Consider the following 334,429-nt stretch of genomic DNA (forward strand, 5'->3'; position numbering starts at 1 on the left):
ATTATTCGGTTACTGTAACGGATTTTTTAACTACTTCTTCGTAAAGCTTTTGAGACTCATGCGTTAACTTATCAAATTGAATATTCAATTGGGGAATAATTTCCATCAAAGTATTTATTCTACCCTCGGTATTTAAAAACTTATTCAGGACCACCACTCTTCTGGCTTCTAATAAACACCATCCACTTTGAAAAGTACCCCTTTCATATCTAACAACATATTCAGATTCACCCAAAATATCTTCCAACTTGTCTAATGTTGATTGCGTGTATTTCATAGCAGAACAAATTTAAACTTAGTGCTACTTAATTGGCAATGGTTTTATCCACAAAATGGGTAGAAATACCGAATAACTATGCTTTTGAGTCCATTTTGATAAGCGGAACAATCATTTCTTCTAAGCTGATACCACCATGCTGAAAACTATTCTTGTAATAGTTTACATAATGGTTATAGTTATTGGGATAACATAAAAACCCATCTTCTTTTGCAAAAATAAAGGAGGAGTTAATGCTGGGAACTGGTAATCCGGCTTTTAATGGATCCCTGAATGCCAGCACTTCTTTATCGTCATAATTCAAATTTCGGCCATGTTTGTATCTCAAATTGGTAGTAGTTTGTTTATCTCCAATCACTTTATGAGGCGTTTTTACTCGAACACTTCCATGGTCGGTAGCCAAAATAATTCGAATTTTTTTATCGGAAACTTTTTTAAGGGCTTGATGCAAAGGACTGTGTTCAAACCAACTTTTGGTTAAGCTTCTATAACTGGCTTCATCACTTGCTAATTCTTTCAAAACCTCCATTTCGGTTCTTGCATGACTGAGCATGTCTACAAAATTATAAACAATCACATTCAACTGATTCCCTAATAAATTATGCATATTATTCACCAATTGTTGCCCATCTTGGTGATTCAAAATTTTATGATAGCTGAATTTTATCTGATCCTTTTTTAACCGTTTCAATTGCGCAGCTAGAAATTCTTGTTCATGCAAATTTTTGCCACCTTCTTCTTCATCGTTTTTCCATAACTGCGGAAATTTCTTTTCTATTTCAGCAGGCATCATGCCAGCAAAAATGGCATTGCGACAATACTGAGTAGCGGTAGGAAGAATAGAATAAAAACTATCTTCTTCTGTTACCCTAAAACTTTCGGCAAATATGGGTTCAATGGCTTTCCATTGGTCGTATCTTAAATTATCTATTAAAATAAAAAAAAGCGGAACATCTTGTTCTAAATGGGGCAATACTTTAAACTGTAACAATTGATGGCTCATTATGGGCGCATCTGCTGCTGCAGAAGCAACCCATTTTTCGTAGTTTTTAGAAATGAATTTTCCAAAAGCAGCATTGGCTTCTTTTTTCTGATTGTAAAAAATTTCCCTCATTTCGGGGCTATCACTTTTTTCCATTTCTAATTCCCAATACACCAATTTCTTGTACAAATCCATCCACTCTTGGTAATCTGGATTACCCGAAAGTGCCATAAACAATTCACTAAATTGTTGCTGATAAGAAACCGTAGTTTTTTCTGCAACAAGTCTTTTGTTATCAATAATTTTTTTTAAACTAAGTAATACCTGGTTGGGATTCACTGGTTTAATTAAGTAATCGGCAATTTGACTACCGATTGCTTCATCCATCAAATTCTCGGTTTCGTTTTTGGTAATCAGCACAATGGGTAACCTTTGTTGCAATTGCTTCATTCTGGTAAGCGTTTCCAAACCGGTTATCCCAGGCATACTCTCATCCATCAATACCACATCAACTGAATGTTGTTGAATATACTCAATTGCATCATATCCATTTGTTAAGGTATGCACTGCATACCCCTTGGTTTCTAAAAAGATTTTTTGCGACTGAAGACTTTCAATTTCGTCGTCTACCCATAATATCTGTGCAATTGCCATATTGCTAAGCTATTTATAATTTTGTTTGTACTACTAAATACTACCTTTATTAACAATTCAGCAACAGCATGGCCAATCTAAAAAGAAAGATTATTAACGATCCAGTATACGGTTTCATCACAATTAGTCATCCACTCATTTTTTCAATAATTGGACACCCTTTTTATCAACGCCTAAGAAGAATTCAACAAATGGCCATGGCACAATTGGTATACCCTGGCGCGGTACATACCCGACTTCACCATTCATTGGGGGCTTACCATCTAATGTGTAATGTGGTGAACGAGCTAAGGAGTAAGGAAATAGAAATCACCAAAGAAGAGGAAATAGCTGTGAAAGCTGCCATTCTATTACATGATATTGGGCATGGACCATTTTCGCACGCATTAGAACATGAACTGGTTTTGGGGGTTCACCACGAAGACCTCTCATTACAGATTATGCAACTCATGAACAACGAGTTGAATGGACAGTTAAGTTTAGCCATAGATATATTCACCAATCAATACCATAAACCCTTTCTTCATCAACTCATCAGCGGTCAATTAGATGTAGACAGAATGGATTATTTAAGCAGAGACAGTTTTTTTTCTGGAGTAAGCGAAGGTGTAATTGGATATGACCGAATTTTGAAAATGCTTACCGTTTATCATGGCCAACTCATGGTTGAAGAAAAAGGTATTTACAGTGTAGAAAAATTTTTAGTTGCAAGAAGACAAATGTATTGGCAGGTTTATTTGCATAAAACGGTATTGTCTGCGGAAAAAATGCTGGTGAAAATTATTCAAAGGGTAAGATCTATATACAATGAACATAGAGAAAGTTTAGCTACTGGATCTCAGGTAGACTTTTTTCTGGGGGAATTCAATGGCCCAATGAATACAGAAACCATCAAACGTTTTTGCTTAATGGACGACTTTGATGTAATTAGTGCAATAAAAAAATGGAGTACCCATTCAGACAAAGTACTCTCTTTGCTATGTTCCAGAATGCTCAATCGAAATATTTATAAAACCAGTATTCAAGCTGCCCCATTTGAACCATCATTTGTAGAAGCCAAAAAACAACAAGTCATGCTGCAATTTGGGGTGAATGAGGAAGAAGCAAATTTTCTTTGTTTTACAGGTATTGCAACCAATACTACTTATCAAAGCAAAGAGGAGAAAATCAATATTTTGTACAAAGATGGAACGGTTAAAGACATTACAGAAGTAGACAATTCTATGATACAGCAAAATCTTTCATCTCAGATAAAAAAATTCTACATTTGTCTGTTAACCTAACTCACCTATATGCAGTTTAGCGCAGCCCAGATTGGATTAATAATCAATGGAATTATTGAAGGAGATGCAAATGCAATAGTTGTTTCTTTTGGTAAAATAGAAGAGGCAAAACCTTCTCAAATTTCTTTTCTAGCTAACCCTAAATACGAAGACTATTTATATACTACAGAGGCATCGGTAGTGATTGTGAACCAATCGTTGCAATTAAAAGCGCCTGTGAAAGCAACCCTAATAAGGGTTCCAGATGCATACAGTGCTTTTGCTGTTTTAATGACCAAATACCAGGAAATGGCTGCCAGTCAATTAGTAGGCATTCAAAGTCCTAGCCATATTGCCGATTCTGCAAGTATGGGTTCATTGGTTTATATTGGTGCTTTTGCATTTATTGGGGATCTGGTAAAAATTGGGAACAATAGTAAAATTTATCCTGGTGTTTATTTAGGAGATCGAGTTATTGTTGGAGAAAACACCACCATTTATCCAGGGGCTAAAATTTACAAAGACTGCGTTATTGGCAATAATGTAATTATACATGCAGGAGTGATTATAGGAAGTGATGGATTTGGATTTGCGCCACAAGCAGATGGCAGTTTTACAAAAGTGCCTCAATTGGGCAATGTGGTGGTAGAAGATTATGTTGAAATAGGTGCCAATAGCACAATTGATAGAGCAACCATGGGGTCTACCTTAATTTGTAAAGGAGTTAAGATTGACAATCTGGTTCAAATAGCCCATAATGTAGAAATTGGTAGTAATACAGTTATTGCGGCTCAAACAGGCATTAGTGGCAGTTCCAAAGTAGGCAAATATGTAATGATGGGGGGGCAAACAGGGGTTGCAGGCCATTTAAGTATTGCAGATGGCACTAAAATTGGCGGTAGAAGTGGAATCACCAAAACCATTAAAGAGCCCAATAAATCTGTGAACGGTTACCCAGCTTTTGACTATACCAGTTCTTTAAGGGTTCAAGCAGCAACTCGAAATTTACCAGAAACCGAAAAAAGGATTCAAGCCTTAGAAAAATTAGTAGCGGAATTACTTTCTGAAAGGGTTAAATCGTAATATGAGGTTAAACCATTGGGATAACTTAATTTCGCAGTCTTAAAGCGCGGAACTATGGATATGAATTTTAATCCCGAGAAACAACATACTTTATCTCAACCAATACAAATTAGTGGAACAGGTTTGCATACTGGCGTATTGGTAGATATGATTTTAAAGCCTGCTAATCCTGGGTTTGGTATTCAATTTCAACGTACCGACTTACCCAATAAGCCCATCATTAAAGCAGATTGTGACTTAGTAACCGATACCAGTAGAGGTACAACACTCCAAGTAGGTGAAGCCAAAGTAAGTACGGTTGAACATATTCTAGCCGCCTTGGTAGGAATGGGTGTAGACAATGTATTAATTGAAGTAAATGGTCCTGAAATTCCTATTATGGATGGAAGCTCTGCTCCTTTTATCTCTTTAATTGAAGAAACCGGTGTTTTAGAACAAGAAGCCGCCAAGATCTGGTATAGCTTAGATGAAAACATTTATCATTACGACGAAGGCAAAAGAGTGGAAATGGTGGCTTTGCCTGCCATGGACTATCAAATAACCACCCTTATTGATTTCAATAGCCCCGTTTTAGGAACACAACATGCTGGTTTAAAAACCATCAAAGACTTTAAAACAGAAATTGCTCCTTGTAGAACATTCTGCTTTTTACATGAGCTAGAAATGTTATTAGATAACGATTTAATTAAGGGCGGAGATATTAACAATGCTATAGTGGTGGTAGATAAACCCATTACCGATGCAGAAATGACTCGCTTGGCTAAAATTTTTAAGAAAGAAGAAATAGCGGTTAAAAGTGAGGGCTATTTAAACAATTTAGAACTCAGGTTCCCTAACGAACCAGCCAGACACAAACTACTTGATGTGGTAGGAGACTTAGCATTAATTGGATACCCTATTAAAGCTAGAATTATTGCAAATAGACCAGGACATAGTTCTAATGTTGAGTTTGCAAAGAAAATTAAGCAATACATCAAAAAAAATAAACACGTTAAGGGAGTTCCTACCTATGACCCTACAGTACCACCAGTATACACATTGGAACAAATAGAAAAAACCCTACCACATAGACATCCTTTCTTATTGGTCGACAAAATCATTGAATTAACAGATACCTATATTGTTGGTATCAAGAATGTAAGTTTTAATGAATGGTTTTTCCCCGGACATTTTCCCGGCAATCCTGTAATGCCTGGCGTACTTCAAATTGAAGCCTTAGCCCAAACTGGGGGGATTCTTTGTATTAACTCTATGCCCGAAGGAAAATATGATACCTATTTTTTAAAAATTGACAATTGTAAATTCAAGCAAATGGTAAGGCCTGGTGATACAATGGTATTGAAATTAGAATTCTTAGGCCCCATCAGAAGAGGTATTTGTGAAATGAGGGGTACGGTTTATGTTGGAGGCAAAGTTGCCACAGAAGCAGATTTAGTTGCTCAAGTAGTAAGAAGAACAGACAGCTAAAGAAATCAAAATCGTATCTTACAATTGAAAGAAAAAATATGACGCATCCCTATACTTATATTGATCCCAATGCACGCATTGCCCCCAATGTAAAAATTGATCCATTTACCGTAATTCACGGAGATGTTCAAGTGGGCGAAGGCACTTGGATTGGAAGCAATGTTACCATTATGGATGGCACCAGAATTGGAAAGAACTGTCGCATATTCCCTGGTGCTGTATTGGGTGCCATTCCACAAGATTTAAAATTTGTAGGAGAAAAAACAACTGTAGAAATAGGTGACCATACTACAATCAGAGAATTTGTTACCATCAATAGGGGAACAGAAGACAGAGGCAAAACCGTTATTGGGAACCACTGTTTAATTATGGCTTACAGCCATATTGCGCACGATTGTATCATTGGTAGTCATGTTATTATGAGCAACAGTGTTCAGGTGGCGGGGCACGTAACAATTGGGGATTGGGCAGTGGTAGGTGGCGTAAGTGCGGTACACCAATTTGTTAATATTGGCCAACACACATTTATTGCAGGGGGAAGCTTGGTTAGCAAAGATGTTCCACCATATATAAAAGCAGTTCGCAATCCACTTAGTTATGGTGGAGTAAATAGCGTTGGATTAAAAAGAAGGGGATTCCCGTTAGAACAAATCAACCATATTTTAGACGTATACAGAACCATTTACAACAAAGGATTAAACACTTCTCAAGCGCTAGAATACATTGAAGAAGAATTACCTGCCACTGATGAACGAGACGAGATCGTTACTTTCATTAGAGAAAGTGGTCGGGGTATTATCAAGCGTTTTACTAAGGGCGCCAACGATGATGAATAACTATTCCATTGAACTAATTAACTGTGGTAAAAAATATAATCGGGAATGGATATTCCGCAGATTGAGTTACCAATTTAATACAGGACATGCATATGCCATTACCGGCCACAATGGATCAGGTAAGAGTACTTTATTGCAATGCATTGCAGGTAATATTAATTTTAATGAGGGCAATTTTAAATTGCCAGTAGTAGCCGAAAAACATTTTCAACATCTATCAATTTGTACTCCTTATTTAGAATTGATTGAAGAAATGAATGGTACTGAACTATTGCAATTTCACGCAAGTTTTAAACCCTTAAGCAATAAAAAAACAATACCTGAAATTTTAGATCTTATTGGTTTAGGCAAAACTGCCAATAAACAAATTAGCAAGTTCAGTAGTGGAATGAAGCAAAGACTCAAATTGGCTCAAGCTGTTTTTTCAGACACCCCAGTACTACTACTAGATGAGCCTTGTACCAATTTAGATAAAGAAGGCTATGCACTTTATCAATCACTAATTCAAAATTATTGCAACGATAAAATAGTAATCATTTGCAGCAATGAAGAAGCTGAGATTCACTTTTGCTCAGAACGCATTCATATAAATGATTACAAGTAATTTATCGTCTACTCGCAATCAATAAATTAAGGTCTGTATACTTTAAATCGAATTTCTGACTAATATAAATATCGGTTACAGAACCTTTAAATAAGTATACTCCTTCTCTAACATTGAATTTATGCCAAATCATTTCTTCTAAGCCGCCTTCGTCACTTACTTCTAATAACAAAGGCATTAGCACATTACTGATGGCCTGAGAAGCAGTTCTTGCAAAACCACTAGGAATATTGGGTACACAATAATGTATAACACCATGCTTTAAAAAAGTAGGTTCTTCATAACTAGTAAGCTCACTGGTTTCAAAACATCCGCCTCTGTCTATGGCCACATCAATAATGATGCTGTTAGGACGCATTGCTGCTACCATTTCTTCGGTTACTACTACAGGAGCCCTTCCATATTCATTGCTTAATGCTCCAACAGCAACTTCACAGGTTTTTAATTGCTTGGCTAATATTCGTGGTTCTAAAACGCTGGTCCAAACTCTTTGTCCGAGATTGTTTTGCATTTGCTTTAATCGATAAATATTATTATCAAATACTTTTACCGAAGCACCCATTGCCAAAGCATTCCTTGTAGCGCATTCCCCTACAATACCTGCCCCAATAATGACCACTTTAGTTGGCGGAATTCCACTGATGCCTCCTAGTAACACACCCTTTCCTTCATTAAAGCTGCTTAGGTATTGGCCTGCAATTAACATGACTGCACTTCCAGCAATTTCACTCATGCTTCTTACAATAGGATAAGTGCCACTATCGTCTTTAAAATTTTCGAAGCTTAACGCTGTTATGCGTTTCGCCATCATTTTTTCAATGATTTCTTTTTTTAATGCCGAATGGTGTATTGGAGAAATAATGATTTGATTCATTTGCAACAAAGGAATATCATCTTCAACCGGTGGTGCACTTTTCACCAATATAGGACATTGATAAACAGCCGCACGGTCATAAACAATTTGCGCTCCTGCTTCTGAATAATCTCTATCAGAATAATGACTGCGCTCGCCCGCATTGTGCTCTATGGTAACTATATTTCCATTGGCCACTAATACACCTACTGCGTCGGGAGTAAGCGCAATTCTATTTTCTTGAAATGCAATTTCTTTGGGGATGCCAATATGCAATTTTGCCCCTGGGGTTTTAATATCTAAAGTTTCCTCCATTGCCTCATATAAAAGCGAAGGACTAATACTTGGTTTGCTGGTTGCCATGTGTAAGGTTAAAGATTGAAGTTAACAAATTAAGCTTGTTCTTCAGGAATATACAAACGCCTAGTTTGGGCATCTAATACTTCGAGGTATAAGTGCAGGGTGTCTAGACCTAATAAATCGGGGGCATTTTCTGGCCACTCTACAAAGCAATACAATCCGCTGTTCAACAAATCTTCTATTCCTGCATCAATAGCTTCTGCTTCCGTTTTGATGCGGTACCAATCCATATGATACAATGTACCTGCATTTGTGCTGTCATATTCATTCACTATGGCAAAAGTAGGACTACTCAACGCGTCTTTTGCCCCTAAATGAGTACAAAGTGCACTAATAAAAGTGGTTTTACCTGCCCCCATTGGCGCATGAAATGCCCAAACCTTATGCTTTTTGCACTTTTTAAAAAATGCCGCGGCTACACGATCAATTTGGTCAATAGTAAAAATTGCATCCATGATACAAAGATAGTTGGCTAAAAGGGAATATTATTCCAAACTCGCAAATGAAGGAGCAAAGGCTTTTGTAAATTTGAGTATGGAAAAAGTAAATTGGAAAGTAACGGGCATGAGCTGCACTAACTGTGCACTATCCATTGATCAATTCCTGAAAGAAAAAGGAATGGAAGAAGTGAAAGTCAATTTCATTGGAGGAGATGTAAGTTTTAACCTTCCAGAAGGAACAAACAAAACAGCAATACAAAAAGGCATTCACAATTTAGGATATCAAGTTAAAGGAGGGGAAGATATAGGAAAATCAAGCAAAACTATATTTAAATCGCACTTACAAAGATTTGCTTTTTCTGCTGTGTTCACTTTCCCTTTGATGTTGCATATGATACCAGGTTTGCATATTCACTGGCTCATGAATCCGTATGTACAATTGGCATTAACTATTCCAGTATTTGTATTGGGCATGGATTTTTTTGGAAGGAGTGGATTAAAGAGTCTGCTTAAAGGTGTTCCCAATATGAATGTATTAGTGGCCATGGGCGCACTTGCTGCATTTGTGTATAGTTTATATGGCACATTAACAGGTCAAGCAGATCAATACCTATTTTATGAAACTACAGCCACCATTATTACATTGGTTTTTTTAGGGAATTGGATGGAAGACAAATCGGTAGAACAAACACAAGTTGCTTTGAACAAATTGGCTAAGTCTCAAAAGACCATGGCCAATATGATTGCTTACGACAATGAACAGACCGAACATATTTTCCCTGTAGAAAGTACATCACTTAAAACGGGAGATATATTATTGATTAGAAGCGGGGAAGCTGTACCAATGGATTGTAAAATTTTATCGGGCGAAGTTTCGGTTGATGAATCCATTATTACTGGGGAATCTATACCCGTAGAGAAAAAAGTAAAAGACATTTTAATTGGCGGATCAACCATAGTGAACGGGACTGTTAAAGCTTATGTTACTGCTGTTGGCGAAGATTCTGTTTTAGGAAATATTCTAAAATTGGTTAAGAACGCTCAAACAGAAAAGCCCCCAGTTCAATTATTGGCAGATAAAATTAGTGCGGTATTTGTGCCTGTTGTGGTGGGTATTTCTTTATTAACTTTTATTTTAAACTATACCATTGGAGCACAAGATTTTACGGCAAGTTTAATGCGCAGCATTGCTGTATTGGTGATTTCTTGTCCATGTGCAATGGGGCTTGCAACACCTGCTGCCATTGCTGTTGGATTAGGACGTGCAGCTCGCAATGGGGTATTATTTAAAAATACTAAAACACTTGAGTTATTTAAAGACATTCAACAAGTAGTATTCGACAAAACAGGTACGCTTACAACTGGACAATTTGTAATTGCCCAATTTGAACTAACACCTGCTGGGCAATTATTAGGAGAAGTTGAATGCAAGCGCCTAGCTTATTCATTAGAAAAATATTCTACTCACCCTTTAGCAAAAGCCATTGCTACAGAATGGAAAACCAAGGACGATATTCGATTTAGTAAAATTACCGAAGAGAAAGGTTTGGGAATGACTGCTGTAGACAAAGAAGGGAATACTTATTCAGCTTCTTCTTATAAAATGGTTGCACATTTAACAGCAGATACCAACCACAATATTTATTTGACAAAAAACAATGAAATATTGTGCTCCATTAACTTAAAAGATCAAATAAGGCCAGAAGCTGCTTCAATGGTAAAAGCATTGCAACAAAAGGGCATCAAAACCATTTTATTAAGTGGAGACCTGCAAGCAAAATGTGATGACGTTGCCAATATGCTGGGCATAGATGAAGTATTTGCAGAGCAAAGTCCTTCACAGAAATTAGCCAAAATTGAAGCACTAACTGCCATTAAGCCAACTGCAATGGTAGGCGACGGAATTAATGATGCTCCCGCGTTAGCAAAAGCCACTGTAGGTGTTTCATTAAGCGATGCAGCTCATATAGCAGTTCAAAGTGCTGAAGTGGTTTTAATGAATCATGGTATAAAAAATTTAACGCTTGCGCTAGGTTTAGGGAAACATACTTACCTAACTATTCAGCAAAATTTATTTTGGGCCCTTATTTACAATGTAGTTGCCATTCCTGTTGCTGCTTTTGGATTTCTAAGCCCTACTATTGGTGCTTTGGTTATGGGTTTAAGCGATGTTGTATTAGCCATCAACTCTGTTAGATTGAACTTTAAAAAAGTCTATTAATCCACTTGATTTCGCCCTTAGAGATATTACAACAATATTGGAAGCATGCTGCTTTTAGACCCTTACAAGAAGAAATTATTCAAGCTGTATTGAAGGGAAAAGATTGTATTGCGTTATTGCCAACTGGAGGAGGAAAATCAGTTTGCTATCAAATTCCAGGCATCTTATTACCTGGGGTGAGTTTAGTCATCAGTCCTTTGATAGCATTAATGAAAGACCAGGTAGATGCGCTGAATAAAAAAGGGATTACTGCTGTTGCCATTCATAGTGGAATGCAAAAAGAAGAAGTGAAGCAAGTTTTGTTGGAAGCAACCGAATCAGCTTATCAATTTATTTACTGCTCACCAGAAAGACTAGAAAGCCCGTTATTTAATGAATACCTAACTCATATACCATTTAGTCTTTTAATAATTGATGAAGCGCATTGTATTTCTCAATGGGGATACGACTTTAGACCATCGTATTGCAGAATTACAGAAACAAAAGGAAAGCTAGGGTCTATTCCAGTTATTGCAGTAACGGCCTCGGCCACTCCATTGGTTTTAACAGATATTCAAATACAACTTGGTTTACATGAACCAAGCATTTTTAAGCAATCGTTTCTTAGACCTAATATTTCATATAGTTGTTTTGAACCGGAAAGTAAAATCAACAAAATTTTAGACATTTTACAAAAAGTTCAAGGGAGTAGCATTGTGTATTGCAATAGTAGAAAGCAATGCAAAAAAATAGCTGAAGCCATTTTATTACAAGGAATTAGTGCAGACTTTTATCATGCAGGATTAAACCAATTATTGAGAGAACAAAAACAATTGAGTTGGATTCAAAATAAAACAAGGGTGATGGTTTGTACCAATGCTTTTGGTATGGGCATAGATAAGCCAGATGTAAGAACCGTCATACACCATGATATACCAGATTGTTTAGAGAATTATTACCAAGAAGCAGGCAGGGCTGGCAGAGATGAAAAAAGGGCTTATGCTGTTTTACTATGGCAACAGAAAGATTTACTTGAGTTAGCACAAAATGGAGAAAAAAAATTTCCCCCTATTCCAATAATCAAAGAAGTATATCAAGCCATTGCAGACTTTTTGCAAATAGCAGTAGGCAACGGAGAAGGAATTTATTATGATTTCGATTTCAATAATTTTATTACTCTTTTTAAATTAGATCCGTTATTGGTCGTAAATGTGCTACGAATTCTAGAACAAGAAGGACATATCCAATTTAACGAACAAATTTTTTTACCAACGCAGGTAAATTTTTGTACAGATACCGAATCCTTAGATCAGTTTGAAATCATGTACCCTTCATTAGAACCTTTAATTAAAGCATTACTCAGAACTTATGCAGGAATTTTCTATAACAGAACTTCCGTTTATGAGCAAAGTTTGGCAAGAATTTGCAGAACCGAAATAGCTACCATAAGCGTTCAACTAAAACAATTACATACGCATGGTATTATTGAATATTTACCAAAAAAGGAAACGCCTCAAATTCACTTTCTATTAAATAGAGCGCCAGCAGAATTTTTACATATTCACCAAGACCATTATTTAGAAAGGAAAAAATTACATAAGCAAAGAATTGCTACCATTACTCAATATGCTGGTCTTAGTAAAACTTGCAGAAGCAATTTTATAGGACAATATTTTGGAGACAACAGCACCATCGTTTGTGGTGTTTGTGATATTTGTTTAAACAATAAGATAACCGATATTTCTGCTGCCAACTTTAATCAAATAGAATTAATACTGAAAGCCAATTCATCTAGCGGTATTGATATTGCAGTACTTATAAGTGAAACAAAAAATATTTCACCCAAAAAAGTTTGGGCAGTACTCAACTTTTTACAAGCAGAAGATAAAATAAGCATCACCGAAGAAAAAAGAATTTTCTGGTTATAGAAAAATCAATAGCGTTTTCGAGTACTTGTTCTTGAACCTGCTCTTCCGCCCAAACCCAATGCCCCTAATAAGCTTCTGGTAATAATACTTGCAGCTGTTCTTCCCACTTGTTTCACAATAGGATTATCAAAAAAGCTTTCCTCTTTTTGTCTGGTAGATTTTTCATCTTTTTCTGCAAGCTGCGCTTCTTTAACCGCATCGGCCAATTCTGCAGTTCTTGCTTGTGCCTCAGCTAATTTTGCCGATAATATTTCATGCGCACTTTCACTATCAATTACTTGATTGTATTTAGGAACCAACTTGCTTTTGGCATTAATTGCATTTATTTCCGCTTCTGTTAATACGTCCATTCTGCTTTGAGGTGGATTCAACATCGTATGTATCAATGGAGTTGGAATTCCTTTTTCATTTAACAGCGTTACAAAAGCTTCTCCAATTCCCAATTGGGTCAATAATTCATCTACATCATAAAAGTCTGATTCTGGAAAATTTTCTGCAGCTTGCTTAATTGTTTTTCTATCGGCGGCAGTAAATGCACGCAAAGCATGTTGCACTTTTAATCCTAGTTGACTTAAAATAGAAGCGGGTACATCTTGCGGATTTTGTGTACAGAAAAATATGCCAATACCTTTTGATCTAATTAATTTTATGACTGTTTCTAATTGCTGCAACAAGGCATCGGATGCTTCCTGAAAAATCAAATGCGCTTCATCAATAAATAAAACCAATTTAGGTTTATCCAAATCACCTTCTTCAGGGCAACTGGCATACAATTCGGCCAATAACTGTAACATAAAAGTAGAAAAAAGCTTTGGCTTGTCTTGCATGTCGGTTACGCGCAAAATATTAATCATACCCCTACCATCATCACTAATACGCATCAAATCGTCTATTTCAAAACTCTTTTCACCAAAAAAAATATCTGCACCTTGCTGTTGTAGTTCAATTACTTTTCTTAAAATGGTTCCGGTAGAAGTTGTAGAAATTTTTCCATACAACTTTTCAATTTCAGCCTTCCCCTCTGCGCCAATGTATTGCAATACTTTAATAAAATCTTTCAAATCGAGCAATGGCATTGCATTGTCGTCACAATATTTAAAAATCATTGAAACCAAGCCGCCTTGGGTATCGTTCAATCCTAATATTTTACTCAATAAAACAGGGCCAAATTCAGAAACGGTTGCACGCAATTTAACACCATTTCCCCCTGTTAAAGTCAATAGTTCTGCAGGGTAAGCAGTAGGCTTCCATTGACTATTTAATTTAGCAGACCGTTCAATTATTTTTTCGTTAGATACTCCTTCTGCAGCAATTCCACTTAAGTCACCTTTAATATCCATCAATAATACAGGAACGCTATTATCGCTTAAACACTCACTAATTAGTTGCAGTGTTTTTGTTTTACCAGTACCGGTTGCTCCAGCTATTAACCCGTGCCGATTCATGGTTTTGAGTGGAATAAAAACATTGGCTTCTTTAACTACTTCTCCATTAAACATTCCACAACCAATTTTTACCTGCTCTCCTTTAAATTGATATCCTTTTTGAACGGCTTCGGCAAATATGGTTGGATTACTCATAAAAATGATTTGTTGCAAAATACCTAATGCCATGCTCGCCGAAAAATAAATTTTAGCAGAACAATTAAGTACCTTTGCAACATGAAAAAGTGGTTGATTATTGTGGCATTAGGACTGGCTATTGCTTTCAGTAGCGGCTTTGACACACCAAGTCCTATAAAAACCAAAGCTCAGTTGGGGAAGAAGCTTTTCTTTGACTCCATACTTTCTAAAGACAATACCATTAGTTGTGCCAGTTGTCATATTCCCGCTTTTGGTTTTGCAGACACATTGGCCATCAGTTTAGGCGTAAACGCAACACCCGGTAGTAGAAATGCGCCTACCGTTATGAACCTTCGGGGTCATGATCCATTTTTTTGGGATGGCAGAGCAGCCAGTCTAGAAGAACAAGCTTTGATGCCTATTGAAAACCCCGTAGAAATGAACCTTCCTATAAAGGAAGCAATTAAAAGACTGAACAATAGTAAAGTGTATAAATCATTGTTCCTTTCGATTTTCAAACAGCTCCCATCCCCTAAAAACCTCGGCCTTGCATTAGCCGCCTACCAAAATACCCTTGAAACAGACGAATCAGCATTTGATTTGGATGAAATGTCTGCATCCGCAGAAAGGGGAAGACAACTATTTGTAAGCGATAAAACCAAGTGTTTTGATTGTCACAATGGGCCCGATTTTACCAATGATGATTTTAAGAATATCGGGCTTTATGATGGCGTAAACTTAACCGACGAAGGGCGCTATGCCATTACAAAAAATAAAGAAGACCTTGGTAAATTTAAAACCCCAGGATTACGCAATATTGCCGTTACAGCACCTTATATGCATAACGGCATGTTCAAAACCTTAGAAGAAGTGGTTGAATATTACGACAACCCCTACCAATTTGTACCCAAGCCTATTAATTTGGATTCAACATTAATAGAGCCGCTTAAATTAACGGTAGAGCAGAAAAAAGATTTAGTGAATTTTTTGAAAGCGCTTACCGACAAGCAATACTTAAAAAAAGCCCAATAGGATATTTAACAAAAGATTGCACCCCATTGCTGGGGAATTAATAGTAAATTATTGTTATTTCACTCAAAATTCTACAAATGGAAGACAAGAAACAATACCAAATTTTACTCTGCGAAGACGATACCAACTTGGGCATGGTGCTTAAAAACTACCTAGAGTTAAATGAATACGAAGTAACACTTGAAAGAGATGGCAGATTAGGTTTAGCTGCTTTTCAGCGTGAAAAATTTGATATCTGTTTATTAGACGTGATGATGCCCAATATGGATGGATTTACGCTAGCAGAAGAAATTAGAGATATAGATCCAGATGTGCCATTGTTTTTCTTGAGTGCTAAAACCATGAAAGACGATATTATTCAAGGTTATAAATTAGGTGCAGACGATTATATCACTAAACCATTTGACAGTGAAGTATTGTTGATGAAAATAAAAGCCATCCTTAAAAGAAACGAAGAAGAAAATAAAATCAACGACAATATTGAATTTGATTTAGGTGGGTATCATTTTAATCCAAAATTGAGAGAGCTGAAAATTGGAACAACCATGCAAACGCTTTCACCTAAAGAAAATGAATTACTGAAGATGTTAGCAGAACACAAAAACGATTTATTGCCACGTGAACGTGCATTGAAAAAAATATGGGGTAGCGACACCTATTTTAACGGACGCAGCATGGACGTGTACATTGCAAAACTACGCAAGTACTTAAAAGAAGACAGCAATATTGAAATTGTAAATATTCATGGAAATGGATTCAGACTGGTTGCACCTTAGGCTTAAACCCTTTAGGTAAATAGCTCACCAGCTTCTCCTCTTTTCATAACCACCCCTAGGTGATTGTAAGCTTTCAATGTGGCTTCCCTTCCCCTAGGGGTTCTTTGTAGAAAGCCTTCTTGAATAAGGAAAGGTTCATACACTTCTTCAATGGTACCAGGCTCTTCTCCTACTGCTGTTGCAATGGTTGTAATACCTACCGGACCACCTTTGAATTTATTTATGATGGCAGATAAAATACGATTATCCATTTCATCTAAACCATGGGCATCTACATTCAATGCTTTCAATCCATGCTGAGTAATGCCTAAATCAATTTTTCCATCATTTAATACTTGTGCAAAATCTCTAACCCTTCTTAGCAAACCATTGGCTATTCTGGGCGTACCACGGCTTCTACCCGCAATTTCTGCTGCTGCATCAAGTGTTATTTTTGTACCTAAAATGGCGGCACTTCTTTCGATAATTTTTTGCAATACGGGTGCACCATAATATTCCAATCGAGACTTAATTCCAAAACGAGAGAGTAAGGGAGCAGTCAATAATCCACTTCGGGTAGTTGCACCTACCAAAGTGAATGGATTTAAATTGATTTGTATGCTTCTGGCGTTAGGGCCAGTATCTATCATAATGTCAATTTTAAAATCTTCCATAGCAGAATAGAGGTATTCCTCTACCACTGTACTTAATCTATGTATTTCATCAATAAACAACACATCGTTGGGTTGCAGATTGGTCAATAAACCAGCTAAGTCGCCTGGTTTTTCAATCACAGGCCCCGAAGTTTCTTTAATACTAACGCCCAATTCATTAGCTACAATACGGCTTAGTGTAGTTTTACCTAACCCTGGAGGGCCATGAAATAATACATGATCCAATGCTTCTCCCCTTAATTTGGCTGCTTTAATAAATATCACCAAATTCTCAATTAGTTGGGGTTGGCCAGAGAAATCATCAATCTCCCTTGGGCGTATGGTGTTCTCAAACTCCTTTTCGGCGGGGTTCAAAGCATTTAAATCGCTGTTCAGATTATTATTTGACATAACTCTTCAAAAGTACAAATAAAGCAGTCCTTATCTTTGGTAAAATTATAGGATAGTGCAAAGAAAAGCTTTAGTTCTAGGTGCAAGTGGTTTAACCGGCTCCTATTTACTCGAAATATTGTTGGAATCTGAATTGTATAGTCAGGTGACCATTTATGTTCGAAGGCCACTGGGTAGGTCGCATCCTAAACTGGTAGAGCAATTAATCAACTTTGCTACCATTGAATCTTGGACTGAAGCAGACGATGTGTATTGCTGCTTAGGAGCCACCATCAAAACAGTTAAAACAAGAGAAGCTTTTACTTTAATAGATCTTTACGCTCCGTTGCATATTGCCAAACTACAGTTAACTGCGGGAAGCAAACGCTTTTTAGTGGTGAGCGCAGCAGGGGCTAATCCAAAGTCGAGTGTTTTCTATAATAAAACAAAGGGTAGACTAGAAGAAGCTTTGAAGCAACTCAATTATAGTTCTATCTATATTTTTCAACCTTCCTTTATTTTAGGCCCTAGAAAAGAATCTAGGTGGTTAGAAGAATTGGGAATCTTTTTTGCGTTAAAAGCCATACCAATTATGAAAGGCCGCTTCAAAAAATATATTCCAGTGCACGCAAAAGCCATTGCTAGAAGCATGGCTTATTTTGCATCGCATTCAAAAACAGGTATTCATGTCATTCCTTCTCATATAATTAAGCAATGGGAAAAACCTGATTTTGTTCCCACTACTTAGCCCATTGAATTAGGTTTAACAAAGCGTCTGGGTCAGGACAATTGTTCAGGTATTTTTGTCTATCGGGTAAACTACATACGCCAGGGTAATCTCCTTTTTTATTTTCCATATCAAGGATTAATTGAAAATGCAAGTGTGGCGGCCACTGTCCATTTTCAGTGGGTTCACCAAAATGCGCAAACACTTCTCCAGCAGGAATAAACTTCCCTTCAGTTAAATGTTCTAGATCTTTTAATGCCAAGTGGCCGTATAAACTATAAAACTGCGCACCTGCAATTTGGTGTGCTAAAATAATGGTTGCCCCATAATCTCCATAAGCTTCATTAAATGCAAAACTATGTACCGTTGCATTGAATGGTGCTGATACTTCAGTACCCGCATCGCCCCAAATATCTACACCCAAATGAATACACCTGGCATCGTCTTCAACAGCACCATCAAACACCCTACTTCTTGCATATACCGTTCTATGTTCGTTATAACCACCAATACCAAACTGTGCATTGGCAGCTTGTAAAGTTTCTGTGATATACTGAGAAAACTTTGATGTATCTTCTATCAATGCAGTGGTTAATGCCTTGTTTTGCTCAGTAAAATCCATTGCCAACAATTTATCCCTTTGGGGATTAAAATCCACTACAGGATGAATATCCAAATGCTTTTGTTCACTTAACCAGAAATAAAAACTGTTTGAATCCATGCCGTATATTTTTGCAAACTTACCGTAATAAATGTGTTAAGTCAATGCATGAAGTACTTAATTCACTTTGAAGATTTTGTTGGCATCACTAGTACTTACAATTAAAAATGGTTTATCCTTATCAATTCTATTTCCACTCATTACCACACCTACTTGTTGTGAAGTTGCTAAATACAATTTTGTACCAATAGGATAGGTTACCGATTTTTTTATTCCTGGAAATAAGATATAGCCATAGGTACCATTTCCTGTTACGTTAGGGCTATAAGAAATCAGTGTCACTTTCTTTGGCAACAACTGCACATTTTTCAAATAGAAACTAACCTGTTTGGGTTCTTGCGTTTGAGCAGTTACCCAAGATGCCATTAATAAAAGGCTAAAGACCATTAATTTTTTCATGTTTACAATTTTAAAGTGATTTATTGTTTGATTCTGTCTATCTCAGCAATTGATCCGGTTTCTCTATCTCTAGCACTTTTAATTTTATTATTGCCAAAACGATAGCTAAAACTGATAGAAATATTTCTGCTTTCCCATTTACGATAGGTTCTTAAGTTAAGTATATTGGTGGTGGCAGTTTGTTCCCAACGTTGGGTGTTCAATAAATCGGTGATAGCTAATTTGATGGTAGCCTGATCCTTGAAAATTTTTTTACTAATCCCCAAATTAATACTACCCAAAGCTTTAGATCGATAGATAGTGGTAGCATTTTGAAAATTATACCAGCCGCTGATATCTGCATTCCATTGTTTCCCTAGATTAAAGTTCTGACTCATATAGCCATTCATTCCCCAACTACTTTGTGAACGATTTTCGATGGTGCCAAAACCATTGAGTGTAACCGCATAGGATTGATAAAAAGGAGATAAACTGATATACATATTCCACCAATTACTCACTGGAACTGGGCTACTGATGCTGATGTTCAACATTTTCCTAGTGCCTGCATTTTGAGGGGTTTGAATGGTATTTTTACCTACTTGATAAGTTAATTGCTCAATATAATTATTGGTAATACCATATTGAATTTTAACATTAGTCGCGTATTTGTAAGTATAACTCAGCTCAGCACCATAAGTGATTTGAGGAATTAAATATGGATTTCCTTGCTCACTATTAAATGCATCTAACTGATAAATGAAAGGATTTTGATCTTGGTAATTGGGCCTATCAATTCTTTTGGTAATGGTAAATCCCAATTGGTGATTTTGCTTTAATTGATATTGTACAAAAAGAGTGGGAAATAAATTTAAATATGCAGTATCTGGTTTTATGATTGCTTGCTTGAGTAAATTAGTTGAAAGTCCATTTACTGTAGTTTGCTCAGCCCTTAATCCGGCCTGAAATGACCATTTTTGATAATTAGTCTGAACGCTTATGTAAGCAGCATGTATATATTCTTTAAACTGAAATTGATTGGATTTACTAGTATCTGCCTTCCAAACGCCGTTTAAATCTTGCGAAACCAATAATCCATTATTGGCCAAAGAATAAACAGACTTAAATCCAGTTTCTAGTTTAAGTTGATCCGTTAATTTTTGAGTATAGTCTGCTCTAACACTACTGATTTGAATATTTACTTCTGCTTCATTATTAACGCCATTAACTGGTGATGTTAGCCCATTAGAAGGTATGCTTTGAATAATTACCTGATTATTTAATCCTGAAAAAAAATTGGTATAGTCTGCATCAATATTTAAACTTTGCTTATTCCCATTAACCCAGCGATAATTTACATTATAATTATTACGATTAAAACTGTTGGGAGCAATACTATTTGTAACCACATTGGTGTCTAATATTCCCTGCTGCTGAATAGTCGTAAGGTTTGTATTATCCATATTTGTAAACCGCGTGTTACGCAACCATAAAAATCCAATAGTTGTTTTTTTGTTCAAGGTATAATCTACTCCAACCCTATTATTGTTCCCGCCAAAATCATCTTTTTCAATACCACGCTGAACTAGTTGTTGATTCACTAATTTCCTATCATTATTTGCAATGGTTTCTTGATATCCTTTATTGATACCCAAATTTCCAAACCAATTCCATTGGTTTTTTCTAAAGTTTAAGTTGGTAGATCCACTCATTCTATGATGGGTACTTTGTGTAAAATTGCCGGTAACTGAGCCATTGAATCCATTGGTCAAACTTTTTTTCAAAATAATATTGATGATGCCAGCATTTCCTGCTGCATCATATTTAGCTGAAGGGTTAGTAATAATTTCAATTTCTTTGATATTATCCGATTCAATACTCTTGAGTAATTGGGCAAGATCTTGGGCAGACAATTGTGTATTTTGATTGTCAATTAATACCGTTACCCCATTTTTGCCTCCCATTTGAATATTTTCATTGGGATCAACTACCACACCGGGGGCTATTTTTAACAGGTCTAATGCATTTTGCCCAGCTGAGGAAGGCTTTGCCGCAATATTCAATACTGTTTTATCTACTAGGGTTCTAATGAATGGTTTGTTCGCTAACACCGTTACTTCACTAGTTGTAGTAGATTTTAACGTGTCTTCTACTGGAAGGGATTGAGCCTGTGCAATCGTACCAATCAAGAGTAAATAAGCAGTCAGTAATTTTTGCATGATTTTCATTTGTGGGTGCAAAATGCACGCACAAATATTGCAGACCGCCTCAAATCATTATTTGAGACCCAATAAACAGGTATCAAATAATGATGCATTGATAATGAACAACTTGTAAAATGAAATTATTTAATTTGATACGTTTTAGGACTGTCACCGGTAAATTTTTTGAAAGCCCTATTAAAAGTTGCTTTACTATTAAAGCCAGCATCATAGGCCAAACTCATGATAGTCAAATGGGCATTTGCGGGGTTAGCTAGCTTTTCCTTTACTTCTAATACCCTGTATTGGTTTACATAATCATTAAAGTTTTTACCAAAACTCCGGTTAATTATTTTAGAAAGTAAAGAAGGATTGGTACCTAAATGATTGGCCAAGTCGGTTAAAGTGAGCTCGGAGTTTCGATACATTTTTTCTTCAACAATTGATTGTTCCACTTTTTCTTTCCATAAGGATGGAATGGAGCTTTCAGCTGATTCAAAAGGTGCATGCTGCTCTTCGGATTTCAAAATTTCGAAAGAAGCTTCTTCTTCAGTGATTACTCCAGTATCTAAGCCCGAACCACCAATTAAGGAAGGCATTTGATATCTTAAAAAGTCTAATTCAAATTTCTTTTTCTGTTCTATGGAGTTGGTATATCCTGCTATGGCTATATAATAGAATAGAAAGGCAAACAACAAATAATACCACCAAGTATCTTGGTAACCAATATTTACCCCAGCAAGTCTAAGGACGTCTAAAAAAACAGTGGAGAAAAAATATAAAAAACAGGCGATTAAAAAATTACGGACCCATTTAAATTGAAGTGTATCGGCAAAAGATAATTCTTGTACAATAAAAGCCCGATACATTAAATAATATCGCAAGCTCAACACCAAATAAACCAATAAGCTAAAGAAACCAAGGGCCTGGTACCAAGTATCAAAATCAGGGTCATTTTGCCCATCCATTAAATAATACCTTTTCAAAATCAAAAGGTCAGTAACTGCAACCACTATGGTCCAAAGGATATAAGTAATTCCTGGAACAAAATGCCATCGATCTATTTTGCTAAACTTAAAAGAGGGATTTAACAAACTACGGATATACAAAAATATTGCAGGCCCCATCAATAGTGTATGATTCATTGGAACATAGAACATAAAATTTCTACACTCCAAACATTCTGTACCCCAATACCAGCCTGCAAAACCCAACATCCATGGACATATATACAATATGCTCATCAACAAAAGAAGGCCCAACCAATTATCTGATGGTCTTTCCTGTTGGTAGGCTTTTCTAAATAATAAAAGAGCATAAACCAATCCATGAAAAAAGAAAATGAGTAAAAGACTACTACGCCAGTTGAAATCAAAATACATGTCTCAATATAAATTATTTCAACTGCTTTAATACTTCTTCTATGGCTTTGTCTAACTGTGGATCCCTTTTATTGATTTTATCATTAAAATTTAACGGCACCATAATATCAGGAGCCACTCCTGTTAATTCTAAATCGTTTCCATCCAAACTATAACAACCCCAACTAGGTAAACGTACAAATGAACCGTCTACTAGGCCTGCTCCGCTGGTAAAAATTATCCAGCGATAGGTAGGCATGCCAATAATTTTACCCAGCTTCAATGCTTTAAACCCTGCTGCAGTCATTTCTGCATCACTTAAGGACTGTTCATTAATCAACAAAACGATGGGTTTATCTGATGGACCAAAATTAGATTGCGGCGTTAGTTTACCCTCGCGGTACTTCCAACGTAAATAGGTTTTCTGACTCAAGAACTTTAATACTTCATCGTGCACGTTTCCACCAGTATTATATCGAAGGTCTAATATCAATGCATCTTTTTGATACAGGTCTTGGGTCATATCAATGAAAAATTTCTCCAGTTCGCCCAAGCCCATGTCTTTCATATTGTGATAAGCTACTTTTTTATTGGTTTTTGCATCTACTATGGCTTGGTTATTTTTAATCCATTCATCGTATAAATTAGGAGCAACAGTTCTTTGGGGATGAATATTTACTGTAATCATTTTGCCATTTCTATTAAATACCAATTGCAACTCTCTATCAAAACTTGGCTTACTAAAATAGCTGTTTCTATCCTTAGTAAGATCTACCGTTTCATTATTTACTTTTACCAATACATCACCTGGCAAAACATCCATTGATTTTTTATCAGCTGCAGTATTAGCAATCACGTCTTTAACTCGATAAGGTTGTTCGTTATCAAAACGAATGCCTGTTTCCATAGTACGGTTAACCAATCGAATGGTTTCTTCTTCTCCAAAAGAAGAAAATCCTTGATGAGAAGAATTTAACTCACCCAATAAATCATTCAATAATACCCTTAAATCGGCCCTGGTATTGAGTGAAGGCAAATATGCTTCATACTTCTTTTTCATCGCTCGCCAGTCTACGCCGTGAAATTTTTCATCGTAGAAATTCTGCTCCACTTGAGCCCAAGTTTCTTGAAAGATCTGTTTGAATTCAGCCGCTAAACTTCTTTGAAATGTTTGGGCAATATTCACTAGGTCTGCTTTATTGGCGTCTAGATTGAATTTATAAATATTGCCATTGCCTAATAAAAATGTTTTATCTCCTGCTTCAGCATAATCAACGCTATTGGCATCTATTCCATTTACCTTTTCTGTTTTACTAGGTTCAAAAGGATCGAGAATGGTTTTCCAAAGTGCCATTTTACCTTCTGCATGATCGCTGAGATAAAGTAAAGTTGTCTTATCTCCTTTCTTAATCACATTTAATAAATATTGTGAACCAAAACTAGGTCCCACCTGCTCCAATCTTTCCATCAAACCATTAAAATCAATATTGATTACCAATGTAGGTTTAGTCGTGTCTTTCTTTTCAACTTTAAATAAATCATTGAATTTATCTGACCTAAATGGCTCATCTAATTTTTCTAAAGCCATCCTATATATTCTTGGATTGGCCATGCCAAAAGGATAAGAAGGCTTGGTTCTATTACTTACAAAATAAATATGTTTGCCATCAGGAGACCAAATAGGATCAGCTTCTGTAACACCTGAGTTGGTTAAATTATACGTTTGATTTTGCTTAATATGATGAACCAAAATGTCTTGTTCAAAATTTTTAACTACTGTAAACAATAAATATTCTTCATTAGGAGAGAAACTCGGACTAGAATTTTGCATGGCCCATATTTCTTCTTTCACAACCGTTTTGGTTTCAAAAGTTTTGGTATCCATCAATACAACTTCATCTCGTCCACTCAAATAAACCATTTTAGTTTTTGATTTATTTAAAACCAGGGAACGATTGTCTTTTGTAAGGTTGGTGATTTGTTTAGGACTTGAATAGCCATCTGCGGAAACCGAAAAAATATTTAAGTACCCATCAACTGTTTCATTAAATAAAAGCGTGTTGTTGTCAGAAAGCCATTTTACTTCTCGGGCTCTTTCTGTATTCCCTTTATTGATTTGTTTTACAAACTTTCCTTCGACATCACTTACAAACAATTCGCCTCTTGAAATGAACGCTAGTTTTTTACCGTCAGGTGAAATATCCATTGCACCAATCTTTCCTCGTACCTCATATTCTTTCTTGGCTGGTAAAATTTGGTTTCGATACAGTTGAATGTTTAAAAGATTCGATTTTTTATTAGCCACATTGTACCACCATAATTGATAGTCTTTTTCAAATACTACATAGGCGCCATTTGCACTTACAAGGGGCGTTTTAATGGAGCTATTAAACTGGGTAAGGGCTGTTTTTTTTCCATTACTCAAAGTGTATAGATTGTATTCACCATTGGCTTCGTCAGAAATAAAATAAACTGCACCTTGTTGATCAATTGTTGTAGCAAAATCCTTGCCTACCCAATCGGTGTGCTTTTGATAAGTTTTGGTTTTTACATTGTACGATTGAATATCTGGATTAAATGGACCCTTGTATCTTTTTCTAGCCACTTGGTTATTGCTTTCCCAAGTATCATTAAAATAGATATCTCCAGATTTTGGATGTTCCGCAATTAAATGATCCATTAAAAAATAATGATCCCCAAATAATCGCTTAGGAGTGCCTCCATTAATATCCACGGTGTAAGCAGAAGCAGGACCATACCTGCTAGAAGTAAAATAAATGGTTTTGCTGTCCCAACTAAAATTAGCTAAAATATCAGCTGCGCTATGAAAAGTAAGTTGCCTCACTTCTCCTCCACTCAATGGCATAATATAAACATCTGTATTACCCATTTGCTCCCCCGTGAACGCCAACCATTTGCCATCAGGAGAAATGCGAGGAGTTGTTTCATAACCCTGCATAGCGGTTAATCGGGTAGCTTGAAAGTCTGAAGTAGCCGCTTTCCAAAGATCTCCTTCAAAACTAAACACTACAGTTTGCGCATCTGGTGATAATACCGGATGAGATAAAAAACGAGGGGCAAGGGTTTGTGCGGAAAGGGTTTGAACGGTTAGGCCCAATAAGACCCATATTTTTTTAGTAAACATAATAACAATTTGAATATTGAAAGTAAGCGTAATTGTATAACAAAAAAAGCCACCCATATAAATGAGTGGCCTTTAAAATAAGAATTAAGCTTGTTTTAGCGCAACATTCCCTTTGGAACTTCCTTGCCCAACAAGTGCTTATAAATAAACTTGGTTTTCAAATTATTGAAGTGATTGCCTTTGGCTCCACCCCAACCATGTCTACCGCCTGGATACAACATGAATTCAAAATCTTTCCCTTTATCTTGTAAGGCACTAACCAACTGAATACTATTTTGCATATGCACATTATCATCCATAGTACCATGCACCAATTGCAATACTCCATTGAATTTATCAATATGTGTTAACACGTTACCGCTCTTATAACCTTCAGGGTTTTCTGCAGGGGTATCCATGAATTTTTCTGTGTAATGACTGTCATATAATTTCCAATCAACTACTGATCCTCCAGCCATGGCATGTGTAAACACAGAAGAACCATAAGTTAAAGCATAGGTACTCATGTATCCACCATAACTAAATCCAGTGATGGCAATTTTAGTAGGATCCGCTTGACCATTTTGTATAAACCACTTGGCCATATGCATATAATCTTGCATTTCCCAGAAACCTAAATTCCGATGCATATAATTTACACCTGCTTTTCCAAAATGGCCACTGGCACGGTGATCAAACTTAACATGAATCAATCCTTCTTGTGAATAGATTTCACGAGTAGGGCTCCAACTCCAACTATCCCAGGTATTACCTGCATTAGGGCCACCATAAATATCAACCAACATTGGATATTTCTTATTAGGATCCATATTGGCAGGCCAGGTAACTTGAGCAGGTAATTCAAACAAACCATCCGCACTTTTAATGCGTATGAATTCGGTTTTAGCAATTTGATAGTTGCCCATAGCAGTTCCTTTTGCATCACCCAACTCACGAATAATTTTTCCTTTACCATCAACCAAAGTCATCTTATTTGGCGTGGTTGTATTACTGTAAGCAGTAACAAAATATTTTCCATTAGGAGATAATCTTACTTGTGTATGATTATAGTCGCCAAAAGTTAAACGCTTCATTTCTGAACCATTCAATTTAACGCTGTATAAATCTGTACGAGCCGTATTTTCTTTACCTCTTGCAGTAAAATACACTAAGCCATTTTTTTCATCAATTAACGCTGTATTCAATACCGTGAATTCTCCAGATGTAATTGGATTAATTAAACTGCCATCGTTATTGTGTAAATACAAATGATTCCATCCTGTTTTATCACTTTCTAAAATAAAAGCTGCTTTATTCTTTAAGAAAGTAAAACGCTGACCCGCCCTGTCTTCTAAGTCAACCCATGTTTTTTGTTGTTCTTCATACATGATTTTTTTAGCACCATTTCCTGGATTTACATCAAATATTTTCAAATGATCTTGGCCACGATTAATCCATTGAACTAATAAACTGCTGCCATCATTTCTCCAAACAGGCCAACCAAAATACTGGTCGTCTTTCGCATTAAAATCGGCCCAAGTAGTTGCACCCCCATCTACCCCAACAAATCCAACTTTTACCTCAGGGTTTTTATCACCTGGCTTTGGATAGCGGGTTTCTTCAATAAAACCATGCTGGCCTTCACTGCTGTAAATAGGGAACATAGGTACCATGCTTTCATCAAAATGCATATACGCTATTTGCTTGCTATTGGGGTTCCACCAAAAAGCACGATAACGGGTGCCTCTACCAAAAATTTCTTCCCAATAAACCCAGCTTGCATAACCGTTTAAAGAAGTGCTGGTGCCACTGAAAGTAAGTCTGGTTTCTTTATTTGTTACCAAATTATAAGTAAACAAATCATTCGATTTGGTATAGGCGATATAAGAACTGTCGGGAGAAAAAGTAGGATTTTTTTCTTCAGCAGCATCAAAAGTAATTTGCTTTTCTACATCACCGTTTTTATAAAACAAATCGGCTTTTTTTACCGATACCGTTTTTGTTGGAGGTGCCGCACCTTTCATTTGGTCTGGAGTAGCTACCGTTAATTTACCTGTCTTTACTTCCATCACATAATTTCTAGCAGCAGAATCAGGATGAACTTGTTGGTTTAAAATAACCCGATCATCATCCAACCATTTCATGAATTGGGGCAATGGATTACGAAAATTTTCTGGTAATTTATTGGCCATTAAATCAGCTTTGCTGATCATTTTGTTTTGAGCCAACGTGGGGTATGCAAGCAATAGCAACCCAAATGATACAATATACTTATTCATGGTTCAGAATTTGGACCATGAATATAGTAAAATATGTAGGAAGCTTAGATAGACTGCTTAAAATGCTTCATTCAATCTAATATAATAAGCCCCGCCAGCAGTACTATTTCGTGCATAATCTAAACGAAGAAACATTCGATTCTTTTTATTAACCAAAAAGCGAAGCCCTAGTCCGCCTGCTTTTAAAAGATTATCGGTGGAATAGCTGCTCAGGGCATCATCAATCAACCCAGCAGAACCAAATGCTGCACCATATACCCAACGCCAAATATGAAAGCGGTACTCTGCTTGAAGCGCCGTAAAAGAGCGATCTCTGAACCTCCCTGTAAAATACCCACGCATCAGTACGGATCCTCCTACCTTGGGTAATTCTCTTAATGGTACATTACCTGTAGTATGTATACTGCTCAATTGAAATGCAAGTGTACTATTCTTGGTTAATGGATAATACTTTCTTAAGTCTAAAAACCAAGTATTAAAATCGTAGGGATTATTTTTAAAAGAAAAGTTTTTAGAAAAGTAAACCTCTGCATAAGCACCTTGGTGTGCACTAAAAGGAAAATCTCTTCCTTCATATAAAATGGCTGGTCCCAATCCAATAGTTTTACTTCCATAAATACCAGGAACATCATTTTGATCAGGCGTTAAAGGCTTTGCATTTACTACGTTATAAACATCGTTATAATCTAGTTTTAAACCAATATACCATTGATTTTTCAGCAATCGATATGTTCTAGATTCTAAGAAAATTCTGCTGTAATCTTGTGCTAAATAATTATTTTCTGCCACAGTGTTATTTCCTATTCCCCAAAAACGATCGTTGTAAGTACTATACCCAGCAGCCCCGCGGAATACAAATTTTTCTCCCTTGGTAAAAACTTGCCAGGTTGCTTTTGCTTCAAATTGCCCTAGTGTACTATAAGTTAATTGACCATGTATATAAGAGCCCCTTGCTTCGGAGTCTTTCTCTTTTGCGTTAAAAAAATATTCCAATGCACCACCAAATCGAACACCTGTTTCTGGTGTAGATGTAAGAATAGGAATCGGCACAATACGCAAATTCATTAAAGGCAATGAATCTGGATTAATAAAATTTTTAAACGTTTTTTTAGGAGATGGCACTGCAGTATCCTGAGCATGAACCCCTAATGATGTACTAAGGGCTAAGCCCAAAAAAAACTTATATAACGACATTAATCATTCTCCCTTTTACAAAAATAAATTTCTTTACCTGTTTACCTTCTAGCCATTTCAGTACCAACTCATTCGCAAGTACAATATTTTGCGCCTCTTTTGCTTCCATATCTAAAGGCAAATTAATATTGGTTCTTACCCTTCCATTAATGCTCACTGGGTAATCTTTAGATGACTCCTGAACATAAGATGCATTAAATGCAGGAAATGTTGCATCTAAAATAGAACCTGTATTCCCCAACTGATGCCAAAGTTCTTCACTAATATGTGGCGCATAAGGCGTTAATAGAATCAGTACTTGTTCTAAAACAGCTTTCTTATTGCATTTTAAATCGGCCAATTCATTCACACAAATCATGAACGTACTCACCGCAGTATTAAAACTAAACCGCTCCGTATCTTCTTGAATTTTCAATATGGTTTTATGCAATACTTTTTGCTCAGATGGATTAGGGCTATCGTTGTTCCAAACCTTCCCTTTTAATTCATCATAAAATAAACGCCAAAGTTTTTTCAAGAAACGATGCACGCCTTCAATACCCTTGGTATCCCAAGGTTTGCTCTGGTCTACAGGACCTAAGAACATTTCGTACATGCGGAAAGTATCGGCACCATATTTTTCTACCAATACATCTGGATTAACCGTATTGAATTTACTCTTCGACATTTTCTCTACTTCGGCACCGCAGAGGTATTTGCCGTTTTCTAATACAAAAGTTGCGTTGGCATATTCTCCATTTCGCCATTGCTTAAATGCAGCTATATCTAATTCAAATCCATCAACAAAATTGACGTCTACATGAATTGGATTGGTATCGTATTCATTTATTAATCCTGCAGAAATAAATTCATTGGGGTTTTGTTTATTCCGATAAACAAATCTTGAACTTCCTTGAATCATTCCTTGGTTCAAGAGTTTTCTAAATGGTTCATCAAAACCAATATGGCCTAAGTCGAATAATACTTTGGTCCACATTCTACTGTAGAGTAAATGGCCTACGGCGTGTTCTGTTCCCCCAATATATAAGTCTACTTGATTCCAATAATCACTCACTTTTTTATCGCAGAAAGCCTCATTGTTATGCGGATCCATATAACGTAAAAAATACCAACTACTACCAGCATAACCCGGCATGGTATTGGTTTCTAGCGCACCGCCAGGAACAATAGAATCATATTGATGAATCCATTCAGGAATATTCGCCAGCGGCCCTTCTCCCTCCGGACCAGGTGCATAACTGTCTACCTGAGGCAAGGTCAAAGGTAAATTCAATTCATCTAAAGGATACGCAATACCTTCTTTCCAAATAATGGGAAAGGGTTCACCCCAATAACGCTGTCTGCTAAATGCAGCATCCCGCATTTTATAATTCACTTTTCGTTTACCAATGCCCCTTTCAACCAGCTTGTCAATAACAATTGCAATGGCATCTTTTAAAATAACCCCGTCTAAAAATTCGCTATTAGTCAGCGCCACATCTTTGGTTGAATTGGCTTCTTCTCCATTAAAATGTTCACCAATAATATTGGTGATGGGTATATTAAAATGTTTCGCAAATTTAAAATCTCTTTCGTCTCCGCAAGGAACGGCCATAATTGCTCCTGTACCATAACCAGCTAATACGTATTCAGATATCCAAATAGGAATGGGTCGTTGGTTAAAAGGATTCAATGCATAAGCACCCGTAAAGCAACCAGTGATTTTCTTTTCTGCCTGACGCTCTCTGTCACTTCTGCTTTTAACGTAAGTGATATATTCTTCAACCACTTGTTTTTGTTCCGCTGTGGTTATCTGCGCTATCAACTCATGCTCTGGAGCCACTACCATAAAGTCTACACCAAAAATGGTATCAGGTCGGGTAGTATATACCCGCAATGGTTGGTCAGTTGCCGATTGGGCAATGGCAAAATCTATTTCGGCCCCGTAAGATTTTCCAATCCAATTGGTTTGCATTTCGCGCATGGCTTCGCTGAACTCAATTTGATCTAAGCCGCTGATTAATCGATCGGCATAATCGGTTATGCGCAAATACCATTGTCTTAATTTTTTCTTCACTACCGGATGACCACCTCTCTCACTCAATCCGTTTACTACTTCATCATTGGCCAATACTGTACCAAGCGCTTCGCACCAATTCACTTCACCATATCCACAAAATGCCAAACGATATTGCATTAAAATGTCTTGCTGTTCTTTTTCAGAAAAAGCCTTCCATTCAGCCGCAGTAAATTGTAGTTGATTATTAGCAGGGCATTCATGTACAGTGTTTCCCTCTTTTTCAAACAAAGCAATCAACTCATTAATAGGCGTTGCTTTTTGGGTATGCCTATTGAAAAAAGAATTGAATAATTGCAAGAAAATCCACTGGGTCCATTTATGGTAATCGGGCTCACAAGTTCTTACTTCTCGGCTCCAATCGTAAGAAAAACCAATATTGTCTAATTGTTGTCTGAAGTTATTGATGTTTTGAACAGTGCTGGTTGCAGGATGAACACCGTGTTCAATGGCATATTGTTCTGCGGGCAATCCAAAGGCATCATATCCCATGGGATGCAATACATTAAAGCCTTTTAGTCTTTTATACCTGCTGAAAATATCAGAAGCAATATAACCCAACGGATGGCCTACATGCAAACCCGCTCCACTCGGATAAGGAAACATATCCAATACATAGTACTTGGGTTTTTCGCTGATATTGGGAACCGTATATGCTCCGGAATTTTTCCAATGCTCCTGCCATTTTTGTTCAATTGCTCTAAATTGATAGTCCATCTTGCCTGCCCTTTTTATTTATTTGCGTTTCTTTAACGCCTGCCCAAAAATATTCGCTTATTTTCAACACAGGTTTAGGGGTGCAAATGTAAGTCTTTAGCCGTCAAAACCCTACATTTGTAGCGTTCTTACAGCATAGCACTCGTTAATTGAAGCGGTAAAAAAAGGAATACAAATTATGGCTCAAGCAGGAAAAGCATCATTGAAGAGGGGAAAACCCAATTATATCTACACTGTTGTAGGGGTAGCACTGGTTTTATTAATCATGGGAATCATGGGTTGGTTTTTCCTTAACCTAAACTCAGTTGGAAATACCTTTAAAGAAGATATCAGGTTAAGTGCCTATATGCGGACCTTAAACAAAGACACGATTGCCCAAATTCAACAGTTTATTGCAGCAAAACCCTACGCCAAAAACGTAGTGTACGTAGACAAAAATACCGCCAAGGAAATTTGGAATAAAGAAAACAACGAAGACTGGGCCAAAATCTTAGACGTAAATCCATTGCCTGAGAGCATCGATTTTTATGCAAAAGCCGAATACGTAAACAAAGACAGTTTATCAGTCATCAGTGCCGATTTAATGGCCAATTATGGCAATCAAATCACCGATTTACAGTACCCTCAAAGCTTGGTTACCAGTTTAAACGAAAGAGCATCTAAAATTGGATTAATCTTTTTAGTAGTGGCTATCACCCTTTGTGTTATTGTGATTTTTAGCATCGATAATACCATTCGATTGGCCATGTTTAGCAATCGATTCTTGATTAAGACTATGCAAATGGTGGGAGCAACGCAGTCGTTTATTGCACGCCCCCTCAATATCCGCGCAGTGGTAAATGGACTCATTAGTTCAGGTATTGCCATCTTACTTTTATTCTCCTTAATTGGTTGGGCCGAATCTCAATTTCCGCAATTAAAAGGAATCAGAAATACCAATCATACGCTACTACTATTTGGAGGATTGATTATTTTAGGTGTAGGTATTTCTGTTTTGAGCACACATAGAAGTGTATTGAAATACTTGAAAATGAAATTAGACGATTTGTATTAGTTGATATTAGCAATCCGAATTATAAAAATTTATAAATAATGACCATGAGTACGACCAATAAAACCACTCCACTTTTCTCAAAAGAAAATTTCATTTTAATGCTAGTTGGTGGACTAGTGATTGCATTGGGTATGTTTTTAATGAGTGGCGGTAAGAGCGAAGACCCCAATGTATTTGCTAATAATGAAGTATACAGCAGCACAAGAATAACTGTAGCACCCATTTTAATTGTAGTTGGCTTATTAATTGAAGTTTACGCCATCTTTAAGAAGCCAAAAACTGTGGCTTAGACCTTAATAGTACTTATTCTTATGACTTATTTAGAAGCCGTTATCATTGCCATTATTGAAGGGGTTACCGAATTCCTTCCCATTTCTTCCACTGGTCATATGATTATTGCCAGTTCTTTTATGGGGATTGCGAAGGATGATTTTACTAAACTATTTGAAGTAGCCATTCAGTTGGGAGCTATTTGTTCAGTGGTCATTTTATTCAGGGGCAAATTCTTTCCACTGAATCGTTGGCATTTTTATTTAAAACTCATCATTGCAGTTCTACCTGCCTTAATTTTAGGTGCGTTGTTTTCTGATACTATTGATGCTTTATTAGAGAGTCCGATGGTGGTTTCTATTACCATGGTATTGGGCGGTGTTGCCTTAATTTTTATTGATTCCTTTTTCAAAAACCCTACCATTTCAATTGATGAACAAGTAACCAATAAAAAGGCTTTTATCATTGGATTCTGGCAATGTATTGCAATGATACCAGGGGTTAGCAGAAGTGCAGCCAGTATTATTGGGGGCATGCAACAGGGCTTAACCAGAAAACTAGCTGCTGAATTTTCTTTCTTTTTAGCAGTACCTACTATGGCTGCTGCAACGGGCTACAAATTATTGAAAGCTTACACAGAAACACCTGAATTAATTTTCACCCGCTCCAATATGATTTTATTGGGTTTAGGAAATGTAGTAGCATTTATTGTAGCACTATTGGCCATCAAATTTTTTATCACTTATTTACAGAAATATGGATTTAAACTATTTGGTTGGTACCGGGTAATTGTAGGGATGATCTTAATTATTCTTATCTTAACCGGACACTTGAAATAAAAATCATGTCCACACAAACTGCCTCCAAAAAAGTAATCAATGGTTGGGCAATGTACGATTGGGGCAATAGTGCCTACAACCTAGTCATTACTTCTACCATTTTCCCTGCCTATTACGAAGCCGTAACAGGAGACGGTAACGATCAAACACTGAACGATACCGTGGTATTGTTTGGAAGAGAGTTCGTCAATACTTCTTTGTACAATTATGCACTTTCGTTTGCATTCATCATTGTTGCTTTGTTATCGCCTATTTTGTCTTCCATTGCAGATTACAAAGGGAATAAGAAACAGTTTTTATTTTTCTTTTGTACACTGGGTAGCATCGCCTGTTCTGCCTTGTATTTTTACGACAAGAACAACTTAGCATTTGGATTGGCTTGTTTAATTATTGCATGCATAGGATTTTGGAGTAGCTTGGTTTTTTATAATTCCTTCTTGCCAGAAATTGCTGCACCAGAAGATCGAGATAAAGTGAGTGCAAAAGGATTTGCCATGGGTTATACTGGTAGTATGATTTTACAAGTCATTTGTTTTGTATTTGTTTTATCCCCAGATAGTTTTGGCATTACCGTAGGCAAAGCTTCTCAAATTTCTTTTTTGCTGGTTGGGATCTGGTGGTGGGGATTTGGGCAGTTTGCTTTAAAGCGTTTGCCAAAATCGGTACCAGCGGGGGGGAGTAGATCTTCTAAGCAAATTCTTGCAGGTGGGTACAAAGAACTAAATAAAGTTTGGCAACAATTAAAATCGTTACCCGTTTTAAGAAGATTCTTGTTCTCCTTTTTCTTTTACAATATGGGGGTTCAAACAGTGATGTTGGTGGCCACCTTGTATGGCAAGAGTGAGTTGAATATTCCGACCATGAATCTGATTATTGCCATTTTAATTATTCAATTAATTGCGATTCCTGGCGCATTTACGATTGCTTGGTTATCTAAGAAAACCAGCAATTTTACGGCATTAATGATCACCATTGTTTTATGGATTATCCTTTGTGTAATTGGGTATTTGTTACCCAGAAATGGCATCAACGAATTTTATGGCCTTGCTGTTTTAGTAGGCTTTATTATGGGAGGAATACAAGCTCTAAGCAGAAGCACTTATGCCAAATTAATGCCAGAAACACCTGATACTACTTCCTATTTTAGTTTCTATGATGTAACCGAGAAAGTATCCATTGTAGTAGGTATGTTTAGCTTTGGGTACATCAATGAGATTTCCGGTTCACAAAGAAATTCAGTATTGGTTTTAGAAATATTTTTCATCATCGGTTTACTCATATTAATTTCTGCAAATAAATTGCAAGCTAAAAAATAGTCCTATGAAATTATACGCCATTAATCATAGTTATTTTAAATTGGATGGAGGAGCAATGTATGGAGTTGTTCCCAAATCACTTTGGAATAAACAAAATCCAGCCGATGAAAATAATTTATGCAATTGGGCATTAAGAAGCTTGCTTATTCAAGACAACAACAAACTCATTTTGATTGATACCGGAATGGGCTTTAAGCAGGATGAAAAGTTCTTTGGTCACTACGGCATGAGCGGAACCATTGATTTAGATACAGCATTGCAAGGCTTAGGTTTTACCAGAAACGATATTACAGACGTATTTCATACCCACTTGCATTTTGATCATTGCGGAGGAAGTATTGAAAAAGTAAACAACCAACTGGTTACCTATTTCCCCAATGCAACTTACTGGAGCAACCCCATTCATTGGGATTGGGCTGTACATCCCAACGATAGAGAAAAAGCTTCTTTTTTAAAGGAGAATATTTTACCCATTCAAGAAAGTGGTCAATTAAAAATGATTGACGCTCCTACTAATGAGTTTACAAAAGACGGACTATTAGAGCAAGTTTCGTTTACGAATAATATCAGCATTCGCTTTGTAAATGGTCATACCAAGAGTATGATGTTGCCGCAAATTAATTACAATGGCAAAACCATTGTTTATATGGCAGACTTATTGCCTTCTGCCTCGCATATTCCACTTGCATATATCATGGGCTATGATATGTTTCCTTTAACTACTTTAAAAGAGAAAAAATCGTTCTTACAAGAAGCAGCGGAACAAGAATATATTTTATTTTTTGAGCATGATCCATCCATTGAATGTTGCACGGTTCATCAAACAGAAAAGGGTATTCGAATGAACCAAGTACTTCGCTTGGCAGACCTTTAATTATTAAGGTAATACTATCTTTTAGAAATAAGTGAGCTAAAGGGATAACGTAAGTTTTTGTATCCCATCATATCCACTTTTACACTACCTACAACAATGGGGCTTTCAATTCTAAGTGGAACATGATTGGCGTCATCACTCACCCAAACAGTCATTTTTTCGCCCCCTTCAAATAAAGTTCCTTTAACTAGTAATGGTTTAAATTTAATGGCATTGAACTTACCATATCGTGTTTTAATGGTTTCTCTACCCAAATATTTTATATATAAATTATAAACTTCATTGTCTAAAAACATAGTGAATGGAATTCTATCTTCAGGCTTGTATTTTTCAAAATCAATATTGCGAGCATAATAGATTGCACTTAATACATCCTGCACACAGTTGGGCACTTTAACAGTCCCCTTCTCGCTAGTAGCGGTATTGGCAGTTCTATTGAAAGTTACATTTTCATTAATCTTGTATCCACCTTCATCTACATTTCGGATGAATTTAATGGGCTGCAAATTAGCCGTATCAATAAAGCTTTCATACTTGTCTCTCACTTTAAATATCCAATCGTAGCTGCTATTAGAATTACCAGCACCTACTAAGTGATAAACTGGCGTATTATTTAATTTGTCTGAATTAACAGTAAAAGTAGCCGCACCTGCATTTACATACAATCCAATTACGTTGTAAAAAACAGTGAACGAAATTTGTTCTCCACTTTGAAATGCATAATTCCTTATACCACAGAAATCATCTCCTGCAGAAAGTGGTTTTACTAAAATCACTAATAAAAATACAATCAATAATTTTTTAGCACCCATTTCTTACTTGTTTCTAAAAATTCTTATCCCTAATATAAACAATGTACCAGCAATTGCTGGTAAGATTAAGTTAATTAACCAAATGCCAGCTGCGGTTGCAATAATACCAACGGAATTACTACTAATTAATCCCAATAACAATAAACTCACTTTCCCTCGAAATCCTAACTCGGCCAATGCAATGGTTGGAACAATGCCCAATACCAAAAACATCACCCCTACTAAGGAAAAAGCCTCAAGCCAAAAAACATGAATATCGAATACCTGCAAGAGTATATAATATTGAACTAAAAAAACAAAGTATCGAACCAATGAGAGCGATAGTAATCGTATCAATTCATTCCAATGAAAGTCTTCTAATTTTTCCAGAAAAAATTGGTACTTGCGAATAAAAGGAATTTTTTCAAGTACCTGAATTAATCCAGCGAGTTTAAAATAGGCCAAGGAGAATAACAAAATACCCATTCCAATTACGTAAATCAATGCATCTAACCAAAAAACAGACAAGCCCTCTAATTGACGATCTCCATTCAAAATATTTAATCGCATATAAATCAACGCAAGCGTGCCCATTGCAAAAGTCACAATAATTTGGGCCATACTTCCTACTATGGAGAGCACAGCTCCACGCATTTTATTTCCATTTTTTAAAAATGCCGCCCTAGCAATTGGTTCTCCAATTCGATTAATGGTATTAAAACCCATTGCTTGACCTGCTAGAATTGCTTTAAACGCATTAAGAAAAGATAGACGCTCAATCCCTTTTACTTGTATTTGCCATTTTCGCGCTTCAATTCCCCAATTAACCAACATCAATAAGGACACTAAAACAATCTTCCAATTATTCGGACCATTTAAAGCCAGTAAGATAGTTTGCCAAGATTGTTCTAAATCAGTTTGGGCTTGAATTTGCTTATATATTGCCCAGCTAAGCCATATAAACAACAATGGTCCAAGCAAGTAATTCAAAAAGTTTTTGGTGCCCTTGGTCAAACTAATTTTTTTGTAAAGGTAAGGGTGTAGCTGATTTATCAATAATGCCTATTTTCACTACAGAATGAAATACGACTCAGTTATTTTGGGGATTGATCCAGGCACACAATTATTAGGGTATGCATTGTTGGGAATTCGTAAAGGAAAGCCTGAATTGATTGTAATGGATACTTTAAAGTTGACCAAGGAAAAAGATATTTATGCCAGACTCGAAATCATTTATAGAACCATATCAGGATTAATTGCTCAATACAAGCCCAACAGTTTTGCTATTGAAGCCCCCTTTTTTGGAAAAAACGTGCAGAGTATGCTAAAGCTTGGCAGAGCTCAGGGGGTAGCCATTGCAGCTTCTATGCAATCGCAAATTCCAGTGACCGAATATGCCCCTAAAAAAGTGAAGCAATCCATCACCGGCAATGGTAATGCAGACAAGGACCAGGTTTGGAAAATGCTTCAATTAACTTTGCAGATCGAAAAAAAGCCAGTCTATTTTGATGCAACCGATGCACTGGCTGTTGCACTTTGTCATTTTTACCAAAGCAATAGTCCATTGGCAGTAAAAGGCAAAGCGCTGAAAGGCTGGGGCGATTTTATTGCAAAAAATGAAGGAAGGGTAAGAAAGTAATTTACTGATGCAGTTCAGCCAGAATACTTTGTTGAACCGACCGCAGTTCTTCTTGGCTTAATGATAATTTACCTCTAGTAAAATTTAAGTCATCGGCGCTGTTAATGGGAACAAGGTGCATATGTGCGTGTGGCACTTCTAATCCCACCACACTGATACCGCAACGATTACAAGGAAAGGCTTTTTCTATTGCTTTGGCAATGGGTTTCGCAAATAGCAACATTTGAGTAAGGTAATCATCAGGCAAATCAAAAAAATGATCTGTTTCAATTTTAGGTATAACCAATACATGACCTTTTACCAGAGGAAAAATGTCTAAGAAAGCAAAGAACTGTTCGTTCTCTGCAATCTTATAACAAGGTATTTCTCCAGCAATGATTTTTGAGAAAATAGTCATGACTTTAATTTAAACTGTAATTTCTTCCACCCTAAATTTAATGACACCATTGGGTGCTTGCACTTCAGCCACTTCGCCCCTAACTTTACCCAATAAGCCCTTACCAATTGGAGAAGATGCAGAAATTTTACCCAATTTTAAGTCGGCTTCTTTCTCACCAACTATTTGATAGGTAACCGTTTTTTTAGTAGCCATATTGGTAATAGTCACTTTGGTCAATATGGTTACTTTACTGGTATCAATGGTACTGGTATCTACAATTTTAGCATTGGCAATAGCGCCTTCTAATTGCTTTATTTTTGCCTCAAGCATACCTTGCGCTTCCTTGGCTGCATCGTATTCGGCATTTTCTTTTAAATCACCTTTCTCTCTAGCTTCAGCAATAGCTTTAGAAGCGGCAGGACGGTCAACAGATTTCATTTTCTGCAATTCCTCGCGCATCTTATCGAAAGTCTCTTTCGTAACATACATATTGGTTTCACTCATGGTACCCGACTTTAAGATTGGTAAAAAAAAATACAACGCCACATTTGACTGCGGCGTTGCATAAATACAAAGGTAGGGAATTAATCATTCCATGGCACAGAAGCCATTTTAAAAAAAATTAGGTGATATCAAAAAAAGTTATAGCTTTACTGTGTACTATTACACTAATACACCAATAATGATCCGATTTAACAATGTTAGTTTTGGGTACCCCAAACAAAAACTACTTTACGCCAATATTGATTTAGAATTGAAGGCGGGCAGTGTGTATGGACTATTGGGTAAAAATGGAGCAGGAAAGTCTACATTACTTAAACTAATGGCTGGGCTGGTTTATCCGACGCACGGAAAACTATCTGTTTTTAATGCAGACCCTACCAAAAGAGAACCCTCGTTTCTGCATGAGGTATTTTTCATCCCAGAAGAAATTGATACACCTAGTTTGCATGTGCTTGATTTTGGCGCCGAACATATGCCCTTTTATCCAAAATTCAATAATGAGCAATTCTTACATTACTTAAAGGAGTTTGATATTCCAATGACCAACTTGAACAATATGAGTTTTGGTCAAAAGAAAAAGGTTTGGATTGCTTTAGGGATGGCATCCAATGCTTCACTCATTATTCTAGATGAACCAACCAATGGATTGGATATACCATCCAAAAGAAAACTTCGAAAATTAATCGCAAGTGTTATTAATGAAAATACCTGCATGATCATCAGTACACATCAAGTAAAAGATTTAGACAGTTTGATTGATAAAATTATATTAGTTGATGAGGGCGAAATAATTGTAAACACCGATACTGAATCCATCACAGAAAAATTAGTATTTAAGTTGTCATCCGACATTTCAACTACTGAACAGTATTTATACTACGAAAGCAGTTTAGCGGGTAATCTAATTGTAAAAGAAAGAACCTCGGAAGATGAAGCGACCAAACTAGATCTTGAACTGTTCTTTAATGCTGGAATCAACAATAAAAATGAAATAAAACAACTTTTCAATTAATGGCTATGAATAACGAGTTCAGTTTTAGGAGGGTACAACTTTTATTGAGAAAAAATTTCAAAGAAAATGGCAGACGCTATCTGCTGATGTTTATCGCGGGTTTTGGCATAATCTTTTTAATCTATGGATTATTAATTGTTGGGAGTTTTCATAATATGTTCCCATCTGGGGATAGAAAAATGCTTTTTACAATTGGAATCTTTTTAGGAGGGACATTATTTTCTGCCAGTTTCTATAGCTTTTTTAAATCGCAACCTAAAACCATTCAATTCATTTTATTGCCGGCAACGACTGGTGAAAAACTATTGATCAGTTTTGTTTTAACCCAATTCGTTTACATCATTGTGTTTTTAATCAGCTTTACCAGCATTGACTGGTTAATGTGTACCATTTATAATGAATTTGTATCAATACCGAAATGGATTGTTGAACAAGAGAAGCATTACTATAAAGCAATGTACCTATTTAATTCAAATACAGTACTAATAAAAGAAATATTGATTATGTACTTTATCACTACTTCTATTGCGCATTTAGGGTCACTGAGTTTTATCAATAATGCCTATGTCAAAACCGTCATCTTATTTATTCTAACTGTAGTTGCTTTGATATTCTTAAACAACAAAATGTTGGATTTAATGATTCCTGAACCTATTATGCCACGTGGGCAATATTTCACCGTTTCTTTTAGTATTGGAGATAAGCACCAGCCCACAGGAATTGTGAAATTACCGAATCTTTGGTTCACAATAATAGCTTGGTTTTTACCAATATTTTTATACATAAGCTGCTGGACAATGAGCTACTTTAAAATTAAGGAGAAGCAGATTTAAACTAAAAAGAGCAGATGAATTTTCATTCAAATAAAGCCATATACATACAAATTGCCGATCTGATTTGTGAAAAAATTCTTTCTGGAGCATTTAAGGAAGAGGAAAGAATTCCTTCAGTAAGAGAATTGGCAGTTGACTTAGAAGTGAATCCAAATACGGTGATGAGAACCTATGAATACTTACAAGATTTAGATATCATCACCAATAAAAGAGGGGTGGGCTTTTTCGTGAACATTAATAGCATCGAAAGAGTAACAGCCTATTTAAGAAAAGAATTTATGGAACAGGAATTGCCCAACTTATTTAAGAATATGAAAATACTGGCAATCAATATCAATGAAATAGATAAACTGTATCAACATTATTTGCAGAACAACATAAATAATAGCAATGAAAAAAAGTAATATTCTAATAATCATCACCCTCTCCATTGTTTGTATTTGCTTTATTGCTGTAAATATAAAATTGAGCATGGAGTATAAAAAAGGAGCAATTCAATCTTTTACGCAAAAGAAAATGCTGCCGATTTTCCATCATATAAAAGAACTAAACAATTTAAAAAACATAGAATATACATATAAACCAGTTATCAGTATTTATGAGCGAAAAGATACCAGTGCCATTGCATATAAATTTTACAACCCAATTGGTTATGATTTTTATGTAAAAGCTGATACTTTATATATTAAGTTAGATTATCCATTGGATGGTAATATTCCTACTATTGATATTTATTGTAAAAACTTGAAGTCATTAATTACGAGTAATTCAGTAGTAACCCTATACAATTATAAGACCGACAGCATATACCTTGAATCCAATCGAAGCTCAAGCATCAATGCAATAGATATTAATAGCAAGTCTTTAAAACTGAGGGCACAAGATAAATCAACCGTATCCGTTTCAGGAGCAGACACAATCGGTAAATTAGAAATAAAAGCACTGCAAGAGGGGAATATCAATTTGCAAAATCTTTATTTTAAAAAACAACTGCTAAGCATCGATTCATCCGCATCGCTAACAGTTACAGGGAAAACACTTAAAGCATTAAATAGTGCTCAGTTTTAAATACTAGATAGATGGAGCTTTTCCAAGATCACTTGGGCCATTTTTAAATAGGCTTCATGGCTGTATCCAGCTATATGGGGGGTAATCACCACATTGGGAAATGCAGTTAAATGCAACAGTTCAGACTGCTCCTCAGCGGAATAGCTATTGAGCTGTTCATTTTCTAATACATCCAAACCAGCAGCCTTGATTTTTTTGCCTTCTAGGGCATGAATCAATGCCTTGGTACTAGTCACTTTTCCCCTACAAGTAGACAAAAAATAGGGCGCCTTTTGGAGGCTATTAAAAAATGATTCCCCTGCAAAATGAAAAGTTTCTGCAGTTAGGGGGAGATGAAGGCTAATCACTTCTGCCTCAGCTGCAAGGGCTTCCAAGGTAGAAGCTTCTACATGTCCATGGCTAAATCCTGTTTTATATGTATCAACAGCCAGTACCCTTACATCAAATGGTTGCAACAACCGAGCAAAAGCAGATCCTGTATTTCCGTAGCCAATAATTCCGACCGTTTTGCCCGACAACTCATCGGCGCGGTTTTCATCCCTTAGCCAAAGTCCTTTTTTTATTTCTGCATAACTACTATTAATTCGATTCATTAAGTTAAGTAATAATCCTAAGGTATGTTCGGCCACCGCATTGCGATTGCCCTCAGGACTACTTTCGCATTGAATCCCCTTTCTTTCCGCATAAGCAACATCAATTAATTCCATTCCACTTCCCAATCTACCAATCCATTTTAAGTTGGGAGCTGCATCAAATATTTCGCGATCTATTTTTAATCGAGTAGTTACAATCAACCCAACCGCATCTGTAATTAAATATTTTAATTCCTCATAAGTAATTGCAGGTTGATAAATAACAAAAAACTGTTTTGCCTTTAATGTATCAATTAAATATGGATGAACTTTTGCAGTAACAATTACTTTCATATTAATTCCTTTATCCCATTTTAAATGTAAGGGCGGCAAACTCTTCTACCGTAAGCTGTTCAGCCCGTTTTGTAAATATTTCCTCTTGCAATACAGCAGCATCAAAAAATGGTTTCATTGGATTACGCAACATTTTTCTTCGTTGCCCAAATGCTGCTTTTACTAAAGTAAAAAATGCCTTCTCCGACCTAACAGCTACTGGTTCTGCTTTTCTTTTTAATCGAATAACTCCGCTCATTACTTTAGGTGGTGGATTGAAACTTTCCGGAGGGACATCAAATAAATATTCTACTTCATAAAATGCTTGAACCAATACACTTAATATACCGTAGACTTTGGTGTGGGGCTTAGAAACAATTCTTTCCGCTACTTCTTTTTGAAACATCCCAATCATCACGGGTATCTGTTCTTTCCATTCAAGTACCCTAAAAACAATTTGCGTAGAAATATTATAAGGAAAATTTCCTAATAAAGTAAACTGGTCTTGAAAGGGAATTGGAATGTCCAAAATACTTCCTTCAATGATCATATCTGCTATAGAAGGATAATTCAATTTAAGGTACGCTACTTTTTCACGGTCTAATTCAACCGCTTTAAAATGCTGGATGGGTAATTTTAACAAATGCTTGGTTAAAGCACCTGCTCCAGGACCTACTTCTAGCACTTGTTCCATACTACCTTCTTGCAGAGCAGCTACAATTTGCTTGCAAATGGCTTCATTGGTTAGGAAATGCTGACCCAGCGACTTTTTGAGCGTATATTGCATGACTGCAAAAGTAGTATTTTAGCACCCTAAAAAATGGCTCATGAGTAATGAATTACAAAAACCCGTGATTGGCTTTACCTGCGGAGATTTAAATGGTATAGGGCTTGAATTAATTATCAAAACTTTAATGGATCAAAGAATACTCGATTTCTGCACCCCCATTGTGTTTGCGAGTAATAAGAGCTTGAATTTTTATAGAAAAGCAATTCCAGATTCCAATTTCAATTGTACTAATATCAATAATTTCACCCGAATCAACCCCAAACAAGTTAACATATTCAATGTATGGGAAGAAGAAGTGGTAATCACCCCAGGTGAATTGAATAATACAGGTGGACAATATGCATTAAAGTCTTTAGAAGAAGCTACCAAAGCACTTAAAGAAGGCCATATTCATGGATTGGTTACCGCACCTATACATAAGAAAAATATTCAATCAGAAAGTTTTCAATATAGTGGGCATACCCCTTATTTAAAAGCTTATTTCGGGGTAAATGATGTGGTCATGTTAATGGTGGCTGAAAATATGCGTGTAGGATTAGTTACAGAACATGTGACTGTTGAAGAAGTGGCTAAGCATATCACTAAAGAAAATATTATCAGCAAATTGCAAATCATTCACCAGTCACTCCAAAAAGATTTTGGCATTGATAAACCAAAAATTGCAGTGTTGGCATTAAACCCTCATGCAGGTGACGAAGGGTTAATTGGAAAAGAAGAAATTGACATCATAAAGCCAGCTATTAAAGAAGCCAACAATAAAATGCTGATTTTTGGGCCCTATCCTGCTGATGCTTTTTTTGCAAGAGGCACCCATGAAAAGTTTGATGCAGTGCTAGCGATGTACCACGATCAAGGTTTAATTCCATTTAAATCATTGGCTTTTGGTGAAGGGGTAAATTATACCGCCGGACTTCCTGTTGTAAGAACCAGCCCTGACCACGGAACCGCTTTTGATATTGCTGGTAAAGGAAAAGCAGACCATGCATCTTTTTTAGCTGCCACTTTTGAGTGCATTGATATTATTAACAGACGCATGGGCTATGCGGAGAGAAATCGAAATCCTTTGCGTAAAATTAGTGCAAGAATGTTGGCCAATGCCATTGACGAAAGAATTGAAGAAAACGAAGGATAATACCATGATTTATTTAGAAAACACCGAACTCAAAATTGCCATTTCAGAAAAGGGTGCTGAACTTCAAACCGTTTTCAATAAAGACACCCAACTAGAATATTTATGGGAAGGTGACCCTGCGTTTTGGGGAAAGAAAAGTCCGGTATTGTTTCCTATAGTAGGCACTTTAAAAAACAACCAATTTTCACATAATGGAGAAAATTATCAATTGAGTAGACATGGATTTGCAAGAGACAAAGTATTCAAAGTTACAGCGTCTAGTAATTCCCAGGTTATTTTAACTTTAGACGCAGACACTGAAACTTTAACTCAATATCCATTTCTATTTAGATTTAATATTGTTTATGAGATACACAAAAATAAATTGAGCTGCACTTATCAAATTACCAATATTGATGTTAAGCCATTTTATTTTTCAGTAGGTGCGCACCCTGCATTTAAAGTTCCATTAGAAGAAGCTTACCAATTCAATGATTATTATCTTGAATTCAGTCAATCAGAATCTACAGGCAAATGGCCCATTACAGCAGAAGGACTTATTGATGAAAATCCAATTCCATTCTTTCACAGTAACAGTAGAATTAATTTAAGTAAAGAATTATTTTATGGAGATGCCTTAGTATTTAAGCATTTAAACTCTTCATCTATTCGCCTTAGTAACGACCAATCAAAACATGGTTTCTTATTCTCTTGGTCTGAATTTCCTTTCATGGGTATATGGAGCGCAAAAGATGCCCCATTTGTATGCATTGAGCCTTGGTGTGGCATAGCCGATTCTGTAAATGCAACTGGAGAACTAAGAGATAAAGAGGGTATGATACTATTAACTCCCGGACAAAATACCAATAGAACCTGGTCTATTGAATTATACTAACTATTTAAAAATCGCATCGCTTAAACCAGTATTAATGGTGTAAGCAGTATAATTAATTTCAACCCTACCTTTTTTACCTTTCATTCTGTCTTTTATGGCTTTGTCGGTATCATCAAATTCTAAAGTTATTCCTTTAGGGAGCTTGTAGTCTTTAGCATTAAAACTAAACAATACTTTGTCGGGCAAACCATAAGAAGCAAATTTTCCATACTGCAACTCCATTTCATAAGTACCATTTTCACGGGTAGTTGTAACCGATTTACGAATTAATAAATTAGCTTCATCAATATATAAAGTTGATAAAATAATCTCTCCTGCATCGGCATCAGGCAACAGTTTTACTACTCTCACAGCCGTGCCCCCAACAGTGCTCATTCCAGCATCAATGGCCACAAATCCAGTTTGCATGATCATACTACCAATATTAATGCTGACTCCCCCTTTGGGCAACACAGAGATTCCTCCATCACGTTGTAGCTTAAATTTGTTGGGGCTTTTGAAAAACACCTTTACTCTACCAATAGGCGCTTTAATGAATGCGACATCTGTTTTCATTTTACCATCCGCAGTGTAATCTTTTACTTTTTCTAATTTAGCTTTTACTTTCATCACTAAAGCATTCATGTCTTGTGCATTCAGCGTAGCTGAAAGAGACAAAGCAGTAAAAAGAACGAATAGTTTTTTATTCAATATCATCTTCATAAACGGGTGATTAACTGAGAATATCTTTTTTTCTAAATAACCAAACAGCACTGCCTACAAACAAAACAATATGAACGGCCAAAACAGTAGCAGACCGAATAATTTTATCTGGATACTGAATACTTCCAATAATTGCTTCGTTGGCATCATTCACTTTAAAGTCAAAAAACTCTTTCCAGGTAATCATATGTGTAGTGAACAAGTAGGGCTTAATCAAATTAAATAAGGGAATATTCATTGTACTCAATATGGTACATACAATAATTACACTCATGGTTGCAACAATAGGACCAATTGAGTTTTCTGCAAAAAAAGATAAAAAGAAGCCCAATGCTGCAACGGTAACCATTGCCAAAGCAGCAAAACAAAAAGCCCCAGCATAACGCCAAAAAACATCCGACTCTTTTACAATTACAACATAACTACTTTTCATTAAGAACAAATCATCTGTTCCAAATATCAACATACTTAAAAACAACCCCATGATGGCTATCCAAATTAATAGCAGCAAAGTATAAATAACAGAAGCTATAAATTTTGCCATTACAATAGCGGTTCTCGATTGTGGCTTAGTCAATAAAATTCTCAAGGTACCCATATTGGCTTCTCCTGAAATCATATCAGCGGCAATCAAGGCAATCAATAATGGCACATGCACCAACAGAAGTTGAAGAATTACATAGCAAATAAAATATCCGTTCAATATTTTACCATCTACACTAAATGAATTGGCAAAATCGGCCATTACAAAGTCGGCATATTCTTTCCCATCCACCAATAGGCCCAATTGTATTACGCCAATTAAGGCAGTAATAGCAGCAAAAGACAAATACGTTCTTGGTCTTTTAAATACTTTGTATAACTCAATTTGTAAATGTTCCCACATGTTGTTTTCCTGCTGTTACTTGTAAAAAATAATCTTCCAGACTATGTCTTGCCTGCAAGGAATAAATATCTACGCCAGATGCTGCCAACATTCTATTGAAGTTGGGTATATCTTCTTTATTTAGACCAACCATAATTTGTCCATCACGCTCGGGCAATAAATTATTTGCCCAAATTGAAGACTGTATAGTTTGAATGGCTGTACCATTATTGGCCACACTTATTTGTAAAATGGTTTGCTGATCATTAAATAATTCAGCCGATGACCCCTCCACTAGTTTTTGCCCTTTATCTATAATTAATATTCGAGTAGCTATTTGTTCAATTTCATTTAACAAATGAGAGGAAACAATCACTGTTTTTTTCATTTCCCTAGACAAAATCAGAATCAAATTTCTAATATCTGCAATACCCTGCGGATCCAGTCCGTTTGTGGGTTCATCTAAAATGATTAATTGAGGATTGTGCACAAGCGCAATGCCTATTCCCAATCGTTGTTTCATTCCTTGAGAAAAAGTTTTGACAGTATCATGGGCTCTCGATGCAAGACCTACCATTTCCAATTGGTCCATCAACATTTTGTTGGAAGGCTTAACCCCACTCAACTTGGCAAACAACTTTAGGTTTTCATAAGCAGATAAATACTTGTAAACGTCTGGCTTTTCAATAACAGCACCTATTTGTTGCAAAATTTCTTTGCGGTGCTTGTTTAAATCGTATCCAAATATGGATATATCGCCACTAGTTGGTGTAATGAGCGTCAATAACATTCGAATAGTAGTACTTTTTCCTGCGCCATTTTGACCCAGGAATCCATACACATCGCCAGATTCAACCGAAAAGGAGAGTTGGTTGACCGCGGTGAGGCTATTGAACTGCTTGGTGAGTTGGGAAACTTTTACTATTTGTTGCATTGATTTGTATAACAACAAAACTAGTTAAGATGTTTAAACTTTTAGGTATTGCTGAAGTGCTTTCACATAATCTTCAAATGCCTTCAGACCTGCCGGGGTAACTTTACAGGTAGTTTGAGGGTAGTTGTCTTTAAATTGCTTAATTACTTCAATATAACCCGCATCTTTTAATTTTTGGACTTGCACACTCAAATTACCCGCAGTCGCATTCGTTTTCTCCCTTATAAAGGTGAATTCAGCTTCTTTAACACTAATGAGTAAACTCATTATGGCTAACCTTAACTGCGAATGTAATATGGGGTCTAATTCTTTAAACATTGGGTCTAGTCTGAGCCAGGTATTTTTTTCTTAATATCACTCCTGGTATAAACCAGCAAACTAATGCAGCAATAGATCCTAACAGCATATCGAATCTACTCTCAGTAAATAGACTTAAAAAAAACAATCCATAAGTAATGATTGCTCCATACTTCATTGGATTAAATTTTTTTACTAAGCCAGTTACCATTGTTGGGAAAGCATAAAACAAAATATAAATAGAATAAAGGGAAGGAGTAAATGGCCTAATCACCTCATCGGGACGACCGTCAGTAAAATGCTTCATTAAGGTCCAACCTTCTTCAGCTATAGTTTTTTCAACTTGAAATGGGACTATATTTTGATAAAATCCCATTGCGAAAAGACTTATGCCAAAAACCAGCCAAACTGCATTAACCAAATCGTCATCATACTGCTTGGCTTTTTGTATTTTTTTTTCTTTGATAGAAATATATACCTGAGGAATAATGGCAGCTAAAACCAACCACCAGATATCGAACCATAACTTGAAATCATAAGTTCGTTGTAAAAAATTCATTAAAGAAGCAATAGAAACAACTGAGCCCCACAATAAAGAGCCAATACCTGTATCATGGTAACTGCCTTTTGCTTTTTTGATCATTTCAGCTATTAGCTGCAAACTTTCTTGTTCCGAAAATTTTGTTTCATTAGCCATTGAAAGAATTTTTAAACTTTGCTCTTAATAAATATCCAGGAATAATCCAAGCACTAATCACTGCTGGAATTAACAACAATATAATTTCCTTGGTAGAAATATACACTGCTGAAACAGACAATAACCAACAAACGATGCCACCTATTTTTAGCGGTGAAAATCGCATGATGGCGCCAGTTAAAAAAGTAGGCATGCCATATAATAATAAAATTAGCGCATACATTAATTGCCAGTTTCCGAGCTTTGCTGATATAAACGAAACGACTCCCATACTTATACCAAAAACCATCCAAACATATCCAATCATTTCATCGGTATAGGTTTTAACCGTTTCCTTTTTTTCTTTTGAATTCAAATAATACAATTGATAGGCCAATGCTGCGATGGTTAACATCCATATGTATCCGGCATTTGCGCCCATAGAAGTATAGGTAAGCAAAGAATAATGAACCAATGAGCAAGTGAAAATAATCCATCCCCATAGAAGATACAATGTGCCATTTTCAGAATACCGATTTTGTGCTTTATTAATCATGCTTTCGATTAATGCAAGACTAGATTGGGCAGACAGTTGCGCTTGATTACTCATACTATCAGTTTAGAAATATAAAGATACCCCTGCCAATGGTAGCAGGGGTAAAATAGATACACAAATTACTGACAAGCAGCCAATAATTGTTCCGCCTGTTCCTTACCCCAGCTAGGATGTAATACAGATGCAGGCTTAAAATTGCCAAACAATTCTACAGACTTTTCAAATAGTTTTTTAGCAACTGATTTGCCGCCACCAAATGCTTCTGGCACATTCATTAAATACTGACCTTCTAATAGATAAGGTCTAGGGTTATTAGGATCAATTGCTTTTGCTTTTGCTATAGCTTCAGCAGCAATAGCACCATATGATTGCCATCTGCTCATTGGATCAACTACCAATTGCATTACCGCCACTTGTTGCTTTAAACAAAAGATTTCTGCATTATTATTTTCAATTGCTTCTGCTTTTGTAATCAACTCATTTACTTTTTCAGCTACTTTGTCTTTATCGGAAGCTGGGTTCATGAATGCTGCAATGGTATAATTTCTTGCAGCATAATAATAAGGCAGCCATTGGGTTTTCTCCGCATCGCCTACTCTTTCAAAAAATGAAGCAACAGCACTCATTTCATCGGGTGTTTTACTTTCTTTCATTTTAGATAAGCCATTCTGCATAGCTGATTCATATTTACTTTGTGCATTTAATCCAAGAGTTGCAAAAAGTGCAAATGCCATTAATATCTTTTTCATGTTTTAAAATTTAAGTGTTGATTTAATTTATTAAAGATTGTTATTGATATTTTGCTGTGAACGATCTACCCCCCAACTTAGAAAAATGCCTAAGAAAAAGCTTCTATCGGCTGGTGGATTAATTTCTGAACGAATTAAATCGCCATTGGTATCTCTTAAACGACCACTGTAATTATATCCAAAGATTTGTCGTTCGTTAAATACATTGTTTACACCCAATACAACTACAGCATTAGCTTTGCCAATTTTTGGCAACCAATTCAAACTGAAATTATTAGAACTATACCCAATGGTTCTATCGACTAGAAAGTCTTTAGGTGATCTATTCGGATTAAAATAAGGACGTCCGGTACTCCAATTATAACTCCAGTTTACACCAAACATATTTTTAACCCAGAACTTCTTCAAAACCACACTACCACTATGTGTTGCCGCAAAGGTTGGTTGTACTAAAGCGGTATAATTATTATAATCTCTTTTTGTATCTAAATAGGAATAACTAATCCAGTAATCAAAATTTTTAAATGTTTTTTTGTCTCTCCAAAATAATTCTACTCCTTTTGCATACCCTAAACCATTGTTACTTACAGTAGTAGGAAAGCTGTTGGAAGTTTTTAAGAGACTCAAATAATCTTTATAAAAAGCCTGAACACGGAAAGTATAACTACTCGAAATATGTTGATAGGTAAGAATATAATGATCCGCTCTTAAAAAATTGACTGGAGGCTGATTAATCAAGTACCTCCTTTCAGGTGTTTGATAAAATATTCCATAGTCTACCGTTACTTGACTATTCTTTCCCAATTTATAAGACAGCGCAGCTCTTGGTGCTACATTCATTTTATTTAATAAACTACTATGTTCTATTCGAACCCCAGGCCTAAAAGCCAATTCATTGGTAATATATAAATCTGCTTCTGCAAATCCTGCTTTATAAAAATCATTTACACTAGAAGGAAATAATCCGTTCATACTTTGAAAACGGCTACTGTCGGCATTATTCCATACTTCTGCTCCAAATCGAATGGTATTAATTGCTCCAAATCTTTTATCTACCACCACTCTTCCTTGTAACATCCATTGATTTGCATTTAAGGAGAAACCAGTTTGATCAATTACAGAAATATTGGTAATAGGAACAGCTTGATATTGTTGATTTTGAACCTGTGTAAGAATTTCGTCTTTATTGTAACTAACGCTCGCTGCAATATTTATTTTCCATCCATTTCCTAAAAATTGTCTGAAACTTAAATTGGTAAATAGGTTTTGATTTTTCAAACTAAAAGCATTCCATAAGCCAATGCTATCTAAAGAAGGGTTTCTGACACCCAATGTACCTGAGTTATAATAGGCATAGATTTTAAATACCCCATTCTTTTTTGTTTTAAAACGATAGTTCATGTCGGCGGTATGAAAATCAGGTACTTTAAAAAAGTCTGGAGCCTGTGGTACTAATTTTTGATATACAGCTAAATTGGTCCAATTGTAACTGAAACCATAACTGGATTTTTTATTATTTGCAACTTGTTGTAAACCCACTGTTGCAAATAATGGGGAGAGTCCTACTTGTAATTCAGATTTTTCGGGAATATCTAAACTCTCTAAACTTAACACACTACTTAATGCTTGTCCATATAAAGCAGAATAACCTCCACTGCTAAAAACAGTTCCACTAAATAAAAACGGAGAAAATCGGCCTCTTTGAGAAATTCCAGGAACACTGCTGTAAAAGAAATTATTCACTACAGTACCATCGATGATAATTTTAGCTTCTTCAGCAGAACCACCCCTGATAAATAATCCTTCTTGCTCCCCTACTTTTTGTGCCCCTGGCAATGTTTGAATGGTAGCAGAAATATCCGCATTTGCTCCAGCAGTGGTAGCAATATCCAATGCTTTTAACACAGTTCCTTTTTTCTTGTCGCTGGCTTCATAAGATCCTGCAGTAATGATGACTGCTTTTAATTCATTGATTTCCTCTTTTAAGATAAAGCTGATTACCACCGAATCAGTTTCCAAAACAACTGGAAGCTCCATGGTCTTATACCCAATATTACTAGCCACCAATAGCGTATTTCCTTTTTCGGTTGTTTTAAATGAGAAAGATCCAGTGGAATCAGACATGGTTCCATCATAGCTGTCTTTTATGGCAATATTGGCCCCTGCTAGAATACGGCCTTTATTATCTTTTACGGTTCCTTTTACAAGTACCTGTGCTTTTAATAAGCCCGCCAACATCATCCCTGCTATAAAAATTAGAATTGCTTTCATTTTATTCATTTGATAAAACAAACGTAGACTAGTTTATTTTATAAACCAAATTATTTTATAAATTTTTTATTGATCAGCCAACTTTTAAATGAACTATATTGTTTAAGTATTGATAATGAACTATTTATGAGAGAGAAAGCTGTTTTCCTTACTGCGCAATGGGAATACTTGGTGATGCTGAATTATCAAATTCCTCCTGAAATACTGGTTCCCCACCTTCCAAAAGGAACAGAATTGGACTTATTTGAAGGGAAAGCATTAGCGAGTGTTGTTGGCTTTCTTTTTAACAACACAAAAGTATTTGGTATGAAATGGCCATTCCATACCAATTTCGAAGAAGTTAACCTTCGGTTTTATGTAAAAAGATTTGACGGTGTAAATTGGAAAAGGGGCGTTGCATTTATTAGTGAAATTGTTCCTAAGCATTTGATAGCATGGATTGCAAATGGATTATACAATGAACATTATAGCAGAATGCCTATGCAGCATCAAGCCCATCTCGAAAATGATTTTTTACAACTGAACTATGAATGGCAAAACAAACAACAATGGAATAGCTTAAAAGTGAAAGCGCTTAACCGACCACTATCAATTGCTCCTGATAGTAAAGAAGAATTTATTTTTGAACACTATTGGGGTTACAATCAACTAAATAAAAATACACTAATAGAATACGGTGTAGAACATCCACGTTGGGAAATTTATCCAGTTACTTACCATGAACTAAGAGCAGATATTGCAGGTTTATATGGATCAGATTTTGTACCCTATTTAACAGCAAATCCTGAAAGTGCAATGCTAGCAAAAGGCTCTGCGGTTACCATTCGCAAGCCAAGTTTTTTTAAAGTATAGCAGCTAAAGTGTAACTGTTTAAGCCATCACTGCAACTAAATACAATAGTTGAGTAGCTATCACTTGATTCCCTTCTAGATGAATTTCATTCAATATCTCTTTAGGTGAAACACCTTTTGTAAAAAGCTTCCAAGCAATAGTTGCTGGAATAATTGTTTTGGCATACAACTTATTACCAGGTGATTCATATAAAAGGTTCCATTGTTGATTGTGGTATTGCAAATACCCAATCACTCCCATTGCTCCCTCAATTTCAATTGCAATAATAGCATGAGCTGGAGCAGTATGATTTCTTAATAAGTGCGGAAGTCCTAGAAAAAATGTTTGGATAAAAGGTTTAAATAATTCAGGAGTGATGATGGCAGCTGTTTTATTTACTGCCTCCCGAATTTGTAATTGATGATGGTATTTTTCTGTATATTCTCTTGCAACATGAAACCAGTTTAAAGATTCCTTTTCCCCTGCCCATGCAACGGAAAAAATTGCTTTCTCAAATGGATTTAAATCGGCTAATAGTTGCGTATGAACAGGGCCACACTGTTCTAATAATTCAATCAACAATTGCGGGCTCCATCTATTTGCGGTTAGAATAAATTGAGCATTAAGCTCATTAATATAATTTACCAACGTAGTATATTCCTCATTAACTGGACCACTGTATCCAAAATGACCATCTCTAAGAATAGCAATTCCTCTAGTGGTTGTATCTAGTAAATGTGCAACAATGTCTTTTACTGTCCATTGTTTGGCCAATGTTGGCCTTTCCCAATCACCCGGTTCTAGTTCTTTTAACACATTTATTAATGCATCATGAATAGGCTTAAACAGATGAATGGTTTCTATAAAGGGCTTTTGATGCATCTACTAAAATTACATTATTACTGAAAAATGAAAAACTAAGTGCAAAAAAAAGAGGCTGTCTGTTAAGACAACCTCTTTCATATTTTTGAACTACACCTTATTTATACTGCTCGCCAATTCCTTTAGCTAGCTCGGTCATTTTCTTAAGACCATCTTCAGGTAAGTTTCCTTTCTTAAATTCTGCTAATACATCAGGTAATTTGTTTTCCATTTCCATTAAGAAATGAGCTTCAAATTCTTTTACTTTTTTAACTGCTACTTCGCGTAAAAGACCCAACGTACCCAAGTAGATAATAGCAACCTGCTTTTCTACAGACATTGGAGAATACTGCAATTGCTTTAAAATTTCTACGTTTCTAGCACCTTTATCAATTACTGATTTAGTTGCAGCATCTAAGTCTCCACCAAATTTAGAGAAAGCTTCTAGCTCACGGTAAAGGGCTTGGTCAAGTTTAAGTGTACCGGCCACTTTTTTCATTGACTTAATTTGTGCGTTACCACCCACACGGCTTACTGAAATACCTACGTTAATAGCTGGACGAATACCTGCGTTAAACAAGTTACCTTCCAAGAAAATTTGTCCGTCGGTAATAGAAATTACGTTCGTAGGAATATATGCAGATACGTCTCCAGCCTGTGTTTCAATGATTGGCAATGCAGTTAAAGAACCACCCCCTTTCACTAAATGCTTGATAGACTCTGGTAAGTCATTCATGTTTTTAGCAACATCATCATTGGCAATTACTTTTGCAGCTCTTTCCAATAAACGACTATGCAAATAGAATACGTCTCCAGGATATGCTTCACGACCTGGAGGTCTTCTTAACAACAAAGAAACCTCACGGTATGCAACCGCTTGTTTTGATAAGTCATCAAATACAATCAATGCTGGTCTACCTGTATCTCTAAAGAATTCACCAATTGCTGCACCCGCAAATGGAGCGTAGAATTGCAATGGAGCAGGATCAGATGCAGAAGCTGCAACGATTGTTGTGTAAGCCATTGCGCCATTGTCTTCTAAGGTTTTCATTACCCCAGCTACAGTAGATGCTTTTTGACCAATCGCAACATATATACAGTAAACAGGCTTGCCTGCGTCAAAAAATTCCTTTTGATTAATAATGGTATCAACGCAAATAGCGGTTTTACCAGTTTGACGGTCACCAATTACCAACTCACGCTGGCCACGACCTACTGGAATCATTGCATCAATTGCTTTAATACCAGTTTGTAATGGTTCTTTTACTGGCTCACGATAAATTACCCCAGGCGCTTTACGCTCCAATGGCATTTCATATAATTCGCCTTTGATAGGACCTTTACCATCAATAGGTTCACCTAAAGTATTGATAACACGACCAACTACTCCTTCACCTACTTTGATAGATGCAATCTGTCCGGTTCTTTTTACTTTAGCACCTTCTTTAATGCTTCCGCTTTCACCCATTAAAACCACACCCACATTGTCTTCTTCAAGGTTAAGGGCAATTGCTTTAACACCGTTTTCGAATACTACCAGTTCTCCGCTTCGTACACCATTAAGGCCGTACACACGGGCAATACCATCACCCACCTGCAATACGGTTCCTACTTCTTCTAGTTCGGCAGAAGCATTGAAATTGCTGAGTTGCTGTCTCAGTATCGCTGATATTTCATCTGGTTTAATATCTACCATTTTGTATGATTTAAAAGTTGATCTTAATGTATTTGGTTATCGAATATTTGGAACAAATTGATTTTGAAGGAACTGCTTTTTAATCTCGCGCAAATCAAATGCAATACTTGCATCTACCTGCTTATTATTAAATTCCAAAACAAAACCCCCAATTAATTTTTCATTTACAGCAGTTTCTAATTCAACTGAAGTGAAATTATTAGCTTTCTGCACACTTGCTTCAATAGACTTTTTCAATTCTTCAGAAACAGGAACCGCAGTAGTAAGCTTTACTTGATGTATGCCTTTAATTGCATTGTATTGATTAATGAATGCAGTAGCAATCTCTGGCAAATCACGCTCTCTTCCTTTTCTTACCAACAAATTGCAAAACAATGCAGTTAGTTCAGAAACTTTTCCATTGATTACTGCTACCAACATTTTTTCCTTTTGATTGGCCTTAATAATGGGGCTGCGCAGCACATTCAAAAAGTCTCGACTTGCTTTGCAAATAGCCTGTATATATTGCATATCAGTGCGCACAGTGTCTAATTGATTTCTTTCGGTAGAAAGATCAATTAGGCTTTTGGCATATCGGTCTGCTAATCTTGGGTTCGACATGTATTAGTTCAGTTTAACGCCTTCAGCTAATTGTTTAATATAATTTTCTTGATCGCCTTTGTTAGACAATTCTCTGCTCAACACTTTTTCTGCTACTTCAATTACCAATGCACCAACCTGATTTTTAACATCGGTTAAAGCTGCATTTTTTTGTTGCATAATGGCAGATTGCGCTTCAGCAACAATGCGATCGTACTCAGACTTCGCTTTGTCTTTAGCATCTGAAACCATTTTATCTGCTGTTTCTTTTGCTTCCTTAATCATCACCGCTCTCTCTTCACGAGCTTTAGCCATCATAGCTTCGTTCTCATTTTTAAGTGCAGCCATTTCAGCTTTCACTTTATCTGCAGAAGCAATAGCATCAGCAATACCGGTTTCTCTTTCTTTCAATGAAGCTAGAATGGGCTTCCATGCAAAGCTCTTCAACAAGAAGAATACAACAAGGAATGCTAGTAAAGTCCATACCAACAATCCTACTCCGGGGTTTAACAGTTCCATATAATAAATTTAAAACTTCAATGTTTAGTTAAAGATTACTGCATCGATTGCCCTGTGCGCACGATGCAGTAAAAAGTTTGTGCAACTAGGCTTTCAATACAGCCAAGATACCTGCGATTACCGCGAAAAGGGCAACACCCTCTACGAAAGCGGCAGTCAAGATCATGTTTGCACGGATGTCGTTAGAAGCTTCTGGTTGACGAGCGATGCTTTCTACAGCACCTTTACCAATTTGACCGATACCAATACCGGCACCAATTGCAGCTAATCCTGCACCAATAGCACCACCTAAATGGCTCATGCTAACATCCAACAAAGTGTTAATAACTGACATACTGTTTGTTTTAATGATAAAAAAAATTAATGATGCGCTTCATCGTGGTGAGCACCTTCCATTGACTGACCAATAAACACGGCAGTTAAATTGGTAAAGATGAACGCTTGAATAAAGGCAACCAATATCTCTATGAAATAAATGAAAATGGTAAATGCCATAGATACAGGAGCAAAACCCCAACCTGCAACTTTACTCATGGCACCAAAAATGAAAATCAACATCACAAAGCAAGTAATTACAATGTGTCCTGCAACCATATTGGCAAACAAACGGACAATCAAAGCAAAAGGCTTAGTGAAAATTCCCAAGAACTCTACAGGCACTAGGATTGGTTTAACAAAACCAGGTACTGGCGGGTTAAAAATATGCGCCCAAAAATGTCTGTTGGTACTAAATAAAATAACAAAGAAACTAATCACCCCTAATACAATAGTGAATGCAATATTTCCAGTTACGTTAGCAGAGCCAGGAATTAATCCCATCAAGTTATTAATCAAGATGAAGAAAAACACGGTGAGCAAATAAGGCATGAATTTTTCATATGCATGTCCTAAGTTTGGTTTACCCACTTCGTCTCTAACGAATGTGATAACGGGTTCCACTGCATTTTGAAATCCACTTGGAGCAACTTTGGCGCCGTTGCGTTTGTATTTATTTGCTACCCCAATCATTAATACACATAATAATATGAGGGCTATAAACATTTGTACCACGTTACGAGTTAAACTCATATCGTATACTGTAACAGTTGTATCGTGTTCCCCTGCTGCATTTACGGCAACAATATGTCCTTCTTCTGATTTATACCCTTCGTATACATCGTGTCCATGGTTAAATTTTGAATAATTAAACATGGTCAATCCTCTCTCTGGAGAATATAGAATTACAGGCAATGGAATGCTGATATGCTTTTCGCCAATAGTAGCGAAATGGAACTCATGGGCGTCCATGATATGCTCCATAATTAGCTTGGCCGGATCAAATGAACTTGCTTCGTGCTTTTCGGCGCCACCAGCTGGTGCGTCGCTCGCAAATGAATTCGCAGAAAAAAGCAATAAGAATATGCTGAAAACAGCTACCAGTAATGTTTTTATGCTTTTTGAGGCCATACCCATCTCTAAATTTGCGGCAAAGATAAGGGTAGATGGGGGAAATTTACTGCAAAACAGCTTTCTTTTTCTCAAACTGCATTTCGTGTAATCGGGCATAGAATCCTCCTGCTGCCAATAAATTGGCATGACTCCCTTTTTCCTTCAATTCCCCCTTGTCTAACACAATTATTTGATTGGCTTTTCTTATTGTACTTAGGCGATGAGCTATAACAATAGAAGTTCGACCCGAAATAAGGGTGTCAATGGCTTTTTCAATCAAAAGTTCGCTTTCGGTATCAATGGAAGAAGTGGCTTCATCTAAAATTAAGATAGCGGGATTGTACAATAGGGCCCTTATAAAAGAAATCAGTTGACGTTGACCCAAACTAAGCGTATTTCCGCGCTCCATTACATTGTACTGATAGCCCCCTGGCAATTGCATGATAAAATCGTGCACCCCTATCATTTTAGCTGCTTCTTCTACCTGAGCAAGCGTAATTGCTGGATTTCGGAGGGTTATATTGTCCATAACCGTTCCCGAAAATAAAAAAACGTCTTGCAATACGACCCCTATCCCTTTACGCAGACAGTCTGTATCCCAGCGGCTTATATCCACCCCATCAATAGCAACTTCCCCCTCTTGAATTTGATACAAACGGTTGAGTAAACTGATGATAGAGGTTTTTCCACTTCCAGTATGACCTACCAATGCAACGGTTTCTCCTGCTTTTACTTCAAAACTGATATCATGTAGCACATTTTGAGTGCCGGTATAAGAAAAACTCACGTTTTTAAATGAGATATTTCCTTTGATATGCTTTGGGGCAAAAGCATCCGATGAAGTTGGCGGCAATTCATCGGTATTGTCTAGTACTTTCAACACCCTTTCCGCTGCAATCATTCCCATTTGCAGTACATTAAACTTGTCTGCAATTACGCGCAAAGGCCTGAAAATTTGGTTGAGATATAAAATAAAGGCAACCAACAAACCTGCATCCAAAGTTCGGTCGGCAATCCACCAAACTAAAATACCCATACTCACTGCCAACACCACTTCTACCACAGGGAAAAACACAGAATAGGCAAAAATGGCATTGATATTAGCATCTCTATGCTTCTCATTTATTTTTTTAAATGCACCTGCTTCTTTGTCTTCTGCAGCAAATACTTGTACTACTTGCATCCCGGTTATATGTTCTTGTACAAATGCGTTTAGCGCAGCCACTGCGTTTCGAACCTGCATAAAACTTTTGTTCACACTCTCTTTAAAATAGTAAGTGGCAATAATCATGATGGGGAATGGCGTTAAACTAACCAAAGTCAATTTCCAATCCATATAAAACATGGTGGCTAGGGTAATAATAATAGTGAGCAAATCGGCCACTATAGGGATTAAACCATCCGAAAAAATTTCGTTGATGCTTTCAATATCATTGATGGTTCTTGTTGTGAGCGTGCCAATAGGGGTTTGATCAAACTGCCTTAAGTTCAGGCCCAATACTTTTTTGTATACAGTAACTCGCAAATCTTTCACCACATTTTGTCCCATCCAGGCAGTGATAAAGGAAAATAAAAAACGGATGGCAGTTTCAATAATTAAAAAGCTGATCTGAAAAATTGTTACAGCAATAATGAACCTACTCACATCGGACAAATCATTACCGAATAACACCCATTTTACCCAATCTGGAACCTGTGCTGCTTTCCCGATTGCCCCGTTTACCGTTAGCTGAATCAAGTAAGGCCTTACTGGTGCTGCAATTGCCATAAAAATAGCGAGCACCAAACTCAAATAAAAATAGGAAGAATAAGGTCTTACAAAAAAGAAGATGCGCTTTAATAAACTGAAATCGAATATTTTCTTTTTAGCGGTAGCGGTCATTGCAGCGCAAATGTAAATAGAAATTATTGTTGATTGGCTTTCCAGATTAACCAACTATTTAATCCAACATAAATCACTAAAAATACTTGGGCGGTTATCATATCAAATTTATTGGCCTCTGCCAGTTTCCCTTGCTTCTGCAATTTTAATGAGTAAATGGATAAACTCACTCCTGCAATGATGAATATTAAAGTAATTCCATGTAATAAATCTACCAAGGTAAATGTGGTAGACTCAGGCAAAGAAGACTCTACTACATACTTATTTCCAATCACTGCAAATAAAGCACCCACACTTAATCCAAAACGGGAATCAATATTATCTGCATGAATAAAAAAGCAGATATAGGTTATCAAGAAAGAGATATACATCCCTAAAAACATTTTCCAAAATAAATCTCCCGCATCTCGGCTTAAACTAATTCTTGCCCTATAAGAACCATATTCTGTATGTGCGGTATCAATAGATGGATCCCCAAAAGCAGATTCATACATTTTAATAGAAGTACTGGTTATAAAACTGTCAATTACCCAACCTCTTAAAGCGAAACGGGGATCATAGTTTTTTCCTAAAGTATCTCTTGCGAATACCAATTCACTGGCATCAAATTGCGAATTCTCAATTGAAAACCACAGTCGTTGCCGATCGAATGGAAAGTTTTGTATACTCCAATTGTCTTTCATAATACACTGGAGTTTCATCTGCATAAAATAATCTCCACTAGAAGAGTCAATGGTAGAATATAGCTTGGATACCGATTTGGCATTGGGTACTTCTAGGTATTTATCAAATTCAAAATCGCGGTTCTTGTAGCGCATCCAAAGCCATAAATTGATGGTATATTCTTTTTGCTTAAAATCGATGTCGTGAATGCTGGTAACGTAAATACCTGTTTTTACCGTATCGGGAAAAAGGGATTGGGCTTTTGTTTGTTGAAGACTTATAAACAAAAGAACTAAAGCAATTATACAAATATGAAAATAGCTGGGCTTCAAGAAAAAATTTTTATTTAAGGTAAGCCATTCTTGAGCAGCTGCATAAAACAAATTCAAATGAAGCCTTTTCCTATCTTTGTAAGGTATGGATTCAGCCCCAATTCAGTCAATAGAGCCTAGTTTAGCCAAGTACACGCTGAACGAAGAACAGGAGAAAAAAGAAATCATTCGCCATTATCGCGCATTATTAAAAGCCTTGCGCCCTAAACTTAAAAAAGGGGATAAAGAATTACTAAGAACTGCTTTTGAAATGGCTGCCAATGCGCACAAAACGATGCGTAGAAAAAGTGGGGAGCCCTATATTCTTCACCCCATTGCAGTTGCCATGATTTGCGTGGAAGAAATTGGGCTTGGGGTAAGAAGTACCATTTGCGCTTTGTTACACGATACTGTTGAAGACACCGATATTTCCTTGGAAGATGTTGAAATGGAATTTGGTACCGAGATTGCCAAAATTGTAGATGGACTGACCAAAATTTCAGGAGTAATAGACACTAATACCAGTCAGCAAGCAGAGAATTTTAAAAAAATTCTTTTAACCTTAACCGATGACCCTAGGGTTATTTTAATCAAGTTGGCAGACCGCTTGCACAATATGCGAACCTTGGACCATATGAAAAGAGAGAAGCAGTTAAAAATTGCTTCTGAAACGGTTTGGGTATATGCGCCTCTAGCGCATAGAATGGGTTTGTACAGCATCAAAACCGAACTGGAAGACCTTTCCATGAAATACATGGAACCAGAGGCTTACAAAGACATTGCTAAAAAATTATCGGAAACCAAGCGCGAAAGAACCCGTTATATCAACGAATTCATTAGACCTATTCGCGAAAAATTAGTTGCTGCCGATTTTGATTTTGAAATTTATGGCAGACCCAAAAGCATACACTCTATCTGGAATAAAATCAAGAAAAAATCGGTGGCTTTTGAAGAAGTGTACGATCTTTTTGCCATTCGGGTTATTTTGAATGCCCCACCCGAAAAAGAGAAAGAGCAGTGCTGGAAAGTGTACTCTATGATAACCGACGAGTACAATCCCTCTCCTGAAAGATTAAGAGACTGGTTAAGCAACCCTAAAAGCAATGGTTACGAGGCTTTGCATACCACGGTAATGGGTCCGCAGGGTAAATGGGTGGAAGTTCAAATAAGAACCAAGCGAATGAATGAAATTGCCGAAAAAGGATTGGCGGCTCACTTCAAATACAAAGAAGGAAAAGATGGAAACGACGAAGACCGTTTTGATAAATGGTTTGGTCAAATTAGAGAAGTCTTGGGTGCGCCAGATACAGATGGGGTAGATTTTTTACAAGACTTTAAAACTTCTTTTTTAGCAGAAGAAATTTATGTGTATACCCCAAAGGGGGAAGTGAAGATGTTGCCTACCGGTAGCACCGCGCTTGATTTTGCTTTCTCCATTCACTCCGCTATTGGCACCAAATGTATTGGAGCAAAAGTGCACCACAAATTGGTGCCTATTGGCCATAAACTAAGAAGTGGTGACCAAATAGAAATCATTACCAGCAATAAACAAAAGCCCTCAGAAGATTGGCTGAATATGGTTGTTACTGCCAAAGCCAAAAATAAAATCAAAGACAGTTTACGCGAAGAGAAAAGAAAAATAGCCGAGGATGGTAAATATGTTTTACAAAGAAGATTGGAATCAATTGGGGCAGCTTATAGTCAACATAATATAGATGAACTAATGCAGTTTTATAAGTTAAATTCTGCATTAGACCTGAACTATAAAATTGCTACCAAAGCAATTGATTTAAGAGAACTAAAAGACTTTCAAATACTTGGAGATAAAATTGAAATTCCAAAACCCAAGCCTGTTTTTAATGATTTAACTGCTGACCCAACAAAACCTATTTCTAAAAAAGATTCCGAATTAATCATTTTTGGCGAAAGCAGTGATAAAATCATGTACACTTTGGCCAAATGCTGCAACCCAATTCCAGGGGATGACGTGTTTGGGTTTGTGAGCACAGGCAAAGGGTTAATTATACATAGAACCAGTTGTCCCAATGCTACTCAACTGCTGGCCAACTATGGCCACCGGGTTGTTAAAACCAAATGGGCCAAGAATAAAGAAATTTCTTTCTTAACAGGGTTAAAGATTGTAGGGCTAGACGACGTAGGTGTTATTAATAAAATAACGAATGTAATCAGCGGAGATTTGCGCATCAATATTTCAGGATTAAGCATTGATTCACGAGAAGGATTATTTGAGGGAACTATCAAAGTTTTTGTTCACGACAAAGAAGAATTAGAAGAGTTGGTAAATCGATTAAAATCGCTCAATGGAATTCAAACCGTTGATCGTTTTGATACGGAAAAAGAAGGTTAAATATTTAACCCCAAACTCTTACTCTTATCCCTTATTTTTGCGCCTTAGACAATAAACTATGGTTGACGTAATATTAGGCTTACAATGGGGCGACGAAGGAAAGGGTAAAATAGTAGATTATTTTGCCCCTAATTATGATATCGTAGCCCGTTTTCAGGGTGGTCCCAATGCTGGACACACACTTTATGTAGAAGGAAAGAAAATGGTATTACACCAAATTCCTTCAGGCATTTTTCATCAGGATAAAGTAAATATTATTGGTGGTGGTGTAGTATTAGATCCTGTTACGCTAAAAAGAGAATGTGATGCAGTTGCAGCACATGGAATTGATGTAAGAAAAAATTTATTTATTTCAGAGCGTACCAATATTATTATACCTACCCATAGAGCTCTAGATAAAGCATCAGAATTATCTAAAGGGGAAAGCAAAATTGGTTCAACCTTAAAAGGAATTGGACCTGCTTACATGGACAAGACTGGCAGAAATGCGTTAAGAGTAGGCGATTTATTAGACAAAAACTTTACCAGTCAATACATCAAACTTCGTTTAAAGCACCAGAAATTGTTGGATAATTTTCATTTTATTGAAGATATTTCAACTTGGGAAGAAGAGTTTTTTGAAGCCTTAGAGTTTTTGAAAACCTTGAATGTGATTAACTGCGAATACTTTGTGAATGACCAAATAACCAAAGGGAAAAAAGTATTGGCAGAAGGTGCTCAAGGAAGTATGCTAGACATTGATTTCGGCACATTCCCTTTTGTAACTTCATCTAATACCATTTCAGCGGGTGTTTGTACGGGCTTAGGCGTATCCCCTAAAAAAATAAACGATGTAATGGGTGTATCTAAAGCCTATTGCACTAGAGTAGGAAGTGGTCCTTTCCCAACAGAATTAGAAGATGCTACTGGTGAAGAATTAAGAAGAATTGGCAGCGAATTTGGCGCTACTACAGGTAGACCAAGACGTTGTGGCTGGATAGATTTAGTAGCATTAAAATACACTTGTATGATTAATGGTGTTACTAAAATTATCATGACCAAAGCAGATGTTTTAGATAGTTTTAAAGAATTGGAAGTTTGCACAGCTTACGATGTAAATGGAAAAATAACAGAAGAAGTACCTTATCAAATTTCCAGAGCAAAGATCAGCCCTGTGCTTCAATCTTTTAAAGGCTGGAATACAGATACTTCTACCATTAAAACTGCAGCTGCTTTACCAGCAGAAATGAATACTTATATTGATTTCATCAACAATTATGTGGGTGCACCTGTTAAGTATGTTTCTAATGGACCAGGAAGAGAGCAGATAGTTAGCTTGTAGTTTTGGCATTTGATTTGATATTGAAAAATTTATTTGGTTAATACAATTTTGCGTACAAATTTTACGCTCTAAATCTTATTAGAAATATGGCAGCGAAGTCTGATAAGGATAAGAAATCCTCTACCCCAAAAGTACCGGCAAAAGTAGCCGCAAGTAAACCGTCTCCTAAAGCAAAGAAAAAGGAAGACGATGACGATGATGATGATTTGGAAGACGATGAACCCATTGTGAAGTCTTCTGCTAAAAAAGCAGGCGCAAAATCATCTGCTAAAAAAACTGCGGATGATGACGACGAAGACTTAGATGATGAAGCAGATGAAACTGCAGACGACTGGGAGGCTTCTGAAGAAGACGACAGTTGGGATCCTGATTTTGATGAATTTGACTTACCCAAGAGTAAGGGTAAAAAAGCGACTGGCGGAAAGAAAAAAGAAGAAGAAGAGGAAGACTTTAAAGTAGATGAAGACTTTAAAGAGTTCGATCTTTTTAATGACAAGAGCGGTGGCTTTGATGATGACGAGGACGACGATTTTTAAAAGTTCATACCATTTTGAAAAGAACTAAAAAGGTATACCCTGTAAAGGACTTACCTAATATAAAAGAGCAAATACTGCATTGGGTTAACCATTTCAGTGTTTGCTCTTTTTTAGATAACCACCAGTATGATTCTACTCATCATTCAGTAGAATGTATTGCAGCAGCTGGTGAAATATGCAGAATCACAGGCCCTGACACAGCTAAAGCAATTGATGCCTTTTATAAAACCAATCAAGATTGGCTTTTCGGACATTTATCATATGAATACAATGCCAAACATTTAGAGGGCACCCAAAAGAAGAACCAAATTCATTTTAGTGATGCCTTCTTTTTTAGACCAGATCACATTTTAACGCTTAACAATGAATGGCTAACTATTGAAAGCTATTCATTGTTACCTGAAGCAATTTTTGAAGAAATAATTTCAACTAAAAGAGCTAAAAGCAATATTGATCCTATCAGCATTACTGCTGGCATGACCAAAGAAAAATATATTGCTACTATTCAACAATTACAAGCCCATATTCAAAAAGGTGATTGCTATGAAATTAATTTTTGCCAAGAATTTCATTCGCAGAATGCAATAGTTAACCCCATTGCATTGTACCTGAAATTAACCGAATTGTCCCCTACTCCATTTGCCTGCTATTACAAAGAGAATAATGCCCATCTAATTTGCGCAAGCCCCGAACGTTGGTTAAAAAAACAGGGGACTCAGATTATTTCTCAACCCATTAAAGGAACTGTAAAACGAGCACTAAGTGATGAAGTAAAAGATGCTCAGCTTAAAAATGAACTTTTTCAAAGTAGCAAAGACAGAAGTGAAAATGTAATGGTAGTAGACTTAGTCAGAAACGACTTTAGTAGGGTATGCAAAGCCGGTACCGTAAAAGTTGAAGAATTGTTTGGCATATACAGCTTCCCTCAAGTACACCAAATGATTTCGACCATAAGTGGACAACTAATGGATAATATAGGTGTAAATGAATTGGTAGAAACCGGATTCCCAATGGGTAGTATGACTGGTGCTCCTAAGAAAAAAGTAATGGAATTGATTCATCAATATGAACCTATTGAAAGAGGCATTTTTTCTGGAGCAGTAGGCTATATAAACCCAAATAAAGACTTTGACTTTAATGTGGTTATCAGGAGCTTACTGTACAATTCTCAAACACAATATTTAAGTTATTTAGTTGGTAGCGGCATTACTATTTATAGTAACCCTGAATTGGAATATGAAGAATGTTTGCTCAAAGCAAAAGCAATGGAAACTGTTCTAGGCAATTGATTCATTTTTCATTTGAATAAATGCCAATATCTCTTCTCTCCCTTGATGTTTTTCGGCACTGGTAACAAAGTGCTGTGGCAAAAATTGCCAACTGCTTCTAAGGATATCAAAAAAAGCTTGAATATTATTTGCAACAACCGCAGGCTTTTCCTTATCTGTTTTAGTAAAGACCAAACTAAAAGGAATTTGCCACTTGTCTAATTGGCTAATAAATTCCAAATCAATTTTTTGTGGTTTATGTCTACTGTCTATTAAAACAAAAACATTCACCAGGTTTTCTCTTTTACGCAAATAATTTTCAATCATTTGCTCCCATCTTCTTCTGCTACTTTGAGCAACTTTAGCAAAACCATAACCAGGCAAGTCTACTAAATACCACTTCTTAAACCCTTGATTCAATTTAATACTGCTCTCAATTTCAAAATGATTAATCAGTTGGGTTTTACCAGGTGCAGATGAAGTTTTAGCTAGCTTATTATTCTTGCACAACATATTGATTAAAGAAGATTTGCCCACGTTACTTCTGCCAATAAAAGCAAATTCAGGTCTATCCGGTGTTGGGCAGGCTTTATAATCGGCATTAGAGATAACGTATGCAGCTTTCTTAATTTCCATCCTGCAAATTAAACAAAAGCCTCCACCTTTACCCATTTGGCCAAGGCTAAGCATAAATATTAATTTAAAAATTAAAATGCTGCCCTTAAAGAGAGGGATAAATTTCTTCCAGGAGCAGAAATTCCACTAGCAAAATATCGATAATTGAGGTCGAAGATATTTTCAAGGTTAATTTGCAATTGAACTTGCTTTTTCAATTGAAAAGACGACCTGAAATTAAGGGTATACCAAGCAGGCATGCCATCTGGGGTAGCATATTGTAAATTATCCTCACCATTTAAATTATATGCTGCCAATCTTTTCCAACCATTGAATAATACAGATAAATCTGCATTCCATTTTAGGCCTTGGCGTTTTAAAGCAAATCTGCCATAGGTTGGTGGAATATGATCCAAGGGGGTTTTACCGTTTATTGCATCCCTAAATTGCCCTTTAGTAAAATTAATTACACCTTCTACTGAAAAAGTTTGACCCATCTGTACAGATGCATTTAAACTAAGCCCATATAAACCTGCCTTGGCTTTATTTTGCAAAGCAAATACGGCACTTTTTATACCACTGTAAAAAATACTGTCTTGACCATTAAATAAATATCGATCCAATACCAATGCATTATCAAAAGCTGTGTAAAATACAGCTACTCCATAATTAAATGATTTGCTGTATTTATTTAAATTAAACTCAATATTATATGTGTATTCTGGTTTTATGCTGGTGTTGGGCACAACAACTAAACCAGTTCTTGAATCAAACACTTTAGCCAAGTCATCTACATTAGGAGAACGAAAACCTGTACTCATTACGAACGCAGCTCTTAAATTGTTTTTTGTGGCATACACAATACCAAAATTTCCAGTAATTGATTGATTGCTTTGCTCAGCTTTTGTAAATGGGAAACGAGTTAAAGCAGTATCTACAAATTGTGCGTTTAGTTGAACCAGATTAAATCGGAGCCCATCGTTGATGGTTAATTGATCTGAAATTTTATACGTATGCTGCGCAAAAATGGCATGTGTAGCCATTGTAGTTGGACCATCAGAATACCTTGTAGTAATCCTACTTTTTGCACCAGAAACTATTTGCACCCTTTCAGCTGTTGACTTCACATAATTGCTGTATGACTCTGCACCAATATGCAATTCATGTTTTCCATAATAATGCTTGGCGTCAATATTCAACCCAAAAACATTGATCCGTTCCCACCTAAAATCTTTGTTAGTGCTTTGAAATCTGCGAGATATTCTGCTTTCTTCCAAGTCTTGAAAACTAGCAGTTATTTTGATATCTTTAAAAAAACCAACTTGGTCTTTAGCTGTTAAATGATAAGCAGCCATATTTCTAATTTGCGGTCCATAATACCACTCTGCAAAAACTGGTACTGTTCCATTCATTTCTGATAGCCGATCATAACGCGGTATATCGTTGGTATTAGAGAATTGCAAGTTCAATACATGTTGTACATTTTTACTTGCTTGGAACAAAAACTTCTGTGTTATATCTACTTGCTTATAGCCAGAACCTATTTGTTTATTGGGGTTAGAATTAGGTACAACAATATCAATATTTCCAACTCTTTCTACATAAATATTTCTTTTCCCAAAATTGGGATATTCCGGTCGTCTATTACTGCCCTGAATTAAGTCACCAAAACTTCCATAACTAACCGAAGTAAAAGAAGCCCATTTTTGTCCACCAATATTCAGTTGAATATTGCCCCTTTTTTCTTGCATTGCGCTTGAATAACGTAGTGTAGCAGCACCGGAAAAATGGGTTTTATAGGTGCTAGACAAAATAGGCTCTTTGGTACTTAAACTAATTACGCCTCCTAATGCATCGCTACCAAATAACGTAGAGGAAGGACCATACAATATCTCCATACGATCCAAAACCATATTATCTACGGTGATGATATTTTGTAAATGACCTGCGCGGTAGATGGCATTGTTCATTCTTACCCCATCCACCACCATTAAAATTCGACTAGCTTCAAAGCCCCTAATTACTGGGCTACCTCCGCCCTGCTGACTTTTTTGTACAAATAACTTACCTGAGTTTATAAGCGCATCAGCCGTATTGAGTTGAAAATTTAGTTGTTCTTTTGTTTTTAAAACATCAATCGTTTGTGCTACTCGCTTAAACTTTTCTGCAAAACGACTTGAATACACAACAACATCATCTAATAACGTAGTCTTTGCTTTTGTAGTATCACTATTCTGTTGTGCGCTTAGGCCCAGAACATTTAATAGCATCACAATGCTTGAAAATATTATCTTTCTACACATGCAATCATCCACCTTTAAAATAATAACCCACTTAGATTATTTCTTCTTCATAATTAAACTATCGGCAGGAAAACGGGCTTTCATCGAATCTCTAACTGCAACAGACCAATCCATCAAAATATTTCTTTCTTCTACGGTAAGTTTGGCATCCCTATGCACAACAGTATAAGATTCTAAAGGCATTTCTCCCCCTTTAACTTCATCAAAAACTTCTTCTAATTTATGGAATTGCTTAGCTAATTTGTAAGTAGCAAATTCATTGAAATTCAGGTGCTTTTTTCCGTCCTTTACATGGTCGTTTAACCACCAAGCAATTGGCTGAACTTCTGCATACCAAGGATAAACAGTGCTATTACTATGACAGTCATTACAAGCTTTCACTAAAATTTGTTCTACATTATCAGGCACAGGATACAAGGAGCTGATGTCATTTTCTTTATTACCTGAATTGTTTTTTTCTGGTCTAAAAGCTTGTAGAACAAGTAAAACAACTAATAATGCTAAGAGCAATTTTTTAAACATGGTTTGCTTTTTAATTGATTAAAATATTTCCAGTCATTTGTGCTGGTATAGGAACTTCCATAAAAGTTAAGATAGTTGGGGCTATATCTGCAAGTTTTCCGTGAATAAGGTTGCCCTTCCATTCTTTATCTATAACAAATAGCGGCACAGGATTTAATGTATGTGCGGTATTAGGAGAGCCATCTTCATTAATTAAATAATCGGCATTGCCATGATCTGCTGTTAAGAAAATGGTATACCCATGTTCAATAGCGAGTGTTACAATTTTTGCAACACATGAATCAACGGTTTCCACAGCTTTTACAACTGCGCTAAAAACACCTGTATGACCAACCATATCGGCATTGGCAAAATTTAAACAAATAAATTCAGCAGATTCAGCTGCAATTTCAGGTAAAATTTTTTCAGTCAGTTCAGCAGCACTCATTTCTGGTTGCAAATCGTAAGTGGCAACTTTTGGCGATGGCGCCATAATTCTAGACTCCCCAGTAAAAGGCTCTTCCCTGCCACCACTAAAGAAAAATGTTACGTGAGGATATTTCTCTGTTTCTGCAATTCTAATTTGCTTTTTGCCATGAGCGGCCAACACTTCACCAATGGTATTGGTTAAATTGTCATTTTCAAAAATTACATTTACCCCTTTAAATTTCTGGTCATACATGGTCATTGTGGTATAATGCAAATTCAAAGGGTGCATATTCTGTTCAGGAAAAGCTTGTTGTGTAAGCACTTCGGTAATTTCTCTGCATCTGTCTGTTCTGAAGTTAAATGCTATAACTACATCCCCTTCTTCAATTTTTGCAACAGGGGCGCCATCGGCTTTAGTTAAAACTGTAGGTAAAATAAATTCATCGGTTACTCCTGAATCATAACTTGATTGAATAGCATGTTCTGCTGAAACAGCAGTATTCCCCTTTGCATTAACCAAGCAATGATAAGCCTGTGCAACTCTTTCCCATCTTTTGTCTCTATCCATGGCATAATACCTTCCACTAACTGTTGCAATAGTTCCTGTTGTCTTTTTTAAATGCGCTTCTACATCTTGTATATATCCCAATCCACTTTTAGGATCGGTATCTCTTCCATCAGTAAATGCATGTACAAAAACATTATTTAAACCTTGATCATGACATATAGTACAAATTGCTTTTAAATGACTGGTATGAGAATGTACCCCACCATCGCTAACTAACCCTAATAAATGCAGCTTCTTTCCAGATTGCTTAGCCTGGTCAATCGCATTTATTAATACTTGATTTTGAGCTAGGGATCCGTCTCTTACAGCAACATTTATTCTTTGCAGTTCTTGGTATACAATTCTCCCAGCTCCCAAATTTAAATGCCCAACTTCACTATTCCCCATTTGCCCTTCGGGTAAACCTACCTGTTCGCCACAAGTGATTAAAGTAGTATTTGGATATTGAGAATATAAAGAACTTACAAATGGCACATTCGCATTTTGGATGGCATCAGCAGACTTCACTTGTCCTAAACCCCAGCCATCCATGATGATTAATATTACTTTTTTGCTCATGCGTTAAAGTTAACTTATTTCTCATTCAGCTTTTGGCTGTACATTTATCAAATCGGTAAAAATGACCAATTTTGGCATGATTATAGCACATTTTAAGTTTAAATGGATTTTATGAAGAATTTGATTTTAGTAATTGGTTTTGTTTTGGGCGGATTCTTTAATGCCCAGGCCCAATCTGAAACAGATATGGTTATAAGGGCGTTAAAATTGGCTAATCCAGATATGATTACTACATATTTAGATGATTATGTAGACCTGAAATTATTGGATAAGGATGAAGTGAAAAATATGAGCAAAAACCAAGCTGCTTTAGCTTTAAAATCATTTTATCTTGAAAACGGAATAAAAGGATTTGAAAAGGTTTCTGATGGTGGAAAGGGTACACTAGTTTATATATTGGGAAAATTAACTACTTCTGGTAAAAGCTATAGCATTACAGTACAGTTAAAGCAAAAAAACGGGACCTTGTATATTATAACCATGAGAATTAGCTAAAAAGTCGCATGAATTCATTTGATATTGCATTGGCTACCCTAGTGGATGCTGCACTAAAAGAAGATATTGGGAACGGAGATCATTCCACTTTAAGCTGCATCCCTGCTACGAAGCAAGGTAAAGCAATTCTCAAAATAAAGGAGGATGGCATACTTGCAGGGGTTGAAGTCGCTAATAAAATTTTCCATTTTATAGAACCTAGCTGTGAATTTATTCCTTTCAAAAAGGATGGAGATAAAATGCAAGTTGGAGACATTGCATTTGAAATAACCGCTTCTGTTCATGCCATTTTAAAAGGGGAAAGACTGGTTCTAAATTGCATGCAAAGAATGAGTGGTATTGCCACATTAACGAACCGTTATACACAATTATTAAAAGGATACCATACCCGTTTATTAGACACTAGAAAAACAACCCCTAATTTTAGGCTTCTCGAAAAAGAAGCGGTAAGAATTGGAGGTGGTATTAATCATCGATTTGGTTTATACGATATGATTATGCTCAAAGACAATCATATTGACTATTGCGGAGGAATAATTGAAGCAATTAATCAAGCTTATACCTATTCCAACCATTTAGAACAACCCTTAAAAATTGAAGTAGAAACAAGAAATTTGGCAGATGTTCTATTGGTGTGTAATCAGGCCTTGAACAAAGTAGATCGAATCATGTTAGACAATTTTTCACCTAATGAAGTTTCTGAAGCCCTGGCAATTATTCAAGGAAGGGTAGAAACAGAAGCAAGTGGTGGAATAAACTTAACAACCATTGAATTATTTGCAAAAACAGGAGTAGATTTTGTTAGCGTAGGAGGACTTATTCACCAAGCCCAAAGCTTAGATTTGAGCTTAAAAGCAAGTTTCGTGAAATAAATGACCAGATTGGCAAAGTTTTTTACCTATAGCTTATTGTTTTTTGTAATTTTCCAGAATATACTTTATTCATGAAAGATGAATATAAAAAGTTAGCAATCGTTTTTTGGGTCGCTTTCTTTTTTTTAGGAAAATCTACTTTATCCGCACAAACTTTTGCAAAAGACAGTATTGATCGGTTGCTTGCCGCAAAGGGACCAGGAATTGAACGTATACGATTTCTAAATAATATTGCAGAAACATTATCAGATAAAAATACCCAGCTAGCATTTGATTATGCCAAACTAGCTTTATCGGAATCTGAAAAAAATAAACAACCACAAGAAAAAGGCTTTGCACTGAACAATTTAGCCTGGATTAAATACAGAAAAGGAGATTTTACAGCTGCATTTGAATACGGTACAAAAGCCTTAAAATGGAATGATTCTATACAAAACCTGCCAGCGCTTGCTGCTTCATATAGGTGCATGGCATCTGTTTATAATTCTCAAGACAATGCCCCAAAGTCTATTGAATACTTTTTAAAAGACCTTACACTTCATACCCAATTGAATGACCAGAAAAGTATTGGAAGGGCTTTAAATAACCTGTCTTTTACGTTTTTAAGAGGAAAAATGTATGATAGTGCTTTGTTATATACACCAAAAGCACTTTTATTAAATTTAACCCTAAAAGACGATTATTTAATTGCATTTGCTTACAGAAATGCAGGTGATTTATCGGAAGTAAGAAAATTATCTGATAGTGCTAAATACTATTTTAACCTTTCGGTTCAATATGCAAAAAAGACAAAAAGCTTGCAGCTTCAACTAACCGCTTTATACAGAATTGGTAGAATGCTGAATAGTGAATTAAAATACAAGGAATCTATCCCTTACTTAGAAAATGCGCTCCAATTGGGCATTCTTATGGGTGCGAAATCTGAAACAGCTTTAATTTATAATTTATTAGGAAGAGCTTACGAAGGCATAGGTAATTATAAAGAAGCCTATTTAGTTCAAAAGAAATCAAGCCAATTAAATGATTCATTGTACCAGGAAAGGAGTAGGTCTAAGTTGGCAGAAATGCAAGCTAAATTTGAGGCAGAGAAAAAAGAATCAGAAATAAATGAACTTAAAAAAGAAAAAGAACAAGAAATAGAGGATAACCAAAAAAAGACCATTCTAAATTTCTCTTTAATGATTACTATGATTGTAGTAATTGTTTTGCTAATAAATATCTGGAGGAAAAATAAATATAAAACTGCCACCAATATTTTATTACAATCACAAAAAGAAGCATTAGAAGAAACACTCTTATTAAAAGACAAGGTTTTCTCTATTATTTCTCATGATTTGCGCTCCCCCATAGCATCATTAAATGCAGTTCTTCCAATGTTGGATCCAGATTCATTAGATCATGAAACTTATCATCAATTAAAATTGAATCTAACTAAACAGGTTCAAAACTTAAATTACGTGCTTGAGAATCTTCTTATATGGTCTAGGTCTAGAATGAAGGGGGTAGATACGCCAGAATTGAAAGATATTAATTTAAATAAGCAGGCATCCAGTTCAATTGGTTTATTAAAAGGCTTGGCCGATCAGAAGAAAATTACCATCCAAAATCAAATTAATACAAGTTTAAGTATAAAGGCAGACCCACAACATTTTGACATCATTATCCGTAATATTTTGTTGAATTCCATCAAATTTACACATGAACAAGGTTCTATTAATTTGTACAGCAAAATCGAAAACGATCAATTGGCAATCTGTATAGAAGACAACGGTGTTGGTATGAACCCAGAGCAAATTGATCGATTATTCCAACTAAAAACACATTTTACAACCCCAGGAACACAAAAGGAAAAAGGTACGGGTTTGGGTTTATTAATTTGTGCAGAATACGCTGCGGCTAATAATTGGGAAATAAAAGTAGAAAGCCAAATAGGAAAGGGTACAATTTTTACGATTATTTTAGCAAAAACAAATAAATGAGCAAGAAAAATATAGCGGACCAAGCCGGATTTGTTTATAGTACTGACCCCAACTTTCAATTTAATAGATCCCAAAACGAAGCATTGGAAACAGTAGAACCGGCTAAACAAAATCTAGTAATACAATTAGATAGGAAACAAAGAGGGGGTAAAACAGTAACATTGGTGACTGGTTTTATTGGAAAAGAAAACGACCTTGAAGCATTGTCAAAACAATTAAAGAATTTTTGTGGAACTGGCGGAAGTGCCAAAGACGGGGAGGCCATTGTGCAAGGAGATCAGCGAGACAAAGTCTTGCTTTGGTTACAAAAAAACGGCTACAGTAAAAGCAAAAAAAAATAGGCTAGCATGAAATTAAATTATATTGAAAAAAATATTCTAACTTACTGTCTTTCTAAAACTTTTCATTCAAACTAATACCATCATGGCAAAAGCAAGTAAAAAGAAAGCCGCTAAAAAAGCAGCTCCTAAAAAAGCAGCCAAAAAAGTCGCCCCTAAAAAAGTAGCCCCTAAAAAAGCGGTTAAAAAAGCTGCTAAGAAAGCTGCTCCAGCAAAAAAAGTAGCACCTAAAAAGGCTGCTCCAACAAAAAAACCAGCTGTTAAAAAACCAGTAAAGAAAGTAACTACTCCAGCTCCTGTAGCTCCAGTAGTTCCTGCTGCTGAACCTGTAGTAGTAGAAGCTCCAACGCTTTTTACTCCTGAAACTCCAAGTTCAGAAAACAACGGTTAAGTTTTATCAGTTTAAATAATATGACCCTGTTTTTATTATAAGAGCAGGGTCTTTTATTTTGTATTCACCCCAACGATTTAAAATAGTTCTTATGAAAAAATGGAGCTTTCTTTTTATTTGTTTTTTTGCTATTGCTGTTCATGCCCAGAATAACGCAAGTATTGCCGAAAAAACAAAATCCATGAAAAAAATGGATGGCTATTTCCCTTTTTGGTACGACAACAATAATGGAAAAATTTGGCTACTAGTAAACCAGTTAAACACAGAGTTTTTATACGTCAATAGTTTGCCCGCGGGCCTAGGATCCAATGATATTGGGTTAGACAGAGGACAAATAGGAAATACCCGTATTGTCTATTTTCATAAAGTAGGAAAAAAATTATTGCTCATACAACCCAATTATGATTATAGGGCAAGTTCAAAAGATGTGCAGGAACAGAAAGCAGTAGCAGAATCATTTGCATCATCAGCTATTGCAACATTCAATATTGAAGCAGAAGAGAATGGAGCTTATCTAATAGACCTAAATGTATTTTTAATAAGAGACGCACACGGTGTTGCAGATAAAATCAGAAGCATGCGTCAAGGAAGTTATACTTTTAGTGAAGCAAGATCTGCCATCTACATCAACAATACCAGAAACTTTCCCTTGAATTCAGAGTTTGAAGCAATGATTAGTTTTATTGGAGGAGCAGATGCAGGAAGATTGGTAAGAACTGTAAGCCCTTCTTCAGAGGCAATTACATTAAGAATGCATCACTCTTTTGTGCAATTACCCGACAATCAATTTAAGCCGCGTAAATACGATATCAGAAGTGGTTATTTTGGAAAAACTTATTACGATTACAGTAGTGATTTTACAGAACCAATTCAACAAATGGTGATAGCCAAACATCGCTTATTTAAAAAAGACCCTAGCGCTGCAATAAGTGAACCTGTAAAGCCAATTGTATATTATTTAGACAATGGAACTCCTGAACCCATTCGTTCAGCTTTATTAGATGGAGCTAAATGGTGGAACCAGGCATATGAAGCAGCTGGATTTAAAAACGCATTCATAGTAAAAGTATTGCCCGATTCTGCAGACCCAATGGACATTCGTTACAATATGATTAACTGGGTGCATCGATCTACCAGAGGTTGGAGTTATGGCGCTTCCGTTACCGATCCCCGCACGGGAGAAATCATTAAAGGACAAGTTACGCTAGGGTCATTAAGGGTAAGACAAGACTATTTAATTTTTACAGGATTACTCTCGCCGTATGAAACAGGAAAGCCTGTTCCGGCAACCATGAAAGAAGCGGCATTGCAAAGATTAAGACAATTGTCTGCGCACGAAATAGGCCATACGCTTGGCTTACAGCATAATTACGCATCTAGTGTAAACAATCGTGCATCAGTAATGGATTATCCACATCCTGCAGTTTTTATTAATGCAAAAGGTGCAATTGATTTTAGTAAAGTATATACCAATGAAATAGGTGAATGGGATAAACGTGCCATCATGTATGGATATAGTCAGTTTCCAAATGATACCGATGAAACGATAGCACTAAATAAATTATTAGAAGAAAATCAACAAAAAGGATTGCTCTTTATTGCAGATGCAGACGCTAGAGCAGTGAGTGGTTTTCATCCAGATGCCCATTTATGGGATAACGATAGCGACCCAGTTACAGAACTCAATAATGTATTGGCGGTAAGGCAAAAAGCATTAGATCAGTTTACTGAATCAGCCATTCGCCCCAATACACCAATGAGTACTTTAGAAGATGCATTGGTTCCAGTTTATAATTATCACCGCTATCAAGCCGAAGCGGTTAGCAAATTAATTGGAGGCATGTATTATAGTTACAATGTTAGAGGAGATAAGCAGGTTCAACCAACCGTTTTACCAGCAGCTACTCAACTTAAGGCATTGAATGCAATGCTTAAAACACTATCTCCAAGTGTATTAACCTTACCCAATAGAATTGTTCAAATGATACCACCAAGACCACCCATGTATAATGGTGTTGGGGAAGTTTTTTCTAAAAGAACAGGAATGAGCTTTGACCCATTGGCAGCCGCTGAAGCACTTACCCATTTTGAATTATCCTTTTTATTTAATGCGGAGCGTGCCAATCGTTTAGTACAATTAAAAGCAATGGCAGGTACGCCGGGATGGGATGATGTTTTAAATGCCATTATTAATGCTACTTGGAAAGCCTCACCAGAAAAAGGTTTAGCCAGAGAGGTTCAAAAGCAAACACAACAAATGGTATTGACTTGGTTATTGGGATTGAGTCAAAATCAACAAGCTAATTATGCTGTTCAATCCATTAGCTATAATGGTTTAGTGCAACTAAAAAAATATGCAGAAACGATGGTAAAAGCTGGAACAGATGCAGCACATTTTGGCTATGCCATTGAAAGGATTAATAATCCCAAAGAAATCAGTTTACCACAACACAAAGAAATACCGCCGGGTGCACCCATTGGTTGTGATTGGGATCACTAAACTAAACGTTTCATTTCTATAATAAAAAACCTCACTAAACGTGAGGTTTTTTATTTGTTTCAAGTAATACTTAAACACTAATATATTTCTGTAAAATTACACAAGCATTCTAACCGGCTCTTCTAATAATTGTTTCAAAGTTTGCAAGAACGCAGACCCAGTTGCACCGTCTACAACACGGTGATCGCAACTCAAGGTTAACTTCATAATATTTCCAGGAACTACTTGACCATTCTTCACTACAGGTTCTTGTGAAATCCCGCCCACAGCCAATATACAAGCATCCGGTGGATTAATAATGGCAGTAAATTGGTCAATACCAAACATGCCTAAATTAGAAATAGTGAATGTGCTTCCTTCCCAATCAGACGGCTGTAATTTTTTATCTTTTGCCCTCTGTGCAAAATCTTTTACTTCAGCACCAATTTGGCTCAATGATTTTCCATCTGCAAATCTTACTACTGGAACCAGTAAACCTTCGTCTACCGCTACTGCAACGCCAATATTGATATGGTCGTTATAGCGGATAAAATCTCCCATCCAACTACTATTGATTTTTGGATGCTTCTTTAATGCCATTGCAGTTGCTTTCACTACTAAGTCGTTGAAACTTACTTTAACTGAAGCCACTTCATTTATTTTGGTTCTAGCAGCAATTGCAGCATCCATATCAATTTGCATGGTCAAGTAAAAATGAGGAGCAGTAAATAAGCTTTCACTTAAACGCTTCGCAATTACTTTGCGCATTTGAGAAACAGGAACATCGGTAAAGCTTACCTGACCTGCAACAGCATTGCTAACAACAGGGGTTGCAGATTGAGCAGCAGTTGCAGTTGATGCAGCTGAAACAGCTGGTGTGTATTGATCAATATCAATTTTGGTAATTCTACCATTATCACCTGAGCCCTTTACATATTTTAAATCAATACCCTTTTCTGCAGCAATTCTTTTTGCTAATGGAGATGCAAAAATTCTACCACTGTTTACTACTGCTTGTTCAACAACAGGTGCAGCAGCAACTACGGGCGCTACTGGAGCAATAGCTGATGGTGCAGCTGGGGTTTCTGCAGGAGCAGATGCGCCTGATCCTGCTTTTACAGCGGCTACAATTGCAGCAACATCCAATCCCTCCTTACCAATAATACATAGTAAATCGTTTACCAATATTTTTTCTCCCGCTTTAGCTCCTTGATACAGTAAAATACCATCCTTGTAGCTTTCCAACTCCATGGTGGCTTTATCGGTTTCTATATCGGCCAAAACCTCTCCCTTCTTAACTGCATCACCCACATTTTTTTGCCAAGAAGCAATTACCCCTTCGGTCATGGTATCGCTCAATCGAGGCATTAAAACCACTTCATCCATTGCAGAAATATCAACGGCTGCAATTTTTTCCGATGGGATTGAAGCCGTTGCTGGTGCAGTAGGCTCAACAGAAGCAGGTGCTGCTGATGCAGCGGTTGGAATGGGAGCTAAAGCACCACTTCCATGAACTTTTACTAATTCAGTTATATCTTCTCCTGCCTTTCCAAAAATGGCCAATAAATCGTTCACCTGTAATTTACCTCCATCAGGTGTACCTATATGAAGTAAAACGCCATCCTGGTAACTTTCCAGTTCCATTGTAGCTTTATCCGTCTCAATTTCAGCCAGTAAGTCGCCCTTCTGTACTGTATCTCCTACCCTTTTATGCCAAGCGGCAATTACCCCTTCGGTCATGGTATCACTTAATCGGGGCATTAAAATCACTTCAGCCATTGTACTATATGCTTTAAATGAGCCGTGAAATTACGTTAAAAATCAACTCAATTACTGCCCCTGTGCAAGACTATAGGCTTTTTTATCTCCCCACATGTTTAATAACTCTGTAGAGCAAACTTTGAAATCTGCCGTAAGTCTTTTATAGAGTTCAATAATATCAATTTGTGTAAGCGGAATATCACCCACACTTTCGAATCTGCAACGGTATTGATTCACCAAATTGGTATAAACTGATCCGGTAGGCCAAACTTGTGTTCCTCTATTGCTGATGGTAACCAACTTGAATAAATCTAATGTATGTTTCAAACATTTGTCTGCTACAGCATTGGGCTGTTCATTGCTTTCAATGAACATGTCTACCCCCACAATAAATTCATTATTGGTATCGGTTGTTTCCAACATTGGATTGTTCTCTAAAGCAAATATGGTAGGTGTTACAGAAACATCTTGCATAGCTGGCTTTGGATTGTGCGCAGGCTTTTGACCAAAATTGGCAATGATGGCATTTGCAAACTCAGTGGTATTTAAATTGGTAGTTCCTTTTTCACCAAAATCTCCTGTATGCTTGCCGCTTTCTAAAGTATACAACAATGCATTCTCAATAGTACCAGCAGATTGCATCAAACCTAAATGCCTTAACATACCAATACCACTTAATAATAAAGCAGTAGGATTGGCAATATTTTTGCCCGCAATATCAGGAGCAGTTCCGTGTACAGCTTCAAAAATAGAGATATGGTCTCCAATATTGGCAGATGGTGCAAAGCCCAATCCACCAACCAATCCAGCACATAAATCACTCACAATATCACCTTGCAAATTGGTTAACACTACCACGTCAAAAAGGTCGGGCTTGCTCACCAATTTCATACATAAGTCGTCTACAATAACATCATCGGCTTTTAATTCTGGATATTCCTTTGCTATTTCATAAAACACTTCTAGAAACAAGCCATCAGTCAATTTCATAATATTGGCCTTGTGTCCGCAAGTGATTCTTTTGCAGCCCTTTTTCTTGGCCATTTCAAATGCATATTTAATCACTTGCATACTTCCCGGACGTGTAATAAATCTTCTGCTTAATGCCACATCATTGGTAAGCATATGTTCAATACCCCCATAAGTATCTTCAATATTTTCTCTAACTATGGTGATATCAATAGGAATACCAGCTTTACTAAATACTGTGTCTACACCATGCAAGGTTTGAAAAGTTCTCTTATTGGCGTAAGTATTCCAAGTTTTACGTGCTGTTACGTTTACACTTTTTACCCCCTTTCCTTTGGGCGTTTCCATTGGTCCTTTAAAAAGAATACCCAAAGTTTCAATGGTTTGCTTTGCCTCTGGGGTCATGCCATTACTATAACCTTTATCAAATACCCATTTACCCATGTCTACTACTTCGTAAGTCAATGGCACTTTTGCAGCATCAAATATGGACAAAACAGCATCCATAATTTCTGGGCCAATCCCATCCCCTTTAGCAACAGCAATTTTAGTCATAAACGTCTTTTTTTGTGGTGCAAAAGTACAGCCGATTCAACTATTTTAAGCATTTATTCACATGATTATTTGATGAAATAACCCTTATAGAATGTTAATTTACCTACATTTACAATGACCAATCATTATAAATATGGTTTCTAAAATTTCAGCAGGAATCGAAATCACTGTAGAGGTATTCTATCAGTCCGATTACAGCAACCCGCTGAAAGGAGAATTCATGTTTGCCTATCGCATTACCATAGAAAATCACAATAAGTTTGCTGTGCAATTATTAAGAAGACATTGGTTTATTTTTGACAGCAATGCAGAACATAGAGAAGTAGAAGGAGAAGGGGTTGTAGGCGTTCAACCAGTGCTTGCCCCAGGCGAACAATATACTTATGTGAGTGGCTGTAATTTAAAAACAGAAATGGGCAAAATGCAAGGTACTTACACCTTGCAAAATCAACATTCCAAACAAAGTTTTACTGTCCCAATTCCATCTTTTGATTTGGTTGCTCCTTCTAAAATGAATTAACTAGGCTTGTACTTAGCTTCTTCAAACAATTGTACTGGATCTTTTTTCATTAATGCCTCAAAGCCTAATTGCTTGTTTTTATTCATCCACTTTTTTACAATTTGCCAACCTAAAAATTGGCCAATATTACCTGGAGACTCCTTCCCAAAAGCTTGAGTAAAAGGCCCATCAGTAACATATTCCCTTATTAGTTGCGGATCAGATTTATACAATAGGTCGTTTTGAATAAAAAAGCTCCAAATATTTTTTTCGTTGTTAAGGCAAGCATCCAGTTGTTTTAAAGAATAACCAGTAATTAAAGTATCGGAAAGCTGAGGAAGCAAATGATCTACTACATACATCCTTTTACCTAATTCAACCATTTGAGCAATTAAGGGTTTGCCAGACATTTGTTCGGGATACATGTCTAAAACAATATTATTCATTGCACTTACCGGAATATACATTGGTTCAAATTTCCTGGAGATATATGCAGGATACAAAGCCTGTCCTTCTTCACTGGTATATAGCGGATGGTCTTTCCCCATAAATAGCTGCAAGCCCATAGCAATTGCGTCTTCCGTTAAAATAGACCCAAAACTATTTATTGGGCCTATAAACGTGATGAGTTTAGTAGGCAATTGATATGTAGGAAAATAATATTTAACAAATTTTAATCCTTCTAGAATTTTTTGGGCCTCTTTATCTTGTTCTTTAAAAATAGTGCTAGACTGTTTGTAAAGTGGCTGATAGGCTCGATAAAAGCTTTTCAAATCGGCCGATTCCGATTGCGGCATTAAAGCAAGAATATTAGATAAAAAAATGGTAGTAAACCCAGGATACTTTTTATCTAATGCAGTAATTGACTTTTCTAATTGATTGGTATCAACGGCAAAAAAATCTTGTTCAAAATGCTGCTGCTTCAATGGAACTTTAATTCCAGAAACATTGGGCACTTCTTCGTTTGAATTACAAGCTCCCAAGCCCAAAAGCAAAAACAAAGCAATAATCCTTGTATTCATAAGCGAATTAACGTAAAGGATTGCAATCATGTTGTTAAATTGATGAAATTTGTTCCATGAAAATATTCATAGCCCAACAAAACTATCATATTGGCAATTTTGAGTTAAACACACAAAAAATAATTGAAGCAATTAAAACGGCAAAAGCAGCTGGCGGAGATTTGATTCTTTTTAGTGAAATGACTGTATCTGGGTACCCTGCTCGAGATTTTGTTGAATTTGAAGACTTTATAGAAAAATGCACAGCGGCGGTTCATATAATTAAAGAACATGCCGATAATATTGGGGTGCTGATAGGAAGTCCTGTAAAAAATAAACACTTAAAAGGAAAGGACCTGTTTAATGCAGCTTATTTTTTATATGAAAAAGAAGTAAAAGCAATTATTCATAAAACCTTATTGCCCACGTATGATGTGTTTGATGAGTATCGATATTTTGAACCAGCTTATGAATGGAATATTGTAGAATTTAAGGGGAAGAAACTGGCCATCACTATTTGTGAAGACATTTGGAATTTGGGAGACAACCCACTTTATCGCATTTGCCCCATGGATGAATTGATGAAATTTAATCCAGACATCATGCTTAATTTAAGTGCATCTCCATTTGATTATACCCATGATGAAGACCGAAAAGCAGTAATTAAATCAAATGTTTTAAAATACAAGATTCCATTGTTTTATTGCAATGCGGTAGGCAGTCAAACAGAAATTGTTTTCGATGGCGCCTCCTTGGTTTTTGATAAAGATGCCAATTTAATGAAAGCCTTCCCCATGTTTGAAGAAGCAATAGATTGGGTTGAATTAAACGATGACGGTTTAATGAATGGTCCCATTTTAGAACCAGCTAGTAGAATACCTGAAAAGGAATTAAATCCTGCAACACTTGATCCACAATTAAATATTGAACAAGTTTACCAAGCATTGGTTTCGGGCATTAAAGATTATTTTGGAAAAATGGGTTTTACCAAAGCTATTCTTGGCTCTTCCGGTGGGATTGATTCCGCTGTAACATTAGCCCTTGCTTGTGATGCATTGGGTGCAGAAAATGTTAGAGCAATTTTAATGCCTTCTCCTTACTCTACCAATCACTCTGTAAATGATGCAGTAACACTGAGTAAAAATTTACATAATCCTTACGATATTGTTCAAATAGACCAAGTATACAATAGTTTTTTAGAAACACTACAACCGCTTTTTAACGGCCTTCCCTTTTCATTAGCAGAAGAAAATATTCAAAGCAGAAGTAGGGGAAATATATTAATGGCTATTGCCAATAAATTTGGTTATGTATTATTAAATACTTCTAATAAAAGTGAATTGGCTACAGGTTATGGCACTCTTTACGGTGATATGGCAGGAGGCCTTGGAGTGCTTGGTGATTGTTATAAATTACAAGTTTATGAATTAGCAAGATTCATCAATAGAACAACGGAAATAATTCCTCATAATATTATTAGCAAGCCTCCTAGTGCAGAATTAAGGCCCAATCAAAAAGACAGTGATAGTTTACCAGACTACGCAGTATTAGACAAATTATTGTTTCAATACATAGAGAAACTACAAAGCCCAGCAAATATTAAAGATCAAGGATTTGATGCTGCATTAGTAGACCGCACTATCAAAATGGTCAACAACAACGAATACAAGCGGAACCAATTTTGCCCCATCATTCGCATTTCGCCGAAAGCATTTGGAGTAGGAAGAAGAATGCCGATTGTTGGTAAATATTTAAGCTAATTGTTTTTGCTTAAAACCAAAATAGGAACATGGCTGTGAAAAGCCAATTTCTTTGTATGACTAGAAGAAAACAATTGAGCAAAGAAATTATGTTCTTTGGGAACAGTTATTACTAAATCTATTTTTTGTTCATCTACAAAATGATTCACCCCTTCAATAAAATTTTCATCATGAGAGAAATGATAACTAGGGTTTAATTTTTCTAGAACTGTATGCACTGCAAAACTTTCGCCCATTACAGTACCTGGAAAAGTTTGTTCAAATTCATCTGGTTCAGCTTCAATATTAAAAACCATCAAAGCTGCTCCAGTTAACTGTTGCATCTTTTCAATTTGACTAACAGGAATATATTTTTCCGCATCATTAAAATCGCAAGCGAATAGAAGTTTTTGAATTGGCTTAAAACTAGACTTAGCAGGCACAATAATTAAAGGAATATGGCTATGCTCCGCAATATGAACAGTGTTGCTGCCAATTAATGTTTCTTCTAAAGCACCACCCCCAGTAATTCCCATGACAACCAATTCTATAGTATTTTTTTCACCAAAATCTTCTAAAGCAGATAATATAGAACCATACACCGCATGTATGTCAAACACTAGCCCAGAATTTGAATACTTCAGTAATAAATCTGCCCTGAATTGATACAACCTTTTTTCTGCTGATTCACGAAAGCCGTCAATTTCAGGAATTTGAATTCCAGGCATCATTGGATCTATTGCAACAGGTATTTCATACGCATGCAATAAAACAATTCGTTCCGCTTTCACTTGTTGTGCAAAATGAACTGCATAATCAGCAGCATTACTAGCAGTAGACGAAAAATCGGTAGGTACAATGATGGTTTTCATAATACTAAATTTACAAATTTTCTATGATACCCGCAATTCCTTGACCACCGCCCACACAAGCAGTTACCATACCATATTTTTTATTCAACCGCTTCATATCGTTCAATAACTGCACGGTCAATTTGCAACCAGTACATCCTAATGGGTGCCCTAAAGCAATGGCACCTCCATTAATATTCACTTTAGAAGTATCTAGCCCTAATTCTCTAATTACCGCTAAAGATTGTGATGCAAAGGCCTCATTTAATTCAAATAAATCTATATCGCCTAAATTCATTCCTGCTTGCTTCAATACTTTCGGGATGGCCGCAACTGGTCCAATTCCCATGATTCTTGGATGAACCCCTGCAGATGCACAATTTACCAATCTTCCAATAGGTGTTAAACCCAATGACAACATCATTCGCTCACTCATCACTAATGCAAATGCTGCGCCATCACTGGTTTGTGAAGAATTTCCAGCAGTTACCGATCCACCAATTGCAAAAGCCGCTTTAAGCTTAGATAAACCTTCTACCGTTGTATCAGCCCTTAATCCTTCATCAGTATCTACCGTGTAAGATCTTACCGCTTTTTTGCCTTTTTCATTTACATAGGTTTCTTCTACAGAAATAGGTAGTATACCCGATTTGAAATAACCATTTTCTATGGCTGTTTTGGCTTTCATATGAGAAGCATAGGCAAATGCATCTTGGTCTTCTCTTGAAATATTGAATTCTTTGGCAACTGCTTCTGCAGTTAATCCCATACTTAAATAATAATCTGGTTCTTCTTTGGCTATAGCATAAGAGGGAACGGTCTTCCATCCCGCTGTAGGCACTAAGCTCATGCTTTCAGTACCTCCTGCAATAATGCATTCCGCCATGCCCGATCTAATTTTAGCGGTTGCCGTTGCTATGCTCTCTAATCCACTTGCACAATACCTATTGATTGTTATACCTGCTACTTCAATTCCTAAAGCTTTTGCTGCAATGATTCTTCCAAATTGCAATCCTTGTTCTGCTTCTGGTACTGCATTTCCTACAATTACATCGTCTACTAATTTCGAGTCTAGTTGTGGCACAGCCGCCATTAATCCTTTGATTACTTCAACAGCTAAATCATCGGGTCTAAAAAATCGGAATCCACCTTTTTTACTTTTAGTAACTGCGGTTCTATATCCCGCTACTATATAGGCTTCTTGCATAAACTTAATTTAATCTATCAAATGTAGTAAAAATGATTAAAAGTTGTTTATGCAACTAAATTTTAAATGAGGCTTTCGGGGTATTTTCGCAAAAAATAACACATTGTATACTGTACTCAGAAACTTACTATTTAAAGCTCCACCCGAAAAAGTGCATTATTTTTCAATGAATTGCCTAAAAATAGCCACTACTTTAGGGATTGGGGAAACCATTGTTAAAAATTTATTTCAATATAAGCCTACCAACCTAGCAAAAGAAGTGATGGGTTTGCATTTTCCAAATCCGGTAGGATTGGGTGCAGGCTTCGACAAAAATGCAGCCTACTTGCATGAATTAGAAGCACTTGGGTTTGGATTTGTTGAAATTGGAACCGTTACGCCAAAAGGCCAGCCCGGTAATGATTTGCCAAGGCTATTCAGACTGCCTGCTGATAAAGCCTTGATTAATCGAATGGGATTTAATAATGAAGGAGTAGCTGCTGTAAAAGAGCGTTTGATTAATTGGAATAGCAGAGGAAAATCAGTTGGCGACTTAATAATCGGCGGCAATATTGGTAAAAATAAAATTACCCCAAATGAAGATGCATGGAAAGACTACAGCATCTGCTTTAATGAATTACACGATCAGGTAGATTATTTTGTAGTAAACGTAAGCTCACCAAACACACCAGGGCTTAGGGCTTTACAAGAAAAAGATGCCCTAACCAAAATTTTTAGTGAATTGCAACACCATAATGCTGGAAAAACCAACGCAAAACCTTTGCTATTAAAAATTGCTCCTGATCTTACCAAAGAGCAATTAGATGATATTATTGAGCTTTCGTTATCAATGAATTTAAGTGGTTTAGTTGCAACCAATACCACATTAGATCGATCTAATTTAAGTGCTGCTTCTACTTTATTAAGTGAGTCTATAGGAATGGGTGGCTTAAGCGGAAAACCAGTGCAGCAAAGGTCTACCGAAATAGTACAATATATTTCAACTCAAACAGGAGGTAAAGTTCCAATTATTGCAAGCGGGGGAATTTTTAATGGCGCAGATGCAGAAGAAAAATTAAAAGCCGGGGCTTCGTTGGTGCAAGTTTGGACAGGATTTGTTTATGAGGGCCCGTCTATTGTTAAAAATATTTGTAAATACTTAGCTGAAAAAAATAATTAATGGAACATTTATTAACTACCGAAAGTTTAATTAGTTTTTTAATCCTAACCATTCTAGAAGTGGTATTGGGAATTGATAATGTCATATTCGTGAGCATTATCATGAATAGGATGCCCAAAGCATTTCAAAAGAATGCCAGACTAATTTGGATGTTTACTGGCATTATCACTAGAACCATTTTGTTATTTGGTTTGAGTTGGCTCTTGACTCAAAAAGGAAAGCCTGTATTTAGTTTATTTAGTAAAGATTTTGATTTAGCAAGCCTGGTAATGTTGGGTGGTGGACTGTTTTTGATTTATAAAACCGTAAAAGAAATCCACCATAAGTTAGAAGGCGAAGAAGATGTTTTAGCAGGAAGAAAGACCAAGGAGTTGGGGATTACTAGCGGTATTGCTCAAATTATAATGATTGATATGGTCTTTAGTTTTGACAGCATCATAACAGCTGGAGGAACCGCCAAGCATTTAGAAGTAATGATTGCAGCAGTTGTAATTGCAATGATTATCATGTTTTTATTTAGTCCTAATATTTCCGCTTTTATTCATAAGCACCCAACTTTTAAAATGTTGGCATTGTCTTTCCTGGTTATGATTGGAATGGTATTATTGGTAGAGGGATGGAACGCTGAAAAAGCACATGAACTCCATTTAAAACATTATGTCTATTTTGCTATGGCTTTTTCTTTCACAGTAGAGCTGCTGAATATGAAAGCGAGAAAAAAATCAGCTCCGGTAGTATTGAGAGAACCATATTTCGAAGTACCCAATAAAGGGTACTCCGATCAGGCCAAATAAATTGTTCAATTAGAAATCAAATCCTAATGCAAAATAGTAAACTGGTGCGCCTTTGAAGATTCCCTTCATTGGCCAACCAGCGTCAAACTTCATGAAGTAACCCAATAAAGTGCTTCTAACACCAAAGCCATATCCACCTGCAAAAGGACCTAATCCACCAGCGTCAATTTTAACTACTACTGGAGTTTGATTATTGGTAATCACTTCGCCTGGGCGCTTTATTCCATTGTACTTGCCGTTCCATGCAGTTCCCAAGTCTAGAAATTGCACCAATTGAAAATTGCGTAAGAATGCATTGTTAATGGGTCTATCGAATATGGTTGCAAAAAGCGGTAGTCTAAATTCACTATTGATTACAAAAGCATTGTTACCATTGGCAATATTTTGTCTATATCCACGCATATTTACTGCTAAAGATTGGAATGCATAATTTTGATCTGCTGCCGGTTGATTCCCATTGTTGAACTTGGGTCCAATCCATCCATCAACACCTCCTAAGTAATAAATTAATTTTTGGTTGCCCCAAGAGAAGTCTGCCGCAACCCTTCCTGCCCAAATAAAATTGCGGTAAATTTTATGGTAATACCTACCATCAAATCCAAAATTCATAGTAGGCTTACCATTATTGATAGCCGTTTTTAAGGTTGGCATATTTACATCTAAGTAAACTTTATATCGTAAGCCATTCCAAATATTCTGGGTTGGATTAATGGTATTATCGTGAACGTATTCAATTCGTGAAAGTATAAACTTTGAAACAGTATCCTGAAAAGCCAATGCATTGGGATTTGGTTGTCCAGAAATATTGTCATAAGACTTCAGAACACCTCTATCTGAACGTAAACCAATGGTTGCTCTAATGCTTTTAACCTCATTAATAGGATAAGTTGCATTCACCTGATACAAATTGGTATACAACATATTATTAAACTGTGTATTAAAGAAGTTGGTAACATTACTTCTATAATAAGTAACACCCCAATCTAATTTTTTACGCATGTTTTGGAAAGAGAACATGAGGTCTTTGTCGGCCAAATTGGTTCCAAAACGCATTCCAGCTACAAACTTTATGTCTTCCATTAAATCACTTACTCCTACTCTGAAAGTGAAATTGAAATCGTTTCCATTATTTAATTGAATGGGACCAGACCCACCAGCATATGGCTGATAACGATTAATTAAAACATTGTTGCTAAAACCACCTAATAAATAATCAGAACTAAACTTTAAGCGATAATCGAACAGTTTAGATTTTGCCAAGCTACTTTGTCTTTGTTGATTGGAAGGATTTAACAAAGGAGCATTATTTGAACTAGTATCGGGGAGCTCATCAGCAAATTCATTTTGAAATACTACCAATTTTTTTGCAGTATCATTGGCTGGTTTAATATTGTTGTATTGGATGGCTTTCCCTTCTGCTATTTTTTTATCGTCCAATACTTTCTTAACGTATTCTGTATTTCGGGCATTTACATTTCTTCTAGCCAATGCCAGTTCATCTACTTTCAATTTGTATACAAACTTAAAATCACCTTCTCTTCTTACTTCACTTACCTGTCCGTTGTTTCCAGCAATTCTTGTTTCTAATAATGAACTTTGGTAATTGGTGATTGGGAAAGTATAAGTTGAATCTTTGTACACTTGAAAATAACTAACACTGTCGGGCTCTTGTTTTTGCCATGCTGTTAAAGTAGAATCAAATTCTTTCGGCGCTGGATTTCTAAGTACTTCTTCTCCAATATAATACAATGTATCTAAGCCATTTCTTTGCGTAGAAAAGAATCCAGCCCACCTGTTTCCAATACCATTTTCATCAGAAACAAATGTAAAGTGATTGGTATTGTATTGCATTGGGAAACGCGCATTTCCCATTTTAACATTGGTTAATTGGGCAATCTGTTTTTCCTTGCTGTCATTCAAAATATCTACCATATAAATATTGAATGGATATCTACTAGGTAATACTGTGTCTTTATTTGGAGCATTATTACCAGGCCTATTCGAAGAAAAAATAATACCTACTCTATTAGGGAACGACACCATCGTTGGATCTAAGTCATCGTAAATATCGTTGGTAATTTGTGTTGCTTTCTGTTCTTCAATTTTATAGGTATAAATATCGGAGTGTCCATTTTTAACAGCACTCAATACAAGGGTATTTGCATCAAGCATAAAGCTTGCATCTAAAATTTGATCAAAGCCTTCAATGGTTTGTTTAAATCGTTTATAACGGGCAATTAAGTCGTAAACAAACATGTTAATTTTGCCTTTCTCCCAATAAATCACCAATAATCTAGAACCCTTACCATCCCATGCCATAATAGGATAATTGGGATTCACATCGTGCATATTGGTAAGCACCCCACTTTTTAAAAGCACTTTTTCATCATAAAAATTTTCCATGAGCTTAACCGTGTAGATGCCCTTTTTAAATTCCAACACAGAATAAGTATTGCTTCTAGGATTGGGGTTGGCCTGAAATCTGAAATAATCTTTTTTCCCAATTTCTTCTGTAACTGTTAACTGGCCCTTTAATTGGTTTCTTCTTTGTCGAATATCTTTAATGTACCGATCTTGCTGAAACTGCATAAAATCGGCCAATACGTCTTTGAATTTTTTCTTACAAATTCTTAAACAGGCATTGTTGATATTTTTATACATTCTAGCCAAATACAATAAGTAAGTGATATTTTCTTTCCGATATTTTTCTCCTATATAATTCCAAAATGCGTGACCAGCCAATAAAGGCTTTTCAAATGCAAATTGATAAAATGAATTATATCGTCCACTTAATATGGCACTTTTTAATTCGTCGTCTTTTTCTGTACTCCAAGACTGACCTGCATATGCAACATATCCATCTACCATCCATTTAGGTAAATCCAACAAAGCTTGGTTGCTTGCAAACTCCCCAATGTCGTCACCAAAAAGCAAGTTATCTGTTAGTACTTTAGCAATCCCTTCTCTTACTTGGTTTTTTAGCTTGGTATGATTGCCATTGAAATAAACGATGATTTTATTATTTACCAATTTAGTAACACCTCCTGAATTTTGCCAATCAGAACCAAGACCAATATTGCTGCTTTTATAGTCGTTGTAATTATTATACACTACAATATTTGCCCTACGTTGTAAAGAATACTCAATAAAATTTTCAATAGATTTTAATTCTTCTTCTGCAACCTGACTTACAAATTTGCCCAATTCTACACCTCCTTGGGTTACATAGGTATTGAAATTGGGAGATTGGTAAAACTTCCAATTAAATTTCTGGTGTTGAATTCTGTTTTTACCAAATTCAACACTATTAACCTGCGCACTTAAAGCAGCAGAACTTAATAAACCAAGAAAAAAAATTACTTTACTAATACTATTCAATTGCATATCCGAACTTTGGTATTTAAAATTAGTCATTTACCGTTAAAAGCAGGTAAAATACGTATATGATAAAGGTTAAGGTTTTCACATTCAGTCCAATTCAGGAAAATACCTATGTATTATACAATGAACATAAAAAAGCCATTGTTATAGACCCTGGTTGTTATTTCCCCGCAGAAAAAGAACAATTGCTTCAATTTATTGAATCAACTGGGCTTGAAGTGGTTCAATTATTAAACACACATTGCCATTTGGACCATGTTTTTGGAAACAAATGGGTATATGAAACTTTCAAAACACCCCTTTGTATTCATCCAGACGAAGAGCCAATGTTAAAATTGGCCCCTTTATCAGGTGAAAAATGGGGATTGCCTTTTGAAAATTACAATGGACCAATACAATACCTGCATCCAGGAGATACCATTTTGTTGGGAAATGATGCCCTGAAAGTGATTTTTGCCCCAGGCCATTCTCCAGCAAGTATTTGTTTTTACAGTGAATTTGAAAGCTTTCTTATTGGCGGAGATGTATTATTTAGGGAAAGTATTGGCAGAACAGATTTGCCGGGTGGCAATCACGAACAACTGTTAAAAAGCATTCAAGAACAGCTTTTTACGCTACCCAACGATGTTAAAGTATACCCAGGTCATGGGCTTACTACCACTATTGGGCACGAAAAGAGGCACAATCCATTTTTGCAATAAAACTATTCAGGTTCTTGCTGCATGTAAGTATTAAATGCTGTAATAAAAATGGCACCTAAGTTTTTGTAAGGAGGAACATAGTCGTCAAACTTTTCTTTGGCTGTTCCACTAAATCGAATGGCCAAACTATTCCATAAAGCTGGCCATTTTAAGTTCTTTCCCAACCTTAATTCTTCACTAATCACATTAATTAATCCTTGATTAATAATACCTGTGCCAATTTGTTTAGAAGAAATGATATGTGCGCCTGGAGCTATTTCTAACACTTCGTTTAAGCTTTGATAACCACCACAGCTTCCTAACAAAACCAGTTTGGCCGAAGATGGCATTTTATGAACAGTTTGTTTTAAATAGTAACTATGCCCTCGATGAATAACAATAGATGGGTGCAATTTTTCTTCATGCAAATAAGCAATCAAGCTATCCTGAGATGCAGCATCCAATTCTTCTGTTTCGTCTAATGGAAGGTTTGCATAAATAGTAATAGGTGTCCCTTTTCTAGAACTCACTTCTACCCATTGAGACTTCTTAGTTATTTTCCAATTGGCATTTCTGAATTTATTTAAAAATGCATTGAACACAACCATTCCATCTTTATCACCATAAAAAAACTGTTGCATCACAACTCTCCCATTTTCTTTGTCTTTCAAATAAGTATTGGGCAATTCATAAATAGGCATGATGCCCAATTTTGCAGATAGGTCAATTTTATTAGAAGGCTCCAAGGAAGAAAAAATAGTTTCAAGTAATTCATAAATCACTTGCCCTCGCTTATTTTTAATTCCGATACATCTTTTGAGTTCCAATTGAACCTGAGACAACATTAGTTTTTTTAGTGCTGAATTGTAAACACTAGCATAAGAATCTGCCACGTCTACCGCATCTTCTAAAGAATTGGTTTTCTCTAGTCCATTTACAAAACCCCTCATCAATTGTTCCGCATCTTTCTTATCCATTTTAGACAGAAAGTCGTCTAACTTATTATACGCTGCAGTTATTTTAATGAATTTTTTGTATTGGTCATTATTTACCAATGCCAGCAAAGAATCAGAACGAGGGCTTTTCATTCCTGAAAAAATTCTTGGATAAACCCCATTTACAAAACTAGATGTATACATTTCCTCTTCGCCTGTAACAGCCAAATAATACAATTCTTGAGGACTTAGTTTGCTAATACTTTTAAATCTTACAAAATCACTTTTTTCGTTGTGTAATGCATTGATTTCATTAATGTACAATTCAATGCTTTTGGCTTTTAATTTATTGTACAACACTTTTGCAGCCATTGGCGTATCGCCCATTTGTATTCTTTTAGCATAATCAATTCTAGTTCTTACTAATAAACTAAAATAACCTGCAGAAGTATCATTCCCAACAAATTTGGTAATGGAATCCATTTTCAATTTGCCCGTATACAATTGATCTAAAAAAGGAAAATACATTCTTCCAGTACTGGTTAAGGAGAGCCTTGAAACCAATTTCACAAACGGATGATTAACCGATTGAATTTTTTTACCCAATGCATTTGGCGCTGCAGCATAACTATACAATTCTTCTGGATTTCTAAAAGCGGCTAATACAATTAAGGAGTCTGCAGAAGCTGTTGATGGACTTCTAAATAAAATGGGTAAAATTTTATCGGGATTACGATTGCATTGCTTTACCAAAATACTATCCTTTGCTGCAGACATCCCTCTATTAGAGGCAAGCACAAAATTGTCGGTCAAAATAATTGCTGACTCTACATCTAGTTGCTTCATTAATGGTGCAATTGACCCTCCAGTTAATTGCTCATTCATAGCAGATTGATAAGTATTCAATAAACTAGACAAAGGAGTGCCTGTAACTTTAGTACTTTGGTAATTCGCAAGATACCCTTGCAATAAATCATTAACCCCTCTTAACCAAGTATATTTTGCATTATTATCTATTTCAGTACTAAGTTCTATTTTGCTTCTTAAGCTGGTAATAATATTGGCGACCTTTGCAAGTTCTCCATCAGACAATTTATTATCTATTGCTGGGTATGCTTTGATTGAACTAAAGGTTCTTATTATGTACTCGTGATGCAATTGACGCATTGCAGGAATTGGAGGAATAGAGTCCATTTGTTGAGCTGTCAGGACCCCGTTAAAAGCAAATATTAAAAAGAGTGTATGTATTAGTTTATTCATATTCAATGTAAAAATAGGCAAACAGTCAGTTAACAATTAGATAATAATGCAAAAAGAGCTAATTGCGAGTGAATGAAATTAACTTTGTGTAAACAGAATGTTACCATGGAAGGGAAGGCCAAACAGATATTAATTGCAGACGACGAGCCAGATATTTTAGAAATCATCCGATACAACCTAGAAAAAGAAGGCTATGAAGTTCATACAGCCAAGGATGGTAACGAAGCAATTGAGAAAGCCAAACAGCTCTATCCCGATTTAATTATTCTTGACATCATGATGCCCCGTAAAAATGGCGTTGAAGTTTGTCAGATTCTAAGAACACAGCCCAGCTTTCAAGATACCCTTATCATTTTTTTAACTGCAATGAGCGATGAAAGCTCTCAAATAAAAGGACTTGAAACTGGGGCAGACGATTATATAAGTAAGCCAATTAGCCCTAAAGTATTGGTAAGCAGAGTAAATGCCCTATTCAGAAGAGTTACAAGCAAAGAAGCTGGAAAAACATTACAAATTGGCAATATTGCAATAGATCCAGTTAAATTTTTGGTTTCTGTTGATGGAAATGAAGTGATTTTGGCAAAGAAAGAATTTGAATTAATTTATTTATTGGCTTCTAAACCAGGCAGAGTCTTTTTAAGAAACGAAATACTCACCCAAGTTTGGGGCAATGAAGTAATTGTGGGCGACAGAACCATTGACGTACATGTTAGAAAAGTAAGACAAAAATTAGGTATAGATTGCATCACCACCGTAAAAGGGGTAGGTTACAAATTTGAGATTTGAACACTCAGTTCAGCAGCAAAAATGTAAATTGCCACTATGCTGAACACTAAAAATCTTTCCCCTAAGCAGCTTTCGGCCTTTACAGCAGCCATTTTAGCTATCCCAATTTCGATAGGCATTTGGTTTATTAAACCAGATTTGATTATAGCCATTGTATCATTAATTCTAACATTTATAGGTAGTTATTTATTAATTGGATTTGTTTTAGAATCTTTTATATATAGAAAGATTAAATTGATATATAAATTCATCTATCAAACAAAAGCATCAAAAAGAGAAGAGACTTATTACAAATACATTTTACCACAAAAGGGTATTGATGAAGTAAGAGAAGATGTGGAAAAGTGGGCAGAACAAAGAAGTGCAGAAATTGAAATCTTAAAACAAAATGAAGTCTTTAGAAAAGAGTTCCTACAAAATTTAGCCCATGAATTTAAAACACCCATTTTTGCCATACAAGGCTATATTGATACCTTAAGAGATGGGGCAATAGATAATAGAGAAATCAGTATTCGTTTTTTAGAGAATACTGCTAAGAACGTAGATAGAATGGTTAACCTAGTTAAAGACCTAGATGCTATTTCTAGACTAGAAAGCGGGGAACAACCTTTACACAAAGAGTCATTTATTATTCAAGATTTAATAAAAGAAATCTATGAGACCCTCTCTATTAAAATTGATGCTAAAAAAATAAATACTAGTATTAAAAAAGGATGTGAGTTTCCTGTTACTGTTTTTGCAGATAAAGAAAAAATTAGACAAGTCATTAATAATTTGGTTATTAACGCTATTAAGTATGGCAAAGAAGGAGGTCATATTATTGCAAGCATCTATAAAACCGATGAAGAACACGTTTTGGTAGAACTCAGCGATGATGGTATTGGCATTGCTGAAGAGCACATACCAAGGGTATTTGAAAGATTCTATAGAACGGATCGAGGTAGGAGCAGAGATGTGGGCGGTACAGGTTTGGGCTTGGCCATTTGCAAACATATCATTGAAGCACATGGACAAACAATGCATATCCGATCTAAAATTGACGTTGGAACATCAGTCGGTTTCACTTTAGATGGAAAGCAATAGATTTTTTATTTTCAATATTATCGAATTATTAATTTTTTGTAACACGCGAACATCCGAAAGCATTAAGGTAAATTCGCACAAATTTTAAGAACATGGGTGTCAATAACATCGGCCGCTTTTTCATGCCAAAGAATAAAGTTTTTTACGAACTTTTTGAAGACGTTGCTGAAAAAGGGCACGAAATGGGTATCAAATTAAAAGAAATGGTTGGTGAGCCAGACGAAGATAAAAGAAGAGCCATTTTAGCAATTATCGAAGATTTAGAACACAAGAATGACGATAATACTCACAGAGTTTTTACTGAACTAGGAAGAAATTTTATTACTCCATTTGACAGAGAAGATATTCATTACTTAGCAACAGCTTTAGATGATATTGCAGACTATATTTTTGCTTCTGCAAAAAAAATAAATTTCTACAGCGTTAACCCTAACGATACCGGAATTCAAAAAATGGCCGACTTGATTTTGCAGGGCACTATTGAAATTAAAAAAGCGGTATTTGGTTTGAGGGATATGAAAAACCTTCGTGAAATGACTGAAGCCATGGTTAAAGTAAACAGTATTGAGAACCAAGCAGACGATGTGTTTGACATGAGTATTGAAATGTTGTTTCAGAAGGAAAACGATTTCAAGGAAGTAATTAAAAAAAGAGAGATTTATCAAGTGATGGAAATAGCAACAGATAAATGTGAAGACGCAGCTAACGTAATTGAGTCTATCATAATTAAATACGCTTAATCAGCATCATCAACTTGATTTATGTTTACATTACTGGTAATCATCATAGTATTAGCTTTTATTTTTGACTACATCAATGGATTCCATGATGCAGCAAATTCAATTGCAACAATTGTTTCCACCAAAGTATTGACGCCTTTTCAAGCTGTAGTTTGGGCAGCTTTTTTTAATTTTACTGCATTCTTTATTTCAAAATATATTTTCAAAGAATTTGGAATTGGTAATACCGTTGCTAAATGGGTGAATGCAGACTTTATTACTTTAGAAGTTTTAATGGCAGGAATTATGGCAGCCATCACCTGGAATTTAATCACTTGGTGGTTTGGTATTCCATCTAGCTCTTCGCATACCTTAATGGGTGGATTCATAGGTGCAGCTTTAGCGCATGCAGGAGGTTTGTCTGGTGAAGCTGGAGATGTAATTAATTATTCAAAAGTAATACCCACCTTCCTCTTTATCTTTTTTGCACCATTAATTGGAATGTTCATAGCATTTATAATTACCATTATCATTGTTCATTTATGCAAACGATCCAACCCCTACAAAGCAGAGAACTGGTTTAAGAAATTACAATTGGTTTCTTCGGCAGCATTTAGTATAGGACACGGAGGAAACGATGCGCAAAAAGTGATGGGAATCATTGGAGCTGCCATCATATTCTATGAAAAAAATACCAACGGAGTTGTCATGGATTTCAACACATTCGTGAACGCATACCCTTGGGTTCCATTCACCAGCTTTTTATGTATTGGTATTGGTACCATGAGTGGTGGTTGGAAGATTGTAAAAACAATGGGAACAAAAATTACTAAGGTAACCCCGCTAGAAGGCGTTGCTGCAGAAACGGCGGGTGCAATTACATTATTTTTAACGGAGCACTTTAAAATACCTGTATCAACTACGCATACCATAACAGGAGCCATTATAGGTGTGGGTGCAACCAAACGTTTAAGTGCAGTAAGGTGGGGCGTTACCGTTAACTTACTTTGGGCATGGATCCTAACTATTCCTATTTCAGCATTTATTGCCGCTATTTTTTATGCAATTATTAAATTGATTGTATAAAAATTTAAGCTTCTACAGTTGGCTTTTGCAGTATATTGCAGTAAAGAATAAACTTCAATATGGCAAAAATTTTGGTGACCGGTGGAACCGGATTTATTGGCTCACATACCATTGTAGATTTAATTGAAAATGGCTACGATGTAATCTCTATAGATAACTTTGCAAGGTCTACCACTATTGCCCTAGCTGGAATAGAAAAAATCACTGGTAAGAAAATCAAAAACTACACTGTCGATTTAAAAAACTTTGACGAAACAAGAGCTGTTTTCCAAGAAAATACAGATATCGCTGGAATTATTCATTTTGCTGCATACAAAGCCGTGGGCGAATCTGTTGAAGAGCCATTAAGGTATTACGAGAACAATATGTTTGGACTAATTAACCTACTAAAATGTGTTCAGGAGTTTTCGGTACCCAATTTTGTATTCTCTTCATCTTGTACAGTTTATGGCAATCCAGATGTAATTCCCGTTACCGAAAACACAGCAATTAAACCTGCAGAGTCTCCTTATGGAGCCACTAAACAAATGGGCGAAGTGGTTATTAAAGACTTTTCTAAAGTAGTTAATACCAACACTATTCTATTAAGGTACTTTAATCCGGTGGGAGCACATCCGTCTTGTTTAATTGGTGAACTACCTGTAGGTAAGCCTCAAAATTTGGTTCCTGCAATTACACAAACTGCAATAGGAAAGCTGCCGAAAATGTGGGTACACGGAAGTGATTACCCAACTAAAGACGGCTCTTGCGTAAGAGATTATATACATGTGTCAGATATAGCACATGCACATACATTGGCCATACAATATTTATTGAATGGGAAAAATGAAACCAAATGCGACGTATTTAATTTGGGAACTGGAGATGGGGTAAGTGTGTTAGAAGCTATCCATACATTCGAGGAAGTAAGTAATGTAAAATTGAATTATGAAATAGGACCTCGCAGAGCTGGTGATGTAGTAGCTATTTATGCAAATAATGATGCAGCAGTTACTAAGCTAGGCTGGAAAATCAAATACGGAATAAAAGAAATGATGGAAACGGCTTGGAAATGGGAACTAAAATTAAAACAAGAAGCCGATCAAATTATCAATAACTAGGGCTGCTGTTCCGTTTTATTTAACAAAGCCAAACTATTATAAAAGGAAACAATTTTAACCAAATCTGTTTCCTTTCTTATTTTAAGCCCTTCCCTACCAATATAACCTTTTACTTCATTTATCCAATCAGGGAACATCAATACCAAATCATCCACTTTTTTAATCTGGTGCATTTCGTTATTAGCGAAAATATAAAAGTAGAATTGAGGTTCAAGCTTAAAGCTAACCCCTTGACCGTATTGCATTCGATCAGAAAAAGTGTAGTGTATATATTTAAGCAGCTTAGCATTCCCTTCAGCTAATACCTGATAAAAACTATTCCATCTCTGTTTATCAATTCTTGGAAATCCTGCTTGAAAAACAGCCGCTTTTTTCCCTTCATTTAAAAATTCTATTCGCTTAACAGCGGCTGTTAAAACAATTAATTGTTGCTTTTCATTTTCAGTAAAAAGTTGGCTGTTGTATAAATTAAGTTTAAACTGATTCCCCTCAGTTACTTCCCCATTAAACAGTGTAATTCGTGCAGGAATAAAGTTGGAATTAAACCAAGGACTTCCTTCATAAGGAATACCAGTAAAATTTCCATCAGAAAAATAGGATGGATCCATATTAAAGCGGAAATAATAAACATTATAAGCACCTGCTAGCTGGGCGTTTGCAAACTTGGGGAAACAAAAAAGAATAGCAATAAATATAAAAGTGACAACTAATCTCATGAAAATAACTACTTAACTAGTTGATTGTAATAATTAAATAATTTTTCTAAATCGGCCTGCCTTTTAAACTTAGTTTTCTCTTTTTTAATAAAAGCAGCCATTTCTGCAGACTTATCTTCCATTAAAGCCAAGAGATTTTCTTCTTTAGATACTTTAGTAATTTTAGAGCCGATTGATCCATAATAATTAATCAACTTATCAGTAGTAGTTACTGCTCCAGTGCCGTAGACCATTTTGGTTTCTGTTGCAAACTTGGTATCCATTAATAATTTGGCCTTGCCATCAGACAAAACCTGATAAAAATTATTTTGATTTAAATTATCTATTACATCAAACCCTTTTTCAAAAACAGTAATACTACCGTTGGGCATTTCAAATTCTATGCGATAAATAGGACTCACCACTTCCATATCAGCCCCGTCGGCCTCCATATAAAACAACCTGTTTTCTTGTAAAATCAGCTTATACTTTGCATCGCTCTTTAATTTTCCAGCTTTGGTATATAAAGAGGCTTTTAAATAGTCGGGATGAAATAAATAACTTGCATTTTCAATACTAGCCGATTTAGACCGAATATCTAATCCATTAGCGTCTCTCAAGAAAATTCTAGTACCCACTTCTTGGGACATTATTGTATTGCTAACAATTATGGAAGTAATTAAAAACAGTATTTTTTTCATACTGTTAAGTTAAGAAAGTTTATTGATTCGTCATCTTTTCTGCATTTTCTGCCATTTGCAATGCCTCAATAAATTCTTCAATTTCACCATTAATAACCGCGTCTAAATTATAAGAGGTAAGTCCAATTCTATGATCGGTAACCCTACCTTGCGGCCAATTATACGTTCTAATTTTAGCACTACGGTCTCCCGTACTCACCAATGTTTTACGTTGCCTTGAAATTTCATCCTCATGCTTTCGAACCTGTTCTTCGTATAATTTAGAACGAAGCATGGTCATTGCTTTCTCTCTATTCCCCAACTGGGAACGCTCCGTTTGACAAACCACTACAACCCCTGTAGGAATATGGGTTAAGAAAACTTTCGTTTCAACTTTATTAACGTTTTGACCACCTGCTCCCCCGCTTCGAGCAGTTTCCATTTTCACATCACTTTCTTTCAATTCAAAATCAATTTCATCGGCTTCGGGCATAACAGCAACAGTAGCTGCTGAAGTGTGCACTCGACCTTGTGTTTCTGTATTGGGAACTCTTTGTACACGGTGTACGCCACTTTCAAATTTTAAAGTACCATAAACATCTTCGCCTGTAACTTCTACTATTACTTCTTTATAACCGCCCACAGTGCCTTCACTTTCTGTAACGATGGCGGTTTTCCAACCTTTTTTAGAACAATAACGTAAGTACATCCCCAATAAATCACCTGCAAATAAACTGGCTTCGTCTCCACCAGTTCCAGCCCTGATTTCTAAAATGGCATTTTTATCGTCTTGAGGATCTTTAGGAATTAGTAGCTTGGTTAATTCCTTTTCCAATTCTTCTTTGCGTACTTCTAAATCAGGCAACTCCATTTTAGCCAACTCGCGCATATCTTCATCTGAGCTATTTAAGCCCTCTTTGGCATATTTATGATCGGCCAATACCCTAATATATTCTTCATAAGGTTTTACAATCTTCTCAAGAGAACGATACTCTTTGCTATAAACCCCAAATTCCTTTTGATTATTGATAATTTCAGGGTTGGTGAGCGCAATACCCACTTGATCAAATCTTGCTTTTATGGCTTCTAGCTTATTCAGCATATACTAAATTCATTTTCGGACTGCAAAAGTACGGTTTTAGAAGGGTTTATACGCCTAGAAACGAAAGCTTATTCGGGTTCCTTTTCCCAATTCTGATATGATTTTAGCATCTAATCCAGCTTCACTAGCTCTATCTTGCATATTTTGCAGCCCGTATCCATCAGAGCCTTTTTTCATATCAAAGCCAATTCCATTGTCTTCAATAACCACTAATATAGGGTCATTAATAGCTATTTTTATGAAAATTTGAGTGCATTGAGCATGTTTCAAAGAGTTGGTTAATGCTTCTTGCATCATTCGCAACAAATGAATACTAACCCCAGGGCTCATCATTTTCTCTTGAATTATTTCTTCCTTAACGTCAATTTGAATAGAGAGATAATTGGGGGCAATTCTGTTTATTAAATTTTTAAACCGATCACTCAACGAAGTCATACTAATTTGTTGGTACTGCATTACCCAAATAGTTTCTCTAAGGGCACTAACCATATCTTCTGCATTCCCTTTTAATTGATACATGGTTTCCGAACTATTGGAATCCATTTTTTCTAACTGTATAATATTTGATTTTATAGCTGCAGCATAAGCCCCTAAATGATCATGTAAGTCTCTAGAAATTCTTTCTCTTTCTTTATAAATCCCTTGTTCAACGGCAGCTTTTCGAAGCTGTTCTTGTATTTTTCTTTTAGTCAAAAATCGAATGAAAAAAACAATTCCCAACAATAAAAGAATACTAGCCGGAATAATGAAAAAGCTATTTTGCCAAATGGGAGGTTCCCGACTAATATATAGCGTGCTTATTGATCCAAATTTCATTAAGGCAATATTTTCCGCTGCTCTAAATTCTAATTGCAATTTTTTATATGGCAAATTGGTAAAACTAATTCTTCTATTGTTAGGTTGTAATGTTACCCACTGGTCAACTATTCCTAAACACCTATATTGGTAAACAACTTTATCAGCATTGATAAAGCAAGGCGCAGAAATTTCTAAAGAAATAGACTTGTCGTCAGCATCTAGTTGAAAGTGTTTGGTTATACTAACTGGTGAATAATTTATTGCTGCATCTGTAACAAAACATTTTAATTGAATTGGAATTGGCCAAACAGAACTGGGATTAATCATTACCAATCCCTCAGAACTACCTAATAGTATATGACCCTTATTATTTTTTGCAATACTAGCCAATAAATAATCAGATGCAGGAACTCCGTTTTGTTCTGTTATTGCATCTATTCTACCAGATTGTTGATTCAGCAAATTCATACCACTTGTAGTTGCTACCCAAATTCTATTGTATGAATCTGCCATAATACCTGAAACAATATTACCAGATAACCCATTGGATTGATTATAAGAAGTGAATTTCCCATTGTCCCATTTATAAATTCCATTACTTAAAGTAGCAATCCAAATATTACCTCTTTTATCTTCGGCACACCCAGTGATAATGGTTCTTTTGATATAAGGACTTTGATCGCTATCTGTTTTATAATGTATAATTCTAATCCCATTCTGGTCAAATACATCTATTCCTGCATTCGTGCTTACCCAAGTTCGTCCCTTACTATCAGTAAATGAATGAAGCACGTAAGAACCAGTGATTTGATTATTTACCAAAGAAGCTTCTGCATAATAACGAACAATTTGATTATTTATTAAATTCAAAATTATTAAACCAGATTTGGTAGCTATAAATAATTGGTTGCTCTTTTGATTAATATTTAAATGAAAAATGGTATTGTCTACCAATTTTTTATTTTGAACACTTGCCACTAATTCTGGAGCAGAAGAAGGATCAATTTTATAAAGTCCTTCATTTTCTATTGCAGCCCAAATACGTCCATTTTCACCCACCGCAAGTGCCCTAACTTTTTTTCGCACTATTAATTTTGTTTGTTGGGTAATTGCAGTCTTTTTGTATAAACCAGAAATGGAAGCTACCCAGTCATTACCCAATGAATCTTGGGCATAAGCAAAAACTGTTTCCCGTTTATTTTCAGGTTGAAATAATTGAAAAGAGGATGAAGCAGGATTATAAAGTAAAGCACCATTATTGGCAAAACCAATCCAACTTAATCCAAATGTATCATGATAAGTACACAAAACAGCATTAGATTGATTTAGCGATAAAGGCAATTGGCTAGATTTCCAAAAAAAAGGCTTAAAAGTCGAATCAATTTTAATAATACCAGACAAACTAGAAACCCAAGCAATATTCTTTTGATCAAAAGAAATCTGGTTTATTTTTTCATTCAAAACAATACTATCCTTCAACCAACGGAATTTTTTTGTGTCAAAAACCTGAATGGTTGGTTTTGATTCATTGGTTTCATTAACCACCCAAATTGCTTGATTTTGGTCATGGTATAAAGCAGTTGCAACAAATGGTTGTTGATTATTTTGATGAGTGTCAAATATTTCTAAAAGCTTACCTGTGCTTGGGTGATATAAGTAGAATTGACCTTTGGAATATTTCCAAATACCTTTTGCATTGGCAGTATAACAAGCATGATTATCTACATTTCCTGTTAACTTTTTAAAATACTTTGAGCGATGTTCCCATATAAAAAGTTGGCCCTCCACTACTATAGCTAGATTGCCATTGCCAATTGGATAAATTTGATCAAATACATATTGAATTACTTTTTTCTTAGAAGGATCTGGGTGAATTCTTTCGAACTTTCCTTTGTTTAAATCCAATTTATTCAACCCATTTCTAGTACCTACCCAAATAGTTCCAGATCCATCCTCAGAAATAGCCGTAATATACTGATCGCTCAAACTACTAGAGTCTGTTGGATTATGCTTGTACTGTTTAAATGACAACCCATCAAATCGATTCAAACCATCTTGCGTGCCCATCCAAACAAGGCCTTTGCTATCTCTAAATATGGTCGTTACAGCATTTTGAGTCAGCCCATTTTTAATGGAATAAGGTAAAAATCCAGATTGACTATACCCCAAAAGGGCAAGTAATAATGGGATAATTAAACCGAATACCTTAAACTGCATATAAGCTTTAAATTAATACATTTATTTTGAAGAACATTACAAATACAGCATATGCAGTATAGACTATTAGTATAATTAGGATGAACTTTAATTACATGATTCAAATTGGCATAGTAGACGACAAATCCCTTAATCGAAAAATGATTAGACAGAATTTGTATGGAATACCCAATATTGAAATTGTAATTGAAGCTGTAAACGGATTAGACTTTTTAGATAAAATAAAAGAAAAGCCTTCCAATCATTTACCCCAAGTAGTTTTGATAGATTTAGATATGCCAATATTGAATGGCATTGAAACCATTGCCATTGCTACCATACGTTTCCCATTGATTAAATTTATTGTATTAACTGTATTTGATGATGATGAAAAAATATTTGAAGCCATTAAAGCCGGTGCAGCTGGTTATTTATTAAAAGATGATGCTCCCGACATGTTAATTGATGCCATCAACAATGCATTCCATTTAAATGGAGCCCCTATGAGCCCTGCAATAGCTAGAAAAACACTAAAATGGTTAAAGCAAAGTAACCAACCATTTCCATCGAATCATTCAGCTTCAGATAATGTATTAAATGTTCTAACAGAACGTGAACAAGAAATTCTTAAACTTTTAGTAGAAGGTCAGGATTATAAAAAAATTGCAAGCACATTATTTATAAGCCCTCAAACGGTGCGCACTCATATCAGTAGAATCTATGAGAAACTGCATATCAATTCAAAAGCTCAGGCCATACAATTAGCCAACAAGTATAACCGGAACTAAAATACAGCATATGCTGTATTGTTTACCGCGTTCGACTACAATAGCTTCATTCAAAAATAATCAATCATGAAAAAGCTAGCAATTTATGCAATACTACTTTTGTGCTGCAACAACTTATTTGCTCAAACAATAGGCGAAGTTGATCTTAAAGACATTAATAACTATGGTTTGAGAAAACTAAAAGATGCTCCTAAAAAAGTTTTCATCAGCCAATTCAGGGTAAATTTTCAAACAATGTATTTGGATACAGAAAAAAAATCAGGTGGATTTAGAGGTGGTAGTGATTATACAAGGAGTTATAAAAGTGCTGTTAGTGCAAGTTTATCGTTAGGTCTTAAAGGCGTACAAGAAAATGATTTGATAGATATTACAGATGAACTGTATAAAAACTTGATTGATCAATTAAAAGCAGAAGGTTTTGAAATAGTTACAGCAGAACAAGCATTAGCAGCCGAAGAATTGCAAGACTGGGTTAAAAGAACAGGGGGAAGTTTAAGCCAAGCCCAATTTGATGGTTATGTATCTGTTTCGCCAAGAGGTTTTGATTATTTAGTAAAAGGCGTAAAAGATGATGGTAAAGAAAAAAATTCATTCTTTAGTAAAGCGCCAAAAATTTCCCAACAATTAGGGGGGACAATGGTATTGATGGTAAATATAGCAGTGCCTTTTGCCAAAGAGGCTGAATCAGGTGGAAGTAAACTATTGGGTAGACTAGGTGGTGGTGCAAAAGTAGTTGCAGAAACCAATTTAATGATTGGTAGCGATGCATTAGACTATAGTGGAACAACAGGATTTTATGCCAATGGGAGTTCTGTCATTGGTTTCAATATCAAACAAAGCATGTCTAATATTAGTGTAGGTAACTGGTTGTTAAAAAAGCCAATCACCATTGATGGTGTGCTTGAAAAGAAAAAATACAAAGCAGAAGAACAAGCTAAAGTGGATATGTGGGGAACAGATGCAGGATTATTCAGGGTATTTGATGTAGACGATCGATTCATGAAAAATGTACAAGCCATTCCAGTAGAGTCAAGTAAATACAAAGCTGGTGTTGCAGCAGCTGCAAATAAATACCTCAATGCAGTAATGGATGAAATCAGGAGCAACTTAAAATAGCAAATGCACAAATATTAACGATTTGTCTAAAAAAATAAAACCAAAATGAACTAGGTTTGGTACTCATAAACAGTATCAATGTCTATAGTAGTAAACCATTTGGTTAAAAAATACGGAACACAAATAGCAGTGAACGATCTTTCCTTTACTTTAGAAAAAGGAGAGATCGTTGGCTTTTTAGGACCTAATGGGGCAGGAAAGAGTACTACTATGAAAATGATTACAGGATCCATTGAACCAGATGGAGGCAGCATTGAAGTGAGTGGAATCAATATGAGCAAAGACCCCATCGCCTGTAAAAGTAAATTAGGTTATTTGGCAGAAACCAATCCACATTACTACGATTTATATATAAAAGAGTATTTGCAATTTGTTGCAGCAGTGCACCATTGCCACAATGTGCAAGCACAAATTAAAAAAGTGATAGAGCTGGTGGGATTAGGCCCTGAACAACATAAAAAAATTGGCCAACTATCGAAGGGCTATAAGCAAAGGGTGGGATTAGCAGCCGCTATTATACACGAACCCGATGTGCTTATTTTAGATGAACCAACAACCGGATTAGACCCTAATCAAATTATAGAAATAAGACAATTAATTAAGGATTTAGGACAAAATAAAACCGTACTATTCTCTAGTCATATTTTGCAAGAAATAGAAGCCATCTGCAGTAGGGTGATTATCATTCACAAAGGCAATTTAGTGGCCAATCAACCCATTCATGAGTTAAATCAAAGCAGTAGTTTAGAAGCAGTTTTCAGAAGCTTAACAGGCGCTATTAGTGTATAAACTACATATTACTTATATTTGAGTCCATTTAAAACAAATACCATGAGTTACATTATTGATGTACATGCAAGACAGATATTAGATAGTAGAGGTAATCCTACCGTAGAAGTAGATGTATTAACCGACGATGGCGCATTAGGCAGAGCAGCTGTTCCAAGCGGAGCAAGCACAGGAATTCATGAAGCAGTTGAATTACGTGACAACGATAAGAAAAAATATGTAGGAAAAGGAGTGTTAAAAGCAGTTAAGAATGTAAACACTGCTATTGCTGACGCAATCATTGGATTAGATGTTTCTGAACAAGCTGCAATAGATCAAATTATGATCGATTTAGATGGTACCCCTAACAAAGCCAAGCTAGGTGCCAATGCAATATTAGCAGTGAGTATGGCAGTTGCAAAAGCAGCAGCTGACGAAGCTTCATTGCCTTTGTACCGTTATATAGGCGGAACCAATGCCAAAACATTGCCTATTCCAATGATGAATATTGTAAATGGTGGTGCACACGCAGACAATAAAATTGATTTCCAAGAATTCATGATCATGCCTGTTGGCGCTCCAAGCTTTAGTGAAGGATTGCGTTGGGGAGTAGAAATTTTTCATACACTTAAAAACGTATTGAAGAAAAAAGGATACAGCACTAATGTGGGAGACGAAGGAGGATTTGCCCCTAATATTCAAAGCAACGAAGAAGCCATAGAAACCGTATTGGAATCTATACAAGCAGCAGGCTACAAAACAGGCTCACAAATTGTGATTGCCATGGATGCCGCTAACAGCGAATTATGGGATGCCAAGAAAAAGAAATATGTATTCCACAAGAGCAGTGGCAAAGTGATGAGTAGCGACGAGCTAGTGAAGTTCTGGGAAAAATGGGTGAAGCAGTATCCGATTGTTTCTATTGAAGATGGAATGGCAGAAGACGATTGGAATGGTTGGAAAGCCTTGACACAAGCAGTTGGAAGCAAATGTCAATTAGTGGGAGACGATTTATTTGTTACCAATGTAGATCGTATTCAGCAAGGAGTAGATAAAAATATTGCCAATGGTTTATTGGTTAAAGTAAACCAAATTGGAACCATCACGGAAACCATCAATGCAGTAACATTAGCTCAGCACAATGGATACAATACCATTATGAGTCATAGAAGTGGTGAAACAGAAGATACTACTATTGCAGATTTAGCAGTAGCATTAAACTGTGGCCAAATTAAAACAGGATCTGCTTCAAGAACTGATCGCATGGCTAAATACAACCAATTGATTCGTATTGAGGAAATGTTGGGTGAAACAGGAACCTATCCAAAAGGAAAAATCAAGTTCGGTAAATAAATCATTTGCACGACTGTGCACAAATCTTACTTGGCAGATAAAGGTTTCTTATTACTTTTATCTGCCAATTTTTTTATGAAGAAAGCAATCCCATACCTCACTAATAAATACCTGATAGCGGCTATTCTATTTATAGTATGGATGTTGTTTTACGACCAGCGAGATTATTTTCAGCAAAAAGAACGCAGGGACGAATTGAAAAAATTAGAACTAAAAAAAGCATACTACGAGCAGGAAATAGAAAAGACCAAAAAAGAACTATACGATTTACAGAATAGTCCTGCAGCCATAGAAAAGTATGCCCGTGAGCGATACTTAATGAAAAAAGACGGGGAAGATATTTTTATTTTTGAAGACTCCAGCGCCCGAAAAAATTAATTCTTTACAATATTTTAATATTGGTACCGTTTTATAAAAGACCGTATCCTCTTGTTCACTCGCAGCCAACTGCTTATGAAAAACTTTAAAGAAGAGGAATTGATTATGTACGTATACCAGGATTGCACACCCGAGCTTACAAAAGCCATTGATAAAGCTATATTAGCAGACGCCGAACTAAAAAAACAAGTAGAAAGCCTACAACGATCTAAAGATCAACTAGACAAGCTGAAGCTTAAATCCCCTTCTAAAAAATCCATTAAAGCTATTTTAGATTACGCCAGAAAAAAGGAAAATTAGTACCCTTTTTTTGCTCCTTAATGCTATTTGAAATCCAACGTAGAGGAATAATAATAGAAAAAAAACACAAAAAGAAGCTAATTACTGTAAAATCGTTTAAGGATAAATAATTCGATGTAATAACCCAAATAACCATTAGAGTTATTAATTTAAAGATGTTTTCAATAAACTTATTCATTACTCGTGTTTTATATTTATTAAATTAGCGAGTTTCCTGCTTGATTAGCAAATTCGGAACCAAATTTAACAAAAGCTATTAGTATAATTACACTTTCAACTTGAAAATGACCAAGAAGCAACGTTACCAGGAAGTCATCAACTATTTTCAAGAAACAACTCCAGTTGCAGAAACAGAGCTATTATACGATAATCCATTTCAATTATTGGTGGCCGTAATCCTTTCAGCCCAATGCACCGATAAACGAGTTAATCTAACGACCCCTGGCATATTCAAAGTTTACCCTACGCCACAAAGAATGGCTAAAGCCAGTTTTGATGATTTGTTTCAGCTCATCAGAAGTATCTCCTATCCCAATAATAAAACCAAGCATTTAATTGGCATGGCCAATATGTTACTGGAACAATTTGGGGGCGAAGTTCCTATGACGGTAGAAGCATTAGTAAAGCTTCCAGGTGTTGGAAGAAAAACAGCCAACGTTATTACCAGTGTAATTGACGAACAACCCAATATGGCGGTGGATACCCATGTATTCAGGGTAAGTCATCGTTTGGGTTTAGTCAGCACAAAAGCTACTACTCCATTGGCAGTTGAAAAAGAACTCATCAAAAATATTCCAGAAGAACTGGTACACAGAGCCCATCATTGGTTGATATTACATGGCAGGTACACTTGCTTGGCGCGTAATCCTAAATGTGATGAATGTGGAATCAAAAACAGTTGTTCTTATTTTGCAAAACAAGAAAAGAAAAAAAGCAAATCAAATTAGGGTTATGAAAAAAATCATTTGCTTTTTTTTGCTATGCACATCATCATTTGCAACCATTGCTGCGCAAGAAACAAAAAGAAACAATAGGCTAAAATCAGGCAACCCTGTCATTGAAGGTTGGTATGCCGATCCAGAAGGCGTAATACTGAAAAACCAATTTTGGATCTTTCCCACTTTTTCATCCAAATACAAATCACAAGTTTTTTTAGACGCATTTTCTTCCACCAATTTAGTCAATTGGGAAAAACATGTTCGCGTATTAGATACCAGCATCATCAAATGGGCTTATATGGCGATGTGGGCTCCATCAATTGTGAAAAAAGACAATCAATATTTTTTATTTTTTTCTGCCAATGATATTCAAAGCAAAAAGCGAAACGGCGTAAAAGATGATCACAACGGAGGCATTGGAATTGCAGTAGCGTCTAATCCCGAAGGACCCTATAAAGATTATTTAGGTAAACCATTGATCAATCAATTTTACAATGATGCCCAACCCATTGATCAGTTTGTGTTTCAAGATAAAGACAGTTCCTACTATATTATTTATGGTGGATGGGGGCGTTGCAATATTGGCCAACTCAACAAGAATTTTACCGCACTAGAACCCTTCCCCAATGGTGAATTAGTAAAAGAAATAACCCCTAAAGGATATGTAGAAGGTCCTACCATGTTTATCAGAAATGGTACTTATTATTTAATGTGGTCAGAAGGTGGTTGGACCAATGGAACCTATAAAGTGGCTTATGCAAGAGCCAATAATATTTATGGGCCTTTCGAAAGAGAAAGTACCATTTTAGAAGCAGATTCAAGGGTTGCAACTGGAGCAGGCCACCACTCAGTAATGAATATTCCTTGTACAGATGAATGGTATATTGTTTACCATCGAAGACCTATACCGAACTTAGATAGAGACCATCGCGTTACTTGTATAGACAAGCTTTACTTTAATGCAGATGGCAGTATTCAAAAAGTAAAAATGAGTTTTGAAGGAGTAGAGAAAAGATTACTCAATATTAAATAAGCTAGTATTAACCAAAGACGATTTCTTTGAAAGCAAAGAAATCGTCCAAGCTAATTTCCCATGGCCTTCTACTGGGCTTATTGTCTCTTTTAGCCCTTTAATTGGAAGAAATCCAAATCCATTGTCAAAAACATCAAAAAAATCTTTCCCATCAAATTTGGGAATCTTTGTTGAAGAATCAACTATGAGGAATACTTTTTCTTCCCCAGCAAAACTCTTTATTAAATAATCTCCAATAAATCCATTCATTGTATCTTTCTTCATCTCAATTGAAACAGGACTTCTAGAATCTTGCATTTTAAATGAATGAATACCCCCATTACTACTTTTTACTTTTACAGATTGATTCTTAAAATCGGCTAGAGTAACTCTTGAAGAATCATTTTCAAGGAATGATAGAATTTTATCTTCAGCGATTAAATAAGTTCTAATAGTTACATGCGATCCGTCTTTATCAGTTACTGTAATTTTGTACTTGCATTCCAAAACGGCTACATGCTGACTAAATAAAATTGTAGCAATTGATAAGAAGAAGATAAATAATGAGATTTTAAGAGTCATTTGTATAAATTATTTAGAAGCATTTTCATTACCTAAAAATAGTTGGAACTGTTGTAGTAATTCTTTTCATTACTATTTTAGCGGGAAATGTCTGCCCTTCAAGATATGTTTTGTTACCATCACGCCATGCCTCTTTTAAGCTAGTTGTTAATATCGCGCTTTTATTATTTGACAAATTAAGTTCTCCATTTAGCCATCTTTCTCTTGTTAAATCAAAAATGCTTAATTGGAGTTGCCGTTGATTGCTTTTATATGAAGCTATAATTGTATGAAGTTTATCTAGTTTCATTGATATTGAATCTAAGCTACTTTCTAGAACCTTATGATTATTCGAAATTTTATGCCATCCGTATAAAAAAACAATTGAATCAACAGGATTTATATCTTCTACTTTTGATCTTGTTTGTAATAATACAATTGTAATTGTATCATTATTAAAAATACCCATCCAGCGTCCTTCGAATTTTTTCTTTGCTTCTTTTGATAACTCAATTTTGTCCTGTGCACATATTTTGCCAATAAAAAATAAATAGAATGATGCAATAAATATGTTTTTCATGGATTATTATATTAACAAGGTTACTCAATTAAGGCACTGTAAAACATCCTAGTTTTTATGATTCAACCGCTAATTAATAATGAAAAAAATACTGTAATTTATGTTTGCAGTCATTTCTAGCTATGTTAACCAATCAATCTTCCTCATTTGTTAATGAGCTTTTTTTGCAAAGGCTTTTTAGTTTCAATTCGCGCTATTGCCGATTCTAATCTGGCTCTATATCCCCATTATTATTTACTGAATTAGGCATTTCTATAACATTTTCGAAATCGCATCCACCAATTCCCCTTTCGTAATAGGTACACCCATGATTTTGTTGTAGCCTTTTGCATCTACTAAATATTCATCACGAATGATTTTAATCAATTGGCCATTGTTGATTTCTGGAATCAATACTTGATCAAAATTGGCAATGATTTCTCCTAAGTTACTAGGGAATGGACGCAGGTAACGAATATGCGCATGGCTCACGGCATGGCCCGCTGCTTGCAATTCTAATACAGCACTTTTGATGGCACCATAAGTAGAGCCCCATCCGAGTACCAATACTTTACCTTTTGATGGGCCACTGTCAATGGTTTGTAATGGAATATATTTTGCAATCAAGTCTACTTTAGCCTGACGAACTTTCACCATATGCTGGTGGTTTTCTGGCTCATAACTGATATTACCTGTAACGTCTTGTTTTTCTAATCCACCAATACGATGTTCTAAGCCTGCAGTACCGGGAACAGCCCATGGTCTGGCTAATTTTTCATCGCGTTTATATGGCATGAACTTAGGTTCATCTTCTGCTAATCCTTTTTTGAAGCTTACGGGTATTGCTGGCAAGTCTGCACTTTGAGGGAACTTCCAAGGCTCTGCTCCATTGGCAATATATCCATCACTTAACAAAATCACCGGTGTCATATGTTGAATAGCAATTCTTACCGATTCAAATGCCACATCAAAACAATCAGATGGTGTGGCTGATGCAATCACTGGCATAGGACATTCCCCATTTCTTCCGTAATAAGCTTGCAACAAATCGCTCTGTTCTGTTTTGGTTGGCAATCCAGTGGATGGGCCACCTCTTTGGATATTGATGATCACCAAAGGAATTTCTAGCATCACGGCCAATCCCATGGCTTCTGTTTTCAATGCCATACCTGGGCCTGATGTAGTAGTGATGCCGATTGATCCACCATAGCTTGCACCAATCGCGGCGGTGATCCCCGCAATCTCATCTTCTGCCTGAAATGTTCTTACACCAAAACTTTTGTACTTACTTAAATCGTGTAAAATATCTGAAGCAGGTGTAATAGGATATGTTCCTAAAAACAAAGGCAGCCCCGATTTTTCGCCAGCCGCAATCAACCCTATGGCCAATGCCTGATTACCCATAATGCTGCGATACAAGCCAGCAGGCATTTTGGCTTTCTCTACGGTATACCTTGATGTAAATGTTTCAGTTGTGTCTCCGTAATTGTATCCAGCTTGCAACACTTTAATATTACTCTGCAGAATGTTTTCTTTCTTTCCAAATTTCTCTTGTAAAAAATCGATGGTATTGTCTAGTTTTCTATTGTACATCCAATAGATATAGCCCAATACAAACATATTCTTTGCACGGTCTCTTTCCTTGGTACCTAAATCGGTAAATTCTTTTAATGCTTCACGTGTTAGTTTGGTCACGTCAATTTTGATGACTTCAAATGAATCCAAACTACCATCTTCTAAAGGATTCACGCCTTCTGGATAATTAGCTAGTCGTAAATTCTTTGCATCAAAACCATCAATATTTACAATGATTTTACCACCAGGCTTAATGGCTTTCAAATTCACTTTTAATGCAGCTGCATTCATAGCCACCAACACATCTGCAATATCTCCTGGTGTAAATACTTTATTAGAAGAAAAATGTAACTGAAATCCACTCACCCCTGGAACCGTTCCGATTGGGGCCCTGATTTCTGCGGGAAAGTCTGGAAAAGTAGCCAGATCTATCCCTAACAATGCCGTATTATTGGTAAACTGTTGACCCGTTAATTGCATCCCATCACCACTATCCCCTGCAAATTTGATTACCACACTTTGTAAAACCGACTCTTTGTTATTCATCTATGCTAATTGAGAGGGCAAAGTTACCAATTTTGGGGGGCATCTAAACTGTCCTTTCGGCATCTTTTGTGCAATTATTGCCATTTTCGTAAACAAAATCCGGTTTAGAACTTGTTAAAGCGCATGATTGCCCCCTTGGAATGAAATTTGTTTATAGTAGATTTGAAACAGAAAAAAATTCAATATGGCAATTTTTAAATCGGGTAACCCTACCCTTACAGAAAAGATGTTTGATAAAAGCCACGAAATGGCTGCTGCCAATATGGGCACGATGACTGTTAGAGGCGCTATCAACAAATTTGGTTTTATGATGCTGATGCTGATTGCAGGTGCAGCATACAACTGGAATTTATACGAACAACTAAAGCAAGATACCATGATGACCCTCATGTGGGTAGGTATTATTGGTGGATTAATTTCTGCTTTAGCAATTAGCTTTAAACCCAATTGGGCACCTGTTTTGGCGCCGCTATACGCACTATTAGAAGGCTTATTCATTGGAGCTATTTCTGCTATAATGAACGCAGCATTTGCTGAGTCTTATCCTGGATTAATTATGCAGGCAGTGGGTCTTACATTTGGTGTAGCATTGGCCATGTTCTTACTGTATAATTTTCGCATTATCAGCGCTACCCAGCGTTTTAAATCAATAGTATTTACCGCTACATTAGGTATTGGTATCTTTTACTTAATCACCATGGTATTGCGCATGTTTGGCGTGAACGTTAGCTTCATGTACGACAGTAGTCTATTAAGCATTGGCATCAGCTTATTTGTAGTGGCAATTGCAGCGTTAAACCTAATCATGGACTTTGATATGATTGAGCAAGGTGCTGAAAGAGGTGCTCCTAAATTCATGGAATGGTATGGTGCTTTCGGCTTAATGGTAACCATTGTTTGGTTGTACATTGAAATGCTTAAATTATTAAGCAAGCTCAGCAGCAGAGATTAATTTTTATCAAATTTTATATTGAAAGCCTCGAAGCAATTCGGGGCTTTTTTGATGGAATGTTTCAAGACTTTTCATTCGGGAAGCTCCACAAATAGGGTTAACTTTATTGCCTAATAATGTATTATAGCCATGGATTTTAATCGGGAACAGTTCAGCAATGAAGAATTGATTTATCTCTATCGCAATTTGTTGTTGCCAAGAATGATTGAAGAAAAAATGTTGGTGCTCTTGCGTCAGGGAAAAATCAGTAAATGGTTTAGTGGGATTGGGCAGGAAGCCATTGCAGTGGGCGCTACATTGGCCATGGCCAACGATGAATGGATTATGCCGCTGCACAGAAATTTAGGTGTATTCACTTCTAGGCAAATGCCTTTGAATAAATTATTTAGACAATGGCAGGGCAATAAAGATGGGTATAGTAAAGGGAGGGAGCGAAGCTTTCACTTTGGATCGAAGCCTTATCATATTTGCGGAATGATTTCTCATTTAGGTCCGCAGTTAGCCATTGCCGATGGTGTTGCATTGGCTTATGCTTTAAGAAAAGAAGCAAAAGCTTCTGTTGCATTTTCAGGAGATGGCGGAACCAGTGAAGGTGATTTTCATGAAGCGTTGAATGTGGCAGCAGTTTGGAATTTGCCGGTCATATTTATTATTGAAAATAATGGATACGGTTTAAGCACCCCCGTAAACGAACAATACAAATGCGAGCAATTGGTAGACAAAGCCAAGGGCTATGGAATGGAAGGCATTCGCATTGATGGCAATAATATTTTAACAGTATTCAATACCATCAAAGGAGTAAGAGACTATTGCATTAAAAATCAAAAGCCATATTTTATTGAGTGCATGACTTTTAGAATGCGCGGACATGAAGAAGCCAGCGGCACTAAATATGTACCCAAAGAATTGTTTGAAGAATGGGGACATAAAGACCCAGTAAAAAAATACGAGCAGTTTCTGATTAACGAACAAGTGATTACCGAAATGGGTATTGCGGATATTAGAAACGAGTTCAGGCAATATATTGAAACAGAATTAGCGGATGCATTCAACGCCAATGAAATGGTGGTGGATACTGCAGAAGAAATAGCCGATGTATTCGCACCTAAAAAATCAATAGAAGGCGTTATTGAATTAGACAATAATCAAGCAGCCGCAGCAACTCCTTCAAGAGAAGCCAGACTAGTTGATGCAATTTCCGAAGGCTTACATATGAGCATGGAAAAGCACGAGAACCTAGTATTGATGGGGCAAGACATTGCAGAATATGGAGGTGCATTTAAAATTACCGAAGGCTTTGTAGAGAAATTTGGAAAGGAAAGAGTGCGCAACACACCGCTTTGCGAAAGTGCCATTGTAGGTACTTGCTTAGGTATGAGTTTGGAGGGATTTAAAACCGTGATGGAAATGCAGTTCGCTGATTTTGTGACAGTGGGCTTTAATCAAATCGTCAATAACTTAGCTAAGATTCATTATCGTTGGGGACAAAACGCCGATGTGGTTGTTCGCATGCCAACTGGTGGTGGAGTTGGTGCTGGACCATTTCATTCGCAAAGCAATGAAGCTTGGTTTACCCATGTGCCCGGTTTAAAAGTGGTTTATCCATCCAACCCGCACGATGCAAAGGGTTTAATGATTGCCGCAATCAATGATCCTAATCCAGTTTTATTTTTTGAACACAAAGCACTCTATAGAAGCATTAGTGGAAAATTACCGCAAGCCTATTATGAAGTTGCCATAGGAAAAGCCATTACGGTAAAAGAAGGAGACGATATCAGCATTATTACTTATGGAGCTGGTGTGCACTGGGCATTAGAATACCAAGAAGCGCATCCAGAAATCTCCCAGCATATTATAGACTTGAGAACATTGGCCCCTCTAGACTATTCCGCTATTAAAGCTGCTGTTGAACAAACAGGTAAAGTATTGATACTACATGAAGACAATTTAGTAGGTGGCATCGGTGGAGAAATTAGTGCATGGATCAGTGAACATTGTTTTGAATTATTGGATGCGCCTGTGTTGAGATGCGCTTCCTTAGATACGCCTATTCCATTTAATATTGAATTGGAAAAAAACTATATGGCCAAGAGCCGATTAGATGAACAGGTACAGCAATTGCTTAATTATTAATTCCCTCTTATGCAATCAATGGTAAAAAGAATAACTACAATCGTATACACATGTTGTAGTGTAATAATTGCAACCGCTCAACCAAATCCGAATGAGCAATACCAAACACCTTTTTTTGCAGACAAGGACAGAGCAGCAAAAGTGAAAGCAATCGCACCGGTGATTCAATCCATGTACAGCAATTATGCAAAAGCCAATCACTTCCCCAGCTTTTCATTTGGCGTAGTGGTAGACGGTGAATTGATCGTGAGTGGCAGTGAAGGATATAGCAACATCACTAATCAAACAAAAGCCAATACAAGAACCATGTATCGCATTGCTTCAATGAGCAAAAGCGTTACCGCCATGGCCATCATTAAATTAAGAGACGAAGGAAAATTAAAATTAGACGACCCTGTTTCCAACTATATTCCTGAATTAAAAAACCAGGCACTCACCAAAGATGCAGCTCCAATAACCATTAGAGAATTACTTACGCATTCCAGTGGATTACCCGAAGATAACCCATGGGGAGACAGACAATTGGCTGATACAGAGGAAGAATTAATTGAGCTGTTTAAAAAGCAATTGAGTTTTTCGAATGTAAATGGAACTGAATACGAATACAGCAATGTTGGTTTTGCCACATTGGGTTTAATCATTAAAAAAGTAACGGGCCTATCCTATAGCGAATACATCAACCAACATTTTTTTAAAAGATTGGGTATGCAAGCTGCCTGGGACTATCGCAAAGTTCCTACTGACCAATTGGCCAAAGGCTATCGTTATGTAAATGATTCTTTTAAAGAAGAACCATTGTTACCCGATGGTATTTATGGGGCAATGGGGGGATTAATCACCTCTGTTGAATCATTCAGTAAGTACATGGCAATGCACCAACAAGCGTGGCCAGCAAGAAATGACGCAGAAAACATTATCATCAATAGAAGTAGTATCCGCGAAATGCACCAACCTTGGCGATTTGCTTCCATGAACCCATATTTCAATTATGGAAATGGAATTGCTTGCCCTGCAGTTTCAGCCTATGGATATGGACTGAATATTTTTAGAGACTGTAATAACAAAGTATATGTAGGACATAGTGGCGGATTACCAGGCTTCGGAAGCAATTGGCGCATCATGCCTGAATACGGCATCGGCGTAGTGTTGCTGGCAAATGTAACATATGCACCCACTTCATCAATTAATTTAAAAGTATTGGATAGTGTAATAAAGTTAGCAGGTTTAAAGCCGATTCAATTACCAGTCTCCACTATTTTGAATCAGCGCAAAAATGAATTGGTAAAATTGTTACCTAATTTTTCTAACGCAAAAAAATCGGGCATTTTTGCGGAAAACTTTTTTGATGACTACTATACCGATTCTTTGGTAAAGCAAGCCACAACTGCTTTTCAAACAATTGGCAAAATCACTAAAATTGAAGAACTGATTCCAGAGAATCAACTCCGCGGCTCCTTCATCATCCATGGAGAAAAAGGAAAACTAAAAATCTTCTTTACCCTTACACCAGAGAATCCTGCATTAATTCAGGAGTATCGGTTGAGTGTGGTGAAGTGATTTACCGAATAATCTCCAACGCCTTCCCCTCCCACTTCGGAAATAATATGCCGTTATTGTTGATGCCTAAATGTTTATTCGCCACGCCGCTAAACACCGATCTAAAATCAGTTGTAACGGGAAGATCTCGTTGGTCTTCTAATTGGTCTTTGGCCAATGAGCCTATTTGTTGATACAGTTTTCCGCCTTGTACATCATTGCCTAAAATAAAGGAACAACTGGCTCTTCCATGATCGGTGCCACCTGTTCCGTTTTGTGCAACCGTTCTGCCAAACTCGGTCATGGTCATTACGGTTACATCATCTTGGTAAGCACCCATATCATTCCAAAATGCTGCAATGCTATCGCTAAAGTCTCGCACGTTGCGAGCGAATACGCCGTTGAGGGTACCTTGGTTAAAATGTGTGTCCCATCCCCCACTCTCTGCAAATGCCACTTCCAATCCTATGTTCATTTTGATGAGTACGGCAATTTGTTTTAATGAATTACCGAGTGGACTGTTGGGGTATACTACGCCCGCTACGGGTTGATAATTTTTAATATCATTTACATTCAGCATTTTCAACGCTTCAAAACTTTCTTTGCCTGCTCTATTCAATAAACGATTGCTGGTTTGTTCATACAATTCTTCAAATGAACCTGCTGTTAAATTAGCAGCCATTGAAGAACTGATTCAAGAAAACCAATTACATGGTTCCATCATCATAAATGCAGTAAAAGGAAAACTTAACGTCATTTTTACACTTACATAAGACAATCCTTTATTGATTCAGGAGTATAGGTTGAGTATGGTAAAGTCTAAAAAATCTAATTTAAACATAGACATGATTATAAATTTTCTAATGAACCATCATCCATTTACTAACGCAAAAAATACCTTACTCTCTACACTAGATTTCACATTGTTTCTTTTAGCAATAACTAAATAGCCTCTTGACTTAAATCATAATTGCGGATTATTTTTAACAAATTTTATACAAAAACTAAGGGGGTTAATACAAAGCGATACTGATTTCATTGAATAGACCGTAGCATTTGTTATAATGTTCCACATAAGAAAAAGCATGGTTTTGTCTCTAAGGTTATGTTTTGCCTTAATGCCAAAAGCATCTAATTCAAATACCATCGCTGCCGGGGCAAACTGTAGATGGTTGTCTATTTTAATTTGCTTGTGGGGATTTTCTGTATACATCTCATCTTTAAATTCTCCGTTTAATCATTGCAGCCCTTCATCTTCAATGGCAGTAAAATCGTATGCTACCATTAAGCCGGGTATGATGTAAGACTTTACGTTGAATGACTTTTTGTGGGGCGGCAATTGCCAGGAAAGATTTTGCCGTGCTTAGTCCTGAATATAAAGAATACTGGTAGAAGAATCGGTAACCTGTGCATTGGCACTTATTCCCAACATGAATAATGATATTACAAAAACAGTGCTTGATTTAGAGTATTGCATGATGATTGAATTAATGAAAACTTCTAAATGAATTCTGTACAAATTCTGAATGGGAAATAAGCTGATAAAAAAAAGGGGATGTATCGTACATACACCCCCTAGCCATTAACCCTTATCCTTAGCTTATGAAAGCCTAACCATGAAAAATCAATCTTTTATTTCTTTTAAGAATTTACCGGCGGCATCAAATATCACATCCTTACCTTTCACTTCTGCTTCGTAATTCACTTCACCATTAGCTTTGGTGATTTTTGCGGCCTCACTTATTTTACCCAATTTATGCTGGGTTATATAGCTGTTGGCTGCTGCTGGCAATTGAGTAACGGGTATCTCCATTTCTGTTTCTTCCACCGTGCCGTTAGAATTGTACAGCACACTCATTTCATGCCCGTTGTGCTTAAAGCCAGCTTCGAACTTACCGTCTTCGTTATCCCATTTGGCTTTTGTGCCGGGATATTGTTTTTCAAACGCCTGCTTTACAGAGGCAGGAACATTTGCATGTGCTTTCTTTTCATTTTTTTCATGATTTTGTGCAAAAGTGGCGGTTGTAATAGAAGCTGCTGCAACCATCAGCATTAAATACTTTTTCATTTTGTTTGTTTTTTAATTTTTAAAATATAATTGTAAAGCTTTAATTCAATTCTGTAGAAAGACTGTAGTTTTTATACAGCGTAAAGATTTTAACGTTTCCTCAAAACTGTTACCTAACTTTTATAAAATCTCCTTCCTTAGTTTACAGGATTTGTTTACTTCCGGTACTCACTCTGTACTGCATTTCCTTGTAGTTGATGTAAACCACTTTCATAAAAAAATATCGAAAATAGAATCATTGCTTTTATAAATAACAAGTGGCACATGAACTTTAATAATTAAGTAGATATATAATACGTAAATTAATTCGTGATATTTAAATGAAATCTTAAAAATAATTCAGGAATTGCTAAAGCTTACAGTGAATGAATGTAAACTATCAGAGTAGGTATAAGTAATAGCTGCTTTATACAAATTGCAAATCCGCTTTGCAATTTCAAGCCCAAGACCCAGGCTATTGGCGTCAGAAGTTTGTTTTTGAAACCTTTGAAAAAGGCAGGTTGCATCTAACGAGTCTGTGTTGCCAGTATTGCTGATACAAAATTGGTTGGGCTCAATGATTATATTAATTTTGCCCCCCTGCACATTGTGGCGGATGGCATTTGAAACTAAATTGCCAATCAGAATTTCAATCAACGTTTGATTGGCATTTATTACAGTATTACAAGCTACTCTTGTATGAAGGGATAGTTTTTTTTGATTAAGTGCATTTTTATACTGCTCTGCCAGTTTTTGAACCGTAGTATTAATATTTACGATTTCCTTGACGTTAAACTGATCGTTATCAATTTTTGAAAGCAAAAGGAGTGTTTTATTTAACCGGTTCATCCGCTGCCCAGCATCTGACAGCTCTGTTATCAGTTCTGCCTGTTCCCCGGTAAGGGGTGTAGTTTGCATCAACAGCTCTACTTTACTTTGAAATACTGCCAGCGGTGTTTGCATTTCATGTGAAGCATTCTCCGTAAACTCTTTCTGAGAGAGATACATTTCATGGTTACGACTCGTTAGGGATGTGATGGTTGTATTTAAATCAGCAAACTCATCAATTTCGGTTTTTCCCAATTCAATACTATTTTCGCATTCTATTTTATAGTCATGCAACTTACCTAATGTTGCATAAAAGGGTTTCCACAGCTTATTGGAATGATAACGGGTGATGAATAACAAACCAACAATTATGAGTACTAAAATTACCGCTTGCACAGTCACTATGCTGAATATTAAGTTATCGTTATCTACCAGCGATTTACGTATCGTTATATTGTACCATTCGCTTTTCAGCACTACTATGCTTTCTAAAACACGGTGCGGCACATTTTCTTTAGATATGGAATCAAAAAACAAAATTGTATAGGTGGAATCTTTTATTCGTTTAGTATTTGCAGGTTTGATATGAATATCAGGCTCAAAAACTTCAAAATACTCAAATGGTTTATTTGCAATTACCTTTTCCATCTTTGCCATCAGGTCAGCCTTCTGAGCAACAAGGTCTTCGTCTACATCTTCAGCAACAATACTTGTTAGCTCAAAATAGAACACCGGCACTGATACAATCAATACCAATACGGAGTATACAATATACCCTTTCAGCGATTTACTGAGTAATTTCATTTCTTAAATATCAAACTTATAGCCCATCCCGTAAATAGATTTTATATAATCTTCGCAACCAGCTAGTACCATTTTCTTTTTTAAGTTTTTCATGTGGGCATAAATAAAATCAAAGTTATCAAACACATCTGCCTCATCACCCGAGAGATGCTCTGCAATAGCATTTTTAGAAACTACACGGTTTTTGTTAGTGACAAGGTAAAGGAACAGGTCGTATTCTTTTCGGGTAAGGTCAACTCCTTTACCGTTTACCGAAACTGTTTTGGCAAGGGTATCAAAAGTAAGTTCATTCAATTCAAGCACCTTATTGCCATCAAACCTTCTGCGCCGAATTACCGCAGCAATTCTTGCACTCAGTTCAGAAAGATGAAAAGGTTTTGCCAGGTAGTCATCTGCACCAAGATTTAAACCGGCAATGCGGTCGTCAATCAAATTTTTAGCCGAAATAATTATTACCCCACCCGTTTTATTATCTGCTTTCAATTCCTTTAATACATTCAATCCGTTTCCATCCGGCAAAGTGATGTCCAGCAATACACAGTCGTAATCGAAAGACTCTGTCTTTTCAAGCGCAGTTTTAAAATCCACTGCTACTTCGCACAGATAATTTTCACCCTTAAGATAAGTTACGATGCTTTTACTTAATTCTTTTTCGTCTTCTACTATTAACAATTTCATCTAATACTTTTGGTAAAATAAAAGTACGAATTTGAAGAGATTCTGAATATTCTGACAAAATGATATAACCCTAAAAATATGTACTCACGCCAAACTGAAAGCCAGCCAGCTTAGCCGGTGGATTACCTAAAATATCTTTCTGCCAGTTGTAACGGTAGTTCAGCCGAATCACTGTTTGTTCAGTCGGTCGCCAGCTAATAGCAGAAACAATGGAAAATACTTCGTCACTGATATTTGCACCTGTGGACTTAAACTTTCCTTTATTCCAATCCACATATTCAAAACGTAAGGCTGCGTTCATAACTGACTTGTCAAAACCAAAAATTGGTTTCTTATAAATAGGTTGTACAAAGTCAATAAACCCGCCTTGTTGTTTTCTACCAAATTGTTCAGTGTACGTTTCAGGAACATCCACATACACCCATGCCCATTCAGCACTGATATAGGTATTGAATTTTGGAAGTACGCTGTTAAAGTCTATTGCATATACATTCACTCTTCGCTTCTTATCCAATACTAATCCACCATCTTCGTATTTATTGTAAACACCACCAATATAAGATAGTCCTAATTCACCAATCTTTCTGTTTCTTACAGCAACTTTACCGGTGAACAATGGACTACCGTTAAAACTATCTTCAAACCTGTTTTTGTTTTCTTTACTGGCCGGAAGAAAAGTTTTGTTTTCAACGTTATCAATTATTTTATCATCAAACCCATTGGTGAGATAAGCTTCATAAGCATACACCCAATCCTTCACAGATTTTTTTCCAAATAGTCCAAAGCCTACATTACTCCAGGTTGCCGGAAGCATTTGAGTGGCAGATATTGGCCTGTCTACAAATTCCCATTTAGGTCCGTCATGGTTTTGATTAAAGGCACCGATAGGATTCATTACAATACCACCTCTCAAATTCAGAAGAGGAGCGAACTCAAAATCAATCGATGCAAATTCAATATTGATTTCTTTGGTACCGTCTTCAAATTCAATCTCGCTCAAAAACTTAATTCGTTTGGAAATAGACGAAGACACAAACAACGTCAATCGTCGCATTTGGAACTGGTGTCCTTCAGAGATGCCGTCTTCCTGTAAATACTGGTAATTGGTTTCTGCATATCCTCCCAATGCAACAGGCAGTTTGCCTAACTGAAGAAAGGGACGATTATATACCGCATCCATGTTTAGTAACAATCCCGATGTATCCTTTGAAGTTCTTCTTAATAATACTGGGTCTATCTGAGCAACGGCAACAGATGAAATGAATACAGATAGAATGGTTAGTATAATTGTTCTCATACTTTTCTTAAATCAATAAAGATTTGGTTGTTGTTAAGCATTACGGGAAATGTCCTCAGATCCCTGTCTGCAGGTCCGTTGGTTACTTTTCCACGGTTGCTATATTCACTTCCATGCGCAGGGCATTGGAGATAATCACCTGCTACATTCAGTTCGGCTCCCTGATGGGCACACTGCATCCAAAGAGCGGCGTAATCAGTATCACTGAATCTGTACACACATATAGGAAAAACTAATTCTTCGTTTCGAACAACTATATACAATCGGTATTTGTCTTTTCCCTTTAACGCAAATTCATTTACATCAATCAATATTCCGTCTTTAGTCATTTTTCCATTAGCGAATTGTGTAGCGGCACAGGAACTCACTATAGCGGATAAGGCGGTTGCACCAATGCAGGCGGTACAAGATTTTACTATAAATTCTTTTCTATTCATTTTTGTTTTGGTACTACAACGATTTCAAAAATTTTATCAGATTGTTTTTATCCTGCACTGAAAGTTGCTGAAATCTTTCTTTGCTTTGTTGTGCTTCTCCACCATGAAATTGAATAGCTTCTTCAATACTCTTTGCTCTTCCGTCGTGCAGCAAAAAGTATTGTCCTCCTTGTGAATTAGGAGATAAACCCAATCCCCAAAGGGGTGGAGTTCTCCATTCAGACGTTTTAGCATTGCCTTCCGTATAATTATCATCCAAACCAGGTCCCATATCATGCAGTAGTAAATCGGTATAAGGATGAAAAAGCTTATTAGCTAATGGAGCAATTGAAGAAAAGCCGGTTTTTAATGTTTGCTTATGGCAACTTTCGCAGCCAGTTTGTATAAAAATATTTTTTCCCTGAATTACTTCTGCATCATTCTGGTTGCGTTGAATAGGGGCTTTTAATGTTTGCAGGTAAAAAACAACACTGTGAACGGTCTGATCGGAAACTTCAGGATCAATATTTAAGCCTGAATAAACATCTTGCGGATGAAATGTGGAAGTAATACCAATATCCTGGTTATAAGCATTGACGGTTTGATGCAGTAAATTATGAGCTGCTGCTTTTTTGCCAAACCGATGAATATATTTTCCGTTTTGTGTGATAGCGTTTGAATTGGGTGTAATAAACGAAGGCAGGGTTATCCAGTTTGGCACACCTGAAATACCATCGCCATTAATATCATTCGGATCAGTCATTGCCAATATATCTGCATCAGAAACAAGCTCAAGAAATCCCAAGCCGGTATTTGCAGGCGGGGTAAACTTAGAAAAGGTTGCTCCAGCAGGTATTTGCTCGGGAGAATAGCCGGGCAAAGCCCTGCTTTGCAGCTGTGGTCCACCGAGATGAAGAAACTGGTTGCCGGTACTATCTGTTTGCCCGAACCTTGTGAGTGTAGTAAACGGGTGTCCTTTGCCATCTCCCGCATGGCAACTGCCACAACTCGTAGCCACAAAGATGGAACCTAAACCGTTTTGAGAAGTGAATATCTCATCGTTAAAAGCTACATCCCCGGCAAGGAACTGACGGTTCTGTTCGAAACTAAGACCTTCCACTGGTCCGTCGAGCAGTTCGTCATCGGGAGGAGTTCCCGGTAGTATTTTCTCGCAGGCCACTACGGTTGTAATGACCAGAACGATTGCAGTTATGATTTTAAATTTCTTCATTTTGTCGTAAGGCAGGTAAAATTATAATATTAGATTAATATAAAAGTAAAATTAGGCTAATCTAATTTAATTTTTATACCTGTTTTACTATCTTCACCAAAATAATTCAGAACTGTGCATTCATTTACCGAAGAAAACTATCTCAAAGCCATTTATAAGTTGCAGGAAACCAATGGTGAAGTAGTTGCTACCTCAGCCCTTGCCCAGGTAATGGGGGTGCATGCCCCCTCTGTAACCGATATGCTGAAACGGATGGCAGGGAAGAAGTTGGTGACTTACCAAAAGTCGAAAGGCTTTAAATTATCAGAAAAGGGAAAAAAGGTGGCAGTTGGTATTATTCGAAATCACAGGCTTTGGGAAGTGTTTCTCGTTGACAAGCTTGGTTTTCGATGGGATGAGGTGCATGATATTGCTGAACAATTGGAGCATATTCATAGTGAGGATTTGGTGAACAAGCTCGATGCGTTTTTGGGCTACCCTAAAGCCGATCCTCATGGCGATCCTATACCTGATGCCAATGGCGTTTTACCCAAATCAAAATCTGTTTTACTTTCAACGCTTAAGGCCGGTGACGAGGGAACATTTACCGGAGTAACAGACCATTCCCCGGCTTTTCTGAATCATCTGGATAAATCCGGGATTTCGTTAGGCAACAGTATTAAGGTAAAAGGAGTTGAAGAATATGATCAAACATATACACTTCAATTAAAAGGGAAAAAGGAAGTGGTAGTAAGTTTTAAAGTCGCTAATAGTTTATTGGTCAGGGGGTAACCTTTCCAATTATGTAAGTATTCAATTGACTTCGTAAAAGGTAAGCAGGTTTCTGTCAAGGTCAACAACAGGAAATTCTTTATGACCCCAATACTGAGCTTCAATTTTTGTATCATGGCTATGTAACACTTCTTGCTTTTTATACTCTTCAAACAATTCTTCTATGCTTTGAACTTCTATTCTGCAACTTGCTGTACCTGCAATAAAACTTTCTGCTCCAGTCCATATTGGTTTTAGTGCTAAAAATATGCTTCTCCATTTCCAAGATTTATCACATGATTGCCAAAGATGAATTTCAATATCATCACGAACTGCAATAGCAAATGTATCTTCCTGGTGGCGAATAGTAAACCCTAACCTGTTTGTGTAATACGCACATGAAACTTTAATATCCTGAACAGGAAGGGCAGGAATAGTTTTTTTCATTTTCATACTCTTAGTGCTTTATACTTTTATGCCTCGTTAATTCAACTATAAAAGCTACAGTAGCTATCAGAAAAATAATGACACCTGCATATACCTGTGGTTCTTTCAGTATGGGTAAAGCAAAACAAAACATTGCACAATTAATTGCATTTGTTATTACCGCTATCCATTTTGTGAACTTTGAGCCGCCTCTGTCTATTGCAACAAGGTTAAGCAGTCCTGAAAAAACAATTGCCATACCTGCTCCTACAAACCAGAGCGTATCGGTATTCATGTATAGAGGAAAAGCAAAACTGATATGCACTATTCCGAGTAGAATAATGATGTATGAAATTATTTTAATAAGACTATGCACAACAAGATTTATTCATCTGTATTGGAGGACAAGCAACAGTACCGTAGCTGCAAAATACACAACAATCTCCCTGCTTTGGTTTTAGTACAGTTTCACAATTTGTACATTTATAGAAATATTGACAAGCATCAGTAGGCATAGTTTCTTCTTTCTGAAAACCGCAATCAGGACAAGTTATGGTTGATTGCAGTATTAATGTGCTTTCCATTCTTTATTAGTTTTTATCGCAGCAGGATTTACCGCTTCCTGGTGAACATGATTTATCTTTCTCACAACTTTCTTCAGATGCAATGCAAAGTTCCACATGAGGCATTTTGCCTTTTCCTACATATTTTTCACCTGCTTGTTGTATTTGGCTCTCTACTTTATTATAAGCTTCTGTTGTTAAGTCTTTGTAAGAAGAGATAGAAAGAAACAGGTCAGCATAAATCTTTTCAATATCTGCCTGGAACTGTTTTTCAAATGAGGGCTTTATTAATTTGTTTGATTTATAACTGGCAATTGTATTCTTTGCAATAATAGCTGCTTCTTCTGTGCTTAACTTATCAACTTCTTTGCCCTTATACCATTCACTGCTATTCGGAAAGGTTTTAGCATAATTAGCTTCTCCTGTTTGAGCTAATGTTGAAAGCGGAATATTATGATTGGCGCTAACCGCATTAATGATTTCCACCTTTTTGTATTCTTTCGTTTTGGTATTCCATTTTACTGCTACAACTGTTCCTTTCTTGTTCAGCCAAGCTCCTTCTATGGCATCATTATACTTCTCCAAATCAACTAACAGAAACTTCGCTTTACTACCGCAGCCAATTGACGGTGCAGCATGACAAACTAATGGGGCTTCATAGAATGAAACTCCTGTATTATTTGTACTCATAAGATCATAACTTTTTACTTTATAACCTGTTTTATTAATGGCAGCTTCGATAGTCTTTACATCGACTTTTGAATTAGCAAAACTTACCAAACTACTGCGTGTAGCATAAGATGTTTTATAATCGATTACTCCATTTACTTTAGCAAGTTCATTGTTTACATGTTCTTCGCAAGCCTCGCAGGTCATGCCTTGTATGGTGAACTTTACCTGTTGCTTATTATCAACCGATGCAAGTGTTATTGCCTGTACTTTTGGTCTTGGATAAAACATTTTTGCATACAGTGGGAAAGTCATCATCAGAATGGCAAAAACAGTTACTAAACCTAAAAAGGTTTTAGACTGAAGCAATGACACTTTCTTAGTTGTTTCGCAATTGCAATCCATATCGTTTGTTTTAGCTGGTTTTAATTTAAGATACCATGCAAATGCTAATACGGCAATTGATAAACCTATTAAATAAGGTCTTGCCGGTTCTATCCAGGAAAAGTTAGCTGCAATACTGCTGCTACCTGCAAGTAATGCTATAACAGGGGTTATACAACAAAGTGAAGCTGCAATAGCAGTAAGAACACCTGCACCGGTAAATGTGCCTGATGATTTTGTACTTATCATACTGTTTCCAGTTTTTGAGTTTGTACATTAATATGTTTGAAGAAAGGTCTTAATATCTTTAAATTCTCTTGAGTAAGAGAATAATAAATTGTTTGTCCTTCTTTCCGGGTTTCAACAATATTTCCATCCTTCAATTTTCTCAGATGTTGTGATACGGCGGGAATACTCATGCCTAAAATATCAGCAAGGTCGCAGGGGCATAACTCTTTTTCTTCTTCCAGTAAATAGATAATCTTCAGCCTCACTTCGTTGCCTGCTAAAGCCAATATATTAGACAGGCTTGCAAAAGACTTTTGTGCTGTCTTCAACTTGCTTTTGCAATTCTTTATTTGCTCCGGGTCTGCAAACAACCTGATACAAGTATTGTTTTCCATGAGGTAAAGGAAGGGGAAATAATTATTTAAGCAAATACTTAAATACGATTACATTTTACCACAGGCTTGCCAGGTTGTGCAGGCAATTCATCAAATCCTCTTTCTCTGAATTCTCACTGCATTTAAAATAGCCAGCAAAGCCACCCCCACATCAGCAATCACTGCTTCCCATAAAGTGGCAATACCACCTGCCCCTAAAATCAAAACGAAAACCTTTACGGTCATTGCCAGACCGATATTTTGCCAAACAATATTCCTGGTAATTTTTCCAATTTTAATTGCCGAAACTATTTTAGAAGGCTGGTCATTTTGAATTACTACATCAGCTGTTTCAATAGTGGCATCACTTCCCTATCCTCTCATGGCAATACCTGCATCCGCAAGGGCAACAAGTATAGTCGGAAGGTTTTAATACATAGGGTGTCTCCAACCAGCCGACTAAAAAATGAAGTTCTTAAAATTTCATACGCTGTATCCTAACTGCATTAAGAATTGCAAGTAATGCCACACCAACATCTGCAAAAACCGCTTCCCACATTGTCGCAAGTCCACCTGCACCTAATACCAATACAACTGCCTTTACTGCAAATGCAAGTGTGATATTTTGCCAAACTATTTTTTTTGTTTGCTTACCGATGTTTATTGCTATTGCAATTTTACTTGGTCTGTCATCCTGGATTACCACATCAGCAGTTTCAATAGTTGCATCGCTGCCTAAACCACCCATAGCAATCCCTGCATCGCTCAAAGCCACAACCGGTGCATCGTTTACGCCGTCGCCTACAAAGGCTACTGTTTCGTTGCGGCTTTTTATTTCTTTTACTTTGTTTACTTTGTCTTCAGGCAATAAATCGCCAAAGGCGTTATCAATTCCTAATTTATCAGCAACAAATTTAACCACGTTTGTTTTGTCACCACTCAGCATAGTCAGTTTTACATTCATGCTATGCAGCTTGTTCACCGCTTCCTGTGCATCTTCCTTTATAACATCGGCAATGGTAAGGTAGCCGGCAAAATTTTTATCATAAGCAATGGCAATTAAAGTGTAAACAATGGTGTTTGGGTCAATGTCGTACTTGATGGAAAATTTATCCATCAATTTAAAATTACCTACCAATAATTCCTTTCCGTTTATTTCAGCCTTTAAACCATGCCCGGCAATTTCTTCTGTTCTATTTAATTGTATAGATGCATTTATCTCACCCACATATTCGTGAATAGCTGTTGCAACAGGATGTGTACTTTGGCTTTCCAACACATTGACCATTTGCAGTATTTCATCTTTGTTAAACTCAGGCTTTATGTTTACTTCCTGTACCTTAAAAACACCCTCGGTCATTGTACCGGTTTTATCCATCACAACGTTTTGGATACCAGCCATGATGTCTAAAAAATTACTGCCTTTAAATAATATACCGTTCTTGCTGGCCGCACCTATGCCGCCAAAATAACCCAATGGGATAGAAATAACCAATGCACAAGGACAAGAGATAACTAAGAAAATCAAAGCCCGGTACAGCCATTGGCTGAATACATAGTTTTCTACAAATAGCATAGGTACTACGCATATGAGAACTGCCAACAGCACTACAATTGGGGTATAAATTTTTGCAAACTTGCGAATGAATAATTCTGTTGGTGCTTTTTGTGCCGTAGCATTTTGTACCAATTCCAAAATTTTACTCAGCTTGCTGTCTGTATATGCAGTGGTAACTTTTACCTGTGCAACGGTGTTTAAATTTATCATTCCTGCCAATACAATTTCTCCCTTAGCTTTTGTATCGGGTTTACTTTCGCCGGTAAGTGCAGCGGTATTGAAGGATGCAGTATCCGAAATTAGTTCTCCATCTAATCCTAATTTTTCGCCGGACTTTAGTTGTATGATGTCTCCAATTTTTGCCGCTTCTGCTTTGATTGTTTTCGGCTGGTTGTTTTCTAAAATGGTTACTTCATCGGGTCGCTGGTCAAGCAGGGATTTGATGTTTGCCTTTGCCCGCTTTACAGCCAAAGTTTGAAACACTTCGCCAACTGCATAGAACAACATCACCGCCACACCTTCAGGAAATTCCTGGATAGAAAATGCACCAACAGTAGCAATACTCATCAACAAAAACTCAGAAAATATTTCTCCTTTTGATACACTTACAATGGCTTCTTTTATTACCGGAAACCCAACAGGTGCATAAGCAGCTACATACCATATAATTCGTACCCAACCTGTAAACCAGGCTTGTTGTATCCAATTATCAAAAGCTATTGCAAGCAGCAACAATACCAAACTAATAATAGCCGGTAAAAACATTTTAAAAGTATTATCACTTCCGCCAGAGTGGTCGTGCCCGTCATCGTCGCCATGTTCGCTATGATCATGCCCATCGGTTTCAGTATGCCCGTTTTTTAATAACTCTTTTGCTCCGGCTTTAGCATAAATTTTTTCCTGTTGTGTGCAGCAAATCTGTTTGCCTTGTGCGTCGTATTGGTGTTGATGTTCCATTTATTTTATTTTTATAAATATTAAATTGGCTTCTTTTAAACCTGATTATTAGTGTTTTAGTTTTATACTGCCTTTTTTAAAATAAAAAAATCAGTTCGCTAAAAGGTATTTTAAATTTTCTTCCTTAAAAAATGTTTCTGCTATTACTTCTGCCTTATCTAAAAGTGTTTCTAAAGTTGGTTGGTTTTTGCCCAACAGTTTATAGGTTTGGCTATAAGCATCTTCTTCTTGTAGCAGGGCTGTATTTTGCAAGGCTTCTTTTACCACTACTACCCGTAATCCTTCGTCTTTCAATTTTCCTAATTCGGCAATCGTCCAACTTAAAGCTAAAAAATGATTTTTGGAAATGCGTATCGGGCTTTGTACTGTGATAATTGCAGGTATTTTATTGTAAGGCGATTTTACAATGGTATCTGTCAGGTATTTTTGCAAACTTGTAGTTGGCTTTGTATTTAATTTTTTATATTGAAATACACCTTGCAATGCCTGCGGATAAATAGAAAGCCAACGTAGTTTGCGGCGCAACTCATGTACATCCTCTTCTACATTATCAAACTTATACCCTGTTTCAGTTACAAATTCTTCTACTTTTTTTATTGCTTTGATATAAAATTCCTTTATGCCGTTTACTTCCTTTTCGTCTTCCTTCCAGTTTGTATCATTTATTATATCGTATATTTTATCTAACTGCTTTCCATTTAACCAATTTTCATCTTTTAAAATGGTATTTAATTCTTTTATTTTTTTATCGGTTTGTTCTTTTAAATAATCAACAACTGCAGCAGGCACTTTTTTATTTTCTGCTAATTCCTTTGCAAAAGCAGCATAATAATCAACAGCACCTAAAGCATCTTCAAGGGCTTTAAATTGTTCTTTACATTTTTCCAACGCTTTACTGTCATATACTTTTGTGTATATTCTTGCTAACGCTTCAAGCATAAACATGGGTGTTCGTAAATCATTTAAAAAAAGCCACATAGCCGGATTGTTTTGTTTGGCCGCATTGGTTAACAAGGCTGCTATTTTAGTAAGCTGTAGCTCAAATACTTTTTTTCCTATTTTCATTGTGTTTAATTTATAAAATAAAAAAAAGGTTTCAGATATTTCTATCTGCAACCTTTTACAATAATTGTGTATTATTTATTATGCCATAAATGTTGCTGCCATTCCTAAAACGGATGCAAGCATTACTACGCATTTCCAACAATTGAGTCTGTTCATTTCTGTTTGTTTTATGAATGTAAAAATACATGCTATTTCGTTTTTGTATTGTTAATTATTTCAGCAAGGTCTTTTGCTATTTCCATGGGTAGTAGAGGCGGCACATTTGCGCCACCGGTATTACCAACAGGAATATTGCCAACAAAAGATTTTATACCCCCAACCAATAACCTTGGAATTTGTCCCATTACCTCTTTCCAATTCTTTACTTTGATACCGAACAAAAACATTCTCCAATGGACTGTTGTATGCTGGCAAGGATAAGGCTGCGCTAAAATATGCGCCCTTTCCAGGTGCCGCCAGCTTATCATATAATGCCCTTTTTTAAACGCTACAACAGCTTTTGTTAATTCCTCCTGATAGAATGGCTGGAGCGCCTTTGGCATTTTTGTATATACTTTCATAACAAAATAGTATGCGTGCTGTAAATGGTTTGTTTGTTTACTTCTTCAGCGAAGGGTCATTGAACGTATCTCCTTGTTTTATATCGCCGGTTTCATAGCCTTTTTTAAACCAATACATACGCTGTGCCGATGTGCCATGCGTAAAAGCATCCGGCGTTACCTGGCCAGTAGCTTGCCGTTGCAGCCTGTCGTCACCAATGGCATTGGCAGCAGTCAATGCTTCATCAATGTCATCAGTGTCTAAAATGTTTTTCATCTTTTGCGCATGATGCGCCCATACACCTGCATAAAAATCTGCCTGTAATTCCATCATTACAGAATAACGGTTAAACTCAGTTTCACTCAACTGCTGGCGAAGCCGGTTTACTTTATCCGCCGTACCCATCAGGTTTTGAATATGATGCCCCACTTCATGCGCCACTACATACGCCATTGGAAAATCTCCCGGTGCATTTAGCTTGTTCTGCAAATCCTGGTAAAACGAAAGGTCTATGTACATTTTATTATCACCGGGGCAATAAAAAGGTCCTGATGCTGAACTGGCATTGCCGCAGGCAGAAGCTACTGAACCACGAAACAACACCAGCGTAGGTTCTGTGTATTGGTTACCGCCTTCTGCAAAAATTTTATTCCATACATCTTCTGTTTCAGCCACTACCACTTTTACAAATTTTGCCCTCTCTTCATCCGCCGCCTGTTCTTCAGGTGTCATTTGCGAAGTTTGATTGCCCTGTTCACTAAGTTGCTGCTGTACCTGTGCCGGATCAATATTACCGCCGCTTAATAATGTATATAAAAGATAAATAACAAGCCCGGCTACGCCACCGCCAGCTGCTAACTTACCACCAGATATACCACGACGGTCATCTACGTTAGAACTTTCTCTCCTTCCTGTCCATTTCATACAACAGTATTTTAGTAGTTATAAATTGGTGATATGATTGTTATGGTTTTGATTTATTAAAGGCATCTATTAACTCTTCTTCAATTAGTTTTGGCAGCTCATTATGAGCAGGGATGTTAAGTATCAGCATCCCTGTTTTTCTGTCTTCTTTTAATGTATAATAATCACCCATTTTACCTTCTGTAAAAAAAGAATCAAACTGAATTTGTATATGCACCAATTCCTGGTTAAAATTTTCTTTCCATTTTTCTGTATCGGTTTTCATGGTATTTGTTTATTTTTTTCTACGTTAAAATCTTTATTGTTTAAGTCCGGCAATGGTGTTAATAGTTAATGCCACAATAATTGTATTAAACACAAAGGAAATTAAACTGTGCAGCAACACAAAACGCCTGATAACCCGTGAATTTACCTGCACATCCGAAACCTGGAACGTCATGCCTATTACAAAAGAAAAATAAGCAAAGTCCAGATAGTCTGGATCCTCCTTGGTTGGAAAATCTAAACCACCAACGTTGCTACCTGTGTTCAACTTATTATGGTCGTGGTACAAATGTGCATACCTGATGGCAAAGGTTGTATGCAGCAAAATCCATGAAAGCAAGACGGGAGAGAGCGAAACGATGGTATGAAATATTTTATTAAAGGATGATTCTCCTTTACTGTTTAAAAGTAATAATGTGCCAAACAGGCTAAAGCAAACAGCTACAAGCACTATCGTAAAAATTATTTTAAGCCCGTCATCCTGGTTTTCTACAATAGTGCATAATTCATTTGGCGTTGTAGTAAAAAAAAGAATCCAGCTAAGTAGAATCATACAAAGACAAAAAGTGTCCCAGCCCAATATGATCCTGCTTTTTGGGTCGACTTTCAGAACAAACAGAATAATATACACAACAACAGTAAGTAAAATACAAACCAATACTTTAGTTACACCGCTTAAATTTTTAAGCCACGATTGCTGGTTGTATTGTATTTTTTTACTCATAAAAACAAATTAAGGTTTAAACAACCATTCCCAAAATTAAAAACAACAGGAAGCCAACAAAAAAAGCGGAAGTGTGCCACACTGTTTCTTTTTCCTCATGCGCTTCCATTAATAACTCTCCGGTAAATTAGCAATAGCCAAATACCCTGCGGTCAGGTATAAGCGCATGAGTAATGCTTAATAATATGGTGCCCGTAATTATACTGTATATTTTTATTTTTCATAATTCATTTTCTTTTTCATTTGCAGCCTTGCCAGATGTTATCACCTAACATTGGCAATCAGCTTACCAAAAATTACTTCCCCGGAAGCTGTGTCATAATATGCCGACACAATGCCGACAGCTCCGGTTTGTACCAGGTCTTTTATATAACTACTGTTTTTAAGTATGGCATTTACTGAGTTTTCGATATTTAATTTGCACACCGTTTCCTGCAAGTCATCATTGTTTTCAAAGGAAGGTGCAATAACCATTGCTGTATCTACTGCCGGTTTTATTTTTTGGGTAATCACATCACTCTTTCCTTCCTGTACGGAGTGTACTGCTACAGCAATAGCACCACACTTAGAGTGGCCTTTTACAACAATGAGCTTTACGCCAATTTCTTTAATAGCCAGCTCAAGGCTTCCGATAATATCTTCATTAATAATATTACCTGCAATCCTTACGGAGATAATATCGCCCAGGCCGGCATCAAAAATAAGTTCGGGAGAAGTTCTGGAATCAATACAGCCGATGATTACAGCCATCGGATACTGGCCGGATGAAGTGGCATTTACCTGGTGACGAAAATATTTTTCGTTCCATTTCCCCTGCCGGAACCGCTCATTTCCATTCTTTAATAATTCTACTATCCTTGCAGGGGTCAGTTCTTCCTGAGCTTGCCTGTCCAGCACATTTACAAACTGTATGTGGTCTGATAATTGGTATTTTTCCTTAACACCGACAATATTGACCTTAATATTTTTTTCAGGTGCAATTACATTCTTGAAATCAAGAAAAATTTCCAGCACATCATTGTCAATAAAATCTGAATAGCTTGCATCAATTACCACATTGCTGTTTTCCGGCACATCCCAAAGTGTATCTTTTATACTGGCCTTATTTAGAAATGAAACCTGATTGGGTAATTCAATACGGATTGTTTCGGAAGTGTGCAACTGAACTTTTTCAAGAGTGAAAGGATTTTTATAATTACTTTTTAATAAGTAAAAAAGACTTACGGCGAGCCCGATTAAAATACCAATCAGCAGGTCTGTAAATATGATAGCTACAATTGTTACCACAAAAGGAATTAACTGGTTCCACCCTTTGGCATACATTTCTTTGAATATGGAAAATTTGGCAAGTTTATAGCCCGTAACAATAAGTATAGCTGCCAACGAAGCAAAAGGGATTAAGTTAATAAAGGGGCTTAACACAAGAATCGCTGCCAATAAAAACACACCGTGAATAATACTGGACAACTTTGACTGTGCTCCTGCATTGATGTTTACCGAACTCCTGACGATAACTGATGTTACCGGTAATCCTCCTACAATACCGGAAGCAATATTGCCAATACCCTGCGCCAATAATTCACGGTTTGGGGGAGATTGTCTTTTGTGTGGGTCAATATTATCTACGGCTTCCAGGTTCAGCAGGGTTTCTAAAGAAGCTACAATTGCTACGGTTAATGCGGTTAGCCAAACGTTGTAATTGCTTAAAATCGTTAACGACGGAAATTTGATAAATGAAGATAAGTCGCCAACGGAGGTGGCGGGAATATTTACCAGGTGCGATTGCTGAACGTATAACGCAGGTATGAAGGCACGGAAAATTTCATTTATACCGATTCCCATCAACACGACAAAAAGTGAAGCCGGGAAAAGCTTCATCTTTTTTAACGGCGTTTTATCCCAGGCAACAAGAACAACTATGGACAACAAACTAATGAGCACAACCCCCGGAGTGATGTGAAAGAAAGTATTAAAAAGATGTGAGAATGTATTTTCACCGTTCCTCTGTATAAATGCGAAATCATCCTGGTGTGTGGAATCATACCCAAACGCCTGCGGTATTTGTTTCAGAATAAGCAACAAACCAATTGCCGCCAGTAAACCCTTAATTACATTAGATGGTATATAATTGGCAATAAAGCCGCCTTTCAAAACTCCAAATGCAAACTGAATAACACCTGCTATCAATAAGGCGGCTGAAAATACTTCAAAGCTTCCGAGCCGGGTAATAGATGCCAACACAACGGCGGCAAGCCCTGCGGCCGGGCCGCTAACACTGGTTTGAGACCCGCTGATGCAGCCGACAACAATGCCGCCTATTATTCCGGCAATAATGCCTGATAATAAAGGTGCCCCTGAAGCCAATGCCACACCAAGGCACAACGGAAGCGCCACGAGGAATACTACTACTCCTGCCGGGAAATCATATTTTAATTTTGAGATTGTGAATGCCATTCTTATTTAGGTTTTTGATGTAGTAAAAAATAATAATTAGGTTTTAAATGGATATGATTAAACAATATTGGCAATATATTTTTCTTTGTCTTTATGCACTTCAATTGTTGTATGAGTAATTTTAAATTCGGATGCCAAGTGTTCTTTTATATTACTGACTAAATCTCCTATATCGGCAAAATTTGATTCATCATTCATTATCACATGCACACTCAATGCATTTATGCCGGATGTAATTGTCCAGATATGGAGGTCATGCACAGACTGCACATTTGGCCGTTCTGCAATACATTTTTCTACAGCGGCGTAGTTAATATCGGCTGGTACAGCTTCCAGCAGTATATCTACCGACTCTTTTAATAATCTGAATGTTCGTGGCAAAATAAAAAGTCCAATCAATGCACTCATGATGGGGTCTATATACAACCAGCCGGAAGCAAGAATAATAATGCCTGCGATGATTACACCCACTGAACTCAGCATATCACTTACCACTTCAAGAAAAGCGCCTTTAATATTGATGCTTTCTTTTGAGCCTGCGCTCAGAATTTTCATACCGATTAAATTTATTATCAGGCCACAAAATGCCACAATCAGCATTGGGATGCCTGCCACAGCAGGAGGGTTTTTAAAGCGCTGCCAGGCTTCAAACAATATATAACCTGATATAAAAATCAAAACAAGGGCATTGGTAAGTGCAGAAAGAATTTCAATCCGGTAGTAACCATAAGTTTTCCGGTTATTGCGGGGTTTGGATGTCATCCAGATTGCAAACAGTGCCAGTGCCTGTCCGCCAACATCGGTAAGCATATGTGCTGCATCAGATAATAGAGCAAGGCTGTTGGAAATAAATCCTACCACTACCTCAATAACAAAATAAGATGCGGTAATAGCAAATACAATCTTTAGAGATTTGTTGTGTTTCGCTCCTGCAGATGTAGAATTCAGTGATGACATAAAAAAGTATTCTTTTAAAAATGCTCAATAACATTATTCATTTTCTTCATTATCCTCATCGTGATGATTATCCAGCATTTTCTTTTTCCAATTAATATACCAATGCTGATGATGCAGTGACAACAGAAAATACAGTGCTACAGCGCCAGCTACTGCTATGATAAACATATTTAAACCAACAGCAACACCTACTGCCGCAGTACACCAAACGGTTGCCGCAGTTGTTAAGCCATGTGATGTACCTGCACTGGCATTGCGGTATATAATGCCTGCGCCTAAAAAACCTACCCCTGTAATAATGTTAGCAATTACTCTTGAAGCAGCACCGGCATCGCCAACCAGATGATTGGCAATAGCAGTAAACAATGTTGCGCCAATGCAAACTGCAGCGTAAGTTCTTATTCCGGCAGCACTTCCATGCCGCTCCCTGTCTAAACCAATAAATGCACCTAACAGAAACGAAACGATAAGTTTGGCAACAATGATTAATTCTACGTTTATGTCCATCGCAATATTCCTTTAAGATGAGTAATAAGTGATAAAATAGTTCTTGAGTATTTATTCATTTTGATTTGTTGGTTCCATGTCGTCTGCAGCATTTAAGATCCATTCCTTCGCCAGTTCTTTATCTGCCAAATCAAAATACTTAATCTTTGCTTTTACAAAGGGTTTCATCACTGAACGCATCCACACTTCCCATTTCTTAACGCCTACAATGGCTATTTTTTCTATATCGTCAGAATGGGTAAATTTTAAATTCACATAATTCACTTCAATGATACCATCTTCCCAAAAACCGGCAGCATTTGAAATAAGACAATCATCCATTTCAAAATACCATCTTACCTTCTTACCTGTATGGATAATATTGTGGATTAACGGATGAATTTTTTCATAGTCATTAATGCCCAACAGGTCATTTGCTTTTGTGGCAATAATATTTTTTTGTGTAAAAGACAAGACCTGTAGCATTTTCGATTGTTTAAAAATTAATGATGACGACCATGATGTCCACCATAGTAACCGCCATGACGGCCCAAATCAATATGTGTGGTAACTACCGGATACCATAATCCACTATTCCAAAAGTTTCTTCTGCGAACAGGTTTTTCAATATAAACAGTTTGCGGTACCGACTGCTGTACAATTACAGCAGCGGGTTGTTGCATTGCGGCAGCAAATACATCCTTACTGCCATTTTCATAAACAATCTGACTGATATCTGTTTTGACTGATACATAAACTGGCCCGTTAATATTAGCAGATTTATAATACCTTACTTCAGTTGTACCTACTTCGGCTACTTTGCCATTGATGGTTTCACCGGTACGCAAGGTGATAATGTCCTGTGCAAACAGGAAAGATGCTGATAACAGCATCACTGTAAATGCAAATAACTGTTTCATAATTTTAATTTTAAAGTGATGAATTTTATTTTTATATCTAAAATCAAACCCCGATTAAAGCATGGATAATTTTATTTAAAGCTGCTCTCTGTCAAAACCTATTAATGCTATACCTAAGCCAAAAGAAAAGCCAGAAAACATTGAAGCTGAACCGAATTCAGTACTGCCAATAGCCCATCTGTATCTTGTTTTACCTGTCAGGTAAAAATCAGGTTCATGATTATTAGAAATTAATTTTACAGAAAGGTCTAAACCTGGCTCTAACAGAAATTGATAGTTTTCGGCTATTTTTTTCGAAACGTTTCTGTAGCCACGGGAAGTCCTTACTCTTTCTGTAAACGCTTTGTCTCTAAGCATGGAAATCGTAAGAGCAGTAATCAAGTTTGCACCCAAACGAATATTCTTGTTTTGTACCAGGTCATATTGGTTTATCCAACCAATATCAAGACTGCTAACCTGTGGTTTAATTACAGAAAATAGAAAAGTATCAGTAATTTTTTTTTGTACCCCGGCCAGGTAAAGCCCTGTCGAAAACTTTTTTGTCGGGAAGTACCTCATTTCTAAAGCCAACCCCCATAAATCGTTTAATGCTATTTTTGTACCATAGGCATAAAAATCTAAAGCAATGTCATGGCGGCATTTCGCAGTACTTTTTGCAATTATGTTATATGTTGCAGAATCTGTATGAAGTTTCAATTGCTCCCTGGAAAAAGAATAAACAGGGGAATCTAAAGTACTGCTAAAATAATATTTTGAGTATTTTCCCAGTGTTTTGTACTTGTAAACAGGCGATAGTTCATACAGGGAATAATACCTGCCATCGTATAATCTTAAAGGGTAGTCATCGCTTTTGCGTATTCCCCAAACCGAATCTGCCTGTACAATATTTTTTGAATTATCCTGGTGTTTAACAAAAATTTTGCCTGAAAAAAAAGCAACTCCAATTTTTTTAATAGACGAATCGCAAATGGAATCTAATAGCTGTGAGGAATAGAAAATAACTTTAGGGCATCCTGTTATCGGTTTTTGTGCCACTGCTGTTGTTAATAGCAGGCAACCTGCTATTAACAAAAATAAACCTACGCTACATAAGCGTATCTTTATATAAAGATGTCCTGTAGGATTTATATTCGCAGTATTGCATTTATGGTTCACCGCAATCAGCATTGTTATAAGATGAATTATTTTTTCTTTGAGTCCAGTTCATTACCGCCCATTTTCATTCCAATTGTATCTGTCTCCTTTCTTTCCTTATGAGCGGAATCATGTTTTTCTGGTTGTATCTCCTGCTTGTTTTTATCGCCTGCATTGGTGCAACCACTGCCAACAGTTGTAACTATGATTGCCAGCAGAAATAGTATTTTGTACATACGTAATAATTTTAATTGATAATAATGCTTTGTTTGGGTGGGCACGGAAACCCTGCTACTAACGGTTTTCCATTTTTAAAACGGGACAACTAAAGCAGGGCTCCGACCCATCTATGTTTTATTCTTCCTCCTCCACATTATTCATCTTTGATAACAAATCATAAGCTCCATTTATCACCACTTTACTGCTTCTGTCAAAACCTTCCGGCAAAATCACTTCCGTATAACCATTTTCCGAAACACCTGTTGTTACTTCAATTCTCTTAAACGGAATATGTTTTTCCCCGGGGGCGGCATCTTTACCTTTCTCAGCAGGTGCCTTTTCTTCTTTTACTTCATCAGATGCGATGAATATATATGATTTGCCGGCTGCCTGCACAATTGCTTTATCCGGTAGTGCGGTAGTAGTGGCAAGACCTGTCTCTACAATTGCTTTTAAAAATAAACCTGGTAATAAATCCCTGTCTTCTTTCAATAGCCTGCAATGTACCCGAACAGTCCTGTCTGTTCCTATTTCCCTTCCAATAAGGCTTATTTCAGCCAGTCTTTCTTTTGTTTCATTATTTAATACAAACCTAACTTTCTGGCCAGCCTTCAATTTGGGAACATCTTTTTCAAAAACGTTAAGCTCAACGTGCAGTTCACGGGTATCTGCAATTTCCACTAAGGCTTCATTTGCGTTTACATATTTGCCTGTATTTACTTTTACCTTCGTAACATATCCCGGTGCAGGTGCATAAATATTGCTGCGGCTGCTGAGGTTGCCATTTCCCACTTTGTCGGGATTAATATTTATCAACTGCAGTTTTGACTTAAGCCCCTGCACCCTCGCCACCATACTATTATATTCACTGCTGGCTTTTTGAACTGTTTTTTTTGCATTTACATTTTCTTTTGCCAATTCCTGTTGCCTTTCCAGTTCCTCTTTAAGGTAACCTAATTGGCTTTTATAATCGAGATAATCCTGCTGCAACTGTATAAATTCAGGATTTTCGAGGACTGCAACTACCTGGCCCTGGGAAACAAATTTACCTTCCAGAAGAGGTATGCTTTTTACAATACCTCCGTAGGGCGTTGATACCGTTATTAATTGTTGAGGCGGCGCTTCTATGTCGCCTGATGCCCGGATAACACTACTGAGATTTTTTTCCTCAACGGCTCCATATTGGATATTTACCGTTTTAAACTGGTCTTCCGATAAATCCACCATACCGGCTTCTTCTTTTTTGGGTTCTTCTGGTGCTGCAGCCGCTGCATTTTCTTTGGAAGAGCAGGCAGAGAACAGTACAGCAGCAAGAAAAAGTATGGCTAATGAACTAAATATTTTTTGTTTCATGATAATGATTTTTTCCTGTTTTATTTATTAATTGATGCCGGCAATAAATTCGATGGCAATGATTGTTTGATTATATTGATTTACTACTTTGGTAAACTCCTGTTTTACCGTTACCGCATTATTTAAAGATTGGGTAAGTTCATAATATCCAATTTCACCGGCCGTAAATGCTTTTTGCGACTGGCTGATGATGAGGTTAGCCTGTGGCAATGCTGTGTTGCGGTAATAGTTGATTTGAACCCTTTGCTTTTGCAGTTCACCAAATAATCTTGCCAGTTCTGCATTTAAATTGTATTGGTAATTGGTCAGTTCAGCTTGCCGTTTGGTACTGTTTATTTCGGCAGCTTTTACTTTTTCCTTTTGTGCTTTGGCAAATATGGGAATGCTGATACCAAGATTTACTCCCTGGAAGCGGCGGCCTGCGCCATAGTACTTATCAACGCCATTTACCGTTTGATAACCTACTAATGACTGGTTAAAATAACCAACACTGAAATCAGGCTTTAACCTTGATTGCTCCACCGCTTTTTCTTTTTGGGCTATATCAATTTGCTGCCGGATAAAAACCAGGGTGGGATTAGCTGCAATGGCACTACTATCATAGTTGATGTCAATTAGTTTTTCAATCAATGCAGTATCTGCAATCGCAGTAACAGAAGAGTCGGCGGTGAAGACCTTTAAACGGTTCAGTTCAATTTTGTAATCCTCCTCATCGCTTTTTAATTGTGCCCTTATTTCATTTACCCTGCTTTCGGCATTATAATTTTCCAGGGCATTTGTTTCGCCGGTTTTGTAACGCAAAGCAGAGGCTTTCAATACATTTTCATAAATGGCCAGTAATTCTTTTAGAAGTCTTATTTCTTCCGTCCAAAACATCAACTGATAATAAGAGGTTTTTGTGTTGGCTGCCAGTTCACTTTGATAAACTTTCAATTGCAGTTCACTGCTTTTGATATTGGCTTCAGAAAGTTTAATCAGGCTCCTGAAGTAAGCCGGGTTAGGTATGCTTTGATTAATAGTGAAATTATTATCATAAGCTATACGGCTGTTATACTGACCGAACGTAAGCCCCAGGTTTGTTTTGCCGTAATCTTTCACCGTCTTTTTAAGTTGTTGCTGATAGCCAATATCCAACGTTCCCACTTTTATTATTGGGTTATTTTTCATAGCGGCTGATACTGCACTATTGAGATTAATGACCGTGTTTGGTTGTTGGGCATTTGCAGCAAATGATGAAGCTAGAAACAGGATAAGCAATGACGCTAAACCTTTATTCACTTTTGATTTTTTACCTTTTGCGCCTATTTTTTCGAACCATGTATAGAACACCGGCAAAACGACTAACGTAAGAAAGGTGGCTGTTATCAGTCCGCCAATTACAACTGTCGCTAAGGGTTTTTGTACTTCGGCACCTGAACCTGTAGATAATGCCATTGGCAAGAATCCTAATGACGCAACTGCTGCCGTCATTAACACCGGTCTTAACCTCACTGACGTTCCTTTTAAAATAATTGAATTGATATCCGTCATACCTTCTTTTTTTAACCTGTTAAATTCACTGATAAGTACGATGCCATTTAACACCGCCACCCCAAACAAAGCAATAAAGCCAACGCCTGCCGAAATGCTGAATGGCATGCCCCTGAACCATAAGGCGAATACGCCGCCGATGGCACTCATAGGGATAGCAGTAAAAATGAGCAGTGAATATTTTATAGAACCGAAAGTGAAAAAAAGCAATAACAGGATTAATGCTAAGGCTACGGGCACTGCCACCGATAATCTTTTGTTAGCTTCTTCCAGGTTTTTAAACTGTCCGCCATAGGTTATGAAATAACCGGGTGGCATTTTCACCTGTTTATCTATTTTTTCCTGCATTTCTTTTACTACAGAAGAAATATCCCTGCCCCTGGTATTGAAGCCTACAATAATTCTTCGCTTGGCATCTTCCCTTTGTATTTGATTAGGGCCAAGTTCAAGTTTAACTTCTGCAACCTGCTCTAAAGGAATTTGATTGCCATCAGACGCCACAACAAATAATCCTTTCACATCGTCAATACTTTGGCGGCCCGTTTTTTCAAGACGAACAACCATATCAAATCTTTTTTCACCTTCATATACAATGCCGGCGGCTTCTCCCGCAAAAGCGGCGCTTATAGTACGGTTTACATCTTCTACATTCAACCCAAACTGAGCTATTTTATCACGGTTCAATTTGATAACAATTTGTGGAAGGCCGGTAACTTGCTCCACATATAAATCTTCTGCGCCTTTTACAGTAGGCACAATAACACCGATTTTCTTTGCCAGGTCTGCCAGCACATCTAAATCCTCACCGAATATTTTAATACCCACATCCTGGCGTACACCGGATATTAATTCATTAAACCTAAGCTGTATGGGTTGAGAGAGGCCGTAAGAAATACCCGGTATTTTTTCCAATTCTTTCTGCATCAGCTCAGCCAGTTCTTCCCGGTTGTGTGCACTTGTCCATTCTTTTTTATCTTTTAATAGTATAGTAATATCGCAGGCTTCAATAGGCATCGGGTCGGTAGGTATTTCAGAGGCACCTATTTTTCCAATTACTTCTTTTACTTCAGGAAATTTTTTCATCAATAAATCGGAAGCCTGTGTTATTTTATCAATGGTCTGGCTTAGAGAACTTCCGGTAAGTAATCTTGTTTCTACAGCAAAATCACCTTCTTCCAATGTCGGTATAAATTCACCGCCCAAAGTTTTAAAAATTATCAGGCTGATGATAAACAGACCAACGGCAATACTAACCACCAACAGTTTCATTTTCAAAGCGCCTTTTATAAGAGGTGTGTAAAGCCTTTGAAAAAACTTCATCATTTTATCAGAAAGGTTTTCCTTATGACTTATTTTTTTGCTCAACACCAAAGCACTCATCATAGGCACATAAGTGAGAGATAACAAGAATGCACCGAGGATGGCAAAGGATACTGTTTGTGCCATTGGGCCAAACATTTTTCCTTCAATGCCAACCAATGCAAGGATAGGCAGGTAAACGATTAATATTATAATTTGGCCAAAGGCAGCAGAGTTCATCATCTTGCCTGCCGATTTATATACTTCATCGTCCATTTGGTCTTGTGTCAGTCTTCCAGGTTTTCGATGGCCCAACTGATGCATGGTGGCTTCCACAATAATCACGGCTCCATCTACAATTAATCCAAAATCAATAGCACCCAAACTCATCAGGTTACCGGATACGCCAAACATATTCATAAGGGCTATTGCAAAAAGCATTGCCAGCGGAATTACGGACGCTACTATCAATCCAGAGCGGATATTGCCAAGGAAAACCACCAATACAAAAATTACAATTAAAGCTCCTTCAATAAGATTAGTCTTTACTGTGCCAATGGCCCTGCTTACCAAAGCACTTCTGTCTAAGAAAGGCTCAATCACTACTCCTTCCGGCAGGCTTTTTTGAATTTGAATTATTTTATCTTTTACGCTATTAATAACGATACTGGAATTAGCGCCTTTTAACATTAACACAATACCGCCTACTACTTCTCCTTCGGCATTACGGGTAAGCGCCCCGTATTGTGTAGCATGCCCGAGTTGAACAGTTGCTACATCCCTTACGAGTACAGGTATCCCGGCGGGAGTACGGATAACAACAATTTTTTCGATGTCTGTAATTGTTTTAATAAATCCTTCGCTTCGGATAAAATAGGCGTTGGGTTTTTTATCAATATATGCACCGCCTGTATTCTGGTTATTTTTTTCCAGCGCATTGAATATGTCTGCTATTGATAAATTATAGCTGCGCAGCTTATCTGTATTCAGGGCAATCTCATATTGTTTCAATAAGCCGCCGAAACTGCTTACATCAGCAATACCTGGTGTTCCTAATAACTGGCGTCTTACAATCCAGTCCTGAATTGTTCGTAATGCCATTGCATCGTACTTGTCTTCAAAACCTTTTTTAGTATGTAAAACATATTGATAAATTTCGCCCAGGCCGGTTGAAATGGGGGCCATTTCCGGATTACCGATATTATTCGGTATCTGGTTCCTGGCTTCTACCAGTCGTTCACCAACCTGCTGCCTTGCCCAGTATATATTGGCATCATCATGAAATACTACTGTAACCACTGAGAGACCAAAACGGGAGATGGAACGTATCTCTTTTACTTCAGGGATAGTGGCCATCGTTTGTTCTACCGGAAAGGAAATAAGTTGTTCTACTTCCTGTGCCGCCAATGAAGGGCTTAGCGTGATAATTTGTACCTGGTTATTTGTAATATCGGGAACAGCATCAATCGGCAATTTTTTAACCGAGTAAACGCCCCAGATAATCAGGGCAAGCGTAAAAAGGCCGATTACCAGTTTGTTTTTTATGGAGAATTGAATGATTTTATTAAGCATATATTAATTCTGTTTGATTATACATGATACCTGAAAAAGTGAATTGTTCTTTGAATAATAGCTGCGATAAGTATTGCACATGCCAGTGTTATAAAAATGATTTTGATTGCCCGAAGCCAAAAAGGCTGTTTAGCCATTTTGGACTTTTTACTACTTACCATTCTTTTTTAATAAAAAATGATTGAATGAGAAATGCAATACATGCCAATAGATTGGCTATGCAGCAAATTCAAATAAGAAGGAAATAATTAAGAAAATTTGGGGGGCTGGAAGATACTATAATATGCTTCGGTATTGAAGGCTACATTGTAGAGAGGATATTTGTCAGATTGAAATACTGGTTTATTAACCTGCGTTTTTGAGAAAGACCCATGAAATGCTGAAGCTGTACAGCAGGAACAAGTGCAAAAAGGAGTGCAAGATTCTGAAGTGTGTTTGTGTTCCTGATGATTATCAGTCGCTGAAATTTTTACCTGGGCATTTACATTACACTCTCTGCTATCGCCACATGGAAGGCATGACAGATAAAGGAGTAGAAAGCCCATTATGAAAAATAAATATTTCATTGTCCGCAAAAGTAACCTCTTATGTTGCAAATTCTTAAAAATTAGGCATGTAAAATGGCAATGTGGTTGCAAAAAGCGGAAAAATCAGGCTGTTTTTCCTCATTTCGACAACCAAACCAAAGTAAACTAAAGAACAAGATTCGCTACTTTAATCGTTTTCTCTTTATCATCAGTCCATGCAAAAATTATATTATTACCTGCTTTTGTCATCTGTGGAAAACCGCTTGATCTTGATTCCGCTGAAGCGGCCACGGTAAATGAAGATTCTTTTTTACCATTATTATAAGCCTTTACAGCTTTTATTACAGAACCTTCCATCCAGCTTACTATAGCTGTATTCTCATCCAACATCACTACATCCACACGGCCAATTCCCTTTCCTTCATCAATACGAAGGGGACTATTAAATGTAGCACCACCATCATTGGAAAAAACAATATTTACCTGTGCATTCTTTTCAGGTGATGTAAACCATGCAACCGCAACACTATTGCCCATAGCATCAATCCTGGGCCCGTTTACAGGACATCCGGCAATTTTCCAACTATCGGTAAATATTGGTTTAGGTGCAGTCCACTGACCATTCACAAACCTTACAATAGATATGTCTCTAATTTCTTCTTCTGACCTGTCTCTGTAAACCACCACGGGCCCATTCGCCGTAATAGCAGCACTTGTCTGGCAACAATCACATACCCTGTTATCCAATTCCCATTCGCTTGATTTCTTTCCCTGCTTATCTACTATTGCACCTCGTATTGTCATTTGACCATGGTGACCTTCACTGTGTCCTCCATTCCCTTCCATAACAGAGTTTCGCCCATCCAGCCATGAAATGAAATAGTTTTCTCCGTATGGTATCATTGAAACAAAACCATGCTCCGCTATCTTGCCATCATCATGCAGAATTTTTGACGAACTCCATGTTTTTCCTTGGTCAGCAGAGGTAACTATTTTTACATCGTATGTATAAGTACCCTTTTCGCTTTTCTCTAAATAATGTGCTATCATATTTTTTGCTCCATCCGCAGCTACCAGTGGATAGTCTGCCCAATTAACAAACCAATTATCCCCTGAACTGATTACCATTGGTTCTGACCACAACTCATTATTCAATGTTGAAATTTTCAATATACTCTTTCCCTTTGTTTTCTCAATCCATGATAAATACACCAACCCATTTTTATCTGTAAACAGATATGGCTCGGCACTGGCTGTGTCTGCCGGTGATTCTAACTCTTTTAAATTGCTGGTTTCTGCAAGCGCAGATTGAGATTTCTTATTGTCAGATTCTTTTGATGAATCTTTACAAGAGGATATTACAATTACAACAATTAAAGCACATAGTAACTTATTCATTTTTATTTATGATTTTAAGGATGGCATCAATATTACTTTTCTCGTCCCATTTGCGGTATCCTGATTCAGAAAAAACCAGTTTGCCTTTTTTATTAAAGATAAAAGTTGTTGGAAGACTTTGAATACCTAATTCTTCGCTGTTTTGTATTTGAACATATTTGAATGGATAGGCATGCAGTTTTCTAAATGTGTCAATCTCTTCAAAAGCTTCGGCTGAAGCCAATAAGAATACAACATTTTCATTTTGTAAAAACTGCTGGGCTTTTTCAATCGAAGGCATTTCTTGAAGACAAAGTTTGCACCAGGTGGCCCAAATATTAATAAAGATTGCTTTTCCTTCATACTGGTTTAAATCAAGCGGCTCATTTTTTAAGTCAGTTAATTTTATTTTATCTATTTCCCTGTCAGGTTGAGGAATTACAACAGGGTTCGTTTTATTTACACTGTTACAACTAATTAAACCAATTAAAATAACACCGATGATGTTTTGTATGATAGTCATTTTTTCTCTTTTCAATATTAAGTTTAAGGATGGTGCAAATTATGTACATGATGTAAGGAATCCATGGTGTGGTGATGACAAATATGGTGGCCCGGATGATGGTCACAATTTGTATGATGGTGATTAGTCAATACCATTACTAATGAATCATTAAGGTGACCGGGGTAGGAATGATGGTAGTGCTGCGAATGATTTATGGCAGGGTCATAAGGCATCCACTGATGGTTATGGTCGTCATGGGTATAAGTATTGTGGTGGTAATTATTATGGTGATGCCAGAATAAAGAATCATGATGGTGGTATATGCTGTCCCAATGGCGCTGCTGGCCTGAACTTTGGGCTCCTGCAAGGTTGGTTAATACCTGACGCAAAGATGATAAATCATTTGTCATTCCAGTAGAAGCGGAAACATCATCTTGCTGGATGGTTTCTTTTGATGAATTATTTTTACCACAGCTACTAAACAAAATAATACTCAGGAGTAAAAAGAATTTTGTTTTCATGTTGTTAGGTTTATGATTGGTTTAAGTGCGATATAGCGACATAGTATGTTACGGTAAGAACTTTACTTTACTTTCAACAAACTTGCATTAATGGCTACCACTACAGTGCTTACACTCATCAGTACAGCACCCGCAGCAGGGCTTAGCAGGATTCCCATTTTATACAACACACCTGCCGCTAATGGCAAAGCCACTACATTATACCCTGTTGCCCAAATTAAATTCTGAATCATTTTCCTGTAAGTGGCTTTTCCAAATAAAATCAAACTCACAATGTCTTTAGGGTTGCTGTTTACCAAAACGATTCCAGCTGTTTCTGCGGCAATATCACTACCGCTGCCAACAGCAATACCAATATCAGCTTGTGCCAAGGCAGGTGCATCATTTACACCATCTCCTGTCATGGCTACAAATTCTCCTTTGTTTTGCAGCTCCTTTATCTTTTCTAATTTCTGATGCGGCAACACTTCTGCAAAAAAGCTATCCATGCCCAATGTTTTGCTTACACTTGCTGCTACTTTATTATTGTCGCCTGTCAGCAATATTGATTTGATATTATTTTGTTTCAACGTTTTAATGGCTTCTGCTGATTCAGGTCTTATCTCATCCGATAATGCAATGTATCCTGCCAATTCATTATTGATAATTACAAACACAACCGTTTCCGTGTCATTAGCTGTAAAGCCATCAGGAACAGTAATATTATTTTCTTTTAAATAGCCCGGACTTACAACCAATACTTTTTTGCTTTCTACAGTTGCTTCAACGCCTTTACCTGTAATCGCATTAAAGCTTTCTGTTGCCGGAATTTTGATAGATAAGTCTTTAATTTTTTGCAAGATGCCTGTTGCAATGGGATGCTCAGATTTTTGTTCTAATGCAGATGCCAGGCGAATGATTTCATTTTCATTCAGGCCTTTTTGGAGTGAAACAATTTTTGATACTTCAAATTTTCCTACAGTAAGTGTACCGGTTTTGTCAAATACAATGGTGGTGATTTTTCTTGCATTTTCAAATGCGGTTCTGTTTTTAATCAGCAACCCGTTTTTCGCTGATAAGGCTGTCGATTTTGCAACGACCAACGGCACTGCCAATCCTAAAGCATGGGGGCAACAAATAACAATTACTGTCACCATCCTTTCCATTGCAAAAGCCAAAGATTGACCTGTTAAATACCAGTATAAAAAAGTACCAATGCCCGCAATAATCGCAATTGCTGTTAGCCACTTTGCAGCCTTGTCTGCTACCAACTGGGTTTTAGATTTTGATTTTTGTGCATCATCAACCAGCTTTATAACCTGTGAGAGATAAGAATCTTTCGCCCCATGCGATACGATAACTTTAATTGAACCGTTCCCATTAATAGAACCCGCAATTACTTTATCTCCTTTTCCTTTCGCCACCGGTTTTGATTCGCCGGTAAGCATTGATTCATTAAGATAGCTTTCTCCTTCTGCGATTATACCATCAGCTGCAACTTTTTCCCCTGGTTTTATCAGTATAATATCAGCCTCTTTCAGCGTTTCAGTTTTTACATCAGTCACTTTTTCACCATCTACTAAGTGAGTATCATCCGGCATTAGCTGAACCAATAATTCCAGTTCTCTGGAAGCTCCGGCAACTGATTTCATTTCAATCCAATGCCCTAACAGCATTATTAGAATAAGTGTTGCCAGTTCCCAAAAGAAATCCATGCCCTTTAATCCAAACACAGTTGCAGCACTATAGATATATGCTACTGAAATGGCAAAACCAATTAGCGTCATCATGCCGGGGTTCTTTACCCTTATTTCACCGACCAGCCCTTTCAGAAAAGGCCAGCCGCCGTAAAAGAAAACAACAGAGGCCAAAGCAAGTAATATATATTTTGAACCAGAAAAACTGATGAGAATATTCAACCAATGCTGAATCATTTCTGATAGCAGCATAATGGGAATGGTTAGTACCAGCACTACATAAAACCGTTTTTTAAAATCAACAATGCCCGATGAATGTGATTCGTGGCCATCACCTCCCTTTGATTTTGTAAGCGACACCAACGTCATGCCACATAAAGGGCATTTGCCTAGTTCGTCCTGTACAATCTGCGGATGCATGGGGCAGGTATATTTGTGAAATCCTTTTGCTTCTTTAATGTTTATTACCGGAGCAGGTTGTTCCTCTTGCTCCGTATGTTTTTCAACTTTAGTTTGCTCATGTTGATTTGAGTGGCTTTCACTTTGCTTACCATTTAGCGGAATTAAGTTCATTCCGCATTTGGGGCAATTGCCCGATTTGTCCTGAATTATTTCAGAATGCATGGGGCAGGTGTATTGTTGTGGGTTTTGTTGATTATGTTCCATAAGAATATTTATGTTTTATCCGATAAATTAATAGTGCCATGTTAATCCAATTCCCCATTTGTAATCGCTGTCATAATTTGTGCTGATGGAAAATGATTTGGCAATCATATATCTTGCTGCTACATTATATTCCTTATCAGTATTTACCCTGAAATCGAAAAAGAAATTATTGCTTAGGGGTAAATCTCTTCTTTCTAATTGCAATCTTAAACGACCTGTATGGTCAATCCGCCATTCGGAACGGATAAGCATAGGTAATAAATAATAAAAACCTGCATCAAATACACGTCGGTTGTCTTTAGAGTTGGGCTTATTGGCTAACGGAAGTGTTTTATTTTTCCGGTAATCATAGCCTATGTAAAAAGCGAGGTATTGTTTTTTATCGAGGTAACGAAGTAAATGTGTTTCCGTTTCATAATTGCCTTTCCAGCTAACACGGCCTTCAAATTCCAATGCCATTTTATTGTTTGAAATATTTCCACTCAGCCATGCACCCTGTGAATGAACAGATAAGTCATACCAGGGATAAAGCATATTGTCTTCTTTCTTTAATTTGCGATAACCGGTTTTGGCAAACTCATTTTGTTCACTGCCTTCATAACTAACTATCCGTGCCATACCCGCCATCATGTGGTAAAGAATATGACAATGAAAGAACCAGTCTTGTTCTTCGTTTGCTTCAAACTCAATGGTAACGGTTTCCATGGGTTTTATATCAAACGTATGTTTCATTGGTGAATATTCGCCTTGTTCATTGATGAAGCGAAAGAAGTGGCCGTGCAAATGTAGTGGGTGCCGCATCATGGTGTTATTGGTTAAAACAAACCTTACCCGTTCACCTTTATGGATAATGATTTTATCGGCAACAGATAAAGTTTTAAAATCGAACGACCATACATAGCGCAGCATATTCCCTGTAAGTGCTAATTTAATTTCTCTTGGCTTTAAGGTGGAATCTAAAGTCGTGGGGTGCAGTGCCCTCAACATATTATAATTAAATTCTCCGGGCATGCCCATATCCATTCCCTGCATATTGCCTATGTCCATTCCATCCATATTACTCATATCCATTTTTTTGGGAACAGTATCTTGTTTCATATTCATTCCGTCCATGTTCATGTCACTCTTATTCATGCTGCCCATTTCCCTCATCATTTTAAAATAGTCAAGTTTGGGAATATCAGGTGCATTCATTATCGGGCCGTTTCCAAAATAACCGGATGAAAAGCCTACTACATCCCATGAAGTAGCTCTTAATTCTGCAGCACCGGTTTCAGGAACAGTAATTAAAACATCATACGTTTCTGCGACTGCAATTTCTAATTTGCTTACGGAAATTGGAGTAACATTAATTCCATCTGCTGCAATCAGCCGCATATAACTCATTCCGTATTGCAATGTAAAATAAGAGGAAGCTGAACCGTTGATGATTCGTAACCTAATCACTTCGCCGGGCTTTGCATCTTTAAAATAATTTTTCTCCTGCCCGTTCATCAGGAATTTATTGTAATACACATCTGATACATCCATAGCAGGCATACGTTGCCATTCTTGTTTTAGTTTGTCTTTAAATGAACCGGCAGCAATGGCTTCGCCATAGCTTTGCAATGCACCTTTTTTGATGGCATACCATTCGCCGCCTCGTTTCAGGTAACGTAATACCTGGTGTGGGTTTTCGTCCGTCCAGTCTGATAATAACAAAACATATTCTTTTAGTTCAGGTTCTGGCTGGGCAGGGTGAATTACGATTGACCCATATAAGCCGCTTTGCTCCTGCAGCATAGTATGAGAGTGGTACCAGTAAGTGCCACTTTGAATAAGCGGAAAAGTAAATGTAAGTGTTTTCCCGGCTTCGATGGGAACAGTGTTTAAGTAAGGAACGCCATCTTCTTTATTGGGCAACAGTATGCCATGCCAGTGGATAGAGGTTTCCATCTTCATCAGGTTATGTACACGAATGATAGCGGTATCGCCTTCTGTAAATTCAAGAATGGGTGCCGGTATCTGGCCATTGATCGCAATGGCATGGCGATGCTTACCGGTAAAGTTCACCATCGTGTCTGTTACATATAAATCATACTCCACTTTTTTTCCAGTGTAAGCCATTCCCGGTTTGGTTTGCACGGGTTGCAGAGAGTAATCGTAAGTAGTAGATTTTCGCATTCCGTATTCTTTACCCATCGGCATTTGCATGGATTTATTTTCTTGAGCCATACTGCAAAAAGGAATCAACAATAAAAAGAATAGAAGCTGTTTCATTGTAAACTGATTTATTGTTTAACCGGTTTCTTTGATTTTTTTCGGGCGGGGTTGTTGTCCGGGAAGCGAAGTGTATCCATTGCATTTTCTACCGGCATCTTCATATCTTTCATATCACCCATTTTTTTGGTGCTGTCCATCCCAGGCATATCTTTCATGTCTTTCATATTGTCCATGCCTTTCATATTCTTCATGGTATCCATACCGGGCATATCCTTCATGTCCATATCTTTCATCTTTTCTATGCCCTTCATGTTCTTCATGTCGTTCATTCCTTTCATACCCTTCATGTTTTTCATCGTATCCATCCCTTGCATATTCCTCATGTCCATACTCTTCATGGTATCCATTCCCGACATATTTTTCATACCTGGCATTGAATCATTCATCTGCATCGTACTGTCACCCTGCATGTCCATTCCTTCCATATCCTTTTCGCCATGCTCCTTCATGAGGTATTTTCCCATTGGCCCCACTCCGGCAACATGTGTAAGTTTTGCCCCATGATGGCCTGCAATGGACAGAAACACAGCGGTAACAATTGCAAATAATAACACGATGAGCTGAAAAGAACGGCGGAATAACTTATAAAAATCACCAATGCCTTTTACCAGGAAATTAATGCCTGACATCCACAAAGTATATTGTGCATATTTTTCATGCTCTTCAAATATGGCCAAGGCTTCTTTAGGTGCATTGGGAGCAATCATTGCATGAAATAAGGTGCTCGCCGCCAAAGCAGAAATGAAAGCTAATCCCATTACAATTAATGTGGCCCACCTGATTTGCTGCCATTGAGGTTTCCAGAACACAACGGCCTGGAAAGCTGCCGCCAGCAGTATAAGCACTATGGGAAAGTGTACTACTAACGGATGCAGGGAAGGAAAGTCTTTAAACATAATGTGCTACTGTTTTTGTGATGCCCAACCAAATCAGTGAAGAAACTTTCGTACCAAAAACTGTTTTTAAGATTATTTATTAAAGCCTGACAAGTGAATCAAAACTAATTTTCAGTTTTTCCCATGCTACAGTGATAGTAATTTTTCCGCTTTTGTTTTCTTCGATAAAATATTGCAGCCTTTCTATATGCGTATTTTTCTTTGGCTTTACTTTTATTCTTACCTCATCTTCTTTTTCATCATATTCTGTTGCTAAGTGTTGTTTCCAGTGCTTATTGATGATCACTGTCCATTCCGATTTGCCCGGAATAGTAAAAATGGCATATTTGCCTGCAGGGATTTCTTTACCTCCAACAACAAACGCTTTGCCGATTTCAAGAGTTGTTGCATCGTGTGCTCCTGTTACCCATACTTCATCATAGGGAACAAGGCCACCCCATATTATTCTTTTACGAACGCCAGGTGAATGATAGCTGATTTTTATACTGTCGCCATGGGTTACAGCAACGGCCATGGATTTAATACTTTTCTTGCTTGTGTCTTTTACTAAATTGGGATTGTAGCAAACCTCTTCTTTCTTTTGTTCTTGTGCCGTTGCAGTAAATACTGTCGCAATTAGTAAAAGCAGTAAATAAAATTTCTTTTTCATGATACTATTTATTTGTGTTTATTTTTTTGCTGCACAGATTATTTGTACTTCTCCAAACATGGTTTTGAAACGCTTTTTAATTTCTACATTTTCAAACCCTGCACCCGAAATCATCTGAGGTAATAAACCTTTAGCATTTGCATCTGTTGACTTAAATCCATCCAATCCTCTTATCAAATTAAAAAGTGTTCTTTGAACCCATGACTTAGAACGGCCAAAATCCGCAATATGTAATTGCCCTTCTTCATTTAAAACGCTGAATATTTCTGCAAGAGCCTTTTGCTTTGTTGCGGTATCAAGATGATGAAATACCAAGCAGGATACAGTTCTGTCAAATGCATTATGCTGAAAGGGAAGTTGCTTTCCATCATAATCCAGCAAAAAAATATCTAACTTCTTTTCTTTTACTTTTTGAATAGCCTTGTCTAAAATCTTTGCATCCACATCAATGCCTGTTACTTTTGCCTCGGGGCATATTTCTTTCACCATAATCGTTAATGTAGCTGTGCCACATCCAAAATCCAGCACCTTTGCACCTGGTGAAATGTGTGCTGATTCAATTAGAGCTTCTTTTATCTTCTTCTCAGGCATTGTAATATTTATCAAAAAATCATACAATGGAGTTAACCATTTGAATCGAAGTGCCGGTATATATTTTTTTTGCTCCATTATAATGATTTTTGTATAAAACGATACACAAAGTGAATCCGGTTTAAAACAGATTTATCAGTTGGTGGGTGCGGAAACCCTGCTCCAGAAACTGTTTCATTATAAATAAGGAAACTAAAGCAGGGCTCCGACCCGTGTTTTTTTTTCTAATTTTGTTTAAATAATCCAAACTTTTTGCCCGGTGCTGCTGCTATTACTCAAGCTCCTTGTTCTTTTGCTCTTCCAAATATTTATCCAAAGCTTTTTTGCCAAATTGCTTAAAAACAACCGGCGTTACAATCATATCCAATAAAGTAGAGCTGATTAAACCTCCCAGTATTACAGTGGCAACAGGGTATAATATTTCCTTACCCGGTGCAGTTGCATCCATTGTTAAAGGAATCAAAGCAAGCGCCGCTACCAACGCCGTCATCAATACAGGCACTAATCTTTCCAACGAACCTCGTATAATCATTTTATCATTAAAGGTTTCTCCTTCATGTTGCACAAGATGAATATAATGGCTTATCATCATTATTCCATTTCTTGATGCAATGCCTGTAAGTGTAATAAATCCTACCATAGTAGCAATAGAGAAAACGCCACCAGTAAGCAACACAGCTACCACACTTCCAATTAAGGCCAGTGGCACATTCAGCATAATCTGTAACGCAATCCGGCTCGATTTAAAATGGCTATATAATACCAGGAAGATACCTGCTATAGAAAATATACTCAGGATGGTAATAAGTTTGGAAGCCGATTGCTGGCTTTCAAACTGCCCGCCCCATTGCAGAAAATATCCCTGTGGCAATTGCAGTTGTTCATTTACTTTCTTTTGCATTTCTTTAACTGTGCTGCCTAAATCACGCCCCTGCACATTGGCAGAAACTACAATGCGCCTCAGTGTATTTTCATGATATACAGAATTGGGCCCGTTTTCCATTTCAATCCTTGCAATTTGCTTCAGGGGGATTAATGTGCCATCTGATGTTGCAATTTGAGTGTTGCCCACTTCTTCAAGATTATTTCTTATACTGTCGGTGGTACGAAGTACAATGTCAAATGTTTTTTGCCCGTCAAGTATTTGGGTACTTATCTTACCATTGTAAAAAATTTCAATATCCTCAGCTACTTTTCCTGCCTGTAGCCCATACCTTTTTAAAGACTCCCGGTCTATTTTAATACTAAGTTGTGGTACCAATACCTGTTTTTCCACTTGTACATCCACTGCTCCGGGTACTGTAGTAATGATATCTTTCAGTTTAGCGGCGTTATTACGAAGGTCAGCAAGGTCGTTACCAAAGATTTTAATAGCGATTTGTGCCCTTACGCCTGAGAGCAGGTGGTCAAGACGATGAGAAATGGGCTGGCCTATATTTACAGTTACTCCTTTTAATACAGATAACCTTCTCCTTATCTCAGCAAGTATTTTATCCCTATTACCAATTTGGTCTGCCTCTAATGCTACTTCAATTTCTGAATTACTTGGTGGTTCAGCATGCTCATCCAGTTCGGCACGACCCGTGCGGCGGGCGGTAAGCTGTACACCCGGTACTTTCAAAATTTCATTTTCGGCTATGCTGCCCGTTTTATTGGCTTCATCCAATGAAGTACCCGGAGGCAGGGACAAGTTAATAGTAAAACTTCCTTCATTAAAAGGCGGTAAAAACTCTGTGCCTAAAAAGGGGATGATACTCATGGCAGTTACAATCATAGTAATAGCGATACCAATAACTATTTTAGGATGTTTCAACCCTATCTTTAGTAATTTAATATCCTGTCGCTTTAAGAATTTTACAAGGGTGCTGTCATCATGCGATGAAGCATACAAAGCTTCTTCTTCGACAGTATGCCCATGAGGTTTTTGTTGTTCTGCTTCCTCAAATGTATGACTATGTTTTTTTCGTCCTTTCCAGAAAGCGAGGTTCACATGTTTCAAATGTTTTTTCTTGCCGAGCAAGTAACTGCAAAGAGCTGGTGTAACAGTAAGTGATACTACTAAAGAAGCGATAATTGATGTGATATAGGCAATGCCGAGCGGTGCAAATATTTTCCCTTCGATACCCTGCAAATAAAATAATGGAAGAAACACCAGAACCACAATTATGGTAGCATAAACAATTGAGTTTCTCACTTCACTGCTGGCTTCGTAAATTACCTTCATAAGCGGCCTTGGATTGGGGCTTGTCCAGTTTTCTTTTAACCGCCTGAATACATTTTCTACATCTACAATGGCATCATCCACTAACTCACCAATAGCAATGGCAAGCCCACCAAGCGTGAGGGTGTTAATAGATATTCCAAATATTTCGAAAACGATGGCTGTAATTATAAGTGATAAAGGAATGGCAGTAAGTGTAATAATGGTGGTTCTGAAATTAAGCAGGAATAAGAATAATATGATTATCACCAAAATAAAACCATCCCTCAATGCTTCTTCCACGTTGGTAAGTGAGTTTTCAATAAAATGTTTTTGTTGAAAAACATCAGTATTAATCTTTACGTCAGAAGGTACTGATTTTTTTATATCATCAACTGCCTTCATTATTTCTGATGTCAGCGTAACAGTATTTGCATTGGGTTGTTTTTCTATGCTCAAAATCACTGCGGGTTTGCCATTAAGTGAACCATCACCTCTTTTAACGGGGCCGCCGAATTTTACTTCTGCAAGTTGACGGAGTACTACTGGTGTGCCATTTTTGTTGGCTACCACTGTATTGGCCAGGTCTTCCAGTGTATTTGCCCGTGCAAGGTTACGAACCAGCACTTCGGACCCTTTGTTATCATTAACAAAGCCACCGGTCGTATTGATATTGGTAAGTTGTAATGCCTTGTCAACATCATCAACAGCTAAATTGTATTGACGCAATTTTTCCGGAGAAATCAAAACCTGGTATTGCATGCGGACACCACCAATGGGGATGACCTGTGCAATGCCCTTAACACTCATAAGCCTGCGGCGAATAACAAAATCACTTAGCGTCCGTAAATCTTCAGGGGATGTGGTATCAGAACTTACTGCTATCATCATAAACTGCCCCATTACTGAGCTGATTGGCCCCATTACAGGTACTATTTTATTGGGAAGCTGGACAGTTTGTATTTTCTCTGCTGTTAATTGCCGGGCCCGATAGATGTCCGTTTTCCAGTCAAACTCAACAAACACTAAACCCAGTCCCGGCGAAGCTACAGACCTTACCACTTCTACACCTGGTGCCCCATTGAGAGAAGTTTCTACCGGTAAAATAACCTGTGCTTCAATTTCTTCCGGCGACATGCCATTTGATTCTAAAAAAATAGTTACCCTTGGCCTGTTTAAATCGGGTAACACATCTACAGGCAAGTTTACCAATGTAAATACGCCATATACCATCAGCAGGGCAGCCATTGACACTACTAGCATCCGGTTTTTTAATGAAAAATGTATGAGTCTGTTCAGCATAATTATTTTATTTATTTTTTACTTTCTTCTTTTCTCAGGTGGTTTTACCGGGTAATTTTCTATCAGCGTATGCACAGCGGGATGCAGGTTATTTTGTAAAGTTGTTGGGTCGTATAAATCAGCTTCTACGGTGGCGGTATAAATAAATTTATTTTGTTTCCTGTCTATAATATTTAATGTAATACTTCCCTTTGTATATTCCACTGTTTTAGTAGTGTAGCCGTAAGTGTAATTATTGTAATTATAATTTAATGGCCTGTTGTAATAATAGGCCCGTGGGTTTACATTGTAATATGGATTGCGGGGCGATATAGCCCTGTACTGAAAAGAATTATTATAGTTATATACCGGGGTGGTTGTACGAACGGTTTCCGTCCTGCTTTTTTTGCTTTCCGTAACTTTTAGTTCCATCAAAACATCGGGATTGTCATTATCAATAGTCATGCCCCTGGCCGCAAGTTCATGCGAAAAATAATTGATGGTATTATTAAATATTATCTGGTTATGATAGGGTGTGTTGTCATTGTCCTGGTGCGGAATCCATGAAAATGTCTTATACTTTACAAAATCAATACTTTTATCATAGTCGGCATAGGTTAAATTATAAGCGGTGCTGCATCCGGCTGCCGTAAATAAAAGCAGCATTACCGGGATGATTATTTTATTTTTCATAATTCTTTTTTTCACTGTTTAAATATAGTTTCGTTATTGAATTTCATTTGTCACTTGCCTCTCTGCTTCTTACTCATTATTACGCCAACCTATTTGAATATTTTACCCTTACTTTTCAGCCGTTTTATAAAAGGGGCATTATTTAGATACAACAATAGAAAAAGGGTTATTGTACTAAAAAGGCTGATAACATACATGCCAAAACCAGCGGCGACGCCAACGGCTGCAGTAGCCCACAGGGTTGCAGCAGTTGTAAGCCCTGTTATTAATCCATTACCTGCATCCCTAAAAATAATTCCTGCACCTAAAAAGCCAATACCTGTTACAATATTTGAAACAATTCTTGTATGGTCTGATAAGTTAGGGACATGTGCATTGATAATGGTAAACATAGCAGCACCCAAAGAGACAGCAGCGTAAGTTCTGATGCCTGCCGCCCTTCCATGAATTTCCCGTTCATAACCGACAACACCGCCCAACACTGTTGCAATCAGCAAACGTGGCAGTAATATAAATTCTGTGCTTACGTCCATGTTAAATTATTTAATAAAGTATGAAATAGTTTATACGTCAATTATGATTTTCAATTTATTGTACTTATTCTTCATTCATTTTAATAACCCGTGCACCTGACTCATTTTGATTTTGGATAAATAAGTAAAAATAGAAGGCCGAAAGCCCGACAAATAAATTCCATAAACTATGCGGCTGAAAATAACTGCCGGGCCTGCAAAAAATTTTGTTCTTGTCAAATTCAAACCACAGCAAAGCCATTAAAATGGAAATGACACTTAAAATAAGATAATGCCTGCCAGGGTTATCAGGTTCTGTTTTCATGGTTGCCAAAGCCAATCCTAAAAACAGAAGGATGATTATAAGTACAGCAATGCTCTCTTTTCCTTTTGGCAACACAAAGGAGAATAAAAGATTAAGTACAAGAAAAGACGAAAGGAATATAGCGGTTGATTTGTTTTTTATTACAGCGGGAATTTTGCTGTTTCGGCTAAGCCACCAGCGATGCACAAAAAACATTACCGGGAAAAGTGAAAAGGCAAATACCGCTGAGTAATCCAATTTATGAGCAACATTTATGAGTGAAGCATGATAAAATGTGCTTGCGCCAAAAACATATAGCAGTATAACGCCAAAAAGAAAACCATAAACTGTATTTAGGTAGCGGGGATTGCTTTTATACTTTTCTTCCCGCAAGTTTTTTAAGATAACTATTGCAGTGATTAAATAAATAATATTGCTGAAAGTATTTACTGGCTGACGGACAGGGTTGCTCATATGAATATTTTCACAAAAAGAAGCTGGAATTTTTTTATCAAAAGTGAAAGTTTCCCAAATATGTTGTAAGGTTGGAATACGGTTCAGCAACCAGATTGTTAAGCCAAAAAGAAATGAAACAATCACCAGCAGAATTGCCGTTCCCGAACTGATAAAAATATCGGGTATGATTGCCTGTTTTATTTTGGTGTAATATTTTTTTATCACTGTGTACTTATTAATATCATTACCTTTTCGCAATACGAGTTGACAACGGTGATGAATTAAGTCAGTAACGAAAAGGAAACTACCAAGCGCCTCCTGCAGGTACAATTATTTCCTTTGTCGTTACTGACTGCGGCTTTTCATTAATGATTTTCCTTTTAAATTAATGTTGGTGCTTATGCCCATCTTCGGCCGGTTTGGCGGCCAGGTCAAATGTGGCAGATGCTGTTTTACTCCCGATTACTAATGTTACAATGGCTTTATTGTACTTTTTTGATTTCTCAAGTGTGTACATAAAACCTTCCTTGCCGCTGGGTATAAGGGTAACAGTTGAAGTCTGGCCATCGGCTGTTTGTATCAGAGCAGTTGCTTTAACACCATCATTCTTCATTGACTTTTCCTTGGCATCTAATAAATAAACCATCAGCATCCCGTCCTTTACGCCTGCTTCAATATGGAATTCGGTTCCGGATGATTTTACCGTTCCACCATGTGGGGAGCCATGTTTATGGTCCTGGGCATAACTGCTGAATGTTGCCAGCGCTGCCAGCAGCATTGTGAAATACATTTTTTTCATAATTGTAATTTTTATAGTTAAATAATAATTAGTGGTTCTCATGCTCATCTTTCTTCATGTCTTTCATGTCGCCGGCCTTACCTTCTGCAACATTCATTACAAAGTCGCTGGTATAAACTTTTCCTTTGCTCTGAAATTGTATCCAGCCACGATATACACCTGGTTTATCAAATGTGGTATGTAAATCAAATTTGCCGCCTTCCACACTTGGGTGTACATGTAAATATTTTTTATCAGCAAGGCTTACTACTACCATGTGTGCTTTTGCCCCAAGATAATCTTCCAGTGTAGTTACATCCACTTCTTTACCATTCAGCATTACAACACCATTGATATGCATTGCCATGTTTGTAAAGAACTTGCCGCCTTCCGGGGTAAGTGAAACAGAGAAACCATCACCAGTTGCACCGGTTAATTTATCTGCGCCGTAGGTTTTTGCGGCAGGAGCAGTACCGGCAACTGTTACATTCAAATTGTCAACTGTATGATTGGCACCGCTTGGTTTGTAATCTGCAAACAGGGTGTATTTACCAGGTGCCGGAAATTTTTCTTTGACAGTATAAGAACCATCAGCATTCAATTCCGGATGAATATGGTCAAACCAGCTAAGGTCATCGTTTACCACAATCAGGTGAATTTTTTTAGTATGCTCCACATCCAGGGGAACCTGCTCATTCGGTTTATCTTTTATTTTAGGCGTAAGAGACAGAGTAACTTCTTGGTTAGGACTTACAGTGGCAGGATTTGTGCTAAACTGCATAGATACATTGCTGGCAGCGCCTGCATTATCATTATGTTCCAGTTTCATTCCACACTTGGGGCAGGTATCGCCCTCTTTGCCTGTTACTTCAGGATGCATGGGGCATGCGTACACATGCTCTTCACTATGTGCTGCGGTAACTTGGCTTGTATCTGCTGATTCTTTTTTTGAGTCGCCGCCACTATTGTTGCAAGCAGCAAATAAGGTTACGATACAGGCTGTTATAACTGCCATTGAAATTTTAAACACTTTTTCCATTTTTATTGATTTGTTAATTAATGTGATTAGGAATAATTATTTGCATTCAGATGAATATTAATTTTGCTGGGGCTGGCTATCTTTTTTCTTTCTTTCATACTGGCAGCAACCGGGTAATTTTTCATACGCTTTATCGTCCCCGGTAAATTTTTCAGTATCATAACCAGCAGCAGCAATACTTTTTTGTACCTTTTCATTGCTGACTACTGCCGGGTTATAAACAAGGGTAAACACTTTAGTTTCCCTGTTCCATTCTGCTTTTTCGACTCCTTCAGTTTTAGCTGCTTTTTCAATTGTTTTTTTACACATTCCGCAATTGCCCCATACTTTAAATGTGTCTGTTTTTGTGTCCTGTGCTTTTGCTGCTGTAAAAGCAATTGTTGCAATCAGCAACAGCATAATTGTTTTGATTTGTTTCATTGTCTTGTTTTTATTTTAAGTAATTATTTTGCTTTTCTGAATGATGAATGTGTTTGAACTATCTTCCAGCCTTCTTTAGTTTTCTTTAATACAGAAGTGGCTACACCCTGGCTTTTAATTTCTTTAGCATCTTTTGCAAGAATGATTGTATAGATGTAAGTTTCTGTTGAGAAAGCATATTCACCTATTACGGTTACATCTACTTTATAATCACTAAATTTAAAAGACTTGAAATCTTTTAACTCAGGCCCTAAGTGATGTTCAAGGTAATGACCGATTGTACCTTCATCTTTTGCCTGTTCAAATACTTTTGAATCTTTTACAAATAGATTTACTACGCCGGTCGTGTCCAGTTTTTCAATTGCTTTTTTGTAATTGTCCAGCACATTTTTTACAGCTTCTTTATCCCCCGTTTGGGAAAGCACCGCTATAGCAGGCATAAGCAGCAGAAGCATCATTAGTAGTTTTCGCATGTTGTTTATTTTAAATTATTGGTTAAAATACATCATTTTCATCTGGTACACATTAGCTGTCACCACCCGTTCTCCATCTTCTGTTCCTTTAATGATAACGGTAAATTTGTCGTTGCTTTCTCCTTTTACAATAAAGCTGATGCTGTATTGCTCTGCTTTATCTTTTATAAAAATCGCAGGTTTACCGTTCACTTCTGTAATGGCTTCATTGGGTATTACCACCTGTCTTACTATATTATTTCCGGTCATCCGCACATTTATGTTTTCGCCAATTTTAAACTGGCCTTTGGGATTAATAAGTTCAAATACCACTTTTTGAGATTGATTACCTGTGTTGACAGATTGTGCAGTGCTGACCATTTTTAATTTAAATAGTGATGTGTCAGTAGCAGAAGTGGCCGTAAACATAGTAGCAGTTTTCAATTTTGATACATCGGCAGTAAACACCTGGGCCTCTACAAAAACCTGGTCAAGATTGGTTATTTCAAACAGCGTTTCACCACCACCTACTACGGCACCAATTGCATAATTAAATGTGCCAACAACACCACTTACAGGAGATGTAAGGGTAATCGCTTTGGTACTGCCTGTGTTTTTCCCTGTATTCGCATCAAACAATGCTTTGTTTTTTTTGGCACTTTCGTACCGGGCCTTTGCTTCGGTTATATCTTTTTTAGCAGCGATATCTTCAATTGCTTTTAATCTTTCATACTGCGCTTTTGCGGCTTCAAATTCTGCATTCACGGTATTGCTTTGTGAGATGATGCTGATTTGTGTTCCGGCATCTACCTGTTGTTCTATAACTGCAACCACTTGTCCCTTACCAACTCTTTGACCGGGTGTTACCCTCAGCGAAGCAATTTTACCAGCCTGTGGCGATTGTATTACTGCTCTTCCCTGCGGAGCAGCAGTAACTGTTCCTAACAAAACAGATGATTCAGTAAAATCTCCTGTTCCAATTTTTTGTGTTTGGATACTGAAAAGAAACTGTGCTTCTTTTTCTACTAAGAATGTGGTAGAAGAGCCACCGCTTTTTGAAGCTGCACCGTCACCATGGTCCTCGCCACCATGCGCAGACACAGGATTATAGGTAGCGGTTGGTAAAAGGCAGAAAAGAATGATAGCACCTGAAATCATTTTCCTGCTGCGGCTTTTGTTTACAACCAACATTATGAGTAAACCAATCAGCAGGCCCATTACTCCAAAAAACCAATTGCTGCTGTACCAATGAGGATGAGAACTGCTTTCCGTTGTTGCTACGGTCAATTCTTTTCCTGCTTCAATATTATTTAACTGTATTAAATCAATTCCTGCATAACTATTTATATTGACAACAAGATTATATGCTTTATTCTCCGGGAAGGTGGCCTTCAGTTCAAATACTCCCTTATCAATTCTTACAACAGCAATTTTTATATTGGGATTACCAGCTACTGTTATCTCCAGTTTTGCACTGTCAATGGGTTTGTTATTATTATACTCACTTAAGTACAACCGAAGTGATGACTCTTTGCCCGGTATAATCGGGCTGTATTTTAGAAGCACTTCATAAATTTCAGAACCAGCTTCTGAAGCAAAATAACTGGCAGGTGATACAGTCGCTTTTTTAGTATCTCCATGGTCTTCTCCGCCATGTGCAAATGTAATTACTGGTAGTACCCCTAATAAAAATTGAATAATTAATCGTTTCATAACTGACCCATTAAATATTTGTGATTGATAACACTTAAATTAAAATTTCTTACAGCTTCCAGGTATTTTTGGTAAACGGTGTATGCATCATTGCTGTTTCTTAATAAGCTGATGTAGTCAATCTCACCACTTACAAAAAAACGTTGTGAAGTAGTGATAACTTCCTGTGCCTTTCTTAAACCGCTTTGCTGATAATACTGCACAGACTGCCAGTTGGTCTGCATTTCGCTGTTGGCATTTATTACCTGTGCTGATAGTTCCTGCTGTAAACCCTGTTGTTTATTTTGAATAACCTGTTGCTCTGTTTTGGCAGCATTGATATTGCCTTTATACTGTCCAAACCATAATGGAATAGTTATGCCTGCTCTAAAACGATTAAACCATTTTGTATCCCTTTCACCCTGGTTAAAATAACCAAAGGCTAAGCCCGGAAGGGCTTTACTTTTTTGCAATGCAATATTTTGTTTGGCAACATTCTCCTGTTGCTGTAACAATTGAACAGCAGGGTTTGAAATTATCGCTGTAGAATCCGGTGCAAAAGAAAACTTTGATTGGGAAAGGTAAACAGTCAGTGCTTCTACCGAAATGGAATCTTTGATGCCTGTGAACCATTGCAACTGCGCCTTTAAAGATGCAGCTCTTGTAAGCGATTGCTGATATTGATTGTGAATTTCTCCATACTGTGTTTCAGCGAAAGTTTGTTGCAGATAATCTATCTGCCCTGCGTTAAACTGGCGGATGGCAGACAGCTTTATCTTTTCATACAACGTATCCTGAACGTATAATTGTTTGGTAAGCGAATCAGCATATTGTACTTCAAGATATAATATTCTAACCCTGTATTTTAACTCTGCTTCCGTTAACTGCTTTTCTTTTTGCGCCACCCCAATTTGCTGTTTTTGCAAGCGGTTTTGATTACTATAAACAGTTGGAAACTCAAATGACTGCGTAATACTTCCGGTGTAAAAATTACCGGTAGGGCTTTCCCAGAAGAATTCCGGATTAGGGAGATTGATAGCAGATTTAAGTAATTGCTGTTGCTGTTTTAATTGTAGCGAAACTGCCTGAATATTTTTATTATTAGCAAATGCTTTGGCAACAGCTTCGTTTTCTGTAAGCAACCGCTGTGATGCTGCCTGAAAACTAATAAATAAAGTAAGAAAAACTATGATAATATATCTGAACATAAAAAATGATTACGGTAAAACAAATAGCCTCAAATTGCAAAGGGCAAAATGAAGTTGGATGAAGACAAAGCTTCACCTGTTTTACAATAATCAAATTTGGAAACGCTGAATCGCTACTAGTATATCAATAGGAGGTGGGTAGTAAAAACGTGCCTTGAGTTTAGGGGGGAAATCCTTAATCCCATTTAACAAATCAATACCTAAAAAAGTACTCAGAATTGCCACAAATACTGGCGCAGCTATACCGGAATAGACAGTAACATTCTTATCTAAATCCTGAAATTTTTGTACTTCATCACTACAGCATCCGCCTGGGCTTTTGGTGTACGATTTGCTATAGTTGGCAAGAATTGTTTTTACGCGGTCAGTGTCATAATCCTGATTGATAGCGTCTTCATGAACACCTTTAATCGTTATTGAGTTTTCTTTTTCATGTACATGTTTTTGACCATCAGCATGTACATGTACATCAACAACCTCTGCGATTTCTATATGGTGAGAAGTATTAAAATCCATATCCATTCCTAAAGCACATGCAAAACCAACTGCCGTATTTGATGCAAATACGACCAGCAAGAAAAGTGCTTTTAGTTTAATAGTGTGAATATGATTCATTATATAATACAATATTAACTCTCTTTTTTAAATTATTAACCTTAAGTGGCTTAATTGTTCAAATATTCTAGAAAATCTTAATGGGAAGTTGAAATTTTCAGTTAATTGTAGTTTTATTATTTCCACTACCTACCCAATTCTTTTAGGGAGAAAGTAAACATTTAATTTAATAATAATACCTTTTTGAAAAAGCATAAAACACTGATCTAGAATCAATTGTGATTTAAAGAAATCTGTCAAGTTCACAAAAGTTATATCACTTCTCAGCATCAAGTTTTTAACGCAACAGTTTAACTATGTTAAATTGTTTTAATGAATAAATAGCAAGTATCTAAGAATTAAATCAACATGCATGCCCTGCAGTTTCCGCCTATGGATATGGACTCAATATTTTTAGAGACTGTAATAACAAAGTATTTGTTGGACATAGTGGAGAATTACCAGACTTCGGAAGCAATTGGCGCATCATGCCTGAATATGGCATCGGCGTAGTGTTGTTGGCGAATGTAACCTATGCACCCACTACATCTATTAATTTAAAAGTATTGGATAGTGTAATAAAGCTAGCAGGTTTAAAGCCCATACAATTACCGGTCTCTACTATATTGAATCAACGTAAAAATGAATTGGTAAAATTGTTACCCAATTTTAATTCTGCGAAAAAATCGGGCATTTTTGCTGAAAACTTTTTTGATGACTACTTTACTGATTCTTTGGTAAAGCAAGCCAATGCTGCTTTTCAAACAATTGGAAAGGTTACGACAATTGAAGAACTAATTCCAGAGAATCAACTCCGCGGCTCCTTCATCATCAATGGCGAAAAAGGAAAACTGAAAATCTTCTTCACGCTAACACCAGAGAATCCTGCACTGATTCAGGAGTATCGGTTGAGTGTGGTGAAGTGATTTATCGAATAATCTCCAACGCCTTCCCCTCCCACTTAGGAAATAATATGCCGTTATTATTGATGTTTAAATGTTTATTGGCCACTCCACTAAATACCGATCTAAAATCAGTGGTAACAGGTAAGTCGCGTTGGTCTTCTAATTGATCTTTGGCGAGTGAACCTATTTGTTGATAGACTTTTCCGCCTTGCACATCATTGCCTAAAATAAAAGAGCAACTGGCTCTTCCATGATCGGTGCCACCTGTTCCGTTTTGTGCAACGGTTCTTCCAAACTCGGTCATGGTCATTACGGTTACACCATCTTGGTAACCGCTCATATCATTCCAAAATGCGGCAATGCTATCACTAAAGTCTCGCACGTTGCGAGCAAATACTCCGTTGAGGGTGCCTTGATTAAAATGAGTGTCCCATCCCCCACTCTCTGCAAATGCTACTTCCAATCCTATGTTCATTTTGATGAGTACGGCAATTTGTTTTAATGAATTACCGAGTGGACTGTTGGGGTATACTACGCCCGCTACGGGTTGATAATTTTTGATATCATTTACATTCAGCATTTTTAATGCTTCAAAACTTTCTTTGCCAGCTCTGTTCAATAAACGATTGCTGGTTTGTTCATACAATTCTTCAAAAGAGCCCGCAGTTAAATTGGCGGCAATTGGGTTTCCCTTGGTTTGAAGGGCAAAGTCTGCAAGATTACTAATGGCCAATGCTTCTTGGCTTCCATATAAACTTCTTGGCAATGCACCAGTAATGCTTACTGCTCTAAATGGACTGGCATCATGTCCCATTAAACCTACGGCCCTATTTAACCAACCACTGGATGTGCTCTTACTAAAGGGTGTACCCGATTCCATATAGTCTTGTGCATCAAAATGACTGCGGGTTGTATTCGGACTGCCTACTCCATGTGCAATGGCTAATCTTTTATCTGCAAAAAATGGTTGCAAGGAAGCGAAGCTGGGATGCAATCCAAACTGCCCATCCAAATCAAATAATTTACCCGCACCATTCGTGGGATCCATAAACAAAGTGGGTCTTGCCTTCTTCAATTCCATATCCGTGAATGGTGTAACCGCCATCAGTCCATCCATGGCTCCTCTTTGGAAGATGCATACCAATACTTTATTTTTTTTGTAGGGAGCTGGAGGCATTCCTGCAGCAGCTGCTCTAGTGATAAATGCAGGTATCCCTCCTGCAATGCCGGTTGCAAAAAGTGCCATTGCACCTGATCGCATAAACGCTCTTCTACTACTCATATTATTTTCTTTGAAATTCGGGTGAGCCAATAATGATTCCTACCACTTGCGACAACATATTCTTCGTTCCCTTATCTAAAGTCATTTGTTCAGCAGTTTTATCTACTGTTGCTGCCTTACTAATTTTTTCTTCTACAGCATCGTCATTCACTAAGGGAATCAATCGTTTAATATTAGCAGCATGATCTCTCTGCGGTAATAAAATATTGCTGTACACCGTCAACGCATCAATCGCACTTTCTGGTTCATGGTAATTATTTAATGCAGCTAAATCCATTCTGACTCCAGGAATTTTTTGTGAAGCAAATGCCAAACCAAAATTCATTCGATTTAACAGTGCGCCTGTATTAATCCAATTCGAAGCTCTATCAGGAAAACCTGTTGGTGCTTGGTAATAATAAAAACGTTGCCCCATTTTGGTACACCAATTAAACAATTGAAAAGGTTGTATCACTTGTGCATTGGTTGCCCTAACAGCGCTGATCACCATTTCAAAAGGCGACTTTACTTTTTCATGCGAAACCGATTTTTTCCAAAATGTGGGATCATACACCATGGTGCGCAAAACCGCTTTGATATCTCCATCAGTTGATTGAAATGTTTTCACCATGTTTTTAATCAATGATGCAGAAGGTGTGTCACTCACAAATCTGGTAGCCAATTTGGTGCAAATAAATTTTGCTGTAGATGGATGTTCTGCCAACATGGTCAATACATCAATCCCTTCTTGGTATCCACCGTTGGCAGGAAAATTTTTATTTAAAATGGTTTTGGGTTCGTTGTCGTGCTGATCTGCTCTGAATAAAAAATCACCCTTTAATACAAATCCTCTTCTTTCTAACTGAGTTGGATTTAATCTTTCTAATAGATTTCTTGCTGGTGCATCTTTTGCCAATGGCATTACGGTCCATCCTGTTAATGCTTTAGCAACTGTAGTAACATCTGCCTGCGTATATCCACCGTCAACGCCTAGTGTATGCAATTCCATTACTTCACGTGCGTAGTTTTCATTCAAGCCTCTTGCATTTCTTGGCGCTGCCATATTTGCCCTTGGCTGATTTTTTATGCTAACACTACTTGCATTATCTAAATATTCTAACATAGCCGGATGCTGTGCAGTAGCCAATAACAAGTCTTTGAATTTTCCCATCACATTGGGGCGAATGGCATCTCGCTCATAAGTGTACACGTATTGCTGGCATTGATTCTTGGTTACTGAAACATTAAAATGATTGAACCAAAAATCGGTGAGTACTTCTTGTAATTGATTATTGCTGTAAGCTGCACTCAATACTTTTTGATTCACCAATTCGCGGTGTAATTCAAGTATGGGTTTATACCCTTCTTGTTCCATGATTACCCGAACCTGCTCTCTGTATTCTTTGGGATCACCTTTAATAGAATCTCTATTGATGATGCCTTTTCGAGTTGCCAAACGAATAACTTGACCAGCGTTTAAATAGGTGTTTACAATGGTATCGTTAGAGAGCAATAATGATTTAAAATTAGACAGTCTTTTTTCTAGTGCGATATTGGGTTGTTTGGCTGCAAATTGTTGTTCCAACCAATTTTCCAAACCCATACTCACCACTGCTTCTACCTGACCTGGCTTGGCACCAAAGCTAAATCGATCCAATAATCTGGCTGCAGCTTGTTGAGGAGTATAGCCAAACTTTTTAAAGGGAATTGGATCATCCACCAATGAGCTGAATCCAAAGGTTGCCGTAATCGCTAAGCAAAATAAAATGCCTTTTGCAAGTTTCATGTACTGAATTTGCAGTAAGATAGCTAAACGAACCAAAGGTTTAACCAGTGAAAAGTTATTTTTTGGTTGCTACTTTATAAAGGATACCAGCCATCAATGCAAAAAACAAAGTACCCAATAAGAAATAGCCATTTTCGGATAGCATGTGAACCAAGCCTTCTTCTTGGCTTACCGCAGCCAGGAATTTCTCACCCGATTCCGAGCCTGATACAAATGCAATGATTACCCCTGCTACAGCACCGCCAGCTACTAATCCTGTTGCAAATAAATTGCCCTTGCCCAACTCCTCTTCTTCGGCACTCAATTGTTGATTTGCTTTTTTCTGTTTGCTTTCTACAATTCCTCTAATAGCACCTCCTAAAAAGATAGGCAAAGTAGTGGCTAAAGGCAGGTATGCTCCCACCGCAAAACTCAATGACTTAATGCCGCAAAGCTCCATCGTGATAGCCAAGAAAACACCCGCAAAAACATATTGCCAATCTAAGTTTTGTGAAAGGATTCCTTTAATAAGCGTTGCCATTAATGTGGCTTGTGGTGCTGGATATTTTTCTGTACCTATGGCATGATTAATTCCTTGGCTCAACATTTCTGAACTAGGTTTATCTAAAAACTTCACGGTTAAGCCAATTACCAAAGAAGATACAATGGCACCCACAAATAAAGCAATCTGTTGATTGCGTGGTGTTGCACCTACAATATATCCGCTTTTTAAATCCTGTGATGTGGCACCCGCATTGGCTGCGGCTATACAGATCATTCCGCCTACTACCAACACCAATGGCTCATAACTTTGACCCGTCCATCCCATGCTTAAAAAAATCAAACTGGTTCCCATTACAGTGGCGATGGTCATGCCACTGATGGGGTTGTTAGATGAGCCAATTAAGCCTACTATTCTGGAAGAAACGGTTACAAATAATGCCCCAAATATGATGACTAAAATTCCAATTAATAATTTCTGTAACACACTATCACCGGGCACTTGAGGCAATAATGTAATTAATAAAATCAAACCCAATGTACCCAAGCCTACTACTTTTAAACTCAGGTCTTTTTCGGTTCTTAACACAGTGCCTGCATTTTCTCCGCTCTCTGCTTTTAAAGAAGCTACAGATCCTTTCACCGATTTAACAATGGTTGGAACTGTTTTAATTAATGTGATGATACCGCCTGCTGCAACTGTTCCTGCTCCTATTTGTCTGATATAAGCATAATACACTGCAGAAGAAAAATCTTTAAAACTATGTGCTACGGGATCCCAACCGCCTTTGCCTCCAGCCACTGCTACATCGGCCAAGTAGCCTAGTTTCACTAATTGTGCTGCAATCATATCGGGTGGTACCAAGGAAGAAAACAAAGGAATAAATACCAACCAACTTAACACTCCTCCTGCAACCAATACGCCACCAATTTTAGGCCCAATAATATATCCAACGCCCAAATATTCTGGGGTAATTTCTCCACTCACTTTTGCCGATGGAAAAAATTTATTGATTTGTTGGGTGGCATAATAAGGTGTTTCTGCAATGACGTGCAATACTTTTTGCAAGAGTGCATAAACAAACGCAACTCCTAATCCCCAAAATGCAGTCTTGGCAAAATCGCCTCCTTTCTCTCCTGCTTTTAATACGTCTCCGCATGCCGTGCCTTCTGGATAAGGAAGGTTATCGTGTTCATTAACTATCAAGGCTTTTCTTAATGGCACCATTAATAAAGTGCCGAGTAATCCACCTACAATCGCTAAAATTAAAATGGTTAAATAGTTAAAATATTCTGCGCTGTCAGGAGAAGATAAAAATAAAAATCCTGGCAAAGTAAAAGCTACTCCCGCTGCAATGCTTTCGCCTGCAGATCCCGTGGTTTGTATGATATTATTCTCCAGAATAGTGGTCTTTAAAAACTTACGTCCCAAGGTAATAGCAATCACCGCGATGGGTATGGATGCAGAAACCGTTAAGCCTGCTTTTAATGCAAGGTATACCGTGGCTGCTCCAAATATGACTCCAAATAAACTACCTACTAATATAGACTTAACGGTTAGTTCAGCCATGGTAGATTCGGGGGCCACAAAGGGTTTGAATTGCTTAGTTGGTTGAGACATAAAAAGTTATTTAAAAAATTAATCCATCATTTTCTTCAACTTGCTCGCTAATACAAATAAGATGATTGATGCTGTTCCTGCCATCACCACAAACATCATGAAATACTCATTCAAATTGGTAATGGCAAAGCCCATTACATAAGTTGTTTTTCCATCAGGATACAAGGCACTTAACACCCCTGCTAATTTATTCGCAAATGCATTGGCAGTAAACCATACTGCCATTAATAAGGAGGCAAATTTTACTGGTGCTAATTTATTCACCAACGATAATCCAATGGGCGATAAACACAATTCTCCACTGGTATGCATAAAGTACATTCCGGTTAACCAGATCATACTTACTTTAACGCCGGGCTGCACGTCTTTTACGCCAAATGCTATCCATAAATAACCCAATGCCAATAAGAATAAACCCATGGCCATTTTAGTAGGAGAAGATGGTTCGCGCTTGCCCATTTTTAACCACAAAAAAGCAAAGATGGGTGCGAGTATTACTACGAATGTAGAGTTTAATGATTGAAAGAAACTGGCTGGTACCACATAGAACCCTAGGTCTCTATTGGTTTGCTCTTCTGCAAAAAAAGTGAGTGATGCACCTGCTTGTTCAAATGCACTCCAAAAGAAAATCACAAAGAAAGAAACAGTAAAAATAACCGCTACTTTTTTCTTCTCTAAACTACTTAAACTTTTATCGGAGAACACAATAAAAGCAATCAATAAAATACTCGCAATCAACAAATAAAATAAATAGCTAAATATTTTAACGTCGGCATAAATTAATCCAATCGTCAAAATAGAAAACGCCAACAATGATCCCACCATAAAGAGTGGTTTCAAGAATTTTTTGGGTGCATTATCGGGTGTAAGTCCCAATGTTTTTCCTTCTGGGTCTAACACATATTTGTTGTGCAATAATTTTAGGGTGGCTACTCCCAAGAGCATTCCAATCCCCCCGGCTAAAAATGCCCATTTAAAATCGGCTGGATTACCTGTATCGCCAACCAATCCGCATACAAATGGCCCCAAAGCACCACCTACATTAATTCCCATGTAAAAAATGGTATAAGCCGAATCGGTTCTGGTATCTCCCTTTCTATATAATTGACCTACTAATGAAGAAATATTGGGCTTGAAAAATCCATTTCCTGCAATCATGAAACCCAAGCCGGAAAAGAACAACCAAGAAGAGGCATCTGGGTTAGACTCATATAACATGCCGCAAAAAAACAAAATGAATTCTCCTATTGCCATCAAGATTCCACCTGCTAAAATGGAACGTTTATTACCCCAATACCTATCCGCTACATATCCACCCACCAATGGTGTTAAATAAATCAAACCCGTATAACTTCCATATAAATTGGATGCAAATACTTTGTCGAACATTAATGCCTTGGTCATAAACAAGACCAAGATGGCTCTCATACCATAATAGTTAAAGCGCTCCCACATTTCGGTTGCAAACAATACATACAGTCCTTTTGGATGCGCAATTGATTTCGTTCTTTCCGTCATAGCAATCATTTTCGTTAATGGCTCAAAATAGTGATAAAAGTGAAATTGATGGGTTATTTTCGCAACCAATTTAGCTTTCATGAATATTCTACTATTAGGCAGCGGCGGCCGTGAACACGCATTAGCTTGGAAAATGACCCAAAGTCATCATTGTGATCAACTCTTTATCGCTCCTGGAAATGCTGGTACAGCTGCTTTTGGAACCAATTTGTCCATTTCAGTGACCGATTTTGATGCCATTAAAGATGCTTGTATGAATTACCAGATTAATATGCTGGTTGTGGGTCCCGAAGAACCTTTGGTTAAAGGAATTTATGATTTCTTTCAAGCTGACCCTTCTTTAAACCATATCATTGTAGTGGGTCCTTCTAAAGCGGCAGCACAATTAGAGGGCAGCAAAGCATTTAGTAAGAAATTCATGCAAAGACATGGTATTCCTACGGCTGCTTATGCAGAGTTTACAGCTGATTCTATTGAGGATGGTAGAAAATATATTCAACAACATGCATTGCCCATTGTATTGAAAGCCGATGGATTGGCTGCGGGCAAAGGGGTCGTGATTGCAGCAACCACTGAAGAAGCATTGGCTTGTTTTGATGAAATGATTCTTGGTAAACAATTTGGGGCTGCCAGCGAAAAAGTGGTGATTGAATCCTTTTTACAAGGTATTGAAGTAAGCGTTTTTGCCCTAACCAATGGAGAAGCTTACCATATTATTGGCCATGCCAAAGACTATAAGCGTATTGGCGAAGGCGATACGGGTTTGAATACGGGCGGTATGGGTTGTGTTAGCCCAGTTCCCTTTATGGATGCGGCTTTCATGCAAAAAACAGAAGAAAAAATTATTCGCCCAACAGTAGAAGGACTGGCTAAAGAAGGGCTGGAATACCATGGATTCATCTTTTTTGGATTGATGAATATGGGCGGAGAGCCTTATGTGATTGAGTACAACTGCCGCTTGGGCGATCCGGAGACCGAAGTAGTTTTACCCCGTTTACAAACCGATTTAGTAGCATTATTTGCTGCGATGGACAACGGAACCTTAGAAGATGCCAATATCAGTTTTGATCCACGCAGTGCTGCAACCATTATGGCAGTGAGTGGTGGTTATCCGGGTGATTATGCGAAGGGTAAAACCATTGAACTACCTGCTGCTAATGAGGTTCCGAAAGACACCCTGGTATTTCATGCAGGTACTATTTTTTCGGGTGATCAGGTTTTAACAAATGGTGGCAGGGTTTTGGCAGTAACTTCATATGGGGCAAATATTGCAGAAGCCGTTGAACGTTCTAAAACGACCCTGCAGCAAATTTCCTTCGAGGGCATGTATTTTAGAAAGGATATTGGGTTTGAATTCCCTTGTTAATTCCACTAATTTCAAGCACCTTTGTAACTATTGCTTTAACATACACAAGAACTTAACCATACAATGGGATTATTTAATTTTTTCACTCAGGAAATAGCCATGGATCTGGGTACTGCCAATACCCTGATTATTCACAATGACGATGTAGTTGTAAACGAACCTTCCATTGTTGCATTAAATCGCAACAATATGAAAGAGGTTTTGGCTGTAGGCAAGAAGGCATTGATGATGCACGAAAAAACACATGAAAGCATCAGAACCATCAGACCTTTGAAAGATGGTGTAATTGCCGATTTTAACGCCGCAGAATTAATGATTCGCGAGTTAATGAAAATGATTTATCCCAAGAAGCCCTTATTTCCTCCAAGTTGGAGAATGGTGATATGTATTCCCTCTTCAATTACTGAAGTAGAAAAACGTGCGGTAAGAGATAGTGCAGAACAAGCAGGTGCAAAAGAAGTATACATGATTCATGAACCTATGGCAGCTGCTTTGGGTATTGGAATTGATGTAGAAGAACCTGTTGGAAATATGATTATTGATATTGGTGGTGGTACTACAGGTATTACAGTGATTGCATTAGCAGGTATTGTATGCGATCAAAGTATTCGTATTGCAGGTGATGAATTTACTGCAGATATTATGGAAGCTTTAAGAAGATACCATAGCTTATTAATTGGAGAACGTACTGCAGAACAAATTAAAATTAATGTAGGTGCCGCAATGAAAGACTTGGATAATCCTCCAGAAGACATGCCAGTAAATGGTCGCGACTTGGTTACGGGTATTCCAAAACAAATCATGGTGAGCTACCAAGAAATTGCCGAAGCACTAGATAAAAGTATTTTCAAAATAGAAGAAGCTATTTTAAAAGCATTAGAAACTACTCCTCCAGAATTGGCTGCAGATATTTACCGAAGGGGATTATACCTAACTGGTGGTGGAGCCCTCCTACGTGGTTTAGACAAGCGATTAAGTGCAAAAATCAAATTGCCTGTTCATGTTGCAGACGACCCATTGAAAAGTGTGGTACGCGGCACTGGGCTTGCGTTAAAGAACTATCAGCGTTTTCCATTTATCATGAGATAGAACAGCTAATCGGCTTTGAAAAATATTTTCTTGTTCATACGGCAATACTTTAATTTCCTCAGCTTTTTGCTGTTGCAAATTCTATGTATTGTGATGCTGACCAAAGTAAGCAAAACACATGAAACGTTTTTTGGAGGTACTGTATTTGAAGTGACTGGATATTTTAATAGTCGTTATGCCAACTTACAACAGTACTTTAATTTAAAAGAAGCAAATCAAAAATTAGCCGAAGAAAATACCCGTTTAAGAAATGCATTAGGGACCAATTATATTTCGCCCGATACCAGTGCAATCAGTTTTACCGATTCAAGTTTTGTAGATACACTTGGAAGAAAAAGAAAATTCATTTATCTCCCAGCTAAAGTGATTGGCAATTCCTATACTTTGCAAAACAATTACTTAATGCTCGAAAGAGGTGCAGACCAAGGCATCAAAAAAGGCATGGCGGTAGTTGGCCCTAATGGTATTGTAGGAGTAGTGGTAGATGTATCTGCCAATATTAGCAAAGTAATGAGCTTGTTACACAGGAATAGTAAGGTTTCTGCTATGCTTAAAAAGGACAATACTACAGGTAGTATAGAATGGGATGGGGCAGATCCATCATTACTAATTTTAAGAAATATTTCTAAGAGCGCTAAAGTAGTTAAAGGTGACACCGTGCTTACTAGTGCTTATTCTGCCAACTTTCCATCGCATTTAATGATTGGACGGGTTGCTTCTATTACTGCAGATCCAGCTACCAATTATTACACGTTGAAAATTAAAACTGCTACCAATTTCTTCACGATTCAATCGGTGGATGTAATTTACAATACTCGTTACAACGAACAAATTGAACTGGAAAACCGAAATCAACAGCAATGAGCAGTTTACTAACCAATATATTCCGGTTTGCTTTTTTTATTCTCCTACAAGAATTTGTGTTGAATAAAATACCTGCTTTGCACCAGTTTATTGTGCCCTATATTTATTTCTTGTACATCCTTTGGCTGCCATTTAAAATGGGACGCTGGTCTATTTTATTATTGTCTTTTCTTTTTGGATTATCCATGGACTTTTTCACCGGAACCATGGGACTTCATGCTGCAGCTTGTACCTTGATAGGTTATATTAGACCTTTCTTATTAAGTTTATTAATTCCTCAAGAAACCACTGAACAAAGCTATGTAGAGCCGAGTATCAAGAGTATGGGTTGGGCTCCATTTAGTTTATACGTTGGCTTACTCACATTTATCCACCATTTTTATTTGGTGCTGTTAGAGTGGTTACAGTTTGGCAGTTTTACTTATTTCTTGGGCAAAGTGAGTGGCACAACCGGAATCAGTTTATTGCTCATTTTTTTGGCCGAAATGTTGTTCAATAGAAAAGCAAAATATAGAACGAATAGTTAGTGTAGTAGTTCTAGTTTATGCTTAATTTCACGTGGTCAAATCAATTGACTTCTCCTAATATATGTCCGTATTTAATCAAAGCCGTGGTAGGATTATCCAAATCATTTTTGGAGTTGTATTCATTGTTATTACAGCACAACTCATTAACCTACAAATTTTCTCTTCCCAATACAAACTGGCTGCAGAAAACAATGCCATATACCGTAAAATCATTTATCCTGATAGGGGTATTATTTTTGACCGTAAAAAAAGAGCTTTACTCGAAAACACCATCAGTTTTGACTTAGTTGTTACCCCTTCCGAATCAAAAGGGACAGATACTGCGGCACTTTGTGCCATTTTAGGGATTGATACTGCTGAGTACAAGAAGAGAATGCTCGATTTAATTTTTAAAAATACCCGTGTTCGCCCCAGCGTATTTGAACCCTTGCTAAGTGCTGAATTATACGCAAAGCTTACCGAGAATATGTATAAGTTTCCTGGTTATATTTTAAGTGAACGTTCAGTTAGAACATACCCTTTTAATACTGCTGCGCAACTACTTGGATATATTGCAGAAGTAGATACCAGTTACTTAAGAAAATATCGGCACTTAGGATATGAAATGGGCGACTATGCTGGAATGAGTGGATTAGAAAAAACCTATGAATCTATTTTGATGGGACAAAGAGGCATCAAGCGCTATATCAGAGACAACAAGAGCCGAATTCAAGGACCTTACGAGAACGGCATATTCGATACCATTCCAGTTGCGGGTAGGAATTTATTTACCAGCATTGACGTAGAAGTGCAACAACTGGCTGAACAATTATTACAAAATAAAATAGGCAGCGCAGTGGCCATCAATCCAAAAACGGGTGGCATTATTACCATGGTATCTAGTCCTACTTATAACCCCAATGTACTAACGGGAAATGCCCGCAGAAAAAACTGGGGGAAAATGGTCATGGATACTGCCAAACCTATGTACAATAGGGCTATAAAAGGGCAATACCCTCCTGGTTCTACATTTAAACCCTTGGGTGCATTGGTTGCGCTAGATCAAGGCTTAATCACTTCTGATTATGGCATTGGTTGTGGAGGCGGATATGGTGCATGTGGTGGTGTTTATGTGAGATGCGAACATGGCAACGCAGGTCACGCAGCCAATTTAAGATTGGCATTGGCCAACTCTTGTAACTCTTACTTTTCAGATGTATTTAGAAAAGCACTCGACAATAAAAAATGGGGCAATCCCAATCAAGGTTATTTAAAATGGAAGGAATACATGAATGCTTTTGGTTTAGGTAGAAGATTAGAAGTAGACTTACCTAGCGAAGACAAAGCCAATATTCCAGACACCAGTGTGTACAATAAATTTTTTGGAGGTGCAAGAAGATGGAACAGCTGTAGTGTGCTAACATTAGGTATTGGTCAAGATAAAATGACTGCCACTCCATTGCAAATGGCCAACTTAATGTGCATTATTGCCAATAGAGGTTTTTATTTTCCACCCCATTTTGTAGATAGCATAGAGAACGAACAAGTAGAAGATACGGTCTTAATGAACAAGTACAGATCAAAACATGTGGTAACCAATATTGCAGACAAAGATTATCAAGCTGTAAATGATGGCATGCATGATGTAACCGTTTATGGTACAGCTTCACATATCAAAATACCAGGGGTTGAATATTGTGCTAAAACTGGAACTGCACAAAACCCACACGGCAAAAACCACTCCTTATTCGTGGCTTTTGCTCCAAAAGATAATCCAACTATTGCAGTGGCAGTAGTAGTAGAAAACGGCGGATATGGTTCTGTTGCTGCAGGCCCTATTGCAGGTTTGATTATAGAAAAATTTTTAAACGATACACTTAGCACAGCAGGGAAAGCTACTGCTGAAAGGATTACCAAAATGGATTTGGTACCCCAAGCTATTAAAAATTGGTATACACGCAAAGACGCAGAAAGAGCAGCAAGATTAGCCAAATTAGCCATAGAAGAAGCTGCAGAAAAAGAAGAAGCAGAGAATATTAAAGAAAATAATAAAAGCAACACAGAAGCAATATTAGAACAAGGAAGCAAACCTGTTGGCAATAAAAAAGATAGTACAGACAAATACAAAATCAAAGCAGCCTTATTACTTAGTGAAGACAAAAAGAAAAGAATTGGAGGGCGTGCACAATGATAAAGAACAAAAATATTTCACAAGGGGTAGACTATCCAATAATATGGCTCTATTCAATCTTAGTAACAATAGGTGTGTTATGCATTTTCATGGTTGAATATAGAGAAGGAGGAAATTGGTTCACTTCTTTTATTGGAGGAAAAACCAATTATAGCAAGCAATTATTTTTTGCAGGGTTCTGTGCGTTAGTGGCCACTTTTATTTTACTTACAGACAGTAAACTTTTTACCGCCTTTGCCAATTTAATGTATGCCTTTGGGCTTTTGTTAATGATTGCAACTTTCTTTATTGGTAAAAACATCAATGGTTCAAAAAGCTGGATTCCAATGGGTGGAGGTTTTAATTTACAACCTGCGGAATTATGTAAAATCTTTACTGCGTTGGCATTGGCCAAATTTTTATCTAGACAAGAAACAGATTTTAGCAAGTTAAAATTTCAACTGATTGGTGGTGCTATTGCAATAGCCCCAGCCATATTGTCTATTTTACAACACGAATTAGGTTTGGCATTGGTGTACAGTTCCTTTTTAATTGCCATGTACAGAGAAGGATTACCTGCACAAATTTTAATTTTTGGATCTTCATTTGGGGTATTGGTAATTGCCTCCTTAATTATAGAGCCCAATACCCTATTGATTATTCTAAGTGTGATTGCTGTCTTGCTCATTTACTTTGCCCGCAGACAGGCAAGAAGAAATAAAGGGCTGGTTACTGCTATTATTGTTATTTGGATGATTAGTGCAGGAACCCAACGCTTTGTAATTCCGTATATATTTAATAATGTATTGGAATGTTATCAGAGTACGCGAATTTATAGCATGGTCGGAAGAGATTATAATTGTGCAGACAATGTAAAATCAATTAAAAAGCAACAATCTGGTAACGAAAAAGCACCTAGAAAACCAGATGATTATAATGTGCGCCAAAGTAAGATTGCCATTGGATCAGGCGGCTTTGCAGGGAAGGGTTTCTTAAAAGGAACCCAAACAAGAGGAAAATATGTTCCAGAACAACATACCGATTTTATTTTCACATCCTTGGGTGAAGCGTTTGGATTTATTGGATGTTTTATTTTCCTTTCTATTTATTTAGCGCTATTGTATCGTATTGTTCAAATTGCAGAAAGACAGAGAAGTACTTTTAGTAGGGTATACGCCTATAGTGTAGTGAGTATTTTATTTTTTCATATAGCGGTGAATGTGAGTATGACTATTGGATTATTTCCCATAGTGGGTATCCCATTACCCTTGGTTAGTTATGGGGGCTCTTCATTACTTACTTTTACTATTTTGATTTTTATTTTATTAAGACTAGATGCCGATCGTCAAATGGTATTGCGTTAATTGATTACTATGACCATTATTCCATTATCTGAAGGAAGTTTTACTATTGATAAAACCAAGGTATTTGTTCCATTTAACACTGCTACTGAAGAATTGAATACCAGACCTATTGGTAGTTTGTTGGTTGAAATTCAACCCTTTCTAGTTATTACTCAGCAAGACATTATTTTAATTGATACAGGCTTAGGATACAATATGTCTAATGGCATACCGCAGATTTATTATAACCTTGAAAAAGTGGGTTACAATCCTTCTCAAGTAACTAAAGTGTTGATGAGTCATTTGCATAAAGACCATGCAGGTGGAATTACCACTCGAAATTACACCACGGGCGAACAGTTTATTGCTTTCCCTTATGCCACTTATTATGTACAAAGAAGGGAATTTGAATATGCGATGGGAATAGGATCTGCTTCCTATGTTCAAGCTGATATCCAAATTTTAGAAGAGTTCAGCAAAGTTGTTTGGCTAGAGGAAGACCATGGTTTTATTGACAATTATATAGAATATCAGTTAACTGGGGCGCATAGTAAATTTCATCAGGTATTCTTTATTCACGAAGAAAATGAAATTGTCTTTTTTGGAGGAGACGATGCCCCTCAATTACAGCAAATGAAGAGCAGATTCGTTGCTAAATATGACTTTGATGGAAAGAAGTGCATGGAGCTAAGGAGAGTTTGGTGGGAAACAGGGCAAGAAAAAGGCTGGAAATACCTGTTTTACCATGATATCTCCAGCCCAGTATTTCATCATTCAAATCTTACTTAGTTTTTCCTAATCGTAGAATCTGCACGATTCCTTTGCATCAAGCGTTTTCTTAACTCAGGCTTATCTGGTCTTCCTTCAGGACCTTTAGGCTTCATACCACGCTTCATCATTTCTTGGCGCATCATATCATTGAAATTGCGGTCTAACTTAAAAACCTTATTTACTCTTTCATCGCCATTCAAAATTTTCTTGAAATCGTTGTTGTATTTTTTACGAATAGTCAAAGCCTGTTCTTCAAAAACCAACTCCGCTTCTCTATTGGCATCTCTTGCTTTTTTGAGTTCTGCCATGTAAGCGTTGTGAACTGGCCAAAACTGTTGTGCTTCTTCTGCACTTAGGTTTAATTGCTTGGTTATATAAGCCACTTTGATGGCTTCAATATTGGGCCTATCACCTGGCGGTGGTGGTGGCATTCCACCTTGCATTCTACCCATTTTTGGTGGTGGTGGTTCTTGAGCTTGAGCAATTGCTGCTACACCCATTAAAATGATTAATAGAAAACGTTTCATGTTGTTGTTTTTTAAATGTTAATTCAATTATTCACTCAGATAAAGCTGCAGTTCTTCATCTGAAATCTCAGCCACTGTTGTTTCAGAAATTGCATCCACGGTATATTGATGCAAACTATTTTCAGGCCCCGCTAAAGCGTTGGCAGTTTTTAAATACTCGTTAATGGCATCATTAGACAAAGCTTGTACAGATTGATCAATGTCCATTTTGGCTATCTGTTCCATATTAATGACTAACCCAGGTTCAGTTTTAACTGTTGATTGATTAACCAGATTAAATCCGCCGATTGCTAAAAAACCAATAACTACTGCTGCCGCAGCTAGGGTAAACCATTTACGCCCTGGGTTCATTTGTACAACCTTGGTCTCCTTCACTTGAATGGGAACTTGAAAATGATCAAAGTAACCAGTTGGTACCGTTTGAACTGGCGTTTTTGCGATGGTATTCAGCAAAGGCGCTACTTGTTCTAGTTCTTGTATGATTTCCTTGTTTTCCATTTTCTTCCATTTTAAGACTCCAATACAATCCCCAGGTTTAATGGGATTTAATAAATTCTTCTACTTTTTTTGCAGCATGATGATAACTTGCTTTAAGAGCCCCTTCACTGGTATCTAAAATTTTGCTTATTTGTTCATAAGTCATTTCATCAAAATACCTAAGGTTAAAAACCAATTTTTGCTTTTCGGGAAGTTGCTGAATGGCCAATTGCAATTTCCACTCCAATTGATTCGCATTGAAATTGCTATCGGCTTTAACAGTATTTCCATAAACTTCCGCTACGTCATCAAAGGAACTGGTTTGCTTTCGCTTTTTTTGTTCTAAAAAACTCAAACTCTCATTTGTTGCAATTCTATACAACCAAGTATACAATTGACTGTCTTCTCTAAAATTGTCTAATGCATTCCACACTTTAATAAAACTATTTTGCAGTACATCATTGGCGTCTTCGTGCTCCACTACCATCCTTCTAATATGCCAATACAATTTTTCCTGATATTGTTTAACCAGTTGAGTAAATGCTGCATTTTTTTGTGAAGGAATTTTAAACTGCTTCACCAATTGAGAATCTTGATTCAATATATATCGATTGTCTTTTAAGTTAGATAAAATAGTAGATGAAAGGTTTAATGGGGCAAAAAAATTTGTATATTCATTGGTATCTACTATGTATTTAAATAAACCCATACTGGCTTTCAGGCAAAACGTTGCCGACAAATACACTATTTACAATAGCCTTTTTGCGGCCCTCCCCTTCTCAGGAATCGCCAACGTGGGCGCTTTACTACCCATATTATTACAATCTTGTATTGATGGATATCAAACTGGTAAAAACCCAAAAGAGATTATTGAAGATTTTTTTAATAGGCAGGCACAGGTAAGCAATGAGGCAGAACAGATAGACCGATTGTTCAAATTTGTACAATATATAGAAAGACAGGTGGTTCTATTTGATGCAATTGAAGATGCTGCTTTTGATTCAGTTCACCAATTAAATGGCAGTGGTAGCATAAAAGCATTGTACAATGAAGCTTACTTTAAAGGTAAACTTCCATTATTAAAAGAAAAGCTGCGCCATTTTAAAGTAAGGGTAGTACTAACGGCCCATCCAACCCAGTTTTATCCAGGCAGTGTTTTGGGTATCATTCATGATTTGGGTGAAGCCATTGCAAAAAATGATTTTGAAACCATCAACCTCTATATTCAACAATTGGGTATTACCCCATTTTTTAATAAGAAACAACCTACCCCATTAGATGAAGCAGTTAACTTAATGTGGTACCTAGAAAATATTTTGTATCAGTCCATTGGAAATATTTACAATTTTATCAGTAATGAAATATTAGAAGACGAAAATCATAATCCATTTATTGAACTTGGATTTTGGCCGGGGGGTGATAGAGATGGGAATCCATTTGTAAAAGCTGCAACTACACTTAAAATTGCAGAATCATTGAGAAGCGCAATTGTGGTTTGCTATTATAGAGATATTAGAAAATTAAAAAGAAGACTAACTTTTTCTGGAGTAGATATATTGGTAAATAAATTAGAATCACAGTTGTATGAAAATGTGTTTAGGCCTGAAGAAAGCAGAAGGATTCACCAGAAAGAACTATTAGAAAAATTACAAGAAATTAAAGATTTGATGATTGCCAATCATCATTCCTTATACATTAATCGGGTAAACAGTTTAATCAATAAAGTAAAAATTTTTGGAACTTGGTTTGCGGCTATTGATATAAGACAAGACAGTCGAATTCATACCGCAGTCATCAATAATATTGATACCACACTCAAACAAAAAAATAAAGGGGGCATTTTGCCCAATGATTATGATTCATTAAGCCAGGAAGAAAAAATGAATTGCTTGTTAAAAATTGATCAAGTGATTGACATAAATGATACTTCCACTGAAATAGCTAAAGACACAGTAGAAAGTATTTTTGCCATCAATAGTATTCAACAAATAAATGGGGAACAAGGCTGTCATCGCTATATTATTAGTAACTGCCAGTCGGCATTAAATATGATTGAGGTATTTACCCTCTTTAAATTATGCGGATGGAATACACAGCAACTTTCGGTAGACATTGTTCCATTATTTGAAACTATAGACGACTTAAAAGAAGCAGAAAAAATAATGCAGTGGCTTTATCAATTGCCTATTTATAATAAACATTTGCAAGCACGTGCTCAATCACAAACAATCATGTTAGGATTTAGCGACGGAACTAAGGATGGGGGTTATTTACAAGCCAATTGGAGTATTTATACAGCAAAAGAAAAATTAACTGCAATCTCTAGACAACATGGTATTAAAGTAAAGTTTTTTGATGGACGAGGCGGTCCACCTTCTAGAGGTGGTGGAAAAACCAATAAATTTTATGCTTCGTTGGGGAATAATATCGAGAACGAGGAGATTCAATTAACCATTCAAGGGCAAACCATTACTTCCAATTTTGGCACACTTAAATCTGCACAATACAATTTAGAGCAATTATTAAGTGCGGGAATCAGCAATACGGTATTTGCTGAAAATAGAATTGAACTAAGCCGAACACATAGAAACTTATTGGAAGAGTTGGGAGGTATAAGCCACCAGGTTTATCAATCATTCAAAAAAAATCCACAGTTTCTTCCATATATGCAGCAGTTTAGCCCTTTGAATTATTACAACAAAACTAATATTGGAAGCAGGCCCGGCAAAAGAGGAAATTCAGATAAATTGGTTTTTGAAGATTTAAGGGCAATCCCATTTGTAGGCAGTTGGAGTCAACTAAAACAAAATGTTCCAGGATATTTTGGGGTTGGTTCTGCATTGCAACAATTAAAAAATGCGGGGAGATGGGAAGAAGTAAAATCTTTATTTACTGAAGTGGCATTTTTCAGAACCTTGATTGATAATAGTATGATGAGCATGCTCAAATCTTTCTTTCCTTTAACGGCTCATATTCAAGACGACCCAGTATTTGGCCCTGTTTGGAATTTAATTAAAGCAGAATACGATTTAACGCATTCACTCGTATTAGAATTATCTGGCAATAAAGTATTAATGGACAATGATGAACCAGGAAGGGCCTCTATTTTAATGAGAGACAAAATAGTATTACCGCTTTTAACTATCCAGCAATATGCATTGCATCAATTAAAGAATGAACAAATTACAGAGGACCTTAAGATTAATTATGAAAAATTGATCACCCGCTCTATGTTTGGAATCATTAATGCTGCAAGAAATTCAGCATAATTAACTGTCTTTCCAATTCCACAAATGCAAACAAGCATAGGTTCTATAAGGCGTCCATTTTTCTGCCTGCTTTAACATTTTATGCTGCATGGTTTTCTTATGAGATGCATCTATTTTGTACAACTTGCACATGGCTTGTTGAATACCTAAATCGTCTACTGCAAATACATCTTCACGCCCTAAACTAAACATCAACAACATTTCAACCGTCCATTGGCCTACTCCTTTTATTTGAACCAATAATTGAATAATGGCTTCATTACTCATAGTAGAAAGCATACGATCTGTAATGCCATGTTCAATACAGAATAAGGCAACATTTTTTACATACCCAACTTTAGCATTACTTAAACCGATAGACCTAAGTACTTCATTGGGTGTTTCCAAAACTTCCTCCACTTTGGGTTCTTTACCATTATATAAAGCTAGAAATCGTTTAAATATGACAGCTGCTACTTTGGTACTTAATTGCTGGCTCATAATACTGGCCATTAAACGAATGGGTATATTCTTTCTTCGCTTTAATACAAAAGGCTCCTGCGTTAAGATGGAAGCCAATTTTTTATCCTTCTGTAAATGATGAATATATTCCATTCGAGAAAGTTAACTAATTTTAAGAAACACTAACTGTAACTAATATGAAAAAGCAACTCCTTTGTACATTATTACTAACTGTCATTGGAATCAGTTCAAGCTTTGGACAAGCTGGGCCAGAAAAACAAATCAGAAAAATCTTGCAAGAGCAAACTTCAGCTTGGAACAAAGGAGATATTGATGCTTTTATGAAAGGGTATTGGAACAACGATAGCTTACTTTTTGTTGGAAAAAACGGGCCTACTTACGGTTTTACCAATACGCTCAATAACTACAAAAAGAACTACCCCAACAAAGATTACATGGGTCAATTAAATTTTACTTTATTAGAGGTGAAGCCTTTATCTAAACAACTTTGGATGGTTTTAGGAAAATGGGAGTTAACCAGAAATGCGGGGAATATAAGTGGACATTACACATTGTTGTTCAAAAAAATAAATGGTTCTTGGGTTATCATAGTAGATCATAGTAGTTAGGACCGTATGAATAAAAGAGCTTACCTTGTATTTATTATAAAATTTCCTATATGATTTTAATTATTCTAGGCATCATTCTTTTGGTTGCCGCAGGCTTTATGAATAAAGAGAGAGAAGAATTTATTAAACTAGCAAAAGGTGTAAGAATTGCTGGTATTGCTATTGCATTGATTGGCGTATTCACTTCCTGCATTAAACAAATTGATGCCGGCCAAATTGGGGTACAGAGTTTATTTGGAAAAATCTCTAACACTATTTTATACAGCGGTTTAAACATTGTTAACCCATTGGTTGAAGTAAGGGAGGTAGACATTAAAACGCAGAACTATACCATGAGTGGAGTAAATGACGAAGGAGAACAATCAGGAGATGATGCAATAAGGGTATTAACTGCTGATGGATTAGAAGTGGTAATTGATTTAACCGTACTCTATAGGGTTACAGCTAGTGAAGCCCCCAGATTAATTAGAGAAACAGGGCTCGATTTTAGAGATAAAATCGTTCGTCCACTTACTAGAACAAAAATCAGGGATAATGCTGTTTATTATACAGCCATTGACTTATACTCTTTAAAAAGAGATTTATTTCAAAATAGAATCTATAAATCGATTGATGAAGACTTTAAGAAAAGAGGATTGATATTAGAGCAACTATTAGTGAGAAATATCACATTACCCACAAACGTAAAAACCTCTATTGAAGAAAAAATTAAAGCGGAACAAGACGCTCAAAAAATGGAATTTGTTTTGCAAAAGGAAAAACAAGAAGCAGAGAGAAAAAGAGTGGAAGCAAGAGGTATTGCAGACTACCAGCAAATTATCAGTTCTGGTTTAGGCGATAAACAATTACAATACGAACAAATTCAAGTAATGAAGGCGTTGGTTACTTCGCCCAATTCCAAAGTAATTGTTTTGGGGAAAGGAAACACCCCTGTAATACTTGATACAAAAGAAAAGTAGGCTATTGGTCAAAATCAATGGGCTTACTCCAAAGTTTAATTTGCCAACGCAAGAACAAGATAAAACTGCTGACAAACCAGCAATAAAAAATAATATTTCCCATTGTAATGGATCCATGAAAAAAGGCATGGTCGTACATTATTCCAGCAGTAGAATTAATTGCTAACCAAAACAACCCTATAGAAAGGGTATTTACAATTCGTAAAAGGTATTCTCGTACACCTGGTTCCACAGTACAATTTTTACTTATTACAAGTAATTGGCTTTTTTGTTGCAGGGTTAATCAAAGCTTTGGTTGCTAGCAGCAGCTAATTTAAGAATACGGTCAAATTGAGCTGGGGTTAAGTCGTTATAAAAGAAGTAAATCGGGTCCAGTTGTGTACCATTCTTATGAACTTCATAATGTAAATGTGGCCCTGTACTTTTTCCGGTACTACCAACATAACCAACAACTTCCCCTCTTTTTACTTTTGTGCCTACCCTGGCTTTAATGCGAACCATATGGGCATACAAGGTTTCGTATCCAAACCCATGGTTTACCACAACCCTATTACCATACCCGCCCGTATTAAATCCAGCATCTTTTACCACCCCATCGGCTGCTGCATAAATAGGGGTTCCAACTGGGGCAGTAAAATCTAAGCCTGGATGCAACCTTCTGTCTTTGTAAACCGGGTCAATTCTATAACCAAAACCAGAAGAGACCCTATTTAAATTTCTATTGCTAATAGGTTGTATAGAAGGGATTGCTGCTAATAACTTGGCTTTGTTCTTCACCATATTATCAATGGCATTAAATGACTTGCCTTGATAAGCCATTCTTAAACTAAGATTATTTAGTTGAGCCGCCATACTGTTTACCAATTCAGTTTCGCCCATACTTTGCACCAATTGTACTTCTTTTTTCTTTTCCATTTCCTTAACCCTGGCACTATCGGGTATTGGGTTCGATTCAAAAATGGATCTGTAAACGTAATTATCTCTGTTGGCAATTTCGTCCATTTGAAGCTGCAACTGTTTAATTCGTTCTTCCATTACCTTATAATTCTGCTTTAGATCGTCGTTCTGTTGACGAAGCAACTTCTCTTTGGGTGAATCTATATAACGGAATGTGATGGCAAAAATGAGGATTCCAGTAACAATAGAAGCTGCTATATACCCTAATACCTGAAGCAACCTAACCCTAAGGGGGGTAGTCAGCTTCTCGAAGCGCATATTATGTGTATTATAGAAGTATTTTACCTTTTTCATGATCGGTTTTCAGCCCCTTAAATCCGTACCTTTGCCCCTTTAAATAACAACAAATATAGTTTCTACAGCCTTAATGGCATATAAAAAGTAATTCATCATGACGAGTGCCGAAATTCGCCAACAATTCTTAGATTTTTTTGCTTCCAAAAAGCACCAAATCGTTCCATCTGCTCCTATTGTAGTAAAAAACGATCCAACCCTATTATTCACTAATGCTGGAATGAATCAGTTCAAAGATTATTTTCTAGGAAATAGTGTGCCTATAAGCCAAAGAATTGCAGATACCCAAAAATGTTTGCGCGTAAGTGGTAAACACAACGACTTAGAAGAAGTTGGAGTAGATACCTACCACCATACTATGTTTGAAATGTTGGGAAACTGGAGTTTCGGGGATTATTTTAAAGCAGAAGCCATTGCTTGGAGCTGGGAACTCCTAACTGAAATTTACAAGCTACCCAAAGACCGATTGTATGTATCTGTATTTGAAGGCGACCCCGCTGAGGGCATACCTGCATCTACGATTGCCTTACAAGAATGGAAAAAACTAGTAGCTGAAGATCATATCATATACGGTAATAAAAAAGACAATTTCTGGGAGATGGGAGACACCGGACCATGTGGCCCCTGCTCTGAAATACATGTGGATTGCCGCTCAGATGAAGAACGTGCAAAATTGCCTGGCAGTCAATTGGTAAACAAAGACCACCCACAAGTCATCGAAATCTGGAACAATGTATTTATTCAATACAATCGTTTAAAAGATGGTTCTTTGGTTGAATTGCCTTCCAAACATGTAGATACAGGAATGGGATTTGAAAGATTGGTGAGGGTTATTCAAGGAAAACAAAGCAACTATGATACAGATGTATTTACAGGTACTTTTGAAGCAATAGAAAAAATAACGGGTAATCAATACGATCGCTCCGATTCAAAGGAAGCCATTGCGTTTAGGGTAATTGCAGACCATATACGTGCAATTGGATTCACCATTGCCGATGGTCAATTGCCATCTAATACAGGTGCCGGTTATGTAATAAGAAGAATTTTAAGAAGAGCTGTCAGGTACTATTATTCTTACTTGAATTACAAGCAGCCTTTATTGTTTCAATTGATGCCGGTGTTGGCAAAACAATTTGAAAAAGTATTCCCTGAATTGCAGCAACAATTGGACTTTGTAAACAAAGTTGTAAAAGAAGAAGAAGATGCATTCTTAAAAACCTTAGACAAGGGTTTAAAAAGAATGGATGATATGATTAAAAACAGTACCGATCTAATTGATGGCAAAGCAGCTTTTGAACTCTTTGACACTTTTGGTTTCCCAATAGATCTTACTCGACTGATTGCTTCAGAAAACAATAGAACCATTGATGAAGCAGGATTTGAAAAAGAAATGCAGCAGCAAAAAAGCAGAAGTAGAGCAGCCGCAACATTAGATACAGAAGATTGGGTAATTGTTTCAGAAAATAAAGGAGAGGGATTTGTTGGTTACAACCAATTAACCACCCAAAGTAATATTACCAAATACAGAAAAATCAGCGCTAAAGGGAAAACGCAATTTCAATTGGTATTAAATACCACTCCATTTTATGCTGAAAGTGGTGGACAGGTTGGCGATACAGGCTGGTTAGATTTTGGTAGTGAAAAAATTGCTGTAACAGATACCAAAAAAGAGAATGACCTGATTGTTCATTTTGTAAATCAATTACCTGCTGAAATAGTAAAAACATTTACTGCAATAGTGGATACTGAAAAAAGACTGTTTACTTGCTATAACCATACTGCCACGCACTTGCTTCATGCAGCATTACGTAAAGTATTAGGAACCCATGTTGCACAAAAGGGTTCCTTGGTAAACGAAGAAAGTCTTCGATTTGACTTTTCTCATTTTGCTCGTTTAACAGAAGCCGAAATTACAGAGGTAGAAAATATTGTAAACGAAAAAATTAGACAAAATATACCAGTAGTTATTACAGAAATGCCAAAAGAAGAAGCGCTTAAATTAGGTGCAATGGCATTATTTGGAGAAAAATATGGGAATACAGTTAGGGTTGTTGTAGCCGATCCAAATTACTCTGTTGAATTGTGTGGAGGTACCCATGTGATGCACACGGGCATGATTGGCTTACTCAAAATAACAGCGGAATCTGCTGTTGCTGCAGGAGTAAGAAGAATGGAAGCATTAACAGGCAGCAATGCATTCAACTTTTTAAACAAGCAATTCAATGAACTTAGAACTGTTGCAGGTTTATTAAAAACACAAGACCCCATTAAAGCGATTGAAAAATTAATCCAAGAAAAACAGGAGACGGAGAAAAGATTGGAGAGTCTTGAAAGCAAACAGCTTCAACAAATCAGCAATTCCTTGTTACAAAAAACAAGTGCATTTTCTATTGGTAATGAGGAAGGAAAATTGATTGGTCAAGTTGTTGAAGTGAATAGTGCTGATCAATTAAAAAAACTTTGCTTCGATTTAAAAACAGGATTAGGCAATCATTACTTAGTTATTCTATGTGCCAATATTGCTGGCAAAGCTGCGGTATGTATCATGTTGAGTGATAGCATGGTGAATGAAAAAGGATTGGAAGCCCCTAAACTTATTAAAGAATATGCTACTCCTTTAATTAAAGGGGGAGGTGGAGGTCAAAAAACATTGGCCACAGCAGGTGGGCAAGATGCTTCAAATTTGCCCGAACTGATTCAACAAATAAGCAGGCTTGTATAATGGACTTATCCCAAAAATACCAGGCCGTCATAGGTCTTGAAGTGCATGCACAACTTTCAACAAATAGCAAACTATTTAGTGGAGATAGTATTGCCTTCGGTAATGCCCCCAATACACAGGTTAGTCCAATTGCACTAGCGCATCCTGGTAGCTTACCTAAGCTGAATCAAAAAGCCGTAGAATATGCCATCAAAATGGGATTGGCATGCAATTGCACCATTGCAGAACACTCTTTTTTTGCTAGGAAAAATTATTTCTATCCAGATCTTCCAAAAGGATACCAAATATCACAACATACACACCCAATTTGTATCGGTGGTTTTATAACCATCAAAACCAATGAGGGAGAAAGAGCAGTCCAATTAAATCGGATTCACCTAGAAGAAGACGCGGGTAAAAGCATTCACGATTTGGACCCAGATAATACTTGTATTGACTTAAATAGAGCAGGTACACCCTTAATTGAAATTGTAACTGAACCAGATTTGTTTTCTGCGGAGGAAGCTTGGCAATATGTAACCGAAATAAGAAAATTGGTTCGCTGGATTGGCATTTGTGATGGGAATATGGAAGAAGGAAGTTTAAGATGCGATGCAAATATTTCTGTACGGCTCAGAGGCGCTGAACAATTGGGTACTAAAGTAGAAGTAAAAAATTTGAACTCCATTCGAAATGTAAAAAAGGCAATAGAATTCGAAAACAACAGAATCATAACGGAATTAGAAAAAGGGAACAGTATTCAACAACAAACCCGAAGTTTTAATGCAGACAACGATACCACTTTTGCTATTAGAGATAAGGAAGAAGCGAATGACTATCGTTACTTCCCCGATCCAGATTTACCAGCGATACATTTAACGACAGAAGGTATTAAATTGATAAAAGAACAATTACCGGGCTTACCATATCAATTAATACAGCATTATCAAGCATCTTATCAGTTAAGCGCATACGACGCTAGCCAGCTTTGCGAAGAAAAATCCATTGCCGATTTTTTTGAACAGGCCATACAATTCACCAATCATTATAAAATGGTTGCAAATTGGATATTAGGCCCTATTAAGCAATTGATGAATGAGTCCCAAAAAAATATCCTAGAGCTCGGATTAACCGTACAACAATTAGCAGAGCTGATTGAATTAATTGAGGGAGGAAAGATTAATTTTTCAACTGCAGCTTCCAAATTATTACCCGCAATATTGCATACTACTTCTGCACCATTAGCATTAGCTGAATCATTAAACCTGTTGCAAGTTAGCGATAGCAATGAATTAGAACTATGGGTTAATGCAACAATTGAAGCAATGCCCGATAAAGTAAAGGAATACCAAAAAGGCAAGAAGGGATTGATAGGATTATTTGTAGGAGAAGTAAAAAAAAGAAGCAAGGGTAAAGCCGATCCCAAAATAGTTACTGAATTATTAGAACAAAAATTAAACGCTTAAAATATACCTATGAAAAAAACGATTTTTTTATTGCTGGGCACAACGCTGTTCTTTGGCGCTTGTGATCAGAAAAAAAAGTACGGAGCATTTACCGTTAAAGGAACAATCAAAAATGCGATTGCCCCTAAAGTGTATTTGCAAGAATTACCCTACGGAGGTGAACAGCCAATTATTTTAGATTCCATTAGCTTGAAAGCCGACGGAAAATTTAGTTTAAAGGGTATTGCAAAAGAAGAAGGATTGTACAGATTGGTTTTAGAGAATGGACCAGATGTATTAATCGTAAACGACAACGATGAAATTGAAGTGGATTTAGATGTTACTCGATACAGAGTATATGAAGTGAAGAACTCTCCAGCTTCTATGGCTATGCACACGCTATTTGAAGACTATAGAAAAAAAGATTCTGCATTGTACGCGGTATTCATGGAAATTGACTCTTTACAAGCTCAACCCAAATCGGATAGCTTATTAAAAGTGATTCAAGGAAACAGAGATGCCAAGGTAAAAGAAATGAATACCATGGTTCGTAATTTTATTAAAGAAAGTGAAAGCCCTGCAGCAAGGTATTATGCATTGGGTATGGCTTCAAGAACCATGACACCAGATGAACTAAAAGCATTGGTAAATGAATCAGCTGAGAAATACAAAGAGCATACTGGATTAAATAAAATAAAAGAGCTAATTAATGCATCTGCTAAACAACAGCCTGCTGCGCCTCCTGCTTATGCGTTATTAGGAAAAGATGCACCCGAAATTAATTTACCCGATTTAGATGGGAAACCATTTACACTAAGCAGCTTAAAAGGCAAATATGTACTGGTTGATTTTTGGGCAAGTTGGTGTGGTCCTTGCAGAAAAGAAAATCCGAATGTGGTAGCTGCTTATAATCAATTTAAAAATAAAAACTTTACCATTCTTGGGGTATCATTAGACAACGATCAACAGGCTTGGTTAGACGCCATTAAAATGGATAAATTAAACTGGAAACATGTAAGTGATTTAAAGCAATGGGAAAGTGAAATGCCCAATATTTATCAATTCAATGCCATTCCATTTAATGTTTTAATTAGCCCAGAAGGCAAAATCATTGCATCTGATTTAAGAGGTAATCAATTATTTAAAACATTAGAAGAGCTCTTAAAATAATGAGCAGATAGCAGTAGTATTACTATAAAGTAATTGGTTATTTTTTTACCGAGTTACTACAAACAAATAGGCCCCGATAAATATCGGGGCCTATTTTATTTATGTCTCGTCCTAATAGAAGTTGACTACAAAATCTATTTATAATAGATTAGTTGGTATAACCTGGATTCTGTTGAATTACAGGGTTTGCTTGAATTTCCGCATTTGGAATAGGTAATAAGAAACGGAAACTACCAGCAGCTAAGTTTTGGGATGCGGCACTAGGCGCATCACTTAACAAACGTGCTACAGGTAAATTTCTTCTTTTTAGATCCCAGAAACGATGTCCTTCATAAGGCAATTCTTTAAAGCGTTCTTCCATGATAGCAGTAATAGCAGCATCCTTGGTTGCCAATGTTACATTGGTATAACCAGTGATTCTTGCAGTACGTAAAGCATTCAAGTCATTAGCAGCACCTACTAGATTACCTGCTTCAGCATGTGCTTCAGCACGAATCAAGTACATTTCACCTGTTCTGAAAACTTTAGCATCTGCTACATTTTCAGTAGGTGTTCCGTAAGGAGTACCTGCATATTTATTGATAATTCTACCTGGGCGACCAGCATTAGTTAATAGAATTTCATCTTTAATATAAGCTGCAAATCGAACGTCGTTTACTTTATCATATGAATCGTATAGCTTATCAGAGGGTCTCCAAGTTACTGTACCAATATTGGCAGCATTAGCAGAAGTACCTCTCCAAAGTGAACCAATACGACCACCTAAAGAAGCGGTACGGCTTAATTTAAAGGCTTGCTCATTTCTATTTGCATCGGTCCAAATTCCTCCGAACTGGTTCATTGGAGATAAAGGTAAAGAATTGATATACTCAGTGCTGAAGGTAATTGCATCTGCATATTCTTTTAAATACAAAGCAACTCTAGCTTGCAAAGCCGAAGCTGCAGGACGAGTAGCTCTATAAATATCAGTTAAAGCAGTTGGCAATAGTGGCTTGGCAGCAACTAAATCAGCTTTTAACTTTGTAAAATAAGGAGTCACCTGAATTCTTGCAGTTGGAGCAAGTGAAGGTGTTTCCATATATGACATAGCCAAATCAGTACCTACAGAAGAATTGCTATAATATTTATACAATTCAAAATGGCAAAATGCACGTAAAAACAATGCTTCACCTCTTAATCTTTCTTTTAAGGCAGCTTCTGTAGCATTTGCAGCAACAGCATTTGGCAATGCCACTAATACACGATTTACCCTGTCGATGATTCTATAATAGAGGTTAAAAGCAGTAAAGTTATCACGGATACTGATATCCGCAGAACTGTATTGCCACTCGTGAACAGTTGCAGCATTGTAGAACTCAGCCACTTTTACTTCATCAGAAAAAACGGCGTTTAACAAAATACCCATTTCAACGTTCATTGCAGAGTAGGCACCAATGATACCTTGCTCTGTATTTGCTACTGTTTTCAAAGCGATGTCTCCACCAATGAAATCAGTTTCTTTTACATCAATCACTTTTTTACAAGCCCCTAAAGACAATAGCAAAAAAGAGAAGATGACTAATTTATTTTTTTTCATTTGCTTCATTTTAGTATTCAAGTTTGAAATTGATATTAATGGTTTTAGAAATTAATATCGATACCTGTTACAAAAGTCCTAGGGTTAGGATATTCGTTCAAACTGATATTGTTATTGTCTTCAGGATCTAGACCTCTCCAAGGGCTCCAGATAGCTAAGTTCTGTGCTTGAACGTAGAAACGAGCTCCTTTGATGATGGTTGTTCCACCAGCAGTTTTGATAGGAGGAATCTGATAAGCTACTGTCAAGTTTCTGAAACGTAAGAACTTCGCATCTTCCAAATCTGAAGAAGTAAATCCTCTGTCATAAATAGAAGACTGGAAAGGCTTAACATCACCTGGTTTCTGCCACTGACCATCAATCAATTCTCTAGATGCTCTAACAATGGTATGGTATCCAGGAGTACCTCTGGTAATCCAGTTGCGAGTATTATTACTACGTACTACATCAAACTGATAAGTAAATAATGCAGAAACAGTGATTGCCTTGTAACGGATATCAAAGTTGAAACCACCCTGATGCTTTGGCAAATAAGTTCCAAACTTAGCAAAACGGCCTGCTTGCGCCTCAGAATATACAGTTGTTCCTGTAGGACCTTCGTACATTGGACGACCAGTTGCAGGATCTGCACCTAAGTAGTTAACAGTGTAATGAGAACCATAAGGTAGACCCTTTCTGATAACAAATGTTCCTAAGAAATATTCATTAACCAATCCAAGATCTTCAATATTGTTTTTGTTCATAGAATGGTTAGCGCCTACAGTGAATCCGAAATCTTTATTCTTGATTACGTCAACACTTACAGTTGCTTCCACACCCTTGTTCGTCATAATACCAGCATTTACACTTAAGCTTCCGAAACCAGTAGTTCCAGAAAGTGGCTGAGTAACAAATAAATCTACTGTTCTATTATTGTAAACATCTACAGTGAAACGTGCGCGATTTTGCCAAACAGCAAAATCAATTCCAATATTTAGCTTTTGAATTTTTTCAATTTTCAAATCTGGGTTACCTGGGTTATTAGGTACTAAACCTACTACAGTTGATCCAGCATAAGCTGCAGTTCCAAAAGTAGGAACCTGAGGTCCTTGATAGTTAGGCACTCCATTCAAAGGAACGCCATATCCACCAGTTGCAATAGATCCGATATTTGGAACGATACCATAACTAGCACGGACTTTTAAATCGGTAAAAATACGTTGGTTAGCCATGAAGTTCTCTTTCAAAGCATTCCACACAAAACCTGCAGACCAAGTGGTAATCTCACGATTCGCTTGGTTCACAATTCTTGATGTACCATCACGTCTTACGTTTGCATTGATAGAGTATTTACCATCATAGGTATAACGAGCAGTTGCAAAATAAGAGCGGATACCAAAACCAGACTTCGCAGAAGATGAGTTCTGAGGGTAAGTGGTTTGACCAGCACCAACTGGTAATGCACCTGCACCTTGACCAGTTTCTGTTAAGCGTGGGTCTAGGTTAAATAAGGTAAGACCAATACCCTTAGACCATCCACGAACTACTTCAAAATAAGCGCCAGCTTCTACTTCATGAATATTCGCAATACGCTTAGAAAATACCAAGCTGCTGGTATTGATGATTTGAGAAGTTAAACGGTGACCCTCTTGAGCCAATCCACTTTGGAACTGTTGTAGAGAACCAATGTACGATCCAGGATTAACATAACGAGAATTGTCATCGTTTGAAACGTCAATACCGAAAGTATTTTGTACGGTTAAACTTGGCAAAATTTTATATGCAACTGTTAAACCTGAATTTACTTTGATTTGGTTTAATCTATTTTTTGTGTTAGCAATACCTTCCAATAAGTTACCTACTTGAGTTAATGCTAAAGAAGTATTTGCACCAAATATGATAGAACCATCTGCTCTGTAAGGGTTCTCATAGGTTTTAGCACGGTAAGTCATTTGGAAAGGATTTCTTGGGCTATTACCTTGGAAATCTCCTTCCGCAAATTTGCTGATTGAATAACCTATTTGGTTATTGAAACGAACAGTTAACTTATCTGCAGTATGCTCTAAGTTAAAACGAACAGTATATCTAGTTAACTGAGAACCAAGATCAATACCTTGTTGGTCAAATAACCCAGCAGACATAAAGAACCTTGTTTTATCGTTACCGCCAGACAAATTGAATTCATGTGTTTTAGAAACACCTGTTCTATATAAGATATCAGCCCAATTAGAATTAATTGATCCAATGCTATCATACAAGAATTGTTTTCTTGCAGCAGTCATACCAGCAGGAATTGCTGGATTTCTTGGAGAATAAGTCCATCCTGGCGTATTATTAAAGCGCTGACGCTCTTCATATGCAAACATATCTGAAGTTTCCATCAAGTTCATTCTAGTAAAATCAGGAGCTTGAGTAAAACCATACTGCGTTCTGTAAGTTAAGTTGGTAGGACCAGCTTTACCTTTTTTAGTAGTAATAACAATAACCCCTGTACCACCTCTAGCACCATATAAAGCTGCAGAGTTTGCATCTTTTAATACAGTGATAGATTCGAAGTCGTTCGGGTTAATCGTCTGCATATCAAATGCAGGCAATGGAACTCCATCAATAACATACAAAGGCTGTGCACCAGCACCAGCAATTGACTGAACTCCACGAATGGTTACTTGAGCAGAGCTACCTGGTTGACCAGAGCCAGAGTTAACTAGCATACCTGGAACACGACCTTGTAAAGCTTGGTCAAAAGCACCTACAGGAACAGTTTCAACTACTTTACCGCTTAATACAGCAGCAGCACCAGCAAACTGGGTTTTCTTCTCTCTAGCATAACCGGTTACAACCACTTCATCAAGGTTTTCTACAGTTGATCTAAGAGATACGTTCACCACATTGTTCTTGTCTATCTTAACCTCTTTAGGGGCTAGGTTAAGACCAGAAATAACTAAAATTGTTGCGGTTGAAGGAACAGATAGAGAGTAAGTACCATTTTCCTTAGTTAGTGTACCAGCAGTGGTACCCTTCACCAATACAGAAGCCCCTGACACGGGTTTTCCACTCTCGTCTGTTACGGTTCCTGTGACAGTTCTGTTTTGAGCCTGTAGTTGAAACAGACTGAACAACAGACACAGGAATACTGTGACTAGTTTTCTCATGATTCAGTTTTTAAGTTTTTGGATGGCTAAAATAGTTAAAGAATGTCTAAATACCATGTTTTATGGCATATTAAATGTTTGAACGGTAAAAAAAGTCGGTCAAATTGAAACCATTTCAATTTTAATTTATAGTTAATTCGTAATAACATTATTTATATATTACAATTAAATATATTGTATAAATTATTAAGAAAATCGTCGATAAAAATGGGTAATTTTTAATAATTCATCTTCAAAATGGGAATATTTCAAATAAAAGAGGCCCCGATTTTAATCGGGGCCTCTAGAAAAATTAATTTCTTATCAAATTAATTGTCTACACAAAGTGGATTCAACAATAATTCAGTTGAAGAAATAGGCCAGATATATTGTTGTGCAGTTGGTGCAATTGATGCAACACCGGGCTTAGCGGGTAAAGGCAAACCTAAACGAGTTAAGTCTGTTCCAGCTAATCCTTCCCCTAAAAATTCAATTCTTCTCTCTGTAAGAATTGCATCGGCTAAGGCATCTGAATTAGCAAAGTCAGCAGCAGTAAATACAGTAGAAGCATCAGAACGACCTCTGATTGCATTTAATAAAGCAATGGCTTGTGCATCAACTGTACTAGTTGATCTTACTCTTGCTTCAGCTAAGTTTAATAGTACTTCAGCATAACGAATTACTGGGGCATAGTCTGTAAATATAGATGGCACGCTGTATTTGGTTAAGTAGCTCTTACCGCCAAATACACCCACCATTGTTCTTCTTTTATCGGTTGTTTTCCAACCAACATTAGAAACAATACCTGTAGACAATAAAGAGTATTCACCATTACCACCATTAAAAGCAGCAGGTCCATAATAATAGCCCAACTGATTTTGTCCACCTGGTGCTTCATTAGAAGCAAAAGGCATAGAGAATATAGATTCTGTAGTGGTGTATGTTTTAAATACATTGGTCACATCTGCTTGTAAAGCATGAGCTACTCCCGATGTAGCAGTAAACGGAGCAGTAGCACTTACAATCTTATTTGCTTCAGTAATTACATCTGCATACCTGCGCATACTCATATACACCCTTGTTTTTAATGCAATGGCTGTGTTTCTGTGTGCACGTGTTGTATTATTGAATGCAGAACTATTAGCTGTAGGCAAATTGGTTTCAGCAAAATTTAAATCTGCTAAAATTTGTGTATACACTTCAGCAACAGTTGCTCTTGCTTGCGCATAATTATCAGAACCAGTATTTCCTTTTAAACGCAAAGGAACACCTGGCTTAGACCCATTACCATCCCAAAAAGGACGAGCATATAATTGCAACAAAGAATAATAGCTCATTGCTCTTAATAAACGAGCTTCTGCTTGGTAATTGTTAGAAACAGTTGCACCAACAACAGCAGTTCCTTTAGCAGCCATCCCATCTAAAAATACGTTAGACAAGTTGATTACATAGTAAGCTCTTGACCAATGGTTCTGTACAGAATTGGTTGAACTGTTAGAAGGCGTATAGTTCCAAACATCAAAACCAGTTACTACGTTGGTTCTGTCGTTCATGAAATCTCCTCCGCGGATATCATTAAAAATCATATAACGTCCGCCATACATACCGGCGTTTTTAATAGAAGCATAAATTGAGCGAACCTGTCCTTCAATTCTGTCTTTGCTGTCAAATGCAGTAAGATCAGATATTACGTTGGTAGGAACCGGATTCACAAAATTTTCTTTGGCGCATGAGCTTAATTGAACCAGCCCAGCAGCCATCAAAACATATATAAGGTTCTTTTTCATTTTTCTGAATTAATAGTTTAACAATTAGAATCCAACATTTAAACCAATAGTAATAGTACGTTGGTTAGCTACTGTATTTCTGTCTATACCAAAGTTGGTAGTTCCATTTCCGTTTGAAGAAACTTCAGGATCTGGACCAGGATACTTGGTAATGATTAACAAGTTGTTTCCAGAAACATAGAATCTTGCATTAGAAATTTTTGCTTTGTCCAACAATGTTTTAGGCAGATTATATCCAACAGTTAAAGTTCTTAACTTAATGAAGTCGCCTTTGAACACGTTGATATCAAGAGGGAAAGCTGATCCGTTTGATACGTTGTCTCCAAAAACTGGTTTTGGAAATTCTGTAACATCACCAGGTTTCTGCCATCTGTTTAAAACACCTACTTCATTATTCCAGAAACGCTGATCTCTTAAACCTGCTTGAGTACCATAATATAACCAGTTACCCATTTGATAAGTAAACAATGCATTCAATTCAAAATTCTTGAATCTTAAATTGTTCTCCCATCCACCAAAAATTTTGGCATTGGTATTCTTGTAAACAATTGCATCGGCACTACTTACAGTTGGAGCAGTGGTTCCATCAGCATACATAAATCTTGCTTGACCAGCAGGAGCAACGTGTTGGAAAAACACTTGTCTTCCTTGGTTATTAATAAAAATTCTGCGACCAGTTGCTGGATCAACACCTGCTGAACGAGTAATAAATAACATACCAATTGGGTAACCAGGTAAAGTAATACTTGGATTTTCCAATCCACCAGTTGCACTCACTATATTATTAATTCCAGGAGCAAGAGACAATACTTTGTTGTCGTTGGTTGATAAGTTGAAAGAAGTAGACCATGAGAAGTCTTTCTTCTGAACCACGTTGTATTTGATATCAAATTCAAATCCTCTATTGTACATAGTACCAATATTCGTTGGAATATTAGAAGGTAAACCTGCAGAAGGAGGTTGTGGAACAAACAACAATAAACCATCGTTGTTACTATTGTAATAACCAATTTCAGCTGTTAAACGATCATTGAATAAACCAAAGTTTAAACCAACGTCTGTTTTCTTACTAGTTTCCCAAGTTAAATTAGGGTTACCGGCTTGTCCGTATGCAACAGTTGCAAAACCACCATACAAACCAGAACTATAAGAAGATAAAGATGCAAAGTTTCCTAAGCCACCAATATTACCCACTTTACCATAGCTGGCTCTCAATCTTAAGCTGCTGAAAACCTGGTCTAATTTCATATTCTGTATAAACTTCTCTGTTAACACATCCCAGCTTGCAGAAACACCCCAGAATGTACCATACTTGCTATTAGCACCCAATTGAGAAGCTCCATCTCTACGAACATTCGCAGTTAAAAAATACTTTCTATTGTAGTTGTATTGTGCACGAGCAAATTCTGAATATAAATAGTTTTCGCCAATGCCTAAACCAGATGTATTTGGTGTAGCCCAACCGCCTTGGATATTGGTAAATGCAGGGTCAGAAACAGTAACACGGTTCAAGCCATAACTATTGTTATCAGACTTTTGGTGCTCAATACCTACCAATGCACTCACTGTATGTTTTTCAGCAAATACTTTATCAAATTGTGCGGTAGTGGTCCAAACCCAACGCTTGTTTTTATTAAAAATAGCAGTTGCAGAACCTGTGGTAGAGAAACCTTCACCTGATAATGGATGAGAGAAGAAATCGTTGTCTACCATTAAATAATCTAAACCGTATTGAGTTCTAATAGCTAACCAATTGGTTGGTTTAAACTGCGCATACACATTACTAATGAAATGCTCACCATAACTGTTAGATCTATTTAAATCTAATGCAATTTGTGGGTTATAGAAACCAACTTGGCCCAACTTATTACCCATAACACCAATTAAACCACTTGCTTGGTTATAAGAACCATTAGCTAAATAAGGTCCTACGTTTGGAGCTGTAATTAATGCCACACGACCCATACCTGCAGTAGCAAATGCATCTCCTAAAGAACCAGAGCTGGTAGCAGCAGTATTTTGATCGCTGGTGTATTGAATTTTACCACCCATAGTAAAGAACTTACCCGCTTTGTGGTCAATATTCATCAATAAGCTCAAACGCTTGAAATCGTTTCTTTTAATTATACCTTGCTGTTCGGTATAACCTGCAGAGAAATAGTAATTAGTAGACTCGTTAGCACCAGATAAACTGATGGTATTGCTGTGTTGAATACCTTGACGATAAACAATATCTGCCCAATTGGTATTGATGATTTTTCCATCGGCACCTAAAGTGGTTGCAAATGCATTGGTTGCAGCATTAAAAGTACCCGCATTACGCAACGCTTCGTTTTTGTAATCGGTATATTGTTGTGCATCCAATACTTTTTGTAAACGCTGAGGATTACTAATACCAACCCAACTATCTACTGTTACTTTAGAACGACCAGGCTTTCCTTTTTTGGTAGTGATAAATAACACCCCATTAGCAGCACGGCTACCATAAATAGCAGTAGCAGCAGCATCTTTTGCTACGTCTACACTTTCAATATCGTTTGGATTGATAGAAGACAATACGTTACCAGCTGCACTGGTTGAACTACCATCCCCAGTAAATACTGCTACTCCATCAACTACAATTAATGGATAAGAAGACAATGAGATAGAGTTGGTACCTCTAATTCTAAGAACTGGAGGAGCATTCAATACGCCACTTGGAATAACTACTTGTACACCAGCTGCTCTACCACCTAAAGCTTGTTCAAAGCTTTGTGTTGGTTTATTCGCCAATGCCTCTCCTTTTACGCTGGCAACACTACCAGTAAGATCCTTTCTTTTTTGAGTACCATAACCAACTACTACCACTTCACTTAGTGACTTGTCTTCTTGGTTAAGGCCAACAGAAACAGAAGAAAGACCATTGATGTTTACATCTTTGGAATCGAACCCAACATAGCTAATTCTAAGGGTTCTTACTTTCTCAGTTACTTGAATAGAAAAATTACCACCATTGTCTGTTAGTGCATTTTTATTTGCACCCACAGCGCTAACGGTAACACCACTCAACGGTGCACCTTTGTCATCAGTTACCTTTCCAGTAACTGTTCGTGCAGTTTGAGCATATGCTTGTGCTACAAAGAGCAATGCACATGTCAAAAAAACAGCTAGTTTTCTCATGCGTTTTTAGTTTTAGTTTAAGAGTTGTTAAATTTAGGCAGTTTTTTTATACGAAACGCTGCAACAAATCGAAAACTTTCGTCCACTTATCCGCAAAAGACACCTACTATCCCCCTTTTTTACCAGAAATAGTTAATATTAAAACAGGTAATAATACCAGATTCGTAATTGTGCCCACCACCAATGTTAATGAAGTAAGCCACCCAAGTGCTTTGGTTCCCCCAAAATCACTAAAGCTAAAAATGATGAAACCAGCAATTAACACCAAAGAAGTGTAAATAATACTTATTCCAGTATGTTTAATCGTTTGAATTAAGGTTGGCCCAACTTCTTGTTGATGGGCAGGAAGTTCCTGTTTATAATTAATTAAAAAACGAATGGTAACATCAATCACAATACCTAATGCTACGCTAAAAACCAATACAGTAGAGGGTTTCAAGGCAATGCCTACCCAACCCATAACACCTGCAGTAACAATTAAGGGTATCAAATTAGGAATGAGAGAACTAAATAAAATTCTTACCGATTTAAACAGGTACAGCATGCAAAGTGTGATTAATAAGAAGGCCCAAAAAATACTTTCCTTTAACCCATTAATAATAAAACTCGACCCTTCCAGGAAACTTACACTACTTCCTGTAAAACTTACTTTATAAGTAGCCGTATCAAAAATTTGATTGGCTTTGGTTTCAAAATTGGCCAACAATTCAGGCAGCTTAGCACTGCCAATGTCTTTCATGTTTACACTTATTCTGGCTTTCTGTTTATTACTGTCAATAAAATTATTGATCAATCTATTAAATGCACTTGAACCATTTGAGGCATTGCTGTCTTTCTTTGACTTTAAATAGGGGCCAATAAAGGCCAAATCACTTTCGTAAGGAATGGCATAGCTTAATGTATCTCCATCATAAAATGCTTGTTTGGCAAACTTTAATCCTTCAACAAATGAAAGGGGCCTAGCCGTTGCATCTGAAGAATCTAAATAAGCGGAGAATTCATCAATGGCTGCAATGGGTTTAACAGAGCGCATTAAGCCGTTCTTCTTTTTAGTGTCTACAATAATTTCAAGCGGCATTACTCCCCCAAAATTTTCTTCAAACCATTTAAGATCTGTATAAATTTTATCGGCTTTGGGTAAATCATCCACAATAAATCCTTCGCTTTTGATTCTAAAAATTCCTAGTATTGAAATCAGCGTAACTACAATGGTAACAATATATACCATCCTAGTATGATGAAAAGCCCATCGCTCAATCTTTACTAAAATAGCAGCTAAAAATGCATTGTCTAAATACTTGGTATGTTTTATTTTTGGAGCAGGTAGAAAACTGAGTATAGGTGGAATAAAAAATAAGGATATAAAAAACAACAATAAAATATTGATACCAGCAACTGCACCAAATTCTTTTAGCAATTGACTTTTTGTTAATGCAAACACCGCAAACCCAATGGCAGCAGCAATATTGCAGAACAACGTTACAATACCCATTCTGCCTACCATGGTTACTAAGGCTTCTTCTTTATCTCCTTTTTCTCTGTATGCAGTATGGTATTTATTTAAAAAGTAAATGCAATTGGGAATACCAATTACTACTACCAATGGTGGAATTAGAGCAGTGAGCAAAGTGATTTTATAGCCGAACAATACCAGTGTTCCTACGCTCCAAATAACTCCCATCCCAACTACTAATAAACTCATTACAGTAGCACTAATAGAACGGAAGAAAATAAATAACGTAACAGCAGAAAGCAATAATGATCCTATTAAAAACCAATTCATTTCATCTTTGATTCTATCACCAATGATGGTTCTTATAAAAGGCAAACCACTTAATTGCAATACAGATTTAGTATTCGATTCAAAAATATTGGTCTCTTTAACAATATCGTTAATGAGTATACTTCTGTATTTGCTATTAATGGAATCCTTGCTAACTGTAACGCCTAGCAAATAGGCTTTTTTATCTGGGCTATGTAATAGAGTTCTATAAAATGGCAAGCTCTCAAAAAGCAATTTTGCAGAATCTAAATCAGCTTGATTTGCGTAAGGAGGATTGAATATTTTTTGAGGAACCAATTGTTGGTTCACCGCATCATTTAATAAATTAACTGCATCTGGCACACTTAATACATCGTTTACACCTGGCACTTTTTTAAGTCTTTGACTTAATGCATAAACTTCATTAAAAAAATCCTTCTCGTAAAACCGGTCAGATTGCAAACCAATTACCACCGTATTACCATCACTTCCAAATTGCTTTAAGAAATCTTGGTATTCAATAAACTTAGGATTATCGGTAGGCAAGGCTCTAGTGAAATCATAACTAAGTTGAACTTTAGACGCCTGCCATGCCATGAAAGCAGTAGCCAGAAATAAAATAAACAACAAACTAATTCTAAAACGTAAAATTGTTTTCCCTGCCTTATACCACATGAAAAAAGGTTGAATGAGCTGCAAAGAAACAAAAAAACAAGGTAATCAGAGGGTATATTACATTACAAAGTAATAAGACAGTAACTGACAAATTGCACCAGCAGCTAAGCCAGTATACACTTCTTTAAACGAGTGCTCATTTAAAATCAATCGAGCCGTAGAAATTAAGCCTGCTAGTAGTAAAGCAATACTAATTGCTATTCCGTCTGTATTTTGATAATGAAATGAGGTAAGGATTAAAGCCGCCGCAAATCCACCGGCTCCCATTGCATGCATGCTGATTTTATAACTATTATTGGCCAATAAGCCCGCAACCGAGCATATAAAAATACCCGTATAAAAAAACTTCAATACTTCAGGTTGGTCAGGGAAATTGCGGCTTAAATAATGCATCCACCAATAAAAAAACATGGTAATGATATATGGTACAATTCGTTCCTTTTGTGTACGTAAAAATATCCCTGTACTAAACTTAAGCCGCCATAAAAGGAATACAGCAAACGCAGGAAAAAAAGCAGTCATCCAAAAAACACCAAACAAGCGAAGTTTTAATTGCCAGTCGGTTATACCTGCAAATTCAAAAGAGTAATACTGCATTAGGTATAAAAAAAAGTAAGTGGGTATAAAGAGTGGATGAAAAAGATAGGAAAGTAACTTAGCAAAACCCGTAACAATAAAAGGCCAACTTGGGTTACTTAGAGATGCCTGTCTTGGCTCCTGCTGGTTATTGAAATAGTTGTTACTTGAGTCTGTTGTCATCTAAAAAAATTAAAGCTCTTTACGCAATCTTGCTACAGGAACATTCAATTGTTCTCTGTATTTAGCAACAGTTCTACGTGCAATATTATACCCTTTCTCTTGTAACATTTCAGTTAACACTTCATCACTTAGAGGCTTGTGTTTGTCTTCGGATTCAATCATATCACTCAAAATCTTTTTTACTTCACGTGTGCTCACTTCTTCTCCACTTTCTGTACTCAATGATTCACTAAAGAAAAATTTTAAGCGATAAGTTCCAAATTCAGTTTGCACGAATTTGCTGTTGGCCACCCTACTTACAGTAGAAATATCTAAGCCAGTTAATTCAGCAATATCCTTTAATATCATAGGGCGCATGGTTGTTTCGTCGCCAGTAAGAAAAAATTCTTGCTGGTGCTTCATAATTGCCCCCATGGTGCCTATTAATGTATCTTGGCGTTGTTTAATCATGTCTATAAACCAACGAGCAGAATCAATTTTTTGCTTAATGAAAAGGACCGCTTCTTTCTGACGCTTGTCTTTTTTGCTTCCTTTTTCATAGTCTTTAAGCATATCTCTATAGCCTTCGCTTACCCTTAAATCAGGTGCATTCTTAGCGTTTAATGTAAGTTCTAATAACCCATTGTTATTGATAACGAAGAAGTCGGGTACAATATAATTCTCCGCTTTGTTCATCTCTCCTACATTGCCGCCTGGCTTTGGATTCAACTTGATAATTTGACCAATCACTTCTTTTAATTGATCGTCTGTTAACCCTAAGCTTTTCTGTATTTTCTCGTAATGCTTTTTTGTAAACTCGTCAAAATATTTAGTTAAGATTTGAACCGCCAACTCAACACTTTTCCCTTCGTCGGTCTTTCTTTTTAATTGCAAAAGCAAACATTCCTGTAAATCTCTAGCGGCAATACCTGCAGGGTCAAATTGTTGTATTTGAAAAATGATTGCTTCAATTTCTTTTTCTTCTACAATCAAACTTTGCCTAAACGCCAAATCATCTGCAATGGATGTAAGCTCTCTTCGTAAATATCCATCATCGTCTAAACTTCCTACTACTTGTTCTGCAATGCGATAATTGCGTTCATCCAATTCTAACATCCCCAATTGATTCAAAACCAATTCATGAAAACTGGTTTCTACTTTTATAGGTATAACTTTTTGGTCATCCATTTCAGGATAATTGTCGTCCTTGGTTTTGTAATCGGCAATTTCTCCATCATCATCAACTACATATTCACTGATATCTACGTTATCATAATCATCTGCACTACCATCAGGATCAACTTCTTCTTCTCCAATACTATCGAATTCATCTTTTAGTTCATCTGTATATTCGTCTTCATGGCCTTCATCGCCCTGTTCTAGAGCAGGATTCTCTTCTAATTCCTCTTTGATTCGTTCTTCCAAATTGGCAGTTGGCACTTGCAATAATTTCATCAACTGAATCTGCTGAGGAGACAGTTTCTGCAATAATTTTTGCTGTAATGATTGACTAAGTGACATTGATTAACTAATTACGCTGTAAATTTACAAAGTTTTAAAGCCACACCATGTTTAAAAGGATTTGTTTGTTTGTGAATTTATCCCTAATGAGCGCAATTGCTGTTTCTGCTCAAACAAATAATTTCCAAAATGCTCTAAGCACACAAGCGTACAACAAAAGGTTGGATAGCTTAAAAAATAGCCCTATCAAAATATTGGCTCCCAATCATTATGTAAAAGGCCTGGGCTTTTTTTGTAAAAAAGAATTACAATTAGAAAAAGCAACCAAAATACCTTTTCGTTTTAGATTGGGTAGTTTAGATTATGTAAATAAACTAGAAGGCAAGAATCAGTAACTATTTACCAAGCACTTTATTAATTGCAGCAACCATTTTAGTTCCTTTCTCTTGAATTTGCTCTTCAGTCCAAACCAAGCTAATGGCGGTAGAAATACACCTACTCATAATTGCATCACTATCAGCAAAAACAGTTGTTTGAAGTTTTGTTAATGCTGCTTCTTGCTCCACACTAATTCTACTTAAAGTTGTAGCATTTTTTAAATGATCCCACTTACTTATATAATGCCAATTATTTGCAAACCAATAAAAATTGCCTGCTAAAATTCCTTGGGCTTTCATTTCATTTACAACAGCTTGTGTTTGATCTGCAGTTGGCAAAAACCAACTTAAAAAACTACAACTGTCTTCTCCGCCTTCGGGCACCCTTCTAAAACTAACTTCGGGAATCTGCTCCAAATATGCTCTGAGCGCCTTATTATTTTTTTTCTGCAATTCCAGAAATATGTTCAACTTTTTAATTTGCGCTAAACCAACAGCAGCATGCAATTCACTGATTCTGAAATTATATCCAATAAACGGATGCAAATCTGCGCCACGATCTACACCTAAGTGATCATGACCATGATCTGTATAACCGTCAGCTTTAGTGTAAACATCTTTATTATTCGTCATCACTACTCCGCCCTCTGCACAAGTAATCATTTTTACAAAGTCAAAACTAAAAGTACCTGCATGACCAATGGTGCCCAATGCTTTGCCCTTGTAAGTTCCACCAATACTTTGACATGCATCTTCCAATAAAATCAAATTGTTTGCATGGCAAATAGCTGATAAAGCATCTAAATCTGCCATGCTACCACACATATGGACAGGCATAACACATTTAGTTTTAGGTGTAATTGCGTTCTTAACCGCATCTGGATTTAAGGTAAGTGTGTCATCTACATCTACGAGAACCGGGATAGCACCTACACTTAATACCGCTTCAAAACTAGCCACAAAAGTGAAAGCCGGCATGATCACTTCATCTCCTGCTCCTATTCCCAAAGCTACCATGGCGGTAGTTAAAGCAGCGGTTCCTGATGATGTTAGTTGCGCATATTGACAACCAAATGTTTCGGTAATGGCTTTCTCTAGTTCTTGTGCCTTCCAAATACCTTTTCGAGGTCCATCAAATCCATACCTCATCAAAATACCTGTTTCCAGTACATCATTCACTTCCTTTCTTTCTTCGGCACCAAAAAGTTCAAAACCTGGCATATCCTAACATTTAATTGGTTAAATCTGCTGGCAAAGCTATAGAATCCATTCCTAAATTTGCAATATGAAACCAATACTCTTTTATTGTTACGATGCCTATTGTGGCTGGTGTTATGGGTTTAGCACCGTAATCACCCAAATAGCTCATCAATTCCCCAACCTCCAAATTGAAGTATTATCTGGGGGAATGGTTTTACCAGAAGAACCTGTTCACATAAGTGCTACCGCTGGATATATTCAATCGGCTTATAAAACGGTTGAAGAATATAGTGGAGTGAGCTTTGGTCCTGATTACCTATGGCATATTAACAATCCAGACCTAAGTGATTGGTATCCCAACTCTGAAAAGCCAGCTATTGCATTGTGTATTTTTAAAGAAATATACCCAGAAAAACAAGTGGATTTTGCCGCAGACCTACAAAAAGCATTGCACTTTGAAGGAAGAGACCTAACCGATGATGAGGCTTACAAGCATTTGTTAGAAAAATACAGCATCCAACCTGAGCTTTTTTATGAAAGGCTTAAAAGTGAGGAATACAAAGAGAAAGCCAATTATGAGTTTGCATTGGTGAAGCAATTGCAAGTAACTGGCTATCCATGTGTATTATTACAAGAAACGGAGACCAAATTCCATTTATTGGCTAGGGGATACACTCCTTATGTTGATTGTAAAGCTAGATTAGAAAGGGCTTTGCAATCAATTCAATAATCGGATGCTTCTCCAAAACAATTTCCTTTACTTTGCACCTCAATTAATGAACTATGGAATACAATAAATTAATATCGGTTACTGGAATGAGCGGCTTGTTCGAAATGTTGAGCAGCAAGAATGATGGCGCTATTGTAAAATCGCTCGAGGACAATACCACCAAATTTGTAAGCAGCAGAATTCATAATTTTTCACATTTAGAAAGCATTGAGGTATACACCATCAGAGAAAACGTAAATCTGGCTGAAGTATTCAAAGCAATGGAAACAAGCAAAGAAGCATTGCCTTCAGATAAAGACGCCGCTGCAGTAAAAGCTTATTTCGAGAAAGTATACCCAGATATGGATTTTGAACGTGTATATGCTAGTGATATGAAAAAAATGGTGAAATGGTTTGGAGTATTAAAAGCCAATAATATTGCTGTTGAATTAACTGAAGCACCCGAAGAAGGAGAATAAACCGATCCATTTCATACCTTGTGTGGCTATTAAACAAGTCGTATGAAAAAGTGGTTATTCATTCTAACAATCTTAGCAGTTGGCAATACTGCATTGGTGGCGCAGCAGTTTTATGAAGAAACGCCCGAAGCCATTAAATGGGTAAATAAGAAATTTAAAAAACTAAATAAAGACCAGCGCATTGCGCAGTTAATGATTATTCGCGCCCACAGCAATTTGGGTAATGATCATGTATCAAAAGTTTCAGAGACCATCCGTAAATACAATGTGGGTGGTCTTTGCTTTTTTCAGGGTGGCCCTGTAAGACAAGCCATGCTTACCAATATGTATCAGTCAATGGCTAAAACGCCTTTGATGATTAGCATTGATGGTGAGTGGGGCTTAGGCATGCGATTAGATAGTGTCATCAATTTTCCTCGGCAATTAATGATGGGGGCAGTAAATAATGCAGCGCTAATTTATGAATTTGGGAAAGCAGTTGGAGAACAGTGCAAAAGATTAGGCATCCAAGTAAACTATGCGCCTGATATAGACATTAACAACAATCCAATGAACCCTGTCATTAACGACCGAAGCTTTGGAGAAGATAAATACAAAGTAGCGTTATATGGTACATCTTATATGCGCGGCATGCAAGATGTTGGCGTAATGGCTACAGGCAAACATTTTCCAGGTCATGGAGATGTAGCAGTTGACAGTCATTATGATTTACCTATTATTAATAAATCTAGGGCTCAATTAGATGAATTAGAACTATACCCCTTCAGGGCTTTAATTAAAGCAGGGTTAGGCAGCATGATGACAGCACATTTATACATCCCTGCAATTGACACTACAGCAAATTTGGCAGCAACCCTTTCTAAAAAAAGTATTACCGATTTATTAAGAAATGAATTAGGATTTAAAGGACTCAGTTTTACTGATGCCTTAGAAATGAAAGGAATCACCAAATACTTTCCTTCTGGCGAAGCTTCAGTAGAAGCCCTTATTGCAGGTAACGATATGCTTTGTTTGCCAGAAGATATACCTGGCACTATTGCTAAAATTAGACAAGCAATTGACAATGGAAGATTAAGTTGGGAATCAATAGATGCACGGGTAAAAAAAGTATTATTAGCAAAATATCATTTGGGGCTTAATAAACTTCAACCAATTGATACCACTAATTTAGTAAATGACTTAAACGTTCAAACCAATCGAATTAGAACCCTACTTAGCAAGAACGCCATCACTTTATTAAAGAAAGAAAACAACCAAATATTCCCAATTAAAAAGGGGCAACGCATTGCCTATATTGCTATTGGTGCTCCTGGAGAAAATACAATTACTACTCAACTCAAGAATAATTATAATGCAACTGTATTTTTATTTGGTTCAAGGGCAACCATAGGAAAACAGTTGATGGATGATCAATCAGCAAATAATATTCCAGCAGAAAAAGCAGATAGTAGTTCGGCCAATACATTAATTAAAAAAATTAAAGAATCAGGTTACGACTTAGTCATTGTTGGCATGCATAACTATAGCAGAAGGCCAGCAAAGAATTTTGGGTTGAGCAACGCCTCCGTTTATTTACTAAATGCATTGCAATCGTTTAACACCCTCAATTTATATTTTGGCAATCCCTATGCAATGGCAAATTCTAGTAATCCTGTGAACTTATTAGCTTGTTATGAAGACGACGATATAACACAGGATGCTGTTTATGATATTTTAATTGGCCGCAATGAGTCAAAGGGAATATTACCAGTGACCGTAACGCCTTCACTCACTTATGGCACTTCAATTACTTATAATAATTATTACCCTAAAGTGCAGGCATGGGAAGCAGGGTTAGACGCCAACAAACTAAATAGAATAGACTCCATTGCTAATGATGCTGTTGAAAAAGGTGCAGTTCCTGGCTGTGTGGTATTGGTAGCTAGAAAGGGAAAGATTGCTTACCATAAGGCATTTGGCTATACCAATTTAGACAAAAAAGAGCCCATCAACCCATCTATGATTTATGATTTAGCTTCGGTAACAAAAGTATCAGCTACTACTGTTTCAATTATGAAATTGGTAGAAGAAGGCAAAGTTGATTTAGAAAAAACTTTGGGCGACTATTTAGATTGGACCAAAAATTCAGATAAAGCAAGCTTAAAATTAAAAGACATTTTATTACACCAAGCTGGGCTTAAATCGTTTATTACTTTTTACAAAGAACTTTTGGATAGCTCAACCGGAAAGCCTTTACCAGCATACTTTAGAGAAAACCCTACGCCCGAATTTTCAGTGCGAGTAGCTGAAAATATTTACTTAAGAAACGATTGGCAAGACACCATTTTCCACAGAATTCTAACTAGCCCATTAACAAAGGCTGGACAATACATTTACAGCGACAACGATTTTATATTCTTAGCAAAAGTGGTTGAATCAGTTAGTGGCAAAAATATTCATGATTACAGTAAAGAAATATTTTACGATCCATTGGCTATGACCAGTACAGGTTTTACTCCAAGAAAATATTTCCCTTTAAATGCTTTGGTTCCTACAGAAGACGAAAAGCATTTTAGGCAGCAAATGATGAGAGGTGATGTACACGATGAAGGAGCTTCTTTATTTGGAGGTATAGCCGGGCATGCTGGTTTATTTAGCAATGCCTATGATTTAGCACAATTGTATCAAATGCTACTCAATGGAGGCACCATGAATGGACAACAATTCTTAAAAAAAGAAACCATCCAACAATTTACCGCTTACAATAGCACTGTAAGTAGAAGAGGGCTGGGTTTTGACAAACCGGAAAAAGACAATTCAAGCAGAAAAGAACCCTATCCATCTAAATCTGTATCGCTGAATACCTATGGTCATACAGGCTTTACCGGCACATGTGTTTGGGTTGATCCAGACAACGATTTAATCTATATTTTCTTATCAAATAGGGTTACCCCAACTAGAAATAATACCCTTTTTGGAAAAATGAATGTACGTCCAAATATCCAGGAGGCCATTTATCAGGCTATTATCAATTAACATCACATTTATACGTGAATACCGCTGTAAGAATTAACTTCAATGTATAATTTTTACTTATGAAACGCGGTATTCACTATTTTATGTTGATTGGAATCAGCAGCATGTTCTTGATTTCTTGCTCTAATAATGCCCCTAAGGAAACCAAATTGATTCCGAAGGAAGCTATGATTGTAGTTAGCATTGATCCCAATGCATTAAAAGAGAAATTACAAAATGGGGGAATTAGCATTGATAGTATTCTATCAAAGGGATACCAAAAAGACTCTACCCAACCCGAAGACCAACAAAAAGTAGCCGATTTTAGAAATAGTTCTGGCATTAATTGGGAAGAAAAAATTCACTTTTTTAGTTACCCACAAAAAGAGAATAAGAATGCCAATATCATGAATTTACTATTTAGTATTTCAGATTCAGCCGTGTTTAACCAATACTTAAGCAAATTAAACTGGAAGGATAAAAAAGCTTTCGCTAAAGAAAAAGAATATCAATACTTACCATTAAGCGACAATAATATTTTGGCTTGGAACAAAGAACATGCATTGGTAATGATTTACGAAAACAAAGTAGTTCCCTACTATGATACCGTAAATATGCGATTTGTTATTCCCGAAAAGAAGGACAATAAAACAACAATGTTGACTGAATTGTCTCGATTGTTTTCACAAAAGGAATCTGCTTCAATGGCTTCTGTTAAAGAGTTTGGTAAAATGTTTAAAACCAAAGCAGAAGGTTATTTATTTGCAAGCTCAGGAGGTTCATTGGCTGCTTTAAGTGGAATGCCATTACAGTTACCTAAACTAGAGGAGTTGGTTAACAATAATTATACCTCGGCAACTTTAGCCTTTGAAGAAGGCAAAATCATTGCAAAATCGGTAACCCATACCAACCCATTATTAAGTAGTATTTTAAAAAAATATGCAGGGCCAACAGTAAATACCGATTTAATCAAAACTTTCCCTTCACAAAATATTAATGCAATCGTAATGGCTTCATTTGATCCTGCAATATTTGGAGGAGTTTTAAAAGAATTAGAAGTAGAAGGATTTGTGAATGAATTTTTAACCAAATCAGGTGTTACAGCTTCGGAATTATATGGAGCAATTAAGGGTGATATTGCTGTTGTTGTTTCCGATTTAGGCATCGGTATGACTGAGCCTCAAACAAGGAAAGACGAATTATCATTGGTTGTGAAAAAGCCAATGGGGAAATTAATTATTAATATTCCTGCAGGAAAGCCTGAAAGTTTTAAGAAAGTATTGGATAAAATTGTTGACCGTGGCTTTGCAGTTAAGAAAGGCAATGAATATAAGTCTGGAGATCTATTTGGTCAAATGGGAATCTATATGGTAGCAAATGAACAAGGAATTATTATTGCTAGCGACTCTGTTACTTATTCCCAATACAAATTGAATAATTCAAAAACCAGCATTAATACTGAAGCTTTAAATTATTTTAAAGGGAAATCAACTGTTTTATATATTGATGTAGCCAATACTTTAAATGGCTTTATTAAAGACTCTTCTGGAGGATATTACAATTCTTTAATAACTGCCAAAAATACCATTAAAGACATCATGGGAAGTTCAGAAAACTATTCTAACAACAGCATTAGTTCTGTATTAGAAATTAATATGCAGAACCAAAAACAAAACAGTTTAGTTACCCTAGTAAGCTTATTTACCAATATTGCAGTTGATACAAGAGCAGTTGCAAGACGAGAAAAAGAAATGGAGGAAAAATTATTCCCTTCAGGAATTCCAACGGTTATAAGAGCCAATTAATGCATTTTAAATTAAATAATGTAATACCGGCAATTCTTGCAGATAGACCATCTGTAAGAATTTCTGGTATTTGGGGGCAGGCTATTGAATGGAAAAAAGGAGACTTTATTAAAATAACCGCACCGAGTGGTACTGGAAAAACCACATTGGTCCATCTACTTTATGGGCTAAGAAAGGATTATTCAGGTGAAGTGTTATACGAAGGAAAAAATATTCAGTTAATAGATTCGTCTGAATTAGCAAATTTAAGACAGCTACATTGGAGTATTGTTTTTCAAGACCTCCGACTCTTTCCTAATTTAACTGCAAGAGAAAACATTGAACTCAAAAGAGTTTTACAAAACCCAATTGTTCGCGTAGAGCAAATAGAAGAAATGGCCAGCCAATTAGGAATTTTATCCATTTTAGATCAACAATCAATGCATTGCAGCTATGGTGAACAACAAAGGGTAAGTATACTAAGGGCATTAATGCAACCTTTTGATTTCATCATACTAGATGAACCTTTTAGCCATCTGGATAATGCAAATAAAAAAATTGCAGCCGCTTTAATTGAAGCGGAATGCAAAAAAAGAAGTGCAGGATTAATCATCACAGACTTAGACAAAGATGAACACTTTGATTATCAAGTAAGTTTAAACTTATAAGCTTTGTTAAATCACTTATTAAAAAAACTAATTCGAAATCACTCGGGTATTATTCGAATGATTACTTCTAGAATAGGACTTGGCATTGCTGTTTTTCTATTATTAACAGCAATTCAAATTCAATCTAATTATCACTTTTTATTAAATAGCTCAAATAATAAAGACAGTATTGCAGATTTTTTAGTAATCAATAAAATACTAGACAATAATAATTTAAGTAATACCAAATTAGACCAAGACCTAATTAATGAAATAGCGAAGCAGCCATTTACAGAATCGGTTGGCATACTTACCCCAAGTAGATTCAAAGCCAGTATTCAAAGCATTAGTGATCGATTTCCTTTTTATACAGATATTTCATTTGAGAGTGTTCCAAGTGATTTTATAGATGTAAAAAACGATCAATTTAGTTGGGATCCTAATGCAGCTTATGTGCCAGTGATTGTACCCAATATGTTTTTAGACATATATAATTTTCAATTTTCAATATCACAAAACCTTCCTCAACTTACTCCAGCCATTGTAAAAATGATTGTGTTTAAATTGACTGTGTATGGCAAAAATGGGCCAATTAGCTTTAACGCAAAAATTGTAGGATTAAGTGATAGAATATCTTCAATGTTAGTGCCTGTAGAATTTATTAGATGGGGAAATAATTATGCCGAAACCAAATCAAATAATGAAGTATCGAGATTAGTATTAAAAACCAATGACCCTTCAAATGCTGCAATAGTAAGCTTTTTAAAGAAATACAATCTTAGTACTAATACAGAAAAATTAAGGTATAGTAAATACAGAAAAGTAATTGATGCTGTAGTTGCTATTGCTGGATTAACCGGAGTACTTATGCTGGTATTTGCTTTAATAATTTTTACTTTATTTATTCAATTAACTATTTCCAATTGCAAACAAGAGATTATTCTTTTGATTACATTAGGTGCAGCTCCTAAGCAGTTATCAAAATTTTTATTGCGTCAATTTTATCCAGGTAATCTTTTAAGTATTGGATCGGCAACCCTTTTACTTATATTGTTGCAATATGGATTAAAAATATTCTTAGAAAAGCAATTGATTTTTATTCCAAGCGCCATTTCTTGGATTACCTTAATAACCGTTGGCGCCTTATCATTCTTGTTATGGATTGTTACAAAAAAAGCAATACAAAAGCATATTAATGCTTAAACATAAAGCATTTCTTTAACCATTTCAGAAGAAAGAGGTTTGGTTATATAATCAACTACCATTGGGTATTTTCTGGCTTTATCTCTATCATAAGTATCAATAGAGGAGGATAGCACAATTACCTTTGACTGAATATGAAATTGCTGGTAATTTTCCAAGAATTCCCAACCGCTACTAAAAGGAAAATTTACGTCTAGTAAAATTAAATATTCACCAGATTGGTCTGCGGTTTTAAGAAATATTTCTGCCGCTTCTATATCAGTAAAAACAACCACTTCAATTGTACTATTTACCATTTGAATAATCCGCTTATTAATGATATTAGTAAGGCCATCATCGTCAATTAAAATTATTTTTTTATACTGGTGATTCTTTTTGTAAAAATCAAAATAACCATCTGTTTGATTAAAAGAAAGTTTATGGTTTATTTTAAAAATAGTACTGTTGATTACTTGGATAGAATGTCTTGATGCAGCAATCATTTCATTTCGTTCCTTTTCACTAATTTGAATATTATCAAGCATTTGAATAATGGATTGAATTTTAGCATATTCATGCCGCAATTCATGAGATGTAATGAACGACAGTTCTCTAAATGTTTTATCGCTTTTCTTTTGCTGTTGCTCAAACCAAAGTATATCTGTAACATCAGTTAAAATACCTGTTATGCTGTAGTCATCTTCCACATTTGCAAGCTTTGTACATCGCAAATTGAATACTCTACAAACACCTTTTTTACAAAAAAAACGAATATTCTCTCCATCCTCATTTACAGAATGCTGATCTATAGTAGAAGCCAATAATTTCTTTAATAAATGACGATCGTCTTCATGTGCTATAGCGTATAATTTTTCGAAAGCAATTGATTCTTCCAGTGTATTATTTTCTGAAAAAAAATTTGCGAAATGATCGTTGAAAAAAGTGAAAGACTGATTGGCTTGATTGGCTAAAAACAATGCATTCTGAGAAAGCGCAAAAAAACGCTTCAATGCGGAAAAAGCCTGCTTTTCATTCAAAAACAACCGGTTTTCAGTAAACATATTCCAACTATTAAGATTTAAATGCAGGGTTTTGCTACAATTCACCCCTTTTATGCTGTAAAGATGGGATTCAAAAAGACAAAATGCTGTGGTACTTATATATATAGTCAGCGTGATTTCACCCTATTTTTTGTAGTGGTAAAATTAAATATTTGATTACCAATTATTTATACATTATAAATTAAATTAATTGATAAAAACATGATACTTTGCATTCAAACTTGAATTAATTTACATTCACAATCCTCGCAAACAATAAAATCGCTAGTTATGAAAAACCTATTCTCGAAACGCTTTTTAGCCCTGGGAGTAATTGCTTCTCTAAGCTTTACTGCATGTCAGAAAGCAGAAACAGAAGCCAATACACTGCAATCAAATAAGAAAGATACAGAAATGAATGTTGTTGGGTCAGCTGCTAATGCAACTGCCATCAATGGCTTAATTTCTGAAAGTGCTGCAGCTAGAATGCAGGCAACATATAAGAAAAATTACGTTGGTAAGAATTATACCGAACATGTTGTGTTCAATATTGAAGATTTGCAGAAATACCTCGAGCAATTGAAAAAAACATATAACTCAGACAAGGTATATGTGTATTTTGGCCAATACGATGAAGTTACTGCCCCTAGTCCTTCTTACAAAGGCAGAGTATCGGTATTCTTCTTAGGCAACAATAAAAGAAGCAATAGCGGCAATTTCAGAAGCCAGGATATTGGTGATGGTAGTACCCCAGGTGATGGTTCCAATTATTTGAACCACGGTTCTATTTGGCCTTAATTTTCAGTTCGGCTATTATTTAGTAGTTTCATAGAAAATCGTTTGAATGTTATTATACAATATCTACCTGCTGGTGCAAGCCAGCAGTTTTTTAGTTTGTATACTATTATATAGATCACTAAAAAACACCCCTTTTAAATACTTTTTACCCTTTCTTTTTATTACACTTACGGTGGAATTGATTGGCTATTACCTAATTACAAAGGGCATTAGAAATTATACCCTTTTTAATGTTTTTACCACTGTAGAATTCATTTTCTATTCCTTTTTGTTCTCTAAACACCTGAAAACCACTTTGTTTAAAAAGCTCACCATTGGTTTCATCCCTTTTTATGCATTCATGGTCTTTTTAAACCTACAATTTGTTCAGGGATACAATAATTTTCATACCTACACATTCTTATTGGGGTCTTTCTTTGTGGTCCTCTTTTGTTGCCTCTTTTTTTACGAATCGGTTTTACCAGAACATTTAGACCACCCATTGGCAAAGCAACCCTTCTTTTGGGTATGCACGGGCTTATTACTATTTTACATGGGATCGGTCATTATTAATGCCTTATTTGAGTATTTAAGAAGTTATGATTTACAACAAGAAGGCAAAAAAATATATGGCATTATTAATCAGAGTTTAAATGTGGTTTTATATTCAGCATTTATATACGCGTTCATATTATGCCGGAAAAACAAGAAGACATACTCGTCACAATAATTATTTCCTCTGTATTCTTTGTATTACTAGCGGTATTCCTATTGGTTATGCTCTACCTATTCTTGCGGAAACAGCGTCAAAATCAAAAGGAAAAAGAAGAGATGAAAAATAGGTTTGAACAAACCATTATAAAATCTCAGTTAGAAATACAAAATCAAACTTTAAATTATATAGGATATGAAATACATGACGATACTGCTCAAGTAGTGTATTTATCAATGCTAAGAATTGCTAATTTAAAAGAACAGGTAGACGAAAAAGAAAAAGAAGAAATTTACAATTTTTTAAAGAAAGTTTGGAATGATTTAAGAAATATAAGTCATAGCTTAATCAACAATAATTTTCATCAAATTGGGTTTGTAGAGTCATTGGAACAGCTTTTACACAATATCAATAAAACAGGTAAATACCAAAGTTTTTTAACCATAGACGAAGAGGTAAACTTAGATTTATTAGATAAAAGCGTAGACATCATTTTATATAGAATGATTCAGGAAGTAATTAATAACACTTTAAAACATGCATCCTGCGATACAATTAATATTCATATTTGTAAATTAAACCAACAACTAAAAGTTGAAATTAAAGACAACGGAATAGGATTTAATACCGCAGATATTAAACAAGATAGCCCAGGAGTTGGATTAAATAATATCTTCTCTAGAGCTAAACTAATCAATGCAACTGTTCATATTGATAGTATCATTAACCAAGGAACTACTTTTACCATATTATTAAATTCAAAATAACAATGAAAACCACCGTAGCATTAGTTGATGACCATGAATTACTGAGATCTGGATTGGCTGCGATAATAAACTCATTAGGAGAATTTGAAGTGGTGTTAGAGGCAGGAAATGGACTTGAATTTATCAAAAAAGTAAAATCAATTACACCACCAGATATTGTACTATTAGATATTACCATGCCTGAAATGGATGGGTATGAAACAGCGGCTTGGATTAGAAAACATTTGCCAACAGTTAAAGTACTGGTTTTAAGTATGTTATCGAACGATATGGCCATTATAAGAATGCTTAGGAATGGGGTGAAAGGTTATATCATCAAAGACAGTAAACCGCATGTATTTAAGGAAGCAATGGAATCCATTCAACGAAATGAGTTTTATGTGAATGAATTAGTTAGAGACAAACTCATCAACTATGTTTCAAATGAAGAAGATGAGGGGAAACAAACAGCATTGCTATTAAATATATCTGAACAAGAAGCTCATTTTTTGCAACTACTATGTGCAGACAAGTCTTATAGAGAAATTGGAGAAGAAATGTGTGTTAGTGTAAGAACAATCGATAATTATCGAGATAATTTATTTAAGAAACTTGATATTAAAACAAGGGTTGGCCTGGTTCTTTTTGCCATAAAACAAGGCATCGTGAATATTTATGAGTAAGCATTTGCAAATAGTATTTCTATTATTTTGCTTATCAAGTGCAGGTATTCTACGTGCGCAAAAACAACCAGTTCCAATAGGACAATGGAGAGAGCACCTCAATTACCAAAAAGCAATTCAAGTAATAAAGGGAGACCTAATTTATGCTGCTACCAATGATGCCATATTTTCAATTGATGCCAATCAAGAAATAAATAGGTACCATAAAGTAAATGGACTTAGCGATATAGGCATTCAACAAATTGGTTGGGATGCTCAAAATAGCCAGTTAATTATTGCATATAAGAACAGCAATATTGATTTTTTGAAAGGAAGCATTACAAAAAATCTGAGTGATATACAAAGAAGCAGTATTAGTGGTAATAAAACAATCAATAGTATTTATGCGTCAATGGGAACTGCTTACTTATCTACAGGATTGGGTATTGTATTGTTAAACTTGAACAAATATGAAATTAAAGACACTTGGATTATTGGAAATGCTGGAACACAAATAAGCATAAATTCATTTACCGAAAACAATCAGTATTACTTTGCTGCTTCTGATGAAGGAATAAAAAGAATTGCAAAAACAGGTCTAGATCCTGCAAATTATCAAAACTGGGAAAATATTTTAGGGCCATCTAATGGAGCTGTTTCTTTTATCGGATTCATCAATAACCAGTTAATTATCACTAAAAATGATAGTGTTTTCACACAAGAAAATAATCAATGGAAACTACTCTTTCAAGAACTAAATTGGAAGATTGTTAATACTGGCATAAGCGAGAACAATATTACCATTTGCCTAAGAACAACATCAGGTAATTCAAAAGTTATTGTACTAAATCCAAATGGAAATTTAGTACAAAGTATTGCAGCGCCTGGCATAATATCTTTTCCTTCTTCTGCTATTACAAATAACTCAACTGTTTGGGTTGCAGATCAGTTTGGGGGATTGTCTTCTTTCGGAAATAATACCGAGAGATATATACCAAATGGACCATTGGGTATTTCGAATGGTGAATTTGCTTTTTATAATCAAACCCTTTTCCAGGCAGCAGGATCCGTAAATGCAGCCTGGAATTACCAATTTAATAGAGATGGCATCCTTGAATTCAAAGAAGGTATTTGGAGCAATAGAGGCGCATTTAACACCCCTTTATTAGACACAGTGCTCGACATCATAACAGTAGCTGTTAATCCATCAAATGGCACTATATGGGCAGGTAGTTATGGAGGCGGACTATTAAAACAAAACAACGGACAGTCGCAAATTTTTAAACAACAAAATAGCTTATTACAAGCAACAATAGGAGATCAAGGAAGTTACAGAGTGAGCGGATTAGCTTTAGACAATAAAAATAATTTATGGATCAGCAATTATGGGGCCCCACAGGCACTAAAGCTTAAAACCGCAGAAGATAAATGGTTTGGATTTACCATTCCGTTTAGTTTAACAGAAAATGCAGTTGCACAAATAATTGCAGACGATTTTGATCAACTTTGGATTCAAAGCCCAAAAGGGAATGGACTAATTTACTATAAGTATGGTAATAATATTGAAACAACTGGAGACGATCAATGGAAAATCTTTCAACAGGGTGTAGGAAACGGCAACCTGCCTTCAAATAATGTATTAAGTATTTTAAAAGACAAAGACAATAGCATTTGGGTTGGTACAGATGACGGAATTGGAATCATTTATTGTAGCGATAATGTATTGGGTAGCTGTGAAGCTACTCTCCCTATTATTCAACAAGATCAATTTGCAGGGTTTCTTTTTAAAGGAGAACAAGTACAAAGCATGGCGCTAGATGGAGCCAATCAAAAATGGATTGGCACTCAAAATGGAGTTTGGTTAATTAGCGCAGATGCAAAAAAAATCATTCATCATTTTACAGTTAGTAATAGCCCTTTATTGAGTAATGATGTTAAAAAAATTGCAGTAGACCCAACTACAGGCGAAGTATATTTTGCAACTTTTAATGGGCTTTGTAGTTATAGAGGAACTGCAACAGAATCAACAGAAGTTAAAAACAGTGTGCTTGTTTTTCCCAATCCTGTTCCGCCCCAATATAATGGTCAAATAGCAATAAGAGGATTAGCAGAAAATACCCTTATAAAAATCACTGAATTAAATGGCAGATTGGTTTACCAAACTAGAAGTTTAGGTGGCCAAGCTGTTTGGAATGGAAGAAATTATTTAGGTAATAAAGTTGCATCAGGAGTATATTTGATACTAGCTAGAGATGGGAAAGGAAATGAAAATATTGTTACTAAAATTGTAATTACCAGCGGTAGATAATGCAACTTAATATAGAAACAGAAAGATTACGAATTAGGGCATTAACCGTTATAGACGCAGGGTTCATGATGCAATTAATGAATACTCCAACTTGGATAAAAAACATTGGTAATAGAAATGTAAACGATAAAACAACTGCAAGTAATTATATCGCTAACAATATCATTAACAGTTATAATATTAATGGATTTGGCCTCTTCTTAGTGATCTTAAAAAAAGACAATCAATCCGCAGGAATATGTGGTATAGTAAAACGAGAAGGATTGGTTACCCCAGATTTAGGATTTGCCTTAATGCCAAATTATGAGGGCAAAGGCATTGCTACAGAGGCAAGTAAAGCCGTAGTGCAATATGCAAAAGAATCACTTCAACTATCTGCATTGGCAGGTATTACTAAACCAGAAAATATTGCCTCTATTCGTGTGTTAGAAAAAGTAGGAATGGAATTTAAAGAAATGATTCAGCTACCAAAAGATCCCAATTTGTTTTCGTTATATACTATGGCTTTGCATAAGGAAGCCTTGTAATCATTTCTGTTTTTGCATACCCGTCTAAACCAATTGAAACAATAGACCCTGACTTAGAAAGGTTTAAAAATCCATCAGCGTCAATAATAGACTCTTCCAAAAAAACAGATTTCAATTGACCTATTACAAAAAAAGTCTTGTTGTAATGAATTGGAGAAATCTCTACTAATTCCATTTCATAACTTACCAATGCTTCTTTAACAAAAGGCGCAATAATACCCTCTTCATACCTTTCTGTTAACCCAGTTGCTTCAAACTCATTCACTTCAGGCGAATATTTGGCACTACACTGATGTGCTTGATGCAAAAATGATTCATTAATATGGTTAATGGTAAAACATTTTGTATGCTCAATATTAGTAATGGTATCCGGAGCTGCTGCAACTGGTCTATTAATATAACCTATTAAAGCAGGGTCTGCTCCTAAATGAACAATACTACTTATTATAGATAAATTGGGAACACCTGAACTACTAATAGAACCAACTAAACTGACTGGTTTAAATCCGGTTAAACAATTAATAAAATTGGCTCTATAAAACCTTTCCCAGGTTTTTATTTCTTCAATTAAAAACTGACGCATAAATATATAAGGACTCAAAGCCTAAATTGTTGACTAGTCTTTATCTGCTTTTTCAATTGGCTTATAAAAAGCAGCTCTTTTAGGACCAGGGAAAGGAATATGGTCACCTTTTAAACCATGCCATAAAACTTTATTAAACTCCAAATCTGGTACTGCATCTTCTTTGGCTAAATTGAATAATTCAGATCTACGCTGCCATTCGTTTTTAGCAGTATTCTTGTCTTTTAAGTTCATATTAGGCATCAATGCCGTAAATGGACTTGTATTAGGTGTTGAGGTAAAGCAACGCCACATAGGTGTTGCAGCAGCATCGTATTGACTCATTGGTGGAATTCCAAGAATCAATTCCATGGTTCTTAGTGCGGAAGAAGTTGAATACATGGTATGATCTATATAACCTCTTTTTACAAATCCACCAGCTACAAATGCAATACTTCTATGTGCATCAACATGGTCTGCTCCATTTTGCGCATCATCTTCTACAATAAATATGGCGGTCTCTTTCCATATAGGGCTTTTGCTTAAGTACTCAACAAACAAACCAACAGCGTAATCATTGTCGGCCACATGTGCGTATGGAGTTGGTCTGCCTAATTTCAAACCCTCTGTATGGTCATTTGAAAAACGAACAGAATTAAACTGAGGCACTTTATTGATTGCAAGTAAAGAATCAAAATCTCTTTTCCATTGATAAAAGCGTGTAGTATCCATTACTGAATTATTATAACCAGTAAAATATTTACAGAAATTACCTTCTAATACAGGAATATTGGCTTTGTAGTTGTCTACGAATTCGCCATAACTTCTAAAACTTACACCTGCTTTTTTTGCATGATCCCAAAAAAATCCTCCTTTATTATTGGCTACTTTTCTATTGCCTTCTCCATCATAACTTCCCCCTCTTCCACCATAACTACTTACCCAGCTCTTTTCTAAAAAATCAGTAGCATATGCCCCCATGGTCCAGTTGTGCCCATCCATACTTACTTCTCCATCAACATAAAAATTATCTAACAAAACAAAGTTTCTAGCCAAAGCATGTTGATTGGGTGTAATGTTTTCACCAAATAAGGTAAGACGAGGATCACCATTGCCTTCTTTCATATCACCCAATACTTGATCGTAAGTTCTATTTTCTTTAATTACATAGAATACATACTTAATAGGGCTTTTATCTCCTACTCTCCTAGGAATTGGATTACCCGCTTCACCCTGTACTATTTTTTCTTTTACTTTATTATATGGGGTGTTTTGATATACCACTTGAGAGTAAACACTCATTTGTTTTGGAGTAGGCATATTAATTATACTCATAGTTCCCATAAACAATCCACCAATGTATTCAACTCCTTTGGGCTTATTCGGATCACCTTCGTGGTGCATCACAATTTGTTTATTGGCAAAAGGATTAGGGCCATATACATTGGCTTTAGAAGAAAAGCCTTTTCCATTAGAAACAAATATTTTGTTGCCCACTACCTTTACATTAGTAGGGTACCATCCAACTGGAATAAATCCTTTGCTTTTACTTTGGATAGGTTTACTCACATCATACACAGCTAAACAATTGTTATCTGCATTTGCAACAAAAAGGGTTTTTTCGTCGGCAGACAACGCCAGCCCATTGGTGGTTGAACCATTGGGTGCATCAGGATAAAGGGCTACGTTTAACACTTCAACTACTTTTTCTTCCTTGGTATTAATTACAGAAACTGAATTATCATTGGCATTGGCTACATATAAAACGGTTCCTTTATTATTTAATAACAATTCATTGGGATTATCGCCCACAGGTATTTCAACTGAGATTTTTCTTTCAATAGTATTAAATAAATATACTTTATCGCAACCCCAACAACTTATATAGAGTTGCTTTTTATTAGGAGACAACACACAAGCATACGCTTCTCCGCCCAATGCTTGTTTAAATATTGTTTTTTTAGACTTAATATCAATTATATACAATTGATTGTCTTCTCTGGTTACCACGTACAATAATTGCTGCTCATCATCAATAGCAATTCCAGCAGGACTAATTTTATTGGGCCATTTTTTTCCTAAAACAATTGAATCGGTAAGTGTTAGCTTATTGTTGTCAATTGAAAAGATTTCTATTCGGTTGTTGTGGCCACCCGATGCATACAGTTTTTTTTCATCGGCACTAAACACAAGCCCGTACCAACTCCGCTCAATAATTTTTGTATCAAGTATTTTTTCGGTAATTGGATTAATTAATTGAATGCTTTGCGTTCCCTGACCATTATTGGTAACAGCCATTAATTGTTTAGACTTACTGAGCACCATATTAAGTGGCAAGTCACCTAAAGGGAAACTTTTTCCAATGGGGGTTAATGCCCATCCATTGGGTAATAATACTTTCTTAGCAAGTAGTTGTTGAACTGTTTGAGCATTGGCATACGCTGAAACAAGTAATAGAATAGCTGCAATCAATTTCCTATACATACAATATAATTAAGGAAACTAAAGGTAGCATTCTGTTAAACAGCAAATAACAGTTTACGATAAATTAATAAGAAGAAATAAATTATTGTTTTGCAAACTCATAGCTCCTAACTGGCTTAAAGCTCAGCATTCCCCTATCCCCTGGCGCTACTTTATATTGAATTTGCCTATACATTCCGGTTCTTTGGGCACCTACAGAGTCTGCTGTATAAACAGGAAACCTGCGCATTAACGTGCCTTCCATTAGCATAAAAGTATCAAAACCTTTATACCCAGTTCTTAATTTTGGATCATCAACTATATCTGGGAAACCAATACCAGCAAGCGTTTCATTATTAATTGAAGAAATTCCAATTACCGTTCCTTTGTCGTTGGGGTCATTCGCATAAATATAAATAACCATATCAGGATAAAAGTCGTTGTTCAAATCGTCTACTTCCGCTTTTCTAATTCTGCCTTTAACTTCAAAGCTCACATCTCTTGCCCCACTACCAAATCCAATAGGACTAACCGTGACAAAATTTTTGTCTTCATTCTTATTACTACATACCAGCTTGAAACCAATATTTCCCAATTTCATAATGGTATCAATTTTCCTTGCCTGGCCATAAACACCAGTACCTAAAACCGTCATAATGCTTACAAAAAGTAAAAAAGCTGTTTTCATAATTGAATTTACATATTTCTTCTATACTGACCACCTACTGCATAAAGCGCGTTGGTAATTTGCCCTAAAGAGCAATACTTTACTGTTTCCATTAATTCGGCAAAGAGATTATCATTGTTTATTGCAGCTTTTTGTAATTGCAATAAAGCTTCTTGGCTCTTCAATTGATTGCGTAATTTAAATGATTGTAAGTTCTGAATCTGCTGTTCTTTTTCTTCGGTGGTACTTCGGATTACTTCGCCAGGTAAAATGGTAGGACTTCCTTTTTTGTTTAAAAAAGTATTCACCCCAATCAACGGTAATTCGCCCGTATGCTTTTTGGTTTCATAATACAAGCTCTCTTCTTGAATTTTATTGCGTTGGTACATTCTTTCCATAGCACCTAAAACTCCTCCACGTTCAGAAATTCTTTCAAATTCTGATAGCACTGCTTCCTCAACTAAGTCGGTTAGTTCTTCAATAGCAAAACTTCCTTGAATAAAATTTTCGGTATTGGCAGTTCCCAGTTCTCTATTGATAATTAATTGAATAGCCATTGCTCTTCTTACACTTTCTTCGGTTGGTGTTGTAATGGCTTCATCATATGCATTGGTATGAAGACTATTACAATTGTCATAAATGGCATACAAGGCCTGCAAAGTGGTTCTGATATCATTGAAGTCAATCTCTTGCGCGTGTAGGCTTCTACCGCTGGTTTGAATATGGTACTTCAGTTTTTGGGAACGATCATTGCCTTTGTATTTTTGCTTCATCGCTTTTGCCCAGATTTTTCTAGCAACTCTACCAATCACACTGTATTCTGGATCCATCCCGTTGCTAAAGAAGAAAGATAAATTTGGGGCAAAATCATCAATATGCATTCCTCTACTTAAATAATACTCAACAAAAGTAAACCCATTGGCTAGGGTAAATGCCAACTGGGTAATAGGATTAGCACCCGCCTCGGCAATATGATAACCACTAATGCTCACACTATAAAAATTGCGCACTTTTTGATCTATAAAATAAGACTGAACATCGCCCATTAACTTCAATGCAAACTCTGTTGAGAATATACAAGTATTTTGTGCTTGGTCTTCTTTTAAAATATCGGCTTGCACGGTTCCTCTCACTTGTGAAAGTGCTTCCGCTTTTAATTGAGCATAAATATCGGCAGGTAAAACCTCGTCTCCACTAACTCCCAACAATCCAATACCCAATCCATTATTTCCTTCAGGTAGTCTTTCAGGTGAAGATGGATTATAATAAACTGGTCTAGGCGTCTTACTAAATTTTTTCTCAATGATGGCATTCACTTCTGCCCATTTATCATTGGCTGTAATCCATTTTTCACATAATTGATCTATAGCTGCATTCATAAAAAATGCAAGTATAATGGGCGCAGGACCATTGATGGTCATACTTACCGATGTTTTAGGATCACACAAATCAAATCCACTGTATAATTTCTTGGCGTCATCAACAGTGGCAATACTCACCCCGCTATTGCCTACTTTTCCATAAATATCAGGGCGAGGATCTGGATCTTCCCCATAAAGTGTTACACTATCAAATGCAGTAGATAAACGGATGGCAGGTTGACCCAATGAAACATAATGAAACCGCTTATTGGTTCTTTCCGGACCACCTTCACCAGCAAACATTCTGGTAGGATCTTCTCCCTGTCTTTTTAATTCGAATACCCCAGCAGTATAAGGAAACTCACCAGGAATATTTTCTTGTAATTGCCATCTTAAAATATCACCCCAATCTTTGTAACGAGGCAAAATGACTTTTGAAATTCTGGTTCCACTTAAAGATTGTGTGGTAAGAGGTTGTCTTATCGTTTTATTTCTTACTGTGTATTCAAAAAAATCTGCTTGGTATTTTTTAACTAATTCAGGCCATTGCTGAATCATTTTCTTACAATCCTGGTGAAGCGATGTTTCAAATGATGCAGCAATATTTTCTAACTCCTGCTTTGCAGCACTATTTACTGGCAAAGATTGAATGGCCCCATTCAGTTGATACCACTTCGACGCAATTAAACACTGCTCATTGGTCCATTCGTTGTAATTTCTGTTGGCGTCTGCAATTTCAGCCAAATAACGAACTCTTTTAGGTGGTATAATTTGAGCTCTGGTAGTTGTTTCATTCAAACCAGCTTGTATTGCAGTAATCGCTGAAAAATAAACACCCGTTTTTTCTTGGATGGTATTCATTATTTTACCAAACAACTGATTAATACCTGTATCATTAAACTGCGCCGCAATGGTTCCTACTACTGGTAAATTTTCATCTGCTTCATTCCACAACTCATGGTTGCGCTTGTATTGTTTGCGAACATCATGCAAAGCATCTAACGCTCCAGCCTTGTCAAATTTGTTGATGCAAATTAAATCGGCAAAGTCGAGCATATTTATTTTCTCCAACTGAGACGCAGCACCGTATTCAGGTGTCATTACATATAAACTAACATCGCAAAAATCTAAAATAGATGCATCACTCTGCCCCACACCTGCAGACTCTAAAATAATCATATCAAATCCTGCCACTTTACAAATATTAATGGCTTCTTGCACATGTGCACTCAAAGCAGTATTGTCATCTCTGGTGGCTAAACTTCGCATGTAGGCTCTATTATGAGCAATCGCATTCATTCTTATACGATCACCCAATAATGCTCCACCTGTTTTTTTCTTTGAAGGATCAACCGAAATAACAGCAATTGTTTTATCGGTATAGTTATTTAAATACCTTCTAACAATTTCATCGGTTACCGAACTTTTACCAGCACCGCCCGTTCCGGTAATTCCTAAAACGGGTACTGATTCAGTATCTAATACAGTTACTTCTGCTGAACCATCTAATAACCCATTTTCAACTAAAGTTATTTTTCTAGCAACGGTTCTGATTTCTTTAACCTCTCCTAAATTCAAAGGCTTTTGTGTATTCGCATTCGAATTCAATTCAAAATCACATTGCACCAACACATCTTCAATCATTCCTTCTAATCCCATTGTACGTCCATCGTCTGGACTATAAATTCTAGTAATACCGTGCTGATGTAATTCTCTTATTTCTTCGGGTAAGATGGTTCCCCCACCGCCACCAAAAATTTTAATATGTCCGCAACCATTCTGATCTAGTAAATCTTTCATGTATTTAAAAAATTCTACATGACCGCCCTGGTAACTGGTAATGGCAATACCTTGAACGTCTTCTTCAATGGCGCACTCCACAATTTCAGCAACGCTTCTATTGTGGCCTAAATGAATTATTTCTGCCCCTTTAGACTGTAAGATTCTGCGCATAATATTAATTGCAGCATCATGCCCATCAAACAAACTAGCAGCAGTTACTATTCTAACTTTATTCTTTAATGAAAACGCCATATCCTATTTTTTAAACTCGGGCAAAAATACTGTATAAATGCAAGGGGTGAACAACCGTTAGTTTTTTATTTGGTCAAAAAAACGGGCTTTTGCATTATCTTGACATTTAAAGGATTTTTATGCGATTCAAAGTAACTATAAACCAGCAAGAAGCCTACCCAGTTATACATTTAATAGACAGCCAAACAGGTTGCATGGCTGAAATTTTTGCTTTTGGAGGTTTATTGAATGCGTTCCATATTCCATTGAACGGAACCCTTTTCAATTGTATTGATGGGTTTGAATCAGTTAAACAAGCAGAAGAAAAAATTACTAATGCATTCAAAAGTGCAAAAATAAGTCCGTTTGTCTGTAGGCTTCAAAATGGAAAATATAATTACAATGGGCAATCATACACAATTCGAAAAAACTATTTAGGCAATCACGCATTACACGGATTAATATACGATGCCGTTTATGAAATAGACAGTATAACCCAATCCGAAGATACTGCTGCCATTTCTATGACCCATCATTATCAAAAAAATGACCCTGGTTATCCATTTGAATATACCATTCATTTACAATGGGAGCTAAGGGCCAACAATTATTTATCGGTTACAACTTCAATAAATCATCATAATGAGGGCCCAATACCTTATGCGGATGGATGGCACCCTTATTTTACTTTAGGAGGAACAGTAGATCAATACCAACTGCAATTTGATGCCGATACCCAACTGGAATTTGATGCGGCTTTAATCCCCACCGGGAAAAAAATAAAAGATGCTCGTTTTGTGCAAAAAAATACCCTCGAAAACGTATTCTTAGACAATTCTTTTGAGTTGGCTCCAAATGGGAAATGTATACTGAGTAATGACCATTTACAGTTGGAAGTAGTACCCGATCAACACTATCCAATATTACAAGTTTATACCCCTGAGCATAGAAATAGTATTGCAATTGAGAACTTATCTGGAGCACCAGATAATTTTAATAATGGTATAGGATTATTAATGTTATTACCCAATAAACAATACCAATTCAAAACGAGTTACCAGTTAACCCAACTATAAATCTACTACAGCAGTCATAGAAATTTCAACATTAACACCACGAGGTAATCCCTTTACAGCAACGGTTTCTCTTGCGGGGTAGTCTCCATTAAAATAAGTGCCATACACTTCATTTACTTCAGCAAATAAAGCCATATCACTTAAGAAAATAGTTGTTTTTACCACATGTTCAAAAGACAGTTTTGCTTCTTTTAAAACCGCTTCAATATTTTTCATCACCTGGTGTGTTTCCGCAGCAATATTGTCTTGTACCAGCGCACCACTTGCAGGATCAAAAGCAACTTGACCGCTTAAAAAAACAAAGCCATTGGCTTTAATTGCTTGATTATAGGGCCCTATAGGAGAAGGTGCATTCACAGTTTTTACTACTTGTTTAGACATAGATTTCTTTTGATACAGCAAATTGCTGCTTTTTAATCAACCTGCCAACCTAAATTTGCATCCCAAGCCCATTTATGCAAATTATTATAAGAGCAACAGACCATCAATACCCCATTTTAGCCAACAAATTAATTAATGGTAATAATAGCATTGTTAGGTATGAATCTACCAATGAAGCAATTCCTTTTGGTGATATCTATATTGACGCATGTTTTGAAGAAGAAGGACCGTGCTTCTCCACTGTTCAAAATAGAATTGTTTTAGTGAATGCAGTATGTACTCCATCTGAAATGCTGCCCAAGAATTTTGTTCGTTTTAATGGATGGGATGGATTTTTGTCTCAACCAACTCTAGAAATTGCAGGTAATGAAGAAGCAGTAATCAAAGCTAAAGAACTATTAACGGCTGTAGGAATTACAACTATCGTATCTGCAGACGAATTGGGTTTGATTGGACCTAGAGTAGTATCAATGATTATAAATGAAGCCTATTTTGCTCTAGCAGAAAATGTAAGTACAAAAGAAGAAATTAATACTGCCATGAAATTAGGGACTAATTATCCTTATGGCCCTTTTGAATGGTGTGAATTAATTGGATTTAAAAGGGTTTCAACACTTTTGCAAAGTTTGGCAAAAACAAATGAACGTTACAGTTTAGCACCTGCATTCCAAAACAACTAATACATGGCTTTAATATTAAATATTGATACAGCAACAGGGTATGCAGGGGTTTGTTTAAGCAGGGATAATACCCTCTTGGTAAGTCAATCTCATCAACACCAAAAAGACCATGCTGCTTTTTTACAACCTGCTATTGAATCCATCATGAAAGAAGCTGGTTGTAATTTAAAAGATATTGATGCGGTAGCTGTTACTGGTGGCCCTGGTAGTTACACAGGCATAAGAGTAGGGTTGGCTTCTGCAAAAGGTATATGTTATGCATTAAATAAACCACTCATAATGGTTAACACACTTGCTGTTATTGCCAATGCTGCATTGGCAAATATTGCCGAGTCTGATCAAGAAAAAGATGCCGTTTTGTATCCAATGATAGACGCTAGAAGGATGGAAGTTTTTGCAGGAAAGTACAGCCTTCAGCTATTAGAGTTAGAAAATTCACATGCTTTGGTGCTAGATGATGCCTTTTTTGAGGGGCTAAATTGTCATTCTAAAGTAATTTTTTGTGGAGATGGCTCCAAGAAGATTGAGCAATTTACCCTACCAATCAACTATAGTATTGATTTTACACAACACACTGTTAATCATATGGTTATTATTTCAGAAGCCCAATTTAAAGCCAAAAATTTTGCCAATTTGGCCTATGCAGAACCGCTATATTTAAAGGAATTTTATCAACCTACAAGACCACAATAAACATTGACAAAAAACATAGAAGAATAACTACATTGTATGCATTACAAAAAAGCTAACTTTGCATAAGTCTTAATACCCCCAATATTACTTGACATGAACGCAACCATTCAATCAATCCTATTAACCAATGGCGCAGAGCCTGTGAAGGTAGATTTCCTTCAGGCAAAGAAGGCATCTTTGATCCTTCGGTCCATTAACCACAAGCTTCGACAGCAAATCATCAAACTATTAGATGAGCATCAAAAGATGACTGTTACAGAGCTTTATGTAAAACTTCGTTTAGAACAATCCGTAGCTTCCCAGCACCTGGCCATTTTACGACGAGCCGGTATTGTGAGTACCACACGAGAAGGGAAATTCATTTATTACTCCGTTAATTACACTCGCTTAAACGATGTGGTTGGTTTTGTGAAAGCATTGGTAGATTAATTACCTTTGCCGCAAAATCATTGCATGTTTATAAAACAATTATACACTGGATGTATCAGCGAAGCTGCGTACTATATTGAAAGTAATGGTATTGCCGCTGTTATAGATCCAATAAGGGATGTTGATGCTTACTTAGCTTTAGCCAAAGAGCGCAATGCCAAGATCCAGTATATTTTTGAAACACATTTTCATGCAGATTTTGTGAGTGGACATTTAGATTTAGCAGCTGCTACAGGCGCTACAATTGTTTATGGGCCTAGTACCGTAACGAAATACCCTGTGCATGTTGCAAAAGATCTGGAAATATTTACACTAGGAAATATTTCTATTCAGGTATTGCATACACCAGGACATACCTTAGAAAGTAGTTGCTACTTATTAAAAGATGAAGCAGGAAAAAATACAGCCATTTTCACCGGTGATACTTTATTTGTGGGTGATGTGGGCCGACCCGACTTAGCCCAGAAAAGCAATGAATTGAGCATGAATGATTTGGCTGGTATGCTTTATGTTAGTTTGCAAGATAAAATAATGCCCCTTGCAGATGATGTAGTGGTGTACCCCGCACATGGAGCAGGAAGTAGTTGCGGTAAAAATTTAGGCGCAGATTCGTTTAGCACGATTGGTGTTCAAAAAGCAAGTAATTATGCTTTGCAGGCTGAATCTAAAGAAGCATTTATTAAAGCAGTTACCGACGGATTAAATGCTCCACCCGCTTACTTCCCCATTAATGCCCAAATTAATAAAGAAGGGTACACCAGTTTAGACAGTATTTTAGCCAAAAGCATGCAGCCTTTAACGGTAAAGGATTTTAAAGAAAAGTTGGCAGACAACACCATCATTTTAGATACCAGACATCCAGATCTTTTTATGCAGGGGTTTGTTCCTAGTGCCATTAATATTGGATTGAATGGTCGATTTGCAGAATGGGCGGGCACTTTATTGCCATTTACACAACCCATTGTATTAGTTACCGAATTAGGCGCAGAAAAAGAATCGATTATTCGGTTAACAAGAGTAGGATTCGAGAAAATAGAAGGGTATTTATCAGGTGGATTTGAAACTTGGCAAACTGCAGGAGAAAACATTGATATGATTATTGATGTAGAAGCAGATGAGTTAGCTATGGATCTTCCATTTGATGAAAACTTAGTGATTGTAGATGTTAGAAGAGAAACCGAATATGCCAACGAACATGTAAAAGAAGCCATCAACATTCCTTTAGATCAACTAACTGATCCGGGTAGTATGGCCAACTTAGACGACCACCACAATATTTATATTCATTGTGCAAGCGGGTACAGAAGTGTAATTGCTGCCTCAATGATTAAAAGACAGGGTATACACAATATTCGAAATGTGGTGGGTGGAATTGAAGCAATAAAAGGTTTGCCTGAGAAATTTGAATTTGAAAAAGAAGCTGCAGCTTTAAACTAGGTTTATTTAATCTCGAGTGCAGCGTGTTTGGAAGGATCAAAACTCCATTTCCATCTGCGATGACTCCAGAGGTAATTGGCTGGTTTTAATTTAACTGCTTGTTCTACTTTGGCAGCATATAACTTTGTTAGTTCCCCATCTTTATAGGCAAGTGGATCAGAACTAATTAATTCAAATTTAATTTCATAATAACCTCTTCTCACTTTATAAAAATGACAGAATACCACATGGGTATCATTCAATTTTGCTCCTTTTTCAGGACCTAATATAAATGGAGTCAGTCGGTTGAAAAATGGTACCCAATGGGCTTTCAGGTCGCTGGGTGGATTCTGATCGGCAGCAAGTCCTAAAGCATACCGGTCTTTCACATAACTTCTGAATTGATTTTTAAAATGCTTGGTAGGTATAAGTATGGTGCCATTTTTAGCACGCATATCATAAATTATTTTGTCCATTACTTTATTAGACAACGGTTGATAAACCCCAACAAATGGATACAAGCTATGTCTAGGAATCCAGTGGTTTAAAAACTCCCAATTAAAAAAATGGCCTGCCAATAATTGAACATTTTTTCCTGAGCTGTATAAATCGTTTAATACTTCAATGTTTCCAACCAATCGCTTATCTGCTTCTTTTGTGCTGATTGAAATCATCTTGATTGTTTCCACAATGGTATCAATAAAGTTGTGGTAAAAGTCTTTGGCTATTCTAATGCGCTCTTTTTCTGATTTATCTGGAAAGGCAATCAATAAATTATTCAGCACCACTTTTTTTCTATATCCAAACAAATAAAACACCAAAACATATAATCCATCTGCAATAAAATACATTACACGCCAAGGCAATAGCGACAATAAATAAAACAAAGGATAAATAATAAAGTACATGGCCTTGGGGGCTTTAAAGAATAATGTTCTGTAAAATAAGACTCTTTTCTTGGTGATCGGTATTATAGTGAAGCCCTCTGCTTTCTTTTCTAAACTGCGCCCCTTTAACAATAAGGTAACCCACTGTAATTAAATTACGCAATTCACAAAGCTGAGGTGAAACCTTGGTAGAACGATACAGTTGCTCAGTTTCTTCAAACAATAAATCCAATCTTTTCATTGCCCTACTCAATCTTACATCGGTTCTTACAATACCCACATAATCACTCATAATTTGTTGCAATTCTTTCAAGCTTTGGGTAATCAAAATCATTTCTCTGGGCTCTGCTGTTCCTAAAGCATTCCAATCTGGCAATTTTTCAATTAAGGCCAACTGATCAATTTGTTTGCATGTATCAATATAACACCTATGAGCAAATACCATTGCTTCCAACAAACTATTACTGGCTAATCGGTTTGCGCCATGTAATCCTGTGCTAGCACATTCTCCACATGCATATAAATTTCGGATAGATGTTCTACCCCATTCATCTGTTTTAATTCCACCACAACTATAATGAGCAGCAGGAGCCACTGGAATCATTTGTTGCATTACATCAATTCCAATTGATAAACATTTTTGGTAAATATTTGGAAAGTGATGAATGAACTTTTCTTTGCCCATATGCCTACAATCCAAATAAACATGTTCTGTACCTGTCCGCTTCATTTCGTTATCAATTGCACGAGCAACAATATCGCGGGGAGCCAAATCTTTTCTATGATCGTAACGCTCCATGAAAGCTTCACCTGCTTTATTACGTAAGATACCCCCATCCCCTCTTACCGCTTCTGTAATTAAGAAGGAAGGAGAAACACCAGGTTCATATAAAGCAGTTGGATGAAATTGAATAAACTCCATATTTTCAATTTTACCCTTTGCCCTATATACCATAGCAATGCCATCTCCTGTTGCAATTTTTGGATTTGTTGTAGTTCTATATGCTTGACCACAACCCCCCGAAGCCAGCAAAACAATTTTAGAAACTATTTTTTCTATTTGATTGGATTGCAAATTCAATACATAAACCCCGTAGCAAGTGATATCTAAAGTAGATTTGGTAACCAGATAGCCTAAATGATGCTGCGTAAGTAAATCAACCACAAAGCAATGGTTCAATAATTGGATATTTGGTAAGCTATTTAACTGAGACAGCAATGCTCTCTCCATTTCCATTCCAGTTACGTCTTTGTGATGCAATATTCTGTTCTCACTATGCCCCCCTTCTTTCCCTAAACTATAAATGCCTGATTCTTCTTTATCAAAAGCAGCCCCATAATCAATAATCTCTTTTATTCTTTCAGGACCTTCTTTCACCACTATCTCTACTATCGATTCATTACAAAGCCCATCACCTGCTATTAAAGTATCTTCAATATGCTTGCTAAAACTATCTCTACTTTCATCCCATACCCCTGCAATACCGCCTTGTGCATATTTGGTATTGGTTTCATCGGCCTGCGTTTTAGTAATTAGGATAATTTTTTTATCAGGAAATTGCTTTGCAACTTTTAGTGCATAAGTTAATCCTGCAATGCCAGATCCAATTACTAAAAAGTCTGATTGATGCATACAAAAATTTAAATTGAATTAGGCTGGCTCTATCCAAGCACCATGTTCTTTCAATAGATTAATTAATTCGGATACCGCAATTTCACTATCAATATTTCTTTTCATGATATCCTTCCCCTTATACAAAGTAATTTTACCCACACCACTACCTACATACCCAAAATCTGCATCTGCCATTTCACCAGGACCATTAACAATACATCCCATGATCGCAATTTTAACGCCCTTCAAATGATTGGTTACATTTCTAATTTTAGCAGTGGTTTCTTGCAAATCAAACAATGTTCTGCCGCAACTTGGGCAGCTGATATATTCAGTTTTAGAAATTCTTGTTCTGGTAGCTTGTAAAATACTGAAAGCAGAAGAGTTAATGAACTGCTCAACGGAAGTATTACTCAAGTAGTTTCTTCCACTAGTATCTACTGCACCTGTATTCATTGTTTGATAGCTATTAGAAGTCATTCCCAAACAGATGCCATCTCCCATTCCATCTAATAATAAAGAGCCGCATTCGGTTGCATAATGAATTAAATGTTCATCAGCCGTTTGCCAATTACTATCGGTAATGATTACTACAGGATTCTGTACTTGTAAATTCATTAATTCCATCACCATTCTTCTGATAGACTGCATTGCATTAGTATTGGTACTACTTAAGCAAAGCACTACGGTATTATCATTGGCAAATTCTTCTAAAAAAGTATAGTCGTTAACGGCTGTAGCATCGTTATAGCAATCAACCATTACAAAATTGATGGTATCGCTTTTTGTATTTGTTTGAACATAACCCGACCTGTCAAATATGGGGAAGTAGCTGTATTTATCAGCGCATTCGGCATAAGTAGCAGGATATACAATCACTTTTAAAGTGCCAGGCAATGCAAAATCAAGCAACTGATTTCCAGTAAAAATATAATCAGCAGCAGCATCCCCAATGGCCCACTTATCTGTTGCAGCATCATATTTATATCCAATTGCTTCTAAATGAGAAGGAGTAATTTGTGTAACCTTACTAAAGTCTGCAATCACAACCGGTACTTGGGTTCCGCCAATATTGCTTACTGCAAATGATTTTCTTCTACTGTAATTAAATGGATCGTAAGGTACTTTAGTAATTGCAGGAACAAGCCCATATGTAACACCTGCACGGCTTTCAACACTGTATCGTTTAATTAAATCTTTACAAACAGGAATTTCTAATTCAGGATCTTCTGTTAAACTTACGCGAACAGTATCTCCAATTCCATCTTCTAATAAAGTGCCAATCCCTGCAGCACTTTTAACCCTACCATCTTCTCCGTCTCCCGCTTCCGTTACCCCTAAATGTAAAGGATAACATTCACCAAACTCCGCTTCCATTTGCTGAATCAATAAGCGATAAGCCTGCACCATCACTTGAGGGTTGCTAGCTTTCATACTCAAAATGATATTGTGGTAGTCTTCTGAACGAGCAATACGCAAAAACTCCATCGCACTCTCCACCATACCAATGGGCGTATCACCATACCTACTCATGATTCGATCACTTAAGGATCCATGATTGGTACCAATACGCATTGCCGTTCCGTGCTCTTTACAAATTAATACCAATGGAGTAAATCGTTCCCGAATACGTTCAATTTCTTCTAAGTATTCAGCATCGGTATAATCAATTTGTTCAAACTTTTTCTTGTCTACATAATTGCCTGGATTCACCCTTACTTTCTCTACTATTCTAGCAGCAATTTCAGCAGCATTGGGAGTAAAATGAATATCGGCCACAAGGGGAGTAGTGTAGCCGCGTTTACGTAACTCGTCTTTAATATGCTGGAGGTTCTCTGCTTCCTTCTTAGAGGGAGCAGTAATTCTTACCAATTCGGCACCTGCTTCAATACAACGAATGGTTTGTTCTACAGTTGCCATGGTATCCATGGTATCAGTAGTAGTCATGGTTTGAACCCTAATTGGATTACCATTGCCTAAACGTAAATCGCCAATTTTTACTTCACGCGTTTTTAATCTACTCAGTTGTGTTAAAGAATTACAGTATAGTTGCATAAAGTGCTTTATGGGGATTATCTTTTACCTTCAAAAAATCCTTGGTTGCTCAATATTTTTTTGAGCAAAGAAATCCTAATGTCAACCATAGGAATATTTGCCGGACCTTCCACATTCAATACAAAAAAATAAGGGTGTTTGTTCTCTTCAATCCAACCTACCACCCATCCCAATTGATTTCCGTTTTCTTTATAAGTTAACCCGGTTTTATAACTTAGCTGATAATTGGCATTCGAATCTCGTAACATCATTCGCTTTACAATCTCGTGTGTTCTCTTTTGAAAAGGCAATTGATTAAAAAACAAGCGTTTCATAATACCCAATTGTTCATCGGGCGTTAACTTGATGGTATTATTTAACCAAAAGCTGTCGATTGATTTACCAATAGTATGATTGCCATATTGCAAACTATCTAACCAGAATTGCATAGTGTCTTTTCCAATTCTTCTGGCTACTTCTTGGTAATAAGGAACAATAGAATTTTTAAAAGCAGTCTCCATGGTTACTGCAGAATCCAATGGAATAGTCATTTTTTCATCAGATACTACACCCGTCTCCAAAGCAATTAGTGAGTGAACCACTTTAAAAGTTGAAGCTGGAGAATAGGCAGAATCTTTGTATCTACTTAAGTTATAAATAGTAAAATCCCCAGTGCCATTATCAAATAAGGCAAATGTCCCTTTTACAGCCGCCGAATCAAAGTATTTTCCTAACGCTTCATCCTCTTTAACATTGTTGGGAGAACAAGCTGCAAAAAAGAACCCAATACTTACTATCAATAATAATTTTTTCATACTCTTTTTTTATTTAATCACCCCCAATTCCTTACCTACTTTGGTAAACGCTGCTATGGCTTTATCTAAATGTGCTTGTTCATGAGCGGCACTCAATTGTACCCGAATTCTTGCCAACCCCTTCGCTACAACTGGATAAAAGAATCCAATTACATAAACACCCTCATCCAACAATTTGGCAGCAAAATTTTGAGCAATTACGGCATCATATAACATAATAGGAACAATAGGATGGTCACCTGGTTTTATATCAAAACCAGCTTCGGTCATTTTTGTTCTAAAATAGTTCGTATTATATTCTAGTTGATCTCTTAATGTAGTAGCAGATGTAAGCATATCTAATACTGCTATAGATGCACCCACAATACTAGGTGCAACCGTGTTAGAGAAAAGGTAAGGACGACTTCTCTGACGCAACATTTCAATAATCTCTTTTCGGCCAGAAGTAAATCCACCACTTGCGCCGCCTAGGGCTTTACCCAAAGTGCCGGTAATAATATCAATCCTGCCCATTACCCCGCGGTATTCATGGGTTCCTCTTCCCGTTTTTCCTAAGAATCCAGAAGAGTGACACTCATCAATCATTACAATGGCATCGTATTGATCGGCTAAATCACAAATTTTATCTAATTGCGCAATGGTACCATCCATGCTAAATGAACCATCTGTTACAATAATTCTACTTCTACAATTGGCAGACTCTTTCAGCTTTGCTTCTAAGTCTTCCATATTATTGTGCTCGTATCTAAAACGTTGCGCTTTACACAAACGAACCCCATCAATAATAGAAGCATGATTCAAAGCATCACTAATAATGGCATCTTCTTCACCAAACAAGGGTTCAAAAACACCTCCGTTGGCATCAAATGCAGCTGCATATAAAATGGTGTCTTCTGTTCCCAGAAAATCAGCCAATTTTTTTTCTAATTCTTTATGAATGTCTTGTGTACCGCAAATGAATCGAACACTGCTCATACCATATCCATGGGTATCAATGGCTTTATGTGCAGCTTTAATTACGTCTGGATGAGAAGAAAGACCTAAATAGTTGTTGGCACAAAAGTTCAATACTTTTTTACCATTCACTACAATTTCAGGCCCTTGTTCACTGGTAATAACTCTTTCCTTTTTGAATAAACCAGCAGATTCAATTTCAGCCAACTCACTGGCAATTCTGGCAACAAATTTTTCGTTCATATTCCATTCATTAGAATGGCAAAGGTAGGGAAGTTCAGGCTTTTTTAGTCGGCAACAAACCGGTAGCCAACGCCTTTTATGGTAATAATTTGAAGATTGGGATCTTCTTTTAAATATCCTCTTAATTTGGTGATATACACATCCAAATTTCTGCTATTAAAGAATGAATCATTCCCCCAAATATGGTTCAATAAATCTCTTCGTTGAATGAGTTCATTGGCATTAAGGTAAAAATACTTCAACAACTCAGATTCTCTGTACGATAATTTCCTAATATCTTTTCCTAGAATTAACATTTGTTTGTGTGCATGGAACCTAAATTGACCAATTATTACTTCCTCTTCTAACCCCTTAAGAACAGTTGTTTTGGGAATTCGCAAAACGTTATTAATTCGAACAATCAACTCTTCCATACTAAAGGGCTTTCGTATATAATCGTTCCCGCCCAAGTTAAACCCCTTTACAACATCCTCTGTTTGGGTTTTAGCGGTTAAAAAAATAATGGGCATATCTTCCTGTATACTCCTTATGGCAGTAGCCAACTCAAAACCATTTATATTGGGAATCATGATATCTAACAAGCATATATCGGGTAAGAATTGTTGAAATTGATTGATGACTCTAGCACCATCGGTTTCCATTAAAACCTCAAACCCTCTTTGTTGTAATGACTCTAATACTATTTTTCCTAAGAACAACTCATCTTCAACATATAGAATTTTGATTGCCATAATAAACTAAGATGGATTAATATTAATCGGTTTGTTTTCAGTTGTGGATACTGGTAATTGTACAACAAACTCACTTCCTTTTCCAAGTTCGCTTTGTACAGATATTGAACCATTATGTTGTCGAATAATATGATTTACATAACTCAACCCCAATCCATATCCTTTAATATTGTGAACATCTCCTGTTGGCACACGGAAGAATTTATCAAAAATTTTGTCTTGAAATTGTTTGGCAATACCAATGCCATTATCATTAATGCGTAATTCAACAAAATTATCAGAAAGCATTGTTAAGTGTATTTTCACAACAGTGTTTTTACCACTGTATTTCAAAGCGTTGTCCAATAAATTATATATGACACTTGATATATGCAATTTATCTGCATTAATAAATACTTCTCTTAAAGAGGAATTGAATTCGATTAATGCATTCTTTTGATCAAATTGAATTTTAATACTATCAAGAATATCTTCTAATAACTGCTTGAGATTAAACCATTCTTTATTGAGGACTATTTTATCTGATTCAAACATTGACAACTTTAGTACTTTATCTACCAATAAACTCAACCGCTGAATTTCAGCAGATGAAATTTCTAAGTATTCTTTTGTTCTATCAGGATTTTGTAAAGCATTAAAATTTCTCAAAGCTTCAATTGCAACATTTACAGTAGCAATAGGCGTTTTGAGCTCATGAGTAATATTACTAATAAACTCATTTTTAAAAATGGCCAATTTTTGTTGCGCCAATAGATTTCTATATAAAAAAATAAAAGCTATTGATATGAATGCAATTAACAGTAAAGAGAGAAAAGCCTGAGGCAAAATTTGAAGTAACAAAAATGGAGTAGGGTTATTAAATTTTGCTTGAAACCACTTGGGCTGAGTGAAACCCACTGTAGCAATACTTGTTTTATAAAAAATTGATGGAACGGTGTCTTTAAGATGTAATGAATCAAATAGACCCGTCTTGATAGTAAATGTCAAATCAATACCCGACTTGTTTAGATTGGCAGCATATGCAGAATCTAAGTCTTTAATGGAAAGCGAATCAGACACAGCAATACTTCTAGAAAATAGACTGATAATAGAACGGTTGGTTGTTATGTCTGATACACTCTTTGATATCCGAATTAACTGTGGTTTTTTATCTTCTTTTGAAGGCTTTTTTGTTAAGTTAATCGATTGATGTAGCAGAAATGAATCTGACATTATGGGCTTAACTCCAATTGAGTCTCTATTTTTTTTATGCAACCACTGACGAATATTTGTTAAGCTATCATTTGTACGAATTGCTACTGTAGGCTTATTAGGATGGACCCTAATACTAACGATTGAAGAAGGCTTAGGCAAGAGGGTATCCAAAAACAAACTTATTTTTTTAGAATCAGTTTGTTGATTTTGTGTAATGGAAGTTTTTTTGATTGATGAGTCGCGAAGTACACCCGTCATTGTATTTACAAAAACACTATCGCGAAAGATGTTTGGCTTTATACTATCTCGTTCCTTTAATAATGCATTTGCAGCTTCTAATGCAAATAAATTATTGCCTTTCCCAGCATTTAAAAAAAGCGTATCAGCTTTAAATCGATTGACTTGCATGGTATAAACCAATTCCTTAAAAAGTAAATCTGTTTGCTTTAAGGTTCTTTCTTTTTCTTCTTGAAAAATCAGATTTATCCAATAACATTGAAATGCTACTATTACAGCAATGGCGCTGATCATTACCAGTCTTGAAATAGTCAATTTATTCATAGCCTATACAAATATAAACCTGAAAAGAACCACTAAGTTCCATATTAACCTTAATTAACCTTAGTGAAAGGCAGTTTAACACAGCATGAAATAGTTTTGATTTCTAAAACAAGTAATATGAAAAAATGGATAACAGCAGCTATGCTGCTCAGCTGCTCAACGTTATGGGCGCAACAAAAAGAAGGCACAATTATTTATGAAAAAAAAGTCAACCTCCACAAAACAATTCAAAATGAACAAATGAAAGCAATGATGCCTGAATTTAGAACAAGCAGGCACCAATTACTATTTAGTGACAGTATATCAATTTATCGAATGATACCTGAAACTGAAGCTCCAGATCCATTTTCATCTAGAGGTGGCGGAACTGTATTCGTCAATGTAGGCGGCGGGGCAGATGGCGGTGACTTATACAAAAATTTTGCACAATCAAAAGGTATACAATCCTCAGATTTTGGGGGGAAAACATATCTAATACTTGATACATTGAAATCAGAACCTTGGAAAATGACAGAGGAAACAAAAAATATTCTTGGGTTCAAATGTTACAAAGCAACCAGAAAAGTCAAACAAGCACAAAGATCCGTTATTAGAACATTTGGAGGACCGGTCAATACCAACAGCGATACTACCAAAAAACAATCAGCTCCAGAAATGAAAGAAATTGATATAATCGCGTGGTTTACCAACGACATAATTACTCCAGCTGGACCAGAAAATTATGGCCAATTGCCTGGATTAATTTTAGAATTAGATATTGAAAACGGCACAACCGCTTTTATAGCTACAGAAGTCAAGAAAACGGTTAATAAAAAAGAATTAAAAGAACCGCAAAAGGGTAAGCCAGTGAGTAGGCAAGAATTTCAAAAAATCATGTTTGATATGATGAGTTCACAAGCGCCAGGAGGATTTAGAATGAATAGAAACTAAACAATAAAAAACGGCCCTTGAAAACAAGGGCCGTTTTTCTAACTATAGCCGAAATTAAAAACTGCGCATAATAATATTTGGACTATTACCACTAGATGACCTGTTTAATCGGTAACTAAAACTTAATAAGAAGTATCGTTGTAAAACATTGTACCGGGTATCCTGAATAAAGTTTTGATTTGCTGTTCTATTAATACCAATGTTTTTATTCAACACATCTAAAACAGTGAACTTCAATTCGCCCTTTTTATACTTTAAAAAGCTTTTTGCAAGGGAAATATTCCAAAAAGGAACGATGGTATTGAACCCATCAGCTCTTCCTGTATTAATGGTATAGTCAAGTGTATTATTTAATACAAATCCTTTAGGTAAAAAATTGGTGATGTCAAGGCCGTAAACTTGTTGAAAAAATCGGTTATTCAGCTGTGGTTGCAATGAATACTTGGCTTGATTAATATTAACTCTAGCAGTTAAATGAATTTCTAGCGTTGTATCAAGTGAAAACTGGTAACCAATATTGGGTGTTAAAATAATATTATCGATGGTATTTTTTTGATCATTAATAAAACTGATATTTCTAAAGCTGGAACCACTTAGTCCAATATCAACCCTAGACTTCAATTTTTTCAGAGGGAAACCTGCATTAAAATTTCCTACTAAGAATGAATTTCCATCTGCATTTACTGGCATAGTTATTCTTGAACCATTTGGCAAAATCCTATCGGAATTCACAAATGCGTTATTGATTCGTGAATAAGAAAGAAATGAAAACACATTTCTTTGTGTATACAAATTAAATGAAGAGAAATTGATTGCCAATGATTGGGTATAACTACGTCTTAAGTTAGGATTTCCAGTATAGGTATTGAGTGGGTCGCTGATATCTGCTACTGGTTGTAACTGTTGCGTAGAAGGTTGATTGGTTGATGTATTATAATTTATTCCCAAACTAACAGAAGGTTTTAATTTGAATTGCACAGAGAGCATGGGCAATACATCAGTAAATGTTTGCTTAATGGTATTTGAATTAGTTTTATTCACACTTTCCAATGATGCAACCTGCAAATTTGCACCAGTGGTTAAACTCAACTTTTTAAAATTAGATCTAAAATTTAGCCCGCCTCCGCCATATATGTACACACTTCTAAAATGGTTGCTTAAAAGATTGTTTACTTGATCATACTTGCCGTTTCCATTATTGAAATCAAAAGTATTTCTTTTACTTTCTCCTGTACTAATATTATAAAAAGTACTGAATTCCAATAATGATTTTAAACCAATACCCTCTGTATAGATAATATTACCACCAATATTATTTGTTATTGCATCCCTATTATTGATTTGCTTGGTAATTGAATCTGGCAAAGGAATACCCGCATTGTAAAAGCGATTGATGGTGGTTAAATTGCCATCTTGTTTACTATCATTATATGCCAAACTCATATTTGAAGAAATGGTTCTGCCACTCTTTTTAAACTTTTTTCTATATAACAGATTTCCATTAAAATTTACAGCATTCGATTGACTGATTAAATTGGTACTCCCTTCATTCAATTTTACTTGCTGGTCATTAATTGACTGATAGGTACTAGCTGAGTTGGCAATATTATTTTGAATAGTAAGTTGGGGGGTAAATCTAATGGAAGACGAAGAATCAATTTTTTGATCTAGAATGGCACTGATCTTTTTTTGTTTATTATGGTTGATATTACTGCTATTAGCTGTATAATCAAAAGTATTACCAGGCAATAAATTACGCCGATTAATTGTTCTATCCGTTTGAAGATTCACATCGCTTAAGATGCCGTTGATATTTAAATCTGTTCGTTTGTTCCAATTATTATTATAATTTAATCCCCCTGCAAATGTTTGAGCAATACCCTGTTGATTTGGTCCCATTCCAGTAATGGGCAACCCACCACCAGCGTCATCACTATTACTTGTGCGAAGATTAATACCTACACCATTTCTCATACCTCTAGCTAATTCGCCTGTAAAATTCACCACATCCCCAATAGAAAACCCCTGTTTGTTGGCATTATTACCCATACCAATAATTGACATTTGTTTGTCGCCATTAAAGCGATTAATATTGGTTTGCCCCTCATATCGGTCTTTATTTCCACCGCCAACAGTGACCCTTCCAAAAGTTGAATTATTTCTGTCTTTTTTCAATTTTAAATTGATGGCTTTTTCTGTTTGACCATCTTCAATTCCGGTAAAACTAGCTTGGTCACTTTTACGATCATATACCTGCACCTTATCAATAGCATCCGCATCTAAATTCTTAGTGGCAATTTTGGGGTCGCCAGTAAAAAACTCCTTCCCATTGACCATAAATCGATTCACTTTTTGCCCGTTTACTTTAACGGTACCGTCCCTGTCTACTGTTACACCAGGTAATTTTTTCAGTAAATCTTCAACAACCGCATTGGGTTGTGTTTTAAAATTTTCTGTATTAAATTCAATAGTATCATTATTGATGATGACAGGAGGCCTTCTTGCGGTAACGGTTACATCCCCAGCATGAATTAAATCTGTTAAGATGATACGGCCCAAATTTAACTGCTCTGCATCCTTTATTTGAATTGGCTTCCAAACAGGCACGTATCCCACATAAGAAAAAGATAGTAAATAGTTCCCCTTTGGCAAACCCGACAATTTGAATTTACCTGAAGAGTCTGCTCTTGCAAAACTTACAAGGGTTGAATCTTTCTGTTGTACAATTGACACTGTTGAATATGCCAATCCCTTCCTTGCAATTGAGTCAACCACTTCACCTGAAATAGTCGCATTAGTTTGCTGTGCATTTAATGCACTTGAAAACAATATACCAAACATAAAAAAACCGATTAACTTCATACAAATCATTTATTGTACGAAGCTAACCGGCTAAGACCCAAAAAAGGGTTAACTAACTTTTCTTAAAGGTTAATCAAGGTTAAAAGACTATTCTACCCCCAATAACTCTACTTCAAAAATAAGCAAAGAACCAGGTGTAATTATATCACCCTTTTGTTGATCACCATAAGCCAAATCAGCTGGGACATAAAACTTCCACTTGCTTCCAACAGTCATTAACTGTAGCCCTTCCTGCCAACCTAAAATCACATTCCCTAAAGGGAAGGTAACTGGCTCTCCTCTTTCAACAGAACTATCAAATATTTCACCGCTAATAACGGTGCCATGATAATGACATTTTACTTTACTAGAAAGGGTTGGTTTAATCGTATCAGTTCCGTTTTTAATTACTTCATACTGTAACCCACTAGGCAATGTTACCACACCTGGCTTTTTAGCCATTTGTGCTTGAAAAGCTTTTCCTGCATTTCTAGCAACAGTAGATTTTTCGGCACTCAACTTCTGCTGATAGTTTCCAATGCATAAGTCTAATAACTCATCTGCAATTGCAGACTTTTTACTTGCAAAACCGTCAGCTATTCCTTTTTGAAATAGTGCGGCCACCAAAGGATTCAAGCCTTGTGATTTTAAGTTTTGGGCTATTCTAATACCCAATGCATAACTGGCACTATCTGCAGCAGACTTAAAGGCAGCAGCGGCTGCTGGCTTTGCAGCAGGCTTAACAGGTAGTTTTGCTTTATCGGCAGTTTTTACTGGTGCTTTTGCAGATGGTTGAGCTTGAGCCTGAGTAAAAGTTACGAAAGCTCCTAAAACGAATAAACTAAGTATTTTTTTCATTTGATATTTTATAAAGTAGTGCAAATTAAGATAAAAGTAATTCAAAGGCTGTTGTTGCTTTGCTAAATTGAAAACGGTTCATCAATTGGTCCATCATTATTTTAATTTCAGCATTGCATAAATTACCCATACTTCCTTCATGTGTGTGATTTACGGAAGTTGAATAATTAAACTCCCCTTTTTCTATGGCATTCCCTATCTGCTGATAAGCATCTCTAAAAGGGACACCTTGCAAAACCAATTTATTTACTTCTTCAACACTAAACATGTATTGGAATTTAGGGTCTTCTGCAATATTAGAACGAACCTGAACATTACTAAACATCAGTTGCATCATTGCTAAACAATTATTCAACTCGGTAAATGCAGGAAATAAATGTTCTTTTAATAATTGCAAATCTCGCTGGTATCCAGAAGGAAGGTTAGCAGTCATTAAACTAATTTCATTGGGCAATGCTTTAATTCTATTACAATAGGACCTGGTCAATTCAAAAACGTCCGGATTTTTTTTATGCGGCATGATGCTAGAACCAGTGGTTAATTCTGCAGGAAAACTGATATAAGCAAAATTTTGATTCAAGTACAAACAAGCGTCCATACTCATTCTAGCTAATGTGTCTGCAATATTTGCTAAAGCAGTAGCCACAATTCTCTCTGTTTTACCTCTACCCATTTGGGCATACACTACATTGTAATTTAGCTGATCAAACCCGAGTAAGTCAGTGGTCATTTTTCGGTTGATGGGGAAGGAAGAACCATACCCAGCAGCAGAACCTAATGGATTTTTATTTACCACCCTATAAGTAGCTTCAAGCATTGTTAAGTCGTCCAATAAACTTTCCGCATAGGCACCAAACCAAAGCCCAAAAGAAGAAGGCATGGCTAATTGCAAATGCGTGTATCCCGGCAACAAATGGTTTTTATATTCTTCACTTTTTTGTTGCAGCAATTCAAATAAAGCATTCGTTGATTCTGCAATTGTTTGAATCTCTGCTCGCAGGTATAATTTTATATCTACTAAAACCTGGTCATTTCTACTCCTTGCACTATGGATTTTTTTGCCCATATCGCCGAGCTTTTGAGTAAGTAATAACTCAACATAAGAATGAATATCTTCTACTCCTTCTGGAATGGAAAAATCAGGTTGAATAACTTTCTGATAAATCACTTGCAATTCTTTTACCAATGCAAGCATTTCTTGATGGGTTAATAAACCAATACTGGCGAGCATTTTAACATGCGCAATGGAGCCCAACACATCATAGGGAGCCAGTAAGGTATCAAAGTCTTTGTCTTTTCCAACGGTAAATTTTTCTACAGCTTCCGTTGTACTGGTATTGCTCTTACTCCAAAGTTTCATAATACCCCATTTAATAAGTTGATATAAAATTCAATTCCTTTTTCTATTTCCAATAAATAAATAAACTCATCGGCAGTATGACTTCTTGCGCTGTCTCCAGGACCCACTTTAAGTGCAGGAAAAGGCATTAAAGCTTTATCGCTTGTGGTAGGACTTCCATAACAAATACTTCCTAAGGATTCACCTGCTTTTACTATTGGATGATTGGGATTGATTAAAGTAGATTTTATACGAGTGCTACGCGGAGTAATTTGCGCGTTTAAATTGGCTCTTAATGTATCTAAAACTTCTTCAAATTGATACAGTTCATTTACCCGAATATCAATTAAATATTCAGCAGAAGCAGGTACCATATTGTGTTGCGTATTCTCTGTACTAAAAGACGTAACCGTCATTTTAACTGGCCCTAATAAATCACTTACTTTTTCAAAATGATGTTGCAGAATCCATTCAATATCTTTTACTGCCTTATACAATGCATTATCCCCTTCGTTTCTGGCTGCATGCCCTGCAACACCAACGGTTTTGGCATCCACTACCATTAACCCTCTTTCGGCAATGGCTAAGTTTAACAATGTAGGTTCGCCAACAATTGCAAAATTGATTGGGGGTAATTGGGGGATCAAAGCCTCCACACCATTTTTTCCTGATATTTCTTCTTCAGCAGTTGCAGCAATAATTAGATTATATGCCAAATCAGTTTTATGATAGTAATATACAAAGCAAGCAAGCAAGGAAACCAAACATCCTCCTGCATCATTACTTCCTAAACCAAATAATTTATCTTCTATTACAATTGGATCAAATGGATTTAAATGATAACCCGAATTAGGTTTAACGGTATCGTGGTGTGAATTCAATAGAATAGTAGGCTTGTTAATATCAAAATATAAATTACTCGCCCAAATATTATTTCCTTGTTGCTGAAAAGGGATTTGCTTTTTATTTAAAAAGCTGGCAATACAAGTTGCCGTACCCTCTTCTTCTTTGCTAAAAGAAGGGATAGCAATCAATTGTTTTAACAATTCAACTGCTTGGGTGTACAGTACTTTTATCTCATCCATGTTGAATGGTTGTTCCAGCTTTACCATTAATTAATTCTGCTAATTCATCTGCATTTCCAATGATTACTTTAGCAACACCTTGTTCAATAGCAGTGAACGCATTATCTAATTTAGGAATCATTCCTGCAAAAATCTGTTGATTGGTCTTAAGTGTGTTATAATATGCTGCATCAATCAAAGGAATAACCGAATCGGGATTTTTAATGTTTAACAGTACTCCTTTTTTCTCAAAAGAATAAATAAGCACCGTTTCATAAAAAGCACTCATTGCTGTTGCAATTGACTGCGCAATCGTATCGGCATTGGTATTGAGTAATTGACCATTGCCATCGTGTGTAATTGGTGATACTACTGGAACCAATGATTGTTGAATTAGTCCATTAAAAAAAACAGCATTTACCTGATCAATATCTCCTACAAAACCATAATCAATGGCGTCTGGCGTTTTACCTTTTCTCTTATGCGCTAAAATGGCATTGGCATCGGCTCCTGTTAATCCAATTGCATTAGCACCGTATTGTTGTAATTGAGCTACTATATTCTTATTGATGTATCCAGCATAAACCATGGTTACTATTTTCAAGGTTTCTGCGTCGGTAATTCTTCTTCCTTCAATCATTTGTTGCTGAACACCCATGGTCTCCGCCATTCTTGTTGCTAATTTGCCGCCACCATGCACCAAAATTTTTGCTTGATTAATGGCCGCAAAGCTTTTCAGGAAATGCTGGAGTGCATGATCATCATCAACAATATTACCGCCTATTTTAACTATGATCAGCTGATTCATGTTATTGATTTAGGGTATTCAATATTTCGGCAAGTACAGCTTGGGCAGCCCAAACACGATTACCTGCTTGTTGGGTAACCAAACTATTTGGACCATCTAATATTTCATCACTTAATTCAATATTTCTTCTAACAGGCAAGCAGTGCATTATTTTCGCCTGATTGGTTAAAGCCAATTTTTGATTGGTCAACATCCAATTCGTATCTGAACTTAAAAGCTGACCATATTGTTCGTAGCTGCTCCAGTTTTTAACATAAACAAAATCAGCATCTTTTAATGCCTCATCTTGATCATGAACAATGCTAGCCCCATTGGTAAATTGTTCCGCTAATTCATAGCCCTTAGGGTGAGTGATTACAAAATTTGCATTCCCCCAAGCATTTACCCATTGCGCAAAACTATTGGCAACACATTGTGGCAACGGTTTAATATGCGGCGCCCAGGTTAATACCACTTTAGGCCTAGCTGCTTTAGTATGTTGTAAAGATTCTTGAATTGTAATAATATCTGTTAAAGATTGTAAGGGATGCAAGGTTGCACTCTCTAAACTAACTACTGGAACCCCTGCAAAACGAATAAACTGTTTTATAAACATTTCGCTGTAATCTTCTTCTCTATTTTTAAGTGCTGGAAATGTCCTAATTGCCAATACATCAAAATACTGCCCTAAAACTGGTGCAGCATCTTTAATATGTTCTACTGAAGTGCCATTCATTATAGCTCCTTCTTGAAATTCTAATGCCCAACCTTCTTTGTCTACATTAAACACAATTGCTTCCATGCCTAAATTAGCAGCAGCAACCTGCGTACTTAATCTGGTTCTTAAACTAGGGTTTAAAAAAAGCAGTCCAATCCTTTTACCCTTGCCTAAATGTTCATCAATAAAAGGATTCAATTTGTATTGCAAGCCCTTATTAACAAGATCCTGAATACTAGTAACATCAGTTGCAGAAATAAAGTGATTCATAATTATTCAGCATTGGTTTGTATTTCAAGAATGGCTTCTTTTAAAGCATCTAAAAACTCATCCGCATGTTTTCTAGAAAGCGCTAATGAAGGCAATAATCTTATTACATTGGGCTTTGCTTCACCAGTAAAAATATTGTACTGTTCAAGCAATAGTTTTTTTAACCCCTTCAATTTCTCTGGAACATCAAACCCAATCATCAACCCTCTACCTCGTACGTTTTCAATTGTCTCAATGGCTTTTAATTGATTCATCAAATACATACCTCTTTGTTTGGCCATACTCATCAAATTCTCTTCCTCCATTACTTCTAAAACAGCCAATGCTGCAGCACATGCCAAATGATTTCCCCCAAAAGTAGTACCCAGCATTCCATGTTTCGATTGAATATGCGGGGCAATTAAAATACCGCCAACAGGAAAACCATTGCCCATGCCCTTTGCCATAGAATAGATATCGGCATTTACTTCAGCAATATCATGCGCAAAAAATTGACCCGTTCTTCCATAACCACATTGCACACTATCCGCTATGTAAACCGAGCCATACTGATCACACAAACTTCTAATCAATTGCAAAAAAGGAATGGTAGCTGGCACAATTCCTCCTACCCCTTGTATGCCTTCAATAATAACTGCAGCAATTTCTGACCCATTCGCTTTAAAGCATTCCGTTAAAGCCGTTTCATCATTAAAAGGTAGAAAAATAATATGATCTGTTTCATTCACTGGCGCAACAATTGCCGGGTTATCTGTAGCAGCTACAGCCAAAGATGTTCTTCCATGAAATGATTTGGTAAAAGCAATCACTTTTTTTCTCCCAGTATGAAAAGAGGCAAGCTTGAGCGCATTCTCATTGGCTTCCGCACCACTATTGCATAAAAACAACTGATAGTTGGTTTTGCCACTGATTAATTCAAGCTTATCTGCCAATTCCTGTTGCAATGGAATGATAATAGAATTGGAATAAAAAGCAATTTTTTCTAATTGTGTTTCAATACGTTTTACCCAATGCGGGTGTGTATGACCAATACTAATGACTGCATGTCCACCATACATATCAAGGTATTGAACACCATTATTGTCCCACACATAAGATCCCTGCGCCCTATTAATGGTAATATTGTTTAACGGATATACATCAAATAATTTCATAACTAAAAATAACTGGCTTTCAATTTTAATCCGGCCTTTTCATTTAATCCAAATAATAAATTCATATTCTGAACAGCTTGACCACTTGCACCTTTTAATAAATTATCTATGGCACTATGAACAACCAGTTTATTACCTTGCTTTTCTAAGTGAATTAAACACTTATTCGTATTTACTACCTGCTTCAGATTAATCATTTTGTCTGATACAGTAGTAAAAGCTGCATCCGCATAAAATGATTGATATAAACGCTTCACTTCTTCAAAAGGCAACCCTATTTCTACAATAGAACTGATATAAATTCCTCTAGTAAAATCGCCTCTCCATGGAACAAAATGCAATCCCCTTCCTTCTCCATTTATGGAGAGCGCATCATCTATTTGCAATTGATTAATAGATTGAGTAATTTCTTTCACATGTTGGTGCGCCAATGTTTTATATGCTTCAATATTATTGGCCCTCCAACTAAAATGAGATGTGTTACTTAAACCCTGGCCAGCACCTGTAGAGCCAGTAATTCCTGTAGTATAAATATCTGCTAAAACCCCTGCCTTAGCCAACGGCAATAAACCCAATTGTATGGCAGTAGCAAAACATCCCGGATTGGCAATATTTTGAGCTTTTACTATTTCATCCTTATTTAGTTCGGGCAATCCATAAACGAATGATCGATTATTCAATACAGCGCTGCCATTTAATCTAAAATCTTGCGAAAGGTCAATAATTTTAATAGTTGATGCAATATCATTCTCTTTCAAAAATGCAGCTGCATCACCGTGACCCATGCATAAAAACAGCACATCAATATCATTGCTTAAAACACCTGTAAAAAGCAAATCAGTTTCGCCCAGCAAATCTGCATGAACCTTGTACAAAGGGTGCCCTGCATTACTTGTGCTGTGAATAAACTGGATATTTGCTTCGGGATGGTTTAATAATAGTCTTATCAATTCTCCTCCAGTATACCCAGCACCTCCCACTATTCCAACTTTAATCATTGGATGTGTTTTTAATATTGTGATAAATAGCTGTTTGGTTACCAAAAATTTTAGAGAAGCCTCTTACATCATTACCTGTCCAACCATTGTTCATTTCTCCATATTTTCCAAACTTACTGCTCATTAAATCGTAGTCAGATTCAATGCCTATAATTTGGAAACGGTAAGGCAGCAACTGAACATATACAGAACCCGTTACATGCTCTTGTGTATCTTCTAAAAATGCTTCAATATTTCTCATTACAGGGTCCATCATTTGACCCTCATGTAGCCAGTTCCCATAAAATTGCGCTAACTGATCCTTCCAATTTAACTGCCACTTGGTTAATACATGTTTTTCAAGTGCATGGTGGGCTTTAATAATCACCATGGGTGCAGCGGCTTCAAAACCGACTCTTCCCTTAATACCAATAATGGTGTCTCCTACATGAATATCTCTTCCAACTCCATAAGGTGCAGCCAACGATTGTATATATTGTATAGCATGAGATGGGTGCGTAAAGTGTTGGTTATTCACCCAAGTAATTGCACCTTTTTCAAAGTGAATCTTTATTTCTTCTTCATCCATTTTGGTTACTTGAGTTGGCCATGCAGCTTCGGGCAACAACCCTTTTGAATACAAGGTTTCTTTCCCGCCTACACTGGTTCCCCAAAGTCCTTTATTGATTGAATAAGCTGCTTTATCAAAATTCATTTGAACACCTTTTTCTTTGAGGTATTCAATTTCAGCTTCTCTACTTAATTGTAAATCTCTAATGGGTGTAATGATTTCAATACCAGGAATCATGATATTAAAAATCATATCAAACCTTACCTGATCATTCCCTGCACCTGTGCTGCCATGTGCAACAGCCACAGCATTCATTTTTTTAGCATGATCTGCAATATGCATTGCTTGACTTAGTCGTTCGGCACTTACACTTAGAGGATAAGTGTTATTCTTTAGTACGTTCCCGTAAATCAGGTATTTTACAATACTATCATAATAACTTTTTACAGCGTTAATGGTGGTATGCGTTTTAACACCTAATGCATAAGCATGTTTCTCAATTTGCACCAACTCTTCTTCTGTAAAGCCGCCCGTATTTACGATAACACTATGTACTTCAAAGCCTTTTTCCTGAGACAAATAAATGGCGCAATAAGTGGTGTCTAATCCTCCACTAAAACCTAATACCAGTTTTTTCGATTGCATGATTGCTGCATTTAGAATTGAACAAAATAATTTTTAGATGTCTTTTTCCTGAACCACTTCAATAATTTACTCTGTTTCACTTTCATAAAACGTTCGTATAATTTTGAGTTTTGTTTAAAATCTGCAATGGTTTCAGCTGGTTCGTAATGGTCTGCCGGATCATAAAGCATTGCAGTACACATGCAATTTTTCCGGTCCTTACTCATCAAAATATCATAATTCACACAGCTTTTACATCCTGCCCAAAATTCTTCGTCATCGGTCAACTCACTGTATGTAACTGGCTCGTAACCCAGTTCACTATTTATTTTCATCACCGCCAAACCAGTGGTTAATCCAAATATTTTGGCCGAAGGATAATTTTTTCGAGACAAATTGAAAATGGTCTGCTTAATTTGTTTGGCTACTCCACTCTTTCTATAAGCAGGAGAAACAATTAATCCACTGTTGGCAACAAATTGTTCATGCCCCCATACCTCAATATAACAGAAACCGACCCAATTTCCATTGGGCTCTAATGCAATAACTGCCTTTCCTTCGCGCATTTTATTGGCAACATAATCAGGACTTCTCTTAGCAATACCTGTACCTCGCGCTTTTGCAGAAGCTTCCATTTCATCGGTAATGGTAGTTGCATAATGAATATCACTAGCAGTTGCTACACGAACAATAATTGACTGTTCCAACGTATTTGTATAATTATAAAGAGTAAAAAGATAGCGTAAAGCCCTAACCAATTTTTCGGAGAAATTTTCACTGATAGGGGCAAGTGCCAGTTGCTCGTCCTATCAGAAACCACGTCGCGGCCTCGGTAATACGATGAATGGTATGAGCAACTGCTCCGTTAAATACGAACAGTTGTTAGCGTATAAATTAGATGTAATGCTTGCTACCATTGTTTCAAATGAAGTGCAAATTTACAATTCTTTGAAATACAAATGGCAATAAAACTAAAATTCCAGATTAGTTAACGTTTACTGTCTAAAATTCCGCATCATTTGCATTCCTTGACCTGGAGCACCTCTAAAAATTTGATTTTGTCCTCTTTGTTGCATACCACCTTGAGGGGCACCAAAACTTCTTAGGTTATAGGTAAAGCTGATCATGAAGTATCTTTTCAAAACAACCGTAGAAACGTCTTGAATGGTATTACCAGTAACATTTCTGGTTAAACTCTGGTTTTGATTGAGCAAGTCAAATACATAGAACTTGAGTTCACCATCTTTTTTCTTGAACAATTGCTTGGCAATACTCGCACTCCACAATGGAATATTGGTGTTAAAGCCTTCTGCTCTTCCGGTATTTTTTATGTACCTGAAATCAGTTGAAAACACCCAACCAGATTTGGTATATACAGTTGGTTCCGCTACAAAGGTTTGGGTAAAAAAATCTCCATTTTGCTGAGGCTGCAGTGTGTATCGTGCAAAACTTAAACTAGAATTAGAAGAGAAGTTCATATCGAAGCCCTCTTTTATATTAGTAGTCCAAGAAGCATTAAATCCTGCAGTAGTATTTCTGGTGTAATTGCTTAAATCGTTTACCAAAGTTTGACTCTGATTTCTACTTAAATTAAGACCAAAATTAAGATTACTCTTAGGCTTCTTTAAAGGGAATCCATAATTTAAAAACCCGTTTACATTATAAGTGCCACTCAAGTTAACGGGTCTGGTAAACTGAGCTCCATTTGGTAAATAAGTGGTAGAGTTTTGAATATCATTTGCAGTAAAATTGGCATTAATTGTTGCAAAGAAAATTTTCTGAGTAACTACATCAAATGAGCTAAACAAGATTCTAAAAGTATGAATAAACTGTTGCTTCAAATTAGGATTACCAGTGGTAATATTTAGCGGATTAGAATTGTCTACAACAGGTTGTAATTGCTGTGCTGTAGGCTGACCGGTTCTTCCGTTATAAAAGATCCTCAAATTTTTAGTTCTCGAAAAGTCATAACGAAAATTCATAGTAGGGAAGAAATTGACAAAGTTCTGCGTGATAGAACTGTCTTTACTCAAATTTTTACTAATCAAATCGCCTACTTGAACACCCGAACCAATACTAAAATTATACTTCGCGTTTTGCAAACGATAATTCAATGTAACTCTATTAGAGTTAAAAGTGTTTTCAAAAACGTTGGTTAAATTAGGAACTACAATATCATATTGGCCATTGGCTTTGTTAAAAGCAAATGTTTTTGTGCCCGAATTATTTACATTAGAATTATAGTTGTAATTAAATTCAATAATCTGATTTTTACCTATGGGCTCTGTATAAGAGAAAGTAGCATTCATGGTTTTACTATCTCTATTGGTTACCCCAATTTGATTGATGGTATCTGCATAGGGAGTAGTTGTATTGAAAAAATTATTGATGGAATAGTTGGTAGTATTGCCATCATTAACACTCTTGCCTGGATTAAATGCAATGGAATAAGTTCTTCCTTTCTTTTTGAATCGATGCCTAAATGTTGCTTCTAAACTAGCATTGAACCCACTATTGCTTCTATCTGTAGATGCAATAGAATTATTTAAATTTTTACTTGTTCCCCTGGTAGAGAAAGTAGTTACATCAGTTGCAGATTCGGTTTCCTGAAAACTAATATTTGGTCTAATTATTAAAGAATTAGAAGAGTCAAATTGGTGTTCAATATTAAAATTGATTCTATGATTTTTATTTTTAGTAATTGAATTATTTAGCTGAGAATTAAAAATAGATGAATCAGGATTTCCAGGAATCAGGTTCTGGGTATAGCTATTTTGTTCACGCGTTGTTTGCATATCGTTAAAGAAATAACTACCAGATACTTCTGTTTTTTTACCCCAAATATCTTTATAGTTTAAACCAGCAGCCAAAGTTCTAATTATGCCGCCACTATTATTGGTAGCTCCACCTGCACCACCTCTACCGCCACCACCAGCAACTACAATGGTTCTACCACCACCACCTCCTCCGCCAAACAAATCTTGCGCCCCAAAATTTTGTTTGTTAACGTTATTGGCCTGACCCGTGAAAGTAAGTTGACGATCCCCATTAAAATAACTAAGGTTAACACTGTTGTCGTATCTGCCTTCTTCAGAATCAGATCCACCACCCGCAATCACTCTTCCAAAATAACCTTTGCGCTTATCTTTCTTGGTGGTGATATTGATGGTTTTAATTCTGTTACCATCGTCAAATCCAGTAAATGCACTTTGGTCGTTCAGCGCATCAAAAACCTGAATTTTATCTATCATGTCTGGAGGTAAATTCTTAGTTGCTAATTTGGGGTCATCTCCAAAAAACCTTTTTCCATCTACTAATATTCTTTGAACATTTTCTCCTTGAGCTTTAACGGTTCCATCAGCTTCTACCTGAACACCTGGAAGTTTCTTTAATAGGTCTTCCATTACAGCATTGGGCTTGGTTTTAAAACTAGAAGCATTAAATTGAACCGTATCTTTTTTTATAGTAATTGGTGACTGAGTTACCGTAACTTCTCCTAAATCATTTGCAGCCAATCTTAAATAGATAGTTCCCAGGTCAACCGATGCATTGGCTTTTGAAAAGTTAATCTTCTTTGAATAAGCTTCATATCCTTGAAACTTGATCATGACAATCATTTCTCCAAAGGAAATTTTTTCTACCACAAAACTTCCGTCTGCTTTGGCTAACCCAAATACATCCAATGTAGAATCTTTGGCTTCTAAAATAGTAATAGAAGCATCTTTAAGTGCCTGCTTACCCACACTGTCTACCAACTTACCCTTTAGGGTAGCAGTATTTTGTGCTATTAAAGCCATACCAGTGAACATACTCAGTACCAATAAAAGTAAACGCATAATCAATATTTTGAAAGACCGAAACTAAAATGTATTCAAGAAATACACTTGAAGATTAATATTAATGGCAAGCTATCATGATAACAGGGAACTTCATTCATCAAATCGGTGAAACCCTTAACTGAATAGGTACTCCACGTCTTCTTTTGTTAAAGTTTTAACAAATCCTTCGTCATCGGTAATGACTTCTCTAGCAAGATTTCTTTTTCGCTCTTGCAACTTTAGAATTTTGTCTTCTACCGTATCGGTACAAATCATCCGATAAGCGAATATATTTTTTGTTTGTCCAATTCGGTGCGTACGATCTATAGCCTGTTGCTCTACAGCAGGATTCCACCATGGATCAACTATGTACACATAATCAGCTGCAGTAAGGTTAAGACCCACTCCTCCTGCTTTTAATGAAATCAAAAACACCCTACAATTGTCGTCGTTTTGAAAACGTTGAATGGCACGCTCTCTCTCGGCTACAGTACTACTTCCATCAAAATATTCATAATCTACCCCTAACTCCTTCATTTTTTCTTTAATTAAGGCAAGCATGCCCAAAAACTGAGAAAAGACTAAGGCTTTGTGATTGCTGATATTTTCGGTGATTTCTCTACCCAGTTCTTCCAGCTTTACAGAAACATTAGGATAACGTTCTTCTTCTTTTACAATAGCAGGGCTATCACAAATTTGACGAAGCTTCATTAAACCCTGTAAGATGGTTAGTTGTGATTTTTGAATTCCTTGATTTTCTACTACCCCTAAAATTTTATCGCGGTAATCATTCCTATATGCTTCATAAATTTTTCTTTGCTCCTGACCCATTTCACAGAAAAGCACCATTTCTTGTTTTTCAGGAAGATCTTTAGCCACTTGTTCTTTTGTTCTTCTAAGAATAAAAGGGTACAACAACTTTCTTAAATGATCTTTTTGTTCCTTCTCACCAAATTTATCAATAGGAATAGAAAATTCTTGCTTAAAGAATTCCATGCTACCAAGCATACCAGGGTTTAAGAAATTCATTTGTGCATAAATATCAAACGTATTGTTCTGCAAAGGTGTTCCGCTTAAACATAGTCGACTCTTTGCTTTAAGTAAAGATGCCGCTTTAGTTACTTTACTTCCTGGGTTCTTAATTGCCTGACTTTCGTCTAAAATGACATAATCAAAGGATACTTCTAAAAACTGTTTGATATCACTTCTTAAAGTACCATAAGTGGTAATAATTACATCAAAAGCTTTATTACTAATACCATCCTTTAATCTGGCACCACCATGGTGTATATAAAAACTAATATCGGGTGTAAATTTTTTAATTTCGTTTTGCCAGTTAAACATCAATGTAGTAGGACATACTACCAAAGCCTTTAAGCTGCCATTTTCGGTTTTTAAATGGTGCAAAAAACAAAGTGCTTGAATGGTCTTACCCAATCCCATATCGTCGGCTAAAATTCCACCCCATTGCACTTCTCGCAAATAATTCAACCACTGAAATCCACTTTCTTGATAAGGCCTAAGAATTGACTGCAAATGTGCAGGTGCTGGAACTGGCTTAATTTCGTGATTGTCTTTTAGACGTTCATATTTTTCTTCTAACTGAAAAAACAACTCTTCCTCATCTCTTTGCAAATACAATTCTTCAATTACACTAAAATGGTACTTGCTGAGCTTCATATTGCCAGCTTTTCCTTCACCTACCCTAAATAGCAATGAATATTTCTTCACCCATTCTTCAGGTAGAATACCCAATGTACCATCTGTTAATTGAACAAATTGCTGTTTGTTGGCCAATGCTTTTTTAACATCGTCAATGGTTACTTTTTGTTCCCCAAATTGAATTTCAATTTTTGCATCAAACCAATCGGTATTGCTGCTGATGAATATTTTAGTAGATGGTTTTGCTGTATTAAATCTGAAATTCTTTAAAGCTTCAAATCCAAAAACAGGAATATTCATTTCTTTTACTGCATCAATAAATAAGAAGAACCAATTGTTCCTCAAAACATCTTTCCCTTTTAACGCAAGAATATTAGAATCAACAGGACGAACAAACCCGGAATGAAGTGATTCTATCCTGGTAAGCAATTCCTGCTCAGCTGCCATATTTCTGTGAATGACCAATAACCTATCTGCAATGGGGAAGAATATTTTTTCTTTATCGGTATGCTGTACATCATAGCCTTTATAATTGAATACTGGTTGAAAAAGAAGGTATTCCCCCTTCTCTTTCAAAAGAATTTTCAATTCTGGCTTAACATCTTTTACTTCTTCTTTTTTAACATTGGCAAAATGAACGGGATAATTTTTAGAAATAGGCAAAATAAAACTGGTTAATTGTTGCGACCAGTCTTGTTCTGCAATAATCAATTTACCTGTTGGTAAAAATTGTTCTACTAATAAAATGTCTTCTGGCTTTTTCCAGATATAAAAATGAGCCCCATGTTGAAAAAACATAGGCGACTCACATTCATTATTACTTATTGAAATTAAAGCAGATGGCAACTGTACATTACAAGTTACTTCGTACTGTTGGTTATTATAATTGATACTGAATTCAGGCTGAATAAAATGATCAGACAAAACCGCTTCCTGTAAATTCTCTGTCACAAATCGCTTACCTGATGGAAGGTAAAAAACAAAAGGAGAACTGGTAAATTCAGTAAATAACTTTTTTAATTTAGGATGAAGGTATTCATTAATCAAGTGCTTGGTTTCTTCGGGCAACTCGTCGGAATGTTGCTGAATAATATTTTCCCAAATTCCACTAAAAGGAGAATTTCTATTTAAATACCGATTTACTTCCGCAGACATTAGTTTACGCAATTGCTGTAAAACCATTTTATCGTCTTCAGAAAAAACAGCTGTATTAACAAACTTAGTAAGATCTAACTTAACTGTTTTACTAATGAATTTGGTTAATTCATCATTGGCTTCACCCTGTACAGCTTCAATTTGCACATTTGGATACTGTGTAGGGAATGAAGTAATAACTAAACCAATTTTTAAAGTAGCTGCTTGATCAGTTTCTGTTTCAACTTCTAAAGTAGGTTGCATGTCAAGAGGCTTTGGCTTTGCTTCTACTCCAGCAACTACTGTTACTCTTTTTATACTGCTGTCTAATACACGCAGGAAGGGTTTCCCATCGGTATAAGTAAATTCAAATTTACCTTTTATATCATCATCCAAAGAATAGCCATAAAGCGCTAAAAGCTTATTCTTTTCTTTATCCCAATTTCTTATGCTATCAAAATAAGCGGCTCCATGATTTTTAAATAGCTGCAAAAAGACGATGCCTTTGTGAACACATAAAGGATGTTCGGTTTCGCTATTGCAAGTACAACTGGTGTCAAAATTTCTTTCCTCGTTTTTTTGTAGAACTACTTTGTGTTGCTCATTCTCATAATCTAGTTCGGCCACTACTCTTTCATTCTTTGCTTCTAGAATGGTTGCTTTATTGGTTCTTAAATATTCTTCTGCTTTTTCGAAAGACTCAGTAGAAGTTAACATTCGGATCAATTTAAGATCCAACAGTTTAATTTTCACTGTTGTATGCTTTTGATCGTAAATGGTTTCTTTATCGCCCAGTAAGTTTTTATCTAGCATGTCTTGTAAGTGAAATAAAGCCCCAGCTTTATGTCTACACACTTCTGCTAAATTATATGGACAAGAACATCTTAGTGAAATGGTTTTAGGGTCTTTAAACTGATTGATATGCACTTTGTAAAAAGTACTATAGCCATCGTCTTTTACCCTAAAAATAATATTACCCATTAAGTCATCATACTCAATCAATTCAACATTACCCAATGCATGAATTTTTTTGCCTCTACGGATTACTTCTTCCGTACCAAAATTGTATATATGTTTAATTAAATAAGGTAGTGCCATTGCTTTACATCAGCCAAAAAAGGCCAATTTGCAAAAGTAAAGGAAAGCAAATCTAAAATGAATTATTTAATGGTAAAATGTGGACTATTTGTTTGTTATTCAACAGAATCCTTCACAATTAGGTCTCCATTCTTATAAAAAGGCAAAATATTTGCTAAATCAGGGGTTACACAGTATTCAAGGTCTTTTTCTAAGCCATATTGTGCCAATCGATGCCAATGAGTAGTATTCCTTATGAATCCTTTTAAATCGTTCTTATGCAACTGGTACATATTCGCTGCCATTAAACTGCTATCGCAATGAATTGTAAAATGCGCTTTTACTCTTTCAATTACAGCTCCAGCAAATAAAGTATCTTCTAAATTAAATTTGTCTTTCCATGCAGAACAGCCGAGGATTACATTCTTTTTTTGTGCAATCAAATGACTACAAAGCGCAGATAAATTTGGGAAGGACCCAGTTACCACTTCCGCAGCACCATTTTGCAAAGCCATATGCAATAACTTAGTACCATTGGTAGTAGTGAGTACTAAAGTTTTTCCTTCAATAAATTCACGTGGATACTCGGCGGGTGAATTTCCATGGGCTAACCCAGGAATAATTTTCCCATCTCTTTCACCAGCAGTAATTCCCCCAGTATTTTTTCCAATCTGAATGCATTTATCTACTGTATCTACAGGTATTACTCTAGTAGCTCCATTATACAAAGCAGTTGCAATGGTAGAAGTTGCTCTGAATACATCAATCACTACCACTATGCTATTGCTAATATCATAAATGTCTAATAAACGAGGAGATAATACAGTATGTAAAACAGGTTTTGTGCTCATGGGGCGCAAATATACTTCAAGATAATTCTACAGCAGGGTCCCAGAATTTTTTTTCAAAGTCTACCACCTGATCATCCACTACTTTAACTTTTTCTTTGGCCAACAATTCTTCCATTTTGGTGGGGGTAGCAAAATGCATTTTACCAGAAAGCAAGCCCTTTCTATTGACAACTCTATGAGCAGGAATAGTAGGATTGGAATGCGCTGCATTCATAGCCCATCCCACCATTCGGGCACTCATTTTAGTTCCTAAGAAATGGGCAATAGCGCCATAGGAAGTTACCCTTCCTTTCGGAATTAATTTAGCCACTTCAAAAACTTGTTCAAAAAATGAAAGGTCTTTAGCGCCACTGGGTAAAATACTCTTTAATTTTTCAGCTGATTTTTTCATACTGTTAGCTCAATAAAAGTATATTAAAAACTACTCAGTATTCGCTTTTTCTTCTAACAATGAAGATCGTTTTGGTTCTGGCACCGATTCATATTCATAAGGACAATGTCTGCATCCATAACCACAACAATGTCCCTTATTTAAATGATACTCGGCCGTAAATACCATGTATCCTTTTTCGTCATAATAAAAATCTTTACCCTCAATCAGATTCCTGTTCACTTATCAATTGTTTTAAAATTTCATCTTTTTCAATTGGAATGGGTTTGTCTACTGTAAAACAACAGTAATGAATTCTGTTGCTTCCAGCAATATCCAATCCTTCGTAATGCGTTTTAATTTGCAGTTCTGGTTTTACAGAAGCTGCAGCATAAACATTGTCAGAAGATGCTAACAAATTAAGTTGGAATAAGTTGATTACAGTTAAAGTAAATTCGTAAAGGTCGGGACTATCTGTTTTAAGGTGAACTAAGCCGCCGTTTTGCAGAATGGTCTGGTACAAACGCAGGAACCTTGGATGTGTGAGCCTTTTTTTAAATCGAGAACCCCTTAATTGGGGGTCGGGAAAAGTAATCCAGATTTCCGCTACTTCGCCCGGTTTAAAATAATCGGTGATTTTATCAATATGCGAACGAACAAATGCAACATTATTCAATCCCTCATCAATAGCCGTTTTAGCGCCACGCCAAATACGATTTCCTTTTATGTCTATGCCTATAAAATTCCTTTCCAAATACATTCTTCCTAAACCAACTGCATATTCTCCTTTACCACAGGCCAATTCAAGGGTAATGGCATGATCATTCTTAAAAAAGGTAGCCCAATTGCCCTTCATATCCTGCGGATACTCCAACACATTAGGAAAAGATTTAATTGCTTCGAAACGGATGAGTTTTTTTTGGCCCATAAACGCGAAGATAAAGGTTGGATTTAACATTTAAAACAAGCCCTAAATTGAAATGCCCCCTACCTTTGCAAGGTGAAAAGAGTTGGATTGATATTATTGTTCTGCATTTATGCTGCTGCCAGTTTTGGTGTTGGCATCAAACAGTTCTATTGCTGCAACCAACTAAAGTCTACCACCATCAGTTACGCAGCAGTATCAGAAAACAGCTGTGGCATGAGCCATAAAATGAAAGACTGCTGCAAAACCAAAGTAAAATTTGTTAAATCACAGGATACTCATTTTGCAAAAACGGGTTTAACTAGTATGCCTTCGCTTGAATTGCATACGAATACTACTTCTTTTTATTCAATCAACCAATTGGTTAGTTACAAAGGGGCTATTGCAGTACCACAAAGCAATCCTCCACCACTGCAAACCAGCATACCGCTCTACCAATTTTATTGCAATTACAGAATTTGATACTCATCTTTCTTAGTGTGATACTACGCATTCTTATGTAGTATCTATTGGCGTTATTATACCGCATCTTCTTTATCAAACATAAATTAAACCAACATGAAAAAAACCATCATGCTAGTATTAGCAGGTTTCTTAAGCCTTGCTACCTATGCACAACAAACTGCACCAAAGCAAGACAGTACAAAAGCCACCCATTCTTGCCCAATGCATCCAGAAATTACTGGAACAGAAAAAGACAAATGCAGCAAATGTAAAATGGCTTTAACACCGGTAAAACAATATGTATGCCCAATGCATGCAGATATTACCAGTACTAAAAAAGATGCAAAATGCAGTAAATGCGGTATGGCTTTAAAAGAAGCAAAGCCTGCGCATAGCAAGCATTAATTCATTATTTCCTGACACAACATAATGTGTCAGGAAATTTTTAAAATAGAAGAAGATGAAAAAAAATATATTCGGGTTATTGGTATTACTATTATTAACTACTACCAATGCAGTAACCGCACAAACAACCGATACTAGTGCAACCACCATACAGTTCAGAGTAGAAGGCGCCTGCGAAATGTGTAAGGAAAGAATTGAAGAAGCAACTAAAGGTAAAGGGGTACAAAAAGCAGATTGGGACATTGCGTCAAAAATGTTGACCCTACATTATTTTCCTGCTTTAGTGAATATTAATAAAATTAAAAACAGAATTGTAGAAGCAGGACACGACTTACTGAATAAGAAAGCGAAAGACAATGTGTACAACGAATTACCCGAATGTTGTCATTATCGCGATGAAAATAAAAAAGCACATGATGCAGAAAATATCAATACCGACGAAGTAAGAGGAATCGTATTGGAAGCCGATAAAAAAGGACAATTCAATCCATTGTACCAAGCATCAATTAAATGGTTGAATACAGAAAGAGGAGTGCTCACCGATAGTCTAGGATATTTTAGTATTCCAATGACAACCAGCTCAAATAGATTAATCATCAGTTATGTAGGCTACCAATCAGACACATTTACTGTTGAAAATCCGTCTACTTTAAAAGTGATATTAGCAGACGATCAACAATTACAAAACGTAACGGTAACCAACTCACGCAGATCAACTTATATCAGCACCATTAGCCCCATACGATCAGAAATCATGACAGCTAAAGAGTTATTGAAAGCAGCCTGTTGTAATTTGAGTGAAAGCTTTGAAACCAATCCATCGGTAGATGTATCGTATAACGATGCGGTAACAGGGTCAAAGCAAATACAGCTATTGGGCCTAAGCGGCAACTATACTCAATTGACCGTAGAAAATTTACCTGGGCCAAGGGGATTAGCCACTCCACTAGGACTTAACTCAATAGCAGGACCTTGGATTGAATCTATTCAATTAACCAAAGGAGTAGGATCAGTTGCCAATGGATTCGAAAGCATTGCCGGACAAATTAATGTAGAATTAAAAAAGCCCGCAGTAGGAGAAAGACTCTTGGCCAATATTTATATTAATGAATTTGGAAAGACCGATTTAAACTTAAATCTTCAAACCAAACTAACTGAAAAATGGTCTGCGGGATTATTATTGCACGATAATTTTTTAAATAACAGCAATATCGATTTTAATAAAGACGGATTTAGGGATTTACCTACAGGCAACCAGTTCAGCATGGTAAATAGGTACCAATACAACGATTCAAAAGGCTGGATGGCACAGATGGGCATCAAAGTAATGAAAGACAACAAAACAGGCGGACAAACCAGTTTTAATCCAAAGCAACATCAGAATTCTAATAGCATTTATGGTTTAGGAATCAATACGAATCGATATGAAGGCTTTGCAAAAATTGGATATGTATTTCCACAAAAAGTATACAAGAGTATTGGTTTGCAAATTGCAGCTATCAACCATGACCAAGAATCTTATTTTGGCAAAACCATTTACAATGCCAATCAAAAAAGCTTCTACAGTAATTTGATTTACCAAAGCATCATTGGAAACACCAATCATAAGTTTAGAACAGGATTGAGTTTACAAAACGATAATTACAATGAATTATTTAATACCACCAATTACCAAAGAAGAGAAACTGTAGCAGGTGCATTTTTTGAATACACGTATACTGCATCAGAAAAACTCAGTGTAGTTGCAGGTATCAGAGGAGATCACAATAATTTATTTGGCGCATTCCTAACACCTAGATTGCATATTCGATACGAACCATTTAAAGGAAGTATTTTTAGAATTAGTGCAGGAAGAGGACAAAGAACCGCCAATATTTTTGCAGAGAATACAGGCATACTGGTAAGTGCAAGGCAGTTAAATATTATTGGTGCCGGTACAGGAAAAGCATATGGTCTAGATCCAGAAATTGCTTGGAATAGAGGTATTAGCTTTGATCAATCCTTTAGACTATTCAACAGAAAAGCCAGCTTAGCAATCGACTATTTTAGAAATGATTTTACCAATCAAGTAGTAACCGATTTGGAAACCACCAATGAAATTCGTTTTTACAATTTGAAAGGGAAATCCTACTCCAATAGTTTTCAAACAGAGTTGAGTATGGAACCAATTAGTCAATTAGAAGTTAAAATGGCTTATCGCTTTTTTGATGTAAAAACAACATATGGCAATGAATTATTACAAAGACCTTTTGTATCTCAACATAGGGCCTTCTTAAGTTTGGACTATACAACAGGTAATAATTGGAAATTCAATTATACCATTACTTACAATGGGCAAAAGCGAATTCCTTCTACATTGAGTAATCCAATTCAATTTCAAAGAGAAGCCATGTCGCCCGATTTTTATTTAATGGCGGCACAAATAAGCAAGACCCTTGGAAAAAATAAATCGATGGATTTTTATATAGGAGCAGAAAACATTACGAACTTTTTTCAACAAGGGGTGATTGTATCCGCTGCAAATCCGTTCGGTCCTTATTTTGATGCATCACTCGTATGGGGCCCCATCAACGGAAGAATGTTGTATGCAGGTTGGAGAATGCGATTGAAATAATTAATAGTCATTTATATCGTGTTTATGAAATGCCTTGTGCATTCTTCCACGATCGAACATTTTCTCATTGTTCGCAATAAATATAGTAGCAACGCCATTACCAATAAAATTGGTGATGGCCCTTGCTTCAGACATAAAACGATCCACACCAAGCAAGAGTGCTAATCCTTCAATAGGAATTACTTTAGTGGCCGCAAGTGTAGAAGCCAATATAATAAAACCACTTCCCGTAACGCCAGCAGCGCCCTTTGAAGTAACCATCAAAATACCAATAATGGTAATGATTTGTTCCATATTTAAGGTGACGTCAAATACTTGCGCTAAAAAAACAATGGCCATTGACAAATAAATAGAAGTGCCATCTAAATTAAAAGAGTAACCTGCGGGAACCACCAATCCTACTACCGATTTATGGCAACCCATATGTTCTAACTTTTCCATTAATGAGGGCAATGCTGCTTCAGAAGAAGAGGTACCCAATACAATCAGCAATTCATTTTTGATATACCCCAAGAATTTCCAAATACTGATTTTATAATAGCGTAATACGCTGCCTAAAATCAAGAAAATAAATAAGGCCATGGTAATATAAACACAAGCCATTAGTTTACCCAGCGGCAATAAGGTTGCCACACCATATTTGCCAATAGTATAAGCCATTCCGCCAAAAGCCCCAATAGGGGCTAACTTCATCACCCAGTGCAATCCTTTGAAAACATATTTGGAACTAAAATAAAACCCGCGCAAAATCTTGTCTTTATATGTTGACTTGCTAATGATAATTCCAGACACAATTGCCAAAATCAATACTTGTATAGTAATATTATCTTTAAAAAATTGTACCCAGGAAATAGAAATTGGCGCACCACTGTATGTAGAAATATCTCCCTTATTTACGGCAGCTGTATTTACACCAGCACCCGGCTCAAATAAAAATGCTACCCCTAATCCAATTAATAAAGCAAGTGTAGTTACAATTTCAAAATACAAAATGGCTTTACCGCCCACTTTACCTACCTTCTTTAAATCGCCCATACCACAAATACCCGTGACAATGGTTAACAATATAATAGGGTTAATAAATAGTTTAATGATGTCTATAAAGTACTTACCCAAGGGCTGCATGGCCACACCCTGCTCCGGAAAAAAATGACCCAACAAAATACCTGCAGTGATGGCAAACAAAACCCAAAATGTTAGGTTGGTAGCAATTTTCTTAACCATAATCACAATTAATATTGAAGGAAAAATTAATGAACAACCTCATTGACTACTTTAACACAAAACTGAATTTCCTCATTGGTTAATTGCATTATCCTAAAGGTTTCACCATCTTTATCTAAATAGTTATAAACAGTAGCAAACTTATCGGGTAACCGTCCAGTGATTTTCTTTACAAAGCTTAATGCAATTAAAAAAGTACCCAAATTAGAAGGATGTGATCCATCAGAATGAAATAAGTTCATCCCAGGGTTTGTTTTTCTCGCTAATGCCCAACTATCGCCAACAGGAACAACTGTTGCGCCAACTTTTGTTGCCAAAGATTGATACACCTCACTTATTTGGGGCTGGGTCTCTGGTGTTTTTTCACGTGCCCAAGTGCTGTACAGATAAGGTTTGGCACCAACATTTTGGATATAATTGCAAAACAATTGCCCATATAAAAATAAACTGTCTTTATATTGAATTGGCCACATGCTATTATCTTGCACAACAACTATATCAAATTTATTAGTAGCAATAAGCTCTTTTGATTTTAACCCCCTTAAGCCTTTCCAATGCTCTCCCAAATTTGCGCCACCAACAGTAGATTTTCTACATATGATTTTGGTATTCATACTATCTGTAATCAATCCAATCATTTGGGAGAGATTATTATAATAAACGTAACTATTCCCAACAAATAAAACCCGAACAGTGTCTTTTTTTTCAGCAGCAAATACAGTTACTGAAATAAACAAAAATAGAACTGTGATATTTTTTTTCATACGAATAAACCCTTAGTATTTACACAAACTATTTATTAATTGGTGTTGGCTCAAATAAAGTTGGAAGAACGGATGGAATTGATTTATTAATATCAATCTCCACCTGAGGATATATAAATCGTTGAGGAAAACTTGCACCGAAATTCAATGGTATATTCACTTTAATATCGTTCTCCTTAAAAGTTCTTCTTAAGTCGTTAAAGCCTTCAATTTGACCAATAAATGTAATATATCTTTCTTCTAAAATTTCACGCAATAATGCTCTGTCTTGAGGCAAGGTTGGCAATTGGGTGTTTTCAATTCCGCCTGTTAAAAAATCAGCTGCTACATAAGGGTCATATCTAAAGTTACCCGTAGTTAAATAAGTAGTATTTATATATGCACCGGTATTCATGTATGCTCTATAAGCATTAAGTCTAGAAAGTCCAGCAGTAAATCCGTTTAACCTTGTATCTGCTTCAGCCAAAATCAATAAGTTTTCTGCAAAAGTTGCCAATGGGAAAAATGTACTTTGCCCAAAAAACCCGTTCAGTGTAAAATTTAAATTAGAGGCAGAATTATAAAAATAACTCCATCTTGCTCTTTCTACTGTTTTAGTATTACTTCTATTTCCTGCTCTAGTTGGATTCAATAAATTTACTCCATACATACCTGTAGCGTCTATCCAATTGGGTCTGTCTAATGATAAAAATTGGAAATACAAATTAAATGCCCCTCTATTCGTTGCATTATGCGGTGCCATGAAATTATTGGCTTGGGAATTTATTCCACTTTGCGCAGCTGTGATTGCTTTCTGATATTCACGCGTATGCATAAAATACCTTGCTTTTAAGGTATTAGCTGTTTGAATCCATCTGGTCATATTTCCAGCAAAATGGATATCCTGAGCTGCAAAACTCACAAATGCAGAGGAATTTAAATTGACTATTGCGCTGTCTAACAGAGTTTGAATTGCTGCATAAACACCAGCCTGACCATCAAACTTTGGATTAGTATAACGATCATCTGCAGCTTCAGCATAAGGAATATCTCCCCAGAGTGCTGTTGTAGTTCCTAGTAAATTAGCTTCAATCACTTGAACCACACCTACCATTCTTCTATTATTCACTTCAAGTGCTTTTGCTTTTAAAAGCTTTATATTTTTATACACGCCTGAGTAAATAATTCTCCATGAATCATCAAAATTCCTAGCTATTACTGAATACTGATGATAACTCTGGTACTGTTGTGTAAACCCTCTAAAATAACCAGACCACATACCAGCAAATCTTGCTAAATCTCCTTCTTGAATATTCATATTGCCTACCATAATACTAGTAAGCATTGTATTCGGGTCTGCATCTATAGGATTATTTGGATCTGTGTTTATGCCTTCAACTAATTTATTACAAGAAGTTAAAAGGGTGGCGAATAATACAATGCCGTATATATATTTTTTCATTTGACTAAAATTTGAAGGAATTAGAAATTTAGTTTTACAGTAAACAAAAATGACCTTGTAGGAGGGTTTACAAAATAAACCACCCCTCTTCCTGAAGTAGAACCTGAATTGTTTGCATCAGGATCGAATCCATTTACCTTACTGATAATAAACAGGTTTCTTCCACTTAATTCTAAACCAATTGAGTTAAGTCCTAGTTTTTGTTTCAGGTAATTACTTGTAATATTATAACCAAGATTGATCTCTCTAAATCTAGTCCATGTAGCATCTTCCAAGAATAATTCTCCTACGTTGCCAAACCAACCACCAGGACCAGTATACCAACTTTGATCTAGCGCAACATCTGCGCCACCAAAGTTTCCTATATTCCCTCTAAATGGAGTTCCTGCTGGAATAGTAGTTCCATTAAATCGCCTAAGATCTTTGGTAGAAGTTCTTTCTACACCAGTTGTAGCGCTGGTTCCATAATCTAACAATACCGCTTCAGTACCATTAATAACCTGACCCCCTTGTGAATGTTCCATTAATGCATTCAAATAGAATTTTTTATATTTTAAGTTAAAGCCAAATGCTGCTCTCCACTCAGGATTAGGATCTCCAATTGGAACAGCTGTTGGATCAACTGTAGGGAACCCATTTGCATTTAACACTCTTTTTCCTGTTGCATCTCTTTGGAAAATATTAGAGAAGAGAACCCCCAAAGGATACCCCTCTACTGCTCTTGAAGAAACCCCAGCAGTTCCGCCCAATGTGATAGAGCCCGCTCCACCTAAATTAGTCACTAAGTTTCTATTCCGTGTCCAGTTAAAATTCAAATCTAAATTCCAATCATTTTTGGCTAAAACATTATAGCCTAAATCTAATTCTACCCCTTTATTTTCAATGGTTCCTGCATTGGTATAAAAGGTATTAAAACCAGAAGCTGGTGATTGTGTTACAGAAATCAATGCATCTACTGTTTGGTTTTGATAAGCAGAGATGCTTAAAGAAAGTTTATTATTGAAGAATCTAAGATCTAAGCCTGCTTCTACTTCTTGTTTTTGCTCTGGTCTTAAAAATGGATTACCCCTATTAACACTTTGAACATAAGAACCTGTACCATACAATGCAGGGTCTAATGCTCCCCCTAATCCATCTTGCCAAGTTCTTGTAACAAAATTTGTTGCAGTTTGATATGCTTGTGGCTGAACACCCACTATCCCCATTGAAGCCCTCACTTTAGCAAAAGAAAGCCACTTTGCATTTTGTAAACTTTTCAACTGATTAAACTGCCATGCAATATCTGCAGAAGGGTAAAAGAATGCTTGTTTAGCTTGTTGACCAAATGTAGAAGCTGCTTCTAATCTACCTGTAGCATTAATAAATAATTGATTATCCCAAGCAAGTCCAATACTAGTATAACCTGCATTGGTTAATCTATTTAAATAACTGTCAGATACGCTTAAATTGGCAGGGGTAACATTGTTAAAGTCTCTTGGCCCATTGGGCAATATAAAATCTAAAGAAGTTCCTCCAAGACCTGTTGTTTTAAGGCTATTATAATTAAAGCCTAAAACCATATTACCGCCTAATTTATCAGAGAAATCATGGGTTGCTCTAGCAATCAAATCAAGGTTAAACTGAAATTCACTGTATTCGTCTCTATCGTATCGCCCAGTGATTGCATTGGCCGTGAAGTATGGGAAATAATTAATCTGTTGGTCGGTAAAATAATCAATACCGGCTCTGGTAGTAAACGTAAACCACTGCGCTGGCTTAATATTAATTTCTGCGGAATTGATGAAACGATTTACTCTTGAAGTATTTGTTAAAGAATTTATCACCCATAATGGATTATTAAATCCAGGATTAGTGCTTGAACCAGTAGCATTTCTATATGATCTTTGCCTATCAGCAACAAATGCTCCTCCAGGTGAACTGAAGAACCGACCTGTAAAATCAGTATTATCAAAATCTGGGGGTGTTCTTAGTAACCCTATTAAAAGACCTGCATTATTAACCCCAGATTGAAGTCTATTTGAATTGGTAAGTATATAAGATGCCTTATTAGAAATATTTAACCAACTATTTAATTGACGGCTTGCGTTTACCCTGAAACTGGTTCTTCTATAATCACTACTATTTCTTACAACCCCTTGTTGATTTAAATCACTAATACTGATGAAATAATTTGATTTGTTATCTCCCCCACTAATACTTAAAGAATTATCCAAAAATTGTCCTGTCCTAAAAATGGCATCGTAATTTTTTTGGTTAAAAGTTTCTTTTGAATTTTTTGTAGTTATCGGGTAAATAGTATTTCCAGTATTACCTACAAAATATCCTCCAGTTGTATTTAATACATCACTTGCGCCAGTTCTACTTGCAATTTTATCTCCCCAAGTTCTAATGGCATTGGCAGCCCAAACACCATTGTTCCCTTGACCGTAAGTTTCTTGTAAATCATAAAATGCACTCACTTGATCAATTGAAACAGTTGACCTAAATGAAATATTCGCTTTTGATCCACTGCTGCCTTTTTTGGTAGTAATAATGATTACTCCATTGGCAGCCCTAGTACCCCAAAGCGCAGCAGCAGAAGCCCCTTTCAAAATTTGAACATTGGCAATATCATCAGGGTTAATATCATTTAATCTGCTTTGCTGTACAATTTGCCCCCCTGAAGATTCTCCCCTTGCGTCTCCACTTACTGGAACACCATCTAATACAATTAACGGATCTGTACTTCTTGTAATAGTACTTTGACCCCTAATTAAGATTTGTGAACCACCCCCTGGATCTCCAGAAGAACGAGAAACCCTAACTCCAGAGGATTTTCCTGCCAATGCATTTAACACCCCTGATTCACCAGAATTACCGATGGCTTCTGCGCTAATTCTGTTAGTAGCATATCCTAATTTATCTTTCCTGGTTTCAAAACCAAGGGCATTTACCACCACATTGTCTAAAGATGTAGCGGTAGACTGTAATACTATATTTACCGTTTCTTCTTCTCCTAATTCTATTTCATTGGTTTCATAACCAATGAAACTAATTACTAGTGTTTGTTTAACACCTACAATAGGAATGGAAAAATTACCATTGTTGTCTGAAACCCTTGTTGTGTTAGAACCTTTAATTTTAATAGTAGCGCCTGCAATGGCGATCTTTTTTTCATCTAAAATAGTCCCTTTCACCGTTCTATTTTGAGAAATGGCAGGCATAATAATGCCTATTGTAAACCCGATAAGGAAAAGCAAATGCTTAAAAACAGTTGTACATTTCATAATGGCAGCCTTTTTTGGTTAGCTAAAGCAATTTTCGAGAACAAAATAGTAAAGGAATACCCGATTTGATTTTTTTGGTCTTTCTAAACTGTTTTCAAATAAAAAATGTAATTTCCAAAATTGGTTTTGAATTTCCGAAATTTGCTATGTATTGATTTGCAATTAATTAGAAACTTATATGCTTAAAAAGGGCAAAGAAGAAATTATCTATTTATTAAATAAAGCCATCGAAAAATTTCAGGCTGATACAGGTAAATTGATTATTCAAAATACCAATCGCAAGAATTATGAAGAATTAGCCATTGTTTTAAGTGAAATAAGTAATCAACTTCCAGAAACAGCTTCGCAATTTGGTCATATTGTCTATGAAGCTGATCCTCAAAAAGAAAAAGCAGAATATCCATTCAGAAAATACGATATCACAGGTGGACAAATTAAAGATGCTTTGATGGGACTTGTTGCCAATCCAAGACCTTTTTTAGTTGATACTTGTTATGTTTATCTATATCAAATGGGGAGGCAAGCTTTTGAACAAAACCCAATAGATTCGGCACTAATTGCTTCTAAGGAGAATGAAGAATTTAGCAAGGACAGCTATTCAATTATTACTGAAAATCAACAACTTAAATTAAAGCTTGCCAATTTAAAAAAAGATACAGACGCAACCATCCTTAAAAAATTAGGATTTTATCGGATGATTTTTATTCCACTTTGTATTGTCTTTTTAATCACAGCCATATATACTTGGAATTTATATCTACAATCAGATACTAAATGGGAAACTATTCAAAATGATTTTAATTTAATCCCTTATAAAGTAACTCAATCCGAAATAGATCAATTAGAGGGAATTTGGATTTGCTATACCAGTTCTCCACAAGCTCGACTGTCTGATCCAAACCGTTATCACAAAGTGGTGGCCAACCTAGTAGAAATAAAATATAAAAATGGTTATTTTGCTTACCACCGTTATGGAGCTAGTTTTGACCATATTGGCTATGCTCAATTTGAATCGCCCAATTTGGTTTCTATCCATTCTCAAATAAAAAACACCGACAAAAAAGTAGAATACCCCAGACATAGTCTACTCAGTTTAGACAAGAAGGAGGAATATCTTAGTGTAATATCTGCATCCTGGAATTTTGATGCAGGTGCCAATAATCGTATAATTGGAATTAGAGAGGTCTATAAAAAGTTGGGGAAAGGTGGAAGAATAGAAGAAGTAATCAATACCCCAGCCAATGCCAGTTGTCAATGCAAGATTATAAAGTGGCATAAAAACACCGAATCCACGCAGGCTTTCTATTTAAAAAATATGTTTTTGGATTCATTAAAAAATCCAACCCTCTCCAATTTAATCAACGAGAACAGCATTTTATTAAAAGATCCTGAAGCAGGGTTGATTCTAAACAAAAAAAGCCCCGAATAATTCGGAGCTTTTTGAATGCTGTAGGGGGAGGGATCGAACCTCCACGAGGCAGTTAGCTATAGCGCAAAGTTCAGTGGTCGACCCTGGTCGTACAAGTATTGCTACCTGAACGGCTCTACACTACGTTTATTCTGTTATCCTCACCCCCGAGACAAGAGGGCATGTCTGCCAAAAGTTTCATCACCCCACAGTAAAAAGAACTAATTTGTTACTTTGATAAATCAAAATTAAGATAAACTTTATTTAATTAGTTAATTTTCAAACATTTTTAATAAATTATAGATAATATTCAAATAACAGTACATATATTTGAATATTATTAAAATAAAAAGCCAAAAATGCCTAATAAATTAAATCTTGACAAACTTGATTTTCAAATTATCCAAGAAATGATGGAAGATGCGGAAATCTCTTATGCCGATTTGGGAAAGAAACTATTCGTTTCGGGGGGCACCATCCATGTTCGCATCAAAAAACTAGAAGAACTAAAGGTAGTGAAAGGTAAAAGATTATCGGTAGACCTCAAATCTTTAGGCTACGATGTTATCGCTTTCATTGGAATTTACTTAGAAAAAAGTTCTTTGTATGATTCCGTAGCAAAGGAGTTGAAAAAAATTAAACAAATTGTTCGCTTAAATTATACTACCGGTAATTACAGCATGTTTGCGGAAATAGTATGCAAAGACATACAAGAATTGCGCTTTGTATTGCACGACGAATTACAAAAGATAAAGGGAATAGAAAGAACAGAAACCTTTATTTCTCTAGAAGAAAGTTTAGATAGAAATGTAGTGGTAAGCCCACTCTAAAAAAATGAGTATGAATCAATTTAATATTGCCGAATTAACGACTGCTCTTATCAATCGCTGGAAATTCATTGTGGTTTTCACTATTGCAGCTGTTGCAATTGCAGCAGGAGCAACTTTCTTTATTACCCCAAAATATACAGCCACTACCAAATTTTTACCAGGCAATGTAGTACTTGCAGACAAAGCCCGACTATTTAATGATGAGATTCAACACCTCTATTCTTTTTTTGGTTCCGGAGACGACTTAGATCGTTTAATGAGTATGGCCAGCATGGATACCAGCCTCAAGCAGGTGATTCATGCGTTTGATTTGACCAACTATTATAAAATAAAAGAGAAAGATGCAGGAATGGGAATGTATAAAACCATCCGGCAATTTAAAAAAGACCTGAGTCTGGTAAAAACGGTCAACAATGAATTGGAAATTTCTTGTGCCCATCAAAGCAAGGATACGGCAGCAGCCATTGTCAATTTTATGACAGATCAGCTTGCTGCAAAAATGAAAAATATTTGGAAACTACAATACGAGAAAATAAATGTACAACTAGACAGTAGTATTGCAGCCATCTCTAATGATTACAATAACTTATTCAATACGGCAACCTCAAATGACGCTATTGTAAAAACTAAGATGAGCGTACTCTTGAGCCAATTAGAGCAGTTAAACAAACTGAGTATTGAAACAAAAATGGCAGCGGCTACTACTCCGGAAGCGCTAATAGTTTTAGAAAAAGCAAGTATACCTGCAAAAATAAGTTGGCCCAACAAAGCAGTTGTTTTACCCCTTGCCGCATTATTAGGATTGATTTTTAGTGTATGCTTGGTGTTAATTAGTGCAAAACCAAGTCGCTTTTAAATGCTACCCTTTTTACAATCAAAAAAGTTTTCATGGCTAGCCATTAGCAGTTTCTTTTTGTTTGGATTAGGGTCGCTGGTAACGCAAGAACCCTATTGGCTAATTGCACCTTTTATTTTAGTGGTAACAATCCCCCTTGTTCAATTAATTGTTACTAAAACCGAATATTTATATTGGTTGTTGCTGATTACACTACCACTATCCACAGAATATAATTTTACGCCATCGCTTGGCTTAGATCTTCCAGATGAACCTTTGCTTATCCTATTATCAGTTACAGTATTTGCAAGTTGCTTATTCAAACCATCTGCTTTTCAAATTATTTTTAAATCGCCCATTTTTAGGTGGATCATTGCCATGGTAATTTGGATGTGTATCAGTTTATGCTATGCACCCAACCAATGGCTGGCACTTAAGTTTATACTAGCCAAGATTTGGTACATAATACCATTGGTATTCCTTACTGCTTTGATTCATCAACGTTCAAGTAATTTTAGAAAGACTGCGCTATATCTATGCATACCATTAATCCTGATTGTGATTCAAACACTTATAAGACATGCATTCTATGGATTTGACTTTGTTGCCATCAAAAAAACTATGGGACCTTTCTTCAGGAATCACGTAAACTATTCTGCTATATTAGTTTGTCTGATTCCCATTGGTTTGCTCATTCACCATTCTACACAAGACCTTCGCAAAAAAAATATAATTAAAATAGGAATTGGCATTGCATTAATGGGATTATTCTTTGCCTATTCAAGGGGTGCATGGTTGGCCCTATTAGCAGGGATGATTGGCTACTATTTAATTAAAAAAAATATACTCGGAAAAACCATATTGCTAAGCATTGTCACTATTGCAATTTCTCTAATTGTACTAATGCACAACAATTATTTCATGCAATTTGCGCCCGAACACGATGAAACCATATTTCATGAAAATTTTTCTGACCATTTAAATGCTACAATTGGGCTGAAAGATATTTCGAATGCAGAACGCTTTCATAGATGGGTTGCTGGAGTTAGAATGGTAGCCGAAAAACCCTGGACCGGATTTGGTGCAAATAGTTTTTACAACAATTACCAACCCTATACCGCAGCCGCATTCAAAACTTGGGTAAGTAATAATCCCGAACATTCCACGGTTCACAATTATTATTTATTGCTTGCCTTAGAGCAAGGCGTACCAGCACTTATTTTATTCGCAGGATTTTTTATTTACTTGTTATTACAAACTCAACAACTTTACCACCAGTTTCAGCAAAACTATTTCCGACAAATTGCATTGGCCTTGGGTGTTTTATTAATAATGATTGCATCACTCAATTTTACCAGCGATCTAATTGAGACAGATAAAATTGGTGGGTTGTTCTGGTTGGCCGCAGGTATATTGATTGGTTTAAAGTACCATCACCAAATTGAAAAAGAGTCTGTAGCTATTTAAGCGGTACAAAAGTTGTATTGACCGATTAAGTGCCATTTTAATCATTAATTAATGCCTTGACGATATACACTAAGATAGTTTTGGTGTCTAATATAGAAATACACCAATAGATTATGCTTCGTCTGCTACTAGCCCCCTTTATTTTAGCTGCAATGTTTATTTATGCCTGGTTCCCAGACAAGTCATCCAAAGATAAAAACTAATTTACGGTCCTGTTCTTCCATTGATATTTTCCAAACTTACCCAGCCAACCTGCAATCACGGTATAAACAATATGAAAGGGTTGCATGATCGGAAAAAATACCAATGTCTTTTCCAGCTTAAAAAATTGAGCAACTGGCAATAAAAAATACAGCTCTATCAAGGTTTTGATGGCAATGATCCAAACTGTCCAAAACAACAATTCATTTGAAAAAATACCAACCAATAATCCAATTAATAAGGAAGCATTGAATAAATAGACCAATAACAACACTCCAAATATCTTTTGATCATTGTAACTGTCTGCCTTGCTTGCCCACCGAATACGCTGTTGAATAAAGGAAGTCCAATTAGGCATTGGAGCAGTTTTAACAATCATTTCATTCGAAAATAAATAAGCCAGCCTACCCGGAAATGCTGTTTTCATTTTATGCATCAACAACATATCGTCTCCACTAGCCAAGTGATCAATCCCTTTAAATTTACCAACTGCTTCAAATGCTGTTTTACTATAAGCCAAATTTGCGCCATTGCACATACTATGCGAACCCGCTGATACAGCGGCGGCTGTAATCCCCTGTAAACTCAAAAAATCCAATACCTGAAAAATACCACTAAATCGACCGTTCTGTGTAAACATCACTGGCGCTGCAATAAATACAGGATCCTTTGCTAAAATCATAGCATTGAAATAGTATAACCAATTGGGTGGAACCAAACAATCTGCATCGGTAGTAACGATCCAATCGCCTTTCGATTTATCTACTGCTATTTCAATGGCTTTTTTCTTAAATGCATTGGTAGCTTTACCACCTAAATAATCTTTGAGATAAATCAACTGAACTTGTGGGTATTGTTTTGCTAATTGAGCAACTATTAGCGGAGTATCATCGGTTGAATGATCATCTACCACTATAATTTCATACAGTGGATAGGACTGCGCTAAAATGCTTTGAATACATTTTTCAATATTGTCCAATTCATTGCGCGCGGGAATAATAATAGAGAAAAATACAGTTGGCTCAAATGCCCCTGTTACTTGGAATGGTTTTAAAGCATTGAACCAATACCGATAAACCAGTATAAGGCCAATATATAAAGTAGCCAAAACCCCACTGATAATCATAAACCAATACTCCATTCAGGCAAAGAAAACCATTCTTCTTGAATCAAGACTTAGTTAAATATGCGCCGACTAAGCCAAATGACTCAAATTTCATGAAATTATTCTTGGTAGTATGGAAGAAAGAAACCAATTTTGAATTAGTTGCATAACTAACTATATGCCAAACAACCATTTTAAAAGAGGAGAATTATACAGCGTCATCAATGGGATGGCTTCTACAGCTGTGGCCAGAAGGTTACAGAAGAATTTCCGCAATGCCGGATTAGAAATCACCATTGAACAATGGAGTGTATTGTATCACTTATGGAAACAAGATGGCTTAAGCCAGCAAGAACTTTGCAATCGTACATTTCGTGACAAACCCAGTATTACCAGACTCATTGATAATTTAGAGAAGCAACATATGGTTAAAAGAGTAGCGTCTCCTACTGATAGAAGAATTAATCTGGTTCAACTTACAGATGCTGCAAAAGACCTGCAACAAATTACAATTGATCTGGCTAATCAAACTATGGCTGAAGCATTGGTGGGTGTAGATAAGAAAGACATTGAAACAGTAAAATCGGTTTTTCAGAAGGTATACGACAACCTTACGTTAACACCTATAGAACAATTGAATTAAACACTTTAACATACAAAACAATTAACGATGGAAGCCACAAACAAAACAAAAGCCCTCTTGGGCGGAGAATGGATCATCAAGGAAAGCAATCCTCATGAAACTTTCATTCCGGAAGAATTTAATGAAGAGCAGACCATGGTCATGGATATGTGCCATCAGTTTTTAGATGCTGAAATTTTACCCATTGTAGATCGTATTGATAAAATGGAGCCAGGATTGGTAGCATCATTAATGCAAAAAGCAGGTGAGCAAGGTTTGCTGTCTACTTCTTTTCCTGAAGAATATGGTGGACTAGGTAAAGATTTTATTACTTCTACCATTGTGAACGAAGGAATGGGGGGTGGTTATTCTTTCTCTGTTGCCGTTGCAGCCCACACTGGTATTGGTTCTTTGCCCATCTTATATTTTGGTACCGAAGAACAAAAACAAAAATATATTCCCAAGTTAGCTAGTGGAGAATGGAAGGGTGCTTATGGATTAACAGAGCCCAACAGTGGTAGTGACGCCTTGGGTGCCAAAACCACTGCTAAATTAAGCGAAGACGGAAAACACTATTTATTGAATGGCCAAAAATGTTGGATCACCAATGGTGGTTTTGCAGATGTGTTCACCGTATTTGCTAAAATTGATGGAGATAAATTCACTGCATTTATTATTGACCGTGGAACAGAAGGATTTACACAAGGACCTGAAGAACATAAAATGGGTATCAAAGGTTCTTCTACTGTTCAATTGTATTTCCAAGATTGTAAAGTACCAGTAGAAAACGTTTTAGGTGAAATTGGCAAAGGACATATCATCGCTTTCAATATTTTAAATATTGGTCGTTTAAAATTATGTGCTGCAACATTGGGTGGTGCAAAAAAAGCAACTGATACTTCTGTTCAATACGCTAAAACAAGAGAGCAGTTTAAACTACCCATTGCTAAGTTTGGAGCTATTCGTCATAAAATGGCTGAAATGGCAATACGCTTATGGGTTTGTGAATCTGCTTTGTATCGTTCTGCTAAATGGATTGACGATAAAGAACATGAGTTGGCAGCCAGCGGAAAATCATTTGCAGAAGCCTTATTGGGTGCTGCAGAAGAATATGCAATAGAGTGTGCTATGTTAAAAGTGTATGGTAGTGAAGTATTAGACTTTGTAGTGGATGAAGGTGTTCAAATACATGGTGGTAATGGATTCTCCGATGAATATGTAATTTCTAAAGCATACCGCGATAGCCGTATCAATAGAATTTACGAGGGCACCAACGAAATCAATCGTTTGCTAACTGTAGATATGGTATTGAAACGTGCAATGAAAGGCAAGCTAGACCTAATGGGACCAGCCATGTCTGTTCAAAAAGAATTGATGAGTATTCCAGATTTTGGTGCAGAAGAGGAAGGTACTTATGCAAAGGAATTAAAAGCAATTGCTAATTTCAAAAAAGCCATTTTAATGGTAGCTGGGGCTGCTGTTCAAAAACTAATGATGCAGCTAGACAAAGAGCAAGAGATCTTGATGAATATTGCAGACATGGCTATTGAAGTATTCCATGCAGAAAGTGCTTTATTGCGTGTAATGAAATTGGCTTCTCTAAAAGGAGACGCAGCAATAGCTACACAAATTGATATCATGCGTACTTATATGTACGATGCGGCAGATCGCATTAACAAAGCGGGTAAAGACGCATTAAATAGCTTTGCCGACGGAGACGAGTTGCGTATGATGCATATTGGATTAAAGCGCTTTACCAAAGTAGAACCTTTCAATTGCAAAGAAGCACGTAGAAGAATTTCCGATCGTTTAATAGCCGATAATGGATATAAAATTTAAGGTTCGCTAATACAACAAATCCCCGCTCCGATTAATCGAGGCGGGGATTTTTATTTTTATTCTATGATGCTGCGTATCTAGAATTGGGAAACTTATCTGCGAATTTCAACGCGAGTTCCTACAGGCAATAAATCAAATAACTCCTGTACATATTTGTTTTTCGTACTAATGCATCCTTCGGTCCAATTTCTATATTGGTCTATAGCATAATCGTCATAAGGCACAGTACCATGGATTCCAATCTCTCCCCCAATTTTTGCATTGGCTGGTATAAGTCCTAATGCTTTGCGTTGATTAAACTTGGCATAACTTTCTGCAGTGGGATAATCAATGAGCATAAAACGTTCCCATTTAGCATGTTTGCGTTTACCCGTAATATGAAATACACCTTCTGGTGTTCTTCTGTCTCCTTGGTATAATTTATCACCTAAGTCTTTACTTCCAAATACTACCGGATAAGATGCCAGCCACTCACCGTCTTGGTCGTAAATTTTTAATTCATACTCACTCTTAATAATATATACCGAATAGGAATCCTTATCTGCTTTTGCAGAATCTATTACCCGATGCTTTCTAAATGAAGTGGTAAGGGTAATGCCAGCTAAAAATAATATCCAGTAGAGTGCCCTTTTCATAATTGCTGATTAATAAACGAAAATTAACCATTCCAATTGTGGAGCAAATGTTAATTCAAATTCACTTAACAAAGATAACTAATTGAAGCATTGATTACCAAGTGCTTAAGCGAACCCCAATTGCGTAAGGAAATTGTTCAACCCTGGTAATATCCTTCTGCATTTTGTTTAGGCTGTATGAACCATATAAACGTACAGGACCCAATCCTACTTCTCCAATAGCCGCTAAACGGAAGGGCTCCATGTAAAAGTCGGCCTTCTCTTTTTGCTTGCCTCTTTCTGCACTTATTTGTTTGTTGCTGCTAGAAATTAGGTAACCTGCACTAACCCCTGCACTAAAACTAAATCCCTTGCGTTTGTCTGGTGTAGTATTAATATTGATCATGAATGGAACAGTAAGGTAGCCAGCATACAATTTATTCTTTGAAAAAGAAATGGAATCATTAAATACATAAGGTGCTGGATCGTTGTTGTAACTGATTTTAGAATCGTAACGGAAATTATACATTTCCAATCCTAATCCGTATTTAAGGTTCAAGACATTCTTACTGATATTTAATTTCTGCATAAAGAACCAAATATTCACGTTAGAAGACTTGCGGCTGTTTAAACGGTAGCTGTTTTCATTAACAGGTCCGTCTTGTGGACGAAGCGTTTTAAAATAAGAACCTGCTTGTGCAAAACCATAATTGGTATTGTCTCGCAAATTGGCAAATCCTAAATCGAGAATCCACCAGTTGGTACTTAAATTTTTACGCTTGGCAGGTCTGCGCTCTACACGCAATAGATTGAAATTATCTCTATTAATTCTTGAAGTACCTATAGTATTATCTTCAGATCCTTTCTTTTTGATGATTACGAAATTACCCACTTTAATAGTGTCCGTTTCTTGTGTTGACTGAGCGGTTGAACTCAAGGCAATACATACCATTGCCACCATGCTTAGAATGCTTTTCATACTTTTTTGCTTTTACTTTTTTTGACGAGTGTCTTCTTCTTGTTTGGCTTTTGAACGGAATATCGTTCCTGCTTTGCGGAATAGTCCGCGCAATTTATCTTTATTTATTTCTAATGCCCCTATAAAAAGGCTTTTATCTTCTTCAGCATCTTCTAAAGCCGTATACACTGGTTTAGCTTCTTCAAAAGCCGCATCTGACTTTGTTTCTGCTGGTTCAATATTGGCTCCTTGATTGTTTTCAATATCATTTCTTCCAACAATTAAATTGTCAGAAATTGCTGCCTTATTAGTTGCGATTGGATTGTTCTCTACTTTGGCAATAACATGTTCTTCTTTTTTAGCTGGCTCATCATTAATAATTGTTACCAAAGAATTGTTGCTTATGATAGGTTGGTCTGCTTTGATATTACTGTAGGGCTTCTCTGTTTGAACCGAAGCTTTAGGATCTACTTCTACCACTATACTCTTAAGCGTTTCTTCATTGGCTACTACCCTTTTTTCGGCATTGTTTACAGGCTCAGTACCTAGCATTTCTGGTTGCGTTCCATTTATTTCTATGGTCGTTTTTAATTGATTGGTTGGAGCCAACATCCAAACAGTAGCAATTAATCCAATCACGGCAGCAGCACTTGCATAACGCATCCAACGCATATAAACTACTGGACGTTTCTGCTCTTCTTTCCTATATAATACTTCTTTATTATTGAATACCCATTCTTCAGGGGCCAATTTGGTTTGAACCAATAATTCAAAAGCTGCCTGCAAATTGGGATGCTGTAAAATAAATAACTCTACTTTTTCGCGATCACTAGGAGTTAATTCATTGTCAATGAACAATAAGAACCATGTTTCATAGTTGCTTAAAGTAATCTCATTGGTTGACTGCTTTAACAATTGGTCCTTCCCGTTAAAAATGATTTGCTCCTCTGGTACCAATATTGTGTCTTGCAATAATGCCAACTCATCTGCTAAATCTGGATGCTCCAACATAAACCGTTCTACAGCTACCTTCTCTTCGGGGGAGAGCTCTCCATCTACCCAAAGCAGAAAATATTGTTCGTAATTATGTTGGTTAATGGTAATCATTATAATACGTTTTCGGCACTAACCAAATAGTTTTTTAAGGTTAATCTTGCCCTATGCAAATACACTTTTACTTGACTCTCATTCAAATTCATAATTTGCCCTATCTCTTCGTAACTATATCCTTCATAGTCTTTCAACATCACCAAACTTTTCTGCGTTTCATTCAAACGATTTAAAGCTTCCATCAATGTTTTCTTTAATCCTGAATGCTGTTGGTACTGAATTCCTGTTTGCTCTTCAAATTCCTCTTTCAATTGCACCCTTTTATTTTTACGAATATGATCAATCATTTGATTGTACCCCACTGTAAATAAATAGGCTTTTGACTTAGCTGTTTCCACTTGATCTCTATTCCTCCAGAGTTTTTCAAAACTGGTTTGCACAATATCTCTTGCGTCTTCTTCATGCCGAAGATTTTTCACGATAAACCTGAAAAGGCCATCGGCATGGTTATTAACACATTCATTGTACTCAAACTCGGTCATACAAATAGAAACAGTTAGTTGGTTTGTACTTATGATACGAATAGCCGTTCATTATGTTACAGCTACTAAAAGAATTATTTAAAATTAGGCCGAATAGTCTGTGGGATACCTATAAATTGGTATGAAAGGGGCTAATTATACTTAATTGGTGTCTAAATTGAACGCAGCCCAAAAACCCCATTTTACAAATAGCCAAGCTAATACGCTGTAGGAAATTACTAACACCAGTAAGGACCCATAAAAATAGCTTTTGCCTAGTTTGGCTACCTTTTTTTGCTTCCCCTCCTCTTTGCTGAGTAGTTCTGTAATAATATTATTATACACCCCCCTGATTCTGTATAAAAAATAGCTCAATAAAAAAATGAGTAATGCCCCTATTACAAATGACAATTTGAATGCATTGAGCCATTCCCACATTAATCTATGTAAGTATTCAGGGTCTTTTTCTTTAAAAGCAACTAGATTAGTATAAATATAGTAACCATAAAAGGTGAGCACATTGGCAACCCAAACTATGCCTACCATCATGGGGCCTTGCGTTTTCGCTAGTACTACTCTTTGCCTATATTGACACCATAAATAATTGTGCGAAATGATTGCTCCAAATACCGTCATAGCTTTTAATAAACATATTTCATTAAATAAACCACCACCCCAGAAACAATTAAACAACTTAATAAAGAAAGATAAAAATATCGGCCGCCTCTTTTGGCTACAGCGTGTTTTTCTTCTTCTTCTAGCTTACTAAAGCGGCGTACAATATCTAAAAAAATGGCTTTACCACCGTATGCACCAAAGCTCATAAAATAAACCAATGCAAAAAATATAAAAATTCCTAACCTACCAGCCAGCTCCCAATATCTAATGAATGCAAGCACATCGTATACATCACTACTCTGATTGGTTAGCAACAAATAAACAATACCAATACCAATTAAGGTAAGTACGTTGCAAACCCAAGCCAAGCCAACCATATGTACCCCATTGGTTTTGACTGCAAGAATCTCCCTATGAGTTCTTACTACAGTGTAGTCATGACAAATTACGGATTCGAATATGTTCATCTTTTTCTGATTCGAAACAATTGAGGGTTTACTAAGCTAAAGTTACTTTAATTTAGTAAGAATCAGATTCATAAAATCAAAAAGCAGCTCGTTTACAATTTAATAATCAATGGTTTGCTCTACAATGGTATCGGGTATTTCCCTCCATCCATATTGCTGATTGCGTAATTGAGGTTCAAAGCCCGCCTCTTTAATTGCTTCCTGTATGGTTTTATAAGTAAACCGATGAGGAGCGCCAGCAGCACTCACTACATTCTCTTCAATCATAATTGAACCAAAATCGTTGGCACCCCCATGTAAACAAAGCTGGGCGGTCTCTTTACCCACTGTTAACCAGCTGGCTTGTATATTTTTAACATTCGGAAGCATGATTCTACTAATGGCTATCATTCTCAAGTATTCATCTGGTGTAGTTAAATTATGCACCCCTCTTATTTTGGTTAACAAAGTATCTACATCTTGAAATGTCCATGGAATAAATGCCAGGAAACCATTGGCATCAGTGGGTTTCATTGCTTGCACTTCTCTTATTCTAACTAAATGTATAAATCGCTCTTCCAAAGTTTCTACGTGTCCAAACATCATGGTTGCACTTGTAGTAATATTGAGTTTGTGTGCTTCGTGCATAATGGCCAACCACTCATCTGCCCCGCACTTGCCTTTCGAAATTAAGCGGCGTACCCGATCAACCAATATCTCTGCCCCTGCCCCTGGTAATGAATCTAAGCCAGACTCTTTTAATGCTTTTAATACATCATGATGGCTCATTTTTTCCAACTTGGCAATATGTGCTACTTCAGGGGGACCGAGCGCATGCAACTTAATAGTTGGATATTCTTGCTTTAACTGTCTAAAGGTTGTGGTATAAAAATCGAGGCCTAAGTTAGGATGGTGACCTCCTTGAAGCAAAAGCTGATCACCGCCATATTTCAATGTTTCCTCAATTTTCTTTCGGTAAACGGGCATTTCAGTTATATATGCTTCTGCGTGGCCAGGTATTCTATAGAAATTACAAAACTTACAATTGGCAATACAAACATTGGTGGTATTTACATTGCGGTCTATCTGCCAGGTTACTTTACCATGTGGCACTTGCTTTTTACGGAGTTCATCTGCTATATGCATTAAATCGGCTAAAGGTGCCTGCTCAAATAGGTACATTCCCTCTTCTACACTTAAAAAGTCAAAATCGAGGGCTCTCTGGTATAAATTGGCTAATTCCATCATAATTGTATAAGCAACAAAGTTAGGATAGATATGGTTCACCCAAAAGGATATCAACAAAAGAGCTCGCTTATATAATTATTCATCATTTTGCATAAAAAGCGATTAACTTAACATAGCATGAAACGGGTATTTGCCATATTGGTATTTTCGCTACTCTGCTTGCAACAGCTTAGCGCTCAGGAAGAATTTGTTCCTCCAGACTCCAAACTAATTACAAAGATTCCATTTTTTCAACTCAGCGGTGGTATCATCATTATAAAAGCACAGTTAGATGGATTTGCTGACTCCCTCAATTTTGTACTAGACACGGGTAGCGGGGGAATCTCTTTAGATTCAAGCACAGTAGAAAGATTGAAGATCCCTATTGCATTAAGCGATAAAACTATTCGGGGTATTGCCGGAGTTAAGCGGGTTTCATTTGCTTACAATCATACCTTACAAATGACGGGTATAGTGGTAAAGAACTTAGATTTTCACATCAATAATTATGAACTGCTTACCAGTGTTTATGGGGTTAGAATAGATGGGATTATAGGGTATAGTTTTTTAAGAAGGTATATAGTTCATTTAGACTTCGACAAAAAAATAATGGAAGTACATACACCGGGTAGATTTAAATATCCCCGAGGTGGACAATTGCTTAAACCTAATTTTAGTACGTTGCCTTTGTTACAAGCTCATGTAGAAGATAGCAAGTCTTTTTTGAACCGATTTATTTTTGATACCGGTGCAGGTCTTTGTTTTTTATTGTCTAGAGAATATGTAGATGACAGTTCCATATTTAAAAGCAAAAGAAAATATTATCCAACACAGGCAGAGGGCTTAGGAGGCAAAAAGAAAATGGAAATTGCTGTGATGAAATCGGTAAAAATTGGCAACTACAAGTTCAAAAAAGTGCCTGTACATATATTTGAAGACGATTTTAATGTTACCAATTACCCCACTCTAGGTGGGTTAATTGGGAACGACTTATTGAGAAGATTTAATATTACATTGAACTACCCCGAACAGAGTATCCATATTAAACCCAATGAACATTTTAGTGATGCTTTCGATTACAGCTATACAGGATTAGGCATTTATTTAGTGGATGGGCAAATAAAAGTGATTGATATTATTGAAGGCTCACCTGGTGACAAAGCGGGATTTAAAACAGATGATATTATTTTTTCTATAGAAAACAATGCTTCTAATAATATTCAGGCTTATAAGAACCTCTTTCAGAACTCTTTAGGAAAAATTAAAGTGGTGGTACTTAGAAATAATCTTCCTTTAATGTTAAACATGAATGTTAAAGACATTCGTAGGTAAGTAAAGATGAACTATTTTGCGCTCCGATACGCATTACTATGATTGAATACAACCGCTTTACCTTAGACAATGGCTTAACCGTTTTGGTACACGAAGACACTGCAACCCCTATGGCAGTAGTAAATGTTTTATATGATGTTGGGGCAAGAGACGAGCATCCTGAAAAAACCGGATTCGCCCATTTATTTGAGCACTTAATGTTTGGAGGCAGCATTAACATTGCAGACTACGACGAACCACTACAAAGAGCTGGTGGAGACAATAACGCATATACCACCAACGATTTAACCAATTACTATTGCCAACTACCCGCACAAAATATTGAAACTGCATTTTGGCTAGAAAGCGATCGAATGTTGAGCTTGGCATTTAGCGAGAAAAGTTTATCGGTACAACGTAAAGTGGTTTGTGAAGAATTCAGGGAACATTATATTAATAAGCCCTATGGTGATGTTTGGAAACAAATGCGCCATTTGGCATATACGGTTCACCCTTATCAATGGATGACCATTGGAAAAGAATTAAGCCATGTAGAGAATGCACATATTGATGACGTAAAACATTTTTTCTTTAAACATTATCGTCCAGTAAATGCAATTTTGGTAGTGGCAGGCAATGTAAAAACGGAAGACATTAAACAACTTGCTCAAAAATGGTTTGGACCTATACCAATGGGAGATAAATACATTCGTTGTTTACCACAGGAGCCGGTTCAAAATCAAGCCAGAAGATTAACTATTGAAGCGGAAGTTCCTTTGGATGCTTTTGTAAAAACCTGGCATATGGATGCTCGCTTAAACAAAGGTTATTATACTGCAGATTTAATTACTGAAATTTTAGGAGGTGGGGCATCTTCTCGTTTGTACCAGTCATTGGTTAAAGAACAGAAATTATTTTCAAATTTGGACTGCTATCATTTTGGCAGTCTAGATGCAGGATTATTAACTATAGAAGGCAAATTGGTTAAAGGAGTAGACATTAATAAAGCAGAGCAAGCCATTTCAGAACAAATTGCACAAATACAAGAACAACCAGTTGCTATTGCTGAATTAACCAAGGTAAAAAATAAAACAGAAAGTGTAATTGCATTTGAAGACATGAGCATTATGAGCAGGGCCAGCAGTTTGGCAATGTATGAATTAATGGGTGATGCATCTTTAATGAACACTGAATTAGAAAAATACCAGGAAATTAATCCACAAGACATTGTTGATTACAGTAAACAAATTTTTAGAGAAAGCAATAGCAACACATTACACTACCTGGCCAAATAAAGAAGTACGAACATGTTGAATAGAAAAATACAACCGACTATAACCGATGCGGTAAGTTTTGATTTAAAACTCAGAACATGCGAACAATACCAATTAGACAATACTATTCCTGTATACAGTATGAATGCTGGCACACAAGACGTACTCATGATAGAATGGGTGTTTAAAGCAGGTAACTGGTTTGAGCAAAAAAATATAGTTGCCGGCACTACAAATTTCTTATTAAAGAATGGCACTAGTACTAAAACTGCCTATCAAATAAATGACCATTTTGAATTCTATGGCGCCTATTTAAATAGAACATGTTACAATGAAACTGCTTCTATTACATTACATTGTTTAAGTAAACATATTAATGAGCTATTGCCAGTGGTTGCAGAATTAATAACCGATTCTATTTTTCCAGAAGAGGAGTTAACTACCTATCAACAAAATCAAAAACAAAAGCTTTCTGTAAATCTTAAAAAATGTGACTTTATTGCCAATCGGTTAATTGATGAATATGTATACGGATTTCATCACCCCTATGGAAAGTATACTTCTACCTTAGATTATGATCAACTCAACAGAAACGAATTGATCAAATTTTTCAAGAGATTTTATGCAGAAGGACATTGTACCATTTTTACTGCGGGTAAAATTCCTCCCGATTTACAAAGTCAATTAAATAAATATTTTGGCGCATTGCCTTTACAACAAAGGGCCATTCCGAACATTCAATACAATTTACAATCGTCAGAAGAAAAAAAACACCAAATCATCAACGATGCTAATGGTGTGCAAGGTGCTATTAGAATAGCTCGCCCATTCCCCAACAAACACCATCCCGATTACCAAAAAACACAAATATTGAATAATGTTTTTGGTGGATTTTTTGGTTCTAGACTAATGAGTAATATAAGAGAAGACAAGGGATACACTTATGGCATTCATAGTTATATACAAAATCATATGGGAGAAACTGCTTGGATGATTAGTACAGAAGCGGGAAGGGATGTTTGTGAAGCTACTATTAGTGAAGTATATAAAGAAATGGAAATACTAAGGAATGAGCCCATAGATGAAGACGAGCTAAGCTTAGTTAAAAACTATATGCTGGGTACTGTATTGGGCGACTTAGATGGGCCTTTTCAGTTAATTGCCAGATGGAAAAACTACGTACTCAATAATTTAGACGAGCAGTATTTTTACAATAGTGTGCAACTGATAAAATCTACTGGAGCCGAAGAATTAAATGAGCTCGCAAAAAAATACTTAAACCCTGAAGAATTTTACGAGCTTACCGTAATTTAAGAAATTATTTTACCTGACTAAATACGTACAACATTTCAAGACCAATTTGCTTACACCTTTCATTATATACTTGGTCTTGTTGTGGTGTTCCATCTGACAATTTAGGATCTTCGTAAGGCAGCTTAAATTTACCATCTGACCCTTGAACAATAGGGCAAGACGCGTCGGCCTGAGAACAAGTTAAAACTGCTCCATATTCCTTTTGTGGATTGGGCATACTGGTATATACTTTGGAAAAAGCAATCAGCTTTGGGGTTGTTGAGCCGAATTTGACCTCATAAACTGGGTTTGACAAACTATTTGTAGCAGTTATTTCAAATCCAATAGCTCTTAATGCTTTTACTGCATTGATATTAAAAGCGGTTACTTCGGTACCGCCAGAATAACAATATAAATTTCCAACACCAAAATAAGCAGCAGCAGCTTGAGCCATTATTTGAGATATATGACTTCTTCTAGAATTATGTGTACAAATAAAAGTGAGTTCAATGTCTTTTTGCAATTTTTTCTTTTGGCTGATATAATCGCTAATCTCTTTTAATGCAGTTTTACGTTCCGCTGGAATTTGATTAAAGTTTAATTGAGCTTCATCAAAAAAAGATTGTAAGCTTGGAAATAAAACAGGTTGTTGCGCATTAGTATTCATAACCAAAAGATTAACAATAAAAAAAATAAGTAGGTTTTTCATTTGTATAAATTATTTCTAAACCAAAAAGCCAAATTAACTAAAGCTATTAATGCAGGTACTTCTACCAACGGACCAATAACACCTGCAAATGCCTGACCGCTATTAATGCCGAATACACCAATTGCTACAGCAATGGCCAATTCAAAATTATTCCCTGTAGCAGTGAATGCAATGGAAGTATTTCTTGAATAATCTGCTCCTAGTTTTTTACCAATTAAAAAGCTAATGATAAACATCAATATAAAATAAATAACTAAGGGGATGGCAATTCGCAAAACATCCATTGGTATCTCTAGAATTAATTGTCCTTTTAAACTGAACATAATGACAATGGTAAACAACAAGGCAATTAATGTGATTGGCGAAATAAATGGAATGTATTTATTATTAAACCAATTTAATCCCTTCCATTTTATTAATATATACCTACTAATTATACCAGCGGCAAAAGGTAATCCTAAATAAATACCAACCGATTGAGCTATTTCAGCAATGGTAATATTCACATTCAAACCCTTTACGCCAAAATACGGTGGTAAAAAAGTAATGAATAAATATGCATAAAAACTATAAAAGAAAACTTGAAAAATACTATTCAAAGCCACCAGCCCTGCAGCATACTCTCTATTGCCCTCTGCTAAATCATTCCATACAACCACCATTGCAATACATCTGGCTAATCCAATCAAGATTAATCCAATCATGTATTCGGGATAATCTTTCAAAAAGATGATTGATAAAATAAACATCAAAATAGGACCAATAACCCAATTCAATATTAAGGAAAGGCTTAAGACTTTAATATTACTAAACACTTCTCCAATTTTACTGTAATTCACTTTTGCTAAAGGAGGATACATCATCAGTATCAATCCAATGGCTAGTGGTATATTGGTTGTTCCATTAGAGAGCGATTCAATTTTAATTGAGACACTGGGTATAAAATAACCTAATCCCACACCAATCATCATGGCTAAAAATATCCATAGCGTTAAATACTGATCTAGAAATGATAGTTTTTTACGATTTGCAGCTGGTGTGCAATGTTCCATTTTAAAATTATTTTATCTAATTAGAATTTTCTAGAATTAATGACATGTTAGTATTAACAGCAACCGCCTCCTGGAGTGCAGCAAGTTGCCGCAACGGTATTATTTACTTCAGTATTTTCAGTAATGGCAAATCCTTTTGGCTTTTCAGCATAAACAGTTACACTAAATATACCAGCCCCGCCATTATTAAAAGCTGCAATTTCAGCATCAGTTAAATAATTTTTTAAAATATCATTGGGAATAATAATGGGCTTTTCTTTTTGTACGATGATATTTTCGAACTTGTTTAATCGAATCAATTCTAGGTACACTTCTTTTTGTATTGCACCGGATACACATCCTGCATACATTTCAGCATCTTTTCTTAGTGCATCTGGTAATTGACCTACCAATACCACGTCGGAAATACTAAAGTGTCCACCTGGTTTTAGCACTCTGAATATTTCTTTTATAACGCCATCTTTATTGGGTACCAAATTCAACACACAATTACTTACCACCACATCAGCCGTATTTCCACCTAAAGGCATATGCTCAATATCGCCTTCACGAAATTCTACATTATTAAACCCTAATGTATCTGCATTCATTCTGGCTTTCTGAATCATAGCTGGTGTAAAATCTATTCCAATCACTTTTCCTTTATCTCCTGTATGAGCTCTTGCAACAAAACAATCATTGCCTGCTCCACTTCCTAAATCTACTACAGTATCCCCTTGTTTAATTTGTGCATACTGCGTAGGCAATCCACAACCCAATCCTAAGTCGGCATCTGCATTATATCCTTCCATAGTAGTATAATCATCGCTCATGATATTGTATACTTCAGTACTGCATCCACCTGCACCACAACATGATGCTTTATTATCTGCAGTAGATTGTGTAGCAATTTCTGCGTATTTCTCTTTTACGATTTGTTTTAATTGTTCATCTGTTTGCATAAAATATATTTTTAGTTTTTAAGATTATTTAGCAACAAGATTGTTGTTGCACTTTTAGTTTATTAAAAAGTTGATTAAAAGAGACATTGAATTTTTCAAATGCTTTCCAATTAATACAATAACAGCTTCTTGGTCCTTCAATGGTTCCTTTAATTAATCCTGCATCTTTCAATTCTTTTAAGTGTTGCGAAACAGTAGACTGTGCCAATGGTAATAAGTCTACAATCTCCCCACATACGCATTCATTCTTTTGTGACAATACTTTTAATATAGCAATACGTGCTGGATGAGATAAGGCTTTAGCAAATTGTGCCAACTCTTGTTCTGCTTTTATAAATTCATCTAATTTAGGAGAAGCCATAATTAATCGTTTTTATACGATAAAGCAAAGCTATGCATAATTATCTATTCATCGTAAAAATACGATGAATATTTTTTAGACCAGTTTTATTTGAAAATCCAGACTTATATATTATAGTAATTCGAACCCAGTACATTTATATATGGGTAAATGGAGTCGAACTCCATTTATCCTTTTTTAAAACCGATTATCCCTTTCTTAAAAATCTGAAAAATCATAACTAATTGATTTTCAATTAATTATTTAAAACCTAATTCTAAAGTCAGCCTATTACCTAAAAATACTTGGTACTATGTGTTGCATAGTACTAAAAAATACCCCATCTTTGTGTTGTCAAAGTAATTAAACAACAAACGAACTAAAAATAATCATCATGAAAATCACCACCATCAACCCACTTGTTCAACTAAACAAAACAGAGTTAAATAATTTAACCCAAGTGGTAAAAGAGACAATTGCTTCTAACATGAACAATGAACCCAAAACCAAGAAAAGATTTACTGTAGCCCAACTTTGGAAAATTCAACGTTTCAGCCGTATAGCTCCAGTTAAACCAATTCTTGTTTATTAATCCAATAAAAATCTAGGCCATGGATATTCAAAACACACAGAGTCAGATGCGGAAGGGCGTATTGGAGTTTTGTATCCTTTCAATCATTCGCCAGGGGGAAGTTTACCCCAGTGATCTAGTTGATCGGATGAAATCAGCCAACCTTCATATTCTGGAAGGTACTTTGTACCCGCTGCTTACCAGATTAAAAAATGCGGAATTGCTTACCTACCGTTGGGTAGAGAGCAACAGCGGACCCCCACGCAAATATTTCGTTATGACTGATAAAGGCCTCGCTTTTTACAGTGAACTCGAAAGAACCTGGAAAGAACTAGCGGATGCAGTTCAAGTGCTAACCCAACCAATAGCATCACCAGAAACCGAAAACAACCAAAACCAACCTTAACCAAGCTAAATAAACATACCATGAAAAAGGTAATTAATATAAACTTCCAAGGCAGAGTAATTCCTATTGAGGAATCAGCTTATGACGTACTGAAAGTATACGTTGAAAGCTTACGCCGCTTCTTTGCTAATGAAGAAGGAAGAGATGAAATCATCAACGATATAGAAGGTCGTATTGCAGAATTATTTGGAGAAAGCCTTAAAAAAGGAAGCACTTGTATTACTGATGAAGATGTTAACAATATCATCAATAGTATGGGTAGACCTGAAGATTTTGAAGGTGAAGAAACCAATATGCAATCTCAATTAGGTGGCAATCAACAACAACAATCTAACTTTTCACAAGATGCAGATAACAGCGCATCTAGAGGTAGACTTTATAGAGATACCAACGAAAAAATGTTAGGTGGTGTTTGTAGTGGTATTGCTGCATATTTTAGAATTGACCCTACAGTTGTTCGTTTACTATTTTTAGTATTGTTCTTTGGCGGTGGTTCTGGATTCCTTTTGTATTTACTATTATGGATCATACTTCCGTCTAAACCATTGGATCAAGTAACCAGTAATAGAAGGCTATACAGAAATCCTGAAGAAAAAGTAATTGCAGGTGTTGCCAGCGGTATTGCCACATATTTTGATATTGCCGTTTGGATACCAAGATTAATTTTTGCGCTTCCATTGGTAGTGGGTATTATTTCTTCATTTGTAAGTTCACTATTCTGGTTTGAGTTTAATCCTTTCCCAGGGTTTATTTTTGGATCATTTGGTGGCACTTTATTTGTAATCTATGCTGTTCTTTGGGCAGTTATTCCAGAAGCAAAAAGTGCTTCGGAAAAATTAGAAATGAGAGGCGAAAAAGTAGACTTAAATACCATTAAGCATACCATTCAAGAAGACTTAGAAGGATTTAAAGCCCGTGCTGAAAAATGGGGTGGTGAATTCTCTGAAAAAGCAAAAGAATTTTCTTCGGAGTTCAGTTCAACTGTAAACGAAAAGAGTAAACAATTTGCTTCGGAAGCAAGCAGTGTTTCTAAAAAAGGAGGAAATAAATTAGCCAATGCAATTGGTATATTATTTAAAGCATTCTTTTTATTCTTAGCCGGCATTTTGGCTTTCACTATACTGGTTGCTTTATTAGGTATGATTGCAGGTAGTGTAAGCGTGTTCCCGCTAAAGAGTTTCTTCTTAGAAGGTTTCTGGCAAAACTTCCTTGCCTGGACAACATTAATTTTGTTCTTATTTGTTCCAGCAATTGGTTTACTTACTTGGTTGGTTCGTAGAATTATTGGAGCAACTGCAGGTAGTAAATATTTAGGATTCACTTTTGGCGGATTATGGACCCTTGGTTGGATTAGTGTAATCCTATTGGTTGCATCTATTGCACAAAACTTTGATGCAGGCGCTAAAGACAAAGGCGACATTAAAATTGTTCAACCTGCCAGTAGCAAACTAACCATAAAAGTAGCTGAATCTAATTTTAGAGTTGTGAGAAGCAAGTGGTTTAGAATGGATGGCTTATTAAGAATGGACGATGATAGTTTGGTATTAAATAATGTTCGAGTTCGTATTGCAAAAAGCCCTGATTCTTTATACCGTATTAGCTATGTAAAATTCAGCAATGGCTCTGATGAGAATGCAGCTTTAAGAAATATTACACAAATCAACTACGGTGCTACACAACAAGACAGTGTTATCTATTTAGATCGTGGCTTTAAGCTAAACAAAGGAACCAAGTTCCGCAACCAAGGTGTTACCGTTACCATATTTGTACCTGTTGGAAAGAAAATTGAAATTGATGATAACGTTTCAAGAAGACTCAATCATATCAGTTTTAACTCTGGCCGCAACGACTACGATTGGGACGATGAGTGGAATAATGAAGGATACGAAAGCTGGATGTCTAATCAGGAATACATTATGACTCAAGGTGGATTAGAAAGAGTAAAGAAGGCAAGGGAAATAAACGATGAAGAAGAAAATGACAGCGACTCAGAAAAAAGCGCCATAGAAGAGTATAAAAAAAGCAGAGAAGAACTACGCAAAGAATATGAGCGTAAACAGAAAGAAGCGGAGGATTTAAAGAAAGAGTTAGAAAAGCCTGTTGATACTACTCGCTACCGTTATCAAAAAGTAGCAATAGTTGACCCACATATTTCTACCCCTGTTGGTAAAACAAAAATGACCGAATCGCCTGATATTATTGAGCTAGGTTCAGAATTAGGAAGGTTTTCCTTACTGAATTTACAATCATAAAGATGGTTGGCACAGGTTGGAAAAAGAACCTCGTCTCTAAATTGGGATGGGGTTCTTGCTTTTTAAGGCTGTTTCATGTTGATTCACTTATTTTTGCACCCTAATTAATTGCACAATGAAAAATACACCATTTACACAAAAACATATTGCCCTAGGAGCCAAAATGGCGGAATTTGCCGGTTACAATATGCCCATTAGTTATACTGGAATTAATGATGAGCATGCTGCTGTAAGAAAAAATGCAGGTGTTTTTGATGTAAGTCATATGGGTGAATTTATTTTGAAGGGAGAAAATGCTTTAGACCTTATTCAAAGAGTTACTACCAATGATGCGTCAAAATTGGTAGCCGGTCAAGCACAGTATAGTTGTTTACCCAATGCTACTGGCGGTATTGTAGACGATTTAATTGTTTACTGCGTTGAGCCAAATAAAACGTACATGTTGGTAGTAAATGCTTCTAATATTGAAAAGGATTGGAATTGGATTAGCCAATTCAATACAAAACAAGTAGAAATGCATAATATCAGTGACAAAACTTGTTTATTGGCCATACAAGGTCCTAATGCTACAAAAATTTTACAACCCCTTACCGAGTTAGATATCATGAATTTGAAATACTACACTTTTGTAAAGGGAACATTTGCAGGGGTAGAAAATGTGCTGATCAGCGCTACAGGATACACTGGTTCTGGCGGTGTTGAAATTTATTTTGAAGACAGTAATGGTGCAGCCGATAAAATTTGGGATGCCATTTTTGAAATTGGTGGGCCTCAAGGCTTAAAACCAATTGGATTAGGTGCAAGAGATACCCTTAGATTAGAAATGGGTTATTGTTTATATGGTAATGATATAGATGATACCACTTCTCCATTAGAAGGTGGCCTTGGATGGATCACTAAGTTCACTAAAGATTTTACTGCACGCCCAATTATAGAAGCTTTAAAAGCAGCTGGTGTTCAGCGTAAACTGGTTGGATTTGAAATGTTAGAAAGAGGAATACCCCGCCACGATTATTTAATTAAAGATGCTGCAGGCAATGCCATTGGAAAAGTTACTAGCGGCACTCAGGCTCCATCATTAAATAAAGCGATTGGTTTAGGTTATGTGGCTGTTTCCCATTCTTCTATAGATGCTGAAATTTATATTGATATTAGAAATACACTAGTAAAAGCAAAAGTGGTGAAAGCACCATTTGCCTAATAGTATCTTATCCAATAATTCAAAGGTTTTTTCGTTCTTATAGAATGAAAAAACCTTTTTTATTTCTACTATTACTGGCTTTCAGTTTAGGATGGATGTCTTGCTTTAGAAAAGGAAGTGAAACAGGTATGGCTTCGTTTTATGCAGATAAATATATAGGACGAAAAACCAGTAATGGTGAAAAATTCAAGCAAAATAAATTAACTGCAGCACACAAAACACTTCCTTTTGGAACCAAAGTGAAAGTAACCAATCTAAACAATGGCCAATCAGTAAAAGTTAGGATAAACGATAGAGGGCCATTTATTCAAGGAAGAATCATAGACCTTAGTAAAAAAGCGGCTAAAAAAATTGACATGGTAAATGCTGGTGTTGCCAAAGTAACTATTCGATACTAGTTTGTTGAATAATCTTGATACAATTTTTTTCGGTTATTTGGTAGCCAAATTCATAGCAATAAGTGAAGAGTTGATTCTTGTCTTTTTGTTGTTGATGGGTAAAATGAGATGGGCTAAATCCTTTTACATATAGTTCGCTTAATGGCACAGTTGTTCCACCTCTTTGCAGTGCAAATAAATCAGCTAATATTTTTCTGTTCCTTAAAAGCAACCCATTCACTCTTCTCATATAGTTACTTCTATCACTATAAAAATGATTGTGGTAACTACTTCTGCAGTGGCTGTTACAAAATTTCTTATCTGTTCTTCCTGCAATTTTTTTGGCACAGTGTAAACACTGCTTAGGATTGGTTTCCATAAAATTCATTGTGGGTTCAAACAAATTGAAATTAGTTTAGAATACATTTCTTTTATACTGTAGAAATACCAAATATTCCCCCGCATTTTAACGGTGCCAATTAGCAACAAACGCTTGCAAACGTTTATATACGTCAACAGATGTTTATATAAGTAAGTCGTGCAAATTGGTTCAGCATATTTGTACTGTTAACGGCAGTACGCACTGCTTTTATTTACAACTTTTAAAACTGAACCGTTATGAACGCAGTTAAAAACAAAGTCCAATTAATTGGGAACTTAGGACAAGACCCAGAAGTAAAATCAATTGGCGAAGACAAAAAAGTAGCTCATTTAAGTGTTGCTACTAATGAAAACTACAAAAATGCAAAGGGTGAAAAAGTAACAGAAACCCAATGGCACAATGTAGTTGCATGGGGTAAACTGGCAGAAATTGCCGAGAAATACCTGGTTAAAGGAACAGAAGTGGTGATAGAGGGTAAGCTCATCAATCGAAACTACACCGATAAGCAAGGTGTAAAAAGGTATGCCACCGAAGTTCAAGCAAACGAGTTACTTATCTTAACCAAAAAAGCTTGAGTGCACTCCCCCCGATTCAGTAATACCTTATTTTATCAGTAGCTGCAGCTGGCTCGATCCCCATCCCCACTGCGCTACTGGTAGTAAGGGTATTGAAGCCGCTTAGTTGTAGTAAGGACTAATCATGAAGTAAACTACTGGACCAGTAACTGCAACATAAAACCACAACGGCCATGTAATTCTAGCTAATTTTTTATGCGCAGGGAACTCACTAGTTAACCCGCGGTAAGCAGTAAACAAAATGAATGGCAAAATGATGGCAGCCAATATAATATGTGTGATTAAAATAACTAAATACACGATACGCATGGCACCTGCAGCCAATTTTTCGGCTTCGTCTACCATACCATCATGGTTGGAATCACCATATTTGGCTTCCCCTGCTAATAAATGATGTGCTATATAAGACAGTAAGAAAAGTATTGACAAAACCAATGCTGTTATCATGAATTTTTTATGCAGCTCATAATTTTTCTTTTTAACAGCAACTAGGGCTGCAACCAATACGAGCGCAATTGAAGCGTTCACAAATGCATTAATTGTGGCAAAAATATGTACATCAAATCCTAGCTCTACGTCTAATTTAAATTTGCCAAGAACTACCACTACTATAAATACTACTATAGAAAATATTCCAATTAACCAATTGGCTAAACGATCATTTTTTGCAATACTAGGTTTAAGCATTTTATCTATTTTACTTTTTTATAGTTACCCGTTTATTTTTCTTCGACCCTGCATGTAAACTACAAAGAAAATAATTGCAGTTACAATGATTAACCAGAGCCAGCTGAGATCTAATATTTGTCTGAAGACCGTGCTTTTTTTCTTTACATCTTTCTCTAACATCAACAAGCCAATATCTCTTGCCAATTTTTTCATTTCGGCACTATCCAATCCGTTGTAGTATCCCCTTACTTTATATGATCGGTCTATCAATACGAAACGACTGGTATGAACAAAATCAGGGCTAACAGGCTCTTCACTAAACTGGTCTACTTTCAACTCTTCAAATGCAAATTGATAGATGTCTTTTTTATTCCCAGTTAAGAACCACCAATTATCGTGAATTGCCCCAAACCTGTCTGCGTATTTTTTTAATACGGAAACCGAATCGTTTTCGGGATCTACTGTAAACGACATAAATTGAACAATAGAAGTGTCTATCTTGTTGCGAACATTTCCTCCTTTCTTAAAAGATTGCTGTAATGTTGACATATTTCTTGTGAGCCTAGGGCAAATACTCCTACAGCTAGTGAAAAAGAAATCTGCTACAATAATTTTACCCTGTGGATCGTATAAACTAACACTATCGCCTAATTGATTTCTAAGCTTAATATTTTTGGTGGTATGCCAAATGGTATCAGTAGTAGATTTTCCATTTTCCACTTTATTAATAACAGTATCTAGTAAATAATGCCTAGGCATTACTACTGCAGTTTGACTGGCTGTTTTTAATATTAAATAACAAGTAATCGGGATTCCCAATGCCACTAGTAATCCAAGTATCGATTTCTTTTTCATATCGGTATTAATAAAAAACCATCGCAATGCAGCGATGGTTCAATTAGGAGAAAAATATATTTAGTTTTAGCTATAAAACTAGTGACTAGCTTTTTTACCTTCTTTAGCACCTTCATGTTTTTCCGCTGCACCGTGCTCCTTTTTTTCTACTTTAATAGTGCTTTGCTCTTTAAAGTAAGGGTCGTACGTGTTACGTAAATTCTTGAATGAATTACCATCATATAAAAATGCAATGATAAACCATATGAACAAGGCCAATGGAACTACAATGGTCATGATCAAATTTTTCATCTCATGCTTTAAGTGCATAAAGTAGGCAACAATATAAAACGCTTTCGCCATCATTAAGATTACGATGGTTCCCTTAAGTGCCAATCTAACCCCAACACTAGACAAAGGAATGCCTATCATCCAAAACCCTATAATCAATTCAATAATTGTAAGTACTGTTAGAATTACCGTAATACGGATAATTTCCTTTGTACCTCCACCTGCATGTTCGTTATGCTCTGCTGTATGTGACATAAAATAATATTAGCGATTGGTTAGTTAATTAGATCAAATAAAAACAGGTAAATACAAATACCCAAACTAAGTCTACAAAGTGCCAGTACAAACCTGCTTTCTCAATCATTAAATAATGGCCTCTTTCTTCAAACTTATTGGTCATAGCCATGATTAACATGATGATATTGATAATCACTCCAGAAAATACGTGGAAACCATGAAAGCCTGTTATGGTAAAGAAATAGTTAGTGAAATTGGTTGATGATGCTGTTCCATCATGGTTTAAGAATGGATTGCTACCCCACCATGCACCTTCATGGTGTAAGTGATTCCACTCCCATGCTTGACAAGATAAGAATGCAATACCACCAATAATGGTCCAGATTAGATTTTTAACTACCCCTTTTTTATCCATATTATGACCCGCCTGTACAGCCAACACCATGGTAACTGAACTGATGATCAAAATAAAGGTCATGATACTTACAAACACCAAGGGAGCATTCATGCCCTCTGGAGCAAAAGGAAAACTCTTAAATACTTCGTTGGGGTCAGGCCATCCATTAGTAGAAAAACGAATGGTGCCGTATGAAATCAAAAATGCGCCAAAAGTAAAGGCATCACTCATGAGAAAATACCACATCATTACTTTGCCGTACTCTACGTTAAAGGGACTCTTACCTCCACCCCATGATTTAGTGGTAGGTGCTGTTGCAGTTGTTGCCATGTTAAAGTAAAATTTCGTACACAAAAGTATTGGCTAGAGTTGAAAAAAGGTGCATAAAACACAACTTTTTTGTAATTAGCTAATCCAATTGTAAAAGATGAACAAATAAATCCAAAGTATATCTACAAAATGCCAGTAAGTACCCACTAATTCAATGGATAGGCTACTGTAATTTTTAACACTACTTACATAGGCTTTAATAAAAATTACCATCAAAGCAATAACCCCACCAAGCACGTGAAGCATATGCAATCCGGTAATTACCAAAAGAAAAGATGCAGCAGAATTGCTTCTGGCACCGGTAAGGGCAATATTTCTGGCTTCTAAATCCATAAAACCAAAAACTTGTAACCCCATAAACAATAAACCTAATATTGCAGTAACGGTAATAAGCATTCGATAACGACCCATTTCCCTAGCTTTAAATGCCTTTGTTGCCAAATGAATGGTTACACTACTTAAAATGATTACCAGTGTAGAATACATGAAAACCACTGGCAAATCGAATTCTAACCAACTACTTTGGTTCTTCTTTACAATGTAGGCGCTTGTAAGGCCTGCAAACATCATAATGATACTGCCCATAGCCACCCACAAGGTAAACTTGTGTGGGTGAATTCTTTTGGGCGCTTCATTTGCAATCGTACTCATTTATTTTAATTTAATTAGATTAATGATTAATCTTATCTGCCAACATTGCAAGTAACACAATTGGCAAATAAATATAACTGCTGAACATTACCCTTCTGGCTGCTTTTACATCCATTTCCTTATACAATCGGGCACTCTGGAACACCATGAATAAATTACATGCCAATACAATCCATAAGCTGGTTATTCCTGTTAATCCAATAAAATAAGGCACCATGCCAATAGGAATCATCAAAAAAGAATACATGATGGTTTGAATTGCGGTAAACTTAGTGGGGCCCTTATCTGCAGGAAGTAATTTAAAACCCGCTTTAGTATAATCGGCATGTGCTACCCAGGCAATAGCCCAAAAATGAGGGAATTGCCATAAGAATTGCATTCCAAATAACACCCAACCACCCAAAGCAAAATCATCATTACCTGCAACCCATCCAATCAAACAGGGTAAAGCACCTGGTAATGCCCCAATTAAGACCGCAATGGAATTGATTTTTTTTAGAGGAGTATAAATAAAGGCATACAAAAACAAACTAAATGCAGAAACCAATGCGGAAGAGAAATTAAAGAAATACCACATCATGCCAACTCCTACAATGCCTGCTATCAATGCAAAAGTATAGGCTTCGTTTTGGCTCATATTGCCATTGGCCACCGGACGTTTTGATGTCCGTTTCATCATGGCATCGGTGTCTTTTTCTACTGCCTGATTAATTGCATTTGCACTTCCGGTAATTAACATGCCTGCTAAAAACAACAATAAAATCATGTACCAATCGTACTCAACCACTTTGGGTGCTAGTAAATAACAAATCACACAAGAGAACACTACAGTAAAGCTTAAAGTAAACTTTATCAACAGCATATAGTCTTTAACTTTTGCTGCTAAAGAAAAACTTTGGCTTTCTACCCTATGCTCACTGGATTTTGTCATTCCGTTGTTGTAGTTTAAAAACAATGCTCCCGTAATCCGGGAGCATTGAAGTATTTCAACTGAATAAAAACTTACTCAGTAATAATATTAGTGACTGCTTTCGTCGGCTCCCACCGGTGTAGTCTGGGAAATAAATTCTTGACCATCTTTACCGTAATCGTAAGCCCAACGATGCACTTCAGGAATTTCTCCTACCCAGTTACCATGACCAGGATTAATTGGAGCAGTCCACTCTAAAGTATTAGAACCATAAGGGTTTTGTGTAGTTACTTTTCTACCCTTAAAAATAGAATAGAAGAAGTTGAACAAGAACAACAATTGTGCAGCAAATACAATCATTGCAACAGTGCTAATGAATCTATTTAATTCAGCAAACTGTTTAAAGCTTTCCCAAACACTATAGTCATAGTATCTTCTTGGCATACCTGCTAAACCTTGGTAGTGCATTGGCCAGAAAATCATGTACGCTCCAGCTAATGTAATCCAGAAGTGTAAATAAGAAAGGGTATTATTCATGTAACGACCATACATTTTAGGGAACCAGTGGTAAATACCAGCAAACATTCCAAACATACTTGCTACACCCATTACAATATGGAAGTGCGCAATAACAAAGTAAGTATCGTGTAAATGAATATCTAATGCAGAGTTACCTAACCAAATACCAGTTAAACCTCCAGAGATAAATAAGCTTACAAATCCAATAGAGAACATCATACCAGGAGTAAAGCGAATATTACCTCTCCACAATGTAGTTAACCAGTTGAATACTTTAATGGCAGAAGGAACAGCAATTAATAATGTAAGTAATACAAACACCGATCCAAGGAATGGATTCAATCCCGTTACGAACATATGGTGTGCCCAAACCAAGAAAGCTAATATGGCAATCGCAAACAATGATCCAATCATGGCCATATAACCAAAGATGGGCTTGCGAGAGTTTACAGAAAGAATTTCAGAAGCCATACCCATTGCTGGTAAAAGAATGATGTATACTTCAGGGTGTCCTAAGAACCAGAATAAGTGCTGATAAAGGATGGCGCTACCACCTTCGTTAGGCAATGCACCCACCCCGTTAATAAAGATGTCTGATAAATAGAAACTTGTTCCAAAATTTCTATCAAAAATCAATAATATAAAACCAGAGAACAATACTGGGAATGATAATACACCTAATACAGCAGTAAAGAACAATGCCCAAATAGTTAAAGGCAAACGAGTCATGCTCATTCCTTTAGTACGCATGTTCAATATGGTAGCAATGTAGTTTAAGCCTCCTAATAAAGAAGATACCACAAATAATGCCATTGCAATTAGCCATAAATCCATACCAGTACCAGAACCAGGAGATGCAGATGCCAAAGCGCTCAATGGAGGATAAGCAGTCCATCCACCACTGAATGGTCCAAACTCAACAAACATAGATGATAGCATTACTATACTTGCTGCAAAGAAAAACCAGTAGCTCAACATATTCATAAATGGTGATGCCATATCTCTTGCTCCAATTTGTAATGGAATTAAAAAGTTGGCAAAAGTTCCACTTAAACCTGCAGTTAATACAAAGAATACCAATACGGTTCCGTGTGTAGTAACCAAAGCGTAATATGCATCGGGGGTGATTTTACCACCTTCAGCCCATTTACCTAAAATATCTTCTAACCAAGGAAAACTCGCTTCAGGATATCCTAATTGTAAACGGAAAAGTACACTCATTAAACCACCCAATACTGCCCAAACCATTCCCGTAATAAGGAATTGCTTAGCAATCATTTTATGGTCCATGCTAAAGACATACTTCGAAATAAATGTCTCATGGTGATGCTCATGATGATGATCACCATGCGCTTCGTGATGTAAACCTGCTCCAGCAGGTGCGTGCAATACGGCTTCGTTACTCATACACTGATTCTTTATTAGTTATTACAACCTCGTTTAAACTTGGTTGTTGATTGTTCTATAATTTGGCGGTAACTTTTGATGCTAGTTCAACAGGCTTAGCAACTAATTTTACCGTATCTTTTTTAGCGTTAGCTGGATCTTTGTCAGGGAAAGCTGTGTAATAGTAAGGAGACTGACCAGCCATTTTAGCATCAAACTCTGCTTGATCTACTACTTCAATAATTCCTTTCATAGAATAGTGACCATTACCGCACATTTGGTCGCAACTGATTTCGAATTGGAAATCTGGATTTCCAGTTTTCTCCTTCATTTCTTTTGTAGTGTACTTTGGCGTAAACCACATAGTGGTCGGAATACCTGGAACAGCATCCATCTTCATTCTAAAATGAGGTAAACCTACATCATGAATAACATCTCTTGAACCAATAATCAATTTTACTGGGCGACCTTTTACCAAATACATGGTCTGCTCCATCACTAAATCGTCGTGTGCTAATTGGTCGTCCCAAATTAAGCCCAAAGAGTTAGAGGCATTATCAATGTTTTTGTAATATTTTTTACCAAATGCGCCGTCTTTACCTGGATAGCGATAAATCCAACCAAATTGCTTACCCGTAATTTCTACTACCATGGCTTCTTTTGGTGGCTCTCCGGTAAATAAAAACCAGTTTCTTAAACCAATTACTACTAGTACAGTTAATGCAATAGCAGGAATTACGGTCCAAATGGCTTCTAACTTATTGCTATGCGCAAAGAACACCACTTTTCTGTTATCGCTTTCTTGGTATTTATACGCAAACCAAAAAAGAACAATTTGCGTTCCAATGAATACAAATCCAGTTACAGCTAGTGTTAACCATAACATAGAATCTACACGCTCTCCTTCTACACTGGCTGAACCTTGAGGTAACAATGTTTTATCGTATAAAACTTCATTGCAGTACCATACTCCAATAAGGCCTAACACCAAAAACACGACCATCAGAAAACCATTAATCTTGTTGTTCTGCTTACGGCTATGCTCTTCCCCTTTCAAAATTGCCACATACTCACTTGCTTTAGAGATCTGAAAGATCACTACAAAAATGAGTAACGATACCGCGGTGATTAATAAAGCTGTCATAATGCTGTATATATATTATCTAATGTCTAACAAATATTAATTTAATCGAGTTCACTAAACTTGGTGAATTACACTTTCTTTAAGGTATGGATGGTATTTAGCAATCAAAGGTTTCTTAGACAATGCAGTGCCCACAAAAAGGATCATTGCTCCAACAAAAAACGCAAGGATACCAAAGTCTAACCAACCTAATGAAACGTGTTCTTTCATCAAAGAGCCCATTACCATTTGATAAAAATCTATCCAGTGACCAAAGATGATTAAAACTGCCATAAAAGTGACCAATGTGTAATTTCTTTTAGCTGAACGCTTCATCAGAATCAACAAAGGACATAAGAAGTTTACGATCAAATTAAAGAAGAAAATTCCTTTATAAGCTCCTTGTGTTCTATGCTTAAAGTAAACAGTTTCTTCAGGAATATTGGCATACCAAATCAACATGTACTGTGAGAACCATAAATATGTCCAAAAGATAGAAAAAGCAAACATGAATTTACCAATATCGTGTAAATGCTCTTGGCTGGTTAATTCTAAATAACCTTTGTTCTTTAAGTAAATTACCCAAAGAGCAATCAATGACATACCTGCTACAAATGAACTTACAAAAGTATACCAGCTATACATGGTAGAATACCAGTGTGCATCAATACTCATCATCCATAACCAAGGAACAGTAGATCCTACTGTTAAACCAAACCATACGGTGAACATGGCAGTTCTTACGGTACCTCTGTGAATGAATTTTTCGCTGGTTTCGCGATCCATCGGAGCTGCGTCTGCCTCATCATTTAATTTACGAATTCTCCATCCTAAGAAACTCCACAATGCTATGGTTAATGTAGTCCAGATTACAAAGAAAGTTGGGTTTAAGAAACCAGATTTACCTTTTAAGATAGGATCAGCAGCTACTGCTTCTGTGTCTAACCAATGGTAAATATGGTGCTTATGACCAAATACAATGTATAATAACACAGCGAATGTGATGGCACCGAAAATAGGAACCAAAGTAGAAATCGCTTCTGGAATACGACGGAAGGTTTGTGTAAACCCAGCTTGCGCCAAAGTAGTAACAGAAATAAAGAACATGCTGGCATTACAAATTAATGTCCAGAAAATAGTATTGTACATAAGTGTTCCCCAGAAATGCACTTGCTCGTGCTCATCGGAACTAAAACCTTTGGTGAACATTCCATACAGTAATGCAGCCAAGCCCAAGCCAATCAAGGCGTAAGACCAGGTTTTCATTTTTCCGGGAACTTCAAATTGTGTTCTTAAAGATGCCATTGTTACTCTTTTAGTTCAGTTAGTATTGATCCTATTAGCAGGACCATTTGCTAAATTTATTTTGTTGTTGCAGTTGCATCTGCTGCTGGAGCAGGAGCTGCTTTTGCTTTACTCGACTGTTGTTTTGCCTTAATGTAAGCAATTACTTGCCAACGTTGTTTACGGCTTAATTGAGAAGCATAAGAGCCCATCAAGTTTTTACCATAAGCAACTGAATAGAACATTTGACCAGCTGGCATTGCTTCATACTTTGCATCTCCTACCAACGCAGCAGGTTTTGCAGCATAAGGACCAGCTCCATCTTTATACAATGGTCCATTTCCATTTAACTTATCACCATGACAAATACCACAGTTGATTAAATACAAACGCTCTGCTTCATCCATATCTGTTTTACTCAAAGTATCGTAAGGATTAGGTACAGCTTTAGACGCAGTGTAATTAGTGGTATCACCAGGTAAATCCATTGGAATATGGAAAGGCATATCTTCTTCACGAGAGATTGTGCCTGCAACAGGGCGACTGTTGTAGTTAATTCCTTTCTCGGCCAAATTGCTATGGTCTGCATATGACTCGTATGCACGGCTATAAGCCATATCTGGCATATAAATCGTACCAGGTGTACGCTTAACATCGCTGCAAGCAGTTAATGCTACTACTGCAGTTAAAGAAGCTATGATTAATGTATTCTTCATGATTCGTTAATTCTAAGTGTTCTACAATTAAGCGGCAACAATTTGGTTTTCTTCAAAAGGCATTTCATCCTTATCGTATCTTCCTAACCACCATCCGTCTTCAGCAACTTCTACTTTGGTTTCTAAAGCGCCATTGCTAGTTAAAAATGCTTGTAAATCATCGGTATTGGTTTTATCGGTACACTCTATTACCATTACAAACAAATCATCTGTTGCACGAGCATGAAAATGATGCTTCTTTACAAATGGAGCCAATTGGCATAAATAGCAGAAAGTCAATACCATTCCAACCGCAGCAAATAAAACGGTTAACTCAAACATAATTGGAATCCAAGCTGGCAATGCAAAATGTGGCTTACCACCAATATTTAAAGGCCAGTCTTTGGTAAAAATCCAACTGATAGAGCTTAATGCAGTAGCAGTTCCAGTAATACCATAAATGAATCCTGCAGTGTGTAAGCTGGTTTCACGCAAACCCATTGCATGGTCTAAACCATGAACAGCAAAGGGCGTGTAAACATCGTGGATCTTGTATCCGGCAGTACGTACTTTTTTTACTGCTGGAAATAAAACTGCTTCGTCATCAAAACAGCCTACTACAAATTTCTTTTTTGCCATACTTTATTTTTTGTCTGCAAATGCATCGCTGCAAGCGCAGTAAATAATTTTAATCATATACCAAGCGCGTCATGCGCTTTAACTATTAGTGGTGCGCATGCTCATGCACAAACTCTTCTAGTTTTTGTTCTTCTATATTAGCCATTTGATTTTTGTATCCTTCACCAGTAGTCTTCAATACATACTTGATTTCTGCAATTGCAATTACCGGGAAGTATTTAGCGAATAAGAAGAAGCAAGTAAAGAATAATCCAAATGTTCCAGCATAGAATCCAATTTCCCAAATGGTAGGGCTGTAGTAAACAGACCAGCTAGATGGCAAGTAATCACGGTAAAGTGATGTAACGATGATTACAAAACGCTCGAACCACATACCAATGTTTACAATGATACTCATGAAGAAGGTTACAAAAATGTTTCTTCTCATTTTGCGGAACCAGAAAATTTGAGGGCTTAATACGTTACAAGCCATCATACCCCAGTAGCTCCAACCATAAGGTGAGAACAAATATGCACGGCTGTACCAGAATGTATATCCTTCGTATTTATTTTGACTGTACCAACCCATGAACAATTCTGTTAGGTAAGCAATACCTACAATTGAACCGGTTAATACAATTACTTTATTCATTGCTTCTATATGACCAATGGTTACATAGTCTTCCATTGCAAATACCTTACGTACAATAATCATTAGGGTTTGCACCATGGCAAAACCAGAGAAGATGGCACCCGCAACGAAGTAAGGAGGGAAGATGGTGGTATGCCATCCAGGAATAACTGAAGTAGCGAAGTCAAAAGATACGATGGTGTGAACCGATAGTACCAGCGGCGTACTTAATCCCGCTAAAACCAATGAAAGGCTCTCATGGCGCTGCCAATGTTTGGTAGAACCAGTCCATCCAAAAGAAGCAATACCATATAAACGCTTACGTAATTTGGTAAACGCACGATCTCTTACGGTTGCAAAATCCGGAATTAAACCAGAGTACCAGAATAAAAGAGATACGGTAAAGTAGGTAGAGATTGCAAATACGTCCCACAACAATGGAGAGTTAAAGTTTACCCATAATGGACCACGAGAGTTAGGGTAAGGCAATACAAAGAATGCCATCCATACTCTACCCATGTGGAAGATAGGGAACTGACCCGCACACATTACCGCGAAAATAGTCATCGCTTCTGCAGCGCGGTTTACACCTGTTCTCCATCCTTGACGGAATAACAATAAGATTGCAGAAATCAAGGTACCGGCGTGACCAATACCAACCCACCAAACGAAGTTGGTGATATCCCATCCCCAACCCACTGTTTTATTTAAGTTCCACTCACCTATACCATAAGTTACTTCACGGTATACGCTATAGACACCAAACATGAGTAAGGCAACAGCAATATAAAAACCTACATACCATAATTTGGTAGGCTTGGCTTCAATAGGGCGAACTATGTCTTCTGTTACCTGCTTGTATGTTTTATCTCCATACACCAGTGGTTCCCTGAGCTGTGATTCGTACTTTAAATGCATCTGTTCTTATTTTGGTCCTTGATCTGCCCTAGAGCAGCATCTGGTTATTTCAATTGCTTAATAATTATCCGTGTGCTTTTTCTGTTTTTGCTTCAGCAGCTTCGTGATGAGGCATTTCATCGGTGTTTCTTACTTTGGCTAAATAAGTAACCCCTGGTAATACGTGCAACATTTCTAACACATAGAACTGACGATTAGGATTCTCTTGTCTAGCAATGGTAATAGCACTTTCCTTGCTGTTGGCATTACCGAAAGTAATAGCATTGGTAGGACAAGCTTGCTGACAAGCTACTTTAACATCGCTATCGCTTAACGGACGACTGTCTTTCTTAGCCTTTAACTTACCTTCTTGTAAACGCTGAACGCAGAAAGAACATTTTTCAATAACGCCTCTTGAACGTACAGTAACATCTGGATTCAACACCATTCTTGTTAAGTCGTCGTTCATGTCTAGCACTACATCGTTAACAATACCTTTTTGGTTATCGCCAAAGCTATCAGAACCTGTGTAATCGGCCCAGTTAAAACGACGTACTTTATAAGGACAGTTGTTGGCGCAATATCTTGTACCAATACAACGGTTATAAGTCATTTGGTTTAATCCTTCACTGCTGTGATTGGTTGCAGCAACCGGACAAACGTTTTCACAAGGAGCGTTGTCACAATGCTGACACATCAATGGTTGGAACACTACATTTGGATTCTCTAAATCGCCACTGTAGTAACGATCAATACGCAACCAATGCATTTCGTGACCACGCATTACTTCTGGCTTACCTACAACTGAAACGTTGTTTTCTGCGTTACATGCAACTACGCAAGCACCACAACCAGTACAAGTATTCAAGTCTACACTCATACCCCATTTAATACCTGGTCTTTCAAACACAGGATACAATGTTCCTTGAGATTCAAATTTTTCTAAACCACCCCAAGGTTTTAATTCCTTGTCACGCTCATCGCGAATTTCAGTAGGGTTATGTTTATAAGCAGCTAAGCTTAATTCTTTTACCACTTCTGTACGATTTCCTTGCTCGGTATCGTAACGGCTATGCGTTTGGGTTAATGCTACTGGATAAGTTTCATCTGTAAGGGTTAAACTTACTTCACCATTAGAGAAGTTAACAGAAGAACCACTTAAAGAAGCTAGTACAAAAGCATTCTTACCAACACCTGCAGCCGATTTACCTACATTCTCGCTACGTCCGTAACCAACCGCAATACCTACTGTATCAGGATGCGTTCCAGGAACAATTAATGCCGGTAATTCAATTGTTTTTTGACCTACAGTAATCTTCACTACTTTCTTAGGAGGATTTACTTCGTACGCATCGGCTTGTCCACCATTGCTGATGTCAATACCTAATAAAGTTTTAGCCATTGCTGGAGAAACTACTAAGTAGTTATCCCATGTAGCTCTTGTTACCGGATCAGGTAATTCTTGTAACCAAGGGTTACTTGCACCTTGACCAGCACCTATTCCCACTTTTTCGTATAATACTAATTCTACTTTACCGCCTTTCTTAGAAGAAGAAGCTGCAGCCAATGCACCCGCAACAGCAGCGCCATTAAAGCTTCCCGGCTTGGTAGCTGCTTCGCCTAAAGCCACTACACCATCTTGCAATGCTTTATCCCAACCATTAACGCCACCTAATTTAGCCGACCAGAAATTCTTTAAGTAAGCTAGATAGTCTTCAGTAGCACCACTCCATTTTAATAGACTGTCTTGCCACTGACGTGTTTTGAATAAAGGATAGATAGTAGGTTGAATAAAAGAGAAATGCCCAGTTTTTGCTTCCGCATCACCCCAGCTTTCTAAGAAATGATTGTCAGGTAAAACGAACTTACATAATTCAGCAGTTTCGTCTACTTTACCAGCAAATGATACAGCGGTTTTTACTTTAGCTAAACCAGCTTTAAACTGATCAGCTGCAAACCAACTGTATGCAGGGTTTGCTCCATGAATCAATAAAGTTCCAACAGAACCGGCATTCATATCGGCTACTAGTTGTGCAAAATCTGCATCAACACCAGCGCGTGTATTTAATAAAACACCCCAGTTGATGGTAGAACCACCAGCACCAATGGCGTTATTAATGGCATTTACAATTATTTGAACATTTACATCATTGCTTCCAGCAACAACTAAAGCAGCACCCTTATGTGCATTCAATGCTTTTGCAGCAGCTTCAATACCTGCTTTCAATTTTGCATCTGCAATACCTGTAACACCAGCTCCATTTACTGCACTTAATAAAGCAGCAGCAATAGCAGGTGTTTCAGAAGGACGATGTAAATATTTTTCGTCGGCGTTAGATCCAGTTAATGAAGCAACAGATTCAAAATGAATATGCTTGCTCATAGTAGGATTCTTCTCGTCTAATTTTTTACCGGTAGCATATTGCTTAGAAAACTCAACTGGATTTAACCAAGTACCTAAGAAATCTGCACCTAAGCTTACAATGGCTTTTGCATTTTCAAAATGGTAAGAAGGAATTCCACGAACACCGTAAGTTGCTTCATTCGCCAACAACATTGCACTATACGAAACTGCATCATAAGTAACATGTTTGCTTCCTGGATATTTAGCCAAGAACTGCGCAATCACTGCTTTAGTAGATGGAGAGTTTATAGTGCTGGTTAATAAAACTATATTACCACCCATTTGAGCAGCAACTGCTTTATCTGCAGCTTCAAAAGTTACTTCCTTACCATCAATAGTAGGAAAACGTAAACGTGAAGTATCATATAAATCAAGTACAGACGCTTGAACACGAGCAGATGTACCTCCTTTAGTAATTGGACAAAGATCGTTTCCTTCAATTTTTATTGGTCGACCATCGCGTACTTTAGCCAAGATGCTTACAGTATCTCCGTCTTGTACATATGTGGTTGCATAGTATTTAGAAATACCAGGCACAACGTCTTCGGGCTTATTGGCAAATGGGATAGCCTTTTTTACAGGCATTTCACAACTTGCTGCGGCTGCTGCTGCGGCTGTACTGAAACCTAAATATTTCAAGAAGTCGCGACGGGGAGCCTTTGCTTCGAGAAAGCTTTTGCTTTCATCTTCTACAATAGGTAGTTCTTCATTGAATTCGTCTTTTACATCCTTATTAAACGCTGCAGACTGATTCAGCTCTCCAAAACTTTGCCAGTGCTTTTTTTGCTCCATAATTATTGATTAACAGTTGGAAACCGCGGGCGGATTCCACGTTCGAATGATATATTTAAAACAACCCTTTTTAACTTTTAAGAACTAGTAGTGACATTTCTGACACTCGGTACCACCAATTTTTTCAACAGTGATTCCTTTGGTGCTATCAATTTTGCCACTCTTTAAATCGGCATGGTATTTTTCGTAGATACTATAGAAACCATTGTCTTTAAATTGAACCTTGGTTTCGCGGTGACAGTTAACACACCAGCCCATGCTTAGATCGGTAAACTGTTTTACTTCACCCATTTTCTGAATTTCACCATGACAAGTTTGACAAGCAACTTGACCAGCTTTTACGTGCTGAGCGTGGTTGAAATAAACGTGATCGGGCAAGTTGTGGATACGAACCCACTCAATTGGCTTAGCCTTACTTGGATCCCAAGGTTTGCCTTCTTCAAAGCCAGCGTATTTGTATAGTTTCTTAATTTCTGCAGTACCGTCAACTTCTTCACCTGCTTCGTTGTACATTTTTTCTCCTTTGTACTCATTAATAGCTTGGTGACAGTTCATACAAACATTCACAGAAGGAATAGTCGCTTGCTTTCCTTGAGCAGCGCCAGTATGACAATATTGACAGTTGATTTGGTTGGTACCAGCATGAACTGCGTGAGAATAATAAATAGGTTGTTCTGGTTGATAGTCCTGACTTCTTCCATAAGCCATAGCACCTTTGGTAGTTAAATATCCACCTACTACAAATAATACTACAGTAACCATTGCTATATAAGCCTTATTTCTCCAGAATGGAATTGGCTCTAAAGCAGGTTGACCAGCTTTATCGTCGGCTAATTTTTTAAGATTTGAGTTAACCTGTAACATGATTAAAGCAACTACGGCTAAAATCAATGTTAGGATACCAAATAACAAAGAGTTATCTGCTTCCACATTTGCAGCAGCTCCAGCACCTTCACCAACAGGCACTTTAGAAGGATCAGGTACACTATTGATATAAGTAAGAATTGCATCAATTTCCCCATCTTTTAAAGTTGGGAAAGCATTCATTGCTACCTTATTGTACTCATTGTACAAGTTAACGGCATAAGGATCACCCGTTTTTAGGTATGCGGCACTGTTTCTAATCCAGGAATACAAGTTTTCCTTACTGGACCAACGAGACTCTACTCCTGCAAGGGCAGGACCAGTTAATTTCTTGTGTGGAGCATGACAAGACGCACAATTGGCGCTGAAAAGCGCTTTTCCGTCCTGGGCACTGGCGGCTACACTAAAACTCAGACTCACGATAAATAAAAAAGCGGCAATGCAGGCTTTTGCTATGGATCTAGACAATATCATATGCACAACGATGGTTCTGGTGTGGAAAAATATCCTTAAACGGAGGCAAAAATATGATAGGATTGTGACAATTACGCAATAGGGAAAAAATTTTTTTATCTATATGCCACTTAATTTTCAATGAGTTCAAGAAATCACCCCATTTCAATTGTCATGAAATGGTTAAAAAAAGTTCTAAAAATCATTTCAATTCAAATCATTCAAATAAAATGAACTTTTTAAAGCACTTTTGCAGCCATGCTGCATCGTTTAAAAAATAAATGGCAAGTAAGCTGGCTTCAGTTTACCCTCATATTCACCACATTCGCATTGGGTGGTAGTTTGTGTGGATACTTGGGAAGACAATTACTCTCTGTTACCAATTTAGAGCGAGGTATTATTTATTTTATCATCTACGTGGTGGTGGTAACCATCCTTTGGCCTTTTTGCGTTTTATTGGTAAGTGTGCCTTTTGGCCAATTCAGCTTTTTCAAGCGATATTTGGGCAGAATCAAGGAAAAAATGACCAAAAAGAAGTAAAAACATGGTAAAACTGGCCATTTTTGCATCAGGGGCAGGTTCTAATGCAGCTAAAATAATTGAACATTTTGCCTGTAACAAGGCGGTTATAATCAACCTAATTGTTTCAAATAAAAAAGAAGCAGGGGTTTTGGGGATTGCAGCCGCCGCTAATATAGACACCCTCATTATTAATAGAAGCGGGTTTTACGAGACCGCTGAATGTGTGAACGAACTAAAAAAAAGAGGTATTAATTTTATTGTATTAGCAGGCTTTCTTTGGAAAATTCCTACTTCCTTAATTGAAGCTTTCCCCAATCGAATCATTAATATTCATCCAGCTTTATTACCTAACTACGGAGGCAAAGGAATGTACGGCAATTTTGTACATGAAGCTGTAATTGCAGCAGGAGAAAAAGAAAGCGGTATTACCATACATTATGTTGATGCACATTACGACGAAGGAGATATCATTTTTCAAGCCAAATGTAGTATTGATGCAACGGATACACCTGCAAGTTTAGCAGCCAAAATTCATGCATTAGAGCATGCACATTTTCCATTAGTAATAGAAGAATTGTTGAAAAAATTAGCCTAATTTTTTCTCCATGTAAACCACTTCAGGTAAGGGATTGTGGTAGTATGCAGTGGTTATTTCAAAACCATATTTGAGGTACAAATGAATGGCCGCTTGCAATCTTTCTAACGTGTCTAATTTCATTTTAGTATAGCCCAATTTGATAGCTTCTTTTAAAATGCCATCTACCAAAGCATCACCAATTTTAAATTTTCTAAAAGCAGGCTGAACATACAATCTTTTCATTTCACAAACACCCTCATCGGGTAGTTGTTGCAATGCTACAGAGCCCACAGCAACTCCATTGTAATAGGCTATTAAAAGACTTCCATGAGGTGGGCCATATTTTTTTAAAGGGTCTTTCAACTCGGCGTCAAAGCTTTGAAAACAAAGGTCTACAGCCAATTCATTGGAGTATTCTTTAAACAAATGCCGAGCTGTTTCTAGCTCGGCACCCTCTGTTGTAATATGTTTAATTTGAATCATGATTATCCTGGCATGCGAGAAATATATTTCTCTACTTCTTTAATTTGATCAACCACTTGCTTAGTAGTAGGCTTACAAGCTTTTGCTCTTCTAAAATAATCTTTAGCAGCCCTGAATTCTCTTTTATTCATAAAAATCTGGCACATACTAATATAAGCAACTGCTTCACTTTCTTTATCTGAAATACCTGCTCTAATAGCGGCCCTGATATAGCTTTCGCCCTGCTTTAGGTCTCCACGTTGCATACTCATCATGCCCAACTGAAGCTTATTAGCTCCCTCTGCTTCAGGCATGGGTGATCCAAGCTCAGAACTTTTTTTCAAGTGCTTTTCGGCACTATCAAAATCTTGCTTCATCATGGCCATATTCCCCTTGATGGTATAGTAGGTAGAACGAACTGGCTTGTACAATAAATTAGGATACCAAACGGTATTAAGAATGCGCTCCACTTCTTCCATATCGCCTCTTTCCATAGGTTCTTGAATCAAACGCAAAGGGCCGATGAAAAAATGGCTAGCTAATCCAATCACCCCAACAAAATAAAGGATGAAAGCAGGCCAAAAACCACTGGAGTAATTGACGCCAACAGCGGCAACCAAGGCCAAAAGGCTTAGCCAGAAACGAAACTTGATGATAGTATTATAAAACTTCATGTATATAATTTGGGGGGCAAAGATAAGCGATATCGACCATTGGGCAAGAGTGATTAGGGTTTGGGTTTTGACCCTTAACTTCATCAAAAGAATATTTTATGCAAAAATGCTTGTTGGCCATTTTTAGTCTCCTGTTCATGACTGTCGTTGGCGCCCAAATTACCCCTTCGCCCTTGATTAAAGAAGGCCAGGGGCCATATACCCAATTGATTTTAAGAGGGGCAATGGTTATTAATGGTACAGGCTCTCCAGCTTATGGCCCAGTAGACATCATTATTGAAAACAACAAAATAGTACGCATATCCAATGTAGGGAATCCGGGCATGCCCATAGACCCTAAATCTAGACCCGCATTAAAAGCAGGCGGTAAAGAAATTAATTGCAGCGGCAAATATGTGTTGCCCGGCTTAATTGATATGCACGGACATATAGGCGGAAGAGCGCAGGGAACACCAGCAGAATACGTTTTTAAATTGTGGATGGCCCATGGCATTACCACCATACGTGACCCATCAGCAGGTAATGGATTAGAGTGGGTTTTAGACCATAAAAAGAAAAGTGCAGCCAATAGCATTACAGCACCACGTATTCATGCATATACTGCTTTTGGACAAGGCAGTAAAACACCCATCATCAATGCAGAACAAGCAAGAGCATGGGTAAATGATAATGCGGCAAAGGGTGCAGATGGAATTAAGTTTTTTGGCGCATCACCAGAAGTAATGGATGCCGCAATTAGAGAAAATAAAAAATTGGGATTGAGAAGCACGGCGCATCATGCACAATTAGATGTGGCAAGATGGAATGTGGTACAATCTGCAAAAGCGGGCATGACCAGCATGGAACATTGGTATGGTTTACCAGAAGCTATGTTAGAAAATGGCACCCTACAAAACTATCCAGCAGAGTACAATTACAACAATGAACAACATCGATTTGAAGAAGCAGGAAAGCTGTGGAAGCAAGCGGCAGCGCCCTTTAGCGAGAAGTGGAATAAAGTGATGAACGAATTAATTGCTGCAGACTTTACATTAGATCCCACCATGAATATTTATGAAGCCAATAGAGATTTAATGCGTGCACGCAGAGCAGAATGGCATGAAGATTACACTTTACCTTCTCTTTGGAAATTCTATGAACCAAGCAGAGTATCACACGGATCTTACTGGCATAGCTGGGGAACAGAACAAGAAATAGAATGGAAAAATAATTACAAGTTGTGGATGACCTTTATTAATGAATATAAAAACAGAGGTGGGCGTGTTACTGCAGGTTCAGACAATGGATTCATTTATCAGTTGTATGGATTTGGATTTGTTAGAGAATTAGAATTATTACGTGAAGCGGGATTTCAGCCACTAGAAGTGATACGCGCTGCAACCATGCATGCCTCACAAGCTTTAGGCGTAGACAAAGAATTGGGAACTATTGAACCAGGCAAGCTGGCCGATTTATGTGTGGTAGATGGAAACCCATTAAAGAATTTACAATACTTCTATGGCACAGGGGCTATTGAATTAAATGATCAAAATGAAATCATTCGAAAGGGTGGAGTAGTGTATACCATTAAAGACGGAATTGTTTACGACGCTAAGAAACTATTAGCCGATGTAAAAGAGATGGTTGATGCAGAAAAAAAGAAAACAGGTTGGCAGTTAAAGCAACCGGGAGTAAAATAATTTCTATTACTTTTGCGCCGATTCTACCCCAGTTATTTGGGACAATAGAATCATGGTCTCGTAGTTCAATGGATAGAATAGGAGTTTCCTAAACTCTAGATCCAAGTTCGATTCTTGGCGAGACCACAAACCCTCGCGGCAAAAGCCGCGGGGGTTTATTTTTGCGAAGACGCGAAACAAGCTTGCTTGATTGAGCGGATGAGTGAAAATAAACCCCGCAACGACCGAAGGTTGTTGCAGGGGGTTTGAGTAAGTTCAATACGGTAGAAGACAGCCGAGCGAAGCGAAGGCTGACAATCTTGGCTTATGAAATAAGGCTGACAATCTTGGCTTATGAAATAAGCTTGCATTCTTGGCTAGTCCTTAGGAATTATATCAATAAATACAGTTCTATTATAAAACCGTTCTTCTGGTAGTCTATTCGAAAATGGAAAATTTACAACAGTCCCTCCATGCCAATGCTCATCAAACTTTACATCACTCCTACCAGATTTGGCTAAAAGATCTTCCATAATCATTTTAACCGATTTCATTCTACGCAAAGATAAATTATTGTTGTGCTCATCTTCACCAATAATATCTGTGTACCCATTTAAAACGACCGTAGCACCATATGGAATTTTAGGAGTTACAATATCAGTAAGGAATTGCTTATAAAGCTGAATAGATTTAGCATCGTCAAATTCAAAAATGATACTAAAGCGTAAAATATCTGAACTTGTTTGCTTTTCAATTTTCACAATTTTGAATTCATTATTACGTATAATACTTATTCCGTTTTTTGTTTGAGCAAACATTTGTACATTATATTGTCCATTACTTGAATTTGAACCTAAAATTTTATCACGAAGAATATAAACCTGCTTTTGAGTATAAGGACCAAAACGTTTTACATTATTAGCAGTATCGATTATTTGCAAAGTCCAATACTCAATTATATCATTTGAAGAAGAAACAGAAAAAGAAAAGGCAGTGGGTTCATTCTCAATTTTTGTACGAGTATTTGATTCAATCTCAAACTCTTTTAATATTGCAGGATAATTGCTTTCAATCGTAACCCTTCGGTCACCTTCTTGCAATAATTTAAGATCAATTTTTCCTCCAGGCTGTTCAGAAGGCACTTCTGGTTTAAATCTTCCTTCAACATAAATATTTTTAGGGTTTATTTCAAAAACATCGGTTAGATAAAGTTTAATCGACTTAGCCATTATCAAAGATTCAGTGGGGCCATTTTCAGATGAGCCTACCAAAGTGATTGTAGCAAAAGGGTTTTCTAGCATTCTTGCTCCTATAATATTTAACAAATTATAATAAACAAACATCTGCCTTTTTGCTCTTGTGGCTAAGTCTTTAGTTGAATCTTCAGATAGCTTTTCTTTTATAAATTTTGCAACCTGATCTTTTCGAAGCAATGAATATCTATTCGCAATATTTGTTTGATAAGGATTAAAAAAAACATAATTACGAATAGGAAAGAATTCTCTTACATTATGTTGAGTGGGATGATTAATAGGCGGTATAATGGTGAACTTTATATCATCAGAAACACTAAATGAATAAATATCATCCCCACCTTTTCCTCCAATTCTATCGCTTGAGAAAAAGCCATTATTAGTTCTTGAATTTAAAATAAACCCATAATCATTATTTGGAGAATTAACAGGAGATCCCAAATTGGTAACATTGTAATACCCTTGTTGATTAATTGAGCAACTGAATATGTCTAGTCCACCTAGTCCAAAATGACCCTCTGAAGAAAAAAACAATTTATCTTGCATATCACTAATAAATGGGAACATATCATCACCCTCTGTATTTACAGTATTTCCAAGATTTTTTGGATGTTCCCATTCTCCCTCAGCATTTTTACTAATTGAATAAATATCAGCTTTCCCATATCCACCAGGCATATCACTTGCAAAATAAAGCGTATTACCATCTTTAGTTAAGCATGGATGACCTACAGAATAATTGATATTATTTAGATAAAAAGGTACGGGCGGAGTCCAAGCATCGTTTTCATAAGAGGTAAAATAAATTTCAAGTTCAACTGTTCTATCTTTTCGTTTATTATTAGTTTGATTTCTTGTAAATGCCATAAAAGTCCCATCATTACTAAAACTTGCAGGGCCATCATTTAATTTACTACTCAAAGTTTTATCAAAAGGAGTAGTTTGTATTAAGTCGCCATTTTGATTTTTGGAAATATACATTTCCCAAAAAGGCTTGCCAGTCCAGTTATACTTTTTCTTATGCCTACCAGCATTAGACCTACTTGAAGAAAAAACAATATCATTCTTAAAATAAGATGTCCCAAAATCAAGCGCTTCTGAATTCATAGCTAAATTTTGAATATTGAATTCGGTTGAGTCATTTATTAACCCCCTTAGTTTATCACTATTTAATTTGTAATCTATTGCCCTCAAATCAAAAGGCTTTTCGAGTATAAATATTTGCATCCACTTATCTGCTTCATTATATTTTCTATTGATTCTACAAGCCATCGCATAATTGTAATAATCTTCTGGCATCACTCCCTCTTTTGCTTGTAGAATACGTTGATATACTTTTTCAGCTTCAACTGACTGATATGTTTGTTGATAAGCATCCGCAAGTTTTCTTTGCGAAATCAAGCTTAGATTTCTAGCTAACTTATAATTAATAATTGCTTTATCATATGAGTAACTAAAATAATGACGATCCCCTTTTTTTTCGTAATTATATAATTCCTGCGCTAAAACACTTCCGTAAAGCATGTTTACTAGAAGTAGAATTGAGTATATTTTTTTCATATTTTAATATTTTCATTCTTAAAAGTTTCTAGGGGAATGTATTTGCTTTTGATTGGGAGATAAAATATCGTACCTCAAAATCAACTCATGACTTCCTTGATTGTATTTATTAGTTTGCAACCCAAAAGACCAATCATATGAATATCCAAAATGAAATTGTTCAGTGATATCATACCCTGCTAATCCACCCAAAGCATCCCCAGTTCTATACATCACACCAACTAATAGTTTTCGCATTAAAACAAATGATGCGGTAATATCCAATTCTATTGGGGCAGCGGGTGTAACTTTTATTAGAGAAGTTGGCTTAAAGGATACATTGTTTGAAATTGGAAATAAAGCTCCCATTATAAAAAAATAATGTCGCTGTTCTTTCTCAATAGTTATATTTCCGCCGTATTGATCAATTGCTGAATTGCTGTTTTGTAAAATATAGGGTACAGAAATTCCTGCATAGAATCGTTCACGTGAATAATAAGCCCCAAACCCAAAGTTAGGAGTGATATGGTTCTTTATATTGGTTAAAAATGCCGGATCAACTTGTTGATCAAGCAATAATGTATTTAGTCTAGCTTGGTAAAAATTTATACCTGCACTTAAGCCAAGTGCCAATTTAGAATTCTCATTCAGCTTCATAATAAAAGCATAGTATCCGGCTATTGAAGTATTATTGCTTGGCCCAATCTTATCATTTAACAAAGATAATCCCAACCCAATGTTCTCTTTCCGTAAAGGAGCATGAACGGTAATTGTTTGAGTAGTTGGTGCTCCTTTAAAATCAACCCATTGTGATCGATGAAGTGCCGTTACTGTTAAAGCATCCCTACTCCCCGCATATGCAGGATTAACCACCAAAGTATTATACATATAATGTGTATACATTGGTATTTGTTGCGCCTGCGCAAAGAGTAAAGAGAAAACGCAAGCGAAAAGAATACTACTACATTTATAATTTTTCATTCTGTTATCTTTTTTATGGCGTTCTACCTATTTAAATAGATTGTCCCCTTGATAATTTTAGACCCATTACCTAAGTCAAGTAAATAGAAATAAGTTCCAGTGGGCAAATCATCTCCACCAATTCTTAACCCCATAGTAGATTTTCCATTCCAGGTATTACGGTATTGCTTAGTTTCAAAAACTTTATTACCCCATCTATTAAAAATGGTGAAATGATTATTAGGGTAACTTAAAATACCTCTAATCACAAAAAGATCATTTATGCCATCTCTATTAGGAGAAAATCCTTCTGGCAAAAAGAAATCTGTTGGTATTGGTATTACAGTTGAAATATTATTTGACATATTTATATCTGGCTCATTGCCATCAATAATTGCAGTGTTAGTGTAATTTCCAATATTATTTACCTTAACCATAATGATCAAAGTGTTTGGTATTCCATTACTTAAATTTCCAATTGTCCATATTCCAGTAAATGGATCGTAATCACTTGATGAAGAAGAAAGATAACTATACCCACTTAGCAAATTATTATCAATAGTTACACCGGTAGCATCAAAAGGTCCAAGATTATTTGCAATAATAGTTAGGCTAATAGTTTGCCCAACAATTGGCGCCATATTGCTAGCAGTAACTGTTGCACTCAAATCTGCTAATGAACAATCAGTTAATTTGATTGCAATTGATTGGGCAACACCAATTCCACAACTATTTGTACCATATACCGTAACATTACCATTTACTGCATTTGCATCGTAACTAACCAGAATCCTATTTGTATTTGCGCCAGCTATAATTCTCGCACCATTTGGCAATGTCCAAATATATCCTGTTGCATTTAAGATTGATGGAACTGTATAAATCACATTCGTTTTGCCTTTACAAACTTGAGTAAGTCCAGTAATCAAACCTGCATTTGCTGGCAAAGATTTTACGGCGATAATTATAGTACTACTACTAAAACATCCAGTTGCAATTACAGTTTCAACTACCGTATAAGCTGTTGTTACAATTGGAGAAACAAATTGAGTTGCCAAATCAGAAATAAATCCTGATGGCATTGAGCTCCATAAATAGGTGTTTCCAACTTTTGCTGTTGTTCCAATTAATGCACTTGAATTAATACATATTTCTTTGCTAATTCCAGCATCGGCGATAGGTGTAGCTGGTTGGGTGTTGATGAGCACGTTCGCTGATGCCAATGAAGTACAACCATCTGAGTTCGTAACAGTGTAGTTGTATGTACCCGCTAATAAATTATTGATGGTTGTTGTTGCGCCACTGCCTGTGATTGCTCCCGGATTAATCGTCCAGTTGCCCAGTGGTAAACCACTCAGTTGAACACTGCCCGTTGCAACTGTACAAGTAGGTTGCGTAATCGCTCCAACTATTGGTGCAGTGGGTGTAGGGGGTTGGGTGTTGATGAGCACGTTCGCTGATGCCAATGAAGTACAACCATCTGCATTAGTTACTGTATAATTATAGGTACCTGCTACTAAATTATTAATCGTTGTACTTGTTCCTGTTCCGTTGATTGCACCTGGATTAATCGTCCAGTTACCCAGTGGTAAACCACTGAGTTGAACACTGCCCGTTGCAACCGTACAAGTAGGTTGCGTAATTGCACCAACTATTGGTGCCGTGGGTGTAGGTGGTTGGGTGTTGATGAGCACGTTCGCTGATGCCAATGAAGTACAACCATCTGCATTAGTTACTGTATAATTATAGGTACCCGCTAATAAATTATTGATCGTTGTTGTTGCACCGCTGC

At 36.5% G+C, this 334,429-nt stretch carries 294 protein-coding genes and 1 tRNA gene; 111 read left to right on the top strand and 184 right to left on the bottom strand.

The features are described from left to right. Window position 1 precedes the first annotated feature (1 nt). Window positions 2-277 (bottom strand): hypothetical protein, encoded by a 276-nt coding sequence (locus Q8S25_RS05400; RefSeq protein WP_295236272.1) that lies wholly within the window; start codon window positions 275-277, stop codon window positions 2-4. A gap of 76 nt (window positions 278-353) precedes the next feature. Beyond that, window positions 354-1,913: a response regulator gene (locus Q8S25_RS05405; RefSeq protein ID WP_305535610.1), complete on the bottom strand. Its 1,560-nt coding sequence runs from the start codon at window positions 1,911-1,913 to the stop codon at window positions 354-356. 68 nt (window positions 1,914-1,981) lie between these two features. Here Q8S25_RS05405 and Q8S25_RS05410 point away from each other — a divergent pair, with 68 nt between their 5' ends. Genes Q8S25_RS05410 through Q8S25_RS05430 form a run of 5 tightly spaced genes read left to right on the top strand, consistent with a single transcriptional unit; the run spans window position 1,982 to window position 7,165 of the window. Beyond that, window positions 1,982-3,196: an HD domain-containing protein gene (locus tag Q8S25_RS05410; RefSeq protein ID WP_305535612.1), complete on the top strand. Its 1,215-nt coding sequence runs from the start codon at window positions 1,982-1,984 to the stop codon at window positions 3,194-3,196. A 9-nt stretch (window positions 3,197-3,205) separates the two neighbouring features. Continuing rightward, window positions 3,206-4,258 carry a UDP-3-O-(3-hydroxymyristoyl)glucosamine N-acyltransferase gene (gene lpxD, locus Q8S25_RS05415; protein WP_305535614.1) on the top strand — a complete coding sequence of 351 codons (1,053 nt, stop codon included), beginning with the start codon at window positions 3,206-3,208 and terminating at the stop codon, window positions 4,256-4,258. A gap of 60 nt (window positions 4,259-4,318) precedes the next feature. Then, on the top strand, window positions 4,319-5,725 hold the full coding sequence (locus Q8S25_RS05420; protein WP_305535616.1) for a bifunctional UDP-3-O-[3-hydroxymyristoyl] N-acetylglucosamine deacetylase/3-hydroxyacyl-ACP dehydratase: 1,407 nt from the start codon (window positions 4,319-4,321) through the stop codon (window positions 5,723-5,725). A 38-nt stretch (window positions 5,726-5,763) separates the two neighbouring features. Next, entirely contained in the window at window positions 5,764-6,561 is a 798-nt protein-coding gene (gene lpxA / locus Q8S25_RS05425) for an acyl-ACP--UDP-N-acetylglucosamine O-acyltransferase (protein WP_324205253.1), read from the top strand. Then, window positions 6,551-7,165, top strand: coding sequence for an ATP-binding cassette domain-containing protein (locus Q8S25_RS05430; RefSeq protein WP_305535618.1), 615 nt, complete (start codon window positions 6,551-6,553; stop codon window positions 7,163-7,165). The genes lpxA and Q8S25_RS05430 overlap by 11 nt, the downstream gene beginning before the upstream one ends. 1 nt (window position 7,166) lies before the next feature. On the opposite strand, the gene Q8S25_RS05435 is transcribed toward Q8S25_RS05430, so the two are convergent. Then, complete coding sequence (locus Q8S25_RS05435; RefSeq protein WP_305535620.1) at window positions 7,167-8,381, bottom strand: alanine dehydrogenase; 1,215 nt, start codon at window positions 8,379-8,381, stop codon at window positions 7,167-7,169. Between the two features lie 29 nt (window positions 8,382-8,410). Further along, a complete protein-coding gene (gene tsaE / locus Q8S25_RS05440; protein ID WP_305535622.1) occupies window positions 8,411-8,833 on the bottom strand; it encodes a tRNA (adenosine(37)-N6)-threonylcarbamoyltransferase complex ATPase subunit type 1 TsaE in 423 nt (140 codons plus the stop codon). Between the two features lie 79 nt (window positions 8,834-8,912). Here tsaE and Q8S25_RS05445 point away from each other — a divergent pair, with 79 nt between their 5' ends. Together Q8S25_RS05445 and Q8S25_RS05450 are read left to right on the top strand one after the other, a co-directional pair. Next, a complete protein-coding gene (locus tag Q8S25_RS05445) occupies window positions 8,913-11,039 on the top strand; it encodes a cation-translocating P-type ATPase (protein ID WP_305535624.1) in 2,127 nt (708 codons plus the stop codon). 5 nt (window positions 11,040-11,044) lie between these two features. Then, complete coding sequence (locus tag Q8S25_RS05450; protein ID WP_305535626.1) at window positions 11,045-12,946, top strand: ATP-dependent DNA helicase RecQ; 1,902 nt, start codon at window positions 11,045-11,047, stop codon at window positions 12,944-12,946. A gap of 5 nt (window positions 12,947-12,951) precedes the next feature. On the opposite strand, the gene Q8S25_RS05455 is transcribed toward Q8S25_RS05450, so the two are convergent. After that, complete coding sequence (locus tag Q8S25_RS05455) at window positions 12,952-14,526, bottom strand: helicase HerA-like domain-containing protein (protein ID WP_305535628.1); 1,575 nt, start codon at window positions 14,524-14,526, stop codon at window positions 12,952-12,954. 81 nt (window positions 14,527-14,607) lie between these two features. Here Q8S25_RS05455 and Q8S25_RS05460 point away from each other — a divergent pair, with 81 nt between their 5' ends. Together Q8S25_RS05460 and Q8S25_RS05465 are read left to right on the top strand one after the other, a co-directional pair. Further along, the gene (locus Q8S25_RS05460; RefSeq protein WP_305535630.1) at window positions 14,608-15,540 is read left to right on the top strand and encodes a cytochrome-c peroxidase; all 933 of its coding nucleotides are present in this window, start codon (window positions 14,608-14,610) and stop codon (window positions 15,538-15,540) included. 77 nt (window positions 15,541-15,617) lie between these two features. Further along, window positions 15,618-16,316, top strand: a complete 699-nt coding sequence (locus Q8S25_RS05465) for a response regulator transcription factor (RefSeq protein ID WP_305535632.1) — start codon at window positions 15,618-15,620, stop codon at window positions 16,314-16,316. Between the two features lie 11 nt (window positions 16,317-16,327). Here Q8S25_RS05465 and ruvB read toward each other — a convergent pair whose 3' ends face one another. Continuing rightward, window positions 16,328-17,359 (bottom strand): Holliday junction branch migration DNA helicase RuvB, encoded by a 1,032-nt coding sequence (ruvB, locus tag Q8S25_RS05470; protein WP_295236308.1) that lies wholly within the window; start codon window positions 17,357-17,359, stop codon window positions 16,328-16,330. Between the two features lie 55 nt (window positions 17,360-17,414). On the opposite strand from ruvB, the gene Q8S25_RS05475 reads away from it, so the two are divergent. Then, window positions 17,415-18,086, top strand: coding sequence for a hypothetical protein (locus tag Q8S25_RS05475; RefSeq protein WP_305535634.1), 672 nt, complete (start codon window positions 17,415-17,417; stop codon window positions 18,084-18,086). Here the strand turns inward: Q8S25_RS05475 and Q8S25_RS05480 are convergent. The 8 genes from Q8S25_RS05480 to leuS form a co-directional block, all read right to left on the bottom strand. After that, on the bottom strand, window positions 18,079-18,786 hold the full coding sequence (locus tag Q8S25_RS05480) for a peptidoglycan DD-metalloendopeptidase family protein (protein ID WP_305535636.1): 708 nt from the start codon (window positions 18,784-18,786) through the stop codon (window positions 18,079-18,081). The two genes, Q8S25_RS05475 and Q8S25_RS05480, sit on opposite strands and share 8 nt — an antisense overlap. A 57-nt stretch (window positions 18,787-18,843) precedes the next feature. Further along, window positions 18,844-19,185 carry a hypothetical protein gene (locus Q8S25_RS05485; protein ID WP_305535638.1) on the bottom strand — a complete coding sequence of 114 codons (342 nt, stop codon included), beginning with the start codon at window positions 19,183-19,185 and terminating at the stop codon, window positions 18,844-18,846. A 20-nt stretch (window positions 19,186-19,205) separates the two neighbouring features. After that, a complete protein-coding gene (locus Q8S25_RS05490; RefSeq protein ID WP_305535640.1) occupies window positions 19,206-21,383 on the bottom strand; it encodes an outer membrane beta-barrel protein in 2,178 nt (725 codons plus the stop codon). 125 nt (window positions 21,384-21,508) lie between these two features. Then, window positions 21,509-22,747: an AraC family transcriptional regulator gene (locus Q8S25_RS05495; RefSeq protein ID WP_305535642.1), complete on the bottom strand. Its 1,239-nt coding sequence runs from the start codon at window positions 22,745-22,747 to the stop codon at window positions 21,509-21,511. 13 nt (window positions 22,748-22,760) lie between these two features. Then, window positions 22,761-25,871 carry a S41 family peptidase gene (locus tag Q8S25_RS05500; protein ID WP_305535644.1) on the bottom strand — a complete coding sequence of 1,037 codons (3,111 nt, stop codon included), beginning with the start codon at window positions 25,869-25,871 and terminating at the stop codon, window positions 22,761-22,763. Between the two features lie 95 nt (window positions 25,872-25,966). After that, window positions 25,967-28,129, bottom strand: a complete 2,163-nt coding sequence (locus tag Q8S25_RS05505; protein WP_305535646.1) for a DPP IV N-terminal domain-containing protein — start codon at window positions 28,127-28,129, stop codon at window positions 25,967-25,969. A 57-nt stretch (window positions 28,130-28,186) separates the two neighbouring features. Then, entirely contained in the window at window positions 28,187-29,323 is a 1,137-nt protein-coding gene (locus Q8S25_RS05510; RefSeq protein WP_305535648.1) for a hypothetical protein, read from the bottom strand. Next, window positions 29,310-32,096: a leucine--tRNA ligase gene (gene leuS / locus Q8S25_RS05515; protein ID WP_305535650.1), complete on the bottom strand. Its 2,787-nt coding sequence runs from the start codon at window positions 32,094-32,096 to the stop codon at window positions 29,310-29,312. The genes Q8S25_RS05510 and leuS overlap by 14 nt, the downstream gene beginning before the upstream one ends. A 178-nt stretch (window positions 32,097-32,274) precedes the next feature. Here leuS and Q8S25_RS05520 point away from each other — a divergent pair, with 178 nt between their 5' ends. From Q8S25_RS05520 to Q8S25_RS05540, 5 genes are read left to right on the top strand one after another with little or no spacing between them, the layout of a single operon-like run. Beyond that, window positions 32,275-33,150 (top strand): ABC transporter permease, encoded by an 876-nt coding sequence (locus tag Q8S25_RS05520; RefSeq protein ID WP_305535652.1) that lies wholly within the window; start codon window positions 32,275-32,277, stop codon window positions 33,148-33,150. A gap of 44 nt (window positions 33,151-33,194) precedes the next feature. Continuing rightward, on the top strand, window positions 33,195-33,440 hold the full coding sequence (locus tag Q8S25_RS05525) for a DUF3098 domain-containing protein (protein WP_305535654.1): 246 nt from the start codon (window positions 33,195-33,197) through the stop codon (window positions 33,438-33,440). A gap of 21 nt (window positions 33,441-33,461) precedes the next feature. Beyond that, window positions 33,462-34,259, top strand: coding sequence for an undecaprenyl-diphosphate phosphatase (locus Q8S25_RS05530; protein ID WP_305535656.1), 798 nt, complete (start codon window positions 33,462-33,464; stop codon window positions 34,257-34,259). Between the two features lie 5 nt (window positions 34,260-34,264). Further along, on the top strand, window positions 34,265-35,575 hold the full coding sequence (locus Q8S25_RS05535; protein ID WP_305535658.1) for an MFS transporter: 1,311 nt from the start codon (window positions 34,265-34,267) through the stop codon (window positions 35,573-35,575). Window positions 35,576-35,579: 4 nt separating this feature from the next. Then, the gene (locus Q8S25_RS05540; protein WP_305535660.1) at window positions 35,580-36,449 is read left to right on the top strand and encodes an MBL fold metallo-hydrolase; all 870 of its coding nucleotides are present in this window, start codon (window positions 35,580-35,582) and stop codon (window positions 36,447-36,449) included. 14 nt (window positions 36,450-36,463) lie between these two features. Here the strand turns inward: Q8S25_RS05540 and Q8S25_RS05545 are convergent, their stop codons facing one another. Continuing rightward, the gene (locus tag Q8S25_RS05545) at window positions 36,464-37,261 is read right to left on the bottom strand and encodes a DUF3108 domain-containing protein (protein WP_305535662.1); all 798 of its coding nucleotides are present in this window, start codon (window positions 37,259-37,261) and stop codon (window positions 36,464-36,466) included. 3 nt (window positions 37,262-37,264) lie between these two features. Continuing rightward, window positions 37,265-38,230, bottom strand: coding sequence for a lysylphosphatidylglycerol synthase domain-containing protein (locus Q8S25_RS05550; RefSeq protein WP_305535664.1), 966 nt, complete (start codon window positions 38,228-38,230; stop codon window positions 37,265-37,267). A gap of 88 nt (window positions 38,231-38,318) precedes the next feature. On the opposite strand from Q8S25_RS05550, the gene ruvC reads away from it, so the two are divergent. After that, a complete protein-coding gene (ruvC, locus tag Q8S25_RS05555) occupies window positions 38,319-38,879 on the top strand; it encodes a crossover junction endodeoxyribonuclease RuvC (RefSeq protein ID WP_305535666.1) in 561 nt (186 codons plus the stop codon). A 1-nt stretch (window position 38,880) separates the two neighbouring features. Here the strand turns inward: ruvC and Q8S25_RS05560 are convergent, their stop codons facing one another. After that, window positions 38,881-39,276, bottom strand: coding sequence for an HIT family protein (locus tag Q8S25_RS05560; RefSeq protein ID WP_305535668.1), 396 nt, complete (start codon window positions 39,274-39,276; stop codon window positions 38,881-38,883). Between the two features lie 9 nt (window positions 39,277-39,285). After that, window positions 39,286-39,762 carry a transcription elongation factor GreA gene (greA, locus tag Q8S25_RS05565; protein ID WP_305535670.1) on the bottom strand — a complete coding sequence of 159 codons (477 nt, stop codon included), beginning with the start codon at window positions 39,760-39,762 and terminating at the stop codon, window positions 39,286-39,288. A gap of 178 nt (window positions 39,763-39,940) precedes the next feature. Between greA and Q8S25_RS05570 the strand changes: the two genes are divergently transcribed. The 4 genes from Q8S25_RS05570 to Q8S25_RS05585 are packed head-to-tail and all read left to right on the top strand — an operon-like array spanning window position 39,941 to window position 42,675. Beyond that, window positions 39,941-40,774, top strand: a complete 834-nt coding sequence (locus tag Q8S25_RS05570; protein ID WP_305535672.1) for an ATP-binding cassette domain-containing protein — start codon at window positions 39,941-39,943, stop codon at window positions 40,772-40,774. 5 nt (window positions 40,775-40,779) lie between these two features. Further along, the gene (locus Q8S25_RS05575) at window positions 40,780-41,607 is read left to right on the top strand and encodes a hypothetical protein (RefSeq protein ID WP_305535674.1); all 828 of its coding nucleotides are present in this window, start codon (window positions 40,780-40,782) and stop codon (window positions 41,605-41,607) included. Between the two features lie 14 nt (window positions 41,608-41,621). After that, window positions 41,622-42,011, top strand: a complete 390-nt coding sequence (locus Q8S25_RS05580) for a GntR family transcriptional regulator (protein WP_305535676.1) — start codon at window positions 41,622-41,624, stop codon at window positions 42,009-42,011. Next, window positions 41,998-42,675, top strand: coding sequence for a GIN domain-containing protein (locus tag Q8S25_RS05585; RefSeq protein WP_305535678.1), 678 nt, complete (start codon window positions 41,998-42,000; stop codon window positions 42,673-42,675). Before Q8S25_RS05580 ends, Q8S25_RS05585 begins: the two co-directional genes overlap by 14 nt. Here Q8S25_RS05585 and Q8S25_RS05590 read toward each other — a convergent pair. Together Q8S25_RS05590 and rsmA are read right to left on the bottom strand one after the other, a co-directional pair. After that, window positions 42,672-43,601, bottom strand: a complete 930-nt coding sequence (locus tag Q8S25_RS05590) for an NAD(P)-dependent oxidoreductase (RefSeq protein ID WP_305535680.1) — start codon at window positions 43,599-43,601, stop codon at window positions 42,672-42,674. The two genes, Q8S25_RS05585 and Q8S25_RS05590, sit on opposite strands and share 4 nt — an antisense overlap. A gap of 10 nt (window positions 43,602-43,611) precedes the next feature. Beyond that, a complete protein-coding gene (gene rsmA / locus Q8S25_RS05595) occupies window positions 43,612-44,367 on the bottom strand; it encodes a 16S rRNA (adenine(1518)-N(6)/adenine(1519)-N(6))-dimethyltransferase RsmA (RefSeq protein WP_305535681.1) in 756 nt (251 codons plus the stop codon). Between the two features lie 40 nt (window positions 44,368-44,407). Here rsmA and pdxA point away from each other — a divergent pair, with 40 nt between their 5' ends. Then, complete coding sequence (pdxA, locus tag Q8S25_RS05600) at window positions 44,408-45,502, top strand: 4-hydroxythreonine-4-phosphate dehydrogenase PdxA (protein WP_305535683.1); 1,095 nt, start codon at window positions 44,408-44,410, stop codon at window positions 45,500-45,502. After that, window positions 45,465-46,376: an aldose 1-epimerase family protein gene (locus Q8S25_RS05605; RefSeq protein ID WP_305535685.1), complete on the top strand. Its 912-nt coding sequence runs from the start codon at window positions 45,465-45,467 to the stop codon at window positions 46,374-46,376. The genes pdxA and Q8S25_RS05605 overlap by 38 nt, the downstream gene beginning before the upstream one ends. On the opposite strand, the gene Q8S25_RS05610 is transcribed toward Q8S25_RS05605, so the two are convergent. The 8 genes from Q8S25_RS05610 to Q8S25_RS05645 all read right to left on the bottom strand — a co-directional run bounded on the left by Q8S25_RS05610 (window position 46,377) and on the right by Q8S25_RS05645 (window position 53,426). Next, complete coding sequence (locus tag Q8S25_RS05610) at window positions 46,377-47,078, bottom strand: hypothetical protein (protein WP_305535687.1); 702 nt, start codon at window positions 47,076-47,078, stop codon at window positions 46,377-46,379. A 10-nt stretch (window positions 47,079-47,088) separates the two neighbouring features. Beyond that, entirely contained in the window at window positions 47,089-47,964 is an 876-nt protein-coding gene (locus Q8S25_RS05615) for an ABC transporter permease (RefSeq protein WP_305535689.1), read from the bottom strand. Continuing rightward, a complete protein-coding gene (locus Q8S25_RS05620) occupies window positions 47,942-48,877 on the bottom strand; it encodes an ABC transporter ATP-binding protein (protein ID WP_305535691.1) in 936 nt (311 codons plus the stop codon). Before Q8S25_RS05620 ends, Q8S25_RS05615 begins: the two co-directional genes overlap by 23 nt. A 33-nt stretch (window positions 48,878-48,910) precedes the next feature. Then, window positions 48,911-49,195 carry a transcriptional regulator gene (locus Q8S25_RS05625; protein WP_305535693.1) on the bottom strand — a complete coding sequence of 95 codons (285 nt, stop codon included), beginning with the start codon at window positions 49,193-49,195 and terminating at the stop codon, window positions 48,911-48,913. Continuing rightward, entirely contained in the window at window positions 49,188-49,871 is a 684-nt protein-coding gene (locus tag Q8S25_RS05630; RefSeq protein WP_305535695.1) for a hypothetical protein, read from the bottom strand. The genes Q8S25_RS05625 and Q8S25_RS05630 overlap by 8 nt, the downstream gene beginning before the upstream one ends. Further along, window positions 49,864-50,460 (bottom strand): hypothetical protein, encoded by a 597-nt coding sequence (locus Q8S25_RS05635; RefSeq protein ID WP_305535697.1) that lies wholly within the window; start codon window positions 50,458-50,460, stop codon window positions 49,864-49,866. Before Q8S25_RS05635 ends, Q8S25_RS05630 begins: the two co-directional genes overlap by 8 nt. 65 nt (window positions 50,461-50,525) lie before the next feature. Further along, entirely contained in the window at window positions 50,526-51,155 is a 630-nt protein-coding gene (locus Q8S25_RS05640; protein WP_305535699.1) for a hypothetical protein, read from the bottom strand. Between the two features lie 30 nt (window positions 51,156-51,185). Beyond that, complete coding sequence (locus Q8S25_RS05645; protein WP_305535701.1) at window positions 51,186-53,426, bottom strand: TonB-dependent receptor; 2,241 nt, start codon at window positions 53,424-53,426, stop codon at window positions 51,186-51,188. A gap of 126 nt (window positions 53,427-53,552) precedes the next feature. On the opposite strand from Q8S25_RS05645, the gene Q8S25_RS05650 reads away from it, so the two are divergent. Beyond that, a complete protein-coding gene (locus Q8S25_RS05650) occupies window positions 53,553-54,278 on the top strand; it encodes a YqjF family protein (protein ID WP_305535703.1) in 726 nt (241 codons plus the stop codon). A gap of 18 nt (window positions 54,279-54,296) precedes the next feature. Here the strand turns inward: Q8S25_RS05650 and Q8S25_RS05655 are convergent, their stop codons facing one another. The 8 genes from Q8S25_RS05655 to Q8S25_RS05690 all read right to left on the bottom strand — a co-directional run bounded on the left by Q8S25_RS05655 (window position 54,297) and on the right by Q8S25_RS05690 (window position 62,217). Next, entirely contained in the window at window positions 54,297-55,139 is an 843-nt protein-coding gene (locus Q8S25_RS05655; protein ID WP_305535705.1) for a maleylpyruvate isomerase N-terminal domain-containing protein, read from the bottom strand. Between the two features lie 97 nt (window positions 55,140-55,236). Then, window positions 55,237-56,814 (bottom strand): F0F1 ATP synthase subunit alpha, encoded by a 1,578-nt coding sequence (gene atpA, locus Q8S25_RS05660; RefSeq protein WP_295188592.1) that lies wholly within the window; start codon window positions 56,812-56,814, stop codon window positions 55,237-55,239. Between the two features lie 36 nt (window positions 56,815-56,850). Further along, entirely contained in the window at window positions 56,851-57,414 is a 564-nt protein-coding gene (atpH, locus tag Q8S25_RS05665) for an ATP synthase F1 subunit delta (protein WP_305535707.1), read from the bottom strand. 3 nt (window positions 57,415-57,417) lie between these two features. Beyond that, window positions 57,418-57,912: a F0F1 ATP synthase subunit B gene (gene atpF / locus Q8S25_RS05670; protein WP_305535709.1), complete on the bottom strand. Its 495-nt coding sequence runs from the start codon at window positions 57,910-57,912 to the stop codon at window positions 57,418-57,420. An 85-nt stretch (window positions 57,913-57,997) separates the two neighbouring features. Further along, complete coding sequence (gene atpE, locus Q8S25_RS05675; RefSeq protein WP_295188602.1) at window positions 57,998-58,246, bottom strand: ATP synthase F0 subunit C; 249 nt, start codon at window positions 58,244-58,246, stop codon at window positions 57,998-58,000. 26 nt (window positions 58,247-58,272) lie between these two features. Then, complete coding sequence (atpB, locus tag Q8S25_RS05680) at window positions 58,273-59,358, bottom strand: F0F1 ATP synthase subunit A (RefSeq protein WP_305535712.1); 1,086 nt, start codon at window positions 59,356-59,358, stop codon at window positions 58,273-58,275. A gap of 46 nt (window positions 59,359-59,404) precedes the next feature. After that, window positions 59,405-61,222: an ABC transporter ATP-binding protein gene (locus Q8S25_RS05685; RefSeq protein WP_305535714.1), complete on the bottom strand. Its 1,818-nt coding sequence runs from the start codon at window positions 61,220-61,222 to the stop codon at window positions 59,405-59,407. A gap of 23 nt (window positions 61,223-61,245) precedes the next feature. Continuing rightward, window positions 61,246-62,217 (bottom strand): hypothetical protein, encoded by a 972-nt coding sequence (locus Q8S25_RS05690; RefSeq protein WP_305535716.1) that lies wholly within the window; start codon window positions 62,215-62,217, stop codon window positions 61,246-61,248. Window positions 62,218-62,302: 85 nt separating this feature from the next. On the opposite strand from Q8S25_RS05690, the gene Q8S25_RS05695 reads away from it, so the two are divergent. The 4 genes from Q8S25_RS05695 (at window position 62,303) to Q8S25_RS05710 (ending at window position 67,710) form a co-directional block, all read left to right on the top strand. After that, window positions 62,303-64,564, top strand: a complete 2,262-nt coding sequence (locus tag Q8S25_RS05695; RefSeq protein WP_305535718.1) for a bifunctional (p)ppGpp synthetase/guanosine-3',5'-bis(diphosphate) 3'-pyrophosphohydrolase — start codon at window positions 62,303-62,305, stop codon at window positions 64,562-64,564. Window positions 64,565-64,622: 58 nt separating this feature from the next. Further along, the gene (locus Q8S25_RS05700; protein WP_305535720.1) at window positions 64,623-65,885 is read left to right on the top strand and encodes an adenylosuccinate synthase; all 1,263 of its coding nucleotides are present in this window, start codon (window positions 64,623-64,625) and stop codon (window positions 65,883-65,885) included. Window positions 65,886-65,971: 86 nt separating this feature from the next. Further along, the gene (locus Q8S25_RS05705) at window positions 65,972-66,421 is read left to right on the top strand and encodes a hypothetical protein (protein ID WP_305535722.1); all 450 of its coding nucleotides are present in this window, start codon (window positions 65,972-65,974) and stop codon (window positions 66,419-66,421) included. Window positions 66,422-66,435: 14 nt separating this feature from the next. Further along, window positions 66,436-67,710 carry an anthranilate synthase component I family protein gene (locus Q8S25_RS05710; RefSeq protein ID WP_305535724.1) on the top strand — a complete coding sequence of 425 codons (1,275 nt, stop codon included), beginning with the start codon at window positions 66,436-66,438 and terminating at the stop codon, window positions 67,708-67,710. On the opposite strand, the gene yihA is transcribed toward Q8S25_RS05710, so the two are convergent. From yihA to gpmI, 4 genes are all read right to left on the bottom strand, one after another. Beyond that, window positions 67,699-68,325, bottom strand: a complete 627-nt coding sequence (gene yihA, locus Q8S25_RS05715) for a ribosome biogenesis GTP-binding protein YihA/YsxC (RefSeq protein WP_305535726.1) — start codon at window positions 68,323-68,325, stop codon at window positions 67,699-67,701. The genes Q8S25_RS05710 and yihA overlap by 12 nt on opposite strands. A gap of 71 nt (window positions 68,326-68,396) precedes the next feature. Beyond that, window positions 68,397-70,574 (bottom strand): TonB-dependent siderophore receptor, encoded by a 2,178-nt coding sequence (locus Q8S25_RS05720; RefSeq protein WP_305535728.1) that lies wholly within the window; start codon window positions 70,572-70,574, stop codon window positions 68,397-68,399. 69 nt (window positions 70,575-70,643) lie between these two features. Next, window positions 70,644-71,129, bottom strand: a complete 486-nt coding sequence (locus Q8S25_RS05725) for a heme-binding domain-containing protein (protein WP_305535730.1) — start codon at window positions 71,127-71,129, stop codon at window positions 70,644-70,646. 10 nt (window positions 71,130-71,139) lie between these two features. Beyond that, window positions 71,140-72,663, bottom strand: coding sequence for a 2,3-bisphosphoglycerate-independent phosphoglycerate mutase (gene gpmI / locus Q8S25_RS05730; RefSeq protein ID WP_305535732.1), 1,524 nt, complete (start codon window positions 72,661-72,663; stop codon window positions 71,140-71,142). A 111-nt stretch (window positions 72,664-72,774) separates the two neighbouring features. Between gpmI and Q8S25_RS05735 the strand changes: the two genes are divergently transcribed. The 6 genes from Q8S25_RS05735 (at window position 72,775) to Q8S25_RS05760 (ending at window position 79,238) form a co-directional block, all read left to right on the top strand. Beyond that, window positions 72,775-73,158 carry a DUF4783 domain-containing protein gene (locus tag Q8S25_RS05735; RefSeq protein ID WP_305535734.1) on the top strand — a complete coding sequence of 128 codons (384 nt, stop codon included), beginning with the start codon at window positions 72,775-72,777 and terminating at the stop codon, window positions 73,156-73,158. A gap of 8 nt (window positions 73,159-73,166) precedes the next feature. Next, window positions 73,167-74,030 (top strand): carboxylating nicotinate-nucleotide diphosphorylase, encoded by an 864-nt coding sequence (gene nadC / locus Q8S25_RS05740; RefSeq protein WP_305535736.1) that lies wholly within the window; start codon window positions 73,167-73,169, stop codon window positions 74,028-74,030. Between the two features lie 71 nt (window positions 74,031-74,101). Then, window positions 74,102-76,009, top strand: a complete 1,908-nt coding sequence (locus Q8S25_RS05745; RefSeq protein WP_305535738.1) for an ATP-binding protein — start codon at window positions 74,102-74,104, stop codon at window positions 76,007-76,009. Further along, window positions 76,006-76,350, top strand: a complete 345-nt coding sequence (locus Q8S25_RS05750) for a translation initiation factor (RefSeq protein WP_305535740.1) — start codon at window positions 76,006-76,008, stop codon at window positions 76,348-76,350. Before Q8S25_RS05745 ends, Q8S25_RS05750 begins: the two co-directional genes overlap by 4 nt. An 82-nt stretch (window positions 76,351-76,432) precedes the next feature. Continuing rightward, entirely contained in the window at window positions 76,433-76,738 is a 306-nt protein-coding gene (locus Q8S25_RS05755) for a hypothetical protein (protein ID WP_305535742.1), read from the top strand. 91 nt (window positions 76,739-76,829) lie between these two features. Further along, window positions 76,830-79,238, top strand: coding sequence for a zinc-dependent metalloprotease (locus Q8S25_RS05760; protein WP_305535744.1), 2,409 nt, complete (start codon window positions 76,830-76,832; stop codon window positions 79,236-79,238). A 96-nt stretch (window positions 79,239-79,334) separates the two neighbouring features. Here the strand turns inward: Q8S25_RS05760 and Q8S25_RS05765 are convergent, their stop codons facing one another. After that, window positions 79,335-80,996 carry a pyruvate dehydrogenase complex dihydrolipoamide acetyltransferase gene (locus Q8S25_RS05765; RefSeq protein ID WP_305535746.1) on the bottom strand — a complete coding sequence of 554 codons (1,662 nt, stop codon included), beginning with the start codon at window positions 80,994-80,996 and terminating at the stop codon, window positions 79,335-79,337. 51 nt (window positions 80,997-81,047) lie between these two features. Further along, the gene (locus Q8S25_RS05770; RefSeq protein ID WP_305535748.1) at window positions 81,048-82,502 is read right to left on the bottom strand and encodes an NADP-dependent isocitrate dehydrogenase; all 1,455 of its coding nucleotides are present in this window, start codon (window positions 82,500-82,502) and stop codon (window positions 81,048-81,050) included. Window positions 82,503-82,635: 133 nt separating this feature from the next. Here Q8S25_RS05770 and apaG point away from each other — a divergent pair, with 133 nt between their 5' ends. Then, on the top strand, window positions 82,636-83,022 hold the full coding sequence (gene apaG, locus Q8S25_RS05775) for a Co2+/Mg2+ efflux protein ApaG (RefSeq protein ID WP_305535750.1): 387 nt from the start codon (window positions 82,636-82,638) through the stop codon (window positions 83,020-83,022). Here the strand turns inward: apaG and Q8S25_RS05780 are convergent. After that, window positions 83,019-84,023, bottom strand: coding sequence for a hypothetical protein (locus tag Q8S25_RS05780; protein WP_305535752.1), 1,005 nt, complete (start codon window positions 84,021-84,023; stop codon window positions 83,019-83,021). The two genes, apaG and Q8S25_RS05780, sit on opposite strands and share 4 nt — an antisense overlap. Before the next feature lie 56 nt (window positions 84,024-84,079). Between Q8S25_RS05780 and Q8S25_RS05785 the strand changes: the two genes are divergently transcribed. Continuing rightward, complete coding sequence (locus Q8S25_RS05785; protein ID WP_305535754.1) at window positions 84,080-85,762, top strand: NAD+ synthase; 1,683 nt, start codon at window positions 84,080-84,082, stop codon at window positions 85,760-85,762. On the opposite strand, the gene Q8S25_RS05790 is transcribed toward Q8S25_RS05785, so the two are convergent. Continuing rightward, window positions 85,759-86,613, bottom strand: a complete 855-nt coding sequence (locus Q8S25_RS05790; protein ID WP_305535756.1) for a universal stress protein — start codon at window positions 86,611-86,613, stop codon at window positions 85,759-85,761. The genes Q8S25_RS05785 and Q8S25_RS05790 overlap by 4 nt on opposite strands. Before the next feature lie 10 nt (window positions 86,614-86,623). Beyond that, window positions 86,624-87,799, bottom strand: a complete 1,176-nt coding sequence (locus Q8S25_RS05795; RefSeq protein ID WP_305535758.1) for an acetyl-CoA C-acyltransferase — start codon at window positions 87,797-87,799, stop codon at window positions 86,624-86,626. 103 nt (window positions 87,800-87,902) lie between these two features. Here Q8S25_RS05795 and Q8S25_RS05800 point away from each other — a divergent pair, with 103 nt between their 5' ends. Together Q8S25_RS05800 and Q8S25_RS05805 are read left to right on the top strand one after the other, a co-directional pair. After that, complete coding sequence (locus Q8S25_RS05800; protein ID WP_305535760.1) at window positions 87,903-88,958, top strand: quinone-dependent dihydroorotate dehydrogenase; 1,056 nt, start codon at window positions 87,903-87,905, stop codon at window positions 88,956-88,958. Then, window positions 88,958-89,752 (top strand): TerC family protein, encoded by a 795-nt coding sequence (locus tag Q8S25_RS05805; RefSeq protein WP_305535762.1) that lies wholly within the window; start codon window positions 88,958-88,960, stop codon window positions 89,750-89,752. The genes Q8S25_RS05800 and Q8S25_RS05805 overlap by 1 nt, the downstream gene beginning before the upstream one ends. A gap of 9 nt (window positions 89,753-89,761) precedes the next feature. On the opposite strand, the gene Q8S25_RS05810 is transcribed toward Q8S25_RS05805, so the two are convergent. After that, window positions 89,762-93,136 carry a hypothetical protein gene (locus Q8S25_RS05810; RefSeq protein ID WP_305535764.1) on the bottom strand — a complete coding sequence of 1,125 codons (3,375 nt, stop codon included), beginning with the start codon at window positions 93,134-93,136 and terminating at the stop codon, window positions 89,762-89,764. 59 nt (window positions 93,137-93,195) lie between these two features. Here Q8S25_RS05810 and Q8S25_RS05815 point away from each other — a divergent pair, with 59 nt between their 5' ends. After that, on the top strand, window positions 93,196-93,834 hold the full coding sequence (locus Q8S25_RS05815) for an MBL fold metallo-hydrolase (protein WP_305535765.1): 639 nt from the start codon (window positions 93,196-93,198) through the stop codon (window positions 93,832-93,834). A gap of 2 nt (window positions 93,835-93,836) precedes the next feature. On the opposite strand, the gene Q8S25_RS05820 is transcribed toward Q8S25_RS05815, so the two are convergent. Beyond that, window positions 93,837-96,008 (bottom strand): hypothetical protein, encoded by a 2,172-nt coding sequence (locus Q8S25_RS05820; RefSeq protein WP_305535766.1) that lies wholly within the window; start codon window positions 96,006-96,008, stop codon window positions 93,837-93,839. Window positions 96,009-96,080: 72 nt separating this feature from the next. On the opposite strand from Q8S25_RS05820, the gene Q8S25_RS05825 reads away from it, so the two are divergent. From Q8S25_RS05825 to galE, 5 genes are all read left to right on the top strand, one after another. Continuing rightward, window positions 96,081-96,794 carry a response regulator transcription factor gene (locus Q8S25_RS05825; RefSeq protein ID WP_305535767.1) on the top strand — a complete coding sequence of 238 codons (714 nt, stop codon included), beginning with the start codon at window positions 96,081-96,083 and terminating at the stop codon, window positions 96,792-96,794. 36 nt (window positions 96,795-96,830) lie between these two features. Next, on the top strand, window positions 96,831-97,877 hold the full coding sequence (locus tag Q8S25_RS05830; protein WP_305535769.1) for a cell wall metabolism sensor histidine kinase WalK: 1,047 nt from the start codon (window positions 96,831-96,833) through the stop codon (window positions 97,875-97,877). 122 nt (window positions 97,878-97,999) lie between these two features. Then, window positions 98,000-98,617: a DUF47 domain-containing protein gene (locus Q8S25_RS05835; protein WP_305535771.1), complete on the top strand. Its 618-nt coding sequence runs from the start codon at window positions 98,000-98,002 to the stop codon at window positions 98,615-98,617. A gap of 21 nt (window positions 98,618-98,638) precedes the next feature. Next, window positions 98,639-99,682, top strand: a complete 1,044-nt coding sequence (locus Q8S25_RS05840) for an inorganic phosphate transporter (protein ID WP_305535773.1) — start codon at window positions 98,639-98,641, stop codon at window positions 99,680-99,682. 59 nt (window positions 99,683-99,741) lie between these two features. Beyond that, a complete protein-coding gene (gene galE / locus Q8S25_RS05845) occupies window positions 99,742-100,782 on the top strand; it encodes a UDP-glucose 4-epimerase GalE (protein WP_305535775.1) in 1,041 nt (346 codons plus the stop codon). On the opposite strand, the gene Q8S25_RS05850 is transcribed toward galE, so the two are convergent. From Q8S25_RS05850 to Q8S25_RS05865, 4 genes are read right to left on the bottom strand one after another with little or no spacing between them, the layout of a single operon-like run. Then, window positions 100,779-101,498: a hypothetical protein gene (locus tag Q8S25_RS05850; protein ID WP_305535777.1), complete on the bottom strand. Its 720-nt coding sequence runs from the start codon at window positions 101,496-101,498 to the stop codon at window positions 100,779-100,781. The genes galE and Q8S25_RS05850 overlap by 4 nt on opposite strands. Before the next feature lie 8 nt (window positions 101,499-101,506). Next, window positions 101,507-102,178: a hypothetical protein gene (locus Q8S25_RS05855; protein ID WP_305535779.1), complete on the bottom strand. Its 672-nt coding sequence runs from the start codon at window positions 102,176-102,178 to the stop codon at window positions 101,507-101,509. Between the two features lie 19 nt (window positions 102,179-102,197). Beyond that, window positions 102,198-103,259, bottom strand: coding sequence for a peptide chain release factor 1 (gene prfA, locus Q8S25_RS05860; protein ID WP_305535781.1), 1,062 nt, complete (start codon window positions 103,257-103,259; stop codon window positions 102,198-102,200). A 54-nt stretch (window positions 103,260-103,313) separates the two neighbouring features. Then, window positions 103,314-106,274: a two-component regulator propeller domain-containing protein gene (locus Q8S25_RS05865; protein ID WP_305535783.1), complete on the bottom strand. Its 2,961-nt coding sequence runs from the start codon at window positions 106,272-106,274 to the stop codon at window positions 103,314-103,316. A 95-nt stretch (window positions 106,275-106,369) separates the two neighbouring features. Between Q8S25_RS05865 and Q8S25_RS05870 the strand changes: the two genes are divergently transcribed. The 8 genes from Q8S25_RS05870 to Q8S25_RS05905 all read left to right on the top strand — a co-directional run bounded on the left by Q8S25_RS05870 (window position 106,370) and on the right by Q8S25_RS05905 (window position 112,927). Continuing rightward, window positions 106,370-107,041 (top strand): response regulator transcription factor, encoded by a 672-nt coding sequence (locus Q8S25_RS05870; RefSeq protein ID WP_305535785.1) that lies wholly within the window; start codon window positions 106,370-106,372, stop codon window positions 107,039-107,041. A 66-nt stretch (window positions 107,042-107,107) separates the two neighbouring features. Beyond that, window positions 107,108-108,157: a hypothetical protein gene (locus Q8S25_RS05875; RefSeq protein WP_305535787.1), complete on the top strand. Its 1,050-nt coding sequence runs from the start codon at window positions 107,108-107,110 to the stop codon at window positions 108,155-108,157. Window positions 108,158-108,235: 78 nt separating this feature from the next. Then, window positions 108,236-108,946, top strand: coding sequence for an ATP-binding cassette domain-containing protein (locus Q8S25_RS05880; RefSeq protein ID WP_305535789.1), 711 nt, complete (start codon window positions 108,236-108,238; stop codon window positions 108,944-108,946). A 42-nt stretch (window positions 108,947-108,988) separates the two neighbouring features. Then, entirely contained in the window at window positions 108,989-110,278 is a 1,290-nt protein-coding gene (gene eno, locus Q8S25_RS05885) for a phosphopyruvate hydratase (RefSeq protein WP_305535791.1), read from the top strand. A gap of 75 nt (window positions 110,279-110,353) precedes the next feature. Beyond that, window positions 110,354-110,656, top strand: a complete 303-nt coding sequence (locus Q8S25_RS05890) for a septum formation initiator family protein (protein ID WP_305535793.1) — start codon at window positions 110,354-110,356, stop codon at window positions 110,654-110,656. 75 nt (window positions 110,657-110,731) lie between these two features. Beyond that, complete coding sequence (locus Q8S25_RS05895) at window positions 110,732-110,956, top strand: hypothetical protein (protein WP_305535795.1); 225 nt, start codon at window positions 110,732-110,734, stop codon at window positions 110,954-110,956. A gap of 284 nt (window positions 110,957-111,240) precedes the next feature. Continuing rightward, the gene (gene nth, locus Q8S25_RS05900) at window positions 111,241-111,903 is read left to right on the top strand and encodes an endonuclease III (RefSeq protein ID WP_305535797.1); all 663 of its coding nucleotides are present in this window, start codon (window positions 111,241-111,243) and stop codon (window positions 111,901-111,903) included. A 4-nt stretch (window positions 111,904-111,907) separates the two neighbouring features. Continuing rightward, window positions 111,908-112,927 carry a glycoside hydrolase family 43 protein gene (locus tag Q8S25_RS05905; RefSeq protein WP_305535799.1) on the top strand — a complete coding sequence of 340 codons (1,020 nt, stop codon included), beginning with the start codon at window positions 111,908-111,910 and terminating at the stop codon, window positions 112,925-112,927. On the opposite strand, the gene Q8S25_RS05910 is transcribed toward Q8S25_RS05905, so the two are convergent. The 3 genes from Q8S25_RS05910 to Q8S25_RS05920 form a co-directional block, all read right to left on the bottom strand. Continuing rightward, window positions 112,910-113,488 (bottom strand): hypothetical protein, encoded by a 579-nt coding sequence (locus Q8S25_RS05910; protein ID WP_305535801.1) that lies wholly within the window; start codon window positions 113,486-113,488, stop codon window positions 112,910-112,912. The genes Q8S25_RS05905 and Q8S25_RS05910 overlap by 18 nt on opposite strands. 28 nt (window positions 113,489-113,516) lie before the next feature. Continuing rightward, complete coding sequence (locus Q8S25_RS05915; protein ID WP_305535803.1) at window positions 113,517-114,047, bottom strand: DUF6705 family protein; 531 nt, start codon at window positions 114,045-114,047, stop codon at window positions 113,517-113,519. Between the two features lie 252 nt (window positions 114,048-114,299). Next, the gene (locus Q8S25_RS05920) at window positions 114,300-116,147 is read right to left on the bottom strand and encodes a 2-oxoacid:acceptor oxidoreductase subunit alpha (RefSeq protein WP_305535805.1); all 1,848 of its coding nucleotides are present in this window, start codon (window positions 116,145-116,147) and stop codon (window positions 114,300-114,302) included. Window positions 116,148-116,331: 184 nt separating this feature from the next. Here Q8S25_RS05920 and Q8S25_RS05925 point away from each other — a divergent pair, with 184 nt between their 5' ends. The 3 genes from Q8S25_RS05925 to Q8S25_RS05935 all read left to right on the top strand — a co-directional run bounded on the left by Q8S25_RS05925 (window position 116,332) and on the right by Q8S25_RS05935 (window position 120,789). Beyond that, window positions 116,332-117,099: a Bax inhibitor-1/YccA family protein gene (locus tag Q8S25_RS05925; protein ID WP_304760589.1), complete on the top strand. Its 768-nt coding sequence runs from the start codon at window positions 116,332-116,334 to the stop codon at window positions 117,097-117,099. Window positions 117,100-117,228: 129 nt separating this feature from the next. Continuing rightward, window positions 117,229-119,232, top strand: a complete 2,004-nt coding sequence (locus Q8S25_RS05930; RefSeq protein WP_305535807.1) for a dehydrogenase E1 component subunit alpha/beta — start codon at window positions 117,229-117,231, stop codon at window positions 119,230-119,232. Between the two features lie 9 nt (window positions 119,233-119,241). After that, a complete protein-coding gene (locus Q8S25_RS05935) occupies window positions 119,242-120,789 on the top strand; it encodes a serine hydrolase (RefSeq protein ID WP_305535809.1) in 1,548 nt (515 codons plus the stop codon). 1 nt (window position 120,790) lies between these two features. On the opposite strand, the gene Q8S25_RS05940 is transcribed toward Q8S25_RS05935, so the two are convergent. From Q8S25_RS05940 to Q8S25_RS05970, 7 genes are all read right to left on the bottom strand, one after another. Beyond that, window positions 120,791-121,450 (bottom strand): DUF1501 domain-containing protein, encoded by a 660-nt coding sequence (locus tag Q8S25_RS05940; RefSeq protein ID WP_305535811.1) that lies wholly within the window; start codon window positions 121,448-121,450, stop codon window positions 120,791-120,793. Window positions 121,451-122,392: 942 nt separating this feature from the next. Continuing rightward, the gene (locus tag Q8S25_RS05945; protein WP_295235022.1) at window positions 122,393-122,836 is read right to left on the bottom strand and encodes a PepSY-like domain-containing protein; all 444 of its coding nucleotides are present in this window, start codon (window positions 122,834-122,836) and stop codon (window positions 122,393-122,395) included. A gap of 339 nt (window positions 122,837-123,175) precedes the next feature. Beyond that, complete coding sequence (locus Q8S25_RS05950) at window positions 123,176-124,447, bottom strand: HAMP domain-containing sensor histidine kinase (RefSeq protein ID WP_295235020.1); 1,272 nt, start codon at window positions 124,445-124,447, stop codon at window positions 123,176-123,178. A gap of 3 nt (window positions 124,448-124,450) precedes the next feature. Continuing rightward, a complete protein-coding gene (locus Q8S25_RS05955; RefSeq protein ID WP_295235018.1) occupies window positions 124,451-125,125 on the bottom strand; it encodes a response regulator transcription factor in 675 nt (224 codons plus the stop codon). A gap of 70 nt (window positions 125,126-125,195) precedes the next feature. After that, the gene (locus tag Q8S25_RS05960; RefSeq protein WP_295235016.1) at window positions 125,196-126,422 is read right to left on the bottom strand and encodes a hypothetical protein; all 1,227 of its coding nucleotides are present in this window, start codon (window positions 126,420-126,422) and stop codon (window positions 125,196-125,198) included. Continuing rightward, a complete protein-coding gene (locus Q8S25_RS05965) occupies window positions 126,419-126,859 on the bottom strand; it encodes a Rieske 2Fe-2S domain-containing protein (protein ID WP_295235013.1) in 441 nt (146 codons plus the stop codon). The genes Q8S25_RS05960 and Q8S25_RS05965 overlap by 4 nt, the downstream gene beginning before the upstream one ends. A gap of 13 nt (window positions 126,860-126,872) precedes the next feature. Continuing rightward, window positions 126,873-128,069: a di-heme oxidoredictase family protein gene (locus Q8S25_RS05970; protein ID WP_305535815.1), complete on the bottom strand. Its 1,197-nt coding sequence runs from the start codon at window positions 128,067-128,069 to the stop codon at window positions 126,873-126,875. A gap of 114 nt (window positions 128,070-128,183) precedes the next feature. On the opposite strand from Q8S25_RS05970, the gene Q8S25_RS05975 reads away from it, so the two are divergent. Next, window positions 128,184-128,840 carry a metal-dependent transcriptional regulator gene (locus Q8S25_RS05975; RefSeq protein WP_295235008.1) on the top strand — a complete coding sequence of 219 codons (657 nt, stop codon included), beginning with the start codon at window positions 128,184-128,186 and terminating at the stop codon, window positions 128,838-128,840. 21 nt (window positions 128,841-128,861) lie between these two features. Here Q8S25_RS05975 and Q8S25_RS05980 read toward each other — a convergent pair whose 3' ends face one another. After that, window positions 128,862-129,272 (bottom strand): hypothetical protein, encoded by a 411-nt coding sequence (locus Q8S25_RS05980; protein ID WP_305535818.1) that lies wholly within the window; start codon window positions 129,270-129,272, stop codon window positions 128,862-128,864. Window positions 129,273-129,343: 71 nt separating this feature from the next. Here Q8S25_RS05980 and Q8S25_RS05985 point away from each other — a divergent pair, with 71 nt between their 5' ends. Further along, the gene (locus Q8S25_RS05985; protein WP_295235035.1) at window positions 129,344-129,706 is read left to right on the top strand and encodes a hypothetical protein; all 363 of its coding nucleotides are present in this window, start codon (window positions 129,344-129,346) and stop codon (window positions 129,704-129,706) included. Here the strand turns inward: Q8S25_RS05985 and Q8S25_RS05990 are convergent. The 39 genes from Q8S25_RS05990 to Q8S25_RS06175 form a co-directional block, all read right to left on the bottom strand. After that, window positions 129,614-129,829, bottom strand: coding sequence for a GDCCVxC domain-containing (seleno)protein (locus tag Q8S25_RS05990; RefSeq protein ID WP_295235003.1), 216 nt, complete (start codon window positions 129,827-129,829; stop codon window positions 129,614-129,616). The genes Q8S25_RS05985 and Q8S25_RS05990 overlap by 93 nt on opposite strands. A gap of 6 nt (window positions 129,830-129,835) precedes the next feature. Continuing rightward, window positions 129,836-131,110 carry a mercuric transport protein MerTP gene (gene merTP, locus Q8S25_RS14710; protein ID WP_371131582.1) on the bottom strand — a complete coding sequence of 425 codons (1,275 nt, stop codon included), beginning with the start codon at window positions 131,108-131,110 and terminating at the stop codon, window positions 129,836-129,838. Then, complete coding sequence (locus Q8S25_RS06000) at window positions 131,107-131,484, bottom strand: metalloregulator ArsR/SmtB family transcription factor (protein WP_305535820.1); 378 nt, start codon at window positions 131,482-131,484, stop codon at window positions 131,107-131,109. Before Q8S25_RS06000 ends, merTP begins: the two co-directional genes overlap by 4 nt. A 90-nt stretch (window positions 131,485-131,574) precedes the next feature. Continuing rightward, a complete protein-coding gene (locus Q8S25_RS06005) occupies window positions 131,575-131,709 on the bottom strand; it encodes a hypothetical protein (RefSeq protein WP_305535822.1) in 135 nt (44 codons plus the stop codon). Window positions 131,710-131,938: 229 nt separating this feature from the next. Next, window positions 131,939-133,978 carry a heavy metal translocating P-type ATPase gene (locus Q8S25_RS06010; protein WP_295234977.1) on the bottom strand — a complete coding sequence of 680 codons (2,040 nt, stop codon included), beginning with the start codon at window positions 133,976-133,978 and terminating at the stop codon, window positions 131,939-131,941. 90 nt (window positions 133,979-134,068) lie between these two features. Next, on the bottom strand, window positions 134,069-135,043 hold the full coding sequence (locus tag Q8S25_RS06015; RefSeq protein WP_295234974.1) for a CHAD domain-containing protein: 975 nt from the start codon (window positions 135,041-135,043) through the stop codon (window positions 134,069-134,071). Window positions 135,044-135,231: 188 nt separating this feature from the next. Next, complete coding sequence (locus Q8S25_RS06020; protein WP_305535824.1) at window positions 135,232-135,603, bottom strand: DUF3703 domain-containing protein; 372 nt, start codon at window positions 135,601-135,603, stop codon at window positions 135,232-135,234. A gap of 37 nt (window positions 135,604-135,640) precedes the next feature. Then, window positions 135,641-136,507 (bottom strand): neutral zinc metallopeptidase, encoded by an 867-nt coding sequence (locus Q8S25_RS06025; protein WP_295234968.1) that lies wholly within the window; start codon window positions 136,505-136,507, stop codon window positions 135,641-135,643. Between the two features lie 40 nt (window positions 136,508-136,547). Then, window positions 136,548-136,772: a hypothetical protein gene (locus Q8S25_RS06030; protein WP_305535826.1), complete on the bottom strand. Its 225-nt coding sequence runs from the start codon at window positions 136,770-136,772 to the stop codon at window positions 136,548-136,550. Between the two features lie 33 nt (window positions 136,773-136,805). After that, entirely contained in the window at window positions 136,806-137,495 is a 690-nt protein-coding gene (locus Q8S25_RS06035; RefSeq protein ID WP_305535828.1) for a DUF1345 domain-containing protein, read from the bottom strand. Between the two features lie 264 nt (window positions 137,496-137,759). Continuing rightward, the gene (locus Q8S25_RS06040; protein WP_295234959.1) at window positions 137,760-139,949 is read right to left on the bottom strand and encodes a bifunctional SulP family inorganic anion transporter/carbonic anhydrase; all 2,190 of its coding nucleotides are present in this window, start codon (window positions 139,947-139,949) and stop codon (window positions 137,760-137,762) included. Between the two features lie 57 nt (window positions 139,950-140,006). Then, complete coding sequence (locus Q8S25_RS06045; protein ID WP_295234957.1) at window positions 140,007-140,906, bottom strand: cation diffusion facilitator family transporter; 900 nt, start codon at window positions 140,904-140,906, stop codon at window positions 140,007-140,009. A gap of 33 nt (window positions 140,907-140,939) precedes the next feature. Continuing rightward, a complete protein-coding gene (locus Q8S25_RS06050; RefSeq protein WP_295234954.1) occupies window positions 140,940-141,413 on the bottom strand; it encodes an MgtC/SapB family protein in 474 nt (157 codons plus the stop codon). A 51-nt stretch (window positions 141,414-141,464) separates the two neighbouring features. Then, on the bottom strand, window positions 141,465-141,878 hold the full coding sequence (locus tag Q8S25_RS06055) for an STAS/SEC14 domain-containing protein (RefSeq protein ID WP_295234952.1): 414 nt from the start codon (window positions 141,876-141,878) through the stop codon (window positions 141,465-141,467). Window positions 141,879-141,895: 17 nt separating this feature from the next. Continuing rightward, window positions 141,896-142,312 carry a hypothetical protein gene (locus Q8S25_RS06060; protein ID WP_305535832.1) on the bottom strand — a complete coding sequence of 139 codons (417 nt, stop codon included), beginning with the start codon at window positions 142,310-142,312 and terminating at the stop codon, window positions 141,896-141,898. A 75-nt stretch (window positions 142,313-142,387) separates the two neighbouring features. Further along, complete coding sequence (locus Q8S25_RS06065) at window positions 142,388-143,479, bottom strand: hypothetical protein (RefSeq protein WP_305535834.1); 1,092 nt, start codon at window positions 143,477-143,479, stop codon at window positions 142,388-142,390. Window positions 143,480-143,493: 14 nt separating this feature from the next. Beyond that, complete coding sequence (locus Q8S25_RS06070; protein WP_305535836.1) at window positions 143,494-143,682, bottom strand: hypothetical protein; 189 nt, start codon at window positions 143,680-143,682, stop codon at window positions 143,494-143,496. A 118-nt stretch (window positions 143,683-143,800) separates the two neighbouring features. Further along, entirely contained in the window at window positions 143,801-145,018 is a 1,218-nt protein-coding gene (locus Q8S25_RS06075; RefSeq protein ID WP_295234948.1) for an efflux RND transporter periplasmic adaptor subunit, read from the bottom strand. A 27-nt stretch (window positions 145,019-145,045) separates the two neighbouring features. Further along, window positions 145,046-149,419, bottom strand: coding sequence for a CusA/CzcA family heavy metal efflux RND transporter (locus Q8S25_RS06080; RefSeq protein ID WP_305535838.1), 4,374 nt, complete (start codon window positions 149,417-149,419; stop codon window positions 145,046-145,048). A gap of 248 nt (window positions 149,420-149,667) precedes the next feature. Next, window positions 149,668-149,985, bottom strand: coding sequence for a DUF6660 family protein (locus tag Q8S25_RS14715; protein ID WP_365779673.1), 318 nt, complete (start codon window positions 149,983-149,985; stop codon window positions 149,668-149,670). Between the two features lie 126 nt (window positions 149,986-150,111). Continuing rightward, on the bottom strand, window positions 150,112-151,344 hold the full coding sequence (locus tag Q8S25_RS06085; RefSeq protein WP_295234942.1) for a sialidase family protein: 1,233 nt from the start codon (window positions 151,342-151,344) through the stop codon (window positions 150,112-150,114). Continuing rightward, complete coding sequence (locus Q8S25_RS06090) at window positions 151,337-151,846, bottom strand: TlpA disulfide reductase family protein (RefSeq protein WP_295234939.1); 510 nt, start codon at window positions 151,844-151,846, stop codon at window positions 151,337-151,339. Before Q8S25_RS06090 ends, Q8S25_RS06085 begins: the two co-directional genes overlap by 8 nt. A 23-nt stretch (window positions 151,847-151,869) precedes the next feature. Continuing rightward, window positions 151,870-152,313 (bottom strand): hypothetical protein, encoded by a 444-nt coding sequence (locus tag Q8S25_RS06095; protein WP_305535841.1) that lies wholly within the window; start codon window positions 152,311-152,313, stop codon window positions 151,870-151,872. Between the two features lie 98 nt (window positions 152,314-152,411). After that, a complete protein-coding gene (locus tag Q8S25_RS06100; protein WP_295234934.1) occupies window positions 152,412-154,691 on the bottom strand; it encodes a copper-translocating P-type ATPase in 2,280 nt (759 codons plus the stop codon). Between the two features lie 27 nt (window positions 154,692-154,718). Then, window positions 154,719-156,950: a multicopper oxidase domain-containing protein gene (locus tag Q8S25_RS06105; protein WP_295234931.1), complete on the bottom strand. Its 2,232-nt coding sequence runs from the start codon at window positions 156,948-156,950 to the stop codon at window positions 154,719-154,721. An 11-nt stretch (window positions 156,951-156,961) separates the two neighbouring features. Next, window positions 156,962-157,849 (bottom strand): DUF2231 domain-containing protein, encoded by an 888-nt coding sequence (locus Q8S25_RS06110; protein ID WP_365779667.1) that lies wholly within the window; start codon window positions 157,847-157,849, stop codon window positions 156,962-156,964. A gap of 79 nt (window positions 157,850-157,928) precedes the next feature. Next, window positions 157,929-158,498, bottom strand: a complete 570-nt coding sequence (locus Q8S25_RS06115; RefSeq protein ID WP_305535844.1) for a DUF2911 domain-containing protein — start codon at window positions 158,496-158,498, stop codon at window positions 157,929-157,931. An 18-nt stretch (window positions 158,499-158,516) separates the two neighbouring features. Then, window positions 158,517-159,167, bottom strand: coding sequence for a class I SAM-dependent methyltransferase (locus Q8S25_RS06120; RefSeq protein ID WP_295234923.1), 651 nt, complete (start codon window positions 159,165-159,167; stop codon window positions 158,517-158,519). Between the two features lie 193 nt (window positions 159,168-159,360). Beyond that, window positions 159,361-162,591, bottom strand: coding sequence for an efflux RND transporter permease subunit (locus Q8S25_RS06125; RefSeq protein WP_295234920.1), 3,231 nt, complete (start codon window positions 162,589-162,591; stop codon window positions 159,361-159,363). 18 nt (window positions 162,592-162,609) lie between these two features. Continuing rightward, window positions 162,610-163,263, bottom strand: a complete 654-nt coding sequence (locus tag Q8S25_RS06130) for a DUF4136 domain-containing protein (protein ID WP_295234917.1) — start codon at window positions 163,261-163,263, stop codon at window positions 162,610-162,612. An 89-nt stretch (window positions 163,264-163,352) separates the two neighbouring features. Continuing rightward, window positions 163,353-163,796, bottom strand: a complete 444-nt coding sequence (locus tag Q8S25_RS06135; protein WP_295234914.1) for an MgtC/SapB family protein — start codon at window positions 163,794-163,796, stop codon at window positions 163,353-163,355. A 64-nt stretch (window positions 163,797-163,860) separates the two neighbouring features. Further along, window positions 163,861-164,760 (bottom strand): ceramidase domain-containing protein, encoded by a 900-nt coding sequence (locus Q8S25_RS06140; RefSeq protein ID WP_295234911.1) that lies wholly within the window; start codon window positions 164,758-164,760, stop codon window positions 163,861-163,863. A 160-nt stretch (window positions 164,761-164,920) separates the two neighbouring features. Beyond that, on the bottom strand, window positions 164,921-165,334 hold the full coding sequence (locus Q8S25_RS06145; protein ID WP_295234908.1) for a hypothetical protein: 414 nt from the start codon (window positions 165,332-165,334) through the stop codon (window positions 164,921-164,923). Window positions 165,335-165,362: 28 nt separating this feature from the next. Next, window positions 165,363-166,352 (bottom strand): heavy metal-binding domain-containing protein, encoded by a 990-nt coding sequence (locus Q8S25_RS06150; protein ID WP_305535849.1) that lies wholly within the window; start codon window positions 166,350-166,352, stop codon window positions 165,363-165,365. Window positions 166,353-166,409: 57 nt separating this feature from the next. After that, window positions 166,410-166,772, bottom strand: a complete 363-nt coding sequence (locus tag Q8S25_RS06155) for a heavy-metal-associated domain-containing protein (RefSeq protein WP_295234902.1) — start codon at window positions 166,770-166,772, stop codon at window positions 166,410-166,412. Window positions 166,773-166,795: 23 nt separating this feature from the next. Then, the gene (locus Q8S25_RS06160; RefSeq protein ID WP_295234900.1) at window positions 166,796-167,245 is read right to left on the bottom strand and encodes a nuclear transport factor 2 family protein; all 450 of its coding nucleotides are present in this window, start codon (window positions 167,243-167,245) and stop codon (window positions 166,796-166,798) included. Between the two features lie 15 nt (window positions 167,246-167,260). Continuing rightward, window positions 167,261-168,937 (bottom strand): efflux RND transporter periplasmic adaptor subunit, encoded by a 1,677-nt coding sequence (locus tag Q8S25_RS06165; RefSeq protein WP_295234897.1) that lies wholly within the window; start codon window positions 168,935-168,937, stop codon window positions 167,261-167,263. After that, a complete protein-coding gene (locus tag Q8S25_RS06170; protein ID WP_305535852.1) occupies window positions 168,934-170,124 on the bottom strand; it encodes a TolC family protein in 1,191 nt (396 codons plus the stop codon). The genes Q8S25_RS06165 and Q8S25_RS06170 overlap by 4 nt, the downstream gene beginning before the upstream one ends. A 90-nt stretch (window positions 170,125-170,214) precedes the next feature. Next, on the bottom strand, window positions 170,215-170,739 hold the full coding sequence (locus Q8S25_RS06175; protein ID WP_305535854.1) for a hypothetical protein: 525 nt from the start codon (window positions 170,737-170,739) through the stop codon (window positions 170,215-170,217). Between the two features lie 467 nt (window positions 170,740-171,206). On the opposite strand from Q8S25_RS06175, the gene Q8S25_RS06180 reads away from it, so the two are divergent. After that, the gene (locus Q8S25_RS06180) at window positions 171,207-171,644 is read left to right on the top strand and encodes a hypothetical protein (protein WP_371131584.1); all 438 of its coding nucleotides are present in this window, start codon (window positions 171,207-171,209) and stop codon (window positions 171,642-171,644) included. A gap of 1 nt (window position 171,645) precedes the next feature. Here the strand turns inward: Q8S25_RS06180 and Q8S25_RS06185 are convergent, their stop codons facing one another. The 4 genes from Q8S25_RS06185 to Q8S25_RS06200 are packed head-to-tail and all read right to left on the bottom strand — an operon-like array spanning window position 171,646 to window position 178,289. Next, window positions 171,646-172,905, bottom strand: a complete 1,260-nt coding sequence (locus tag Q8S25_RS06185) for a DUF1501 domain-containing protein (protein ID WP_305535856.1) — start codon at window positions 172,903-172,905, stop codon at window positions 171,646-171,648. 1 nt (window position 172,906) lies between these two features. Beyond that, window positions 172,907-174,670 (bottom strand): DUF1800 domain-containing protein, encoded by a 1,764-nt coding sequence (locus tag Q8S25_RS06190; RefSeq protein ID WP_305535858.1) that lies wholly within the window; start codon window positions 174,668-174,670, stop codon window positions 172,907-172,909. 55 nt (window positions 174,671-174,725) lie between these two features. After that, a complete protein-coding gene (locus tag Q8S25_RS06195; RefSeq protein ID WP_305535860.1) occupies window positions 174,726-176,771 on the bottom strand; it encodes an OPT family oligopeptide transporter in 2,046 nt (681 codons plus the stop codon). A gap of 18 nt (window positions 176,772-176,789) precedes the next feature. Beyond that, entirely contained in the window at window positions 176,790-178,289 is a 1,500-nt protein-coding gene (locus Q8S25_RS06200; RefSeq protein ID WP_295232251.1) for a peptide MFS transporter, read from the bottom strand. A gap of 79 nt (window positions 178,290-178,368) precedes the next feature. Between Q8S25_RS06200 and purD the strand changes: the two genes are divergently transcribed. The 7 genes from purD (at window position 178,369) to Q8S25_RS06235 (ending at window position 186,416) form a co-directional block, all read left to right on the top strand. Next, window positions 178,369-179,655 (top strand): phosphoribosylamine--glycine ligase, encoded by a 1,287-nt coding sequence (purD, locus tag Q8S25_RS06205; RefSeq protein ID WP_305535862.1) that lies wholly within the window; start codon window positions 178,369-178,371, stop codon window positions 179,653-179,655. A 63-nt stretch (window positions 179,656-179,718) separates the two neighbouring features. Next, a complete protein-coding gene (locus Q8S25_RS06210; protein WP_295187827.1) occupies window positions 179,719-180,744 on the top strand; it encodes a rod shape-determining protein in 1,026 nt (341 codons plus the stop codon). Window positions 180,745-180,774: 30 nt separating this feature from the next. Further along, on the top strand, window positions 180,775-181,608 hold the full coding sequence (gene mreC / locus Q8S25_RS06215; RefSeq protein ID WP_305535864.1) for a rod shape-determining protein MreC: 834 nt from the start codon (window positions 180,775-180,777) through the stop codon (window positions 181,606-181,608). After that, entirely contained in the window at window positions 181,605-182,135 is a 531-nt protein-coding gene (locus Q8S25_RS06220; protein WP_305535866.1) for a rod shape-determining protein MreD, read from the top strand. Before mreC ends, Q8S25_RS06220 begins: the two co-directional genes overlap by 4 nt. A gap of 61 nt (window positions 182,136-182,196) precedes the next feature. Further along, complete coding sequence (gene mrdA / locus Q8S25_RS06225; protein WP_305535868.1) at window positions 182,197-184,305, top strand: penicillin-binding protein 2; 2,109 nt, start codon at window positions 182,197-182,199, stop codon at window positions 184,303-184,305. Next, on the top strand, window positions 184,302-185,648 hold the full coding sequence (rodA, locus tag Q8S25_RS06230; protein ID WP_305535870.1) for a rod shape-determining protein RodA: 1,347 nt from the start codon (window positions 184,302-184,304) through the stop codon (window positions 185,646-185,648). The genes mrdA and rodA overlap by 4 nt, the downstream gene beginning before the upstream one ends. 9 nt (window positions 185,649-185,657) lie before the next feature. After that, the gene (locus tag Q8S25_RS06235; protein WP_305535872.1) at window positions 185,658-186,416 is read left to right on the top strand and encodes an MBL fold metallo-hydrolase; all 759 of its coding nucleotides are present in this window, start codon (window positions 185,658-185,660) and stop codon (window positions 186,414-186,416) included. Here the strand turns inward: Q8S25_RS06235 and Q8S25_RS06240 are convergent. The 3 genes from Q8S25_RS06240 to Q8S25_RS06250 are packed head-to-tail and all read right to left on the bottom strand — an operon-like array spanning window position 186,413 to window position 188,003. Further along, window positions 186,413-186,925, bottom strand: coding sequence for a hypothetical protein (locus tag Q8S25_RS06240; protein ID WP_305535874.1), 513 nt, complete (start codon window positions 186,923-186,925; stop codon window positions 186,413-186,415). The two genes, Q8S25_RS06235 and Q8S25_RS06240, sit on opposite strands and share 4 nt — an antisense overlap. 27 nt (window positions 186,926-186,952) lie before the next feature. Beyond that, window positions 186,953-187,423: a hypothetical protein gene (locus tag Q8S25_RS06245; protein ID WP_305535876.1), complete on the bottom strand. Its 471-nt coding sequence runs from the start codon at window positions 187,421-187,423 to the stop codon at window positions 186,953-186,955. Between the two features lie 37 nt (window positions 187,424-187,460). Beyond that, window positions 187,461-188,003: an RNA polymerase sigma factor gene (locus Q8S25_RS06250; RefSeq protein ID WP_305535878.1), complete on the bottom strand. Its 543-nt coding sequence runs from the start codon at window positions 188,001-188,003 to the stop codon at window positions 187,461-187,463. A 10-nt stretch (window positions 188,004-188,013) separates the two neighbouring features. On the opposite strand from Q8S25_RS06250, the gene Q8S25_RS06255 reads away from it, so the two are divergent. After that, a complete protein-coding gene (locus tag Q8S25_RS06255; RefSeq protein WP_305535880.1) occupies window positions 188,014-190,671 on the top strand; it encodes a phosphoenolpyruvate carboxylase in 2,658 nt (885 codons plus the stop codon). Here the strand turns inward: Q8S25_RS06255 and Q8S25_RS06260 are convergent, their stop codons facing one another. After that, window positions 190,672-191,265, bottom strand: coding sequence for a DNA-3-methyladenine glycosylase (locus Q8S25_RS06260; RefSeq protein WP_305535882.1), 594 nt, complete (start codon window positions 191,263-191,265; stop codon window positions 190,672-190,674). A gap of 44 nt (window positions 191,266-191,309) precedes the next feature. On the opposite strand from Q8S25_RS06260, the gene Q8S25_RS06265 reads away from it, so the two are divergent. Both Q8S25_RS06265 and Q8S25_RS06270 read left to right on the top strand, forming a co-directional pair. After that, window positions 191,310-191,741 (top strand): nuclear transport factor 2 family protein, encoded by a 432-nt coding sequence (locus tag Q8S25_RS06265; RefSeq protein WP_305535884.1) that lies wholly within the window; start codon window positions 191,310-191,312, stop codon window positions 191,739-191,741. 50 nt (window positions 191,742-191,791) lie between these two features. After that, window positions 191,792-192,700 carry a prohibitin family protein gene (locus Q8S25_RS06270; RefSeq protein WP_305535886.1) on the top strand — a complete coding sequence of 303 codons (909 nt, stop codon included), beginning with the start codon at window positions 191,792-191,794 and terminating at the stop codon, window positions 192,698-192,700. A gap of 1 nt (window position 192,701) precedes the next feature. Here Q8S25_RS06270 and Q8S25_RS06275 read toward each other — a convergent pair whose 3' ends face one another. Next, the gene (locus Q8S25_RS06275) at window positions 192,702-192,932 is read right to left on the bottom strand and encodes a hypothetical protein (protein ID WP_305535888.1); all 231 of its coding nucleotides are present in this window, start codon (window positions 192,930-192,932) and stop codon (window positions 192,702-192,704) included. Window positions 192,933-192,979: 47 nt separating this feature from the next. Beyond that, complete coding sequence (locus tag Q8S25_RS06280; protein ID WP_305535890.1) at window positions 192,980-193,951, bottom strand: M23 family metallopeptidase; 972 nt, start codon at window positions 193,949-193,951, stop codon at window positions 192,980-192,982. A 97-nt stretch (window positions 193,952-194,048) separates the two neighbouring features. Between Q8S25_RS06280 and alaS the strand changes: the two genes are divergently transcribed. From alaS to Q8S25_RS06295, 3 genes are read left to right on the top strand one after another with little or no spacing between them, the layout of a single operon-like run. Next, window positions 194,049-196,673 carry an alanine--tRNA ligase gene (alaS, locus tag Q8S25_RS06285; protein WP_305535892.1) on the top strand — a complete coding sequence of 875 codons (2,625 nt, stop codon included), beginning with the start codon at window positions 194,049-194,051 and terminating at the stop codon, window positions 196,671-196,673. Further along, complete coding sequence (gatB, locus tag Q8S25_RS06290) at window positions 196,673-198,118, top strand: Asp-tRNA(Asn)/Glu-tRNA(Gln) amidotransferase subunit GatB (RefSeq protein ID WP_305535894.1); 1,446 nt, start codon at window positions 196,673-196,675, stop codon at window positions 198,116-198,118. The genes alaS and gatB overlap by 1 nt, the downstream gene beginning before the upstream one ends. Window positions 198,119-198,127: 9 nt before the next feature. Further along, window positions 198,128-199,267 carry a TlpA disulfide reductase family protein gene (locus Q8S25_RS06295; protein WP_305535896.1) on the top strand — a complete coding sequence of 380 codons (1,140 nt, stop codon included), beginning with the start codon at window positions 198,128-198,130 and terminating at the stop codon, window positions 199,265-199,267. A 148-nt stretch (window positions 199,268-199,415) separates the two neighbouring features. Here the strand turns inward: Q8S25_RS06295 and Q8S25_RS06300 are convergent, their stop codons facing one another. The 7 genes from Q8S25_RS06300 to rpoN all read right to left on the bottom strand — a co-directional run bounded on the left by Q8S25_RS06300 (window position 199,416) and on the right by rpoN (window position 213,595). Next, window positions 199,416-200,843 carry a RagB/SusD family nutrient uptake outer membrane protein gene (locus tag Q8S25_RS06300; RefSeq protein ID WP_305535898.1) on the bottom strand — a complete coding sequence of 476 codons (1,428 nt, stop codon included), beginning with the start codon at window positions 200,841-200,843 and terminating at the stop codon, window positions 199,416-199,418. Between the two features lie 44 nt (window positions 200,844-200,887). Continuing rightward, window positions 200,888-203,974, bottom strand: coding sequence for a SusC/RagA family TonB-linked outer membrane protein (locus Q8S25_RS06305; RefSeq protein ID WP_305535900.1), 3,087 nt, complete (start codon window positions 203,972-203,974; stop codon window positions 200,888-200,890). Between the two features lie 308 nt (window positions 203,975-204,282). Beyond that, on the bottom strand, window positions 204,283-205,740 hold the full coding sequence (locus tag Q8S25_RS06310) for a RagB/SusD family nutrient uptake outer membrane protein (protein ID WP_305535902.1): 1,458 nt from the start codon (window positions 205,738-205,740) through the stop codon (window positions 204,283-204,285). A 24-nt stretch (window positions 205,741-205,764) separates the two neighbouring features. Next, window positions 205,765-208,899: a SusC/RagA family TonB-linked outer membrane protein gene (locus Q8S25_RS06315; RefSeq protein ID WP_305535904.1), complete on the bottom strand. Its 3,135-nt coding sequence runs from the start codon at window positions 208,897-208,899 to the stop codon at window positions 205,765-205,767. A gap of 106 nt (window positions 208,900-209,005) precedes the next feature. Next, window positions 209,006-211,336: an RND family transporter gene (locus tag Q8S25_RS06320; RefSeq protein WP_305535906.1), complete on the bottom strand. Its 2,331-nt coding sequence runs from the start codon at window positions 211,334-211,336 to the stop codon at window positions 209,006-209,008. Window positions 211,337-211,393: 57 nt separating this feature from the next. Continuing rightward, the gene (locus Q8S25_RS06325; RefSeq protein WP_305535908.1) at window positions 211,394-212,095 is read right to left on the bottom strand and encodes a phosphatase PAP2 family protein; all 702 of its coding nucleotides are present in this window, start codon (window positions 212,093-212,095) and stop codon (window positions 211,394-211,396) included. Between the two features lie 9 nt (window positions 212,096-212,104). Continuing rightward, window positions 212,105-213,595, bottom strand: a complete 1,491-nt coding sequence (rpoN, locus tag Q8S25_RS06330; protein WP_305535910.1) for an RNA polymerase factor sigma-54 — start codon at window positions 213,593-213,595, stop codon at window positions 212,105-212,107. An 86-nt stretch (window positions 213,596-213,681) separates the two neighbouring features. Here rpoN and Q8S25_RS06335 point away from each other — a divergent pair, with 86 nt between their 5' ends. Continuing rightward, window positions 213,682-213,930 (top strand): hypothetical protein, encoded by a 249-nt coding sequence (locus Q8S25_RS06335; RefSeq protein WP_305535912.1) that lies wholly within the window; start codon window positions 213,682-213,684, stop codon window positions 213,928-213,930. On the opposite strand, the gene Q8S25_RS06340 is transcribed toward Q8S25_RS06335, so the two are convergent. Beyond that, a complete protein-coding gene (locus Q8S25_RS06340) occupies window positions 213,931-215,133 on the bottom strand; it encodes a DegT/DnrJ/EryC1/StrS aminotransferase family protein (RefSeq protein WP_305535914.1) in 1,203 nt (400 codons plus the stop codon). Between the two features lie 64 nt (window positions 215,134-215,197). Here Q8S25_RS06340 and Q8S25_RS06345 point away from each other — a divergent pair, with 64 nt between their 5' ends. Genes Q8S25_RS06345 through Q8S25_RS06370 form a run of 6 tightly spaced genes read left to right on the top strand, consistent with a single transcriptional unit; the run spans window position 215,198 to window position 222,928 of the window. Next, complete coding sequence (locus Q8S25_RS06345) at window positions 215,198-215,842, top strand: DsbA family protein (RefSeq protein WP_305535916.1); 645 nt, start codon at window positions 215,198-215,200, stop codon at window positions 215,840-215,842. A gap of 53 nt (window positions 215,843-215,895) precedes the next feature. Continuing rightward, window positions 215,896-216,300 carry a DUF5606 domain-containing protein gene (locus Q8S25_RS06350; RefSeq protein WP_305535918.1) on the top strand — a complete coding sequence of 135 codons (405 nt, stop codon included), beginning with the start codon at window positions 215,896-215,898 and terminating at the stop codon, window positions 216,298-216,300. Between the two features lie 42 nt (window positions 216,301-216,342). Further along, window positions 216,343-219,315 (top strand): glycoside hydrolase family 3 N-terminal domain-containing protein, encoded by a 2,973-nt coding sequence (locus Q8S25_RS06355; RefSeq protein WP_305535920.1) that lies wholly within the window; start codon window positions 216,343-216,345, stop codon window positions 219,313-219,315. 59 nt (window positions 219,316-219,374) lie between these two features. After that, window positions 219,375-221,099 carry a DUF4836 family protein gene (locus Q8S25_RS06360; RefSeq protein WP_305535922.1) on the top strand — a complete coding sequence of 575 codons (1,725 nt, stop codon included), beginning with the start codon at window positions 219,375-219,377 and terminating at the stop codon, window positions 221,097-221,099. Next, a complete protein-coding gene (locus tag Q8S25_RS06365; RefSeq protein WP_305535924.1) occupies window positions 221,099-221,746 on the top strand; it encodes an ATP-binding cassette domain-containing protein in 648 nt (215 codons plus the stop codon). Before Q8S25_RS06360 ends, Q8S25_RS06365 begins: the two co-directional genes overlap by 1 nt. Before the next feature lie 3 nt (window positions 221,747-221,749). Next, complete coding sequence (locus Q8S25_RS06370; protein ID WP_305535925.1) at window positions 221,750-222,928, top strand: hypothetical protein; 1,179 nt, start codon at window positions 221,750-221,752, stop codon at window positions 222,926-222,928. Here the strand turns inward: Q8S25_RS06370 and Q8S25_RS06375 are convergent. Then, window positions 222,925-223,968 (bottom strand): response regulator, encoded by a 1,044-nt coding sequence (locus Q8S25_RS06375; protein ID WP_305535927.1) that lies wholly within the window; start codon window positions 223,966-223,968, stop codon window positions 222,925-222,927. The two genes, Q8S25_RS06370 and Q8S25_RS06375, sit on opposite strands and share 4 nt — an antisense overlap. A 270-nt stretch (window positions 223,969-224,238) precedes the next feature. Between Q8S25_RS06375 and Q8S25_RS06380 the strand changes: the two genes are divergently transcribed. From Q8S25_RS06380 to Q8S25_RS06405, 6 genes are all read left to right on the top strand, one after another. Then, the gene (locus tag Q8S25_RS06380) at window positions 224,239-224,745 is read left to right on the top strand and encodes a hypothetical protein (protein ID WP_305535929.1); all 507 of its coding nucleotides are present in this window, start codon (window positions 224,239-224,241) and stop codon (window positions 224,743-224,745) included. Window positions 224,746-224,791: 46 nt separating this feature from the next. Beyond that, entirely contained in the window at window positions 224,792-225,454 is a 663-nt protein-coding gene (locus Q8S25_RS06385; protein ID WP_305535931.1) for a hypothetical protein, read from the top strand. Window positions 225,455-225,555: 101 nt separating this feature from the next. After that, window positions 225,556-226,203, top strand: a complete 648-nt coding sequence (locus Q8S25_RS06390) for a sensor histidine kinase (protein ID WP_305535933.1) — start codon at window positions 225,556-225,558, stop codon at window positions 226,201-226,203. A 2-nt stretch (window positions 226,204-226,205) separates the two neighbouring features. Further along, window positions 226,206-226,865 carry a response regulator transcription factor gene (locus tag Q8S25_RS06395; RefSeq protein WP_305535935.1) on the top strand — a complete coding sequence of 220 codons (660 nt, stop codon included), beginning with the start codon at window positions 226,206-226,208 and terminating at the stop codon, window positions 226,863-226,865. Then, on the top strand, window positions 226,858-229,152 hold the full coding sequence (locus Q8S25_RS06400) for a two-component regulator propeller domain-containing protein (RefSeq protein WP_305535937.1): 2,295 nt from the start codon (window positions 226,858-226,860) through the stop codon (window positions 229,150-229,152). Before Q8S25_RS06395 ends, Q8S25_RS06400 begins: the two co-directional genes overlap by 8 nt. Beyond that, window positions 229,152-229,679 (top strand): GNAT family N-acetyltransferase, encoded by a 528-nt coding sequence (locus Q8S25_RS06405; RefSeq protein WP_305535939.1) that lies wholly within the window; start codon window positions 229,152-229,154, stop codon window positions 229,677-229,679. The genes Q8S25_RS06400 and Q8S25_RS06405 overlap by 1 nt, the downstream gene beginning before the upstream one ends. Here the strand turns inward: Q8S25_RS06405 and Q8S25_RS06410 are convergent. From Q8S25_RS06410 to Q8S25_RS06425, 4 genes are all read right to left on the bottom strand, one after another. Then, window positions 229,651-230,280 carry a flavin reductase family protein gene (locus Q8S25_RS06410; protein WP_305535941.1) on the bottom strand — a complete coding sequence of 210 codons (630 nt, stop codon included), beginning with the start codon at window positions 230,278-230,280 and terminating at the stop codon, window positions 229,651-229,653. The two genes, Q8S25_RS06405 and Q8S25_RS06410, sit on opposite strands and share 29 nt — an antisense overlap. 15 nt (window positions 230,281-230,295) lie before the next feature. Continuing rightward, window positions 230,296-232,725 (bottom strand): bifunctional YncE family protein/alkaline phosphatase family protein, encoded by a 2,430-nt coding sequence (locus tag Q8S25_RS06415; protein WP_305535943.1) that lies wholly within the window; start codon window positions 232,723-232,725, stop codon window positions 230,296-230,298. An 82-nt stretch (window positions 232,726-232,807) separates the two neighbouring features. Further along, window positions 232,808-233,392 (bottom strand): hypothetical protein, encoded by a 585-nt coding sequence (locus Q8S25_RS06420; RefSeq protein ID WP_305535945.1) that lies wholly within the window; start codon window positions 233,390-233,392, stop codon window positions 232,808-232,810. An 8-nt stretch (window positions 233,393-233,400) separates the two neighbouring features. Then, complete coding sequence (locus Q8S25_RS06425) at window positions 233,401-236,766, bottom strand: methylmalonyl-CoA mutase family protein (RefSeq protein WP_305535947.1); 3,366 nt, start codon at window positions 236,764-236,766, stop codon at window positions 233,401-233,403. Window positions 236,767-236,885: 119 nt separating this feature from the next. On the opposite strand from Q8S25_RS06425, the gene Q8S25_RS06430 reads away from it, so the two are divergent. Next, on the top strand, window positions 236,886-237,821 hold the full coding sequence (locus tag Q8S25_RS06430; protein WP_305535949.1) for an aldose 1-epimerase: 936 nt from the start codon (window positions 236,886-236,888) through the stop codon (window positions 237,819-237,821). Here Q8S25_RS06430 and Q8S25_RS06435 read toward each other — a convergent pair. Next, the gene (locus Q8S25_RS06435; protein WP_305535951.1) at window positions 237,816-238,202 is read right to left on the bottom strand and encodes a RidA family protein; all 387 of its coding nucleotides are present in this window, start codon (window positions 238,200-238,202) and stop codon (window positions 237,816-237,818) included. The genes Q8S25_RS06430 and Q8S25_RS06435 overlap by 6 nt on opposite strands. 74 nt (window positions 238,203-238,276) lie before the next feature. On the opposite strand from Q8S25_RS06435, the gene Q8S25_RS06440 reads away from it, so the two are divergent. The 4 genes from Q8S25_RS06440 (at window position 238,277) to Q8S25_RS06455 (ending at window position 241,441) form a co-directional block, all read left to right on the top strand. Next, the gene (locus tag Q8S25_RS06440) at window positions 238,277-238,882 is read left to right on the top strand and encodes a 3-hydroxyacyl-CoA dehydrogenase family protein (RefSeq protein WP_305535953.1); all 606 of its coding nucleotides are present in this window, start codon (window positions 238,277-238,279) and stop codon (window positions 238,880-238,882) included. A 3-nt stretch (window positions 238,883-238,885) separates the two neighbouring features. Next, window positions 238,886-239,575 carry a tRNA (adenosine(37)-N6)-threonylcarbamoyltransferase complex dimerization subunit type 1 TsaB gene (gene tsaB / locus Q8S25_RS06445; protein ID WP_305535955.1) on the top strand — a complete coding sequence of 230 codons (690 nt, stop codon included), beginning with the start codon at window positions 238,886-238,888 and terminating at the stop codon, window positions 239,573-239,575. 93 nt (window positions 239,576-239,668) lie between these two features. Further along, window positions 239,669-240,004, top strand: coding sequence for a helix-turn-helix transcriptional regulator (locus Q8S25_RS06450; RefSeq protein ID WP_295191905.1), 336 nt, complete (start codon window positions 239,669-239,671; stop codon window positions 240,002-240,004). Window positions 240,005-240,028: 24 nt separating this feature from the next. Further along, window positions 240,029-241,441, top strand: a complete 1,413-nt coding sequence (locus tag Q8S25_RS06455; RefSeq protein WP_305535958.1) for a rhodanese-like domain-containing protein — start codon at window positions 240,029-240,031, stop codon at window positions 241,439-241,441. 2 nt (window positions 241,442-241,443) lie between these two features. Here Q8S25_RS06455 and Q8S25_RS06460 read toward each other — a convergent pair whose 3' ends face one another. Genes Q8S25_RS06460 through Q8S25_RS06490 form a run of 7 tightly spaced genes read right to left on the bottom strand, consistent with a single transcriptional unit; the run spans window position 241,444 to window position 250,454 of the window. Continuing rightward, window positions 241,444-242,328 carry a lysophospholipid acyltransferase family protein gene (locus Q8S25_RS06460; RefSeq protein ID WP_305535960.1) on the bottom strand — a complete coding sequence of 295 codons (885 nt, stop codon included), beginning with the start codon at window positions 242,326-242,328 and terminating at the stop codon, window positions 241,444-241,446. A 13-nt stretch (window positions 242,329-242,341) separates the two neighbouring features. Then, complete coding sequence (nadB, locus tag Q8S25_RS06465; RefSeq protein ID WP_305535962.1) at window positions 242,342-243,940, bottom strand: L-aspartate oxidase; 1,599 nt, start codon at window positions 243,938-243,940, stop codon at window positions 242,342-242,344. Window positions 243,941-243,958: 18 nt separating this feature from the next. Then, window positions 243,959-245,977 carry a (E)-4-hydroxy-3-methylbut-2-enyl-diphosphate synthase gene (ispG, locus tag Q8S25_RS06470; protein ID WP_305535964.1) on the bottom strand — a complete coding sequence of 673 codons (2,019 nt, stop codon included), beginning with the start codon at window positions 245,975-245,977 and terminating at the stop codon, window positions 243,959-243,961. A 17-nt stretch (window positions 245,978-245,994) separates the two neighbouring features. After that, entirely contained in the window at window positions 245,995-246,771 is a 777-nt protein-coding gene (locus tag Q8S25_RS06475) for a penicillin-binding transpeptidase domain-containing protein (protein WP_305535966.1), read from the bottom strand. 9 nt (window positions 246,772-246,780) lie between these two features. Beyond that, on the bottom strand, window positions 246,781-247,968 hold the full coding sequence (gene kbl, locus Q8S25_RS06480) for a glycine C-acetyltransferase (protein ID WP_305535968.1): 1,188 nt from the start codon (window positions 247,966-247,968) through the stop codon (window positions 246,781-246,783). A gap of 44 nt (window positions 247,969-248,012) precedes the next feature. Beyond that, complete coding sequence (locus Q8S25_RS06485) at window positions 248,013-248,699, bottom strand: response regulator transcription factor (RefSeq protein ID WP_305535970.1); 687 nt, start codon at window positions 248,697-248,699, stop codon at window positions 248,013-248,015. Window positions 248,700-248,705: 6 nt separating this feature from the next. Next, window positions 248,706-250,454 (bottom strand): cell wall metabolism sensor histidine kinase WalK, encoded by a 1,749-nt coding sequence (locus Q8S25_RS06490; protein ID WP_305535972.1) that lies wholly within the window; start codon window positions 250,452-250,454, stop codon window positions 248,706-248,708. Window positions 250,455-250,571: 117 nt separating this feature from the next. On the opposite strand from Q8S25_RS06490, the gene Q8S25_RS06495 reads away from it, so the two are divergent. Further along, entirely contained in the window at window positions 250,572-251,384 is an 813-nt protein-coding gene (locus tag Q8S25_RS06495) for a GLPGLI family protein (RefSeq protein WP_305535974.1), read from the top strand. Window positions 251,385-251,438: 54 nt separating this feature from the next. Here Q8S25_RS06495 and Q8S25_RS06500 read toward each other — a convergent pair whose 3' ends face one another. From Q8S25_RS06500 to trmB, 16 genes are all read right to left on the bottom strand, one after another. Next, complete coding sequence (locus Q8S25_RS06500) at window positions 251,439-254,246, bottom strand: outer membrane beta-barrel protein (RefSeq protein ID WP_305535976.1); 2,808 nt, start codon at window positions 254,244-254,246, stop codon at window positions 251,439-251,441. Between the two features lie 87 nt (window positions 254,247-254,333). After that, complete coding sequence (locus tag Q8S25_RS06505) at window positions 254,334-255,083, bottom strand: FKBP-type peptidyl-prolyl cis-trans isomerase (protein WP_305535978.1); 750 nt, start codon at window positions 255,081-255,083, stop codon at window positions 254,334-254,336. 25 nt (window positions 255,084-255,108) lie between these two features. Continuing rightward, a complete protein-coding gene (gene argH, locus Q8S25_RS06510; protein ID WP_305535980.1) occupies window positions 255,109-256,443 on the bottom strand; it encodes an argininosuccinate lyase in 1,335 nt (444 codons plus the stop codon). Continuing rightward, window positions 256,440-257,507 carry a M20 family metallo-hydrolase gene (locus tag Q8S25_RS06515; protein WP_305535982.1) on the bottom strand — a complete coding sequence of 356 codons (1,068 nt, stop codon included), beginning with the start codon at window positions 257,505-257,507 and terminating at the stop codon, window positions 256,440-256,442. Before Q8S25_RS06515 ends, argH begins: the two co-directional genes overlap by 4 nt. Continuing rightward, on the bottom strand, window positions 257,500-258,294 hold the full coding sequence (gene argB, locus Q8S25_RS06520) for an acetylglutamate kinase (RefSeq protein WP_305535984.1): 795 nt from the start codon (window positions 258,292-258,294) through the stop codon (window positions 257,500-257,502). The genes Q8S25_RS06515 and argB overlap by 8 nt, the downstream gene beginning before the upstream one ends. A gap of 1 nt (window position 258,295) precedes the next feature. Continuing rightward, entirely contained in the window at window positions 258,296-259,261 is a 966-nt protein-coding gene (locus tag Q8S25_RS06525; protein ID WP_305535986.1) for an N-acetylornithine carbamoyltransferase, read from the bottom strand. A 2-nt stretch (window positions 259,262-259,263) separates the two neighbouring features. Continuing rightward, entirely contained in the window at window positions 259,264-260,415 is a 1,152-nt protein-coding gene (locus tag Q8S25_RS06530) for an aspartate aminotransferase family protein (RefSeq protein ID WP_305535988.1), read from the bottom strand. Window positions 260,416-260,417: 2 nt separating this feature from the next. Then, the gene (gene argC / locus Q8S25_RS06535; RefSeq protein ID WP_305535990.1) at window positions 260,418-261,413 is read right to left on the bottom strand and encodes an N-acetyl-gamma-glutamyl-phosphate reductase; all 996 of its coding nucleotides are present in this window, start codon (window positions 261,411-261,413) and stop codon (window positions 260,418-260,420) included. Beyond that, complete coding sequence (locus Q8S25_RS06540; RefSeq protein ID WP_305535992.1) at window positions 261,406-262,608, bottom strand: argininosuccinate synthase; 1,203 nt, start codon at window positions 262,606-262,608, stop codon at window positions 261,406-261,408. Before Q8S25_RS06540 ends, argC begins: the two co-directional genes overlap by 8 nt. Window positions 262,609-262,619: 11 nt before the next feature. After that, window positions 262,620-263,294: a GNAT family N-acetyltransferase gene (locus tag Q8S25_RS06545; protein ID WP_305535994.1), complete on the bottom strand. Its 675-nt coding sequence runs from the start codon at window positions 263,292-263,294 to the stop codon at window positions 262,620-262,622. Between the two features lie 288 nt (window positions 263,295-263,582). Continuing rightward, on the bottom strand, window positions 263,583-266,423 hold the full coding sequence (locus Q8S25_RS06550; protein WP_305535996.1) for an outer membrane beta-barrel protein: 2,841 nt from the start codon (window positions 266,421-266,423) through the stop codon (window positions 263,583-263,585). Between the two features lie 117 nt (window positions 266,424-266,540). After that, window positions 266,541-270,299: a DEAD/DEAH box helicase gene (locus Q8S25_RS06555; protein ID WP_305535998.1), complete on the bottom strand. Its 3,759-nt coding sequence runs from the start codon at window positions 270,297-270,299 to the stop codon at window positions 266,541-266,543. Between the two features lie 95 nt (window positions 270,300-270,394). Continuing rightward, window positions 270,395-271,129, bottom strand: coding sequence for a 2-phosphosulfolactate phosphatase (locus Q8S25_RS06560; protein WP_305536001.1), 735 nt, complete (start codon window positions 271,127-271,129; stop codon window positions 270,395-270,397). Between the two features lie 16 nt (window positions 271,130-271,145). Next, window positions 271,146-271,520, bottom strand: coding sequence for an MGMT family protein (locus tag Q8S25_RS06565; protein ID WP_305536003.1), 375 nt, complete (start codon window positions 271,518-271,520; stop codon window positions 271,146-271,148). A gap of 30 nt (window positions 271,521-271,550) precedes the next feature. After that, window positions 271,551-271,742, bottom strand: a complete 192-nt coding sequence (locus Q8S25_RS06570) for a DUF5522 domain-containing protein (protein ID WP_305536006.1) — start codon at window positions 271,740-271,742, stop codon at window positions 271,551-271,553. Continuing rightward, window positions 271,723-272,427, bottom strand: a complete 705-nt coding sequence (gene trmB, locus Q8S25_RS06575) for a tRNA (guanosine(46)-N7)-methyltransferase TrmB (protein ID WP_305536008.1) — start codon at window positions 272,425-272,427, stop codon at window positions 271,723-271,725. Before trmB ends, Q8S25_RS06570 begins: the two co-directional genes overlap by 20 nt. Window positions 272,428-272,499: 72 nt before the next feature. Here trmB and Q8S25_RS06580 point away from each other — a divergent pair, with 72 nt between their 5' ends. From Q8S25_RS06580 to Q8S25_RS06590, 3 genes are all read left to right on the top strand, one after another. Next, the gene (locus tag Q8S25_RS06580; RefSeq protein ID WP_305536010.1) at window positions 272,500-272,886 is read left to right on the top strand and encodes a hypothetical protein; all 387 of its coding nucleotides are present in this window, start codon (window positions 272,500-272,502) and stop codon (window positions 272,884-272,886) included. Between the two features lie 96 nt (window positions 272,887-272,982). Further along, on the top strand, window positions 272,983-273,273 hold the full coding sequence (locus tag Q8S25_RS06585; RefSeq protein WP_305536012.1) for a heavy metal-binding domain-containing protein: 291 nt from the start codon (window positions 272,983-272,985) through the stop codon (window positions 273,271-273,273). A gap of 55 nt (window positions 273,274-273,328) precedes the next feature. After that, window positions 273,329-275,887 carry a TonB-dependent receptor domain-containing protein gene (locus tag Q8S25_RS06590; protein ID WP_305536014.1) on the top strand — a complete coding sequence of 853 codons (2,559 nt, stop codon included), beginning with the start codon at window positions 273,329-273,331 and terminating at the stop codon, window positions 275,885-275,887. On the opposite strand, the gene Q8S25_RS06595 is transcribed toward Q8S25_RS06590, so the two are convergent. The 4 genes from Q8S25_RS06595 to Q8S25_RS06610 are packed head-to-tail and all read right to left on the bottom strand — an operon-like array spanning window position 275,888 to window position 282,519. Beyond that, the gene (locus Q8S25_RS06595; RefSeq protein ID WP_305536016.1) at window positions 275,888-277,111 is read right to left on the bottom strand and encodes a cation:dicarboxylate symporter family transporter; all 1,224 of its coding nucleotides are present in this window, start codon (window positions 277,109-277,111) and stop codon (window positions 275,888-275,890) included. 26 nt (window positions 277,112-277,137) lie between these two features. After that, entirely contained in the window at window positions 277,138-277,875 is a 738-nt protein-coding gene (locus Q8S25_RS06600) for a hypothetical protein (protein WP_305536018.1), read from the bottom strand. Window positions 277,876-277,903: 28 nt separating this feature from the next. Further along, complete coding sequence (locus Q8S25_RS06605) at window positions 277,904-279,316, bottom strand: SusD/RagB family nutrient-binding outer membrane lipoprotein (RefSeq protein WP_305536020.1); 1,413 nt, start codon at window positions 279,314-279,316, stop codon at window positions 277,904-277,906. Between the two features lie 20 nt (window positions 279,317-279,336). After that, window positions 279,337-282,519 carry a SusC/RagA family TonB-linked outer membrane protein gene (locus Q8S25_RS06610; RefSeq protein ID WP_305536022.1) on the bottom strand — a complete coding sequence of 1,061 codons (3,183 nt, stop codon included), beginning with the start codon at window positions 282,517-282,519 and terminating at the stop codon, window positions 279,337-279,339. 241 nt (window positions 282,520-282,760) lie between these two features. Between Q8S25_RS06610 and Q8S25_RS06615 the strand changes: the two genes are divergently transcribed. The 4 genes from Q8S25_RS06615 (at window position 282,761) to Q8S25_RS06630 (ending at window position 287,122) form a co-directional block, all read left to right on the top strand. After that, window positions 282,761-284,011 carry a hypothetical protein gene (locus tag Q8S25_RS06615; RefSeq protein ID WP_305536024.1) on the top strand — a complete coding sequence of 417 codons (1,251 nt, stop codon included), beginning with the start codon at window positions 282,761-282,763 and terminating at the stop codon, window positions 284,009-284,011. Window positions 284,012-284,349: 338 nt separating this feature from the next. Beyond that, window positions 284,350-284,820, top strand: coding sequence for an Lrp/AsnC ligand binding domain-containing protein (locus Q8S25_RS06620; protein WP_295189766.1), 471 nt, complete (start codon window positions 284,350-284,352; stop codon window positions 284,818-284,820). Window positions 284,821-284,830: 10 nt separating this feature from the next. Further along, window positions 284,831-285,676, top strand: a complete 846-nt coding sequence (locus tag Q8S25_RS06625; protein WP_305536026.1) for a Wzz/FepE/Etk N-terminal domain-containing protein — start codon at window positions 284,831-284,833, stop codon at window positions 285,674-285,676. Further along, window positions 285,677-287,122 (top strand): O-antigen ligase, encoded by a 1,446-nt coding sequence (locus Q8S25_RS06630; protein ID WP_305536028.1) that lies wholly within the window; start codon window positions 285,677-285,679, stop codon window positions 287,120-287,122. A 199-nt stretch (window positions 287,123-287,321) separates the two neighbouring features. Here Q8S25_RS06630 and Q8S25_RS06635 read toward each other — a convergent pair whose 3' ends face one another. Continuing rightward, a complete protein-coding gene (locus tag Q8S25_RS06635) occupies window positions 287,322-288,464 on the bottom strand; it encodes a glycosyltransferase (protein WP_305536030.1) in 1,143 nt (380 codons plus the stop codon). A 142-nt stretch (window positions 288,465-288,606) separates the two neighbouring features. On the opposite strand from Q8S25_RS06635, the gene Q8S25_RS06640 reads away from it, so the two are divergent. Further along, window positions 288,607-289,071 carry a MarR family winged helix-turn-helix transcriptional regulator gene (locus Q8S25_RS06640; RefSeq protein ID WP_305536032.1) on the top strand — a complete coding sequence of 155 codons (465 nt, stop codon included), beginning with the start codon at window positions 288,607-288,609 and terminating at the stop codon, window positions 289,069-289,071. Between the two features lie 27 nt (window positions 289,072-289,098). After that, window positions 289,099-290,889: an acyl-CoA dehydrogenase family protein gene (locus tag Q8S25_RS06645; protein ID WP_305536034.1), complete on the top strand. Its 1,791-nt coding sequence runs from the start codon at window positions 289,099-289,101 to the stop codon at window positions 290,887-290,889. Between the two features lie 92 nt (window positions 290,890-290,981). On the opposite strand, the gene Q8S25_RS06650 is transcribed toward Q8S25_RS06645, so the two are convergent. From Q8S25_RS06650 to mqnC, 7 genes are all read right to left on the bottom strand, one after another. Continuing rightward, window positions 290,982-291,524, bottom strand: a complete 543-nt coding sequence (locus Q8S25_RS06650; protein WP_305536036.1) for a murein L,D-transpeptidase family protein — start codon at window positions 291,522-291,524, stop codon at window positions 290,982-290,984. 94 nt (window positions 291,525-291,618) lie between these two features. Then, a complete protein-coding gene (locus tag Q8S25_RS06655) occupies window positions 291,619-292,482 on the bottom strand; it encodes an outer membrane beta-barrel protein (protein ID WP_305536039.1) in 864 nt (287 codons plus the stop codon). 12 nt (window positions 292,483-292,494) lie between these two features. Next, window positions 292,495-293,568 (bottom strand): anti-sigma factor, encoded by a 1,074-nt coding sequence (locus Q8S25_RS06660; protein WP_305536041.1) that lies wholly within the window; start codon window positions 293,566-293,568, stop codon window positions 292,495-292,497. After that, complete coding sequence (locus Q8S25_RS06665) at window positions 293,568-294,053, bottom strand: RNA polymerase sigma factor (protein WP_295189792.1); 486 nt, start codon at window positions 294,051-294,053, stop codon at window positions 293,568-293,570. The genes Q8S25_RS06660 and Q8S25_RS06665 overlap by 1 nt, the downstream gene beginning before the upstream one ends. 141 nt (window positions 294,054-294,194) lie before the next feature. Next, window positions 294,195-294,668: a hypothetical protein gene (locus Q8S25_RS06670; protein ID WP_305536043.1), complete on the bottom strand. Its 474-nt coding sequence runs from the start codon at window positions 294,666-294,668 to the stop codon at window positions 294,195-294,197. Window positions 294,669-294,673: 5 nt separating this feature from the next. Next, a complete protein-coding gene (locus tag Q8S25_RS06675) occupies window positions 294,674-295,117 on the bottom strand; it encodes a hypothetical protein (protein ID WP_305536045.1) in 444 nt (147 codons plus the stop codon). Between the two features lie 99 nt (window positions 295,118-295,216). Further along, the gene (gene mqnC / locus Q8S25_RS06680) at window positions 295,217-296,383 is read right to left on the bottom strand and encodes a cyclic dehypoxanthinyl futalosine synthase (RefSeq protein WP_305536047.1); all 1,167 of its coding nucleotides are present in this window, start codon (window positions 296,381-296,383) and stop codon (window positions 295,217-295,219) included. Between the two features lie 78 nt (window positions 296,384-296,461). On the opposite strand from mqnC, the gene Q8S25_RS06685 reads away from it, so the two are divergent. The 3 genes from Q8S25_RS06685 to Q8S25_RS06695 are packed head-to-tail and all read left to right on the top strand — an operon-like array spanning window position 296,462 to window position 300,222. After that, the gene (locus Q8S25_RS06685) at window positions 296,462-297,655 is read left to right on the top strand and encodes an aspartyl protease family protein (RefSeq protein WP_305536049.1); all 1,194 of its coding nucleotides are present in this window, start codon (window positions 296,462-296,464) and stop codon (window positions 297,653-297,655) included. A 38-nt stretch (window positions 297,656-297,693) separates the two neighbouring features. Further along, window positions 297,694-298,929: a pitrilysin family protein gene (locus Q8S25_RS06690; RefSeq protein WP_305536051.1), complete on the top strand. Its 1,236-nt coding sequence runs from the start codon at window positions 297,694-297,696 to the stop codon at window positions 298,927-298,929. Between the two features lie 12 nt (window positions 298,930-298,941). After that, window positions 298,942-300,222 carry a pitrilysin family protein gene (locus Q8S25_RS06695; RefSeq protein WP_305536053.1) on the top strand — a complete coding sequence of 427 codons (1,281 nt, stop codon included), beginning with the start codon at window positions 298,942-298,944 and terminating at the stop codon, window positions 300,220-300,222. A 4-nt stretch (window positions 300,223-300,226) separates the two neighbouring features. Here the strand turns inward: Q8S25_RS06695 and Q8S25_RS06700 are convergent, their stop codons facing one another. From Q8S25_RS06700 to Q8S25_RS06715, 4 genes are read right to left on the bottom strand one after another with little or no spacing between them, the layout of a single operon-like run. Then, on the bottom strand, window positions 300,227-300,910 hold the full coding sequence (locus tag Q8S25_RS06700; RefSeq protein ID WP_305536055.1) for a hypothetical protein: 684 nt from the start codon (window positions 300,908-300,910) through the stop codon (window positions 300,227-300,229). Next, the gene (gene arsB / locus Q8S25_RS06705; protein WP_305536057.1) at window positions 300,907-301,962 is read right to left on the bottom strand and encodes an ACR3 family arsenite efflux transporter; all 1,056 of its coding nucleotides are present in this window, start codon (window positions 301,960-301,962) and stop codon (window positions 300,907-300,909) included. The genes Q8S25_RS06700 and arsB overlap by 4 nt, the downstream gene beginning before the upstream one ends. Window positions 301,963-302,015: 53 nt before the next feature. Next, window positions 302,016-302,903, bottom strand: coding sequence for an arsenite methyltransferase (locus tag Q8S25_RS06710; RefSeq protein WP_305536059.1), 888 nt, complete (start codon window positions 302,901-302,903; stop codon window positions 302,016-302,018). Between the two features lie 28 nt (window positions 302,904-302,931). Continuing rightward, complete coding sequence (locus Q8S25_RS06715) at window positions 302,932-303,264, bottom strand: helix-turn-helix transcriptional regulator (protein ID WP_305536061.1); 333 nt, start codon at window positions 303,262-303,264, stop codon at window positions 302,932-302,934. 373 nt (window positions 303,265-303,637) lie between these two features. Between Q8S25_RS06715 and Q8S25_RS06720 the strand changes: the two genes are divergently transcribed. The 5 genes from Q8S25_RS06720 (at window position 303,638) to Q8S25_RS06740 (ending at window position 308,071) form a co-directional block, all read left to right on the top strand. After that, window positions 303,638-303,835 carry a hypothetical protein gene (locus tag Q8S25_RS06720; RefSeq protein WP_295233286.1) on the top strand — a complete coding sequence of 66 codons (198 nt, stop codon included), beginning with the start codon at window positions 303,638-303,640 and terminating at the stop codon, window positions 303,833-303,835. Between the two features lie 46 nt (window positions 303,836-303,881). Next, window positions 303,882-304,220, top strand: a complete 339-nt coding sequence (locus Q8S25_RS06725; protein ID WP_305536122.1) for a PadR family transcriptional regulator — start codon at window positions 303,882-303,884, stop codon at window positions 304,218-304,220. Window positions 304,221-304,240: 20 nt separating this feature from the next. Next, a complete protein-coding gene (locus Q8S25_RS06730; protein WP_305536064.1) occupies window positions 304,241-306,472 on the top strand; it encodes a PspC domain-containing protein in 2,232 nt (743 codons plus the stop codon). 115 nt (window positions 306,473-306,587) lie between these two features. Then, window positions 306,588-307,673, top strand: a complete 1,086-nt coding sequence (gcvT, locus tag Q8S25_RS06735; protein WP_305536066.1) for a glycine cleavage system aminomethyltransferase GcvT — start codon at window positions 306,588-306,590, stop codon at window positions 307,671-307,673. Window positions 307,674-307,717: 44 nt separating this feature from the next. Beyond that, complete coding sequence (locus tag Q8S25_RS06740) at window positions 307,718-308,071, top strand: septal ring lytic transglycosylase RlpA family protein (RefSeq protein ID WP_305536068.1); 354 nt, start codon at window positions 307,718-307,720, stop codon at window positions 308,069-308,071. On the opposite strand, the gene Q8S25_RS06745 is transcribed toward Q8S25_RS06740, so the two are convergent. Beyond that, window positions 308,058-308,429, bottom strand: coding sequence for a hypothetical protein (locus Q8S25_RS06745; protein WP_305536070.1), 372 nt, complete (start codon window positions 308,427-308,429; stop codon window positions 308,058-308,060). The genes Q8S25_RS06740 and Q8S25_RS06745 overlap by 14 nt on opposite strands. Window positions 308,430-308,668: 239 nt before the next feature. On the opposite strand from Q8S25_RS06745, the gene Q8S25_RS06750 reads away from it, so the two are divergent. Beyond that, window positions 308,669-309,007: a single-stranded DNA-binding protein gene (locus Q8S25_RS06750; protein WP_305536072.1), complete on the top strand. Its 339-nt coding sequence runs from the start codon at window positions 308,669-308,671 to the stop codon at window positions 309,005-309,007. Window positions 309,008-309,109: 102 nt separating this feature from the next. Here Q8S25_RS06750 and Q8S25_RS06755 read toward each other — a convergent pair whose 3' ends face one another. The 14 genes from Q8S25_RS06755 to Q8S25_RS06820 all read right to left on the bottom strand — a co-directional run bounded on the left by Q8S25_RS06755 (window position 309,110) and on the right by Q8S25_RS06820 (window position 325,013). Continuing rightward, window positions 309,110-309,694 (bottom strand): DUF420 domain-containing protein, encoded by a 585-nt coding sequence (locus Q8S25_RS06755; protein ID WP_305536075.1) that lies wholly within the window; start codon window positions 309,692-309,694, stop codon window positions 309,110-309,112. 24 nt (window positions 309,695-309,718) lie between these two features. After that, window positions 309,719-310,531 (bottom strand): SCO family protein, encoded by an 813-nt coding sequence (locus Q8S25_RS06760; protein WP_305536077.1) that lies wholly within the window; start codon window positions 310,529-310,531, stop codon window positions 309,719-309,721. A 78-nt stretch (window positions 310,532-310,609) separates the two neighbouring features. Beyond that, a complete protein-coding gene (locus Q8S25_RS06765; RefSeq protein ID WP_305536079.1) occupies window positions 310,610-311,056 on the bottom strand; it encodes a cytochrome C oxidase subunit IV family protein in 447 nt (148 codons plus the stop codon). A 28-nt stretch (window positions 311,057-311,084) separates the two neighbouring features. Beyond that, window positions 311,085-311,765, bottom strand: coding sequence for a cytochrome c oxidase subunit 3 (locus Q8S25_RS06770; RefSeq protein ID WP_295190328.1), 681 nt, complete (start codon window positions 311,763-311,765; stop codon window positions 311,085-311,087). A 75-nt stretch (window positions 311,766-311,840) separates the two neighbouring features. After that, on the bottom strand, window positions 311,841-312,416 hold the full coding sequence (locus Q8S25_RS06775) for a heme-copper oxidase subunit III (RefSeq protein ID WP_305536082.1): 576 nt from the start codon (window positions 312,414-312,416) through the stop codon (window positions 311,841-311,843). 19 nt (window positions 312,417-312,435) lie between these two features. After that, on the bottom strand, window positions 312,436-313,347 hold the full coding sequence (cyoE, locus tag Q8S25_RS06780) for a heme o synthase (protein WP_305536084.1): 912 nt from the start codon (window positions 313,345-313,347) through the stop codon (window positions 312,436-312,438). Between the two features lie 87 nt (window positions 313,348-313,434). Continuing rightward, the gene (locus tag Q8S25_RS06785) at window positions 313,435-315,252 is read right to left on the bottom strand and encodes a cbb3-type cytochrome c oxidase subunit I (protein ID WP_305536086.1); all 1,818 of its coding nucleotides are present in this window, start codon (window positions 315,250-315,252) and stop codon (window positions 313,435-313,437) included. Window positions 315,253-315,307: 55 nt separating this feature from the next. Further along, window positions 315,308-316,375, bottom strand: a complete 1,068-nt coding sequence (locus tag Q8S25_RS06790; RefSeq protein WP_305536088.1) for a cytochrome c oxidase subunit II — start codon at window positions 316,373-316,375, stop codon at window positions 315,308-315,310. A 54-nt stretch (window positions 316,376-316,429) separates the two neighbouring features. Beyond that, complete coding sequence (locus Q8S25_RS06795) at window positions 316,430-317,659, bottom strand: quinol:cytochrome C oxidoreductase (RefSeq protein WP_304760633.1); 1,230 nt, start codon at window positions 317,657-317,659, stop codon at window positions 316,430-316,432. 56 nt (window positions 317,660-317,715) lie between these two features. Then, window positions 317,716-318,354 carry a cytochrome c gene (locus tag Q8S25_RS06800; protein ID WP_305536090.1) on the bottom strand — a complete coding sequence of 213 codons (639 nt, stop codon included), beginning with the start codon at window positions 318,352-318,354 and terminating at the stop codon, window positions 317,716-317,718. A gap of 27 nt (window positions 318,355-318,381) precedes the next feature. Continuing rightward, a complete protein-coding gene (locus Q8S25_RS06805) occupies window positions 318,382-318,972 on the bottom strand; it encodes a DUF3341 domain-containing protein (protein WP_305536092.1) in 591 nt (196 codons plus the stop codon). A gap of 85 nt (window positions 318,973-319,057) precedes the next feature. After that, on the bottom strand, window positions 319,058-320,500 hold the full coding sequence (gene nrfD, locus Q8S25_RS06810) for an NrfD/PsrC family molybdoenzyme membrane anchor subunit (RefSeq protein ID WP_305536094.1): 1,443 nt from the start codon (window positions 320,498-320,500) through the stop codon (window positions 319,058-319,060). 64 nt (window positions 320,501-320,564) lie between these two features. Further along, window positions 320,565-323,675, bottom strand: a complete 3,111-nt coding sequence (locus tag Q8S25_RS06815) for a TAT-variant-translocated molybdopterin oxidoreductase (protein WP_305536096.1) — start codon at window positions 323,673-323,675, stop codon at window positions 320,565-320,567. An 84-nt stretch (window positions 323,676-323,759) separates the two neighbouring features. Beyond that, window positions 323,760-325,013, bottom strand: a complete 1,254-nt coding sequence (locus Q8S25_RS06820) for a c-type cytochrome (RefSeq protein ID WP_305536098.1) — start codon at window positions 325,011-325,013, stop codon at window positions 323,760-323,762. 237 nt (window positions 325,014-325,250) lie between these two features. On the opposite strand from Q8S25_RS06820, the gene Q8S25_RS06825 reads away from it, so the two are divergent. Together Q8S25_RS06825 and Q8S25_RS06830 are read left to right on the top strand one after the other, a co-directional pair. Beyond that, window positions 325,251-325,532, top strand: coding sequence for a hypothetical protein (locus Q8S25_RS06825; protein ID WP_305536100.1), 282 nt, complete (start codon window positions 325,251-325,253; stop codon window positions 325,530-325,532). Window positions 325,533-325,536: 4 nt separating this feature from the next. Continuing rightward, window positions 325,537-326,109 (top strand): phosphoribosylglycinamide formyltransferase, encoded by a 573-nt coding sequence (locus Q8S25_RS06830; protein ID WP_305536102.1) that lies wholly within the window; start codon window positions 325,537-325,539, stop codon window positions 326,107-326,109. On the opposite strand, the gene Q8S25_RS06835 is transcribed toward Q8S25_RS06830, so the two are convergent. Together Q8S25_RS06835 and Q8S25_RS06840 are read right to left on the bottom strand one after the other, a co-directional pair. Further along, on the bottom strand, window positions 326,101-326,574 hold the full coding sequence (locus tag Q8S25_RS06835) for a GNAT family N-acetyltransferase (protein WP_305536104.1): 474 nt from the start codon (window positions 326,572-326,574) through the stop codon (window positions 326,101-326,103). The genes Q8S25_RS06830 and Q8S25_RS06835 overlap by 9 nt on opposite strands. Before the next feature lie 2 nt (window positions 326,575-326,576). Beyond that, window positions 326,577-327,227, bottom strand: coding sequence for a M48 family metallopeptidase (locus tag Q8S25_RS06840; RefSeq protein WP_305536106.1), 651 nt, complete (start codon window positions 327,225-327,227; stop codon window positions 326,577-326,579). A gap of 98 nt (window positions 327,228-327,325) precedes the next feature. Between Q8S25_RS06840 and Q8S25_RS06845 the strand changes: the two genes are divergently transcribed. Both Q8S25_RS06845 and Q8S25_RS06850 read left to right on the top strand, forming a co-directional pair. Next, on the top strand, window positions 327,326-328,906 hold the full coding sequence (locus Q8S25_RS06845) for an amidohydrolase family protein (RefSeq protein ID WP_305536108.1): 1,581 nt from the start codon (window positions 327,326-327,328) through the stop codon (window positions 328,904-328,906). Window positions 328,907-328,960: 54 nt separating this feature from the next. Beyond that, a tRNA-Arg gene (locus tag Q8S25_RS06850) sits at window positions 328,961-329,032 on the top strand. 230 nt (window positions 329,033-329,262) lie between these two features. Here the strand turns inward: Q8S25_RS06850 and Q8S25_RS06855 are convergent. The 3 genes from Q8S25_RS06855 to Q8S25_RS06865 form a co-directional block, all read right to left on the bottom strand. Continuing rightward, complete coding sequence (locus tag Q8S25_RS06855) at window positions 329,263-331,698, bottom strand: hypothetical protein (protein WP_305536110.1); 2,436 nt, start codon at window positions 331,696-331,698, stop codon at window positions 329,263-329,265. 18 nt (window positions 331,699-331,716) lie between these two features. Then, the gene (locus tag Q8S25_RS06860; protein ID WP_305536112.1) at window positions 331,717-332,658 is read right to left on the bottom strand and encodes a type IX secretion system membrane protein PorP/SprF; all 942 of its coding nucleotides are present in this window, start codon (window positions 332,656-332,658) and stop codon (window positions 331,717-331,719) included. Window positions 332,659-332,681: 23 nt separating this feature from the next. Further along, window positions 332,682-334,429 (bottom strand): gliding motility-associated C-terminal domain-containing protein (locus tag Q8S25_RS06865; RefSeq protein ID WP_305536114.1); only part of this gene is annotated, 1,748 nt, incomplete at its 5' end.

The sequence above is a fragment of the Sediminibacterium sp. genome, assembly GCF_030695065.1.
Classification (GTDB): domain Bacteria; phylum Bacteroidota; class Bacteroidia; order Chitinophagales; family Chitinophagaceae; genus Sediminibacterium.

Excerpts from the sequence above, each read along its gene's own strand:
- Q8S25_RS06195 (WP_305535860.1), bottom strand. The coding sequence starts at position 176,771 with ATGTCTCAACCAACTAAGCAATTCAAACCCTTTGTGGCCCCCGAATCT.
- Q8S25_RS06125 (WP_295234920.1), bottom strand. The coding sequence starts at position 162,591 with ATGCTGAACAGACTCATACATTTTTCATTAAAAAACCGGATGCTAGTA.
- Q8S25_RS05535 (WP_305535658.1), top strand. The coding sequence starts at position 34,265 with ATGTCCACACAAACTGCCTCCAAAAAAGTAATCAATGGTTGGGCAATG.
- Q8S25_RS06060 (WP_305535832.1), bottom strand. The coding sequence starts at position 142,312 with ATGAAACAGTTATTTGCATTTACAGTGATGCTGTTATCAGCATCTTTC.
- Q8S25_RS06380 (WP_305535929.1), top strand. The coding sequence starts at position 224,239 with ATGAAAAACCTATTCTCGAAACGCTTTTTAGCCCTGGGAGTAATTGCT.
- lpxA (WP_324205253.1), top strand. The coding sequence starts at position 5,764 with ATGACGCATCCCTATACTTATATTGATCCCAATGCACGCATTGCCCCC.
- Q8S25_RS05720 (WP_305535728.1), bottom strand. The coding sequence starts at position 70,574 with ATGCTATTAAATGTTCTGGGCCTAAGCGCACAACAGAATAGTGATACT.
- Q8S25_RS05880 (WP_305535789.1), top strand. The coding sequence starts at position 108,236 with ATGTCTATAGTAGTAAACCATTTGGTTAAAAAATACGGAACACAAATA.
- Q8S25_RS06775 (WP_305536082.1), bottom strand. The coding sequence starts at position 312,416 with ATGAGTACGATTGCAAATGAAGCGCCCAAAAGAATTCACCCACACAAG.
- Q8S25_RS06675 (WP_305536045.1), bottom strand. The coding sequence starts at position 295,117 with ATGAACATATTCGAATCCGTAATTTGTCATGACTACACTGTAGTAAGA.
- atpA (WP_295188592.1), bottom strand. The coding sequence starts at position 56,814 with ATGGTAGATATTAAACCAGATGAAATATCAGCGATACTGAGACAGCAA.
- Q8S25_RS06030 (WP_305535826.1), bottom strand. The coding sequence starts at position 136,772 with ATGAAAACCGATACAGAAAAATGGAAAGAAAATTTTAACCAGGAATTG.
- Q8S25_RS06265 (WP_305535884.1), top strand. The coding sequence starts at position 191,310 with ATGAAAAAGCAACTCCTTTGTACATTATTACTAACTGTCATTGGAATC.
- yihA (WP_305535726.1), bottom strand. The coding sequence starts at position 68,325 with ATGGAAATTAAGAAAGCTGCATACGTTATCTCTAATGCCGATTATAAA.
- Q8S25_RS06110 (WP_365779667.1), bottom strand. The coding sequence starts at position 157,849 with ATGTTTAAAGACTTTCCTTCCCTGCATCCGTTAGTAGTACACTTTCCC.
- Q8S25_RS06050 (WP_295234954.1), bottom strand. The coding sequence starts at position 141,413 with ATGGACATAAACGTAGAATTAATCATTGTTGCCAAACTTATCGTTTCG.
- Q8S25_RS06015 (WP_295234974.1), bottom strand. The coding sequence starts at position 135,043 with ATGAAAATAGGAAAAAAAGTATTTGAGCTACAGCTTACTAAAATAGCA.
- nadB (WP_305535962.1), bottom strand. The coding sequence starts at position 243,940 with ATGCATCAATCAGACTTTTTAGTAATTGGATCTGGCATTGCAGGATTA.
- Q8S25_RS05780 (WP_305535752.1), bottom strand. The coding sequence starts at position 84,023 with ATGAATACAAGGATTATTGCTTTGTTTTTGCTTTTGGGCTTGGGAGCT.
- rsmA (WP_305535681.1), bottom strand. The coding sequence starts at position 44,367 with ATGCAATATACGCTCAAAAAGTCGCTGGGTCAGCATTTCCTAACCAAT.
- Q8S25_RS06345 (WP_305535916.1), top strand. The coding sequence starts at position 215,198 with ATGAAACCAATACTCTTTTATTGTTACGATGCCTATTGTGGCTGGTGT.
- Q8S25_RS05410 (WP_305535612.1), top strand. The coding sequence starts at position 1,982 with ATGGCCAATCTAAAAAGAAAGATTATTAACGATCCAGTATACGGTTTC.
- eno (WP_305535791.1), top strand. The coding sequence starts at position 108,989 with ATGAGTTACATTATTGATGTACATGCAAGACAGATATTAGATAGTAGA.
- Q8S25_RS06315 (WP_305535904.1), bottom strand. The coding sequence starts at position 208,899 with ATGAGAAAACTAGCTGTTTTTTTGACATGTGCATTGCTCTTTGTAGCA.
- Q8S25_RS06665 (WP_295189792.1), bottom strand. The coding sequence starts at position 294,053 with ATGACCGAGTTTGAGTACAATGAATGTGTTAATAACCATGCCGATGGC.
- Q8S25_RS06755 (WP_305536075.1), bottom strand. The coding sequence starts at position 309,694 with ATGCTTAAACCTAGTATTGCAAAAAATGATCGTTTAGCCAATTGGTTA.
- Q8S25_RS06650 (WP_305536036.1), bottom strand. The coding sequence starts at position 291,524 with ATGAAAAGGGCACTCTACTGGATATTATTTTTAGCTGGCATTACCCTT.
- Q8S25_RS06190 (WP_305535858.1), bottom strand. The coding sequence starts at position 174,670 with ATGAAACTTGCAAAAGGCATTTTATTTTGCTTAGCGATTACGGCAACC.
- Q8S25_RS06595 (WP_305536016.1), bottom strand. The coding sequence starts at position 277,111 with ATGGTTAAGAAAATTGCTACCAACCTAACATTTTGGGTTTTGTTTGCC.
- Q8S25_RS06320 (WP_305535906.1), bottom strand. The coding sequence starts at position 211,336 with ATGTGGTATAAGGCAGGGAAAACAATTTTACGTTTTAGAATTAGTTTG.
- Q8S25_RS05645 (WP_305535701.1), bottom strand. The coding sequence starts at position 53,426 with ATGAAAGCAATTCTAATTTTTATAGCAGGGATGATGTTGGCGGGCTTA.
- purD (WP_305535862.1), top strand. The coding sequence starts at position 178,369 with ATGAATATTCTACTATTAGGCAGCGGCGGCCGTGAACACGCATTAGCT.
- Q8S25_RS06555 (WP_305535998.1), bottom strand. The coding sequence starts at position 270,299 with ATGGCACTACCTTATTTAATTAAACATATATACAATTTTGGTACGGAA.
- atpH (WP_305535707.1), bottom strand. The coding sequence starts at position 57,414 with ATGTCGAACCCAAGATTAGCAGACCGATATGCCAAAAGCCTAATTGAT.
- Q8S25_RS05445 (WP_305535624.1), top strand. The coding sequence starts at position 8,913 with ATGGAAAAAGTAAATTGGAAAGTAACGGGCATGAGCTGCACTAACTGT.
- Q8S25_RS06550 (WP_305535996.1), bottom strand. The coding sequence starts at position 266,423 with ATGCGTTTACTTTTATTGGTACTGAGTATGTTCACTGGTATGGCTTTA.
- Q8S25_RS06035 (WP_305535828.1), bottom strand. The coding sequence starts at position 137,495 with ATGAGTAAAAAAATACAATACAACCAGCAATCGTGGCTTAAAAATTTA.
- Q8S25_RS06630 (WP_305536028.1), top strand. The coding sequence starts at position 285,677 with ATGCTACCCTTTTTACAATCAAAAAAGTTTTCATGGCTAGCCATTAGC.
- greA (WP_305535670.1), bottom strand. The coding sequence starts at position 39,762 with ATGAGTGAAACCAATATGTATGTTACGAAAGAGACTTTCGATAAGATG.
- Q8S25_RS06100 (WP_295234934.1), bottom strand. The coding sequence starts at position 154,691 with ATGGAACATAATCAACAAAACCCACAACAATACACCTGCCCCATGCAT.
- Q8S25_RS06785 (WP_305536086.1), bottom strand. The coding sequence starts at position 315,252 with ATGAGTAACGAAGCCGTATTGCACGCACCTGCTGGAGCAGGTTTACAT.
- Q8S25_RS06240 (WP_305535874.1), bottom strand. The coding sequence starts at position 186,925 with ATGAAACGTTTTCTATTAATCATTTTAATGGGTGTAGCAGCAATTGCT.
- Q8S25_RS06395 (WP_305535935.1), top strand. The coding sequence starts at position 226,206 with ATGAAAACCACCGTAGCATTAGTTGATGACCATGAATTACTGAGATCT.
- Q8S25_RS06835 (WP_305536104.1), bottom strand. The coding sequence starts at position 326,574 with ATGATTCAAATTAAACATATTACAACAGAGGGTGCCGAGCTAGAAACA.
- Q8S25_RS05765 (WP_305535746.1), bottom strand. The coding sequence starts at position 80,996 with ATGGCTGAAGTGATTTTAATGCCCCGATTAAGTGATACCATGACCGAA.
- Q8S25_RS06615 (WP_305536024.1), top strand. The coding sequence starts at position 282,761 with ATGCTTAAAAAGGGCAAAGAAGAAATTATCTATTTATTAAATAAAGCC.
- Q8S25_RS05945 (WP_295235022.1), bottom strand. The coding sequence starts at position 122,836 with ATGAAAAAGTATTTAATGCTGATGGTTGCAGCAGCTTCTATTACAACC.
- Q8S25_RS05965 (WP_295235013.1), bottom strand. The coding sequence starts at position 126,859 with ATGAATAGAAAAGAATTTATAGTAAAATCTTGTACCGCCTGCATTGGT.
- leuS (WP_305535650.1), bottom strand. The coding sequence starts at position 32,096 with ATGGACTATCAATTTAGAGCAATTGAACAAAAATGGCAGGAGCATTGG.
- Q8S25_RS05575 (WP_305535674.1), top strand. The coding sequence starts at position 40,780 with ATGAATAACGAGTTCAGTTTTAGGAGGGTACAACTTTTATTGAGAAAA.
- Q8S25_RS05850 (WP_305535777.1), bottom strand. The coding sequence starts at position 101,498 with ATGAGATTAGTTGTCACTTTTATATTTATTGCTATTCTTTTTTGTTTC.
- Q8S25_RS05510 (WP_305535648.1), bottom strand. The coding sequence starts at position 29,323 with ATGTCGTTATATAAGTTTTTTTTGGGCTTAGCCCTTAGTACATCATTA.
- rpoN (WP_305535910.1), bottom strand. The coding sequence starts at position 213,595 with ATGTCACTTAGTCAATCATTACAGCAAAAATTATTGCAGAAACTGTCT.
- Q8S25_RS06090 (WP_295234939.1), bottom strand. The coding sequence starts at position 151,846 with ATGACTATCATACAAAACATCATCGGTGTTATTTTAATTGGTTTAATT.
- Q8S25_RS06165 (WP_295234897.1), bottom strand. The coding sequence starts at position 168,937 with ATGAAACGATTAATTATTCAATTTTTATTAGGGGTACTACCAGTAATT.
- Q8S25_RS06435 (WP_305535951.1), bottom strand. The coding sequence starts at position 238,202 with ATGTCTAAACAAGTAGTAAAAACTGTGAATGCACCTTCTCCTATAGGG.
- Q8S25_RS06375 (WP_305535927.1), bottom strand. The coding sequence starts at position 223,968 with ATGTTTACTGAAAACCGGTTGTTTTTGAATGAAAAGCAGGCTTTTTCC.
- Q8S25_RS05640 (WP_305535699.1), bottom strand. The coding sequence starts at position 51,155 with ATGAAAAAGATATTAATGGCATTTGCACTTTTTGCAACTCTTGGATTA.
- Q8S25_RS06815 (WP_305536096.1), bottom strand. The coding sequence starts at position 323,675 with ATGGAGCAAAAAAAGCACTGGCAAAGTTTTGGAGAGCTGAATCAGTCT.
- Q8S25_RS06300 (WP_305535898.1), bottom strand. The coding sequence starts at position 200,843 with ATGAAAAAAAATAAATTAGTCATCTTCTCTTTTTTGCTATTGTCTTTA.
- Q8S25_RS06605 (WP_305536020.1), bottom strand. The coding sequence starts at position 279,316 with ATGAAAAAATATATATACGGCATTGTATTATTCGCCACCCTTTTAACT.
- Q8S25_RS06260 (WP_305535882.1), bottom strand. The coding sequence starts at position 191,265 with ATGGAATATATTCATCATTTACAGAAGGATAAAAAATTGGCTTCCATC.
- Q8S25_RS05955 (WP_295235018.1), bottom strand. The coding sequence starts at position 125,125 with ATGAAATTGTTAATAGTAGAAGACGAAAAAGAATTAAGTAAAAGCATC.
- Q8S25_RS05455 (WP_305535628.1), bottom strand. The coding sequence starts at position 14,526 with ATGAGTAATCCAACCATATTTGCCGAAGCCGTTCAAAAAGGATATCAA.
- Q8S25_RS14715 (WP_365779673.1), bottom strand. The coding sequence starts at position 149,985 with ATGAAATATTTATTTTTCATAATGGGCTTTCTACTCCTTTATCTGTCA.
- Q8S25_RS06130 (WP_295234917.1), bottom strand. The coding sequence starts at position 163,263 with ATGAAAAATAAAATAATCATCCCGGTAATGCTGCTTTTATTTACGGCA.
- Q8S25_RS05570 (WP_305535672.1), top strand. The coding sequence starts at position 39,941 with ATGATCCGATTTAACAATGTTAGTTTTGGGTACCCCAAACAAAAACTA.
- tsaE (WP_305535622.1), bottom strand. The coding sequence starts at position 8,833 with ATGGATGCAATTTTTACTATTGACCAAATTGATCGTGTAGCCGCGGCA.
- Q8S25_RS06660 (WP_305536041.1), bottom strand. The coding sequence starts at position 293,568 with ATGATTACCATTAACCAACATAATTACGAACAATATTTTCTGCTTTGG.
- Q8S25_RS06065 (WP_305535834.1), bottom strand. The coding sequence starts at position 143,479 with ATGCTGATTGCGGTGAACCATAAATGCAATACTGCGAATATAAATCCT.
- Q8S25_RS06500 (WP_305535976.1), bottom strand. The coding sequence starts at position 254,246 with ATGAAGTTAATCGGTTTTTTTATGTTTGGTATATTGTTTTCAAGTGCA.
- ispG (WP_305535964.1), bottom strand. The coding sequence starts at position 245,977 with ATGCAACTATACTGTAATTCTTTAACACAACTGAGTAGATTAAAAACG.
- Q8S25_RS06020 (WP_305535824.1), bottom strand. The coding sequence starts at position 135,603 with ATGAAAGTATATACAAAAATGCCAAAGGCGCTCCAGCCATTCTATCAG.
- Q8S25_RS05875 (WP_305535787.1), top strand. The coding sequence starts at position 107,108 with ATGAAAAAGCTAGCAATTTATGCAATACTACTTTTGTGCTGCAACAAC.
- Q8S25_RS05990 (WP_295235003.1), bottom strand. The coding sequence starts at position 129,829 with ATGGAAAGCACATTAATACTGCAATCAACCATAACTTGTCCTGATTGC.
- Q8S25_RS06745 (WP_305536070.1), bottom strand. The coding sequence starts at position 308,429 with ATGGAAACCAATCCTAAGCAGTGTTTACACTGTGCCAAAAAAATTGCA.
- Q8S25_RS06310 (WP_305535902.1), bottom strand. The coding sequence starts at position 205,740 with ATGAAAAAGAACCTTATATATGTTTTGATGGCTGCTGGGCTGGTTCAA.
- Q8S25_RS06160 (WP_295234900.1), bottom strand. The coding sequence starts at position 167,245 with ATGCGAAAACTACTAATGATGCTTCTGCTGCTTATGCCTGCTATAGCG.
- Q8S25_RS05435 (WP_305535620.1), bottom strand. The coding sequence starts at position 8,381 with ATGGCAACCAGCAAACCAAGTATTAGTCCTTCGCTTTTATATGAGGCA.
- Q8S25_RS05925 (WP_304760589.1), top strand. The coding sequence starts at position 116,332 with ATGGCAATTTTTAAATCGGGTAACCCTACCCTTACAGAAAAGATGTTT.
- Q8S25_RS06860 (WP_305536112.1), bottom strand. The coding sequence starts at position 332,658 with ATGAAAAATTATAAATGTAGTAGTATTCTTTTCGCTTGCGTTTTCTCT.
- Q8S25_RS05495 (WP_305535642.1), bottom strand. The coding sequence starts at position 22,747 with ATGTATTTTGATTTCAACTGGCGTAGTAGTCTTTTACTCATTTTCTTT.
- Q8S25_RS06625 (WP_305536026.1), top strand. The coding sequence starts at position 284,831 with ATGAATCAATTTAATATTGCCGAATTAACGACTGCTCTTATCAATCGC.
- Q8S25_RS05405 (WP_305535610.1), bottom strand. The coding sequence starts at position 1,913 with ATGGCAATTGCACAGATATTATGGGTAGACGACGAAATTGAAAGTCTT.
- Q8S25_RS06540 (WP_305535992.1), bottom strand. The coding sequence starts at position 262,608 with ATGCAATCGAAAAAACTGGTATTAGGTTTTAGTGGAGGATTAGACACC.
- Q8S25_RS06845 (WP_305536108.1), top strand. The coding sequence starts at position 327,326 with ATGCAAAAATGCTTGTTGGCCATTTTTAGTCTCCTGTTCATGACTGTC.
- Q8S25_RS06695 (WP_305536053.1), top strand. The coding sequence starts at position 298,942 with ATGTTGAATAGAAAAATACAACCGACTATAACCGATGCGGTAAGTTTT.
- Q8S25_RS06685 (WP_305536049.1), top strand. The coding sequence starts at position 296,462 with ATGAAACGGGTATTTGCCATATTGGTATTTTCGCTACTCTGCTTGCAA.
- Q8S25_RS06460 (WP_305535960.1), bottom strand. The coding sequence starts at position 242,328 with ATGTACTTTATTATTTATCCTTTGTTTTATTTATTGTCGCTATTGCCT.
- Q8S25_RS05840 (WP_305535773.1), top strand. The coding sequence starts at position 98,639 with ATGTTTACATTACTGGTAATCATCATAGTATTAGCTTTTATTTTTGAC.
- Q8S25_RS06235 (WP_305535872.1), top strand. The coding sequence starts at position 185,658 with ATGACCATTATTCCATTATCTGAAGGAAGTTTTACTATTGATAAAACC.
- Q8S25_RS06385 (WP_305535931.1), top strand. The coding sequence starts at position 224,792 with ATGTTATTATACAATATCTACCTGCTGGTGCAAGCCAGCAGTTTTTTA.
- Q8S25_RS05820 (WP_305535766.1), bottom strand. The coding sequence starts at position 96,008 with ATGAATAAACTAATACATACACTCTTTTTAATATTTGCTTTTAACGGG.
- Q8S25_RS05785 (WP_305535754.1), top strand. The coding sequence starts at position 84,080 with ATGAAAATATTCATAGCCCAACAAAACTATCATATTGGCAATTTTGAG.
- Q8S25_RS06710 (WP_305536059.1), bottom strand. The coding sequence starts at position 302,903 with ATGCAAACAGATGAACAATTAAAACAAATCGTAAAAGAGAAATACGCA.
- Q8S25_RS05605 (WP_305535685.1), top strand. The coding sequence starts at position 45,465 with ATGCCATTGACGAAAGAATTGAAGAAAACGAAGGATAATACCATGATT.
- Q8S25_RS06155 (WP_295234902.1), bottom strand. The coding sequence starts at position 166,772 with ATGAAACAAATCAAAACAATTATGCTGTTGCTGATTGCAACAATTGCT.
- Q8S25_RS06185 (WP_305535856.1), bottom strand. The coding sequence starts at position 172,905 with ATGAGTAGTAGAAGAGCGTTTATGCGATCAGGTGCAATGGCACTTTTT.
- apaG (WP_305535750.1), top strand. The coding sequence starts at position 82,636 with ATGGTTTCTAAAATTTCAGCAGGAATCGAAATCACTGTAGAGGTATTC.
- Q8S25_RS05480 (WP_305535636.1), bottom strand. The coding sequence starts at position 18,786 with ATGGATTCAAACAGTTTTTATTTCTGGTTAAGTGAACAAAAGCATTTG.
- Q8S25_RS06645 (WP_305536034.1), top strand. The coding sequence starts at position 289,099 with ATGGAAGCCACAAACAAAACAAAAGCCCTCTTGGGCGGAGAATGGATC.
- mrdA (WP_305535868.1), top strand. The coding sequence starts at position 182,197 with ATGTCCGTATTTAATCAAAGCCGTGGTAGGATTATCCAAATCATTTTT.
- Q8S25_RS05500 (WP_305535644.1), bottom strand. The coding sequence starts at position 25,871 with ATGTTTACTAAAAAAATATGGGTCTTATTGGGCCTAACCGTTCAAACC.
- Q8S25_RS06600 (WP_305536018.1), bottom strand. The coding sequence starts at position 277,875 with ATGAAAAAAAATATCACAGTTCTATTTTTGTTTATTTCAGTAACTGTA.
- Q8S25_RS05745 (WP_305535738.1), top strand. The coding sequence starts at position 74,102 with ATGAAAGATGAATATAAAAAGTTAGCAATCGTTTTTTGGGTCGCTTTC.
- Q8S25_RS05835 (WP_305535771.1), top strand. The coding sequence starts at position 98,000 with ATGCCAAAGAATAAAGTTTTTTACGAACTTTTTGAAGACGTTGCTGAA.
- Q8S25_RS05960 (WP_295235016.1), bottom strand. The coding sequence starts at position 126,422 with ATGAGAACAATTATACTAACCATTCTATCTGTATTCATTTCATCTGTT.
- Q8S25_RS06045 (WP_295234957.1), bottom strand. The coding sequence starts at position 140,906 with ATGTCATCACTGAATTCTACATCTGCAGGAGCGAAACACAACAAATCT.
- Q8S25_RS05865 (WP_305535783.1), bottom strand. The coding sequence starts at position 106,274 with ATGCAGTTTAAGGTATTCGGTTTAATTATCCCATTATTACTTGCCCTT.
- Q8S25_RS06415 (WP_305535943.1), bottom strand. The coding sequence starts at position 232,725 with ATGTATAGGAAATTGATTGCAGCTATTCTATTACTTGTTTCAGCGTAT.
- Q8S25_RS05870 (WP_305535785.1), top strand. The coding sequence starts at position 106,370 with ATGATTCAAATTGGCATAGTAGACGACAAATCCCTTAATCGAAAAATG.
- Q8S25_RS05895 (WP_305535795.1), top strand. The coding sequence starts at position 110,732 with ATGAAAAACTTTAAAGAAGAGGAATTGATTATGTACGTATACCAGGAT.
- Q8S25_RS06730 (WP_305536064.1), top strand. The coding sequence starts at position 304,241 with ATGAAAAAGGTAATTAATATAAACTTCCAAGGCAGAGTAATTCCTATT.
- Q8S25_RS05935 (WP_305535809.1), top strand. The coding sequence starts at position 119,242 with ATGCAATCAATGGTAAAAAGAATAACTACAATCGTATACACATGTTGT.
- Q8S25_RS06200 (WP_295232251.1), bottom strand. The coding sequence starts at position 178,289 with ATGACGGAAAGAACGAAATCAATTGCGCATCCAAAAGGACTGTATGTA.
- gcvT (WP_305536066.1), top strand. The coding sequence starts at position 306,588 with ATGAAAAATACACCATTTACACAAAAACATATTGCCCTAGGAGCCAAA.
- Q8S25_RS06720 (WP_295233286.1), top strand. The coding sequence starts at position 303,638 with ATGAAAATCACCACCATCAACCCACTTGTTCAACTAAACAAAACAGAG.
- Q8S25_RS06365 (WP_305535924.1), top strand. The coding sequence starts at position 221,099 with ATGCATTTTAAATTAAATAATGTAATACCGGCAATTCTTGCAGATAGA.
- Q8S25_RS05825 (WP_305535767.1), top strand. The coding sequence starts at position 96,081 with ATGAAATTAACTTTGTGTAAACAGAATGTTACCATGGAAGGGAAGGCC.
- Q8S25_RS06505 (WP_305535978.1), bottom strand. The coding sequence starts at position 255,083 with ATGAAAAAAATACTTAGTTTATTCGTTTTAGGAGCTTTCGTAACTTTT.
- Q8S25_RS06390 (WP_305535933.1), top strand. The coding sequence starts at position 225,556 with ATGAAAAATAGGTTTGAACAAACCATTATAAAATCTCAGTTAGAAATA.
- Q8S25_RS05790 (WP_305535756.1), bottom strand. The coding sequence starts at position 86,613 with ATGAAAACCATCATTGTACCTACCGATTTTTCGTCTACTGCTAGTAAT.
- Q8S25_RS06180 (WP_371131584.1), top strand. The coding sequence starts at position 171,207 with ATGCCTGAATATGGCATCGGCGTAGTGTTGTTGGCGAATGTAACCTAT.
- Q8S25_RS06105 (WP_295234931.1), bottom strand. The coding sequence starts at position 156,950 with ATGAAACAGCTTCTATTCTTTTTATTGTTGATTCCTTTTTGCAGTATG.
- Q8S25_RS06840 (WP_305536106.1), bottom strand. The coding sequence starts at position 327,227 with ATGAAGTTTTATAATACTATCATCAAGTTTCGTTTCTGGCTAAGCCTT.
- Q8S25_RS05420 (WP_305535616.1), top strand. The coding sequence starts at position 4,319 with ATGAATTTTAATCCCGAGAAACAACATACTTTATCTCAACCAATACAA.
- cyoE (WP_305536084.1), bottom strand. The coding sequence starts at position 313,347 with ATGACAAAATCCAGTGAGCATAGGGTAGAAAGCCAAAGTTTTTCTTTA.
- Q8S25_RS05585 (WP_305535678.1), top strand. The coding sequence starts at position 41,998 with ATGAAAAAAAGTAATATTCTAATAATCATCACCCTCTCCATTGTTTGT.
- Q8S25_RS05750 (WP_305535740.1), top strand. The coding sequence starts at position 76,006 with ATGAGCAAGAAAAATATAGCGGACCAAGCCGGATTTGTTTATAGTACT.
- Q8S25_RS06220 (WP_305535866.1), top strand. The coding sequence starts at position 181,605 with ATGAGCAGTTTACTAACCAATATATTCCGGTTTGCTTTTTTTATTCTC.
- Q8S25_RS06670 (WP_305536043.1), bottom strand. The coding sequence starts at position 294,668 with ATGACGGTATTTGGAGCAATCATTTCGCACAATTATTTATGGTGTCAA.
- argC (WP_305535990.1), bottom strand. The coding sequence starts at position 261,413 with ATGATTAAAGTTGGAATAGTGGGAGGTGCTGGGTATACTGGAGGAGAA.
- Q8S25_RS05460 (WP_305535630.1), top strand. The coding sequence starts at position 14,608 with ATGAAAAAGTGGTTGATTATTGTGGCATTAGGACTGGCTATTGCTTTC.
- Q8S25_RS06170 (WP_305535852.1), bottom strand. The coding sequence starts at position 170,124 with ATGTTCAGATATATTATCATAGTTTTTCTTACTTTATTTATTAGTTTT.
- atpB (WP_305535712.1), bottom strand. The coding sequence starts at position 59,358 with ATGGCCTCAAAAAGCATAAAAACATTACTGGTAGCTGTTTTCAGCATA.
- Q8S25_RS06010 (WP_295234977.1), bottom strand. The coding sequence starts at position 133,978 with ATGGAACATCAACACCAATACGACGCACAAGGCAAACAGATTTGCTGC.
- Q8S25_RS06400 (WP_305535937.1), top strand. The coding sequence starts at position 226,858 with ATGAGTAAGCATTTGCAAATAGTATTTCTATTATTTTGCTTATCAAGT.
- Q8S25_RS06790 (WP_305536088.1), bottom strand. The coding sequence starts at position 316,375 with ATGACAGCTTTATTAATCACCGCGGTATCGTTACTCATTTTTGTAGTG.
- Q8S25_RS06825 (WP_305536100.1), top strand. The coding sequence starts at position 325,251 with ATGCTGCATCGTTTAAAAAATAAATGGCAAGTAAGCTGGCTTCAGTTT.
- merTP (WP_371131582.1), bottom strand. The coding sequence starts at position 131,110 with ATGATAAGTACAAAATCATCAGGCACATTTACCGGTGCAGGTGTTCTT.
- rodA (WP_305535870.1), top strand. The coding sequence starts at position 184,302 with ATGATAAAGAACAAAAATATTTCACAAGGGGTAGACTATCCAATAATA.
- Q8S25_RS05560 (WP_305535668.1), bottom strand. The coding sequence starts at position 39,276 with ATGACTATTTTCTCAAAAATCATTGCTGGAGAAATACCTTGTTATAAG.
- Q8S25_RS06025 (WP_295234968.1), bottom strand. The coding sequence starts at position 136,507 with ATGAAATGGACAGGAAGGAGAGAAAGTTCTAACGTAGATGACCGTCGT.
- Q8S25_RS05770 (WP_305535748.1), bottom strand. The coding sequence starts at position 82,502 with ATGACTAAAATTGCTGTTGCTAAAGGGGATGGGATTGGCCCAGAAATT.
- Q8S25_RS05970 (WP_305535815.1), bottom strand. The coding sequence starts at position 128,069 with ATGAAGAAATTTAAAATCATAACTGCAATCGTTCTGGTCATTACAACC.
- Q8S25_RS06800 (WP_305536090.1), bottom strand. The coding sequence starts at position 318,354 with ATGAAGAATACATTAATCATAGCTTCTTTAACTGCAGTAGTAGCATTA.
- Q8S25_RS06120 (WP_295234923.1), bottom strand. The coding sequence starts at position 159,167 with ATGGAGCAAAAAAAATATATACCGGCACTTCGATTCAAATGGTTAACT.
- Q8S25_RS05890 (WP_305535793.1), top strand. The coding sequence starts at position 110,354 with ATGAAGAAAGCAATCCCATACCTCACTAATAAATACCTGATAGCGGCT.
- ruvB (WP_295236308.1), bottom strand. The coding sequence starts at position 17,359 with ATGTCAAATAATAATCTGAACAGCGATTTAAATGCTTTGAACCCCGCC.
- Q8S25_RS06760 (WP_305536077.1), bottom strand. The coding sequence starts at position 310,531 with ATGAAAAAGAAATCGATACTTGGATTACTAGTGGCATTGGGAATCCCG.
- Q8S25_RS06405 (WP_305535939.1), top strand. The coding sequence starts at position 229,152 with ATGCAACTTAATATAGAAACAGAAAGATTACGAATTAGGGCATTAACC.
- Q8S25_RS05650 (WP_305535703.1), top strand. The coding sequence starts at position 53,553 with ATGAGAGAGAAAGCTGTTTTCCTTACTGCGCAATGGGAATACTTGGTG.
- Q8S25_RS05980 (WP_305535818.1), bottom strand. The coding sequence starts at position 129,272 with ATGAAAATGAAAAAAACTATTCCTGCCCTTCCTGTTCAGGATATTAAA.
- nrfD (WP_305536094.1), bottom strand. The coding sequence starts at position 320,500 with ATGCATTTAAAGTACGAATCACAGCTCAGGGAACCACTGGTGTATGGA.
- Q8S25_RS05520 (WP_305535652.1), top strand. The coding sequence starts at position 32,275 with ATGGCTCAAGCAGGAAAAGCATCATTGAAGAGGGGAAAACCCAATTAT.
- Q8S25_RS06270 (WP_305535886.1), top strand. The coding sequence starts at position 191,792 with ATGATTTTAATTATTCTAGGCATCATTCTTTTGGTTGCCGCAGGCTTT.
- Q8S25_RS06295 (WP_305535896.1), top strand. The coding sequence starts at position 198,128 with ATGAAAAAAACGATTTTTTTATTGCTGGGCACAACGCTGTTCTTTGGC.
- Q8S25_RS06145 (WP_295234908.1), bottom strand. The coding sequence starts at position 165,334 with ATGAAAAAAATGTATTTCACAATGCTGCTGGCAGCGCTGGCAACATTC.
- Q8S25_RS06430 (WP_305535949.1), top strand. The coding sequence starts at position 236,886 with ATGCGATTCAAAGTAACTATAAACCAGCAAGAAGCCTACCCAGTTATA.
- Q8S25_RS05700 (WP_305535720.1), top strand. The coding sequence starts at position 64,623 with ATGGTTGACGTAATATTAGGCTTACAATGGGGCGACGAAGGAAAGGGT.
- Q8S25_RS05905 (WP_305535799.1), top strand. The coding sequence starts at position 111,908 with ATGAAAAAAATCATTTGCTTTTTTTTGCTATGCACATCATCATTTGCA.
- Q8S25_RS05705 (WP_305535722.1), top strand. The coding sequence starts at position 65,972 with ATGGCAGCGAAGTCTGATAAGGATAAGAAATCCTCTACCCCAAAAGTA.
- Q8S25_RS06515 (WP_305535982.1), bottom strand. The coding sequence starts at position 257,507 with ATGGATGAGATAAAAGTACTGTACACCCAAGCAGTTGAATTGTTAAAA.
- Q8S25_RS06425 (WP_305535947.1), bottom strand. The coding sequence starts at position 236,766 with ATGGCGTTTTCATTAAAGAATAAAGTTAGAATAGTAACTGCTGCTAGT.
- Q8S25_RS05915 (WP_305535803.1), bottom strand. The coding sequence starts at position 114,047 with ATGAAAAACATATTTATTGCATCATTCTATTTATTTTTTATTGGCAAA.
- gatB (WP_305535894.1), top strand. The coding sequence starts at position 196,673 with ATGGACTTATCCCAAAAATACCAGGCCGTCATAGGTCTTGAAGTGCAT.
- tsaB (WP_305535955.1), top strand. The coding sequence starts at position 238,886 with ATGGCTTTAATATTAAATATTGATACAGCAACAGGGTATGCAGGGGTT.
- Q8S25_RS06485 (WP_305535970.1), bottom strand. The coding sequence starts at position 248,699 with ATGGCAATCAAAATTCTATATGTTGAAGATGAGTTGTTCTTAGGAAAA.
- Q8S25_RS06820 (WP_305536098.1), bottom strand. The coding sequence starts at position 325,013 with ATGATATTGTCTAGATCCATAGCAAAAGCCTGCATTGCCGCTTTTTTA.
- Q8S25_RS06795 (WP_304760633.1), bottom strand. The coding sequence starts at position 317,659 with ATGGCATCTTTAAGAACACAATTTGAAGTTCCCGGAAAAATGAAAACC.
- Q8S25_RS05525 (WP_305535654.1), top strand. The coding sequence starts at position 33,195 with ATGAGTACGACCAATAAAACCACTCCACTTTTCTCAAAAGAAAATTTC.
- Q8S25_RS06360 (WP_305535922.1), top strand. The coding sequence starts at position 219,375 with ATGAAACGCGGTATTCACTATTTTATGTTGATTGGAATCAGCAGCATG.
- Q8S25_RS05695 (WP_305535718.1), top strand. The coding sequence starts at position 62,303 with ATGGATTCAGCCCCAATTCAGTCAATAGAGCCTAGTTTAGCCAAGTAC.
- Q8S25_RS06070 (WP_305535836.1), bottom strand. The coding sequence starts at position 143,682 with ATGTACAAAATACTATTTCTGCTGGCAATCATAGTTACAACTGTTGGC.
- Q8S25_RS05590 (WP_305535680.1), bottom strand. The coding sequence starts at position 43,601 with ATGAAAGTAATTGTTACTGCAAAAGTTCATCCATATTTAATTGATACA.
- prfA (WP_305535781.1), bottom strand. The coding sequence starts at position 103,259 with ATGCTGAATAAGCTAGAAGCCATAAAAGCAAGATTTGATCAAGTGGGT.
- Q8S25_RS05940 (WP_305535811.1), bottom strand. The coding sequence starts at position 121,450 with ATGGCTGCTAATTTAACAGCAGGTTCATTTGAAGAATTGTATGAACAA.
- Q8S25_RS06085 (WP_295234942.1), bottom strand. The coding sequence starts at position 151,344 with ATGAATAAGTTACTATGTGCTTTAATTGTTGTAATTGTAATATCCTCT.
- Q8S25_RS06565 (WP_305536003.1), bottom strand. The coding sequence starts at position 271,520 with ATGAAAAAATCAGCTGAAAAATTAAAGAGTATTTTACCCAGTGGCGCT.
- nth (WP_305535797.1), top strand. The coding sequence starts at position 111,241 with ATGACCAAGAAGCAACGTTACCAGGAAGTCATCAACTATTTTCAAGAA.
- Q8S25_RS05985 (WP_295235035.1), top strand. The coding sequence starts at position 129,344 with ATGACACCTGCATATACCTGTGGTTCTTTCAGTATGGGTAAAGCAAAA.
- Q8S25_RS06350 (WP_305535918.1), top strand. The coding sequence starts at position 215,896 with ATGGAATACAATAAATTAATATCGGTTACTGGAATGAGCGGCTTGTTC.
- Q8S25_RS05620 (WP_305535691.1), bottom strand. The coding sequence starts at position 48,877 with ATGCAACAAATAGTAAAAGTTTCCCAACTCACCAAGCAGTTCAATAGC.
- Q8S25_RS05830 (WP_305535769.1), top strand. The coding sequence starts at position 96,831 with ATGCTGAACACTAAAAATCTTTCCCCTAAGCAGCTTTCGGCCTTTACA.
- Q8S25_RS06805 (WP_305536092.1), bottom strand. The coding sequence starts at position 318,972 with ATGGCAAAAAAGAAATTTGTAGTAGGCTGTTTTGATGACGAAGCAGTT.
- Q8S25_RS05635 (WP_305535697.1), bottom strand. The coding sequence starts at position 50,460 with ATGAGTAATCAAGCGCAACTGTCTGCCCAATCTAGTCTTGCATTAATC.
- Q8S25_RS06690 (WP_305536051.1), top strand. The coding sequence starts at position 297,694 with ATGATTGAATACAACCGCTTTACCTTAGACAATGGCTTAACCGTTTTG.
- Q8S25_RS06640 (WP_305536032.1), top strand. The coding sequence starts at position 288,607 with ATGCCAAACAACCATTTTAAAAGAGGAGAATTATACAGCGTCATCAAT.
- Q8S25_RS06490 (WP_305535972.1), bottom strand. The coding sequence starts at position 250,454 with ATGAATAAATTGACTATTTCAAGACTGGTAATGATCAGCGCCATTGCT.
- Q8S25_RS06525 (WP_305535986.1), bottom strand. The coding sequence starts at position 259,261 with ATGAATCACTTTATTTCTGCAACTGATGTTACTAGTATTCAGGATCTT.
- Q8S25_RS06005 (WP_305535822.1), bottom strand. The coding sequence starts at position 131,709 with ATGACCGTAAAGGTTTTCGTTTTGATTTTAGGGGCAGGTGGTATTGCC.
- Q8S25_RS05735 (WP_305535734.1), top strand. The coding sequence starts at position 72,775 with ATGAAGAATTTGATTTTAGTAATTGGTTTTGTTTTGGGCGGATTCTTT.
- Q8S25_RS06590 (WP_305536014.1), top strand. The coding sequence starts at position 273,329 with ATGAAAAAAAATATATTCGGGTTATTGGTATTACTATTATTAACTACT.
- Q8S25_RS06740 (WP_305536068.1), top strand. The coding sequence starts at position 307,718 with ATGAAAAAACCTTTTTTATTTCTACTATTACTGGCTTTCAGTTTAGGA.
- argB (WP_305535984.1), bottom strand. The coding sequence starts at position 258,294 with ATGAATCAGCTGATCATAGTTAAAATAGGCGGTAATATTGTTGATGAT.
- Q8S25_RS05540 (WP_305535660.1), top strand. The coding sequence starts at position 35,580 with ATGAAATTATACGCCATTAATCATAGTTATTTTAAATTGGATGGAGGA.
- Q8S25_RS06355 (WP_305535920.1), top strand. The coding sequence starts at position 216,343 with ATGAAAAAGTGGTTATTCATTCTAACAATCTTAGCAGTTGGCAATACT.
- Q8S25_RS05795 (WP_305535758.1), bottom strand. The coding sequence starts at position 87,799 with ATGCAAGAAGCCTATATAGTAGCGGGATATAGAACCGCAGTTACTAAA.
- lpxD (WP_305535614.1), top strand. The coding sequence starts at position 3,206 with ATGCAGTTTAGCGCAGCCCAGATTGGATTAATAATCAATGGAATTATT.
- Q8S25_RS05625 (WP_305535693.1), bottom strand. The coding sequence starts at position 49,195 with ATGTTTAAAGAATTAGACCCCATATTACATTCGCAGTTAAGGTTAGCC.
- Q8S25_RS05400 (WP_295236272.1), bottom strand. The coding sequence starts at position 277 with ATGAAATACACGCAATCAACATTAGACAAGTTGGAAGATATTTTGGGT.
- Q8S25_RS06245 (WP_305535876.1), bottom strand. The coding sequence starts at position 187,423 with ATGGAAAACAAGGAAATCATACAAGAACTAGAACAAGTAGCGCCTTTG.
- Q8S25_RS06475 (WP_305535966.1), bottom strand. The coding sequence starts at position 246,771 with ATGAAAAAATTATTATTGATAGTAAGTATTGGGTTCTTTTTTGCAGCT.
- Q8S25_RS06075 (WP_295234948.1), bottom strand. The coding sequence starts at position 145,018 with ATGAAACAAAAAATATTTAGTTCATTAGCCATACTTTTTCTTGCTGCT.
- Q8S25_RS06325 (WP_305535908.1), bottom strand. The coding sequence starts at position 212,095 with ATGACAACAGACTCAAGTAACAACTATTTCAATAACCAGCAGGAGCCA.
- Q8S25_RS06150 (WP_305535849.1), bottom strand. The coding sequence starts at position 166,352 with ATGGAAAAAGTGTTTAAAATTTCAATGGCAGTTATAACAGCCTGTATC.
- Q8S25_RS05755 (WP_305535742.1), top strand. The coding sequence starts at position 76,433 with ATGGCAAAAGCAAGTAAAAAGAAAGCCGCTAAAAAAGCAGCTCCTAAA.
- Q8S25_RS06000 (WP_305535820.1), bottom strand. The coding sequence starts at position 131,484 with ATGGAAAACAATACTTGTATCAGGTTGTTTGCAGACCCGGAGCAAATA.
- Q8S25_RS06585 (WP_305536012.1), top strand. The coding sequence starts at position 272,983 with ATGAAAAAAACCATCATGCTAGTATTAGCAGGTTTCTTAAGCCTTGCT.
- arsB (WP_305536057.1), bottom strand. The coding sequence starts at position 301,962 with ATGGAACATTGCACACCAGCTGCAAATCGTAAAAAACTATCATTTCTA.
- kbl (WP_305535968.1), bottom strand. The coding sequence starts at position 247,968 with ATGAACGAAAAATTTGTTGCCAGAATTGCCAGTGAGTTGGCTGAAATT.
- Q8S25_RS06855 (WP_305536110.1), bottom strand. The coding sequence starts at position 331,698 with ATGAAAAAAATATACTCAATTCTACTTCTAGTAAACATGCTTTACGGA.
- Q8S25_RS06455 (WP_305535958.1), top strand. The coding sequence starts at position 240,029 with ATGTTTATAAAACAATTATACACTGGATGTATCAGCGAAGCTGCGTAC.
- Q8S25_RS05815 (WP_305535765.1), top strand. The coding sequence starts at position 93,196 with ATGATAAAGGTTAAGGTTTTCACATTCAGTCCAATTCAGGAAAATACC.
- Q8S25_RS06700 (WP_305536055.1), bottom strand. The coding sequence starts at position 300,910 with ATGAAAAACCTACTTATTTTTTTTATTGTTAATCTTTTGGTTATGAAT.
- Q8S25_RS05805 (WP_305535762.1), top strand. The coding sequence starts at position 88,958 with ATGGAACATTTATTAACTACCGAAAGTTTAATTAGTTTTTTAATCCTA.
- Q8S25_RS06620 (WP_295189766.1), top strand. The coding sequence starts at position 284,350 with ATGCCTAATAAATTAAATCTTGACAAACTTGATTTTCAAATTATCCAA.
- Q8S25_RS05630 (WP_305535695.1), bottom strand. The coding sequence starts at position 49,871 with ATGGCTAATGAAACAAAATTTTCGGAACAAGAAAGTTTGCAGCTAATA.
- Q8S25_RS05725 (WP_305535730.1), bottom strand. The coding sequence starts at position 71,129 with ATGTTTAAAAAATTGCTCTTAGCATTATTAGTTGTTTTACTTGTTCTA.
- Q8S25_RS05505 (WP_305535646.1), bottom strand. The coding sequence starts at position 28,129 with ATGAATAAGTATATTGTATCATTTGGGTTGCTATTGCTTGCATACCCC.
- Q8S25_RS05465 (WP_305535632.1), top strand. The coding sequence starts at position 15,618 with ATGGAAGACAAGAAACAATACCAAATTTTACTCTGCGAAGACGATACC.
- Q8S25_RS05530 (WP_305535656.1), top strand. The coding sequence starts at position 33,462 with ATGACTTATTTAGAAGCCGTTATCATTGCCATTATTGAAGGGGTTACC.
- Q8S25_RS06450 (WP_295191905.1), top strand. The coding sequence starts at position 239,669 with ATGAACGCAACCATTCAATCAATCCTATTAACCAATGGCGCAGAGCCT.
- Q8S25_RS06715 (WP_305536061.1), bottom strand. The coding sequence starts at position 303,264 with ATGGCTTCTCCTAAATTAGATGAATTTATAAAAGCAGAACAAGAGTTG.
- Q8S25_RS05685 (WP_305535714.1), bottom strand. The coding sequence starts at position 61,222 with ATGACCGCTACCGCTAAAAAGAAAATATTCGATTTCAGTTTATTAAAG.
- Q8S25_RS05760 (WP_305535744.1), top strand. The coding sequence starts at position 76,830 with ATGAAAAAATGGAGCTTTCTTTTTATTTGTTTTTTTGCTATTGCTGTT.
- nadC (WP_305535736.1), top strand. The coding sequence starts at position 73,167 with ATGAATTCATTTGATATTGCATTGGCTACCCTAGTGGATGCTGCACTA.
- Q8S25_RS06530 (WP_305535988.1), bottom strand. The coding sequence starts at position 260,415 with ATGAAATTATTTGATGTATATCCGTTAAACAATATTACCATTAATAGG.
- ruvC (WP_305535666.1), top strand. The coding sequence starts at position 38,319 with ATGAAATACGACTCAGTTATTTTGGGGATTGATCCAGGCACACAATTA.
- Q8S25_RS05950 (WP_295235020.1), bottom strand. The coding sequence starts at position 124,447 with ATGAAATTACTCAGTAAATCGCTGAAAGGGTATATTGTATACTCCGTA.
- Q8S25_RS05655 (WP_305535705.1), bottom strand. The coding sequence starts at position 55,139 with ATGCATCAAAAGCCCTTTATAGAAACCATTCATCTGTTTAAGCCTATT.
- Q8S25_RS06440 (WP_305535953.1), top strand. The coding sequence starts at position 238,277 with ATGCAAATTATTATAAGAGCAACAGACCATCAATACCCCATTTTAGCC.
- Q8S25_RS06830 (WP_305536102.1), top strand. The coding sequence starts at position 325,537 with ATGGTAAAACTGGCCATTTTTGCATCAGGGGCAGGTTCTAATGCAGCT.
- Q8S25_RS06635 (WP_305536030.1), bottom strand. The coding sequence starts at position 288,464 with ATGGAGTATTGGTTTATGATTATCAGTGGGGTTTTGGCTACTTTATAT.
- Q8S25_RS06040 (WP_295234959.1), bottom strand. The coding sequence starts at position 139,949 with ATGGCATTCACAATCTCAAAATTAAAATATGATTTCCCGGCAGGAGTA.
- Q8S25_RS06420 (WP_305535945.1), bottom strand. The coding sequence starts at position 233,392 with ATGAAAACAGCTTTTTTACTTTTTGTAAGCATTATGACGGTTTTAGGT.
- Q8S25_RS05545 (WP_305535662.1), bottom strand. The coding sequence starts at position 37,261 with ATGGGTGCTAAAAAATTATTGATTGTATTTTTATTAGTGATTTTAGTA.
- Q8S25_RS06280 (WP_305535890.1), bottom strand. The coding sequence starts at position 193,951 with ATGAAAAAGGTAAAATACTTCTATAATACACATAATATGCGCTTCGAG.
- atpE (WP_295188602.1), bottom strand. The coding sequence starts at position 58,246 with ATGTCAGTTATTAACACTTTGTTGGATGTTAGCATGAGCCATTTAGGT.
- Q8S25_RS05810 (WP_305535764.1), bottom strand. The coding sequence starts at position 93,136 with ATGCAATTGAATAGTATTAGTAAAGTAATTTTTTTTCTTGGTTTATTA.
- Q8S25_RS06340 (WP_305535914.1), bottom strand. The coding sequence starts at position 215,133 with ATGCCAGGTTTTGAACTTTTTGGTGCCGAAGAAAGAAAGGAAGTGAAT.
- Q8S25_RS06305 (WP_305535900.1), bottom strand. The coding sequence starts at position 203,974 with ATGAGAAAACTAGTCACAGTATTCCTGTGTCTGTTGTTCAGTCTGTTT.
- atpF (WP_305535709.1), bottom strand. The coding sequence starts at position 57,912 with ATGGAACTGTTAAACCCCGGAGTAGGATTGTTGGTATGGACTTTACTA.
- Q8S25_RS06610 (WP_305536022.1), bottom strand. The coding sequence starts at position 282,519 with ATGCCTGCCATTTCTCAAAATAGAACGGTGAAAGGGACTATTTTAGAT.
- pdxA (WP_305535683.1), top strand. The coding sequence starts at position 44,408 with ATGAGTAATGAATTACAAAAACCCGTGATTGGCTTTACCTGCGGAGAT.
- Q8S25_RS06655 (WP_305536039.1), bottom strand. The coding sequence starts at position 292,482 with ATGAAAAGCATTCTAAGCATGGTGGCAATGGTATGTATTGCCTTGAGT.
- Q8S25_RS06175 (WP_305535854.1), bottom strand. The coding sequence starts at position 170,739 with ATGAATCATATTCACACTATTAAACTAAAAGCACTTTTCTTGCTGGTC.
- Q8S25_RS05920 (WP_305535805.1), bottom strand. The coding sequence starts at position 116,147 with ATGAATAACAAAGAGTCGGTTTTACAAAGTGTGGTAATCAAATTTGCA.
- Q8S25_RS06495 (WP_305535974.1), top strand. The coding sequence starts at position 250,572 with ATGAAAAAATGGATAACAGCAGCTATGCTGCTCAGCTGCTCAACGTTA.
- Q8S25_RS05580 (WP_305535676.1), top strand. The coding sequence starts at position 41,622 with ATGAATTTTCATTCAAATAAAGCCATATACATACAAATTGCCGATCTG.
- Q8S25_RS06770 (WP_295190328.1), bottom strand. The coding sequence starts at position 311,765 with ATGGCAACAACTGCAACAGCACCTACCACTAAATCATGGGGTGGAGGT.
- Q8S25_RS05610 (WP_305535687.1), bottom strand. The coding sequence starts at position 47,078 with ATGAAGATGATATTGAATAAAAAACTATTCGTTCTTTTTACTGCTTTG.
- Q8S25_RS06750 (WP_305536072.1), top strand. The coding sequence starts at position 308,669 with ATGAACGCAGTTAAAAACAAAGTCCAATTAATTGGGAACTTAGGACAA.
- Q8S25_RS06210 (WP_295187827.1), top strand. The coding sequence starts at position 179,719 with ATGGGATTATTTAATTTTTTCACTCAGGAAATAGCCATGGATCTGGGT.
- Q8S25_RS05855 (WP_305535779.1), bottom strand. The coding sequence starts at position 102,178 with ATGAAAAAAATACTGTTTTTAATTACTTCCATAATTGTTAGCAATACA.
- trmB (WP_305536008.1), bottom strand. The coding sequence starts at position 272,427 with ATGGGCCAAAAAAAACTCATCCGTTTCGAAGCAATTAAATCTTTTCCT.
- Q8S25_RS06080 (WP_305535838.1), bottom strand. The coding sequence starts at position 149,419 with ATGCTTAATAAAATCATTCAATTCTCCATAAAAAACAAACTGGTAATC.
- galE (WP_305535775.1), top strand. The coding sequence starts at position 99,742 with ATGGCAAAAATTTTGGTGACCGGTGGAACCGGATTTATTGGCTCACAT.
- Q8S25_RS06560 (WP_305536001.1), bottom strand. The coding sequence starts at position 271,129 with ATGAGCACAAAACCTGTTTTACATACTGTATTATCTCCTCGTTTATTA.
- Q8S25_RS05490 (WP_305535640.1), bottom strand. The coding sequence starts at position 21,383 with ATGCAAAAATTACTGACTGCTTATTTACTCTTGATTGGTACGATTGCA.
- alaS (WP_305535892.1), top strand. The coding sequence starts at position 194,049 with ATGACGAGTGCCGAAATTCGCCAACAATTCTTAGATTTTTTTGCTTCC.
- Q8S25_RS05615 (WP_305535689.1), bottom strand. The coding sequence starts at position 47,964 with ATGTGGGAACATTTACAAATTGAGTTATACAAAGTATTTAAAAGACCA.
- Q8S25_RS05430 (WP_305535618.1), top strand. The coding sequence starts at position 6,551 with ATGATGAATAACTATTCCATTGAACTAATTAACTGTGGTAAAAAATAT.
- Q8S25_RS06335 (WP_305535912.1), top strand. The coding sequence starts at position 213,682 with ATGAGCGCAATTGCTGTTTCTGCTCAAACAAATAATTTCCAAAATGCT.
- gpmI (WP_305535732.1), bottom strand. The coding sequence starts at position 72,663 with ATGAGCAAAAAAGTAATATTAATCATCATGGATGGCTGGGGTTTAGGA.
- Q8S25_RS06055 (WP_295234952.1), bottom strand. The coding sequence starts at position 141,878 with ATGCTACAGGTCTTGTCTTTTACACAAAAAAATATTATTGCCACAAAA.
- Q8S25_RS05485 (WP_305535638.1), bottom strand. The coding sequence starts at position 19,185 with ATGAAAAAATTAATGGTCTTTAGCCTTTTATTAATGGCATCTTGGGTA.
- Q8S25_RS06765 (WP_305536079.1), bottom strand. The coding sequence starts at position 311,056 with ATGTCACATACAGCAGAGCATAACGAACATGCAGGTGGAGGTACAAAG.
- Q8S25_RS06725 (WP_305536122.1), top strand. The coding sequence starts at position 303,882 with ATGCGGAAGGGCGTATTGGAGTTTTGTATCCTTTCAATCATTCGCCAG.
- argH (WP_305535980.1), bottom strand. The coding sequence starts at position 256,443 with ATGAAACTTTGGAGTAAGAGCAATACCAGTACAACGGAAGCTGTAGAA.
- Q8S25_RS06115 (WP_305535844.1), bottom strand. The coding sequence starts at position 158,498 with ATGAAAAAGAAATTTTATTTACTGCTTTTACTAATTGCGACAGTATTT.
- Q8S25_RS06135 (WP_295234914.1), bottom strand. The coding sequence starts at position 163,796 with ATGGACGTAAGCACAGAATTTATATTACTGCCACGTTTGCTGATTGCA.
- Q8S25_RS05930 (WP_305535807.1), top strand. The coding sequence starts at position 117,229 with ATGGATTTTAATCGGGAACAGTTCAGCAATGAAGAATTGATTTATCTC.
- Q8S25_RS05910 (WP_305535801.1), bottom strand. The coding sequence starts at position 113,488 with ATGACTCTTAAAATCTCATTATTTATCTTCTTCTTATCAATTGCTACA.